Genomic DNA, 461373 nt, shown 5'->3' with positions numbered 1-461373 from the left:
GAGAGCGGGTTCGCCAGCCGGAAGGGCGCGGCCGTGCTCGCCGTCGTCGGGGGGGAGTCGGGCGAGAGCGCGGAGGACGCGAACGCGATGGCCACCGTGCTCTCGAAGCTGGCCGCGAAGACGACCGTGGCCAGCCGGCAGGCGACCGTCCTGCGCGTGACGTACACCGGAAAGGCCCAGCTGCAGGAGGCGCTGCGCGCCGGCGGCGCCGAGGTGGTCTACGTGGCGCGCGGGCTCGCCGCGGCCATCCCGGACATCCCGTCTCGCGAGGGCGCCGTGGTCCGCATCGTCGTGTGCGGCGACGGCGACGACACGAAGCGCGGCTGCGCCGTGGCCGTGGGGCTCGCCGGCACGAAGCCCGAGCTCCTCCTGAACGTGAAGCTCGCCAACGCCATCGGCCTCCGCTTCGATCCGCAGTTCCTCCGGCTCGCCCGCATCGTCGACTAGGGCCCTCGCGGCGCCGGCGCAGGCCCGCCGGCCCGGCGCGCCGCCCCTCTCGGGATTCACGGTTCACGATTCGCGACTCACGATCCCTCCCCCAGCGTCCGTCATCGATCAGCGACCCTCATCGATCCTCCTCCTCCGCCGCCGCCATGCTCAACTTTCGCTCCATCCGCTGGAAGATCGCCGCCCTCGTGGCGGCGGTCGCCATCGTGCTGTCGGCGCTCGATCTGTGGCTGATCCCCGACCGCACGGCGCGGGCCAGCGAGGCCGAGCTGCGCGAGCGCGCCGGGATCCTCGCCACGATGCTGAAGGAGCCCATCGGCGTGGCCATGGACCTCGAGCAGCCGCCAGACACTTTCCCGGACACCCTGCGGACCGCCATGACCGATCCCCTGGTGAGCTGGGTGTCCGTCTACGACGCAAAGGGCGCGCGCATCGCCGCGATCGGCGCGGTGCAGGCGCCCGGGAGCCCGGCGGGCGCGCAGGGCGGGGACGACGGGAGCGTCGTCGTCAGCGAGGCCCCGATCCGCTCGCGGAGCGGCGACCGCCAGCTCGGGACGCTCGCCGTGGGGCTGCGCAGCGACCGGATCGCCCAGCGCCGCGCCGACGCGCGCAGGACCATCGCCCTCCAGTCGGCGGGGATCATGCTGCTCGGCCTCGGCCTCGCGTGGGTCATCTCGGCGCGCATGACCCGCTCGATGGCCCACATCAAGGAGGCGGCCGACCGCATCGCCCGCGGCGACGTGTCGGCGCGGCTGTCGCTCCGGATCTCGGGCGACGAGCTCGGGGACATGGCCAGCGCCTTCGAGCGGATGAACACCCAGCTGCGCGAGCTCCAGGAGACGGCGTCGCGGGTCGCGGGCGGCGATTTCACCTGCAAGATCACCGGCGACGGGGAGCTCTTCGCCGCCTTCCGGGCCATGGTCGCGAGCCTCCAGGAGCTCGCCACGCGCATCGGCAACACCTCGTCGGAGGTCGCGTCGGCCGCGGCCGGGATGTTCTCGTCGGTCCGCGAGCAGGAGACCACCGCCAACCAGCAGAACGCGGCGCTCGAGGAGATCCGCCGGACCGTCGAGGCCCTGACCGCCAGCGCCGATCACATCGCCAAGGACGCGGCCACCGTGCACGAGATGGCCCAGCGGAGCCTCGTCAGCGTCCAGCGCACCGCGGAGCAGACGCGCCTCGTCAGCACCCACTCGGACCGCATCGGCGAGATCCTGTCGCTGATCCAGAGCATCGCCGACAAGTCGGACCTGCTCGCCCTGAACGCCGCGCTCGAGGGCACGAAGGCCGGCGAGGTGGGGCGCGGGTTCTCGCTCGTGGCCGCCGAGATGCGCCGGCTGTCCGAGCACGTCATGGACTCGGTGCGCGACATCCGCAAGCTCGTGGCGGACATGCACGCCGCCTCCCACGCGTCCGTGCTCGCGACCGAGGACGGCATCAAGCTGGCCCGCGACACGGCCGCCGCCGCCGCGAAGATCTCGGACGCCGTGGACCACCAGCGCGAGGGGACGGCCCGGGTGAAGACCGCGATCGTCGACATCGTCGGCGCGGTGAACGACACGCTGACGAGCAGCGCGGACGCGACGCGCTCGGCCGAGTCGCTGCTCCAGCTGTCGCACGCGCTCAAGGCGACGGCGAAGACCTTCCGGGTAAAGCCGGCCGGGGCGAAGCGCGAGGGGCCGGCGCCGGCCATCGACGAGGCGGACGCGGATGAGGAGCCGGGCTGACCTCGTCGCCGCGTTCCACCGGGCCATGCCGGACCGCGTGGCCCAGGCGACCGACCTCTGGCTCGGCTTCGAGCAGGGCCAGGCCGGCAACCTCCCGGTCCTGCGCCGGCTCCTGCACACGCTGAAGGGCGAGGCGCACATGCTGGAGCTCGCCGCGTGCGGCGACCTCGCCGAGCTGGCCGAGACCGTCATCGACGCGGTGCGGGGCGGCGCGCGCCCCACGCAGCTCACCGGCGACAGCCTCCTCGGCGCGCTGGAGGCGCTCGGGCTCCTGTCGGCGAGCGCCGGCGAGGCGGCCGCGCTCGACCTCGGCCCCGTGCAGGAGACCCTCCGCGCGGCGCACGCGGAGCTCACGGGCCCGAGCGCCCCCGCCGGCGAGCCCGCGCCGCCGCCCGCCCCCGCGGCCGAGAGCGCCCTGCCGCCGCGGCTCGACCCGGCGGACGCGCCGGACCAGGCCGCCCCGCCCGCGACCCTCGACGCCGCCGCGGTCGGGGCGCTCCTGCACGAGATGCAGCGGCTCCACGGCGAGCGGGAGGTGCTCCAGCGGCGGCTCCGCGAGGCCCAGCGCATGCTCCGCGCGCTGCTCGTCGAGATCGACCCCCGGGGGGCCGCCGCGGACCGGGTCGCGGAGCGCATCACGAAGACGCTCGGCTACGGCGCGGAGATCGAGCGCCTCCTCGGCGCCGTGCGGGCCGACTGGTCGAGCAACGAGTTCGCGGCCGGGCGCGCGCTCGGCGAGCTCGACGAGGTGGTCCGCAGGGCGTCGGTGGTGCGCACCGAGCGCCTCCTGAACCAGGTGTCGCTCGTCGCGAGGAGCGCGGCGCGCATGCTGGGCAAGGACGTCGAGGTGCGGGTCGAGGGGACGGGGCTCCTCGACGCGGCCGTGGAGCGCCGCCTCGAGCCGGCGCTGCTGCACCTCGTGCGCAACGCCGTCGACCACGGCATCGAGCCCGCGGACGTCCGCGCCCGCCGCGGCAAGCCCGGCCGCGGGGCGGTGGCGGTGACCGTGGTCCAGACCGACACGGCCGTGCGGGTCGAGGTGAAGGACGACGGCGGCGGGGTCGATTTCGCGCGCCTGCGCGAGGTGCTCGCCGAGGCGGTCCCGGACGTCGCGTCCCTCGACGACGCCGAGCTCATCCCGTACCTGTTCGCGCACGGGCTCACCACGACCCGCAGCGTCGGCGCGATCTCGGGCCGGGGCGTCGGGCTCGACGTCGTGGCGCGGGAGATCGGCGCGCTGGGTGGGCAGGTCCGGGTCGACTCCAGGCCCGGCCTCGGGACGACGATCCTGCTCGTCGTCCCGAAGAGCCCCCACGGCGAGGAGGTGGTCCCCGTCACCTGCGGCCGGTTCCGGTGCGCGGTGCCGACGCACGCCGTGCACTCGGTGATGCTGCTGGAGGAGGTGCTGCGCACCTCGGACGGGCCGCGCGTGCGCCTGGCCGGCGGCTCCGGCGTGGAGCTCGTGCCGGTCTACGCGCTCGGGGCGGTGCTCGGCGACGGGGGCCAGCCCGCGCCGGGGGACGCGGCGCTCGTGCTGCACCACGCCGCGGGCCTGTTCGCGGTGAGCGTGGACGGCTACGAGAACCCGCGGCTCGTCGCCCTCGTCCGGTCGGAGGAGCTGCCGTGGAGCTCGCCGCTCGTGCGCGGCGTGGCGCCGACGGCGGACGGCGGGGCGATGCTGCTCCTCGACGTCGAGCGGGTGTTCGCGTGGGCGCGGCAGGCGCCCCGGGAGGCGCCGGCGCGCGCCGCGGCCGCCGCGCCGAAGCGCGAGCCGCTCGCGCTGGTTGTGCCCAAGCGCGAGCCGCTCGCGCTGGTCGTCGAAGACGCCCCGGTCGCGCGGGAGCTGCTCTCCGGGATCTTGCGGGCGATCGGCCTGCGCGTGGAGGAGGCGAGCGACGGCCGGGAGGGGCTCGCGCGGGCGCGGGCGGCGCCGCCGGACGTGGTGCTGACCGACATCGAGATGCCGTACATGAACGGCCTCGAGATGGTGGCGGAGCTCCGGCGCACGCCCGCGCTCGCCCGGGTGCCGGTCGTGGTGCTGACGACGCAGACCGCCGCGACCCACGCGCAGAACGTCGCCGCGCTGCGCGAGCTCGGCGTGCGGGCGGTGCTGTCGAAGCAGCGGTTCGTCGAGGAGGAGCTGCGCCGGATCGTCGCGGAGAGCCTCGGTGGCGCGTGACGACGCGGGTCGTGATCCGCGTCGCGGATCTCGTCGAGCTCGCGCGGAGGCGGGTGCTCGATGAAAGGATCAATTTCGAGCGCGACCCGCGCTGAGCCGCGGGCGCCCCCCCGGCGCCGGTCACCTCGCGTCGCCCGGCTCGCCCGGCAGCGCGATGGAGATCTCGACCCGCCCCGCGGGCGGCTTGCTCTCTCCGAGCGCCGCGCCGGCGGGGTCGTGCTCGGCGTGCCCGACCGCGGACAGCCGGGCTCCTGGCAACGAGCACGCGTCCTGGAGGGCCTGCGCGACGCTCGCCGCCCGGGCCGCGGAGAGCGCCCACGGCGTCGGATACCCGCTCTGCAGCGCGGGCGACACGAGCTCCGGAGGGCCGCTGACCGCGCCCACGCGGATCGGCGCCTGGCCGATGGCCGCGACGGCGCCCGCGACATGGCACAGGAGGGCTCGGCCCTGCGGGCTCACGTCGAGCTTGTGAGGAACGAACACCGCCGTCTCCGGGAGCGCGACGAGCGCCTGACCGTCCGCGACGGCGACGGCCGCGGTCCCCTTCTTGATCTGCTTGTCGAGCTTCCCTGCGAGCTCGGTCTTGAGCTGCTCGATCCGCGCGAGGCTCGACTTCTTGGCGTCCTCGGTCTGCCGTCGGTCCGCTTCGAGCTTCTCGACCTGCGCCGCCTTTTGCTGGAGCTCTCCGCGCACCTGGCTCAGCGTCTGTTCGAGGTCTTGGCCCCGCTGGTTCGACTTTCGCTGCTCCTCGATCAGGAGCAGGTGAGCGCGGCGGAGCGGAACGTAGTAGGCCGCCACGAACGTCGCGCTCGCGACGAGGAGGAGCGCCGGCACCAGCCGGACCCAGCGCCGGAAGCCGGACGATCCAGCGCTGTTGCTGGCCGCGACCTCATCCGCTGTGCTCATGAATGCCTCCATGCTCCGCCCCCATCGGCCGCGAGAATACCTACGTGGCGCGGATCCCGCCAGCGCCACGGGTCGCACTTCAAGTCGCTGAAAAAATCCGTACCATCTCGAAAGCGCGCCGTGCCTCATGTCGGTGTGTACAGGTGCGCTCGGGCCGTGGCATCCTCGCGCGCGCAAGGGAGGACTTTGTATGAAACCGCCGCCCCTTCCGGCCAGGCGCCCTGGGCCGCCCGCTTCAACCATGCGCCCTGCGCCGCCCGCTTCAGCCAGGCGCCCCACGCCGCCCGTTCCGGCGACCGATGATCGCGAGAGCCTCTGGCACGTCGCGATCGCGCCTGACGACATTAAGGTGCTCACGTTGGACAAGCTCGACGATCTGTTCCGGCTCGACCTCATCGACGAGTCCACGAAGATATGGAAGCCCGGGATGGCCACGTGGCAGCCGCTCGGCGTGGTGGCGGGGCTCGATTCGGACCCGCCGGTCGAGTCGGCGCGGGTCCCGGCTCCGCCGAGCGCGGCGCGGCGGGGTCCGCCGCCCCCGCCAAGTCCTCCGTCGCGGAACATGGATTCCGATCATCCGACGCCGGTGGTGTCGAGCCTGTCGTCGATGTTTCCGGTCTCAGCCACGATGCCGATCGGGGAGCTGGACAGCTCGCCGCACCTGGTGACGCGGACCGAGGTGCAGGCGCCCCCGGCGGCGATCCTCGCGGCGTCCCGGCCGACGCCCCCGCCCGGGATGCCGGATCTGCGCGCCCCGCTGCTGATGATCCAGCCGGCCGAGGCGGTCGAGGCGCCGCCCCGCGCTCGCGCGCGCGACACGGGCCGGGCGCAGCGCCTGATGCTCGCGCTGTCGGTCGTGACGGGGCTGATGTTGACGCTCTACCGCAATGACGTCCTCCTCGACGCGGCGCGCTCCGCGGGGCGGGAGGGCGTGTATCAGAAGATCGAGACCGCGCTCGGCGGCCCCGGGTTCGGGACCCCGCGCTCGATCGACCCGCTCCGCGCGCCCGCGGAGCCGGCGCCCACCAAGTAAGCGCCCCGCGCTCCAGCCTCCCTGCGCGGCGCGCGACGTTCAGCCCTCCTGACACGGCCCCCCGAGAAGAACACCGCCGAGGCGCGAAGGACGCCGGGAGAATCGAGCGATTCCCCCGTTGGCGTCGTTGGCGCCTTTGGCGTCCTTGGCGGTTCATCTCCCTCCCACCAGAACGACCCAGAGAAGAAGCCGCCAAGGCGCCAAGGACGCCAAGAGGATGAAGAGAGGCTCTCTCGGCGTCTCGTCCTCTCGACGTCTCGTCAACTCATCTCTTCGCGTGCGAGCGCCGCAATCGTGCGCTCGCTGCCAGTGATGGCTCACTCCGAGGCTCGCCTCCGCGCCGCCCGTCGCGTGACGCGCTGACCACAGCAGCAACGTCCGTGCCACTGGACTCGTCGCCTCGGCCACGCGCTGGTCATGTGCCGGCGTCGTAAATCAACCTTGACAGTGCGGACGAGCTCTGCGCTTGCTATAGTAAAGACCTTACCCTAATCGGGGGCGCGCCTTACCGGAAGCCATGCGGTCCCCGGTAGATGCCGAAGCTTTGTCCAGCGCGTCCACCGCGCCATGGAGCGGTGGGATTTGGTCGGCAACGTCACTTGAAACGAAACAGTGAGGTAGTTCTATGTCGCTTGTTATCTCACGCGGCCCAGCTGTTTTCCTGACTCAAGTTGGTTTGCTCACCACGGCTTCGTTGGCCGTCCTCGGGTGCGTCCAGGCGGATCCCCTGGACGAGCCGCTCGAGGCTCACGGCGATGCCATCGTCGCCGAGGGTCTCGGCCATCACGAGGCCGGCGCCGCCGCCGCCGACGACGCGTCCTTCACATCGCGCGAGATCACCCGGGGTTTCGAGTATCCGATGCGGATCGTCTGGGGGCCGGACAACACCCTGTGGTTGACCGAGCGCACCGGAAAGCGCGTCGTGCGCGTGAGGCCGGAGGACGGCGTGCGGACGACGGCGATCACCATCTCGGAGGTGTACCAGGCGGGGGGGCAGGACGGGCTCCTGGCCCTGGCCCTGCACCCGGATTTGCTGAAGGGCAAGGGGAGAGACTACGTGTACGTCTCGTACACCTATGACGCCGATCCCGGCACGGCGGTGGACCGCAGGACGAAGATCCGCCGCTACACGTACAACCCGGCGACAAAGACGCTGGGGAGCCCCTTCGACGTCATCACGGGCCTGCCGGGGAGCGACGATCACAACTCCGCGCGGCTCCTGTTCGGCCCTGATCAGAAGCTCTATTACACGATCGGAGATCAGGGGAACAACCAGTTCGGCAGGAAGTGCATCCCGATCCGCGCGCAGGCTCTGCCCACGAAGGCCCAGGTCGCGGCGCAGGACTGGTCGACGTACGTCGGCAAGGTCCTGCGCTTGAACCTCGACGGCTCGATCCCGCACGACAACCCGCGGATCGATGGCGTCCGGAGCCATGTCTACTCGTACGGCCACCGCAACCCGCAGGGCCTCACGTTCGGTCGCGGCGACAAGCTGTACGCGAACGAGCACGGGCCGAAGACCGACGACGAGCTGAACCTCATCAAGCCCGGCAAGAACTACGGCTGGCCCCACGTCGCGGGGTATCGGGACAACCAGGCCTACACGTACGACAACTGGTCGGCCTCGAGCCCGACGCCGTGCGAGGAGCTCGCGTGGAACGACTACCAGGCCCCGCCCTCCGTCCCGCAGCAAGAGGAGAGCGCCTTCAACCATCCGGACTTCACGGAGCCGCTCCGCACCTTCTTCACCGTCGACGACGACTACCAGTTCTTCAATCCGGCGTGCGGGTTCCTCCAGTACATCTGCTGGCCGACGATCGCGCCCTCCTCGCTCCACTATTACCCCACCGGGGGGCACGGCATCCGCGGGTGGGGGCACTCGCTCCTGATGACCACCCTCAAGGCGGGCGCGCTCTACCGGGTGGAGCTGAGCCCGAACGGGAAATCCGTGGTCGGCGAGCCCGCCGTCCTCTTCAAGACCGTGAACCGCTACCGCGATCTCGCGTGGAGCCCGGACCGCCGGACGCTCTACATCATCACGGACACCGCCGGAAACACGAGCGATCAGAACGGCGGCGCCACGACGGCCCTGGAGAACCCGGGAGCGCTCCTCGAGTTCAAGTACACCGGCGCGCACTGAGCCAGCGCCGGGGTCGCGGGGCCTGCGCCGGCGCGGCGCGGGCCCGCGAGCGCGCGCAGGCTCGGCGCCGCGCGGGCGCAGCCCTCACCGCGCGGGTACGCCGGCCGGCGGTCCCTGGGGCGGCTGCATCCCGCCGGCCGTGATGGACACGGTCGCCCCGCGCGAGAGCCCGAGCGTCACCCGCGTCCCCGCGGGGACGGTGGAGAGCGGCCGGTAGAGATACGCCATCTTCCCCCGGACGTCGTGGCCGTCGACGGACACGATCACGTCGCCCACCTGGAGGCCCGCGTGCGCGGCGGGCCCTCCGGGGCGCACCTCGATCACCTCGAGGGTCTGCGCGGGCAGATCCATGGCGAATGCGTCCTTGATCGAGAACCCGAGATCGCCAGGCGGATTTTCCGGCCCGACGCGGCGCTTCGCCAGGACGACGCGCCCCACGTCGGTCACCGCGCCCGGCTGCGCGTCCACCGGGAGCACCGCGACGTCGTAGGGCGAGCCCACCGGATCGGACGGCGCACACACGAGCATGAGGGGCCCGGAGGGGGCCTGATTCACCTCGAAGCGCCCCGCCTCGTCCGAGCGGCTCTCCTGCTGGCTGCCCGGGCCCACGGATGGCGCGCCCTTGCGAGGATAGGCGCTGATCCGCACCCCGGCGATCGGCGCGCCGTCGTCGAGCGACGTCACCTGCCCTTTCAACGAGGCGCGCGGCGCGAGCGCGAGCACCACGCCGCTCCGCTGCTCGCCTGGCGCGAGCGCGACCTCCACGGACGCCGTTCCTTCCTGCGTTTCGGTGGAGATCTCGTATTGCCCCTCCGGGAGGTCGCTGATCGTGAATGCGCCTCCCGTGAAGGCGAAGGTCTCGGCGCGGAGGAGCGCCGCTCCGCGGTCGAGCGCGCGGACGGTGAACTGCTCGGGGACCTTCCCGGACGGCACGGAGAGCGTGCCCGAGATCGCGCCGGCCGGCTTCAGGGTGAGCGTCACGCTGTCTCCGGTGTGGACGTGCTCGGCGAAGGCCTCGCCCCCTCCCTTGCGGTACGCGTGGATCGTGTACGTGCCCTGGGGCAGGCTCCGGACGACGAACTTGCCCTCGGGATCGGCGAGCACCGGCGATTGCGCGAAGGCGCCCCACCGCGCCCTGCCCTGGTTGCTCGCCCCCGGCGGGATCGCGCCCTCGAGCTCGCGCTCGGCGTGGACGAAGGCGTCCGTCACCGGCTCGCCGATGTCGTCCACGACGCGCCCGTGAATCTCGCCGTTCCGGCGCTCCACGACCAGCGTGACGCGCGCGCTCGCCCCCGCCTCCACGCGCGCGGAGACCGCCCGTGGCGCCCCGCCGCGCGCGCCCGGGCCTTTCGGCGGCAGCGCCGGCGGCGCGTCGCCGGCCACGACCTGGTAATCGCCCGGCGGGAGGCCCCGCATCACGAAGCTCCCGTCGTCGAGCGACTTCACCATCCCGCCCGCGGGCGGCCGCATGAGCCCCATCGCCGCGCCCGGCGTCCCCATGTCCGGCGGTGTCCCCAGGATCGAGACGTTCACGCTCGCGACGGGCTTCCGGTCCTCGTCGGTGACGATCCCCTCGATCGCGCCCCCGCGGTCGACCACGATCGTCACCTCGGGGGCGTGCCCGTCGCGGAGCTCGACCTCGACGGGCGCGGGCTCGGCATGGCTGACCGGACGCGCCATGATCATGTACTTCGCGGGCGCGAGCCCCTTCAGCGCGAAGGTCCCGTCGGCCTCGCTCCGGGCGGCCGCTCCGGTGGCTCCTCTGGCTCCCATCATCGCGGGCGCGTACGCGTGGACGGCGGCGAGGACCGGGTTCTGGTCGCGGTCCACGACCCGGCCGCGGATCGCCAGGCCGGCGCGCACGGTCCACACGAGGTCTTCGACGTCGGCGTCCCCCACCTCCACGGCCGGGTAGGTCGGCTCTGCGATGTGATGGGCGCAGGCCACGAGCACCTCGTAGGAGCCGCGGAGCACGGCGTCGAAGAGCACCGAGCCGTCGGCCTCGACGGCGGCGCTCTGGATCCCGGCCTGCCCCGGGCTCAGCAGGCCGACGACGCCGCGCTCGCAGGGCGCGCCGTCCGGCGCGACAGCCACGCGGCCCGCGACGACGCGCGCGCGGTGGACCTCGATCACCACCTCGCGCGAGGTCTGCCCAAGGCCGAGGAGCACGCTCTCGCGCGCCTGGCCGAGCTTGCCGAGCGCGCGGGCGACCAGCCGGTAACGCCCCGGCGCGAGCCGATCGACGCGGAAGCGGCCCTCCGCGTCGCTGCGCGCTGCGGGCATGCCGTGCATCATTCCCCACGCCCCTTCGCTGTCGAGGGAGATCGTCGCCCCCTCGACCGGCGCCCCGGAGCCTGCCTCGACGACCCGCCCGACGAGCGCGGACGCCGGCGTCAGCAGGAGCTTGAGCGAAGGCCCCGGCGCCACGCCGTCCCTGGCCGCCTCGGCGTAGCCGTCGGCCTGCGCGCGCGCCACGTAGGGCCCCTCGTCGATCCACGCGGCGTAGAGGCCCTGGGCGTCGGACCTCGCCACCACCGAGCCCATCCCTGGCTCGAGCCAGTCGAGCGTGACCAGCGCGCCGGAGATGGCGCCGCCGCCGATGTCCTCGACCTGCCCCCTGACCTCGACCCCGCCGGCCAGAAGGACCAGATCGACGCCGGCGCGCGCCTCGCCGGCGCCGAGCTCGACGAACGGCGCGCGGGCGGCGTCGGGCGAGGCGTAGCGCGCTGGGCGGTGGTGCGGCGCCGAGGCGGTGATCGTCCAGCGCGCGGGCGGCAGGCCGGAGAGCGCGTAGCGGCCGTCCTCCGCGGAGGGCGCGCACACCGGCTCGCGCGCCTCCGCGGACGGCGGCGCGCCCGGCGCGGCCGGCTCGACGACGGCGCAGACCAGGGCGCCGGCGACCGGCGCGCCCGCGGGCTCGGCGACGCGGCCGGCGATGCTCCCGGGCTCGCGGGGCTTCGGCTCGGTCGCGCGCCGGCGCGCCTTTCCCGCGGCCGGCCCCGCGCTCGCCGGCGGAGGCGCGGCGCTGCTCGGCGGCGCCGGGGTGGAGCGGGAGCAGGAGGAGCGGACGAGGAGAACCAGGCAGGCGAGCCAGAGCACGCCGAGCACGCCCATCGTCTTGGTCCAAGGTCGCTTCATCGGGCTTTCTCCGGGGCGATCGCGAGGGCCGCCAGGGTAGGGCACGGGAAGCGAGCGGAGGACGAAGAGCACGTCGCCGGCGCGGAGCGCGCGAACACCGCTCCGTTTTCCGGCAGAGCGAAACGGATCGCTATTCCGATTGTCAGGGGCAGGGCGCTGGCGCACGATCCGACCGAGGCAGGGACGATGTGAAGCCATCCGCGAGAGCAGAGAAGCCCGAAGCGCAGGCGCCTGCGGCGCGGGGCGTGCGCGCCGACGCGCAACGCAACCTCGACGCGCTGCTCGAGGCGGCCAAGGCCGTCTTCGGCGCCAAGGGCGTGGACGCGCCCGTGCGTGAGATCGCCGCGCAGGCGGGCGTCGGCGTCGCGACCGTCTACCGTCACTTCCCGCAGCGCTCCGACCTTGTCGCGGCGGTGTTTCGACGCGAGGTCGACGCATGCGCCGCCGCCGCCCCCGCGCTGGCGCGCGAGCACGAGCCGGCCGAGGCGCTGGCGCGGTGGCTTCGCCGATACACGAGCTTCATCGCGACAAAGCGCGGGCTCGCCGCGGCCCTGCACTCCGGAGACCCTGCCTTCGACGCCCTGCCGGAGTACTTCCGGCAGCACCTCGAGCCGGCCCTCCAATCGCTGCTCGACGCGGCGGTGAGCGCCGGTCAGATCCGCGCCGACGTCGAGCCGTACGAGCTGCTGCGCGCGGTCGGCAACCTCTGCATCGCCACCGGCGAGGACGGAGCTCTCCACAGTCGGCGCATGGTCGACCTGCTGATCGACGGGCTGCGCTACGGCGCCCCCGGGGCGGGTCTCGCTCCGGGAGGGCGACGCCGCGCGCGCTGAAGAGGTGCGACGACGGTCTGCGCCAGCAGCATCGCCTGGGTAACGGCGACGGCGCCGGACACGTTTGTGTCGAACACCCCGCGCGCAGCGCATCGAGGGATACGTTGCTCACGAGGGGCGACTTGGCGTGTTCCTCGAGGCTGCCGTTGACTTCGGCCTGCCCGACGCGGATGCGCGCTTTCTTGTGCGCGAGTTGCTCCGGGGTCGATCACGCGCACGCGCACGAAGGACGAGCACGGGAGACGGAAGACGGGAGACGGAAGACGGAAGACGGAAGGTTCGGGGCTCGCGACGGAACGGGCGTAAGGCAGAATACGCGACCTCCGCACACATGGCCTCCTGGTGTGTCAGATCGGGACCTCGCCGACGATCAGGGTATGTGCCGCGCTCGCCTTCATGCTCTCATGAAAGGAACCAAGAAAGGTCCGGTGCAACGAGATGCGCGTGTTGTCTTCCTTGACCGTGGGGCACCTGCTCTTGCAGCTGTCCTTGCTCCTGTCCGCCGTCGCCGGCACCGCCTGCGGCGCCGATTCGCCGCCGGTGGAAGGGGAAGACCTCCCGTCGTCGACTTCGTCGGGTGGGGAGGGCGGCACCGCGGGCGCCGGCGGGCTGGGCGGCGGCGGCGATGCCAGCGGCGGGGGCGGCGCCAGCGGTGAAGGCGGTGGGGGCGGCGGCGCCGGCGGCCAAGGTGGCGCGGGTGGTCAAGGCGGTGACGGCGGCGCCGGCGGCCAAGGCGGCGCCGGCGGCCAAGGCGGCGCCGGCGGCCAGGGCGGCGCCGGCGGCCAAGGCGGCGCCGGCGGCCAAGGCGGTGCCGGCGGCCAGGGCGGCGCCGGCGGCCAGGATGGCGCCGGCGGCCAAGGCGCTGGCGGCGACGGTGGCTCCGGCGGCGACGGTGGCTCCGGCGGCGAGGCCGGCTCCGGTGGCTCCGGCGGCTCCGGCGGCTCCGGCGGCGGCGAGGACGTCCCCCCGGTGCGCGTCCGGCTCATGGCCGCGAACCTCACGAGCGGAACGCGCCAGAGCTACGACCCAGGCCACGGCAAGCGCATCATGCAGGGGGTCAGACCGGATATCGTCCTGCTTCAGGAGCTCAACTACGGCGACAACGGCGCGGACGCGCTCCGCACCTTCGTCAACGACACCTTCGACAGCACGTTCAGCTACTACCGCGAAGCGGGCGCGCAGATCCCGAACGGGATCGTGAGCCGCTACCCGATCCTCGAAGCCGGCGAGTGGGAGGACAGCGAGGCGCCCAACCGAGACTTCGCCTGGGCGCGCATCGACATCCCCGGGCCGATCGACCTCTGGGCCGTCAGCGTCCACTTCCTGACCGCCAGTTCGAGCAGGCGCCAGGCCGAGGCGCTGCAGCTCGTCGAGCGCATCCGCGAGAGCCTCCCCGAGGGCGATTACCTGGTCATCGGCGGCGACTTCAACACCGATACCCGGACAGAGCCGTGCATCTCGACCCTGTCGGAGGTCGTCGTCACGTCCAGCCCCTACCCTGCCGACAGGAACGGAGACTCCGATACGAACGCCGGCAGGAGCAAGCCGTACGACTGGGTGCTCGTCGACACCGACCTGGATGCGCACGAGACCGCCGTCGTGATCGGCGAGAGCAGCTTCGCGAACGGCCTCGTGGCGGACACCCGCGTCTACACGCCGATCGCGGAAATCAGCCCCGCCCTCGCGACCGACAGCGGCGCCGACCAGATGCAGCACATGGGCGTCGTGCGCGACTTCTTGATCCCCGTGGACGCGTCCCCCGTCGATCCGACGCCGGGCACGGCCGCCGTCTTCCTCAACGAGATCCTCGCCAACGAGCCCGGCAGCGACACGGCCAGCGAGTTCGTCGAGATCGTGAACCTCGGCTCGTCGGCCGCCTCCCTCGGCGGGTGGACGCTCTCCGACCGCGTGTCGGTGCGGCACACCTTCGCCGCCGGGACGACGCTCGCGCCCGACGCGGCCATCGTGGTGTACGGCGGCGCGACGGCCGTGCCCCCCGGCGCGAGCGGGGCCGTCGCCGCCTCCACGGGGCGCCTCGAGCTCACCAACACCGGCGACACCGTGACGCTCAAGGACGCGTCCGGCGCCACCATGGACGCGATGACCTACGACGCGACCCTCTCCACCGACGGCGTCTCGATCAACCGCGACCCCGACGCCACCCCGGGACAGCCCTTCGCGCTGCACACCGCCCTCGCCGCGAGCGCCAGCTCGCCCGGCACGCGCGTGGACGGCTCGCCGTTCTGAGCCGCAGCGGCCCGCCGCGCCCGGCAGGCGGCCGCCGCGACGCCGCGACGCCGCGACGGAAGCGCGCCCGCGCTCAATTCCAGAGCCGCGCGACGAGGCCGTACGTGGGGAACGTCTGCCGCGTGCCGGCCACGAGCAGCTTGCCGTCGGCCGAGACCGTCATCGACTGCACGGCGTTCTCCTCGCCGAGGAACACCGCCTGCACCCCGCCCTCGCCGAACGTCGGATCGAGCGCGCCGTCCGGCAGAAAGCGCGCGAGCGTGGGCCGGCTGGCCGCGAGCTCCCCCACGTTGCCGGCGACCACGATGCGGCCGTCGAGCTGGAGCGCCATGTCGACCGCCGCGCCGCCCGGGACCCCGGCGAGCGCCTGCCCGTCCTCCCCGAAGGTCTCGTCGATCGTGCCGTCCGCCTCGAAGCGCACCACGAGGTAGTCGCTCGATCCCCCCTCCTCGCTCCGCGCGGCCACGACGATGCGGCCGTCGGGCTGGACGGCCATCGCGACCGGCTCCTGACGGCCGGCGCGCGTCACCTGCACCCTCCCGAAGCCGCCGAGCGCGCCGTTCGAGGCGAGCTCCAGCAGCACGATGTCCCGCTCGCCGCCGTCCTCCACCCAGCCGGCCACCAGCGTCGAGCCGCGCGCGCCCGCCGCGAGCGCCGTGCCCGCGCTCGCGCCCGGGCTGCCCATGAACGGGACGGTCCACCCCTCCGCGCCGAAGTCGCGGTCGAGGCGCCCGTACGTGGGGTTGATGGCCGCCACGAAGAGCTGGCCGTCGCGCTCGCCGGTCACGAGGAGCCGCTCCGAGGCCGACAGATCCATGGCCGCGACGCGCTCCTCGCCGCCGAGATCGATCAGATCCTTGCCCGTGTTGCCCGAGTCGACGCGGTCCAGGGTCCCGTCGTCGCGGTAGCGGAGGAAGGCGATGTCGTCCGTCGTCTCTCCGGGGGCGTAGCCGACGAGGAAGACGGAGCCGTTCAGGAGCCGCGTGATCCCGCGGATCCCCTGGTATTTCGTGCACGCGCAGAAGCGGTCCGACACGCCGCCGCCGCCCGCGAAGGACGCGTCGGCCGCGCCGTCGCCGAGCAGGCGGAAGCCCTTGAGCCGGGACCCGCCGAGGCCGTCGATGCTGGTGCCGGCGGTGAGGATCTTCCCCTGCGCCGTCTGCCGGATGTCGTGGAGGCCCCCGCCGTCGGAGTCGAGCTTCCAGGCGGAGATGCCCGCCTCGCCGAAGCTCTCGTCGAGCGTGCCGGGCTTGCCCGTGACCACGGCGCGCACGGCGTCGGTGCGCACGGTCCCGCCGGAGGTCGCGATGAGCTCGAGGTCGAACGTGGTGCCCAGCGTGAGCGCGCCGGAGGCGCCGACCTCCAGCCTGCCCGCGCTGCTGCCCGGCGGGATGGTGATCGCCTTCGCGACGAGGCCCGGAGGCGGCGCCTGCACGTCGACCTCGACCGGCCCGTCGAAGCCGCCGATCCGGGTGATCGCGACGTCGACGTGATTGACGCCGTTGTACGGGACGTTGACCCCGGTCGACTGGATGGCGAACGTGAAGTCGCCCTGGGCCTGGCCCCCCTGCCCTCCGCCCCCCTCGGCCGGCCCTCCGCCGTGCGTCGAGGTCGACGCCGAGGTCGACGACACGCTGGCGCCGCCGCCGCCCGCGCCCGGGTCGAGCGACACGTCCTCGATGCCGAGGAGCGCCTCGCAGCCGAGGAGCGCCGCGGCGCCCCCCAGGACGGCCGCGCGGGCGGCGATGCGGGCCAGGAAGGCGGGGGTCCGACGGGGTGTGCGGTTCACGGGATCGAGGAGGGTAGGCCACCGGCGCCACCGCGTCGAGACGGCGGCCGCGGCGCTCGCGCTCGGGCGCGCTCGGGCGCCCGCGGGCGCCCGATGCGGTTGCAAGAGGCGGTGGGTGGCGGCCAGGCGCCGCGCGGCCGGGATCGGTTACTCGAGGCGCGGCGCCGTCCACCGCATCCAGCGGGCCAGGTCGGCCCTCGCCCCGTCGGCCCGCAGCACGTTGGTGCTGTCGGTGCCGCCGCCGACGAGGAACTTCTTCACGTACGCCTCGAGGACCGCCCGCTGCGACGAGGGGAACGCGCAGTGGGTATGATAGCTGGTCTGCCAGTAGCCCATCTTGTCGGGCACGCCGAGCCCCTCCCAGATCGCGTGGGCGATGGACCCCGCGGTGAAGGTGCTGTCGATGCCGAGCCAGTCGACCTGGTTGTCGATGACGAGCAGCGCGCGTGGAGCGACGAGGCCCATGACCATGTGATGATCGAACGGGAGGTTGTTCACCCGGCTGCCGAAGCTCGAGCCGAAGTTCGCGCGGAACCACGGCTGCTCGTTGGCCGCGTTGGACAGGGTCTGCACGTTCTCCCCGGCGTTGGCCCCGGCCTGCGAGACGCGCCAGCTCGCCGAGCCTCCGGCGCCCGACTCCTGCGGGATCGTCAGCACGATGCGCTCGTCGAACGCGCCCGCCATGAGCGCTCCCTTGCCGTTGCGCGAGCAGCCGGTCACGGCGATGCGCTTCGTGTCGATGTTGGCGCCCGGGGTCTTCTCCAGCGCATCGATGACCCGGCTGATGCCCCAGGCCCACGCGATCATCGAGCTGGCCGCGTGGCTCCTGCCGTAAAGGTCGTAGAACTTCCCCGTCCCGCGCGAGCCGCCCCCGGACTGGGCGCCCATCCCGTTGTTGTCGAAGTTGGCCGTCGCGACGCCGTTCCGGGTGAACACGCTCGTGTCCAGGTTGTTGCCGCCGACGCCGATGACGAGCGGGATGGGCCCCGCAGGCGCCCCGGAAGGCCGGCTGATGTCGATGGAGAAGGAGATGCTCTTCCCTGCCTCGTTGACGCCGACCGTCAGCCTGTTCCCCGAGAACGATCCCGTGACTTTGTCCTTGGAGATCGCGGGCTTCGGTCCGGACTCATACTCTTCGACCTGCGCCTTGATCTCCGCGCGCCGGCACGCCCACTCCGACTTCTTCGTGATGCGCGAGCCGCTCACGTTCAGGAACGGATCCTGATGGGTCTCGAACGCCGGCAGCGCCGACGAGGCCGGCAACGACGGCCTGGGGCAGCTCGCGCCGCTGTCTTCGACAGCGCCCGACCCACCGCCGCCACCGCCGGACCCGCCGCTGCCGCCGGAGCCGCCCGTCCCGCCGGAGCCGCCCGCGCCGCCGCTGCCGCCCGCGCCGCCGCTGCCGCCGGCCCCGCCGCCGCCGCCCGCGCCGCCACCGCCACCCACGCCGGCGGTCGACGACGAGCTCGAGGACGAGCTCGAGGACGAGCTCGAGCTGCTGCTGGACGAGGAGGACGCGCTCGTACCGCCGGTCGTGCCGCCGCTGCCGGTGACCGAGACGACCGAAGGCCGCCCGCTGCCGTTCGCGCAGAACCCGAACTCCGTCGAGCTACCCTTGGCCACCGCACCGTTATGGTCCGCGTTCGTGGCGGTGATCTGTCCGCTCGATCCCGAGGGCTTCGCGTTCCACACGTTGTTCGTCGTCGAGCCGTTGAGCCCGACCACCACGCTCCAGCCGGTGGTCGCCGGGTCGCGGGTGTTGTTCTTCACCGTCACGTTCGCGCAGTAGCCGCTCCCCCAGTCCGACGTGACGGCGAGAGTCGCCGCCATCGAACGGTCCGAGCTGTCCACGGCCGAGTCCAGCTCACCGAGATCCTCGCCCTCGAGAGGCTCGACGGCGCACCCCAGCACACTGCAAGCCAACGAAGCGGACATGTAGCCAAGCAAGCGAGCGATTCGCATTAAGGTTCTCCATGATCGGACCGGCTGAGCCGCAGGCTTCTGCTCAAGATGGATCTGTGAACCATCGAGACGCCTGCGAGCTCCCCGCTCCATGGGTTGTAAGTTCGAATTCCCGGCCAGCGTGCTTTTGATCACGTTGCACACGCGGTGCCTGTGCCGACCACGTGCCTGGCATCACAAGACGTTCGTCGGGGAATACTCACATGTGGACACGTCGCGTGATGGCGCTGGGCATCCGGCGAAGCAAGAGCGCTCGGACGCACGGCCCCAGGGAGCAAGTCATCCTGGAAGCAGCCTCACGCGGAGTCGACCCTTGAGCGTCCGGTGATCGACGGCAGCGCCCGGTCGATCGTGGTCCGGGCCGCCAAGGGGGATTGGACCATTGAATACAAAATCGGCCCATAAGTCAAGGCTCTTTTGTTTCCGCCGGCGGTTTGTCGGTGCAACGTACAGCCACGTTGCGCGCGCTCTCCCGGGCATAGAACCTTATGGGGCTCGTTCACTCTCCTGGGAAAGCGATGACATCTCGATAATCGGCCCTGGGAGGCGCCCGAGCCAGCAGCATCTCCTCCCGTGTCAGCCCGTGTCAGCCCGAGATGAGCGTCGCGATTCACCCTTGACGCCGGCAAACCGCTTTGGTCTTGCTTCTCCCTGGCCCACCTTCCACGCGAAAGGCTGATGCAGATGACGCCCCCTTCAGAAAACGAGATTTCAAGTCGCTCAGGCCCAACGCCTGCCAAGCGGCCCCCTTCGATGGCGATCCGGAGAGCCCCGCTCCTCCTCGTCGGGCTCCTGGGCGTCGCGCTCGCAAGCGCCTGTTCCTCGAGCGGCGCCGACGGGCCGAACGGGACCACCGGCAGCGGCGGGTCCAGCTCGGCGGGAGGCTCCACCGAGGCCACCGGGCCCGGGGCGACCGGCACGAGCGGCGGCTCGGGCGGCGGCGCCACGACCGGCGCCGGGGGCGACGGCGCCGGAGGCGAGGGCGGAATGCTGGGCTCCGACGAGGAGTACCCCAAGCCGGACTCCCTGCCGGACGAGACCGGAGCCGACCTCTGGCTCCGGTACCCGAAGGTCCCGATTCCGAGGCGCCTCGCGGAGTACCAGGCTGCCCTCAAGCGCGTCGTCAAATCGGGGAGCGGCGCGAGCCTCGACATCGCCGAGGCCGAGCTCGTCAAGGGCCTGAGCGGCCTGACCGGCGGGACCGTCGAGACCGGCGCGGCCGTCGACGGCCCGGGCGCCGTGGTGATCGGGACCGCGGCCGCCGACATCATCAAGGGCCTCCCGCTCGCGGCGCGCCTCGGCGACCTGGGCCCCGAGGGCTACCTCGTCGAGACCGCGGACGTGGGAGGCCAATCGGTGATCGCCGTGGCGGGCAACACGGAGGTCGGCGTGCTCTATGGCGCCTTCGCCCTCCTCCGGCACCTCCAGAGCCACAGCGCCCTCGCCGGGCTGTCGCTCAAGGGCTCTCCCAAGATCGAGCATCGCATCTTGAACCACTGGGACAACCTCGATCGCAGCGTGGAGCGCGGCTACGCGGGCCGCTCCATCTGGGACTGGAGCGCGCTGCCGGGCACGCTCTCCCCCCGTTACAAGGACTACGCGAGGGCCAACGCCTCCCTCGGCATCAACGGGACCGTGCTCACCAACGTGAACGCCAACGCGCAGGTCCTCACGCCGTCGTACCTCACGAAGGTCAAGGCGCTCGCCGACGTCTTCCGCCCTTATGGCATCAAGGTCTACCTCACGGCCCGCTTCAGCGCTCCGGTCGAGATCGGCAACCTGAGCACGGCCGACCCGACCAACGCCAACGTCAAGCAATGGTGGGCGAACAAGGTCGACGAGATCTACCGGCAGATCCCCGACTTCGGCGGCTTCCTCGTGAAGGCGAACTCCGAGGGTCAGCCGGGGCCGCAGGACTACAACCGCACGCACGCCGACGGCGCCAACATGCTCGCCGACGCCCTCGCGCCCCACAAGGGCATCGTGATGTGGCGCGCCTTCGTCTACTCGGACACGAGCCCCCCGGACCGCATCAAGCAGGCGTACGAAGAGTTCAAGCCCCTGGACGGCAAGTTCAAGGAGAACGTCCTCGTGCAAGCGAAGAACGGTCCCCTCGACTTCCAGCCTCGGGAGCCGTTCCATCCGCTGTTCGGGGCCATGCCGAAGACGCCGCTGGTCCTCGAGCTCCAGGTCACGAAGGAGTACCTCGGCGAAGACACGCACCTCGCCTATCTCGGCCCGCTCTACGAGGAGGTCCTCAGGGCGGACACCCACGCGAACGGCGACGGCTCGACCGTGGCGCGGGTCATCGACGGCTCCCTCCACGACTATGCGACCACCGCGATCGCGGGCGTCTCCAACGTCGGCGACGACGCGAACTGGACCGGGTCCCACATGAACCAGGCGAACTGGTACGTGTTCGGGCGGATGGCGTGGAATCCAGACCTCTCCGCCGAGGCCATCGCCGAAGAGTGGGTCCGCCAGACGCTCTCGAACGACCCCGTCGTCGTCGAGCCGGTCGTTCAGATGATGATGAGCTCCCACCAGACGCTCGTCGACTACATGACGCCGCTCGGCCTGGTCCACATCATGGGCAGCGACCACCACTACGGGCCAGCCCCGTGGGTGAACAACCTGGGCCGCGCCGAGTGGAACCCGGTCTACTACCACAAGGCGGACGCGAACGGCATCGGCTTCAACCGATCTCCCTCGGGCAGCAACGCGGTCGCCCAGTACTTCGCGCCCGTGGGGCAGCAGTTCGGAAGCCGGGAGACGGTGCCTGAGGATTTTCTGCTCTTCTTCCACAAAGTCGGCTGGAAGGACAAGCTGAGCTCCGGGCGCACGGTCTGGGAGGAGCTCGTCCATCGCTACAGCCTCGGCGTGGACGGGGTGGGGCTCCTGCGAGATGCATGGAAGTCGGTCGAGGGCCGCATCGACGCAAAGCGCTTCAAGGACGTGGCCGAGTTCCTGCAGATCCAGCACTACGAGGCGCGCTGGTGGCGCGACGCGTGCCTCTCCTACTTCGCCCAGGTCGGGAGGCTTGAGGTCCCGAGCGGCTATGCCCCGCCGGCGAACTCGCTGAGCTTCTACCAGGGGCTCCGCTGCCCCACCGACGCAAAGAAGCCCCGCTGCTCGCAGGTCTACACGGGGGACCCGTCGCCCGCCATCCTCCCATGAGCTCGTCCGGTCGCATCGGCGTCGCCCGAGCGGCCTGCGGATCGACACCGGATCTTCGGTAGCACCGGGCCGCGCGGCGCGCTGTCGAGCCCGCTCACGCCCCTCATCACGCGCATCGGCTCACCGGGGACGACCAGGTACCCCGGTGTCCTCCCCGTCGACCCGGCGACGCCGCGGGATCACGCGCGCTGGGGCCATGTGGCCTGGCCCCCTGTCGAGCGCGCTGTCGATCGAGTCGACGCTCAGCGCCGAAGCTGATACGGCTAGACGGCACATGACGCAATCATGGCAGCTGGACGAGCTCGGCCGGTTCTTCGAGCTGTCTGTCGATCTGGTGGGCATCGCCGGCTTCGACGGGCACTTCAAGCGCATCGGCCAGGCCTGGGAGCGCACGCTCGGCCACTCGCGCGAAGAGCTCCTCTCCAGGCCCTTCCTCGACTTCGTCCATCCGGACGATCGAGAGCGCACCCTCGCGGAGTCGGCGCAGGCGTTCGCCGGCACCGGCAGCGTCACGTTCACGAACCGTTACCGGTGCCGCGACGGCTCGTACCGATGGATCGAGTGGAACTCATCGGCCAACCAGGAGGCGCAGGTCGTCTATTTCGTCGCGCGCGACATCACGGACCGGAGGCGCGCGGAGGAGGCGTTGATCGCCGCCGAGGCCCGGTTCCGGGCGGCGATCGACGGCAGCCTGGACGTCTTCTGCGTGCTCCGGCGCGCGCCGGGCGAGCGCGGGGCGGACGGGGACTTCGAGTTCACCGAGGCCAACGCCAAGCTGCTCGAGATGTTCGCGAGGCCGCGCGAGGCCGTCATCGGCCGGTCCGTCGACGAGATCACGCCGGAGACCCGCCAGGTGGGGGTCGTGGCGCTGCTGGAGCGCGCCCTCCGGACCGGCGAGCGGGTGCTCGAGGCGATTGAGTTCCCCACGCCCGACGGCGGGAGCTTCTGGCTGCACTACCAGGTCGTCCCGCTGAGCGACGACGACGTCGCGGTCACGGCCAGGGACATCACGCCGTTCAAGCGGCTGGAGGGCGAGCTCAGGGAGGCGCTCCAGCGCCGGGAGGCCTACGCCGAAGAGCTCGGGGCGAAGAACCTGTTGCTCGCGGAGGAGAACGCCGAGCGCGAGCGCGCCGAGGCGCTCTTGCGGCAGCAGCAGGAGACGATGCTCGACATGTCCACGCCCATCATCCAGGCGTGGGAGGGGGTCCTCGTGCTGCCGGTCATCGGGAGCGTGGATACCGCGCGGGCGGCGCAGATCATGGAGCGCCTCCTCCCCGAGATCGTGCGCACGCAGGCGCGTTATGCCGTCCTCGACCTGACCGGCGTGAGCGCCGTGGACGCCGCGACCGTGTCCCACCTGCTCGCCGTGGTGCGCGCGGCGAGCCTGCTCGGCAGCAGGTGCCTCGTCTCGGGGATCTCGCCCGCGATCGCCCGGACCATGACCGAGATCGGCGGCGCCGAGGGGGCGTTCATGACCTTCGGCCTGCTCCAGAACGCCCTGCGCTACGCGCTCTCCCGGTGCCAGGGCGGCGGCGCGGGCTGACGCGGCGCGCCCGCCCGGAGCTCCGCGCAAGCGCGCTGCGCGGCCGCCGGAACCGTGCTGGACCGCCCCGCGGCGCCCCGCGGGCGTGGATCTCGCTTGCTGGCCCCGTGCGTGAGTGAGATCCTCGACACACCTGCTTATCACCCAGCCTGGATGGCGCGACCCCACACCGGAGGTCCGGCCAGCCCACGGCGCGTTCGCCAGCGTCAACGAGGGTATCATGAAGGGAACCGGCACCTCGGCCGCAGCCATCCAGACCATCGAGCCGTCCTCCTCGCGGCGTGGGGGCGCCCGCGCGGCAGGCGGGCGTCGCGGCCGGGCGGCGCTGCGCGCGGCCGCCGCCGGGATGGCCCTGCTCGCGCTCGCTGCGCTCGTCGCCGGATGTCCGTTGTGCAACGGCACGGACGTCGCTTGCTCGGACGGCGCCCACATCTCGGGGCCTATCGGGCTCGCCTCGAACGCGGCGGCGCACATCGAGGTCCGGGCCTGCAGGAACGGGAGCTGCGGGGAAGCGACGCTCGGCTCGGATCCGGGCGATTCGCGGAGCTCGCCGGGCCCGACCAACGCCGCGACCGCCGCCATCGACGGCGGGCGGTTCAGCTTCTCGCTCTTCGATGACGACCCGACCAACGCGCAGTGGGAGCTCTCGATCGGTTTCTCGCCGGACTTCGGCAAGGAGCTCGAGGACGGGGACGTCTATTCGATCAGCGTCATCGACGCCGACACGCAACGCGAGCTCGTGAGCTTCGAGCGCAGCATCCTCTACGGTGAATTGCAGCCCAACGGCGAGGGCCCCTTCTGCACGTCCTGCAACGTCGCGGACATCAAGCTTCCTCCGCCCGCCGCGCAGTGATCGCGAGAGCGCCGCCGGCGGCGGCGCTCCGCCGCGGGCGGGGTCAGCCGCGCTGCAGCCGGCTGACGGCGAACGCGCCGTCGCCGAGCAGCGCCTGCGCGCCGAGCCCGATCATCAGGAAGGCGACGTACTCCCAGCCGCCCCCCTGGCCGGAGAACATCCAGCCGTTCGGGAGGTGCACGAGCAGCGCGCCGGCCATTACGGGCAGGAGCGCCAGCGCGACGAGGCGCGTCCGGAGCCCGGCCAGGAGCGCGGCGCCGCCGAGCAGCTCGGCGAGGAACACCGGGTACGCCGTCCAGCCCGGGAAGCCGCTCGCCGCGAAGAACGCCACGGTGCCCGGCAGCGTGAACACGAGCGGCTTGGCGAGCGCGTGCGCCAGGAACACGGCGCCGAGCCCGAGGCGCAGCAGGAGCGCGGCCACGTCGGCCGAGCGGGGGGCGGAGAGGATCGTGTCGAGTCGGTTCATGGTGGATGCCTCCATGCCCCGAGGAGTAAGCCCCGGCGCGGCGCGGCGGTAGAGCGCGCCCCGGAACGAATTGTTCTCCGGGGAGAACGATCCGCCGCTACGCCCACGAGACCCCGCGGAACGCCGCGGCCAGGTGATCGATGAGCCGGCGCACCCGCGCGGGCGGGCGCCGGCCGGCGGCGTGCACGGCGTAGATGCCCATGGGCCGCGGCGCGAAGGCGTCGAGCAGCGTGACCAGGCGCCCGGCCCGGAGATCCTCGTCGACCATGAAGCGCGGCAGCACCGCGAGGCCGATCCCGGACACGGCCGCCTCGCGGAGCGCCGTCCCGTTGCTCGCCGTGAGCGGGCCCGAGACGGGCACGGAGATGCGCCCCGAGGCGCCGTAGAAGCGCCACTCGTCCTCGACGCGCAGGTGGACGTAGCGCAGGCAGTCGTGGCGCAGGAGATCCCCCGGCTGCTCGGGCAGCCCGCGCCGCTCGAGGTAGCCGGGCGCGCCGACCACGTGCAGCGCGGTCGTGGCGAGCTTCTGCGCGACGAGGCTCGAGTCCTTGAGCTTCGTGATCCGGATGGCGAGGTCCACGCGCTCCTCCACCAGGTCGACGAGCCGGTCGTTCAGCGCGAGCTCGACGTGCGCCCCCGGGCTCGCCCGCAGGAACCGCGCGAGCGGCTCCGCCAGGTACATCTGCGCGAAGGTGACCGGCGCGTTGAGCCGGATGCGGCCGCGGTCGGCGTCGGACGCGCCGCGCACCGCCGCCGCGGCCTCCTCGAGCACGCGCGCGCAGCGGGCGTAGAGGTTCATGCCGGCGTCCGTGACGGTGAGCTTGCGCGTGGTGCGCACGAGCAGCCGCTCGCCGAGGCGCTCCTCCAGGCGCGCGACCCGGGTGCTCACCATCGACTTCGACACCCCGAGCTCGGCCGCCGCGGCGGTGAAGGAGCGGCGCTCCACGACGCGGGCGAAGCACAGCATGGCGGGCAGATCGTCGAAGAGCGGGTCGAGCATGCGCCCACGGTGCACGGCGGGGCGGATTGTTCGCAAGGGAGAACGAGGTCCGCGGCCGCGAGGGTCCTGCCGGCTCCCGCTTGCCTTCGTCCCTCCCCCTCGGTAGCGTCGGCCCTGGGTAGAATTCTGTGGCGGCCCCGATCGTCGTCGACATCGCGTCGGGCCCTGCCGTGCACGGCGAGCTGCCGGCGCTCCTCATCGAGGCGTGCTCCCGCGCCGCCGGGGGCGGCGGGTGCGCGCTCGGCGATCCGAAGCGCACCGGCACCCCGGTCCGGGCGCTCGCCGTCGTGTGGCTGGAGGGGCCGGACCACCGCCGCCTGCGGGTCGACGTCGCCTCGGTCGGCGCCGCCGGAGGCACGCTGTCGTCGCGCGAGATCGAGTTCCGCGAGGAGGATCCGCTGCCCGACCGCTACCGCACCGCGGGGCTCCTGGTCGCGGCCCTTTCGTCGGAGCGCGCCGGCGCCCCGGTCGACGCCGCCCCGGCCGACGCCGAGCAGGCCGCGGAGGCGCCGCCGCCGCGCCCGCTGGGCTGGTTCATCGGCGCCGGCGGGCTCGCCGGCAGCGGGCTCGAGGGCGGCCCCGCCAGCGCCGGCGGCTGGGTCATGGCCACGGCGCTCGACCGGCGCTCGGGCTTCTTCGGGACGCTGTCGGCGTCCTATGCCACGACCCTGCGCGAGCCGGCCCCGGGGCTGTCCGTCCAGTGGGTCGGGCTGGGGGTCGGCGGCGGCATCGCCGCGCCCGTCGCGCCGCTCGACGTGCTCGTGCGCGCGAGGATCCTGGCCGCGGCCGAGTGGGTGATCGCCTCCCCGGGCGATCCGAAGAAGCCGGAGGAGACAGGGCGCGGGTGGACCTTCGGGACGCGCACGGCGATCGACCTCGCGTGGCCCGCCGAGGGCAGCGTGGCCCTCCTCGGCAGCGCCGAGGCCTTCGTGCGGATCCATCAGACCGACCTCCGCGTGCACCCGAAGCCCAAGGCGACGCTGCCGAGCGGCGGTTTCACGGGGATGCTCGGGGTGCAGCTGCGCCTGCGCTAGTTAGCCCCGCGCGTCAGAAATCCCGCCAGAAACACCGTGATCGCGGCGGCGCCGCGCAGCGCAGACATCGCGCCACGTCATCTCTCGGCGTCCGCCGACCCCACGCCTCCCACGCCACAGGTGACCGGCGCGATCACCTTTCCGGGGTTGAGGATGCCGTCCGGGTCGAAGGCATCTTTGATGCGGTGGTGCAGCGCGAGCGACGCCGCGCCGAGCTGGCGTGTGAGGAGGCCGCGCTTGAGGGTGCCGACGCCGTGCTCGCCGGTGATCGTGCCGCCCAGATCGAGCGCCTGCGTCATCACCTCGTTGAAGGCCGCGACCGCGCGCGCCTCGGCCGCGGCGTCGTTTCGATCGAACACGACCAGCGGGTGAAGGTTGCCGTCGCCCGCGTGCGCCACCGTCGCGACGGTGGTCTGGTTTGCGGCGACGATCGCCTCGATTCGACGGAACATCTCCGGCAGCTGCGGCAGCGGCACGGCGACGTCGTCGACGAGCACCGTGCCGAGCTGCTCGAGCGCCGTGAGCGCGAGGCGGCGCGCGGTGAGCAACATCTGCCCCTCGCCCTCGTCCTCGGTGGTGGCGATCACCGTCCCGCCGGCGGCCTCGCAGGCCGCCTGCATGCAGGAGAGCTCGGCGGACCCGGGGGCGTCGCTCTGCGCGATCAGCATCGCGGCGGCCTCGGTGTCGAGGTCGAGCGGGCGGAAGCGCTCGACGGCGCGGATGGCCGTGCGGTCCATGATCTCGAGCATCGACGCATCCACCGACCGGACGATCGCCGCGACCGCCCGCCCCGAGGCCTCCAGCGACCCGAACGTCGCGACGAGCGTGGTCGCCGGCGGGCGCCGCCGCCGCAGGCGCAGCGTGATCTCGGTGATCAGCGCGAGGGTGCCCTCGGAGCCGACCAGGAGGCGCGTCAGATCATAGCCGGCGACGTCCTTGCGGCTCCGGCCGCCGGTGCGCAGCGCCGTCCCGTCCGCGAGGACCGCCTCGAGGCCGAGCACGTAGTCGGACGTGACACCGTATTTCACGCAGCACAGGCCGCCGGCGTTGGTGGCGACATTGCCGCCGATCGTCGAGATCGCGTAGCTCGACGGGTCGGGCGGATACCACAGCTCCCGTTCATGCGCCGCGGCCTTGAGCTCGCCGTTGAGCACCCCCGGCTGGACGACGGCGACCATGGCCGCCTCGTCGATCGCGAGGATCCGGTTCATGCGCTCGAAGCTCACCACCACGCAGCCGTCGATGGCGGTCGCCCCGCCCGCTACCCCGGTCCCGGCGCCGCGCGGCACCAGGGCGATACGGTGCTTGGTCGCCCACCGCGCCAGCGCCTGCACGTCGGCGGTCGAGGACGGCCGCGCCACGGCGAGCGGCCAGCCGCCCGGCGCCCAGAGGGCCTTATCGTGGCGATACCCCTCGATGACGTCCCGATCCGTGACGAGGCCATCGCGCAGCATGAGGGCAAGCTCGTCGAGCGGGCTCATGTGCCGTAGAACTCCGAGAGGTGCGCCCTGAGGAGCGTCGCGGCCGACTTCGCGTTACCGCGCTCGATCGCGCGCAAGAGCGCCCGGTGCTCCTCGGCCACCCGCGGGCGGATCGCCGCGAACGAGCGCGCCCGCAGCGCCTCTTCGAGGTGGAGCCGGATGCTGTCCTTGACCGCGACCATCACGAGGGAGAGCGCCTGGTTGCCAGAGGCCGCGACCAGCGCGGCGTGGAACGCGATATCGACGTCGTAGAAATCGGTGGGCGAGATATCCTCCCGCTCCATCTCCTCGATCGCGGCGCGCGCCTCATCGAGGTGAGCGGCGACAGGCGCGGCCGCCGAGCGGGTCATCGCGGCGGTCTCCAGCGCGACGCGAAGCTCGATGAGGTCCGGGAGCGACACACTCCGGAGCTGGACCACGTGGGTGAGCGCCTCACAGAAGCGGTCGACCGCCGCGTCAGGGCTCGCGGCCTGCATCGGCGAGGTCCGCCCGCGCGACGCGAGGAGCCCCTGCGCCTGGAGATGGCGGAGCGCCTCGCGGACCGTCGCGCGGCTGACCCCGAACTGCTGAGCGAGCTCGCGCTCGGGCGGCAGGCGCTCGCCTGACGAGAGCGAGCGATTGAGGATCGCGTCGCGGATTTGGTCGGCGACGTCGACGTAAATCGCCGAACGGGACACGGTCCGGAAGCGTGGCACGCTGGTCATGTTGTCCTTTGGTCAGACCAACGTACTTTCGGCAATCGGCGCAGTCAAGGCGAATCTGGAATCCCTGCCGGCCAGCTCGAGCAGCGCCAGGAAGATGGCGCCCGGGGGCCTCCGTCTTCCTGGCGCTGCTCACCGGGTCCTGAAGCTCTCTGCCCGACCTGCGGACGCGCGGCGTACCGCGTCCGGAGCCGCTGCCGACGCACCCCGGCCGATCTGCCCTGCCAGGGTGTACCGGCGCGCCTGCACCTGCTGTCCGGCGCTTCCGATGCGAGCCGCTCGACGAACGGGCAGCTCCGCGGAGGCGCGTTCGCGGGTCGGCGCACGCCTACTTCGCCGCTGCCCCTGCGGCCTCCTGCGCCTTACGGTAGGCGGCCATCGACGTCTTCGTCGCCTGGAGGATCTGCGAATACGCCGCGTCGCTCCCCGCTGACTGGCACGTCTGCGCGTCGGCCCCGAACAGCGTGTCCTTCATCATTCGGCGGGGCCTCGACTTCGCCTGGGCGACGAAGTTCAGCCCTTTCTCTCGCCAGAGGGCGCAATCCTCCGCCCCGAGGTCTTCGCACATCCGTGCGTCCAGATCCTCACAGACGTTGCACCCCATCGCCAGGGCACCAACGACACACAACATCAGAACGTTCATCTTCGATTGCATGGAATCGCCTCACGATCCGCACCTGGGTATCGTGCCGCGGAGGGTAACCCAGGTCCGCCTGGCGGCTCAGTTCGGGTCGATCGACGTGATCGGCGCACTAGCAGCTCGCGACCGTTTTACTGCAATACCAGGTCGAAGCGCAAGCGCTCTTCATCACAACCGTCGTGAAAAATCAGGTTGGTTCCTTCGGCGGGTGTCGCCGATCCGCCTAGCGGGTGAACGCAGCGGCCGGTTTCGCTGTTCTGCAGGCTCCCACCGGACGTCACGTCGAAAGAGAGGCGTGCTTCGGGCGCGCAGGAGGGGTTGAGGATCAGGGCAACGCCGTTGTAGGCGGTGCCTTGATTCGGGTGAATACAAAGTCCGCTCGGAACATGCTTCAGCAGGCCGCTGGCCAGAACCCTGAACGAAGAGGCGAGCGTGCTGCAGTTGCTCGACAGCACCAGCGGCGTGTCGTTGGCCGGCTTCGTAGCGCCGCCTTCCGGGACAAAGCATTTGCCGCTGGTGTGCTGCACGATCTTGTACTCGTCCACCGCGGGGCTCAACGCGTAATCTCTCGGCGTGATCTGGGCGAACGCGCGTGGGCCGAAGCCGCGGTAGGTGTCATCGGAGGCGATGACGGTCCCCAACCAGTAGTCGCGGTACCAGTGCAACCACGAACGGCCACCAATACCGGAGCTGGCGTAACGATTCGGCGCAGTTCCTCCGTCCAGCAGCCCTTCGGGGAGCGGGATCCCCAGCTCTTCGTAGAACCCATCGAGGCCGTGTATGGGTTCATGGATGAACACCTCCGCAGGCTCGCTGTTGACGGTGGACAGCCAGTCCGAGGCGACCGTATCCTTCCCGTTCACCGTCGTCCACAGGGTGTAGTTCGATTCGTAGCTGCTCCCCGGGCCCCACCCCCAGCCCCCCGGCTTGCTGTTACCGGGCGTGAAGAACACTTGCACGGTGTCGTACTCGCCACGGGGCACGAAGCTCTGCACGTCTTGCTGAAGGTGGATGGCCGCCGGCAAATAATTATCATTGCCCGAGCCCGACAACGACGTGATGGGATCGTTGGACACGACGCTGGAGCCATGCCATGCGACACGGCCGTCCGTGATCAGATCCATCCAATAAGCCACCCGATCTTCGAAGGCGAACTGCACCGCGTCGACGACGCTGGTCGACAGCGAACCTTGCGTGACACCAGGGACGTCGGTATAGGGCTTGACGAGGAGGAGCCCATGAAAATCGAACTCTACGCTCGCGAGGCGCTCACCGAAGCCGACAGGCTCCAGGTACCAGCGTGCGCTGTCGTTGCAGGTCCCCAGGGTGGGCTGTGCGCCGCCGTTGGGGATGGCGCAGCTGTTCCCGTTCGAGCGCAAGCGATACAGGGCAGGGCGCTCCACCGTGCGGGCGCGCAAGGTCTCCACGGTCCACTCCGCCGCGCTGCCGCTGCAGCCGCCGAGCACCGTCGTGCCGCTCGACGCGACCAAGCACTGGCCGGTCTCCTCGTGAAAAAACTGATACTTGCTCGCGCCGACGCCGACCAAGCGCCAGTGTTGATGGTCATCGCCCGAGTAATCGGCGCCGACCAGCTGCCCGGTGATGGCATTGCGGCTCAACGTGCCACGGTCGGCGCGGGACATCAGTCGCCAGAGTCCAATTTCAAACTCATCGTCGCCGGCGTTCGTCGGCTCGACGCGCAGGCTATGCACGTCGAACTCCGCGGTGCCTTGCGTGTCCCGCAGCTCTACCGTGTTGTTCCCGGCCTGCAGCGTCACCGGGAACGGGCCGAGCTCTTTCCCGGTCGGGCGCGGGCTCTCTGTGGCGGTGGTCGTGATGACGGCGATCTGGCTGCCGTTCAACCAGAGGCTCATCGCTCTGGTCTGCGACAGCACGGCGATCTTCACATAGAGGTCCGCGTTGCCGCCGGCGCCGCCCGCTACGCTCCAGACGAATCCGGTGTTGTCATTGAGGTCGACACCCCAACTTTCATTCGTGCAGTTCGCGCCGCCCGTGCACCCGCTCACGCCGGGCCCACCGCTGGACGAGCTCGCAGGATAGACGGTCGCGTGCGCCGAGCCCGCCGCTCCGAGGAATAGAATCGATGCAATCGCTGTCGAGGTGTATGGAAGATGCTTCAAGCTCATATACAAGTACCCTTCTAGACAAACAGGAATGAGATGCGCGAGGCCACCAGCGACGTCAAGGAGTAAAACAAATGATTCAAACTAATGTTTAGCATGGACGCACGCGCTGTCAAGGCCCGACGTCGACGACGGCGCGAGGCGGCTGCTCTAGCACGGCGGAGGCATGAAGCGAGAGGAGCCGGCCGACGTCCGCGAGCGGAGCATCACCTCCTGCATGGAGGTCATTGAACGCGAGAAGGTTGACGATGTATCAGCAGCTCATCCATGCATCGCGGGGGCCGCTTTCGCTCCACGGCCTACGGGCTTGAGCGATTGGAGTCCGCGCGTCCAGGCGTCGAGCGAAAGGCGCAGCCGGCCGGCGCCGAACGCCGCCGGTTCGAGCGCGGGGATCCGGGCGTGGCCACGGGCCTGCTCGGCCGCCCGATGTCAGGCTCCTCGGAACGGGGAGCCCAGCGTCACCCGCGCACCCCGCGGCAGGTAGGGGTCGCTTGTGGCGGGCGGGACCAGGGCGGCCGCGGCGGGCGTCGGAAAAGCGCCGCGGCTCAGCCTGCTTTCGGGCGGACCGGCTACTGCATGAGCATGGGAACCGCCGAGCCACGACCCGCTGACCGCCGGCTCAGGCTCGTCTCCGCTCAGACCGACGGGCAGCCCGCGCCCGCGCCCGCCAGCGACGAGGAGCTCCTGCGCGCCTTCCACCGGGGCGAACGAGGGATCGGCCTGCGCCTGTACGAGCACCTGCTCCCCGTGGTCGACCGGACCCTGTACCGGATCCTGGGGTGCCGCGAGCAGGACCACGCCGACCTCGTGCAGGGCGCGTTCGAGCAGATCGTGAGCACGCTCGCGAAGCGCCGCTTCGCGGGGGAGTGCAGCCTGGCGGGCTGGGCGTCCGTCATCGCCTGCCACGTCGGGCTGAGCGCGCTGCGCGCCCGCCGGCGCGAGCGCAAGGTCATCGATCGCGCGCCGGGGCCCCCGGAGGGCGGCGCCGCGCCCGAGCCGCCCGCGCAGAGCGCCGACCCCGAGCGGGCGGTGACCGCGCAGCGCGACCTCGAGGCGCTGCGCCGGCACCTCGCGGCGATGGACGGCGACCGCGCGACCGCGCTGCTGCTCCACGCCATGGGCTATTCTATCAATGAAATCGCTAACTTGACCGGCGTCTCCGAGGCCGCGGCCCAGTCGCGGCTGTCGCGGGGGCGGCGGGAGCTGAAAGCGCGCTGCGAGCCCGACGCGGCGGCGCGACGCGACGCCGATCGGCCCGAGGAGCCACGATGAAGCAGGACGACGTTGACGCCACCCCGGAGGACCGCGCCGATGCGCCCGGCGTGGAGGCCTCGCTGCGGGCGCTGGTCGAGCAGCCGGTGCCGCCGCTGCCCAGGGCCCAGGCGCGGTACCTCCAGCAGCGGATCGCCGGCCGCATCGACCAGCTCGCCGCCGAGGGGGTGGAGCGGCGCGGCCGCTTCGCCCGGCGGAAGCGGGCCGCCCTCGCCGCGGCGGCGCTGGCGGCCGCCCTGGCGGCGGCGGTCGCCGGCGTCCTGATCGGGGTCCGGGCGCGGGACGGCTCGCCCACGGCGGCGCAGGTGACGGCGCTCCAGGGCTCGGTCGAGATCGCGGCCGGGGACGCGACGCGCTCGCCGCCGTCGCTCGCCCTCGTGCCGCTCACGAGCGACGAGGAGCTGCGGACCGGCGAGGGGGCGCGGGCGAAGGCGTCGCTCGCGACGGGCGCGACCGTCGAGGTCGGGCCGTCGACGCGCGTGCGGTTCGCGCCGGTGGGGACCGCGCGCGACCGCCTCGGCGACGTCGTCACCCTCGATCAGGGCAGGATCGCCGTCGAGGTGCCGCCGCTGCCGGCGGGCGTGACCCTGTCGGTGCGGACCCTGGACGCCGTGGTCACGGTCCACGGGACGCGCTTCTCCGTCGAGCGGAAGCCCGGCGCGGCGGGGGAGCCGGCCGAGACGCGCGTGTCGGTCACGGAGGGTCGGGTCGCCGTGCACAGCGACGCGGTCGAGCGCTCCCTGAGGCCCGGCGAGACGTGGTCGTCCCGCGACGAGGAGCGCCGGGCGGACCGGCCCGCCGAGGGGCGGCCGGACGACGCGCCGGCGCCGCCGCGCGGGCAGGAGCAGGACAGCGCGGCCGGCGAGGGCGGCGAGGGCGGCCGGGCCGGCGAGGGCGGCAAGGGGGAGCCGCGCCCGCCGCGCGACGCGCGCGAGGCGCCGGCGCGGGGCTCGCTCACGGCCGAGAACGCGCTGCTCCAGAGCGCGATGGCGGCGCGGAGGGGCGGGCAGCCGGGCCGGGCGATCGAGCGGCTCGACCGCCTCCTCGGCCGCTACCCGGACTCGCCGCTCGCCGAGATCGCCCGCGTGGAGCGCCTGCGCGCGATCGAGATGCTCGGCGACAAGGAACGGACGGCGGCGGAGGCGCGCCGGTACCTCAGGGACTACCCGCAGGGCTTCGGGCGCGAGGAGGCCACGTCCGTCTCGCGCGCCAGCGGCGCTCGCCCGTGAGCGCCCGCGCGCGGCGCCGTGTCGATTTCTGACGAAACCCTGCCTGCTCTCGGCGCCTCCGGCGACTTCTACTTCATTCGAGGAGCTCACCGCGCCGGCGAGCGGGTTCGCCGGCGGCGGCAGAGGTCGTGCTTGCTTTCGAGCTGGGAGGATCCCGATGCGTTCGTTCGCTTTGAAAGGGTGGTTGTGTGGTGGGCTGTTGTCTCTCGCGATCGTCGGCCCGGCCTGTACCGTGCTGGGGACGGGAGATGCCGGCAGCAACATGGTCTCCGGGGACGACTGCGCCCCGTCGGACGAGGGAGGGAGCGCGCCCGCGCCGAGCTTCCCGGGGTCCGGCACGTCGGGCGCCGGCGCCCCGATCAGCGCCGATCTCGATTCGCTGTCGTGCGGAGCGAGCCGCCTGGGCACCCCGGTGGACGAGACCGCCCAGGTCGACTGCTATTACACGAACAGCAACCCGACGACGCCGATGGCCTTCGTCGAGCGGGTCGTCGAGATCGCCGAGAGCGAGGAGCTCGTGCACGTGCGGCTGACGCTCAACCCCGCGTTCGTCGACAACACGTACGGCGAGACGGCCATCGGCTGGGGCGGCGAAGAGCAGCCCGCGCAGCAGCCCGCGCCCGGGCCCGGGCCCGGCGGCGAGCCGAAGCCGAAGCCGAAGGGGCACAAGGGGCACACGTTCAAGGATCTCGTGGGCAGCGACAAGGCCCAGTTCCAGCTGACGGACGGGCGGGGAGAGCTCGTGCTCGACTTCTTCGTCGACTACATCTCGGTCGACGAGACGGAGCCGTCGGGCTATGGCTCGCTGGGCGTGCTCGGCGGAGAGGGCAAGATGCTCCTCGGAGACGCGGGGGCCGTCGTCGCGGCGACCACCTCGCTCGACCGCGATCTCAACGCGTGCGGGTACGGCGCGTACGTCGTCGACTCCCCGGAGACGGACGAGAGCTATGCCCCGAATCCGCAGACACCGGGCTGGGATTACCGGGTCGTGTACGACGTGTGGGTGAGCGCCTCGGCGTTCGGCGCGGCGGGCTTCGGCGACGCGACCATCAGCTATGTGCACGCGTCGCCGAGCAAGTACCCGTCGGACACGCTCACCGTGACGCCGGGGCCGTGCCCGCCGACGACGTGCGAGGGCGAGGATCCGCCCGCCGGCGAAGGCGGCAGCGATCCCGGCGAGGAGCCGGGCGGGGATGTGGAGTGCAAGAAGTCGGGTGGGGAGTGCAAGGCCAACTCGGACTGCTGCTCGGACACCGACGCGTGCCTGACCGGCGTGTGCCAGCCGTTCGAGGTTCCCCGGTAGCGCGGCGCTCCCCGGCGCCGGGGCGACCGTCCGCCCCGGGCCGGGCCGCCCGGCTCAGACCGGGGCCGGGCGGTCCAGCGCGGCGTTGAAGACGGTCGCCGGCCCCCGCCAGCACGTCCGCGATCCGGATCGCCGAGCTGCTCGGCGTCCGCGACCTGCTCATGCCTGGCAACCTGGTCGTCACGCGCTCGCGGGGCGCGGGCCGCACAGCGGGCGCAGCGCGTCGCGCTCGGCCTGGGGAAGGACCGTGACCGGGTACTTCGGATTGCCGCTCGCGCGATCGAAGAACGGGTGTGGCCACCCCTTGCCGCGGATCTTCCAGCCAAGCACCTTCCCGATCATGCGCGCGAGCAGGGGCACGTTCGGCTTCACCGTCCCGGGCGGAGGCTCGCCGACCGCGAACTTGCCGAAGATCCCGCCGCGCGGCGGGCCGAAGACCTCGTCGCACGGGCTCGCGCTCGGCGCCTTCTGAAACAGCTCGGTGACGATGCCGAGGAGCGGCAGCCGCGGCGTCGGCGTGTTGCCGAGCGGCGTCTTGCAGCAGCTCGTGTACCACCGATAGAGGCCGCGCGGCGTGAGGCGCACGGCGGCGATGACCTCGCTGCCGCGATCGAACGAGATCGCCGACGGAGGGACCTGCACGATGTCCGAGCCGCCGTGCTCGTCGAGCAGGTCCTCGCGGCCGAGGTGGTGCAGGAATGCCTGGCAGTCGCTGCAGTAGCAGATGGCGCGGTTCACCGCGCTCGGCGATGCATCGCGCAGCCATCCGTGGAGCTTTCCGCAACGACACTGGAGCTCGATATCTCGGGACATGGATCCCACATATCATGTCCTGACGCGCGGCGCGCGCGCTTCTCGCCCCGCGCGCGCCCGCGGCGCGTCCCCTCCGCCGCCGGCGCCGTGTTCGGCGATCCGCACTTCGTCCGTACCGGAACTGCGCTCCGGCCGACCCGCCCTTCTCGTCCTTCCGGCTTCCGGCCGGTCAGGTCTTCACGGCGCCCGCGGTGAGCCCCTGGACGAGGTAACGCTGGAGCAGGAGGAACCCGGCCACCACGGGCACGCTGACGACCACCGAGGCGGCCATCACCTGGTTCCAGTAGATGTTCGACTGCGTCGCATACCCCTGCAGCCCCACGGCCAGGGTGCGGCCGTCGTCGTCGGTGAGCACGGAGGCGAACAGGACCTCTCCCCACGCGGTCATGAAGGCGTAGATCGCGACCGCGACGACGCCCGGCTTGGCCGCCGGGAGCACGACCCGGAGGAGCGCGGTGAGCGGCCCGGCGCCGTCCACCAGCGCGGCCTCGTCGAGCTCGCGCGGGATGGTGTCGAAATACCCCGCGATGAGCCAGATGGAGAACGGCAGCGAGAACGTCAGGTACGTGAGGATGAGGCCGAGCCGCGTGCCGTGCAGTTCCAGCCCGGTGGACCGCTCGATCGTGACGAAGAGGAGGAAGAGCGGGAGCAGGAACAGGATGCCGGGGAACATCTGCGTCGACAGCACGGCGGTGAGGAACGCGCGCCGACCCCGGAAGCGGTACCGGCTCACCGCATACCCGGCGAGGATCGCCAGCGCCACCGAGGACACCGTCGCGGCGGCCGCGACGACGGCGCTGTTCACGAAATAGCGCGCGAGCGGCACGGTCCGCCACATGTCGACGAACGGCTGGAGCGTGACCTCCGTCGGCACCCAGGTGAAAGGCCCCTGGACGTCGCGCAGCGGCTTGATCGCCGAGATCAGCATCACGTAGAGCGGGACGACGGTGAAGACCGCGAGCGCCGCGAGCACGGCGCGCCGCAGCCAGGCGACCCACGCAGCCTCACGCATGGCGCGCGCTCCTGCCGGTGATCAAGAGATAGCCTGTCGTGACGACGAGCAGAAAGCCCACGAGGAGCACGGACATCGCCGAGCCCAGCCCGAAATTCCAGGTGATGAACGACGCCTGGTAGATGTGGATCGCGATCACGTCGGCCTGCGGCGGCGCCGCCCGCCCGAAGAGCGTGTACGGCGTCGTGAAGTCGTTGAAGCTCCACAGGAACAGGACGAGCAAGAGCACCTGGTTGACCGGCCGGAGCATCGGGAGCGTGATCGACCGGAAGCGCGTCCACGGGCCGGCGCCGTCGACGCTGGCCGCCTCGTAGAGGTCCGACGGGATGGCCTGGAGGCCCGCCGTCACCGTGAGGAAGGCGAACGGCCACGTCCGCCAGATCGCCACCACCACCAGGCTGAGGAAGCTGTTGCCTCCGAGCAGCCAGAACGGGCGTTCGTGGACGAGGCCGAGCTGATCGACGAGCACCGTGTTCACGATGCCCGTGTCGCGCTGGAGCATGAAGCTCCACGTGATGACGCCGGTGAAGATCGGCATCGCGAACGGGATGAGGAACAGCGTCCGCAGCGCCGAGCGGCCGCGGAACGGCTTCTGCAGCGCGACCGCGGCGGCCGTGCCGAGGAGCCACGAGCCGCCGACCACGAGGACGCTGACGGCGACCGTGATCGCGAAGGAGCGCAGGAGCTCGACGCCGATCGGAGAGCCGAAGTCGACCGCGATGCGGTAGTTGGCGAGCCCCGCGAACGGCGCCTTGCCCCAGTTGCGGATGTAGCGCTGCGTGAGCTGGAGGAAGCTCATCCACGCCCCGACGAACATCGGGACGATGTGCACGGCGAGCTCGGCGACGAGCGCGGGCAAGAGGAGCACGTACGGGAACGCCCGCGGCCACCGCGAGCCCGCCCGCGGCCCCGAGGCGCCGCGCGCCGCCCCGGCGGGCGCCTCCCCCCCGGCGCCTCCCGCGCCGCCCTCCCCCATTACTTGCCGCTCACCATCTGCTGGTTGGCCTTGGTCAGCTTGGCGCGGATCGCGGCCTCGTCCACCGCCTTGCCGGAGGCGGCCTCGGCCAGGAGGTCCTTCATGGCCGTGCCCACCAGCGTCTCGAACTGCGTCGTCTCCTCGATCATCGGCATCGACTCCGCCGTCTCGGCGAGCACCCTCTGGAACACCTGGATGTTCGCGGTCTTGAAGCGCTCATCGGAGTAGGCCTCGGTCACGACCGGCAGGGAGTTGAAGGCGGCGTTCAGGATCCGCTGCTCCTCGGGGCTCGTCATGAACGCGACGAACCTGAGCGCGGCGTCCTTGTGCTTGCTGTCCTCGAAGACGGCGATGTTGATGCCCGCCACGTGGCTGTTCACGCGCTTGCCGTTCGCGGGCAGCGGGTCGGGCAGCGGGATCGGCGCCACGCCGTACGTATCGCGGGCGAGGCCGTTCTGCTCGATCGCCGTGGCGGCGTAGCTCTGGATCATGAGCATCGCCGCCTTGTCGGCGGCGAAGTCCTTGAGGATCTGCGTGTCGTTCACGTACTCGGCGTTGCTCGGGTTCACGACCTTGTGGACGCCGAGCAGGTCGATGTACTGCTTGACGCCGGCGACGAGCTCCGGGTCGTCGAAGCGCGCCTGCTTGCCCTCGAAGATCTTGGCGCCCTGCTGGCGGCCGAACATGAACGCGAAATGGGCGTTCTCGGTGTAGCTCGCGCCCATGATGGCGAGGCCGTAACGGCCGCTCTTCGCGTCGGTCAGCTTCTTGGCGACGGCGACGAGCTCGGCCCACGTGGCCGGCGGCTTCTCGACGCCCGCGTCGGCGAACATCTTCTTGTTGTAGAAGAGCCCGTAGGCGAGGCCGTAGAGCGGCACCGAGGCGGGCGGCTGGCCGGGCGCGCCGGTGGCGGACATGCTCGCCGGGATGAACCGGTCCTTGCCGCCGACCTTGGCGAGCGCGGCGTCGTCGAACGGCAGGAACGCGCCGGTCGCCTGGAGCGACGCAGACCACGAGTTGCCGATGTTGAGGACGTCGGGGCCCTTGCCGCTCGTGGTGGCGCCGAGGATCCGGTTGAGCAGGTCCGACCAGGGGATGACCTCGAGCTTTACCTTGATCCCGGTCTGCTTCTCGAACTTGTCGAGCTCGGGCTGCAGCACCTTCTTGTCGTCCTCGACGCTGGGCGCCTGGTTGCTCGCCCAGTACGACAGCGTCACCGGCTCGGCCCCCGGCGAGGCCGCCGCGGCCGACCCTGACGGCGAGGGCGACGACGACGGCGCGTCGCCCCCGCTCTTGCCGCACGCGGCGGCTCCCACGGCGAACAGGGCAAATGCGGCTACGGCCTCGATCGTGCGTGACCTCACGGTAGGCTCCCTCTCCGTCTGAAGATTCACTCCCTGTCGCGCGGGTCGCGCGAGCCCCCGGGCAGGCTACCCCCTGCGCGGCCGGGCGTGCAATGGGGAGCGCGGCGGGCGCGCGCCGTTCGCCCGGCCGAGCGGCCCCCGGCGCCGGCGCACGGCAGAGCGCGCGCAGCGCCGCCGTGTGATGAGGTGATCACGTGATCATCTCATCACGAGATCCGACGCAGGCCGCCTCCTGCGCCATGGCCGGTACATGCAAGGAGCGCCCGGGAGGAGAGCACTTAATCGGTTCAGAGTCAACGGCCAAGAGGGGGCGGCGCGCCCCGCCCGACCCGGGCGCGGGCAGCGGCAGCCGGCTTGACGCGCCGCGGGCGCGCGGGGAGTCTCGGCGGCATGGCGCCTCTCCCGCCCACGGGCCGCGATCGGCTCATCGCCATGCTCCGCGCCCCTGATGCCCGCGACCGGCTCCCGATCCGCATCGGGGGGCCCACGCTCCAGGTCGGCGTCACCTGCGAGGAAGGGCGGTGGCGGCTACGCCGGCTCGTGCTCGATCACGACGCGCTCACGGAGTTCGGGCGCCGGCAGCTCGCCGCAGGTCGAGGGTTCTTCCCCGACCACGCCAACATGTTCCTCATGCCGATCGGGGAGGTGCTCGCCGAGGCGGGTGATCTCGATGCCTTCTGCGAGGCGCTCCGGCGGCTCGCCTGGGATCCTGGCTGGTGAGACGACGCCGTGGCGGGCGGGCGACGTCATGCACGGGGTGCATGACGTCCATGCTGCATTCTCATTGGAAAGATACTTTCCAATGACATAGACATCGCCGTCGCGCCGATACGACGAGACCTCGCGCAGGCGGTCCCGCTGGACGGCCGCGCCTTCCCTTGCGCTCGACGTGGGATCACCACGGGACGCGTCCTCCACTGACGTTCGCACCTCGGAGAGCGAGACACGGCGCGTGCGCGCCGCGTCGAGCGCGAGCGCGGCCGACGGAGGACGCCGGCCCGCGGGCACGGAGCGCGAGGCGGGCGACCGGGCGTGGGTGCTCGAGACCATCGGGGCGACAGGAGAAGCAACCAGTGCGCGCACCTGTATATGCTTTGCTCTCATTGTCCTTGGTCGCCTGCAGCGTGGAGGGCTCCGGCGAGCCCTCCGAGGAGATCGGCGCGGCGGACGACGCGCTGATCGGGGGGCGACCGGCGCTCGAATCGGAGTATCCGTCGACGGTCCTCGGCCCGGGATGCACCGCGGCGAAGGTCGGGCCGCGCCACTTCCTCACCGCCGCTCACTGCGTGGATGACGAGTACAACGCCACCGTGTCCCCGAGCTACGGGCCGGGCGGCTCCTACTGGGTCAGCGCCACGAACACGCCCCCGATCTGGCCCTACGTCGAGCTGACGATCGAGCAGACGTACATCCACCCGCAGTGGCTCGCGGACTGCGCTGCCGCGCTGGCGGGCGGAGCGACCGATTGCGCGGTCAACGTCCTCAACCCGGGGCACACGCCCGACCTCGCGCTCGTCGTCGTCAACGAGCTCTCGCCGACGATCCCGGCGGCCGTGGTGGACGGGGCGCCGGTCGCGGTGGGAGATCCCGTCGTGGCGACCGGCTACGGCTGCGAGGACCCGAGCGGCACGGGCGGCGGTCTCTTCAAGCTCCAGGAGCTCACCGCGTCGGCCTCCTCGATCCTGAATCACCCCGGCTCCTACGTCTCGGGCCAGGGCATCGTCGACGTCGCGGCCGCGTACGTGCTCACGCCGGGCTACGCCAGCAGCACCAGCTACGCCAGCCTGTGCCCCGGCGACTCGGGCGGCCCGCTCTACCGCCAGAGCTCGACCGACCTCGTGGTCGTGGGCGTCAACGCCTATTACACGTTCCCGTCCGGGTGGCCCGGCCCGGCGCCCTCGCAGACCAACTGGCACACGCGGCTCGACACGTCGGCGCGCTACCCGGTGACGTCGTGGCTCCAGGCCCTCGGGGTGAGCGTGATCAACGGCGGCACGGCGCCGACCTGCACCGACGGCGTGCAGAACGGCACCGAGACCGACGTGGACTGCGGCGGCACGTGCGCGGCCGATTGCGCGAACGGCGATACGTGCAGCACCAACGCGGACTGCACCAGCCAGAACTGCGTGGCCGGCGTGTGCCAGCCCAGCACCGGGACGGCGCCGTGCAGCAACCTGTGCACGAGCCCCACCGCGTTCACGGGCCCGAGCTACAACTCGGGCAACCTCGGCACCGGCGCGCGCTGCTTCGAGACCACGGCGAACCTGAGCGGCGCCAACTGCGGCAACTTCGCGAGCGGCCGCACGTTGTCGGTCAACGGCACGGCCGTGACCTGCAACGGCGGCAACATCTCGCTGCCCGCGAAGCGCAACGGCGGCTACTGCTTCCAGGCGTCCGCCGGCAACGAGTCGTGGGCGTACTTCAGCACCTGGTAGACGAGATCTCGTGAACCGAGGCGCCTCGGCCGAGGCGCACGATGGTGAGGCCGCGGCCGCACCCCGAGCAGGGGGCGGCCGCGGCCGCTCCATCACCGGAGCTTCTCCTGCGCCGGCGGCACCTCGAGCCCAAGGTGCTTGAAGAGGAACGCGAACACGTCCGTTTGCTCCTCGATCTTCTCCCCGAGCGGCGTCCCGATCCCGTGGCCCGTCGAGCCGCTCGCCCTGAGCAGGATGGGCGCCGGACTCGACGTGGCCGCCTGCAGCCGCGCCGCCATCTTGCGCGAATGGTACGGGTCCACCCGCGCGTCGTTCGCGCCCGTCAGCAGCAGCGTGGCGGGGTACGCGGTCCCGTCCTTCACGTGGTGATACGGCGAGTAGGCATAGAGCGCCTTGAACTGCTCCGGATCCTTCACCGTGCCGAACTCGGTCACGTTGAACGCCCCGTTCGGCGTGAGCTCCACCCGGAGCATGTCGTAGATGCCCACGTGCGAGATCACCACCTTGACCATGTCCGGGTGCTGCGTGAGCTGCGCGCCCATCAGCAGGCCGCCGTTCGAGCCGCCCTGGATGGCGAGCCGGTCCGGGCGCGTCATGCGGCCGTCGACGAGGTGCTTGGCGCACGCCGCGAAGTCGTCGAAGACGTTCTGCTTGTTCGTCAGGTTGCCGCCGCGGTGCCACGCCTCGCCGAACTCGCCGCCGCCCCGCAGGTTGGCGACCGCGAACACCCCTCCCTGGTCGAACCACAGCCGCCAGAGCGGGTTGAACCCGGGAGAGATGCTCGTCCCGTAACCGCCGTATCCGGTGAGCAGCGCCGGCGCGGTCCCGTCGAGGACCGTGTCCTTGCGGCGCAGGATGCTGATCGGCACCTTCGTCCCGTCCTTCGAGGTGCACGCCTCGCGGACGACCTCCACGTCGGCGTAGGACACCGGGGACGTCATCGCGAGCGGGGTCTTCGTCACCTTGCCGTCCTTGGCCGCGTACGCGAACCAGGCCGCCGGCTCGGTGAAGCTGACCCCGCGGAAGAGCATGTCGTCGCCGTCCGCGCGCACGAGCTGCCGCACCGAGGACACCGGCGGGATCGGCACGGTCCCGAGCGCCTTGCCCTTGAGGTCGAAGACGCGGATCTGGGACGGGCCGCCGAGCAGGTCCCGGACGTAGAGCCGGCCCTTCGTGGGCAAGAAGTCCTGGATCACCGCCTCGCTCTCGGGCACCACGAGCTCCGCCTTCGCGAGATCGGGCTTGCCCGGCGCGAGGCGCAGCACCTTGCCGCGGGGCGCGTCCTTGCGCGAGAGGAGGTAGAGCCGGTCGTCGGCGCCGAACTCGGCGTGGATGATCTTGTCGGGGAGGTCGGCGAAGCGGGTCCATTTGCCCGTGGCGTCGAGGAGGTAATGCCAGTACTCGCCGCCGTCGCCGTTCTGCACGCTGGCGAGCACGAGCTTGCCGCTCTCGCTCGTCCTGAGCTCCACCTCGGCGATGCGGGGGAATTCCTTGCCGAGCGAGTACTTGTCTTCCTGGTCCGGCGCGCCGAGCTTGTGGAAGTAGATCTGCTGGTAAAACCCCATGTCGTCCTGCGGGCGCTCGCCGGGGTGCGGGTGGCGGGTGAAGTAGAACCCCTTGCCGTCGCCGCTCCAGGCGAGGCTGCCGCCGGCCGTGCCGCTGCTCGCGTAAGGGACGATGTCGCCCGTCTCCTTGCCGGTCGCGACGTCGTAGACGCGCACGGTGCCGTTCTCGCTGCCGCCCTGGGACAGGGAGACCGCGACCTTCTTGCCGTCGCGCGAGGGGACGAACCAGTCGATGGTCGTGTGCCCCTTCGGATCGACGACCTCCGGATCGACGACGACCCGCTCGGAGCCGGGGTCGTTCGCGGATTTCATGACCACGAGGAAGGGCTGCTGCTTCGGCGGCTGGTCCTTGAGGGCGAAGAGCTGCCCGCCGGCGTCGTTGACGGCGTAGTAGTTCGTGGAGGTCGCCGACAGGATCGCCTCGACGCGCGCCCGGATGGCGCCGCGCGAGGGCAGCGCGTCGAGGTAGGCGCGCGTGAGCCGGTTCTGGTCCTCGATCCAGCGCTGGACCTCGGGAGAGCTCGAGTCCTCGAGCCATTGATACGGGTCGACGACCTTGGTGCCGTGGTACTCGTTCGTGACCGGTCGCTTCGGGGTCGCCGGGTACGGCAGGCGAGCTCCCCCTGCCGCGGGCGCGGCAGGCGCGGCGACCGGCGGCGGGGCCGCGGCGGCGGGCGCCGCCGGCTCTTCCGGCGGCCGCGGCGCAGGCGCGCTGCACGCCGCGAGCAGCGGCAGCGCCAGGGTGATGGCGGGGATCGTGCGCAGGCGGTTCATGCCGTCGAAGCTAGCCCCCGCCGCGGCCGCCGCGGAAGAGAATCGGCCGGCGGCGGGCGCCTCGCGATCCTGCAACGCTGCAACGCCGCCCTCGCAGGATCGAAACCGCCGGATCGATGTCCCCGACAGAAAATGCGGGGAATTCCGGGGAGATGGGTCTGGTACGGAGGATGCTTATCCGCAGGCCAGCTCCGCCGGCGGCCTCCGCTACCCCCCGAGGCGCCCGGCGGCGCTGCTATTTTGTCCCTCGATCTCGGGCGGCGCGTTCGCCCCGGTCCACGCGGTTGCGGCGCCGCGCGCCGCGCGGCCCATCGCGCGCGTGCTGCCGCGGGCCGCTCCAGGCCGGCGGCGCGGGCGCCGGCGTCCTCGCGGAGAGCGCCGAGGCGCGCGGGGCGCGGCGCCCTTCGTGCTAGCGTGCGCCGCATGGCGAACGACGTGAACGAGGGAGCGACCACGACCGCCAACGTCGAGGTCCGCGAGATCGACGACAGCGTCCTGAAGGACCTCGAGTCGAAGTACGCCGACGTGGCGTGTCCGATGCACGGCGGGCCGCCGACGTTCGAGCTCGCCTCCGACGGGTCGGTGGTCGAACGCTTCTGCTGTCCGGCCCTGCTCTCGATCGTCCGCGAGCTCCAGGTCGCCGCGGGCGAGCGGCCTCCGCCGCCGGAAGAGGGCGAGTGAGAAAGGTCCAAGGAGAGCCGGCAGAGATCGCTCCAGGGCGCCGCCCTGACGGCTCCCTGCTCCTGGACTAGGCCTCTCCACGACAGATGGCCTGAACGATCTCGCGCGTGTGCCCGCGCAGCCACGCGTGCGCCTTGTCGCTCTCGAAGCGCTGGTGCCACAGCTGGACGATCCGGAGCTCCGGCACATCGAGCGGCAGCGGCAGGGCGCTGAGGTCGAGCGCCCGCTGGGTCGGACCGCAGACCCGCGCCGGCAGCGCGACCACGAGATCGCTCTCGCGGGCGAAATGGGCGGCGGCCGCGGTCGTGGGGGCCGCCGCGACGACGCGCCGCCGGAGCCCCTGGGACTCCAGCGCGTCGTCGATCGGATCGCGCAGGCGACCGCGCCGCGACACCGTGACGTGGAGCGCCTGGGCGTAGCGCCTGGCGGTGAGCCGGCCGCGCGCGAGCGGATGACCCCGGCGAACGGCCACGACGAGGCGATCCTGGCCGATGAGCTCCCCGCGGATCTCCGGGAGGGCCGGCTCCGTCGCGCCGATCTCGAGATCGACGCGCCCGTGGCGCAGCTCGTCGGTATCCCCGGCGGGCTCGCCCAGGAACCGGAGCCTCACGTGAGGGGCCTGCTCCTGCACCGCGAGCACGAGCCGCGCGCCGAGCGCCGTCGTGAGCGCGTCGTGGAAGCGGACGGTGAAGGTCCGATCGAGCTTCTCGAGGTCGAGCGCCCGCTCCGGCGCGAACACCGCATGCGCCCGCTGGACGAGGGCGTGGACCTCCTGCCGTAAGGCCAGCGCGCGGGGCGTCAGCGTCATCGTTCGCCCGGTGCGCACGAGGATCGGGTCCCCCGTGGCGTCCCGGATGCGCCCCAGCGTTCGGCTCATCGCGGGCTGCGAGAGGTGCAATCGGGCCGCGGCGGCGCTGACGCTCCGCTCCTCGAGGAGCGCGTCCAGCGCCGTCAACAGGTTCATGTCCACATGCATCTGGGTAATCCTTCGTATAGCAAGGATGCATTGGACGACATACCACGTCCAGGGTTTACTCCTCCGCGCTGGAGCTCGCGAGGACGCGCGGGCCGCACGCCCAGGAGGATTCATGTCGACCCATTCGGAGCCGATCACCGACCATGCCACGCGACCGGGCCGGAGCCCGGCCCGCGCGGACGACGAGGCCCTGCTGCCCGCGGTCGTCGCGGCGCTCTCCGCGGCAGGAGAGCGGCTCGTCGCTCGCTTCTCGACAGCGCCGCGCCTCGCGAGCCGCGAGGAGGTCTTCGCCGCCCTCCGCGACAACGACGCTGTGTCGCTCGACGCGCTCCGCGAGCCGCTCGCGCGCGCTCGCCCGGGCGCCGGGTGGGTCGAGGACGAGCTCGAGCGCGGGCCGCTTCCGCCAGGCGAGTGGTGGGTCACCGACGCGGTCGAGGGGAACATCAACCACGTTCACGGGATGACGGACTGGTGCGTCACGGCGACGCTCGTCCGCGACGACGAGCCGGTCCTGACGGCGGTGCACCTGCCCCTCCGCGGCGAGACGTACACCGCCCGGAAGGGCGCCGGCGCCTATCTCGGGGCGAGGAGGCTCCGGGCCTCGGCGAAGACGGCGCTCGACGCCGCCTTCGTCGGGACCGGCCAGGCCATGCCGGGCGAGGATCTGGAGACGTACCGGCGGATCGGCCAGTCGGTCGCCGCGATGCTCGGAAGCGCGCTGGTGCTGCGCGTCTCGGTCCCGGCCACCCTCCAGCTCGTGGAGGTCGCGGCCGGCCGGATGGACGTCTTCTGGCAATACAGCCGGATCCTCTCCGGGCTCGTCGCGGGCGCGCTGCTCGTCGCGGAGGCCGGGGGCGCGGTCACGGACACCCGAGGGAACCCCTGGCGCCTGTCCAGCGAGGACTTCCTGGCCGCAGCGCCAGGGCTTCACGCCGGCGCGGTCGCCGTCCTGTCCACCGTTCGCTGAGGAGAGAGGTCTTGAATATGGAACGCGCCTCGGAAAACATCGGAATCCTCGGATCGGGCCGGGTCGGAAGGGTCCTGGCAGGCAAGCTCGCCGCCGCCGGGCACGCCGTCACCGTCGGCACCAGGGACCCCGCGCGCGCGGCGGCGAGCTTGTCGGGGGCGGGCGTCGCGCTCGGCGATCCCGCGGAGACCGCGCGAAGGGCCGCAATCGTCGTCAACGCCACCCCCGGAGAGACGAGCGTCGAGCGGCTCGGTGCCCTCCGCGACGAGCTGAAGGGGAAGATCTTGATCGACGTGTCCAATGCGACGCTGCGCGCCCAGGACGGCCTGCCCGGCAGCCTGCTTTACCCGAACGGCAGCGTCGCCGAGCGCCTCCAGGCGGCGCTGCCGGAGACGGCGGTGGTCAAGACGCTGAACACGATGCTGTTCACCGTCATGGCGGATCCCACGAGCCTCGGCGTCCGCCCGACCGCGTTCCTCTCCGGCAACGACGAGCGCGCGAAGGCGGTGGTCGCGAGGCTGCTCGGCGATCTCGGGTGGCCGGCGGACTGGATCGAGGATCTCGGGGACATCGCGACCGCGCGCGGGCCCGAGGCGGTCGCCCTGCTCGTCCCCTCGGTGCTGCGGCGGCGAGGGCTCGCGCCGTTCGCCCTCGCGCTCGCCCGGTGACGTCGCGACGCGGCGAGGCCTGCCGGAGCTCGCTACGAATTCGCCCGCTCCGCGGGGCCGGGCGCGAGAAATCGTCAGGCATGTCTAAAGGGTCCTGGGTGTGACGCGGAATAGGCTCATCGATGAGGCCGCGCTACCCGGGGACACATCGGCTGCAGATCGAGGATCGCGCGTCGGTCGCGACACAAGGGCGCGCTCCTGGGCTGCGGGCGCAGCTCGGCCCTCCCCTCCCCTCGCGAGCGAGGCGCGGGGCGGGCTCGCTGCTGCCATGGCTCCTCGGCACGGCGGGGTGGCTCCTGCCGGCGCTCGCCGGAGCTCAGCCGGCCGCCGGACCCCAGGTGTCGCGCGAGGCCGCGGCGACGCCCTCCGAGGCGCCGAGCTCGGTGGTCCCCCCGCGCCTCCTCTCCGCCCCCGAAGCGCCGTATCCGCCGGGGGCGACGGGCGACGCCTCCGTCGTCCGCACCGTGACCGTCGACGCCAAGGGGTCTGTTCCCGAGGCGGCGCCGATCGAGGTCGTCGTTCGCGGCGAGCAGCTCCCGCCCGCCACTCAGTCCATCGCGCGCGGCGAGGTCCGGCAGCTGCCCGGCGCGTTCGGCGACGCCTTCCGCGCCGTCGAGATCCTCCCCGGGGTGATCCCCGCCATCTCCGGGCTTCCGTACTTCTATGTGCGCGGCGCGCCCCCGGCGAACGTCGGATATACCCTCGACGGCATCCGCGTCCCGCTCCTGTATCACTTCGCCGCCGGACCGTCGGTCGTCCATCCGGCGCTCGTCGAGCGCGTCGACCTCTACCCCGGAGGCTACCCCGCCCGGTACGGGCGCTACGTCGGCGGCATCGTGGCGGCCGAGACCGCGGAGCCGTGGCCCGAGCTCCACGGCGAGGGGAACATCCGCCTGTTCGACGCAGGCGCGATGGTGGAGGCGCCGTTCGCGGACGGGCGCGGGACGGTCCTGCTCGGGGGCCGGTACTCGTACACGGCGGCGATCGCGTCGCTGATCGCGCCGGACGCCGCGATCGACTACCGCGACTACCAGGCTCGCCTGACCTACGATGTCACGCCGGACGATCGCCTCACCGTCTTCAGCTTCGGATCGTACGATCTCCTCGGGGAGGAGCGGGACGACGGGCTCGCTATCCTGTTCGGCGTCGAGTTCTACCGCCTCGACCTCAGGTACCGACATCGGTTCCAGAACGGCGAGCTGCGGCTCGGCGCGCTCCTCGGGCTGGATCGGACCGCGCTGGCGGACAATCGCACCGCGCGAGACCACATGCTCGCGATCCGGGCGGATTACATCGCTCGCGTCCACCCCGACGCCGAGGTCCGCCTGGGGGTGGACGGATCCATGGATGCGTACGTCACCGACATCGTCGGTTATACCGTGAGCCGCGGAGGCTCCAAGCGGCTCGAGCAGGAGTTCGGCTCGCGCGACGACGCGGCGCTGGGCGCCCACGCCGACGTGGTCCTCACGCTCTCGCCCCGGCTCGAGCTGACCGCCGGCGTGCGCGCGGACCTGTTCGCCTCCGGCGGCGCGACGGCCGTCGGCGTGGATGGCCGGCTCGCGTCCCGGCTCGACGTGACGAAGGGCCTGCGCCTCGTGAACGCGTTCGGCGTCGCGCACCAGCCGCCGTCGACCGTGGCCCCGCTCCCCGGGGTTCAGGTGGCGGGCCTGCGCGGCGGGCTCCAGAAGAGCGCTCAGGGGAGCGCCGGCGTCGAGGCGGATCTCCCCGAGCGGGTCACCGCCGGCGCGACCGCGTTCTACAACGCGTTCTTCGACATGACGGACGCGCTGGGCGCCGTGGCGCACCGGTGGACGGATGACGTCGACGACCTCGCGGACGTGCCCCGGACCCTCGGGTCGAGCTACGGGATCGAGCTCTACGCGAGGCGCCGCCTCACCCGGCAGCTCGGCGGGTTCGCCTCGTACACGCTGTCGCGCTCGACCCAGGCCGCCGGGCGCTCGCGGTCTCCGGCCCCGTTCGACCGGACCCACGTCGCCAACCTCGCGCTGACCTATCAGCTCGACCGGCACTGGCGCGCCGGCGCGAGGTTCCTGTTCTACACGGGCAGCCCGGGCGCCTCGCTCGGCGCCGAGGAGAGCGACGGCTCGGGCGAAGCGCCGAGGATCCATCGCGATCCTCCCTTCTATCGGCTCGACGCGCGCATCGAGAGGCGCTGGGCCATCGGCGAGCGCGGCTGGATCTCGGCCGTCCTCGAGGGGATGAACGTGACCGCGAACAAGGAGGTGATCGGTGGGAAGGCGATTGGCCCTGTCACGATTCCGAGCATCGGTGTGGAGGGTGGGCTCTGAGCCCAGGAGGGACCGATGACGATCCGCGCTTCGCACCTCTCGACCGCCGCGCTCCTCGCCCTGGGCGCTTGCCTGCCGAGCGAGACAAGGCCCGAGCCCGGCGAGCTCGTCTACACGCTCTCGGGCGCGGCCGACGTCCTCGGCGGCGTGCAGAGCTCGGACGGCTGGAGCATCGAATTTTCGAGGTTCCTGCTCGCGGCGTCGTTCGTGTCCACCCACGAGTCCTCCGCGTGCGCCGTCGCGGCCCTCGCGGACACGCCCACCCTCGTCGACGTGCGGGTGCCGGGGAACCACGAGGTCGGCAGGGTCCTCGCCACCGGGGAGTGCGGCTTCACCTACCATGTCGGGCCCCTCCCGCCGCGCGAGTACTACGACGTCGAGGAGTGGCTGGGGCCCGGGGTGACCGAAGAGGACCTGGCCCTCGTCGAGTCGCTGACGACCGGCGCGTACGTGGAAGGCAAGGCGACGAAGGGGGCGGTGACCAAGGTGTTCCGGTGGCCCTTTTTCATCCACGATTTCTGCAGCGGTGGATCGCTCTGGGGCGCCGGCGAGGGCGCGGGTCCGACGATCCGCGTGGGCTCCGGCGCGACCGCGCGGGTCGATCTCGCGATCCGCGGCGATCACCTCTTCTTCGATCGCATGGACGAGGCGGCGGCCCAGGTGCGATTCGACCCGATCGCCGAAGCCGACACCCATCCGGACTATGGAAACGCCGACGGCGAGGTGACCCGGGAAGAGCTGATGAACGTACCGCTCTCGGCCGTCGCGCGGGCTGACGGCGCTTATTCGAGCGAATGGCCGCTCGACCTCGCCACGTGGATGGACATGCGCATGGCCAACGTGGGCCACCTCAACGGTACGGAAGCTTGCTCGTCCCTGGACCTGGAGTAGGCCGATGAAGCGCCCCTCGCGGCGGGCCGGACGAGCCCGTCGCTCGGTCTCGGGGCGCAGCGACGCGGAGAGGATGCCGGCCATGTGAGCGGACCGGGTTGTGTCCGGCAACGTCCCGATGAGGCAGCCGCGCCGTGTCACCCAGGCACGACTCGGCGCGACACCTCCGGCGGTGCGTCCGCCGCGCCCCTCCAGGCGCCCCCGACCTCCCGGGAAGGCGGCGACTGCCGCCGGAGTTGGACGGATCTACGCTATGGCGCTGGACAGCATTCGGGCCTTGCGGCGCAGAGCCGATCCGTGAGATTTTCCGTGGGGGAGGTCACAAAAGGCGACGGACTAGATAGACCTGTCCGGCGGCTTCGGCTGACCCATCGACTGATAGTTGGGCAGACTCACATGTTCTCAATGCCTTCTGTGTCCCGATAGCCGATCGGTGTTTGTACGTAGTACTCGATGGATCCATAGCTGATGGACAAGCAAGTCGATGTCGTGGTCGTAGGCGCCGGCCCGGTCGGGCTCCTGCTCGCGATCGAGCTCAAGCTGGGCGGCGCCGGTGTGATGGTGCTGGAGCGGCTCACTGCGCCAAGCGTCGCCCTGAAGGGGACTGCAGTCGGACCGCTCGGCGTGGAGGCGCTCCAGCGCCGGAGCATGGGCCCAGCGCTCGCCGCGGCGGAAGATCGCCACTTCGCGTCCATGGGACCGGTGGGCGTAGAGAGGCGGGCGCAGGCACACAGGTCCAGGGGGCATTTCGCCCTTCTCCCTCTCCGATCAGAAGCAGTGGGCGAGCCCGAACGGCGCATGCTCTGGGTGAACCAGCAGGGCGTGGAGGCGATCCTGGGCGCGCGGGCGGCCGCGCTCGACATAGAGGTACGGCGCGGGTGCGAGGTCACGGGCTTGGACCAGCATGACGATGGCGTCGCGCTCCACTGGGCTTCCCCGGACGGGCCGGAGCATGCGCGCTGCGCCTGGCTGGTCGGATGTGACGGAGGGCGCAGCTCGATCCGCAAGATGGCCGGTTTTGCCTTCCCCGGTACGCCGCCGAGCCAATTCATGTACCAGGCCGTGCTCGACCTCGACCACCCCGAGCGCCTGCCGCGCGGGTCGACCCGCACGCCGGAGGGCGTCGTCATGAACGGACCTCGGCCTCGCTGGCTTGCGATGCACGACTTCAGCGGTCCGCCGGCTGATCGCAATGCGCCCGTCACGCGCGAGGAGATCGAAGGCGTGCTGCGCCGAATCAGCGGCGCGGATGTCCGCGTGACGGCGATGGAGCAGGCGAATCGCTTCACGGACAGCGCACGTCTGGTCGACACGTACCGCCGGGATCGCGTCCTGCTCGCGGGTGATGCGGCGCACATCCATTCGCCCTTGGGCGGCCAGGGGCTGAGCCTTGGGCTGGTCGATGCGGCCAACCTCGGCTGGAAGCTCGCCGCCGTCATTCGCGGCGACAAGCCGGACAGCCTGCTCGACAGCTACACGTCCGAGCGGCGGCCCGTGGCCGAGGCCGTGCTGGCCAACACGCTCGCCCAGGTCGCGCTCACGCGGCCCGACCCGCAGTCGAGCGCAATGCGGCAGATCTTCGCGAAGCTGATGGAGATCGACGCCGTGAATGGCCATCTCGACGGACTGACGAGCGGTCTGGCCACGCGCTACGACCTCGGCGCGGGGCGAGACCTGGTCGGACGCCTCACCGGCGATCGCCCGGTCGGCCGCGCCGACGCTCGAACATCGCTGTTCGCGGAGATGGCGCAAGGCGAAGGCATATTGCTCGACGCGTCTCCCGACGGGCACGCGGCCGGTCTCGCCGCCGGGTTCACGCGGGTGCGCTGCTTACCGGCCGACGCAGGCCCGTCGATGCTGATCCGCCCCGACGGGTGCATTGCTTGGGCCGGCGACGTGGGAGACGTCGAGGGGTTGGTGGACGCGCTTGAGCGCTGGTTCGCGTCCGCCGCTCCCCGGCCAGGCGGCCTCCAGGAACGGTCGTGCTCGGCCGGGCCATCGTCCTCCGCGCCGTTGCGATCGGAGCAGCGAACGTAGCCGACGACGTCACCACTGGCGGTCAGAATGTCACTGGCCGTCTGCCTGTCTCGGTCGTCGCGCGCTCGCCGCCCTCGTTCTCGATCGCGCGCCGGCGCGTCGACGACGTGCAGGGCCGCGTCGCGCGGCTCCGGACGCGGCGCGCAGGGCGAAGCGCGCCCGCCAGCACGGCGCACCCGGCCACGCCGCAGCAATAGCGGCGCCCTCCCTCCACCGGCGGCGCCCTCCCTCCACCGGCGGCGTTACCGGCGTGGCGGCCCCATGGAGATCGTCTAGCCCATCGCGGGCAGCGGCGGACCGGTGATGATCGCCTCGCTGCCGGAGCGCCCGATGGACAGGTGCCTTGCCGATCCGAGCCTCTTGGCCCACCTGTTCGTCCACGAGCTCGACTACCACACGCCCTGCTACCGACAAGACGTGGAGTCGGACCGGCACGGTTTCCGCATCGGCCGCGGCAACATGACACGCTGGCAGTAGGATTGTGGTCGGGCAGTCCGGCGATGGCCGCGGTCCGGCGCCCACCCCTCTTAACGCGGCGCTCCGAAGGAGCCCTGCCAACCATGTCCTCCCTCGGGCCCGAAGATACCCGCGGGCCGGTCGATTGGAATTGACACCGGAAATGTGAGCGTTCACAATCCAGTCGACGGCCATCCTTTTGTTTCGGCCTGCTCGGGTCCTCCTGAGTACCGAGCTCTTCGTCAATATGATCCATTCAGTCGATTTTTACACCGATCCTGTTCGCTCGGTCGTCGTGGAGGCGATTGCTGATCGATGGCGATCGGCGTCTTGCCAAGATCGATCCAATAGAGGACGCGACGACCCTCGCTTGTTCGACGGCTGTCGTGAAATCCTGGGTGCTGTCCACCGGAGACGATTTCGTCAAGAATCCGGCGATGCTGGCGAAGCGACCGGATGGCAAGCTCGGGAACGAGGGAACCTATGTTGCGGCGGGCCGTGCTAAGGCGCTCCTCTGGCGCACCGGTGTCGTCACATCGGCCCCGTCCGGGAGCTCGTCTGAGCCGGGTGGGAGGCACTTTGCCAGGGAGGCGGATCCCGTAAGGAACGTTCTGTCACCTGAGGGGAGTGTGGCGAGTCGCCCTTGACACGCTCGAATCGTTTAGTTTCCTTTTCACCTGATTCCGGTACGTAGGAGACCTGTGATGCAAGATCAAACGTTCAGCCGACTCGCCTTTTGTGTCACCCTTGCGAGTTGGGTCGCGATTTCGTGCGCCCCCGCCGAGTCCGACTCGAACAACGACGGAGGGGGCGGTGGGGGCGGTGGGGGCGGCGGGGGCGGTGGGGGCGGAGCGACGGCGACCGGTTCCGTTAGTAGCGCGAGCGGCAGCGGCGTTGCGACCTCTAGCAGCACCACCGCGGCTGGGACCGGCGGTGACAACAGCGGCGGGAGTGGCGGGGCTGAGCCGACCGGCGGCGGCGAGACTGGCATGGGTGGCTGGCCCGAAGGAGCCATTCCCATGGGGAACGCGCCTGTGCCGAGCGCGGGGTGCGGCAAGGCAACCACGTTGACGACCAAGGAGTATACGATCTCAAGCTCGGGCCAAAATCGCGTGTACTACGTCGATATGCCCCGCAACTACGACATGAACAAGCCCTACCGGCTGTTCTACACCTCACATTGGATCGGCAGCCGCTGGCAAGACGTCAAGGGGCAAGACTTCTACTTTCTCAAACCGCAGCTGGAAGCCGACGGAGAGCAAGCCATTTTCGTGGCCCCCTCCTCGGACGGTGCGACGTGGCAAGAGAAGGACCACGCGCTGTTCGACGACATCATGGCGTTCATGAATGAAAATGTCTGCTACGACACGACCCGCGTGTTCGCGACCGGCTTCAGCTTCGGAGGGATGATCACCTATTCGCTGTCGACGAACCATCAAGCGGAAATCCGTGCGGCCGTGGGCATCGCCCCGGCCAACTACAACATCTGGTTGCCTGAAAAGACACATAAGCCCATTGCTTGGATGCACACGACGGGCATGAGCGACGGGACTTGCCCCTGGGTGAACAACGAAGGTCAAAAGAGAGGGGCCAAGTTCATCGCCCTCGAAAAAGCCGAAGACAACGGCTGCACGATCCCGGACAATATCCCGACTTCAAACGGCGCGTACAGCTGCTACGATTTCAAGGATTGCGATCCGGAACATCCGACGCGGGTGTGCACCTTCGGCGGCGGGCACACGAACATCGACGGCAATCCGAATTGGATTCCCATCGAGTCGTGGAAATTCTTCAAGCAGTTCTGACCGACGCCCTCGCCGCGGACGGGACCCTCGCCCGCGCGTAGCGCCGCGCTCGGGGCGCCTCGCCTGCAGAGGAATAGGGGCCGCATCCAAACGCCCGAGCTGGGAACTGATTCAGCCCTTCGACTTTACGGGTCGGAACGGGCGCAGGAAGGCCGCCAGGCTCTGCGCGTTGCGCGTCTGCAGGGAGACCTGCCCGGTGCCGTCGAAGTCCGCCACCAAGCCTTCCGATGCCGATACCGCGATCGATGACGAAGTGGGTGATGCCGCAGCGCATAGGCTCTCTTACCACGTCGCCGCAGCGCACAGCGCAGGAATGAGGACGCGGCGCTCCTACGGCGCTCGCCGAGGCGCTCCGCTTCAATCCTTCAGGGCTCTCTAAGCCCCAGGCATCTTGAGGCCGCGCTCGTCCATCACGGCTTTGTTGCGCGCCTCGCTCTTCGCGTACGCCGGGCGGGCTTTGACCCGGGCGGCATATCCGGTGAAGCTCGGGCGCGGCTCGAGCATCTTGAAGTCGAGCATGTACGCGATCGTGCCGCCGAAGATGACGTCGGCCATCGAGAACTCCTTGCCGAGGACGAAGTCACGGCCAGAGATGGCCGATTCCATCGTCGCGATCATGTCGTCGTAGTTGCCCCAACCGGCGGAGCCGGCGCGGAACTCCCAGTTGCCGGCCTTGGCCATCGAGCCGGGCTCGATGACCGAGGGGGCGAAGAGCGACCAGCGGAAATAAGTGCCGCGCGCCGCGTCGTCGAGCTTCGGCGCGAGGCGGCCCGGGGCATAACGATCCGCGAGATAGAGGCCGATCGCCGCGGATTCGGTGACGACGATGTCGCCGTCGACGAGCAAGGGCAGCTTGCCCATCGGATTGAGCTTCGTGACGCCCTCCTTCTTCTGGTCGCCGGCCATGATGTCGACGAACTTGAGCTCGTACTCGACGCCGACTTCCTCGAGCATCCACACAGTGTTGGCGGCGCGCGAAAACGGGTGGTGGTAAAGAACGATGGCCATGGTGGTGTCTCTTTCTCCGTTCGTTTCCGCCGGTCGGTCGGCGGCGCGGCGGAGGCTACCAGAGGTCGGCCCCGTTGGGCGCGGCGCCAGGCGCGGCAGATTTGAATTTCTCTGCCCGCCGCGTTCATGGGTTCATCGCGCCATGGGCGACGGATCGCCCCCTACCATGAACGGGCGCCGGCTCGCCTCGCCCCGTCCGTGGTGATCGTTGACATGCCGCTCGCGCCCCGCGAGCATCGAGCGTCCAACCATGCGTCGACCTTCCCTCGCCTTGTGTCTCGTGGTGGTGTCGGCGCTCGCGTACGGCGGCCCCGGCTGCGGCGATGACCAGCTCTGCGCGCCGGGCGCGCTCTCCGCGTGCTTCCTCCCCGACGGGTCGCTCGGCGCGCAGCGATGCAACGACGACGGCACCGCGCTCGGCGCCTGCGGCAGCGCGCCAGGGGCGCTCGGCAGCGGGTGCGGCCCCCTGGGCGAGGCCTGCTGTCCGTCGCTCCCGGCCGAGCTCCGGGCGGGCTGCGACGCGGTCGCGGCGCAGGCGAACGACGCCGCGTGCGACGACTACGCCGGCAGCGCCAGCGCGGCCGGGTTCTGCAGCGGCGGCGCCGCGCCGGACGGCGTCCCCTACGGCCCGGGCTGCGCCGGCCTGCTGAACGACTGCTGCGCGTCGTTGCCCGCGCGGCTCGCGTCCGCCTGCCACGGCACGGGATTCCGCGGCAACGAGGCGCTCTGCCGCAGCTTCCTCGAGCGGGAAGCCCAGGCGAACGGCCTCTGCGAAGGGGCCGATCCCGCGGCCGAGAGCTGCGACTACCTCGCCGAGCAGTGCTGTCCCTCGCTGCCCGGAGGGCCGCGCGAGCGCTGCGAGGACCTCGCCGCCGAGGCGGACGCGGACACCTGCCTGGACTACCTGAGCGGCGCCGCGGACGCGGGCCGGTGCCCCACGCTCGGCGGCGGCGAGCCGCTCGCCTCGGCGGCCTGCGACGCGCTGCTCGAGACCTGCTGCGGCACGCTCGATCCCGCGCTCGCTTACGAGTGCGACTTGAGCGCGCTCTCCGGCAGCCGCGCGCGCTGCGAGGCGTTCGAGAGCGCCGCCCGGGCCGCCGGCCTGTGCCTCGGCGACGGCGGCGGCGGCGCGGGCGGGGGCTGCGGCGACACGTCGAGCGACGTGGACAACTGCGGCTTCTGCGGGAACGTGTGCGGCGACCAGCACGCCGTCCCCTCCTGCGCGGTCGGGGCCTGCTCGCTCGCCTGCGACCTCGGCTACGGCGACTGCGATCGCGACGCCGCGACCGGCTGCGAGGTCGATTTCGAGCGCGACGTGGACAACTGCGGCGCCTGCGGCAAGGGCTGCAGCGACAGGAACGCCGCGGCCGCCTGCGAGGCCGGCGCGTGCGTGCTCGAGTGCGACGCGGGCTTCGCCGACTGCGACGGCGAGGGCTCGACGGGCTGCGAGGTCGAGCTCGACGCCGACCCGCTCCACTGCGGCGCCTGCGGCAACGACTGCTCCGGCGGCGCCTGCGAGGGCGGGACGTGCGGCCCTGGCGCGCTCCAGCTCGCCTCGGGCCTCGCGGTCCCCTCCGCGATCGCGGTCGACGCCGCCGCCGTCTACGTCGTCGGCTTCCGGCCCGCCGGGGGCGTCGCCGTCCGCGTCGACAAGGCGTCCGGCGCGACGACCTGCCTCGCCACCGGGGCCGCGCCGGGCGCCGCCGTCTGCGGGGCGAGCGAGCGCTTCGAGGGCATCGCCCTGACGGACGCCGGCGCGTTCGTCACCGGTGCCGCCGGCGTGCTCCGGTTCCCGCCGTCCGGCGCCGCGACCACGGTCACCGCGAGCGTCCCCGACCCGTGGGCCGTCGTCAGCGACGGCGCCGCGGTCTGGTTCACGTCGCTCTCCCACGGCGGCCTGTACCGCGCCGACGCGCTCTTCGCCGGACAGCTCGCCGCCGAGATCACCGGCGCCGCCGCCCAGGTGGGCGGCGCGCTCGCCGCCGACGCCGATCACCTCTACTGGACCTGGGCGGACGGCACCGTCATGAAGCTCCGCAAGGACGGCTCCGAGCCGCGTCAGATCGCGTCGGCGCAGGATTTCGAGCGCACCAACCTGACGCCGCAATACCTCGCGGCCGACGCCGCCCACCTCTTCTGGAGCACGCCGAGCGGCTATCTCTTCCGCCTCGACAAGGACGGCTCCGGCCTCGTGGCGCTCGCCGACGGACAGCCCGGTCCCGCGGGGATCGCGGTGGATCCCCGGGACGGCGGGGCGCTCTACTGGGTCAACCGCCTCGGCTCGGTGCGCCGGGTGCCCAAGGCCGGCGGCACCGTGGACACGCTCGCCGTGGGGCAGGCCGGCGCGATCGCGATCGCCGTGGACGAGGCGTACGTCTACTGGGCGACGCAGGCGGGCGACCTGCGGAGGATCGCCAAGTGAGCCGCTCCCGGGGGACCGGCCGCCGCGCGCTCTCGCGGCTGTGCGGCGCGGCCGCCGTCCTGCTCGGCGGCGGAGGGCTGCTCGTCGTGGGCTGCGGCCAGGAGCCGCCGGCGGGCGACGTCGCGCCGCCGCCGCTCGGGCCGCAGGACGACACCGACGCGTGCGAGTGCGCCTCGGGGTTCTATTACAACAACCAGCCGATCCCGCTCGCGCAGACGCGCTGCGACGCGTTCGTGTGCGGGCGCGACCTCATCTCGTATCAGTGCCTCGACGGCGACACCGCCGCCGACACGTGGCGGAGCTATCCAGAGAACCGGTGCGGCGATCTCACGTGTCCGGCCGAGGGGACGTTCTGCGGCGAGGACGTGGTGAACGGCGAGCCGGCCGCGCTCTACCAGTGTCCGGGCGCGGGGCAGATCCCGCTCGAATGGCGCATCTGCCCGGGCGGCTGCGAGGACGGCGCGTGCACGGGCGCGGCGAGCGGCGAGTGCCCGTGCGAGACCCCGCCCATCCCGGGGGGCGAGCGCATCCCGGTGCGCTGCGGGCTGACCCTCTGCATGCCGACGGGCGTCGGCGGCGCCGGCGTGAAGCAGGTGTGCACGGCCGAGGGCTGGCGCAACCTCGGGCTCGCGTGCAATCAGCCGCAGGGCGATTGCCCGGCGTGCCGCGGCGTGCAGGACAGCTCCGGCCGTGAGGTCACGACCACGGCCTGCGGCGCGGAGGTGTGCGGCCTCGGCGTCGGGAACCAGAGCCGCTGGATGTGCGGGGAGGAAGGCTGGCTCGACCTCAACCTCCCCTGCGATCCCGGCGCTTCGAACGGAGAGGCGGGCGCGGCGCTCGGCCGGTGTCCGGTTGAGTTCCGCGACAACGACGGCCAGTGGAAGCCCGTCGAGCCGGGACAGACCTTCTGCGGAGATCAGGTGTTCGGCGGCCGCGCCAACAAGGACCTCGCGATCAACCTGGGCGAGCTGGACCTCCGCATCCACGGCAGGGCGGATCGGCTCTACGCCTGCCCGGGCCCCGGCGCGCGCCCCGTGCCCTACCGCGACTGCGGCGGTCGGCACGGGAGCGGCGCGTGCATGCGCGTGCGGGAGATCCCGCCCGTGCGCTGGCACGAGGTGACCGGCGCGCAGCCCGGCGCGAGCGAGCCGAAGATCCGCGACTGGGACCGCTGCGACGAGTCGTGCCCGCCCGTGGGCGACATCCACTACTTCCCGGTCTCGGTCGGGAACGAGCTCAAGGATTGCCGGCACCTCTTCTGCGGCCAGCACCAGATCACCGGTCGCGTCGGAACCCTGTATCACTGCGCCTACGACCTCGCCTCCTCGAACTACACGTGCCCGCCCGTGAGCGACGCGGCGGTCGTGGGGCGCCCCGTGCCGTACGAGGAGTGCTCGAGCGGCTGCGGGCTCATGGACCTCGCGACGAAGAGCGACACGTGCGACGCCCGGTCGGAGCAGCAGCCGTTCGGCATGCCGGATCCCACGCCCGCGCCGAGCATCACGTCGACGTGCGATCCGATCGAGGACTACCAGGGGCGCCCGGTGCCGGTGAGATCGCTCCGCCTCGGCGCGCAGGTCTGCGGCCCGGGCGGGCAGGTGCTCGCGTGCGAGGAGCGCCAGCTGAGCCGCCCCGACGGCTGGCGCGCCACGGGGATCCCCTGCGGCACCTCCTGCGGCGTCTGCGGCCCCGACCCGTACGGCGACCAGACCCCCGTGTGCGCGTATTTCGCCGACGCGGAGGGCCTCACGTGCGACCACGCGAGCTCCACGTGGGGCTGGTCGCCGTGCTCGAACGACGAGGCCGTCCTGCTCAACACCCCGGCGTATTGCGGTCACAGCCTCCCCGGTGTCGCCCAGGGCGACCCGAACATGCTGTATGTCTGCAAGGCCTATTGTCCGCGCAAGCAGGGTGAGAAGACGGTCTGGGCTCCCTGCGAGGGGACGGAGGGGGATGGCCGCGGCAATCGGCCCCGGACGCGCCTCTACATCCCCGACCACACGGTGTATTGCGCCCTCGGGTGCCAGGGCAACGGGGCGAAGAACGACGAGTGCAAGCGGCCCGGGGGCGGGAAGCGGGCGGCTCCCATCGCTGACAGCTACGTGATCCGGCGGTTCGGCGTGGTGGCCCCGGACTACGGCGGCCGCCACCTCGGCGAGGATCTCGTCCGCAGCGCGGGCACCACGGCGGGCGCGGAGGTGCACCCCGTGGCCGACGGCCGGCTCCTCTGGAAGGGCATCAACGGCTCGCAGTACCTCGGCGTGGCGCTTGTCGAGCACCCGCCCAAGGACGGGACGGGAGAGCGCTACTGCTCCTTCTATGGCCACCTCGACGTCGACGGGCTGGCGCCCGGCCTGGCGCCGGGACAGGAGGTGACGACCGACGACGTGCTCGGGAAGGTGGTGCGCTGGAACGACATCCCCCGCCTGCACAACCTCTACTTCGATTCGAAATGGGAGGAGTGCCCCACCTCCTCGGCCAAGTTCTATTGCGATACCGGCGGCTCGGCGGAGAACTCGCACCTGCATTATACGGTGCTCTCCGACGCGCAGTGCAGGAGCTTCGCCGGCAGTTGGAGCGCTCCCTACGGGTACGACGAGTGCATGACGCCCGATGAGGACGCCGTGGCCCTCACCGCGATGAAGGCGGAGGACGCGTGCACGACGCCGATGGCGGGAGCGACGACGGAGGGATACGTCTCGCCGACGTGGTTCATCGAAGCGCCGCCGCGGTGAGCGGCGGCCTCCGCGGCGATGACGGCCGCCCGCTCAGGGCTTGCCGAGGTAGTCCATCTTGCCGATGTCGAGCCCGTTGTGGCGCAAGATCGCGTAGGCGGTCGTCACGTGGAAGAAGAAGTTGGGCAGCACGAAGCCGAGCAGGAACGGCAGGCCCTTGAACTTCATCGGCTGATCGCGCGTGGGGATCGTGACCTCGCGGTCCTCGGAGCCGTCGATCTGCTCGGCCTTCAGGGAGTTCAGGAACGCGATCGTCTTGGCGATGCGCGCCTGCAGCTCGTCGAAGCTGGCCTCGTTGTCCTCGTACTTCGGCACGTCCACGGCTGCCAGCCGCGCCCCACAGCCCTTGGCGCTGTCGCTCGCGATCTGGATCTGGCGGGTGAGCGGCAGCATGTCCGGGGCGAGGCGCGCGTCGAGCAGGACGCGCGGCTCGATCTTCTTCGCCTCGGCGTAAGCGGCGGCCTTCTTGAGGATCGCCGAGAGGTTGCCGAGCCCCCTCACGAGCACGGGGACCGACGCCTGATACATCGAGATCGCCATCTTCATCTCCTTGCTATCGCACGGTGCGGAAAGCGCGGCCCCCGGTACGTCACGCGCGGCGCGGTGCGGGAGCACCGCCCGTGGGGACACGCGCGGGCGCGAACATAGTGGTCGCCCCGCGCCCCGGGCAAGCGTGCCGGCGCACAGAAATCGCCTGTCGCCTCCGGACCGCTCCCGGCGCCGCGCGGGTCGGCCGGCCGCGGCGCGCTCCGCCGCTGCGCGCGCGCCGCGGAGGCGCTCCGCCTCGTGGAAGCCTCGTGAAGTAATGTAAAGCCTCTTGACGTACCGGGCTTCCGACCTTCTTAGAGGCCCAGGATCGGGCGAGCGCTGCCGCGTCCGCCGGTTCTACCTATCTTGAAAGGATCCTTGTCGATGAAAACCAAGCTACGCCGATCGCCCTCTCGCCTGCTCGCGCTCTCCGCCCTTGCCCTGGCGTCCTGCGGAGTCGAGCCGCTCGAGGAGCAGCCTTCGTTGGGCAGCGCCGAGGCGCCGTTGAACGGCGCTGTCGCGATCGCGGGGCACGTCGGCAACGACGCCTCGAACGCTGGGATGAGCGGCGTCGTCGTGCAGCTCGGCGGCGCCGCGAGCGCGCAGGCCGTCACCGACAGCCACGGCAACTTCCTCTTCGCCGGCCTGCCCGCGGGCACGTACACGCTCGCCGCGTCCAAGCCGGGCGCGACGCTCACGCCGAGCACGGTCAACCTCGGCAGCGTCACGGCCGATCGGATCCAGAGCTTCACCTGCGCCGGCGCGTGCGGCGCGGGCCCGGCGGTCGATCCTTACAAGGAGATCGCGATCGTCGACCCGTCGGTCACGCAGGACGCGCGCGCCTCGAACGCGACCGGCGGGCCCTGGAGCTTCCGGTACCTGATCGAGCAGATGACCCCGAGCGGCGTCGATCCCGCGGATTTCGTGGCGGAGTGGCTGGAGGGCTTCCAGCCGCTGACGATCAACGGCTACCCCACGACGAGCCGGGGGATGTCCTCGCTCTTGAACCTCTGGTCGACGCGGCCGGACGGCAAGCTCGACCTCGCGCAGGCGCCGTTTCGGCTCCTCGGCATCTTCAACCGGACCGACCTGCACGCGAGCGGCAGCGGCGAGGCTCGCTTCGTGTTCGGCATCGTCCCCCCGAACCACTTCATCGGCGGGATGACGGTGATCTTCGAGTACCGCCTGCCGACGAACTCGATCGCGCCGGACCGGCACAGCTGGATCGCCCGCTTCCACGCGCTCGGCCAGCACGCCTTCGGCGCCCAGTACAACCAGGAGCTCCAGGCGATCACGGATCTCTTCACGCAGCGCGGCGCCGAGCGCAGCACGATGGGCAACCCGAACGCGAGCGCGCTCGCCCAGCTCCGCACGAGCGAGGATCTGATGGGCGCCCCCTGGTCGTGGCGGGAGTTCCACCTCGTCCCGGAGCCGACCGGCTATCAGGCCTTTTTGCGGCTCGTGGAGGCCGCCCAGACGCCGGATCAGCAGCTCAACGGCGACGCCGGCCTCGAGGCCTTCCTGCTCGCGAACCGCACCGGGATCATCGCCGGCGCGACGCCGCTCGCTCCCTCGTTCCTCGGCGGAGAGGCGGAGGGCAACATCGTCCCTTCCGCCACGAAATGGGTCTTCCCGGGCGTGGACGAGCCGCTGCGCCACGCGTTCGCCGGGCAGACCTGCAACGGGTGCCATAACGCCGAGACCCAGCAGCTCGCCACCTTCTATCATGTGGCGCCGTTCGCGACCCCCGGCCCCGACGGCACCGGGGTCCTCTCGAATTTCGTCAAAGAGGTCGAGATCCCGCGGCGGGTGAGCTTCATGCAGAACCGGCTCACCTGCGCCCCGCTCGCGGGCGACTGCTCGCCAGGGTCCGAGTCGGTCGCCCCCTGATCGCCCTCCCGGCGCCTGAACGCGGGCGCGCCGATCCGGTCGATGGCGGTGGCGCGCCCCGGAGGAGCGCGGCGGTTGTGCTCGACGGCCGCGCCGCCGGCGCGCTATAGGGGGAGGTCATGCGAAATCATCTTGTCCTCTGCTTGGTCGCCGCAGCGCTCGCGGCCGCGTGCGGCTCCACGACCACCGACCCGGACCCGACCGGGAGCGGCGGGTCGGCCGCCAGCTCGACGAGCGAAAGCTCGGCCACCGGGACGTCGTGCGTGCCCGGCTCGACCATGTCGTGCACCTGTCACGCCATCAACCCGCCCGGCATCGCGACGTGCCTCCCCGACGGCAGCGCCTACGGGGCGTGCATGGGCGAGGACGGCAGCGACTGCGCCTGTCCCCTGGGACGCGGCGACGGGTGCTGTGCGGGCGACGGCATCTGCTGCGCCTGCGTGCAAGGCTGCGATCCGGGCACGGACATGCAGCAAGACGCCGAGACGGACGCGCTCATCGCCTGCGTCTGCGCGGCGGGCGTGTGCGCGGACGAGTGCGAGGTGGAGTGCGCCGGCGGGGGCATCACGGCGGACTGCGCCCCCTGCGTGCAGCAGGCGCGCACGGACGCGTGCAAGGCGGAGTACGAGGCTTGCGGCGGAAGCTGAGCGCTCTCGACACGCGCGGATCGCGCCGGACGGCCACGCTTGCGCGACGGACCCCGGAGGTTGCGCCAACTCACGACACACGCTAGTTATCGGCCAGCCAGGGATACGCGAAGCAGGCGGAGCTCCCGCGAGCTCTCTTGTTGCCGTGAAGGCAGAGATCGTGACGTCGGTCGCTCGGGGGGCTGGCAGAGCTCGCCGTGGAGGCCTCGACAGACCTGCGCCGCACCGGTGAGCTGACCCGGGCGCTTCGCGGGCGCCCCGGCCATCCGGCGCGTCGTATGGCGGGCGGGGCTGCCGACGAGGCGGGCTGCGCTCGTGGGGGCGCGCCTGTCCGTGAGTCGAAGCTTCATCAGGGGAGGGATTGCATGAGACTGTCCTCAGCTTGCTATATCGTCGCAACTTGCGCGTCCGTCGGTTGCGAACCCATGACGGACACGACAGAAGAAGCGGACACGATAGGAGATGCGGTCACGTGCGAGGCGCCCTTTCCGATCGTGACCCACCGCGGCACCACGTCGCTGGCCGGGCGCCCTCCTGGTGCCACGGTCGATGACAACCTGCTCGTGCGCGGCAGCTCCGGGCTCCGGGAACCAGGGGGCTCCGGCTCGGAGCCCCCTCCCCCGGACAGCCTCCCGAGGCCCGCGCCCACCCCCCTCACGAGAGACAACCCGGGCGCGTCCGGGTTCAACGGCCTCACGCATCGCGACCAGCTGCTCGCCGGCACCGGTGAATACGAGGGTACGCAGCTCAGCGTCGAGCCCCCCGACGTGCCGCTCTGCGTCGGCAACGGCTTCGTCCTCCAGGCGGTGAACTTGGCCGTCACCGCTTACGACAGGCGCGGCGACCGGCTCGTCGACCCGATCCCGCTGAACCAGTTCTTCCGCCTGGCGCCGTTCGCTGACCCGGAGACGGGGACGATCAACGAGTTCACCTCTGACCCCAAGTGCTATTTCGACCCGGAGGTCCGGCGCTGGTTCCTCACGGTCCTGCAGGCGGACGAGCGTCCGGAGAACGCCAGCGCGAACACGCGATCTCACGTCGAGCTGGCGGTCAGCAAGACGGACGACCCTACCGGAGAATGGAACCTCTACGAGATCGACACCACCAGCGATGGCGAGAACGGCACGCCTGAGGTCGCCGGGTGTCCCTGCCTCGCAGATCAGCCGCTCATCGGCACCGACAAGTTCGGCTTCTACGCCAGCGTGAACCTCTTCTCCTTCGAGGGCTTGCAGTTTCAGCGCGCGCAGGTCTATGCGCTCCAGAAATCCGCGCTGCTCCGGGGCGATGTGCCCAACGTCGACGTCCTGGACGTCCCGCTCCTCGAAGGCGCGGGCGTCTCGCTCCAGCCGGCGATCATCCCGCCCCGCGGCAGGTTCGAGGAGAAGAGGCGCGGCACCGAGTACTTCCTGAGCTCCGTCATCTTCGGGCTCTCGGAGCAGCGGATCTCGCTCTGGGCGGCCAGCAACACGAGATCTCTCGAGCGTTGCGCGCCGGACCTCGAGCTCGATCAGGTCTTCGTGCCCAGCCAGCTCTACGCGCAGCCGCCTCCGGCGCTCCAGAAGCCCGGACGGACGCCGCTCCGGCGGTTCCTGAAGCGCCTCGGCTTCGATGAGCCGCTCGAGCGGCTCAACACCAACGATGTTCGCATGCAGCAGGTCTACTTCGCCGACGGCAAGCTGTGGTCCGGCCTCAACACCGCCGTCGGCGACCCCGAGCGCGCGGGCATCGCGTGGTTCATCGTCGAGCCGAGCGTGCGCCGCGGGCTCGACGCCTGGGTGGTGAACCAGGGATACATCGCGCTCGACGACACGAACAGCGTTCTTTTCCCCGCCGTCGCGGTCAACGCCCGCGGGCAGGGCGCGATCGGCTACTCGCTCAGCGGGCCCGACTTCTTCCCGAGCGTCGCCTACTCCCTGCTCGACGAGCGCGGCGCCGGGCTCGTTCACCTCATCGCCGAGGGAGCCGCGCCGGAGGACGGCTTCACCGGGTATACCGCCTTCGGCGGCAACGGCGTCTCGCGCTGGGGCGACTACTCGGGCGCAGCGGTGGACGACGACGGCTCGATCTGGCTGGCCGCGGAGTACATCCCCGATCTGCCGCGTTCCATGCTCGCGAACTGGGGCACGTTCATCGCCCATGTGAGCCGGGACGCGAGGGACCCCGAGCCGCCGTGCAGATGAAGGCTCGTCTCCCGCGCTGAGCGGCGGTTCTCCGGCGGAGCCAGCGCTACGGCGCCGCCTCCGCCGCCTTCGCCGGCAGCAGCGCCTCGACCCGGCGGATCAGCTCCGCCGGATCGATCGGCTTCGGCAGCACGCGCCCTCCGTACGCCGCCAGGAACCGCCGGCTCACCTCGCTCGTCCCGCCTCCGGTCATGAACAGCACCCGGTCCGCGAGCGCCGGCAGCTCCGCCTCGATCCACTCGTGGAGCTCTATCCCCGAGACTTCCTGCATCACGAGATCGCAGAGCACGACGTCGAAGCCCGCGTCCCGCCGGAGCGTCCTTTGCGCCTGCGCGCCCGAGCCCACGCACACGACCTCGTGCGACGACCCGAGCAACCCCCCGAGCGCCCGCAGGATGAGCGGCTCGTCGTCCACGACGAGGATCCGGGCGCGCCGCGCCGGCCCCTCGTCGCGCGCGGGCGCCGGCGGCGCCGCGGGCTCCGCGCTCGTCCAGACGGGCAGCCGGACGCGGACGCAGGTGCCCACGCCGGCCTTGCTGCTGATCCCGATGCTCCCGCCGCACGACTCGACGATGCTCCGGCAGATCGCGAGCCCGAGCCCGGTCCCCTCGCCCGCGCGCTTCGTGGTGAAGAACGGCTCGAACAGCCGGGGCATGTGCTCCTCGGCCACGCCGCAGCCCGAGTCCACGATCTCCGCGACGACGTCGCGGCCCTGCTGGCGGGTGCGCACCTCGACGAGGTTGTCGGCGACGCGCCCCTCCCGGATCGACTGCGCCGCGTTGATCAGCAGGTTCACGAACACCTGCGTGAGGCGCCCCTCGGCCCCGCCCACGCGCGAGACCGGGGCGAGCTCGCGCACCACGCGCGCGCGGTGCTTGATCTGGGCGTGCACGATGTTGAGCGCGCCCTCGATCACCGCGTTGACGTCCGTCGGCCCGATCGCCTCGTTCGCCTCGCTGCGCGCGAACACCCCGAGATCCCGGACGATGTGCATCACCCGCGCCGCGCCGTGGCGGGCGTCGTGCAGCGGCTGGGCGAGGTGCTCCGTGGCCGCGCCCTGGCTGGCCAGGCGCCGGATCTCGCGGGCGAGCAGCTCGAGGTTCGCCACCACGTACGCGAGCGGGTTGTTGATCTCGTGGGCCACGCCCGCCGCCAGCTGGCCGACCGCGGCGAGCCGCTCGGTGCGCTCGAGCCGCAGCCGCAGCTCCTCGGCCCGGCGCCGCCCGGTCACGTCGCGCAGGAGCGCCATGCGCGACGGCCGCCCCTGCCAGTCCACGTCGACCCATCGAACATCGATGAAGACCGTGTGCCCCCCGAGCTCCAGGCTCGTCTCGCCGGTCGGCAGCGCCACCGGGCAGCCCCGCCCGGCGACGAGGCGCCCCTCGCCGAGCAGCGCCTCCGCGGCGGGGTTCGCGAACAGCACCGCCCCGCCGGGGTCGAGCACGATCACCCCGTCGGCGCTGCGGGCGATGAGCTGGTGCAGGTTGGCCTCGTTCTCCCGCGCCTCCGCCATGGTCCGCGCGAGCTGCGTCACGAGCTGCTGGCGGCTGACCGCGTAGCGGATGGCGCGCCACAGCGCGTCGGCGTCGAGGCTGCGCTTCACGAGGTAATCCTGCACCGAGGCGCCGAGCACGCGCTCCGCGAGGCGCACGTCGTCGTGGCCGGTCAGCACCACGATGGGCACGTGCGCATCCACGTCCCGAACGCGCTCGACCACCTCGAGGCCCTCCCCGTCGGGCAAGGAGAGATCGAGGAGGACGACGTCCCACCCCTCCTTCACGCGCGCGAGCCCCGCCGCGAGCGTGTCCGCGTGCGCGAGCTGGGCGCGCTGCCACGGCACGGCGTCGAGGTGGCTCTGGACGATCGAGGCCGCGATGGCGCTGTCCTCGATCAAAAGAAGGCGAAAGCGCGGCGCCGGCGGAGCCTGGCTGGATTCGGCGGACATAGGTGCCCCCCCTTCGACCAAAGAGCTCGAAGGCTTTCCCGGAAGTCAAGCACCTCGCGAGGGCGCCGGCATCCGCGTTATCGTCGCGCAATGGAGTTCGTGGCGTTTCCCAAGATGCCGTGCCTCGGCGCAACCGATGCTCCGACGTGGGTCGCGCTCGAGAAGATCCACGGCGCGCAGCTCGTGATCGGCGTCGACGCGGCCGGCGTCCGCTTCGGCAAGCGCAAGGAGTGGCTCCGGGACGAGGACCCCTTCTTCGGCTGGCAGCTCCTCCGCGCGTCGCTCCGGGACGCCGCCCGCGCGGCGTTCGCGGCGGTCGGGGCGGAGCGGCTCTTCCTCTATGGCGAGCTCTTCGGCGGCGGCTATCCCCACCCGGACGTCCCCGCTGGCGGCGTGATCCCGGTGCAGACCGGCGTCTGGTACGCGCCCGATCTGCGGTGGGCGCTCTTCGAGCTCCGCGCCCTCGGCGGCGGCGAGGACGCGTTCCTCGCCTTCAGCGAGGCGGCGCAGGTCGCCGCCGTGGCGGGGCTGATGATGCCGCCGCTCCTCGCCCGCGGGCGCAAGGTGGAGATCGCCGCGTTGCCCGAGCGCTTCCCGTCGCGCGTCGCGTCCGCCCTGGGCTTGCCGCCGCTCGGCGCGGCCAACCTCGCGGAGGGGCTGGTCGCCAAGCCCGATGTCCGCATGCCGGCGGGCGCGTACATGGCATTGAAGCGCAAGATCGCCGAGATGCGCGAGGACCGCTTCGACGAGAGCGCGCCGTGGGATCCGGAGCGCCCGGTGGATCTGCCTGCGCTGATCCGCTGGGGCGAGCGGCTCGCGAACGGCCCGCGCCTGGCCTCCGCCGCCTCGAAGGTCGGGCGCCACGATCGCGCGGCCGTCGACGCGGAGGCGGCGCTCGACGTGCTCGTCGATCTCGAAGCGGCGTTCCCTGGCGCGATGCGCGCCCTCTCGCCCGAGGACGGCGAGGCGCTCGAGCGCGCCGTCAGGGCGGCGGTCGCGGGGCTGCCGATCTAGCGCCGCGGTGCCCCTGGGCGAACCTGCGGCGGCGAAGCGCCGCGGCTCGTCGCTCACGCCGGGATTTCCCGGGATCGGGGCGCATCTCCGGCCCAGCGCGCGCAACGAGAGGTCCTCCGCCCGCTGATGCGCGAGCGCGCGCAACGCAGCATCGATGAGCGCCTGCCGGAGGTCGCCATGATGGTGGGCGCTCGACGTCCCCGCGACGACGTTCATGCACGATTTTGCCCCGACGCTGCAGCGTAGCTCCTCGTCGGTCACGTTCCTCCTTGCCTGGAGGTCCTGCCAAGCTGCCCGCCGCCGAAGGGCGCGGGCGCGGGCGCGGTGCCAGCTCTGCGTGCCAGCGGTGCCAGCGGTGCCAGCGGTGCCACCGCGCTCCGAGCGTCGGGTGACCTTCGCACATTGGCCGATGTTTCCGGCGCAGATCCCGCGGTGCGCACGCATCGAATCGCTGAGAGCCGCGCGCGGCACGGCGACTGCAAAGAGCGGCGACTGCAAAGAGCGAGGACCGAGCAAGCGCGCGATGCGAGATACGCAATCGCGGCACGCCCTCGGGAACGCTGGGCGGCCAGCACGACGGCAGCTCATCCTGAGAATCAAGGAGTGAATCTCGTGACCAATCTCATGAAACTGAACCGGCTCCACAGCATGTACGCAGCCCTCGGGCTCCTCGCCTGCGCGGCCTTCGGGCCGGCCTGTGTGGCCGAGGGCGCGACCGGCGAGGGCGAGACAGAGCTCGCGACCGGCGGCGACGAGACCGAGCTCGTCGACAGCGGCTCGAGCGCCATCATCAACGGGACCGCCGCCACGTCGTGGATGCGGCGGCGGGTCGTGTCGCTCGGCAACTGCACCGGCGTCATCATCAGCAGAAATCATGTCCTCACGGCCTCGCACTGCAAGCCCGTCGCAGGGACCACGATGGTGCAGTTCTATAGCACCAGCAACACGCCCGACTCGCCTAGCACCGGCGTCACCGACGTCGTCTTCAGGCCCGGCGTCAATCCGTGGATTGACGACCTCGAAGACACCGCGGGCGACTACGCCGACATCGCGGTCCTCACGCTCGCGAGCCCGATCCCGTCGACCTCTGTGGTGGCTGGCATCGACGTCAATTACCCAGGAGAAGACGGGACCGGCACCCAGGTCGGCCGCGGGCGGCATGACGACGTGGCCAACCCGACGAGCTTGCTGAAGTATGCGACGAACGGCCTCTATTCGGACAACGTGGATGGCGGATACTTCTACACCAACGACGAACGCACCAACAAGGGGGACTCGGGCGGACCGATCTTCACCCACGGGCAGCTCGTATCCGGAGTGCTCTTCGGCGATACATGGGTCGCCTTCGCCACGCGCAACAAGTACACGAGCACCGAGTACCACTTCGAGTGGATCCTCGACAACATCGGATACACCGGGAACGGCGTGTACTCGCAGACGCTGACGAACAAGTTCATCGACGGCTGGCCGTACAGTCTCGTATCCGGCAACCTGAGGAAGTGCAAGTACGTCTGCGAGCACGATTCGCAGTGCATCGCATACAGCCACGTCGCCCTGGACAATCACTGCTTTCTTTACGACGACATGGGCGAAGGACCGGTGACCTTCAGCGGCGGCACGACCGGCATCAAATAATGAGGCGCGCGGCCCGGCGCGGGCTCACCAGGAGCGCACCGCGCCGTCCAGGCGCCACCCGATGACGCCGCGCCCATCTCACACAATTCAACGCATCATGGCGTTGCGGCACGCCCTCGGGAACGCTGGGCGGCCACCTCTACGGCAATTCATCCTGCGAATCAAGGAGTGGATCTCGTGACCAATCTCTTCAACTTGAACCGACTTCACCGCATCTACGCTGCCCTCGGACTCCTCGCGTGCGCGGCCTTCGCGCCGGCCTGTGTGGCCGAGGACGTGACCGGCGACGACGAGGCAGCGCTCGCCGCCGGCGGCGAGGAGACAGAGCTCGTCGACAGCGCATCGAGCGCCATCACCGACGGGATCACCGCCTCGGGGTGGATGCGGACGCGGACCGTGTCGCTCGGCAACTGCACGGGCGTCATCATCAGCAGAAACCATGTCCTCACGGCCGCGCGCTGCAAGCCCGTCGCAGGGAGCACGACGGTGCGGTTCTATAGCACCAGCGACACGCCCAACGCGACCGTCATCGGCGTCACCACCGTCACCTTCAAGGCCGGCGTGGATCCGTGGAACGACGACTTCGAAGACACGGCGGGCGACTACGCCGACTTGGCGGTCCTGACGCTCGCGAGCCCGATCCCGTCGACCTCCGCGGTGGCCGGCATCGATCTCAATTATCCCGGAGAAGACGGGAGCGGCATCCAGGTCGGCCGCGGGAACCACAACGGGACGGTCAACACGACGAATGCGCTCAAGTATGCGACGAACGGCCTCTATTCGGACAACGTGGACGATGGATACTTCTACACCAACGACGAGCTCGCCGATCCTGGGGACGCGGGCGGGCCGATCTTCACCCACGGGCCGTTCCTGTCGGGGGTGCTCAGCACCAACACGTGGGTCGCCTTCGCCACGCGCAACAAGTACACGAGCACCCTCTACCACTTCAACTGGCTCCTCGACCGCATCGGGTACACCGGGAACAGCTCGTACTCGCAGACGCTGCAAAACAGGTTCATCGACGGCTGGCCGTACGATCTCATCAACGGCGATCTGAGGACGTGCAAGTACGCCTGCGAGCACGACGCGCAGTGCATCGCATACACCCACGTCTCAGCCCCGGAGAACGATTGCTATCTCTTCGACAACATGGGCGACGGACCGGTGACCTTCAGCGGCGGTACTGTCGGGATCAAGTGAGGCGCGCGGCGCGGCGCGGGCTCATCAGGAGCTCACGGCGCGGTCCGAGCACCGCCCGGTGATGCCGCGCCCATCGCGCACGACACCGGAGCTCGTGTCCCACGAGCTCCGTCACACCCATCATCACGGTCACGTTCGTCCTTGCTCGGGGGTGGTGCCGAGCTGCCCACCTCCGAACGCCGCAGCGCGGTGCCAGCGGTGCCAGCGGTGCCAGCGGTGCCAGCGGTGCCAGCGGTGCCAGCGTAGCATTGCCGCCGAGCTTCGAGCGTTGTTCCGAGATCGGCCGAGCTCCCGTCGCAGATACCGCGGTGATCCCGCCTCGATATTCGGGTGACTGCGCTCGGCACGGCGCGTGCAAACGCGCGAGGCGAGACACGCGATCGCGGCGCGCCCTCGGGAACGCTGGGCAGCCGGATCAACGGCAAATCAGCCTGGGATGCAAGGAGTGAATCTCGTGACCAATCTCTTCACCTCGAACCGGCTTCACCGCATGTACGCAACGCTCGGCCTCCTCGCGTGCGCGGCCTTCGCGCCGGCCTGTGTGGCCGAAGGCGCGACAGGCGACGAGGCGGAACTCGCCGCCGGCGGCGACGAGGCCGAGCTCGTCGACAGCGAATCGAGCGCCATCATCAACGGGTCCGCCGCCACGGCGTGGATGCGGCAGCGGGTCGTGTCGCTCGGCGGCTGCACCGGCGTCATCGTCAGCCGAAATCATGTCCTCACGGCCGCGCACTGCCTGCCCGTCCCGGGGACCACGAAGGTGCGGTTCTATAGCACCAGCAACACGCCCGACTCGCCTGCCACCGACGTCACCGACGTTGTCTTCAGGCCCGGCGTGAATCCGTGGAATGACGAGCTCGACGACAGCTCGGGCAACTTCGCCGACATCGCGGTCCTCACGCTCGCGAGCCCCATCCCGTCGACCTCTGTGGTGGCCGCCATCGACCTCAATTACCCCGGAGAAGACGGGACCGGCACCCAGGTCGGCCGCGGGCGGCATGACGACGCGGCCAACCCGACGAGCCTGCTTCGATATGCGACGAACGGCCTCTACTCGGACAACGTGGATGGTGGATATTTCTACACCAACGACCATCGCGTCAACAAGGGGGATTCGGGCGGGCCGATCTTCACCCACGGGCAGCGCCTGTCCGGGGTTCTCTTCGGCTATCAATGGGTCGCCTTCGCCACGCGCAACAAGTACACGAGCCCCCTCTACTATCTCAACTGGGTTCTCGACAACATCGGGTACACCGGGAGCGGCACGTACTCGCAGACGCTGCAAAACAAGCTCATCGACGGATGGCCTTACGATCTCGTGTCCGGCGACCTGAGGAAGTGCAAGTACGCCTGCGAGCACGATTCGCAGTGCGTCGCCTACAGCCACATCGGTGGCCTGGAGAACCACTGCTATCTTTACGATGACATGGGCGACGGGCCGGTGACCTTCAGCGGCGGCACGACCGGCATCAAATGAGGCGCGCTGCCTGGCGCCGCTGATCGCGCGCGCTCCATCAAGACGGCGACGGCGCGCTCACGCCCTCGGGGACGAGCGCGCGCCCGTATCGCCGGCTCTTTCGTCCCGACATGCCGTGACGTCAGACAGAGGGGACAGCCGAGTTGCGTCTCGGCGCGCGGGCGCGTCGATGAGGCGTAGCCCATGAGGGCTTCGCGGAGCTCGGGGCCGGCGGCGCGCTACGCGCGCAGGGCCGCGCGGGGTCGCGCGGCCCTGCGGGGCGGTGGTGTCAGAACGCGAAGCGCAGGTTGTCGAGCACGTAGGTGCCTGCGTTCGTGGGCCCGTTGAGCACGAGCCGGAGCTGGCACTCGTTGTCCTGGGCGAGGAGCGCGAGACCCGCCGGAGGCACGACGAAGTTGACGACGTGGGCGCCCGACCCCTGCGGGAGCGGGACCGTGTTCGTCGCGACCTCCTGGTGCGACATGTTCGCTCCCATGCACTTCAGGAACATCGAGGCATCGCCGGACCAGCCGGGGTTGACCGGAGGCGGCGACACCACGTCGAGCTTCAGCGTCGGCCCGAACGTGAAGAGCTCGCTCGTCGGGAACGACGTGCTCTCGATGACGGTGTAGTTCGACACCGGGAGCGAAAGCGCGTTCGTCTCCGGATTCGTCGGCGATTCGACGAGGCTCGCCGGTGTCCCCTGCACGACGTGCCACGCGTCCTCGGTCTCGAAGCCGAGCACGCGCTCGGCGGTGGTGACCGGCACGAACGGCCCGTCGCCCAAGCCGGAGCTCGTCGCCCCGTTCCACTGCAGCTCCCCCATGAACCGCACGTTGTCGAACCGGAAGCAGTCGCCGTTCGCCGCGTCGGCCATGAGCGAGATCTGCAGGGTGGAGCCGCGGTCGGTCTCCTGAAGGGCCTCGAAGATCGGCTCGGGCAGCGTGAAGTGGGCCGTGACCCACTCGCCCGCCGGGTAGCCGGTCAGGTCGAACTGCCCGGCGAACTGGGACACGGTGTCCTCGGGGCGATCATGGTAGTAGAGCTGCACGGAGCCCTGCCACGCCGGGTTCGGCAGCCCGGTGGGGATCCGGACGTCGACCGCGAGGTGGCGAGAGATCCAGGTGAAGCTCTTCGGCACGAAGGAATCGCTCTCGAGCGTGCGGGAGCCCGACGAGCACACCCGCTGCGACGTCTCTCCCACGGTCGCGACAGGGCTCTTCGAGGTGCTGGCCGTGGTCGCCCAGAGCCCGTCCCACGTGCCGACCCTGGCCTGGCCGCGCGGCGTGGCGCGGTAGGTGGTGGCCCGCAGCGACTTGATGTCCACGGCGGCGCCGGCGGCGCCCGCGACCTCGATCGCGATCGTGACCGGCTCCTGCGTCTGCTGGAGCGCCGCCAGCGTGTCGGCAGGCACGTTGAAGAGCACCTCCGTCTCGCCCGCCGTCAGGACGTCGGCGAGCACGACGGTCGAGCCGAGCTGGACGGTGCCGGTCGAGGCGGCGTTCAGGGTGACCTTAAGCCGGGCGCTGCGGGTCGGGTTGCCGGTGACCGCGACGGAGAACGACACCGACCCCGGCGTCCAGCTCGTCCCTGTGCGCTGGTACTCGCGGTCGATGCGGGCGTTGCCAGCGCCGTTCGGCGTGATGGTGAAGCCGCTGCCATCGCCGTTCGGCGCGGCGGAGCCGGGCTGGGCGGGCAGCCAGCTGTCGTCGAACCGGATCTGGCTCGGGGGATCCGCGGCCGCGTCCCCTTCAGCGATGCGGGTCGGGTTGTGGTGGTCCCTCGAGTCGAGGGTCAACGTCGCGTTCAGGTGCGGATTGCGGATCGTGACGAGCCCGTCGCCCATGGCGCGCACGTACTCGACCCCCGTGAACTGGTAGTCCGCGTCGACCTGCTGGACCAAGAGCAGCGGGAAATCGATGATCTCCTGCGGCCCCCGCGGGTCGAACGCGCCCGCGGGAGAGTTATCGATCTTGTCGATCCACAACAGGGACTCCTCCTCCGAGAAGCCGATGTCGAGCCGCTCGTTGCTCACCACCGTCTGGTAGGGGAGCACGTTGCCCTGCGCCGTCAGGCCGGCGTTCCTGGACACGACGGCGCTCAGGACCTCCGCGGCCGGAACGCCCGCCTCGGCGGTGCCTGAGCCCCAGTGACCCGGGACGACCTCCCACAGACCGCCGTGCATGACGGGGAAGGAGAGCACGACGAGGTGCAGGTCGCCGCCCGGCTTGGTGATCACCTTGGCCCGAGACCCGTTGTCCAGCGTGACGACGTCGCTCTGGGCCCAGCCATCCGGAGTCCACGTCGGCCAATCTTCATGGGGATCGAAGCCCAGCGTGACGTTCTTGTACACGGGCCCGTTGTTCGAGCTGTAGCCGTTCCCTCTCATCATCGGCGTGACGCGCTGCCCCTCCGTCACGCCCCAGTTGCCCTGATCACCGGGGAGCAACAGCACGCTCGGCTTCGCGAGGAAGTCGTGCGCGTGCTTCTTGTCCGGCATCGTATCCTCGACAGCCGCGTCGATAGGACCCAGTCCCGCGTTCTCGAAGCGCCGGTACCTGCCGCCCGAGCTGTTCAGGAAGTCGCCCGTGGAGAAGTAGTGCTCGGCCGCGGGCTCGTATCGATAAGCGCCGGCGGTGTATTCCGGCAGCTCGATCGGCCCGAACAACGGGTTCCAGTCGAGGTCACGCGCGATGGCGTCGAGGTCCGGGTCGCCCATCACGTTGGGCGCCGGATAGCGCGCCGGCCCGTGGATCCGGTACATCTCCGTGGAGTAGCGCGCCGCGGCGCGCGTGTACGCGCCGAACCCGGGCTGTTCGTTGTCCGGCTTCAGCATGAAGTGGTGGATCAGCTCCGGCACCTGATAGCCGCTGAGCACGGCGTCGAGGGCGAACCCTTTGTACTGGTCTCCGCCGCTCCACCACAGGCAGTTGCGAGCGGTGTTTGGACAATTCGGATCATCGTTGAATGAATACGCGCCCGTCAGGATGCCGAACATGATGGGCGGATAATCGGAGGTGTACAGCTCCAGGACGTTGTTGTACTGCCAGCGACGCCGCATCGGGGCATAGCGCTTGCCGTGGTAGGACTGGAAGGCGACCATGGCGGCGGTGTAATCGACGGCGTTGCGCGCGGCGGTCCGCACCTTCTCGCCTTCGGCATGGCTCGCGAGCTGCATCAAGGCGCGCAGCGTGAGGCCCTGGTACGGGCGCGCGTTGGTCTCGAAGAAGCCGTTCTTCGTGACCCGGCCGAGGATGGAGAGCAGCGCTTGCTCGAGCTCCGTGCCGTCGTTGACGTACTTCTCGGGGCTCAGGTCGTGAATGGCCTGGAGCTCCGGGTCGTGTCGTGGGTTGTTGCGGATCCACTGGTTCGCCAGGTAGATCCAGGCGTTGATCATCAGGACGTGGTTCTCGGTCTCCGGGACGTTCACCCAGAAGGTCTCGTATATCAGCTTACGCACCTTGTCTCCGGCGTACGGGACGAAGGGGGTGCAGCGAATCTTATAGAGAACGTCCTCGGGGGGCAGGCCCATGTCGGCGCACTCTGCCCGAGTCCTCTTCGCGTACAAGAGGAGCGCATTGACGGCCTTGTCCGTGAGCAGCGGCTGCGAGCCCTCCGGCGTATTCCCGAACGCGTTCAGCAGCGTCATCGCGTTCATGAGATAGAAATCGAAGTCCGTCTCCGATCCGACGTCAGCGCTATAATACGCGTTGTTGACGAGCCAGTCCTCGACGATCTGCGGGAAGTTCTCCGGCGGCCTGAGCGCGTCCCCTTCGTCCAGGTGGACGAGCGCCGCGAGCCCCGCGGAGATACGGCGGAAGCTCGCGGTCTCCGCGTCTTTCCAGGTCCCGATGTTGGTGAAGTCGCCCTTGAAGGTGAGCATCCACGCCTTCAAGAGCCTCTCGAAGCGATCGTCCATCTCCGCGTTGGCGTCCGCGACCGAGCCGGGGATGGGGTGCGGATCGCCGTGGACGACGCACATCTTGTCGCCGACGGCGATGTCGGTGACGTAGTAGTCCTCGTCCCAGTCGGTGGTCCCCCCTTTCCGGTAGACGACGCCTGTGAGCAGGTCGTCGTAGACGCCCCACCTCGGGTTCGGGCTCTCGGTGCGGCCGAACAGGAGCTCGCCCCGGCCATCCAGATCCGTGTCGGCGATGGCGACCGCGCTCGCGCCGACGTCTTCGCCCCACTCCTGGCCGCGGGTAGTCTCGGAGATGATCCCGTTCTCGTCCTTGCTGTAGATCACCAGCCTCGAGCGCTTGTCACCGCCGCTCCGCCCGATCACCAGCTCCTCCCTTTCATCCCCGTTCATGTCCCCGGAGCTGATGGAGATGGCCTGGTGGTCGCCGTCCCAGTTGCTGCTGCCGGGGTCGAAAGGAGCCCCGAAGCCGATGTCCAAGGAGAGGAAGTCGTGCGCGCCCGGGAAGACGAACACGCGCTGGTCGCCGTGATCTCCTTCGGCGATCGCCGCGAGGTCCCCGTTCCCGTCGCCGTCGAAGTCGAGGAGCTTGACCCCGAACACGACGGGGGCGTCGCCGAACACGTCGTCGCCCGCGCTGAAGACGGTGGTGAGATCGCCGCTGCTGCCATCCAGGGTCGCGACCTCGACGCGGCGCCCGATGCCGCTGCACCCGAGGCCGCACTGCCTGTCCCTGGAGATGGCGACATCGGCGCGACGGTCTCCGTTGATGTCGCGCACGTCGAGCCCCGTCACGTAGTAGTCCGGTCCCCATTCCGGGTTCGCGCGCTGCTCGCGGACCACCTGGAAATGGGAGTTGTCGCCGTCATGGATGAAGTCGTCCAGGACCAGCACCCTGGCCGCCAGCCCATCGGTGCTTTCGTTCAAGCCGACGACGACCTCGTCGTCGCCGTCACCGTCCAGGTCGCCCGCCGCCAGGGCCTCCACGCCCTTGCTCGTGCCCCAGTTGCCCAGCGTCGCGATCTGCTTGAAATGGGTGGTCTTGTCGTCGTAGACGACCAGGCGCGGCACGACGTTGCAGTTCACGCAATTGCGCCAGTTGCGCCCCGCGATGAGCTCGAGGTCCGGATCGCCGTCGATGTTGGCGAACGTGATGGCCGTGGCGTAATGGGGCTCGCCGTAGTTGTCGCCGCGCACGGTGAAGACGTGGTCGCCGTCGTACACGTAGATCGACGGTTGGTCCTCGGTGTCGCGGTACCGCGAGACCGCGAAGATCTGAGCTTCGCCCCGGCATTCGGTCTGCGCATCGGCGGTGATTGGAACGCCGATCAGGACGATGGATCCAAGCAATGTTAACCAGTGACGCATCGGTCTCCCTCTCTGGGCCTGCAGGCTGGCTGCGGCGTGAAGGCGGCCCTTTCGCAGCAGCGCACCGCGAAAGCAGCGGCCGTGCCACTGCACGCGCGCCTCCCCGCAGGGCGCGGCGAGATGGCCCGCGAGCCGAAGCTGCTCGCTCTCGCTCCCCGGCGCGCATCGCGGCACGTGGCACGTGCCGACTGGCACAAGGCACGTGGCTGAAGGCGGCGTGCGCCCCGGCGGCGGGCGCGCTGGTTTTCAGCGCGGGGTGGGGGTGGGGATGGCCTCGCCGCAGAGCGCGCGAGGCGGGCAGGGCCGCGCGGGGTCGCGCGGCCCTGCGGGGCGCTTGTGTCAGGGGGCGAAGCGCAGGTGATCGATCACGTAGGTGCCCGCGTTGGTCGGGCCGTTGATCGCGAGCCGGAGCTGGCACTCGTTGTCCTGGGCGAGGAGCGCGAGACCCGCCGGAGGCACGGTGAAGCTGACGACGTGGGAGCCCGAGCCCTGCGGCAGCGGGACGGTGTTCGTCGCGACCTCCGCGTGCGACATGTTCGCGCCCATGCACTCAAGGAACATCGTGGCATCGCCCGCCCAGCCGGGGTTGACCGGAGGCGGCGACACCACCTGGAGCTTCAGCGTCGGACCGAACGAGGCGAGCTCGCTCGTCGGGAACGACGTGCTCTCGATGACGGTGTAGTTCGAGACCGCGACCGACAGCGCGTTCGCCTCCGGCTGGCTCGGCGACTCGACGAGGCCCGCCGAGGTCCCCTGCACGACGTGCCAGGTATCCGCGGTCTCGAAGCCGAGGACGCGCGCGGCGGTGGTGACCGGCACGAACTGCCCGTCGTTCGCGGGCAAGCTGATCGTCCCGTTCCACTGGAGCTCCCCCATGAACCGCACGTTGTCGAACTGGAAGCAGTCGCCGTTCGCCGGGTCGGCCATGAGCGAGACCTGCAGGGTGGAGCCGCGGTCGGTCTCCTGGAGGGCGGCGAAGACCGGCTCGGGGAGCGTGAAGTGCGCCGTGACCCACTCGCCCGCGGGATAACCGGTCAGATCGAACTGCCCGGCGAACTGGGACACGGTGTCCTCGGGCCGATCATGGTAGTAGAGCTGCACGGATCCCTGCCACGCCGGGTTCGGCAGGCCGGTGGGGATCCGGACGTCGACCGCGAGGTGGCGAGAGATCCAGGTGAAGTCCTTCGGGGTGAAGGGCGGGCTCTCGAGCGTGCGGGAGCCCGCGCCGCACACCCGCTGCGACCTCTCGCCCACGGTCGCGACCGGGATCATCGAGTTGCTGGTCGTGGTCGTCCAGGGGTGGTCCCAGCGGCCGACGAGGCCCTGGCCGAGCGGCGTGGTGCGATAGGTCTTGGCCCGCAGCGACTTGACGTCCACGATGGCGCCGGCAGCGCCCGCGACGTCGATGGCGAGGGTGACCGGCTCCTGCGTCTGCTGGAGCGCCGCCAGGGTGGCGGCAGGGACGTTGAAGAGCACGTCCGTCTCGCCCGCCGTCAGGACGTCGGCGAGCACCACGGTCGAGCCGAGCTGGACGGTGCCGGTCGAGGCCGCGCTCAGCGTGACCTTCAGCCGGGCGCTGCGGGTCGGGTTGCCGGTGACCGCGACGGAGAACCGCACCGACCCCGGCGTCCAGCTCGTCCCCTCGCGCGGGTACTCGCGGCTGATGCGGGCGTTGCCAGCGCCGTTCGGGGTGATGGTGAAGCCGCTGCCGTCGGCGTTGTACGCGGCGGAGCCGGGCTGGGCGGGCAGCCAGCTCCCGTCGAACCGGACCTGGGTGGGCAGGTCCCCGTTGCGGTCCGGGTTCTGGTGGTCCCTCGAGTCGAGGATCAACGTCGAGTTCAGGTGCGGGTTGTGGATTGTGACGAGCCCGTCGCCCATGGCGCGCACGTACTCGACCCCCGTGAACTGGTAGTCCGCGTCGACCTGCTGGACCAAGAGCAGCGGGAAATCGATGACTTCCTCCCACACCTTCGGATCGACCGCGCCCGCGGGGGCGTTACCGATCTTGTCGATCCACAACAGGGACTCCTCCTCCGAGATGCCGATGTCGAGCCGCTCGTTGCTCACCACCGTCTGGTAGGGGAGCGTGTTGCCCTGCGCCGCCAGGCCGGCGTTCCTCGACACGACCGCGCTCAGGACCTCCGCGGCCGGGACGCCCACCTCCTCGGTGCCTGAGCCCCAATGACCAGGGACGACCTCCCACAGACCGCCGTGCATGACGGGGAAGGAGACCACGACGAGGTGCAGGCTGCCGTCCGGCTTGGTGATCACCTTGGCCCTCGACCCGTTGTCCAGCATGACGACGTCGCTCGGGTCCCAGCCATCCGGCGTCCGCACAGGCCAGTCTTCATGCGGATCGAAGCCGAGCGTGACGTTCTTGTAAACGGGCCCGTTGTTCGAGGTATAGCCGTTCCCTCTCATCATCGGCGTGAAGCGCTGGGCCTCGGGCACATCCCAGTTACCGTGATCGTCCGGGAGCAGCAGCACGCTCGGCCTCGCGACGAAGTCGTGCGCGTGCTTCTTTTCCGGCATCGTATCCTCGATATCCTCTTCAGAGATCAGTCCCGGGAGAGGACCCAGTCCCGGGACCCTATCCAGTCCCGCGTTGTCGAACGGCCGGTACCTGCCGCCCGAGCTGTTCAGGAAGTCGCCGGTGGAGAAGTAGTGCTCGAGCGCCGGCTCGTAATTCCAGGTCCCGGAATACCGGCCTTGCTCTATCAGCATCTCTTCCAGGATGCGGTCCGGATCACGCGCGATGGAGTCGAGGTACGGGTCGCCCATCACGTTGGGCGCAGGGTAGCGCGCCGGCCCGTGGATGCGGTAAAACTGCGTGGAGTAGCGCGCCGCGGCGCGCGTGTACGCGCCGAACCCGGGCTGCTCGTTGTCCGGCTTCAGCATGAAGTGGTGGATCAGCTCCGGCACCTGGTAGCCGCTGAGCACGGCTTCGAGGGCGAACCCTCTGTACTGATCTCCGCCGTTCCACCACATGCAGTTGCGAGCCCACTTCGGGCACTCCGGATCATCGTTGAACGAATACGCGCCCGTCAGGATACCGAACATGATCGGCGGATAGTCGCCCGAGTACAGCGCCAGCCGGTCTCTGTACTCCCATTGACGTCGCATCGGAGCATAGCGCTTGCCATGGTACGACTGGAAGGCGACCATGGCGGCCATGTAGTCCACGGCGTTGCGCGCGGCGGTTCGCACCTTCTCGCCTTCGGCGTTTCCCGCGAGCTGCATCAAGGCGCGCAGCGTGAGGCCCTGGTACGGGCGCGCGTTGGTCTCGAAGAAGCCGTTCTTCGTGACCCGTCCGAGGATGGCGAGCAGCCCTTGCTCGAGCGCCGTGCCGTCGTTGACGTACCTCTCCGGGCTCCGGTCGTGAAGGGCCTGGATGTCCGGATCTTGCCGTGGATTGTTGCGGATCCACTGGTTCGCCAGGTAGATCCAGGTGTTGATCATGAGGACGTGGTTCTCCGTCTCCGGAACGTCGATGGTGAACCCCAACCAATCCGTGAGTGGCGCGTGGTACACCAGCTTGCGCACCGTGTCTCCGGCGTACGGGACTTGGGGTGTGCAAAGATTCGCGTAACGGCCGGGCGGGTAGACGTTGTTCTCGTACTGGAGGAAGGCTTCACAACCCGCCCGGGTCCGCGACGTGTACATGAGGAGCGCCTTGACGGACGCGTCTGTGAGCAGCGGCGTGTTCCCGAACGCGTTCAGCAGCGTCATCGCGCCCATGAGATGAAAATCGAAGTCCGCCTTCGATCCGACGTCGTCATGCATGTGCGCGTTCTCGAGGAGCCAGTTCTCGACGAGCTGCGGGAAGTTGCTCGGCGGCCTGAGAAGGTCCCCCTCGGGCAGATGGACGAGCGCCGCGAGCCCCGCGCCGATGCGGCGGAAGCCCGTGAGGGCCGCCCTATCCCAGCTCCCGAAGTTGGTCCAGTCGCCTTCGAAGGTGCGCATCCACACCCGCAGCAGCTTCTGGAAGCGGTCGTCCATCTCGTCGTTGGCGTCCGCGATCGAGTCGGGGACGGGGTGCGACTCGCCCTGGATGGTGCACAGCTTGTCGCCGACAGCGATGTCGGTGATGTAGTAGTCCTCGTCCTCGGACCAGTCGCTGGTACCCCCTTTCCGGTAGGCAACGCCTGTGTCGAGGTCGTCGTAGACGCCCCACCTCGGGTTCGGGCTGTCGGTGCGCCCGAACACGAGCTCGCCCCGGCCATCCAGATCCGTGTCGATGACGGCGACCGCGTTCGCGCCGACGTCTCCGCCCCAGTCCTGACCGCGGGTGGTCTCGGAGATGCTCCCGTCGGCGTTCTTGCTGTAGATCACCAGCTTCGACCGCTTGTCACCCGGGCTCCGCCCGATCACCAGCTCTTCCCGTTGATCACCGTTCATGTGCCCGGAGCTGATGGAGATGGCCTGGAGGTCGCCGTCCCAGTTGCTGCTGCCGGGGTCGAAAGGAGCGCCGAAGTCGATCGGCATGAAGATCTGGTCGTGCGCGCCGGGGAAGACGAACACGCGCTGGTCGCCGTGATCTCCTTCCGCGATCGCCGCGAGGTCCCCCTTGCCGTCGCCGTCGAAGTCGAGGAGCTTGACCCCGAGCACGACAGTGTCATTGCCGAACACGCCATTACCCGCGCTGAAGCGGGTGACGAGCTCGCCGCTGCTATCCAGGTTCGCGACCTCGACGCGGAGCCCGATGCCGCTGCAGAAGATATCGCACGGGCTGTCCCTGGAGATGGCGACCTCGGCGCGACCGTCTCCGTTGATGTCGCGCACGTCGAGCCCCGTCACGTAGTAGTCCGGGCCCCATTCCGGGTTCGCGCGCTGCTCGAGGATCGTGTTGAAGCCGGGGTTCGCGCCCTCGCCGGTGAAGTTATCCAGGATCAGCACTCTGGCCGGCACGTCATCGGTCGCTTCGTTCAAGCCGACGACGACCTCGTCCTTGCCATCGCCGTCCAGATCGCCCGCTGCCAGGGCAGTCACGCCCTTGCTCGTGTCCCACTCGCCCAGCGTCGCGATCTGCTTGAACTCGTTGTTTTTGTCGTCGTAGACGACGAGGCGCGGCTGGACGTCGCAGCCCAGCAGGCAACTGCGCGAGTTGCGCCCCGCGATGAGCTCGAGGTCCGGATCTTCGTCGATGTTGGCGAACGTGATGGCCGTGGCGTGATAGGGCTCGCCGTAGTCGTCGCCGCGCAAGGAGAAGGCGTGGTCACCGTCGTACACGAAGATCGACGCTTCATTTGCCGTTTCGCGGTACCGCGAGACGGCAAAGATCTGAGCTTCGCCTCTGCATGGAGTGCTCTGCGCATCGGCGGTGATTGGAACGCCGACCAGGACGATGGATCCAAGCAATGTTAACCAGTGACGCATCGGTCTCCCTCTCTGGGCCTGCAGGCTGGCTGTGACGTGAAGGCGGCCCCTTCGCAGCAGCGCACCGCGAAAGCAGCGGCCGTGCCACAGCGCGCGCGCCTCCCCGCAGGGCGCGGTGAGATGGCCGGCGAGCCGAAGCTGCCCGCTCTCGCTACCCGGCGCGCATTGCGGCACGTGGCACGTGCCACGTGGCACAAGGCACAAGGCACGTGGTCGAAGGCCGCGTGCCACCTGGTGGCGGGCGCGCAGGTCTCCAGCGTGGGGTGGGGGTGGATATGGCCTCGCCGGCGAACGCGCGAGGCGCGCAGGGCCGAGCACCAGCGGCGTCAGGGTCAAGCCGGGGTGGCCCGTGTCGATCGGCCGCGAGCACCACTGGGCCATCGCCGCGCCGATCGTCACGACCAGCAGCCGGGTCGGACAGCGGTGCCGGGCCCTCGTCTGGGGGAGCGGGATGACACGATCGAGCGGATTTACGCGGGTTTCGAGGGGATCGAGGTAGACGTCAACACGCCGATCGCGGGCGCTAACCCCGCGATCTCTGGTCAGCTGGACGATTCCGTGACGCTTCCGGCGATGCCCTCGGCGCCCATGCAAGAGGCAGCTCTGGCGACTCGTGCCCGACCCGAAGCTGCCCCGGCTACGCGCCCGGTGGGCAGCCCGCGCCAGGAGCTCGTCGCGACCTTGACGCAGACGATCGCCGCTGCCCATGCGGCGGGCGACCTCGCGACCGCGCAGATCGCGGCTCGCACCCTCTCAGAGCTCCTCGGCGCTCCGCACGCGCCCGCGCACGTCGCGCCCGTGGTCGACCTCGCCAGCGCCCGGCGCGTGCGCTCGTAGCGCCCCAGCTCTGGCTTGCCTAAGAGGGAAGCCGCTCTCCACCAGCCGGCATCCACGCTACGGCCCCAATCGCCGCTCGTACCTCTCGAAATTTCTGTGCGTCCTAGGGGCGCACAGTACGTCGAGCCGATGGCGCCATCGGCCTCCTCCCGTGAGTAGGCTTGCGGCGCCTAACGAAGGCCACCACCGCCGCAGGTCTGCGGAAAATCTCGCTGCCACAGCGCCCCGTGTCGACGGCCACCCAGTTCCGCAGGAACCGCTCTACAGCTCCCAGTCTCACTCCTCACACGGCATGGAATCATAACTAGAATCATGCCTCATGTTCACCATCCGCATCTCTATCCTGCTCCCCTTCGGAAGCGGAAACTCGCTTAACGTCGCCACTGGCCGACACGACGGACGCATTAGGCAAAATTCGACCAGCCGAATACTCCACATCTGCATCACCCGTCCAACGAGTTCGGCTACTTCGAGAAACCGAACCCCACCAGCCTGGCAGCGGAAACGCGTCGGCACTCGAAACGTTATCGATTAGCCACCGTCGATAACCCTCCAAAATCACCACGTATGTCTCATTGAGTGGCTCACGAGTCACACATCTCCACATGGCCTCCATCAGCTCTCGCCGCCGTGCGACGCGAGCGGCCAGACTATCGCGCTCCATGGCTCTGTCCATGAGGCGCTGAAGAAAATCAAACACATTGCACCACACAGCGTCTCCTGGCACAGAAGCATCCATCATTCGATAGAATTTTTCGCAAACAAGCGGATCATCGAACAACTCGAGAGAGAGCAGCAGTTCGTCCTCAACTTGACTTTCCGGACTGCGCCGAACAAGACTTCTACAATAGCCCGGCACGGAGAATCGCTCAAGTACGATTTCGCTCGCCAGTGGCATCAGCCGCCTCTTTAGGCGATTGACGGCGGATGAAGCCCCACCATTCGGGTCAAAACGTGTAACACGCAAATCTAGTGCCACCAGATACTCTATTGCACTCTTCCCGGCATGGTTAGATAAGGATTCTAGAACTACCCACTCGCGCTGGAGGACATCAGCATAGAGCCCACCCCAGCCAACCCACTCACAAAATGAAGACAAAGTGTCTTTCACTAAATGCGGAGCGATGCGGCTCCCAGCCTTCGCTGCATCAGTAACGCACACTTCGCGAGCCTCTGCGATCGTGCGCAGTTCCCCATGTAGCTTCAATTCGTCACGTCTAAGCGGCTGTCCTTTCATCTCAGCACCGCGCTCGTTGCCAACTCTAAGTAGCGCTGCATAGAGCGCATCGGCGTCTATAGTTTGTCCGTATCCATCAATCTTGCGCAGAAGCTCGATCCCTGTCGCACTGCCAGACTCGAGACCTCTGCGTATTTGCTCTGCAAGCTGCTCTTCTGTTGAATTCCATTGACCCAGAATCCATGCGATATGCCCACGGGCGTTGAAGGTGCTCGATAGACGCGCTCTCGAATGCACTGCGACCGCCTCTGGCACATTCGACCAAGGAGCCTTGGTCATACGCGAGTCATCATCCGTGTCTTTACTGATCGCTGGAAGGCCCGCGCGGACACGGAAACCTTCTCGGATGACCCCTTGATCGAGGTCATCAATCCACTCGCTCTGCTTTGATATCCAAGCAATCGAACTCGGGGAGTAGTATTCGAGCAGCAGCAATAGAATCAGGTACGACTGGCTCAGCGTCTTGGATGGCTTGTCGATGGATTGAGGCCATGCTCCAACCATGGTCAAGAACCGCTTCGTATCTCTAGGTGCAGCAGGAAGAAGATCGCTCAGCGTGTCGAGCGTCGCAAGAGTGTCGGTGGACAGATTGTGGATTTTGCCCAACTCGGCTCGCAGGAGACGCAGCTTATCAGCGGCAGGCGGCGGCAATTCGACACGATAATCAAACACCTTGTCCAAGACACTTAGGTCCCCCTGTGAAATCAGGTTGGCCGCTTCCAGTTTCTGCTGAAGACGTACGCGATCGAATGCAAAAATGTACGCTAATCCCGTCACATCAAAAATCTCACGGGCCTGCATCAGCATATCTAGCGCGGTTGCTGCACTGCATCGTTCAAGATCGTCAACGAATATTATGACACGGCTCCCTGGCGGAAGTGCGTCCGCGATTGCTCGTGCTAGCTCGTCTTGACCGATTTTCAGTCGCGCCTCTACTGGTGCGAGCAACGCGTTTGCCCATTTCTGGTCTTCTACGGCGCCACGGGACAGCTTCATCAGCCAGTGCCGAAAGCCCGCAAAGGTGTGGGTGCGACCCGAGCAATGGGACAATGCGTCATCAATAGTGGCAACCAGTGCACTCCGCACATCTTCAGACATGTGGTGGTGCCATGGATCAAATCTTACAAACAGATGACCTTGCTCGGCTGCGCGTTTACCAACGAAGTTTGCCACCGTAGTCTTGCCGTAGCCGACTGGCGCTATCAACGCGGTCCTGGGACACCGAATCGTGGATTGAGTCACTTGTGCCAAGACTCGCGTCACGATGTTAGTGCGCTCGAAGGTGTCGTTGCACTCATTCTCCAATGGCGCATCGAGACCAGGAAGCGATGACACATGACTCTCCTGGAAAGAAGTTGCTGCGATGATTAACCCTGCCCACGCTGCCCCAACAAGCGCATAATACAATGAACCAATATCAAAGATTATGAGCGAGGTAATTGCGCCAAAGAGTACCACGAGACTGATCGCCGATAGTAGCGCTGGCAATTTACGCAAACTCTTTACGCATCGCATGAGCGCCGACCAGGCAAGAAGAACAACGACCAGTCCAGTCGCTGCCACGATCTCTGTTGCACTGTTGGATTTGACCCACTCAATTGTAGTTTTGAATTGTGATAACATCTGCTGTCTTATTATCGGCAGAACATGGCGCAGGTCGGCGACAATCCAGAATGTGACCGCTGACACCATGATCCAGCGCACGTTCTTCCATATTTTCAATGCGCATGACACGATGTGGGCACGAGCCCGGCTTAGCACTCTTGTGATGGTCGCTGTTTCCATAGGTCGATCCATTTGAAGAACCTTCAGGGCGTCGATTCTCGACACGGTGCGCCATGGTACCCAATTCTGGACCGCGGGCGCAATCCTCACGAGACTAGGAAAGGTGCGCACGAACGAGCCCCCGCTGCCCGAGGCGATTGGCCGGCCCTGCGCGTGGACGGCGCAGCGGGAGCGCGACCAGGACTGACGTAGCAGGGCGGCTCCGTGCCCGAGGGGAAGGACTGCACCTGCACGCAGCACGTCCGCTGCTGTATCATGCGGCATGGCCAGCAAGCCGACCGCACCCATCAAGCCGGGCGACAAGGCGGCGCCCGCGGCGCCGGCAGGGATCCCGGGGCAGTTACCCCCGCCTCCGGCGCAGCGCGCACGCGTTCTAGCCACCCAGATACTTGCGATCGCCGATCGACTTGAGGATTCGACACTGGAGGAGAGGACGCGACGTCGACTGGCGGACAGCATCGAGGCCGCCCAGCTTGCACTTTGGGGGATCAGCGGCGAGCAGCACAAAAAGCTCACCATCATGGACGCGTTAGACTTCGCGGTGAGACTCTACGCCGACCGAACTGGTCCGATCTGCTGGACAGACCAGGGCGAGCAGGGGCTCGCCTACGCGGTGGAGCTTGCTAGGTTCCATATCAGGCAGGTCTATCCCGCGATCGCTAACCGGCTCGGTTCGGAGAGAGGGCGGGGGTTGCTGGCGGAAGCCGTCGTGGCATGGGCGAACAAGAAACCCGGCGCGCGGGCCCCGTCAGCGTCGGGAGGTTGGTCCAGTTCCAAGCGCGGCAAGTGGGTCATCCTCGCAGAGCTCGTTCAGGTGGCCGGGCTGGACCCAGTGAAGCCATCATCGCTCGATGACCTCCACAAGAAGGAGCGGCGACAGCGCCGGGATGAGTAGCCGCCGGAGAGACGCTCGCCGTGATGTCAAGGGGGGCAGTGGATCCCCCGTTTCACGCGATAGGGGGTAACAGTTCCTCCCCTTTGGCGATAGGGGGTTCCGTAGCCCCCCCTTTGAATGGTTGTGTCGCAATAGCTAAATTCGTGGTGCATGAAGCACCGCAGTTCAGTTCCGCCGGACGTGACCAAGGCTGTCGACGTCCTCCTCCTCTACCTCATCAACCTCGTTCACGATGCCGCGAACGAGAACGCTGCTCGCGACACCAGCGCCGCCTTCTACGACGCGAAGACCTCTCCGACGGGGCAGACGACGTTCCGTCGTGCGGCCGCTGCGGGCGCCTTTCCGAGTTTCAAAGTCGGCCGGAAGCTCATGGCGCGGAAGGCAGACGTGGACGCATGGATCGTGACGCAGGCGCGCTCGCCGAAACCGAAGGAGCAGAGCGGCGACGACGCGGACGCGACCTTCTTCGCGTCTCTCCAGCCCCGGAGGCCGCGGCGATGAAGCAGGCGGACACGATGACGATCGTCGTCGACACCCGAGAGCAGCGACCGTGGACGTTCGGCGGCGCCTTCCGCCTCGAGCGCGTAGCGCTGCCCGCCGGTGATTACTCGATCGCCGGGTTCGAGAGCGTCGTCGCGATCGAGCGCAAAACGCTTGACGACTACGTGCAGTCGTTGATCTTGCACCGCCAGCGGTTCAAGCGCGAGTGCGAACGGCTCCGATCGTACGCGCTCAAAGCGATCGTAGTCGAGGCCGACGCCGGCGACGTGTTCGCGCACGCGTATCGGAGCGACGCGGCGCCGAACGCCGTGATCGCGACGGGGCTCGCCTTCCTTCGGGACTACGGCGTCGCGACGATCTGGGCAGGGAACCGCGAGCATGCCGAGCACATGGCGGAGACCATTCTGCTGCGGTTCCACAGGAAGCAGCACGAGGCGAAGTGATGAGAGCAATCCCTGGTTGGTTGCCCGATGATCCTGAAGAGCGCGCCGCGATCCAGAGCGAGTGCGAGGAGCCTGTGCATCACAGCGATGCGTTGAGCACGACCAATGACTATATGAGCGACCCCAACGCGCACGACGACCCGGCGAGCCGAAGCGAGCCCGCGACAGCTTCCTTGACCGCGGCGAACGACGCCTCGACAGGGGCCGCGGAGCAGCACCAGACGCGGATCCACCTGATCGGAACGCGGAGCATCTTCGCACCGCTTCCTCCGGTCTCGTGGATCGTCAAGGGCTTGCAGCTAGGTGCTGGTCGCCCGGCAGTGTTCGCGGGCTACGGGTCCTCCGGCAAGACGTCCGCTGCACAGGCTCTCGCGCTCGCCGTCGCGTCAGGTCGAGCGTCGTGGGAGCACCCGGATTTTTCGTGTGAGCGACCGCGCCGCGTGATCCACATCGATCACGAGCAGGGGCGCCGCGGCACGCTGCTGAAGTACCAGCGGCTCGCCGCGGGCATGGGGATCGATTGGGAGCGCGACCTGGAAGATCGCCTCTCGGTGTCGGTGTTCCCTCGCTTCTACCTGAACACACCCGACGCGGAAGAAGCGTACGCGGCCCTGTGCGCGGAGCACGGCGCCGAGCTGATCATCATCGACGCGCTGAAGGGGGCGACGCCGGGCAGCGACGAGAACGACTCCAAGATCCGGGAGTCGCTCGACAACCTCACCCGCGTCTCCGAGCGGACCAAGACGGCGTTCGTCGTGCTCCACCACGCGGGCAAGATCAAGGAAGGCCAGACAGACGGGCGCATGGCGCTCCGCGGCTCATCGGCGATCTACGACGCCGCCGGGCTGGTGCTGCTCATGCACGGCGAGCACGGGAGGCCGAAGCGGGTGATGCATCAGAAAAACGCGCCGGACGCCGGCGACGAGATCATCGAGGACTTCTTCCTCACCCTCGAAGTCATCCGACCGGATGGCGAGAAGGGCGAGCCCGGGGCGTCGCGTGTCGTCTACCGCGCCGTTGAGGAGGTCGAGGGAGAGCGGAGCGCCGACGAGCGGAAGCAAGAGCTCATCGATCGCGTTCGAGAGGTCGTTGCCGCGCAGCCTGGGATCGGCGCCCGCGCACTTCGCGATAGGATCGGCGGCAAGGCTGAGCTCGTGGACGAGGCCGTCAACTCGCTCGTCTCGTCCGGCGAGATGGAGAAGGTAAAGGACGGGCGCTCGCACGCGCACTACCTGAAGGAGCGGCGCCGGGATGGGACCGACGGGTAGGTTTCATCTGCCGCACTGCCAGGCCGGCGTGATCTCGGCCGATGTCAAACCCGGTATGCTCGCAACGTGTCCGTGTCCCCCCTTAAGGGGGGAGACACGGGACACGATGCATAGAGCGTGTCCGGGACACGCGGGGACACGTCGGGACACGGGACACGATCGCGGAGACGACAGCCGGGTCGGTCACGTAGCGCCGGATGAGGGAGCGGGGAGCAGGAGGCGAGGAAGCGGCAGCGGAAGGGGTGAGCCGGCTCCCCGCCGACACGTCCCGGAACGCCGCCCGCTTCGCTCTGCCGCTGCTCGCCGGCCGCCGTGGCATCGGGCCTGGCGGTCGGGCTGGCGCTGGTGTCCCTCGACCTCGTGACCGTGCTGGCTTTGGGCGGGCGCGCTCGCGGATCGCCGCAGGCTCGATCGCGACGTCGACATCGACCTCGGCGCCCTCGTGGTCGGCGGAGCCGCTCAGCACCGCGCCCTCGACCTCGGCGGAGCTCAGCCGCGCGGAGCCCTGTCACTTCGCCGTGACGATTCGATCGCGCGGCGCCTTGGTTCGAAGGCATTTCGGCACGCTGTGCGTCCCATGCTAAGGGGGGCAGCGCAGCCCGACACGTCGGCCAGCGGCTCCATCGACGTCCCCGCGCCCGTGCTCGCGATGGTCAACCTCGGAGCCGACGATGTTGACGTCCTGGCCTACGGAACGGCCAAGGGTGCCTCCCAACTCCGGAAGCTCCGAGGTTGCATGCGCGGCCATCGCCCGTGTGGTCGGTCGGCGCGCTGTGCGCTCGCCGGACGCCCTTGCGCGGGCCGGATGGTCGGGGGCGGGGTGGGACCGCTCGGCGCGCCTGTGGCCCCGTAGAAGGCGCCCGCGGTAGCTCCGCGGCGCTAGTCGAGGTCGCGATCTGCTCGGCGCTCGTGGCGCTCGCCGCTGCGGTGCTGGCGATCGAGATCGTGCTCGTCGTCCTGGCGCTCGTCGTCCTCGGGGCCAGCGGGGCGCGCATATCCGCGCCGGGGAGCAGCGCTCGTGAGCTTCGGCATCGGGAGCGCGCAGCGGGCGCTCGTCGCTTGTGGCCTCATTGAAGACAACAACACTGGTGAGAGAATGACTAAAAATGTGCTTCGAGAGCATCTTAACCTCCGAATCGATGGAGAGCTCCGCGCCGAGATCGAGGTCGTTGCAGCGCTGATCTCGCGGGATGGGTTGACCGTTAAGCGCGCGGCTGTGGCTCGTTCCGCCCTCGTTCGCGGGCTGCGCGCGATGCGGGATGAGCTCACCCGCGCAGCCGCTTCCGCAGAGGTCGCGTGATGGCGCTTCGAAGTGGACATGGCCAAGGTCGAGGGCGCCCACACATCGAGGTCCTCCCCCCGGACGAGCTACCGCCCGCTGAGGGCGCCAAAACGGTCCGTTCCGATCGGGGCCCTGATGGTCGGTTCACCCGTGGCAACACGGCGGCACGGGCGCGACGGCTCCGCGCTGGCGCTCTGGGAGGCGCGGGCGGCATCGACTCCACGTCGCCCGAGTTCAAGCCGTTCGCGCGGTGGGGTCGGCGGTACGGGGCGCACCGTCGGCGTGAACTTGCCGCGGCGCACGGCGGGGACATCTCGGCCGGCGTCGGCGCGCTGGTCGAGTCTGCCGCGCTCGCGCTCGCGTCATCGCGGTACCTCCAGAACCAAGGGGCCGCAATCGGCGACGCGGAGCTCCTCAAGCGCGCGTCGGCTCTCGCCGCTGAGGCGAGGCAGAACGAGCTGGCAGCATGGGAGCTCGCCGCACGCGAAGCAAAAGCGCGCGGTGCCAGCCGCCGCGCGGCGCTCGATCGCGTTCGCGAGCGTGCTGCGGCTCGACTGAACAAGCACACCGAGGGCGACAGCGACACGTGAGCGACCACGGACGCCGCATCCTCGACCACCTCCGCGCCGTCGACGCGGAGCTCGTGGCGCAGGGCTTCCCCGCGATCTCCCCGTGGTGGTGGTCGACCCTCGAACGCTTCTACCTCAGCGGCCGGCGCACCCTCGTGCTGCGCGTCGGACGCCGAGGAGGCAAGTCGTCGACGCTCTGCCGCGTGGCGGTGGTCGAGGCGCTCTTCGGTGAGCACCACATCCCGCCCGGCGATGTTGGGACGGTGCCGATCGTGTCGACCTCGCGGGACGAGGCAGCGGCGCGCCTGCGGACCATCGAGGTGATCCTCCGCGCGCTCGGCGTCGAGTTCCGCAAGGCCGGCGAGGCGATCGAGTTGCAGCGCGACGACGGGGCGCCGGTCGCGTTCAAGGTGTTCGCCGCATCGATCGCGGGGGTATCAGGGTTCACCGCCATCGCGGCGATCTGCGATGAGGTGGCGAAGTGGGCCGACAAGGACACGGGCGCGAACCCCGCGAAAGAGGTGCTCGCTTCGCTCCGCCCGACGATGGCGACGCAGCCCCGGGCGCGGCTCTTCCTCTCCTCGTCGCCGCTGTCCACGCTCGATGCTCACTACGACGCGTTCGAGCAGGGCGAGACGCCGACGCAGTGTGTGGCGTACGCGCCGACGTGGATCGCGAACCCGTCGATCTCGGAGCAGGACACGCGCGCTCTTGAGCCTGACGCGCGGGTGTGGGCGCGCGAGTACCGGGCGCTCCCCCAGGCTGCGATCTCCGCCGCGTTCGACCCCGATGCCGTCGATCGAGCGTTCCGCGATCCGGTCTGCTCATATCACGCTGGCGAGCGCGTCCTCGTGCTCGACCCATCGAGCGGGCGCAACGACTCCTTCACCTACGCCGTCGTCGGCTGGTCGTGGCCGCTGCTCCCGTTTACCGCGTACGTCACGGCCGACCTCACCGACGAGTGGGGCCGCGTGATCGCTGGGAACTGTGCCTACGCCGTCGACGCACACGGCAAAAGGATCGTGCGAGGCGACTACGCGGGCCAGCTCATCCCCTTCCTCCAGGTCGAACAGATCGGCGGTATCGATGGCGCATTCTGGCAAAACATGCGCGGCGATGACGTCGTGGATCGACTCTGCGGAGTCTGCGAGGAGCACGCCATCCGCCGTGTGCTGTCCGACCAGCGCGAAGCTCTCATGCTCGAAGCCGCGTTCGCGGCGCGCGGTTACAAGTTCACCGCGTACGACTGGACCAACAGCAACAAGACCGCCGCGGTCGGGCTGATCCGCGGCTGGCTTCGTGATGGCGCAATCACGATCGCAACACATGAGATCATGCGGAAACAGCTCCACGCATTCTCGGAGAAGTTCACCGCGACGGGCGCGCTCACCTACGGCGCCCGCACGGGACATGATGACTATGCGGCTCTCTTGCTCACCGCCGCAATCGCGGATGCCGATGGCGCACTAAGCATGTCACCGCTCGCGACGCGCAAGCCCAGCGGGCGCAACTTCGTTACGTGGTCTGACCGCGGCCTTTGACGCCGCAGGAGATAAAGCAGATGGCACTCCCTCATGGCATGACGCACCCGCGCCAGCGCGAGCATTTCTACCCGACGCCACCGCGCGAGCCGATCCAAGACTGGCCCGCTGTCTTCGATCGCTTCATCGAGCTCCTCAACGCACGGCCAGTGCCGCGGGACTACGACACGGCCTTCAGGTACGCGAGGGATCAAGGCTGCTATGTTCGCCCGTCCGATGTCCCCGCAGAGTTTCGCGAACAGGCAAAGGCACATGTGCGGCAGCACTGCAACCCGGTGATCTGGGACTGCTTCCACAACGATGCCGGCGAGTCCTGGAGGTGATGCATGTTGACGAAACGCACCTTTGATCTCCGCGCGCTGGGCATCGACGCCGACGTGACATGTGACGTCGTGGCGACCTCGAGCCCGACGATCACCCGCGTGCCGCTCGACCAGCATATCGCTGCCCGCGCGCGCGTCGACGAACTGATCTTAGAGGGCATCCGGCATCTCGCGAGCGCTGAGCGCAACACCTGGGAGCAGCGGGAGGCGCGACAGAAGATGGAGGCATGCTTCATCGAGGCTCGGCGCATCATCTCGATCGCGTTCTACGTCACGCCGTCGATGGTCGATCCCTCCTTCGCGGCATGGGTTCGGGGAGCGCATGCCGAGGTCGTTGCGATCGAATGGGCGCGCCCCGACGCGACGGGAGGCTTCTGGCCGAAGCCGAAAGAGCCACCGCGGACGGCGGTACACCTCCGTGAGATGCCGAAACGCTGGAGGGAGTTCCAGCGGCTGATCGAGGACGAAGAGTTCGCGGCTGCTCGTCGGGTAACTGCTTCAACAACACCGGAGTACCCGCGCGGCTTCTATGTCCGGCCTTCCGACTGCTCCGAGCCCTTCATCGCGTGGGTCAAGGCGCACGTGGAGCCGCACGTCAGCGACGGGCTGCGCGCCGATCTCGATGAGAACGGGGGCAAGGTCCGCGACTTTTTCGATTGAGTAGGAGGAGCAGCGTATGAGCGAGAACATCGAGAACAGCCCAATGGCGATGAGCACCTTCTGTGAACTCGTGGCGAACGGCCAGCCCGAAGCCGCGGTGAAGTTCGCCAGAGACAACGGTTACCGCATCGAGCCGCACCTCGTCCCGGCGTCGCACGTCGATCAGCTGGAGAGGTTCAAAGCCGAGGGGAAGATGACCATCGCGACGATGTACGAGGCGATCTACGCGAGGGCGATCGAAGCCGAGCGCAGCGCGCGCGTGCTCGCCTTGGAGCTCGCGAACATGGGCGCGCCAGCCCTAGCCACGACGCCGCTCGACACGCCCCATCTTGCGAGATTGGCTCAGCTGCGGGCTGCCGGCCAGCATGGTGCCGCGGATGTGTACGAGGCGATCCACAGCGCCGCGCTCGCGAAGGAGTGCGCCGGGCGCGACGAGCAAGCGGAGCGCGCCGAGCATGCTCGGCTCGTCGGCCACGCCTCGCCGCTCGCCGGGCTCACGACCAGCGAGAAGATCGCCCGCATCATGTCGGGGCAGTCGGGCATGCCCGACGACGACGCGGTTGCAGCGCTATCTCGGCTCGGAGCGGAGAGCGACGCGCGGAGGTACCAGCGGCGACCGTGAACGCAAGGCGCCTGTCACTTCGGTACCTTCCGCGGACGACCGCGTTTAACCTCAGGCATCGTTGCCGGGCGGAGCAAGAGCGCTGGGGACACCTCAAGCGCATCAGCAAGCTGGACGAGAACACCGACGCTCGGGTTCACGCGACCGGCTTCGATGCGCTGAATGAAGGTGAGATGCAGGTCGGCGGCTTCGGCCAGCGCCTCTTGAGTCATGTCGCGCTTGAGGCGAATCCGTCGGACGTTCGCCGCGACGTACCTCAGCACCGTGTTGACTCGGGCGCTACTCACGTTCGCAGGCGTAGCGCCTCGGTCCTGCCGAATTAACAGACGATCGTCTGTATTTCGTTGACGGCCCGCAGGACGTGTGCGTACCTTGTACGGACCACAAAAAGTGCTCCCCGCGTCGGCGGCAACCGACCGGGGAGCGTGGCCGGAACCCCGTGGAGCGAGGTCCGACATGGGCAAGTTACGTCCGCGGCCCGAAAAGGGCCAAGAGATCGATCCGTCCGCCGACCCTAGTACTGTTCCCCCCGACCGCTTCCCCCACCGCCGAGCACGGCGGTCCAGCGCCGAAACCCGGCGCAGCACGCGTGCCGAGCATGAGCGGCCTGCCGCACGACACGCCAGGAAGAAGCCAACGATGCAGGCGATCCTTGCCGAGCGCGGCGTCATCGTCGCCGTGCTCATCTCCAGCGGCGTGCCGCAGCGCGACCGCGACGACGTTGCGCAGGACATCCTGCTCGGCGCCTGGCGCTCGGTGAAGCGCGGCATGTACCGGCCCGATCCGAAGACCCAGCCGCGCGACGCGCTCCGCGCCTGGCTCTACGGCATCGCGTGGCGCAAGACGGGGCACTACCTGCACAGCGCGTGGGTGCGGCGGGCGGTGCTTCACGCGCAGCCTCTCGGCAGGCTTCGTGAGCCCGTCGGCATCGACCTCCACGCCCAGATCGAGGCGCGCGAGGTCCTGGAGGCGCTGGACGATCTGCCCGACTGGCAGCGGGAGGCGCTGCTCTCCGTGGACGAGCCGGAGAGCCTCGTTGCGTACGCACGACGGCGCGGCATGAAGCCGGGCACGGCAGCGTCCAGGCTCAGGATCGCTCGCGATGCGCTGGCCCTGCGGCTGAGGAGGCGCCGATGAGCCTCTACCTCCCGCTGAAGTTCCGCGACCCCAAGCGTCGCGTGAGCCTCACGCTCCCCGCCCGACCGGTCACGCGCTGCGTCTCGCCCGCTGACATCGAGCGCTACCTGAGCGCGCGCGGCTACCGCGCGTTCCACGTCTCCATCCCCGTCCGGCCATGGCGCGTCGCCGTGCTGTGGTTCCCGCCCATCGGGCCGGACGGGCGGAACCTGCCGAGCTACCACGACCGCTACGTGGAGGGGCCGCAGGTCAGTGCGCATCGCCTGGAGGACGCCATCGCGGCCATCGCCCGCATCGAGGGCCGCACGCCAGGCGAGGTCCTACGCGAGATCGCCGTCATGGCGCAGATGGCCGAGGACGGCGAGTAGGCACACCTAGTGACGTCATCATCGACGATGTACGCGGAATAGGATTTTTCAGAGTCTTAGGAGTAGAGACATGGCACGTCAACGCACTGGAACGGTCTTTCGGCATGGAGATCATTGGGACGTCCGGGTTACGCTGGATGATGGGAGTCGACCTGTCTACCACCTTCCGGCCGGCTGCTCGGAGGCGATGGCGCGGGAGAAGGCCAAGTATTGGAGCGAGAACGCGAGGGGGCTTGAGCAGAAGCCGAAGCGGGGCGGCAACACGTCGGCGGTCAGCCCGGGCGAGACTGTCTCCGAGTACTTCGCGCGCTGGAACGCCGCTCGGGACGTGCGCGGGCTGGTGTCGATCCACAAGGAGGCCTCCACCTTCAGAATCCACATCGAGCCGATCATCGGCATGAAGCCGATCGCCAGTGTCACGCGCGCGGACATCGAAGCGGTCGTGGAGGCGATGGACGCCAAGGTCGCCGCAGGCTCGCACTCCTGGCAGACGATGCAGCGCGCATGGGTCATCGCGACCAAGATGTTCAAGGACACCCTCCGCTCCAAGATCGCTGCGCTGCGCGTGCGTGGTGACAACCCGTGCGCTGACGTGGCCGGTCCGGACCGCGGCGCCGAACGGGCGAAGAGCTACCTCTACCCCTCCGAGTTCCTGGCGCTCATGAACAGCGATCGAGTGCCGCTCCACTGGCGCCGGATGATCGCGCTGGCCGTGTATCTGTACGTCCGCGCCGGTGAGCTCGAAGCGCTGCGGTGGAGCGACGTCGACCTCGACCACGGCGTGATCAACGTGAACCGTGGCATGGATCGGCTCCGGGCGAGGGAGAAGTCGACCAAGGGCAAGCTCGCTCGGCGGTTCGCGATCGAAGAGAACCTGCTGCCGGTGCTGCGCGCGATGAAGGCGAAGGCCGACCCGGACGCGCTGGTGATCAGGATGGTCTGCGGCCAGAGCTTGGCGAGGATCCTGCGGCGCTACCTGAAGTTCGCGGGCGTCACCCGGCCGGAGCTCTTCGCGGATGACGAGACACGGAAGCCCATCACGTTCCACGACCTCCGCGCGACCGGCATCACGTGGATGGCCATCCGAGGCGACGACCCGATCAAGATCATGCGCCGGGCTGGCCACGCCGACTTCGCCACGACGCAGCGCTACGTCCGGGAGGCGGAGCAGCTTGCCGGCCGCTTCGAGCCGGTGTTCCCTCCGCTGCCCGCCAGCCTGCTGGGCGATGGCGACCACGACGATCCGTCAGTGAATCGTCAGGACGCCTCAGAAACCTCAGAAATTCAGGCAAATACGTCCCCTCGTCTGGGTGACGTAGACCGGCCAGACGTACGGCTTGTCCACGTCGACGCCGAGCTGTACGCCGAGCGCGTCGTGCAGCATCTCGGCGGCCAGCGTCGGCCGGTTCTTGAACAGCTCCACCAGGGCTTCATGGGTGACTGAGGGCATCGGGTAGTCTCTCGGGTAGGTACGGCCATGCTGAGTCCTGAGGCGGCGTGCCAGGCGCGTGCGGTAAGTCCCGCAGGGGCCAGAGCAGACGCGTCTCACTCTCAAAATCCGGGCAACTCCCCGGATCGGTCACGCCGTACGACCTGCGTGTGCCCCGACGCCGGGCACGGGCCCTCACTGGACCGGATCTTCGTCGCCCCGAACGTCTGCGTCGGCCGGGCCTACATCCGCAGGCACCGAATCTGGGCATCGCTCGCAATCGACCTCCTCGCCAGCGGGATGTCCGTCCAGGATGTGATCGCCGAGCACAGGATCGAGGAGGACGACGTCCTCGCCTGCATTGCCTACGGTGCTGTAACCTTCGGGTGGCAGGTCTGTAAAATGGGCGGCCGCGGGAAGGCAGGTCGACTTCGGCCAGATCCATCGCACCATAGCGGGGCACCTACCGAGCGCACCATGACCCGTGCGGAGCCGGCGCAGCGGAGGAGACAATCATGGATTTCATCTCACGTGTCACAGAGCAACTAGATCTTGCGGCCCAGCAGCTTCATCAGCGGACTCCGACACACGCACGCTTCGCGCTCATTCTCATCGACAACATCGTCGAATTGATCTTGCACGGATGGTGTGAGGATGCATGCAAGGCCGACGCAAGCCTCGCCAAGCTCGGCCAGGTGAAACTCAGCCGCAAAGAGCGCAAGGCTGCGCTGGGACAGCGATTCGACGAAAAGCCAAAATTTTGCGCCCGCCTAGGTTACATCGACGAGCCACAGCGCGACTTCATCCTCGACTGCCACTCCTACCGAAACGAGCCATACCACGTCAGCCTTGCCTACGAAGAAATCATCGAACCCATCGCATCAGAGTACTACCTCCTCGCATGCGACCTACTGCTCACGCACGAGCGCCACAGCTTCACCAGGTCATTCCCTGACGAGACATCCCGCGGGGCTTTCCTCAAACATGCAGGACAACCCGCAGCACCGCACGACCACGGCAAAATATTTGGCCCGGCCAGCCAATCGCTTCGGAACGCCAGACCACAACCAAGCACGTCGCTCCAACGCGCACTTTTCACGTCGATGTTCTGGCGAGTCGAGGCAATCTCCGGCACATTGGATTTCTTGATGAAGGCAGCGCCGCGACACGAATCAAAAGACGAGCTGCTGCTAGAACTCGAGTCGCGCGCAGCATGGCTTACTCACATAGACTCGCGAGCAGACGCCGCAGCACCATCACAGGACTCTCACCTTTACCACGAAGAACGACAAATGTTCCAGGCGTCCTACAAACAGAAGTTTCATGCGGCCGCGCTGGAACGCTGGCGAGATAGAGCCAAGCAGCTGCGTGACGAGCCGGACGCTTACCTTGCGCTCAAGGAGCACGAAGCGCTACGTCGCGAGTGCGAGCCCTACGCCGAGCTGGTATTTGAAGCGGCAGCCGAGATGGATGCCGAACTCCAGCGCCAGTTCGACGAAGCATTTGGAAGATGAGCGACGCCGCTTCTTCGCCCAGCCCGCCCGCGTTCAGCCGGGCCGGCGGGCGTCGAGGAGCTGCCGGGCTCAGCGGGCGACCAGGGGCGAGCGCCAGGGGCGAGCGCCAGGGGCGAGCGATGAACCGACCGGCTCCTCCGCGGAAGCGGTCCTCGGCGACGACCTCCACCTCGACCCGGCGCCTGGCCCTCGGCGGGACCGGGGCGTAGGTTTCTTCGTGCGCGGGGCTCGACGGCACGGACCCACGGAGACAGGAACCGAGAAGAGGTCCTGCAAAGCGCGCAAGGCGTCGCCCGTCCGAGGCCCACACGCAGCCGATCGACCGCTGAACGCCGCGAGCAACCCCGGTCACGAGGAGCATCGAACCATGTACAGCACGAAGGCTTACTCCGCCGCCAGCGCGACATCGCCGCTGGCCCCCACCCAGATCCCGCGGCGCGATCCGACCGCGCACGACGTGCAGATCGAGATCCTCTTCTGCGGGATCTGCCACTCCGACCTCCACGCCGCCCGCGGCGAGTGGGGCCGCACGGTCTACCCCATCGTACCGGGCCACGAGATCGTCGGCCGCGTCGCCGAGGTCGGCTCGGCGGTCACCAGGTACAAGCCCGGCGACCTCGCCGCGGTCGGCTGTATCGTCGACTCGGACAGGACCTGCCCGAGCTGCATGGAAGGGCTGGAGCAGTTCTGCCCGAACCAGATCATCGTCTTCGGCTCCCCGGACAAGCACCTCGGGGGCGTCACGTATGGCGGCTACTCCGACAGCATCGTCGTCGATGAGCGGTACGTCCTGCGCATCCCCTCGAACCTCGACCCCGCCAGCGCGGCGCCGCTCCTCTGCGCCGGGATCACCACGTACTCGCCTTTGCGCCACTGGGGCATCGAGAAGGGCAAGAAGGTCGGCGTGGTCGGCCTCGGCGGGCTGGGCCATATGGGCGTGAAGTTCGCCCGCGCGTTCGGGGCGCACGTCGTCGTCTTCACCACCTCGCGCGGCAAGACGGAGGACGCCCTGCGTCTCGGCGCCGATGAGGTCGTCGTCTCCCGCGACGCGAGCGAGATGCAGAAGCACGCCGGCAGCCTCGACTACATCCTCGACACCGTCTCCGCGGACCATGACGTCAACGCCTTCCTCAACCTGCTCCGCCGCGACGGCAACATGACCCTCGTCGGGGCGCCCGCGAAGCCCCTGAGCGTCGCCGCGTTCGGGCTCATCATGGGGCGCCGCAGCCTCTCCGGCTCGAACATCGGCGGCATCGCCGAGACCCAGGAGATGATCGATTTCTGCGCGGCGAACAACATCGCCGCAGACGTCGAGAGCATCCCCATCCAGAAGGTCAACGAAGCCTACGAGAGGCTGCTCAAGTCCGACGTGAAGTATCGCTTCTCCATCGACATGGCGTCGCTCCGATCCGAGTGAGCGGCGCGACGCGCCCATGAAGACAGCTCCCAAGAAAGACTTCCCGGTCGCCGCGATCCGCCGGTTCCTCGAGCCCGGCCCGATCGTGCTCGTCAGCTCGGCGTGGCGGCGCGAGACCAACATCATGACCATGGGCTGGCACACGGTCATGGAGTTCGCGCCGTCGCTGGTCGGGTGCGTCATCAGCAGCGCGAACCACAGCTTCGAGCTGATCCGCCGGAGCAAGGAGTGCGCGATCAACGTCCCCACCGCGGAGCTCGCCGAGACGGTGGTCGGCATCGGCAACTGCTCGGGCCGCGACACGGACAAGTTCTCCGCCTTCGGGCTCACGCCCGTCCCCGGCGCGGCGGTCGGGGCGCCGCTCATCGCGGAGTGCTACGCGAGCCTCGAGTGCCGGCTCGCGGACGCGCGGCTCGTGAAGACCTACAACTTCTTCATCTTCGAGGTGGTCAAGGCGCACGCCGCGACCACGCCGCGCTACCCGCGCACGATCCATTACCGCGGCGACGGCATCTTCATGCTCTCGGGGGAGAGCACGCGCCGGTATCGCCGGCTCTTTCGTCCCGACAGGCTGTGACGCGCCGCCCGCGAGCGGCGCCGGGGCAGCGCGCCCCTCCCGGGCCGCGGCTCAGCGCGCCGGCGCGTTGACGAGCCGGGCCGCGCACCGGCCCTCGTGGCAAAGACAGCCGCCGCCGCAATCCATCGTCCCCGGCCGGCACTCCTGCGTGCACATCATCCCGCCCTCGCACGCGAGCGCCGTGGCCTTCGCGACGCAGGCGGCCGGGTGGCACCCGCAGACGGGCACGCAGTCCGCGTCGCTCTGGCACGGGTCGCTGCCCACGGCGATCGAGTCGTCCGTCGGGGTGGCCGTGGGCGTCGTCGTGGCCGGATCCGGCGCCGGCGGCGCGTTCGAGCCGGGAGGCTCGTTCCGCGAGGCGCTGCACGCAGCACAGCAGAGCACGGCGGCCAGGAGGAGCCCCATCGAGCGATCGAGGATGTGTCTCATACGCGTGCTCTCTCACGGATCACCACGAGGTTCTATCACGACCTGCGAGCTCATCCGGGCGCGGCGCCCGATCCCGCGCCGCCGCGCGCCGGAGGCCGCCCTCCAGAGCACCCGGCGGCGCCGGGCCGCCACCTCATCGCCCGCGGAAGCTCTCCACCAGATGGTCCACGAGGGCGCGGACGCGGCGCGGGAGATGGCGGCCCGCCGGGTAGACGACCGACAGATCCGCCGCGCGGACGAACCGGTTCAGCACGGACTCGAGCCGGCCCGCCTCGAGGTCGCCCTCGACGTCCCAGAACGACTTCTGCGCGACCCCGAGGCCCGCGAGCGCCCACGCGCGCACCAGCTCGCCGTCGCTCGAGCTGCGCCGCCCGCGCACGCGCACCGCCTGCGTCCCCTCGCCCTCCGCCGCGAACGTCCACGTCGCCTCGTTCCGGCCCTCCGCGTTCCAGAGCAGGCACTCGTGGTCGGCGAGATCGCCCGGCGCGCTCGGCCGCGGGTGCCGGGCCCAGTAGCCGGGCGCCGCGCACACGACCCGGTGCCCGGTGGCGAGCCTGCGCGCGGTCAGGCTGCTCCCCTGCAGCGGTCCCACGCGCAAGGCCACGTCGAAGCCCCCGCGCACGAGGTCGACGACCTCGTCCGAGAGGTGGAGAAACACGCTGATGCGCGGGTGCGCCTCCAGGAACGCCTCAAGGACGGCGCGCAGGCGGCCGCGCCCGAGATCCGAGGGCGCGGTGATGCGCAGGCTGCCCCGCAGCGAGCTCTGCCCGCGCCGGATGCACGCCTCGCTCCGCTCGATCTCGTCGAGGATGCGGCGGCAGTCGACCAGGTAGCGCTCGCCCTCCTCGGTGAGGCGGAGCCGCCGCGTGCTCCGGACCACGAGCTGCACGCCCAGCCGCTCCTCCAGGGCCGCGAGCCGCGCGCTGACGGTCGACGGCACGGTCGCGAGCGAGCGCGCGGCCGCGCTGAGGCTGCCGCGATCGACGATCTCCAGAAACGTCTGCATCTCGAGGAGCGCGCTCATCTTTCGATTTTATCGAAAGGTGTCGCGCGGCTCGAGCCCGTACTCGCCCTGGCCGCCGCGCTCCACCTTTCCCCTGCGCTCGCGAGCACGGACCGGGCGCGGACAGACCTCGAAGCAGGAGCAAACCATGAGCATCCAGAACAAGGTCGCCCTGGTCGTCGGCGCGCAGGGGATCATCGGCCGCAACCTCATCGATCACCTCGAGGCGCTCGGCGAATGGGACGTGATCGGCCTGTCCCGGCGCGGCGGCGCGCCCGCGGGCCGCGTCCGCCACGTGGTGGTCGATCTGCTCGACCGGGAGGACTGCCGGAAGAAGCTCGGCGGCCTCGCCGAGGTCACGCACATCTTCTACGCCGCCTATCAGGACCGGCCCACGTGGGCCGAGCTCGTGCCGCCGAACCTCGCCATGCTCGTCAACGTGATCGACGCGGTCGAGCCGGTCGCCGCGGGCCTCCAGCACATCAGCTTGATGCAGGGCTACAAGGTCTACGGCGCGCACCTCGGCCCGTTCAAGACGCCGGCCCGCGAGACCGACGCGCACCACATGCCGCCCGAGTTCAACGTCGACCAGCAGGCGTTCCTCGAGGCCCGGCAGAAGGGCAAGGCCTGGTCCTGGTCGGCCCTCCGGCCGTCGGTGGTGTGCGGCTTCGCGCTGGGCGTCCCGATGAACCTCGCCATGGTCATCGCGGTCTACGCGGCGATGTCGAAGGAGCTCGGCCTGCCCCTGCGGTTCCCCGGCAAGCCGGCCGCCTACGACAGGCTGATCGAGATGACCGACGCGCGCCTGCTCGGCCGGGCCACGGTCTGGGCGGCGACCAGCGCGCCGTGCCGCAACCAGGCGTTCAACATCAACAACGGCGACATGTTCCGCTGGAGCGAGATGTGGCCGAAGATCGCCCGCATGTTCGACATGGAGGCGGCGCCCCCGCTGCCGATGCCGCTCGCGGACGTCATGGCCGACAAGGAGCCGCTCTGGAACGCCATGATCGAGAAACACGGCCTGGCGCGGCACCCCTACCGGGACGTGTCGTCGTGGCGCTTCGGAGATGCGGTGTTCTCGTGGGACTACGACGTGATCGCCGACGGCTCGAAGGCGCGACGGTTCGGCTTCCACGAGCACGTCGAGACGGAGGCGATGTTCCGTGGGATCTTCGAGGATCTCCGGCGGCGGAGGATCATCCCGTGATGGGCCCGCGTCGCCTCACGCTCTCGAGACCGGTCCACCTGCCGTGCCGCGTCCCGCTGGGGCTCCGCGGCGAAGGGCTCCACGACGCGGCAGCGTAGCTCCTCGTCGGCGACGTTCGCCCTTGCCTGGAGGTCCTGCCGAGCTGCCCGCCTCCGAAGGTCGCCGCCGCGGTGCCAGCTGTGTGTGCCAGCGGTGCCAGCGGTGCCAGCGGGCTCCGAGCGTCGCGTGGCCTTGGCAGTTCGGCTGGGTTTCCGGCACAGATCCCGCGCGCTCACGCCTCCATCCCCGGGTGGCCGCGCGCGGCACGGCGAGTGCAAACGCGAAACGCCAAACGCGAAACGCGAAACGCCAAACGCGAAACGCCAAACGCGAAACGCAAGACAGGCGATTGCGACTCGCCCTCGGGAACGCTGGGCGGACAGCTCGACGCATTTCAACCTGCGAAGCAAGGAGTGGATCCAGTAATGAATCTCTTGAACTCGAACCGGCTTCACCGCATGTACGCAGCCCTCGGCCTCCTCGCGTCCGCGGCCTTCGCGCCGGCCTGTGCGGCCGAGGGCGTGACCGGCGACGAGGCAGCGCTCGCGGCCGGCGATGAGGCCGAGCTCGTCGACAGCGAATCGAGCGCCATCATCAACGGGAGCGCCGCCACGGCGTGGATGCGGCAGCGGGTCGTGTCGCTCGGCAACTGCACCGGCGTCATCGTCAGCAAGAATCACGTCCTCACGGCCGCGCACTGCCTGCCCGCCGTGGGGACCACGAAGGTGCAGTTCTATAGCACCATGAACACGCCCGACACGCCCAAAACCGAAGTCACCAACGTCGCCTTCAAGCCCGGCGTGAATCCGTGGAATGACGAGCTCGACGACAACGGGGGCAACTTCGCCGACATCGCGGTCCTCACGCTCGCGAACCCGATCCCGTCGACCTCCGTGGTGGCCAGCCTCGACCTCCATTACCCCGGAGACGACGCGACGGGCACCCAGGTCGGCCGCGGGCGGCACGACGGCGCGAGCAACTCGACGAGCCTGCTCAAGTATGCGACGAACGGCCTCTACTCGGACAACGTGGATGGTGGATACTTCTACACCAACGACGATCGCATCAACAAGGGGGATTCGGGCGGGCCGATCTTCACCAACGGTCAGCGCGTGTCCGGGGTGCTCTGGGGCTACTGGTGGGTCGCCTTCGCCATGCGCAACAAGTACACGAGCACCCAGTACCACCTCAACTGGATCCTCGACAAAATCGGGTACACCGGGAGCGGCGCGTACTCGCAGACGCTGACCAACAAGCTCATCGACGGATGGCCCTACGGTCTCGTATCCGGCGACCTGAGGAAGTGCAAGTACGCCTGTGAGCACGATTCGCAGTGCATCGCCTACAGCCACGAAGGAGGCGGGGAGAACCACTGCTACCTCTACGACGACATGGGCGACGGACCGGTGACCTATAGCGGCTTCACGACCGGGATCAAATAAGGCGCGCGGCTCGGCCCGGGCTCATCAGGAGCTCAACCCATCGCGCCAGAGCACGCGCCTCCGCTGGTTGCGCCGTCAGACGGAGGCGATGTTCCGGGGGATCTTCGAGGATCTCCGGATGCGGAGGGTCATCCCGTGACGGGCCCGCGCTCCCTCACGCGAGCGCCCGGATCTCCCGCAGCACCGCCTCCACGTTCGCCTCGGTGTTGAGCAGGCTCGGCGCGACGCGCGCATACGAGATCCCGTACGGCGACGTCGACGCGATGATCTTCCTCTCGCGGAGCCTCCGCACCACGGCGGCCGGCGTCATCCCCGCCACCTCGAAGCACACGAGCCCCGCGGAGAGCGCGTCGTCGAGCGGCGTGTGCAGCGTGACGTGGCGCATGCCCTTGAGTCCCTCCTTGCACTGCCGGTTCAGCGCGTGGATGCGGTCCGCGACCTTTGCCTTGCCGATGCGCCGGTGGAACGCGAACGCCGCGGGCAGCGCCCAGCGGTGCTCGAAGGAGTGGAACCCTCCCGGAGACATCATGTTGGCGGTCGTGGCCGGCGCCGGCTGACCCCGCATCCAGGCGCCGTATCCCTCCTTGCCGAAGTGCGGGATGCTCGGCCGGAGCCTCGGCCAGAGCTCGGCCCTGCCCCAGAGCACGCCCGTGCCCCGCGGCCCGAAGATCCACTTGTGACAGCCGGCAGCGAAGAAATCGCAGCCGAGGTCGGCCATCGTGGCGTCCTCGACCCCGAAGCCGTGCACGCCGTCCACGCAGCAGACGACGCGATCCCCCGGCGCCCGCCCCTGGTTCGCCCTGGCGACGACCTCCGCGATCGCGCGCACCGGCGTCTTCACCCCCGTGCTCGAGTGGACCCACGTGATCGCCACGACCCGCGTGGCCGGCGTGATCGCCCGCGCGATCGCGCCCGCCATCCCCGCCTCCGTCGCGGCGCTGCCCCGCTCGTAGAGCGCGACCTTCCGCACCGCCGCGCCCGACCGCTCCGCCGCGAGCCGGAGCGACTCGTGCGTGGAGTAGTGATCGTGCACCGTCGTGAGCGCCTCGTCCCCGGCCTCGAGCGGCAGCCCGAGGTACAGCGAGGCGAGCCCCATCGTGGTGCTGTCCGTCAGCGCGATCTCGTCGGCCCGGGCGCCCATGTACGCCGCGGCGGCCTCCCGCACCGGCGCCGCGCCCTCGTGCTCGCCGAGCGCGTCCACCGGGTTCTCGTCGAGCTCCCGCCGCAGCGCCTCGATCGCCTCGCGCACGGGCCGCGGGTGCGACGCGAGCAGGAAGCTCGTCATGTGGATCCACGTCGGCGACACCTCGAACTCGTCCCGGACGCGCTGCCACGCGTCGGCCGGCGCCTGGGCCCGATCGGCCGCGGCCGTCACCGCCTCCGGGGCCGCGCAGCCCGCGGCCCCGATCGCCAAGAGGCCTTCGAGCAGGCTGCGCCTGGGTAGCTTCGTCGTCATCTGCAGCTTCCTCCTCCGTGCTGGGCGCGGTCCCTCTTGGAGCCGCAGGCTCGCGCGCCCAGGGGCGCTTCGATGCCGCGGGCAGGGAAATCCCCTCTCGCCGCGCCGGCCGGGGAGGTTGCACGGGGGCGGCTGAGAAGCAGTAACTATCTGAAACCAATCAGCTTTTCACCGCGCGGGGCGCGGGGCGGCCCACAGCGTTCCGCGCTCTCGGTCGAGTCCCGTCACGCCGCTCGATCGCGACATTCCCGGGTTGGCGTGGATGGCGGGTGTCGTCGGCGCGGGGTCCGCGCTCCGGTGCCGGGATCTCAGCGGATGAGGTAGCCGTCGATGAACGAGGCGACGTCTTCGGCGAGGGTACCGACCTCGACGGGGACGCCGGCGGCGCGCAGCAGCGCGATCCCGCGGCCGAGGTTCCGCGGATGGCTGTCGATCACGGCCACGAACACCGCGCCGATGCGCCGGGCGATCAGGGCCTTCGCGCAGGAGGGGGTGCGGCCGAAGAACGAGCAGGGCTCCAGCGTCACGAACGCCGCGCAGTCCGAGAGATCGCCGGGGAGCGTCGCGAGCGCCATGGCCTCGGCGTGGTGGCAGCCGGGCGCCTGCGTGAAGCCCTCCGCGACGATGCTACCGCCGCGCACCACCACGCAGCCCACGGGCGGGTTCGGGCGGCAGCGGGGGAGCGCGCCGCGCGACACCTCCAGCGCCCGCGCCATGAAGCGCCGCTTCTCGGCCTCGGTGGTCGAGGGCCGAGCCCGCCGGGCGATCCGTGCCTCCGCGGCCGGCGCGCTCACGGCGCCGGGCTCGGGTAGCGGGCGTGGATCTGCTCGATCTCGGCGAGCACCTCCTTGCCGAGCACCACCCCCGCGCTCTTCACGTTCTCCTCGAGCTGCTCGAGGGTGGTCGCCCCGATGATGGTGCTCGCCACGAACCAGCGGCTGCGCACGAAGGCGAGCGCGAGCGACGCCGGGGTGAGGCCGTGCGCGCGCGCGAGCTTCACGTAGGCCTGCACCGCCTCGTCCACGTTGGGCTTCCGGTAGCGCTGGCCGAACGCCTCGAACCGGGCGAGGCGCGAGCCCGGCGGGGGTCCGCCGACGTACTTGCCCGTCAGGAGGCCGAAGGCGAGCGGGCTGTAGGCGAGCAGCGGCACGTCCTCGCGGCGCGAGGCCTCCGCGAGCGCCGCGTCGAACGTGCGGTTGACGAGGCTGTACGCGTTCTGGATCGACACCGGCCTCGGGAGCCCCAGGTGCTCCGCGATGCGGCTGAACTGCGTCACCCCCCACGCGGTCTCGTTGCTGAGCCCGAGATAGCGCACCTTGCCGTCGCGGATGACCTCCGCGAACGCCGCGAGCTGCTCGGGGATCGGCGTGCTCGAGCGCTCGTTCGCCGGGTCGTAGGCGGTGGCGCCGAACTGCGGCACGTACCGATCCGGCCAGTGGATCTGGTAGAGATCGATGTAGTCCGTCTTCAGGCGCCGCAGGCTGTCCTCGACCGCGCGCCGGACGTTCGCGCGGTTGACCGCGAGAGAGCCGCCCCGGATCCACGGGAAAGGGCGGCCCGACGCGGCGATCTTCGTCGCGAGGATCACCTTGTCGCGCGGCCTCTGGCTCAGCCACTCGCCCACGTAGCTCTCGGTGCGGCCCTGCGTCTCGGCGCGGGTCGGCACGGGGTACATCTCGGCCGCATCGACGAAGTTGATGCCCGCGTCGAAGGCGTAATCGAGCTGCGCTTTCGCGTCGTCGAGCGTGTTCTGCTCGCCGAACGTCATCGTCCCAAGGCAGAGCTCCGAGACCCGGAGCTCGCTGTCACCCAGCTGTCGGTAATGCATCGCTTTTCCGTCCGTGGGGATTCCCGTACCACGGAGCGGCGGCCTCGTCCACAATAACGGACGACTCTTCTCCTATAACGGACACCTCCGCGGGCCCGCGATGCCCGGCGTGCGGTGTGGAGCGCGTCGGCGATCACGCAGGCGACGTGACCGGGATGCGCGCGGCGCCCCCTGCGTCGAGCCAGGCCGCGAGCGTCTTCAGCCCCGGGTGAAGCGCGCGGAGCGAGGGGATGTCGACGTCGACGCGGAGCTTCGTCGCGACCTCGACGACGCGCGCGATCAGGGGGTTCTGGCGCAGCGCCTCGGCCGGAACGGTCGCAAACGCGAGCGGCCGCCCCGTCGCGCGCCCGAGCGCGGCCGCCACCTCCTCGCCGGTGAGCACGTCGCCCGCGAGCTCGAGCGTTCGGCCCGCGAAGGCGTCGGGCGCCGCGAAGGCCGCGGCCGCGATCGCGCCGATGTCGTCGGCCGCGATGAAGGGGATACGATGCCCCGGCGGGTAGAGGAACGTGAACGTGCCCGGCGTCGCGTAGAAGCTCGGCTGGGTGAGCAGCTCGAAGAACGCCCCGGGGCGCAGGATGGTGAAGGGCACGTCGAGCGAGCGAACGTACGCCTCGATCTGCCACTTGCTCTCGAAGTGGCCGACGCCCGTGCCCGGCAAGAGGCCGGCCATCGAGGTGTAGACGAGGTGCCGGACCCCCGCCGCGCGCGCGGCGTCGGCGACGTTCTTGCCGAAGCGCAGCTCGTCGTCCGAGGTGACGCCATATTGAGGCTGCCCCTCGCTCGGCTGCACGCTGAAGACGGCGTCCGCGCCCCGGGCCGCGGCCTCGAGCGAGGCGCGATCGCCGAGGTCGCCGCCCACGACGTCGGCCCCGAGCCGGCGCAGCGCCGCGGCGGGCTCGCCGTTAGGGTTCCTGACGAGCGCCCGGACGCGAACGCCGCGCGAGAGCAGCGCTCGCGCGGCGCCGCCGCCCTGCTGTCCCGTGGCGCCCGTGACGAGGACGAGCCTCTCCTTGTTCGTTGTCATGACCAGCTCTCCCTTCGCAGGTGGGTCGCGGGCCCGCGGCGCCCCCGCGCCGCCGCCCGCGCACGTCACGATAAGGGCTCGATGACGGACGAACAGCGTTGTAGCGTCCATAGAAATGGTTCAATCGTCCAAAAGAGAAGACGCATGGACATCCTGACGGAGACGCTGCGCAGCGTGCAGCTGCGGAGCCAGATCTACGGACGGCTCGAGCTGAAGGCGCCCTGGGGCATGCGGGTCGACGGGCACGACGTGACGACCTTTTACGCGCTCTCGCGGGGCGGGTGCGTGCTCGACGTGGGCGGGCGCCGGCTGACGCTGGCGCCCGGGGATGTCGTCTTCCTGCGCGCCAGGCTCGCGCACGCGCTGCGCGATCGCCCGGGCTCGCGCGCCGTCTCGCCCGAGGAGGTGTACGCCCAGCGCGGGGGCCGCTGCGGCGGCATCGTGCGCTACGGCGGCGAGGGGGCGCCGACGACGATCGTCGCGGGCGGGCTCCACTTCACCGACGCGCGCCTGAACCCGCTCGTCGCGAGCCTGCCCGAGCTCATCCACGTGAAGGGCGACGGCGGCGTGGCGACCCGATGGCTCGAGTCGACGCTCCAGTTCGTCGCCGCCGAGATGGACGCGGAGCTGCCCGGCCACGAGCTTGTCGCGGGCCGCCTGGCCGACGTGCTGTTCGTGCAGGCGCTGCGCACCCACGTCGCGGGCATCACGTGCGAGGAATCGGGGTGGCTGCGGGCCCTCTGGGACCCGACCCTCGGCGTCGCCTTGCAGCGGATGCACGAGCGGCCCGCCGACCCGTGGACGGTCGAGGCGCTCGCGCGCGCCGCGGGCGTGTCGCGCTCGGCCTTCGCCGCCCGCTTCAAGGGGACGCTCGGCCTCGCGCCCCTCGAGTACCTGACGCGCTGGCGCATGCACCGCGCCGCCGAGATGCTCGCCGACGAGGCCGCGAGCACGGCGGAGGTGGCGGGCGCGGTCGGCTACGACACCGACGGCGCGTTCGTGAAGGCCTTCAAGCGCCACATGGGCGAGACCCCGGGCGCCTATCGGCGCAAGGCGCGCGCCCGGGAGAGCCGCTAGTCCTGCCCGCCAGGAGCCCGGCCAGGGATCCGGGGAGAGAGGAGCCGTTGCAGGGGCGCACCGCGATCAGGCCCCGCTGCTCTCGGCCAGCCGCGGCCGTGCGAGAATGTGCGGCGTGACCACATCGCCGCAGAAGCCGCGCAAGGATCCGCGCCAGGAGCGCTCGCGCAGCACGGTCGACGCCATCCTCGAGGCCGCCGGTCAGCTGATCGAGCGCGAGCAGGAGGCGAAGCAGAACCGTGTATCGACCACGCACATCGCCGAGCGCGCCGGCGTCAGCGTGGGCTCGCTGTATCAGTACTTCCCCAACCGCGAGGCGCTTGTCGCGGCGCTCTTGCGCCGCTTCGTGCAAAAACGCTTCGCCGAGATCCGCCGGGTGCTCGACGAGGTCGAGCCGCTCCCGCTGGACGCGGCGTTGCACCGGCTGGCCGGCCGGCTGATCGAGCTCGAGCTGGCCCACGCGCGCGTGACGAAGGCGCTCATGAAGTGGTTCGTGCGGGTGGGCGACTTCGATCTGATCGCCGACGCCGATCGCGAGGCCGAGGCCGCGCTGGCCGAGCTCTTGGTGCGCATCCGGCCCAAGACCCGCGCGGTGGATCCGCAGCTCGGCGGCTTCTTCCTGCTCCACGCAATGCGAAACACCTTGGGCATGGCGGCCTTCCGCGAGGGCGACATCCTGCGCGCGCCGGGCGCGCAGGCCGAGCTCACCCGGCTTTTGTACGGCTATTTGCGGCCCGACTGACGGCCGCCGGCGCGCGCGGGCGCGGCGCCGGAAATGCGAATGGGCGGCGCCGGTCGCGCTGCCTAGATCGAGGCGCATGCGTTCCTTCGAATGGGTCACGCGCGCCGAGCCGCACCGCGAGCGCCGGCGCCGTATCGTGCGCGAGCACCCCGAGATCCGCGCGCTGTTCGGCTACGACCGGCGCACCATCGCGGTCACGCTGGCGGTGGTGCTCGCGCAGTTCGCCGTCGCCTGGTTGCTCGGCGCGTTCGCCGCGCCCTGCTGGGTGGTCACGCTGGCGGCGGCGACGTTCGGCGCGGTGCTCTCGCACTGGTGCGCGATGGCCATCCACGAAGCGGCGCACGATCTGGCCGCGCGCCGCGCGCGCTCGAACAAGCTGCTGGCGCTGATCGCCAACCTGCCGATGGTGCTGCCGGTGGCGATGAGCTTCCGCCGCTACCACCTCGCGCACCACGCGCTGCTCGGTGTGGCCGGCGAGGACACCGATCTGCCGCGTTCGCTCGAGGTGCGGCTGATCGGCGCCGGCCGCGCGCGCAAGCTCCTGTGGCTGTTCTTTTACTTCGCGGCCTACCTGGGCCGCGCCGCGCGCTTCGCCAAGCTGCCGAGCCGCGACGAGTGGATCAACCTGGCCATCCAGCTGCCCGCCGCGTGGCTCTCGTGGCGCCTGCTCGGCGCGCCCGGCTTCGCCTACTTGCTGCTGTCGACCTTGATCGGCCACAGCCTGCACCCGGTGGCCGGCCACTTCGTGCACGAGCACTACGTGTACGCGCCCGGGCAGGAGACCTACAGCTACTACGGGCCGCTCAACCACGTGACGTTCAACGTGGGGTACCACGTCGAGCACCACGACTTCATGAACGTGCCCGGCTGGCGCCTGCCCGCGCTGCACCGCATCGCCAGGCGCCACTACGACACGCTGGTCTCGCACCGCTCGTGGACCTGGGTGCTGTGGCACTTCATCACGGACCCAGCCATGGGCCCGCACGCCCGCATCGTGCGCTCCCGCGCCGTCCATGATGGCGCCCGATCTTCGAGGATTCCTTCCCCGAGGGGCGCCAGACCGTCGATGAGGACCGAGCTGAGCTGAGCAAGCGAAGCGGCACGCCTCGACGATGGCGGTGAGGCGGCGAGGTGCGGGCGGGCGCGTCAGAACGCCGGCACCACCGCGCCGCCGTAGGTCGACTCGATGAAGCGCCGCACGTCCTCGGAGTGCAGCGCCTTGATCAGCGCCTGCACCTCGGGCCGGGCCTCGTCGCCCTTCCTCACGGCCAGCACGTTCGCGTACGGGTTGCCCTTGGCGGGCTCGCTGGCGAGCGCCTTCGCGTCGAGCTTCAGGTTCTTCTGCGCCTCGAGGAAGTAGTTGCCGTTGATGACGGCGGCGTCCACGTCCTCCAGCGTGCGCGGCTGCTGCTCGGCGTCGATCTCCCGGAGGGCGAGCTTGCGCGGGCTGTCGAGCACGTCCTTCACCGTCGCGGCGACCCCCACCCCCTCGCGGAGGCGCAGGAGCCCGTGCTGCGCCAGGAGCTGGAGGGCCCGGCTCCCGTTGGTCGGGTCGGCCGGGATCGTCACCTGCGCTCCCTCGGGCAGGTCCTCGAGGCGAGCGTGCTTGGTGGAGTACAGGGCCAGCGGCTCGAGGTGCACCGCCGCCGCGCTGCTCAGCGAGAGCTTCCGGTCGGCGCAGAAGCGCTCGAGATACGGCACGTGCTGGAAGTAATTGGCGCCGAGCTGGCCGTCCGAGAGCGCGATGTTCGGCTGGATGTAATCGGTGAACTCGACCACCTCGATCTTCACCCCCTCGCGCTCGGCCAGCGGGGCGGCCACCCGGAGGATCTCGGCGTGCGGCACGGGGGTGGCGCCGACCTTCAAGGTGCGGCTGCCGCCGGCGCCGGCCGGCTCGTCCGGCTTGTTGCAGCCGGAGAGCAGCGCCATCAGGGAGAGCAGGAGAGCGGTGAGAACGATCGCAGGGGTTCGCTTCATGGTCGGTCCTCCGGAGGGCTCACGTGGCGAGGCGGCGCGGGCCACGGCCCTGGAACGGGTCAATCGCGAGCGCCGGCGCCCCGGGTGCTCGTGCGGTCGAAGCGGGAGGCGAGCCGGTCGCCGAGCAGCTGGACGCCTTGCACGAGGACGAGGAGCACGACGAGACAGCCCAGCATCACGTCGGTGCGAAAGCGCATGTATCCGTATTTGACGGCCAGGTCGCCGAGGCCGCCGCCACCCACGGCGCCCGCCATGGCGCTGGTTCCGAGCAGGCTGATCACCATGAGCGCCGCGCCGCGCACGAGGGACGGCAGCGCCTCGGGCAGGAGCACCCGGAGGATCACCTGCCGGTGGGTGGAGCCCATCGCCACCGCCGCCTCCACGAGCCCGGGGTCCACCTCCCGCAGGCTCTGCTCCACGACGCGCCCCAGGAAGGGGATCGCCGCGACGACCAGCGGCACGATGGCGGCCGTGGTGCCGATGGTGGTGCCCACGAGGAGCCGCGTCAGCGGCACGATCGCCACCATGAGGATGATGAACGGCACCGAGCGCCCCACGTTCACGAGCGTGCCGAGCGCGCGGTGGAGCAGCGGCCGCTCCCAGAGCCCGCCCCGGTCGGTGATCACCAGCAGCACGCCCAGCGGGAGCCCCGCGACGAGGACCAGGATCGCGGAGACCGACGTCATGTAGAGCGTCTCCACGGTGGCCGTCCACAGCGACGCCGCGAGCTCGCTAGTCATGCGCCACGGGCTCCGGACGATACCGCTGCTCGCGCAGGTGGTCGAGCGCCTGCTCCAGCGCCTCGGGGGCGCCGGTGAGCTCGACCAAGAGCCGGCCCACCGGGACGCCCCCCACCCGCTCCAGCGTGCCTTCGAGCAGGGTGGCGTCCACGCCGAAGCGGCGCGCCAGCACGGCGAGCACCGGCTGAGCGGCGGCGTCGCCGACGAGCGACAGGCGGACCAGGCGGCCTCCGGGACGGGCGGGCCAGCCGCCCGCGGCGAGCGGCGCATAGCACAGCGCGCTCAGGCGGGTGCCGGGCTGCGCGAGCAGGTCGACGACCTTGCCCTGCTCGACCACCCGGCCCCGCTCCAGCACGGCGACCGAGCGGCAGATCTCCTTGAGCACCTCCATCTGGTGGGTGATGAGCAGGATGGTGAGCCCCAGCTGACGGTTGATGTCCCGCAAGAGGCCGAGCACCGAGCGCGTCGTCTCCGGATCGAGGGCGGAGGTGGCCTCGTCGGACAGGAGCACGCGCGGCCGCGGCGCGAGCGCCCGGGCGATCCCCACCCGCTGCTTCTGGCCGCCGGAGAGCTGGGCCGGGTAGGCCTGCGCCTTGTCCGTGAGGTCGACCAGCGCGAGCAGCTCCTCCACCCGCGCGCGGATGCGGCCCGGCGGCCACCCCGCGATCGCCAGCGGATAGGCGATGTTCCCCGCCACGGTCTGCGAGGAGAAGAGGTTGAAGTGCTGGAAGATCATGCCGATGCCCTGGCGGGCCTGCCGGAGCTCCCGCGGGCCGAGCGCCAGCATGTCCCGCCCGTCGACCTGCACCTCGCCCGCGGTAGGCCGCTCGAGCAGGTTGACGCAGCGGATGAGGGTGGATTTGCCCGCGCCGCTATGCCCCAGCACCCCGAACACCTCGCCAGGGGCCACGCGCAAGGAGACGCCGTCCAGCGCGATCACCTCGCGCTTGCCCTGCCGGTACACCTTGCTGACGTCCCGCAGCTCGATCACGGCCGACGACCACCTCCACACCCGCCCCGCGACGGGCGCCGGGAGTGGGCCGCCGGCGGGGAGCGACACCCGTGCCGCTCGCGCGGAAGCTGCGGGCCAGCTTATAGCGGCCACGTCGCGCCGGAGCAACACGAAGGTCCGCGATTGCTGCCCACGCAGCAGCGCGCTCCCCGCCTTCAGCGGATCGATGAGATGTCGAGTCGCTCGACGCCTGTTCCCGGGCGGCCCTACGGCGTGCAGTAAGCGACGGTGCGCCCGCCCTGCGCGGCCGTGGCGCAGCCGGTGTAGCCCGCGGCGCGGCAGTCGAGCGCCGCCGGCTCTCCCCAGCCGCAGTACCGGAGGACGGCGCCGTCGCACGCCTCGTCGTCGCCGAGGTCGCACGCGCCGCCGACCAGCCCGCAGGAGGCCGCGCCGGCGAACTGCCCGCTCTGGAGGAAGCCGCACCCCTGGCCGGCCGGCTCCAGCGCGGCGCAGTCGCGGCGGCCCAGCTTGCCGCCCGCGCAGGTCTCGAGCACCGCGCCGTCGCACCGCTGGGAAAAGAAGGTGCACGCCTCGCCCGTGCCCACGCAGCCGAGCGCGCCGCGCTGCTCGTCGAACCCGCAGGTCTCCCCCGCGATCGAGAAGACCTGCTCCCCGTCACGGCCGTTCACGTGGACCAGGTTGTACTGGCTCGGACAGTGGACCCGCGTCAGGAAGCCGGCGGGGCTGCACTCGACGAGCACGTCCGCGTCGTCGGGATCGCACGCCGCCGGCGTGGTGGCGTAATCGCACGGCTCGGCGCCGCACCCGGCGACGAAATCGGACATGCAGGAGAGCCCGGCGGCCGCGCAGTCCATCGCGACGAGCGGCGCGCCCAGGTCGTCGCAGATCACCCAGGTGTCGCCCTCGCACAGATCGGCGCCGGCCCTCTCGCTGCACGCCGCGCCGAGCTCCTCGACGGCCGGCGTGCACGCGCGGACGCCGGCGCAGTCGGCCGCAGCGAGCTTGCAGTCCATGGCCGCGAGGCCGAGCCGCCTCGCCCCGACGGTCGCCCAGGCCCACCGCTGATCGAGCTCGTGGCCGAGGCAGGCCTGGAGCCCCACCGGCGTGCCCCCGTCGGCGTCACATGCGTTGATCCGCAGGCACGCCTCGACGCGCGGGTCGAGCTCCGCCGGGCCGCCGCCGCCGCCGCCTTCACCCCCGCTACCCCCTCCCCCGCCGGCGCTGTTGCTCGTGCCGCCGGGGTCGCCGCCGCCCTTGCCGTCGTCGTCGCCGCAGGCCAGGAGCGAGAGGCCCAGCAACATCATGATCACACAACGTGAGGTGTAGATCGCGATCATGGCGTGTCTTATCACGATGGCCAGATCCCGATGGCTGCTGTCAGAGGGACATCGACGTTCCTCGATCGCGCCTCCCCGCGGCGCCCGGCGCCGCGGACCGGCAGCGGCTCGCTCCGCGGGCGTTCGGGCGGCCAGCACCTCGCGCCAGCACAGACGGAACCCCTGCGTCGCGTCGGACGCAGATGCGTCAGCCGAGGACGTCCGCCATCCCCCCGCGAGGCACCCGGATGCGGGTTGGCCGACCCTTTGCTCCGCTCATCCAGCCTCATGCCTGGACACATCTCGTGTATGCTGGCCCGCGTCCGCCATGGCTCATGATCTGCTTCCTGCGCTGATCGGCTCCCTCGTGGAGGCGACCTGCTTCGAGGACGCTGCCACGGCGGTGCTGCGCAAGATGCTCGGTTGCGCCGAGCAGACCCTCACGGCGACCCCGCTCGCCCCGCGCGGGCGCCTGCTCCGCGGGGTGGTGCACCTCCGGCCCGAGGGCGGCTATCAGCGCCTCTTCGGCATCGAGCACCGCAACGGCGCGCGGGTCGAGGGCACCGGCTATCTCACCTCGGCGAGCGTCTGGCGCTGGCTCGTCGAGCACCGCTGCTCGGTCTCGATCGACGTTCAGCTCGGCGTGCTCCGCCCCTGGCTCCCGGACGGGGCGGCCGCGCTCGTCGAGCGGCGCGGCGGCGCCGGTCTCCCCGGCGACGAGACGCGCGACCGGATGCTCGAGCGCGACGCCACGCACGTGCACGTGGTGCCGCTGCGCGCCCCCGGCGGCGCCGTCGAGGGGATGGTCGCGCTCGAGGCCAGCTGCAAGGCGGCCGCCGGGGGTGAGCCGATGTGGCGCGGGTGCTACGAGCAGCTTGAGCTCCTCGCCAGCATCGCGGCGCCCTACCTGCGCGCGCTGCCGCCCCGGCCGGCCGGCCCGGCGCGCGTCGACGAGTTCCTGCCGGTCGTCGGCCCCACGACCGGGCCCCTCATCGACCTGCTGCGCGTGTTCGCCCGGCAGGAGGAGACCATCCTCATCAGCGGCCCGACCGGCGCCGGCAAGTCCCGGCTCGCGCGCTGGTGCCACGAGCAGTCGGGGCGCGTCGGCCAGCGGTTCGAGACGCTCGACCTGCTCAGCGTCCCCGAGGACCTCCAGATGGCCGAGCTGTTCGGCTGGAAGCGCGGGGCCTTCACCGGGGCGGTGCGGGACAACCCGGGCGCGATCGCGCGCGCCGCGCAGGGGACGCTCTTCATCGACGAGGTCGACAAGCTCTCGCTCAAGGCGCAGGCCGGCCTGCTCCACGTGCTCGAGGAGCGGCGTTACCGGGCGCTCGGCGACGAGGGGGGCGAGCGCCGCGCCGACGTGCGCTTCCTCATCGGCACCAACGAAAACCTGCGCGCGGCCGTGCGCGACGGCCGCTTCCGCGAGGATCTCTACTACCGGATCAACGTGCTGCCCGTCCGGCTGCCGCCGCTCGCCGAGCGGCTCGACGAGCTGCCGCTCTGGGCCGACTACATGCTGAGCCGCCGCCACCGCGAGGGCGGCGCGCACGGCGCGGCGCGGCTGGCGCCGGAGGCGGTGGCGCTCCTCTCCGAGGTGCCGTGGCCAGGCAACCTGCGGCAGCTCGACAACATCATCCGCCGCGCGTACGCGCTCTCGGTCGCGGAGCGCGGCGGCGCGGGCGGCGAGCTCGCGCTCGATCGGAGCCACCTCGCGCGCGCCCTCGCCTACGACGGCGCGCCGGAGACCGGCGCGCTGCTCGCCCAGCTCTGGCGCGCGGCGCACGCCTTCGTCCTGGAGGCGGAGCGGCGCGTGCGCGGGGGGGAGCCGCTGTCGCTCGATCTCAGCGAGGGCTTCCGCGGCCTGGTGCTCGGCGCGGCGCTGCAGCGCGCCGGCAGCCGCGAGGAGGCGTTCGCGCTCCTCGGCCAGCAGCAGCTCGTCAAGAACCGCAATCACCACCGGGCGCTGCGGCGGGAGCTCGATCGCGTCCGCGAGCTGACCGAGGCGCTCGGCGGAGAGATCGATCGCGACCTCGTCGCGCTGCTGAAGGAGGATGTCGAGGCGCCGTCGGAGGGGCGCTGATCCGCGCTGTTCCTTGAGGTTTACCGCCGCGCAGCGCCGCCAGGCTCGAGGCGCCGCGGCCGTTCGTCGCTCGCCGAGGGTCGTCCGTGGCCCCTCCGGGCGCTCGCCCGGGAAACACCGGGCATGTCACCAGAACGAGGCCGGAATGCATCAGGGCAGTCCGTTGCTGGCCGCCGAATCGACGTTCGCGGGGCGATACGAGATCGTCTCCGAGCTGGGCGCAGGCGGCTTCGGCAGGGTCTACAAGGCGCGGCAGCTCACCACCGGCCAGACGGTGGCGCTCAAGATCATGACGCTGCCGGAGCGCGGCGACGCGGCCGCGATCGAGCGGCGGATCGCGCGGTTCCTCCGCGAGGCGGAGCTCTGCGGGCAGCTGCGTCACCCCAACATCGTGACGCTCATCGACGCGGGGCGCGCCGGCGACGAGCTCCTCTACACCGTCTTCTCGTATGTGCCCGGCGAGACGCTCGAGGATGTGCTCGGCCGGGAGGGCGCGCTCGCGCCCGCGGAGGCGAGGCACCTCATGGTGCAGGTGCTCGACGCCCTCTCGTGCGCCCACGCCCAAGGGGTCATCCACCGCGACCTCAAGCCGCGCAACATCATGGTGCTCCCCTCCGGCGCTCGCCGGAACGCGGTGGTGCTCGACTTCGGCATCGGCGTGATCGCCGGGGCGAGCGGCGGCCGGAGCGCGCGCCTGACGGCCACCGGCGAGACGCTCGGCACGCCCGGCTACGCCGCGCCCGAGCAGCTCCGCGGGCTCGAGCCGACGCCGCGCGTCGACCTGTTCTCGTGGGGGCTCGTCTTCCTCGAGTGCCTGACGGGCGTGCCCGTGTACGCCGGCGGCTCGGCGGCCGACATCCTGTACCAGCAGCTCAACCCCGCCCCCGTCCCCATCCCGGCCGCGCTCCAGGGGCACTGGCTGGGGGCGCTGCTCCGCCACGTGACGCAGAAGGACGAGGCTGCCCGCGAGGCGAGCGCCGCGGCGCTCGTCCCGGCGCTCGACGCCTGCGACGTCGCGGCGCTGTCGCGGGACGCGATCGCCCGGGGAGCCCCCTCCGGCGAGCCGCAGGACACCCCGGTCGATCCGCTCGGGGGAGGGTCGGCGGCCGGCGCGCCGCGGGCGTACGCGTTCTTCGCGCCGACCGTCACCCGCCCGCCCGACGCCGCGACGCTCGCCACGCTCGACGGCGAGCGGCGGCAGCTCACCGTGGTCTGCTGCGCGCTCGACGCGATCGCCGCGACGCCCGAGGGGCTCGACGTGGAAGAGATCGACGGGCTCTTGCGCGCGGAGGTCGCCGCCTGCGCCGAGATCGCGCGCAGCCACCGGGGGCACGTGGCCGCCGCGCTCGGCGACCGCGTGCTGATCTACTTCGGCTACCCGCGCGCCGAGGAGGACGACGCGCGGCGCGCCGCCCGGGCGGCGCTCGCGATCGCGGACGCGGTGCGCGCCAAGAACGACCGGCGCGCGGCGCCGGGCACGCGGATCGAGGTGCGGATCGGCGTCCACAGCGGCGTGCTCGTCGCGCAGGACCTCCGGGGCGGCTCGGCGCCCGGCGTGGGGGAGACGCCGCGCACCGCCGCGCGCGTCGCGGCGCTCGCGCCGCCCGGCGGCGTCGCGGTGTCGGCCGAGGTCCGGCGGCTGCTGCGGGGCGCGTTCGAGTTCGAGGGCGGCGAGGGGCCGCAGGCGGATCGCGCGGGCGCGTCCGGGAAGACCTTCGTCCTCCGCGCGGCGTCGGATCGGCCGCCCACCCCGGACTCCATCAGCAACGAGGCGCCGCTCGTCGGCAGGGAGCAGGAGATGGCGATCCTGCTCGAGCGCTGGCGCCGCGCGCGCGCTGGCGCGGGGCAGTGCACGCTGATCAGCGGGGAGCCCGGCCTCGGCAAGAGCCGCCTCGTGCGCGAGCTGCGGGCGCGGGTGGCGCGCGAGCCGCACACCTTCGTGGAGTGCCGCTGCGCGCCGGACACGCAGCACAGCGCGCTCTTCCCGATCGTCGAGATGCTCGCGCGCATCCTGGAGCTCGATCACGAGGCGCCGCCGGACGCCCGCGTCGCGCGGCTCGAGGCGCGCCTCGCGGGCCACGGCTTCACGCCGCCGGAGGTGATGCCGCTGTTCCTGCCGCTGCTCTCCCTCCCCGTCGCGCCCCCTTACGCCCCGCTCGACGTCTCCCCGCAGCGGCGGAAGGAGATGACGCTGAACGCCGTCCTGTCGCTGCTGTTCGCGATGGCCGACGAGCGCCCGCTGATCTTCGTGGCAGAGGACTTGCACTGGGCCGAGGCAACAACCCTGGAGCTGCTCGCATTGCTTGTTCGAGAGGCTCCCTCTGCCCCGGTGTCCCTGATCATGACCGTACGTCCTGAGTTCTCGGTTCCCTTCCCTACCGCCGGTGTCCAGCACCTCTCCCTCAACCGCCTTGAGCGCGCCCAGGTCGAGCCGATGATCACGGCGCTCCTCGGCGGCAAGGCGCTGCCCGCCGAGGTCCTCGATCAGGTGCTCGACCGCACCGACGGCGTGCCGCTCTTCGTCGAAGAGCTGATCTGGACGATGGTGGACACGGGCGTGCTCGTGGAGGGGGAGGATCGGTACGAGATCGCCCGTCCGCTCGCGCACAGCGAGATCCCGAGCACGCTGCGCAACCTGCTGACGGCCCGCCTGGATCGGCTGGGTCGCGCCAGGGAGACAGCGCAGGTCGCGGCGGCGCTGGGCCGGGAGTTCAGCCTCGACGTGCTCTCGGTCGTGAGCCCGCTCGGCGCCGCCGCCGTGCAGGAGGACCTCGACAAGCTGATGGACACCGGGCTCGTCTACCGCAAGCGCCGGATCAAGAACCCGAGTTACATCTTCAAACACGCGCTGATCCGCGACGCGGCCTACGACAGCATGACCCGGGCGACCCAGCAGGCCATGCACAGGCGGATCGCCACCGCGATCGAGGTCGATTTCCCCGATTCGGCCAGGGAGAGGCCCGATCTCGTGGCCCATCACTGGTCCGCCGCGGAGCGCCCGGACAAGGCCGTCGGGTACTGGCATGACGCGGCCAGGAAGGCCTCGGGCGCGTCGGCGTACGCCGACGCCCTGCACCACATCGCGAGAGGGCTCTCCGACGCCGCCATGCTCCCGCCCGGCGGAGCGCGCGACCACCAGGAGATGGATCTGCTCCTGACGCGCGGGGCGACCCTGATGTCCAAGGCCGGTTACAGCGATCCGGACGTGGAGCGGTCGTTCACGCGGGTCGTGGAGCTCGCCGCGGCCGACCAGGCGTCCTCCGAGCGCGCCTTCGTGGCGCGGCGGGGGCTCTGGTATTTCCACAACGCGCGCGCTTCCCTGCCGGAGGCGCTGCGCCTCGGGCGCGAGCTGCTCGCGATCGCCGAGCAGGACGGGCGGCCGGAGTGGCTGCTCGGGGCGCACCAGGCGCTCTGCGTGACGAGCTTCTGCATGGGTCGCTTCGCCGATGCCGTCGCGCACAGCCGCCAGTGCGAGTCCATCTACGTCTTCGAGCAGCACCGCCACCTGGCGGTCACCTACGGCGATGACCCGCTGCTCGGCGCGCTGTCCTTCGAGTCGCTCGCCGAGCTCCTCCTCGGGCACGTCGATCTCGCCCTCGCCCGGAAGCAGCGAGGGATCGACGACGCGGCGCGGCTCGGGTACGCGAGCCTCGCCGCCGGCATGCACGGCCAGGCGGCGTGGCTTCACCTGCTGCTCGGCTGCACGGGCACGGGCGCGCCGCTCCTCGACGCCGCGCGGGAGCACGCCCAGCAGGCCATCACCCTGGCGCAGGAGCACGGCTTTCCGTACTGGGATGCCTACGGGCGCATGATCGACGCCACGGCGCGCGCCCTCTCGGGCGATCGCGAGGGGATCGAGCATCTCCGGCGCGGCATGGGGATGTGGCGGCAGGTGGGGGCCGAGCTCGGCATGACCTGGCAGCTCACGTTCCTGGCGGCGGCGCTTCGGCTCCAGGGGGACTTCGACGGCGCGCTCCGCCTGCTCGACGAGGCGACGGCGCATTACGGACGCACGGAGGAGCGTTACCTCGAGCCGGAGGTCCACCGCCAGCGGGCGGAGATCCTCCTCTCCTCGGAGAACCCTCGGCGCGACGATGCCGAGGGCGAGCTGGAGCTCGAGCGCGCGCTCACCCGGGCGAGGGAGCTCTCGGCGCGCTGGCTCGAGCTGAGCGCGCTCTTGAGCCTGCACCGCGCCCGCTCGCGGCGCGGCGAGCCCGGGGCGCGCGCCGAGATCGCCGCCGTGCTCGCCGCGATCGACGGCGATGATGCGTCCGCCGCCGCGCTCCGCGAGGCGCGCGGCCTCCTCTCGGCGCCGGCGTGAGCGGGCGGCGGACGCCCGCCGCCCGCTCAGAAGAGCCCTGAAGGCCAGCTGGTCCCGAGGTAGGCCTTCGCCGAGGGCCCGCGATCCTCGTCCCAGACCAGCTTGATGTCGAGGAAGCGCAGGAAGCGCCGTGGCCACGCCTCTCCGGCGACCTGCTCGCGCGACTCGCCCGGCCACCCGGCGACCGCGGCCGCCTTGGCCGGGTGGCAGAGCCCGGCGTCCACCAGCCGGTCCAGGATCGCGCGCCGTCGCGGATCCTGGCAAGGCCCGTGCGCAACCTGCTGCTGGCTGAACGCCAGCCCGAGCGACGCGCGCCCGGGGGCGTCGTAGGTGGCCAGGTTCAGATCGAAGAACACCTCGTCTCCGGTGTGCGCCTCCGGATACAGCGCCCTCTTGGCTCGCTCCAGGGCGGCCAGATCACCGCTCCATCCGATCGCCTGGAGGTACGGTGAGAGCGCGGCGCGGGGCACCTTGCCGTAGAGCTTCACCGCCCTCGGATCGCGGCCCAGCATCACCGAGAGGTGGATGAGCCGCCCTCCTCGCGGGAGGGCGTCGAAGCACCGCGCCAGCGCGCCGGCGAGGCGCGCGGACGCGGGCGCGCCCACGAGGTGGAGGACGCGGTGAACGGTGTCGAGCTCCTCGTCGGACCGGGGCGCCCCCAGGGGGTCGAGCGGCCGCGCGTAGCCCGGCACGAGACACACGCTCACGCAGGGAGGCGCGGCCGCCTCCCCGCGCACGTCGTCGAGCTCGAGCCACACGGTGGGGACTCGCGGCCAGAGGGGCGCCTCAGGGTCGGACCAGGCGGCCCCGAGGCGCGCGACGGGGAGCCACGCCTGGCGATCCTGCTCGGTCCACGTCCGCGCGCGCTCCTCGAGGTCTCGGAACACCCGCGTGCCCCGCGGCCCCGGCCGATCCAGGGCGACGAGGAAGTCCACCTGGTCGTCGGCTGGGCCGAGCCGCCACTCGACGTACTGCGCGGTGACGTCGCCCTCGAGACCCGACCTCGACAAGCGCGCGTGGGCCCTTGCTCGATCGAATCCAACCTCGGCGGGCATACCCGCGGACGCGGCTGTCAGGATGTCATCCATCGTGTCCTCCTCTCCTCCGGCCAGGGCGCCTACCAGGGCGAGTACACCGGGCTGAGGAGCTCTGTCTTCAGCGCCGACAGGGTGGTGTTGAGCCGCTCGGGGCTCAGCGCGTTGCCCTCCCCTGCCTCCAGCAGGGCTGCCACCGTGGCTCCGGTGTTCGGGAAGTAGGCCAGCGCCTTGTTGTCGAGGGGCCGGCGCGACGGGCTCGCCGCGCTGTCGGCGAAGACGGCGTAGAGGAGCGACAGCAGCGGGAACTGCAGATTGGCGTAGCGCGGGTCGTACATCAGCCCCTTGGGCGGCGCGATCAGCTCATTCCGCATCAGCGCGACGATCTGATCCGCGAGCCCGGCCGTCGGCTTCGCGCCGGGCTCCCTGCCGGTCTTGTTGCAGATGTCCGCCATCTGCATGGAGAGGTGATACTCCCTGTAGGCGCGCCTCGGGTTGTCACGGATCTTCTTCTTCTCCGCCGTGTCGTTCGAGTAGAGCGCGTAGAGGAACGAGAGGATCGGATAGCTAGGGTTCGCGTAGCTCATGGCACAATCTCCTTCACTGCTCCGTGTTGACGATGGGATCCCAGGCGGCCCTCGCGGCCTGCCAGAAGAAATCGGCGCAACCCTCCCCGAAGCGCGCGTCGCCCTCCTTGGCGCTCGGGCACGTGTCCCCGCCGCACTCCGCGCACCCGGTCGAGGGGGATTTGAACACGACCCCCTTGGCGCGGGCGTGGCACTCGAAGCAGGACACGTCCTGCCGGTCCCACTCGATGATGGCGTTCGCCAGGGAAGCGGGCCTGAGCCCGTCGAGCGGGACGTGAGTGGGCTTCTCGCTGAGGGAGCACGCCACGTAATCCTCGGACTCGCGGCGCTGGGCGCCGATCAGCTGGTAGTGTTGGAGCACGTGCCCCCGCTGCTCGAACAGCGCCCGGACCTCGGCGTTGAGGTCCGCCACGTCCCGCGGGATCGGCGTCAGCCGCTCGATCTGGGTCCGGCGGGGCTGTCCGGGCGCGGGCTTGGGGCACGTGTTGGGGGCGCAGCCCAGACACGAGGGATCCCGGAACAGCGGCTTGCGCCACGGCTCGGGCGGCTCGAGGTTGTCCACGTGCTCGAACGTCGCCCAGAACCAGGATGCCTTGGTCATCAGGGTCTTGGCGGCGATGTGCATGGCCACGAGCCCGTGCTCGCCGTCCTCGTGGAGGAGGAAGCGCCCCGGGTCGTCGGACGGGCCCAGCTTCTTCCACGCCAGCTTGATGTGCAAGAGCGGCTCGTTCACGCCCTCCGGGAACTCCTTCGCACAGGCAGGGTACCGGCCCCACGTGGCAACCTGCTCGTTCAACCCGGCGCAGGTGGTCGAGCCCGCGTCTTTGCAGTCGGACGCCGAGCACTGGACTGCCAGCTGGCGGCGGGCGTCGTTCACGCCGAAGCCGTTATCCGTGTCCACGAACTGCTCGTACGAGCGCGGGTTCATCCGTGCCTCGAACTTCACGGGATTCCCGTTCTGGTCCCACACGGGGTTGTTGTGCGGCGGCAGCGGGGTGGTCCAGCCCGACGACATCGCCGTCTTGACGTTCACGTCCTGGCACTTCTCTGGATCTTCGATCTCGTCGCGCCGGAATGCAGAGGAGACGTCGCGCCACGCGCACCACAGGGGCAAGCCGGCGCCGGAGAGCTGCGGCGACCGCTGGAGGTCGTCCACGCCGACCATGTCCTTGCAGAGGCCGCTGCGCCCGGGGCCGTCGGCTCCCTTCGGCGTGTGGGGCCAGTTGGCGGCGACGAAGAGGCGCCACGCGAAGATGTTGTGCAGTCGGTCCAGCGAGGCCTGATCGCACGTGCCGCCGGGGCAGGCGGGGCCGCATGGGCCCGCCTTGGGCCGCGGGGACGGGGGACACACGTCGGGCGGCATGTCGCGCAGCGAATCGAGGTCCGTGGGGAATCGGAGCAGCTCCGGACCATAGGTGTACTCGCAGCCATCGCCCGCTCCGCTGCCGCTGGCGGTGCCGCCGCCGCTGCCAGCGGTGCTGTTGTTGCTGCCGCCGCGACAGGCGGCGATCAGGAGCGCGCCCGTCAAGGCGCAGTTGAGACCACGATACAGCGATCCTGAGACCCTATTCATGATGGGGCTCCTCCGGCCGTGCGTGAGCAGTCGTACCCGTGTCGCGATGCCCTGGGACGCGATGCGCGCCCGGTTGCGAGCCTTGTCGGGGCCACCCGAGAGGCTCTCAGCCGCCAATCGCGATGTGCAGATCGACTAAGCAAGAAGAGCGCCATCGGCTGGCGTGCGGGGTTTATAGCGCTCGCGGCGCCGAGATCGGGCTTCGCGGGGGAGACTCGCGGCGCGGCCGGGCAGCTGCCCGCGCCCGTCTCGTCCGATCACCGCCTGTTCGATCCTCTTCGTGCGTCTCCCAGGACGCGCGCTCGTCTTCCCGCGACGCGGGCGCCTCCCTGCCGTTCACCCGCGCTCCTCCTCGCGGGCGCGCGGGGTGTTCGTGCGGAGACGCCCGATGCTGCGCGCGTGCGCGCACGCGCACGGTCATCTCGCGTGCGCGAACACGCGCACGGTCATCTCTCGTGTGCGCGCACGCGGCGCACGGTCATCTCGCGTGTGCGCGCACGCGCATGGCCATCTGCCATGCGCACGACGCCGACGAGCGCTCGTCCGATGGCGCGAACCGTGGTAGGCTGCCCCCGAAGTAGGGCGAGCCGACCTCAGGTGCGCGCGTGTCGGGGTCTGCCCGACGCGCCTACGCCCATGCGCTCGCCAGCCGGCGGGCGCGCGCGATCTCAGGCACACACGCCGTGTACCGCGCGCGCCAGGCGGCGTCGGGGATCGCCTCGGCCCGCGCCGCGATCCCGCGAATCGCCTCGCCGAGCGCCGCCCGCGCCTCGTCTTGCCTGCCGCCGGTCCAATGGGCCTCCGCCAGCGCCACCCGCGCGTCGATCTCGACGTAGCCGCCTCCGCCCAGACACGCGAGCCCGGGCTCGATGCGGCTGGCCACACGTGCCGCCTCATCGCGGTCACCCAGCTGGATCAGCCCGCGGACGAGCAACGCCGTCACCCAGAGCCGCCGCAGCGGGATGCGAGCGCACAGCGCGTCCGCCTCGCGCGCCTGCTGCACGGCGTCGTCGAACGAGCCGCGCTGGAGAAGCACCTCTGCGCAGATCCCGTGGGCCCAGCCTCGGTACCCCACGCTCACCCCTGCAGCGGCGAGCAGCGATCCGGCCATATCGCTCGCTTCTGCCCATTTCGACGGATCCGAGCCGTGCGAGAGCAGCGCCGCCAGATGCAATGCGGATTGACGTTGCGCAAACGGGATCGCAATGCGCTGCGCCAGCGCGACGGCCCGCCGCAGCGTGGCCTCGCCCGCCGCGGGATCGCCGAGCTCGGCCTCCGCCTGACCGAGCCTGTTCAAGGCCGTGATCTGGTTCCGGAGATCCTCGATCGCCTGGAACGCCTCGACCGCTTGTCGCGTCAGCTGGAGCTGCCTCCAGGGGTCCCGCTCGAAGGCGCGCACGTAATCGCTGCGCCCGATGGCGATCGCCCCTCGGAGGTCGAGATCCAGGGCGGGCATCGCAGCGGCCAGCGCGTCCGCGCGGTCCAGCAAGGCTTTGCAGAGCTCGCGTCGCCCGTAGGTCTGGAGCAGCGATGCGGCGAGCGGCGCCCAGAGCATGTACTCCCGGCCCGCCTCCGTGTCCGGCTGGAACCGGACGAAACGGTCCGCCGTCTCCATGAAATCGTCCTCTGCGCCCAGGACGAGGGACGCCCACGCACGATGGAACAGGGCAATGCACGCCCACCGGCTCCCGCGCCCCGTGAGCGGCAGCGCCGCGGCGCTCGCCTGCTGCGCTGCATCGAGCTCCGATCGCCAGCAATGCGCCATCGCCTTGAGCGCCAGCAGGTTGCCGAGGGTCTCCCCCTGCACGCCGCAGCCGATGCCGCGCTGCGCGCGAGCAAGGGCGCTCCCGAAGTCGCCGCGATCGCACGACTGCCGGCCCGCGCGCAGGTAATGGAACGCGGCCTGATCGAGCGCTCGCCCGCGCTGGAGATGCTCGGCCAGCACCACGGGATCCGGCTCCCCCGCCCGCTCCAGCCATTCCCCCGCCAGCCGGTGGCCGAGCACCCGATCGCCCTCGGTCAGCATGGCATACGCGCCCTCGCGCAGGAGCGCGTGCCGGAACGCCAGCTCCTCCTCCGCGGGAAAGCGGCTCTCGCGGCGGCGCACCAGGATCTCCAGCGCCACCAGCGCCTCGAGCCTGGCGGTGACCTGGCCCCGTCGCGCCTCGCCGCCGACGAGCGCAGCCACCCCTCCAGCCCAGCAGACCTCTCCGAAGACGCTCGCCGCGCGCAAGAGCCGCCGGGCCTCGTCGTCCAGCGCCCCGAGGCGCGACTCCACCATGGCGACCACCGTCCCCGGCACATCCGGGCCTCTGCCCTCCGCGGTCCAGCGGATCAGCTCTTCCAGGTAAAACGCGTTTCCCTCCGACAGGCGCACGATCCGCGCGATCGCCTCGGCGTCGGCGCGCTCGCCCAGCACGTGCCGCGCGAGCCGCTCGCCCGCGCGCCGGCTCAGCTCGTTGAGCCGCAGCTCGTGCAGCCGCCGCCCCTCCCAGAGCCTCGGGAACAGCTCGCGCACCTCCGGCCGCGCCAGGGCGAGCACGAACAGCGGCCGATCCGAGAGGTCGCGCAGCGCCGCGTCGAGGAGCGACACCGTGGGTCGGTCTCCCCAGTGCAGATCCTCCAGCACGACGATCAGCGGGCCGCCGGCGACGATGGCGGCGAGGTAATCGAGGAAGGCGGCGCGCACCTGGTCCGCCATGCGCTGCGCGTCGCGGCGCGCGGCCCGGAGCGGCAGGCTGTCCTCGTCCGGGAAGGCAGCGCCCACGATCTCGCCGAGGAACTCCTCGACGCGCCGCCGATGGCCAGGCGACACCCGCGCCTCGATCTCTGCCGAGAGCTTCCGGCGCCGCACCTCGCTCGGCTCGCCCTCTTGAATGCCGCACGCGCTCCGCAGCGCCTGGCCCAGCATTCCGAGGGGCGATCCGGCCCGCAGCGCGTCGCCGCGCACGGCCCACACCGACACCTGCTCGCGCTGCCCCCGGATCTCCTGCAGGAACTCCTGCGCCAGACGCGACTTGCCCACGCCGGGCGGCGCCGTCACCAGCGCCGCCTGCGCCGTGCTCTCCTCGATGCTCTCGAGCACGAGCGCCCGGAGCATGCCGAGCTCGAGCTCTCGCCCCACGCACGGCGTGGCCCTGCCGAGGAGCAGGCGCGTCCCCTCCGCCAGCGGGCATTCGCCGTGCAGCGTGAAGAACCCCTCGCCTTCCCGCACCTCGAAGCGCGCGTCGAGCAGGCCCGCGACGACCTCGTCGATGATCACCGTGGCCTCCGGGGCGACGTGGCGCGCCGTGGCGCTCGCCAGCAGCGCCGCCCGGTCGATCGCCGGCCCCATCGACCGCGCCGTCCGCTCCCCCCACCCCATGGCCAGCGCGACGCGCCGGCCTGCGGCGCACCGGCGCAGCGCGAGCGCGCACCGCGCCGCCTGCGCGCACAGATCCGTCGCCGTCTCGGTGCCCGCCAGCATCACCACGACCGACCCGTCGAGCAAACGCTCGCTCCGGCCGCCATGCGCCTCGCCCTCGCGCAGGACGGCCTCGTCGCCAGGCGAGAGGGCCAGGGTCGTCTCCCCGTCGAACGCCATCACCTGGGCGTCCGCCGCCGCGCTCACCACGATCACCGCCACGGCGCGCTGCTCGCTGATCGTGAGCGAGGGCGAGCGGACCTCGCTCACGGCCGGCGACGGCGACGCATCCCCGAGCGCGCGCAGCGCCACCGCCGCCGCCTGCCCGCACAGAGGCCGCTCCTCCCGGCGCTTCGACAGCATCCTCCGCAGCAGATCGTCGAGCGCCTCGGGCACCCCGGTCCGCAGGGTTTGCAGGCTCGGCGTCTCCTCGAACAGCACCTTGGTCAGGATCGCCGCCACATGTTGGCCGCCGAACGCAGGCCTGCCTGTCAGGCACTCGAAGAGCACGCAGCCGAGGGAGAACACGTCCGCGCGAGCGTCGATGCTCGCCTCGCCCCGCACCTGCTCGGGCGCCATGTAGCCCGGCGTCCCCATCAGCACGCCCGAGCGCGTCATCCGCGCCGCCTGCCCGAGCCGCGCGATGCCGAAATCGAGCACCTTCACGCCGTCGAGGCGCCCACCTGGCAAGAACAGATTGCTCGGCTTCAGGTCGCGGTGCACGACGCCGCGCTCGTGCGCAAAGCCGAGGATGTCCGCCACCGCGGTCGCCAGCGCCACGCTCTCGTCGATCTCGAGCGGACCACGCGCGAGCCGCGCCGCGAGGTCCTCGCCCTCGAGCCACTCCATGACCAAGTAGGGAGCGCCCTCGGCGCTCGCCCCGTGCGCCACGTACCGGACCACGTGGGGGTGAGACATGCCCGCGAGGATCTGCGCCTCTCGCTCGAACCTCGCCGCATCCTCCGCGTCGCGCTGGGGCGAGAGCTTCACCGCCACCGCCTCGCTCGTCTCCTGGTCGTGCGCCTTCCACACCTCGCCCATGCCCCCCGCGCCCGCGCGGTGCTCAAGGCGGTAGCGTCCGGCCAAGACCGCTCCTTGCTCCACGATGGCAATTATCCGTCGATACGGCGAGGGATGTAAAGAGGCTCGCCTCGGCGCTCTCCGCGCGGCCGCGGCGGCGCCGGCCGGCCGCGGCTGGATGCCGGACGTCGTGGGCGCGGTGGGGGATTCGAGCCGCGCACCGCCGCTCGTCGGACAAGGTTGCGAGAGCCGGTGTCGCTCGTGCGCCCCCCGACGCGCGGGCGCCTCCCTGTTCAGACATGCACCCTCTCGAATGCCCCCCATCAGGTCGACTGCAGCCCTCAGCGCCTGGGTTGCATCCCATGCTTTTTGTGGTTTAGTTCCGCCTCCTGAAGAAATTCGCTTACCCGAAAGGATATAACATTGATGTCGACGAACCTCAGCGCCAGAGCTCTTCTCGTCGCCTCGATTTCGCTGCTCGGCTGGGCTGGCTGCATCTCCGTCGATCACCAGGACACAGACTTCGACGGTGACGACGCCGATGAAACGGGCGCGGCCGTTCAGCCGCTCTCGACGATAAACTTCCGCTCCAGCTCGACGGCGACCGGGAAGAACCTGACCGCGTTGACCCTCGCGAAGCCGGCGGGCGTCGTGCAAGGCGACGTCCTGCTCGCGCGCATCGCCAACCGGAACCAGGTGGGCGCGGTGATCGCTCCGCCGGCGGGGTGGACGCTCCTCCGCTCGGATCAGAGCGCGTCCGCCGTCAAGTCATGGGTGCTCTGGAAGGTGGCGACCGGCGCGGAGCCCGCGAGCTACTCCTTCGGCTTCGACGTCTCGGCCTACCTGGCGGGGAGCATCGTGGCGTTCAGCGGCGCCGATCCCGCGAGCCCGATCGACGCGGCGAGCGGCCAGAAGAACGGCAACTCCGCGACCCTGGCCGCGCCCGCGGTCACCACCACGGCGGCGAACGGCGTCGCGGTCTGGTTCGGCACGCAGGTCTGGACGGGCTCGTCCTGCCCGGCGAGCCCGATCGTGCCGCCGTCGGGCTTCACCGAGCCGTTCGACACGTGCCTGCTCTCATCGTCGACGGGCCTCCTGTTCGACGCGGCGTACAAGCAGCTCGGCGCCGCGGGCTCGCAGCCGGCGTGGAGCGGCACCTCTCCCTTCGCCAACACGAACACAGCGCAGGTCGTCGCGCTGAGGCCCGCCGGCGCCCCGAGCTGCTCCGCGGGCGACACGTTCGCGAGCACCTACACGACGGTCGGGAGCCTGACCTCGACGGACATCGTGGAGATCTCCGGGCTCGCCGCGAGCCGCGTCAACCCCGGCATCCTGTACGCGCACAGCGAGAACAACGCGAGCTTCGTCGCCATCCAGAAGACGAACGCGGCGGTCGTCGGGAGCTACGTTGCCGGCGTGTTCCCCTGGGACTGGGAGGACATCGCGACCGGTCCGTGCCCCGCGGGGAGCTGCATCTTCATGGGGGACATCGGCCGCTTCAGCGGACGCCCGCCGCCCTACCCGACGACCTTCGCCGTGGTCCGCATGAGGGAGCCGAACCTCGCCGCGGGGGAGACGAGCGGCACGGTGTCCGGCGATCGGTTCCCCTTCCAGTACCCGGACACGCCGCAGAACGCCGAGGCGCTGATGGTGCACCCGACGACGGGGGACATCTACGTCGTCACGAAGGAGGGCACGACCGGGCTCAGCAAGGTGTACAAGTTCCCGAGCCCGCTGCCCGCGCCTGGCACCCTGTCCACGCTGATTCACGTGGCCGACCTCCAGATGCCCCTCGGCCCGGACGAGAACTTCCGGTCCGTCACCGCCGGGACGATCCACCCGTGCGCCAACCGGTTTCTGCTGCGCACCTACCGAGCGGTCTACGAGTACCGAGCGCCGTCCGGCGCGGGCTTCGAGGCGGCCTTCGCGGCGTCGCCCGTCGCGCTCACGGACACGGTCGAGGGTCAGGGCGAGTCGATCGAGTACGAGGCGGACGGCTCTGGGTATTTCACGATGACCGAACGGGAAGCCGCGCCATACCCGCTCAAGCGCGTGGCGCGCCAGTAGTCTCCGCGTCGAAGCGCCCGTTCGCGAGCCGCGGTCAAAGGGCCTGCGGATGGCGCGAAGCCGCGGGGCGGCTCTACGTTCTTCCGAACGAGTCCTCGTGGGACATCTTCACGTCGTCCAGGGTCAGGGAAGACATGACGCTCTCGTAGCTCCGGAGCAGCATGCGGCACGAGACGGCGTCTGCAGGATCTCCCACCAGCAGATCCTTGCTGGCGTCGTCCCAGATGTCCGGACCGCGATCCGAGCTCACGGGGATGGGTCTGTCCCGGCGGTTGTACTTGATCCGCTCCAGCTTCGTGTTCGGTACCCGAACCCGCTCCAGATCGGCCTTCAGATGCGATATCGCCCTGGCGAAGCGCTCCGAGAAGCACCGGCTCGCCTGACACATCGTCCTGACCACCTCGTAGGCGCCCAGCGTCCACAGCCACATCAGATCCGAGGCGCGGGTCCGCGCCTCGTGGGGGAAGGCACCTTCGCTGGAGGCGCACGCGTCGAGGCCCGCGAGGATCTCCCTCGATATCGACAGCAGGACCTGGTGCCGGCCGGACAGGTAGAACGAGAACGCCGCCAACGGATGCCGGGTGGACATCTCTTCTCTTCTTCGCGCGAGCAGGAGGGGTGTCGTCACCGCTCCGGCGGAGACGCGAGCAGCTCCTCGCCGAGCTCCCGGAGCGCGCCCTCCAGCGCCGCCGGGTCGCTCGCGTCGATCTCCCATTCCTTGCGGCTGTAGTACTTCGTGGCGCCCCGCGGGGCGCCGCTCAGGTCGAGGCAGTAGTCGAAGCCCTTCACGTCGCACGGCCGCGCGTCGAAGGCGACCTCGTGCTTCGACTTGTCCTGCGGGAAGAGCAGCTGCAGCTTGTCGTTGCCGCGCAGCTCGTAACGGAACAGCGCATACGAGCCCTCGAACTGGGACGTGCGCCGGAACATGCCGATCGGCTCGTCGGCGAGCATCACCATGAGCTCGATCTGGTCCGTGTCGTCCCTCGGGAGCCGCTCGATCCAGAGGCGCCCGACCAGCGTCTTCGCGTCGGACCCGCGCGAGCTCAGGAGCCCGTAGCCGCCTGCGGCCGCCGCGAGGGCGATCGCCGCCGCCGTCATCATCTTGGAAACGCGGTTCATGGACGGCATCCTACGCCTTTCCAGCGCCGGGCGGGGCCCGGAGGCGCGCGAAGCACCGCCGCGGGCGCCCCCAGCTCGGCGCCGAGGTCCCAGAGGCGCCGCGCCGCTCACCGCGCGGGCGTCTGCCCGGTGACGAGGCGGCCGCACACGAGCTGGCGCGCGACCTCGGCGACGCGGCGGCCGAGGTGCTCGGCCGTGCGCAGGTCGGCCTCCGGCGGGGCGACGTCGGGGCCCTGGTCGACGTTCGACTGCGCGCCGGCGCCGAGCCAGAAGCCGAGTCGATTCAGGTCCTCCTCCGATCCCTTCGTGGAGTTGTTCGCGGGCGGGAGGCCGAGATTGACCCAGTGCATGCCGTGCTGGGCGGCGAAGAGGGCGATCTGGATCAGCGTCGCGAGCTTGTCGCCGGAGCGGGAGCCCGAGTTGGTGAACCCGGCGGCGACTTTGTCTTTCCAGGCGAAGCCCTTGGCCATGACCGCGCGGGAGCTCGCTTCCTGGAAGGCCTTGAACGCCGCCGAGGCGCTCGCCACGTAGGTCGGCGCGCCGAAGATGATCGCGTCGGCGGAGGCCAGATCGCCCCAGCGCGCCTGCGCCTCCTCGACGGTCAGCAGCAGGGCCTCGGCGCCCTCCACCTGCTGCACGCCTGCTCGGACGGCCTCGGCCTGCCGCCCGGTGTGGCCGTGGCCGCTGTGGTAGACGACGGCGACGCGGACGCCCGGCAGGGGCGATTCTCCCCTCGCCGCCGGCCGCGCGCCCTGCTGCGCCGTGAGCTGGACCGTGTGCACACTCAACGTACTTCCTCCTTGGCTGTCGCCGCCGGTCGCGGGCGCGTCCGGCGCGTCACTGCTCTGACGACGCGCGGCGAGGAAAGGTGACCGGCACGCGCGCACGACCGTTCGGCGCTGCCCGGCCTGCTCGGCCCGTCACGGCGGCGCGGCGTCGACGACCGCGAGCCGGAGCTGGCGGAGGCGGGCCGGCTCGCCGATCACGTCGATCGCGGCGACCCGACCGCCCTCGATGGCGACCTCGAGGACGAGCTGCAGCCGCCCGCGCGGGGCGACGACGACGCCGACGGCGCCGTTCACGAGGGCGGGCCGGGCGAAGCGCGCCCGACCGGCGTTGGTGGCCGTCTCCTCGGCGACGCGCCGGGCGCCGCGCACCTCGGCCTCCGCGCCTCCCCGCAGCGCGGCGCGATCGGCGCGCCGGACGACGTCCGGGGCCAGCACCGCGAGCAGCGCGCCCAGATCGCCGGCGCGCGAGGCGGCGAGGAAGGCCTCCACGACCTCCCGATGCCCGGCGAGCTCGGCGGCGGGCGCCGCGGCCCCGCCGCGCACGCGATGGCGGGCGCGGCTCGCCAGCTTCTTCGCGGCGGCCGGCGACCGGCCGACGATCGCGGCGATCTCGTCGAACGGCACGGCGAACAGGTCATGGAGCACGAAGGCGACGCGCTCGGCGGGCCCGAGCGTGTCGAGGACCACGAGCAGCGCGAGCCCGACGGCGTCGGCCAGCGCCGCCTCGTCTTCGGGGCCGGGCGACCCGCCGTGGTCCACCACCTGATCGAGCTCGCCGCTCTCGGTGAGCTCCTCGCCCCGGCGCCGGCGCGCGCGCAGCATGTCGAGGCAGACGCGGCCGAGGATCGTGGTCAGCCATCCCGTCACGTTGGCGACGGCGCTGGCGTCGGCGCGGCTGGCGCGCAGCCAGACCTCCTGCACCGCGTCCTCCGCCTCGTCCACCGAGCCGAGCATGCGGAACGCGACCGCCCGCAGGTGGCTGCGGGCCCGGTCGAGCTGCTCGGCCAGCTCGGCCTGACTGATCATCGGTCACCTTTCGTCGTCGCGGCTCGTCATACACCTCGTGAAAGGACGGCGCAACGTCGAGAGCCGTCGTCGGTAGGTGATGTCGGGAGCCGATCGCGCAGCGACGAGCCGTGGAGAGCTCGGCCGTCTTTCGCGCGCTCCCCCGCCGCGCGGAGGCGCTCGGAGCGAGTGCACATCGTTCCGTCGAGAGCCCGTCAGTGCAACATGGCTGTACGGCAAAATCAGCTGCAGTTGGCGATTGACGCTCCTTTCTCCCAAAGACCCGTGACTGCAACATGGCTGTACGATAAATCGTCGAAACGCGCTTGACTTCGGCTCGCGCTTGCGTGCTTTAATCACATGACATGCTCGGGCCCATCTCGCACCGGGCATGTCCACGCAAGACTCGCCTCGACAGCCACGGTGTGACCGGGCATACGACCCGTGCAAATGGGTGCACGCGGTCGTGGTGAACAAGCTCTGGCCGGGAATCATGCTGCCCCGGTCCATGGGCGGTGGGGCACGCAGGCGCTTCTGGTTTACTTATCCATCTTGAACAGAAGCCTGAGGCCCGTCCGTCCGGATCATGGAGAATCTTGATGCGTATCGATCGCTTGCTTGGCGCTGTGTCCCTCTCCTTCGCGTGCGGCCTGCTCGCCTGCGCCATCGAGCCTGCTGACCTGGAGGACAGCGAGGCGTCCGAGTCCGCGGCGAGCAGCGCGGACAACACGATGAAGGCGGATCTCGCGCTCCAGTCGGAGTGGGGCAGCGGCTACTGCGCGAACGTGACGGTGACGAACACGAGCACCGGCCGGTCCACCTCCTGGGGCCTTGTCGTCGGGCTCAACGGCTCGACGGTGGCCAACGTGTGGAACGCGCGCTCCTCGGCCGCGGGGGGCGGGCAGCTGACCGTCACCAACGAGAGCTACAACGGGACGCTGAACGCGGGCCAGTCGACGTCGTTCGGGTTCTGCGCGAACGGCACCGGGAAGCCGACGATCGTCTCGGTCAACGGCAACGGAGGCACGGGCACCGGCACGACCACCTCGTCGTCGAGCAGCTCGTCGAGCAGCAGCTCGAGCTCGTCGTCGAGCTCCTCGTCGAGCAGCGGCGCGGGCGGCGCCGGCGGCGCCGGCGGCGCCGGCGGCGGCGGCGGCGCGGGCGGCTCGGGTGGCTCCGGCGGCGGGGGCGGCTCCGGCGGTGGCACCACCGGGAAGTTCGTGGGCAACATCACGACGAACGGCAGCGTGCGTGACGGCTTCGCGAGGTACTGGAACCAGATCACGCCCGAGAACGAGGGCAAGTGGGGCTCCGTCGAGCGGAGCCGCGGCGTGCGAGACTGGAGCGCGCTCGACCGGATCTACAACTACGCGAAGTCGAACAACATCGTGTTCAAGCAGCACACCTTCGTGTGGGGTGCCCAGCAACCCAGCTGGCTCGGAGGGCTCTCCGGCTCGGATCAGCAGGCGGCCGTGAGGGACTGGATGCGGGCGTTCTGCGCGCGTTACCCCGACACGAAGTACATCGACGTCGTGAACGAGCCGCCGCCCCACACCACGCCTTCCTACAAGAACGGCATCGGCGGCGACGGCGCCAGCGGCTACGACTGGATCGTCAACTCCTTCAAGTGGGCCCGCGAGTTCTGCCCGAACGCGGTCCTGATCCTCAACGACTACAACAACATCGAGTACGAGAACGATCACCAGAACTTCATGCGGATCGCGCGGGCGGTGATCAACGCGGGCGCCCCGGTCGACGCGCTCGGCGCGCAGGCCCACGACGCCTACAAGCTCAACACGAACACCGTGAAGGGGTACATCGACAAGCTCGCGTCGCTGGGCAAGCCCGTGTACATCACTGAGTACGACATCGGCATCGCGGACGACAACCAGCAGAAGAGGGTGATGGAGGAGCAGTTCACGATGTTCTGGAACCACCCCTCCGTGAAGGGCATCACGCTGTGGGGTTACATCGTCGGCGCCACCTGGCGGGACAACACGGGCATCCAGCATTCGAACGGCACCATGCGGCCGGCCATGAGCTGGCTCATGGGCTTCCTCGGCCGCTGATCAGCCGCGGGCCGGCCGCCGCGTGCCCCGACCTCGCGGGCCGTCCGGGCGAGCATGGGGACTCCTCATTCCCGCCCTGATGGCCCGCCACTGGTCGCCAGCGCCGCCGTGAGCTCGTGGTTGAGCATCGCCGCGGCCTGCACCCCGGACGCCGCCGCGAGGGTCGCCCCTTGCATTCGTGACACGAGATCCCCGCCCGCATAAACGCCGGGGATGGACGTCTCGCGGCTCACCGGGTCGACCTGCACGAAGCCGTCGTCGTCGAGGGCTACGCCCAGCGCCCGGACCAGGCCCACCTGGCGTTGCGGTGGATGGGCGAACAGCACCTCGCACGGGATCACCGCGCCGTCCGAGAGCTCGACGCTCTCCAGCCGATCCTCGCGCGCGACGAGGCGCGCGACAGGCCGCGCCTCGACGCGGATCCCCGCGGCGCTGAAGCGGGCGCGGACGTCCGCCGGGACGTCGAACGCTCCGCTCGTGAAGACCACGACGTCTCGCGTCCATCCACGCAAGAGGAGCGGGAAATGGAGCGACTGCGCCCCTCGCGCCAGGTAGCCCCACCTCCGGTCCTGGACCTCCCATCCGTGGCAATAGGGGCATTGAAGGATCGAACGACCCCACAGCTCGCGGAACCCCTCGATGGCCAGCGGCTCGTCGATCAGCCCGGTGCAGAGGAGGACCCGGCGGGCCTCGACGGTGCCCGCCGCCGAGGTGACCTGGAATGCGCCACGTTTTCCGGCGATGGCCTCTGCCCGCAGGTCGCGCGCCTCCACGTTCGGGTACGTCGCGAGCTCTCGGCGGCCGATCGCCCGGAACTCGTCCGGCGGCGTCCCGTCGCGCGTGACGAAGTTGTGGATGTGCTCGGCAGCCGCGTTCCTGCGAGCCCCCGCATCGCAGAGCAGGACACGCTTGCGCGCGCGGCCGAGGGCCAGAGCGGCGGAGAGCCCGGCGGGGCCGCCTCCCACGATGACGACGTCGTATGACATGTTGGCTTTCCTCGCAGAGGATGGTGGTCGCGAAGCTCCGCAACCCGATGCGCAGCCCGGGACGGCCAGGGCGGTGCCGAGCGCCGCGCTCGCCTGAAGCCACGCGCGTCGCGTGAGCAGCGGGTCGTCGGTCTCGTTCGCCATGTCCCCGTCGTAGCTCCCCGCGCCGAGCCCCTGAAGGGCGGGGTTTTCGGTCCGATCGACGAGGTTTTCGATGGGAGTCGGCTGGAGCGGGAGGAGGAGGGGCTCCTCCTCCCGCTGACGAGATATCTTACGTTTCGCGAGCGCGCGCCGGAGCCGGCGAGACGGCGGTCGCCGGGGACCGCTCCACCCGCCGGACGAGGCCCAGCACGACCACGGCCATGAGCGTGCAATAGGCCGAGAGCGGCCATGCCGTGTCCCCGGGCAGCAGGACGACCAGCGTCGTTCCGACGATCCCCACGATGAGGCTCTCGATGCAGTAGTAGAGCGCGGTCGCGGTGCCGGCGACGTGACCGAAGCGCTGGAGCGCGCCGTTGGCCGCCACCGAATTCGCGAAGACGATGCCGATCGCGATGAGCCACATGGGCGGGACGAACGTCCAGAACGACGGGGCGGCGATCACCTGCCCGACGACAAGCAGCGCGGCTCCGAGGAGCAGCATTCCCATCCCGCGGACGAGGCTCCCGGCCTTCCCCCATCGCGCCACGAAGCGCTTTGCGAACCGGGTCGTCGCGATCATGACGAGCGCGACCGTGGCAAACAGGAGGCTGAAGGCGAGCTGCGAGAAGCCTGCTCGATCGATCAGGACGCGCGACGCCGTCGAGAAGAAGACGAAGAACGCGCCCATGGCCGCGCTGAAGCCGAGCGTGTAGGTCCAGAACGAGGCGTCCGCCAGGATCTCGCCGAACGCCGCGCGCGGCCTCGAGGCGTTCGGGGGCCGCGTCTCGTGCCACGTCGGCGCCGCGTTCAGCGCGGCCGCGGTGGCGGCGGCGCCGAGCGCGACGAAGATCGCACGCCAGCCGAAATGGTCCGCGAGCAGGGCGCCGATGACGGGCCCGAGCGCGGGCACGAACGCCAGCATCGAGCCGAACAGGCTGTAGATCACCGCCCCCTCGGCGCGCTCCGCGTAGACGTCGCGCACCGTCGCGAACGTCGCGACGAGCGCCGCGGCCGCGCCCAGCGCCTGGAGGACGCGGAGGGCGACGAACGCCGCGGCGGACTCGGTGCCCGCGAGCAGGTACGACGCGGCGGCAAACAAGGCAGCACCGCCGAGCAGGACCGGCCGTCGACCCATCCTGTCCGAGATCGGCCCGAACACGAGCTGTCCCGCGCCCAGGACGACCATGTAGAGGCTCAACGTCAGCTGAACGACCGACGGCGACGTGCCGAGGATGCCTGGCATGCTCGGCACCACCGGCAGATAGACATCCATGGCCAGCGAGGCCAAGAGATCGAACGGGGCCATCAGCAGCAGCGCTGCGGACAGCGAGAGATTCCAATGTGTTGGCAGATTTCGAGGCACGACGATACACCCGCGCAAATGGTGGACATTCGGCGGCGATCTGCCTCCAGGACGGCACGCGTCGGACGATCGAGAGCAGATGGCCGCAGCAACGATTTCAGGGGTTGCTGCGGCTCAATCGTCTGACTGGGCTGTATCCATCCTTACACCTTGGCCTGCCTTCTTGCAGGCGGCGAGAGAATAGCGGTGATCGAGCGGCTCGTCGAGGGATCACGAGGGCTCGACCCCGGCCGCCCTCGGCGGCCATGCGGCGATGACCCGCGCTCGCGTCACGGGGGCGGCCAGCGGACGCCGAGGCCCTGGTGCGGCGAGCCAGCGCTCAGGCGGGCTTCATCCGCGGGGGGCGGGAGCGCGCGCCACGCGTCGGGGTGCTGGTCGGGCTGCTTGCCCTGGCTCTCCTCGAGCGCCTCGTAGAGCGCGCCCTGGTGGAGGACGTACGCGCCCTTCGGGTACGCCACGGCGCGCTCGTCCGGGCTGAGCGTGCAGGCGCACAGGCGTCATCGCATCGGCCGCGCGGGGGCGGTGTCACGGACAGCTCGAGGTGACGTGCACTCCACGCGCCCTGAGCTCCGCGATGTTGCTCGCCTGGGCGTCGCAGTCGACCGGGTTGCCGTACACGTTCACGTGGTACCCTCTGCCGAAATTAGGGCTGTCGACGAGGGGCGACAGGTCGGACACCGAGTTGTTCGGGACCTCGACGTTGAAGAGGAGAGGAAGATTCGAGAGCGGAGACAGGTCGGAGATGCGGTTGCTCGCGAGGAGCGCCTGGCGCAGATTGGTCAGGGTCGACAGGGACGAGACGTCGCTGATCCCCGCGTCGACCGCCACGAGGACGTTCAGCGCCTTCAGGCCAGCCAGCGGCTCGAGCGTCGAGATGGGGGAGTAACTGACATACAGCTGATCGAGATTGACCAGCGAGCCGATCGGACCGATGTCGCCGATCGGATTCAAGCTGAGCCACAGCGTGAACAGGTTCGTCAGCGAGCCGAGGGCGGCGACGTCCGAGATGATGTTGTCGCTCAGGTTCAGCTGCTCGAGCTGGATGAGCGAGGACAGCGGCGCGACGTCCTCGATCAGGTTCGCCGCTACGTCGAGAAAGCGCAGCTCCGTGAGCGAGGACAGCGGCCTGAGATCTTCCACGAGGTTGCCGACGACGCTCAGCGCCGTGAGGGAGCGGACGCACTCGATGCCGGAGAGCTCCTTCACGCCGCGGAAGGAGACGTCAAGGGACGTGAGCGACGCGACGTCGGCCGGGAGGATCGGGCCTTCCAGCTTCCCCACGGCCTCGCGCAGCGCCGCCTCGAGCACCGGGTCGGCGATCTCCAGCGGTCCGGCGCACGCCTCGTCGCCGCCGGCACCGCCGCTGCCGGCGGCACCGCCGCTGCCGCCGGCCCCCCCCGCGCCGACTGGATCCACACCGCCGCTACCGCCGGCGCCGCCGCCGTTGCCGCCGGCGCCTGCCCCCGGCTCCTCTCCGGGGTCCGTTGACCCGCCCGCGCCCTCCCCTGTCGTGACACCAGGCGGATCCCCCGCACCGGTCGCACCGGGGACCGGATCAACGGTGACCCACCCGCACCCTGTACCCGCCGATCCTGCCAAAAGCGCGATTCCCAACCAACGTTCGACACCGCTCACGCTGTACATATCCCCTCACGATGTAAGAAGCCAACCAGAGCGCCTTCCCCACGGGCGCGAGGAGTCGGCAAGCAAGCTGCACGGGAAGGAAGCGCAGATCTCGAAGCATGAGGGGTGCCATACGCGCCTGCGCGTCGCTCCGGCCCGGAGGCGCGCTGGGCCCGGCGGGAGCGCGCGGGCGCGCGAGCGAGAGCGTCAGGCGCGCGAGCGGGAGCGCGCCCCGGCGGATTCACGCGCCAGCGTGCCAGCGTGCCAGCGTGCCAGCGTGCCAGCGTGCCAGCGTGCCAGCGTGCCAGCGTGCCACCACGCAGCCGGCCGGCGCGTGAGCGCCGGTGTCCGGCTCCGGATCGGCGTGAGCCCGGTCGCGCCGATCCCCGGCGCTTCCGCCGCGATCACCCCGCGCGGCGGACCGCGAGCGTGTCGTCCCCTCGCCGCCTCGCCTGCCGGTACCCGACGGGGCTCACGCCGTGGGCCCGCGCGAAGGCCCGCGCGAACGCGGGCTCGCTGTCGTAGCCGACGCGCGCGGCGACGAGCTTCACCGGGAGCGTCGTCTCCCCGAGCAGCACCGCGGCGCGCTGGAGGCGCAGCCGGCGCACGTGGTGGCCGAGCGGCTCGCCGAGGAGCGCCGTCGCGCGCGCCGCGAACGCCGAGCGCGAGAGCCCGGCCTCGCGCGCGAGCTCCCCGAGCTCCCACGCGCGCTCGGGCGAGGCGCGCACCCGCGCGAGCGCGGCCACGACCGGCTCGTCCCGGAGCGCCTCGGCCCGCGGCAGCGACGCCGCCGGGTCGCGCAGCGCGCTCGCGAACAGCGCGTGCGCCCACGTCTCGCCGACGGAGCGGCGCAGCGCGGGCGACAGGTCCGGCGCGCCCGCGAGCAGCGCGAGCGTCTCGGTCAGCCAGCGCGCGAGCCCCGGCGTCACGCCCGTGACGTGCACCGCCGGCGGCAACAGCGCGAGCCACGGGGCGCCCGCGGCGTCGAGGTGCAGGTCGACGATGACGAGGTGCGTGTCCGCGGGGGCCTCCGTCGCCAGGGCGCCTTCGGCCACGGCGTGCATCCCGCGGCAGAGGGCCTCCGGGTGCGCGAGCGACGTCGTCGGCCGATCGCGGATCGCGTGCGCGTCGGCCCGCGGGAGGAACACGAGCTCTCCCGCGCCGAACGCGAGGCGCCGCCGCGCCACATCGATGCACCCGCCGCCGCGCCTGGCCGCGTACACCCGGGCGGACGCGCGCTGCGCCGGCTGCCGCTTGCCCCAGCGCTCGCCGAGCGCGAAGCGCATCACCTCGGTCTCGCGGAGCGCGACGCTCCGGGCCAGCTCGTCGAGCGCGGCAGACATGGTGAGCACGACTCTACCGCACGCGCCGGGCCCCGCCACTGCCGAAGTGGACGCGCGGATCCGAGAGCCGGACGCGCGGAGATCGCCGCCTGGCTACGCTGCCCCCCGTCGACACCACGAAAGAAAGGGGCCTTGAATGACTCACCCTCTGCAGCACCCCCGCCCGCTCGACGCCGCGCAGGCGCTCGACGCCCACCTCGACCTCATCGGCCGAGACACCCAGCGATGGCTCGACCTCTTCGCCGACGACGCCATCGTGGAGTTCCCGTATGCGACCGGGCTCGGCGTGCCGGGCCGATTCGAGGGCAAACCGGCCATCCGGCGCTATTTCGAGGGCATCCTGGAGCGCTTCCGCGACCTGTCGCTCCTGGACGCGCGGCGGTATCCGACGACCGACCCTGACGTCGCGATCGCCGAGGTGCACGGCTCGGCGACCATCCTGCCCGCGGGCAAGCGCTACGAGCAGAATTACGTGATGATCGTCGCCACGCGGGACGGCAAGATCGTGCGGTACCGCGAGTACTGGAATCCAGCGCTCGTCCTCGAGGCCTTCGGCGAGGTCGCCGCGCGTGGGGAGGTGGCGCCGTGAGCGCGCGCGCAGGGCGCGGCGGGCCGCGCGTCCTCGTCATCGGCGGGACGGGCACCACCGGGCGAGCAATCGCCGCGCGGATCGAGGCCGCCGGCGCGCGCGTCCGCGTCGCGAGCCGCACGGCGCCCGCCGGCCGCGAGGGCGTGGAGCACGCGCGCTTCGACTGGGCCGACCCGGCGACGCACGAGGAGGCGCTCCGCGGCGTCGATCGCGCGTACCTCCTGGCGCCCGCGCTGGTCGAGGACCCCTCGACGCTCATGGTGCCCTTCGTCGAGCGCGCGCTCGCGGGCGGCGTGCGCCGCCTCGTGCTGCTCAGCGCGTCGGTCGTGCCGGAGGGGAGCGCCGGCCTCGGCCTCGTCCACCGCGCGCTCCGCGAGCGCGCGCCGGAGTGGACCGTGCTCCAGCCGTCGTGGTTCATGCAGAACTTCGTCGATCCGCGCCACGCGCGCTGGGCGGGGATCGCCGGGCCCGGCGAGATCACGACCGCGGCCGGCGGCGGCCGCGTCGGCTTCGTCGACGCCGAGGACATCGCGGAGGTCGCCGCGCGCGCGCTGCTCGACGAGGCGCCCCACGACACCGCGCACGTCATCACCGGTCCGGAGGCGCTCAGCCACGACGACGTGGCGGCCATCCTGTCCGAGGTCGCCGGCCGGCCGATACGCCACGTCCGCGCCGACGAGGACGCCGCCCTCGCGTACCTCGTGAGCTCGGGGATGCCCGCGCCCTACGCCGCGTTCCTCGTGCGGCTCGACCTCGCCATCCGCGACGGCGCCGAGGACCGCGTCACCGACACCGTGCAGCGCGTGACCGGCCGCGCGCCGCGCGCCTTCCGCGACCTCGCGCGCGCCCACGCGCACGTCTTCCGCGGTGCGCCCGCCGCGCGCCGCGACGGCCCGGCCGCGTAGCCGCCCGCCGGCCGGACCGGGCCGAGCCGCGGAGAGCGCGCGCCGGCCCGGCCGGCCGCCGCCCTCGCGGCGCGGACTCCACCGCTCGCCCCCGCCGACTCCACCCTTGTCGGTCGTGCTGGGACTGGCAGACTGCCCCGCTGGATCATGCATGCAGAGAGTCGTTTCGAGGACTGGCAGGATTTCTTGGACAACGCCTCCCTGGGCGTCCACCTGGTCGACGCGAGCGGGAAGATCCTGTGGGCGAACAAGCTCGAGCTCGAGCTCCTCGGCTACGCGCCCCACGAGTACATCGACCGTCATATCGCGGAATTCCATGTCGACAGGGACGCGATCGACCGCATCCTGAGCGCCCTCTCGAGCGCCGGCCAGCTGCTCTCTTATCCCGCCCGCCTGCTCGCCAAGGACGGCAGCGTGAGGCACGTGCTGATCAACTCGAACATCTTCCGGCGCGACGGCCGGTTCGTCCACACGCGCTGCTTCACGACCTGCATCTCGGAGGCCGTCTATGCGCAGCGGAGGTGTGAGCTGCTCCGGGGCCCCCGCTCCACGGGGGAGCCCTCGACGTGATCCGCGGCGCCGCGCCGCGCGGCCGTCACCCGCGCCAGAGCTCCTTCACGCCATCGGCCATGAACTGCACGGCGATGGCGGCCAGGATGAGGCCCATGACGCGCTCGAGCACGGCCACGCCGGACGCCTTGAGCGCCCGCTGCACGAGCCCGGCGCCGCGCAGCACGAGGTAGGAGGCCGCGAAGGTGATGGCCACGCTGGCGAGCACCAGCGCCATGGACACGGGGTCGTCGCCCCCGCGCGCCATCAGCACCATCACCGTGGCGATGGCGCCCGGCCCGGCCAGCAGCGGCATGGCGAGCGGCACGAGCGCCACGTCCTCCTTCTCGATGCCTTCCTGCTGCTCGGACGGGGTGGTGCGCGTCGCCGAGGAGCGGGCGCGCAGCATGTCGAGCGCCGTGACGAGCAAGAGGAGGCCGCCCGCGACGCGGAACGCGCCCAGCGAGACGCCGAAGACCTTGAAGATGACGCCGCCGAAGAGCGCGAAGAAGAGCATGAGCCCGCCGGCGACGGCGCACGCCCGCCGCGCCGTGCGCCGCACCTTCTCCGGGGGATCGCCGGCGGTCATCGTCAGGAACAGCGGCACGATGCCGATGGGATCCACGACGAAGAAGATCGCCGACAGCGACACGAGGAAGACCGAGACGTAATTGGCCATGCTCACCGGACGCGTCGCGGCTCCCGCGGGCCTGACGCTCTCCCACATCGTCGGCGACCGCGCTAGCGGCGCGGACGCGCGGCCAGGGAGCTCATGGCCGCCCGAGAGGGGGCTGGGCGTGAGGCGCCGGGCCGGATGGCCGCAAGGCGGCCAGCGCGGCCTGGTAGACGATCTGGAAGCGCGCCTGCTCGGGCGCGAGCTCGGCGGCGCGTTTCAGCGGCTCGAGCGCGTTGTCTCGGTGGCCTTGCCGGACCAGGGCGAGGCCCAGCGCGTGGAGCAGCTCGGCCTGCTCGGGGAGGCGGGCGATGCCGCGCCGGAGCAGCGCGACGCCGTCCGCGTCGCGCCCGAGCACGCGATAGAGGTCGGCGAGGTTCACGTAGGTGGGGACGTAGCCGGGCTCGATGCGGAGCGCGGCGAGGTAGGCCTGCTCGGCGTCGCGCGCCTTGCCGGTGCGGGAGAAGACGAGCCCCAGATTGTTCTGGGCTTCGGCGCGATCGGCGTGGAGGGTTTGCGTGGCGATGTACTCGCGCAACGCCCCGTCCAGGTGCTGCGCGGCGCGCTCGGGCAAGGCGCCGAGGTCGACGCCCGCGAGCAGGCGCGCGGCTTCGACGCGCACGCCGCGCACCGGATCGGCGAGGAGCGGCGCGGCGACGGCGGCGATGCGGCGATGGTCGTGGCCCTCCAGCGCGCTGAGCGCAGCGCGCCGGAGCAGCGGGTCGGGATCGGCGAGCGCGGCGCGGAGGACGGCGAGCGACGCGGCCGTCGGGGCGGCGCGCAGCGAGGCGAGCGCGGTGGCGCGCGCGATGGCGGGGAGGGCGCGGTCCTCCGCGATCCGCTGGAGCTCGGCGGCGGCGTCCGGGTCGCCGGGCGCGGCGCGCGCGCGCGCGAAGGCCTCGGCGTACCCCTGGTAGCCCTGCGCCGGGCGGCCGAGCCAGGCTCGCACCGCGTCGGCGGACCAGCTCGCGGGCTTCTGCGCGTGGCAGTCGGCGCATGGGCTCGGGATCCCGAGGCGGACCGAGAGATCCGGCCGAGGCACGCGGAAGCCGTGATCGTGACGGACGTCGACGCCCATGTACGTGCGCGCCGGCATGTGGCAATCGACGCAGCGCGGAGCGCCGGGCGCGCCGGGCGCGGCGGCGGCGTTCGCGGCGTGGTGGTGATGCTCGGGGACATCGAAGCGCGCCGGCTCGTGGCAGGACGCGCACACGCCGTTGCCCTCGGCGCGCAGGCGGCCGGAGTGCGGCTCGTGGCAATCGCTGCACGTCACGCCGGCGTTCGCCATCTTGCTCTGCTGGAACGATCCGTAGGTGAAGACTTCGTCGCTCATCACGCCGTCGGGCGTGTAGAAGGGCGCGGTCAGCAGCTCGAGCGCGACGCTGTCGAGCAGCGGGGCGCCGTGCCGGAACGGCTGCGAGAGGCTCTCGCGGCGGCTGTGGCAGAGCGCGCACGTGGCGCTCTCGGCGCCGCTCGAGGGGCCCTTGTCGCGCCGCGCGGTGCCGCTGGGCAGCCGCGTCCACGTGGCGTTCTGGCGCTCGTCGAAGCGCACGTCGAGGCCCTTCGAGGGGTCCGGCGGCCGCGCCTCGGCCCAGTCGAGGTGGCGCGCGCCCCCGCCGTGGCAGCCTTCGCAGCCGACGCTGATCTCGGACCAGGTGGTGGTGAAGCGGTCCTCGGCCGCGTCGTATCCTTTCGTGACGTGCGTCGAGTGGCACTCGGCGCACATGTGATTCCAGTTCTGGCTGGCGGCGGTCCAGTGCAGCACGTCGCCCGCGCGCACGCTGTCGCGCTCGTGCAGGTGGTACCAGCGCTGCCCGCCGCGCGCTCGGGGGCGCGCGTCCCACGCGAACGGCAGCGCCTGCAAGCGCCCGCCCGGGCCGGCGACGAGGTACTGCTGGAGCGGCTCGACGCCGAAGGTGTACAGCACCTCGTAGCGGTGCAGCTGGCCGTCGGGGCCGTCCGTGGTGACCCAGTATTTGCCGTCCTGGCGATCGAAGCGGTGGACCTGCCCGGCGTAACGCAGGCGCGCCCCCTCGAAATCCCCGAGCACGGTGGCGGCGCTCGCGTGCTGCATGGCCCGCGCGTGCTGCGAGCCCCGCCACGCGGCGTGCTCTTCGGCGTGGCAGGGCGCGCAGCGGTCGCTGCCGACGAAGTCGGCCGCTGCGCGCTCCGGCGAGCGCTCCGCCGGGCCTGCCGGCCGTGCGGAAACCGACGAGGCCTCCGCGGCGTCGCCGTGCGCCGCCCCCGGAGCGCTCGCCGTGGAGGCGTCGGCCGGCGTGAGGGAGGACGCGCCGGTAGGCGCGCGCCAGACCACGATCCCGGCGAGCGCCAGGATCAGGGCGGCGATGGGCCACCAGCGAACGGATCGGGAGTCAGCCATGGGCGGAGCGGAGGCGAGCGCCGCCGCGAGGCTCGGATCGTGCGGAGGCGCCCGGGTCTCGCGTGCGGCGCGGTGCGCGTTTGATCGGAGATCTACTCGGTGAGGATGACGCGGCGGCCTTTGGCGTACTGCGTCCACGCGGCGGCGAGCTCGGCCGCCACCTCCGGATGCGCCGCGGACACGTCGTTGATCTCGCCGCGGTCGGTGGCCAGATCGTACAGCGTCCAGGCGCGCGGCGTCGGGCCGTAGGGCGCGCCGAGCCACAAGAGCTTCCAGTTGTCGCGGATCACGTAGCGGTGGTTTCCGTGCTCCCAGATCAACGCCTCACCGGGCGCGCGCACGGCGGTCGCCCGATCGTCGAGCACCGGCAGGATCGAGCGCCCGCTGATCGGCACGACTTCCCTGCCCTTGTAGGTGCTCCCCGGATTGGGCACACCGGCCAGCTCGAGCACGGTCGGCAGGAAGTCGACCACGTGCGTGGTCCCGTCGAACTGCGGCTTGGCGTGGTGCTGTCCCGGCAGGCGTGCGATGGCCGGAACGGCGACGCCGCCTTCGGTCGTGTAGCTCTTCCACAGCCGGAACGGCGTGGCGCTCACCTCGGCCCAGCGGGGCCCGACGCCGATGTACGAGCCCGGTCGACCCAGGTTCTCGAGCGTGTTCACCACCGGCCCGGAGCGGCTCGGGTCGCTCGCGGCGAAGCCCTCGCGATTGCCACCTTCCGCGCCGTTGTCGGACTGGAAGAAGATGAAGGTGTTCTCGTACTCGCCCACCCGCTTGAGGTACTGGATCAACCTGCCGATGTTGGCGTCGAGGTTCTCGACCATGGCGGCGTAGATCTCCATGCGCCGCGCTTCGTAGATCCGCTCCTCCGGGGTCAGCTGCTCCCAGGTCTTCGGATTGGTGCCGTCGCTCGGCAAGCGCGGGTTCGGCGTGAACGATTCGGGGATGATGCCGCGGCTCTTGAGCCGCGCGAGGCGCTGCTCGCGGATGGCGTCGTAGCCCGCGTCGTAGCGGCCGCGGTACCTGTCGATGTACTCGGGCGGCGCCTGGAGCGGCCAGTGCGGCGCGGTGTACGTCGCGAACGCGAAGAACGGCTTGCCGTCGGCGCGGTTGCTCTCGATGTACTGGATGAGCTTGTCCGTGTAGAGCTCGGTCGCATAGAAGCCGCGCGGCGGCTGCGTGTGCACGCCGTCCTCGCGATAGAGCCGAGTCTGCGCGGTCGTCGGCGGGTCGGCGTACTCGTTGAAGAACGCCGCCACGCCGCCGAGCAGGACGTACGATCTCTCGAAGCCGCGCGCCGGCGGGCTCTGATCCTCGTCGTCGCCGAGGTGCCACTTGCCGGCGATGTACGTGTGGTAACCGGCGTCTTTCAGGATCTCGGCGACGGACAGCGCGTTGTCGGTCAGGTGGCCCTCGTAGCCGGGCTGCCCGGCTTGCGGTCCAGTGCCGCCGCCCATGCGACCCAGCCCGACGGAGTGGCTGTCGGTGCCGGAGACCAGCATCGCGCGGGTGGGCGCGCACAGCGATCCGGAGCGGTGCCCGGTGAGGATGCGGCCTTCGGCGGCGAGGGTATCCAGGTTCGGGGTGCTGATCTCGCCGCCGAACGCGCCGAGGTCCGAGAAGCCCAGATCGTCGGCCACGATGGTGACGATGTTGGGCAACTCGGCGCCCGTGCCGCCCCCGCCCGCGCCGCCTCCGCCCGAGCCGCCCCCGCCCGCGGCACCGCCTTCCCCGCCAGCGCCGCCCGAGCCCGCTGCACCGCCTTCTCCGCTCGCGCCGCCTCCGCCCGCGGCACCGCCTTCCCCGCCCGCGCCGCCTCCGCCCGCGGCACCGCCTTGCCCGCCGGCGCCGCCTCCGCCTGCGGCACCGCCTTCCCCGCCAGCGCCGCCCGAGCCCACTGCACCGCCTTGCCCGCCGGCGCCGCCCGAGCCCGCTGCACCGCCGCCGCCTTCGCCCGCCGCGCCAGCTTCACCCGAGCCGCCACCGCCGCCGGCGCCGCCCGTCCCGCCGCCGGCGCCGCCCGTCCCGCTGCTCGAGGTGCCGGCGTGACCGGCGCTGCCGCCGCTGCCCGAGTCGTCGTCGCTCCCGCAGCCGATCGGGCCGAGCAGCACGGCAAACAACCAGGGCCCGCTCGCGAGCGCCGAACCAATCCATTGATGACGTCCGAAAAGCCGCTTCATACCTGTCTCCTCAGGAGTGCTGAAAGCGCCGCATGCCGGAGTCGAACGTCGTCGGAAGCGAGCTCCCGCCCTTATCCCGAAGGGACGCCTCGTTCGCGCGCTGGCCAAAGCTCAGCCGGCGCGCCACGAGATGGGCGGACTCCGACGGTGACGAGCCGCGTGGCTCGGCCGTCACGACGCTCGACAGCGTGGCGCGTCGCCGTGAACACGGGCGCGCTGCCTCGCTGTTCTCCTCGCCGCAGCTCGCGCCACGGCGCATGCGGCTAACTACAGCGACAAGGGCAAGCGCTCGTTCGACGCCACGCGCCTGGGGCCCCTAGGCGAGAACCGAACGTCCGCGCGGCAACGAGGGAAAGAGACATGCGTCCGCTATAACGGAAACCATGGCGTTATACAAGACGATTTTCGCGCCCCGAGCCGATCGGCCAGCTGCCCGGGTTGCCGGTGGCGCCGTCGGGCCCTCATCGCGCCCCCGCCGCGACGCGCGCGAACGCGTCGGGAAAGAGGCCCACCTCGGCCTCGCTGCGCGTCTCCAGCGTCTCGGGATCGAGCCGGAGCACCTTGCCCGGCGTCACGGTCTTGTCGCCCTCGCAGACGATGAAGAGCCCGTGCTCCTCGTCGAGCTCCGCGAGGTGCGGCCTCACGCATTCCTCGCTGATGTTCCGGGAGACGGCGCTGCGGTCGTCCGGGGCCATGCCGATCCGCGCGATCGTGTCGGGGACCTGCGTCGGCACGTAGATGGCGCTCCCGTCAGCGGTCCATGCGGCGAAGTAGGGCGCGCCGATCGTGAGGATCGTCTTGGACTCGTCGAACGTCCCCGACGCGACATCGAAGAAGCGCACATCCCTGCTATCCGTGTTGCTCACGGCGATGGTCTTCTGATCGGGCGACATGACGGCGGCGTAGGGCCCGTAGGACGACGCGTGGGCGTCGGACGGGAGGGGCGGCCCGACGGGGACGAGCTTCACCTCGGCGTCCGGGTCCGTCAGGTCGACGATCGCGAGGGCGTCGTCGCCATAACAGGCGACGTAGGCCCGGGCGCCGTCCGGCCGCGAGAGGGCGATCCCGTTCGCGGCCTTGCAGACCGGGATGCGCGTCGGCTCGGCCGAGCCATGGGGCAAGACCGCGTCCGGATCCACGATCGCGAGCGACGAGCGGGCCGCCTCGAGGTCCTCCGGGTTGTCGAGCGCGCGCTTGAGATCGAAATGAGAGACCACCACGCGCCCGCCGTCCTCCGAGATCGCGAGGTCGCCCGGGTTGGCCTCGACGCGCACCTGCCCGAGGATGCGCAGGTCGTCGAGCGCGAGCTTCTGGACATAGCCGGCCACCGCGCTCCCGCCGTGCACCGCGTGGGGGCCGGTCGAGCCGGCGGTGTCGGGGTACGACAGCGCGACGTAGAGCGCGCCGCCCGCGGCGTCCACGGCCACGCGGTGAGGCCCATCGATCGTCACGGGCTCGCGGCCCACGGGGCGGACGCCGAACCGCTCGCCGGTCTCGAGCGCGATGAGGGAGATGGTATCGGAGAGGCTATCGGTCACCACGCCCATTCCGCCGTCCGGGATCACGATCTCCGGACGCCGGTTCGGATAGGGGTCGCCCTCGTAAGCACCGTAGCGAACTTCGATGATGGGATCGGGGTCGCTGCAGCTCGCCAGCGTCGCCGCCGCGAGCGCGCAACCCAGGAATCGCGCGATGACCATGGATGACCTCGAGACGAGCGCCGCCAGCCCGGCCCCTCCGCATCCTAGCAGCCGCCCGCGCTGGACGCGGCTCGCCGTATCACGGATCCGCCCGCCCGCGCGCGCCGTGGCGCCGGGCGGCCGGCAGCCGCGAGGCGCTGCACCCGGGGAGCGAAATTGCGCTGCCACGGGCGCACTCGGCCGCCCAGGCCGGCGCCGCGCCGAGCCCCGGTGCTAGGCTCACGCCTCGTGACTTCACCCGCTCGCACGGCTCCCAACGACTCGACGCTCGCCGTGATGGGGCGCGCGCTGCGGCACCGCAACTACCGCCTCTTCTTCTTCGGACAGGGCGCGTCGCTCATCGGCACATGGCTGACGCGCGTCGCCACGAGCTGGCTCGTCTACCGCCTCACGAACTCCGCGCTGCTCCTCGGCATCGTCGGGTTCGCCGGCCAGATACCCACGTTCCTCATCGCCCCGATCGCCGGCGTCCTCGTCGATCGCTGGGACCGCCACCGCGTCCTCGTGATCACGCAGGTGATGGCGATGGTGCAATCGGCGCTGCTCGCCGTCTTCGCGCTCACGGGCACCATCACCGTGTGGCACGTCCTCGTCCTGGCCGCGTTCCAGGGGGTGATCAACGCCTTCGACACCCCGGCGCGGCAGGCGTTCGTCGTCCAGATGGTGGAGGCGCGCGAGGACCTCTCCAACGCCATCGCGCTGAACTCCTCGATGGTCAACGGCGCTCGGCTGCTCGGCCCCTCGATCGCCGGCGTGCTCATCGCCGCCGTGGGCGAGGGCTGGTGCTTCGCCATCGACTCCATCAGCTACCTCGCCGTCATCGCATCGCTCCTCGCGATGCGCATCACCCGCCCGGAGAGGCGCGAAGCCAAGCGCGGCCACGTCCTCGCCGACCTGCGCGAGGGGTTTCGTTACGTGTCCTCGTTCCCGCCCATCCGCGCGATCCTGCTGCTGCTCGCCCTGGTGAGCCTGACCGGCATGCCCTACACGATCCTGATGCCCGTGTTCGCGGGCGAGGTGCTGCACGGGGGCGCGAACACGCTCGGGCTGCTCATGGCGGCGTCGGGGGTCGGCGCGGTCACCGGGGCGCTCTGGCTCGCCTCGCGGCGCAGCGTCCTCGGGCTCGGGCGCGCGCTGTCGATCGCCGGCGCGCTGTTCGGCCTGGGCCTCGTGGGGTTCTCGTTCTCGCGCTCGGTGTGGCTGTCGGCGCCGCTGCTGGCGATCATCGGCGGCGGCATGATGGTGCAGATGGCGGCCAGCAACACGCTCCTCCAGACGATCGTCGAGGAGGACAAGCGCGGCCGCGTGATGAGCTTCTACACGATGGCCTTCTTCGGCATGGCCCCGTTCGGCAGCCTGATCGCCGGCTGGCTGGGCGGCCGCATCGGCGCGCCGGCGACCGTGCTGTGGGGCGGCGTCGCGACGCTCGCCGCGGTCGGCGTGTTCGTGCGCAAGCTGCCGGAGCTGCGGCGGCTCACCCGGCCGATCTACGTGCGGCTCGGCATCCTGCCCGAGATCGCCGAGGCCCTGGGCCAGACCACCGAGATGACGTCGTCGGCCAAGGAGTAGGAGAAGCGCGCTCCGAGAGCCAGGCGCCAGGGCTCGACAGCATCTCGGATCGCCCGGATGACCCATACCGCCGCGCCGCCTCGGCCGAGGTAGGCTGTGACCACTCGGATCACAGGCGCGCTGCGCCGCCCGCGCCGCTCAGTCGAGCGGCACCGGCCACGACGCCGCGTCCACCACGTAATCGCGCGCGTCGACGCCCCGCTCGCGCGCGAGGGTGAGCGGGACGGGGCGGTAGAGCAGCGTGGCCGTGACGTTCGCCGTCCCCGAGCAGCCCGCGGGGACCGCGAAGCCGTGCGAGGTCACCGCGACGTGCCCCGGCGGGATGCGGTTGTCGCTGGCGATGTCGACGGCGCGGTGCTGCGGCGCGTGCCGCGCGCCCGCCGGATCCACGAGCACCTTGGCGAAGGTGTAGCCCGCGGCGCCGGCGAACGCGGCCGCCGGTCGCTCGACATCGACCGGGGCCGCGGGCAGCGGCGCGCCGAGGTAAACGATGTCCCCGTCCTGCGCCGGGATCGCGCCGCTCAGCGCGATCGCGCCGCCGCCCGCCTCGACCACCCGCGCCTCGCCGACCGGCGCGCGGATCTCGAGCCCCTTGGCGGCCGCGTCGAGCGACGGATCCGCGAAGCGGCCGACGCCGGTGTAATCGTCGTACGCGCCGGTCGGGCGGACGACCCGCACCACGTCCCCTGCCCTCGCGCGCGCCGCGCCCTCCGGCCAGGCGAGCGCCGCGCCGGTCAGCTGCGCGCCCTGGCCCACGCGCGCCTCCGCGAGCGCGCCGCCCGTGTCGTGCACGGTCATGCCGCTCGACGGCGCCATGGGCGCGCCGCAGGCATCCGCGGCGACGAGGAGCACGAGCGCGCGCATCGGCTCCCCGGTCGGGACCGCGTGGCCCGCGAGCTCGCTCGTCAGGGCGACCGTGACCTCGAGCTCGCCCGACGCGACCGAGGCGGCGGCGACGCGGACCTCGACCGAGTCCCGGACGAGCGGCGGCTCGCCCTGCAGCGGGCCGAGGAAGGCGTGCGAGAGGACCGACCCCGGCGGGCGGACGAAGCCGAGCGAGACGCTCGCGTTCGCCTCGGTCGTCACGTCGACGCTGCTCTTCAGCGAGGGGGTCTCCGGCATGTGGCAGGCCTGGCACTGCGACGTGGGGCGGTTCCACGCGCTCCCGGCCCACTCGGAGAACGTCTCGTGGATCGGCAGCCCGTCGGGCCAGCGCGCCGGGTCGAGCGCCGCGCCCGGCAGGAGCGCCGCCTGCTTCTGCTCGTGGCAGCCGCCGCAGTACTCCGAGGTCGAGTACTTCGGCTGGTAGCTCCCGCCCATGAACCTGTTCGGCACGTCGGGCCGCGGGCCGTACATCACGTCGAGCAGCTTCGAGGAAGGATCGGCGGAGCTCCGGTCCCACGGGCGCTGGATCATCAGGGCGCCGGCGACCCCGGGCGGCTTGCTCAGATCGACGTCGCGGACCTTGTGGCACGCGTCGCAGTGGTCGCCCTTCTCGAACGCGATGCCGGTGGCCTCGAGCAGATCGCGCCCGCCCGCGGGGCCGTCGATCCCCGCCGCGTGGCAGTCGGCGCACGCGCCGAACGCCGCCGGCCGCTCCGCCGCGGGCAGCGCGGGGTCGTCGCACGACGGCCGCCCCGCGCCGCCGCAGGACGGGTTGAGATCCGGCAGCACGCCGCTCCCGAGGTAACACCGCATCGCGACGCCGGCCTCGGTCCCCGGGACGCGGCCGGCCTTCCAGCGCCCGCCCGCGGCCGCGCACGAGGCCTCGTCGCCGTGGGCCAGCGAGACCCCGGCGTAGACGGCCTGGAGGAGCGGGCTCTTCGCCGACCGCACGTGCCCCGACTCGAGGAACTGGGCCACGAGCGTCGTGTGGCAGTGATCGCAGAAGCGCGTCGAGTTGTGGGGATCGCCCTCGCCCGGGTCTCCGTAGGTGTAGCCGAGCGCGTTGTCCGGCGGCGACACGCGGCGCAGGGCGATCTCCACCGGCTCATCGGGGAGGACCTCGAATTCGATGCCGTCGGTCCGATACCCGATCTTCGCGGCGACCACGGTCGGCTGACCCGGGATGTCGCGCGTGATCTCGACGGAGAACGCGCCGTCCGGGCCGGTGACCAGGGCCGGCGCGCCGCCGGCCTGCATCACGATGGCGCCCTCGAGCGGCGCCGCGCCGTCCGTGACCACGCCGGTCACGAGGAACGAGTGCGGCAGCTCCTCCGGCGCGCCCCCGAAGCCAGCGCCGACGCTCACGTAGGTGGTCGTCACGGACGTCGCGCCGGCGCCGCCCGGCCCGCCGCCGCCCTGGCCGGCCGGGGGCGGCGGCGCCTCCGAGCACGCGCCGCCGAGCAGGCCCGCGGCGAGCGCCGCCGGGAGCGCGGGCGCTCGTCGCCGGATCAGGGGTCGCGCCGCCGTTCGCATCGCGGGAGATCGGTACGGTAAACCCGGCCAGGCGGCCTGTCGACCCGGTAGCGCGTGCGGGTCAAACCGCGGTCAGTAGGGCGCGTCGCCGATGATCGCCGTGCGCTCCATCCTGCGCACCGCAGGCCAGTAATCCTGGACGGCATAATGCTGGGTGCAGCGGTTGTCCCAGATCGCGACGCTGTTCTTCCTCCAGCGAAAGCGGACCTGATACTCGGGGATCGCCGCCTGGCTGATCAGGTAGCTCAGGAGGTGGCTCGCCCCGGGCGTGAAATCCTGACCGACGCGCACGTTGTCCGGCGTGTGGAAGTTGACGAAGTGCGTGGTGAAGGCGTTGACGAACAGCACCTTCTCGCCGGTCTCCGGATGGGTGCGCACGACGGGGTGCTCCGCGTCGGGGTAGCTGGCCCTGAGCGCGCGGCGCTTCTCCATCGCCATCGTGCCGCCGAAGGTGGCCTCGAGGCTGTGCCTCGCGCGGAGCCCGGCGATCCGCTGCTTGATGCGCTCGGACAGGCGGTTGTACGCCTCGACCATGTTGACCCAGACGGTGTCGCCGCCGACCTCCGGCGTCTCGACGCAGCGCAGGACGCAGCCCATCGGCGGCGCCTCGCGCCAGGTCGCGTCGCAGTGATACGAGTTCTCGTAGTGCTCCGGCGGGCTGTCCAGGTCCTTGTAGATGCGCACCAACCCCGGATGATCGGGATCGCTGCCGGCGACGGGGTGGTCCTCGAGCTCGCCCCAGCGCCTCGCGAAGGCGACATGATCCGCGCGCGTGATGTCCTGGTCGCGCAGGAACAGGACCCGGTGCTTCAACAGGAGCGCCCTGATCTCCGCGAAGAGCGCGTCGTCGCGCGCGGCGTCGGCCAGGTTGACGCCGCCGAGCTCGGCGCCGATGGTGCAGGTGAGCGGCTCGACCTGGATGGATCCGCGCGCCGGTGCGCGGGCGGCGGCCGATCCGGTGGATGCTGAGCTGGTCATTGGGTCCTCCGAATTCCGCCTGCGTCAGCACGGTGATCGACAGGCGATCTCATGCCTCAAACGACGAAGATCGAGGATCCGGTCGTCCTGCGCGACTCCAGATCACGGTGCGCCTGGGCCGCGTCCTCCAGCTTGTAGCGCTGGTTGATCTCGATCCGGATCCGCCCCGCGGCGACGTGGCCGAACAGCTCGCCCGCGAGCTCGTCCTTCTCCGCGGGATCGGCGATGTAGTCTGCGAGCGCTGGGCGCGTGACGAACACCGACCCTTTGGCCGCGAGCTGCGCCACGTCGAGCGGCGGGACCGGGCCCGAGGCCGTGCCCATGCACACGAGCAGCCCGCGCCGCCTCAGCGAGGCGAGCGAGCCGGCGAACGTGTCCTTGCCGATGCCGTCGTAGGCGACCGACACGCCGGCCCCGCCGGTCAGCTCGCGCACGCGCCTCGCCACGTCCTCGCGGCCGGAATGAATGACGTGATCGCAGCCGTGGGCGCGCGCGATATCCCCCTTGGCGTCGGTCGACACCGTGCCGATCACCACGAGGTCGAGGAGCTTCGCCCACTGCGAGACGATCAGGCCCACGCCGCCCGCCGCCGCGTGCAGCAAGATGCTGTCGCCGGCCTTGAGGGGCCAGATGCGGCGCATCAGGTAAGCCGACGTGAGGCCCCGCATGGTCATCGCCGCGGCGGTCTCGCAGCCGATGCCGTCCGGCAGCCGGATCAGCGGCGCCGCGGGCAGGATCCGCTCGGTGCAGTACGCGCCGAGCGTGTCGAGGAAGCCGGTGTACGTCACCCGGTCGCCCGGCGCGACGTTCGTGACGCCCTCACCGACCGCCTCCACCACGCCGGCGGCCTCCACCCCGATGCCGCTGGGGAGCGGTACGGGATAGAGCCCGCTGCGAAAATAGGAGTCGGCGAAGTTGAGCCCGACGGCGACGTGCCGGACCCGGACCTGGCCGGGCCCCGGGCTGCCGACGGCGGCCTCCTCCCAGCAGAGGACGTCCGGCCCGCCGGTCTTGTGGAAGCGGACTGCATGTTCCATCGAATCCCCCAGGACGCCGCCCCGGCGCTAGGCCGCCACGCGCAGCGGCACCCCTCGCTCGCCCACCTTCCGGCTCGGCGCATAGCCGAGCTTCGCGAGCGTCTCGTCGGCGCTCCGGTAGGTCTCGCCGATCTTGTAGATGCGGCGGGCCTCCTTGCCGTCGGCGAGCTCGCGGCCGAGCTCGCGCGCGATGCGGACGGTCTGCTCGATCTGCTGCACGGAGGTCATGCGCTGGCCCTTGCGTCCCCAGAGCGTGTCCTCGATGCCGCAGCGGGCGTGCAGCCCCATCGCGATCGCCATCGTGTTGATCGGCAACACGTTCCGCATGAGGGTCTCCAGCGTCAGGCAGGCGCCGTCGGGCACGCGTCGGATGAACTCCATCATGTTGTAAGGGTTCGGCCCGTCGAACCCGCCGCCGATGGCGACCCACGTGAGGTTGAGCGGCCCGGCGTAGGCGCCGCGGCGGATCAGGCGCTCCACGGTCTCGAGCTGGGGGATGTTGGCGAGCTGGAAGTGAGGCTGGATCCCCGCCGCCGAGAGCCGCCTGAGGTGCTCCTCGACCCAGGCCGGGCCGGCCGGCACGGTCATCTCGCGGTAGGCCTCGTGGACGTCCGGCCGCGCGAACGAGCTGCCGGCGACGTCGTCCTCGCTCATCAGCTCGACGACGTTCATCTGCGTGGTGTTGATCGCGATCGTGACCTGATCGGGCTTCGGCGAGAGCTCGGCCAACCTGTGGCGCGTGTCATCGCTCAGCCATTTGGCCTGCTCCCCTTCGCTCTCCGGGGAGAAGGAGATCGATCCGCCGACCTGCAGGATCATGTCGGGCACCGCGTCGCGCAGGCGCGCCAGCAGCTCGTTGAACGTGGACAGCCGCTTGGAGCCCTTGCCGTCCGACTCGCGCGCGTGCACGTGCACCACGGTGGCGCCCGCGTTGTAACAGTCCACGGCCTTCTGGACCTGTTCGGCCATCGTCACCGCGATGTCTTCCGGGAAATCGGCCGGCTCCCACTCCGGCCCGTACGGCGCCACCGTGATGACGAGCTTCTCTTGGTTCTCTGGAAACAGGGAATCGTCCAGAAAATTCATAGGATTCCTCGCTTCATGCCACCGTCGAACCGGGCGGCGCCGAGGTCGTGCGCGTCGGCGCGCTGGAGCACGCCAGTGAAGTCCTCCCTGGTCCCTGGCCCCTGCGAACGCAAGGGCGCCCCTGTCAGGGACAGCGCGGCCGCCACGCGTCGTCGGCGAAGTACCTGGCGATGAGATCGTGAAGCGGGCGATCGTGCTCGCGCAGCTCCGCGCGGGTGTTGATCTCGTCGTGGATCCCGTTCCCCGGGATCGACTCGATGTAGCCAGGGCACAGGCGATCAACGCGACCAACGCGCATCGTCCACGCATGCTCGCGATGGCACACGAGTGCAGGAGACGCCCGCGAAGCCGCTGATCTCGATGCTCCCACTGGTTCCGGCCAAGACGGACGCGCGCGAGAGCGCAGGGACGCGACCGACGGACATCGTTAGGCCTCGGCCCGGCGAGGGCGACTGAGGTAATGTGGATGGCCGCCCGTGACGGGCTCCCAGCCCATCGCTGCCGCGGAGAGGGATCATGGATCGTTCCGTCTACATCACCAGCACTGGCGCCTTCTTGCCTGGCAAGCCGGTCCCCAACGACGAGATGGAGCAGTACATCGGCAAGATCGACGACAGGCGCTCCCGGCTCGGGCGCTTCGTCCTCCGGCAGAACGGCATCAAGACGCGTCATTATGCGGTGACGCCGGACGGGGTGCACCTCCACACCGGCGCAGACATGGCGGCTCGCGCGATCCGGGACGCGCTCTCCCGCAGCGAGATCGCCGCGGAGCGGCTCTCTTTCCTGGCGGCGGCCACCACGCAGGGCGACCTCCTCGTCCCCGGCTTTGCCAGCGCGGTCCACGGCGAGCTCGGCCTGCGGCCCATGGAGATCGCCAGCTTCCAGAGCGTCTGTGCCAGCAGCATGATGGCGTTCAAGTCCGCCTACCTCCAGCTCAAGGCGGGCGAGCACGACTGCGGCGTGGCCTGCGCCGCCGAGCTCTCCAGCCGCTTCTTCCGGCCCGGCTTCTATGCCGGTCGGGAGCACGAAGACGAGGGCTCCTCCGCCTTGATGGAGACCGAGTTCCTCCGCTGGACCCTCTCCGACGGGGCCGGCGCCTGGCTCCTGGAGACCCGGCCGAACGAGGGGCGCCGCTCGTTGCGGGTGGACTGGATCGATCTCTGCTCCTACGCCGACCGCTTCGACCCCTGCATGTACGCGGGCACCGCCAGGAACCGGGCCGGCGAGAGGAAGCCCTGGAGCCACTACGACAGCCCTGCGCTCGCAGCGCAGCAGGGCGCCGTCGTCCTCAAGCAGGACTTCGATCTGCTGTACCGCATGTTCCCCGTCTGGGCGAAGCACTACCTCGAGCTCGTGGATCGGCGACGGCTGAGGCCCGGCGCCATCGACCACTTCCTCGCGCACTACTCGTCCCACTCGCTCCGCGGGGAGATGGTCAAGCTGCTCGAAAAGACCGGCGCGATGGTGCCCGAAGCTCGCTGGTTCACGAACCTCTATTCCGAGGGGAACACGGGGGCCGCGTCCATTCTCCTCATGCTGCACCGGCTGATCGAGGAGCGGGATCTGCAGCCGGGCCAGCAGGTCCTCGGCTTCATCCCGGAGAGCGGCCGCTGCGTCATCGCCTTCATGCTGCTCACCGTCGTCTGACCCGCCGTCATCCCCAGGGAGGTTCCGCATGCTTCCGGAGCGCACATCGCCTCGAGACGAAGACTCACCGCAGGCCGTCCTGCGCGGGCTGTCGTCCATCTGGCTGGATTTCGAGTCGCAGGTGCATCACATCCCGATCATGCGGCGCGTGCTCGAGCGTCGGATTCGCCTGGCCGATTACCACGAGCTCCTGCTGAACCACCGGGCGCAGGTCATGAACGGCGCGCTCTGGATCGCGCGCGCCGCCTCCAGCATCGGCCACGAGTTCGCCGAGCTGCGCTCGCGCTTCATCCGCCACGCGGCCGCGGAGCACCGCGATTACCTGATGCTGGAGCAGGACTACCTGAAGAGCGGCGGCGACCCGGCCGGGCTCGCGCGGCACGAGCTGAACATCGGCAGCGAGGCCCTGTCTGCCTGGATCTTCCATCGCGCCGATCAGCCGAACCCCTTCGATCTCCTCGGCGCCATGTACATCATCGAAGGCCTCGGCAAGCGGGTCGCGGCCCAGTGGGCCGAGCATGTGCGGTCCGCGCTCCGCCTGGAGGCGCAGGCCGTCAGCTTCTATCTCTATCACGCGAAGGCCGACGAAGATCACCTGGGCGAGCTGGAAGAGGCGCTCCGCTGCGGCATCTTGAACCTCCCGGGGATGGCGCCGAGGATCCTCAAGACCGCCCGGGTCACCGCGCGGCTCTACCGCCTCCAGCTCGAGGAGATCGGGAGCTATTGACATGGATTTTCAAGACTTTTTCAGGAAGATGAAGCACGACCCCAGGGATCCCGATCCGTGGCTGGCCTTGTACCTGGACCGGTCCTTGCCGATCGACGACAAGGCCAAGGCCGCCCTCCTGAAGAGCCAGCGCAGCTTCACGCGCAGGGTCGTGATGCCGATCGTCAGGCCGTTCGCCCGCCTGTCGATCTCCGGGATCAAGCTCATGAAGATCCTCGTCCCGGCGAGCTGGCAATCTCCGTGGTTGTTGCATCGGTCCATTTACTGGGGCCTGCGGCTCTTCGTCGCCCCGGAGGCCAATTACCTCATCCTGCGCCACTTCACGATCGGCACGGAGATCTTGAAGTTCATCGAGGACAACGTCCCGGGCATCGATATCGAGACGACCACGCCGCTGAGGACCAGGAGGCTGGAGGACCTGCTGGACAACACGTTCACGGTCCACGATCTGACGTTCTACAACTTCATCATCGAGCTGAACGAGAAGCTCCGCGCAGAGGGGCGTGAGATCGAGCCCCGGCGAGAGGTCGACTACTCCGCCATCACCGATGACGACGCGAGCCTCGACGACCTCCCGGACACCTGGCTGAACGTCGTCGACCTGCAGACCGCCATCGAGATCTACACGCCGCTCTACGCGCTGTTCCTGTCCGACCACCATTTCTGGCGGGCGAGCAACTCGCTGCAGCTCGACGAGATCATCGCGCTCTACGTCGGCAAGATCCTGAACGACCCGCTGCCCGTCGCCCTGGTGCACAACCATCATCCGATGGTGCCCAACTCGACGCTCGAGGCCGGCTTCCGGTTGGTGCTGCATGGCCTCGACTCCGAGACCCTGCACGGACACCTGAGGAAGCTGAAGGCAGCAGCGAAGAGCGGGGCGGCGCGGGGAGCCCTCGCGCCGTGACGCTCTCCTGAACCCTCCTCCTGGAACCGATCCGCCCTGCTGGCGGGCCAGGATACATCCCGCGCAGTCCGGCCGGCGGCAGCCGCCCGCCGCCGCTGCGACCCGCGTCGCCGCCGCCCCGCTGCCGCCGCGCGATGCGCTTGCCAGCGCAGCGGCTGGGAGGCTGGGAGTCTGGACGGCTCCTCCTTCATGCGTAAGAGAAGGATCGCACGCAGGCCATGAGAGACGTTTATACATAAAATGCACCCTCGCCATCCAATTCGCTCTGGCGCCTCGGAGACGCATCGCCGAGAAGGTCTTCTCCGGCGTCTGCGGCCCTGCGAGCGAGGTGATCCGCGAGATGCTGAAAATGCTGAAACCGCCAACCGAGCAACAGCCGGCCCGCACGCCCCGCGCACCGCGCGGCGGAAGGCGGAAGGCGGTGCGTCGTGAAAGCAGGCGGAAACGCTGACGGGCCACGTCCCCTTGGCCCTGCCGCCGCGTTGTTTACGAGCTACTTCCTCCTGGCTGTGTTGGGTCTCCAGTGGGGGACGGTCCGCGGCGCCGCCTCCCCGGTGTTTCCCGCCGCGGGGGTCGCGCTCGCCGGGCTCCTCCTCGGGGGCCCGTGGCTGTGGCCGGCGGTGTTCGCCGGGATGATGGCCGCGTTCCTCCTGGAAGCGCCGTCCCTCCCGCTGTGGGTGAAGGCCGCCCTTGCGTCCGGGAACACGCTGGCAGCCCTGGGCGGCGCATGGGCGCTGCGCCGCGCTCGCCTGCAGCCGGCGCTCACGCGCCTGGCCGACGTGCTCGTCGTCAGCGCCGCCGCCCTGGGCAGCTCGGCCATCGCCGCCACTGCAGGGACGTTCGCGCTGGCCGGCGCGTTCGACCAGGGCTTCAGGCAGGCGCTCGTAACATGGCTCAACTGGTGGGTCGGCGACGTGACGGGGGTGATCGTGATGACGCCCCTCGTGCTGAGCTGGGCGCGTGGCGAGCCGGTCGGCCGGGACCGGGGGCGGTGGCTGCACCTCGCGCTGTGCACGGCGGCTGCCTGGGCCCTGGCCTGGCTGAGCTTCGGGCCTGAATCCTCCCGCGTGGTCCGCCCATGGCTGACCTTTCCCGCCCTGACCTGGGCGGCATTGACGTGGGGCGTTCGTGGCGCGACGGCGGCAATGCTCCCGGTCGCGGTCGTCGCGATCCAGGCCACGACCGAGGGGCACGGGCCGTTCGGCACCCCCGCGGGGCTTCAGTTCGCGCTGCTCCAGGAGTTCATCGGCGCAACCACCGTGACCACGCTGGTGCTGGCCGTCGTCGCCGACGAGCGACGCAACAGCGAGGCGTTGCGCAGGAACGAGGAGCGGCTGCAGCGAGCCAGCCGCGCCGGGCGGATCGGCCTGTGGGAATTCAACATCGACACCGGAGCGGCAGCCTGGACGCCCGAAGCCTGGGCGCTCTTCGAGGGGTGCTGTCCGGGGGGCGGCCGGGTGGACTACGCGCGCTGGCTTGAGACCATCCATCCCGAGGACCGCGCGGCCGTCGTCCGCACGGTCGACCAGGCGATAGAGCAGGCTCGATCCAGGCTGTCCGAAGCCCATTACAAGGATGAGTACCGCGTCCTGCACGCCGACGGCACCGTCCTGTGGGTGGCGTCGACCGGCGCCTTCGAGCGCGCGGGGAACGAGCTCGTGATGCTCGGGGTCGTCCGGGATATCACCGAGCGCAAGCACGCCGAGGAGGCGCTGCGGGAGAACGAGGCGCGGCTGCGCCTGGCGCTGCGCGCCGGGCAGACCGGCGTGTGGGATTGGGATGTCGTCACCGGCCGCGTCGTCTGGTCCGACGAGGTGTGCGGCATCTTCGGGATCCCGCCTGGCACGTTCGAGGGGACGTTCGAGGCGTTCGAGCGGAGGATTTACCCCGACGACCGGATGCGGGTCCGGGCGGAGGCGCAAACGGCCATCAAGGGGCGGACGGGCTATGCGATCGAGTTCCGCATCGTCCGCCCCGACGGGCAGATCCGCTGGGTCACGGACTTCGGCACCGTCGAGCGCGACGAGGCCGGACAGCCTCGTTCCATGATCGGCATGGTCACCGACATCACGGAGAAGCGAGCGGCCGCGGACGCGATACGCGAGAGCGAGGAGCGATTCCGCAACATCGCCGACAACTCCCCCGTGATGATATGGGTGACCGGGCCCGACGCCTGCTGCACCTACCTCAACAAGGTCTGGTCCGACTTCACGGGGGAGGCTCAGGCCGCCGGCCTCGGGTTCGGTTGGCTCGACATGCTTCATCCGGAGGACGCCGAGCGCTCGGCGAGCGTCTTCCGCGCCGCCACCGCCAAGCGGGAGCCGTTCCGCCTCGACTACCGCCTCCGCCGCCGTGACGGGCAGTACCGGTGGTGCATCGACGCGGCGGCCCCGCGGTTCAGCCCGAGCGGCGAGTTTCTCGGTTATGTCGGCTCGGTGATCGATATCACCGACCGCAAGCAGGCCGAGGAGGAGCGGGCGCGCCTGCTCGAGGTCGAGCAGGCCGCGCGCAGCGAGGCCGAGCGGGCGAACCGGATGAAGGACGAGTTCCTCTCGACGGTCAGCCACGAGCTGCGCACCCCGCTCACCGCCATCCTCGGCTGGTCGCACCTCCTGCGCCGTCGGTCGAGCTGCGAGGACGAGGACCTCCGCAAGGGACTCGCGGTCATCGACCGCAACGCCCGCGCGCAGGCGCAGCTCATCGAGGACCTGCTCGACATGGGCCGCATCACGTCTGGCAAGCTCCGTCTGGACGTGCAGCCTCTGGACCTGCACGACGTGGTCGGCGCGGCCGTTTCGTCCGTCGCGCCCTCGGCGGAGGCGAAAGGGATCCAGCTCGAAAAAATCTCGAGTCCCGCCGTGGGCGTGACGCGCGGCGATCCGAGCCGGCTGCAGCAGGTGGTGTGGAACCTCCTGAGCAATTCCATCAAGTTCACCCCGGAGGGCGGGAGTGTGCAGGTGAAGGTCTCCCGCGCCGGCAATCACGTCGAAATCACCGTCTCGGACACCGGGGAAGGCATTGAGCCCGAGTTCCTCCCCTACGTCTTCGAGCGTTTCCGCCAGGCCGACGCCTCGACGACTCGGCGGCACGGCGGGCTGGGCCTGGGGCTCGCCATCGTGAAGCACTTGGTCGAGCTCCACGGCGGCACCGTGCGGGCGACGAGCGCCGGCGTGGGAAAGGGCACGACCTTCACCGTGGAGCTCCCGCTCGGCGTCGCCCACGCCCCGGCGGAGGGCGGCACGGACGGGCGCGAGGTCGATGCCCGGGCGAGCGTCGATGACATCTGCGAGCTCTCCGACCTGAGCGGCATCTCGGTGCTCTTCGTGGACGATGCCCTGGATACCCGCGACATGGTCAGGACCTTCGTCGAAGAACGCAAGGCGCGCGTCAGGCTCGCAGGATCAGGGGAAGAGGCGCTGAGACTGATCGAGCTGGAGAGGCCGGACGTGCTCGTGAGCGATATCGGGATGCGCGGGATGGATGGCTACGAGCTCATCCGCCGGGTGCGGGCGCTGCCGCGGGAGCGCGGCGGGGACGTGCCGGCCGTGGCGCTCACCGCGTACGCCGGAAACGAGGACCGCACCAGAGCGCTGCTCGCCGGGTTCCAGACGCACCTCGCGAAGCCGATCCAGCCGACGGAGCTCCTGATGGTCATCGGGGTACTGGCAGCGCGCGGAGAGAGAAAGGGGCGGCCGCAGGCGGTCAACGGGGGGCCGCCCTTGCCCTAGAAGCGCACGGCGAGGCTCAGGCCTCCGCGGGCATGGGGAACCAGAACATCGAGCCCACGAGCAGACCGCGCCGCCTCAGCGAGGCGAGCGGAGCGCCGAGTCCCGGACTCCCCGAGAACGTCCTGAATGCCGAGGGCGTGTAACGGGCGCCCCGCAGCGGGGTGGGCTCGGAGAGCGGGCGCAGACCGGGGCCCGCCGGGAGGAGCTACCGCGACGGCGCGAGATCCGGCGGCGGGGGCGGCGGCGCCGCGCCCTTCGCGGGCCGCGGAGCCGGCGCGGGCGGTGGAGCCATCCACCACTGCGACTCCCGCGGCGACGGGGTCGGCGGCGGCGCGTCCAAGAGCTGCAGCTCGCGCAGCTCGGGCGCGGTGAGCTGCCGCGTGCTGCCGTGCCCGGACAGCGTGGTCGCCGTGGCGGCCGCGTAGGCCTCGGCCTGCTCGAGGACCCGCACGAAGTTCCCGCCCAGCAGGCTGAGGATGTCCCCCTCCGAGTAGCCGCGGCGGAGGAGCTCCAGCGTGATGCCCGTGAGCCCGTCGGCGCCGGCGCTCCCCGCCTGGAGCGCCTCGCCCCCGCCGAAGACCGAGCCGACGGCGACGTGATCGATCCCCGCGATCTTCACCAGGTAATCGATATGGTCCGCGATCCGCGAGGGCGGCGGCGGCGTCATCGGCGCTTCCTGGGCCCTCCGCTTCTCGATCTCCTCGCGGAGCGCCGTCGCGTCGCCCTGGAGCCGCTCGCCGAGCTCCTTGAGGTGCGCCCCGTGCTTCTGCACGAAGCGCTCGGACTGCTCCGCATAGGTTGCGTCGAGGAAGAGCGCCCAGGCGTTCACCACGACGACGCCGCCGTTCTCCGCGACGGCGCGCAGCATGTAGTCGTCGAGGTTGCGCCGGAGGTGGCCGGCGGCGGGCATCGTGGACGACGTGATGACCGGCGCCTTGGCCACCTTCATGACGTCCTGGAACGTGTCGTCCGACGCGTGCGAGAGGTCGACGAGCATGCCGATCCGTTGCATCTCGCGCACCACGGTCTCGCCGAAGGAGGACAGGCCGCGGTGGCGGGCGAGCCCGGGCTCGAGGGGTCCTCCCGCGGAGTCCGCCCAGCTGTTCGTGGTGGTGTGCGTGAGCGCCATGGTGCGGACGCCGAGGCGGTAGAACGAGCGCAGCGCCGGCAGCGAGTTCTCGATGGCGTGCCCGCCGTCGATGCCCAGGAGCGCGGCGATCCGGCCCTCACGCTTGGCGCGGCGCACGTCCCGCGCGGTCCGCGCGAGCAGCAGCGCGTCGCGGTGGCGCTCGATCTGCCGGTGGGTCGCGTCGATGAGATCGAGCGCGCGGCGCGCGGCGCCGCCGCCGATCGAGGCCTGCGCCGACGGCGCGCCGACGTGGATCGAGAAGAACGCGCCGGCGGCGCCCGACGCCTTCATCCCGGCGAGCTCCTCGGCCGTCGCCTCGTGGTCCGGGCTCGCCCGGCGAAGCGCGCCGCCGAGGAGCGGCGACGGCACGCTGCTGTGGCCGTCGAGGAGGGTCGCCTTGGCGAGCAGCCGTGTGGCCCGCTGCTCCGGCGTCTCGGGCCCCACCGGGCTCTCCACGACCTCGGGCGCGGGCTCGGTCCACGGCCCGACCTCGTTCTCGGCCATCGCGAAGGGATCGGGCGACTCCGCGGGTGCTCGAGGAGGAACGCAGGCCGCGAGCGACGCGGCGGCGAGGAGCGCGAGGGAAAGGCGTGTGCGCATGATCGGAGCGTATCACGCGATCTCAGCGGTAGGGCGGACCGCGCGGCGGCCGGATCGTGCCCCTGGTCCCCGATTCCGCGGCGCCCGACGGCGTCGCAGGCGCGGCGTCCGAGTGGGTTCGAATGCCCCTTCGACCCACGAAGAAGCACCTGACAGGAGAGTATTGCGTCCCTGCCGGCCCGCGCCGCGGGCCTCGCTTGACGTCCTCGAATCGCTCTGCTCTTTCCCGCGCTGGCATCCCAGCCAGCCCTCGGGCAAGAAGCCGGGATGCTCCGACCGATCACGGGCTACCACAAGGACGACGCGGACGACTGGGTGGCCGAGCTGAGCTGCGGTCACGGCCAGCACGTCCGGCACAAGCCCCCCTTCGTCGTGCGCCCGTGGGTGCTCACCGCCGAGGGCCGCGCCTCGATGCTCGGCACCGAGCTCGATTGCGTGCGCTGCGATCGGCTCGACATGCCGGGCGGGCTGGTCGCCTACAAGCGGACCGCGGAGTTCGACGAGGGCACGATCCCCGGCGGGCTCCGGAAGAACCACGCGACAAAGCCCGGGGTGTGGGGGGTGATCCACGTGGTCTCGGGGCAGCTCCGCTACCGCGTCGAGTGGCCCACGCGGCGAGAGCTCCTGCTCACCCCGGAGACCCCCGGGATCGTCGCGCCGGAGGTGCTGCACCACGTCGAGCCCGAAGGTCCGGTCAGGTTCTTCGTGGAGTTTCACGCGAAGGGCGCGTGACCAGGATCGATCAGGAGACCTCATGTCGCTCAGGCAGCGCGATTACCTCCTCCGCATGATCGAGCAGCTCGCCGAGGCCATCGGCCGGATCGCCGGGCTCCGGCGCGCCGGCCAGCTCGACGAGGCGGAGCTGCTCGTCCGCACCACCGCGGACGGGCTCTTCGGCCCGATGCGGGACATGCTCGACCGGGTCGACGCCGCGGGCGCGGCCACCCTGCTCGGCGACCCCGAGAAGATCGGCGCGTACGCGGCGCTCTGCGCGGAGCAGGCGGAGATCCTCGATCTCCGGGGCCGGGCCGCGCAGGCGCTCGCGGAGCAGAGGCGCGCGCTCGAGCTCCACCTCGAGGCGATGAGCCGCGCGCCCGAGGGCAGCCCCCGCGCCGAGGAGGCCGCGCGCGCGCTCCTCGGCCGGGTGGACGCCGCGCGCCTGTCCGAGCGGTACCGCGCCCTCGCCGCGAGGCTCGGCTGACCGGGACGCGGGCGCGCGCGCCGCGCCGCCTGCCGGCTTGCCATGACGCCGGCGTGAGCCCATGAGACGCGGAGCCGCCGTGGAACCGATCACCTCGTCCGCCAGCTTCGCCGCGCTCGGCGTCGGGCCTGCCCTCCTCGGCGTGCTCGCCGAGCTCGGCTACGAAGAGCCCACCCCGATCCAGCGCGAGGCGATCCCGCACCTCCTCGGCGGGCGCGACCTGCTCGGGCAGGCCGCCACCGGCACCGGGAAGACGGCCGCGTTCGCGCTGCCGCTGCTCCAGCGGCTGGAGATCGGCAGCGCGCCGCCCGGCCGCCCCGTGGCCCTCGTGCTCGTGCCGACCCGCGAGCTCGCCATGCAGGTGGCCGAGGCGATGCACCGCTACGGCCGCCGGCTGGGCGTGCAGGTGCTGTCGGTCTACGGCGGCCAGCCGTTCGGGCAGCAGCTGCGCGCGCTCCGGCGCGGGGTCCACGTCGTCGTGGCGACGCCGGGCCGCGCGCTCGACCACATCGGCCGCGGCACGCTCGCCCTCGACGGCATCCGCACCGTCGTGCTCGACGAGGCGGACGAGATGCTCGACATGGGCTTCGCCGAGGCGCTGGAGGAGATCCTCGCGGCCACGCCGGGCGAGCGGCAGACGGTGCTCTTCTCGGCGACGCTGCCGGCGCGGATCGCCGCGATCGCCGGCCGGCACCTGCGCGACCCGGTGCGGGTCAAGATCGCGGTCGAGAAGGCGGCCCCGGGCGAGCTCCCGCGCGTGCGCCAGACGGCGTACATCGTGCCGCGGGCGCACAAGCCCGCGGCCCTGACGCGGGTGCTCGACATGGAGGACCCGTCGTCGGCGATCCTCTTCTGCCGCACGCGCAACGAGGTGGACGAGCTGACCGAGGCGCTGCGCGCCCGCGGCTACGAGGCCCAGGCGCTCCACGGCGGCTTCTCGCAGGAGCACCGGGATCGCGTGATGGCGCGCTTCCGCGCCGGCGCGGCCGACCTGCTCGTCGCGACCGACGTGGCGGCGCGGGGGCTCGACATCGAGCACGTGTCGCACGTCATCAACTACGACGTCCCCTGCGCCGCCGAGGTGTACGTCCACCGCATCGGCCGCACGGGCCGCGCCGGCCGGGAGGGGGCGGCGATCACGCTGATCGAGCCGCGCGAGCACTACCTGCTCCGCAACGTCGAGCGGCTCACGGGCCAGCGCATCGAGGCCGCCACCCTCCCGACGGTGGCCGATCTGCGCGCCCGGCGCCTCGAGCTGACGCGGGCGTCGCTCCGGGAGGCGCTCCTCCAGGGCGGCGCCGAGCGGTTCCGGGTCGTGGTCGAGGGGCTCGCCGACGAGTTCGACGTCATGGACATCGCCGCGGCGGCGGTGCAGCTCGCGCACCGCGCGACGGAGGGGGATCGGGAGGAGGACAAGGCGGAGATCCCGTCGTTCCGGCCGCCGCCGCCCGCGCCGGAGCGCGCGCGCGACGACCGCGCGCGGCGCGCCCCGCCGGGGGCCCGCGGGCGGCCAGGAGAGGCCCCGGGGCGGCCGCGGCGCGGGGAGCGCGAGGAGCGGGAGGCCGACGGCAGCGTCGTGCGGGTCTACATCGGCGCGGGGCGCGCCGCGGGCATCCGGCCGGCGGATCTGGTCGGCGCGATCGCGAACGAGGCGTCGCTGAGCTCTCGCGACATCGGGGCCATCCAGATCGCGGACGGCTTCTCCGTGGTCGAGGTGCCGGCCGACGCGGCGGACAGCGTCATCGAGGCGCTGCGCGCCACCCGGCTCAAGGGGCGCAAGGTTCAGGTCCGCCGCGACCACCACGCCCCTCCGGCCCGGGCTGGAGGTCCGACGCGAGCCCCAGCGCCGCGAGCGCGCGGATGAACAGGAACGCGAGGTCGTGCTGCCCCGGCGCCATCCCGTAGCGGGCGGCGCGCGGGAAGGCGTGGTGGTTGTTGTGCCAGCCCTCGCCGAAGGTCAGGACCGCCACCCAGCCCACGTTGCGGCTCCCGTCGCGGGTCTCGAACGCGCGGCGGCCGAAGCCGGGCGCGTGGCAGACCGAGTTCACCAGGTAGGTCGCGTGCATCCAGCACACGAGCGGCAGGAAGAACACGAACGGCACCGCGCCCCAGCCCAGCGCGAGCCCCGCGAGCAGCACCGCCGCCGCCTGCGGCGCGAACCGCCACCGGAGGAGCCACCGGTAGTAGGGATCGCCGGCCAGATCGCGGCAGTACCGCTCCGGATCGCGGGGATCGGTCGAGCCGTCGTCGACGATCCACCCGAGGTGCGCGTACCAGAGGCCTCGCTGCGGCGAGTGGACGTCGCCCTCGCGATCGGTGTGCGCGTGGTGCCGCCGGTGCGTCGCCACCCACGCGATCGGGCTGCCCTGGCCGCTGATCATCGCCACCGACACGAGCGCGTACTCGACCCACCTCGGGCAGCGGAACGCGCGGTGCGAGAGCAGCCGGTGCAGGCCGACGATGGTGGACAGGTGGAGCGCCGTGTACAGCCCGGCCGCGAGGGCGACGAAGCTCGCGCGGATCGGCAGGAGCAGCCCGAGGACGGCCAGCGCGTGGACCAGGGCGAAGTAGGCGATCGCCGCGCCGCTCGCGCGGCCCCTCATGACGGCCCCCCTCCCCGCACGACCGCCGCCGGGCCGCTCCCCCGCCGCGGCCGGATCCGGGCGAGGCCGCGCGGATCCGCCCGGCAGGACGAGGTGTCGATGCGCTGCGGCTCGAGGCCGAGCTCCCGCATCCTCGCCGCGTCCCACGCCTCGATCGGGTCGCGCCCGGCGATGTAGCTGCGCGCGCGGTTGGCGAGCGGCGCGCGCAGGCTCATCACCTCGGGCGCCGACATCACGACGCACGTCTTGTAGCGGGGCAGGTCGCTCGTCATCAGCCGGCTCCACAGGTGGCGGCCCACGCTGCGCAGGCCGCCCAGGGCGCGGCTCAGGCGCTGGAAGTGCTCGATCGCCTCGGAGGCGTCCAGCCGGGCCGGCCGGTGGCACAGGGTGTACCCGTCGAGGTCCCGGCTGGTCACCCCGGGCAGGAGCCGCCCCTCGGCCGCCACCTGCGCGAAGAACGGCGTCTCCGGGTACGGGCAGACGATCCCCAGGAACGTCGGGCACTGATCCCCGAGGTCGTGGAGGTATTCGGGCAGCCGCTCGAGGTACTCGTTGGTGTCCCCGTCCGCGCCCACGAGGAGCCCGAACGAGAGCACGATCCCGCTCGCCGAGGCCCGCTGCATCACCTCGCGGACCTCGCTCAGCTTGTTCTGGCCCTTGTTCATCGCGCTGATCGACTCGGGGTTCAGCGACTCCAGCCCGGTGTAGACGTAGCGGCACCCCGCGCGCCCCATGAGGCGCACCAGCTCCGGGTCGCGCAGCACGTTGAAGGTGAGCGCGCAGCCCCAGATCTTCTTGAGCGGCATCAGCGCCTCGCAGAGCTCCCGCAGGTAGCGGGGAGAGCCGCCCAGGTTGTTGTCGAGGAAGCTGAACGCGTCGCCGGTCACCCCCGGAATGCGCCGGTTGAAGATCATCCGGTCGCGGATGTCCCGGATCACGTGGTCGATCGGGCGATATCGGTACTGCTCGTGCCCGGTCAGCACGCAGAAGTTGCAGGAGAAGGGGCAGCCGCGCGACGCCTCGATGCCCGGCAGGCGAACGAGGTTGTTCCGGTAATCGATCAGATCGTAGCGGTAGGTGGGGATCCGGTCCGGGGGCACCGGGGGGAGCGCGTAGACGGGCTGGAGCTCGTTCCGCTGGAAGTCGGCGATGAGGGCCGGGACGTTCGACTCCGGGTCGCCCGCGATCACCGCGTCGAAGTGCTGGAGCGCGTCCGCGCGGAAATGGCTCGCGTGCCGGCCGCCGGCGACCGTGGTGACGCCGCGCCGCCGGAGCAGCGCGGAGAGCACCTTGGTGTGCTCGTAATAGGCGTGCAGGAACGAGAAGAACACGAGGTCCCAGGGACGATCGAGGGGGATGTCCGTCTCCTTCTCGTTGTAGAGCTCGATCTCGGCGTCCGGCGGGCACAGGGCCGCGATGAGCTCGGGCACGGAGGACTGCATGATCGAGCGCTCCTTGCGGTGCAGGCGGCTCGGGTGGGTGTAGGTCGAGAGGATCGCGATGCGCATCGAGGGGGGCTCCTGGAGAAGCCGCCAAGAATAGGCCATGCGCCGCGCCGCGAGCAGCCCCGGAATCGCTGTCCGCTGGACCACCCAAGTCGCCCTCGGTCTTCCCCGCGTCCCTGGCGGCCCTCTCCGTGGGTCGTTATAGTGGCGCCCTTCGACGGGGGGCGTGACGATCCGTCGCAGCGAACGAGCTGCCGACGCCCTGATGGAGGTGAACGGATGCGGACCTATGTGCTCGGTCTCCAGGAGGTCGATCGAACGAAGGCCAAGGTGGTCGGGGGGAAGGGCGCGAACCTGGGGGAGGTCTCCAGGATCGAGGGGATCCGCGTGCCCGCTGGCTTTTGCGTCACGACCGAAGCCTTCCAGCGGATCCTGGGAGAAGCGCCGTCGATCGGCGGGTTGCTCGATCGGTTGTCGTCGCTCGAGGTGGAGGACCGGGGCGGGATCCGGGAGCTCAGCGGCGAGCTGCGCCGGATCATCGAAGGGACGGCCATCCCCGAGGACCTGCGAGAGGCGCTCACCCAGGCTCTCTCCAGGCTCGGCGCGGGCGACGCCTACGCCGTACGGTCCAGCGCGACGGCGGAGGATTTGCCGGGGGCCTCCTTCGCGGGCCAGCAGGATACGTACCTGAACGTCATCGGGACGCAGGCGGTCCTGCAGCACGTCCGCCGGTGCTGGGCATCCCTCTTCACCGAGCGGGCGGTGACCTACCGGATCCAGCACGGCTTCGACCACCGCAAGGTCCACATGGCGGTGGTGGTGCAGAAGATGGTCCTCGCGCAGGCGGCCGGGATCTTGTTCACGGCCGATCCCGTCACGTCGAACCGGAAGGTGTCGTCGATCGAGGCTGGCTTCGGCCTGGGGGAGGCCCTGGTCTCCGGCCTGGCGAGCGCCGATCGCTACAAGGTGCGGGGCGGCCAGATCATCGAGAAGGCGATCGCCAAGAAGACGCTGGCCACGCGCGCCTTGAAGGAGGGCGGCACCGAAGAGCGGGCGATCGAGCCCGAGAGGCAGGGCGGCCAGGTGCTGACGGACGCGCAGATCCTGCGGCTCGAGCGCCTGGGCCGGCAGATCGAAGGGCATTTCGGCCACCCCCAGGACATCGAGTGGTGCCTGGTCGAGGAGGAGCTCCACGTCGTCCAGAGCCGGCCGATCACGACGCTGTATCCCATCCCCCAAGCAGGGGATCGAGGCAACCACGTCTACATCTCCGTCGGCCATCAACAGATGATGACCGACCCCATGAAGCCCCTCGGGCTGTCCTTGTTCCAGCTGTCCGCTACTGGCCATATGTACGCAGCGGGTGGCAGGCTGTTCGTCGATCCCACGAAGCAGCTGGCCTCACCGGCCAGCCGGGACGTCCTCATGAATGTCATAGGGCGCTCCGATCCGCTCATCAAGGACGCCCTCTCGACCCTCCTCGAGCGGGGAGACTTCATCGAGCCCTTGCCCGCCGATCCGACGGCCTCGCGCCCCGGCCAAGGCGATCAAGGCACGTCGCCCTCGCGCTTCGACGCGCAGGTCGAGGACGACCCGGCGATCGTCACGGCGCTGATCGAGCGTGCCCAGGCCGCGCTCGAGGAGCTGAAGCGCGACATCCGGGCCAAGACCGGAACGGCGTTGTTCGACTTCATCCTGGAGGACGTCCAGCGAATGAAGAAGTCCTTGTTCGGTCCACCGAACATGGGCGCGATCATGGCGGCCATGAACGCCTCATGGTGGCTCAACGACAAGATCATGGAGTGGCTCGGCGAGAGGAACGCCGCGGATACGCTCTCCCAGTCCGTGTCGAACAACATCACGTCGGAGATGGGCCTGGAGCTCATGGATGTCGCCGACGTAATCCGCCCTTATCCGGACGTGGTCGCGTATCTGCAGAACGTGAAGCACGATGGCTTCCTGGATGAGCTGGTCGAGCTCGACGGTGGGCGGCAGGCCCGGGACGCCATCCTGGCGTACCTTCAGAAATACGGCATGCGATGTGCCGGGGAAATCGACATCACGAGGGCCCGCTGGAGCGAGAAGCCGACGACCCTGGTCCCCTTGATCCTGAGCAACATCAAGAACTTCGAGCCTCATGCCGGCAAGCGGAGGTTCGAGCAGGGGCGGCAGGAGGCCTTGCAACGAGCGCAAGAGCTGCTCGACCGGTTGAGGCAGCTGCCGGATGGGGAGCAGAAGGCCAGCGAAGCCCAGCGGATGATCGGCCGGCTCCGGAGCTTCCTCGGTTATCGCGAGTATCCGAAGTACGCCATCGTCAATCGCTACTTCGTTTACAAGCAGGCCTTGCTGCGAGAAGCCGAGCGGCTCGTGCAGGCCAACGTGATCCACGACCTCGAAGACATCTACTATCTCACGTTCGACGAGCTCCGCGAGGTCGTGCGCACGCATCGGCTGGACGACCAGATCGTCAGCCAACGGAGAGCCGAACACGAGCTCCACAAGAAGATGACGCCGCCGCGCGTCATGACGTCCGACGGGGAAATCGTGTCAGGTGCGTACAAGCGAGCCGATCTCCCCGCCGGAGCCCTCGTCGGCCTACCGGTCTCCTCCGGCGTCGTCGAGGGGCGAGCCCGCGTCCTCCTGGACATGGCCAATGCGGATCTGGAGGCGGGGGACATCCTGGTCACCGCCTTCACCGACCCGAGCTGGACGCCCGTGTTCGTGTCCATCAAGGGACTGGTGACCGAGGTGGGGGGCATGATGACCCATGGCGCGGTGATCGCCCGGGAATACGGCTTGCCGGCCGTCGTCAGCGTGGAAAATGCGACCAAGTTGATCCGGGATGGGCAACGCATCCGTGTGAATGGAACGGACGGGGTTGTCGAGATCCTGACCTGAGGAAGGTGCGGCCTTCCGCTTGCTGGACGGGACCCCGGCCGGGCCAGCCCGACATGTAGGCGGGCCGCACGTGGTCGGCCAGACGCCCCCCGCCGCACGCCCACCTGGGTCGCGGTCTCCGGGGTCGGACATCCAAACGCGATCCGAAGTCAAGCTCCTCGTTGCGGCCGTCCCGCCCACCGTACAGCCACGATGCACGCGCTGGTGAACATAGAGCCCTCTATGGGATCCAGTCCTCCTGGAAAAACAACACTGTATCTACAAGCGAGCCATGCACCGGACGAGGCCGCCTTCACTCCACGGCCTGCGGAAGCGGCAGCTGCCCACCTGCGAAGCGTTGCCGCCGGCTGCCGGTGAATGTAAGAAGGGGGTGGGGTATTGGTGCGACAGCCGCAACCTGCCTCCGCCGTGTTTCTTGCCGCTGGGCTCTTGCTTGGTTTCGCCGCACACTCGTACAGTCAGGGGCCGTAGTTAACCTTCCGAGTAGCGTGAATACTGCGCCGAATATCTTACCCAGCACCTCGGCCGAGCTCGGGCCCGGGTCCGTGTTGGGTCGTTACGAGCTGCTGCTGCCGATCGCAGCAGGCGGCATGGCCATGGTGTGGGCGGCGCGGCTGAAGGGGACGCGCGGCTTCCAGAAGATCGTCGCCGTAAAGACGATGCTGCCGAAGCTGTCCGAGGACGACCAGTTCGAGCGCATGTTCCTCCTGGAGGCGTCGCTCGCGTCCCAGATCCGCCACCCGCACGCCGTCGAGATCCTCGACCTCGGCGAGCAGGACGGCGTGCTGTTCCTGGCGATGGAGTGGATCGACGGCGTCCCGCTCAGCCAGGTGATGAAGGTCGCGAAGCGGCGGAGCGGCGTGCCGATCCCGATCGCCATGCGCATCGTGGCGCAGGCCTGCGCCGGCCTGCACGCCGCGCACGAGCTCAAGGACAACAGCGGCAAGCTCGTCGGCCTGGTGCACCGCGACATCTCCCCGCAGAACATCCTGGTCACGTACAACGGCATGGCCAAGGTGGTGGACTTCGGCGTGGCCAAGGCCACCGCGTTCAACGACAGCACCACGAAGGCCGGCCAGCTCAAGGGCAAGGTGAGTTACACGGCGCCGGAGCAGGTGCGCGGCGACCCGATCGACCGGCGCGTCGACGTGTTCGCGATGGGCATCGTGCTCTACGCGCTCACCACCGGCAAACACCCGTTCCGCAGGGAATCCGAGGGCGCGACGCTGTTCGCCATCTCGTCGCCGGACCCGGTGGTCGCGCCGCACACGTTCCAGCCCGACTACCCGCCGTTGCTCGAGGCCGTGCTGATGCGCGCGCTCGAAAAAGAGCGCGACCAGCGCTACGCCACGGCCAACGAGCTGCTGCGAGCGCTCGACAGGGCGCTGCCGCCGAACCAGCGAGCCACCGAGGACGACGTCGCCCATTTCATCCGCGAGCTGTTCGAGGAGGAGCACCAGCAAACGCGCGCGGCCCTCGCCGAAGCGCTGGAGCGCGCCGACCGCAATCCGCCGAGCGGCAACCTCGGCATCTCCGACGTGACCGGCACGAGCCACTCGGTGGTGAGCGCCTTCAACCCCGTCGACCCCCGCCGCGCAGCCCCGGGCGCGGCGGGGAGGGGCGCGCTCGACGACGAGCTCCCTCCGTTCGCGCGCTCCAGGAGCCGCGCGCCGCTCGCCGTCGTGATCCTCTGTCTCTTCGCCGCCGGCCTGCTCACCGTGCTGCTGCTCCGGGGCGCCGACGCACCAGCGCCTCTTCCTTCCGTCGCCGCGACCGCCGCCCCGGCGCCGGCGCTCCCCAAGGCGGAGGCGCCCGCGCCTCCCCAGGCGGAGGCGCCCCTTGCGACCGAGGTCGGCGCTCCCCCGGGCGAGCCCTCTGCCTCCGCCTCGGCCAGCGCAGCGCCGGCGCCGCGCCCGGCGTCACCCGCGAGCCCAGCGCCCCGCCGTCGGGACAAGCCCGCCGAGCAGGTCAAGTCGCCGAGCCCGGCGCCGACGTCCGCGCCGCCCAAGTCGTGGAAGCACGATCCGGGGTTCTGACGCTCAGAACGCGCCTGAGAGACTCGCGCCTATCTCGGATGCGCCCGCGACGGGCGCGAGCTCGAGCGAGGTCTTCACGGGCTCTTTGGGCTTCTTCTGGAGGAGCAAGATCGCGGTCGCCGTGCCGACCGCGGCGACGCCGACGCCGAGCGCCACCTGCGCGCCGTAGTGATAGAACTTGAGGTCGTCGTAGCGCGACGCCATGGAGCGCGGGCACGACTTGCCGCCCGGACCACAGGCGTCTTCGAGATCCGTGAGCGCCCCCTGGCGAAGCAAGAACAGCACCCCGGAGCCGACCAGGCTCGCGGCGCCGACGCCCCCGACGACGACCGGCACCACCTTGGACGGCGGCTTCTCCTGCAAGGCGCCCGCCCGGATCAGCAACTCTTGCGGCAACGCTTCGAGCGTCACCTCGACGCGCGTCACCCCTCCCTCTTTCAGCTCCACCGTCTTTTGAAACGGCTTGTGATTGGGCGCCTTGGCGGTGAGCGCGTGAGGCCCGGGATCGAGCGGCACCTCGACGCCGATCGACGCACCGCCGAGGGCGACGCCGTCGAGCGCCATGGCCGCGGAGGCCGCCCCCTTGCCGCGCGCGATGACGAGCTTCGGGATCCGGGCGCGCAGCCGGCCGATCGACTGCTCGACCTCGCCCCGAAAATCGGGCCCCACGGCGTCGGCCTCGGCGAGCGCCAGCTCGTAGCCGCCGAGCGCGGCCACGAGCCGCCCCAGATTCTCCTCGCACACGGCGATGTGGAAGCGAACCTGCGGCGTCATCCGCACCTGGCCGACCTCGCGGAACTGCTGCAGGGCCGCGGCCCAGTTGCCCGCCTGCTCGAGCTCGGTCGCCTGCTGAAACTGCGCGCGAGCTCGCTTGAGCGCGTCGTCGTCCTGGGCGAGCGCCGGCGCCTCGAGCAGCAGCAGCACCGCTGCGACGCGGAACATTCGTGGAAAATTCCTCACCGCTGCGACGCGGAACATTCGTAGAAAATTCCTCACCGCTGCGACGCGGAACATTCGTAGAAGATTCCTCATGCGAGGCTTACCATAGTCGCTTGCCGTCTCCGCTCCTGTCAACGTGGCGGCGCGGCCTTCGCGGCGCGACGCCGCGCCGCGTCGTCGTCGGAGGTGCGAGCGTGCCGGCAGAGCTCGGCGTCGTTCCTGGCGCTGTTCCCGGCGCTGCTCCCGGCGCTGTCTCGATTTGTGGCCGCGAAATCCGCCAGAGGATGATACTTTTGCCGTTGGATGTCGACCCCGAGCTTTCTGCGTTGCTTCGCGCTGCTCCGCGCGTTCTCGGCCGCCGCTCTGACGGCGGGGATCTCCGCCGCCTCGTGCAGCGTGCCGGACTTCGAGTTCCCGTCGGAGTACGACCCCGGCCCGCCGGCGCACTGTACCGATGACACGCAGTCCGACGGCGAAACGGGCCTGAACTGCGGCGGCGAGTGCGATCCGTGCCCGCTCGGCGCCGGCTGCGCCGCGAGCCGCGACTGCGCCGAGGGCGAGTGCATCGACGGCGTCTGCCAGGAAGCGGGTTGCATGAACCACGCCCGCGACGGCTCGGAGTCGGACATCGATTGCGGCGGCAGCTGCGACAAGAAGTGCGCGACCGGCCAAGACTGCAACCGGGCCAGCGACTGCGAGAGCCGCGTGTGCCAGGAGGGCCTGTGCGTCGCGCCGACCTGCACCGATGGCGTGCACAACGGCACCGAGAGCGACGTGGACTGCGGCGCCGACTGCGGGGGCTGCGAGGACCGAAAGAATTGCCGCTCGAGCAGGGACTGCCTCAGCAACGATTGCATCGACGGCGTGTGCGGCCCCACCTGCCCGGATGGCTACGCCAACTGCGATCGCCAGGTCGAGGGTGAGTGCGAGGTGAACCTGCGCGGCGACGTGGACAACTGCGGTGCCTGCGGCCAGAAGTGCGCGCTGCCGCGCGCGACGGCCGAGTGCCAGGGCGGCGCCTGCAAGGTCAAGGCGTGCGAAGCGCCTTACGCCGACTGCGACGGCGACCCCGAGAACGGCTGCGAGGTGAACACCGCGACCGACTCGAGCCATTGCGGCGGGTGCGACGAGCTGTGCCCGGCCGTGAACGGCGACGCGTATTGCGAGGCGTCGGAGTGCAAGGTCGAGTGTGACGAGGGCTTCACCGACTGCAACGGCCTGATCGGCGACGGCTGCGAGAGGGCGACCACCCGCGACGTGTTGAACTGCGGCGGGTGCGGCGTCGAGTGCGAGCCCAAGGCGGGCGGCAGGCCCTGGTGCCGCAATGGCGAGTGCGGAGAGACGATTTGCCCGGCCGGCAGGGGCGACTGCAACGGCGACCCCGACGACAGCTGCGAGGTGAACCTGGCCGCCGATCCGGAGAACTGCGGCACGTGCGGCAGCCTGTGCACGGTCGCCAACGGCACCGGCAAGTGCACGGCCACCGGCTGCGCCATCGGCACCTGCGCGCCGGGCTTCGCCGACTGCGACGGCAGCTACGAGAACGGCTGCGAGACAAACACGGCGACGAGCCTCAGCCACTGCGGCGGCTGCGGCGAGGTCTGCACCATCGCCGGCGGCGCCCCCAAGTGCGAGGGTGGCGAGTGCAAGGTGAGGACCTGCAACAGCGGGATGGGCGACTGCGACGGCGACCCGGACAACGGCTGCGAGACGAACGTCAACGTCAACCAGACCCACTGCGGCGCGTGCGCGGCCGCCGGCGGCGTCGACTGCAACACCATCTACGCGAACGCCACCGCGACCTGCCAGAACGGCGCCTGCTCCTTCGTCAGCTGCAAGGCGGACTACGCCAACTGCAACAGCTCGCTGACCGACGGCTGCGAGGCCAACATCAGGACCGATGAGGCGCACTGCGGCGGCTGCGGCACCCAGTGCAACACCATCCACACCACCAGCAACCTGTGCATCGACGGCACCTGCAACCCGGTGTGCACGAGCGCGCAGTACGACGACTGCGGGGTACCGAGGAACGGCTGCAACATCGACCTGTGGAGCGACGCGAGCAACTGCCTCGGCTGCAACCTCGTGTGCGAGAGCGGGGCCAGCGCCCACGTCACCAGCAACCAGTGCAGCCGGTCGGGCTGCAACCCGGTGTGCAGCGGCCTGTGGCGCAACTGCGACGGCGACGGCATGAACGGCTGCGAGAAGGACGTCTCCAGCGACATCAACGCCTGCGGCGCTTGCAACACCCGGTGCCTCCAGGCGAACGCGAGCACCACCGCCTGCAGGAGCGGCACCTGCGTGCCCACCTGCAACCCGGGCTGGAAGGCGTGCGGCGACCCGAGCGACGGCTGCACCACCCAGCTCGGCACCTCCAGCAACTGCGGCGACTGCGGCCACGTGTGCTCGGGAGCGAGGCCCATCTGCTCGAACGGCAGCTGCGTCGTCACGCCGGACATCGTCGTCGTCAACTCGGGCACCGGCAGCGTGAGCGCCAGCGGGTCGACGACGCCCATCATCACCGTGAACCACGCGCTGCAGTCGCCGTCGGGCAACGATCGCATGGTCCTGGTCGGGGTCGTCGCCTCCGAGAACGCGCTCGTGCCGGTGAGCGTCACCTACGACGGCACGCCGATGACGCTCTTCAACGGGGTGACAACCGAGAACAACGCCACGGCGCGCATCTACTACCTCCTGGACAGCCAGCTGCCGGCCACTACCGGCACCAGGCCCGTGGTGGTGCAGATGGCGAACTCGGCCAGCTGGGGCATGTACTTCGCCAACGTGGTGGAGCTGAAGGGCGTGCATCAGTCGAACCCGTTCGCGAGCGCCACCTCGACTGGCCTACTCAACAACGCGATGGACTGCAACGGCACGGCCCGAGGGGTCACCACCAACTTCAGCGCGACCAACTCGTTCGTGTACACGGTGATGGCGGCGCGCAACGCCAACGCCAGCCCCGCCATCAGCCCCACCTCGGCCACCTCGACGATGAACCTGCGCCTGACCTCGCCGGCGACCATGGTCGCGCTGGCCGGCTACCTCGTGGCCAGCTCCAACACCACCATCTCCTGGAATGTGAGCAACTGCTGGAGCACCGCCGGCGTCGGCGTCGCGGTGCGGCGCGCCGGCGGCGGCTGAACCGAGGCAACGCGGCCGTCGTCGTGAGGGGACAGCTCCGGCGCCGGGGGCGGCGGCGCGGCGCCGCGGCGGCGGCCGCGCCGGGCCGCGGGTGGGTCCGGGCTCACGCGGAGCCCTCGCCGCCGGAGGCGCCGGTCCGACCTGAACGACGCTTGGCCTTCTGCCCGCGAGCGCTCGTGACGCTCTCGATCAGCGCGCGGAGCTTTGGCTGCTCCTGGGTGCGCGCCGGAAAATACAGGTAGAAGCCAGGTCCCTTCGTGATGAACGCCTCGAGCACGCGCTCCAGCCGTCCCTCGGCGAGGTCGCGCTCGATGGCCTGGTCGGGGACGTACGCGAGGCCCGACCCCGCGCACGCGAGCGCGACCATGAGCGCGATGTCGTCGACGACGATGCCGCCGGGGACATCGACCGTGATCGCCTTGCCCCGACGTTCGAGCTCCCAGCGATAGACGGTGCCGCTCGCGATGAGGCGCTGGCGGATGGCGCGGTGGTGGACGAGGTCCTCCGGCGCGCGCGGCCGCCCCGCCTTGGCGAGGTAGGCCGGCGCGCCGACGATCGACCACGACGAGTCGCTCGTGATCGGAACCCGCACCATGTCCTTCTCGACCGCGTCGCCGAGCCGGATGCCCGCGTCGAAGCCGGCTGCCACGAGGTCGACGAAGGCGTCGTCGAGCGAAACCTCGATGGCCAGCTCCGGGTACGCCTCCCGCATCTGCGCCACGAGCGGAGCGACGAGCCATGCGCCGCTCATGCGCGGCGCGGTGATGCGGAGGTTCCCGGAGGGACGGCCGCGGTAGTCGCCGAGCGCGGCGAGCGCGCCCTCGACGTCGGCGATCGCGGGCTGGAGGCGCTGAAAGAGGCTCGCGCCCGGCTCCGTGAGCGCGACGCGCCTCGTGGTCCGCTGAAACAGCACCACGCCGTACCGTCGCTCGAGGAGCTTGATCTTCTGGCTCACGGCGGTGGGGGTGACGCCGAGCGCGGCGGCTGCGGCGGTGAAGCTCTTGCAGCGGCCCACGGCGAGGAACGTCGTGAGCCCGTCGAGCGCGTCGATCATGCCCGATTATGAACCGTATGTTCATAGATCTTCAATCGTTCTGCATATTTTCTTCAAGATCGGGATGCTGCATGTTCACTCCTGCGAGGGGGGCGCACCCCCGGACCAGAAGAGGAGATCCCCATGGAAACGAGCGAGAACGAGCGTGTGTGGTTCATCACGGGAGCATCGCGCGGAATCGGCGCGGAGATCGCGAACGCGGCGCTCGCCGCCGGCGATCGGGTGGTCGCCACCGCGCGCGATCCGAGGAGCATCACGGACCGCTTCGGGCGGCATGAGGCGCTCCTCCCCGTTGCGCTCGACGTGACGGACGAGGCGTCCATCGCCGCCGCGGTCGAGGCCGCCGTCGCTCGGTTCGGCCGGATCGATGTGCTGGTGAACAACGCCGGCTACGGCGTCGTCGGCGCGATCGAGGAGACCGAGGGCGACGAGGTGCGGCGCGTCTACGAGACGAACGTGTTCGGCCTGCTCGCGGTGACGCGCGCCGTGCTTCCGCAGCTCCGGAAGCAGCGCGCCGGCAGGATCATGAACCTCTCGTCGGTGGGCGGCTATCGGTCGGGGCCTGGGTTCGGCATCTACTGCTCGACGAAGTTCGCCGTCGAGGGGATCTCGGAGGCGCTGCACGCGGAGCTCGCGCCGCTCGGCATCGCGGTGACGGTCATCGAGCCGGGCTACTTCCGAACGGAGTTCCTGGAGGCGAAGTCGGCCGTGGCGACGGGAAAGGTCATCGACGATTATGCGGAGACCGCGGGCAAGGTCCGGAGCTACGCGAAGGAGGTCAGCCTCCAGCAGCCTGGCGACCCGGTGCGGCTCGCCCGCGTCGTCGTCGAGCTCTCCCGCGCGGAGAACCCGCCGCTCCGTCTTCCGCTCGGCACCGACGCCATCGCCGCGATCGAGGCGAAGAACGCGTTCGTGGCGCAGGAGCTCGCCGCGTGGCGCGCGGTCTCGGCGTCGACCGACTTTCCGACGTGAAGCTCGCGCCCGGGCGGCGCAGGCCGTTCGCAGGGTCGCGGGCCGCCGGCTCGCCCGGTCGCTGGCTGGCGCGGCGTGAGGCCTCCGATGTGACGCACTTCCACCTCGGGCAAGTCTTCACTTCCACATCGAGCAAACGTCCGAGCTCCGCCTGCCGCATGCTTCGACGACCCGTTCCAGGGTAAGGAGCTTTGCCATGAAGGAAGGTGCGAGAATCTCGACCATCCCGACGCGTGACGACGGCAGGCCCACGCGCCGCGACGTGCTGGCGGCCGGCCTCGGCGGCCTCGGGCTAACGGCGCTCGGTGTCGCCGGGCTTGCATCGAAGCAGCTCGTCCCGCAGCCCCTCGTCTATGACCTGTCGGCGCCGGCGCCGCCCGTCGCCGCGCTCGCGCCCACGCCCGCGTGCGCCGACCAGCCCGCGACGGACCGCGCGGAGGAGGGGCCCTTCTACGCCCCGAACACGCCGCTCAAGAGGGACTTCCGGCGCCCAGCCCATCACGGCCGCGAGCTCGTGCTGCGGGGTCGCGTGCTCGACGTGCGCTGCCGCCCGATCCCCGGGGCCGTGATCGACCTCTGGCAAACCGACGAGGATGCGCTGTACGACAACGTCGACTATGGATACCGTGGCCACCAGTTCACCGGCCCAGGCGGCGAGTTCGACGTGAGCACGGTCTTCCCGAAGGGGTACGCGATCCTCGGCATGGTCCGGTCCCCTCATATCCACGTCAAGGCGCAGGGGGCGAAGACGAAGCTCCTGACGACGCAGATCTTCTTTCCGGAGGACGCGGAGGGCCATGCGCGCGACCCCCTGTTCAATCCGAGGCTCGTGGTCGACCTCCGACAGACCGCCTCGGGGCCCCCGGTCGCGACCTTCGACTTCGTCCTGGAGGACGCATGACGCCCGCGCGAGCACCGGCCTGGATCCGCGTCGTGATCGGCGCGCTCGGCGCGGCGAGCTTCGCGCTCGGTCTCGCGTGCTTCGTGATGCCGGCGCGGCTCTTCGGGCCCGACGCCTATCGAACGCTGGCGCGCGTCCCGATCGGGCTCCTCGGCGCGATGGCGATCGGCGTCGCGCTCGGGGCGGCGCGGGCCATGCGCCACGCGACCGTGGACGCCGTACGGACCGTGGCGGTGACGATGTTCGGCGCGGCCGTCCTCGTGCCGCCGGTCGTCACGTTCAACATCGGCGCCTTTGGCAACCTCACGTCGGCGGCTCGCGCCTTCATGATAGCCGCGCTCGTCGTCGCCTTCGTCAGCGTCCCGCTGCTCTTGAGCCTTCGCGTCCTGAAGAGGATGTACCGCGCCAGAGACCCGCGCGCGAGCCGCCCTTAGCGCCAGGGCTCGTCCTCGCCGAGCTTCGCCGCGGCGCCGGCGAGCGAGGAGCGTTTGCGCCACTGGCTGGGCGTCATGCCGAAGCGACGGGCGAACGCGCGCGAGAAGTGGCTCTGGCTGGAAAAACCACTTTCGACCGCGACCGCGAGGAGCTTCGTGTCCGGGCTGCCGAGCTTCAGCGCCTGCGCGGCGCGCTGCAGTCGCCGCTCTCGGATCCAGGCCTCGACGCTCGAGCCGCTCGCGGCGAACAGCCCATCGAGGTACCGTCGGCTGACGCCTTGCGCGGAGGCCACCCGCTCGGCCGTCAGGTCCGGATCCCCGAGCTCACGCTCGATGAGCGCGATGGCGCGCTCGACCCGGACATGGACGCGCGCGGTCCTTCGCGCGTCCTGCGCCGCGGACGACATCCTCGCCGAGGCGTCGAGCGCCGCCAGACCCGCCTCCTGCTGCGCGCCGTCGATGTGGGGCGCCGAGGACCAGAGGTTCAACAGGAGATCGTGCAGCAGCCGATCGACGGCGTTGTCCTTCGTCATGACGCGGAGCGGCGCACGCGCGAACATGCCGCCTCCGAAGGTGCGCGATGGAACGCGCGCGAAGAGCCACCGTTGCGCGTGGCTGCTGCCGGTCGCCGTGCGCACCGTTGGTTTCGAGTCGTCGAGGATCACCATCGAGCCCGGTGTGAGCTCGCAGGCGCCCGCCGGCTGCTCGATGACGCAGCCTCCCTCGAGCTGAAGCAGGACAGCGTGCCCTCCGCCGCTCTCGGAGCGCGGCGCGTGCACCGACCGCAGCGGTCCACCGTCGATCATCATCATCTCGCCTGCGCCGAGCGGGCGTGACGACACCGCCGCGCGGGGCGACCGCCCTGGCGTCGCGGCGTAAAGGCCCCGGCGGAGCAGCTCGCACGGCGAGGGTTCCTCGCGGCCCATGCGGGTAGCGAAGCAAAGTGAGCCCGGTCTGTCAATCCGGGCGGACGGCGCCAGGAGCCCACCCAGGGATCCGGAGAGAGAGCTCGACGCAAAGGCGCAAAGGCGCCGCTGGACAGCTCCTGGGCCTTGCGACGTAGAGCCGATCCGTGAGATTTTTCGTGAGGGGAAGATCACAAAAGGCGACGAGCTAGACAGAGCTGATCAGGGCCCGCGCGGACTCCCGCATAGCGTGTCATCGTGGCCTCGCCTCGGGTCCACGCCCGCACGAGCGCGATCGCTCTGCGCGGCCGGTCATGCGGGCTCTCTGACCCGCGGCGCTAGTCGGCGGTCGTCTTCCGCCGCTGAAACTGCGCGAACAGCGCGGCGCGGACCTCGTCGTGCAGCGGCTCTCCCGGGATCCCCCGGAGCGCGTCGATCGTCAGATCCATCTGCCGCAGGTAGGTCCGGCACCGATCGCACCACGCGAGGTGCCGCGCGCAGCCCTCTTCCTGCTCCGAGGACAGCTTCCCCTCTCTCCGGTCGGTGATCATCTCCGTCAGCTGACAGCACGTGACGACCATGCGCGCTCACCCCCTCGTCAGGTATCGCTCCAGCGCGGCCCGGAGCTTCGATCTGCCGCGGTGCAAAAGGACCCGCTGGTTCGCCTCGCTGATGCCCAGGATCTCGCAGACCTCGTCGGAGGGACACCCCTCCACGTCGCGCAGCAGGACCACCGCGCGCTGGCCAGGCACCAGCGCCTCGATCTCCCGCTGGAGCACGACGCCGATCTCCTTGCGCAGCAAGAGCCCCTCCGGGCTCTGCTCCGTCCAGGGGACAGGCGGGCTCACCCAGTCGCCCGTGCTGTCGAATCGGGCCGGGTCGACCGCGGGCTCGCCGCCGTGCTCCCCGTCCTCCAGCCAGGAGACGGGGACCGTGCGCTTCTCCCGCGCGCCCCACGTCCTGGCGCGGTTCGTGAGGATCCGGAACACCCAGGTCTTCAGCGCGGAGCGCCCCTCGAAGCGGACGAGCCCGTCGAAGACCGCCGCCCAGGTCTCCTGGACGACCTCCTGCGCGCACGCGGGGCCGGCGATGGTCCGGGCGAGCCGGAGCATGGGCGTGTGGAGCTGGGTCACGAGCTGCTCGAAGGCCTGCTCGTCGCCCGCGAGGAGCCGGCGGACGAGCGCGAGGTCGTCCGCCGGCGCCGCGGAGCAGGCCGCGCCGTCCGCCGCGGAGAGCGGGCCTACCTCGGCCGATGCGCGCCGCGCCGGCGCGGCCGCAGTGCCGTCGGCGCCGGCGCCGGCGTCGGCCAAAGCGTCGTGGGACACGCGGAGCACGGTACCACGCCGCCGAGCCCCCCATCAATCGACGCAGATCCCTGGCGGCTCGCCCCGGAGAGGACGGCGGCCGCCGCCCGGGTCACAGCGAGGTCAGCGCGTCCGCGACCTCCTTCGGCTTCGTCAGGAAGGGGGCGTGGCCCGCGTCGATCGAGATCACCTTCTCGCAGGGCAAGGCCGTGTACTGCTGTCTCTGCTCCGCAGGGCTGATGGCGAGATCCTGGAGCGCCTCGATGTAGACCCGCGGGACCCTCCCCCACCGCTCCTCGGTGACGTGGATGGGCTCGTCGAACGGCTTGGCGGGCTCCTCGCGCAGGTGGCTCTCGAGCGCCTCGATGTCCTCCGGAGAGCAATCCTGGCAGAAGGCTTCCTCGGCCCACCCCTCCTTGAAGCTCAGCGAGGTGCCGTCGCTCGACGGGACCGCGTACGCCTTGATCTCCGCCCCCGCGTCGTCGGCCCACTCCTGGTTCAGCGACTGGCCGTCCTTCATCAGGAACGCGGTCAGGTAGACCAGCGTCTTCACCTTGTCGGGCCGCTGCTCGGCCGCCTGGCTCACCACGATGCCGCCCATGCTGTGGCCCACGAGGATCACGGGGCGCGAGGCGCTGTCGATGGCCTCCACCACGGCGTCGGTATAGGCCTGCAGGTCGGCGTTCGCGAGGGGCGTCCGGTCCTCGCCGTGCCCGGGGAGATCGAGGGCGATCACCTCGTTGCCGCCGGCCTCGAGGAGCGGCACCACCTTGTCCCACGCCCAGCCGCCCACGAAGGCGCCGTGGACCAGGACATACGTGTTCTTGTCCGACCCCTGGGGGCCGCCGGCTCCGGTCGCGCCGTCGCCGTCCCCGCCGCCGCAGGCGGGGAGCGCGGACGACATGAGCGCAGCGGCCGAGATCATGGTCCCAAACCGCAGGACCTTGCGAAGCAAACCGTTCATGGATGTCTCCTCATCGTCGCCTGGCTCTCCTCGAGCGCGACGTCATCAGGTGTCTCGACGTGCGATGAATGCGCGCGCCCCTGCGCCCGGGCCTGTCCCCGGCGCCACGGCGGCTCATCCCGCTACAAGCACAGTCTCGGAGGGGGCCCGAACGTTACAGCCCGATCGAGGAATCGTACGGAGGGGTGCCGGGCGGCGCGCTGTTCGTGTCCGTGAATGCCGGCCGACGCAGCCAGCCTTCACGATCGTGCGTCGAGATCCTGCACGGGTGTGTGCGACCCGACGCAGGTTGATCCCGCCGGCGACCGCCTCGTCTCTCCGGCGCGGCGGCGGCGGGCGCGGCGGCGCCGGGCACGGGAGGCGGCGGGCGGGGCGGCGCGCCCGGCGGCCCCTGGTGGCGCCGCGCGTTCTGGGCTAGACGCGCCGCGATGCCTTGGCGAACGGTCGAGCCCCGAGGAACCCGCGCGCCCGCGCGCCGCAGCCCGCTCGAACGCGAAGAGGACCGCGAGCCGTCGGATCGGCAGGCCCGAGGAGGGCGCCGTGGCTAGCGAAGACGATCTCGTCGCGCGCGACCGCCGCTGCGTGATGCACCCCTACGCCGCGCCCGTCTCGAGCGCGCCGCTCTTCGCCGTCGAGCGCGCGGAGGGCGTCCGCCTCACCCTCACCGACGGCCGCGAGCTCGTCGACGGCATGTCCTCCTGGTGGGCCGCCATCCACGGCTACGGGCACCCGGCGCTGACGGCGGCCATCAGCGCCCAGCTCGGGCGGATGAGCCACGTCATGTTCGGGGGCCTCACCCACGCGCCCGCGGTCGAGCTGTGCGAGGCGCTCGTGGCGCTCACGCCCGAGCCGCTGACGCGCGTCTTCCTCGCCGACTCCGGCTCCGTGTCGGTCGAGGTGGCCATCAAGCTCGCCTTGCAGTTCTTCATCGCGCGGGGGCGGCCGGAGAAGCGCCGCCTGGTCAGCGTGCTCGGCGGCTACCACGGCGACACGTTCGGCGCGATGGCGGTCACCGACCCCGTGAACGGCATGCACCACCTCTTTCGCGGCGCGCTCGCCCAGCACCTGTTCGCCGCGGCGCCCGGCCCGGCCTTCGGCGCGCCCTGGTCGCCGGAAGCGCTGGGCAGCATGGCCGCCCTGCTCGAGCGGCACGCGCACGAGGTGGCGGCCGTCATCCTCGAGCCCGTCGTGCAGGGCGCCGGCGGGATGCGCTTCTACCACCCGGGCTACCTGCGCGAGCTGCGCGCCCTGTGCGACCGCCACGACGTGCTGCTCGTCCTCGACGAGATCGCGACCGGCTTCGGCCGCAGCGGGGAGATGTTCGGCTGCCACCACGCGGGCATCGCGCCGGACATCATGTGCCTGGGAAAGGCCCTCACCGGCGGCACCATGACCCTGGCCGCCACGCTCTTCACGGAGCGGGTGGCCGAGACCATCGCCGGGAGCGAGCCGCGCGTGTTCATGCACGGTCCGACGTTCATGGGCAATCCGCTCGCGTGCAGCGCCGCGCTGGCCAGCGTCCGGCTGCTGCTCGATTCGCCCTGGCGCGCGCGGGTCGCGGCCATCGAGGCGCAGCTCCAGCGCGAGCTCGCCCCCTGCCGCGCCCTCGACGCGGTGGCCGACGTGCGCGTGCTCGGCGCCATCGGCGTGGTCGAGCTCAAGCGGCCCGTCGACATGGCGCGCGTACAGCCGGCGTTCGTGGAGCGCGGCGTCTGGTTACGGCCGTTCGGGAAGCTGGTCTATACCATGCCGCCTTACGTCATCGAGCCGAGAGACCTGTCGCGCATCAGCGAGGCGATCGTGGGCGTGCTGTCCGGGATCTGAGGCGCGGCGCGCTCCGCCGCACCCCGCCGTGCTAACGTGCGCGCCCCGGTCATCGCTCCGGTGCACACGGATGACGCACGACCACGAGAGGGTACGACCATGACCAAGGGCGCGTGTCTATGCGGAACGGTCCGCTTCGAGATCGACGGTCCGTTCCAGACCATGCTGAACTGTCATTGCTCGATGTGCCGCAAGTTCCACGGCTCGGCGTTCGCCACGGCCGCGGTCGCGCCGCTGCCGGGCTTTCGCTGGCTCGCCGGCGAGCACACCGTCCGCGCGTCGAGCGCGAGCCCTCATCGCTCCTTCTGCGGCACCTGCGGCGCGGCCGCGCCGCTGCTCGCCCCGGACAGGCAGCTCGCCCTGGTCCATGCCGGCAACCTCGAGGGCGATCCCGGCATCGAGCCGCAGTTTCACCAGTTCGTCGGCTCCAAGGCGCCCTGGTACACGATCACGGACTCCCTGCCTCAGTTCGAGCAGTGGCCGCCCCAGATCCAGGCGCCGGTCGTCGAGCGCCCCGCGGCAGCGTCCAGAGAGGGAGTCACTCAGGGCAGCTGCCTGTGCGGCGACGTGGCCTTCGAGTTCGAGGGCGCGCCCCTGCGCATGATGTACTGCCACTGCACGCGCTGCCGCCGCGGGCGCAGCGCCGCGCACGCGGCCAACGTGTTCGTGGCCCTGGACAGGTTCCGCTGGGTCCGCGGCGACGCGCGGGTCGCGAGCTACAAGGTGCCCGAGGCGCGGTTCTTCAGCGTGGCCTTCTGCGTGGGCTGCGGCGGCGCGGCGCCGCGCCTGTCGCCCGAGCGCGGCTTCGCCGTGGTGCCCGCGGGCGCGCTCGACACCGACCCCGGCATCCGGCCGGCAGCCCACATCTTCGCCGGCTCCAAGGCGAGCTGGTTCCGGATCACGGGCGACGTGCCGCAGTTCGCTGAGCTGCCGCCCCAGGCCTGACAAAGGCACCACGGCGCAAAGGCGCAAAACGACCGCGGGCGATGAACGAGGATGCGATGGTCAGGGGGCCGGGCGCCGCCCGGCCCGGAGGGCGTCCCGCTGAGCGAGCAACCATGCGCGCCCCTCTTCCTCCGTGGCAAAGAACTGCTGCGGGTAGGGCCGTCCCGTGATCATCTGGATGCCTTTCGCGAGGAGCGCCACGATGACGCGCACGGAGAAGCTCGCCCCGACGAGCGCTATCGCGTCGAGGCGCGCGCTCCGCACTTCTTCCGTGAGCGCCTTGCGCGCCGGCGGCGGGACGGGGCCCATGTGACGCGCGTCGACGAGCACCAGGACGTCGCCGCCGCTCTCCGCCACGCGCCTGAGCGCGCCGATGATCGCGCGCGCTCGGTCTTCCGTGAGCTCGCCCTGGACCGCCACGCGCAGGATGCCGTCGGGCTCTTCATGAACTCCGGGGCTCGCGTCCTTCAAACCGAGATCGCTCATGCCGAGCATGCTAGCGCCGATGCGGCGCGTTGTGCGCCGATGCTGGCGTCAAGCGACCGGGCCCCGCCTGGCCCGTAGCGCGTCTCGCTGGGCGAGCAGCCACGCGCGCGCCTCGCCCTCGGTGTCGAAGAACTGCTGCGGATAGAGCTGTCCTGTGAGGATGTGCACGCCCTTCGCGAGGAGCGTCACGACGACGCGCAGGGGGAAGCTCGCTCCTACGATGGCGACGGCATCGATGCGCGCGGTGCGCATCTCTTCTGCCGATATCCGGCGCGCCGACGCCGGGATGGATCCCGTGTGACGCACGTCGGCGAGCACCAGGACGTCGCGGCCGTCGTGCGCCGCCCGCCGCAGCACGCCGATCACAGCGCGCGCCCGGTCGTCCGTGAGGTCACCGTGGACCGCCACGCGCAGGATGCCGTCGGGCTCGTCACGAACATCGAGGCACGCGTCCTTGAGGCCGAGATCGCTCACACCGAGCATGCTAGCGCCTCGTGCTGCGCGATGACATGCGTCTCGTAGGGTCAAACCGCCGACGCCGCGAGCGAGCGCGCCGCTCGAAGTGGGCGGCCGGCCGCGGTCAGGCGAGCGCGGCGGTCACCCGGCCCTACACCAGCGCCGGCGTAGGGTCAGCGCGAGCAGCGCAGCCCCGGAGCACGACGGCGTTGGCGCCTCGACTGGAAACCGCGCGGCCGGCGGTCGGGCAACCTCGTCGCGACGGTGGCCCCGGCGTCCCGGGAGCATGCGACAATCCGCGCACCTTGAGCCGCGATCCGGTGGACGTTATCGTCGTGACGGTCATCCAACCCGAGCTCCGCGCGGCCGTCGCGGCGCTCGGCCTTCGCGAAGGGGACTACGAGACCGACGGCGCTGGCACGATCTACTACCGGGGCGCCGTGCACTCCGCGCAGTCGGGGCAAGAGCTCCAGGTCGCCGTCACCTGCATCGGGAGCGCCGGCAATCCGCACGCCGCCGCCGCGGTGCGGGACGCCATGGCCTGGGGCCGTCCGCGCGCCGTGGTGCTCGCGGGGATCGCGGCGGGCATGCGCGGGCAGGTCCGGCTCGGCGATGTCGTGCTCGCCGAGCGCGTCGTCTCCTACGAGCCCGCTGCCGTCGTCGCAGCATCCGCCGGTTCGCGTGTGGAGGCCAGGCCGGAGAGCGAGAAGCTGCCACACGCCATGAACCAGTATGTGGTGGGCTACCGTCCGGACTCCGAACGCCTGTCCCGGCTCCTCGGTCGTATCGACGGGAGTTTACCCCAGCCTCCGACCGGCGCGGACAGCGAGCTGGCTCCGACGATCGAGATCCAGAGAGGCACCATCGCCAGCGGAGAGAAGCTCCTGCGCGATGAAGCTGGGATGCGAGCGCTCCGCGAGCTCCACGGGAAGATCATCGCGGTTGACATGGAATCCGCCGGGTTCGTCGCGGCGAGTCGCCGTGACGCTATCCTCTGGCTGGTCATCCGGGGGATATCGGACTTCGGCGACGCTCACAAGGACGACCGCCTCCACGGCGTCGCGGCAGGCAGAGCGGCGGCGGTGCTCGCCGACTTTCTCGCGTTCGGGCTGGATCTTGCCCCGCGATCGCCGGCTCGCCAGCGCCGGCAGCTCTCTCCTCGTTACCCCGACGACCGCACCCGCGTTCTGGGCGAGCAGCTCCAGAAGGCCCTCGACCGCCGGAAAGCGCTCGCGGAGGTAGGCGCCAGGACGGCCGAGGTCGATCAGGAGATCGTGCAGATCAAGCGGCAGCTGCGGGAGGGAGGGCAGCTTCGTGCAGGAGATGTGCTCGGAGACGGGCGCTACCTGCTCCTCGAGCTCGTCGGCCGCGGCGGCTTCGCGTCGGTGTGGAAGGCGCAGGATCGCGCGCAGCGAGAGGCCGTCGCGCTCAAGGTCCTCCACCCCGATCTGGCGGGTGACGTGGTCCGGCGCGACCGGTTCCTCCGCGGCGCGCGGATCATGGCCCAGCTGGATCACCCCGCCGTGGCCCGCGTGCTCGAGCCCGGCGCCGAAGACGGGGGCTTTTACTACTTCGTCATGGAGCTCGCCCAGGGCGGCGATCTCCGGCGCGCAGTGCTCGAGGGCAGGCTCCCGAAGGAACATGCGCTGCCGCTGCTGATCCAGATCGCAGAGGCGCTGGCGCACGCGCACACGATGGGGGTTGTCCATCGCGACGTGAAGCCTGCCAACATCCTGCTGGATGAGAGCCTCCAGCCCAAGCTGACCGACTTCGATCTGGTGAACGTGGGGGATACGACGGGAGGTACGCGGACCGGCGCCCTCGGCACGGTCCTCTATGCAGCGCCCGAGTGCCTGACGCATCCTCAGCAAGCGGACGCGCGGGCCGACGTGTACGGGCTCGGCATGACCGCCGTGTTCTGCCTGCACGGCGCGGAGCTCCCGGTGGAGGTGATCCGCGGCCCTGACGAGATCATCGACGCCCTCGACTGCGATGAGCCCTTGAGGCGCCTGCTCAGGCAGGCCACGTCCTGGAAGAGGGAGAAGCGCCCCGCCGACGCCGGAGCGTTCTGCGAGGCCTCGCGGGAGGCCCTCCGCAGCACGGTCACCGGCGGAGATGCCGTGGCGAAGCTCGGAACGGACGTCCTCTCCTGGGTGACCGACGGACGGAACGATGAGACGGTCTGGCTGACGCAGGACGGCGACCGCGTGCGGGTCGTGGCGCGCGCCCCGGCGTTGATCCTCGCGGCCGGAGAGCAGGTATGGATCGCTCGGAGGAGGAAGCGAGCCATCCGCCTCCTCGACACCAGCGCTCTCACCGCCGTGATGGATCGGCTCAGGGAGAACGACACCTCCCGGGACGGCCTGCCCATCGTGGAGCGCGAGATCGACGACGTGGTGCTGATCAACGCGGCGTCCGGGAATACCCTGTCGCTCAGCGCGCCGACCGTGGACGAGTGCGCCGAAGAGGGCTCGGAGGCGTTCGAGTTCGAGCAGTCGATCCAGCTCCTTGCATCGGTCGGGCCGTACCTCTTCGTCCGCACGGGGGTCCACGTGAACTGGGGCGGCGCGCACCCGATGTATGAGGCAACGTTCCGGGTGATCGATCTACGCTCGGGGGCGGACACGGAGCTGTTGACCGACACGGAGCGCGTGCAGCTGAGTCGTGAAGAAGGCCAGCACGCCATGGCCCTGCTACGCCAGCGTTACGAAGACTTTCTCGGCGAGGGTGAGGCGCCGGAGCTGACGCTCTTTCTACTTTCCTACGGGCATGACGGCGCCCTGTCCGCGGAGTATCAGTTCACGGCGCCGACCGCGTATGTCGCATCGGATCATCGCTGGAGCGCCTACACATGCTCCGAGCTCGTCCACAGCCCGAAGATCCCTGCGTCTCTCGGAGAATACGAGAGAGCTCCGCAGCTGCTCGAGCGACACTGGGCGAAGACGCCGCGCTTCGACAATCGCGTGAGGTGGACGGCGGCGCATGGCTCCCCGCGTACGCGCGCGCTGTTGAGGCGACTCTTCCACGAGGAGGGCACCTCCTGACCTCGCGCGTTGCGCGGCGAGGGGCGCGACACCCATCACGGCGGCTCGCTCTACCGCGTTCCCTGCCCCGTCGCTCGCGGCGATCGCAGCACGGCGCTCCGCCCCTCGGACCGCGCCGGCCGACGCCGGTTCAGTCCATCACTTCGCGCCCGTGAGCCGCAGCACCTCGGCCCGTTCGGCGTCGGTCGGCTCGCGCTGGCAGTCCTTGCCGGCGCTCTGCAAGGCGTCGAGCTGGCGGACGAGATCGCCGGGATCGACGCTCAGGCAGCCCTCCTCGAACTGCGAGCACTCGGCGACCGAGAGCGCGGTCCCCGCGACGTAGCGGCAATCGGGATCCCCGGGCGGGTATCTCAGGAACGTGGAGGCCTGGGTGAGCAGACATGCGGGGTCCGACGGCGTGCTCGCCTCCTTGCAGCGCGCGGCGGCGATGCGCGCCATCCGTTCCAGATCGGCCGCCGGGTACATCTGGACCCGAGGGCGCGTAGGCGGCGCGCTCGCGGCGCCGGCGATCCGCGGGCCCGCCGCCGGCCGCGGCGTCTCGGAGCACGCGCACGCAAAGCCGACGCACGCGCCGACGAGGGCGAGAAAGGATCCCCCAGGCCTCATGGTTGCGACAAGTACCACGCCAGCTTCATCGCCCGCAACCAACGCAACCGACGCAACCGACGCAACCAAGCGCGCCTGCCCCGGCTCTCCCCGCGCCTCCACTCACCTCCATCGAGCCAGCCCCGGCGCGCAGGTCCCCGCTGGCCGTACCTCGACGGCCCGCCAGGCCGGGCCGCGCCGCCGCGCCGGCCCCCGAGCGGCGGCTCGCGCTCTCCCATTACCTGGCAGATAATCGACCCCCGCCCGCGGCGTGGTTCAACTCCTCCTCACAACGCGCGACGAGGAAGGAGACCCGCAATGACTGAACAGCGCATCGACACGCCGGCCACCCCCGTGGACCCCGGATCCGGTCCGGCGGCGAGCCCCGGAGAGCCGCAGGGGGCGCGGAGCAGGCCGCGGCACGCCGCCGGCCCGTTCATCGAGGCGCGGGACGGCGCGCGGCTGTTCCACCGCGACTGGGGCGCGGGCAAGCCCGTGCTGTTCCTCTCCGGATGGGCGCTGAGCAGCGAGATGTGGGGCTACCAGATGGTCGACCTCGTCGATCGCGGCCTGCGCTGCGTCGCCTACGACCGGCGCGGGCACGGCCGCTCCAGCGATCCGGGGCGGGGCTACGATTACGACACGCTCGCCGACGACCTCGCCGCGGTGCTGGAGCAGCTCGATCTGCGGGACGTCACGCTGGTGGGCCATTCGATGAGCGGCGGCGAGATCGCGCGCTACCTCTCGCGCCACGGCGACGGCCGGATCGCCCGCGCCGTGTTCCTGGCGCCGACCACGCCGATGCTCCTCAGGGCGGCGGACAACCCGGACGGGCTCGACCGGCGCCTCGTCGAGCAGGCGCGCGCGGCGATGCGCGCCGACTACCCGAGATGGCTGGCGGACAACGCGCCGCCGTTCTTCGTGCCCGACACGTCGCAGGCCATGAGGGAGTGGGTGCAGCACCTCATGCTCCAGTGCTCGATGAAGGCGCTCCTCGACTGCAACCGCGCGTCGGTCGAGGCCGACTTCCGCGACGAGCTGCGCCGGATCGCGGTGCCGACCCTCGTCATCCACGGCGACCGCGACGCGTCGGCGCCGCTCGCGCTCACCGGCGAGAAGACGGCGGCGCTCATCCCGGGCAGCCGCCTGCTCGTGATCGAGGGCGCGCCGCACGGGCTGTTCGTCACCCACCGCGAGCGCGTGAGCCGCGCTCTGCTCGCCTTCGCGCGCGGCTGAGCGGCCGCCCACTCGGGGATACGGCCCCTCAGGGGAGCGCAGTCGCGCGGCTCGATCGGCCAACCGCGCTCACAGACCGGCTCGCCGTCCGGGTCGCATCAGCATCGACACCGTCGGCGGATCCGCATCACCCGGCGCGGGCCCAGCGCCAGAGCTCGCGGAGGGTCGGCGTCGCGCCATGGGAGAGGACGCCTATTCGGAAGATCTTCGCGGCGACCCAGACGAAGAGCAGCACGGTCGCGCCGGTGCCGCCGATGGCGACGAGGATCTGCCAGAGCGGCGGCTCGGAGACGAGGACCCGGACGAACATCACCATCGGTGCGTAGATCGGGATCATCGAGAGACCTGGTCGCCGGGCGCGGCGCGGCGATAACACACCTCGCGCAGCGCCACGCGCTTGAACTCGTCCGCGTCGGCGAAGCCGGCGGAGCGCAGCGCGGTCGCCGGATCGGGCGGCACGGGCGCGCCCAGGCATCGCTCGAAATACCACCGGATCAGGTCGGCTTCGGTCATCCCGGCGTCGGAGAAGGCGGGGTTCGACAGGCCGAGCTCGGCGAGGCTCCGCTGCTTCTCGCGGGCCCGAGAGAGCAGCTTCGCGTACTCGCCGGAGACCGAGAGGTGATCGCGGATGTGGCCTTGCGCCGCCTCGTCGATCGCCCTCTCGACCCAGCCGATGAGCGCCTCGTCGCGGAGCAGCCTCGTCAGCTCGCCCCAGCCGACGCTGAACTGGCGCATCCACGCCTTCACGTCGTCAGGCTCGTAGAGCCGCCGCTCGCGGCGGAAGGCGTCGGACGTCCGCTCCAGCGCGGCGTTGTCGACGGTGAGGCCGCGCCGCTCGGCCTCCTGCAGCGCGAGGTACCGGAGCATGGCCCCGCGCTTCGCCCGGCCGTAGGCCGCCGCGTCGAGGCGGAGCTCGTCGAGGATGCCGTCGAGGGCGACCGTCTCGTACGGCGACGGGTCGCCGGCGCTCGGGCGCTCCGCGGCGACCATCTCGCCGGCGGCCTGCTCGGCGCGGCACCAGAACTCGGTGACCTCGAACCTGTACGTGACGGTCTTCAGCGAGAAGCCCGCCTCGGCGCGCGCGCGGAGGTGCCGGAGCAGCGCGATCGCGTCGTCGCGCTTCTGGTTGACGCGCCCCTTCGGGAGGAAGTCGCGCAGCGACGCGAGCTCGCTCTGCGGGACGCCATGGCGGGACGCGGCGTCGAGGATCACGGGATAGGCGCGGTCGGGATAGTAAAGGGACTTCGCGATCGCCGTGAGCGCGTCGCGCGTGGCGGCGGTGATCACGCCCGCGGCCGCCGCGGCGTCGAACGTCCTGCGGAGGTTGACCATCGCCTCGGAGCCGGCGCGATAGCCGCTGTCTGCGGGGCCGTGGACGACGGCCACCTCGTCGTCATCCTCGATGAGGCCGTCGCGGTACCCCTCGAAGATGGCGCCCACGCCTTCCATGCCGAAGGCGGAGAGCTCGGCGGCGCGCAGCGCCCCCATGCTGGAGCTCCCGAAGACGTGGATGCCCTGCGCCATCGCGAAGAGGATCTCCTTGTGCCAGACCGCGGGGACCCGCTCGAAGTAGCCGTCGATGATCGCTATCGCGCTCGGGCGCTTCGCGCATGCCCGGTAGACGTCGCCCTGCGAGACCGGCGGCAGATAGATGGCGTCGAGCTCCGCCCGCGCGGCCTCGAGCGAGAGGGTCGGACCGATGAAGACGATGATGCTCATACGATCTCCTTCCGGCTCGCAGCGCTCCCGCTCCGGCGCTCGAGCGCGCGACGGAACCGACGGCCAGGGATGTAGTTGGGGAACGAGTGGATCCCTTCGAGCCCGGGGATCACGATCTTGACGACGGGGATGCCGAACTCCGGCTTCGTGAGATCGAAGGCGACGACGCTGTCGATGCCGACCGCGCGCAGCCGCTCGAGCTGCCAGGCGACGTCGTCCTCGAACGTGTCGCCCGCGAACGTGGGCCCCGCGGAGAACGGGCGCTCTCCGCGCGCCGTCAGCAGACGGCGGAGGTGCCGGACCTGATCGGGGCTCCGGTGGCGGTCGTACTCGGTCCGGAGGAGGTCGTCGCGCGCGCCCGAGATGACCGTGAGCCGGGTCTGCGCGGCCTCGGTGAGGGCGCGCAGCAGCGCGACGGCGCGCGACGGATGGCAGCCTTGCCCGCCGGAGCCGTGGAGCGCCCGGACGGTGTCCTCCGTCCGCTCGGCGATGAGGCACTCGTACGAGGGGATACCGACGTCGGAGGTGGTCTCCCACGCGCCGACGGCGACTCCGGCGGCCGAGAATTTCGCGAGCACCTCGCGGCAGCCGGGGTCATCGATGCTGTCGAGATCGAGCCGCCTCGCGTCCCGCTCCTCGTCGGTGAGGGCCCCCCACACGGCCGTGGCGTCGCGCTCGACCACCTCGCAGATACCGTAGCTCACCGCCTCGAGGATCCCGTTCCCCGACGAGAGCCCGTTGGTCGAGCAGCAGAAGATACCCGGGTTGACGCGGCCCGCCGCGGTGGCGTTGACGTGCACGAGCTCGTAGGGGACCCATACCGGGGCGCCGCGCATGAGGTCGTAGCCCTCGGCCCACAGGAGCGCGGTGTCCTCGTCGAGCGGCACGCTCGAGGTCCGCGGCAGCGCGGAGACGTCGGCTATCGCGTGGGAGCGCCGGAGCTCGCGAGAGGACCCGAGGAGCAACGGCCGGATGATGTTCTCGCCGTGATAGGCCTCGATCGACTCCATCAGCCCCGAGACCCTCGCCGCCGCGAGCGTCAGCCCCTTCCCCTGGCTCACCGAGAGAGAGCGCGAGTTGGGGCGGCAGACGACGACGACCGGTATCCCTATCGCGTCGAGCCCGGTGACGTTGGCGATCCGCGTGATCCCCATCGCCGGCATGAAGCCCTTGATCCGATCGAAGGTCTCCTCGGGCGAGGCCGTGCGGTGGGTGCCGTTCATGAAGCGCTTCCGCTCGGGGCCCGAGAGCCCAGGCATGGGCGGAAGCTTGGTTTGAGTCTCCACGATGCTTCTCCTTCGCTCTGCGCCCGCGGCGGGCGCGACTCGAGATGGTTCAGGTGCTTTGCAAACCGAGGGCCGCCGGCCGGTCGCGGCGGCCGTCTGCGCGCGCGGCGTCGCGGCGCGCGCGGGCGAGGGCCGCGACGAGCCGCCGCTCCTCCGGCGGCACGCCCGCGGTGAGCTCGGCGGCGCGCCCGAGCGCGGCCGCCCTGCCGGCGTCGTCCCCCGCGGAGGCGGCGACGTCGGCCTCGAGGTGCGCCGCGGCGAGCGCGAGCAGCGGCGCGCTCCGCGGGGCGGCGCGCCCGAGCCCGGCGAGGCGCGCGCGCAGGCGATCGAGGTGCGCCCCCGCCGCCGCGGCCTCCCCCCGCGCGAGGGCCGCCTCGGCGCGCGCGTAGAGCACGGCGAGCTCGCCGTAGGGCGAGCGCCACACGCGGGCGCGCGCGGGCCGCGCGCCGTCGAGCCACGCGCGGACCGGGGCGAGGTCGCGGCGCGCGAGGCCGATCGAGATCGCGCTCTGCGCGGCGAGCGACGCGAGGTCGAACAGGCCGATCCACGCCGCGTGGCAGGCCGCGGTCTCGAAGAGCGCCGCCGCCTCGGCGAGCTCGCCCGCGGCCGCGACGCTGCTCGCGAGGCGCACGCGGATCATGAGGGCGCGGCGGAAATCGGCGAGTTCCTCGGCGAAGGCGAGCGCCCGGCGCTGGTGCGCGAGGCCGCGCTCGAGTTCGCCCCGGGCCGCGTGCGCGGCGCCGCGCCACGCGTGCGCGGCGGCGAGGCACTGCGGCGGCGCGCCGCCGAGCGGCGAGGCGAGCAGGGCGTCGAGCCGCGCCTCGTGCTCGACGCGGCGCTCGTCGGTGGCGCACACGAGCGCGGCGTCGAGCTCCGCCCAGCAGCGCTCCGCGGCGGGCGCGCCGGCCGCGACGGCCCCGGCGGCGTCCCGGGCGACCGCGTCCCGGAGCGCGTCGAGCGCGGCGGTCTCGCCCAGGTTGTGGAGCGCGGCCATCCGGACGCGCCGCGCGAGCGCGCGGCCGCGCTCCGGGAGGCCGAGGCGGAGCGCCGCCTCCGCCGCCTTCCGCGCGAGGTCGGAGCGCGACATGCGGAGCATCGTCCTCGCGAGCGCCACGAGCGCGTCGGCCCGCGCCGCGGGCGAGAGGCCGGGCGACGCGAGGGCGTCGCCGAGGATCGCGGCGGCCTCGTGCAGCGCGCCGGCGCGGCAGAACGCTGCGCCCCGCGCGACCGTCGCGGGGCCCGGCGTCACCGCGGGGGCGGCCGCTTCGCCTTCAGGCGCGGTCGCCGCCGCGGTCGCGACGCGGAGGAGCCCCGGCCCGTCCTCGATCTCGGCCACGATGGCGGCCCACCCGGGGCTCGGGCGCCCGCTCACGGCGAGGATGAGGGAGAGCGGCTCCGCCTCGAGGGCGCGCGCGAGGAACGCGACGGCGTGCTGCGTGTCGGCGTCGGCGCCGTCGACGCCGCGGAGGACGAGCACCGTGGGCTCGAGCGTGTGCTCCGCGAGGAAGGCGCGGAGCGCCTCGGCCGAGGAGGCCGGGTCGGGCGGCAGCGGGCACTCCGGCGCGCCGTGCGCGGCCTCGATGCGGCCGAGGGCGGCGAGCAGCGCGCCGCCCGCCGGGTGGGCGTCCGCGAGGGCGCGCAGCAGCGCGAACGGCGCGGGTGTCCCGCCGGCGGGCGCGGCGGGCGCGATGAGCCGGAGGCCGTCGCGGCGGGCGGCCTCGCGGAGCGCGTCGAGGGCGGCGCCTTCGCCGGGGTCGAGGAGCGCGGTGACGGGCCGGCGCTGCTCGGCCGCGCGGGCGAGGCGCCGCCACGCCTCGCCCAGCGAGACGCTCGGCGGGCGAGCCCGCGGCGGCTCGTGTGGGGCGCCTGCCTCGGCAAGCGCGTCCGCCTCGGCGAGCGCATCGGCCACCCACACCTCGAAGGCGAGCGTGAGCCCGAGGCGGTTATGGAACGTGTGGGCGAGGTTGGTGACGACGGTCCCGAGCGGCACGCCGAGCGCTCCGCGCCGCGACGCCTCGGCGAGCTCGGGCAGACCGGCGTCGAACGCGGCGAGGAGCGCGCGCTCGTCGTCGACGAGCTCGCCGAGCGCGGCGAGCCCCTCCCCCCGCACGAGCGCGCGCACCAGCGCGACCGACTCGGCGTCCGGCGCTGCGCAGGCGAGCTCCATGCCCGAGATCGCGCGGGCGAACGTGCGCCAGTGCCGCGCGTACCCCGCGAGGAACGACCGCCGCGCGTCGCCCGCGACGCCCGCGCGGCCGAGCAGCGCGTCGAGCGCGCACACCGCGACGAGGGCGCGCGCCCGCGGCCGCCCCGCCGTCTTCCGGATGCAGCCGAGCGCGAACCTGCTCGACGCGAAGAACTGCCGCTCCGCAATCTCCATCCCCACGGGCCCCCCGTGCTTCTCGAGCTCCGGCTCGTACGCGGCGGCCTCCGTGCGCGACACGGCGGTGCAGCGCGCCGCCGCGGCGTCCACGCGCGCCGCCACGTCGACGGGGTCGCGCCCGGGGGCCACGCGCACGCGCAGCCGCAGGTGGTCGCCTCCCTCGGCGTACCGGAGAAAGAAGAAGCGATCGATCGCGCCGCTCTGCTCGAGCCCGGACACGAGCGGATCGATCAGCCCGAGGAGGAGCGCGTCCGTCCCCTCGCCCTCGGGGCCCCGATCGTGGAACAGCTTCCGGTAGATCCAGCTCATCGCGCCCTCCTCTCGCCGTCGATCTCGACAAGCAGCTCCGCCGCGTGCGGCCTCCCGTCGAGGCGCAGCCACGACGCCTCGGGCTCCGGCAGGAGCTCGGTGAAGACGAGGTACCCGCTCCTCCCGTCGCTGGGACCGCCGAGCAGGCGAGCCAGCCCGATCAGCGTGAACGGGCTCTCCCAGTCGACGTACATGTTCGTCTCGGTGAAGCCGCAGCCGGCGGCGTCCTGCCCGACGTACCGGGCGAACCCCCGGCTCGGGATCTCGCGCTCGCGCCGCAGGCGCGCGATCGCGCGGAAGTACGACGCGTACGCTTGCTTCGGCTCCTTGCGCGGGACCGCGCTCACCGGGATCGCCCACCGCGCGCGCTCCACCACGACGCGGCCGACCGTGAGGCGCGGGCGCCGCGGGGCGAGCGCGACGCCCCGGGCGAGATCGAGGCGATCGAGCACGTTGTAGAGGTCCGCCCGCTCCGCCACCGTGTCGTCGCGGAGCCGCGGCGAGAGCGCGCGGAGCAGGAAGTGCGGCGCGGGGAGCGCGGCGTCCCGCAGGAAGCCGAGGTGGATCGGCTCGATGTCGCGGCCGAGGCGGCGCGATCGGAGCCGGAGCTCGACCGCCGCCGCGTCGAAGCGGAGGGAGAGATCGCGGAGCGGCAGGACCTTGTCGCCGGGCGCGCTCGGCTCCCATGGGAGCTCGAGCGCCCACTCCGTGAGGCGCGGGTGCACCTGGAAGTTGAGGCCGAGCGTGGGCGAGAGCTCGACGGGGAGCGGACCGTCCTCCTGCGCCAGGCGGCGGCGGATCGCCTCGAGGGCCTCGGGGGCGCGCCCCGCGGGGTCCGCGAGGTAGCGCGACAGGTACTTCGCGCGCCCGGCCTGCGCGCCGTTGAGCACGACGCGCGGCTCTCCGCCGTCGCGCGGGCACGGAGGCGCGATCTGGAGGAAGAGCGCCATCGACGACGGCGCGTCCGGGGCGGCGAGCGCCTCGAAGAGCCCCGGATCGAGGCGCACGACGTCGCCCGTCGCCGCGGCGGCGACGCGGCCGAGCTCCGCGTCGATCCAGCGGATCGGCTCGGACGCGCCGCGGATGAGCGCGACGCGCCGCGGGTCCTCGAGGATCTCGGTCACGAAGCCGCCGACGTCGTCGCAGACGCCGTCACGACCGAACCGCTCGACGAACGCCGCGCACAGCCGGCGGTGCGCGGCCCCGCAGGCGCTCGCGCGCACGAAGCGCACGACCGGCTCGAGCGCCGCGGCGAGCGCGCCGCGTGTGGCAGGGAGCTCCGCGCCGAAGGCGCCGTCCACCATGACGTCCTCGAGCACGGACGAGCGCCCGCGGCCGCGGCCGAGCTCGGCGGCGAGGCGCGCGCGCGTCTCGACGTCGGCGGTCGCGTAGTCCTCGAGGCGCCGCGCGACCGAGCGGAGCTCGTCCGGCGCGCCCGCGCACCCGATCTCGCCCAGGGCGTCTGCGGCGGCGCGCAGCGCCGCAGGGGTCGGCCCCATCGGGACGCTCTCCGGCTCGAGCATGCCCGCCTCGACCAGCTGCTCGAGGACGTCGCGGCACGCTCGCTCGTCGTCGTCGTCCGACGCGAGCGCCCGGGCGGCGTCCTCGAGCGTGCGCCCCTCGGCGCCCTCGACGAGGCGGGCGACGGCGGGGGTCCACCCGAGCGACATCAGCTCGCCCGACCCGGCGCGCGAGAACACGACCGACGGCGCGGCGCCCGCCACGAAGCGCCGGAGCGGGTTCATCCGGAGCGGCAGGCGCGCGCGTCCGTGGGCGTGAGCCGCCGGCTGAGAAGACATCGCGCGCGCGACGAGCTCCCCGGCGTGCGCGAGCGCGAGCTGCGGGAGGCTGCGCCACCGCGCCTCCTCGGGCGTGCGCGGCGCGCTGCAGCCGCCTGGGGGCGACGCGGAGAGGTCGAGCAGCGCGACGCCCGCGAACCCCGCGAACGGCGTCGTCCGCGCCGTGGCGCGGAAGACGTACCGCGCGATCGTGGCCTCGCGGATCTGCTGCGCCGAGGTGAGGGGCGCGCCGCTCGGGATCTCCGCGAGCTTCTGCGCCGTGGTCCAGTGGTCGGCGCTCGAGAGCAGGATCCCCCCGAGCAGGCGCGAGCTCCCGAGCGTCTGCCGGAAGCGATCCGACGCGGCGATCCACTCCGCGGCGAACGTCGCCTCATAGCGCTCCTCCAGCGCGGCGCACCGGGCCGCGCGCGCGTCGACGAGCGCGAGCGCGGCGCGCGCCCCTTCCGGCGGAGCGGTCCTCGCGCCCTCGAGCGCGCCGGCCGCCACGGCCTTTCCGTTGAACAGCCGCCGCTTCACCTCGAGCGCCGCGCGGCGCAGCGCCTCGTCCTCGCACCCGCGCACGACGTCGAACATGCGCGCCGCCGCGTCCGCCCGCGCGGCCGCGAGCTCGAGCTCGGCCACGGCGAGCTCGCGCTCAACCGCAGGGCTCTCGCGAAGGCGGAGCCCGACGAGCGCGTCGGCCGGCATCCCCGCGACGCGCAGCGCGCCCCACGGCGCGATCTGGACCCCGCGGCTCATCGCGGCTGCCCTCCGCGAGGCGCCTCGCGGGATGCCGGCTGGCGGTGCCCTCCGACGGCAAACGCGAAGAACGCCGTATGATCGCGGCCGTCGAGCCCGAGGACCTCGTCGACGACCGCGGGGGCGAAGCCGCCGGTCGCCGTGTAGGTGAGCCCGAGCGTCTCCGCGACGAGGTAAAGGCGGTCGGTGAGCCACCCCGCTGCGAACGCCGCGCCCCGGTAGCCGCGATCGCCGAACGCGACGAGCCACCGCCCGATCGGGACCACCAGGAAGAGCACCGCCGCGCCCATGGCGTGCTCGCGCTGCAGGATCGCGGTCTCGGCCATCCGCGCGCGCGACGCCGGGCCGATCGGCGCGAGGCGATGCTCGCCGCGGTCGTACCGGTGCGCGCCGGGCGGGACACCGTCGACGTCGAAGATCACGGGAAACAGCAGCGGATCGAGCGTCGCGTCCGCGAGCCCTGCCGGCCGCGCCGCGGCGGCCGCGAGCAGCGTCCCGAGCGTCGCCGCGTCGAGGGCTCCCGCCGAAAGCCTCCCGCTCCGCCGCGCGGCGATGACCGACGCGAGCGAGCGCTGGACCGGCTCGAGCGCGCGCGGCGCGGGCAGCGAGAGGGCGCGCTCCGCGTCCCCGGGCAGCGGCGACGGCGCGGGCAGCGCCGGCTCCGGCGACGGCCGCATCTCGGGGTAGCGGCTCGCGACGACGAGCTCCGCGACCCCCCGCAGGGGCTGGGTCGCCGCGGCGAGCGTGGACGAGATCCTATGATCAGCGAGAGACATCGCGAGCCTCCGTGGCTGCGCCCCTGAGCGCGATGAGGAGATGCGGTGCGAGATCGATGCCATCGACGCCGACCACGCGCGCGACGACCTCGTCGTCGAACGTCCAGACCGCCGTCGCCGCGAGGCCGAGCTCCTGGGCGAGGAGCTCCACGCGGTGGGCCATCAACCCGGCGTCGAGCAGCGCGTAGGTGTACCCGCGCGCGTAGTACTTGGAGCACGCACGCGCGACCGAGCCGACGACGACGATCACGGCGCCCGCAGACTCCACGGCCGCGGCGTGCTCGGCGCTCCCGCCCGCGAGCACGGCGCGCGCGAGGGCGCCCGCAGCCACGCCGGCGCGGAGCCGCGCGAGCGCTCGCGCGGCGAGCTCGAACCGGTGGACGCCCGCCGCGATCCCGGGGACCCGCGCCACGGCGACGTACGCCTCCGCCGAGCCGAGGTTCCCGGCCGACGCCGTGTTGCGACGCACGTGAGCCTCGCCCTCGCCGCGGCGCTCGACGCGCCCGCCGAAGCTCAGCTCGAGCAGCGCGCCGAGCGCGCCCGCGTCGAGCGTCCCCGCCGCGTCGCGCCGGCGCGACAGCGCGGCCCCCACCGGCGCGCTGAACGCCGCGGCGAGCGGCGTGGCGAGCGGCGTGGCGTTCGTCGCGCCGGCGCCTTCTGGAGACCGCCGCGGCGACGGCGCGGCCGGCGTGCTCTGCAGCTTCCGCACCTCCGGGCTGATGTGCGCCTGCATCCCCGCGTGCTGGCCGATGTGCCACGGCTGGACGACCGTCGTGTTGTGGAACATCCGCGCGAGGCTCTCCGCGTGGCCGGACGGGAGCGTCGCCGTCCGCGGCGGCGCGTCGCCGCCGCAGAGCGGGCAGCTGGGCAGCCTGGTCATGAAGGGGTGGAGCGCCGTCTCGCCGGCGCCGGGCCGCCACACCTCGACGTGCTCCAGCGGGGCCACCGCGAGCAGCCCGCTCGCGTGGAAGATCACGTGCTGCGCGACCCGGCTCACGAGCGCGCGCCCCCAGAGCGCGCGCGCGGCGCCGTCGTCGAGCGCCGGATCCGCCGCGGCAGCGGCGATCTGAAGCCGGACGCACGCCGGGCACGCGGACGCCCCGGGGATCGTGAGCGGCCCGATCGTCCACGTGCCGGGGTTCGCCGCGAGCATCGGGACGCGCGCCGCGATGCACGCGCGCGCCGCCGCCTCGAGCGCCTCCTGGTCCCCGATCACCACGGCCAGATCGACCTCGCCCTGCGCGAGTTCCGCGGCGCTCGCGGCGAGGCGGACGTCGGCGACGCCCGCCTCGCGGAGCATCGTCACGAGCATCCCCGCGAGCGGCGCGTCGCCGTCCCCCAGCGCGCGCACGCACGCGCCTTCGAGCGCCCACTGCGCTTCCCCCCGGCTGCGGTTGCGCCCGGTCCGGCGGAGGTACCTGCTGAAGAACGCGCGCTGCGCCCGGCGCGGCTCCTCGGCCTCGTCGGCCGCGGCGCCCTCGCCCTCCTCGAGCATGCCGTGCATGTGCATCAGGTGGATCGCGTCCCGCAGGTCGGAGGCGACGACGCCCGGAAACGCGGCCTCGACGTCGCCGACGGTGCGCGTCCCGTCGAGCAGCGGCACGAGGTTCTCCATCACCCACGGGAGCGACGCTCCCTGGATGATCTGCGCCTCGCCGCCGAGGACGTGGAGAGCTCCGCCCGGGAGCGTCACGCGGAGGAGATCCTCGACGAAGCGCGGGCGCTCCGGGCAGCGAAGCTCCCAGTAAAGCTCGGCGAAGCGGCTGAGATCGCGGGCCTCGTAGGCATCATCGGACGGGCTCATCGGTCACCTCCCACGACGGACGATCCGGCGATCGCGAGCGGGTGCTCGGCGAAGTACCCCGCGAGCGACGCCCCGCGCCCCGCCGCGTGCTCGCCGGCGGCGCACCGCCCGCACAGCCCGACCCGGGCGAAGCGCCGCGCGCGGAGCGCGCCCGACGTGACGTCGCACTCCCAGAAGCGCCCCATGCGCGCGGCTCCGGCGCGGGGCGGCTCCGGCGCGCCGCGCTCCTTGCAGAGCGCGAGCGCCTCCGCGGCGAGCAGCGCCGCGGCCTGCTCGGTGACGGCCGCGAGCTCGCCCTGGAACCAGGGGCGAAGGTCGCCCGAGGCCCCGAGCGCCTCGAGGGCGTCGTGCGCCTCGAGATCCAGCGCGACCGAGCGCACGCGCCGCGAGAAGCAGGCGAAGCACGGCGTGCGGCCGGGGACGATCGACGGCCCGATCCGGAGCTCGTGCGCGAGCAGCGTGCCCGACGTCCACGCTACCTGTGCCGCGAACGCCGCCTCGTCCAGCGCGAGCGCCGCCGCGGGCCGGGGGCGATCGGTCGCGAGGACGATCACCGCGCCGGGCGGCGCCTCTGGCGCGCCCGTGCCCAGCGCCGACGTCGTGACCCGCGCCCCCGCGCCGGTCAGGAGCTCCGCGCAGCGGGCGCCGAGCCTTCCGTCACGGATGACGTGCACCGCGGGCGCGCCGGCGGCGCGCTCCGAGGCCGGGATCTCCTCAGGCGAACGGGATCGGATCATCGGTGATCGACTCCTCTGTGCGAGCGCCGTACCCGAGCCTCTGCGGCGCGTCGTACAGGCGGGGGTGCGCGAGGTACCGCGCGTGGTGGGTGAAGCTGATGGGCACGAGCTCGGGCACGATCACCTTCACGACGACGACCCCGAAGTCGCGGACCTCGGGCATCGTCACGTCGACGGCGACCACCTCCATGCCGAGCGCGGCGAGCCGCGCGACGATCGCCGCGAGCGGGTCGTCGCCCTCGATCGACCGGGGGAACGCGGTCGCGACCGGCGCCTCGCGCGTGGCGAACTCGAACCGCGCCGGCCCGTCGGGTCCCGCGTAGAGGCGCCCGAACGACTCGGGTGTCTGATCGGCGTCGGTGAAGAACGACGCCCGGGTGACCGGCGGAGCGGGCTCGGTCAGCGCCACCCGCAGGCTCCCCACCTCTTCGAGGACGCGCGCCGCCGCGGCCTCGCCGTCGGGGCGGCAGGCCGCCATCGCGATCGCGTGCGGCGCGCTGTGCGCGCACGTCTGCACGGCGCCGATCACGGGGACGCCGACGTCGGTCGTGAGATCGAGGAGCGTCGTCTCCGTGCCCGCGGCCTCGGCGCTGCGGAGGAGCGCCGCGACGAGCGGGCTCCGCGCGCTCCCGGGCGCGATGCGCGGCATCCGGAGCTGGTGCAGCCAGAACAGCGCGAGGCTGTCGCGCTCGATCACCTCGCACAGGCCCGAAAGGATCGCCTGCCGGAAGCTCGCGCCCGCCGCGAACCCCGTCGAGAGCGGGAAGAGCGCGTGCTCGCGGATCGGCAGCGGCAACCCCATGTACGTCGCCGTGAGCGGCACCCAGATCGGGCGCCCGTGGGTGAGCGAGAAGCCGCGCACCCAGAGCTCGTCGCGATCCGGATCGGGCTCGCGCAGGCGGAAGGTCGACGGCGCGCGGGCCCGCTCGCGCGCCGAGCAGCGCGGCAGCCGCGCGGGGTCGAGCGCGCGATCGCCGAGCGAGCGCGGCGTCGCGCGCAGCACCCCCTCGGTCGGGTACATGACGCCGCAGTAGCGCTCGAGGGCCTCGCAGACGGCCCGGATCTGGGCCGTGGTCTCGTCGACGGCCGTGCCGGAGCCGGTGAGCGACCCAAGCTTCGAGCCCACGTGGGACGGGCCCGGGTGGAGCGCCGGGGGCCTGCCGAGGAACGCGGTGAAGCCGTGCATCTGCCCCTCGAAGCCGGGGGGAAAAATGAACCGCCGGACACGGCGGATGATCCCGCAGCGCTCGTCGATGAGCGGCGCGAGGCGATCGATGAGCGAGATCTCCGACATGGTGGCGACTCCTTGAACGGGGCAGGCGGCGCCCCACGAGCCCGGACGCGCGACGCGCGTCCGGGCCGCCCAGGGCGCGCCTACGGGTTCACTTCTTGTCGGCGCCGAGCTCGACGCCCTTGGCGATCGCGGCCGAGACGAGGGCGTCTTGGCCCATGACGTCGAGCGCCTTGTCGTGCATGCGAATGACGCTCTCGAGCTGCCCCTCGTCGAGGCTGTCGAAGGACGAGTTCGACGAGACGCCGATCGAGCTGACCGAGGAGAAGCACCCGCTCGTACAGGCGGAGCTTATGGGGACGTCCCGCAGCGTCTCGTTGCTCTTCTCGCTGATCTTCTTGAGGGTGAGCTCGAGGCGCTGCACGCCGGCCTTCGTGTCGACGACGTCGGACGCGCCGGCGGTCGTCTGCACCTCGAACATCGACTCGGTATTCTGGATATTCAACATAGCACTCTCCTTCAGACGGTGACTACGTATCGACGGGCGCGGGCGCTCCCGATGATTCGCGAACGGCCGCGCGCGCCCTCTCGGATTCGCTCCGAAGAGTCGTTGAGGTCCAACGCGGCATGTCGCCCGTGGCACCCCGTGATCGTCGAGCCGGACAGCGAGCGCGCCTTCCGGCACGGCTCCAACCCGAGGCTCGCTGTCTGTCCTTCAAGGTCAAGCAAGGCGCGTACCGCGGGGACCGAGCTCACGACCGCGGCCCAGGACGGGCGGAGCGCCGGCCAGGGCGCGGGCGGCGTCCAGAGGAGCGGCCCTCGATGCGCAGATCCTCGCGCAATTGAGCGAGGGTTCGCGCGACATGCGCGCGCATGCCTCCGAGGGCGCCGCGGGGTCAGCCGCCAAGGGTTCGTGTCGTCCCCGCGAGGCGCTGGAACACCACGCGAGGAGAGCGGCTCGGCCTATCTCTCGTGCAGATCGCCCCGCGCGCGGCGTGGACAGCGACGCTACGGAGGCCAGGCCGCGGGCGGCGATCCGGGACGCGGTCGACCACGCGGGCGAGGGCGCCTTGATCGCGATCGCGGAGGGCAGCTACGTCGAAGAGCTGCTGATCTCAGGGGGCTCAGGGAGAGGCAGGGGAAAGGCAGGGGATGGAACGGCGGCGCGCTGGCGCACGGGCGCCTTGCCCGCCGCCGGGCGGCATCGCTTCAGCAGCGCCTCAGGCTCCGCGGCGAGCCGGCCGCGCGGGGACTCCCGCGCGTGCCGTTCCGCGCCGCGGTGCCGATGATGGACTGCCATATGCCGGCGTGCGACGGCTGCGCGGCGACCGCGGAGATCCGCCGCGCCGAGCGGCCAGGCTCGGATGAGCGCCGGCGCTCAGATGGCCTGGCAGTAATAGAACGCCATGTTGTCGCAGTGATCTCCGCTGCACTTCGCGCCTGCGATGTAGTAGCCCGGCGGGAAATAGATCGACCCACCGTTCTCCTCGGAGATGAATCCGCTCCAGTAGCAGCTGCCCCAGGTCTTCCCGTTGAGATGGGAGCACTGGAGCGACACGTTGTCGCAGTAGCTGCCCGTGCACGCGAGCCCCGTGACGAAATCCCCGTAGTTGCACCTCCGGTAGTTGGTGCCTTCCTCGGAGAAGTAGGAGGTCCAGTACATGGACGTGTTGTAGGTCCCGAGGGAAGAGCAATAGCCCTTGATGTTGTCACAGTCGGAACCGCTGCAATGGAACGCGCTCATGGCGTTGCCGCTGTCGCATGCGACGGGCGCCCAGCCGTCGGACGTCTCGGCCGTCCATCCATTCGTGATGGCGTCGGCCGCCGTTCCGACCTCCTCGTCCGTCTCGATGTCGACGTCGCTCGCGCTGTCGACCGACTCAGCCATGCAGCCGGCGACCATCAACAGGGTCGATCCGAGCAGCGAAACAAGCGACAGCGTCGATGTGATCTTCATGATGAACCTCATGGCGCGACCTTCCGCGAGCCGGCTTCGCGTCGGCGGCACGGTCGCACCTTTGGAATTGGAGTTCTTGGAGCTGGCGCGGGGATCGAGGCTTCGAGGCCCGCGCCGCCGGAATGAGCAACGCGCATACCATCGCCGTCGGACCCGGTTCCGCCCCGACATTGCGTCGGAAGGCCCGAATCCGGGCGGGCGCCACGCGCGTCGCCCTGGCGGGCGGGCGGCGTTGCGCAGAGGCTCGCTCAACGGGTGAGCGAAACCTCGTCCAGTTGCGCAGAACGTTGTGTCGGGAGGAGCGTCACGGCGTGCCCCCGGGCGACCGGCTCGCGTGGCCGTCCGCGTGCGGGCGCGCGCGAAGGGCTCGGGAGCGACGCGAACCCCCGAAAGCGGGCCGCGACATCGCCCTCGGAGCGCTCGACAAGGGTGAGCGCTGCCCGCCAAGGTGTCGTATCGTCCGCGCGAGGCACCGAACACCATGCGAAAAGAGCGGCTGGCCCTCTCTCTCCTGCAGATCGCCCTGCTCGCGGCGTGCGCGCAGCGCCCTGACGCGGACGGCCCTAACGCGGACGACGGCGCAGGGGCGGGCGCCGGGCCCACGTTCCCGTGCCCGCCGGGCGCGGTGGAGACCGACGCGGGCTGCGAGCCGGCGGGGGTCCCGCCCGAGCGGTGCGGGAGCGGCTTCGCGCCCGACGGCGCGCAGGGCTGCGTGCCCGTCCTGCCGAAGGAGGCGGGCCCGCCCGGGCAGATGGCCGTCCCCGGCGAGGCGGCGTGGCGTGAGGTCGCGCCGTGCGGGGCGGGCCCGTGGGGCAGCGCGCCGATCGACGAGGCGACCGCGTTCGTCGACGCGGCCTACGCCGGGGCGGACAGCGACGGCACGGAGGCCAGGCCGTGGACGACGATCCAGGACGCGGTGGACCACGCGCGCGCGGGCGCCCTGATCGCGATCGCGGAGGGCAGCTACGTCGAAGAGCTGCTCATCTGGAGGCGGCCCGTGCGGCTCTGGGGCCGGTGCCCCGCGCTTGTCGAGATCGTCGGGCCGCCCGGCGCGGCGATCGCCGTCCAGGTCGACAGGGGCGCGAGGGGCGCGGAGATCCACGACCTCGCTGTCCGCGGAGAGGGCATCGGCCTCGGTGTGAGGAACGTGCTCGATATCGTGGTCGAGCGGGTCTGGATCCACGACACGAGCGACGTCGGCCTGCTCGCCGCAGGCCCGGATACCGGGACGAGCCTGACCGTGCGCGGGGCGCTCGTGGAGCACACCACGGGCGCGGGCATGGTCGTGGCGGACGCCGCCGTGACGCTGGAGGGCACGGTCCTGCGCGACATCGATCTCGCCGCCGGGGATCCGGAGCACCCGTTCGACGGCCATGCGATGGGGATGCAGGTCGAGTCGGTCGAGCGCCGCGCGAGCGTGACGGCGCGATCCGTCGTCATCGAGCGCGTCGGGGGGCTCGGGATCAGGCTCTCCGGGGCGGACGGCGTCGTCGAGGACAGCGTCGTCCGCGACGTCGCCTGGCTCGCGGCGGACATGCCGGGCACTGGGCTCGCGGCGACCCACGTCCCGAGCTTCGAGCCGGGGACCCTCACGGTCCGGGGCAGCGCGCTGGAGCGGAACCACACCGCCGCCATCGCGATGATCGGCGCTGAGGCAACCATCGAGGCGACGGTCGTGCGCGACACGGGCGCGGGGTCGGCCGAGGGCGATCCGGGCGGCGCGGGCGTCTACGCCGAGCCGAGCCGCATCGACGGGCGCCCCGCCCGCGTGGCGCTCCGGCACGCCCTCGTCGAGCGGAGCCGCGAGAGGGGGGTCGTCGTCAACGGCTCCGACGTCGAGATCGATGGACTCCTCGTGCGGGAGCTCGTGCCTGACGCGTCGGACTACGGCGCGGGGATCGAGATCGCGCACGATCGGCGACGCGCGGATGTCCGGGTGCGCGGCAGCGCGGTGGAAGGCAGCTACGGGACCGGGATCGCCGTCTTCGGGGCCGACGCGGCCCTGGACTCGACCGTGGTGCGCGACACGAGGCCGCTGCCGTCGAGCCAGGATCTCGGCAGGGGGGTCAATGTCCAGTCGCTGCCCGACCTCGGCGAGCGCGGGAGCGCGCGCCTGCACAACGTCCTGATCGAGCGGAACAGGGACGTCGGCCTCTTCCTCAGCGACTCGGACGCGACCGTCGAGTCGACCACGATTGCGGACACCCTGGGGCGCGCGCTCGACGGCAGGAACGGCTACGGCATTATCGCCTACAACGACGAGACCGGTCTGGCGAACGTCCTCGTCCGGGACAGCGTGATGGCGCGGAGCGCCGGGGCCGGTATCTACAACCGCGGCGCGACGGTGCAGATCGCGTCGACGACCTTCACGTGCGAGCCGCTCGACATCGTGAGAGACGTCGATGAGCTCTCCCCGGCGGTCTACGAGGATCTGGGCGGGAACGTCTGTGGCTGCGAGGGCCGCACCATCGACTGCAAGGCGGAGCCGACGCGCCTCGAGCCCCCCCGTGCGCTGCCGCCGCCCCCGCCTCTGCCCGAGAGCGAGGGCTGAGACTCCCGCTCGTCCGCCGCCCTCGTGTCGTCGCGCTTCTCGTGGCTCAACCCGGGTCGGGGTGCTCAACCCGGGTCGGGGTGCTCAACCCGGGTCGGGGTGCTCAACCTGGGTCGGGGTGCTCAACCCGGACCGACCCGCCCGCCGGGGCCGGATCCGGGCGAGGCCGCGCGGATCCGCCCGGCAGGACGAAGCGTCGATGCGCTGCGGCTCGAGGCCGAGCTCTCGCATCCTCGCCGCGTCCCACGCCTCGATCGGGTCGCGCCCGGCGATGTAGCTGCGCGCGCGGTTGGCGAGCGGCGCGCGCAGGCTCATCACCTCGGGCGCCGACATCAGAACGCACGTCTTGTAGCGGGGCAGATCGCTCATCGCCAGCCGGTTCCAGACGTGGCGACCCACGTTGCGCACGCTGCCCAGGGCGCGGCTCAGGCGCTGGAAGTGCTCGATCGCCTCGGAGGGGTGCAGTCGGGCCGGCCGGTGACAGAGGGTGTACCCGTCGAGGTCCCGGCTGGTCACCCCGGGCAGGAGCCGCCCCTCGGCCGCCACCTGCGCGAAGAACGGCGTCTCCGGATACGGGCAGACGATCCCCAGGAACGTCGGGCACTGATCCCCGAGGTCGTGGAGGTATTCGGGCAGCCGCTCGAGGTACTCGTTGGTGTCCCCGTCCGCGCCCACGAGGAGCCCGAACGAGAGCACGATCCCGCTCGCCGAGGCTCGATTCAGGACCTCACGGACCTCGCTCAGCTTGTTCTGGCCCTTGTTCATCGCGCTGATCGACTCGGGGTTCAGCGACTCCAGCCCGGTGTAGACGTAGCGGCACCCCGCGCGCCCCATGAGGCGCACCAGCTCCGGGTCGCGCAGCACGTTGAAGGTGAGCGCGCAGCCCCAGATCTTCTTGAGCGGCATCAGCGCCTCGCAGAGCTCCCGCAGGTAGCGGGGAGAGCCGCCCAGGTTGTTGTCGAGGAAGCCGAACACATCGCCGGTCACCCCCGGAATGCGCCGGTTGAAGATCATCCTGTCGCGGATGTCCCGGATCACGTGGTCGATCGGGCGATATCGGTATTGCTCATGCCCGGTCAGCACGCAGAAATTGCAGGAGAAGGGGCAGCCGCGCGACGCCTCGATGCCCGGCATCCGGACGAGGTTGTTGCGGTAATCGATCAGGTCGTAACGGTAGGTGGGGATCCGGTCCGGGGGCACCGGGGGGAGCGCGTAGACGGGCTGGAGCTCGTTCCGCTGGAAGTCGGCGATGAGGGCCGGGACGTTCGACTCCGGATCGCCCGTCACCACCGCGTCGAAATGCTGGAGCGCGTCCGCCCGGAAATGGCTCGCGTGCCGGCCGCCGGCCACGGTGGTGATGCCGCGCCGCCGGAGCAGCGCGGAGAGCACCTTGGTGTGCTCGTAATAGGCGTGCAGGTACGAGAAGAACACGAGGTCCCAGGGGCGATCGAGGGGGATGTCCGTCTCCTTCTCGTTGTAGAGCTCGATCTCGGCGTCCGGCGGGCACAGGGCCGCGATGAGCTCGGGCACGGAGGATTGCATGACCGAGCGCTCCTTGCGGTGCAGGCGGCTCGGGTGCGTGTAGGTCGAGAGGATCGCGATGCGCATCGAGGGGGGCTCCTGGTTCAGTTCAGGCCGACGGCGACGCTCGCGAGGCCCAGGGCGGCGTGGGCGAGGGTCACCCCGGCGAGGGTGCGGTGCCGCGCGTAGAGCGCGCCGAAGAGCAGGCCGATGGCGAAGGTGAGGAGGGCGAATCCAAGCGAGACGTGCAGGTGGTAGACGCCGAAGAACGCCGAGGTGAGCGCGAGCGGGACGGCCCGGCCCGATCGGGGCAGGAAGCGCTCCAAGGAGGTCTGGATCACGCCGCGCGCGACGAACTCCTGGAGCAGGCAGTGGGGCGCATAGAGGACGAAGAAGAGCGCCCGCGAGGTCGCGTCGTAATCGGCGATCGATCCCCAGGTGACGAGGGGCTCGCCGCGCGTCCACGCGCCGAGCCGCAGCGCGAAGCAGGCGGCCGCGAGGGCGAGCGCGACGGCCAGCGACTCCGCCAGGCTGCTGCGCAGGCCGGCCGTGGTCACGCCCATCCGCGAGAGCGGCAGCGACTGGCGGCGCACGTACCACGCGACGGGGACGAGGAGGGCGAGCAGAAGCCCCCAAGAATAGGCCATGTGCTGGGCGGGGGGCAGCCCAGGGGTCACCGTTCGCTGGACCACCCGCGCCATGAGGAGGAGCGCCGCGGCGAGGGCGATGAAGGAGGTGATCTCGCGGCGGAGCTTTCGCGCAGGGGCCCCACACACGGGTTCGAGGCTGCGTTCGCGCAGCCCGGGAGCGATGGTTGCCGGAGCGTCGATGGCCATGCCGGCTCGCTGAGCAGCGGATGTGCCACGCGGCGATCGGCGGCGAAGGACGCTGTCGGCCGGCGGACGAGGTGCGTGAAGGCGGCGCGAATTGAGCCGATACGGCACAATCCGATGGCGCATTCGCCCGGGTGGTCCCGGCCGGCGCCCGGTGCGCGGTGCGCGGGCGTGTGTCCGAGATCACCGGAACCGCGCGTGGCGCGCACCGGGACCGCTCTCGGCGCGGCCCTCGCCGGGTGCCTGGCGGCGAGCGCGCGGCGCCGGCGCGCTTCGCTGGCTCAGCCCTTCACGGCCTGCAAGGTGTAGCTCGCGGCCAGCCGCTCCGGCCTTTCGCGGAGCCGCCATTCGCCGCGCTCGTCTTTCACCATGCCGTCTCCGAGCGGGTTCCAGGGGACCGAATCGTGCTCGGTGAGCGCGGTCAACCGCAGGTTCGCCCCGAGGAGCGCGGTGACGATCTCGCCGAGGCCGTGGTTGAAGCTGATGCTGTCCGGCGCGGCGAGCTCTCCCTCGTGGGACACGTAGGTCTGCTTCTCGTGGAACAGCGTCCCGCCCGCGACCTCGAAGTAGGGATATTCCACGACCAGGAGGCCGTCCGGGCGCGGATCGGCGAGCGACCAGAGCATCGGATGGCCCTCGCGCACGAACAGGCGGCCGCCGGGCTTCAGCAGCGCCGCGACCGTGGCGGCCCAGCGCTGGATGTCGTCCAGCCAGCACAGCGCGCCGACGCCCGTGTACACGACGTCGAAGCGCTCGGGGCCCAGCGCCGCCACCGCGTCGTAGACGGTGCTGCACACGTACTCGATGTCGGCGCCGCACTCCGCGGCGAGCCGCCGCGCCACGGCCAGCGCGGGCTCGGAGAAATCGAGCCCGGTCATGCGCGCCCCCAGCCGGGCGAGCGACAGCGTGTCCGTGCCGATGTGGCACTGCAGATGGACGACGTCGAGGCCGCGCACGTCGCCGAGGCGCGCGCGATCGAACTCGACCACGCCCGAGAGCCACCGCGGGTCCTCGCGAAACCTGTGGAGCTCATAGCCTCGCTCGTGGTGCGGCACGCGGCTGTTCCAGTTCGCGAGGTTGATCGCCACGTAATCGCGTCCGTGAGAGCTCATGGCGAAAGGATACACCGCGCTTCGTCTCTCGTCCCCGTCGCTCGTCCCCGTCTCTCGTCCCCGTCTCTCGTGCTCGTGCGCGTGCGCGTTGACTCCGGGAAATCGCGCACGCGCACGCGCACGAAGGATGAGCACGGAGGACGAGAGACGAAGCACAGAGGACGAGAGACGAGGCACGGAAGCGGTCTGCATTGAACCCGAGCGAAAACCGCTCTGGGCCCCGTCCGGCAACCCCGTCGAGCTCCGGCAGCCCGCTCATTGAGGTCTGCTCCGCCAGGCACGTCGTCTGGCGGCCATCGGGTTCCTGGGGAGACCGCCTCAGGCCAGCAAGCCTCCCCCGGCCTCATGTAGTGACAGGTATCACCCCCGCTGGCTCGCCCCCTCCAGCGCGCCCCTCCGGCTCCCGCGGTCCAGCGAGACGCCCTGGGTTCGGCTATCCTGGCGTCCGATGCGCGCACGCCCGTCGCCGCCCTTGGTCCTGCCCGCCCCCGCCGCGACCGCGCGCGAGGCGCGCTCTTCCGGCGCCGTGGCCGCCTTCGATCGCGCCTCGAGGCGACGCCCGCGGGCTCCGGGCCCTGGCCGAGCGCGGCCGCGAGGCGCTGCGGCTCGCCCCACGGGCGGCGCGGCGCGGTAGAACGTGCGGAAGTGAGCAAGGAGAGAGACGTGGCCGGCGCGATGTCCCCCCGGAAGGATGCGCAGAACGACGCGCAGCATGCCCTGGAGCTCGCGGTGTTCGCCGGGGGCCGCGTGACCCGGCACCCGCTGCCGGCCGAGGGCCGGGTGTCGCTCGGCCGATCGAAGGAAAACGACGTCCAGATCGACGAGAGCTCCGTCTCGCGCCGCCACGCGATCATCCACCTCGGCGCCCGGCTCGCCATCGAGGACCTCGGCAGCGCGAACGGGACCCGCCTCCGGCGCGAGCGCAGCGCCGGGCCGACGACAAAGCTGCTCGAGCTCCAGCTCGAGCCAGGCAAGACGACGGAGCTCGCGGTCGGGGACGCGGTCAACCTGGGCTCGACCCTGATCGTGATCCTGCCGCGCGAGGGCGCCGCGAGCGCCGCCGCCGGCCAGGCGCCGGGCGCGCCCATCGTGCGCGACCCGGCCATGCAGCGGCTCTACGCGCTCGCCGAGCGCGTGGCCGCGTCGCCCCTCAGCGTGCTCCTGCTCGGCGAGACCGGCGCCGGCAAGGAGGTGCTCGCCGAGCACATCCACCGGCGATCGCCGCGCGCGCACGGGCCGTTCCTGCGCCTCAACTGCGCGGCGCTCGCCGAGTCGCTCCTCGAGAGCGAGCTCTTCGGCCACGAGAAAGGCGCCTTCACGAGCGCCGGCCAGGCGAAGCCGGGGCTGCTCGAGACCGCCGAAAAGGGCACCGTGATGCTCGACGAGGTCGGCGAGCTCCCCCCCGGCATCCAGGTGAAGCTGCTGCGCGTGCTCGAGGACCGGAAGGTGATGCGCGTCGGGGGGCTGAGCCCGCGGCCCATCGACGTCCGCTTCATCTCGGCCACGAACCGGGACCTGACCGCCGAGGTGAAGCGCGGCGCCTTCCGCGAAGATCTCTTCTTCCGGCTCAACGGCATCGCCCTGACGATCCCGCCGCTCCGCGCGCGCGTCTCCGAGATCGCGCCGCTCGCGCGCGCGATCGCCGAGCGGACCGCCGGCGCGCTCGGGCGCCGGGCGCCGGCGCTCGCCCCCGAGACGCTCGCCGCGCTGGAGGCGCACCGCTGGCCCGGCAACATCCGCGAGCTGCGCAACGTCATCGAGCGCGCCGTCGTGCTCGCCGGCGGGGACACGCTGCTGCCGGAGCACCTCCTGCTCGACGTCTCCGCGCCGCCGCCGCTCGTCGATACGCGCACCCCGACGTCCCTCGAGGCGCACCCGGCCGAGGTCGCCGCGCCCGCCGGTTTCCTCCCCGGCGGTCCCCCCCTCTCCCCCGGTCCCCTCCCCCCGGACGCTCCCCGATCGGCCGAGGCCGCGGGCGGCCTGCGCGGCGAGCTCGACGCGATCGAGCGGCGCCGCATCGTCGACGCGCTGGAGCAGTGCGCCGGCAACCAGACGCAGGCCGCGGCGCTCCTCGGCATGCCCCGCCGCACCTTCGTCGCCCGGCTGAGCGCCTACGGCATCCCGCGGCCGCGCAAGGGCAAAGCCAAGGGCTGACGCGGCCGGCGCCGCCCGCCGGCGAGGGCCCGCGTCGAGCCGCGCAGGCGCCGCGCCAGGGGGCGCTTCATCCCGCCGGTCAATGCCTCACTGCGAGCCAGCGAGCTTCAGCACCTCGACCCGCTCGACCTCGGTCGGCTCGCGATGGCAATCCTTGCCGGCGTTCTGCAGGGCGGCGAGCTGGTGGTCGAGATCCTTGGGATCCACGCTCTGGCAGCCCTCCGAGAAATCGGAGCACTCGGCCACCGACAGCGCCGTCCCGGACACGAAACGGCAATCCGGATCCTCGGGCCGGTATTTCAGGAACGGCGTGGCCTCCGCGAGGAGGCACGCCGAATCCGACGGCACATTCGCCTTCTTGCAGCGCGCGGACGCGACGCGGGCCACCCGGCGCAGCTCCTCTGCGGGATAGACGCGGCCCCGGGGCCCCGCAGAGCGCGCCATCGCGTCGCTCTGCGCCGGCGCCGGCACGCCCGCCGCCGGCACGCCGTCCGCCGGCGCGCGCGCGCCGTCCGGCAGCGACGGAGATAGCGGCGACGAGGAAGCGCACCCGCAGGCGAGGAGCACGGCAATGGTATTGAAAAGAATTCCCCCAACCTTCATGGGGATCTCATATCACACCTTGTCGCTCGCTCGCAATGCAGAGTTCTTGCCCATCCAACCGACGCCGAGGCGTCGTCCGGCGTCGTCCGGCGTCGTCCGGCGTCGTCCGGCGTCGGTTCCCGGTTCCGCCGGCAATGCGTCTCCGATTGAAGAATTGCAGCGCAAGCGCCCCCGCGCGGGGCGCAGCGCTGTCGCGATGTTCAGCGATTGCGCCGCTCGCCCTCGCCGTCACGCGCGCTCGGGCGCGTCGCCGAGCCGCTCCCGCGCGAGCGCGAGCGTCGTCCGGTTCTCCGGGACCTCCTCGAGGAAGCTCTTCCGGTAGGCCGGGTCCGGGATCGTCCCGGCGATGCGGAGCAGGCGATCCCGCGCCGCGGCGAGCGCCGCCTCGGCCGCGCCGCGGCGCCCCACCGCGTCGAGGCACGCGACGTGCGCGAGCCGGATCCGGAGGCGATCAGCGCCTCGCCATGGCGAGCTCGCAGCGCAGCCCGAGCAGGGCGAGCTCGACGTCGGCCGGCGCCTCGCCCGCGAGCCCCCGGTCGAGGCGCGCGAGCGCCGCCTCGACGTCGCCGCTGCGGTGGGCGATCTCGGCGGCGCGCAGCCAGTAGCGCGACGCCCGCGCGCGCTCGCCGCCCTTGTCGAGGTGCTCGGCCAGGACCAGCGGGTCCGCCTCACCGCGCTCCTCCAGCCAGCGCCCGGCCAGCCGGTGCCCGAGGGCGCGATCCTCGTCGCCGAGCATGGCGTACGCCCCCTGCCGCAGGAGCGCGTGCCGGAACCCGAACTCCTCCTCGCCGGGAAACCGGCTCACCGGCCGTCGCACGAGCAGCTCCGCGCCGGCGAGGATCGCGAGCCCGTCCCGCGCCGGCGCGCCCACGAGCGCCTCGACGCCCGAGGCCCAGCACGCCTCGCCGAACACGCTCGCCGCCCGGAGGAGCAGCCGCGCCTCGGGCCCCAGCGCGTCGAGCCGCGACTGCACCATCGCCACCACGGTCTCGGGCAGCGCCTCGCCGCGGCCCTCCGCCGCCGCGCGGATGAGCTCCTCGAGGTAGAACCCGTTGCCGTCGGCGAGCGCCACGAGCCGGTCGAGGGTCTCCTGGGGCACGCCCTCGCCGAGCGCGAGCCGCGCGAGCCGCTCGCACGCCTTCTTGCCGAGGTCCTTCAGCCGCAGCTCGTGCACGCTCCGCTCCGCCCAGAGCCGGGGGAACAGGACCGTGACCTCCGGCCGCGCGAGCGCGAGGACGAACAGCGGCTCGTCGGCGAGGTGCCGCAGCGCCGCGTCGACGAGCCGCATGGTCTCGGGGTCGCCCCAGTGCAGGTCCTCGAGCACCAGCACGACCGGCCCCTCCGCGCACGCGGCCCGGACGAGCGCGAGGAAGGCGCGCTGCACCTGCTCGGCCATGATCTGCGCGTCGCGCCGCGCGGCCCGGAGCAGGGAGCCCTCGCCGTCCGGGAACGGCGCGCCGATGAGCTCCCCGACGAACGCCGCGGTCCGGGGCCGCTCCGCCTCCGGCACCCGCCGCGCGACCCGCGCGAGCACCTTGTCCCGCCGCGCCGCGAGCGCGTCGCCCTCCACGATGCCGCACGCCCCCTGGATCGCGCCGGCGAGCAGCCCGTACGGCGAGCCCGCCCGCAGCGGGTCGCCGCGGCCGGTCCAGGTCGACGCCCGCGGGGCGCGCTCGGCCACCCGCCGCAGGAACTCCTGCGCGAGGCGCGACTTGCCCACGCCGGGCGGCGCGATCACCAGGACCGCCCGCGCCGAGGGCTCGTCGACGCACGCCTCGAACGCCGCCTCGAGCATGCGGAGCTCGCCGTCGCGCCCGACGCACGGCGTGGGCTTGCCGAGCAGCGTCCGCCCACCGCCGGCGCTCGAGCGCTCGCCGACCAGGAAGAAGTGATCCTCGTGCTCGCGCACGTCGAACCGCGCGTCGATGAGCCCCACGAGGCCCTCGTCGATCGCGATCGGCCGCGCGTCGCCCGGGCCGGCCGGGCCGCGCGCCGAGATGAGCCGCGCCGCCCGGTCGATCGCGTCGCGCAGGAGGCGCATCCGCCCCGCGGCGGCGCTCCACCCGAGCGCGAGCGCCATGGGCCGGTCGGGGGTCTGCCGGCGCAGCGCGAGCGCCACCCGCGCGGCCTGCCACGCCAGGTCCGTCGCCGCGCCCTGCCCGGCCATGGTCAGCACCGCCGCCCCGCCCGGCAGCGGCTCGACGCGCGCGCCCCACGCCGACGCCTCCTCGACGAGCTGGCTCGGCACGGTCGCGATCTCGGTCGCGACGTCCGCGAAGGCGGCCGCGTCGATGGCGCCGATGAGGAGCACCGCGACGGACCGGCGCTCCGTCGCGGTCAGCGCCCCGGGCCGGGACGGCGCCGGGCCGCGCGCGCTCGCGGGGGCGTGCTCGCCGCGCTGGATCGCGAGGAGCGCCTCCGCCGCCTCCCGGCCGTCGCGCGGCCGGGCGTCCGGTCGCTTCGAGAGCATCCGCGCGCACAGCGCCGCGATCGGCTCCGGCACGTCGCTCCGCACGTCCCGCAGCCGCGGCGGGTCGGCGAAGAGGACCTTGGCCAGGATCGACATGAAGTGATCCCCGCCGAACGCGGCCTCGCCGGTGAGGCACTCGAAGAGGAGGCAGCCGAGCGCGAACACGTCCGCGCGCGCGTCCACCACGTCCTCGCTGCGCGCCTGCTCCGGCGCCATGTACGCGGGCGTCCCGATCACGACCCCGCTCTGGGTCATGCGCGTCCCGCCCGCCCAGGCGACGCCGAAGTCGAGCAGCCGCACGTCGCGGGAGCCCTCCCCGACAAGGAACACGTTGCTCGGCTTGAGGTCGCGGTGGACGACCCCGCGGGCGTGCGCCGCGCCGAGCGCCTCCGCCACGCAGCGCGCGACCTCCACGCCCTCGTCCACGCCGAGCGGCCCGCGCCCGAGCCGGCGCGAGAGGTCCTCGCCCTCGAGCCACTCCATCGCGAGGTACAGGGCGCCCGACGGGAGCGAGCCGTGCGCCACGTGCCGCACGATCCCGGGGTGCTCGAGGCCCTCGAGCAGCCGCGCCTCGCGCAGGAACCGCGGCGCGTCGGCGCCGCTCGCGGCGCGCAGGAGCTTGACGGCGACGGGGGCCCCGCGCTGGAGATCCGTGGCGCGGTAGACCTCTCCCATCCCGCCGGTGCCCGCCTGGGCCTCGAGCACGAAACGCCCTGCCACGAGGTCGCCAGGCCGCATCGGGCGACGAGGGTACGTCCGCGCTCCGGGGCTGTCGAGCGCGCGCGGCGCCGGGCGGGGCTCGCGCCGGCGCCGCTTGCGCAAGGCCTGCTCAAGTCGAGCGGGGGTGACGCGACCTGCGGCGCCGGGGCGCGAGGGCTCCCCGGGTATGGCCCGGATCGCCGCGTCCTCGCCGTGGCACGACGCATGCTCATGCTCAGAGGAGAATCGCCGCGCGGAGCCGATGTCCCGGCAGAGGGGCGCGCAGGCAACCCTCGACAAGGAGCTTCATCATGATACGTGCATGGTTTGCTTCGCTGGGCGGATAGGATTCGGACGTTCCATCCACGAGACGAGGAGATCATCGAACCATGAGCACTGGATCGGGCACGGGCGAGCTGGATATCAAGAGGGGAGACCTCTTGTCGAAGGAGCCGGACGAGCCGGAGCAGCCGGACCGAACGCAGATCCCTATCGACTCGAAGCTCCGCTTCATCGAGGCGCTGACCGAGAGCCCGCTCCTCCAGGTGGCCGTCACGGGGTCGAACCCTCCCCCCGGATACGCGGCGAAGGCCGAGTACTGGTCGAGGCGCGGCCCCCTGAAGACGAGCGCGATCATCCTGGAGTCGATCGGGTTCACGAACCGCTCGGGATCGGCCGGGTACCCGAAGGAGTTCCATGACTGGCTCGCCGGGGGCAGCGTCCTCGCGACCGCTCAGGAGGTGTCGGCGCAGCAGTGGATCCAGGGCGTCTACCAGCCGACCTCTCCGAACAGCGCGCTCTATTGGGCCCTCGATCCGGACGCGCCGAGCACGCGCCGGATCGGCCTCCTCGTGGAGCTCGGGAGCGCCGGCGAGCTGCTCAACGTGATCTGGTACAAGGCGAAGCAGCCCACGGGCGGCCTGATCTTCCAGAAGGCCCCGAGCAGGCTGACCTTCACGCGGGTGGTCGTGGGAGAAATGAAGAAGCCGTCGACCGATCCGTACGACATCGACGCTCAGAGCACCTGGTACCACTACCGTGGCGAGATGAGATCCGCGTGAGCGGCCCGCGCGCCGTCCGCCTCGCCCGGGCCGCCGCGGCGGCGCGCCCGGACAGGCCTCCTGCGCAGGGCGGCGGCGGGCCGCTCACCGCGGCGCCGAGCGCGCCAGCCTGAACCCGATCCCCCCGAAGCGATCCCCGGGCTTGCCCGCGAAGCGCCCGGCCGCGCGGCAGAGGTTCGGCGACGTCGACCACGCGCCGCCCCGCGCCGCGCGGAAATCCGGGTCGCCGTCGTCGGCCGGATCGAGCAGCACGACTCCCGCCTCGGTCCGCGTCCCCTCGCGCTTCCACGCGTTGATGCACCAGTCCCGCACGTTGCCCGCCGCGCCGCGCAGGCCATAAGGGCTCTCGTCCAGCGGGAAGTCGTCGACCGGGCGGCGGCCGGCGACGCCCTCGTGGCTGCCCAGCATGCACCCCCAGGTCGGCTCCAGGAAATCCCCCCAGGGCATGCAGCGGCCGTCGACGCCCCGCGCCGCCTTCTCCCATTCGAGCTCGTTCAGGAGGCGCCACGGCGCGCCGGTCTCGGCGGCGTACCAGGCGGCGTAGCGCATCGCCGCCCGCCAGTGGACGAAGGCGACCGGCATCCGCGGCTCCTCCTGGACGTCGGTCGGGATGAGCCCGAGCCGGAAGCGGCCGTCGTCGCCCCGCTCGAACCGGAGCGAGTCCGGGCCCGCGTCCGAGGCGGCGCGGCCCAGCGAGAGGCGCGGGCAGCACTCGAGCGCCTCGGCCTCGCGCCCGCTCGCCACGAGCGCGTTGAGGAAGGCGAGGTACTCGGCGTTGGTGACCGGGTGCCTCCGGACGATGAAGCCGTCGCACCAGAGCCGGCGCCGAGGGAGGCTGTCGCCCGCGTCGGGATCGCCGCCGGAGACGAACCAGCCGGCCGGCACGTAGAGGTCGTCCTCGCCGAGCTCGCCGAGCCGGAGGAGGCGGACCGGGCGCGGCCCTCCCCCGCCGGGCCGGACGCCGTCCCAGGGGCGCCCGCGCTCGATGAGCACGGGATAGCAGGCCTCGTGGTGCCCCGGCGCGCGCAGCTTCAGGAGGTAGCTCCCGCGCGGGAGCGCCACCCCGCGGAGCGGCGTGGGGCCGAGCTCGCGCGCGCGCTCGGGCACGAGCCGGCGGTCGCGCTCGACATAGCGGTGGAGCGAGACCTCCGCCCCCTCGGGCTCGGTCGACAGCCAGAGCGCCCCGTCGCCGGCGAGCAGCACCGCGTGGCGGCCGCGGTCGTGCTGCCGGAGGAGCGCCTCGGCGCGCGCCGCGCCCCGGGCGTCCCGCGCCTGCTCGGCCTCGATGAGCTCCTCGGCGTGGTGGTCGGCCAGCGCCTCGTGCGCCTCGCGGAGATCCGGCGCCTCGTTCAGCGCCGCGCGGAGGAGCTGCATCCACTCGACCTGGCCGAGCGACGCCTCCCGCTCGAGGTGCTCCGCCTCGTCCTCGAGCCGCCACCCGCGCGCCTTCTGCTCGGCGGGATCGAACGAGCGCAGGCCGTCGAGGAGGGCCCGCGCCTCGGCGCGCAGCGCCCGCGCGCGCGCCCGGATGGCCTCGATCTCCGGCTGGATCGCGCGCGCCTTGTCCACGATCGCGAGCGCGCGCTCGCGGCGCCGGGCGCCGTCGAGCCAGCTCCGGACGTCGGCGGCGAGCGCGGCCGCGTCGGGGTAGCGAGCCTCCGGAGCGAGCGCCATCGCGCGGGCGCAGATGGCCGCGAGCTCCGCGGGCACCTCGTGGGGGGCGCGCTCTTCGACCGGCGTGAGCCCGCCGCTGAGGAGCGCGCTCCAGACCGCGGCGAGCTGGCCGCCGTAGGGGTGGCGCCCGGCGAGGATCTCGTAGAGCACGACGCCGAGCGCGTAGACGTCGCTCGCCGCGCCGAGGCGATCGCCCTCGCCGCGCGCCTGCTCCGGCGCCATGTAGAGGAGCGTGCCCAGCACCTCGCCGGGCTGCGTGAGCGGGGCCGCTTCGAGGACGTCCGCCGCGCCGGCGGCCCCGGGCGAGGCGTGGAGCGGCGCGGCGGGCCGCGCGAGCCCCCAGTCCATCACGAGGACCTCGCCGAACTCGCCGATCATCACGTTGGCCGGCTTGAGATCGCGGTGCATCACGCCGCGGCTGTGCGCGTAGGCCACGGCCTCGCAGACGCGGAGGAACGTGTCGACCGCCCGCCGCAGCGCCACCGGCGACAGGCTCCCGCCGCCGGCCGCGTACAGGTCGGCGAGCACGTCGCCCAGGGTGCGCCCGCGCACCTCCTTCATCGTGAACCACAGCCGCCCGTCGGCGAGCGCGCCGCAGTCGTGCACGGGCACGATCCCCGGGTGCTGGAGCGCCGCGGTCAGCCGCGCCTCGGCGAGGAAGCGGGCGCGATCGAGCGTCGCGTCGCGCGCCTCGGACGACTGGATCTTCATCGCGAGCACGCGCCCCATGATCTGGTCGCGCACGCGGCGCACCTCGCCCATGCCCCCGCGCCCGATGCAGCCGAGGTCCTCGTAGCGCTCCTCCGCGGCGAGGGGCTCGGGCGCCGCGACGGAGACGGGCGGTGGCTCGGGCGCCGAGGCCGGGGACACGCGCAGCCTGAACGTGACGTCCGACGCGGCGCCGGCCGGCGGCGCGTCGCCCGACTCGTCCGGGCTCGCCGCTCCGCGCGCGGGCAGCGTCAGCTCCATCTGCTCGCGCTCGCTGCGGTTCATGATCCGTCCACTCCGCGGCCCCCGCCCGGGAAGCGCTCCGGGCCGAGGTCCGCGCCGACCCTATCGTCGAGGCGCGCAGGCCTCAAGCCGAGAGGGGCTGTCGGCGCGGCGGGCGGCGGCCCCTGGTCAGCCCGGATCCTGCAGAGCTTGGTACGGGCTCGAGTCGAGGGGCAGCTCCAGGATGAACGTGGTCCCGCGCTCGGCGTCGCTCTCCAGCCTCACCCTCCCGCCGTGCGCCTCGGCGCACCCGCGCAGGAACGCGAGGCCGAGCCCCCACCCGCGCGGCACCGCCTCGGACGCGCCGGCCCGGAAGAACGGCACAAACACGCGAGCCTGATCGTCGGACGGGATCGCCGGGCCCTCGTTGCGCACCGCCACGACGGCGAGCTCCGGCGCCGCCTCGACCGTGATGGCGACCGGCGCCCCCCGCGCCCCGTGCTGGAGCGCGTTGCTCACCAGGATCCCGATCGCGCGGCGCAGCTCCTCCTCGCCCCAGATCCCCCGGACGCACGCCTCCCCCTGGACCACGAGGTGCTGATCGTGGAAGGCCGAGAGGTCGTCGGCGACCTCGCGGGCAATCGCGGCGAGATCGCACGCGCCGAGCGAGAGCGGCAGCCTGTGGCCAGCCTGGAGCCGCTGCACGTCCCGGAGGACGCGGATCATCTCGTCCATGCGCCTCAGGCTGCGGACGATCCGGCCGGCGAGCCGCTTCGTGTCGTGCTCCGCCCGGGCCAGCTCGAGGCTCTCCGCGTAGAACATCGCCGCGGTCAGCGGGCTCCGCAGGTCGTGGGTGATGCGCGACAGGACCTGCTCGCGGCGCCGCTCGAGCTCGGCCCCCTGGGCGCGCGCCGCGGCCTGCTCGGTGGTGTCGAGGATCTGCACGAGCAGCCCCCGCGGGCGCGCCTGCTCGTCGAGGAGCGGCGCGGCGATCGCGGTGCCGTGGAACGCCCTCCCCCCGGGGGGCGCGAACGCGATGTCCGCCGCGACGTCGGTGACGCCGTCCCGGATCACGCGATCGAGCAGCGCCGCCAGGCCTTCCGCCTGCCGAAACAGACGGGCGAGGGGACCCCCCGAGAGCTCGCCGAGCGGCAGGGCGGAGAGCCCGCAGAACGCCGGGTTTGCGTAGAGGACGAGGTGCTGTTCCCTCGCGGTCAAGACCGTGGGGAGCCGAGACCGCTCGACCGCAGGCCGGTGCTGGCGTGCGAGGTCCACGTCGGCGGCGTCAGCCATCGGCGTCCCCTCCCGCCGCGCAGCGCGCGCCGGGCGCATCGTCCGCGCGGGGGATGGCCGCGTCGAGGGCTTGCGTCGCGTGGCTCGTCATCTCCACGCCAGCACATCTACTACGGAAGTGCGCGACGGGAAGCGTGGGTTAGACCGGACGAACGCTCGTCCGGACTCGAGGATGGCAGCCTCGACAGTGGTGTTCTGCCGAGCTCGCCAGAGGGCGCCAGGCGAGCGGGTCAGCGAGCGTTGGAGTCGGAGGCGGGCAGAATCAGCTGCGCATCGCGGCGGTCGCCTGCGGCCGCAGCGCCGGGCGCGGCCGCTTGGCGACCTCGGCTTTCCGGGGCACCGAGGGCCGGGCGTCGGCCCTCCAGGGCTGGAAGCGCTCGTCTTTCCACATCAGGAGGCCGCCCGACAGGGGCGCGTCGGGGGCCGCGCCGTCCTCGGAGCGCAGCCAGACGAGCGGGCGCGCCTCGAAGACCGGCGTCGTGCACGCGATGTCCTCGAACGCCGCCGACCAGGAGCCGGTGTTCCCGAAGAACACCCCGCCTTCCCAGCTGCCCTCCGGGTTGTGGGTGTGCCCGAAGACCACGGCCTTCGCGCGGTGCGCCCGGGCCACGAGCCGCGCCGCCCGGTTCACGCCCTGCCAGACCGCGTCGAGCGTGGGCTTCGGGACCGCGCACTCGTAGGCGACGAGGAGCGTCGGGGCGAGCAGGGTCGCCGGCGCGAGCCCCTCCGGCATCCACCACAGGCACGCGAGCGTCGCGATGAGCCCGACGAGCACGAGGCCGAGCCGATCGAGCCAGAGCTCGCGGGCCACCCGGCCGAGGCAGTCCTCGGCGGGCCGCGCGAACAGCCGCGCGTGCTTCACCACCGCGGGGAACGTCGCGCCCGTCTCGCGGGCCGCGGCGGCCAGATCCGCGCGCCGGAGCGCGCGGCGGCACGGGTCGCGGCGGCGCACGAGCTCGAGCATCGTGCGCAGCGCGCCCACGGCGAACGCGAGCACGAGCGACCGGCCCGAGAACAGGTAGTACCGCGCCCAGTGGGAGAGATACCCGAAGCCGGAGAGCATGAACGACGAGTCGACGTGCGGGTTGAAGTACCCCATGCGCGACACGAGCAGGCGGCTCACGAGCGAGCCCATGGTCGGCTGGATCTCCCCCCGCCTGCGGCCGAACGGCGCCATCGGGTAGCGGTAAGAGCAGTACGAGTCGTACTGATTGCCGTGCTCGACGATGACGCCGTCGCGCGTGCGGTGGAACCAGGCGCGGAACACCACCCGCGCCTCGAGCGCCGCGCGGAGCTCCCGGGCGGCGCTCGCCGCGGGGGCGCCGTCGCGGGCGGCGAGCGCGTGCAGGGCGGCGTCGGCGATGCGCCGCCTCACCGCGTCGCGCACCTCGGGGAGCGTGAGCTGGATGTCGTGGTTGCCCGCCACGAACACCACCGTGTGCCCGTCCGCGACGACCCGGCCGACGGCCGCGACGAACACGGGGTGGTCGCGCAGGATGGCCTCCATCGCCGGCACCGCGTGCTCGGCGGTGCGCGGCAGGTCGTGGACCACGCTCTCGTTGTCGATCACGCGCGGCGCATCCAGGTCGAAGATGTCGCCGTTCAGGACCAGCGTGAGCTCGTCGCGCTGCGTGTGGAGCCCCCCGGAGCCGCCCGTCCCCTTCCGGATCTCTCCTCGGAGGGCGTCGAGCATCGCCGCGATCTCCCCGTCCGGGGAGTACGGCGCCTGCCGATAGCGCATCCAGAGACCGGCGGTCGGCTCGAGCTCACATAGATGGATGTCTGAGATAGCCACCGTGTGATGCATCGGCGGGGAAACTGACATATCCACATTTCCACGCCAGCCACGGGACCGTCAAGACTTGGTGTCATGGGCCGTGAGGGGCGCCCCGGCGGAGTTTGCCCGGAGCGTGAATCCACGGCCGATCGCGCGCTGCACACCTGTTCGCCACGGTGCATTCCTGTGAATGTCGCGAGCTCGCCACATGCGCTGTCGGGGCGCGGGGGCGCAACGTGCATTGAGAGCCACCTTCAGGAATTCTCATCAGGCGAGCGGATACCATCGGTCGTGGGTCCCTCGAGCCGGCCCCCACTCCGTTGGGGTCGCCCCCCGGGACGCGCGCGGATGCGGCGCGAGCGGCGGGCGGCCACGGCCTTGGCGGCGGGGCGGGCGGGCAGATCGGCGGCGGCGCTGGCGAGCCGGTCCGCTGGGGTGGGCGGGCTCGCTGCGCGGGCGGCTGGTACGGTGCACACTGGCGAGGCAAGGTGGACGCTCGCTAACCTGGCTGGACCGACGGCTGAGCTCGCGGGGCGTTCCGCGTGGAGAGGTGACCATGTCGACCCATTTCATCGACGGCTGCTGGGTGTCCGGCACGGGGGAGCCGTTCGCGAGCCGGAATCCCGTGACGCAGGCGCTCGTCTTCGAGGGGCGCGCCGCGGCCGAGGGGCAGGTGGACGCGGCCGTGCAGGCGGCGCGCGGCGCGTTCAGGGCGTGGCGCGACGGCGGCGCGGAGGCGCGGGTGTCGCTGGTGAAGCGGTTCGCCGGGCTGCTGGGCGAGCACAAGGCCCGGCTCGCCGACGTGATCGGGCTCGAGACCGGCAAGCCGCGCTGGGAGGCGCTCACCGAGGTCCAGACGATGATCGGCAAGGTCGACGTGTCGCTCATGGCCTTCCGGGAGCGGACGGGCGAGCGGCAGGCCGAGGCGGGCGACGCGACGGCCGTGGTGCGGCACCGGCCGCACGGGGTGGTCGCGGTGTTCGGGCCCTACAACTTCCCGGGCCACCTGCCGAACGGCCACATCGTGCCGGCCCTGATCGCGGGCAACTGCGTGGTCTACAAGCCGTCGGAGCTCACGCCCAAGGTCGCGGAGGAGACCGCGCGGCTGTGGCAGGAGGCGGGCGTTCCGGCCGGGGTGCTCAACCTGGTTCAGGGAGGGAAGAGCACCGGGATCGCGCTCGCGGGTCACCCGGGCATCGACGGCCTCTTCTTCACGGGGAGCTCCGCGACGGGCAGCGCGCTGCACCGGCAGCTGGCAGGGCAGCCGGAGAAGATCCTCGCCCTGGAGATGGGGGGCAACAACCCGCTGATCGTTCAGGACGTCGCCAACACCGAGGCGGCGATTCACCATATCCTTCAATCGTCCTTCATCTCGGCGGGCCAGCGGTGCACGTGCGCGCGGCGGCTGCTCGTGCCGGCGACGCCGGAGGGCGACGCGCTCGTGGAGCGCCTGGTCGACGCGGCAGGGCGGCTCAAGGTGGGCAGGTACGACGACGCGGAGCAGCCGTTCATGGGCGCGGTGATCTCGCTCGCGGCCGCGGATCAGCTGCTCAAGGCGCAGGCGCGGCTGGTCTCGCTCGGGGGCGAGGCGCTGCTCGAGATGCGCCGGATCGAGGAGGGGACAGCGCTGCTCTCGCCCGGGATCATCGACGTGACCGCGATCGAGGAGCTGCCGGACGAAGAGTATTTCGGGCCGCTCTTGCAGGTGCAGCGCTACGAGCGCTTCGAGGAGGCGCTCTCGCTGGCGAACCGCACGCGCTACGGGCTCGCCGCGGGGCTGATCTCGGATCGCAGGGAGCTCTACGAGCAGTTCTGGCGGGAAGCCCGGGCGGGGATCGTCAACTGGAACAAGCCGCTCACGGGGGCGTCGAGCGCGGCGCCGTTCGGCGGGATCGGCAGCAGCGGGAACCACCGGCCGAGCGCGTATTACGCGGCGGACTACTGCGCTTATCCGGTCGCGGGGCTGGAGGCGGCGAGCGTGGCGCTGCCGGCACAGCTGGCGCCGGGGATGCGAGGGAAATAACTAGAGGGCAACGGCCGCCGGCGGGAGGGGAGGGTGCGCGCGGGGGGCGAGGGGGGCCCTTCCCGCGGACTCGCGCCTTGTGGTGGCTATGGCCATGAGGACGGGAGAGGGAGATCTGGGAGGGGGTCGCTGCGATGCGGGCCGGCGCTCGGATCCGCGGGGCCCTTCCCCCTCGCCCCCCGCGCGCACCCTCCCCTCCCGCCAGCGGCTCGAGGCGCTCCGTTGGAGGGGGAGAGGGGCGGTGAGCACCAGGGGGAGAAAGGCGCTCTGTCGAAGAACGGGTGAGGTCAGGAGGCGGAGCTCTGCGCGCCAAGCTCGACCGGCATGGCGGTGAGGCTGCGGATGCCGGGGTTCTGGCGGTAGGTCAGCGGGGCGGAGGAGAGCGCGGCGTTCGGGAAACGGCGAAGAAACGTGGAGATCGCGGCCTGGGCCTCCACCCGGGCAAGCGCGGCGCCGGCGCAGTAATGCACGCCGAGACCGAACGAGATGTGACGGATGTCCGTGCGGCGGAAGTCGAGCCGGTCAGGATCGGGGAACTGCGAGGGATCGCGGTTCGCCGCGCCGAGCACCAGGAAAGCGCGATCGCCCTTCGCGATGCGCACGCCGTCGAGCTCGATGTCGTCGAGGGCGACGCGGCTCATCCACTGGACCGGAGAGTCGTAACGGAGCAGCTCCTCCACCGCCGGGCCGATCAGCGCGGGAGTCTCGCGGAGCGCGTCGCGCTCGGCCGGGTGGAGGAGCAGCGCGAGCAGGCCATTGCCGATCAGGTTCTTCGTGGTCTCGTGGCCGCCGAAGAGCAACATGCAGCACGTCGAGAGCAGCTCCTGCTCGCCGAGGATCATCCCCTGCTCCTCCGCGACGAGGAGCTGGCTGAGCAGGTCGCTCCCGGGGCTCTGCCGCCGGGCCGCGATCACGCCGCGGAAATAGTCCTCCATCTCGGCGACGGCGCTCAGCGCGCCGCCCGCGATCTCGAGCGTCGGCCGGCCCGAGCCGAGGAACCCGCCGAGCGCGTTCGACCAGCCCTTCAGCCGGTGCCGATCCTGGGTGGGCACGCCGAGCACCTCGCCGATCACGAGCAGCGGCAGGACGTCGCCGAGGTCGCGGAGGACGTCGATCCGGCCCGTGGGCGCGACCGCGTCGAGCAGCTCGTTGACCAGCGCCTCCACCCGGGAGCGCAGCCCCTCGACGAGCCGCGGCACGAACGCCTTGTTGATGAGCGACCGGATGCGCGTGTGCTCCGGGGGATCGAGCAGCAAGGCCCACGACGCCAGGTTGCGGCGCAACGGCTCGAGCCGCTGGCGCACGTCCTCCGGCAGCTTCGTCACGAAGGCGCTGGAGCGCTTCGCCGAGAGGCGCGGGTCGCGGAAGCCCGCGGCGACCTGATCGTAGCGGGTGATGAGCCAGCCGTTGTAGGCCGCGCTGAAGTACACCGGCGCTTGCTCGCGCAGCTTCGCGTACACGGGGTACGGGTTCGCGAAGGTCTCCGGCGATTGAAGGCGAAACGGATCGAGATCAGCGTCCGCCGCTGGAGTGGCCGCAGGCGTCGCGTCGGGCTTCGGTGCGTCGGGCGAGTTCATTCGCCCAGGGTACGACGGCCGCGCCCGCTTGGGAACCGGCGCGGCCCGCGCCTGGCCGGGAGCCGGCGCCGGCCGCGCGGGGGCCGGCGCGGCCCGCGCGCGCCGAGCGCCCGCCCGGCCGGCGCACCGCGGGAGAGGCGGCCGGGGCCTGCCCGCGGCGCGGGAGGCGCTTCGCTAGGCCCAGAGCTTGATTCCACCGAGCAGGCCGGCGACGTTGTCGACCACGACGACGTTCTCGGGCAGCCGCGAGACGTCGAGCAGGCGCGCGTTGCCGCCGCCGAGGTAGAGCTTGCGGTAATTGAAGATCGGCTCGAGCTGCGCGATCATCTGGCGCACGCGCTTGTTCCAGCGCTTCGGGCCGATGCGCTTGCACTCGGCGTCGAACACGCGATCCTCGTACTTCAGGTCCCGCTTTCCATAGGGGTGGTGCCCGAGCTCGAGGTTCGGCACGTAGTGGCCGTCGATGTACAGGGCGCAGCCGAGCCCCGTGCCGAAGGTGAGCACCATCTCGAGCCCCCTGCCCTCGACGACGGCGAGCCCCTGGATGCCCGCGTCGTTGGCCACGCGCACGGGCTTCGCGAGGCGGCGCTCGACCGCCTCGGCGAGCGGGTAGCCTCTCCACTTCTCGTTGTCGAGGTGCGGCGCCGTCTTGGTCACGTTGTCCATCACCACGCCGGGGAAGCCGATCGAGACGCGATCGAACTCCCCCAGCGCGCGGGCCATCCCGTCGATGACGTCGAGGATGGGGTCCGGCGAGGCCGGCTGCGGCGTCGGCACGCGCATGGGATCCGCCATCGGAGTCCCCTGCTCGTCGAGGATGGTGCCCTTGATCCCCGTTCCGCCGATATCGATGCAAAGCGTGCGCATGGATTCCTCTGTCTCCTCCCGGAGCTCTTCCTCCGAGGCTGCCGCGGGCACGTCGGCGCGCCCGCGATCGCGGCGGACATCATCTGGAGCGCCGGCCGTGTGTCAACTGGAGCCGCAACATGACAGCCCGAGCGGCGCGAGCGCGCGCTCTCGCGACGCGTTGTTAACGATAACAATGGCTGGCGCCCGCCCCTGGAGAGGGAGCGGAGCACGCCGGGCGCCCCTGGGCCGCTGCCACGAGCACGGCCGAGACGCGCTGCGAGCGCAGGTACCGGCTCCAGCGCCCGGCTTTTTGACGCGACGCTCCGGCGGAGCCCCCGCCCGCCTCGTCCCGCCCCGGGGCTCGCGGAGCCCCGAGGGCCGGCCGATTTGTGGTTGACATGGGCCATGTGATCGTTAACATTTGATCCGAGCCGCATCCTTTTGCTTCGCCTTGGAGGGGTCCGCCAAGGCCTTCGCCCGCGATCGGCCTCGGCACCGATTCCGCTCGCTCGGCGTCGGGGGCGCGGTTGCGGATCGATGATGGATAGCGTTTCACCAAGGGTGTTCCGCCAGAGAACACGATCCACCTCGCTCGTTCGGCGAAGGTCCTGAGATCCTTGGCGCTCCCCACGGGAGATGTTGTTTCGAAGATCCGGCGGAGCGGCCGCGTGGCGAGCGTGGGGACGGCGTGACCTGCGTTGCGACGGATCGTGACGAGATCGTCCTCGGGGACACTGGTGCGTTCGATGAGGCCCGTCTGGTAATTTTACGGAGCCACGCGAGAGGCGATGAATTCACCGTCTCATTGCACTTCTTCGTTATGGCTGTCGACCGCTCCTCGAGAGCTCCAGCGTGCCCCTCTGGGGGCTGCGCCCATGATACTCTGACGACGTCGTCAGGGAAGCCAGCTGTTCGACAATTACCTTCAGCGTGCCCACAGCGGGCGAAGAGGGACATTCATGTCTAGGCCCTCCCATCATGACCAGGCGCTCCCGCTCAGAGGCGCTCGGTCGGCGATCCTGGCCGCGTTGCTCCTGGCCAGCGGCTGCATCGGAAACCTGGGCGATTCTTCCGGCGCCGAGCCCGGCGACAAGCCCGGCACCGAGCCCGGCGTCGAGAATCCCACCCCCGGGGCCCCGCTCGCGTGCAAGGACGGCGTGGTGTACCCCGGGCGAGCGCCGCTGCGGCGGCTCACGCGCGTCGAGTACAACAACACCGTTCGCGATCTCCTGGGCGACACGACCGATCCCGCCTTTTCGCTGCCGAGCGAGGATGTCGGGAACGGCTTCGGCAACGACGCGGACACGCTGTCGGTCTCGAGCCTGCTGGCCGAGCAGCTGGGCACCGTCGCGGAGGGCGTCGCCCAGCGCGCGACCGCCACCCCGGAGGCGCTCGCGAAGCTCGCCCCTTGCGCGCGCAACGTGGCGGGGGCGGACGAGCAGGCGTGCGCGCGCACGATCATCGAGAAGCTCGCCCCGCTCGCGTACCGCAGGCCCCTCGCCGCCGGCGAGGCGGAGGAGCTCCTCGCGCTGTACGGCGTCGGCCGGACCGACGCGACGTTCGCCACCGGCGTCGCGACGATGATCCAGGCGCTGCTCCAATCGCCAGATTTTCTCTACCGCATCGAATGGGGCACGCCCGACCCGGAGCGCCCCCAGCTCCGCCGGCCCACGGGCGATGAGATGGCGACGCGGCTCTCGTACCTGCTCTGGGGCACGATGCCCGATGAGCAGCTGCGCATGGCCGCGCAGGCGGGTGAGCTCTCGACGAAGGAGGGCGTGCGCAAGCACGCCGAGCGCATGCTCGACGATGACCGGTCTCGGCCCACCATCCGGTTCTTCTTCGACAACCTCCTCCCCATCAGCAGCCTCGCGGATCTCGAGCGGAACGCGGAGGCGTTCCCGACCTTCTCTCGCACCATCGGCTCGCTGATGCGCGAGGAGACACAGCGGTTCCTCGAGCACGAGATCTTCGAGGGGACCGGCTCCTGGGCGTCCATCCTGACGGCCTCGTACACCTTCATGAACGAGCGGCTCGCGGCGTTCTACGGTGTCTCCGGCGTGAAGGGCGACGAGTTCCAAAAAGTAGAGCTCGACACGACCCAGCGCCTCGGGCTCCTCACCCAGGCGGGCGTGATGGCCGGGACGACGCACTCGAACAACACGAACCCCGTGGTCCGCGGCTCGTTCGTGCTGCAGAAGCTCATGTGCATCCCGATCCCGCTCCCCACCGGCGATATTTTGGAGAAGGTGAAGCCGCCGGATCCGTACTCCGGCGCGACGGCGCGGGACCGCTTCAGCCAGCACAGCAAGGACAAGGCGTGCGCGGGGTGCCACCAGTTCATGGACCCGGTCGGCTTCGCGTTCGAGAACTACGACGCGGTCGGGCTGTACCGCACCACCGAGAACGACGTCGTCATCGACCCGAGCGGCACAGTCCCGGGGACGCTGGGGGACGTGAGCGGGCCGATCGAGCTGGTGCAGAAGCTCGCCGCCTCCGAGGAGGTGCAGCACTGCTTCGCCAAGCGCTGGAGCGAGTTCGCGTACGGCCTCACCCTGCGCAAAGAGGACCAGTGCACCGAACAGGCTGTCACGACCGCCTTCGAGGCGTCCGGGTACAACGTGAAACAGCTCCTGATCGATCTCACGCAGACGGACGCTTTCCACTACTTGGCTTCAGGACAGGAGTGACGGTCATGTCGAAATTTCGCTTGAGCCGACGTGCCATGCTGCGAGGGGCCGGCGCCATCGCGGTCTCGCTCCCCTGGCTGGAGATCATGGGCCCCGAACGCCAGGCGCACGCGGCCCCCGCCCCCGCCAAGCGTTTCCTCGCCGTCTACACGCCCGGGGGGACCGTGATGAACCGCTGGAGGCCGACCGGCTCGGAGACGAGCTTCACCCTGAGCCCCATCCTGGCGCCGCTCGCGCCCGTGCAAAACCGGCTGCTCGTCGTCGACGGCCTCGACATGAAGAGCGCGCGCGGCGAGCAGCATCAGGCCGGGATCATCGCCTGGCTCACGGGCACGGCGCAGGAGGGCGCCAACAACGGCGGCTACGGGAAGGGGCCGTCCATCGATCAGGTGATCGCCGCCCGGATCTCCGCCGGTCAAAAGGCGAAGGCCAGCATCCAGATCGCGTTGCGCTGGGCCACGGGCAAGTCTCACGGCCTGCTGTCGCCGATGAACGCCGTGAATTTCGAGAACGACGCGCCGCACAAGCCGATCCCGCCGCGCCTCGATCCGGTGGAGATCTTCACCGAGCTCTTCGGCACGCTGAACCCGAACGACGGCAACGACGCCGCCCGTCGCCTCGCGCGGAAGCAATCGATCCTGGACTTCCTCGATCGGCGCTACGCCACCCTGTCCGGGAAGCTCGGCGCCGCCGACAAGCAGAAGATCGACCAGCACCTCACGAAGATCCGCGAGATCGAGCAGAGCCTCAGCAACACCCCGGTCGAGACGAGCGCGTGCAAGGTGCCGACGAGGGTCGACACGTCCGACTACAACCCGCGCACGGGGCTCAACTCGTCCGACAACGGCTCGATCAAGGACACCTCGACCGACGCGGCGATCCCCAAGGTCGGCAAGCTGTTGACGGACATGATGGTGATGGCGCTCGCCTGCGACATCACCGCGGTCGGCACCCTGCAGTGGAGCGACACCGAGGCGAAGCACACCTTCCCCTGGCTCAACCTGACCGAGCACCACCATTTCTACCAGCACGACGGCGGCTTCAAGCCGAACGAGTGCGAGGCCATCTGCAACTGGTACTCGAAGCAGCACCTCTACCTCCTGCAGGAGATGGAGAAGGTCGACATGGGCGGGCACTCGCTGCTCGACGAGAGCGTCGTCTTCTTCGGCTCCGAGCTCTCGGATCCGCCGACGCACAAGAAGAACGACATGCCGTTCCTGCTCGCCGGCGGCGGCGGAGGCCTGCGCACCGGACGCTGGGTCCGGTACCCGAACCTCCCGCACAACAACCTGCTCGTCTCGATCTTGAACCTGTTCGGCGACACCCGGACCACGTTCGGCGACCCGCGGGACTGCACCGGGCCGCTCAACAACCTGACGTAGCCGCTCCGGAGGCGGGACGCCGGCCCCCGCTCGACCGCGGCGGGGCGGCGCTCGCCCCTCGCCCGCGCGCCCGCTACGGTGAGCCGCAGTCGTCGCAGGCGACGCTGGGCGGCAGCTCGCCGTTCACGAGCGCGTCGAGCCATCGGACGAGGGGCGTCCCGCCCGACTCGACGGTGTAGAACTCCGGCCGCCAGAGGATGCAATGAGCGCTGCCGGCGGCGAGGTACGATCGGAAGTTCGGCGTCGACGCCTCGATGTGGTCGACGGACGCTCTCATGGCCTCCGACCACGCCTCCGCGCCGCCGCCGCCGCCCATGGCGGTGTAGAAGAAGATCTGGTCCTCGTCGTGGACCGTGTTGTACTGCGACAGGCGCATGTCGGGGTAGTGCGCGCCGATCTTCTCGTAGAGCACGTACAGGTTCACGAGCTCGGCCGGCTCGAGCCCGGGGATCCACGTCGGATAGGCGCCCTCGGGCTTCCAGGAGGGGAGGCTGTCGTTGAAGAAGGCGTCGGTGATGACCCCCGCGCCGCTGTCGGCGAACTGGACCACGGACGCGCTCTTGTAGTGCTCCCGCAGGTGGGCGGACCACAGGATCGAGCCATACGCGCCCGCGCTGCAGCCGGTCACGAAGACCTTCTCGGGCGCGGGGACGTTGGCGTAGATCCAGTCGAGCGCGGCGCGGACGTTGACGGCGCCCTTGTGCCGGACGGTGACGGCGCTGCTCCCCTGGCCGTACGTGGCTACGTTGTCGCCCCAGTGGATATCCCCGGTGCAGTAGGGAATGTAGACATGGTGCCAGTCCCTGAACGGGTTGTCCGGGTTGTCATGATCGTAGATCCCGGTCGTCAGGGGATCGTCGCCGACGGTGTCCTGGAAGATGTCGGCGCCGGGGGAGCAGGTGGCGGCGCTCCAGCACGCGCCGCCGCCGCGGAACTCGACGATGAGCCGATTGACGGTGCCCGGGCGCACGAGGTACTTGAACGGATCGCCGCGCGCGCACGTGGTCTCGCCGCCCGGCTCGATGGTGTTCCATCCGGACGGCAAGCTCAGGATTCCCGCCCGCGGCGGGCCGTTCGGGCCTTCGTCCTTGGCGGACGAGCCGCCACAGCCGACGATGGCGAGCAGGCACAGCGAGATGTGGAATGGAGGGAATGCGGGGTTGAAGCGCATGATGGGAGTGAGGATAGCATTCCGCGACTCCCAGGCTTGTCCGCCGGCGACGGCCGCGGTGACGAGCGCTACGGCGCCGGGGCGTGCTCTGCCCAGAGCTGCGCGGCGGCGGCGCTGACCGCGCTTCGAATCGAGCCCTCGTCGAGGCGCGCTCGGTCGCGCGGCGCCAGGGCGGCGCAGATGGCGAGCGCGACGAGGTAGAGGGCGCCGATGAGCCCGATCCACCGCAGACCGGACGCGCCCAGCCGGGAGATGATCTCGATGGGCACGATCTGCGCGCGGATCTGGACCACGCCGATCACGAGGACGGCGCGGTCTCCTTCCTGGAGCTCGATGTCGGCGGGGCCGGTCAGCAAGCGCCCGAGCCCGTCGGCGCCGTGGACGCGCGCCCTCGTCCGCCGCGGGACGTGCAGCACGTAGCGCGCGCCGGTCACCTCCGCGATGACGGGGGCCGCCCTGTCCAGCTCTCCCGACGGCACGCGCGCGATGGATGCGGGCGTGTCGCCGATGTGCGCCCGGCCCTCGGCGAGCAGGTGGCGGACGCCGATCACGTCCTTGCCTCGGACGGCCACGAGCTCCAGCGCGCGCCGCGCGGAGGCGCTCGCCGCGGGCGGCCGTGATCTCCGGTCGCTGACGGGTTCGGCCCTCGATGCCTCATTAGGACCTTTCGCCATACTCTACAGCCCCCTTCGTCGTCCGCGGGCAGGGGTGGACTCTGCATGTCCCCTGGTCACCTGCCCTCGGCGCGCCGCCCCGCTCGCCGCCACATCACTCCCCTTCCCCGGCTTCTCTGGCATGGATCGTTCCGCCGCCGAGCGCGCAGGGACGTGGCGCCCCGGCGGCCCCTGCCAGCGCGCCTCATGGCGGAGAAGGAGGGAGAAGGCGACGGAGAGGACGACCGCGGCGGCGCCCGAGGCGCGGCGGAGGGCGGCCGTCGTCGCTGACGGACCGGAGCGCGGGCTCGACCTCGACGTCCGGCGCGTGGTCAGGAAATGAGGTCACACGGAGGCGGGCCACGGCGGAGGGGGCCACGGCGGAGGGGGCGCCGCGCGCCCCTCGGCCGTGGCTGGCGGCGATGCGCGCTGGTCTGTCAGGGCGTCACGTAGCAGAGGTCGAGGCGCGGCCGCTCGGCGGTGTTCGGCTCCTCGCTCGACCGGAGGGTCCGCTTGCCCGTACCGAGCTCGCGCAGGAGCACGCCGTGGTTGGCGAGCGCGCCCGAGACCCAGTCCTGGACGAGCGCGGTCACGTCGCACGACACGGTGGTCGTCAGGTTGGCCGGCACGGCGAGCGACGCCTCGACGGCGGGGTCGAAGGCGCCGTTCAGCGTGTTGTACGTGACGGTGGCCTCGGTCCACGGCGCCGTGATCGCGTGGACATTGAGCGTCGCGGCCGTCGGGGCATAGAGCGCTCTCACCGAGAACGTCGCGCCCTCGATGGTGGCGTCCCCGGGGATCCCGGAGAGATCGAAGGCGACGAGGCTCATCTTCTCTCCGGAGCCGGAGACGCCGGTGAAGAGGCCAGGATACGAGCCCGACGTCGTGTTCGGCTCGGAGCTGGAGATGAATGCGTCGGCGGCCCCGCCGGCGCCGCCGCGGATGACGGCGACGCAGATCGGATCGCAGGCGTTGCCCACGCCGTCGGCGTCGTCGTCGCCCTGCCCCGGGTTGGCGTCGCCGGGGCAGTTGTCGCACGCGTCGCCCACGCCGTCGGCGTCCGCGTCGGCCTGGCTCGCGTTCGCCGCGAGCGGGCAGCTGTCGCACGCGTCGCCCACGCCGTCGGCGTCCGCGTCGGCCTGATCGGGGTTCGCGGCGAGCGGGCAGTTGTCGAAGGTGTCGCTCACGGCGTCAGCGTCGGTGTCGACCCACTCGGGGACGCTCACGTCGAAGGAGGCGCTCGCCGCGTTGCCCGCCGCGTCGGTCGCGCTGCAGGAGACCGTGGAGACGCCGACCGGCAGGACGGTGCCCGGCGCGGGCGAGCAGGTCACCGGGACCGCGCCGTCGACAACGTCGATCGCGACGGCGACGAACGCGAGCTCGGCGCCCCAGGGCCCCGTCGGCTCCAGGGTCATCGGGCCGGGGACGGTGAGGACCGGAGCGCTCGTGTCCTCGACGATGACGGCGAAGGTGCCGTAATCGAGGTTGCCGGTGGCGTCGAGCGCGTAGCAGTGGACGACGGTGACGCCGATCGGGACGGTGCTGCCCGGGGGCGTCGTGCAGATCACGGGGACGGCGCCGTCGACGTCGTCGATCGCGGAGACCGTGAACGTGGCCGGGGCGCCGCTCGCGCCGGTCGCCTCGAGCACGAGGTCGTCGGGCACGGAGAGCGTCGGCGCCGTCGTGTCGCCGACCGCGCCGGTGCCGCAGTCGAGCCGCAGGTCGAGGTCGAAGACCGGCGGCGGGATGTGCATGATGTGGCTCTCGACATACGGCTGCGCGGCGTCGTCGGGCGCGTGACAGCCCGGCTTCTCGGCGCGGACCTTGTAATAGCCGGTGACGACATCCCAGCCGAAGTGCCCCTCCCCGTCGGAGATGCTCGGGTTGGCGCGGTTCATGGGCGACATGATGGCGCTGCCGTCGGGCACCACGGTGAAGGAGCCCGGCGCCCCGCTGTCGGAGCGGAAGAGGGTGACCGTGGCGCCGTCGATGGGGGCGCCGCCCACGGTCCGGACCCACCCGCTCGGGTCGATGTAGATCGGGAACGCGATGCTCGTGACCGTCGAGCCGCACTGCGTCTGGATGAGGATCGTGGCTGCGCCGTGGTTCGGGTAAAACGGAGGAATGACGGCGGTGAACTGGCCGTTGCCGTCGAGCTGCATCCAGCCTGACGCGAACGTGACGGAGCCGAACTTCACGTCGTAGGTCGCCGTGCCGCCGGCGCAGCCGGGCGTGGTCAGGGTGGTGGGGTCGTGCCAGTAGACGACGGGCACGTCGCCGCCGCCCTGGGACGAGGGCTCGAGGCCGGTGCCCGGGGGCGGCGCGACCGGCGTGCCGAGGGTGATCGTCGCCGACGCCTGATCCGCGACGCCGACGGACACCTCGCTCTGGATCAAGACGCTCCCCGCCGGCGGGAACGCCGTGATCGTGTACTGGCCCTCGACGAGGGCGTTCGCCGTGAACCCACCGCTCGCGTTGGTCGTCCCGAACCACGGGCAATCCGGCGCCGCCGCGGACACCGCCCGGCAGATCTGCACCGGCGCGCCGGCCACCCCCGCCATCTGGCCCTGGGCGTTGAGGGCCTGGACGGTGCCCGTGATGACGCTCGAGCCCAGCCCCCCGGCATTCTTATCTATCTTGATTTTGTAGCGTCCTTTTTGACTGCTCCCCATCTCGTTGTCGATGAGCCTGTAAGATACATCGTAGTCCGTAAAGATGTCCCTGGGCTCTGGATCCGTTTGAAGCTGCGGCTTCGGCAGCTCGAAGGCCCCCGCCCCCGTGCCGGAGGCGAAGCCGACGCGGGCCGTCTCGCCGCCGATCCCGCCGACGCCGCCGCTCGCAGACCCGGAGTTCCACCTGATCTGATCATAGTTGAACCAGATGTCGAAGTCCCCTGCCGGCCGGTAATCCTGGCTCGACGGGTCGCAGTTCGCGTCGGGGTCTCCTGCGACGCACGTCTGCGCGTCGACGAGGAGGACCTGAAAGATGTTCAGCTTGTCGGTGCTCTGTGGGTAATGGCCGACCCCTGCGACCCCGTTCGGCGGAGCGACGGGGTCCGCCCACAGCACGCAGAAGGCCTTCCGGGGCTGTTGATAGCCCGGGAGTATCCCCTGGACCGCGCCCCAGTGCACGACGCCCGAGCCGGCGCCCATGGTGTCGACGTCCGCGAAGAAAGGGGCGATGATGGCGCGGTTCGTGGTCTCGAGCGGGAACGGCGTGTAGACGTTGAGGGGGCCGTCGAAGGTGATGTTGCCGTTGTTGTTGACGTAGACCGTGTTGTAGTGCCGGTCGTAGAAGTTGACCTCGAAGGGGAGCGGCACGACGCCGCTCGATCCATCGTCGTTCGGCGGCAGCGAACCTCCCGCAAGGCAACCAGGGTCGTAGATCACGGCGTCCGGCCCGGCCGCGAGCACCTCGCTCGAGACCCCCCCCGCGAGCGTCACGATGCCGGCGGTCAACATCCGATGAACATTGCGTCTCATCCTATCCTCGCTTCGCCTCCACGCAGAGAGGCGCGATGATAATTGCATCTGCCCGCGGTTCCATGGAAGCCTTTTTTACGATCAATCGCGCTTGCTCCCAGCGCCTCCTGGCCCGAGGCGCGCGTGCGGTGCGCGCCTCGCCGCGGGTCAGCTCGGGACGCCTCGCGCTACTTCATGAAATGACAGAGAAGCCTGCGTACCCGGGCCGGAGCGCGCGGATCCCGTCACAGGACGATGACGGCGCATCATTCAGCCACCACAGAAATGCTCTCACGTAGTTCCGGCTTGACGACGTTCCGGGCGCCATGGTTCTCATGGCTGCAATGTTGCGGGGCTCCACATCGCTCGGGGAATGCTCGGCGGCCCGCGATCCCCTGCGGGCAGCGTGGCTGCTCGCGGCGATCGCGGCCCTCGGCGGTTGCGGCGAGGCGACGGCGCCCGCGGCGGTCGACGCGCTCTCGGAGCGGTTCCCCGCGGTGGCGGCGCGCGTGCTCGACGGGGGCGAGGCGCTCGTCGAGAGGGGCGCTGTCTTCGCGCTGCCGGAGGGCCCCGCCCCTGGGCTCCTCACGGTGGAGCTCCCCGGCGACGCGGGACAGGCGATCCGCTTCCGCCTCCCTGGGGCCGGAGGGTGCGACGGCCCCGAGGCCGTGTGCGCTGGCGCCCTGGACATCCGGGTGCGCGAGGCGGGCGCTCGAGGCAAGGGGACGCGGGCAGGCCGCGCGATCGCCTATCGGCGGCCCGGGGGGACATCCTTCTGGACCGCCGCGTCCGGCGTCGCCGAGGAGTGGCTGCTGCTCGAGCCCGAGGCGGTCCAGCGCGGCGCCCCCGTGGCCTCATGGCACATCGAAGGCGCCTCGCTGCGCAAGGCGGGCGAGGTGGTGCTCGTCGTGGACGAGACGGGCGCTCCGCGGCTGCGCGTGACGGCGCCGGAGGCCTTCGCCGACGGCGGCAAGCGCCCTGTCGAGGCGCGGCTCTCGGTGGAGGGCGCGACGCTCGCGCTGCACGTGGACGCCGAGGGGGAGGCGGTGCTCGTCGATCCGGTCTGGGAAGGGGTGCCCACCGGGATGAGCGCGGCGCGCCGGGAGCACACCGCGACCCTGATCACGAGCGGCTCGCGCGCCGGCCAGGTCCTCGTCGCGGGCGGGAACAACGGGGCCATCGCCCTCAGCAGCGCGGAGCTGTACGACCCCGTGACGAACGCGTGGTCGCCCGCGGCCGCCATGAGCACGGCGCGATACCAGCACACCGCGACCTTGCTGAACGACGGCCGCCGCGTGCTCGTGGTGGGCGGCCGCGTCGACACAACGTATCTGGGAACGGCGCAGATCTACGATCCCGACACGAATACCTGGACGAACGCCGAGGCCATCCCCAATCGAGCGCTCCATACGGCGACGCTGCTCGCGGACGGCGACGTGCTCGTGGCGGGCGGCTATGATGGCACCTACGCGCTCGGCGAGGCCCGCCGCTACGACCCGGAGACGGGCAGATGGTCGACCGCGGGGACGATGAGCAGCCGTTACGCGCACAGCGCCGTGCTGCTGAGCAACGGCGCCGTGCTCGTCGCGGGCGGCTACGGCACCACCTACCTCGCCACGGCGGAGACCTACGACCCCGCCGCCAACGCGTGGTCGGCGGCCGGCAGCCTGGGCACGGCGCGGCGGCTGCATAGCGCGACGCTCCTCCCGAACGGCGATGTCCTGGTCGTCGGCGGCACGAACGGGACGCACCTGGCGAGCGCCGAGCGATACAGCCCGACGGCGAGGACCTGGTCGCCGGCCGGCACCATGCCGGGCGCGCGCAGCAGCCACGCCGCGCTGCTGCTCCCGTCGAGCGGGCAGGTCCTCGTCGCCGGCGGCTTCGACGGCAGCGCCTATCTCCAGACGACCGCGCGGTACGATCCGGCCGCGGCGCCGTCCGCGGCCTGGACCGCGGACGACGTCATGGCCATCGCCCGCGGGTCTCACACGCTCGTGGCGCTCGCCAATGGCCAGCTCCTCGCGGCGGGCGGGCGGAACACCGCGCTCGCCCTGTCGAGCGCCGAGCTCTACATCACCGAGGCTCCCAACGGCGCGTCCTGCCTCGCCGATGGCGAGTGTCTGAGCGGCCACTGCGTCGACGGGGTCTGCTGCAACACCGCGTGTGGCGGCGGCGCTCCCGGCGACTGTCAGGCTTGCAGCACCGCGGCCGGCGCGTCCGCGAACGGCGTGTGCGGGCCGCGCGCCTCGGGCAGCCTCTGCCGCGGCTCGGCCGGCCTCTGCGACGTCGAGGAGCGCTGCAACGGCAGCTCCCTCGACTGCCCTGCCAACGCCCTCGCCTCCGCCACCACCGTGTGCAGGCCGGCGGCGGACCTGTGCGACGTGGCCGAGACCTGCACCGGTCGATCCGCCGACTGCCCCGCCGACGCCTTCGCGCCGGCCACCACCGTCTGCCGGCCCGAGGCGGACGCGTGCGACGTGGCCGAGACCTGCACCGGCGCCGCCGCCGCCTGCCCCGCCGACGCCTTCGCGCCGGCCACCACCGTCTGCCGGCCCGAGGCGGACGCGTGCGACGTGGCCGAGACCTGCACCGGCGCCGCCGCCGCCTGCCCCGCCGACGCCTTCGCGCCGGCCACCACCGTCTGCCGGCCCGAGGCGGACGCGTGCGACGTGGCCGAGACCTGCACCGGCGCCGCCGCCGCCTGCCCCGCCGACGCCTTCGCGCCGGCCACCACCGTCTGCCGGCCCGAGGCGGACGTGTGCGACGCGGCCGAGCACTGCACCGGCGCCGCCGCCGCCTGCCCCGCCGACGCCTTCGCGCCGGCCACCACCGTCTGCCGGCCCAAGGCGGACGCGTGCGACGCGGACGAGCACTGCACCGGCGCCGCCGCCGCCTGCCCCGCCGACGCCTTCGCGCCGGCCACCACCGTCTGCCGGCCCAAGGCGGACGTGTGCGACGCGGACGAGACCTGCACCGGCGCCGCCGCCGCCTGCCCCGCCGACGCCTTCGCGCTGGCCACCACCGTCTGCCGGCCCTCGACGGGCGCGTGCGACGCGGCCGAGACCTGCACCGGCGCCGCCGCCGCCTGCCCCGCCGACGCCCGCGCCGCGGCGAACACCGTGTGCGCCCCCGGCGCCTGCGTCGACGCGACCTCCAGCATCCCGCCGAGCCGCTGCACCGAAGGCGGCGCCTGCGTCGAGCGCGCTCCCGTGGACTGCGGCCTCTACGTCTGCGACGACGACGCGTGCCTGACCCGCTGCGCCACGCACGACGACTGTGCCGCAGGCGCCTACTGCGCCCCGCCGACCTGCTTGGCGAAGAAGCCGCTCGGCGCGCCTTGCAGGGCGACCGTCGAGTGCGCCGAGGGCGCCTGCATCCGCGGCACCTGCTCGCTCGATCGCGACGGCGACGGCATCCCCGACGCAGAGGACACGTGCCCCGACACCCCGAACACCGCAGACGTCGACATCGATGGCGACGGCAAGGGGAACGCGTGCGACGACGACGACGACGGCGACGGCATCCCCGACGCAGAGGACACGTGCCCCGACACCCCGAACACCGCGAACCTCGACACCGACGGCGACGGCAAGGGGGACGCGTGCGACGACGACGACGACGGCGACGGCAAGCCGGACGTCGAGGACGCCTGCCCCACGATCGCGGACCCGGACAGCACCTCCGATGGGGCGTGCAGCTGCGCTCCGCACAGGCAGGACGGCGCCCCCTGCGACGACGGCGATCCCTGCACCGTGACCGACACCTGCCAGGCGGGGCGATGTGTCGGCAGCAATCCGTTCGTGTGCCCCCAGCCGCCCGATCCGGGCGGGTGCAGGAGCTTCGTCTGCGTGGCGCCGAACGGCACCTGCATCGAGCGCAACAAGCTCGAGGGGGCGCCGTGCCGCGGCGGGGTCTGCGTCGCCGGCGGCTGCCTGGTCGACTCGCCCGGCAGCGGAACCGCCGGCGGCGAACCGAGCGGCAGCGGCGGCGGGACGGGCGGCAGCGGCGGCGGAACGGGCGGGGCCGAGCCGGGAGCGGGCGGGTCCGCCGGCGGCTCCGGCGGGGCGGGCGCGGCGGCGGGCGGTGGCGCCGGCAGCGGCGCCGCCGGCGAGGAGCCCCCCGGCGGCGCCCCTCGAGGGGAGCTCCGGCTCCACGGCAACGGCTGCGCGGCGAGCGCCTCCCCCGGCGGCGCCCCGGGTGATGCCGGCCACGGTCCGCTCTGGCTCCTCGCGGCGCTGCTCCTCGGGCGTCTGCCTATTTCGTGGCGCGCTCCCCGCGCTGGTGTAGATCGCCGCACGTGAGGAAACGCCCCCTCGGCAAGACCACCCTCCAGGTCTCGGAGCTCGCCCTAGGCACCTGGGGTCTCTCAGGCGACGGCTACGGCCCGGTCTCCGAGGCCGAAGCCGATCGCGTCATCGATCGCGCGCTCGCGGTCGGCATCGACCTCTTCGACACGGCCGACGTCTACGGCCGCGGCGAGATGGAGCGCCGCCTCGGCAAGCGGCTCAAGGGCGCCGGCGCCACGTTCGTGGTCACCAAGATCGGCACCGATCTCGAGGGCCCGCCGAAGAAGCGCTTCGACCCCGCCTACCTCCGCACCGCGTTCGAGCGCTCCCAGGAGCGGCTCGCCCGCGACGTGGTCGACGTCGTCCTGCTCCACAACCCCACCGTGGCCGCGATGCAGACGAAGGAGCCCCTCGCCTACCTGAAGGAGCTCAAGCAGGCCGGGAAGATCCGCGCCTTCGGCGTGAGCGCCGGCTCCGCGGACGTCGCCCGCTCCGCGCTGCGCGACGAGGTCGACCTCGTCGAGCTCGCCTACAACGCCTTCCTCCCCGGCGACCTCCACGAGGTCGCCGGCGACGTCTCCGAGAGCGGGGCCGGCGTCCTCGCCCGCTCGGTGCTCGCGCACGGGCTGCTCGCCGGCCAGTGGAGCCCCGACCGCGAGTTCTTCCCCGACGATCACCGCATGAACCGGTGGAACCGCGACGAGCTCCGGACCCGCCTCCGCCAGCTCGACGCCCTCCGGCCGCTGGTCGCGGGCGCCGTCGTCTCGCTCCGCTCCGTGGCGCTGCGCTTCGTCCTCGCGAACAACCTCGTCTCGTCCGCCGTGCTCGGCCCCCGCTCGGTCGCCCAGCTCGACCAGCTCGTCCGCGAGGCCGGCATGCCCCCCTACCTCCGCGACACGGCGCTCGCGGAGCTCGCAGGTCGCCTGAATCAGGCCGGGATCGAGGGGTGAGCAGGATGAGCCAGGGCGACAGGGAGCTCGACGAGATCGTCCGCATCGCGCGCGCGGCGGCGGCGATCGTGATGGACGTGTACGCGACGCCGTTCGCCGTCGAGATGAAGGGCCCGGGCGATCCGGTGACGCGCGCCGATCGCGAGGCAAACGCGCTCATCTGCGGCGCCCTCGAGGCCGCGTTCCCCGGCGAGGCGATCCTCGCCGAGGAGAGCGTCCCGACCGGCGACGAGCTCGCCGCGCGCTTCGGCCGGGAGCGGGTGTTCTTCGTCGATCCGCTCGACGGCACGCGCGAGTTCGCCGACCGGAACGGCGAGTTCGCCGTGATGATCGGCCTCGCGGTCCGCGGCAGGGCGGCGCTCGGCGTCGTGGTGATGCCCACGACCGGCGAGGCGCTGGCCGGCCGCGCCGGCGACGTCGACGACGGGTGCTTCGCCTTCCTCGAGGCGCGGGACGGCAGCCGCCGCCCGCTCGAGGTCTCCCGGGTCGCCTCGCCGGCCGACGCCACGCTCATCGTCTCGCGGTCGCACCGGCCGAAGGAGATCGAGCCGCTCCTCTCGCGGCTCGGCATCGCGAAGGTCGTCCCGTGCGGCTCGGTCGGCGTGAAGATCGCCCGGATCGCGACGGGCGAGGTCGACCTCTACGTGCACGGCGGCGGCGGCGCCAAGCTCTGGGACAGCTGCGCGCCCGAGGCCGTGCTCCGCGGCGCCGGCGGGCGCTTCACCGACCTCGCCGGCGCGCCCATCGACTACACCGGCCCCGGGCTCAAGCTCGCCCGCGGCATCATCGCCTCGAACGGCGCGCTCCAGGACGCCGTCGTCGCCGCGGCGAGGTCGGAGCTCGGCTGAGGCGCGATGCGGGCGCAGGCGGAGATCGTCGTCATCGGCGCGGGGATCATGGGCCTCGCGATCGCCTACAACCTCGCGCGGCACCACGGCATCACGGACGTCGTCGTCGTCGACCGGAGCTACCTCTGCGGCGGCGCCAGCGGCCGCAACGGCGGCGGGGTGCGGGCGCAGTTCTCGAGCGAGGGCAACATCCGGCTCATGCAGGAGAGCATCCGCATCTGCCGGGATTTCGCCCGCGAGATGAAGATCAACATCTGGTTCCGGCAGGGCGGCTACCTCTTCCTCGTGCGCAGCGAGGCCGGCCGTCGGACGCTCGAGAAGAGCGTCGCCGTGCAGAACGAGTGCGGCCTCGGGACGCGGATGCTCACCGCGAACGAGGCGCGCGCGCTCGTGCCGGAGCTCTCCACCGAGGGCGTCGTCGCGGCGAGCTACAACCCCGACGACGGCGTCGTGTTCCCCTGGCCGTTCGTCTGGGGCTACGCCGAGCGCGCCCAGAAGCTCGGCGTCGACATCGCCACCTTCACGGACGTCCTCGGCTTCCGCACGCAGGGCGCGCGGATCGACGCCGTGGTCACGGATCGCGGCGAGATCCGGACGCACCGGGTGGTCAACGCCGCCGGCGCGTGGAGCCCGGAGATCGCGCGCATGCTCGGCGTGGAGCTGCCGAACCGCCCGCACCGCCACGAGATCTGCTCGACCGAGCCGCTCAAGCCGTGGCTCGGCCCGCTCGTCGCCGACCTGTCGAACGGCCTCTATTTCTCCCAGTCGATGCGCGGCGAGATCGTGGGCGGCATCTCCAACGAGGATGTCCCCGAGGGCCTCGACATGGGCTCGAGCCACAAGTTCCTCGCGCTGTACGCGCGGGCGCTCGTCACGGCGTGCCCGGTCCTCGGCAGCGTGAAGGTGCTGCGGCAGTGGGCTGGCTGTTACGACCTCACCCCCGACCAGAACCCCATCGTGGGCGGGGTCGACGAGGTGGAGCACTTCTACCAGGCCTCCGGGTTCATGGGGCACGGCTTCATGATCGCGCCTGTGATGGGCAAGCTCATCGCGCAGCACATCGCCGAGGGCACGTCCCTGCCGCTGTTCGATCGCTGGAACCTGCGCCGCTTCAAGGAGGGCAGGCTCCTCAGCGAGGCGATGATCATCGGCTGATCCCGGCAGCAGCGGTGTGCCGCGGCAGCCGTGTATCCATTCGGTATTCTTCTAGCCATACGCTACCCGGACAGGGGGGCTCGCCGCACGGACAGGGGGGCCCGCCGCACGGACAGGGGGGCCCGCCGCACGGACAGGGGGGCCCGCCGCACGGACAGGGGGGCCCGCCGCACGGACAGGGCACCTTCTCCCTCGAACGTCGGGAGACCTTCCGTCCACGCCGGGTCGTGCTGGATCCTGTCCGGGTGGTGCCCGCAGAGGTCCACGGCGACGGCAACCAGCCAATGTCACGACTCGCCGCGCGGCTCGGGGGCCATCGGCGCCGAGGACGACGTTGGCTGCTGCTCGGGGGCCATTGGAGCCGAGGATGACGTTGGCGGCGAGTGCGACTGGATCCAGTCCGGCCACCAGAGCGGGACGCGGGCGGTGACACCGCTCGCCTTCACCGTGTCCTCGGCAACCTGCGCGGCGACGGAGACATCCAGCGCACTGAGATCGACGAGCTCGGCGAGGAACTGAAAGAACCCCATGGCGCGACCGCGCAGCTCTTCGAGGCCCAGGAGCGCCGCTTGACCATCGCGGGTTACGAAGCTCGCCTCGGGCCGGCTCATGGCCCAAGCGATCGAGGCAGCTTCACCAAGATCCGGCCACGAGAATCGAGAGGTGCCCCGCACGCTGGAGGGCGATGAGCACCCCCGTGTCCAGCACATAAGCCCGCCCCTCAGCGCTCGCGGTCATTGTGTGGTGTTCCAGGGGAGCTCATCCCACGCAGAGAGCTCGAGCAGCTCGCGTGCCCGCATGGCGGATATGAGACCGGCAGATAGCGCCGCTCGAACCCGCCGTGAAAGAAGAGCTTCGCGCGCTGGCGGCGCCGCATGCGAGAGCAGCGGGACCGTCTTCTGGATCTCCGCGAGGATCTCCTCGAGAAGGTACTTTTCTATGTAGCCGACGTTGTACAGGTGGTAGGACGTCAGCTCGATCGTCGTCCCGTAGTGCTCCCGTGCACGCTGGACCAGCTCTACAGCGGCCTTCAGCTCTCTTGCGCGGACCTGCGGCCTCCCGAGCAACCGGTGGAGCCCGAGCTTCGGTAACAGCAGCTCTGCAGCGAAAGCGCGGGCCCGCTTCTCGACGGCATCGCCTTGCCGTCTTGGCGCATCCTCTTCCTGGTCTTCGGCGACATCAATCCAGAGGCCGATGTCGTCTCGTGGCTCGTCAAAGAGGAGGTGGCAGATCTCATGTGCGAGATCCACACGCCGCCGCAGAGGATGAAGCCCCCCTTTCGTCGCCGTGTTGAGAAGAACGGCTGCAAGCCCGCTCACTCGATCCTTCACCGTGACGGCCAGCACGGACGGACTATGTAGTGGCTTCTCGATAACGGGCACACCGAAGGCTTCCTCCACCAGCGTCTCCAGTGGATCGGGGAGCGGAGAGGTGGGTGAATCGAGGAAGTTCTTCTGGTGCAGGATGTCTCGAAGGCGCCACGCCCGCGCGTAACCGTCGGCGCTCGCGTTGTGCCCGACCGGCGCTTCCCTGAACCAATGAACTCTCTTGAGCGGCGCGGGGCGGCCCAGGCGCTCCTCCAGCCCTTCCACGTCGCGCGCGATCGTCAGTGCTTCTCGTGCCGCATCCTCATCCGCGTGAAAAAAGTCCGGCACGCTGGCATGTCGGAAATGAAACGATAAGGCGACCTCTTCGTGTGGCGTATCCGCCCATAGCGCTGTGGGCGAGAGCTTCAACCTTCGCTCGACGCGGGCCAGCGCCGCGGTCGAGATCGGCACGGCTTCGCCTGCTTCCAGGCGTGCGAGCACTTCTTCGGGCACGCTTGCGTCACGGGCGAGCGTGGCCCGTTCTACGTGGTGCGCCTCGCGAGCCTCCCGCAGGCGTCGTCCTACCGCTGCGAAGTCGACCATGGTCGCAGCATAGTGAATCCTCGCACCTCGTCTATACTCGCCCCCCTCCCCCATGGGTCACCTCATCCTCATCACCGGATCCTCGAGCGGCATCGGCCTCGCGACCGCGGTCGCCTGCGTGGCCGCGGGCCACCGGGTCGTCGCCACGATGCGACGCCCCGACAAGGCCGGCGCGCTCCTCGCCGCGGCCGCGACGGCGGGCGCCTCGCTCGAGGTCGAGCAGCTCGACGTCGCCGCGGCGAGCGCCCCCGACCGGGTCCGGGAAATCCTCCAGAAGCACGGCCCCGCCTACGCCCTCGTCAACAACGCCGGCATCGCCGTCGGCGGCGCCTTCGAGGAGCAGGCGGACGATGACGTCCGCGCGCAGTTCGAGACCAACGTCTTCGGGCTCATGGCCGTGACGCGCGCCGTGCTCCCGGCCATGCGCGACGCCGGGCGCGGGCGCATCGTCAACGTCTCGAGCGTCTCCGGGCTCGTCGGCCTCCCCGGCGTGAGCGCCTACGCGGCCACGAAGCACGCCGTCGAGGGCTTCAGCGAGGCGCTGCGCTGGGAGGTCGCCCCCTTCGGCGTCCACGTCTGCCTCGTCGAGCCCGGCACCTTCAAGACCGAAATTTTCTTCGAGAACCAGCGCCGCGGCGCCCACATTTCGCCCGATGGGCCCTACGCCGCCATGACCCGGACGATCGAGCAGCTCGTCCTCCAGGACGCCGCCAAGGCCCCGCCGCCCGCCCCGGTCGCGGCGGCGATCCTCCGCCTCATCGAGGCGCCCTCGCCGCCGTTCCGCACGCTCATCGGCCGGGACGCTCGGGCGCTCGTCGCGCTGCGCCGTGTCATCCCCGACCGGCTCTTCGCCACGGGGATCCGCCGGCTCGTGTCCGCGCCGCGCTCGCGTTGACACGTCCCCGGGCGCCGAATAGTTTCGGCTCCGCCGTTTCCATGGCGGAGCGGCGCCACGTCGTGGCCGAAGGGGGGCCGCGCCCCCTGCCGCGCGCTGTTTTTGTCCACTTTCGTCCCCTCAGGCTAACGAAGGCTAGCCGCTGACCGCCTCTCCTTCTCGCGCGCCTCGCGACGGCGAGGTCAGGCCGGCAGCATCACCGAGGTCCCGGAGGAAACACCATGTCCCGCTCAGCACGCAGCATCCTGCCGCTCCTTCGCTCGCTCCTCCTGGGGGCCGCCACCGCGTCGTCGATGGCGCTCTCCGCAGGGATCGTCGCCGGGTGCGCCGACGAGAACGACCCCGAGACGCACGTCAAGCGGCTCGACGACCCGGCGACGGTTACCCCCTCGGTCAACCGGCTCGTCCAGTTCTTCGAAGACGCGATGACGCGCGACAACAAGGACCGGAACGGCCCGACCGTGAAGCCGCTCCTCGACAAGATCATCGAGCCGATGACGCAGCGGTGCGTGGCCGGCGACCTCGACGAGCGCACGAACTCGAAGCTCATCAAGTTCATCTCCGACACGCGCGACCCGCGCGGCGACGCCTGCCTCATCAAGGCGCTCAAGGACTACAAGCCCGAGTCGACCGAGGAGGACGTCCGCTGGGCCGTGCGCGGCCTCGGGGCGATGAAGTCGGAGAAGGCCGCCGAGCCGCTCATGGCCGTCTTCACCAAGCTCCAGCACGGCAAGCCGAAGGGCTCCACGATCTCGCGCGACGTGCACGACGCGATGATCGACATCAACAGCAAGTCGTGGGAGGACGGGCTCATCACGATGCTCGGGCGTCCGATCAACGATCCGAAGGACGTCGCCACGATGCGGAACGAGCTGTTCTGGCAGATCACCGCGGCCGAGCTGCTCGGCTGGCAGCGCAGCGAGAAGGCCGTCGTGCCGCTGCTCAAGGTGGTGCTGTCGCCGCTCAAGGCGGACGCCGCCGCGACCGCGATCCTCGCGCTCACGAAGATCGGCAAGCCCGCGATCGAGCCGGCGATCCAGCTGCTCAAGGGCGAGCACAAGGAGCTCGTCGAGTACTCGAAGGTCGAGAACCTGAAGGCCGCCGGCGACAAGCCGAGCGCGGAGCAGAAGAAGGCGGCCGAGACCGCCCACGTGGCGGCCGCCGCGCTCGTCCTGGCGACGATCGGCCGGCAGGAGTCGGTGCAGCCGCTGCTCGCCGCGCTCGAGAAGGCCGAGGACGTGCCGCGCGCCATCATCGCGCGCGAGCTCACCAAGGTGCCCAAGACGCCGGAGACCCTCGCCGCCTTCCAGGCGGCCTACGAGAAGACGCCCGCGGGCCTCGAGATGCCGCCGGCCGGCATCAACGCGCGGGTCATGCTCGCCGAGGCGGCGGGCAACTTCTTCGACGCGAGCCTCGTGCCGTGGCTCGTGAAGACGGGGCTCGAGGCGCGCGGCGAGGAGGACGACGTCGCGCAGATCCGCGACATCTCGCTCCAGACGGCGCTCAAGCTGATGAAGCCCGACCAGGTCGCCGACGTCGACCGGCTCGCGAACACCCGCACGAGCGGCGGCGGCACGGTCGGCAAGTCGATGGAGAAGGAGATCAAGCTCGCGAAGGACCTGCTGAGCACCTGCGCGACAAAGGTCGACTGCTACGTCGGCAAGCTCGGGGACCCGGCGTCGCAGACCAAGGAGACGCAGTTCCAGGGGATCAAGGCCGCCTACATGACGGGCGTCCTCGGCTCCCCGGACGTCCGGCAGCAGATCATCGACGCGCTGCCGAAGGTCTCGAACGCGGCCGTGCGCTTCGTGTCGGTCTCGGTCATCGACGCGCTGTCGCCGAAGGGCGACGCCGAGGTCGCGGACAAGCTGCAGAAGATCGTCGACGAGGGCGAGGCCTCGAAGGATCCGGAGAAGATCTCCGGCAACGCGCCCTTCAAGACGGTCATCTACCGCCTGTCCGCCCGCGCGCAGTGAGCGCCGCCGTCGCGCGCCCCACCCCGCGGTCGGCCCCGGGGTGGCGCGCGACGACGGCGACCACGCGATTCCAGATGTTCTTTTCCGAGCGGCTTCCGGGTGCGATGTCGTGCCGGAGCGCGGGGCTGCCCGATTTTTCCTGGCATCTCCTCCGTCTTGACGGTTTACTCCGGGCCTTCCCCACGGGGCCTTCCTGGCTGAACGAACCATGATCGTGCTCGAGGTAACCCAGGGTCTCGCTGCCGGGCGCGCCTTCGAGCTCCAGGGCGAGCTCATCACGCTCGGGCGCTCTCCGGACAACCGCGTCGTGCTCGACGATCGCCACGTCTCCGGGGCGCACGCGCGCATCGTGAACGGCGCCGACGGGGTGATCCTCGAGGACCTGCGCTCCACGAACGGGACGAGCGTGGTGCGGCGGGGCGAGCGGCTCGAGCTCGGGCCCGGGCGCAGCGCGGTCGCCCTCCAGACGGGGGACGTCATCGAGCTCGGCTCGGGCGACGCGGTCACCCGGATGGTGGTGAAGATCCCGGAGGAGGCCGACGACGCGCGGGTCGTCTCGATCCGGCGCCTCGACGAGATCGAGCCCGCCGCGGCGAAGATCGAGCGCGACCCGAGCGCGCTCTCGGCCATGTACGCGGCGCAGAAGCGCATCGGCGCCGCGGACGATCTCGACGAGGTGCTCGCCGAGATCGCCGACGCGGTGCTCGCGCTCGTGCCGAGCTCGACGCACGTCACGGTGGTGCTGCGCGACGACGACCAGGAGCCGGGCGCGGCGCGGGCGGCGTTCGTCCCGGTGCTCACGCGCGTCCGCTCCCCGTCGGGCCGCGGGGCGCCGCCGGCGGGGCCGGTGCCGATCACGCGCAGCGTGTACCGGAAGGTGATCAAGGAGCGGGCGGCGGTGCTCGCGGCCGACGCGCCGATCGAGGTGGGGCAGACCGAGTCGCTGATGGGCGCCTCGATCCGCAGCACGCTGGCCGTGCCGCTCTGGAAGGGCGAGGAGATCATCGGCGTGCTCCAGGCCGACAACCGGAGCGCGCCCGGGATGCTGAACGCGGGCGATCTGGAGACGCTCCTCGTGCTGGCGGCGAACGCGTCGCTGGCGGTGGCGAACGCCCGGCTGATCAAGCGGCTCGTGCTCGCCGAGGAGCGGCTCCAGAAGGAGAACAGCTTCCTCAAGGGGCGCGAGGAGAAGCGCCGGGGCGGGGGCGCGGTCGACATCATCGGCAACAGCGACGCGATGCGCCGGGTCATCGGCCAGCTCGACAAGGTGGTCGACACGCGCGTCACGGTGCTGATCGAGGGCGAGACGGGCACGGGCAAGGAGCTCATCGCCGCCGCCGTGCACTACCGCTCCCGCCGCCGCGACAAGCTCTTCGTCGCGCAGAACTGCGCGGCGCTGGCCGAGAGCCTGCTGGAGAGCGAGCTCTTCGGCCACAAGAAGGGGTCGTTCACGGGCGCCACCGAGGAGAAGAAGGGCCTGTTCGAGATCGCCGACGGCGGCACGCTCTTCCTCGACGAGATCACCGAGACCCCGCTGTCGCTCCAGTCGAAGCTGCTCCGGGCGCTCCAGGAGGGCGAGATCCGCCCCGTGGGGGCGACGAGCCCGAAGCACGTCAACGTGCGCATCGTCGCGGCGACGAACCGGAACCTCGAGGACGAGGTGGCCAAGGGGCGGTTCCGCGAGGACCTCTACTACCGGCTCAAGGTGTTCCCGATCCGGCTGCCGCCGCTGCGCGAGCGGCGGGACGACATCCCGCTGCTCGCGGCGCACTTCCTGGAGCGCTACGCGGACGAGATCGGCAAGCCGTGCGGCGGGTTCAGCCAGCAGGCGATGGAGCTCATGGTCGCCTACGACTGGCCGGGCAACGTCCGGGAGCTCCAGAACGAGGTGCAGCGGCTCGTCATCCAGCTGGATCCGGGGGCGTTCGCGACGCCGGAGCTGCTGTCGCCGCGGATCCGGCAGGTCGAGGGGCTCGTGGCGCGGGCGGGGACGCCGAAGGGGTCGCTCAAGGAGATGATGGACGCGGTCGAGAAGTTCTTCCTCCTGGAAGCGCTGCGCGGGCACAACAACAACAAGACCAACGCGGCGAAATCGCTCGGGATCACGCGCGAGGGGCTCCACAAGAAGCTGCGGCAGTACGGGATCTGACGAGGGGCGGGGGGAGAGAGCCGGATCGCGGGGGAGCCATCGGGAGGGGGTGGCGCGCGCGGGGGCGGCGGGGGGCCCTTCCCACGAACTCGCGCCTTGTGGTGGCTATGGCCCGCTGAACGGGTGAGGCAAGATCAGGAGCGACTCGCTTCGATGCAGGCCGGCGCTCGGGTTCGTGGGGCCCTTCCCCCGCCACCCCCGCGCGCGCCACCCCCTCCCGATGGCTCTTCCCGAGGCGCGGCGGGTAGAGAGAGTGAGGGCGAGACGCTGTCGTGAGAGCGAGGCTCGATGACTCGCGAAGCGCAAGACACCTGTCGATGAGGCTCCGAGGTATGGCCCGTTGCGCCTCCTCGGAGCATCGCCCCTACCCCGGCGCACGCGGGACCTCTCCTCGTTGTACGCGAGCTATCTCTGCGCCACGTCGCGTTCGATGAGGCCCCGGTCTGCGCAGGCTTTGTAAAGAGCTTTGGACATTTCGAGCAGGTCGGTGTTACAACCGAATTTCAGGGGGGCGCGATGAGCGCAGGTCGGCGGCAGCGGTGGACCGGCGATCGACGCGGGTGGGGCGCGGCTACCGGCCTGCGCGCCGCCTCCGGCCCGCCCGGCGAGAGGGGGGGACGTGAGCGAGCTGGGAGACGAGCGTCTGAGGACGCGGACCGGAGAGTTCTCCTTCGACAGGGAGAACAGGATCATCCGCTTCGATGTCGACGAGGGCGTGGTCCAGACGCTCGCCGACGCGAAGGAGAACATCGCCGCGAACAAGCGATTCAGCAGGGGCACGCCGTACCCGATCCTGTGCGATCTCACGCGGTGCAAGGCCACGGACCTGGACGCGCGCAACTACTACGCATCCGAGGAGGCGACGCAGGCGCACCGCGCGATGGCGCTCCTCGGCCAGCGCCCGGTCGCGCGGATGATCGGCAACATCTTCCTCACCGTCTACGGGAACCGCGCCAAGCCCGTTCGGCTCTTCACCGAGGAGAGGGAGGCGATTCAATGGCTGAAAGGCTTCACTGACTGATGGGCACAGGCCCACTGGACGATCCGCGCGTCGCCGAGCTCTGCGAGCTCGTGCTGCGCCTGCTCCCGGCCGAGCGGCGCGGCGCCCTGCCGCCGGCCTTCGGGGCGGATCCGCTCGACCAGGCCCTCTCCGCCCTGAGGCCGCTCGCGGCGCCGCTGGCGGCGGCGCCCTCGGCCCCGGACGAGCTGAGCCAGCGGCTGGAAGAGCTCATGGAGGTCATCGTGGCGCTCGTCGGGTTCAACTACGCCAGGAAGGCGCCCGTCAGCGACAGGAACGATGTGATCGACGGCATGGCGGCCGGGCTGAACATGCTCGGCGAGGAGCTCGCGAGCTCGACGGTCTCCAAGACGTACGTGACGAGCATCATCGAATCGATGCTCGACCTCCTCGTCGTGGCCGACCGCGCGAGCGGGATCCGGAGCGTCAACCAGGCCGCCTGCGACCTCTCGGGGTACACCCGGGAAGAGCTCGTCGGCAGGCCGCTCGACGCCGTGTTCCCCGGGCTCTCGGCCGGCGCGCTCATCGACGCGGGCGGCGCGCGCGACGAGAGGGTCTGTCTGCGCAAGGACGGGCGCGCCGTCGCCGTCTCGTTCCTCGCCTCGGTCATGCGGACCGACGGCGGGCAGATCCACGGGCTCGTCTGCGTGGCGCGGGACCTCACCGAGAGCCAGCGGGCCGACGAGGAGCGCTGGCGGCTCCGCGAGGCGGTCCACCGGCAGACGATCCTCGTCGAGGAGCTCTCGACGCCGATCATCCCCATCACCGGCGGGATCATGGTGGTCCCGCTCGTCGGCTCGCTCGACGAGCAGCGGCTGTCGCGGATGACCGAGTCGCTGCTGCAGGCGCTCTCCGAGAGGGCCGCCAGCGTGGTCATCCTCGACATCACCGGGGTGCGCACCGTGGATCGGCAGGCCGTGCACGGGCTCATCCGCTCGATCGGCGCGGCGCGGCTCCTCGGGGCGCGGGTGCTGCTCAGCGGCATCCGCCCGGACGTGGCGAGGGCGCTGGTCGAGATCGGGGCCGACCTCGATGGGGTCGCGACGTTCGGGTCGCTTCAGGACGGGATCGTCCACGCGCTGCGGGGGGCCGCGAAGGGCCGGCCTGCCGCGGGCGCGCGCTCCGCGTAGCGCCGTGCGGGCGGCATCGCGCGCGGTGAAGACGCGGGCGGCACGCTGAAGAGGACGGGCCGCGCTGTCTGGCCGATTCACGTGTAACGGGCGGAGATCTCCGCCACACGCTCGCCCGCATCGACGAGCAGCGCGTCACCGCCGATCCGCTGGAGCAGCGGGGCGACCTGTCGCAGGTCGTTGCCGTCCCCGGTCCAGAGCATCTCGGACCGCAGCGGAGCGCCGGTGACGACATCCAGCACCCCTCCGAGCACCTGCGCCGCTCTTTCGAGCGAGAGCACACCTCCGAGCTGCGCGAGCAGGAAGTAGCCCCAGCTGTCCCCGGGTGGATGCTCCTCGGCCGCGACCACGGCGAGCTCCGCGAGCGCCGCGGCGCGCTCCGGCGGGAGCGCGAGCGCCGCCTGGGCGAGGGCCGCCATGCGATCCGACCCCTGGACGGCGAGCGCGTCCGCCTCCTGCGCCGCGAGGGCCTCCGCCGTCCTCGCTGCCCCCTTGCTGCCCGCGGCCCCCGCGGCGAGCTCGGGCGCCGCGCCTTGCGAGGAGCTCGCACGCGCTGCCCGAGCGCCTTTCCTGGCCTGTGCTCCCTGGCGCGCGTCGCTCGCTGCCGCGGCGTCCACGGGGGCCCCGAGCGACCGGAGCCGCTCGAGCAGCGCGGGCATCACGCGCCGCGACCCCGGCGCGTCCATGAGCCCCCGCTGCGCGTTCGCTTCGAGCGCGACCTCGAGGGAGACGAACGGCGCCACGCGCCGCAGGTCCTCGTAGACCGACGCGTCCCACGCGTTGCCGGACGCGAGCGCCGCGAGGGCGTCGCGCGCGACCCAGTCCGCCGCTGCCGAGCGGACCTGCTCATCCAACCTGGGCGAGAGCAGCGCGAGCACCGCGCGCCGCGACGGGTGCTCCGGGCCGGTCGCGTCGACCGCGCGGGCGCAGAGCGCCGCCGGCCAGGACGCCGTGGCGCGCTGGAAAGACCCGAGGAGCTCCCTCGAGACGAGCGCGAGCGCCTGCGCGAGGACGTCGTCGAGCGCGGCGCCTGCGGCCGGGTCCGCCGCTGCGAGCCCGTCGCTCGCCTCGGAGCGCGCCTCGGTCGAGCGCGTTCCACCGGACGACCGCTCGGCGGCATGCTCCGTCGCTCCCGGCGCCTCGCCTCCGAGCACGCTCGCCGCGGCGCAGAGCACCTCCAGCCGCTCCGTGCGGTCCTCGGGCAGGCGGCGCAGCGCCTCATCGAGCAGCGCTGCCCGCTCCCCGCTCGGGCTCACCGTCGCCGCGGCGAGCAGCGCTCGAGCCGAGCAGGGCTCTCGCCGCGCCACCTCGCGCGAGCGCGCTGCCAGGCGCTCGCGTGCGGCGCCGCGAACGCGCTCGGCCCAGCTGGCGAGGAGCTGCGCCGCGGCCGCGCTGTCCGCGAGGGGCCCTCCGTCCACCCAGAGCCGCGATCGCAGGGACGATTCGACCAGCGCCGCATGGACCGCGAACGCTGCAGCGCGCGCCCTCTCGCCCGGTTCGACGTCCTCGCGCCTCGCGGCGACGCTTCCCGCATGCGTCGCGGGCTGCTCGACGATCCCGGCGGCCGCACGCTGCGCCGCTCGCCGCGCCAGGCGCGCGTCCTCGATGCGGCCGCGCGGAGAGGCCTGAACCGCCGCGCAAGAGGCCTCCCACGCCGGCTCGACGAGCTCGGTGAACGCGGTCCACGGCGCTCCCGAGAGCACCAGATGGCCCGCGCGGCACCTCGCCCAGTAAGCCCTCTCGTCGCTGCCCGGACCCTCGCCGCGCGCGGCGCGACGCGCCGCCTCCGCGAACCTCGCATGCGCTCGCGCGAGCTCCGCCGGCGCGAGCGATGCCTCCACGCCGGCCCGCCATCCGCTGTCGCGGTAGGTCACTCCCCCGCCCTCGACGAGCAGCCGCCCGCCCGGTCCCACCGCCTCGGCGAGCCCCGCGGCGACCGTCTCCGGATCGACGCCCGCCACCGCGGCGAGCACCGGGATCGGCGCGGGGGCGAGGGCGAGGGCGACTGCCGCGGCGAGCCCCTCCACGCCGCCGGTTCCAGGGAGCTGCTTCGCGGCGCCTCGCACCGGCAACCGGATTTCTTCCGTACCGCCGGCTCCCTCGCGGACGCTGCGCAGCACCCGGACGCCGTTCTCCGGCCCCTCGTCCAGGATCGCGCCCGGCGAGAACCCCACCGCGTCCTCGGGCGCGTCCACGATGAGCACCGTCCCGAGGGCCTGGAGCGCCTCGCTCGAGAGCCGGAGGCGCGCCTCGTGGGCGACGTCCTCGCTCGTGGCCGGCCGCTGGCCGCTGTCGAACGCTGGATCCACGGCTGCGAGCGCGGCGACCAGCGCCTCGGCGCTCGCGAGCGGCAGCGCCGTGCCCCACCTTCGCCCGATCGGCCACAGCACCGCGGTCGCGCCTCGATCACGCAGCGCCTCGACCACCCCGCCGAGCACGGCCCATCGATCCGTGTCGTCGTCCGCGACGAGGGTGGCCGTCGTCCCGCAGGAGAGGCGCTCGAGCGCGACGGCGGTCGCAACGCGAACCTCCGGATCTCCACCGCGCTCTGCCGCGGCCTCCTCGAGCGCAGTCCGGAACGTGTCCTCCACCGTTCGTCCAGCGGTCCCGCTCATACTAGCTCCGCCATCTCGGGCTCCGCTCAGGTCCCGGTGAAAGGAGGCGTCCTCGACGGCTGGGTTGCCCCGATCAACCCGTTCGCAGCGTCGTTCTCCTGGCGCGAGGTGTTGTCGTTCCGGTTGTTGCGCCAGATCGACTGCCCGTCCCACAGCCCCCGGTTGTTGCCCCTCCCCGGGTTCGGCGCGGCGACCCCGCCCGTCGCGTTGGCCGCGGCGCCCTGGTTGATGTTGCCCGGGTGAAGTCCGAGCTCCCGGAAAGTCTGCGCGCACATGTGGCAAGGGCACATCGCGGGCCCGCCCCCGTTCATCCCGTTGTTCGTCGAGATGCGGGCGCCGTTCCGGAAGCGCCGTTGCATCTCCCGCCGCACCTCGGCCCGGCTCATCCGGCGGTTCGGGTTATCCGCTCGGATCTGCTGCGCCATCTGGTGCAAGGCGGCGATCTCGGCGCACCCCTCGTTGCCCGCCTGGCGCCCGGGCCCGCCCCCGAGCGCGACGCGGGCGTTGTAGTGCGCATAGCCTACCGCAGGATCGAAGCCGGGATCGCCCCGCTGGGGCACCTGGCCGCTCCGCCCGACGATGTCCTGGCGGCCCGGCTGCGTGATGACCGCCATCGGGAGCAGGCCGTCGGGGTCGACGTGTGTCGACGGGTCGTTGTCGGCGTAGGAGAAGACGTTCAGGCCGCCATGGACGCCGAGCGGATCAGGGCTCAAATAGCGCCCGATCCTCGGGTCGTAGTAGCGATAGCGATTGTAGAAGAGCCCCGTCTCGTCATCTGCAATCTGCCCCAGGAAGCCCAGCGGCGCCTCCGCGCCCCCCTCGCGCCGCTCCACGCCGCCCCACGGGTCGCGCAGCGTGGATCCAGCCAGCTGCCCGTCACCCCGCACCAGGTGGTGGACCGCGCCGAGCTCGTCGGCCACGCAGAAGAACCATTCCTTCCCCTCGGCCTGAGCCAGCGGAGCCCCGCTGTCGTCATCGGTCAGGAAGACGCGGATCCGCTCCCCCTCCGCCGTCCGTCGGCGCTCCTCGAGCACGCGCGCGCCATCCCAAACGTAACGCGTGGAGGAGAGCGTGCGCCCGGCCGGATCGATCACCCGCTTGGCGAGCCGGCGAGCGAAGGTGTCATAGGCGAACTCCACCCGGGTGCCGTCGGGCCGCTCGACGGCCTCGAGGAGGCCGGTCGCATCCCACACGAAGCGCGTGGTGAGGCGATGGTCTGTCTCGCCCTCGGTGATCGCGATCACCCGACCGGCCGCGTCCGTCGCGACCTCCCGACCCCCGACCCGCTTGAGCCGGTTGCCCGGGCCGAACTCCGCCGGCTCACCCGCCGGTCCACGCAGCAGATTGCCGGTTGGATCGAAGAGGTAGTGTCTCGTCCTGGTCCCGTCGCCCTCGCGGTCGCCGACCAGCGCGGCAAGCCGGCCGAGCGCATCCCGGTCGAGCCGAAATGCGCCGAGCAAGCTGTCATCGACACGGAGCAGCTCGCCGTCAGCGTCTCGGTCGTACCGCCGAGCCACCGTGAGCCCCGCGTCGATCTTGCCGACCCACGCCGGCTCGCCCGGCCTCACGGACGCGGTCGTCATGTTGCGGCGCACGCGCTGCGCGCGGAGGAGCCCCTCAGGGCCGAGCTCCACCTCGATGCGCCCGCCGCCCGGGAGCACCCGCGCGCGCTCGCGCCCGCCCTCATCCTGCTCGAAGGTGATGCGCTGCCCCGCGCCGAGGATCACGGCGCTCGCGCCGCCCATGAGGTCGCGCTCCCAGGCGACCCCGCGCCCTCGCTCCGTCCAACGTCGCACGGGTCTACCCATCGCGTCGTAGTCGAGGTGCACCGTCATCGTCTCGGCGCCCACGGTCTGACGTTCCTCGACGAGCCAGCCCACCGCATTGTAGCGCAGCTCCACCCGCACCGACCCCCGGGTCGCCTCGACGAGGCGACCGGCCTCGTCGTGCGTGAGCTCGTCCTTCGAGCCGTCGTCGTAGAGGCGGGCGACGAGCTGGCCGGCGAGGTCGTAAAGAAGCTCCGTGCGCTCGCCGCGCTCGTCCACCAGCGAGGTGAGCCGACCCGCGAGATCGTAGCCGTAGCGGCGCTGAGCGCCGTCGAAGCTGCGCTCGGAGAGCACGAGTCCCCGCGCGTCGTGCTCGAAGGTGTGCCGCGCACCCGCGGCGTCGACGATCGCGACCAGGCGCCCCTCGCGGTCGTAGAGCTGGGTCGCGATCACCGCGCCGCCGATCTCCACCTGATGCAGCCAGCCGAGACCTCCCCAGCGATAGCGCTCTGTCCGTCCGTTCGCGTACGTCACGGAGGTGACGTTCCCGAGCCCATCGTACGTCATCTGGACGGCGCGCCCCTCGGCGTCCGTAATCGCGAGCAGATCGCCGCGCGCGGAATACGAGTACCAGGTCACCGCGCCCGCCGGATCGATCGCGGAGCGCCGCCTGCCCCAGAAATCATACGAAAATCGCCATGTTCGGCCGAGCGCGTCGGTGCGCTCGGTCAGGTTGCCTGGCCGGTCGTAGCGATAGCGCGTTCGCCCTCCGTTCGGCGCCACCGTCTCGGTCGTGAGGCCCCGCTCGTCGACCTCCACCTCGAAGACCGCCCCGATCGGATCTCTCCAGACGAGCCGCCGGCCGATGCGCTCCACCGTCGTCGTGGCGCCTGAAGGGTCCGTGAAGCTCCGGATGTGACCGTCCGTGTCCCGCTCGACCGTCAACGTCCGGCCGATCGGATCGGTGATCTTCAAGGGCCGCCCGCACTCGTCGCGCTCCCAGCGGATCGTGGCCCCCAGCGGATCGGTGTAGGACGCCACGTGGCCGCGCTCGTCGTAGGTGCGCGTCACGACGCTCGCGTTGTGGACCATCCTGTCGAGCCGACCGTCGCCGTCGGGGCTGTAGCGCTGTACCAGCGCGGAGTCGACGACCTCGCAGTAGCCGTCGGGGCCATACTCGAAGACGCAATGGAGAATGCCCTTCGCGGGCGTCCTCCTGTCCGCCAGCGTCGCAGGCAGATCGGGATCCAGGCACGGATCCACGCCCGTCTCCGGTGCTCCCCAGGTCTCGACGCAGCGGCCCTGGGCGTCATAGCGATAGTGGAACACCATCCCGCCCGGATAGCGGTGCTTCGTGATCCTGTGTTCTTCGTAGTCGAACGAGGTGACGAATCCGTCGGGATCGACGACCTCGGCGAGATCGCCCACGGTCGTGTAGGTGTAACGCACGACCAGCGACCCGGACGAGAAGCCGTCCCGGCTGGGCACCTCGAGGGCTGCGATGCGGCCTCTCCCATCCCGGCGCACGAGGATCGCTCGCCCGGCGCTGTCCTCGAAGGCGACGAGGATGCCGCGCTCGTAGATCAGCGAGATCCGGTTATTGTAACGGTCGAGCACCGCGGAGAGCCCGAGCTTTCCGTCGCCCAGCGGGGCGTCGAGGACGAGCCGAAGCCCGTCGTCCCGGACCAGCTCCAGCCGCTCTGCGGCTGCGCGCCGCACGACCCACCCCTCCGCGCCCAGCAGCGCCTCGCCGATGCCGGGCAGAGGCAGCAGCAGCTGCGCCCCCTCGGCGTCGGTCACCTCGACGGCCCTGCGCCCGACGCGCGCCGACCATGCAAAGGAGTGCGACCAGCCGTGACCGAAGCCGACATCGACCGTCGTGCGATCGCTGGAGTACGAGCGCGCGAGCACGAACGGCAACGGACCCGGGAGCGCGAGGTCCGGCTCGGCATCGACGAACGACCGGCCGCCCAGAACGTCGACCGGATCGCCGCGCGAGGCCGGCCCTCGGTGGCCGGGATGGGTCGGCACGCAGCTCCCGCGCCGGCTGCATGCGTTGCGGCCCCCGCCTTCCGCGCCGCGCCCGCCGTTGCGACCGCGTCCGCCCTGTCGACCGCCGCTGCCATTGCCCCTCCGGCCGCCAGGGCCACCGCCCCCGGCGCCTCCGCCCATGACGAAGACGACGGGGTTCATGCCGGGAATGGCCGGGATGTTGGGGACCGGCGCCGTGCGCGCCATGACTTCGTGACTAACGGCGCGGTCTCCGAGCGTCAATCGAACGCCCGGCGGGCTATTGCTTCGGATTCGCGCGCATCCGCTTCGATATCTGCTTCCAGCGCCGCTTCTCCTCGAGCTTCGCGCGCACGTCCTGCTGCCGGGCGAGGTAGCGCCGCTCCGCCCCGAGCTTCAGGTACGCGCCGAGGCGCTCCGGATCGAGCTCGCCCTCCTCGATGGCGCGCAGCACCGCGCACCCGGGCTCGCCGTCATGGCTGCAGTCCCGGAAGCGGCAGGCCGCGGCGCGGGCCTCGACGTCGTCGAAGCCCGCGGGCGCGGCGCCGTCGTCGGACCAGAGGCCGAGCTCCCGCACGCCCGGCGTGTCGATGAGGAGGCCGCCGCCGGGCATCACGAAGAGCTCCCGGTGGGCGGTCGTGTGGCGGCCGCGCTCGTCCGACGCCCGGATCGCCCCCTCGCGCTGCACCTCCACGCCGAGCAGGCGGTTGCTGAGCGCCGACTTCCCCACCCCGGACGAGCCGACCAGGGCGATGGTCTCCCCGGCCCCGATCTCGGCGCGGAGCGCGTCGAGGCCGGCGCCGGACAGGGCGCTGACCAGCGCGATCGGCGCGGCGGGCGCGACCTCCCGCGCGGCGTCGATGAGCCGCCCCGGATCGGGGCAGACATCCGCCTTGTTGAGCACGAGCACCGGGCGGGCGCCGCTGTCGATGACCGCCTCGATGTACCGCTCCAGGCGGCGCACGTTGAAATCGGCGTTCAGCGACGTGACGATGAACACCTTGTCGACGTTGGCCGCGAGCACCTGCGCCTCCATCGCGGGCCCCGCGGCCTTGCGCCGCAGGCACGTGCTCCGCGCGAACGTGTGCACGATGTAGGCGGGCCCGGCGCCGTCGCCGGGCCTGAGCCCCACCCAGTCGCCGACGGTGGGCAGCGCGGCGCGGCCCGCGGCCTCGTGCGCGAGGCGCCCGCTGACGACCGCGAGGCGCGGGCCGTCCGCGGTCTGCACGTGGTGCCGCGAGGCGGAGGCGAGGAGGACGCGCGCCGGCTGCACGGCCTCCTCCAGGGACGCGAGCTGGCTCGCGAAGAAGGGAGTCCATCCGAGCCCGATCAGATCGGGTTGCGGTTCGTTCTGCGAAGACGGATCAACGGAAAAATCGGAGTCGATATGCATGACGGACGAGCGCTCCATGGCGTTCGGCCGCGCGGCGCGAGCTGCGGCGCGCGGCGATCGACGGACAAGGGCGCGGCGGCGCGCGAACGCGCCCGCGCCGGCCATTCCACGCGCGGGGCCGCCGCGGCGCGGAGCTCGTCGACCGTCAGGACGTCACGCCGGAAGGCGCGCCCGGCCAGGGCGGATGCCCTGTGAGGCGCGCGCAGCGCAGGACGAACGCGCGCCGATCAGGGCGCACGCACGCCTTCACGACGGCGTGGAGACGAGCTCAGCTGGCCGCGGCGGAGACGACGGCGGCGGCGCAATGGGTGTGCTGTGTATTCCCACTCATGACCTGACCTCCGTGTTCGGCTCACGTCACAACGACGCGGCAGCGCCTAGAATCCGCCACCGTCGCGCCGCCGTCAAGCGCCTCCTGCTCTGTTCGGCCGCATCGCGCCGCTCACGCACGCACGCACGCACTCACTCACCCCGCCCCGCGCGCGTTGCACGCCGCGCGAGCGGCCGTGGTCGGTGTCCGACCACGGCCGACAGCTCGCCGACAATTTTCGGTCGGCCGGTGGTTGGTGCACCGACGAGGCCGGACCTCCGGGGCGGGCGGGGCCGTGACCGCGCCGGAGGTTGCGAGGAGGCCCTCGCCGCACTAGGGTCCTCCGCTCCATGCCCACAAACTTCGAGCTCGTCTCCGAATTCAAGCCGTGCGGTGACCAGCCTCGCGCGCTCCAGGAGATCTGCTCCGCTTTCGAGCAGGGCGAGACCTTCCAGGTCCTCCTCGGCGTCACGGGCAGCGGCAAGACGTTCACCGCCGCCAAGGTGATCGAGAAGCTGCAGAAGCCGACCCTCATCATGGCGCCGAACAAGACGCTGGCGGCCCAGCTCTACGGTGAGATGAGGGAGCTCTTCCCCAACAACGCCGTCCACTATTTCGTCAGCTACTACGACTACTACCAGCCCGAGGCCTACGTCCCGACGAGCGACACGTACATCGAGAAGGACGCGATCATCAACGACGCGATCGACCGCATGCGCCACGCGGCGACGCACGCGCTGCTCTCGCGCCCGGACGTGATCATCGTCGCCTCGGTGAGCTGCATCTACGGCATCGGCTCGGCCGAGAGCTACCACGGGCTCCTGATCAAGCTCGAGCGCGGCACCGAGATCCGCCGCGACGAGCTCCTGCGGCGGCTCGTCGACATCCAGTACACGCGCAACGACGTCGACTTCCACCGCGGCACGTTCCGCGTCCGCGGGGACGTCGTCGAGATCTTCCCCGCCTACGAGGAGTCGCTCGCGATCCGGGTCGAGTTCTTCGGCGACGAGATCGAGGCGATCAAGGAGGTCGACCCCGTCCGCGGCAAGGTGGTGGGCCAGCTCGATCGCTACGCGGTCTTCCCCGGCTCCCACTACGTCACCGAGCAGCAGCAGCTCCGGCTCGCGATCCAGGCGATCCGGGAGGAGCTGCGCGAGCGCATCGACTTCTACGACAAGGCCGTGCGCTTCCTCGAGAAGCAGCGGATCGAGCAGCGCACGATGTACGACCTCGAGATGCTGGAGCAGATGGGGTTCTGCAACGGCATCGAGAACTACTCGCGCCACCTCTCGGGCCGGAAGCCCGGCGAGCCCCCGCCCACGCTGATCGACTATTTCCCGAAGGATTTCCTCCTCATCATCGACGAGTCGCACCAGACCATCCCGCAGGTCGGGGCGATGTTCCGGGGGGACCGGGCGCGGAAGGAGACGCTGGTCGAGTACGGGTTCCGGCTCCCGAGCGCGCTCGACAACCGGCCGCTCAAGTTCGAGGAGTTCGAGCAGCACTACGCCCAGGTGCTCTTCGTGAGCGCGACGCCCGGCGACTACGAGCTGCAGAAGTCGGCCGGCGCGGTCGTCGAGCAGATCATCCGGCCGACCGGGCTCATCGATCCGCAGATCCACATCCGGCCGGTGGCCGGGCAGGTCGACGACCTGCTCGCGCGCATCCGGGAGCGGGTGAGCCGCGGCGACCGCGTGCTCGTCACGACGCTGACCAAGCGGATGGCCGAGGATCTGACCGAGTACTACACCGAGCTCGGCATCCGGGTCCGGTACCTCCACTCGGACGTCGACACGCTCCAGCGCGTGGAGATCCTCCGCGATCTCCGGCGCGGCGAGTTCGACGTGCTGGTCGGCATCAACCTCCTGCGCGAGGGGCTCGATCTGCCGGAGGTGTCGCTGGTCGCGATCCTCGATGCCGACAAGGAGGGCTTCCTCCGGAGCCCGCGCTCGCTCATCCAGACGATCGGCCGCGCCGCCCGCAACGTGCACGGCGAGGTCGTGATGTACGCCGATCGCATCACCGACGCGATGAAGCGCGCGATGGACGAGACGAACCGCCGGCGCGCGATCCAGGAGGCGTACAACAAGGAGCACGGCATCACGCCGGCCACGGTGAAGAAGGCGATCCTCGACCTGTCGCCCACGTCGGGCACGCGCGACTACTACGCCGTGCCGAAGGGCCCGGCGAAGCCCGCGGCCGAGGCGGCGCGCGCCGCGGTGGACCTGGTCGACCAGATCGACGCGCTCCGGCAGGAGATGTTCGCGGCGGCGGAGAACCTCGAGTTCGAGAAGGCGGCGCGGCTGCGCGATCAGCTCCGCCAGCTCAAGGCCCAGCAGGGCGACGGGGAGGCCGGCATCGCGCGCGAGGTGGCCGAGGAGAAGCCGGCGCGCTCCGGGCGAACGGCGAGCCGGCGGGGCGCGGGCGCGGGCGCGGGCGCCAAGGCGAACGGCGGGCGCGCGGGCGCAGGGGCGAGCGGCGGCGGGCGCGCGGCGGCGGCGCGCGGGCGCGGGCGGTACCGGTAACGGCGACGGAGCCCGCGGGGGAGGGGCCGGCCAGGGTGGAAGACGCCGGCAGTCTGCCTGTCGCCCTGCGCCGCTGTGCGACAGGCGCTCTTCCGGGCTTTCGAACGTCGCGAGGGATCGGCGTCGACCCTGCGGCGCGGCCCTGATAAGGGGCGCGCGATGGCCGCCTCCGATCCGATCCTCGTCACCGTCACCGGCAGGGACCTGCCGGGCATCACCGCGCGGCTCACCGGCATCCTCAGCGACATCGGTGCCACGCTGCTCGACATCGAGCAGGTGGTGGTGCACGGCAACCTGAACCTCGCGCTGCTCGCGCTCTTCCCGGAGACGCGCAGCGGGCTCAAGGAGCTCCTGTTCGCGGCGAAGGAGCTCGGCGTGGCGCTCGACTTCAAGCCGCTCGACGGCGGCGCGCCGCCGCGCGCCCCAGGCAGCCGCTACGTGGTGACGGCCATCGGGCGGGAGCTCGGCGCGAAGCAGCTGCACGACGTGGCCTCCACGCTCGCGAGCCACGGCGCGAACATCGAGAAGATCGCGCGACTGTCGGTCGAGCGCCTGTCGTCGGTGGAGATCCAGGTGCTGCTCCAGCGCGAGGAGGAGGCCGACACGCTCAAGCGGGCCCTCCTGGCGCTCGCCATGCAGAACAGCTTCGACCTCGCCCTGCAGCGCGAGGGCCTCTTCCGCCGGAGCAAGCGGCTCGTCGTGATGGACATGGACTCGACGCTCATCCGCATCGAGGTGATCGACGAGCTCGCGCGCGAAAAGGGCGTGGCGGAGCAGGTCGCGAAGATCACCGAGCGGGCGATGCAGGGGGAGATGGATTACGACGAGTCGCTCCGCCAGCGGCTCTCGCTGCTCCGCGGCCTCGACGTCGGCGTGCTCCGGAAGCTCGCCGCCGAGCTCCCCATCACCGAGGGCGCCGAGACGCTCGTCCGTGTGCTGAGGCGGCTCGGCTACCGGACCGCGGTGATCTCCGGCGGCTTCTCGATCGCGGCGGAGGCGCTCAAGGCCCGGCTCGGGATCGACTACGCCTACTCGAACTCGCTGGAGGTCGAGGGCGGGAAGCTCACCGGCCGGGTGACCGGGCCCATCGTCAACGCGCAGCGCAAGGCGGAGCTGCTCGAGACCATCGCCCAGGCCGAAGGCGTGCTGCTCGATCAGACCATCGCCGTGGGCGACGGCGCCAACGACCTCCTGATGCTCCAGCGCGCCGGCCTCGGCGTCGCGTTCCGCGCGAAGCCCAAGCTGCGAGAGGCCGCGGACACGTCGCTGTCCGCGAGCGGCCTCGACGCCATCCTCTTCCTGCTCGGCATCACCGAGCGCGAGCTCCTGGAAGTGGCGTGAGCGGCGCCGCCCGCAACAGACGAACCGGCCCACCGGGCTGAACCGATTCAGTGAACACGGCGTCCGCCGGGGGCGGAGGCGGCTCCCCATCCCACGGCGCGGCGCGGAGGGTCTCGGCGCGCTGGCCGGGGCGCCGCGCGGGGCAGCGCGGCCCCTCGCCCACGGCGCCTGCGCTGGGAGGGGGTGTGGGAGCGGCTGCGCAGGCCCCGGGCGGCGCGCGGCCCTGCGCGGCGCGAGGCTCGCCCGCGGGCCGTCGTGCTATCCAACCGGGGCCATGCGGAGGAGCAGGTCCACACGAGAGGCGCGCTCCACCGGCTGGAGCGGAGGTGAGGCGTGAAGCGTCCGACGATCACGGACATCGCGTGGCGTGCAGGGGTGTCCAAGGGAGCGGTCTCCTATGCGCTGAACGGCAGGCCCGGCGTGTCGGAGCCGACGCGCGAGCGGATCCTCGCCATCGCGGCGGAGCTCGGCTGGCAGCCGAGCAACGCGGCGCGCGCGCTCTCCGACGGCCGGGCCAGCGCCGTCGGCCTGGTCATCGATCGGCCCGCGCACACGCTCGGCATCGAGCCGTTCTTCATGCAGCTCATCTCGGGCATCGAGGCGGAGCTGTCCGAGAAGGCGGAGGCGCTGCTGCTCAAGGTGACCGAGGATCGCGCGGCCGAGCTGGAGACGTACCGCCGCTGGTGGGCGGAGCGGCGCGTGGACGGGGTGATCCTGGTCGATCTCTGCGAGAACGATCCGCGCGTGAAGCTCGTGGAGGAGCTGAAGCTCCCGGCGGTGGTGGTCGGCGGGCCGATGGGCAAGGGGCGGCTCTCGGGCGTGTGGAGCGACGACGCGAGCGCGATGCGCGCGGTGGTCGACTACCTGGCCGCGCTGGGCCACCGGTCGATCGCGCGGGTCGCCGGCCCCGCGGAGTTCATGCACACCGCGCTCCGCACCAAGGCGTTCAACGCGGCCGCCCGCCAGCGGCGGATCGAGCGCGTGCAGACGGTCCACGCGGACTACACGGGCGAGGCCGGGGGCCAGGCCACGCGGCGGCTGCTCGCGGGGGCCACGCCGCCCACGGCCATCGTCTTCGACAACGACGTGATGGCCGTGGCCGCGCTCGCCGTCGCCCAGGAAATGCGCGTCCCCGTGCCCGAGCGCCTCTCGATCGTGGCGTGGGACGACTCGGCGCTGTGCCAGCTCGTGCACCCCGCCCTGACCGCGGTGCGCCGCAACATCGCCGAGCACGGCTCCCGCGCCGCCGCGCTGCTCCTCCGCCTGGTGGCCGGCGAGCCGATCGACGACGTCGAGTGCAGCGCGCCGACGCTCGCGACGCGGGGCAGCACCGCGCCGCCCCCCCGCGCCTGATCCGGCCCCGCGCCGCCGCGGGTGCGTTCCTCCCTTGCAGAGCGCACGCTGAACCGATTAAGTAGCCTGATCGGGACGTGAGGTATATGCATCGCAATTTCGCCAAAGTCGCTGTTCGTCAACAGGCCGTCGCCTGGCTCGGGGCCAATTTCTGGTCGAGGCGCGGCGGCCCGCTCATGTGGCAGAGCTACGATCCGGCCCTGGTCCGCGAGGAGCTCCGGGTGCTCGCCGAGCACGGCCTCACGATGACGCGGTCGTTCTTTTACTGGCCCCACTTCATGCCAGAGCCCGACCGGATCGACGAGGGCTGCGCGGAGCGTTACGGCGATTTCCTCGAGGCGCACGTGGAGGCGGGGATGACCACCATTCCGACCCTCCTCGTCGGCCACATGTCCGGCGAGAACTGGGACCCGGTCTGGCGGCGCGGGCGCGATCTCTACGGGGACGTGTGGATGGTCGCCCGGCAAGCGTGGTTCGCCGAGCAGATGGCGCGGCGCTTCGCGGGCCACCCGGCGGTGACCGGCTGGCTCGTCTCCAACGAGATGCCGATCTACGGCGAGCGCGAGCGCTCGGTCCGCGAGACGGTCACGAGCTGGGCGAGCCTTGTCGTGCAGGGGCTGCGGGCCGGCGGGGCGAGCCAGCCGATCTCGATCGGCGACGGCGCGTGGGGCATCGAGGTCACCGGCAACGACAACGGGTTCTCGGTGCGCGACCTCGGGGCGCTCGTCGATTTCCTCGGCCCGCACGTGTACCGGATGGAGAACGACCTGGTCCGCCAGCACTACGGGGCGGCGTTCATCTGCGAGCTCACGGGCTTCCTCGGCAAGCCGGTCGTGCTGGAGGAGTTCGGGGTGTCCTCGGGTTTCGTCTCCGACGAGAACGCCGCGCACTACTACCGGCAGGTCCTCCACAACACCCTGCTCGCCGGCGCCACCGGCTGGATCGGCTGGAACAACACCGATTTCGACCTCATCGACCAGGACCCCTACCGGCATCACCCGTTCGAGCTCCATTTCGGGCTGACGACGACCGACGGTCGCCCCAAGCCGCAGCTCGAGGAGATGGCGCGCTTCGCCCGGGTGCTCGCCGACATCGACGTCCTCGGCTGCGAGCGCGAGCCGGCCGACGCGGCGCTCATCGTGCCGTCGTACCTGGAGGGCGCGTTTCCGTTCACCGAGGCCGAGGATCGCAGCTACCTGTTCACGACGCTGCGGCAGGCCTACATCGCGGCGAAGGAGGCGGACCTGCCGGTCGGGCTGACCCGCGAGCGGGACGGGATCGCCGAGGACTGCCGGCTGTATCTCCTGCCGTCGGCCAAGCAGCTGACCGCGCCAAGCTGGCATCTCCTGGAGCGGCTGGCCTCGGGCGGCGCGGTGGTCTACGCGTCGTACTCCCACGGCACGCACGGGTCGCAGCGCGGCCCGTGGTACGCGCACCTCAACGCGATGTTCGGCGTCGAGCATCAGCTGCGCTACGGGATGGTCGACCCGATCGAGGACGATCGCGTGCAGCTCACCTTCGCGCGCGGGTTCGGCCCGATCGCGGAGGGCACCACGCTCGCGTTCCCGGTCGCCGGCACCGAGCACAGCCGCGCTTACCTGCCGGTGCGGCCCAAGGGCGCGGAGGTCGTCGCGGTCGACCAGCGCGGCCGGCCGGCGCTGCTGCGGCGCCGGGTCGGCAGCGGCAGCGTCGTGCTCTGCACCTACCCGATCGAGCACTTCGCCGCGGCGACCCCGCGGGTCAACCCGGAGCCGACCTACCGCCTCTACGACGCGCTCGCCGCGCTCGCCGGCGTGCGTCGGCCGGTGACCGTGGACGACCCGCGCGTCGCGGCCGACACCCTGCGCCACCGGGACGGCCGCCGCTTCGTGTTCCTGATCAGCCAGGCCGACGCGCCGATCTCGGTCGAGCCCGTCGCGGCCTCGGGCCACCTGACCGAGCTTGGCGGCAAGTCCAAGGTCCACGCCGTGGAGCTCGCGCCGTACGACGTGCGGATCCTCGAGCTGCGGGCCTGATCCGGGTGAGCGCGGGGCCGCCGTCCCTCGTTTCGCGCTGACCTGAGGCGCGCCCCCGCGGCTCAGTACCAGCGCGGCGTGCCGCAATCGATGTGCAGGTGGTCCCGGTGGCTCGCGTCGAAGTCCGGCCCGAGGACGCGCGCGGCCGCCCCCTCGGCGCGGAGGCGGCGGGCCACGCCCCGGAGAAAGCGCCCCTCGCGGGTGGTCGGGTCGCTCCCGTGGAGCACGTAATCGCGGAGCACGCTGATGGCGCGGCCGCGCTTCGGCGAGAAGCGCGCGATATCGAAGGCATTGCCGAACGAGTGCTCGCTCAGCCCCTCGCTCCACCTTCGCATCCTGCCGACCACTTCCCTGCAGGCGTAGCTCCCCAGGGTGCTGATGCGGGCGATCGGCGAGCCCAGGTGCGTCTCCGCCTCTTCCTGGACCACGCGCTCGATATCGGTCAGCCGGAGGGCGAGCGAGCAATCCACCTGCAGCGGCGGCGAGTAAACGATGCCGGTCGGGCCGCGCGTCAGCAGCACGCCGTGCGGGATGCCGCACCCCTTCTTGTTGGGCTTCGCGACGTCCGGCAGCGCCTGGAACCGCGCGCCGGATTGCTTGAGCGCGTCGCGGCAATCCGCGCCTGCGGCCGCGGCGATGTGGCTCCACTGGCGCTGCGCCCGCGGCGGCCGCTCGCGCAGGCCGGCAGCGTCGGCGAGGTGCTCGACCCAGGGGCCGGCCCATCCCGGCGACGCCGCCGGCGGCGCCGCGGGAGCTCCGCCGGCGATGGCGGGCGCTGGCTCCGCCAGGGTCGGCGCTCCGCCGTCGTCTAGCGGCGCTGCTCCCGCGAGGGCTGGCGCCGCTCCCGCGAGGGCCGGCGCCGGGGACGCCATCAGCGCGGTTCCACCGAGCTCCGCGAACGTGGAGCCGCCGGGGGAGCAGGACAGCGCCGAGGTCATCGCCGCCGCAACGAGCCCCGCAAGGAAGCGCGCGTGCACATCGATGTCCGTACCCCAGCGGGCGACCGGCGCAAGACGCGCGATTCATCCATCTCTGCGCGAAGGCCCACACCACCGCCGCCCCCGCCAGGTTCGCTCCCCTCCCGCGCCGGTCGTGATCGCGCTCGCCGGAAGAGTCCCCACGAAGGCAGCAAACTATTGTTTTAGTTCAGATTTTCCCCCTGCTTCCCGCCGTCGGGGTCCCCTCGGCCCCCCTCCCCGCGGAGCTCGCCCTCCTCCGGCGCTCCCGGCGATGCCGACCGGAGCAGGAGCAGCCCGGCCAGCGAGACGACCGCCGCTGCGGCCGTCACGCTCCACGGCAGCAGCTCTCCCTCGACGATCCCTTGCACCGACGGCGGCTTGAAATAGAGCAGCGACACCGCGAGCCCGTTGTTCAAGGCGTGCAGCAGGGCCCCGGGCAGCACCGAGCCGGTGCGGTGGCGCGCGTAGCCGAGCACGAGCCCGAGCGAGAGCGTCGGCAGGAGCCGGTACACCGAGCCGTGCGCGAGCCCGAAGAGGAGCGCCGACACGCCGATCGCCACGGCGGGCCCGGCGCGGCGCAGCCCGGCGTAGACGAGGCCGCGGAACAAGAGCTCCTCGCAGACGGCCGGCGTCACCGCGACGAGCAGCAGCACGACCAGGTACGGCTGCCCGCCGAGCAGCACGAGCTCGCCGAGCTCGCGGACGAACGGCTCGGGCGGGGGGAACCACCGGAGGACGGTGCCGCCGATCGCGGCCCACGCCGACGCCCCGAGGAGCAGCGCCCCGGCGACGCCCCGGACCGAGGGCCGCCGGAGGCCGAGCGTCGCCCGCGGCGAGTAGCCGAAGCCGGCGACCAGCGCGAGCGTCGGGGCGAGGAAGAAGCCGACCTGCGAGACCGCGAGCTGGACCGCCACGCTGGCGCGGGCGATGAGCAGGCTGCCGTAGAAGAAGAGCACCTGGACGCCCGCGAACGCCGCGAGCGAGAACCCGGCCGACGGCGCCCCGCCGGCCCGGCGCCGGAGGCCCAGCACCGCGCGCGCCGACTCCTGGCCGCCGAGCAGCACGTTCTCGCGCTCGAAGACGCGCGCCGCGAAGAGGAGCGCGAGGCAGGCGTAGAGCGCCGAGGAGAGGAGCGCCGTGAACAGGAGATCGACCGGCGCCTCCCCGACGAACAGCGCCTTGATCAGCACCGCGATGTTGAGGACCGGGGCGTAAGCCGTCCACGGGTTGAGCTCGACCACCGGCAGGGCCGTGATGCCGGCGAGCAGCGAGAGCGGCAGGTACGCCGGCATGAGCGCGTTCTGGCCGTCCTTGAAGTCCTTCGCGAACACGGCGAGGGCGAGGAACAGCGCCGAGAACAGGAGCGTGACCGGCACGAGCAGCGCGAACGTCAGCGCGAAGATCCAGGGATCGACGACCATCACGTCCGGGAGCATCCGGCTCACCGTGAGCGACAGGCTCACCACGTTGCCGAGCGCCGTGAGCAGCGAGATGATCCACACGGCCAGGAACTTCCCCGAGATGATCTCGATGGATCGCACCGGCGCGCACAGCAGCGTCTGCATCGTGCCGCGCTCCTTCTCGCCCGCCGTGAGGTCGATGGCCGGAAGGAAGCTGCCGAGGAGCGACATCAGGATCAGCATCATCGGCATCATCGAGCCGAGGATCTGGCCGACCTTGCGGCTGTCCGCCGCGACGTCGCGCGGCACGACGTCGTAGGCGACCGAGAACCCCTCGGGCAGGCCGCGCGCGGCCTCGCGCTCGGCGACGATGGCGCCGCGGGCGCGCCGCAGCGCGCCCGCGAGGCGCGCCTCCGCCGTGGCGGAGTCGGCGCGCACCGAGTCGAAATAGATCGCGACGGCGCCCTTTCCGCCGCGCCCGAGCTCGGCCCCCAGCGACGGCCACGGGACGAGCACCGCGTCGACCTCGCGCTCGCTCACCGCGGCGCGCGCCGCGGCGAGCACGGGGTTGTCCGGCTCGATCCACCTCGGCCGCGAGCCCTCGGCCCCCGGCGCCTCCTCCTCGGCTCGGGGTGGAGGGCCCGCCGGCGGCGCGAGCGCCCCGGAGAGGAGCCCCTCGCGCACCTCCGGCGGCGCGCCGGCCCACGGCACGAGCTCGAGCTTCGCCGCCGACGAGAGCCGCGTCGAGAGGCCCTCGGCCAGCTCGCCCCACACCGCGATCCGCGACGAGCGCGCCTCGCGCGCCGCCACCTCCGAGCCGACGAGCTTGCTCATCGCGAGCGCGAAGAGCGGATAGAGGAGGATCGGCACGAGGACGAGGCGCACGAGGGTGCGCCGGTCCCGGAGCGACTCGACGAGCTCCTTGCGCAGGATGGTCCAGACGATGGCGAGCCTCACCGCGCCGGCCCTCCCGGAGCAGGCGCGCCGGCGCTCCCTGACCCATCGCGCGCCTCGCGCGGGCGGCTCCGCTCCACGTGGTAGAGGAAGGCGTCGGTCAGGTTCGCGGTGGCGGTGCGCTCGAGGAGCTCCGGCAGCGCGCCGCTGTCCGCGATGCGCCCCTCGTACAGCAGGGCGATCCGGTCGCAGAGGTACTCGGCCTCGCCCATGATGTGCGTCGAGAAGAGGACCGCCCTCCCCGCGGCGCGCTCGCGCCGGATCGACTCGACGATGAAGCGGCCGCTGATCACGTCGAGCGCGGTCGTCGGCTCGTCGAGGATGAGCACCTCGGGCTCGTGGAGGAAGGCGCGCGCGATGTTGGCGCGCTGCTTCTGCCCCGCCGACAGCGTGCTGCACGGCCGCGAGGCGAACGCCTCCATCTCGAGGTCGGCCACGAGCGCGTCGATGCGGCGCGAGAGCGCTGCCTCGCCCATGCCGTACAGCCGGCCGAAGTAGCGGAGCACCTCGCGGGGCGTGAGCCGCTGGTAGAGCTGGGTGTCGCCCGAGAGGAAGCCGATCCGCTGCTTCGCCTCGAGCGGCCTCGCGGCGAGGTCGACGCCGCCGATGAGGACACGCCCGGCGGTCGGCGAGAGGATGCCGGCGAGCATCCGCAGGGTCGTCGTCTTGCCCGCGCCGTTCGGCCCGAGCAGGCCCACGATCTCGCCGGGGTGTACGGCGAGGTCGATCCCGTCCACGGCCGTGAAGTCGCCGTACCGCTTCACCAGACGCTCGGCGCGGAGTGCGGCGCGCATGGCGGCACTCCTATTCGGTCCGCGGCGGGGCGCAAAGCGCCCGTCTCTCGATGGGGCCGCCGCGCGAGGCGGCGCCGGCGCGCGCGAGCGCCCTGCTCACGCCGCCCGCCTCCCGTCGGCCCTGTTCCGCGGCGCCGCCCCTCGACGTCCGCCGCAGACCCCCTAGACTACCCTGAAAGCGCATGTCGACGAGCACACCTTCCATGCCCATGCCCTATCGCAACCGCACGACGTCCGAGCCGGTGCAGTGCCCCTGCGGACACGGCCGTGATCACTACATGGTGAGCGCCGAGGCGGAATACCGCTTCGTGGGGTACCTCCAGCTCGCGTTCGGGATCTCGGCCCGGCCGACGAGGGTGAAATACCGGTGCCGTCGCTGCGACACGGTGTTCTCGACAACGACCGATCCGGCGGTCCTCGACAAGCACTATTGACGCGCGGCGGCGGGTGCTCGTGAACGACAACATATGGCTGGCCGTCCCCCGCGGCCCGGGGGCTCCATGAAGGGCCGCGTCCTCATCGTCGCCGGGTCCGACTCGGGCGGCGGCGCCGGCATCCAGGCGGATCTCAAGGCGGTCACGGCGCTCGACGCGTACGGCGCGACCGCGATCACGGCGCTCACCGCGCAGAACACCCGCGGCGTCGCCGGCGTGTTCCCGGTGCCGCCCGACTTCATCGGCCGCCAGATGGAGCTCGTGCTCGACGACATCGGCGCCGACGCGATCAAGACCGGCATGCTCCACTCGGCCGAGGTCATCGACGAGGTCGCGCGCGTCTACGAGCGCCTCGGCCGCGGCGCGCCGCTCGTGGTCGATCCCGTGATGGTCGCCAAGGGGGGCGCGCGCCTTTTGGAGCGCGACGCCGAGGGCGCCCTGCGCGGCCGGCTCCTGCCGCTCGCCGCGCTGCTCACGCCGAACATCCCCGAGGCCGAGGCGCTGACCGGCACGGTCATCGACAGCGTGGACGCGATGCGCCGCGCCGCCGCGCAGCTGCTCTCCATGGGCCCGCGCGCCGTGCTGCTGAAGGGGGGCCACCTCCCCGGCGCCGTGGTCGTCGACGTCCTCCGGACCGCGCCGGAGCCCGGCGCTTCCGGGCACCCTGGCGGGGAGCAGCTGTTCGAGGACGCGCGCATCGAGACGCGCGCGACCCACGGCACCGGCTGCACGCTCGCCTCGGCCATCGCCGCCGGCCTCGCCCAGGGCCTCGCCCTCGTCCCGGCGATCGCGCGTGCGCGGCGCTACCTCCGCGAGGCGATGCGCGCCGCGCCGGGGCTCGGCCACGGCCACGGCCCGCTGAACCACGCCCACACGGCGCGGCCGTTCTCCTGAACAGCGCGCCCGGGCGGCGCCCTCCTGTGAACAACGCGCCGGGCGGCGCCCTCCCGTGGGCGGGCGCCGCGGGCGGCCACGCGCAGCCGGCCGCTGCGCGCGCAGTCGGCCGCGCCGGCGGGCCCGCAGCGGCGGCCGTGGCGGCCGCGCGCCGGCGGTCCCGCAGCGGCCGGCGGCCGCTCCGCGCCGCGCCGAACGGGCAAGCCGCAGCGCATGTGCAACGACTCGTTGCGCCCGGGGCTCGAATGGACGACCCTGCGCGCAGTCCGTATCGGCGTGCCGGCGGTTCAGCTTCGGCGCCGGCGCGGAGCTCTTCCTCACCCTTCGTGCGCCCGTGGCCGTGACCAAAGATCCCCTCCCTCCCATCGACGTCGGAACGGTCATCAACGACCGGTACGAGGTCCTGAAGAGCATCGGCAAAGGCGGCATGGGCGAGGTGTTCTTGGCCTTTGATCGCCTGACCCAGCAGCAGGTGGCGCTCAAGGTGGTGCCCGAGGCCTCCGCCATGCCGGGCGACGACGAGGCCCTGCGGCAGGAGGTGATCCTCGCCCAGAAGGCGCGCCACCCGAACGTCTGCCGCGTGCACGACCTCGCGCCGAGCCCGTGGGGGCCCATCCTCGTGATGGAGTACATCCCCGGGCAGACGCTCCACAACCACATCCGCAAGCGCAAGACGTCCGGCGGCTTCAGCGCCGACGAGTTCCGCAAGATCTCGACCGACGTCTGCGCGGGGCTCGCCGCCATCCATCAGCAGGGGCTCGTGCACGGCGATCTGAAGCCCGGCAACGTGATGGTCGCCGACGATCGCGCCGTCATCCTCGACTTCGGCTTCGCGAAGGAGCGCGCGCGCGCGGCCGTGCGCAAGCCGGGGGCGCCGCCGGACGGCGGCACGCCTCACTACATGTCGCCGGAGCGGCTGCGCAACGGCGGCGCGAGCCCCGAGGACGACGTCTACGCCGCGGCGCTGACGCTCTGGGAGATGTGGACCTGCCGCGTCCCCGAGCCCGGCTACAAGCCGCGGCTCAAGACGATGAAGCAGCAGATCACGTTCGACGTGCCCGCCGCGCTGACGAACGACGAGATCCGGCAGATCTTCCGCGCGCTCAACCCGGATCCGCAGATGCGCCCGCAGGCGCGGCACATGCGGTTCTTCAACCCGACGCAGACCACGACCGCGCCGATCCAGCTGCCGCGCGAGCGCATCGATCCCGGCCCTGCGCCCGGGCGCGCCATCAAGACGCAGTTCACCCCCGGCGCGCAGTCGCTGCTCATCACGTACGCCACGAACGCGCCGGACAGCGTCGCCACGCTGTTCCCGCTGCAGAAGCCGGTGCTCTCGATCGGCCGCCGCAGCGATCAAGATCTCGTCCTGGCCGAGGCGACCGTCTCCGGGTCGCACGCGCTCCTCCGCTGGCAGACGGGCTCGTGGCTGGTCGAGGATCTGAACAGCACGAACGGCACGTACGCGGACTTCCCGTTCGAGCGCAAGGCGCAGGTCTCGCTGCTCCACGGCGCCGAGGTGCAGCTCGGGGAGTGCCGCCTCATGGTGGTCACGTTCGGACCGGACTCGCCGCACCACGACAAGGCGAAGCGCTACCTCGCGCGGCGCGACGGCCTCACGGGGCTCCTCGTGCGCGAGCACCTGATGAAGGCCATCGACGAGGACGGCTTCTTCGCCGAGTGGGCCGAGGTGCCGATGCAGATCGCGCGCTTCGAGCTCCGCGGCCAGAACGGCCTCGTGAGCCTGCGGCCGACGATCCTCGAGATGCTCGCGCTGCGCAAGGCGGCGCTTCAGGTCGTCGACCTGACCCAGACGCTGCTGCTCAGCCTGACGCCGGCCGCGGCCGGGCGCACCGGCCCGCTCACGTTCGTCGTCTCGATCGTGGGTCCCAACCTGGACGAGGCCCAGCACGTGGTCGAGCAGGTCGTCGCGCAGGTGCAGGGCACGCTCCCCGAGACGCTCGAGCTGACCGCGACGCTCGTGAAGTGCGAGCCGGGTCGCCCCGCCCGCACGCTGATCGACTGACGGCGGACGGCCGCGCCGCCGAGCCGTCCGATCGCGTGGAGCGCGACCTCCGCGTCGCCGGCGCCGTTGCGGTCGACGCGCGATCGCGGCCGCCTAGCCGTCCTCACCGCCGCGGGGCCGTCCCGCGGCCGCGTGCTCCGTCGGCGATGCGGCGCTCGTCACGCAGCCGCGAAGCCGCCGGCGCGAGCACACGCTCGCCGGCAGCTCGCGCGCGACAGGACCGCTCCCGCGCCGGAGCGGCAAGCGATCACGAGCCGCTGCAGGACTCGCCCGGAGCGACGGCGTGGTCGAGCACCACCTCGCCGGACAGCTTCCGGGCGTCGATCTCCCCCTGCCAGATGAGCTCCGCGCTGCCCTGCGCGTCGACGACGTCCCGCAGCAGCCGCACGTAGACCTTGCGCGGGGCGACCTCGGGGATCGACACCGCGAAGTCGAACGCGCAGACCGAGTCGCACCGCGGGTTCGCCGCATCGGGCTCGTCCCTCTCGGTGATCTCGTAGATGCTGTCGATCCGGTCCACGTGCATCGCACGCTGGCCGCAACAGTTGAGCAAGAGCCGGCTGTCCGCGACCGCCAGGGAGCCGGTCGACGGATCGTAGCGCCAGCGCAGCACCTCGGCGCCGCAGTAGCTCTCCTCCCCCTCGACGGCGAGCCTCCGCTCCGGCTCCACGAATCCGCCGGCCTCGCTCACGGTCCCGACCTGCGCGGGCTCCGTCTCCAGACACGCGCTCAGAAGAACCAGCGATCCAACCGTTGCAAGCGCCCTGCAGGCCCCCACGTACTTCATGCCCCGACGTCCTTGGCTATCCCGCCCCACTGTTAAAATACGCCCAAAATGAAGTAACAGGGGCTTCAATAAGAATTCGCAATCCGTTTCCGCGGCACATGCCCCGGATTCAGTCGCTGGCAGACGTGGGTAGGAGGTGCATGCACGCTGCACCCCGGAGCAGCTGCACGCACATTCGGGTGTGATCTACGCGTTCTTGGAATAAAAGTCCAGGCGAAAGTAGTAGAGTACGCTCGGTCGTCTGACCTCGGCCGTCATGGTCGGTCGACCTGCTCCACAATCCCACCTACGTCCGGTCTGTCGAGGTGCGTCACCGACCCGCCGTCGGCCGCGATCCCGCAGTGCCGGCCGCGGCGTGCGACGCGGGCGCCGTCGTCACCTCGCGGCGACGGTCGTGCTGCGCCGGCGCGGCGAGCTCTGCTCCTGGCAACCGATGTCTGCGGGGGCGTCGTCGAGGACGACCGCGCCCGCGGCGACATCCAGGTCGAGGGTGCCGCTCCAGACCACGGCCGGGCTGCCCTGCCGATCGACGACGTCGCGCAGCAGCTTCACGTAGATCTCGCCCCGCGGGACGTCCTGCACGCCCACCGACAGGTCGAAGGCGCACTGCTCGCTGCAGCGCCCCCCGGCGTCGTCCGGCGCGTCGCGCTCGGTGACCTCGTAGAGGCTGTCGATCCTCTCGACGTGGATCGCGCGCGTGCCGCAGCAATCGAGCATCAACCGGGCATCCGCGAGCCGGAGCGTCGCCGACGGCTCATCGTACTGCCAGCGGAGCACCTCGGCGCTGCAGTAGCCCCCGTCCTCTCCCGGGGCGAGCCGGTGCTCCGGGTTCCGGAAGCCCCCCTGCTCGCTGATCTTCACCTCCTGGACCGCCTCCACCGAGCTGCAGCCACCGGCGCAGAAGGTCCAGACGATCGCGATGGCGGTCCAGATACGGCTCGACACCATGCTCTTCTCCATGTTCGTTTCGCTGGCTGACCAGGGCGATCTACGGCACTCCGGCGGTGCAACTTTCCAGCCAACTCACCCCTGAGCAGTCCGGAGGCTAAACGCGACCGACGCAGCGGGCCAAAGAAGCGGTGACCCAGGGCGCGGTCTCATGGCGCTCCGCTCGCTGCCGAGACGCGCGCGCTCGCGCAGGAACGACCTGCGTAAGACGCGCCTGGGCCGAAGAAGTTGCCGGACGGAGAGCCCCTGGATCCAGCCGCGACGAGGCGCCCGCCGATCCCGCGCGCCGGACGTCCTGGCCGCGCCTGCCGCGGCGCGACGCGCGGCGTGCGGTCCGCTGGGCCGGGCGCCGACCGTGCGGGACGCCTTGCCACAGCGTGTGCAGCGTCCGCACGCCCCGCGCCCGGTCTGCACGCCACCGCCGGGCTCGGCTCAGCGGAGCTCGTCCCGGGACGGCGCCGGCGATCGGGTCAGTTCTTCGCCTCGACGGCCTTGCCGGGAGGAAGGGGATCCCAGCGCAGCGAGTCCCCGAGCAGGTTGGAGATGCGCTTCGGGCGCTGCCCGTCGACGCGCATGATGTAGAGCCCCGGGCCCTCGCCGGACGTGCGCGTCGAGAAGAAGGCCACGAGCCGCCCGTCGGGGCTGCAGGCCGGGTACCCGTTCCTGCCCTGGTTCTGGGTCAGCCGCGCGAGGCCGCCGCCCGTCTCCCCGGAGACGACGAGGTCGGTGTTCTTGCCGACCCCGACGGCGTAGATCGCCTTCACCCCGTCGGGGTGGTTGCAGAACGTGGGCGCCGACGCGAAGAGCCCCTCCGGCGAGATCGCCTTGCCGCCCACGTAGATGCGCTGCCCGTACCTGCCCTCGCCGGAGAAGGCGAGCTTGCCGGTCGGCGTGAACGCCGGGTGGAGCGCCATCCCCACCTCGGACGCCGGCTTGATGCTCTGGAAGTCGGGCCCGGAGAACAGCTTGATCGTCGATCCGACGCCGATGCTGAGCGCGAGCTGGGAGCGATCCTTGGAGAAGGCGATCCCGTAGACCGAGCCCTTCACGGGCAGCGCCTGCGGGCCGCCCGCCGGCGTGAAGATCTTGTACTCGTCGCCCTTCACGCTCGCCGCGTAGTAGAGCTGCTCGCTCTTCCCGAACGCGGGGGCGATGGCGGTCTGATCCGGCGGGGAGACGGCCTTGGCGTCGTGCCCGTCGGCGTCGATCGTGAAGACGCGGCGCAGCGAGCCCGAGCCCGAGGCGAACGTCATGTGGCTGGCGAAGCCGCCGTTCTGGCCGGTGAGGGCGCCGATGAGCTGGTCGGCCACCCGGTGCGACTCGAACCGGACGTCGCGGAGCGGCACGATGAACTTCTTGTCGAACACGGGAGCCTGCCCGCGGTTCACCAGGAACGCCTGGCCGACGAGCTCGGCCTTGTCCGGGCCGACCTTCTTGCCGCGCACGCTGACGACCGCCTCGACCCCCTTCGCGGACCACGCCTTCACGTCCACCGGGCTGTCGGAGAGGTACAGGCCGTCGGGCGCGGCGCTGTCGGGCAGCACCTCGAACTCGCCGCAGAGCTCGAGATCGCGCCGGACCACGCTGTGGAGCGTCACGTCCTCGGGGTCGGAGACGAGCGACGGCAGGACGCCGATCTTCGGGAGCGGGCGCGACGCGCCGGCGACGACCGTGATGTGGCCGAGGATCTCCTCCGCGTCGGGGGGTGCGGTGGAGGCCGGCGCCTGCGCCGGAGCAGGGGGGGCAGCGAGCGCGGCGGCGGCGAGCGCCAGCGCGCCGAGGGCGTATTGAGCTAGTCGCATGTGTTCTCCCGACAGACGAAGGTGACGCTGACCTGCTTCTGACCGAGGTCGGGATAGTTCTCGGGCGGCGGCGGCAGCGCCTGCCCCTTCGCCCCCTCGAGCGTCGCCCGCGCGGCCGCGTCGAAGGCGGGATTCCCGCTCGGCGTCAGCGTGTAGCTCACCATCTGCCCGTCCGACAAAACGATCACCGCGCGCGGCTTGTACTTCGTGAGCTCCTCCGGCGGGAGCCCCGAGCCGTTCACGCGGAACCTGCTCGAGAACCAGCCCGCGATGCGGGCCAGGTACAGATCCACCGCGCGCGCCTTGAGGGGATCGGTCTCCGTCCCCTCCTTCACGCCGTCCGCGTGCCCCTCCTGCTCGACGTTCGGGGCCTCGCCCGCGTCGGTGGTCTTCGGATCGAGCTCGATGTCGACCTGCTTCGCGATCGCGGCGTCGGGCGGCGGCGGCGCGGTGCCCGCGTCGGCGACCTTGATCTCCGGCGGCGGGATGTCCTTCTCCGTCTTGCCCGCGCTCGGCGAGACGAACGCCTTCTGCTCGACGCGCGGCTTGGGCGTCTGGCGCACCCACCGATCGGGCAGCTTCATCCTGTCGCGCTTGCCGCCCAGCTTGAGCAGCGGCGTGTCCATGTCGAGCACCGGGATCACCTTCACCGGGACGCTCGGCCCCTTCTCGATCTCGGGCGCGGCGGCCGGCACCGAGAGGTCCGCCAAGGTGATCGCCACGGCGGCGCCCGCCTGCACGCCCACCGCCACCGCGATGGCGAGCGCGACGTCTCGCGGGCGGAAGTCGCTCCTCGGCCGGCGCTGTCCCGGCGGCGTCGGTCGCGGCGCGCGCGCCGCGGCCGTGCTCAAGGCGCCGCTCCCCCGGGCCGCGGCGCCGCTCCCCCGGGCCGCGGCGCCGCGCCGCCGGGCCGCGGCGCCGCGCCGCCGGGCGGAGGCGCCGCGCCTTCGGGCTCGAGCTCCGGCTGGACGAGGAGGTTCAGCCCCTCGACCCCGGCGGCCCGGGCGGCGGCCACGACCCGCGCCACGGCGCCGTAGCGGGCGTCCTTGTCGGCGCGGATGTAGAGCTCCTTCTCCTTCTGCACGCGCCCGTTCGACGCGAGCACGCCCTCGATGTCGGCGGTCGCGTCGTCCTCGCCGAAGAGGATCTTCTCCTCCTTCGTGACGGTCACGACGAGCTTCGTGTCCTTGGTCGGCGCCTCCTCGGCGGAGACGTTGGGCAGCTCGACCCGCAGCCCGGCCGTGAGCAGCGGGGCGGTGACCATGAACACCACGAGGAGCACCAGCATCACGTCCACGAGCGGCGTGACGTTGATCTCGCTGAACCCGCCGCCCCGCCGCCTGCGCCCTCCGCCGACCGACATCGCCATGACCGGCCCCGCCCCTCAGCCCTTCGGCATCACCGGCGTCGGCCGGTCGCTCGTCCGCTGGAGCGCCAGCGGGATGGACTCCTGGATCCCGCGCGCCGACAGCGACGCGATCTCCACCCAGCCCTCGCTCGCCGCCTCGAGCGCGGCGAGCAGGTCGTCGATGCGCTTGTTGATCGCGTTGTAGGCGATGACCGCGGGGATCGCGGCGAACAGGCCGATCGCGGTCGCGATGAGCGCCTCGCCGATGGCCGGGGCGACGACGGGCAGCGACGCGCTCTTCTGCTGACCGATGCGGAGGAACGCGTCCATGATCCCGTAGACGGTGCCGAACAGGCCGATGAAGGGCGACGCCGCCGCGATCGACGAGAGCGTCGGCATGAGCGAGCTCGCCCGCTGCGTCTCGGTCACGATCGCGCGCTTCGCGATCGACTCGAGGAGCTTGCCCGTCCCGGCGCGGCGGCTGAGCTCCAGCACCACGCGGGCGCCCGGCGCGTCCGCGTGCCGTTGCGCGAGCGCGAACAGCTGATCGGGCGAGTGGGCGTGCGCCGACTCGTGCTCGAACCGCGCCTGCTGCGCCGAGAGCCGGGCCAGCTGGAGGACCTTGAGGACGGCGATCACCCAGACGAGGATGGCCGCGAAGATCAGCAGCCAGACCACCAGGAAGACGGGACCGGAGGCGTGGAGGATCAGGGAGACGGGATCGAGCTTGATCGGGACCGCCGTCGCCGCCTCGGGGGCGCTTTGCAGGAAGGCCATTTCGATCTCTTTGGGTCAGGGAATCGGCTCGTCGCGGGGCCGCGCGCGCGGCCCCGTCCAGTGCAGTTTGCGGCCGCGGCCCCCTCTCACCTGGAAGCGCGGCCGTGGCCCTCTTCACATCGTCGAGCGCCGGCGCGCGGCGCGGCGCTCAGTCCGCCAGCAGGATGTCGACCTTCCGGTCGCGCGCCCAGCCCTCTTCGTCCGTGCCGGTCGCCTCGAACTCGCCCTTCGACGAGGTCGCGATGCGGCCCTGATCGAGGCCCTTCTTGGCGAGGTACTCCGCGACGCTGCCGGCGCGCTTCTGGCCGAGGCCCAGGTTGTACTCCGTCTCCCCGCGGGGATCGGCGTGGCCGATGAGCTTCATCCCCTTGCCCTTGAGCGGACCCGAGACGAAGCAGCGCGCGAGCGCGTCGAGCGCGCCCGCCGCCTCGCCCTCGATGGCCGTCGAGTCGAACGCGAAGCGGGCCGTCGGCAGATCGCCGCAGGCCTTGAGGATCTTGTCGTCGATGCGGATGGACCCGCTCGTCGGCTTGGAGGTGTCCTGCTTCGGGGCAGGCGCCGCGGTGCTCGCCACCGGAGGGGGCGCGACGGTGCCGCCGACATTCGCCGGCGGCTGCGGATCGGAGCCGCAGCCGGCCGCGAAGGCCGCGAGGGGCGCCGAGACCACGAGGATCAACGCAGGCAGTTTTGTCATGGGCATGCCGTTACCACGCCGGGGGGCGCGTTGCAGCATTTTGAGCGGCGGCCGGCGAGCCGGCGCGCCGGGACGACGGCCATTCCTGTAAAGTGCCGCGGATGCATCGCCGGACCCCGGCACGGGAATACTTGGGGCACCAACGAAGCGTCCCGCCTCGCGCCGCCCGTGGCGCCCTCCGCGCGCTCGGCGCCGCGCTCCTCTCGCTCGGCGCCGCGGCGGCGGTCGCGGCCCCCGGCGCGGCGCGGGCCGAGGCGCCGGTGCGGCGCACGTTCTTCCGGCTGCCCTCGTCGAACGGGTTCGGCGCGGTGCTCCTCGATCTGGGCGCGGCGAGGCTCACCCACTTCCGCGAGCACCTGTTCGCCACCGAGGAACCGCTCCTCGACGAGCGCGGCGCGGAGGTCTGGGTCGGCAACCAGCCGCAGGCCGTGGCCACGCGCGACCTGCTCTACGACGCGTACTTCGGGCTGCGCTCCGACGGCAGGCAGCGCTGGCTGACCGACGTCCCGGTCGACCTCGACGCGAGCGGCTACGCCGGTTGGACCGGCGGGGAGCGCGGCGGCACGGGCGTCGTCACGATGGTCCAGCGGGTCGGCAACCTCGAGTGCGCGCAGTTCTTCTTCGCGCCGCAGGGCCTCGCGCAGGCGGGGTTCGTGATGGCGATGCGCGTCGAGAACCGTGGCGATGTGCCGGCGGAGGGCGTGTCGGCGTTCTCGCTGCACAACTTCCACCTCGGCTTCGGGCGCCCGGGCGTGATGGCCGACATCGGCGAGTCGGGCGAGACCGTCGCCTACGACGCGAGCGACGGCCGGCGCGACTTCCTCGAGCGCGCCTTCGCCGGCGTGGTCGTCGCCCGCGCGCTCGAGCCCGTCGCGCGCCACGGCGCGTCGAGCGCGAGCAGCCCGGCGGACCTCAACGTCTACCGGATCGTCGCGGGCGGCGCCGTCGCCGACCTGCCGGACCTCGAGGGGGCCGCGCCGACCTCGGACGGCTCGGTGAGCGCGTTCCAGTGGGACCTCGGCAGCATCGCGCCCGGCGAGGCGCGGTGGGTCGGCGTGGCGTTCGCGCACCACGGCGACCCCTCGGGCGCGGCGGATCCGCGCGTGCAGGGCGCCCTCGACGCGTACGTCGGCGACAAGGGCGCGGCGGAGGTGGTCGCGGGCGAGATCGCGGCGTACCGCGCGTTCCAGGGCGCGGTGAAGGTGCCGCCCACGGCGACGCCCGAGGAGACGGCGCTGCTCCGGCAATCGGCCGTGATGCTCCGGATGGCGCAGTCCCGCGAGAGCCACGCGTTCCTGCGCGAGCACCTGACGCGCGACCAGGAGCCGCGCGCCACGCGCTTCGGCACGACGCTCGGCGGCGAGCCCGCGGCGTTGCCGGCGACGGTCGCCCACCGCGGCCGCGGCGCGGTGCTCGCGAGCCTCCCGCCGGGCGAGTGGACGGTCGCCTGGATCCGCGACGGCGCCTACGCCACGGTGGCGATGGCGGCCCTCGGCATGCAGACCGAGGCGCGCGACGCGCTGAGCTACTACCTCGACGCGGAGGCGGGGCGCTTCCAGCGCTGGAACGAGCTCGCGTCGTACGACATGCCGCCCTACCAGATGAGCCTCGTGCGCTACCACGGCTTCGGGGTCGAGGAGACCGACGTCAACGATTTCGGCCCGAACCTCGAGTTCGACGGGTTCGGCCTGTTCCTCTGGGCGCTGCGCCGCTACGAGGAGCTCACCGGCGACACGGCCTTCGTGGACGAGCGCTGGGCCGAAGCGTCGGCGAAGGTCGCGGACGCGCTCGTCGCGCTCATCGACCCGGACACCGGCCTCGTCCGGAAGGACTCGTCGATTTGGGAGACCCACTGGAACGGGCGAGAGCGCTCCTTCGCGTACACGAGCATCACCGCGGCGCGCGGCCTGTGCGACGCGGCGGACATCGCGGCGCGGCGCGGCGAGGCGGAGCGGGCCGCGGGGTACCGCGACGCCGCGAACCGGCTGCGCGCCGCGATCGCCGCGCGGCTCACGGACGCCTCGGGCGCGCTCGCCGCGAGCCTGGAGGAGCTCGAGGCGGGCGCGGGCTACTGGGACGCGGCGGTGCTCGAGGGGATCGCGATGGGCCTGTTCGATCCGCGGGGCCGCATCGCCGCCGCCACGCTCGCCGGGCTCGACGAGCACCTGCGCGTCCCCGCGGGCGCCGGGTGGTCCCGGAACGACGATCGCTTCGATCACGCCGGCGCGAGCGACCTGAGCCCCTGGGGCAGCGAGTACGACAGCGCCGAGTGGGTCGTGACCGATCTGCGCGGCGCGGTCGCCGCGCGGCTCATGGGGGACGAGGCGCGCTCGGACCGGCTGCTCCGGTGGGTGCTCGACCAGTCGTCCGCGAACTACCTCGCGATCGCGGAGACGTATGACGAGACGAGCGGCGCCTACAAGTTCAACGCGCCGATGATCGGGTTCGGCGCGGGCGTCTACGCGCTCGCGCTCGCGGCGCGCGACGGGCTGGCCGTCGGGCCGGCGTGCGGCGCGTACTTCGATGAGGGGCCCACCGATGTGACGGGGGCCGGGGGCGGCCCCTCGAGCGGCAGCGCCGGCTACGGCGGGGCGGGCGCTGGAGGCACCGGAGGCGCGGGCGCTGCGGGCGCCGGAGGCGCAGGCGCTGCGGGCGCCGGAGGCGGTGACGGCGACGGCGGCAACGGCGGCGGAGGCGGCAACGGCGGCGGCGGCATCCAGGACGACGCCGGCTGCGGCTGTCGCCTCGCGACCGCGGAGGGCGCGGCGCGCTGGCCGCTGCTCGCGGCGGGCGTGGCCGCAGCCGTCATCGCGCGACGGCGGCGCGGGAGGGCGCGGCGCTGACGCTCGCCGGGCGCGCGCGGCGCTGAAGCTCGCCCAGAGCCCCTCGCGGGTTACTCCTCGCTCTGGTCCGCCTGTCGCTCCGGCTGCGCGGCGGCGGGCGGCGGGGTGCCGGCGACGGCGGCGGCCATCGCGTCGGTGAGCGACACGGGCGGCGCGGGCCGCGGCGCCTCTTCGGACGCGGGCGGCGCGGGCGGCGGCGCCGGCGGGCGCGCCGGCCGGGCGCGGGCCCCCGACGCGGACGCCGCGCGCGCGCCTGCCGCGGCGAGGGCGCGGACGCCTGCGCTGGCGGCCGTGCGGGCGTCCGCGCCGGAGGCCGCGCTCGCCTCGGCCCTGGCCGCGGCGGCCGGCGCCGGCGCCGCGCCGCGCTCCGCTGCGCCAGCCTCGCCGGACCCAGGCGCCAGCGCCTCGCGCCCGCGCGGCGCTGCGCCGGGCTGCCCGGGCGCATCGGCCGGCGCGCTCACCTCGCGCGCGATCTCCCCGGCCCGGGAGACGCCGCGCTGCGCGGCGGGCAGCAGAGCGTCCTCCGGCGCGCGGGGCCGCTGGCGGGCGACCAGCGCGACCAGGACGGCGATCGCCAGCGCGCCGGCCGCCGACGCCGCTACGAGCGCGCCCACGCGGACCCGGTGCCGCGCCCCCGAGGGCGTCGCGACCGGCGCGAGCGCGCCGTAGACCCGCAGCACGTCGTTCACGCTCGGCGGCGCATCGACCGCGACCGGCATCGACGCCGCGACCCGCCCCGCCGCCAGCCCCGTCACGCCCGCCGGAGCGGCAGGGCCGCCCCCGGGCGGCGGCGAGCTCGCCGCCGGCGCCGCCGCCGTCCTCGGGGCGGGATCGGTCGCGAGGACCGACTTCAGGGCGAGCGACCGGAGATCCATCATCGTCGGGTCGTCGTCGTGCCGCGGCACCGGGGGCGCGCTCGATCGCCGGAGCGGGGGGGGCGGCCGGCTCGAGCGCGCCGCGGCGCCCGCCGCCGGCAGCCCGGCCGTGCCCCTCCCCCGCGCGCCGAGCATCGCGCTGCCGCAGACGCGGCACTCGATCGCAGCCCCGCCGCGCGCGCCGCCCGAGACCGTGGTGACGATTCCGCAGACTTCGCAGTAGACGTCCATGAGCCCCCCGCAGGCCTCGCACCGTGACGGCGCCGAGAGCCCGCCACGTCGGATTTTGTGATTTAAATTACATCGAGAGTATGGCGTGCTCGGGCCGGCCGTGCATGGGGTGTCCCCGGGAATCGAGCGCGGGACGCGCGATGGGTTGTCATCCTGGACGGTCGAGGAGGTTGCGCGAACCGTCCTGGACCGAAGGGTTTCCGGGTGGGCGCTTGCGATGCCTGCCTCTGAGCCGCTGTGGTAAGAGCCGCGCTTCGTGTGGTCGGGAGCGGGCCGGAGGTCCGCTCGACGGGGTCGGGGCTCCCTGCCGGGGGTCACGCTGACATGGGTCTGGGGGCCGCGTCCGGCCTCCGAAGCGCCCGGAGGAGTTCGAGAATGGGTCTCAGCGAAACGCTGCTCGATGCGAACAAGAAATCGCAGGTCATCGCCGACTGCTGCACGCTGGTCGACGAGGAGGTGGCCTCGAAGGGCGGGCTCTCCGGCCTGGCGGTCAAGGCCGGCTACGCGGCCGTGAAGGGCATCAAGCCCGGCTTCATCGCCCAGGTGGTCGAGAAGCTCCTGCCCGAGTTCGCCGCGAAGCTCGATCCCGTCTGGGCCGAGGCCACGCGCAGCGGCAACGCGAGCTCGTACCTGACCACGAACCGCTCGCGGGTCGCCGACGCGCTCCTCAGCGTCACCGACGAGAAGGCGAAGACGTCGACGAGCGGCGTGGTGCGCGGCACCTACGAGAAGCTGCGCGGCTCGGCGAAGAAGAACGTCGAGGACGCCGTCCCCCGCCTGGCCCAGCTGATCCAGAAGCACGCGTCCTGAGCCGCCCGGCGCAGCAGGCCCGCGCCGGCCTGCTGCGCGCCGCAGCGCCGCCGGCGCGCCTCGTGAGAGCGGGAGATGTCGGGGGGGACGGGGGGAGCGCTCCGCGCGCCGGCTGAGCCGGCGCGCCGAATCGTGCGCGGGATGTCCGGGGAGCGCTCCGCGCGCGGCTCAGTCGGGCGCGCCGAAGCTCCGCGCGAAGAGCTCGCGGATGGCCTCGCGGCCGGCGTCGTTGAGATCCTGCGTGCCGATGCCGGCGAAATTCTCGCTGATGATGCTCGGCTGCCGCGCGATCTCCCAGGCCGTGCCGCTCCAGCGGAACCAGCCGCGCTTCTCCTGATCGTAGACGAACAGCGGCTTCTTCCAGAGCCGCGCGAGCTCCGCGCCCCAGCCGGTGCCGCCGCGCACCGTGCCGTCGTCCTGGAGCGTCCCCACGACGAAGACCTGGCTGGCCGCGTTGATCTGGTGCCAGATCGTCTGGAGGATGTTGCGCACGAGCGGGATCTCGCTCAGCACGCGGCCGAGGCGCCGCGACACGTAGACGAGGCTGAAGTCGCCCTTGCGCAGCTCGTCGTCCCCGAGCACGACCACGCCCCGCTGGCGCTCGAGGAGCCGGTGGCCCTCGAAGCTGTAGTTCAGCTCCTGCACCCCGTACCGCTCGGCGCACGCGCCGAACTCGGCCTCGGCCCCCTTGGCCCCGCCCGAGTGCAGGCGGAACTTCCGCGGGTCCTTCGGCCGCTCCGAGGGGGGGCGCACGTCCTCGTCGATGACCCGCATCGAGTGGGGATCGAGGCGCAGGTGGAGATCGGCGAGGTCCTTGTTGCCGTGGTCCTTGAGCAGCCGCAGGCGGACGACGTCGCGCTCCGGCTGGAGGTAGACGACCACGCTGAGGTGGCGCTCGACCTTCTCCAGCGCCGCCGGCAGCTTGCCCGGGGCGCCCGCCTCGTCGACCTGCGCCGCGATCCAGACCTCGGCGGAGCGCTCCTTGGCGAGGCGGCCGAGCGCCTCCATCGCCTGCTCGGACGCGACCGCCACGTCGAAGCCGTCGACGATGATCACGTCGGGCTCGAAGTGGGCGACGCCGCGCGCGAACGCCACCGTCTCGAGCATCTTCTCGACCCACAGCCGCGCCGCCTGCTCGGGCGAGTCGGGCGACGCCTTCACGTGGCCGAGGTGCGAGTAGATCTGCCGGTGCCGCTCGACCTCGAGCCGGACGGCCTCGGGCTCCTCGAGCCGCATCGACTGCGCGAGGTCGTGGAAGATCTCGTCGTAGTAGGCGCGGACGTGGTCGACCGCGTTCTCGTGCGAGATGTGCAGGACCCTGCGATCCCGGAGCAGATCGTCGAGCGCGATCTGCACGAGCAACGCCGTCTTGCCCACGCCGGGCCGAGAGACGATGACGCCGACGTTGCCGCGGCCCAGGCCGCCGTGCATCGACCCCTCGAAGACCCGCATCGGGCTCCGCTCGTTCACCTCTTTGCGGTACATGCCCACCCCCTCACTTGGCCTTCTTGGCCTGCTCCTCCCGGTACTTCTTGATGAGCTCCTCCGAGAGCGCCGCCGGAAGGGGAGCATAGCGCGAGAACTCCATCGTGAACTCGGCTTTGCCCTGGGTCGCAGAACGAAGGACGGTCGAGAAGCCGAACATGTCGGACAGGGGCACCTCCGCCTCGACGCGGCAGAAGCCGTCCGCCTCGGTCGAACCGACGATGATGCCGCGCCGCTGCATGAGGATGCCGACGATGCCGCCCTGGAACTCGCCCGGCCCCTCGACGGCGACCTTCATCAGCGGCTCCAGGATCTGCGGGCCGGCCTTGGGGTACGTCTCGCGCCAGGCGCCGCGCGCGGCCTCCTGGAAGGCGATGTCGGACGAGTCGACCGAGTGGGCCGCGCCGTCGTTCAGCGTGACGGACACGCCCGTGACCGGCGCGCCGATGAGCTGCCCCTTCGGGAGCATCGACTGGAAGCCCTTGTCGACCGCCGGGATGAACTCGCGCGGGATCGCGCCGCCGACGACCTGATCGTCGAACCGGTACGGCGCCTCGGTCCACGGCTCGATGTAGCCGCCGACCTTGCCGTACTGGCCCGAGCCGCCGGTCTGCTTCTTGTGCGTGTAGTTGAAGTCGACCTTGCGCGTGATCGTCTCGCGGTAGGCGACGCGCGGCGGGCTCGTGACGACCTCGGCCGAGTACTCGCGCTTCATGCGCTCGATGTAGACGTCGAGGTGGAGCTCGCCCATGCCCTGGATGATCGTCTCGCCGCTCTCCGGATCCGCCCCGACGCGGAACGTCGGGTCCTCCTTCGTGAAGCGGCGCAGCGCCTTCGACATGTTCGCCTGGGCCTTGTTGTCCTTGGGCGTCACGGTCAGCGAGATGACCGGGTCGGGCACGTGCATCGACGTCATCGCGACGCTCAGGGTCCCGTCCGTGAAGGTGTCCCCGGAGTTGCAGTCGATGCCGAACATCGCGACGATGTCGCCCGCGCTCGCGCCCTCGATGTCCTCCATCTCGTCGGCGTGCATGCGGACGAGCCGGCCGACCTTGTGGCGCTTGCCCGTGCGGGTGTTCGTGATCTCGATCCCGCGGGACACGCTGCCCTGGTAGACCCGGAGGTACGTGAGCTGGCCGAAGCGGCCATCCTCGAGCTTGAACGCGAGCATCACGAGCGGCTTCTCCGAGTCGCTCGTCAGGGCGACCTCGGCCTCGTCCTTGTCGAGATCGACGGCCTTGTTCGTGATGTCGCCCGGGTTCGGGAGGTAGCGGGTCACCGCGTCGAGCAGGACCTGCACGGCCTTGTTCTTGTAGGCCGACCCCATCATCACCGGCACGATCTGGAGCTTCACGGTCGCCTCGCGGATCGTCCTGTGCAGGAGCTCCTCGGTGACGCGCTCCTCGAGGATCGCCTCGGTGAGCTCGTCCGAGTACATCGAGAGCGCGTCGAGCATCTCCTCGCGCGCCACCTTCACCTCGTCCGCCATGTCGGCCGGGACGTCGCCGACGAGGATCTTCTCGCCGTTCGAGCCCTCGAACCGGTAGGACTTCAGCGTGACGAGGTCGACGACGCCCTCGAACTTGTCCTCGAGCCCGATCGGCAGCTGCAGGAGGACCGGGTTCAGGTTGAGCTTCTCGCGCAGCTGCGCGCGGACCCGCAGCGGGTTCGCGCCGGCGCGGTCGCACTTGTTCACGAACGCGATGCGCGGGACGCCGTAGCGGCGCATCTGGCGGTCGACGGTGAGCGACTGGCTCTGCACGCCGGCGACGGCGCAGAGCACCAGGATCGCCCCGTCGAGCACGCGCATCGCGCGCTCGACCTCGATCGTGAAGTCCACGTGCCCGGGCGTGTCGATCACGTTGATCTGGTGCCCGCTCCAGAAGCAGTGCGTCGCCGCGGACTGGATGGTGATCCCGCGCTCGCGCTCGAGATCCATCGAGTCCATCTTCGCGCCGACGCCGTCCTTGCCCTTGACGTCGTGGATGGCGTGGATCCGCTTGGTGTAGAACAGGATGCGCTCGGTCAGCGTCGTCTTGCCCGAATCGATGTGGGCGCTGATCCCGATGTTGCGCAGCTTGGACAGATCGCTGATCACAGAAGGCTCCCCGCCGCGCACCCGTGAGGGCGTGCCCGTGGAGGGCGTGCGGCACGCAATGAACATCAGCCGGGCGGGCGCACTCTTGCGATCGCCCAGTCAGAAATTCGGCGCGGCTCTTAATTCGGCCCCATCCTAAGCGCCAGGGGGAAAATGATCCTCCGCGATCATTTCAACTACTTGGCCTGGATCCTGGAAAGCCCGACGGTCTCGTCCCACTCCGGTCCGTAGCCGTCGTAGTGGATGCGGTAGCGCTCCTGCCCCACGATGCCGGTGACGACGGCCGGGTACATCTGCCCGTGCCACTCGACGCGCACCCTGTCGCCGATCTTGTACAGGTTGGTCTGCGAGGCCTGCAGCCCCTTGCTCCGGACCTTCGGCGGCGGCGGCGGGTGGACGACGTCCCGGTCGACGAAGCCGCGGATCCGCTCTCGCGGTACAACTTCATCCCAGATGTCATCGTACCCCTGGTAGTGGACCTTGAACTTCGTCGGGCCCACGACCTCGATGACCTTGGCCGGGTAGTCGTTCCCCTCCCACGACACGAGGACGTCGTCGCCGATGGCGTATTGGCGCTTACAGCCCCCCAGAACCAGGGCAAAGGCCAGGAGGAGGGCCGCAGCGTGAGCGCGCGCTGCGGGCATACGTCTCGCCCGCCTTACCGCCCTCCTCGGCGCCCTGCAAGGGGGTTCGCGCCCGGGGCGCGGCGGGCGTCCTGCGAGGGTCCGGGCCCGGCGCCCCCGGCGCCCCCGGGGGACGCCGGGGGGCAGCAGCGCGGCACGGAGGGCGCGCTTGCGTCGCCCTGCTGCGCGCCGCGCCGGTGACGCCGGGCGCTGCCGCGCGGCGCGAACCCGTGTAGAGGACGCCGATGGCCCGAGATGTTCGTCCTGGCACGGGGAGCCTCTCCCGCCCGTGCCCGTGCGGCTCGGGGCGCGCGTACCGCGAGTGCTGCGCCCCCTGCCATCTGGGGGATCGCGAGGCGTCGGACGCCGTGGCGCTGATGCGCTCGAGGTACGCCGCGTTCGCCGTCGGAGACGCCGCCTACCTCTGGCGGACGCTGCACATGGGCCACACCGACCGAGGGCGCGACAGGGACGAGGTGCTCCGCGAGCTCAAGGCGACGATCCACCACCACCGGTACCGGGGCCTGAAGATCCTCGACAGCCTGCAGGGCGGCGACTCCGCGTCGGTGCTGTTCCTCGCCAAGATCTTCGAGGCGGGCGCGGACCGCTCGTTCATCGAGCTCTCCGATTTCCTCCACGACGGCGAGGGCTGGCGCTACCTCCACGGCGTGGCCGTCCCGCGGGCCCGCATCAGCGTCCCGGCCGACGAGCTGACGATCGCGCGCTTCTCGTCGCTGGTCGCCTGACCGCGCTCCCGGCCGGGGGCGCCTCGGCCGGCCGGGAGCGCCTCGGCCGGCCGCCGCGTCTCAGCCGGCCGCCGCGCCCGAGGCGCGCGCCTCGTGCCACCCCACCGCCTCGACCACCGGGCGGTTCTTCTCCATCCACACCGCGATGCGCTCGCGCGTCGTGCGGTAGGCGTACTCCAGGATGGCGCGCCGCGCGCGCAGGTTGGCCGGGTTGTGGAGGAACAAGAGCGCGTCGTTCGGCGCGGGCTCGAGCACGAGGACCTGCATCTTGCCCTCGGCGAGCGTCCGCCCCACCGCCTGGTGGAGCCGCGCGTGCGCGCCGATCCGCATCGCCTGGTTGAAGATCCACAGCATGCCCTTGTCGCGCACGCTCTCGCGCACGCCGTGACCGGTCGGGACCGGGCGGTGCGCCGTGGAGACCGGCACGAGCGGGCTCACGATGATCGTGAGCTCCGCCCCGGCGGCCTGCGCGAAATCGAGGTGCGCCACGTGGCCGAGCCCGCCGTCCAGGTAGTGCCGGTGGTCGATGCGCACCGGCGAGAAGAACAGCGGCAGCGCGATCGACGCGGCGCAGGCGAGCGACACGGGGACGTCGTCGAACCCCTCGGCGCCGAAGATCACCCGCTCGCCCGAGTCGAGGTCGTACGTCGGGATGCGCAGCGTCCGCGGCATCGCGCGGAACGAGTTCGGGATGCCGCGCCGCAGGAAGAACTCGGCGAGGAACCGCTCGTAGCGATCGAGCTGGAACAGGCCCGCGGGGAGCGAGTCGTTGAAGCGATCGAGCTGCTCGAAGAGGTACTGCTGCGCCGGCGCGTTCGGGGTCGCGTCGCCCCGGGTCGAGAGCCGGACGATGGCGTGACGGAGCGCGACCAGGCTGGTGGTGAGCGCGCGGCGCCACTCGCCGACGTCGAGGTGGAGGAGGTGGCCGCGCTCCAGCGGGAAGAAGTTGTCGACCGGATCGAGCAGGGCGCGGTAGAGCCGCTCGGTCGGGATGCCGCCGGCGAGGGCCGCGGCCACCGCGGCGCCGCTGCCGTGCCCGAGGTAGAGCGAGAAGCTCTGGTTGTCGATCCCCTCGACCCCGTCCTCGAGGGCCGCGAGCGCCCCGATCTGGTAGAGCGCGCCGGTCAGGCCGCCCCCCGGGAGGCAGAGGCTCACGCGGGCCCGCCTCGCCTCGCGGCGAGGGGCCGCGCGGCCCCCGCCGTTCGCTTCCACGGTCTCCGGGGCGCGGCCTTCGCCGTCCCCCGCTGCGATCTGCGCGGCTCGGCTCGCGCCGCCGCCTTGGCTCTCGAACGCCGGCATCATCGGAGGTCCTCTTCCCTCGCGCGGGCCGCCCCCTCGGCGCGGTTGCCGAGGGCGCAGGCGAGCGCAGTCAACACAAGCGCGCAGGCGGAGCTCACCGCCACGAGCCACCCCGGGATCGACGCGATCTCCGGCAGCGCCGCGCCGGAAGCGGCGGGCACCTCGAAGGCCGGGTCCGCCCCCCCGGCGGAGAGGAGCGCGGAGCACTGGATCGCGTTGTAGGTCCCGTGCATCACGATGGGCGGCAGCAGCGAGCCGCTCGCGACCCGGACGACGCCGAGGGCCGCGCCGAAGAGCGCGATCGGCAAGAGCTTCTGCCACTCGCCGTGGGCCGCGCCGAAGAGCGCGGCCGTGGTCGCGACAACGACCGGGGCGCCGTGCACGAGGCGCATCGGGCGGGCGAGCGCCCCGCGGAAGAAGGCCTCCTCCAGGGCGGGGCCGAGCGCGATGAAGATGAGGCCGAACGCGATCCGATCGAGCGCGCTCGCCTCCACGAAGGCCTGCACGAGCCGGGCGTCGCTGATCCCCGACGGGAAGCGCCGCTCGATGGCCTCGTAGAGGGCGGTGACGGGCGGCTCGAGCGCGAAGCCGAGCGCGACCGCGAGCGGGTAGAACGCCGCGTGCGTCCCGCGCACCCCGAGGAGCTCGCGGACCCTCGCGCGCGGCGCGTGGACGCGGCGCACGCCGAGGAGCCCGAGGAGGTACGCCGCGGCCTGGCACGCGAAGCTGCCCACCACGTCGAGCCTCGGCGCCGGCGGCGGCGAGCCGGCCGCGCCGCCCGGCGCCGGCCGGAGCAGGGCGAGCGCGCCGAGCAGGCACACGAAGACGAAGGTGACGGCCGCCGTCCAGCCGGCCGCCGCGAGGACCGGCATCGGTCGCTCGCCGCGGCCGCGATGGACGAGCGGGCCCTTCGCGCCGTCGCTGGGCGGAGGCTCGGCGGTGCTGCGCGGATCGCTCATCGACCTCGCAGATGAGGCAGCACACCCCGCTTCACGACCGTGTCCGTGGAGAGGCGATCGTTCGTCTCCGGGTAGTCGATGGTCGAGTGCAGCCCCCGGCTCTCGTGCCGGGCGGCGGCGCAGCCGACGATGAGCTCCGCCACGGTGGCGATGTTGCGCAGCTCGAGCAGATCCCGCGTGACGAGGTGCTTCCAGTAGTACTCGCGGATCTCCTCCTGGAGCAGGGCGATCCGCCGGGCGGCGCGGCGGAGGCGGGCGTCGGACCGGACGATGCCGACGTAGTTCCACATGGTCCGGCGCAGCTCGTCCCAGTTGTGGGCGACGACGACCTCCTCGTCGCTCGCGACCGCGTTGCCGGCCTGCCACTCGGGGACCGACGGGAACGGGCTCTGCCGGAGCTCGTCGATCTGCGTGGACAGGCGCGCGGCCGCGCGGTGGCCGAAGACGAGCCCCTCGAGCAGCGAGTTCGAGGCGAGCCGGTTCGCGCCGTGGAGGCCGGTGCACGTGCACTCGCCGATCGCCCAGAGGCCGGGGATCGTCGTCCTGCCGTAGAGGTCGGTGGTGACGCCGCCGCACATGTAGTGGGCGGCCGGCACCACGGGGATCGGCTGCGCGGTGATGTCGATGCCGTAGCGGAGGCACTGCGCGTAGATGGTCGGGAAGTGCTCGCGGACGAAGCTGGCCGGCCGGTGGGTGATGTCGAGCAGCACGTAGTCCGAGCCGGTCCGCTTCATCTCGAAGTCGATGGCGCGCGCCACGATGTCGCGCGGCGCGAGGTCCTTGCGCGGATCGTGGCTCGCCATGAAGGCCGTGCCGTCCGGCAGGCGGAGGATGGCGCCCTCGCCGCGCAGCGCCTCGCTGACGAGGAAGCTCTTCGCCTCCGGGTGGAACAGGCACGTCGGATGGAACTGGTAGAACTCCATGTTCGCGATCTCGGCGCCGGCGCGGTAGGCCATGGCGACGCCGTCGCCCGTCGCGACGTCGGGGTTCGTCGTGTAGAGGTAGACCTTGCCCGCGCCGCCGGTGGCGAGCACGGTCGCCCGCGCGAGGTAGGTCTCGACGACGTGCGGCTTCGAGGCGGGGCGGTGGCGGGGCGCGGGCCGCTCCGAGTCGCGCGGCCGCGGCGCCGGGTTCAGCGCGGCGTCGGTCTCGTCGAGCACGTAGGCGCCGGCGCAGACGTCCGGCCCGCCGAAGCGGGAGAGCGGGATCAGGTCGATCGCCGTGTGGTGCTCGGCGAAGCGGATGTTCGGGTTCTGCCGGGCCTGCTCGAGGAGCGCGCGCTCGATCTCGAGGCCGGTGGCGTCGGCGGCGTGCACGATCCGCCGCGCGGAGTGCCCGCCCTCGCGCCCGAGGCGCACCTGACCGTTCTCGTGGTCGAACTGGGCGCCCCGCGCGATGAGCTCGCGCACCCGCTCGGGGCCTTCGCGCGCGCAGATCTCGACGACCACGTCGTGGCAGAGGCCCGCGCCCGCCTCGAGGGTGTCGGCGATGTGCGCCTCGGGGGAGTCGTCCGGCGCGAAGACCGCGGCGATGCCCCCCTGAGCGTATTTCGTGTTGGACTCGTCGCGCGAGCGCTTGGTGACGACGATCACCTCGCCGTGCTCGGCCGCCTCGAGCGCAAATGTAAGCCCAGCTACACCGCTGCCGATGACGAGGAAATCGGTCGTAATCGCCACGGTCCGGTAGGGTAGCAGGAGCGGGGCGTGCGAAGGTAGGCCGTGGTGCGCGCCCTGCACGCGACGGCGCTGCGGGCCTGGCGTTCGGGCCGGCGCCGCGCGAGCGCAGCCGAGGCGAGCGCCGGCGTGGGCGGCGCCGCGCCGAGGGGAGCCGCGCCGAGGTGAGCCGAGGCGAGCGCTGGCGTGGGGGCTTGTGTGAGCCGGCGCGAGGCCGATGCCGCGGGCAGGCGCGAGGCCGATGCCCTGGTCGAGGCTGGCTGCGCGTCCGCACTCGCCCGCGAGGCGGTGGTGCGGCGTGTCTGCCGAGCAGGGGCCGGGGCCGGCAGCTCTCGTCGACGGCAAGAGCGATGTACTGCTGGGCTGCCTTCAGCGACCGTCGGGTATCATTCGTGCTCGCCTATCTCGACCGGAGTCGCAGCCCCTCGGCTGCCGGCCACGCGCGCCGAGAGGCACGTCACTGGCTCGCGCTCGCCGCTCTCAGGAGCGCAGTCGGGGAGCAGGCTGCGTGGTGTGTCAACCTGGCGAGCGCATCAGGCGAGATGATGTCATCCGATACGCCACCATAACAGCGCTGCGGGAGACAACCCCTCCCCCGAATCCACCGGCGCCCAAGCGACGCCACGCATCAGAGCTCTCCTGTTGCTCGCACGACACCTCGACGCAGGGCCGCCGCGCCTGCATCGGTTCAAGCCTCAAGCATCCTTGCGCTCGACACGCGGTGAGCGTACGAGCCTCAGCTTGCCTCGGCGCTTGCTCGGCCTCTTCGGACCACCCGCCCCGGCAGCGGTCTTCGGCTCGCCGACGACCAGCAGCGGCTTCGGTCGGCTCTCCGATGGCGGAGCAATCTCCTCCACCGCATCTCCGCGAGCCGCACGCGCCGCGAGGCAGTGCTCGCAGCATTGCTCCGGATCCCACGGGATGTCGTCGAGCCCCATCTTCCGCACCCACTTCCGCTCCCACTCCCCCAGCCCGCTCAGGCTCGGGCGCCTACGGGAGGGAGGCAGGTCGTCTCGGCTGGACTTCCGGCGCATCGGCATGGCGCTCCTTCGGCATCGCCAACTCTGCCGAGATCGGAAGAGCCCGCCAAGGGGTTTCTTCCACAAATTGATGCTCTTTCGGTAGTTTACGTTCAACGATGTCTATTTATCAGGGAATCGTACGGCAGCGATCGCTTTCCGCGGTCCTCCGGGAGCGTAGTTCCCGCGGATCCTTCGCGATACCTCGCCACACCTCGGAATGTATCTTCCTTCCGATCGCTCCTCATGTGCTCGCCACCAACCTCTCCCTGCCCCCTCCACCGCGGCGCTGGCGGTGCTCCGACGACGCCGCCCGCTGTCTCATCGCTCGCTCGCCGAGACTCCTGCTCCGCCGCCCTTACGGCTTCGGCGCCTGCGTTCTCCGCAACGTTGCTGCTTCCGCTGGGCTCCCCCGCACCCGCTGTGCCGGGCATTTGCATCGTCTGCCGTTCCTGCCTCACCGCCTCGCCCCGGTGCGCGATCGCCGGCGACGGCCCACCGAGACCTCCTCCTCCGGGGCCGCCGGTGCCTCCCTGGCCTCCCTGACCGCGAGCGCACGCGTTCTTCGACCCGCCGCCCCCCATGCCGCCGACCCCGCCGGCTGCGCCCGGCGCAGATCGCCATCTGCGCCTCCCCCTGACTCCGTTGCCCGCCTTCAGCGCGCAGCCCTTCAGCGCCACCTTTCCCTTCACGCTCGCCAGCGCGAGACTCGCTCCGCCGGCTCCACCGCCTTGCCCCGGCAGCCCGCCGCAGCCGCCGACTCCACCGCTGCCGCCGCTCGCTCCGGCTCACCATCGCTCACCACCACGACGTCGACACCATCGACCCGCGGCTCCGGTAGCACAAGCGCCATCGTTAGCGTCACTTCCGGCTTCCCTGCCTTTGCTGGCCTCACCTCCTGCCCGCACCACGCAATTCGCGCTGGTGTACACAAGAGAAGAGAGAGCACCACAAGGATGCCCACCCCCTGCCCATGCTCGACCCTTCGGGCCCGCGCGCGGTCCGCCCCTCCCACGCCCCGCGCGCGACGGGAGTGGTTCCCGGAGCGCCGGCGACCCTCGCGTCAGCGCTGCGGCGCATCCGCCCGGCCGCAGGCTCTCGCAGAACACAAAAGCGATCTGCTGCCGGGCTGCCTTCAGCGACCGTCGGATAACATCCGCTCTCGCGGCCCGACGCAGAAGGGTTCAGCAGATCCTCGGTCCGTCCACCCGCGCCCTGGGCATTCCACGCTGTGGTGGAGAAGTTGTAAGCGCCGAGCAGCCCACCGTGCCGCGTTTCCACGACAAAGCAGTCCCTACCACCCCGGCTCGGGGTGCGTCCACTTAATTCTTGTTGTCTCCTTCAGCTCAGCAGCTCACGCCCATTGCTCTCGTTCTCCGGTCGATTGCATTCCGTTGAGCTGTCCAGAATTGCCACGCGACGACACCGCGCTTCTCACTGCCCGCAGCTCGCATTGGCGGTGAAGTCCCAACATTCTCCGCTCTCACCCGCTCCGCCGGCATTGCCGCGCGGCGCCGTGCTGCCTCCGTCGCCGGCTGTGCCCGCCATGAAGCTCTTCAGCGCAACTGTTGCGCTCGGCGCCGCGGCATAGGCGATGCCCACCGCATGGCCTCCTCGACCGCCCGCGCCGGGGCCGCCCATTCCGCCTTGGCCGCCTCGTCCACCATCGCATCCGATGGATCCACCGAGGGGCGAAGCGGCACCCCCAGTCCCGCCACTGCCCCCAGCGGCACCGCCTCTTCCACCGGCGCCATCCCCGCCCTTCCCTGCCTTGCCCACCGCGACCGTCACCTCCGTCAGCACAAGCTTCGTCCCCAGGCTCACGATCCCGATGCTCGATCCGCCGGCCTTCCCGCCGCCGCCTCCCTTGCCGCCGCAGCCGCCGGCTCCGCCACCGCCACCGCTCGCGCCGGGGCCCTCAACGGTGTTCGGACCGGCCGGGCAGAACAGCCCCGCCTTCGCGCCCCCGCCCCCGCCTCCCCCTTGACCTTTCTTCCCCGTTAGGCCGTTGTCGCCATCGCCGCCGGCGATGCCGGCCAGCGTCAGCTGCGTGTCGCTGTCCGCTTCGCCGGAGTCGCCGGCAGATCCAGGCGCGCCGGGCTGTCCCTGCCGGCAATTACCGCCAGTCTGCCCTACGCCGCCGAGACCGTAGTCCTCCGGGTTCGGCTCCGGCAGCGGCGCCCCGTTCTCCCCGGGCTGCCCATTGCCCTCGTCGGTGCCCGCAATCCCACCAAGCCCACCGGCGCCGCCGCGCGTATCGCCGTCCTCGCACATCGTCACGCCGGGATCGCCGCCTCGAACTGCCGCGGGTAAACCGCACGCACTCGACGGCCGCGTCTGCTCCGTGTCTGGCGCGCTCGCTCCCGCCTGCGGCGCCACCATCGGCGTCTCGCCGTTCGCGCCAGGCATCCCATCGCCCGCAGTCACGTCCACCTGCGCCAGCTCCGCCTCGATGTCCGCCACGGCCACGCCGATCGACGACCCGCCCGGCTCCGTCGCGCTCGCCGCGCGGACCGAGAAGCTCCGCACCTTCGCCCCGCTCGCACCTTCCCCCAGCGTGAGAGCAATCTGGTTCGCAGGCGCCTCGATCGCGCTCCGCGCCTCCTCGCTCCACGTCCACCCCGCCTCGCAGTCGAAGCCCCCGATCACCTCGAGCCCCGCCTCGATCGTCACGCTCTCCGCGAACGGCTCGCTCGCGCACGCAAGCACCCGCTTGCCCTTCGCGTTCGCCACCGCTTCCCCCAGCGACGCGTATGGCTTCGCCTTCGTCCCGTCGCCCCCCGACTCCGCGCTCGCGCTCGCGAACACCGCGCATTCGTCGCTCACGGCGCTCGCGTCCTGTGTCGGGTCCCCCGCGCACGCGGGGTTCGGCGGCCCGCCTCCCTCTCCCTGGAGCCAGTCGTGATGTGCGTTCTCCAGTGTGTACTCATGATCGCCGGTCAGGCCGATCGATAGCGAATCGCACCCGACGGCCGCGAGCACCGCGCAGATGGCGCCAGCCGTGAAGCCGTTATGTCCTCTCACGTTCGCGTCCTTTCCTTCCCGCCGCCGCTCACCACGCACCAACGACACCGACCATCGTCTCGCTCGTCGCCAGCGAGACGATCGGTCGAACGCCGACCGAGCTGTCCGTCGTGGCCGACCGAGGCCAGAGCGCGTACATCGCTGCCCCTGCAGCCAGCGCACCGGACGCGACGTACGCAACGAGCGCGCCTGTACCGAACGCCTCGGCGCGACCAGCCGTGTCCTTGAAGGCATCGCATGCGCTCGCCACGTCGCTCGGTGCATTCACGCACCCGGGACCCCTCGACAAGATTGCGGCACGTTGTGCATCGGCATCGCTCCGCGCGTTGCGTGACGCCACCGTCATCCCGATCCCCACGCCGAGCCCCACCACGCTCGCCGCTCCCATCGCGATCACCGGAACCCAGCTCCTTTGCTGCGGCGGCGATGCCGGCTCCACCGGCGCCCCAGGCGCCAGCTCTGCCGCAGGCGCGCCGGCGTGCGCGCTCGACGCGCCCGTGCCTCCGTCCGTCTTCACGACCGGCGCCGTCGCCTGCGCCTCGCTCTTCGCCAGCGCCATCGCCAGCGTCACTTCCGCCGTCCCTCCCTTGGCGACCTTCACCGTCTGGCTCGCCGGCGCGTACCCTTCCAGCCTCGCCTCCACCCGGTGCTCGCCCGGCTCGACGAACACCTCCCCCTCCAGCGGCGCCTTGCCCACGGCCTTGCCGTCGACCAGCACCTCCGCCCCCGGCGCGCCCGCCGTCACCGCCAGCGCTCCCACCTGCGCTCGCGACTCCGCCAGCCGTTTCTCCGCCGTCGTCTTCAGCTTCGCCGCCGCTTTCATCAGCGGCCAGTGCCGCAGCGCATGCGACAGGTACTGCGCTGCTTCCTTGTGCTTCTTCAGCTGGTACTTCGTATTCCCGAGGTTGTACGCCACGTCGAACGTCGGGTTCAGCTCCCACGCCGACTGAAGCTCCGCCTCCGCCTCCACGTATTTTCCGTCCGAGTACAGGCGCAAGCCTCGTCGATAAAATGCATCGGCTCGCGCCGCTGCATCAGCGCTGGCCGAGGCTTCCCGCGGCGCCACAGGCTGTGCGGCAGCGATCTCCGGGGCGACAATCACGGTCGCCGCAGTGAATAACAGAGCAAAGGATCGGCAGGTCATCATCATGGCTCCACGCGGTTTCACTCCATCACATCATCGGCAAGCGGCCGCTCGGTAGGCACGGGTGCCGCCGGCGCCTGCGGCGGGCGCGGCGCCGCGCCCACCGGCCGCGCAGGCACCGTCGGTGCAGGGGCAGGCGGCTCGCCCTCGGTCGCGACATCGTCAAGGCTCGGCTCGGCCTCCGCCGGCGGCGTGGGCGCTACCGGCGACGGCAGCTCCGAGGCTGGCGGCGGCGGCAGCGCGCTCCGCGCCGGCGCCCCGCTCGGCGGCGGCGCTGGCTGCTGCTCCTTCGGCGGTGTCGCTCGCAACAGCAGCGCCGCCAGCACGAACGGCATGCTCACCGCGAACACCGCAAGCACGACCATCAGCCACGTCGGCATCCACGGCCGGCGCTTCGCGGTCGCCGGCGCGCTGGCGGGCGTCTTCGGCGTCGCCACCGGCGGCGGTGAGATCGGCAGCAACGACGACGGCAGCAGCGACTTGTCGATCGGCGGCAGCGAACGATCCGCCCACTGGCTCGGCGCCATCGCCCCCTGCTGCGCAACCGTACTCCGTGGGACCCCGGCACCGGGCATCGCCGCTCCCTGCGGCGCTGCCGCGCCTCCGTACAGCGGCACCGCCGCTCTGTGATGCGCCGCCGCTGGTGCGTGATGCGCCGCCGCTGGTGCGTGACGCGCTACCGCCGCTCCTCGATGCGCTACCGCTGCGCCCTGCTGCGCCGCCGCCCCCGGCAGCGGCGGCGGCCCCACCGCGCCGTGCTGCGCCCCCACCCCCGGCAGCGGCGGCGGCCCCTGCGGCGCCGCTTGTTGCCCCTGGGGCAGCGCCGGCACCACCGGGAACTGGAACAGCGGCTGCCCTGTCGGCTTCTGCTGCTGCATCTCGGACAGCGCCCGGTCCAGCTCCGGGTTGTTCAGCGCCTGCTGCAGCTTCCGCTCCGCAACCGCCGGATCCGCCTCGCGCCGGATGCTCTCTAGGTCCGGCAGGTACTGCCGGACGTCGTCGCTGTCCTTGTTGCTGCTCATCTCGAAGACCTCTCTCGTCAGCGACTAGAACGGCCTGCACCCAGCCGACGCGCATGGACCTGCCGGCTTCGCGCTCCCTGCATCTGCGGGCGCAGCCTTCGGCCCCAGCGCCGCCTTCTTCTCCTCCGACAGCACTCGCAGAAACGACGGCTTTTGCCGCGTCGGCATCGGGTAGACATCGTCCTTCTCCGTCTCCGCCGGCGCCGTCCTCACCGGCGCCGCCGGCATCACCTGCGCCGACGCGATCTCCGGCGGCGGCACCGCTCGCTGCGCTTCCCTCCACGGCGACTGCATCGGCGCTGCGTGCAGCGTCTCCATCGCGGCCAGCGTCGGCGGCACCGCCCGCTGCGCTCCCGCCTCGAGCGCCGCCGCCGCCGCTTGGCACTGCGCCGCGGCTCCCGACAGCCCCGGCGCCCCTCCTCGCGCCGCCGCCCTCTCCGCCCACGCCCCCGGCAGCACCGCCGTCGCCTCCCGCGGCGCCGCGCTCCCGCGCCCCCCCGCGCCGCCGCGCACCGGCAGCGTCGGCAGCGTCGGCGGCAGCGGCTCCGTATACCCCACCCCCCGCCCGCGCGGCACCCGCGCCGGCTCCCGCGACGCCGGCGCGAACGGCAGCGGGCTCGCCGGCGCCACGAACTGCTCCAGCGGCGCCGTCTCCCCGTGCACCACCCGCCGCCCCCTCGCCTTCTCGCTCTCGCTCCCCCGCACCATCCCGCCCCCCTCTCTCCCGCCCTCGCCGCGCGCCTCCCCCGCCTCTCCCGCCACCGGCGCGCTGTCCTCCTCCATCTCCACCCCGGCGAACGCCGCCTGCCGTTCCGCCTTCATCCGCTCCTGCGCCAGCCGCTGCGCCAGCACGTGCCCCGCCGGCACCGTGTCCCTCAAGAGCCCGCGCAGGTCCCGCGCCACCTCGTCGAACCTCGAATACCGCTCCTCACGGTCGATCGCGATGCAGCGCGCCACCACCGGCCACACGAACTCGGGGCAATCCGGCACAAGCTCGTGCACCGGCTCGGGCGCCGCTACCAAGTGCCCCGTCAGCGTCTCCTCCGCCGTCGCCGGCTCCCCGTCATCCAAAAACAGGTGCTTCCCCGTCAGCACCTCGTAAAAAATCGCCCCGAACGCGTAAATATCCGTCCGACCGTCCGGCCTCGCCCCCTCCCCGCGCTCCGCCTTCTTCGACGTCCCGTACAGCATCTTCACCTGCTCCGGCGAGATGTACCTCACCGTACCCACGTCCGGCAGGTCGTCCGTGTTCATCCCCCCATCGGCGAACTTCGCTATCCCGAAGTCCAAGAGCCACACGTGCCCCTTCGCGTCCCCCTTCGCGCCCACCATGATGTTCTCGGGCTTCAGGTCGCGGTGCCATATCCCCTTCGAGTGCACGAACATCATCGCGTCCGCCACCTGCAGCATCACGTGCATCGCGCTCAAGAAATCCAGACGGTAGATCTTGTTCAGCACCTTCCTCAGCGTCCGCCCCTCGAGGTAGTCCATCACGATGTACGCCACGTCGTCCGGCGACACCCCGGCCTTCCTCATCCTCACGATGTTCGGGTGCTTCAGCTTCGGATAGAACTTGCACTCCTGCCGGAACCGCCTCGCGAAGTCCTCTCTCCTCACGTGCCGCGGCGACATGCACTTGATCGCCACCACGTCGTCCGAGTACTCCTCCACCGCCTTGTACACTTCCCCCATCCCACCCGCGTCGATCACCTCCGTGATCCGGTAGTCCAGGAACACGTCCCCGGCCTTCAGCGCCTCACGCGCCATCACCACACCCCCAGGCCGCGCAGCAGCAGCGCCGCGATCAGCGAGAACACCACCGTGCTCGCCGCCGTCAGCGCCGCGAACAGCCGCGCGTCCACCGGCGCCGCCCGTTCCGCCTCGCCCGGTGCCACACACGCGCGAGCCCCCGCCCCGCCGGTGCCGTCCGGCACCGCCTCGAACCACGCCCCGAGCTCCGGCGTCCACGCTGCCCCCGCCTCCCCTCCGCCAGCCATCGCCCCCTTCGATGCCCGCTCTGCCGCCGCCGACAACGCCGCCCGCTCCGCTCCCCCGGTCCCCGCCACCCCCGCCACCCCCGCCCGCGCGCTCCCTCCCGCCTCCCCCAGCTCCGCCGCGATCCGCCCCAGCTCCTCCGCGAACGCCTCGGCGCTCTGGAACCGCTCCTCCGGCCGCTTCGCCAGCGCCCTCAGCACGGCCCGGTCCAGCGCCGGCGGGATGGGCTGCGCGGCGCGCCGCGACGGAGCCGCCGGCGCTTCCAGCACGTGCGCGCGGAGCACCGCCAGCGCGTCGTCCAGGTGAGCGAACGGCCCGTGCCCCACCAGGAGCGTATACATCAGCAGCCCAACGGCATACACGTCCGCCCGCGCGTCGACCGGCTGGCATCGCGCCTGCTCCGGCGAGGCCGTTCGAGGGGTCCCGACGAGCAACCCGGCCTCGGTCGGATACGCCGGCCCGGCCAGGGGAAAGGGCCGCTCCGCGCCCGCCGCGCCCGCCTCGACGCCCCCGTCGAGCACCTTCGCGACCCCGAAGTCGAGCAGCTTTGCGACGCGCCCGCCGCCCGGCGCCGCCGACCCCGGCGCGCACAGGAACACGTTGTCGAGCTTCACGTCGCGGTGCACAAGCCCGACCCGATGCGCCGCCGCGAGCCCCGCCAGCACCTGCCGCACCAGCTCGATCGCCTCGGCCACCGGCAACGCCCCCCGCCGCTCGAGTTCCTCCCCCAGCGTCCTGCCTTCGAGCCGCTCCATCACGAGGTAGGGCCGCCCCGCCGGCGTCCGTCCCAGATCGAGGACCGCCACCACGTGCGGCGACGACACCGCCGCCAGCGCCTGCGCCTCGACCCGCAGCCGGTCGGCGAACCGCGGATCCCCGGCGAGGGCGCGGCGGACCAGCTTCACCACGACCCGCTTCCGGAGGGCGCGGTGCTCCGCCTCGATCACCTCCCCCATGCCCCCGCGCCCGAGCCGCCGGAGCGCCCGGTACGGCGTTCCTTCCAGCTCGTCCCCCCCGCCGCGGGGGGGCCCTGCGCTGCCTGACGTGAGGCGTGCCACCGGCGTGGTCTCCTGAAGGGGAAATCACGAGCACGGGGCCGGTTCCGACAGAGAAAATGCACCGGCGCGGTCGATTGTTGAAAAGCAGCGTCGATTCGCGTAGTTGCCTGGCCACGAACGCCCGCGCGTCCGCCCCGGCCCGCGCCCGCCGCCGCCGCGCCCGCCCGGGCGGCGCAGAAAAACGACGGGGGCGACGCTTTCCCTGTCCGAACCGGTCCGCCGATGGTGATTTGAAAAGAGGAAGGACGAAGGGGCGCCGCGCCGCACGCAGGGTCCCGCCACGCGAGGCCCCATGACGCACGAAGCCCCCGAGCGCGACGACCTGGACAGGACGGGTGACGTCGATCCCCTCGTCGATGCCTGTGTCGCCGACGCGCTGAGCCCCTACCTCGGGGCGCTCTCGCCCGAGGAGATCGAGGACTACCGCAGGCTCCTCGAGGTCTTCATCACGACACACCCGGCGTCGATGCCGCTCTACGATCGCTTGCGGGCGAGGCCTCCTGTCCTGTCCGAGAGCGGCGAGGTGGCCCGCGAGGGCTCGGGCGCGAAAGGGGCGATGGCGACCCCGGCGGCGCCGGAGCGCGGCGACGGGACCTTCGGTGGGCGGCGGTGACGGGCAGCCAGCGTCCACCTCCCTCTTCTCCGGATCATGAGCGCGTGCTGGAGGCGCTCCCGATGGCGCGCCACGTCGCGCGGACGACCGCGCGGGTCTACGGCGTGCGGACGCGACAGGGCCTGGAGGACTGCGAGCAGACGGCCTATCAGGCGCTCCCCGAGGCGAGCCCCGGATACGACGCGGCGCGCGGCGTCCCGTTCGGCGTGTATGCCTGGAAGCGGGTGGCCGGCGCCGTCATCCGGCTGCTCACCCGCGAGGCGTCGTTCCGCCGCGCCGGCCTCGACGCCGCGCTCGACGCGGCCGAGTCGATGCGCGACGCGAGCGATCCGTTCGGCGACGGCGACGCCGACGCCTTGAATCAGCTCAAGGACCAGTGTCGCGCGCTCGTCTTCGCGCGCTTCGTCGCGTGCGCCGGCGAGCGGCTCCGGGCGCACCCCGAGGACACGATGGCGCGCACCCAGGCCCTCGAGGCGCTCCGGACGGCGCTCCGCGGCCTCGACGAGCGGGAGGCGCGCCTCATCGAGCTCCGCTACTGGCAGGACCTCTCCTGGGCCAAGGTCGCCGCGGCGCTCGGCGTGCACGAGAAGTACGCGACGCGCATGGACGAGCAGCTGCGGCAGCGGCTCCGGGGCGATCTGCGGGCCAGCGAGGTGGACGAGCCGCCGCCGAGCGAGGGGGCATGAGCATCGGCTGCCGAGCCCCCTCTGAAGAGTCACTTTCCAGCCGAGGCTGCGGCGACGAGGAGACTCCAGCCTTGGTCGCGCGCATAGAGCGCGTCCGCTTCCTGCTCGAGGCCATCGACCTCGGCGCGCTCCAGCTGCGCCTTTGCGATCACGTAATCGCGCAGCGACGAGTCCGGCATCGTTTCCGGCGATTGTGCCCGAGCGAGCCGGAGAAACTGCAACGCAAAGCGATATAGCCGCCTGTAGGTCATCACATCTGCCGTGCGTTTGCAGAAGCCAGCGTATAGAGCGGTTCTCTTTTCGGCGGACAGAGCGGCGCTGCGCCGCAGAGCCTGCTGGAATTGCGAACGCCCTTCTTGCGCATCGCCGAGAAGGAGCAGCGCCAGCGTGAGATCTAGCCTGGATTCTGCCCCCGATGACTCATCATTGAGGTCTTCGTACAGCTTGGCACTCTCCTGAAGGTGCGAACGCGCGCTCTGTGGCTCCCCGCCCCTCAGCTCGACATGCCCGAGCGCCCATAGCATGACTGCGAGTAGCGAGGAATCACGTGCCTGCCTGGCCAGGCCCACGGCTTCCTCGAATTCCTCTCGCGCCCGCTTGCCGTCCCCCTCATTGAGGCTCATGAGACCTTGCTGCGCCCAGATATTCGACTGCAGCCTGACGTTGCCAGTATCCCTCGCTATCTCTAGAGCGCGCGCGAAACGAGCCCGCGCAGCGGCGAAATCTCCGCGCGCGATTTCGCCCTGAGCGATCTTCCACGCATCGCCGACCTGGCCCACGATCTGCCTCAGGATAGGCAGCTCCCGGATGAACTGCTCCCGCGCCCGCTGCTTCTCCCCAACCAGCAGATCACGCCATGACGCCGAGTAATCCGGGGTGATCTCGAACGCATATCGGTAGATATCCGGAACGTCGAGCTTCCCGTCGTCCACCTCGCGCAGCACGCCGAGCCGGAGCAATTCCGACACCACCAGATCGCCGCGCGCCGGGATCCCCGCCGGCTCGTCCGGGCGGCGCTGCGCGAGCCGCGCCTCGACCTCACCGCGGCCCAGCCAGAGCGTCAGCCCGCGAAGGTTCTCCATGCGCCTCACGAGCGGGTACTCCTCCACCAGCTCCTGTACCCGCTGCCGCGACGTCTGCTGGAGCGAGGTCAGGAGATCCCTGGGCGTCACGAGCGCTCCCCGGCTCCGAGGCGGCCCCTTCCTCGCCGACTCCGCGGCGAACGAGAGGAACCAGAGCAGCACCCTCGGCGTGACCCCGCCGTGCGCATCGCGCAGTCGGCCCATCATCCAGTCCAGGGAGGACGCCTTGACCACCCCTTGGCCGATCACCTTGCCCGCGAACCTGGCGACGAACGCGCTCTGCACCTCGCGCGATTTCATCTCGCCAGGCATCCAGCCGAACTCCCCCCGGTCCACGAGCGTGAGGCCCGGGACGTCGCGCAGCCAGGCCCGCGCGGGCTCCGACTCCTCCGCGAGGTGTCGCGCCGCTACTTGCAAGAGCGCTCCCGGATCCCAGGTGAGCGCCTCGGATCTCGCCCGGAGCTTGCTCGCGTCCGCGAAGCCGAGCTCTCCCGCATCGAGCAGGTCGTCCCGCAGGAACAGCTTGCCTCGCAGGCGCCGGTAGCGGCTGGAGAGCGACAACCACAGGGACAGTAGCGCGCTCAGGTAGCGGCGCCGCACGCCGGGGTCGAACTGGCCGATCCGGTCCAGCGTGTCGTACGTCGCCATGACTGAGCGATCAGCCGACGACAGCGCGCGCTCGGCCGCATCCAGCGCCGCGTTGACCGCGCCGAGGTTCGCCTCGGCGGCCGGCAGCCATGCCTTGAGATCGGGCACAGGTGCTGCCAGCACGGACGAGAGCGCCTCCGGCACCGCGACGACCTCCGGCACCTCGTCCCGCAGCCGCCGGAGCAGGTGCGTCATCCAGAATGCCCGCAGCGTGACGTCGCTGGAGCCGGCAGCATAGGCCTCCAAGGTGCCCACCTCCGGATGGAGCGCCGCCGCCGAGAAGGCGTCGATCCACGTCGCCTCCGGGATCCGCTCGTCCTCGAAGAGCGCCCGCAAACGCGAGGCGGTGCGCGGCTCGTTGACGAGCCGGAAGAGCGCCGTCTTCCCCGTCCCCCGGCTGCCCAGGATAACGACGTTCTCGGGCCAGAGGGCGCGGCGGTGCGGGCCGAGCGGAACGAACGTGGTCAGCGGATCCAGCGCCTCGCCGTCGCCGCGCGCGCCGAGCCGCGCGAACGCCTCGAGCACCTGCTCGCGCTCCTCCGGGCTCATGCGTCCTCGTCCTCCCTCGGCGGCACGCACAGGATCTCGACCCGCTTGCGCAGCTCCTCGAACCACGGAGCAAACAGCGACGTTCGGATACCCTGCAGCGAGGCGAACCGCGCGAGCCCCGCGTCGTAGCGCAGCACGAACGGCACGTGAGGGCCCGGATCCTGCTCGGAGATGGTGAGCGCCGCCCTCTGGTACACGTGCTCGGCAAAGCTCGCGTAGCTGCGCTGCCGGAACTCCTGCTCCTCGAACAGCGCCTCGGGGAGCCCCTCCGATGGCACGAACGACTGCGCGATGACGCACTGGAGCCCTATCGTCCCCTTGCGGCCCACGAGCGCGCCGAGCGTCACGTCGAGCCCGCGATACCCCTGCTCGCTCGCGCGGCTGACGATGACGTCGACGTGCGCCAGCCGGTGCAGCGACAGCCCCGCGAGATCGTGCAGCCCTGCCCGGGAGTCGATCAGGATGTAGTCGGGCGCGATGTCCCGCCGCACGGCGAAGAGCAGCTCGCGAAGCGCCAGCTCCATCGGGCTCGTGGAGGCGTGACCGCCCTGGCCGGCATCGGCGCTGAGGAAGTCGAGGCGCGCGAGCTTCTCCAGGTACATGGGGCCGAGCCTGCCCGCCGCGAGCACATGCACGCGCTCCTCGTCGTCCCCGAGGGCACGAGCCCCCGCGACGAGGTCATCAAGCCGAGATGCGCCCGTCGCGACATGATCGGCCAGGAAATCGACGACCCCTCGCCCGGATTCCCCCTCCAGCAGCACGCCGAGGCCCGGCGCCTCCAGATCCAGATCTACGACCGCGACCCGCCGCCCCGCCTGCGCCAGCTGCCACGCGCACGCCGTCAGCGCGGTCGTCCTGCCGACCCCACCCTTGTAGGAGTAGAAGGTCACGATCGCCGGACCGTCCCCCAGCTCCCATGGCAGGTTGGGCTGGCCCGCTTCCAGCCACGCCTGCTTCGACAGGCGCCTTTCCATCTTGTGCCATGGAGCGCGAGCAGCGAGCCCGCGAACGCCCGTGGCGGGGTCGTCGTACGTCGCGCCCCACCGGGGTTGCGCCTCCGGGCGAGCCAGCACGGCGCGGGCGAGCCTGGCCTCATCGGCGTGCCGGGTCGCGGTCGACCAGATCGGGCCGACGAAATACCCGCCGAGCGCCCCCCGGAGCGCCTGCGCGAGCGCGTCGACGTCGACGGCCGCGGCGCCGGGCTCGGGATCGATGACGAGCCTCACCCGGCCGTGGAGATCCCGCACCGCGCAGCAGCGCCGGACCGTGACGAAGTGGGGAGCCTCCTCGCACACCCGCACCAGCGTCGGAAGCACCTCATCGAACGTCACCATGGAGTGTGCCCCTCGGCGATACGACCGTCCGCCCAGAGCGCGACCGCGACGGAATCCACCACCTCGCGCGCCTCCTGGCAGAGCGCCTGTGCTTCCGACCGGGATCGCGCTCCAGTGCGCTGGTAACGCGCCTCGACCCGCCAGGCGGACAGGGCAGGGCAACGTGCGGCATCCATAGGCACATCGTAGCGCCGCGCCAGCGGGTCGAGGTCCAGCATGAACGCGGTCACGTCGGCCGCGGAGGTCTCGACGCCGTGGCCGATGGCCTGGTCGAGCCAGCGCAGGGAGACGGTGGCCTTGCGCGCGCACTCCGGACCGTAGCCCGCGAGGTGATACGCCTGGTCGGGCGACGTGTAGCCGGCCGCCGGGTCCAGCAGGTGCTCGGCGTCCCGCACATGCCGCAGCGCCGCGGACAGCAGGTCGGCCGCCTTGGTGGAGAGGGTCAGCGCGCTCGATCGGGCCATCGCCGCACCGTGTGAACACGGTCTGGACGAGGGCGTCAACAGGCGAGGGCTCGGCCGGTCGGCGAGGTCGGACGGCGGCTGGACGCCGGCGCCGGGCGGCCGCGGTTCACGCCGGCGGAAAAACTGCCGCCGTGATGGTGGCCAGGGCACGTTCGCGTCGCGCGAGCGGCCTTCCCGGACAGCGCTCGACCTGCAAGCCTGGCCGATGGTGCATTCCCCGGCGATCGCCGCCGGAGGAAAGCCAAGGAGGCACCATGGCGCTCAAAGACCTCTCTCCTCGTCAAATGGTTCAGATCACGGCCGCGTGGCTCGATCCGGAGCGCGAACGGCCGCGCCTCGTGTCGCTGAAGCGGTGCGCCCCGCTCATCGACGATATCGAGGCCGCGCACGACGGTATCTTGAAATCGCACCGCCGGCAGAAGAAGGCGAACGACGAGCTCGCCGCGATCCAGCAAAAGCAGGTCGCGGTCGACCAGGTCCACGACCGCAAGGCGCGCGGCGCCCACGCGGTGCTCACCGGGTTCGCCGATCTCGCCGACGATCCCGAGGACGCGGCGATTTACCTCGAAATCCGCGATCAGCTGTTCGCGGATGGGCTCAAGTTCATCTCGGCGAGCTACAGCGATGAGGCGGGCGAGGTGAAGCTCGCGCGCGACCGGCTGACGCCGGAGTCGAAGGCGGCGCTCAGGGCGCTGCCGACGCCGGGGGGCAACTTGCTCAAGGCGGTACAGGCGTGGTTTGCCGCGGGCGACGAGCTCGGCAAGCTCGACGCGCAGCGCGTCCATCTGGAGGCGCAGGACAGGCCGGGCGAGGCCAATTCGCCGGGAGGGCAGCTCCGGGCCCGCAATCGCTGGATCAAGGTGGTGCGCAGCGTGCTCCAGATGCTGGAGCTCGAGGGGCCCGACGCGGAGACGACGGGCCGGCTGCTCGCGCCGCTGCAGCGAGAGACGGCCAAGGCCGAGCGCCGGCGCTCGAATGGCAAGGATACCGACGCCGAAGGCGGCGCTCCGCCGGGCGAGCCCTCCATCGACGAGGACGCGCTCGGGGCCGGAGTCGACTGACGAGGCGCCCCCGCCGGCAGGCCCTCGTGACACACTCGATCCGTTGAAGCCCCCCGCCGGCAGGCCCTCGTGACACACTCGATCCGTTGAAGCCCCCCCGCCGGCAGGCCCTCGTGACACACTCGATCCGTTGAAGCCCCCCTGCCGGCAGGCCCTCGTGACACACTCGATCCGTTGAAGCCCCCCGCCGGCAGGCTCTCGTGACACACTCGATCCGTTGAAGCCCCCCTGCCGGCAGGCCCTCGTGACACACTCGATCCGTTGAAGCCCCCCGCCGGCAGGCTCTCGTGACGGACTCAATCCGTTACGCCACCCCCGCCGCCAGGCCCTCGTGACGGACTCGATCCGTTGAAGCCCCCCCGCCGCCAGGCCCTCTCCACGGATCGCATCCGTTAAGCCCCCGCGCCGCCAGGCCCTCTCCACGGATCGCATCCGTTAAGCCCCCCGCCGCCAGCCCCCTCTCCACGGATCGCATCCGTTACGCCTCCCCGCCGCCAGCCCCCTCTCCACGGATCGCATCCGTTACGTCCCCCCCGCCAGCCCCCTCTCCACGGATCGCATCCGTTAAGCCCCCCGCCGCCAGCCCCCTCTCCACGGCTCACCTCCATCCCTCCCTTCCCCTCCCGGCGCCGGCTCCCTCACGCCCTCACACCGGCTCACCCCCGGCTCCCTCCCCGCCGCGAGATTCCTCACAACGAGTCGCCTCCATCCCACAAGAACCGCCGCGTCTGCTTGACGCACCACGTCGGCGCTGCCATGACCGATTTCCTCCGCCTCGGGCGCGCTATTTCAGTCGGGCTCGCCGGATCCACGCTCGGGTCCGCCGGCCCGTCTGTGGTGTGGCGCGCCCCTGCCCGGGCGGACTACGCTCTGCGTTACCCCCACAGCCACAGGAGCCAACCGAGCCGTGAAGATCCTCGTTCCGCTCAAGCGCGTCGCCGATCCGGATAACGCGAACAAGGTGAAGATCCCTGCGTCAGGGGACAAAATCGAGACGACCGGGCTCGAGTGGAAGCCGAACCCGTTCGACGAATACGCGCTCGAAGCAGCGCTGCGCCTGACCGAGGACGGCAAGGCGCCGAAGACGCGGGCAGGCGAGGTCGTCGTCGTCACCTTCGGGCCCAAGGACACCGAGCAGACCCTCCGCGCCGCCCTCGCCACCGGCGCCGACCGGGCCATCCGCGTCGACGTCACCGACGACAAGCTCGACGGCGACCTCGTCGCCCGCGCCCTCAAGACGCTCGTCGAGCGCGAGAAGCCCGACGCCGTGGTCATGGGCAAGCAGGCCGTCGACGGCGACTCGAACCAGGTCGGCCAGATCCTCGCCGAGCTGCTCGACTGGCCGCTCGCCACCTTCGCCGCGACCCTCAAGGAAGAGAAGGGCGCCCTGCTCGTCGGCCGCGAGGTCGACGGCGGCGTCGCCACCCTCCGCGTGCGCCTGCCGGCCGTCGTCACGGTCGACCTCCGCATCGTCGCGCCGACCAGCGTCTACTCGATGAAGACCGCGCCCGCGTTCAAGTACAACGACGGCGTGCGCTTCGCGGCGCTCCCCGCCATCATGGCCGCCAAGAAGAAGCCCCTCGCCGAGGTGAAGCTCGCCGATCTCGCCGCCGACCAGGCGCTCAAGGTCCAGTACCACGCGTTCCAGCCGCCCCCGGCGCGCAAGGCGGGCATCAAGGTGAAGGACGTCGGTGAGCTCGTCACCCGCCTCAAGAACGAGGCGAAGGTCCTCTGACGGGACCCGAAGGGCACATCCCCGCCCGCGCGGGGGTGAACCGACACCATTTGAGGAGGTGCAGGAGGGATCATGGCTGACGTTCTCGTGGTGGCCGAGGCCGCCGATGGAAAGCTGAAGAAGACGACGCACTCCGCGGTCACGTTCGCCAGACAAGCGGCGGCGGCGCTCGGCGGGACGTACGCGATCCTCGTGATCGGCGACGCCCTCGGCGAGGCGGCCGCCGAGGCGGCGACGCTCGGCGCGGCCAAGGTGCTCGTCGCCGAGTCGAGCGCGCTCAAGGACTATGTCGCCGAGCGCTACGTGCCGACCATCGCGGCGGCGGCCAAGGGCTACGCCGTCGTCGTGGGCACCGCGAGCGCCTACGGCAAGGACCTGCTCCCGCGCGTGGCCGCGCGGCTCTCGGCCGGGTTCGCGAGCGACATCTCCGAGCTCGTGGCCGAAGGCGCGACGCTCAAGTACAAGCGCCCGATGTACGCCGGCAACGCGTACGGGATCTGCTCCGTCACGACCCCGGTCCAGGTCGTGAGCGTCCGGCAGAGCGCGTTCGCCCCCGCCGAGCCCGCCGGCTCGAAGTCGCCGATCGAGCAGGTCGCGGTCGTCGCGCCGAGCGCCGCCGCGGAGCGCGTGGAGTTCGTCTCCTTCGACCAGGTGAAGAGCGAGCGCCCCGAGCTCACCGAGGCCAAGGTCGTCGTCTCCGGCGGCCGCGCCCTGAAGGAGCGGTTCAACGAGATCCTCGACCCGCTCGCCGACGTCCTCGGCGCCGCCGTCGGCGCGAGCCGCGCCGCGTGCGACGCCGGCTACGCCGCCAGCGACCTGCAGGTCGGCCAGACGGGCAAGGTCGTCGCGCCGTCGCTCTACATCGCCGTCGGCATCTCCGGCGCCATCCAGCACCTCGCCGGGATGAAGGGGTCGAAGGTCATCGTGGCCATCAACAAGGACGCCGACGCGCCGATCTTCCAGGTCGCCGACTACGGCCTGGTCGCCGACCTCTTCACGACCGTGCCCGAGCTCGTGAAGCAGATCCAGGCCGCGCGCGGCTGATCCAGGCGGCGCGCGCGGCACGAAACCGACCGCCGCGACCGGCCCCGCCGGGGCGCGCCGCGCCGCCCTCCCCGGGCCGCGGCCGTGCCCCGGCCTACCGGAAGAGTCCGTCCAGCGAGAAGTCCACGTACGCCAACGTAATTTCCGTGTCAGGTCGCCCGCATAGCATCTTGTTCGCGTCCGGCGGCCGTGGGATCCCTTGAACCCATGCCCGAACGTTCGGACATCCCGATCGTCACGGCGCTCGCGCAGGCGCGGGCCTCGCTCCTCGAGGCCGCCGCGACCGCCGAGCAGCGCCGGCTCATCGGCCCGGCGGTCATGGAGATCGATCGCGCGATCGTGAGCCTCGACCCGGCCGCGAGCGCCTCGTTCGAGCTCACGCCGCTCGCCGCGTCGGTGCCGCCCATCGACACGGAGGTCGAGACGCTGCGCCGCGAGGTCGAGCGGCTGCGCGCCATCACCCGGCACGAGCGCGGGCTGCTCGACGCGCTGCTCAGCGAGAGCCCGCACGGCATCATCGTCTCCGACGCGCAGGGCAAGCTGATCCTCCAGAACCGGGCGTCCGAGCGCATCTGGGCCGGCAGCTCCACCGCCGACAACGTCGAGGGGTGGGGGCGCTACCGCGCGTTCCACCCCGACGGCCGGCCGTTCGAGGGCGAGGACTGGTCGATGGCGCGGTGCCTCTCCAGCCGGGAGAGCGTGCCCGCCGAGGAGATCCACTTCCAGCGCTTCGACGGCACCCACGGGATGCTGCTCGGGAGCTGCGCGCCGCTCTTCTCGCCGGAGGGCGAGCTGCTCGGCGCCGTCTCCATCTTCGCCGACATCACCCAGTTCAAGCAGCTCGAGGCGGACCTGCACGTCAGCAGGACCAAGTTCTCGACGACGCTGAAGAGCATCGGCGACGCGGTGATCTCGACCGACGGCTCGGGCCGCATCGACTTCATGAACGCCGTGGCCGAGACGCTGACCGGGTGGACGCTCGATGAGGCGCGGGATCGCCGGCTGTCCGAGGTCTTCCGCGTCATCTCCGAGCAGACGCGCGACGACCTCGACAACCCGGTCACCGAGGTGCTGCGCCACGGCGGCATCATCGGGCTCGACGACACGACGCTGCTCCTGCGCAGGGACGGCTCGGAGCTCGCGATCGACTCGAGCGGGGCGCCGATCCGGAGCGACGAGGGCGAGCTCGTCGGGCTCGTGCTCGTCTTCCGCGACGTGACCGAGAAGCGGCTCGCCGACAAGCGGCGCTACTTCATCGGCGAGGCGAGCCGGCAGCTCGCGCTGTCCGGCCTCGAGTACGACACGACCCTGTCCAACGTCGCGCGCCTCGCGGTGCCGCACATCGCGGACGCGACGGTGGTGGACATCGTCGAGCCCGACGGCTCGCTGAGCCGGCTCGCGGCCGTGCACGCGAGCACCGCGAAGCAGGCGCTCGGCAAGGAGCTGTCGGCCCGCTACCCGACCGACCCCGAGGTGCCGCGCGCGGTGCACGCGGTGCTCCGGTGCGGCGAGTCGCTGCTGCTCCCGGAGGTCGACGGCATGGCGTGGCAGCGGGCCTCGTCGTCGGAGCACGGCCACGAGGCCTGGTCCGGCGCGCACGATCCGGTCTACCTCGCGCTGCTCCGGGAGCTCGGCGTCCGCTCGGCGATGATCGTCCCGCTGCGCGCGCGCGGCCGGACGCGCGGCGCGATCACGCTGTTCTCGACCGAGTCGAGCCGGCGCTACGGCGTCGACGATCTCGCGCTCGCCGAGGAGCTCTGCAACTTCGCGGCGCTCGCGCTCGACAACGCGCAGCTCTACCGCGAGTCGCAGCAGGTCAACCGCGCGAAGGACGAGTTCCTCGCCACGCTCTCCCACGAGCTCAGGACGCCGCTCACCGCGATCCTCGGCTGGGCGCGCATGCTCCGGCAGGGCTCGCTGAAGCCGGACACGCACGTCCGCGCGCTGGAGGCGATCGAGCGCAACGGCACGCTCCAGGCGCAGCTCGTCGAGGACCTGCTCGACGCCTCGCGCATCATCACCGGCAAGCTGCGGCTCGACGTGATGCTCGTGGATCTGCCGCCGATCATCAACGCGGCCATCGACGCGGTCCGCCACGGCGCGGACGCGAAGGGGATCGAGCTCGCGGTGCAGCTCGACGCGGGCGCGGGGCCGATCTCGGGCGACCAGACGCGGCTGCAGCAGGTGGTGTGGAACCTCCTGTCGAACGCGATCAAGTTCACGCCGCGCGGCGGCAAGGTGTCGATCCAGCTCGGCAGGGTCGAGGGCCTGGCGCGCGTCCAGGTGAGCGACACCGGCCAGGGCATCGTCCCAGAGTTCCTGCCATACGTGTTCGACCGCTTCCGGCAGGCCGACAGCACGAGCACGCGGCCGCACAGCGGGCTCGGGCTCGGCCTCGCGATCGCGCGCCACCTGGTCGAGCTGCACGGCGGCACGGTGAAGGCGGAGAGCGGCGGCGAGGGCAAGGGCGCGACGTTCACGGTGGACATCCCGCTCGCGCCGCGGGGCGCGATCGCGGCGCTCCGGAAGGCCGAGGGGCTGAGCAACCTGGCCGCCGATTCGGAGCCGACGCTGCAGGGCGTGCGCGTGCTGATGGTCGACGACGAGCCGGACGCGCGGGAGCTCGTGACGACGGTGCTGGAGCGCAAGGGGGCGAGCATCACGGCGGTGGCGACCGTCGACGAGGCGCTGTCGGCGATCGCGCGCGAGAAGCCCGACGTGATCCTGAGCGATCTCGGGATGCCCGGGGAGGACGGCTACAGCCTGATCCGGCGGCTGCGCGCGCAGAGCCCCGAGCACGGCGGGCGCATCCCGGCGGCGGCGCTGACGGCGTACGCGAGCGCGCAGGACCGGACGCGGGCGCTGCTGGCGGGGTTCCAGTCGCATGTGCCCAAGCCGATCGAGGCGTCGGAGCTCGCGGCCGTGATCGCCAACCTGGCGGGGCGCACCGGATAGCTGGGGGCCCACCGGGCTGCCGAGGGCCTACCGCCTTCCTAGGAGCGCCTTCCCACGCAGGTGGGAGTCCGCAGCGGCAGCTCGCAAAGCGCGCTCAGTGGCGGCCCGCAGGGGCATTGGCGGGCCCGCGGGGGCGGCTCCAAGGGAGCCCAAGCCGCGGCTCGCAGAGGCCGCTGAGGCAGCGAGGCGCCATCGAGCGTCGCTCGCCGACGGCAGGGATACCAGCGAGGGCGACGGACGCCCTCGCTGCGATCGACCCGTCCGTATGTCGAAGAAAAGGGTCGGGGCGAGAGGATTTGAACCTCCGACTCCTCGGTCCCGAACCGAGTGCGCTACCAGGCTGCGCTACGCCCCGTACGCTGCCGCAAGAGCAACGCCCGCTGAACAGCGGGCGCGCAACATCGCCAAGAGTGAGCCGCTTGTCAAGACGAAATGAACCAGCGGCCCCCCACCCCAACCCGCACCCCCCAGAAAAGCCGGCCCGCCGCAGCACGGACGAACGGCGGAAAGTGTCCAGAAACACACCTGTTTCGCGCCTTACCCGGCGCCCCGGACGTTTCACGAAGCCAAGAATCGGAGGAGCGCAAGAAAAAACTCCCGTCTCCGCCTTGCTCAGACCGTGTTAAAGTGTCACTGGAATCCCGATGATGCCGAGAGGAAGCAAAGCGCGAGGGGCCTGTGGCGCCGGTCAGGGCCTCGCCCCCTGCTCGCGCAGCGTTGGGCAGGGGACCGCCGGTGCGGCCCCTTCCAGAACAGACCAGGACGACCGGTTTCGGCGGTCGTGCGGGTGCGTGACACACGAGCGACCGGCTTCGGTCGACCGTGAGACAAAGGCGACCGGCTTCGGCGGTCCTACGGGTACGTGAGAGGAGGAACAGGTGGCAATTGAGCTTCCCGCTGTGCGCATTCTGATCGTCGACGACGACCGGGCGATCTGTGACTACATGCAGACGCTGCTCGAGCGCGACGGCTATCAGGTCAAGACGCTGGGCGATCCCACGACCGTGGAAGAGGAGGTCCGCGCGGGCGGCTACCACCTCATCATCCTCGACCTCATGATGCCGAAGCTCGACGGCATCGAGGTGCTCAAGCGCATCCGCAAGGTCGACAACGACATCGCCGTCGTCATCTTCACCGGCTTCCCCAACCTCGAGAGCGCCGTCGCGTCCATGAAGCTCGACGCGGTCGACTACATCAAGAAGCCGTTCAACGTCGACGAGTTCCGCGAGGTGCTCGCCCGCGTCATGCGCAAGAAGGGCCTCGCGCGGACGCCCGAGGAGCAGCTCCACCGCGTCATCGGCGACACGATCAGGAACCTACGCAAGGACAAGGACCTGACGCTCAAGCAGATGGCGCGCCGCACGGGGCTCAGCGTGTCGCTGCTCTCGCAGATCGAGCGCGCCGAGTCGTCGGCGTCCATCTCGTCGCTCTACAAGATCGCGGTCGCCCTCGAGTCGCGCATCCAGGACCTCTTCGGCCACTACTGATCCGCGGCGGACGCCCGCGCGCCGCGACGCCGCGCGCGCGAGCGACCGGGCGGGCGCCGGCTCAGGGCCGCGCGCCGCGCTCGATCGCCGCGTCGAGCTTGCCGAGCTCGAGGCCCGCGAACGCGTCCAGATGCGCGCCGGTCGCGTCGTAGACGATCACGTAAGGCAGCTTCGAGACGTGCTTCAGGTAGCGCTGGGCGAGCGGGGTGCCCCAGTCGACGATGTCGAGCTTGCGGTAGGCGACGTCCCGGCGAGCCTCGAGCACCTTGGCCATGTGCGCGTCCAGCTTGCGGCACGGCAAGCACCAGCTCGCCGCGAAATCGATGACCGTGACCTTGCCCGGGACGACGTGGGCGCCGAGATCGGGGATGTCCGCGCCGCCCTCGGAGATCGTCCGAGCGTCCGCCCCCTCGGGGAAGGTCGCCCAGCCGAGGTACTGCCCCTTGCCGCCGCCGAGCACCGCCTCGAACCCCTCGTCGGCGGCGAGCTGCTTCACGGCGCCCGCGACGTCGAACGAGCTCGACGCGGTGACGGCGATCTCGGCGCGGCGCTTGTCGAACGTGGCCGCGTAGACGCCGGGGCGCTCGCGGAGATCCGCGACGAGCTCGGCGCCGCACGCCTCGCAGTCGATGTTCCGCAGCGAGACGACGGTGGTGCGCGCGTCGGACGAGGCGGGCTGGGCGCCGCCGCAGGCGGCCAGGCAGAGGACCGACGAGAGGACGATCGCGCTTCGCACGGTGTTCCCTGGCAACCTTGGCCTCCTTCGCCGGACGGCGCAACGTCGTGTAGGCTCGGCGGCGATGAGCTCCGTCGTGACCCGCACCCTCCCGGCCGATCACATCACGCCGGTCCGCGCCTACGCCGCGCTCCGCGCCCACGCGCCGGGCCGATCGTCGTTCATGTTCGAGTCCGCCGTCTCCGGCGAGCGCTGGGGCCGCTACGCGATCCTGGGGTACCGGGCGCGCGCCGAGACCCTCCTCCCGAGCGGGTTCGACCCGTTCGAGACGCTGGCCGAGGGGCTCGCGCCGCCGGCGGCGCCGGGCTCGCGCGACCTGGCGGCCCGCGTCTGCCAGTCGTGGGTCGGCTTCCTCTCGCACGATACGGTGCACCAGCTCATGGGCATCGAGCCGTGGCCCGAGGAGATGTACCTCGGGCGCATGCTGAAGGACGCGACCGTGGTCGTGTTCGACAGCGCGGCGCAGACGATGACCATCGCCGGCCGCTCGCAGGGCGCGGTGAACCGCTGCGCCTGGGAGATGACGCACGGGCCGGAGCAGCCGGGCCTGCCCGCGCTCGATCCAGAGGCGCTGCCGGAGCACCTCGAGACGCCGGTGACCGACGAGGACTACGCGGCGAAGGTGGCGGCCGCGCGCGCGCGGATCGCGGCCGGCGAGGCGACGGAGGTGGTGCTCGCCCGCAGGTTCCGGGCGCCGCTCCGGGGCGCGGATCCGTTCGATGTGTACCGCGCGCTGCGGATGCTCGCGCCGTCGACGCACCTCTATTTCCTCGACTTCGCCGAGTCGCCGTTCGCGCCGGGGCTCACCATCGCGGGGGCGTCGGGCGAGACGCTCGTGCGCGCCGAGCGCGATCCGTCGGCCGAGCCGCGCCCCGGGGACGCGTCGTTGGTCGAGGCGCTGCGCGCCGCCCTCGCGGGCGGCAGCGCCGTCGGCCAGCCGGCAGCGCGCGCGAGCGCCATCAGCCGCAGCCTGGAGGCCGGCCCGCGTTGGGTCTACGGCGGCGCGGTGGGCTACTTCGGGCCGGAGGGCTCCGAGATCGCGCACACGCTCGGCGCCGTCTGGAGCGCGTCCGGGTACTTCGAGGTGATGACCGGCGCGCGCATCGGGAACGGAAGCGAGCCCCGCGCGGAAGCCGAGCGGACGCACCGCGACGCGCGCGGCCCGCTGTCGGCGATCCGCGCGGCGCAGGAGGCGCGCAAGGCGCACGACCTCGACAGGGCAAAGAGGGCCGCCGCCGAGAGGGCGGCCGCCGAGAAGGATGCCGCCGGGGACGACGCGTCCCGGGGCGGCTAGCGCGCTCCACCAGGGCCAGCGCCGCCCTCGGGCCAGCGCGCGCGCCGCGCCCGCTCAGTCCGGCGCGAAGCCGTGGCGCACGCGCGCGGGAGCGGACCCTGCCGAGGAGCCAGGCCGCGCCGGGCGCGGCGGCGCGGCGTGCGGCGGCGCGGCCGTGGCGGCGTGGGCGCTGCGCTGGGGAGAGGCGTGAGGGGCTCGGCGGAAGAACGCGGAGGAGGCCGCCTCGGGCGCGGCGGGCAGCGGCGCGGCGCGGTGGACGGCGAGGGAGGCCGAGAGCACCGCCGCCCTGGCGCCGCCGACCGCCATCGCCGGCGCGGGGCGATCCAGCCGAGCGCTCGTCGCGAGCGCCACCGCGCCGAGCAGCGCCACGAGGCCCGCCGAGAGGATCCACGCGCCGCGCGCATGCGGGCCGTCGAGCCCGCGCAGGACGTCGGCGCTCTCCGCGCTGAGCAGCGTGTCCGGGGCCGCCCGCTGGTCCGCGCTCGGCGGCTCGGGGCCAGGATCCGCCCGCGCAGCAACGTCGGACGCCACCTCCGCGGACAGCGCGGCCAGCGGCCGCGCCGAGGCCACCCAGGGGGGGACGCGCGCCGGCGGGGGCGGACGCAGCACGCCGGACGAGGGAGGCGGCGCGAGATCCGCGATGCCGACGAGCGCGTCCACCATCTCCTCGATCGATCGAAAGCGCCGCGCCAGATCGCGCGCGAACGCCTTCTCGAAGAAGCCGTCCAGCGCAGCAGGCAGGCTCGGCACGAGCTGCGTCGCCGCTGGCGGCGGCGCGAGCAGGATCTTCGAGGCCACGACGCTGGCGATGTCGCCGGGAAAAGGGAGCTGGCCGGTCACCGCGCGGAACAGGACCGCAGCCAGCGACCAGAGATCGGTCTGCGCATCGAGGGTGCGTTCCGACCGGATCTGCTCGGGGCTGAGGTAGTGGAGCGAGCTCGCGCTCACCTCGGCCGCGACCTCGCCCAGGAGCCGCGGCGCGACCGGCCGCGGGAGCCCGAGATCGAGCACCTTCACGACCTCCTCGCCGCCGTCCAGCGCGAGGAAGAAGCTCTCCGGCCGGAGGCCCTGGTGGAGGAGGTCCGCCGCGTGGGCGCACCGGAGGGCCTCGCCGGCCTGCGCGGCGAGGCGCGCCGCCTCCTGCAGCGAGAGGCGGCTGCGCCGGAGCAGGCGCGCCGCGAGATCCTCGCCGGAGAGCAGGTCCATGGCCAGGTAGACCACGTCGCCCTCGGCGCCGTGGTCGTGCACGCGCACCACGTGCCGCGACGAGAGCCCGACGGCAGCACGGACACAACGATCGATCCGGAGGTGCTCCCCCGTCGCGCCAGCGTCGGGGAGGAAGAGCTTCAGGGCGACGCGCCCGCCGAGCTGCAGCTCGCGCGCGACCCAGACCGAGCCTCGGTCGCGCGCCAGCCGCGCGCCAGGGCGCACGAGCTGCCTCTCAAGCAGATATTTCCCCCCGACGATGGTGCCCGGTGTGAAGTCCATATACCTGAGCCTCCTCCCCCACGGTAAAGTTGCACATCGACCCCGGGGCGCAATTTGTAGCGGCGCGGATCGCTTGAGAAATCGCCTCGACCGTGGATGCGCTGTGAGCGTTCGCACGGGGGGAGCGCACGGGGAGGGCCGCCCACGTCGGGCGCGGCCGTCAGGGGCTCTGCGGGTCGGGCGAAAAGCGGAGCGGCACGACGAAGCGCAGGTCGCCTCCCTCCGGCGCCGGGAACGTGAGCGCGCGCGCGCGCCGGAGCACGCAGCGGGCGAGCCGTTCGTCCGGGAAGCGCGACTCGACCTCGAAGGCCTCGTCGACGGCGCCGCTGCCGGTCACGTGAAAGCGGACGGCGAGGCGGCCCCAGAGCGCCGGCGCGCCGGCGAGGGCCGCCTCGTAGCAGCTCCGGAACGCGGGCATGGCCTCGGCCACCGCGGCCTCGATCGCGTCGGGCCGGAGCTCGCCCGGGCCGGGAGCGAGGACGGACGGCGGGGGCTCGACCGGATCGTCGCCCGGGTAGACCTGCAGCGTGGCCACGACGGTCGAGCCGGCCTTGGCCCTGGGCAGCGGGAGCGACCGCGCGCGCTCGGCGAGGCACGAGACGACGTCCGGCGCGGAGAGGGTGGACGAGGTCGCGCGCGCGCCCGTCACCTTGCCGGCGCGGCTCACCGTGAGCCGCACGGTGGTCTTGCCGTGCAGCGACGGGTCCCTGTAGGCGCGCAGCCGGTAGCACGAGTACACGTGGATCCAGAGGTGACGCCGGGCGATGCGCTCGACCTCGCGCGCCTTGAGCGGCCCCTTCACCGTGTCGATGTCCACGATGATCCGCGGCAGCGGGTGCCCCTCGGCCGGCGGCGGCGGCGCGGGGGGCTCTCCCCTGCCCCCGGCGTTCCAGCGATCCCGCTCCGCCGCCTCGGCCTGGCCGCGGGGCACCGGGTGCTGGCCGAGCTTGTAGGGCGGCTCGATCGCGATCGAGGGCCCCTGCGGCGCGGCCGCGCCGGGGGCGCCGCCCTCGCCGGACGTGGCGGGCGAGGCCGCGTCGGCGGCGCTCGGCGCGGCGGGCGGGACCGCCGCGGACGCGGGCGGCGCGGACGGCGCGCGCGGATCGGCGGTGGAGGCGACGGCGGACGCCGGCGCGCCCGCGGGCCGCGGGGGGCGCGCAGGCTGGACGGCGGCGGGCGCAGGGAGGCCGGCGGCGCGCGGCGCCGGGCGCGGCGGCGCCGCGCACGCGGCGAGCGCGACGGCGGCCGCGAGGAGGGGCCGGGGATCGATCGCGAGCGGCTGCTTCATGGGAGGTCGACCTGGGAGCCGCGCCCGCGCGGGGCGACGCGCGCGCGGAGGCGGAGCGCCGCGCTCAGAACCGGAGATCGCCGCGAGGCGCCTCCACCTTGCCGTCGAGCAGCTCGATCGCCTTCGCCACCTCGGGGTCGTCGACGGTCGGGACGTGCACCACGAACTTCACGTAGAGATCCCCCGGCTCCTTGCCCTTGCGGGCGATGCCCTTGCCGCGCAGCCGGATCACCTGGCCGGTCTGGGTGCGCGCCGGGATCTTGAGCGTCACCTCGCCGTCGGGCGTGGGGATGCGGATCTTCTCGCCCCGGTAGGCCTCGCCCAGGGTGACGGGCACGTCGAGGTGGAGATCGTCGCCCTCGCGCTTGAAGAACGGGTGCGGCGTGACGTGGATGTTGAGCAGCAGATCGCCCGGCTCGCCGCCGCCCATGCCCGGGCCGCCCTGGCCGCGAATGCGCAGGCGGCTCCCCTCGGCGGCCCCGGGCGGGACGCGCACGGTCACCGGCTCGGGCTCGCCTTCGCGCTGGAGCTGGAGCGTCGTGCCCCGCACCGCCGAGACGAAGTCGATGGTGAGGTTCTGCTCGACGTCGCTGCCGCGGCTGCGCGCGGGCGGCCCGCGCCGGCCCGCGCCGCCGCGGCCGCGGCCGAAGAGATCGCCGAGGATGTCGCTGAGATCGCCGGCGCCGCCGCCGGCGTTGCCGAAGATCTCCTGGACGTCGAAGTTGCCGGGCACGCCGCGGCCCCCGCCCGCGGCCCGAGCGTTCGCGTAGCGACGGTAGGCGCGGGCGCGCTCGGCGTCGAAGTTCTGCGACAGGCTCTCCTCGCCGAACTCGTCGTAGAGCGCGCGCTTCGCCTTGTCGCTCAGCACCTCGTGCGCCTGGTTGATCTCCTTGAACCTCTGCTCGTTGGCCTTCCCCGGGCTCTTGTCCGGGTGGTACTTCATCGCGAGCTTGCGGAACGCCTTCTTGATGGAGTCCTCGTCCGCATCGCGCGAGACGCCGAGCACGGAGTAGAGATCACGAGCCATGGTCGTCCGTCGTCATTCTGGGCTGCAGGAGATGCAGGCGATGCGGGCCGCGAGGGGCCCTCATCGGGCGGAAACCTAGATCTGCCTGCCGTTTTCGTCCACTGGTGCTGAGGACGGCCGCGGCCGGGGAGCGCGCGTGGCGGACCTCGCCACGCAGCGGCGAGCCGAGCGGGGCGGGCGCCTCGGCCATCGTGTCGCGGAGCCGCACCTCGGGCATGGCCCCCGGGTCTATCAAGGCCGGCGGATGCTGTCACCGGTCCGCGTGCTTAAGTAAATCGCGATGCTGCCCCTCCGAGACCAACTGCCCACCCGCAAGGTGCCGATCGTCAACTACCTGCTGATCGCGGCCAACGTCCTCGGCTTCTTCTGGATGCGGTCGATGATCGCGGCCGGGTTCCCGCCCGACCGGCTGCTCTCCTTGTGGGGCCTCGTCCCGGTGCAGCTGCTGCACGAGCCGACCGACGCCTGGTGGACGGTCTTCACCAGCATGTTCATGCACGATCCGACGGGGTGGGCCCACCTCGGCGGGAACATGCTGTTCCTCTGGATCTTCGGCGACAACGTCGAGGATGCGCTGGGCAGCCTCCGCTACGCGGCGTTCTATGTGCTGTCCGGGATCGCCGCCGCGGGCGCCCAGATCCTGATCGATCCCGGCTCGATGATCCCCATGGTGGGCGCCTCGGGCGCCATCTCGGGCGTGCTGGCCGCGTACGCGTCGCTCTACCCGCGCTCGCCGGTCACGGTGCTGAACCCGATCTTTCTCCTGTGGTTCATCTTCGGCCTGTTCCTGGAGCTCCCGGCGTGGCTGGTCATCCTCGAGTACTTCGTGGTGAACCTGCTGAACGGGCTCGGCGCCATCGGCATGCGCAGCGGCGGCGTCGCGTTCTTCGCGCACCTCGGGGGGTTCGTCGCCGGGCTCTTCCTCGTCCGCCTCTTCATGGTGGGGCGCGCCCGGCGCGAGCACGAGCGCTGGCAGCACTGGCGCGCGGCGCCCCGGCGCCCGGCAGCCCGCCGCCCCGCGCCGTGGGACACGCCGCGGCGGCGCGACCCCTGGGGCTGGTAGCGGCGCGGCGCGATCGCGGCGCTCGTGGTTCGCCCAGGATGCAAAAGCGTGATAGCGTCCCGGCCGCAGCGATGCGACGACCCCTTCGAAGGCGCCCCACCGCCGGCGGTTCTGCGGCAGAGGCAGCGAACCCCCGGGCCAGGCTGCTGGCGCTCGCGGTCGCGCTCGCCGGCTGCGGTGGCCCGTCGTTCGACGGAACGGTCTACCGCGGCTCCGAGGTCGCGTTCCGCGTGCCCCCGGCGCCGGCGGGCTGGAAGCCGCTCTCGGTGTCGGACGCCGCCGTGGCGTTCCGCGACGAGGCGAACGGATCGACCATCGCCCTGAACGGACGCTGCCGGAACGAGGACGACGTCCCGCTCGTCTCGCTGACCAACCACCTCTTCCTGCATTTCACGGAGCGCGAGGTGCTGAAGCAAGAGGTCGTCCCGTTCGACGGCCGCGAGGCGATGCACACGGTCCTCTCGGCGAAGCTCGACGGGGTGCCGAAGGTGTTCGACGTCTGGGTGCTGAAGAAGAACGGCTGCGTGTACGACATGCTCCTCATCGCCGATCCCGCCCGCTACGCCGCCGGCGAGCCGGCGTTCACGCGGATGGTCCGCGGCTTCTCGACCCTGCCGGCCGATGACGACTGAGCGCAAACGGCCCCCGGAGGCGGCGCCGCCCTCCGCGAGCAGCCCGGCCCCGGCCAGCGCGGGCCCGAGCAGCCTGCCGCCGAGCAGCCTGGCCCCCGGGAGCCGGGGGCCGGCCAGCATCGCCCCGCCGCCGCTCCCCCCGCTGGTCGCGAGGATCAACGACACGGCCGTCGGGTTCGTCGAGCACCTCGGGCAGTTCGGGCGGATGACGTGGGGGGCGATCAAGGCGATCTTCGATCGGCCGCTCGAGCTGCGCTCGACCCTCTACCAGATGGAGGCGCTCGGCGTGCGCTCGGCCGCGATCGCGTCCGTGACGGCGCTGTTCGTCGGGATGGTCATGGCGGTGCAGTTCGCCATCGGCCTGCAGAAGTTCGGGGGCATGGAGTACACGGGCCGCATCATCGGCCTGTCGTTCTCGCGCGAGCTCGCGCCGACGCTGACGGCGGTCATCGTGGGCGGCCGCATCGGCGCCGGCATCGCGGCGGAGGTCGGGTCGATGGCCGTCACCGAGCAGATCGACGCGATCCGCGCCCTCGGCGCCAACCCGGTGAAGAAGCTCGTCCTGCCCCGGCTGCTCGCGAGCATCGTGGTGATGCCGGTGCTCGGCGCGTTCGCGCTGGTGCTGGGCTTCAGCGGCGCGATGCTGATCTGCGCGACCGAGTTCGGCATCCCGGCCGGCTTCTTCCTGCGGACGGCGCTGAGCTCGGTGACGTTCATGGATTACTTCAGCGGGATGTACAAGACGCCCTTCTTCGGGGCGATCATCGCGCTCGTCGGATGTCACTTCGGGCTGATCACGCGCGGCGGAACGGAGGGCGTCGGCCACGCGACCACGCGCACCGTGGTGGTGACGTCGATCTCCATCCTGATCGCCGACTTTTTCCTGACCAAGATGTCCATCCTGTTCTTCCCGAGCCGGTGATCGCGCCCGGCCCGGAAGGCGCCCCGATGCCGTCGCCGACGTCGCCGCGCCGAGGGACCGGGTTCGTCGCCCGGGTCGTGCCCGCGCTCCTCGCCGGGGTCGCGGCGTGCCAGGGAGACGCCGGGCGGGAGGGCGCGGGAGCGCCGGCGCTCGACGGCGGGGCGGCGCTGGCGGCCGAGGGCACGCCGGCGCCGCGGCGCCCGACGCGGTACTACCACCTGCGGCGGACGGACGACGGCTGCGAGCTCTTCTGGATCGACGGGGACCTCGTCTCCGCGTCCCAGACGGTCGTGTGCCCGCCCGACCTGGAGGTGGGCGAGCGCGTTCGCCTGACCGGCAAGACGTGCATGCGCGAGTCGGCGCAGACCCCGAGCCGCGCCGTGCCGGTCGTCTGTCCGCTGGCGCTCATGAACCTGGAGAAGGCGGACAGGGCGCCGCCCGACGCCGGAGCGCCGCCGGACGGCGGCAAGCCGGACGGCGGGCGGGACGGCGGCAAGCCGGGCGGCGGCAAATAAGAAGAGCGGCAAAAGCGCGCAGCCAGGCTCCTCCCCGGAGCATCGGAGTCCGAGGGGGGACGCATGAGAGACGCGGATACCGTCGTGATCGGATCAGGCGCCGGCGGGCTCACGGCCGCGCTCGCGCTCGCGCGCGCGGGACAGAAGGTGATCGTCGTCGAGCAGCACTACCTCCCCGGCGGGTGGACCCACAGCTTCTCGCTGGACGGTTATCTGTTCAGCCCGGGAGTCCACTACATCGGCGAGCTCGGCCCGGGAGGCGCCGTGCGGCGGCTCTACGAGGGGCTCGGCCTCTCGGAGGATCTCGAGTTCTGCGAGCTCAACCCGGACGGGCTCGATCACCTGATCGTCGGCGAAGCGCGGTTCGACGTGCCCAAGGGCTTCGAGCGGCTCGTCGCCCGGCTGACGGCGCGCTTCCCGCACGAGGCGGCGGGGATCGCGCGGTACTTCCGCGTCCTCCGCGGGCTGAGCGACGATCTCGGCCGCGTCGACGAGATGCTCGAGTTCCCGAAGGTGCTGCTCTTGCCGTTCAAGGCACCGAACCTCGTGCGCTGGGGCCTCCGCACCCAGGAGGATCTGCTGGACGCGACGATCCGGGACCCGCTGCTGCGCGCGTTCCTCGCCGCGCAGGGGGGAGATCACGGCCTCTCGCCGTCGCGCGTCGCGCTGCCGATCCACGCGAGCATCATTTGCCATTACCTCGAGGGCGGGTATTACCCGCGCGGCGGGGCCAGGCGCCTCCCGCTCGCGATGATCCGGGCGCTGCGCCGGCTCGGGGGGCAGGTGCGGATGCGCGCGCGGGTGAGGCGGATCGTCGTCGAGCGCGGGCGGGCGGCCGGCGTCGAGCTGGAAGGGGGCGAGATTTTGCGCTCGGCGAGCGTCGTCTCGAACGCGGACCCGGCGATCACCTACGGCGAGCTGCTCCCGCCCGAGCTGACCGCCCGCGAGCGCCGCAAGGTCGAGCGGATGGAGTATTCCGTGAGCCTGCTCAGCGTGTTCTGCGCCGTGGACATGGATCTGCGGTCGATGGGCTACGACTCAGGCAATTACTGGTGGTACCGCGGGAGCGACGTGGGCCGCATCTACGAGCGCGCGGAGCGCCAGCTGCCGCGCGGCGCGGTGGACGGGCTGTTCCTGACCATCACGACGCTGAAGGACCCGGGCCACCCGACGCGGGGCAATCACCACACGATCGAGATGTTCACGTTCGTGCCCCACGGCCCCTTCGCGCGCTGGGAGAAGACCCGCACGGGCGAGCGAGGGGCCGAGTACGACAAGCTCAAGGAGTCGCTCGGAGATCAGATGATCGCCGCCGCGGAGAACGTCATTCCCGGCATCTCCCGCGCGCTCGTGTTTCGCTCGGTGGCGACGCCGCTGACCAACGATTTCTACTGCGCCTCGCACCGCGGCGCCGCCTACGGCACCGCCAAGACGCCGTGGCAGCTCGGCCCGCTGTCGTTCTCCGTCAAGACGAGGATCCCGGGGCTGTACCAGTGCGGCGCGAGCACGCTGAGCCACGGGGTGGCCGGCGCCGCGATGTCGGGGCTCATGGCGGCGCAGCGCATCACCGGCGCGGCGCGCGCGGGGGACCTGCTCGGGCCGGCCGACGGATCGCTGCGGGTCTACCCCGCCGACCGGCCGGAGGAGTGGCTGCACGAGAAGAGAAGGGCCGTCGAGGCGCAGGCCGACGCGGACGAGCTCAACGAGACGACGTGAGCCCAGCGATCCGCGGAGCTAGCCCGCAGGCGTCCTGGACCGGAACGTGATCTGCACGAGCGGCATCACGTTGGGATCGTCCTGCGTCTCCCGCTCGAACTGGAGCACGTCGTAGTACCCGCACCGCGGCCGGCCGGGGTAGTCGCGGCAGACCTCCGGCCGAGCCTCGTAGATGGTGCAGCCGCGCGTCGTGAGATCGAGGAAGCGGCAGACACGGCCGAGCACCGGATCCGACTGCCGCCGGAGGATGCGCTCGCCGTTGTAGCGCTTCGTGAAGCGCTCCTCGGCGGCCTCGACCGTGAGGCCGAAGTGGCGGGCGAGCCGACGCAGGTCGCGCGGCGTCACCTCGACCCGCTCGTAGATGGAGCAGCAGTAGGCCGGGCACTTCGAGCAGTCGTAAGAGACGCGGCGCTTCGCCTTGAGGGTCGTGGTCATGGATCGTGAGGGACGTGCGGCCGATGCCGGCGAGGAGAGGCGGCACGCTCGCTGGCGGGCAGCGGAGCATACGCGACCGCGCGAGCCTCCGCGACGGCGAAGCGCGCGCGACGGCGCGCGCTCAACATAGCGCGGCGGCGCGCGACGACGAGCGCGCGGGCGCCCGCGCGCTCACTCGGTGAACCCGAGCTGCTCCCGCGCCTCGGCCAGGCCGTCGCCCACGGCGAAGACGATGAGGTCGCGCGCCTCGGCGTTGCGCCCGATCCAGGTGACGCGGTCCTTGCCCCCGGCGGGCGGCGCGTTCGTGTGGCCGCCCGACCAGGCGATGCCCGTGAGGGCAATGTTGAGATCGCCCACCGCGAGGAACGCAGCCCGGTTCCCCCAGCCGTTGATCGCCGTGTTCAGCGTCGACGCCCGGTTGCCGATCGAGCCGATGACGTCGGCGGCGAGCACGCTGAGCTTCGGATCCACGCCGCCCGTCATCACCCGTTCGATCCGGCCCTGGTACTCGCGCAGGCGACCGGCGTCGGCGCCCTGCGGCGTCCACGAGGGCGTGAGCGCCTTCAGGTACGCCGCGAGCAGCGGCCAGAGGTCGATCGGCGCCGTCCGCGAGAAGGCCGAGGCGTTGGTCTGGAGGATCTTGACGGCGCGGTGGATGAGGAAGAGCCGGACGTCCTCGCGCGGCGAGGCGACCAGGGCCTGCCCGAGGACGATCTTCGGCGGGCTCGAGGCGGCCGGGACGCAGACGGCGCCGAGCGCGGCCGTCACGTAGACCTGCAGGTTGGGCAGGCCGTACGCCGCCCCGACGCCGCGGGCGAGGTCGGTGATGTCGGCGTGCTGGGGCGGCAGCGGGGTCGCGCGGATCGAGTCGAGATCGAACGGCACCGCGGCGTCGAGCAGCGGGCCGGTCTTGAGCAGGAGCTCGCGGAACGCCGCGGTCATGAGCTCCGGCGCGAGGTGGACGTCGAGGCGGGCCGCGCCCGCGGCGTTGCCGGCGCCGCCCATCGCCGCGTCGCGGCCGTCGAGCGCGGCGACCGTCGCGCGCGCGATCCGCGAGGCGCCGGCGCGGCCGCGGAGCTCCGCGACCGTGGCGACCGTCGAGAACAGGTACGGCTCGAAGCGGCCGGTGCTCAGCGCGCGGCGGGCGTCGGCGAGGGCGCGATCGAGCAGGACACCCGCCGCGGAGGCCTGCTCGGTGCGCTGGTAGTAGCGGGCCAGCGCGCCGAGCGCGAAGTCGTCCTTGGGCCACGTCTTGCGGGCCGTGAGCAGCGTGGCCTCGGCCTTCTTCATGTCCCCCATCGACTCGTAGATCTCGGCGAGCTCCGCCGTGCGGCGGCACTTCTGCTCGGGCGCCTCCGCGGCGTTGATGAGGACGTTCTGCTGCTCGAGCGCGCGGGCGCCGTCGCCGGCGCGCTTGTAGAGCGCGACGAGGCGCTCGCGCGCGCTCACGTCGCCCGGCGCGCGCTTCAAGATCTCCTGGTAGGCGAGCTCGGCGCGCTCCGCGTTCGGGAGGTGCTCGTCGTAGAGCTCGCCGAGGCGGAGGTAAATCGCGACCTGCTTGTCGGGATCGGGCACGAGGCGCGCGAGCCGGATCCAGGCCTGCTCGGCGCCGGCCCAGTCGCCCTCGCCGGCGCAGACGTCCGCGAACGCGGACAGGGCCTCGACGTGGTCGGGGTTCGCGTCGAGCGCGGCGGCGAGCGCCCGCTTCGCCGCCGCCGCGTCGCCGACGTCGGCGAGCGCGCGGCCGCGGAGGACCTCCATCTCGACCCGCTCCGCCGGATCCGTCACCGCGTCGAGGCGGCGCTCGAGGAGGGCCGCCAGCTCGGCGCGCGCGCCCTCGGCGACGTAGATCGCCTTGAGCCGCGAGAAGACGTCGGCGTACGACGGGTCGACCGTGGCGACCGCCTCGAGGACGTCGCGGGCCCGCGCGGCGTTCTGGACCTTGTCCTGCCAGAGCACCGCCGCGGCGTAGAGCGAGTGCGCGCGCCCCTCGGAGCCGACGCTGGCGCCCGCCGCGGACTCGAGCGCGGCCGCGGCGGCGGCCGCGTCGCCGCCGCGCTCGAGCGCGTCGGCGAGATCGAGGTGCGCGACGAGGTAGTGCGGGACGAGCGTGATGGCGTGCCGGAAGAAGGCGACGGCGTCCTCGATCGAGCCGGCGAGGAGGGCGTCCTTGGCGGCCCGCACCGAGAGGGCGGCGGCCTCGGACGGGCGATCGGTGCGCTCGATGAGCTGGCGATCCGCCTCGATCGCGAGGGCGTGATCCGCCTTCGCGCGGGCGTGCGCGGCCATCTGGCGCAGCGCCCAGATGCCCCGGGGCTCGTTCCTGTACGCGATCTGGACCGGCTCGAGCGTCTCCTCCCACGGGAGCACGCGCAGGCGCAGCCGCGCCGACAGGAGCGCGTGCGCGATCGCCTCGGGGCCGTCGAGGACGCGCGCGATCTCGAGCGCGATGGGCTCGAGCTCCTCGTCGCGCCCCTCGCCGATGAGGTAGGAGGCGACCCGGCGGAGCGTCGGCAGGTGGTGCGGCGTCTCCTCCAGGATGGAGCGGCGCCAGAGCAGGGCGTTGCCGGGATCCTTGCGCCCGAGCTCGTCGAGCTCGGCGAGGCGCTCGTAGATCTCGAGGCGCTCCGCCGCGTCCGCCGCCTCGCGGGCGCGCGGGATCAGGGCGTCGACGAGCTCGCCGGCGCCGTGGCCGGCGACGGCCGCGCGGTAGAGGGCGATCGGCGCGAGCGCGTCGTCGCCCGCGGCGATCGCCTGGCGGGCCGACGCGGCGGCCTGCCCGAGATCGCCGGCGCGCTCGTGCTCGAGGGCGGCCTCGAGGGCGAGGCGCGCGGCCTCGACGCCCGTGGCGGCGCGGTCGTCGCCCTCGGCCGGGCCGTCGCCGCCCGGGTGGAGGGCGCGCATCAGCTCGGTGGCGCGCTCGGCGCGCCAGGCGGCGCGATCGGCCGGGGGCTCGGGCGCGAGCCGCTCGAAGAGCTCGCGCAGGCCGATGTCCTGCGGGCGCGAGCGGTGCGCCGTCTCGAGGAGCGACGCGGCCGACGCGGGGTCGGCCTCGGCGACGAGGAGCGCCTCGCGGACGAGGTCGTGGGCGCGCTCCAGCGGGTCGGTCGCGCTCTCGCGGCGGGTCCGGAGCCACTCGAGGAGGCCGTCGCGGTCCACGCGGGCGCGCGCGCTCCGCTCGCCGAGGTGGAGCGCGACGGGGAGCTTCGGATCGATCTGCGCGGCGCGCGAGAGCAGGCGCTCGCCCTCCTCGTTGTCGCCGGCGTCGAGCAGGCGGATCGCCGCCTCGGTGACGAGCACCGCGGCGCGCGGCCCCTCCTCGAGCGTGAGCGCGTGCTCCGCGAGGATGCGGGCCGCGCCGACGCCGCTCTCCTGCGCGGCGCGGGCGCGCGCGGCGCCCTCGTGCTGCGGATCGGCGGCGCGGGCGCGATCGAGGTCGCTCATGGCCGCCCGCTGATCCCCCGCGATCTCCGCGATCACGGCGGCGGCGAGCGCGCTGTCGCGCTCGGACGCGACCTCGCGGAGCGCCGCCACGGCCCTGGCGACGCGGGCGCCGCGGTCGCCGTCGAGATCGAGCTCGAGCGAGAGGGCCCGGAAGAGCGGGCTCTCGGGCGCGGTGTCGCCGTAGGTGACGACGGCGCGGGAGAAGGCGTCGCTCGCGTCGATGCCGCCCTCGGCCGGGACGGCCTCGCGGGAGAGCGCGCGGCCGAGGACCGCGGCGGCGCGGGCGCTCGGGCCGCCGAGGGCGCGCACGCCCCGCGGCGCGGGCGCCTCGGCCGCCGCGCCGCCGGCGTCGCTCAGGGCGGCGCTCGCCGCGGCGCAGAGCGGCGCGAAGTCCGGATCGTCGGCGAGGGCGTCGAGCCACGGCTCGATCTCGCCCGCGGAGCCGCCGGCGAGCGCCGACAGGACGATGCGGTCGGCCGGCGAGAACGCGTCGCCGTCGTCGAGCGTCGCCTCGCGCGCGGCGGCGGCGTCGCCGAGCTCGATCGCCTGCGCGGCGAGGGCGCGCCGCGCCTGGCCGGCGTGCGAGCCGGCGGCGACGGCGCGGAGCGCGCCGAGCGCCGCCGGGCGGGTCTCCTTGCGCGCGGCGCTGAGCGCGGCGGTGAGCCACGCGACGCCGGGCGCGAGCGAGGTGCCGCGCAGGGGCTCGAGGCTCGCGAGGCCCTCGGAGAGGTCGCCGGCGCGGAGGTGGGCGCGGGCGCGGAGCAGCGCCTCGTACGGCGTGGCGGGGGCGGCGCGGCCGCGCGCCGGCCGCAGCGCGCCGCGGTGCGCGGCGACCTGCGCGCACGCCGCGGCGAGCGGCGCGAGCTCGGGCGCGTCGGGGAGGCGGAACTTCGCGATCGCGGCGGAGGCCTGGGCGTCCGAGTCCGGCGCCGCGAGCGCCTCGCAGAAGCGCTGGACGTGCGGGCGCGGATCGGCGGGGTGCATCCGGGCCGCGAGCTCCAGGCGCTTGTGCGCGCCGTCGGGATCGGCGAGCGAGACGCGGGAGAGCTCGGCGCCGAGCGCCAGGTTGTGGCAGCGCGCGGCCGGCGTCCCGAGGATGCGGGTCTCGGCCTCCAGCGCGTCGAGGGCGGCGGGCAGGTCCCCCTCGCGCATCAGGAGCCCGCGGAGCTGCCGGTGGGCGAAGATCAGGCTCGGGGCGAGATCGCGCGCCTCGGCGGCGATGGCGCGGGCGGTCGCGTCCTCCCCGGCCATCACGTAGAGCTCGGCGACGGGGAGCAGCGCGCGCGCCCGGGACGTCGGATCCTCGATGAGCTCGGCCTCGGCGCGGAGCCAGGCGGCGCGCGCCGCCCAGACGTCGCGCTGCTGCGACTGGACGAGGATCGCACTCGCGTCCTGCTCGGCGTCGAACACGGACGCGGGCGGCGGGATCGACGGCAGCGGCGGGAGGCTCTCGGGCGCGCGGGCGGGCGCGGACGAGCGCGGCCGACCGAACGCCGAGCCGACCTCCGGCCTCCGGCTCGCGACGCGCGTCTGGGCGAGATCGTCCTCGTCGGCCTGCCCGTCGAGCAGGCTGGACTCGTCCACGAGCTCGCCGGGATCGCTCTCGATCGCGGCCTGGTCCCAGCGGCTCACCGGGGCGGACGGCTCGCCGGCGTACGGGCGGGTCGTGGGCCCGGGCTCGTCGAGCGCCTTCGTCTCCTCGTCGTCGAAGCCGGTCGTGTCCTCGTCGTCGAAGTCCGGCGCCGCGGCGCGCCGGCTGCTGTTCACGAGGCTGAGCGGCGCGAACTCGAACGGGGAGTCGCCGCCGTCGGGGATGGGCGTGGCGCGGTCGCCCGGCTCGGCGGTGTCCTCGTCCTGCACCGGCTCCGGGCGCCTGGGCTGCGGCTGCGGCGGCAGCGGGGGCGGCGCCGCGGCGGCGGGCTGCGGGCGCGGCGGCCCGGGCCTCGAGGACGCGGACGGCGCCGGGAACTTCGGCGTCCGATCGCCCGGCGCGAGATCGGCGGCGGGCGGCTTCACGTCGCTCGGCCTGCCCGAGCGCGGCGGGGCCGCGGGGCGGGGCAGCGACGGGGGCCGCGGCGGCGGGATGGGGGGCGAGGCGCCCCGGCGCGCGCCGGGCAGCGCGGGCGCCGAGGTGACGACCCCGTCGTCGGCGTCGTCGGCGCGCTGGTCCTCGAAGAGCATGTCGAGGAGCGCGTCGCTCTCCCCGGCGCTCTGCGCCGGCCGCGCGGGCACGGGCACCGGCTCGCGCGAGAACAGCTGCTTCAGGCCGCCCTCGCCGACGCGCTCGCCCTCCTCGGCGCGGATCGACTTGATGAGCTCGTCGGGGATCTTCGCGAGGAGCGTGGCCTCCTCGACGTCGCCCTCCGAGACCGCCGCGCCGTACATCGCCGGCGGCGGGACGGTGATCTTCTCCTGCGACGGGGTGCCCTCCTCGCCGCCGTTGCCAGAGGAGCTCTTGGATTGCGGATTCTTGCTCACCGGACCCCCATCCCGAGCTTCTTTCGGAGCTCGAGGTAGCTCTGCGACAGGACGAACGCGACCAGCTGGCGCGCCCGGTCGCTCTCGGCGACGACGCCGCCGAGCTGCTCGCGCGGGGTGTTGAGGATGTCCGAGAGGACCAGCGAGACGTCGCCGGCGGCGATGACGGCCATGCGATCGATGCTCCTGCGGGCGGCCTGCGCCCAGCGGTGCGGGTCCTGCTGGCTCGAGACGATGCGCTGGCACACCTCGGCGATGGCCTTCCGGGTCGCGCGCGACATCTCCTTGTGGATGGCGCGCGAGACCTCGCCGAAGACGGCGTAGGGCGGCTGGGGGACCGCGAAGCCCGCCTCGATGCACGCCGCCGCGACGAGCGAGGCGACGGTGTTGTCGTCCCGGGTCCGGAGCGAGGTGATGCCCCGGCGCAGGGCGAACGCCTCTCGCGCGATCGCCGAGCGCGAGGCGGCGTCGAGCGGCGTCGTGATCTCGGGGCCGAGCACGAGCGCCGGCAGCTGGCCGTAGACGCCCGTCGCGCCGCGCGGGCTCGGGCCGCCGACGTAGAGCTCGAAGTCTGTCTCGAAGCTGAGCGCGCCCATCCACTCGGCGACCGCGACGCGCAGCGGGTGGCCGCCGCGCGCCTCGATGCGGTCCTTCTTGCCGACGCCGAGCGACACGAGCGAGGGGCCGAGCGCCATGGAGATGGTCTCGGCCATCTTCGCGAACAGCTCGCCGACCGGCCCGCTGTCGAGCGGATCGGCGATGTCGGCCATGGCCTTGGCGTCGAGGGCGATCTGCGGCCGCGCCGGGACGCGGGCGTCGATCTTCCTGAGCTCCGCGGAGATGCCGTCGTCGATCCGGCCGAGCGCGACCAGCGCGCCGAGCGTGGCCTGCCGGAGCGGCGCGTCCTGCCCGGCGCCGGCGATCTTCGCGAGGAGCGCGACCCGGTCCGCGTCGATCGGGTCCGACGCGAGCGCCTGGATCAGCGTCGCCTTGGCGCGGCCGAGCACGCGGGTGCGGAACGCCGGGTCGTAGTCCGTCGTGAGGACGAGATCGATCGCCTCCCCGTCGTCCGGGGCCTCCTCGAGGAGCTTCGCCGCCGCCCGCTCCGCGCGGCGGGGCGCGCGGAGCTGGTCCCGGTAGATGGCCATCGCGAGCCGCGCCGCCTCGATGCGCCCCTCGGGCGCGTCGCGCTCGACCATGAGCTCCTCGAGCAGGCGCGTGGCCTCCTCCCAGGCGCCGACCCGGGCGGCGACCCGCACGAGGCGCTCGCGGACCGGGAGCGTCGACAGCCCGGCGCGGTGCAGGCCGACCAGCACCTCGAGCGCCTTGTCGTGCTCGCCGAGCTTCTCGTAGGCGTCGACCGCCGTGATGCCCGACATGAGGCGCTGCTCCCCGGGCGCCTTCGCGACCCGCGAGAGCTCGGCGTAGAACGCCGCCGCCTGACCGAGGTCGCCCTGCGCCTTCGAGATGTCGGCCGAGAGCGCGAGCGCGCCGATGTGATCCGGCTCGAGCAGCGTCACGTTCTCGAGCGCGGCGAGCGCCTCGTCGAGCTTGCCCTTCTTGCGGAGCACGCGCGCGCGCTCCCAGAACAGCTTGCAGATCTCGAGGTCGTTGTCGGCCACGCCGAGCCGCCGCTCGATGATGTCGAGCAGCCGATCGTCCTCGTTGCGCGCGCGGACCCGGCGGAACAGCCGGTCGAAGGCGACGCCGCGCCGCGGGTCGCGCGCGAAGGCGCGGTCGAAGGCGATCTCGGCGTCATCGTGCGCCTCGGTGTGCTGGAGGAGCAGGAGCCCCGCGCTCTCCCAGAACCCCGCGCCGCGCGCGTCGTCCTTGCAGAGCGCGCCGAGCTGGGCCGAGGCGAGCGCCGTCGACACCGGGTCGCGCAGCGCCTCGGACGTGGCGCGGACGCCCTCCCACGCGGCGACGTCGTCGGGCCTCCGCTCGACCACCGCGCGGAACGCGGCGAGCGCGCGCTCGTGATCGCCGGCCGCGAAGTCCGACCAGCCCGCGAGGGAGAGCGCGGTGAGCTGCGCGTCCTCCCCGAGCGCGTCGCCGAGCCCGTGCAGCGCGGCGGCGCGGCGCCGCGGATCGCAGCCCGGGAGCGCGAGCTCCAGGTTGGCGAGCTGCGCGGGCGCGTGCTCGCCCGACAGGAACGGGCGCGGCAGGTTCGGCTGGTCGAGCGCGCCGACGAGCGCGGCCGAGGCCTCCATCGCCGCGCGGGCCTCGCCCTCCATGTGGCGCGCGAGGGCGCTCCGGGCGGCGACCTCGGCCTCGCGGTCCTCGGCGCCGAGCGCCGCGCCGAGCCACTCGAGCTCGGCGTGCGGGCTCGGGTCGGCCGCGGCCCACGCCGCCGCGCGCGCCGCGGTGCGCGCGCGGTCGTGGTCGAGCGTGCGCGCGAGGCGGAAGCGCTCGGCGTGCGCGATGGACGTCGCGCCGTCGCCCCGCTCCTCGATGTAGTCGAGCGCGCGCTCGACGGCGCTCCGCTGCTCGAGCGCCGGCTGCCAGAGCAGCCGCCCGAGCGCGGCGGCCAGGGCGAGGTCGTCGCTCGCCTGCGCCTCGAGCGCCTCGAGCGTCGCGAGCGCCTCGTCGGCGTCGCCGCCCTCGGCCGCGCCGATCTCGAGGCCGAACCGCGACAGCGCGAGCGCCGCCGGGTCCTCGCCCGCCTCGCCCGCCACCTCGAGGGCGCGGCGCCGGCTGAGGAGATCGCTCGCCTCGTGGCCGCGGAGCGCCCAGGTGAGCGCCGTCGCGCCCGCCCGCGGCGCCTTGCCCCGCGCCGCCTCGAGCTCCTCGACGGCGCGCCCGCGCTCGCCGGCGCGCCAGAGCAGGATGGCCGCCTCGATGTGCAGCGCCGCCGACAGATCGGCGTCGTCGATCGCCGCGGCGCAGGTCGAGAGCGTCGCGGCCGCGGAGGCGGGGCTCCCGGCGCGCCGCTCCAGCTCGGCCAGGAACACGGCGACGACCTCGTCGTCCGCGGACTGCTCGAAGAGCGCGCGGAGCCGGCTCCGCGCGCGATCGAGCTCGCCGCTGCGCGCGCTGCGCAGGGCCGCGACGAGCCACAGCCCGCGCGCGGTCTCCGGGCCCTCGACCTCCGCGAGCGCCTCGATCACCGTCGGCGAGCGCCGCGGGCCGGGGGCGCCGGGCTCGTCGCCGCGCTCGCGCCGGCTGCGGACGAGATCGACCGCGAGGGCGCCGAGCGCCCGCCCGAGCCACGCGTTCGGCGCGGCGCCGCCGTCGTCCGCGCCGGCGGCGGCGAGCTCGGCGAAGGCGCCCTCGGCGCCGTCCGCGTCGCCCCGGAGCAGGCGGCTCCTGCCGATCTCGAACCACAGGCTCGCCTTCTCGGCCGGGTCGACGCCGGTCGAGAGCAGCCGCTTCGTCGACTCCTCGTACCAGGCCGCGTCGCCGCGGAGCGCCGCGAACGACCGCCCGAAGCGCGCGAGCACGCCCGGGTGCACGCCGGCCATGCCGGCCTGCGACAGGGCGTCCTTCGCGGCGCCGACGTCGTCCGTCCGCACCGCCCAGACGTAGGCCGCGAGGAGCAGCGCGCGCCCCCTCGCCTCGTCGCTGCCGTACGACGCCGCCATCGCCTCGAGCGAGGCCGCGAACGCGGACGGGTCCTGCCCGTCGCCGAGCAGATCGATCTCCAGCGCGCGCGCCGGGATGCACTGCGGGTCGGCCGTGAGCGCGCTCCGGAGCGCCGCGAGGGCGGCCTCGCGGTCGCTCGCCAGCGCCGCGGCCTCGGCGATGCGGAGCCACAGCGCCGCGGCGCCGGGCCCGCTCGCGCCGCGCGCGATCTCCTGCTTGGCCAGGCCGGCGGCGGCCTCGGCCTCGCCGGCGGCCTCGAGGGCGGCGATGCGCGCCCGCCCGAGCAGCGCCGACCCGGGCAGCCGCTCCGCGGCCCGCTCGAGGAGCGACGCGAAGCCGCCCGTGCCCGTGCGCTGCGTCAGCTCGGCGGCGCGGAGCCACGCGTCGGCCGCGTACTCCGGCTTGCGCATGTACCGCGGGACGCCGTTGGCCTCGCCGCTCGCCTCGTCGTCGAGCGCGTCGGCGATGAGCTCCGCCTGGCCCTCGAGGGCGCGCGCGAGCGCGCCGAGGTCCTCCTCGCGCCGCGCGATCGCCTCGAGCGCGAGCTGCGACCGGAAGCGCGCCCGCCCCTCCAGGGCGGCGGCCGCGTCGAGCAGCTCGTAGGCGCGCTCCACGTTCTCGGTCGCGGCGGCGAGGTCGGCGAGCTCGATGAAGAGCAGCCCCTTCCACGTCGCGTCGGTCGCGAGCTCGGCGCGGGCCTCGATCGCGCGCATGCGGCCGGCGAGGTCCCCCTCCTTGGCCGCGATGAGCTCGAGCTCGAGCCACGGCGTCGCGTCCTCCGGGTTGCTGAGCGCCGCCTCCTCGAGCGCCTCCTTGGACGCCGCGAGGTTCTGCTCGTGGTCCTGGAGGTACGCCGCGCGCTCCCAGAACGCGCGCGCCCGCTCCTCGGGCGTGGCCGCGGCGCGCGTGAGCGCGTCGAGCAGCTTGCCGAGGTTCTTGATCGACTTGCGGCGCGTGAGGATGCGGACCAGCGCCTCGAGCGGCTCGCGGAACTGGGGATCGGCGTTGAACGCGGCGAGGTAGTCGCGCGCGGCCGTCGGCTCTTCGCCGAGCGCCTCCTCGAGCGCGCCGAGCTCGTGCAGCAAGAGCGCCTGGAGCTGTCGCTCCGGTTGGTCGCCTTGTTCCGCGCGGAGCCGCGCGATCAGGGCCGTCATGCTCTCCACGTGCCCTTCGGGTACCTGAACCGTCATCTCGCTCGCGTCGCCTCCGAAGGGGGTCTCATCTGTGCGCAACGCATGACGATGGCGGAGAGTAGCGAACCGAACGTCGCGGAGTAAAGCTCGCCGGGCGGGGGTGGGCTCGGTCGGCGCCGCGCGCGCGGCCGCCCCTCGGGCGAGGCCGCGCCGCGCGTGGCCGCGGCCTCCGCGCGCGCCCCTGGAAAGCGAGGAGCTCGCGGGCGCTGCCACGCGCGATCGGCGCGGCGCTTCGGGTGGAGGTCGCTCGCCGGCGCGGGCCTGCGCGGGCGATGGAGATGGAGAGAGGGAGGCGAGGACGACGGAGCGCGGGGCGACGATGCGCCTCGGGCAGCCGCGCGGCCCGCGTCGGCGCGGCGGGCGGCGGCCCGCGTCGGCGCGGCGGGCGATCGAGGTGCCGGGGCGCGCCCTCCGGGTCGAGCCCGGCCGCCGCGGCTAGGCCTTGGAGAGCACGGCGTCGAGCTTCTCGTTGACCTTCGACTCGACCATGCCCTTCATCGCCTTCAGCAGGAACGGGAGATCGATCTCCACCTGGACGGCGGAAGCCTCGACGCGCACGAGGCCCGTCGTGCCCTTCGCGGCGCCGCCCGGGGCGTCGAACCGGATGAGATCGCCGTCCCATCGCCACCGGATGCCGAGCTTGTCCTCCATGCCCCGCGCGAGCTCTTCCGCGCGCTTCTTGGCATCGTCCTTGGTGAGCGCGTGCTGCCGGCGGATCTCGATCGTCGCCATACGGTATCTCCACTCGTTCGCGCGCGCGGCGACGCGCCGCGCGGTAGGCCCTACTTACTCGATCCGCCGCGCGATCCAAAAGCCGCGCGGCGTGTCGACCGGGCCGCTCACGCCCCCCTTGGGGAGGCTGAACAGCTCGTACTCCGGGGCGGGCTCGAGCACGCCGCGCGGGAGGTAGCCGAGATCGTCGGTCGAGCCCTTGTCCCCCTTGTCGACGGCGGCCTTGAAGTCCGTCTTGGCGACCTCGGCGAGCTCCCTGGCGAGCGCCAGCGCGGCGTCCTTGGAGCGCGCGCTCTGCGGCGCCCCCTGCGCCCCGCGGTACTGGACCAGCACCACGCCGAAGCGCACCTTCTTCGGCGCCTCGGCCGACAGCGCGGGCGGCGCCTCGCCCGAGAGGAGCGTGACGCCCGCGTCGGATCGCACGGCCAGCTCCGGGCCGCGCTCCTGGACGAGCTCCTCTGCGCCAGCGTCGGTCCCGGCGTCGCCGTCGCCGGCCGCCGTCGCCGCGGGCGAGCCCGCGTCGGCGTCGGCGTCGGCGCCCGCGTCGGCGGGCGCGCTGGCCGCGCCGCGCCCCTTCGGGCCGCCGTTCGCGATGACGAACGCCAGCGCGCCCGCAAAGAAGAGCGTGTAGATGACCGCCGTCGAGCGCTGCATGAGCGGCAGCGCGTTAGCACAAGTGCAGGACGCTTGGCGAGGCCTTCACGCCGGCGCCGTCCCGGCTTTACGCCGGCGCCGTCCCGGCTCCACGCCGGAGACAAGCGCGCGACATGCCCGAGGAAATCGCCGATTTGAGGACGGCCGGTAGAAGAGGCGATCCAAGGACCACAAGCCCTGCTAGTAAGGAGAGCGGATGTCGGGGCATCCCGGCCTTTCGCAGGCCGAACGAGCGTGAAGGCGCCTGCGGAAGCACTCGCAGCGCCGGCATTGGGTCGGGGAGCATGATCAAGGTCGAGTGCGACGGATGCAAATCGCCGTACCAGGTCGACGAGAAGCGCGTTCCCCCTGCGGGGCTCAGGATGCGCTGTCCGAAGTGCGGCACGAGCCTGCTGGTGACCAAGGGGGGCGCGAGCGCTGCGCCTGCGCCTGCGCCGACGCCCGCGCCGCGGGCTGGAGCGGGAGGCTTGCAGCTCTCGGAGCGGAGCGCGCCGGCGCCGCACGACGACGCCGATCTGCCCGTGGCAGCCCCGGAGGACGTCGCGTTCCCCGCGGTCGCGCCGCCTCGGCGCCCGGGGCCGGCGCCGGTGGCCACGCCGCCGCGCCGCGCGGCGACCACGGTCCCCCAGCGGCCCGCGCCTCCCGCGCCGCCCGCGCCGGCTCCTGAGCCGCCGGGCCCGGAGGTCTTCGGCGAGATCGGCCTGCCCGACGTCCCCGATCGCCCGGCCCCGTCCGATCGGCGAAACGCCAAGACCGTGCCGCAGCGGCGCGGCTTCGGCGAGATCGACCTCATGGTCGAGCTCCCGAGCCCGACGGACGCCGAGGTGCAGGGGCTCGATCCCGACGACCTGCCGGTCGTCTACGGCAACGCGCCCGCCGCGCCGGCGCCGCTCTCGGCGCGATCGCGCGCGCAGTCGCGCACCGCTCCGGCGACGCCCACCGCGTTCGCCGAGACCGACCTGCCGGCGCGGGTCGATCCGCTCCCTCCGAGCAGCCGGCGCACCCTCGGGTTCGGCCTGCGGGACTCGCGGCCGAGCGCTCCTTCGACACCCGGCGCCCCCGGCGCGCCCGGCGCGCGCGACTCCGGGGCCGCCTCGCAGCCGCTCGGCCGCGGGCGCACCCGCGGGATGGGGGACGTCGCGCCCCCGCGCGTGGCCCCGGAGTACGACTTCGGAGACCTCGACGACGACGCGCCCCCGGCGCCTCCGGCGCGCTCCAGCAGCGGCTCCATGTCGTTCGGCTTCGGCGAGCTCGAGCTGCCGCTCGAGGGCGACGGCGAGGCCGAGCTGCCCTCGCCCTCCTCGGGCGACCTGCCCATCGTCGCCGGCGATCTGCCGAGCTCGGTCCCGGGCGTCATCGGCATGCCCGCCCCGTTCCCGGGCGCGGGCTTGCCCTCGCCGGCCTCTGCCCCGCTCCCCTCGCCGGTCCGCGCGGGGCTCCCGGCCCCGGCGTCCGCGGGCTACCCCGCCCCGGCGTCCGCGGGCTACCCCGCCCCGGCGCAAGCAGGCTTCCCGGCCACGGCCCCCGCGGGCTTCCCCACGAAGGCCACCGGCCCCGCCCTTCCCACGAAGGCCACCGGCCCCGGCTTGCCCGCCGGACCGGGCACCATCGTCGGCGCCGAGCTCTTCGATGAGGCCCCGCCGGACTACGACGACTCGCGCGTCGGCGCCGCGTTCCAGGCGCCCGGCCCGCGCCCGCTCCCGCCGGCGCCGCCCGAGCCCCCGAGCAGCGGCGCCATGCCGCCGGCCGACTTCGGCCCGAGCGCCGGCGCCATGCCGCCGGCCGACTTCGGCCCGAGCGCCGGCGCCATGCCGCCGGCCGACTTCGGCCCGAGCAGCGGCGCCATGCCGCCGGCCGACTTCGGCCCGAGCAGCGGCGCCATGCCGCCGGCCGACTTCGGTCCGAGCGCCGGCGCTGGTGCTGCGGCCGGCTTCGGCCGGAGCACCGGCGCGATGCCGCCGGCCGGCTTCGGCCGGAGCACCGGCGCGATGCCGCCGGCCGGCTTCGGCCGGGGCACCGGCGCGATGCCGCCGGCCGATTTCGGCGACGAGATCGCGCTCGGCGAGGGCGTGACCCAGCTCGCCACCGGCGCCGCGCCCGCCGCCTACGATCCGTCCGACCGCTCCGCGAACTTCACGCAGACGCAGATGGACGCCGACGATCGGGGCATCGAGCTCAGCGAGCCGCACCCGAGCGTCGGCGACGAGGTCGATCTCACGGGCGCGGGCACCGAGATCGGCGACCTGAGCGCCGGGACGGGGGCGCAGGTCGAGAAGCCCGCGCCTGCCCAGGAAGCCCCGCAGCAGAAGTCGAAGATCAAGCGCTACGTCGTCGCGGCGCTCGCCGTCGCCGCGGTCGGCGGCGGCGCGCTCGCGCTCGTCCCGGACGTCGGCGCCTTCGGCGTGAACCTCATCAGCGACCGGCTCAACGTCTTCGCGCACGAGGCGGCGCTCGCCGATCTCCGGCAGCGGACCCAGTCCGCCCTCGCCAAGGACACCGCCTCGGCCGCGAACGGCGCGCTGAGCGACGCGAAATCCACGCGCGCGAACGCGCCCCGCCACCGGCCGACCATGGCCTACGCCGCGTACGTCGCCTTCGCGCGCAGCATCCGCTTCGGGCACCGGACCGTCGACGACGCCTTCGGCAAGGAGATGGTCGCGCTCGCGGGCTCCCGCCCGGGCGACCTGCTCACCCTCGCCGTCGCGGCGCAGGACGCGGCCACGGGCCAGCTCCCCCGCGCGCGAGAGGCCGCGCAGGCGCTCGGCGCCCAGCTCAAGGACGACGTCGACGTCGCCGTCCTCGCCGCCGAGATCGAGCTGCTCGCCAAGGACGCGCCCAAGGCGACCGCGGCGTGGCAGCGCGCGCGCGAGCTGCAGAAGAGCGCGCGCACGCTGTTCGGCGCGGCCCGGGCGCAGCTGCTCGCCGGCGACGCGTCCGGCGCCGAGGCGAGCGCCAGGAGCGCGCTCGAGGCGTCGCCGGACCACGTCGGGGCCCGCACCCTGATCGCGTCGCTCGTCTGGCAGACGCCGGGCCGCGAGCAGGAGGCGCTCGAGCTGCTCGGCAAGGTCACCGGCGACGGCTCGGTCCGGGCCGCCGCGAGCGACCCCGAGATCGTCGAGGCGTACACGCTGCTCGGCACCATCCACCTCGCGCGGTCGCGCATGAGCGCGGCCGAGCAGGCCTTCGCCGCCGCGGTGAAGATCGACCCGCAGGCGGTGCGCGCGCTCATCGGCAACGGCGAGGTCCTCTACCGGTCCGGCCGCTACTCCGAGGCGCAGGCGCGCTTCGAGGCCGCGGCCCGCGCCGACGCGCAGAACCTCGGCGCGCACATCGGCAAGGCGAAGACCTGGCTCGCGCAGGAGCGCATGAAGGAGGCGAAGGACCTCCTGAAGGGGCTGCAGAAGACGCACGCGGCCGATCCGCAGGTCGCCTACTGGATCGGGCGCACCGAGCTCGCGCTCGGCAACAAGAAGGAGGCCGAGCAGGCGTACCTCGACGCGGTGAAGTCGAGCGAGAACCGGCCGGAGGTGGTCGACGCTTACGTGGCGCTGTCCTCGCTCTTGTCGAGCCTGGGCCGCAACGAGGCGGCGGCGGCGAAGCTGTCGGAGGCGACGGCGAAGTTCCCGGACCTGCCGGCGCTCCACAAGGCGAAGGCCGAGGTCGCGCTCCAGACCGGGAGGAACGAGGAGGCGCGGCAGGAGCTCGAGCTCGCGCTCGCCAAGGAGGACGACCTCGGCAGCCAGTTCAAGCTGGGGGTGGCCTACCGCCGCCTGCGCCGGTTCGAGGACGCGGCGCGGCTCTTCGACAAGGTCACGGCGGCGGACAAGGACTACCCCGGCCTGGCGCTGGAGCGAGGGCTCCTGTTCGAGGAGACCGGGCAGAGCGAGCGCGCGCTGGAGATGTACGCGGACGCGCTCCGCAAGGCGCCGAACGACGTCGATCTGAAGCTGCGCGTCGGCTCGACCCAGGTGATGGCGGGGCACGCGAGCCAGGCCGAGCCCATCCTGCGCGAGGTGATCCAGAACCGCCCGAACTCCGCCGAGGCGAACCATTTCCTCGGCCGCGCGCTCCTCGGGCGCGGCACGAACATGGCCGAGGCGCTGCGCTTCTTGGAGCGCGCCGCGGAGATCGACCCGAACCGCGCCGAGTACCACCTCTACGTCGGCTGGGGCGCCAACGAGACGGGCCAGACCGCGCGCGCGGAGATGGCGCTCAAGCGGGCGCTGGAGCTCGACGCGGAGCTCGGCGACGCTTACTGGCAGCGCGGCGTCCTCTTGCAGAAGCAGGGGGCGAGCCGCGACGCGCTGGCGGATCTGCAGATCGCGCTCCAGAAGCGGCCGTCGCGCTACGAGGCCTACGCCACGATGGCGCTCTGCTACCAGGATCAGGGCAACTGGGCGGCCGCGGAGGAGGCGTGGCGCAAGGCGATCGCGGCCAACGACAAGGTCCCCGAGTGGCACTACCGGCTCGGCAAGATCTACGCGTCGCGCGGCAACCGGGCCGGGGCCGCGGCCGAGATGGAGCAGGCGGTCACGCTGGGCGAGGCGCCGGAGCGCTCGACCCCGCCGTGGCTGTTCGACGCGCACTTCCTCCTGGCCGAGGCGCTCCGCGCGACGAACGACCGCGAGAAGGCCATCCGTCACTACCAGCGCTTCCTGGAGACGGCGCCGACCGACAACGCCTACCGGCGCGACGCGCAGCAGGCGCTGGAGAGCCTGGGGGCGGGCAAAGGGCGGTGAGCGAGGGAGACCTGGGCGCCTGCGCCGCGGGTCAGGCCCCCAGGCAAGTCGGCCAGGGGCAGCTGCCTCGCGCGTCACGCCCCCGGGGATGTCGCGACATGCGTAGATGCGTCGCCGCGCAGGCGGCGGGCATGTCGCGACATGGGCGGCAGCCTCGCCGAGCAGGCGACGGGCATGTCGCGACATGGGCGGCAGCCTCGCCACGCAGGCGGCGGGCATGTCGCGACATGGGCGGCAGCCTCGCCGCGCAGGCGGCGGGCATGTCGCGACATGGGCGGCAGCCTCGCCGCGCAGGCGGCGGGCATGTCGCGACATGGGCGGCAGCCTCGCCGAGCAGGCGGCAGGCATCTTGAGATAGGGTGTAGCTCTCCTACTGACAGCCGAATCACCTCCGGTGGTCGCTGAGCGCGACGTCGAGCGCCACCACCTTTCCAAGCACAGCCGCCGCGACTTCGCGGGCCCTCAGTCCTCCTACTCTGCAAAATCATATTTCTCCTATCTCGGCATGCGAGCAGGCGGGTGGCGTGGGCAGCGCCAAGCCGCAGTGGTACGACCAACTTCCGGTGCCGAGCCTCTACCTCTGACTATAATCGAATTCGCTGGTTTCACGGGCGAGCAAGCAAGGTGGTCGATGATCCTCGGGAAAGGCTATTCGATCCTTGAGAAGGCCGAGGAAACTGTCGATTTCAGTCTGATCCGCGCGTGCCGCAAAGGTGACGACATCCCGATCTTGCTGAAGGTCCTGCGTGCGGAAAAAGCGACTCGCGCCGAGGTCGCGCGCTTCAAGCACCAGTGCGAGCGCATCGCGCAGCTCGCCTCGCCCCGCCTCGTCGCGCTGCACGGCGTCGAGGAGCTCGCCGGCGCCCTCATCGTCGTTCTCGAGGACTTCGCGGGCCGCGATCTCGCGCGCACCCTCGCCGAGCGTCCGCCGCACAGAATGCCCCTCAGCGAGGCGCTCGATCTCGCGGTTGCGATCGCCGAAGGCCTCGCCGCCGTGCACGCGGCGGGGCTCATCCACCGCGATCTGCGCCCGCACAACGTGCTCGTCGGCGCGTGCGGCGCGGTCAAGCTCACGAGCTTCGGCGTCGACGCCGAGATCACCCGCGCGCACGAACGGCTCTACGCGCCGGCGGTGATCGCCGACGTGCTGCCCTACGTCTCCCCCGAGCAGACAGGCCGCATGAACCGCGGCGTCGACTACCGGACGGACCTCTACGCGCTCGGCGTCATCCTTTACCAGATGCTCACGGGGGAGCGCCCCTTCGAGGCCCTGGACCCGATGGAGCTCATCCACGCGCACCTCGCCCTCGCTCCCGCGCCGCCGTCCCGCGTCGACCCGACGATCCCCGAGGCCGTCTCCCGCGTGGTGCTCAAGCTGCTCGCGAAGAACGCCGAGGACCGCTACCAGAGCGCCGAGGGCCTGCTCGCCGACCTCGAGCGCTGCCGCGAGGCCCTGTGCAGCACCGGGACGATCGAGCCCTTCGTCGCGGGCCAGCACGATCGCCAGGACCTGTTCCGGATCCACCAGAAGCTCTACGGCCGCGAGCAGGACATCGAGGCGCTGACTGCCGCGTTCGGGCGCGCGCTCGACGGCAGCCGCGAGATCGTCCTCGTCTCCGGTTACTCGGGCATCGGCAAGTCCTCGCTCGTGCAGGAGATCTTGAAGCCGCTCGCGCGGCAGAAGGGCTATTTCACGAGCGGCAAGTACGACCAGTACAACCGCGACGCGCCCTACAGCGCGGTGATCCAGGCGTTCGACGGCCTCGTGCGGCAGATCCTCACCGAGAGCGAGGCGCGCATCCACCGCTTTCGGAGCGCGATCCTCGAGGCGCTCGGGCCGAACGCGCAGGTCGTCTGCGACGTCATCCCCTCGCTCTGCCATGTGCTCGGTGCGCAGCCGCCCGTGCCGGCGCTCGACCCGCTCGAGGCGCAGAACCGCCTGAATCGGTGCTTCTTGCTGTTCGTCTCGGTGTTCGCGCGCGGTGCGCACCCGCTCGTCCTGTTCCTCGACGATCTTCAGTGGATCGACCCCGCGAGCCTCGGGCTGCTCCGCGCGCTGCTCGCCGACGACTCGCTCGAGGCGCTCTTCTTCTGCGGCGCCTACCGCGACAACGAGGTGTCGCCCGGGCACCCGCTCGTCCGGGCCATCGAGGAGCTCAAGCACGCGGGGCTCGTCGTGCGCGACATCGTCCTCGCCCCGCTCGCGCGCCGGCACCTGCTCCAGATGCTCTCGGACAGCCTCACGTGCGACGACTGCGGGCCGCTCGTCGACGCGGTGCAGAAGAAGACGGGCGGCAACCCGTTCTTCGTCAAGCAGTTCGTCCGGTCGCTGCACGACCACGGCGCGCTCACGTTCGCAGCCGGGTCAGGCTGGAGATGGGACCTCGCCAGGATCGACGCGCTCGCGTACACGGACAATGTCGTCGACCTCATGGTGCGCACCATTGCGCGCCTGCCGCCGGAGGCGGTGGAGGCGCTCAAGCTCGCCGCGGCGATCGGCAACCGGTTCGACCTCGACGTGCTCGCCACGGTGAGCGAGTGCTCGCTGGAAGAAGCGTACAGCCGCCTCGATCCCGCCGTGCGCGAGGGGCTCATGACGCCCGGGCGCGAGGTATACCGCTTCGCTCATGACAAGGTCCAGGAGGGCGCCTACGCGATGATCCCGGTGGCGGACCGGCCCGCCTTCCACCTCCGGATCGGCCGGCTGCTCGCGGGCAAGGTGGACCTGTCCGAGAGCCAGAGCCTCTTCGACGTCGTCGGCCACCTGAACAGCGCGGGCGACCTCGTGTCGCACCCCGCGGAGCGCCTGCGCCTCGCCCACATGAGCCTCGAGGCCGCCTGCCGCGCCGAGGACGCGGCCGCCTTCGGTGCCGCCCTGCGCTACCTGGAGCTCGGCCTCCTGCGCCTTCCAGAGGACGCATGGACGTCGCAGTACCCGCTCCGCCTCAGGTACGCGATGAGGACCGCCCTCATGCTCTCGCTCTGCGGCCGGCACGACGACGCCCTCGCGCTCCTCTCCGATTGCCTGGAGCGGGCCGCGAGCCGGCTCGATCGCACCGAGGTGCTGCGGCTCAAGCTGAGCGTGCAGGTGCTCAGGAACGACCTACCCGCCGCGCTCGCGGAGGGGCTCGCAGCCCTGCGCCCGTTCGGGCTCGACCTGCCCGCGTTCCCCGACGAAGCCATGGTCGACGCCCAGATCCGAGCGACGATGGACCTCGTCCGGGAAAAGACGATCGAGGCGCTGCCAGCTCTGCCGCAGCTCGAGGACCCGGAGATCCGTGCCATGCAGGACGTGCTCGTGGAGCTCTTCCTCCCCTGCTGGTTCTTGAGCCTCAACAATCTCAGCATCACGCTCGCGAAGCTCGTCGAGAACACGCTGCGCCACGGGGTGTCGAAGCACGCGATCTTCGGTTACATCCAATTCGGGGCGTTCCTCTGCGGCCGTGGCGACATCGCGCTCGGCTACCGCTTCGGCCGCGCCGCCATCGACCTCTCGGAGCGCTACACGGACAAGAAGTCCGAAGCGGTGCTCCGCGACATGTGGGGCACCTTCGTGCAGCACTGGAGAGAGGGCTATCCCGCCTGCAAGGATTCGTTGCTCGCGGGGATGCACGCCGGGCTCGAGACGGGCCAGTACATCTGGGCGTTCTACAGCGCGGTAAATGGCATGACGAACAGCGTCCTCCGCGGCCTCCCGCTCTCCGACCTCCTCGCCGAGGCGCAGAGCTACCAGCCGATACGGAAGCTCGACAAGTTCAACGCCATCACCTGGATCATCGCCGCGGCCGGGCAGCTCGCGCACCAGCTGTCGGTCGAGACCGCGTGCCCGGCCAAGCTCGCGGGCGCGTGGATCGACATCGACGAGGTGATCGAGGAGGCACGCCGGATCGACAGCCAGGGCTCGCTCGTCTTCGCCAACTTCTACGTCGTTCTCCTCGGCGTCTTCCAGGGCGCGTTCGAGGAAGCGGCGCGCGCGGCTCTCCCGCTGAACGTCGAGACCCCGACCGTGGCGGCCTGGCACGGCATCCCCGCGTTCCATTTCTACGCCGGTGTCGCGTTCACGCGGGCGGCGGACGTGGTCTCCCCGGACGAGCGCGCGCTCTTCCTCGAACGCGCGGAAATCTTTGCTGAAAAACTCTCGCGCTGGGCGGACCTCTTCCCGGAGAACCTGGCACACCGCAGCGCCCTGCTCTGCGCCGAGCTCGCGCGCGTCCGCGGTGACGCTCGCGCCGCGGCGGGAGATCGCTACGACGAGGCGATCGCCCTCGCGCAGCGCGGCGGCTACCTCCACGACGAGGCGCTCGCCAACGAGCTCGCCGGCCTCTTCTTCCGCGCGCTCGGCAAGACCACCATCGCCCGCGCCTACCTCTCCGAGGCGCACAGGGCCTACGGCCGATGGGGCGCGACGGAGGCGATGCGGCGCCTCGAGCGCGCGTACCCCGACCTCGTCCCCAGCGAGATCCTCCGCGGCGCGAGGTGCCCGGAGGCCGCCGCGCCCGCCAGCGCCGCGCTCGACCTCGGCTCGGTGCTCAAGGCCTCCCAGGCCATCTCGGGCGAGATCGTCCTCGACCGCCTGCTCGACGCGCTCATGCGGATCCTGGTCGAGAACGCCGGCGCGAGGCGGGGCTGCCTGCTCCTCGCCCGCGCCGAGACCCTGTTCTTGGCTGCCGAGGCGAGGGCGGAGGGGCCCGAGATCGAGGTGCGTATTCCTCACGAGCCCGAAGCCTCCCCTTCGGATCTGCCGGCGTCCCTGCTCAACTACGTCCGGCGCAGCCGGGAGAAGGTGATCCTGGACGACGGGACGGCACGGAACCCCATCATCGCCGGCGACGACCTCTATCGGTACGCCAGATCCGCCCTCTGCCTGCCCATCCTGCGGCAGGCGGAGCTCGTGGGGTTGCTCTACCTTGAAAACGACCTCATCGCCGGCGCGTTCACCCCGGACCGGCTTTCGGTGCTGGAGCTGCTCTCGGCCCAGGCCGCCATCTCTATCGCCAATGCCACGCTCTACGCCGACCTGCTCCAGGAGAACAGCGAACGCCGGCGAGCGGAGCAGGCCGTGCGGGACAGCAAGGAGCTGCTGCAGTCGATCGTCGACAACTCGACAGCGGTCATCTACCTCAAAAATGTCGAGGGGCGCTACCTGATGGTCAACCGGCGCTACGCCGAGCTGTTCCACGTCGGTGAGCAAGCGATCGTCGGCCGGACCGACTACGATGTCTTCCCCAGGGAGCGGGCCGATGCCTTCCGCGCCCTCGACCAAGAGGTGCTGGCCACCGGAACGGCACTGCAAGTCGAGGAAGAGGCTCCCCAGGACGATGGGCTGCACACCTACATCTCCCTCAAATACCCCCTGTGCAATGCGGCGGGGCAGCCCTATGCCCTCTGCGGCATTTCCACCGACATCACCGAGCGCAAGCAGGCCGAAGCGGAACGCCAGGCCCGCAAGACGGCCGAAGCCGAGAGCCGTGCGAAGACCGAGTTCCTCAGGAACATGAGTCACGAGCTGCGCACGCCGCTCAATGCTATCCTTGGCTACGCCCAGATCCTCAAGCGCTCCCCGGGGCTCGACGACCGCCAGGCGACGGGACTGAACACCATCCAGCAGAGCGGTCAGCACCTCTTGACCCTCATCAACGACCTGTTGGACCTGGCCAAGATCGAGGCGGGCAAGCTCGATCTCTACCCCGAGCCGATCCACCTCTCGACCTTCCTGAGGGGCGTCGCCGACATCATCCGCGTCAGGGCGGAGCAGAAGAGCCTTTACTTCGACTACGAGGTCACGCCCCACCTGCCCCAGGCGGTGCTGGTCGACGAGAAGCGCCTGCGCCAGGTGCTGCTCAACCTGCTGGGCAACGCGGTGAAATTCACCGACCGGGGGCGGGTGAGCTTCGGCGTGCAGCCTCTTTCCCAGGACGGGGCCTCGGCGCGGCTGCGCTTCGAGGTGGAGGATACCGGCGTGGGAATGGCGCCGGAGCAGCTGGCCAAGCTCTTCCAGCCTTTCGGGCGGGTGGGGGACGTGCGGCGCCGCGCGGGCAGCGGCCTGGGGCTCATGATAAGCCACCAGCTGGTGCACCTCATGGGCAGCGAGATCCAGGTGGAGAGCCGGCCCGACGAGGGCAGCCGGTTCTGGTTCGAGGTGATCCTGCCGATGACCGAGCTCGCAGCCCCCCTCCGGCCCTCTCAGCGGGCCCCCATCGGCTACGAGGGGCCGCGCCGGAAGGTGCTGGTGGCCGACGACGTGGTGGGCAATCGGGCGGTGCTCTTGGACCTGCTGAGCGGCCTGGGCTTCGAAGTGTGCGAAGCGGCCAATGGCCAGGAGGCCGTCGAGCAGGAGATGGCGGCGTCGCCGGATCTGGCGGTGATGGATCTGGTCATGCCGGTGATGGACGGCCTGGAGGCCATCCATTGCATTCGTCGCAATCGCCGGGCTCGGGGGCTCGCGCGGCTGCCGTCCATCACGGTCTCCGCGAGCGCCAACGAGGAAGACCAGGCTGGGAGCATGGCGGTCGGTGCCGACGCCTTCCTCGCCAAGCCGATCGACCAGGAGAGCCTGCTGCGGATCATCGGGGCCCAGCTGGGGCTCACCTGGGTCTATGCCAGATCGGCTGAGGAGCGAGCCGGGGACGGGGAGGCCGCGGAGCTCGTGGCGCCGCCCCCAGAGGAGATGGACGTCCTGCATGCCCTGGCCCTGGAGGGCAACATGCGCGACATCCGAAAGCGGGCGGACCATCTGATCACCCTCGACGAACGCTATCGTCCCTTCGCCGACCGCCTGCATCGCCTGGCGCAGGACTATCAGTCCCAGGCGATCCTCAGCCTGGTCGAGGAGCACCTGCAGGGGGTCGAACCGAGGGCGATGGTGGGGCTGGAGCCGCCGCGGCGCAGGGAGGGCGGTCAGCGACCATGAGCGGAGCCACAGCAGCCGGTGCGTGCACCGGCACCATCCTGATCGTGGATGACATGCCAGCCAACCTCGGCCTGCTGGTGGATAGCCTGGAATGCATAGGTCATCGAGTGCTCGTCGCTCAGGGCGGTGAAGAGGCTTTGAAGCGGGCCAGCTTCACGAGACCCGACCTGATCCTGCTGGACGTGGTGATGCCTGGCATCGACGGGTTCGAGACGTGCCGGCGCCTGAAAGCGGATGAAAGAACCCGAGACATCCCGGTGCTTTTCATGACCTGTGTGACCGATGCGGCTGACAAGCTCGCGGGGTTCAAGCTGGGGGGCGTCGATTACATCACCAAACCATTCGACACTGGAGAGGTGATAGCGCGCGTCACGACGCACCTGAGCCTGCGCGAGGCGCAAAAGGAGCTCGAAGCGAAGAACGCGCAGCTGCAGTGCGAGATGGCGATACGCCAGCAAAAAGAGGCGGCGCTGCAGCGTGCTCATCAAGAGCTGGAACAGCGGGTGCGAGAACGCACGGCCGAGCTGGGCAGCTCGAACGCCGCTCTCCGCGAGAGCCAGCAGCTGCTTCAAGCCATCGTCGACAATACGGCCGCCGTCATCTTCGCCAAGGACCTCGAGGGGCGCTACATGCTCGTCAACCGCGGGTTCGAAGAGCTCTTCCACATGGGTCGCGAGCAGGTCCTCGGCAAGACCGACCACGACGTCTTCCCACGCGAGCAGGCCGATGGGTACCGAGCCAACGATTTGCTCGTCCTGCAGCAGAATCGGGCCATCGAGCTCGACGAGCTGGCTCCCCAGCGCAACGGCGTGCGCACGTACATGTCCCTCAAGTTCCCGCTCCGCGGTCCCGCCGGAAGACCTGAGGGCATTTGCGGCATCTCGACCGAGATCACCTCCCGCAAGCACGCCGAGGACGTGCTGCGCCATTCCTACTCGCTTCTCGAGGCCACGCTCGAATCGACAGCGGACGGCATCGTGGTCGTCGACGGCGCGAGGCGCGTCGTGCGCCATAACCACAAGCTCGCGCAGATGTGGCGCATCCCCGAGGACGTCCTCGCCAGCAGATCGGCCGACACCTTCTTCGCGTTCGCCGGCGGCCGGCTCCGCGAGCCCGACCTCTTCCTGCGAAGCGTCGATGAGCTCTACGCCGAGCCCGAGGCGAGCGCCGTCGATACGTTCCCGCTCCTGGACGGGCGGGTCTTCGAGCGTTATTCGCAGCCCCAGCGCCTCGGTGGGCGCGTGGTCGGTCGGGTCTTCAGCTTCCGCGACATCACCGCGCGCGTGGACGCCGAACAGCAACGCAATCGGGTCCTCCTGGAGGAGCGGCGCGCGCGTGCGGCGGCGGAGGAGGCCATCGGTCTGCGGGACGAGTTCCTCCTTGTCGCCTCGCACGAGCTCCGCACCCCGCTCACCAGCCTGCAGCTCTCCATTCAATCGCTGGGGCGAAGGCTCTCGCAGGGCATGGACGCCGGGCGCGTGCGATCCGCGGTCGCCCTCTCCGGCCGCCAGATCACGCGCCTCGCCACCCTCATCGATATGCTCCTCGACGCCTCCCGGATCCAGGCGGGGAGGCTCGATCTGAACAGGGCGTCCGTCGATCTACGCGAGCTGGTCGCCGAGATCGTCGCCCACCTCGGCGACCAGCTCGCGCAGTCGGGCAGCACGCTCGCCATGCGCACGGAGCAGCCCGTCATCGGCTGGTGGGACCCGTACCGCCTGGAGCAGGTCGTGACCAACCTCCTCACCAATGCAATCAAGTTCGGGGGAGGCTCACCGATCGAGATCGCCATCACCGGGGAAGATCGGGTCGCACGGCTCTCGGTGACGGACCACGGGATCGGGATCCCGGCCGAGGTGCAGGAGCAGCTCTTCGAGCGGTTTCGCCGCGGCGTCTCGTCGCGGAATTACGGGGGGCTCGGGCTCGGCCTCTATATCACGCGCACCATCGTCGAGGCGCACGGCGGGCGAATCCGCGTATCGAGCGAGGTCGGCCGGGGCTCGACCTTCTTTGTCGAGCTGCCGCTCTCGATTGACAGCGCGGCGCGCCACCACGGCGAGCCAAGGCAGCCGGAGCCCGGTTCGGGTCCAATTTCCGCGGATCTGGGTGGCCGCTCATAGCCGGGCGCCGGACGGGCGGCCCCCGCTCGGCTATCCTGGCGGATGATCTCTGCCCTCACGATCCGCGCGGCGGTGCGCGCCGACATGCCCGAGGTGGCGCGCTTCGCGGCGCAGCTCGTCCGCCTCCACCACGCCCTGGATCCCCACCGCTTCCTGTGTCTTGAGCCGCTCGAGCCGGGCTACGAGCGATGGCTCACCCGCGAGCTCGCCGACCCCGGCGCCGCGATCGTCGTGGCCGAGCGAGGTGGCGCCGAGCCGGCGCTGGTCGGCTACGCCTACGGCCGCCGGGAGCCGCGCGACTGGAACAGCCTGCTCGACGCCTGCGGCGCGCTCCACGACCTCTACGTCGACGAGCCCGCGCGCCGGCTCGGCGCGGGCGCGCTCCTGCTGGAGGCCGTGATCGCGCGCCTCCGCGCCCTCGGTGCGCCGCGCGTCGTGCTCCACACCGCGACGCAGAACGCCGCCGCGCAGCGCCTGTTCGAGCGGTTCGGCTTCCGCCGCACGATGATCGAGATGACGCTCGAGCTCTGATCGCCGCAGCGCGCCCCGGGCTCCTCGCTCCGAAGGCGATGGTGCCTGCGGTGCGCTGGCCGAGCGCGGTGGTCTCCTGGACGTTGGCCTTCCTCCGGGCAACGGTGCTGTCACTCGCCCGGAGCGATGTCCCATGAAGACGGGTGCGCGGGAAGATCATGGGATATTCTCCATGACTCCCCGCCTTCATGCTCAGGGGGCTTGCTCCCGGCTTGGCCCCAGGCCCGCGGCGGTCTGCGCCCACACCATCGTGTCGCGCGGCTCGCCCGCGGGCGTCAGGGCGTTCGCCTCGAGCGTCGTCACGTGCCGATACCCGAGCCGCCGGGGCACGGCGGCGCTCGCGGTGTTCCGCGGATCGCAGCGGATCTCGACGCGGCTCCACCCGACCTCCTCGAGCGCGACCCGGGTGAGCCGCGCCACGGCCTCCGTCGCATGGCCGCGGCCTGTCGCGGACTCGCGGAGCCAATAGCCGATCTCGATCGCGCCCGGACCGATCCGCGGGTGTAGCCCCGTCCCCCCGAGCACCTCGCGCTCGTCGCGCGTGAAGATGCCGTAATGAAAGTCGCATCCTGCCGTGAAGTCGTCCCGGAACTTCTCCAGCAGCGCGGTCGTCGCCTCCAGGGAGGACGGCTCGTGCACGGCCCACGGCATCCAGGGCCGCAGGTGCGCAAGGCTGGAGTCGATCGCCTCCCTGAGCAGCGGGGCATCCTCGGGACGCCACGCGCGCAGCGTCAGCCGAGCGGTCAGGATAGATGCCGGCGGGCGCTCACCGGCCATCGCCCGGCTCCCTACCCTCTGTCATCGCGACCCCGACGCCGATGGCTGTCCCCGGTCGACCGCAGCAGACCGCGCGAAGGACACGTCCCCCACCGCCGATCCCTCCTGCATGGAGGCGAGCCGTCATCATGCATCGGAGCCTACAACGAAGACCTCCCCCGCACAGCCCCCCACGTCCGGCCCACCTCCCGGCAGCGCCATTTCTGCCGCAAACCGTCCCGGGCGCTCCCGACGGGCGCCTCGACCCCCTCGCGGCGCGGCTTGACACCTCCGTTATAACGGACTAACTTCCGCCCCAGAAGAGTAAGGCGGAAAACAGCAGCGCTCCCTCCGTTGCGCCGGTGAGGAGGTCCCGCGTCCATGCCCGCGCGTGGATGACCCGCTCGAGCAGAGACGCCACCCGACGCGGTGGCGCCGACTGCGCCTCTCTCTGTCGCATCCGCGACCAGCATGACACGAGGAGGAAGGATGAAGATCTGAACCTGCGCCCCCCGAGAAGCGCAACGCCTCCCGGGTGTTTGACGTCATTCGCCCCTTCCCTCACGAAGATCCATCCCTGCGCCCGACGCTCCGCGGAGCGCCGGACGAGCAAGCCGACCCCCGATCACCTCGAACGCGCCGCCCCGGCGGCCCCTGGAGCCCTCTCGGCATCCCAGGATGCCGCCAGCACGACCCCCGCCGCGCGCCGCATCGACTGCTGCCGTAGCAGCACATCACCAGCATCGCCTTGCTCCTGTCGCAGCAAGTCCATGTCCACCATGACGGATTGCGATCCGTTCCTGCGACAGCGCTCTGGCACGTTACCTGCTCTTCCGGCAGCTCGTGAGATGACGCGCACGCAATCGACGATCGCCGCCGACGCCGGCGCGCGCTCCGAGCGTGGAGCCGCGCGGCGCACCTGGAACGAGGTCCGATGGGCCAGGATCCTGGTGCTCCTGTTCCTGCTCTTCGCATGGCAAGCCGTGACGTCGCTCGGCCTCGTGTCGCCGCGCGTGCTCGCGTCGCCGACCACGGTGGCGCAGACGGGGCTCACGCTCCTCGCCAGCGGGGAGCTGCCGCGCCACCTCTGGGTGTCGCTCGGCCGGGTCAGCCGGGGGCTCGCCCTCGGCGTGAGCGCCGGCGTGACGCTGGCGCTCGTCGCGGGGCTGTTCCGGCTCGGCGAAGACCTGCTCGACGCTCCCATCCAGATGCTCAGGACCCTCCCTGTCCTGGCGCTCGTGCCGCTCTTCATCCTCTGGTTCGGCATCGGCGAGACGCCGAAGATCGCGCTGGTCTCGCTGGGCACGTTCTTCCCCGTGTACCTGAACACGTACGCGGGCATCCGCAGCGTCGACAACAAGCTCGTCGAGGCCGCGACCACGCTCGGGCTCGGCCGCATCGGGCTCGTCGCCCACGTGGTGCTCCCCGCCGCCCTCCCGAACGCCCTCGTCGGGCTGCGCCATTCGATGGGGGTCGCCTGGCTCGTGCTGGTCATCAGCGAGCAGATCAACGCCACGGCCGGCATCGGCTACCTCATGACGAACGCGCGAGAGTTCCTGCGGACCGACATCATCGTCCTCGGCCTCGCGATCTACGCCCTGCTCGGGCTCAGCACCGATCTCTTCGTCCGATGGCTCGAGCGCAACGTCCTCGGCTGGCGCGCGGCGTTCGCCGGCCGGTGAGGACGGCAATCCCATGGAACGCAGCGTGGAGGCTTCTAGGATGAGCGCGATCCCTGGTCCCGCCGTGCGCCTCCGCGGCGTCCGGCGGGCGTTCGGAGCCCGCCCGGTGCTCGGCGGCGTCGACCTCACCGTCCGCTCCGGCGAGTTCGTCGCGCTGCTCGGCGCGAGCGGCTCCGGCAAGAGCACGCTGCTGCGGGTGCTCGCGGGGCTCGACGCGCACGCGAGCGGCGACGTCGCGGTCCCGGACCGGCGCGCCGTCGTCTTCCAGGAGCCGCGGCTCTTCCCGTGGAAGCGGGTGTGGCGGAACGTCGCCCTGGGGCTCCCCTGCCCGCCCGACGAGGCGAAGCGGCGCGCGCTCCTCGCGCTCGCGGAGGTGGGGCTCTCGGCCCACGCGAACGCCTGGCCGCTCACGCTCTCGGGCGGTGAGGCCCAGCGCGCGGCGCTGGCCCGCTCGCTCGTGCGCGAGCCGGAGCTCCTGCTCCTCGACGAGCCGTTCGGCGCGCTCGACGCGCTCACGCGGCTCCGCATGCACGGCCTCTTGGCCGAGCTCTGCGCCAGGCACCGGCCCGCCGTGCTGCTCGTCACGCACGACGTCGACGAGGCGCTCCTCCTGGCCGATCGCGCGCTCGTCCTCGCCAGGCCGTCGCCCGAGGCCGGCAGCGTGATCACCGCGGACCTCGCCCTCGACCTTCCGGCGCCGCGGCGGCGCAGCGGCCCCCGGTTCGCGGCGCTGCGCAGCGCGCTCCTCGGCCACCTCGGCGTCGAGGGCGACGAGCCGGACGACGCTCCCGTCCCCCGATCGACCCCGCGCGCCCAGCGAGCGGCGTCGCCACCCCCTGCTCCCGCCGAAGCGCGGGCCCTACCGTCTGTCGTCTCCTGAAGGAAGGCCCATGTCCATCGCCGCTCTCCTCGACGCGCTCGCCCCGCTCCGCCACGCCGCGGCGGCGCTGCTCGCCCTGTCCGTCGCCGCGTGCTCGAAGGCGGGGGACGCGCCCGCTCCCCCCGCGGCCGGCGAGCCGGCCGCGGTCGACCTGGCGGCGGTGACGCTCCGGATCGGCGAGCAGACGGGCATCGTGAAGAGCGGGCTCGAGGCCGCGGGCCAGCTCGAAGGGATCCCCTACACGATCGAGTGGGCGACGTTCACCGCCGGCCCTCCGCTGCTCGAGGCCATCAACGCCGACGCGGTGGACATCGGCGCCGTCGGGGATACGCCGCCCATCTTCGCGCAGGCCGCCGGGGCCCCGATCCGGATCGTCGCGGTCACCCGGAATCGCCCGGAATACAAGGCGATCCTCGTGCCCAAGGGGTCGAGCGTCCGGGCCTTCCGCGAGCTCAAGGGCAAGAAGGTGGCGGTGGCCAAGGGCTCCTCGGCCCATTACCTGTTGCTGGCGGCGCTCCGCCGGGACGGCCTCGGCATGGCGGACATCGTGCCCGTGTACATGAACCCGAACGACGCCCAGCCGGCCTTCGCCAGCGGAGACGTCGACGCCTGGGCGGTCTGGGAGCCCTATGTGGCGAGCAACGTGCGGCAAGGGGCGGCGAAGCTCCTCGACGGCGCCGGGCTCACCGACGCGCTCTCGTTCCAGGTGAGCAGCGAGAAGGCCCTCGCCGATCCGGGCAAGGCCGCCGCGATCGCCGACTACCTGGCCCGGTCGCACCGGGCCCACGAGTGGTCGAACGGCCACAAGGACGTGTGGGCGCGCAAGTTCGCCGAGGTCACCAAGCTGCCGCTCGAGGTCGCGGAGGACATGTTCGCGCACCACGAGCCGAGATACGTCCCGCTCGACGACGAGATCACCGAGGCGCAGCAAACGATGGCGGACGCCTTCTTTCAGGAGGGGCTCTTGCCGCAGAAGATCGAGGTCTCGAAGGTGATCGACGGGCGATTCAACGATCGCGTCCCGCCCCGTTGAGCGCGCCCTCGGGTCTGGACGACAGGAGCGCTTTTCGCGTGGCAGACGCCACGAAGGAGAACAGGATGACGAAGCTTCGACTCTACAGCGCGAAGGCGTGCCCCTTCGCGCACCGCACCCGGCTCGCGCTCAAGGAGAAGGCGATCGACGCCGAGCTGATCGAGGTCGATCTGCAGAACAAGCCGCAGGCGTTCGTCGACGCCTCGCTCTACGGCAAGGTCCCGGCGATCGAGCACGAGGGCCACCGCATCTGGGAATCGGCGATCATCAACGAGTACCTCGAGGAGGCCTTCCCCGATCCGCCGCTCCTGCCGAAGGAGCCGGCCAGGCGCGCCCTGGCGAGGATCTGGATCGATTACGCGAACACGCGCGTCGTGCCGGCGTTCGCCCAGCTGCTCCGGGCCGAGACGCCGGACCAGGAGGCGGAGGGGCGCAAGGCGCTCGGCGACGTGCTCGCGTTCATCGAGCGGGAGGCGCTGGCGAGGTCGTCGGGCCCTGGGCCCTACTGGCTCGGCGCCGACGTCAGCCTCGTCGATCTCGCGTTCTATCCGTGGTTCGAGCGGCTGCCCGCGGTGGATCGGCTCCGCGGGTTCTCCATCCCGGCAGAGCTCACGCGGCTCCGGGCGTGGATCGACGCCGTGGAGGCGCGCGACGCGGTCCGCGCCACCGCGAACCCGGTCGATTTCTACGTGGAGCGTTACGCGAAGTTCGTGAAGCCGGCGAAGGCGACGGCCGCCTGAGCGGCGCCGGGAGACAGGAGACATCATGTTGAAGCTCTGGGGTCACAAGAATTCCTCGAACGTGCAGAAGGTCCTCTGGGCGCTCGACGAGCTGAGGCTCGATTTCGAGCGCATCGACGCCGGCGGGCCGTTCGGCCGCGTGAAGGACGCCGACTACCTCACCCTCAACCCGAACGGGCTGGTGCCGACGCTCGAGGACGGGCCGCTGGTGCTCTGGGAGTCGCACGCGATCGTGCGTTACCTGTTCTCGCGGTACGGCTCGCCGCCCCTCCAGCCGAGCGATCTCGCGGACAGGGCGCGCGCCGACGCGTGGACGGACTGGCAGTTCGGGACCCTGTGGCCCCCGGTCCGGACGCTCCTTGTGCAGCTCCTGCGCACGCCGGAGGAGCGCCGCGATCAGGGCGCGATCGAAGGCGCGCGCAAGGCGGCGCTCGCCGCCCTCGGGATCCTCGACCGGCAGCTGTCGAAGCACCCGTGGGTCGCCGGAGAGTACTTCACGTTCGCCGACATCCCCCTCGGGGTGGCGGCGCAGCGGTGGTACAACCTGCCGACCGAGCGCCCCGCGCTCCAGCACGTCGACGCGTGGTACGGCCGCATCAAGCGCCGGCCGGGCTTCGAGCGCTGGGTGGATCTCCCGCTCACGTGAGGCGCGCGCCGGCCGCGGGCGAGCGACGGCTCGCCCGCTCCGGCCGCTCGTCTCCGCCTCTCCCCGCGCGGACGGCCCTTCAGAACATCGGCACTTCGGTGTCCAGGCCGAGGAGCACGCGGCCCTGGACGTCGCGCGTGTGCGGCGCGACGAGGGCGTGCTGCGTGACGGCGTGGACGTCGCGGAAGCAGCGTTGAAGCGGGCTCTCCGCGTAGAGCGCCGCGGCGCCGCCCGCCGTGAAGGCCAGATCGACGGCGCGGGCCGCGCCGAGGGCGGCGTTCGTCGCGGCCAGCCGGAGGCGCGCCCGATCCCGGATCGAGATCGACTTGCCAGACAGGGCGGCGTCCCAGAGGGCAGAGACCGCCTCGACGAGGTACGCCCTGGCCGCGCCCAGCGTGGCCTCGGCCTCGGCCACGGCGAGCGCCGTCGACGGCCGCGCCGCGAGCGGCACCGCGGCGCCGACCGGCCGCCTCGTCGCCGCGAGCCGGAGGAGCTCGTCGAGGGCCGCGCGCGCGATCCCGAGCGCGGTCGCCGCGACCGCGCTCGCGAGCAGGCCGAAGAGGGGGAACGCGAACAGGGGCGCCGGATGGGTCGGCGCCGCCATCGGGAGGCGGATGCACCGGCGGCTCGGCACGAAGACGTCCGCGACCGCGAAATCGTGGCTGCCGGTGCCGGCGAGCCCGGAGGCGCTCCACGTATCCAGGATCGTGCACTCCGAGGCGCGGAACATGGGCACGACGGCCTCCGGCACGCCCGCCGGCGACAGGCGCGGCGCCAGCCCGTCGAAGACCACCGCGGTGCCGCCCAGCCAGTCGCAGTGCTGACAGGCGCTCGCCATCGCCCACCTCCCGGTGACGCGAACCCCTCCCTCGACCTCGACGGCGCGCCCGCCCGGCGCGAAGACCCCGGCCGTGACGACCTCCGGGCGCGCATACATCTCTTTGCCCCCCTCCGCGGGGACGTACGCGTCGAAGGCGCCGGTCGCGCCGCAGATCATGGCGCACCAGCCCGCCGCGCCGTCGGCGCGCGAGAGCTCCTCGATGGCCTGCATCGCCGTGAGGGGGTCTGTCTCGAGCCCGCCGAGCGCGGCCGGACGAAACAGTCGAAAGAACCCCGCCTCCCGGAGCGCCCGCGCGACCGGATCCGGCAAACGGCGCTCGCGCTCTCCTTGCTGCGCGTGTTTCTGGATCAGCGGAGCGAGGCTGCGCGCCGCCTCGAGGAGCGACGCGGGTTCGGCGGAGGACATCGTGGCCATGGCAGGAGGCTCACCCCTTCCTGGGCGGCTGCGCGTAGCGCCCCTCTTCGGCATAGTATTCGGGGAATCCGACGATCTCCTGGAGCGCCTCGAAGCGCATCCGGGGGTCCGGGTGCCGGCCGGCGCGCAATGCGGCGAGCGCCTCGCGCATGGCGGCGGCGGCGACCGAGAGCAGGGTGAGCGGATACGCCGCGATCTTGTAGCCGATCGCCTCGAGCTCGGCCGGCGGCAGCACCGGGGTCCTGCCGTGATCCACCATGTTCGCCATGGCCGGCGCGCGCACTTCCCGGCAGAACGTGCGCATCTCCTCGACGCTCTCGGGCGCCTCCAGGAACACGATGTCGGCCCCGAGATCGGCGAACGCCTGGGCGCGGGCCAGCGCCTCGTCGAAGCCGTGCGTCTGCCGGGCGTCGGTGCGCGCCATGATGAGCACCCCGGCGCCCTCGTCGCGCGCGTCCACGGCGGCCCGGATGCGGGCGAGCGCCTCGTCGCGGGGCACGACCTGCTTGCCGCGCGTGTGGCCGCAGCGCTTCGGGGCCACCTGGTCCTCGATCATGACGCACGCGAGCCCGGCCTGCGCGTAGCCGCGCACCGTGCGCTTCACGTTCATCGCGTTGCCGTAGCCCGTGTCGCCGTCGCCGAGCACCGGGATCGACACCGCAGCGCAGATCGCCCGCGCCTGGTCGACCATCTCGCCATACGAGATGAGCCCCGTGTCCGGGGCGCCGAGGCGCGCGGCCGAGACCGCGAAGCCGCTCATGAACGTGAGCGGGAAGCCGGCCTGTTCGACGAGACGCGCCGACAGCGCGTCGAAGCAGCAAGGCATCACGAGGAGGCCGGGCGTCGCGAGGAGCTCGCGGAGCGTGTGAGCCGAGGACACGGCGCAGACGATACCGCGACCCGCCGCCCTCCGGGCAAACGAACGCCCGAGGCGCGCTGGCGCACGGGCCACACCGCGGATTGCCAGAGCGCCTGATCCCGGCGCTCACATCCCTGTCGGGTACGTCTCCGCCTCGGGCTCGCGCCGCTCGGCCCTCCACTCCAGCGGCCTCACCGCGGTCGTCTCGTCGATGTGGACGACCGCGTCGAACTGCTCGCTGAGCCTCGCGTGGAAGTAGTGGCTCGCCCGCTCGGTCTCCGGGAGATAGAGCACGCCGATCGCGCGCTCGAGCGACCGCTCGCGCAGCGCCTCGACGAGCTCGCGGCGCGCGCCCGCCTCGGACCGCAGGTCGAGCCAGAAGCGCGAGAGCTCCGTGTCGTGGAAGAGCCGCTCGTAGCTGCTCGGCAGCGACGGCCGGACGCGCTTGATCTCCGCGGGATCGCCCCACCCGGAGGCGGCCATCACGGTGCCGGTGTGCGTCGAGAAGCCGACGAGGAAGGTGCCTTCGCCGAAGCGCTCGCGCAGGAGCTGGCCGACGTTCCACTCGCCCGCTTCGCCCATCTGCGTCGCGCGCGCGTCGCCGAGGTGCGAGTTGTGCGCCCAGAGGACGACCCGCGTCGGCGCGTGGAACCGGTCGAGGTGCGCGACGAGCGCCTCGACGGTCTCGGCCATGTACCGGTCGCGGAGGTTCCACGACGACACGGGGCCGCGAAACATGGTGCGATAATACTCCTCGGCGCTCTGCACGAGCCGCGCGTTCTGCTCGACCTGGAAGTACTCGTCCTCGGCGACGCGCCCGTCGAGCTTCGCGTACTCGGCCTGCTTCTTCATCAGCTCCATCAGCTGCTCGACGACCTCGCGCTCGCACGACCCGCTGAGCTCGAAGCCGGCCGCGTACCCGTACACCTGCGGATCCTCGCTGAACCGGTCGAAACAGCCGTAGCGGCGCCGCGCCCGCCCGGCGGCCTCCGGATCGACGCGGTCGAGGTACTCGAGGACGGCCTCCATCGAGGCGTGCAGGCTGTAGAGGTCCATGCCGTAAAAGCCTGCCTTCGCCTGCCCGCGCGGGACGCCGGCGTTGTGCTCGCGGAGCCAGCGGACGAGGCCGAGGACGTCCTCGTTCCGCCACATCCACTGCGGGAACCGCTTGAAGCCGGAGAGCGCCTCCTCGGCGCTGCCGTCGTCGTCCGTCCCGCGGACATAGCGGTTCACGCGGTACGCGTCCGGCCAGTCGGCCTCGACGATGACCGCGGAGAAGCCCTTCTCGGCGATGAGCCGCCGCGTGATCTGGGCGCGCGCCTGGTAGAACTCGTGGGTGCCGTGCGTGGCCTCGCCGAGCAGGACGAAGCGGCGATCGCCGATCGCGTCGAGCAGCGCGTCGTAGTCGCGCGCGCCGCCGCGCAGCGGCCGGGCGGCGTCGCGGACGAGGGCGGTCACGGGTTCTCGAGAGCTGGGCATGGTGTCACTCCTTGGTCCGTGGCGGCCGCGGCAGCCTCGGACACGGCTGCACCTCTCCAGCCCGCCGGATCGACGCCTCCGGCGAACGGCAGAGGATACCCGTGAGTTGCCGCTGTGCTCGCTGCTCCATGGTTCCGGACTCGGTGCCTTGGACAGGCACCATGAGCTGCAAAACCCGCGCCGGAACAGGCCACGACCTCAGGAGCCGCCCGACTCCCAGAGACTCCGGAGCTCGGCTCGGCGCGCCTGCTCCGCGCCGGAGCGCCCGATCGAGCCGATGCTGCTCACGGCATGGTGGAGACGCGCGCGCGCTTTCCGAGCTGGACCGAGGCGTACAGGAGATAGAGGCCGGCGAGCCCGACGAGCACGTAGACGATGCGGCTGATCACGCTGAGCCTGCCGAAGATCGCCGCGACCAGGTTGAACTCGAACAGCCCAACGAGCCCCCAGTTGACGGCGCCGATCACGACGAGCACGATCGCGGCCCACGTTAGCCCTGAAATCTCACGGTTGACCTGTTCCATGCCCTCCGGGAGAAGCACGAGCCGCGCCGCGCGCGACGTGCACCGCGCGCCCGCTGCGGCGCTGGCGCCGTCGGCTCGCTCGGCCAGCGCTCAGCCGGCGCGCCTGGCAGGCTCCGCGATCGCTGCTGGACGCGATCGCGGATGCCTCGCTGGTGTCGTTATCGCGATAGGCGATCTCGTCCGGATGGGCTCACTTCCATGGCCCTCGGCGCGATGGAACCGGAGGGCTCGGCGGGAGGCGGCGGTCATGCGTGCGCCGGCGCGACGTCGAGCAGCGAGGGGAGGATCTCTCCCGCGCCGCCGGTGAACACGAAGTCGCAGAGATTGGTGACCGCGCTGGGCTCGACGTTGACCTCGGCGATGAGGGCGCCGTGGCGCTTGGCCAGGGGGACGAACCCCGCGGCCGGGTACACCACGGCCGAGGTGCCGACCACGAGCAGGAGATCGCAGCCGTCGACGCCGGCGGCCGCTGCGGCCAGGTCGCTCTCCTCCAGGGCCTCGCCGAACCAGACGACGTGCGGGCGCTGCACGCCGCCGCAGGGGCAGTGGGGCAGCTCCGCGGCGGTGAAGCGGCGGGCGCGGGTCTCCGGATCGGGGGAGCCGCTCCCCGCGAAGGCGGGGGTGATGGGCACGTCGCGGTTCTCGGTCACGCGCCCGCACGAGAGGCAGCGCACCTGCCACAGCGAGCCGTGGAGCCGCACCGGATCCCGCGAGCCCGCCTGTTCGTGCAGGCCGTCGATGTTCTGGGTGATCAGGGTGAACGCGCCGCCGGCCTCCCGGAACCGCGCCTCCAGCCGCGCCAGCGCGTGGTGGCCCGGGTTCGGCTGGCAGCCGCGCGCGCGCTCGCGCCGGTGGTTGTAGAACTCCCACACGAGGCCCGGATCGCGCTGCCACGCCTCGGGCGAGGCGAGGCTCGTCGCCTCGTAGCGCCGCCACAGCCCGCCGGCGCCGCGGAACGTGGGGATGCCCGACTCCGCCGAGACGCCGGCGCCGGTCAGGACGGCGATCTTCCTGGCGCGGCGCAGGCTGGACTGGAAACGCTCGCGGCTCGTTGCGCTCATGGCGGACCTCCTGAGAATCGAGCAGGGAGGCGGGAAGGTGGATGGGCGATCGCGCCTGCCCGGAGCTTCCCGCGTTCCGGCGCACTCTAGCGCACGCCGCGGGGCGACGTCTGCGCCGCGGCCGGCGCCTGCTCCGCGGCCGGCGCGCGCCGCACGGCGGGCGCGCCCGATCCCGGCCGCGGCGGACGCGCCGTCGACGCGCCCTCGATTTCGGGTGTAAGCCGGCGGAGGCGACCGCGTTTCCCTGGCACTCGGACGCGCCGGGGCCCGCCACCGCGGGCCCCCGCCGCCCCGGTCCCTCCGTCGACCGCCGGACAACCAGCGGCTCGCGGCCCTCGCGCGGCGAGAGCGGCGGAGGGATCCGTCTCGTCCCTGAACGGGGGCCGCGCGTGCGGCCCTCGCGAGGACCTGTGTCGGGGTCGGCGATGGCCGCCCCGCGAGAACGCACTGCGGGGATCCGCGCTCGCGATCCCCTTCAAGGAGGACACCTCATGCGCATCCGGCCCCTCGATCTCGTCGCCCCTGCTCTCCTCGCCGCGCTGCTCGTCGGCTGCGGCGGCGCCGCGCCTGCCGCCAGGGAGACGGCAGCGCCGGCGGGGCCGGCAGCGCCGATGGACACCGCCATCGCGCCGTCGATGCAGCCGGAGTACGACGCTCCGCAAGCGGAGGGCCGCGCGTCCGCCGCCGCGGAGAAGGCCGAGGAGGCGGACGCCTCGGGCGCCCCGCCCGTCGCGGCGGCTCCGCCCCCGCCGGCCGCGCCGGCGCCGGTGGCCCCGTCGGCCGGCGTGACCGCGGCTGGCAAGCCGGAGGCGCGCCGCAGCGTGGCGGGCGCCGCGCCGGCGCCGAAGAAGGGCTCCGCGCCGGCGCCGGTCGCCGCCCCGCGTCCCGCCGCCCCGCCCGCGGTCGCCGTGACGGCGCCCGAGCCCCAGGGCAGCGAGTCGTACCGGGACTACGGCGTCAACCCGGTGGAGGACCCCGCGAAGGACCGGCTCTCGACGTTCGCGATCGACGTGGACACGGCCTCATACGCGATCGCGCGCCGCAAGATCCTGGACGGCGCCCTGCCGCCGTATCAGGCCGTGCGCGCCGAGGAGTTCCTCAACTACTTCGATTATGGCTATGCGTCTCCCACGGCGGGCCCGTTCGCGGTGCACCTCGCGGCCGCGCCTTCGCCGTTCACGGTGGGCCATCACCTCGTGCGCGTGGCGGTCCAGGGCAAGCGCGTGCCGGCCAAGGAGCGGACGCCGGTGCACCTCGTGTACCTCGTCGACACGAGCGGCTCGATGCACGCGCCGGACCGGATCGAGCTCGCGAAGAAGAGCCTGCGGATGCTCACCGAGTCGCTCAAGCCGGGGGATACGGTCGCGCTCTGCACGTATGCGGGCAGCGTGCGGGAGGTGCTGGCGCCGACCGGCATCGAGAGCAAGGGGAAGATCCTCGCGGCGATCGCGGACCTCACGGCGGGCGGGTCCACCGCCATGGCGAGCGGGATCGATCTCGCCTACAGCCTGGCGGAGCGGACGCTCGTGAAGGGGCACGTCAACCGTGTCGTCGTGCTGTCCGACGGCGACGCGAACGTCGGCCCGACCTCTCACGAGGAGATCCTGAAGACCATCAAGCGCGCGCGGGACAAGGGGATCACGCTGTCCACGGTCGGCTTCGGCCAGGGCAACTACAAGGATGTCATGATGGAGCAGCTCGCCAACCAGGGCGACGGGAATTACGCGTACATCGACAGCGAGGCGCAGGCGCGGCGGGTCTTCTCCGAGCAGGTGGGCGGGATGCTCCAGGTCATCGCGCGCGACGTGAAGATCCAGGTCGAGTTCGATCCGAGCTTCGTGAAGAGCTATCGGCTCATCGGCTACGAGAACCGCAACGTTGCCGACCGGGATTTCCGGAACGACAAGGTGGACGCGGGCGAGATCGGCGCCGGTCACAGCGTGACGGCCATCTACGATGTCGAGCTCAAGGACGCCGCGCTGAGGGGCGCGGGAGCGGCGCCGCTCGTCGTGCGCCTCCGCCACAAGGCGCCGCTCGGCTCGGACGTGGCCGAGGAGACGATGGTCAAGATGGCTCCGGGCGCCATCGCCCCGACCTTCGACGCGGCGCCGGCCGATCTTCGCTTTGCGTCCGCGGTGGCCGGCTTCTCCGAGATCTTGCGCCACAGCCCGCATGCGCGCTCCTGGAGGCTCTCCGACGTCGAGAAGATCGCGAGGGCGGCGGCGTCCAGCAAGGTCGATCAGCAGGAGTTCATCGGCATCGTCCGCCGCGCCGGCGCGCTCGCGGGCGGCAAGACGGACGCGGTGGCCGCGAGGGGCGCCGACTGACCGGCCGGGGAGGCGGCGGTGCTTGACGGGGGGACGGCATCGCTGAAGCAGCGGTGCTCGAGGGGCGAGGTGTCTGGATGTCAGGAGAGGGAGATAGAGAGAAGAGAATTTAGCCTGGATTTCGCGCCCACGGGGCACGAGCGGGCCGACGGCGATGCGCGAGCGGCGATTCGCCGACGAATGCGACGTCCGTTACAATTGAACGCGCTCAGCGCGTCGCGAAGGCACACGCCCCCCTTACCCCCCACCGTGATTTCGGCTGGTTCCGGACTCAATTCAGCCGGCGGGCGAGCTGCGAGCGCTCTGGCACGTGCAGCTTCGTGCCCCGAGCCGAGCGGGCCAGCCGCCCCGGGACGAGGATCAGCGCTCGGCGCAGCCACGGTGTTCGCCAGCTTGCCAGGTGCGGAACGTGCTCCAGCACATAGCGGCGATTCAGGTTAGCGGTCAGCAATTTCAGCAGCAGCGCGGCGTGATTGGCGTTGAAGCTATGGCTCGGCACGCGACCGCATCCCCACCCATGCTTGAGATCGCCGATGAGCGGCTCGATACCCGCGCGCAGGTCATACCGCGCCGCGACGTCTTCCGGCGCTTCGACCGGCTCGTTGGTCAGGAAGACCTGCACCGTGTAGTCGAGGCCCTCCCAGAGGTAGATCTGCTTGCCGTTGTCCCGGTCGCGTGTGCGTACGGCGATCACGCGGACCCCCTCCGGCCAACCGCTGCGCCGGAAGGGGACCTCGGTCACCTGCCTTCGAGGACGACCGTCGGCATCCCGGTCGATGGTACGCCATCCGGTGGCGTATGCGACCATGCCCACCATATCGGGGCTCATCCGCGCCTTGGTCAGGAAAAAGCATCCCTTCGCGGCGACGGCGTGCATCAAGGCGCTGCAATCCCCTGCGCCATCGATCCGCACGTAGATGGCCGCGCTCGGCACTGCGGCGCGCGCCCGGTCGATGCACTCCTCGACGAAGGGCACATCGGCTTCGCCGAAGCTCGTATCGCCCGGTCGCAGCTTGGCCCCGACGATGGCCTCGACCTCGGCGATGCGCGCCAGGATCGGATGATAGCTCGGCCGGCCGTGGTAGCGTGGGTTCGGGCCCGGAAGTGCCCCCTCTTGCATGCCGAAGAGCGGCTCCACGGTCGTATCGACGTCGATATGGAGGAACCGGTGCTTTCGGCGAGCAACGAGGGCGAGCCCGTGGTCGACGACCATGCTGTGCAGCGCTTCGAGCGCATCCTCGTCGAACCGGCACAGGTCCCGGTAGACGGTGTCGATGCTCGGGACGACCCCGCCTGCGAGATGCACGAAGAGCGGATCGACGGCGAGCGCCTCGATGCCGAAGACGCGCTCCTCACCGGCGAGCGCGCTGTCCATCAGCAGGCGCATCTGCGCGGCCATGGGGTAGATGACCGAGCGGCCCGTCTTGAGCCGGGAGAACCTGCGGCTCAGGGTCGCGTCGAGGCCGAGCTCGCGAATGAAGGCACCGAAAGTGGCAAGCCCTGCGACTCCGGTCAGGTTCTTCTCCGTGAGCTCGACGTGAATCCTGCGAGGGTCCGGCCGCCGGATTCGCTCCTGGCGATGCCCGTCGCCTTTCCTCTTGAACCCGAGCTCGCGCCGGCGCACCTTCAAGGTGCTCGGCGTGTGCCTTCGTTTGGTCATAGCAACCCGGACGAGTCGCCACGCCGAGCCTTTCTTTCAAGGCGTTCCGTTTACGACGCCGGATTTCTCACGCGTCGGATCGGCCTCGTAGGCGCGAAATCCACGTTTAACGCAAAGGCGCAAAGGCGCAAAGGCGCAAAGGCGCAAAGGCGCAAAGGCGCAGAGAGAGAGAGAGAGAGCTCGCCCCTTCTCTCTCTTTCTTTTTTGCGTCTTTGCGCCTTTGCGCCTTTGCGTTAAATTCTTCATATATTTACCTGCCTCCGGAGCATCCAGGCACGCCGCAGGACGCAGGCGACCCCTCGTCGGCAACCGGCACATCGAGCCGTGACAGGAAACGACACGCCGAAGCTCGGCCGTATTTTCGAAGCGCACTCTATTGCACACACACTCACCGCGGCTCACAGCGCCGGCTCCCCCCGGCGGCCCCCCTCGCAATGCCGAAACCGCGATATCGCAGACCCGCGCCGCGTGGAAGCGCAACGCACGCCGCCCACGACGACAGCCGACCAAAGCCAACCGACGAGAGCAACCGGCAGACTGGATTCCAGCGCGGCGCAGATCCATTGCAGTTCCTCGACTGGAATCCGCGGAACTGTGACTTGACATCTCGTCACCGATGTCGCTTTTATCATTCACCGTCCTCGGGCGTATCGCGCGGGACGAAGGCGGGAAGCGAGGACGCTGCCGTGGAAGCGCTGTGCGTAACGATGCGGGGGCGGTGCCAGTATTGCCAGGCGATGCTGCCCATCAACCGGGTCGACACGAAGATCTTCTGCTCGGGGTGCGGCACGTTCACCGAGATCGCCAACCGCGTGTGGCATCGTATGCTACGCGAGCCGCTCTACCGCGCGCCGCGCCTGCTGCCAGGCGAGGTGCAGCGCGTGCAGGAAATGTCTCTGTCGCTCGAATTTTCTCGGTCGAAGCCCGCGTGCCGCTCTTGCCGGACGCCGCTCGCGGTGGATTCGAGCGCGCTCACGCCCCTCCCGTGCTCGAGCTGCGGGGCGCAGCACGCCCGCCGCCGCTGGCCGGCGGACATCCCCATCGCCGGGCTCGATCCCGAGGCGGTCCTCGTCGGAGAGGAGGCCGAGATCGCGCCCCCGGACGAGCGCCCCGACGGCCCGGGGCTCGATCCTTCGCCCTGCGCGCTTTGCGGCGGCGCCCGCGACTCCAGCGCTCCCGCGGCGGACTGCGAGCGCTGCGCCGCGGCCCCGCACGTCCCCGAAACATCGTCGCAACGCGCCCGTGACCGCGCGCCGATACCGTGGCTCATCGCGTCGGAGCGGTTCGCCCCGATCAGCGGGCACGCCGCGCCCGTGCAAGAAGGGCTCTTCGACTGGAGGGAGGCGCCCAGGGTCGCTCCGCTCGACGACGGAGGGTTCGTCCTGCTCTCGCTCTCCAGCGGAGCGTGGACCGGGCCGCGGAACCTCGACGAGGTGCACGAGCGCGTCGTCATGGCGCTCGACCCGGACCTCCGGGTGCGGTGGCTCCGGCGCGAGCGCGTCCCCGGCAGGCTCGGGAAGCAGGCGCTCGGCCTCGCGTCCGACGGCGAGCGCGTCATCCTCTATTCCTCCCGAGAAGGGCACGAGGTGCTCGACGGCACGACGGGCGCCTCGCTCGGGAAACATGCGACGAGCGGCGCGATGATCGCGTCGCTCCACGGGCGGGAGGCGCGCGCGCTCGGCCTCCAGCTGAGGATCGACAAGGGACGCCTCGCCGTGGTGCAAGGCGACGCCGCCGCGCTCCCCGGAGCGGTCCTCGGCCGGCGCGGCGTGAAGGTCGTCCGGCGCCTGCCCGGCGGCGGGCTCGGCGTCCTCTCCCGCCACCGCGGGGTGCGGCTCGACGTGGTCGATCCGCGCGGCGGGCTCAGGACGTTCCTTGTCAATCCGAAGGACGGCTCGCTCGACGGGCTCGCGTTCTCGCTCAGCCGGAGCGGGCTCGTCGGCGTGCTCAACCACCGCCGCCTCTGGGTGGCCCGGCCCGGGGACGAGGAGCTCCGCACCTGCCTCGACGGCCCGGCCGATCGCGTGTGGCGCGACTCCGTGCTCCTCGCCGCCGACGACGGCGTCTGGCTCTTCGAGAACGGCTCGGGCGCGCGCCGCTACGCCCCAGACGGCGCCCTGCTCTTCGACGCCGAGATCTGCCCGCGGCCCACGGCGCGCACGCCGGCGCAGCTCGCCAGCGAGTCGGCGCAGAAGCGGATGGAGAGGGCCCGGAGACACCGGCTCTCGCGCGCCGGCAAGGCGGAGCACGAGCGCGGCGAGGGGGCGCGGAGCGAAGCGGCGCGCCGGGCGAAATGGCCGCTGCGCGCGCTCGCATGGCTGCTCGGCCGCACGATGCTGCTCGCCCTCGGGCTCGCGCTGGCGTCCGGCCACGCGGGCGGCGCGCTCGGCGGCTGATCTCGAGCGAGCGGCCGCCCCGTCGGCGCGAGCGCCCGCCCCGCGGCGCCGCGCCGCCGCGTTCGTGGTATGCCGCGGACATGGGGTTGCTCGCGATCTGCGGCTCGATCACCGCCGATCTCCTCGGTTACGGCCCGCGGCTACCGCGCCCGGGCGAGTCGGTGCTGGGCCGCCGCTTCCTCGTCGCGCCGGGCGGCAAGGGCGCGAACCAGGCGGTCGCGGCGGCGCGCTCCGGCGCCCGTGTGCGGCTCGCGGGCGCGCGCGGCGACGACGCCCACGGCGAGCTCTGCGCCGCCGCGCTCGCCGCCGACGGCGTGGACCTCTCCGCCGTGGCGGTCCACCGCGGCGCGACGACCGGCGTGGCCCTCATCTGCGTCGACGACGCCGGCGAGAACCAGATCCTCGCGCTCCCCGGCGCCAACGCGCTCGTCGCGCCGCCCGCGCCGTGCGGGGCGTCGGTCTGGCTGTGCCAGGGCGAGATCCCGGCCGAGGCCATCGCCGGCGTGCTGTCGGCCGCGCGGGCGGACGGCGCGCTGTCGATCTGCAATCCGTCGCCCGTCAACGCCATCGACCCCGCGCTCGTCGGCCGGTTCGACCTCGCCGTGGTCAACGAGCTCGAGCACGAGGCGCTGCGAGGTCACCTGCCGGCGCGCGTGGTGCTCACCCGCGGCGCCCGCGGCGCCGTGCTGCTGCCCTCGGGCGAGGAGCTCCCCGCCCTCCCCGCGCGCGCCGTCGACACGACCGGCGCGGGCGACGCGCTCGCGGGCGTGCTCGCCGGCGGGCTCGCCTCCGGGATGGCCATCGAGGCCGCGTTGCGCCTGGCGATCGCGGCGGCGGCCATCTCGGTCGAGCGCGAGGGGTGCCAGCCCTCCTATCCGACCCGCGCCGAGGTGGAGCGCCGCCTCGGCGCCTCCCTGAGCCCGTGATCGCCGCTCCGCCCGGCCTTCCGGGCGAGGCGCGCTCCCCTCACGCCGGCTGGACGCTCGCCGCCGCCCGGGCCGGGTGCTCCGCGATCCATCGATTCAGGAACGCCGCGCTGTCGTCCCAGCCCGCGCGCATCTCCTTCTCCATGATGCCCTCGAGCATCTTGCCGAATCCGAAGATCTTCGCCTCGATCGTGGCCCTCGCCACGCGCGTCACCTGGCCGGGACCCGACGGCTCGACCCGCAGGGTGCCCCAGTTGCGCAGCCGATCGGAGAGCAGGCTCGGCGCCATGGTCCAGCTCCACGTCCGCGCGGCCTTGTCGAAGACGCTCTCCTCGACGTAACGGAAGTTCGGCCCGAGCATCGATTGAAGGGCGGCGGGGAGCGCGTGGATACGGGGCTGCCCGACCGCCTTGCGCACCCGCGTGCGCTCGTCCTCCCGCTGCTCCAGCACCTCGAACGAGGGGAATTTGAGGACGTCGCGGTACATCCGTTCATTGACCTCACCGCTGAAGAACAGCTCCCAGAAGGTGTCCTCGTCGCAGCGGATCACGTGCCTCGCCTCGATGTGGATCATGCGTTTGCCCTCTCCTGCGCACACCTTGGAGCCGGACGAGCCGACTGACAACCGGCGCGACGAAGCTCGGCGCAGATGTCTTGGCGCCGCCAGCGCACCGACGCCGAGCGCCGCGAGAGAGGCAGAGAACACGAGGGCACGCCGCCGAGTCGCCGAGCCGCCGAGGTGCGGTTTCTGCTGGCGACACACCTCAAGGCCGCCCGCGCTCACCGGCGCGGCGCTCCGGGCTCATCGGTAGAGGCCGCTTGACCGAGGTCGAGCGCCGGCCAATGATGGATTGATGACGATGCGAGAGAGGCTCTCCTCCTCTGCGAGCGCCGCGAGGAGGGGCGCGCGCGGCGAGGCCCGGCGCCGGGGCCGCCCTTCACCGCGGCAGGTCGAGCGCAGGTGACGCGGGTGAAGCGCGCTCGTGGGGGCGCCGCCCTCGCGCTCTCGATCTCCCTCGCCGCCGGCGCGCTCGCGGCGGCCGGCTGCGCCGAGCCCGCCGCGGTCCGCGCGGCGCCGGCCTCGGCGCACGGCGCGACGCCGGCCGAAGGCGCCGCCGGCGGGCCTCCGCGCGCGGCGCCGGCGAGCCCGGCGGCGCCGTCGCCGGCGAGCGCCGGGGGGCGCCGGGCGAGCCTCCAGTTCGAGCTCAACGAACGCCCGTTCCCCTCGCCGCTCATCGATGCCGTCGTCGCCGGCCAGCCGACCACGCTGATCGTCGACACCGGCGCCTCCCACCACGTGATCGCCCGCTGGCTCGCCGACGAGCTCGCGCTGCCGCTCTCGACCGCCGGCGACGTCGCGGTCGATCACGCGGGCAGGCCTCTGCCCGTCTCCCGCATCGAGCGCGCGACGATCGCGCTCGCCGGGTGGGGCTCGGTGGACGCCCCCGCGCTGCTCGTCGTCCCCGTCCCCGACGCGCTGCAGCGGCTCGGGATCGGCGGCGTCCTCGCGCCGCAGGCGCTCGCCGGGCCGGGCCGCGTCGTCGTGCTCGACCTGCGCGAGGGCCGGATGACCGAGGCGCCCCGCGACGAGGCCGCCCGCGCGCTCCGGGCGCGGTTCGGCGAGGCCGCGGTCGTGGAGCTCGGCCATTGCGGCGGCCCGAACCAGGGCCACGAGATCACCGCCGCGGCGACGGTCGACGGGATCGCCGTGACGCTGAAGGTCGACTCGGGCGCGTCGCAGAGCTCCCTCTTCGCCGCCTCGCCCGCGGGGAGGCGGCTGTCGCACCGGGCGGCCGGCGGCCGGAGCGCCTACGCCGCCTCCGGCAAGCACACCCTTCCCGTGCTGTCAGGCGCTCGCCTCCACCTGGCGGGGTTCGACGCCGCCGCGGAAATCGATCTCTTGCCCGGCGAGCGGCGGGGGGCCTGCCCGTCGGACGGATTTGCCGGAATGGATGTGCTCCGCACCTGTGTGCTGCTGCTCGCCGAGGACGGCGGCCTCGCCGCCTGCGCCCCGCGGTGAGCGGAGCGGCCGCGCTGCCGCGTTGAGGGCCGCGGCCCTGGCCGGGGCCGAGCCGCCGAGGGGCGCGCCATGCCCCAGCGAGGTCGCGATGCGTCGTGGTAGAAGAGGCGCACGCGTGGACGTCCGGTCGCCGCGGCGGGGGAGGGATCCAGCTCGCCGCGGCGCGGAGGCGTCGCGCGGTGGTCGGGAGGCATCATGTCGACAGGTTTCGAGTTCTTGACCCAGGATGACGAGCGGCTGCTGCTGGAGAAGTCGACCTGCGTCACCTACCGACCGGGCGAGCAGATCCTCGAGGAGGGCTCGCGCAGGCAGGGCATCTTCATCGTGCGCAGCGGCCTGGTCGGCGTCGAGGTCGCCCACCTCGGGCGCGGCGTGGCCCTCCGCCAGCTCGGCCCCGGCGCCATCTTCGGCGAGATGTCGTTCCTCGAGAGCGCCGCCGCGAGCGCCTCCGTCGTCGCCCGCGAGGAGTGCACCCTCGACGTGATCGAGGGCCCGTATGTCCACTCGCTGCTTGCCTCCGTCCCCGGCCTCGCGGCGCGCTTCTACCAGTCGCTCGCGATCATGCTCGCCCAGCGCCTCCGCGAGAACACCGCGATGCTCCCCCCGCTCCTCGTCGAGGACGTGCCCCAGGTCAACCGCTTTCACGCGGCGAGGACGGGCCAGGCCGGCACCAACAACATCCCTCCGAAGCTCATCGACACGGTCGAACAGTTCAAGTTCGAGATGATGATCGCCGACAGGATGGTCAAGGAGGCCAAGCACCCCGAGGCGGAGATCCAGGAGAAGGTGAGCGCCGCGTGCCAGACGATCGTGTCCGCGCTGCGCGAGCACATCGAGCGCGAGCGCCACCTCGAGAAGGGCATCGGCGCCTACGTCTTCCGCGAGACCTTCTCGCTCTTCATGCTGAGCCGCACCGTCGACCGCTGCTACACGAAGCCGCGCGGCTACGCGGGCGATTTCTATACGATCGAGATGATGTACAACGACGAGCCCTCGGGCGACGGCCGCCTCGGCCGCTTCATCGACCATTGGGGGCTCGAGCTCGAGGCCTGCCGCGCCGTCAAGAACAGGCGCGGCGTGCTGAGCCGCGCGCTCCGGGAGGCCTGCCGCGTCCACGGGCCCGGCCAGGTCCTCGTGACCAGCCTGGCGAGCGGCCCCGCCCGCGAGCTGTTCGACCTCTTCGCCGAGGGGGGCGAGCCGCCCGACATCAAGGCGACGTGCATCGATATCGACAACCAGGCCCTCGCCTACGCGGCCGGCATCGCCGAGGAGCTCGGCGTCATGGACCGCTTCAGCTTCGCCCAGGACAACGTGGTGCGGCTCGCCCACGGCCGCGGCAGGACGGTGCTCAAGCCCCAGCACATGATCTACAGCATCGGGCTCACCGACTACCTCCGCGACGACCTCGTCGTGAGCCTCCTCAACTGCATGCACGACAAGCTCCTCCCCGGGGGCATCGCGGTCGTGGGCAACTTCGGGGTGAACAACCCGAGCAAGGCCTTCATGGACCACGTCCTCGAATGGGAGCTCATCCATCGCAGCGCCGATGATCTCAAGACGCTGTTCACCCGCTCGAAATTCGGGAGCACCCCCGTCGAGGTGCGCGCCGAGGAGGCGCAGGTCAACCTGTTCGCGTTCTGCACCAAGACGTGACGCGCCCGCGCCGCCGCGGCCCCCGCGGGGCAGCGCGCCTCGCGCGGCAAGGCGCGCTGGCCCGCGGGGGCCGCGGCCTCAGCGGAGCCAGCGCACCTCGTACTCGCAGGTGGGGTGTCCCTCGAAACGGCACCTCGTGTGGAGGCTCTGCCCGCCCCGCGCGCCCGAGAGCCGGAGCGCGTTCTCCTGCCACGCCGGCACGGCGTCTCTGCAGATCTGGCGCCCCGGGTCGGACTGAGGATCGACGCCGAGGTAGAGGATCAGGCGGAAGAACCGCTCGCCCTCCGCGAGCGGGGCGAGCCGGCCCCCGTTGAAATACATGCCCCACATCACGCCGGCCTGCCGCATGACGAGCGCGGGCGTGCCGAGCTTGATGAGCACCTTGTGCGCCAGCGTCAGGTCCTGCTCGGCGACGTAGGCCGCGAGATCGCGGATGACACCGGTCTTGTTGGGCCACCTCGAGATCTCGTCCGCGATGGCGTTCCAGACCGCGACAGGGTACCAGCTGTGCGCCACGAGATCGGGCGACGAGAAGACCGCGCGGGCGGCGGCGGGCAGCTTGGCGTCGAGGACCGACATGGCCTGGCTCCCCCACCGCGTCTGCAGGTAGGTCCTCGTATGCATGAGCGCTGAGCCCCGGATCTTCATCGAGACGGCCGCCCGCCCAGGATAGATGCTCTCCGGCCGCTCGGGCCAGCGCGGAGCGGTGGCGCCGGAGCGCGTCGCGGCGCGCGCGCGGACACACGCGCGCACACGCGACGCGCTCCGGCGCCGCCGCTCCGCTGTGTGTGCCCTCCGTCGCGCGCGGGCGCGCTCACTGCAGGCGCTCGGCGGCCGCCGGCGGCGGCGCGTCGCCCGGGCCCTTCGCCCGCCGCGCCTGCGCGGACGCGTCGAGCACGGCGCGCACCGCCTTCGCGAGCTGCGTGGGCGTGTACGGCTTGGCGAGGAAGTGGACGGACCCGTCGAGCAGATCGCCCGGGAAGAGGGAGTCCTCGGTGTAGCCCGACGCGTACAGGACGGGCAGCGGCGCGCGCGCGCGGGCGAGCGCCGCCGCGAGCGCGGGGCCGCGCGCGTCGGGCAGGACCACGTCGCTCACGAGCAGGTGGATGGCGCCTGAGTAGGTCGCCGCGAGCGCGACCGCCTCCTTGCCGTTCCGCGCCGCGAGGACCGAGTACCCGAACGAGCGCAGCGCGGTGACGCACAGGTCGCGCACCTGCGCCTCGTCCTCCACGACGAGCACCGTCTCCCCGCCCCCCGAGACGGCGGAGGGCGCCCTCGCGGGCTGCTCGGACGGCGCGCCGCGCACGCGCGGGAAGCAGATCGTGAAGCGCGTCCCCTGGCCGGGGGCGCTCGAGAACCAGATGTGGCCGCCGTGCTGCTTCACGATGCCGTGGCACGTCGCGAGCCCGAGCCCCGACCCCTTGCCCGGCTCCTTCGTCGTGAAGAACGGCTCGAACACGTAGTGCCGGATGGCGTCGTCGATGCCCTGCCCGGTGTCGGTGACCGTGAGCTCCACGTAGTCGCCCGGCTCGATCTCGGGCCTCGACGCCGCGTCGCCCGCCTCGATCGTCGTGTTCGAGGTCTCGATGGTCAGGCGGCCCCCGGCGGGCATCGCGTCGCGCGCGTTCACGGCGAGGTTCATGAGCAGCTGCTCGAACTGGCCGCGATCGATGTGGATGGGCCAGACCTGGCCCCCCGGCAGCACGGCGAGCTCCACGTCCTCGCCGACGAGCGGGCGGAGGAGCGGCTCGACGCCGAGGATGAGCGCGTTCGGGTCGACCACGGTCGGCTGGATGAGCTGCTTGCGCGCGAACGCGAGCAGCTGCCGCGTGAGCGCCGCGGCGCGCTCCGCGGCGGTGCCGATCTGCGTGAGGTGATCGAGCACGGGCGACGACGGCGGCACCTTGCGCACCGCGAGCTCCCTGTGCCCGAAGATCGCGGTGAGCATGTTGTTGAAGTCGTGCGCGACCCCGCCGGCGAGGCGCCCGATCGCCTCGAGCTTCTGGCTGTGCAGGAGCTGCTCCTCGAGGCGCCGGCGCTCGGTGATGTCGAGGCTCGTGCCGACGAGCCCGGTGATCGCCCCGGCGTCGTCCGTGAGCAGCTGCGCCGCCATCTGCACGTGCCGCAGCTCCCCGCTCGACGGGCGCACGACACGGCACTCGACGGGGCTCGCGATGCCGAGCGGCGACGCGCTCTCCGCGCCGCCGAAGACGCGGTGGCGGTCCTCCGGGTGGATGAGGCTCGCGAAGAGCTCGAACGTCGGGCGCACCGACGGATTGACGCCGAGGATATGGAAGAGCTCCTCGGACCAGCGGATGGTCCGCGACGCGAGGTCGTAGGACCAGCTGCCCACCTGGGCGATGCGCTGCGCCTCGTTGAGCATGCGCTCGCTGCGGCGGAGCTCCTGCTCGGCGCGGCGGCGCTCGGTGAGGTCGACGATCGCGCCGAAGAACCGGGTGGGCGGCCCCGCCCCCTCGACGACGGGCAGGCTGCTCAGGAGGCACTCCCGCACCGTGCCGTCCCGGTGGCGCACGCGGAACGCGCTCGCGCCGGTTCCCTCGCCGGTCTCGATCGCCAGCGTCAGGCCGGCGTGCATCCGCTCCCGGTCGTCGGGGTGGACGGCCGCGAGGAACGCCTCCGTCGACGGCTTGTCCGTCGCGGGATCGCAGCCCAGGATCCGGAACAGCTGCCGCGACCACGTGACGTGGTTCGAGTCGAGCTCCCAGAGCCAGTTGCCCATCTGGGCCGCCTGCTCGGCCTCGTCGAGCTGCGCCTCCGACCCGATGGCGACGGGGCCCCGCGCGCGGATCGGCGCCGCGGGCCGGTCCGCGCTGGAGCCGCGCTGGAGCGACGCCTCGGCGCGGGACAGCGCCTGCTCCAGCTCGGCGACGCGCGCGCGGAGCGCGTCGAGCTCACGGCTCGCAGCCGCGCTCATGGCCGTTCTGTCCCTCGTCGCGGAGCGCCGGTGCTCATGACGCGCATTGTATGCCGCGGCGCGCCCCGCGGGGGATCCCTCTTCTGCGGCGCGCTCCGCGGTCGCGGCGCGCGAGCGCGCCTAGCTCCGTCGCCGCACGAGCAGCGTTCGCGTGATCTCCACGACCTTTTCCTTGACCCTGCCGTCGGCCTTGCCGAGCTCGGGGGTGAACAGGTCGGCCCCCTGCTCGAGCAGCGCGCGGGGCGGCGTGTTCTTCACGCCGACGATCCGGAACGTGACGCTCCCCGCGCCCGCGCTGGCCTCTTCCCGGGCGATCACCTTCGACGCGGCGAAGAGCGTGTCGCCCGCGAGGACGCCGCTCGGGTGGGCGCCGTCGTCGAGGCCGAGGTCCCAGACGCCGCACCCGGCCGTGTCCCGGCTCGAGAGCGCGAGCACCCAGGACAGCACGAGCCCGCCGTGGACGACGCGCGTCTTCGCGAAGGAGCTCGCCCTGCAGTACTGCTCGTCGAGGTGCAGCGGGTGGGAGTTGCGCAGGAGGGTCGCGAGCTGCATGTGCTCGCTGTCGCCGACCGTCCGGCCGACCTCGTGGGTGAGCACGTCGCCCACCTCGAAGTCTTCCCAGAAGCAGGCGAAGCCGCCGTGGCGCGCCGGCGGCGCGAGCGGGCCGCCGAGCTCCCTCGGCAGGCGCCCCGGGGGCTCGTCCGGCTGCACGACCGCGTGCGGCGCGTCCGCGGGGCGCTCCGCGACGCGGCCGGGGGGCACGAGGGCCTTGCGCTCGAACGAGCAGACGAGCAGCCCGTCCTGGTTCACCACCTGCGTCCGGACGTGGACGACGCCCTTGTCGCCCGTCGACACCGGCTTCTTGCCGATGACCATCGAGCTCGCGCGCAGCGTGTCCCCTGGATAGCAGGCCTCCGGGAAGCGCACGTCGATGTACGCGAGGTGCGCGATCGCCTGCTCGCTCACGTCGTGGACGCTGAAGGAGATCCCGAGGTTGAGGAGCAGCAGCGGGCTCACCGGCCTGTCCCTGAGCCCCACCGATCGGGCGGCGACGCGGCTCGAGTAGGTCGGGATCGCGTCCTGGAACGAGGCCGCGAAGAGCGCGAGCATCCCCTCGTCGACGGTGACGTCCCAGGGGTGGGCGTACACCGCGCCGACCGTGAAATCGTCGAGCTTGCGGCCGTAGCGGGGAGAGCGGACGCGGACCATCGGTCCGCGCGATGATGGCACAGGCGCGCACCGCTGACGACGGCGCCGCCCGCGCGCGCTGGCCCGGCGTGGCGCGGGCGCCCACGGCCGCGTGCGCCCGCGCGCCGCGCCGCGCCGGAGCGGGCCCGCTCAGGGCAGCGATCCTTCGAGCAGGGCGCGCGCGATGCCCTGCGCGAGCACCTCGCGCGTGCCCAGGTGGAACGCGAGGCTGCGCGCGTCGAGCAGGAGCCGCGCCGGGACCGAGCTCTCGGCGTAGCCGTTCGCCCCGTGGACCTGCATGCAGGCGTCGGCCGCGTCCCAGGCGACGCGGCTCGAGAACAGCTTCGCCATGGCGGACGTGAGCTCGCACGGCTGCCCCGTGTCCGCGGCCTGCGCGGCGGCGCGCGTGAGCTGGCGCGCGGCCGCGACGCGGGCGATGAGCCCGCCGATCCGGTGCGCCACGCGCGGGAAGGAGATGAGCTGCGACCCGAACTGCACGCGCGTCCTGGCCCGCTCGAGCGCGAGCTCCAGCGCGGCCTGCGCCACGCCCACGCCGCACGCCGCCGCGTAGACGCGGCCGATCGCGAGCGACCGCTGGAGCTGGGCGATCCCCTCGCCCTCGCGCTCGCCGAGCAGCGCCTCGCGGCCGACCTGGAGCCCCTCGATCCGGAGCTCGTAGTGGCCCATGCCTCGCTGTCCGAGCGCCCGCAGCTCGGCCCCGGCGATCCCCGCGTCCGGGAAGTCGGCGCCGGGCGCGCCGCGCCGCTTGGCGATGGCGAAGAGGCTTGGCCCGAGCGGCTGCTGCCCCTGTCCGCCGGGCGTCGTGGTCCGCGCGAGGGTGAGCACGAGGTCGGCGCGCGACGCGCCGGTGACCCATGTCTTCTTGCCGGTGATGAGGTAGCTGCCATCGGCCTGGCGCTCGGCGCGCGTGGCGACGCGCGCGAGGTCGGATCCGTAGGCGGGCTCCGAGAGCGCGAGGGCGCAGCGCGCCTCGCCGCCCGCGATGCGCGGCAGCCACGTCCTGCGCTGGAGGTCCGTGCCGGATCGGGCGAGGAGGTCCGCCGCGGTGGAGGCGGTCATGGTGAGCACGCCGAAGCCGAGCGACCCGCGCGCGAGCTCCTCGACGGCGGCGGCCATGGCGGCCGCGCCGAGCCCATCGCCGCCGTGCTCGGGCGCGGTGGCCAGCCGGAACACCCCGAACTCCCCCATGCGGCGGACGATCGACTCCGGGATGAGCCCGTTGCGCCGGTGGATCTCCGGGGCGAGCGGCTCGACGAGGCGCTCCACGAAGTCGCGCATGTTGTGCCGTATCCAGCCGACGCGCTCGTCCTCGGCGCCGCCGCAGCCGGGGATCCCCTGCTCCGCGGCCGTGCGCGCGAGCGTTGCCACGGCCGCGCCCGACCCCGCGTCGCGCGCCCACGCCGTGACCGCGGGGTGTCCGATCGCCTTGGCGACCTCGTCGTCGCGGAGCTCGAGCTCGCCGAGCGGCGCGATCTCGCCGCCCCCCAGATCGACGCCTCCGCGCAGCGAGAGCAGCAGCGCTCCGGCGTGCGCCTCTGCGACGGGCCTGGCCTCGCCGCCGGTCTCGCACGCCCAGCTGGCGAGCGCCCTGCAGGCCTCGATCTCCGCGTAGAGGTGGGCGAGCGCGTGGGCTGCGAGCTGGTGTCGATCGAGCAGCATGCGCGACACGTGCAGCGGCACGGCGGCGCTTGGCCGGACGAAGCTCGCGCTCCTCGGCGCGCCCCGGAGGCCTGCGTTCGTCGGGCTCCCGACGTCCACCACCCGGTCCCGGAGCCGCCCTCGCGCGACGCGCGCGAGCTGCTCGACGGAGGTGATCGCCTCGCGCATTCCCCCTGGGCTGTCGGCCTCGAGCTTGCGAGAAACGATGGTGGCGTGCTGCTCCCGAATCGCCCTCATCCCCAATCCCCCCGATCGCGGACTACGATCCACCCCTTGCATCACGAGGCGCAGGGCATATCCCCTCCGCGCCGCCCCACGCCCATGCCCGCCGCGGCAGGCGCGGAAAGGCCTGCCGAGGATGGCACTCCAAACAGCGTTCGTCGAGCCGGCCCGCACGCGCTCTGTCTCATATCGACGCCGCATTAAGGCCTTTCCCGAAGCCCGTTTATCGCTTCCGTCCGGCGACGCGCAAACAGCCCTGTTCCTCCGCAACCCCTAAGTCTCGGACGGCCGCCGAGCTCCCCCTTGAACAACCGTAGATCCCCGCGGAGGGTGTGTTCGCGCCGGCCGCGGACGGGCTGATGTCTGGAGCCCGGCCATCAGCCTCGGACGGCCTCCCCTTTAAAATAGCCGTAGGCCCCCTCGGGCACACGACGTCCCAGGCGAGTTCAGCCCGTCCGCGCCCGGCGCGAACACACCCCCCGAGGGGGCCGGGCCCTCCGGCGGAGCCGGTTGAGGCCCGCTATGCCGAGCTCACGTTCGGGACTGCCGCCCGCCTCGCGCACGCCCGGAGGAGCCTGTCCCCCAGCTCGACCGCCCACGACCGCACGTCATCGGCCCGCGGGCACTGCGGCACCGACTCGACCGCGTCCTGGATGAGCCGCTGGAGCAGCCGCGTCGTCCCCGAGAGCCCGAGCTCCAGCGCCGTGTTCGGCCGCCCCAGCGCCCCGTCCCGCCCCGCCGGCTTGCCCATGTCCTCCGGCTGGCCGATCAGGTCGAGCACGTCGTCCGCGACCTGGTACGCCTCGCCGATGCGCTGCCCGAGGTCCCCCCAGGCCGCCCCGTCCTGGCCCGCCGAGAGCGCGCCCAGCGTCGCCGCCGCCTCGAACAGCGCCCCCGTCTTCGCGCGCCGGTACGCCGACAGCGCGACCTTCGCCTCCGACTCCCACGCCTGCCCGGCGATGATCCCCTGGGGCATCCCGACGCCGCCCGCGAGCACCTCGAAGAACCGGACCGCCCGCCGCGCGTCCGACACCCCGCTCGCCACCGCGTGGAACGCGCCGCGCGCGAGCGCCTCGAAGGCGAGCACGATCAGCTGATCGCCGGCGAGCACCGCGATCGGCTCGCCGAAGGCCCGGTGGACCGAGGGCTGGCCGCGCCGGAACGGCGCGTCGTCGAAGCACGGGAGGTCGTCATGGACCAGCGACGCGCAGTGGATGAGCTCGACCGCCGCCGCCGCCGCGTCCGCGACCTCCGGCGCAGGATCGCCGTACGCCGAGGCGACGGCCAGGCAGAGCCGCGGCCGGATGCGGGCGCCCCCGGGGAAGACGGCGTGGTGCGTCGCCGCGAGGAGCCCGGGCGGCGACGCGGGCGAGGAGAGCGACTCGATGGCGACGAGAAGGACGCGCTCGATCCGGCGATCGAAATCCATATCGGCCGAGTTTTGGGCGATGATCAAGGGATTGTCAACAGTTTGAACACTAGTTAAACAAAGTATAGACAAACCACCCGCGCCGGGTACACTGCGGCTCCATGGTGGACACACGAGATCGCGTCGTGGTGATCGGCGGGGGCATCGGCGGGCTGACCGCGGCCGCGCTCCTTGCATCGAACGGGCTCGACGTCGTGCTACTCGAGCGGGCGGCGCGCGTCGGCGGAAAGATGCGCGAGGTGGCCATCGGCGATCGCCGCCTCGACGTCGGCCCGACGGCGCTCACGATGCGGTGGGTCTTCGACGAGATCTTCGCGTCGCTCGGGCAGAGCTTCGGGGACTGCGTGCCGCTCCGCCCGGTCGAGACGCTCGCGCGCCACGCCTGGCCGGACGGCTCGACGCTCGATCTCTTCGCGGACCTCGAGCGCAGCGCGGACGCGATCGGCGCGCTCGCGGGGGCGCGGGAGGCGGACGGGTACCGCCGGTTCTGCCGGTACGCGCGCGAGATCTTCGACGTGGTGGAGGCGCCGTTCCTGCGCGCGGAGCGGCCCACGCTCAAGACGATCCTGAGCACGGCGGGCAGCCTGGGCCTCGGCGGGATGATGAAGATCGACGGGCACCGCACCCTCCACCGCGCGCTCGGCGACTTCTTCGCGGACGCGCGCCTCCTGCAGCTGTTCGGGCGCTACGCCACCTACTGCGGCTCGTCGCCGTACCTCGCGCCGGCGACGCTGAGCGTCATCGCGCACGTGGAGCGCGAGGGCGTCTGGCTCCCCGAGGGCGGGATGTACCGGGTGGCCGAGGCGCTCGCCGCGGCCGCGACCCGCGCCGGGGCGACCCTGCGCTGCGGCGCGCACGTCGCCGGCATCGAGGAGGGCCGCGGCCGGGCGACGGGCGTCGTGCTCGAGGGCGGCGAGCGCATCGAGGCCGACGCGATCGTGATGAACGCCGACCCGGCGGCGCTGCGGAGCGGCCTGTTCGGCCAGCGCGCCGCCCGCAAGGCCCCGGCCGAGGCGCCGCGGTCGCTCTCGGCGGTCACCTTGGCGCTCGTGGCCGAGGTGAGCGGCTTTCCCCTACTCCGGCACAACGTCTTCTTCTCGAGGGACTACGAGGCCGAGTTCCGCCACCTCTTCGATCGCGCCGAGGCCCCGCGCGACCCCACCATCTTCATCTGCGCCGAGGACCGCTGGAACCAGCCGTCCCCCGAGCTCGCCGCGGCGCCCGCGCCTGCAGAAGAGCGCCTGTTTTTCATCGTCAACGCCCCTGCGACCGGTGATATGCACACCCTCTCATCCACGGAGATCCACGAATGGGAACAGCGCGTGTTCCAGCAACTGCACCGGTTCGGCCTCTCGCTGAAGAGCACCGGCCCCTCGCCGGTGGCGACGACGCCGGCGGACTTCGAGCGCATGTTCCCGGCGACGGGGGGCGCGCTCTACGGGCCGGTGTCCCACGGGTGGAACTCCACCTTCGCGCGCCCGGCCTCGCGCTCGAAGCTCCCGGGCCTGTACTTCGCCGGTGGGAGCGCGCACCCGGGGGCGGGCGTGCCGATGGCGGCGCTGAGCGGCCAGCTGGCGGCGCGGAGCGTGATGGAGGACCTCGCTTCGACCTCGAGATCCCGAGCGGCGGCTACGCCTGGTGGTACCTGGACGCGGTGAGCGACGACGGCCGGAGCGCGATCACGATCATCGCGATGCTCGGGAGCGTCTTCTCGCCGTACTACGCCAGGGCCCGCGCGCGCGGCGCCGCGGACCCGCTCATGCACTGCGCGATGAACGTCGCGCTGTACGGCCCGCGCGCCGATCGCTGGGCGCTGACCGAGCGGCCGCGGGGCGCCGTCTTCCAGGCGCCGCGGTCGCTCGCCATCGGCCCGAGCGTGATGGAGTGGTCCGGGGGCGAGCTCCGCGTCGCCTTCGACGAGGTCACGGCGCCAGTCCCCTCGCGCCTCGCCGGGACGGTGCGCCTCCGCCCGTCCGCGCCCGAGCCCGCGGCGCTGGGCGCGCGCGCCGGGGTCGCGCTGGACCGCTGGGGGCGGCACCGCTGGTCGCCGCTCGCGCCGATCGCGCGCGCCGAGGTCGAGCTCGCGCACCCGTCGCTGCGCTTCTCCGGCAGCGCCTACCTCGACACGAACGCCGGCGACGAGCCGCTCGAGCGCGCGTTCGACCGCTGGACCTGGTCGCGCGCGCTCGGCTCGGACGGGATCGCCCTCACCTACGATGTCCGGCGCCGCGACGGCACGCGCGTGCTCCTCTCGCCCGCGTTCGACGCGGGGGGCGGCGCGCGCGAGCTCCCGCCGCTCGCCCCGCGGCCGCTCGGCGACACGCGCTGGGGCATGGCGCGGGAGATCGCCGCCGACCCGGGCTCCTCGCCGCGGCTCCTCCGCACCTACGAGGACACGCCGTTCTACGCGCGTTCCCTCGCGGCCGCGACGTTCGCCGGCAAGCCGGCGACGGTCGTCCACGAGGCCCTCTCGCTCGACCGCTTCGCCAGCCCCTGGGTGCAGTTCCTCCTGCCGTTCCGCATGCGGAGGGCGCGATGACGCTCGCGATCTGGATCGCCACGGCGCTCGCCGCCTTCGCGATCATGGAGGTGTGGGCCGCGCTCCTCCACGGCAGGGTCTGGCATCACGCCCTCTGGAGCATCCACCGCTCCCACCACACGAAGCGGCGCGGCGCCTTCGAGCAGAACGACGCGCTCGCGTTCCTCCACGCCCCGATCGCCGCCGGGCTCATCATCTACGGCGGCGAGGGCGCGCCGGGACCGCTGCGCGAGGCCGCGTTCGGCTTCGGCCTCGGTATGACCGCCTTCGGCCTCGCGTACGTCCTCGTCCACGACGGCCTCGTCCACCGGCGGCTCCCGGTCTCGGGCCTCGCGCGCATCCCCTACCTCGCGCGCGTCCGCGACGCGCACCGCGTCCACCACAGCACCGGGGGCCCGCCATACGGCCTGTTCCTCGGGCCCCTCGTCCTCGCGCGCCGGGCAGCGGCGGGCGCCGCGGAGGACGCGCCCCCTCAGCGCGCGCGGTAGAGCTCCCGCGCGAGCCCCGCGCCCCAGCGGCCGATGGCCCGGAGCGGCAGCGCGCTCACGACCTCGCGGTACACCTCGGGCCGCCGCGCCGCCGTCTCCCGCAAAAACCGAACAAAATCGGCGGGTTGCATCTCGTCGCGCAGGAGCGCCGCGTAGGCGTCGTCGCCCATCGCGTGGAGCACGGCGAACGCCGTGTTGAGGAGCGCGTTCATCTCCCCTGCCCTCGCCCCGCCGGCCGGCCTCGCCATGAGGGCCGCGAGCGCGCCCGTGCCCGAGTGCACCGGCGCGTCGCGCGCCGTGCTCGGCGCGCTCGGGTCCGCCACCGCGCGCGCCAGGTCGGCGGCCGTGGTCGCGAGCTCGCGGACGTTCGCGCCGAAGCCGCAGAACGTCAGCGGCGAGTGCCGCGCCGCCGCGTCGCCCACGAGCCGCACCCGCCGCCCCGGCGCGCGCGGCGCGGCCGACAGCCGCGACCAGCCGGGGATGAACCCGAACGTCGGCCGGACGAGGCGCGCGTCGCCCTCCTTGTACCGCGAGAGGAGCCGGAAGAACCGCGCGTAGAGCGACAGGAGCGCGCCCGGCCCGACGTCCCCGGAGCGCGCGTAATAGAAGAGGTAGACCGTCGTCTCGCCCGGCCGCCCCGGGAACGCCTCCCAGAGGTGCTGCCGGCCCTCCTCGACGTCCTCCGTGGTGGCGAGGATCTCGCCGACGTCCGGCCGGATCCGCCGCGCGCCGTCGCCCTCGGCCAGCCCCGCGAGCACGCCGCCGACCGTCGGACAGACCAGATCCGCGGTCGCGTAGGGGCTCGCCGCGCCGCGCGCGTCGACGAGGAGCCGCGCGGACAGGCCGCGCGGCGCGGCGCCCGGCCGCGCCTCGGCCACCGCGAGCGCGACCGCGTCCGGACCCTCCGCGTGCCCGAGCAGCGCGTGCCCGTCGAGCAGCGTCACCCCGAGCGCCTCGGCCCGGGCCCGCGCCGCGGCGAGCAGACCCCCCGCGTCGATGGCGTGATCGAGCACGCCGCGCACCGGGTACGTCCCGCCGCCGTGCCAGCGGCACAGCCCCTCGACGTAGCGGGCGACCACGAGCCGCCCCACCTCGCCCGGCGCGAAGATCCCCGACGCCTCGAGCGCGGCCACCTCGGCCGTCCCGGCGTTCCACTCGCGGTGCGCCGCGCCGATCCGCGCCCGGTCGAGCACCGCGACCCGCAGCCCGGCCGACGCGAGCATCGGCGCGAGCAGGAGCGACAGCCCGCCGCCCGCGACGACGACGTCGAAATCGACGGCGGCGCCCCGGTCCGGCGGCCGCGGCGGCGCCGCCGGCCCCGAGGGCTCGGCCCGCGCCGCGTCGAGGTGCTCGAGGCGCGCGAGCAGCGCCTCGCCGCCCGCCTCGCGCACGCGCGCCCGCGCCGCGTCGAGCTCCCGCGCCGCCGCGCCGCCCGCCCCGGCGCTCATCGGGCCGCCTCCAGGAGGAAGCGGACCTCGTCGAGCGGCGGCGCCGCGCCGAGCTCGCGCTCCTCCGCCGGCGCGACCGGCCTGCGGACGAGCGCCTGCAGCACCAGCCACAGCTTGCGGCCCGGCGACACCACGGCCCGCGCCGACACCGAGTCGAAGCCGCGGCGCGCGACGGCGCGCCCGATGTCCGCGTAGATCAGCCGCGCCGCCTGGATCGCGGCGCGGCAGTCGCGCGGCAGCATCGGGATCCCGGCGCCCGCGCGGCGGTAGAGCACCTCCGCCTCGGCGAGCAGCCGCGAGACGATCCGCCCCAGCCGGTCGTCGAAGGCGGGCCGCAGGAGCCACGCGTCCGGCTCGATCCCGGCCTCGCGCATCCACGCGAGCGGCAGGTAGATCCGCCCGCGTCGGGCGTCCTCCCCGACGTCGCGCGCGATGTTCGTGAGCTGCATGGCGACGCCCAGATCGCACGCCCGCGCGAGCGCGTCGGGCCCGCGCGCCCCCATGAGCGTCGACATCGTCGCGCCCACGGCGCCCGCCACGCGCGCCGCGTAGGCGTTCAGCTCCGGGAGCGTCTCGTAGCGGCGCCCCTCCGCGTCCCACGCGAACCCCTCGAGCAGCGCCTCGATGAACGCGCGCGGCAGCGCGTGCGCCGCCATGACGTGGGCGAGCGCCCGGTCGACGGGGCCGTCGTCGGGGCGGCCCGTCGCCGCGCGCGCGAGCCGCTCGCGCAGGGCCGCCACCGCCGCCGCGGCCGCGGACGGCGGGGCGTGCTCGCCGAGCTCGTCGACCGCGTCGTCGGCGACGCGGCAGAACGCGTAGAACGCCGCGGCCGGCTCCCTCACCCGCGCGGGCAGGAGGAGCGCCGCGGCGGCGAAGCTCTTCGACCCCTTGCGCAGGAGCGCCCTGCACGCGGCGAAGTCCGCCGCCGACGCCTCAACGGAAGGTCGATGCATCCGGCACCACCCGATCCAGCACGCGCGCCGACGAGAGCACCCCGGGCAGGCCGGCCCCCGGGTGCGTCCCTGCCCCGACGAGGTAGAGGTGCTCGACGTCCTCGCTCGCGTTGTGGGGCCGGAAGAAGGCGCTCTGCGTGAGCACCGGCTCCGGCCCGAACGCCGCGCCCCGGAACGACAGCAGCCGGTCCTGGAAATCCTGCGGCGTGAGGAGCCGCGAGCTCGCGAGCGCGCCCTCGAGCCCCGGCAGGAGCGTCGCCTCGAGCAGCGCCGCGACGGAGCGCCGGTAGCGCTCCTGGGTCGCGGGCCAGTCCGTGCCGCTGAGCAGGTTCGGCACCGGCGACAGCACGTAGAACGCGTCGCACCCGGGCGGCGCGAGGGCCGGGTCCGTGGCGGTCGGCCGGTGCAGGTACAGGCTGAAATCGTCTGCGAGCACGTGCCTCTGGAAGATGTCCTCGAGCAGCGGCTTGTACCGCGGGCCGAGGAGGATGGTGTGGTGCGCGACGTCCGGGTACTGCCGGCGCGTGCCGAAGTACCACACGAAGAGGCTCATCGAGTAGCGCTGCCGCTCGATGCGGCGGTCGGTCCAGCGCCTCCGCGCCTCGGGCGCCACGAGGTGCCGGTACGTCCACGCCGAGTCCGCGTTCGAGACCACGACGTCGGCCGCGAGCCGCTCCCCCGACGCGAGCTCGACGCCGCGCGCGCGGCCGCCCTCGACCGCGATGCGCCGCACCTCGGCGCCGCACCGCACCGACCCGCCGAGCCCCTCGATGAGGGCCACGAGCCCGCGCACGAGGGCGCCGGTGCCGCCGATCGGGAAGTGCACGCCCCAGTTGCGCTCGAGGAACGCGATCAGGCTGTAGATCGAGGTGGTCGAGAACGGGTTCCCGCCGACGAGCAGCGGGTGGAAGCTCAGCACCTGGCGCAGGCGGTCGTCCTTCACGTGCTTCGCGACGAGCCCGTAGACCGTGCGGTAGCTCTCGAGCCGCATCATGTCAGGCACGATGCGCGCCATGTCCGTCCACGACCCGAACGGCACGTGGGCGAGCTCCTCGAAGCCGACGCGGAAGATCGCCTCGCTCATCTTGACGAAGCGCTCGTAGCCCGCGACGTCGCCGGGTGACAGGCGCGCGACCTCGGCGCGCATCGCGGCGGCGTCGCCCGTGTAGTCGAAGGTCACGCCGTCGTGGAAGCGGATCCGGTAGAACGGCGTCACCGGCCTGAGGTCGATGTCGTCGGCCATCTTCCGGCCGCAGAGCTGCCAGAGCTCCTCGAAGAGGAACGGCGCCGTGATGACGGTCGGCCCCGCGTCGAAGGTGAAGCCGTCCTGCCGGTGCACGTACGCGCGCCCGCCCGGCGCGTCGAGCTTCTCGACGACCGTGACCTCGTAGCCCCGCACCCCGAGCCGCACGGCCGCCGCGAGCCCCCCGAAGCCGCTGCCGATCACGACGGCGCGCGGCCTGGATCCCCGGCGGCCCGCCCGCGGCGGGGCAGCCCCGTCCTCGCCCGGCGAGGCGCCGGGCCGCTCTTCCTGCGCCGACGAAGCGCTGGTGTTTTGCATGGCGGCGAGTATAAAGTTTGTCCCAGCCTTTGACAAAGGCGAAAGCATCTGCACAAGATGACCTTCCTGGGCCTCGCTGCCCGTCGGCTCGGCGCGTCGAGCCGGCGCTGGCGGCCGCGGCCCGGCGGGTCGACCAGGGTTGTCCACGTGAGCCGCTACAGAATCCATGCCGTCTCCAAGATGTGTGGCGTGTCCTCGGCGACGCTGCGCGCGTGGGAGCGCCGGTACGGCGTGCCGTCCCCTGCGCGCACGGCGTCGGCGTACCGCCTGTACAGCGATGACGACGTCGCGGTGATCAAGAAGATGCGCGACTACGTGAACGGCGGGATGGCGGCCGCCGAGGCGGCGCGCATGGTGCTCGAGACGGAGGCGCCGCGCGCGCCGGCGCCCTCGAACGGCGGCGACGCGTTCGCGGGCGCGAGCGAGCGCATCGTCGACGCCGCGATCCGGTTCGATCCCGACGGCCTCGAGGCCGAGGTGAACCGGGCCCTCTCGCTCGGCCCTGCGGTGACGATCTTCGAGCGCGCGCTCGGCCCGGCGCTCGAGCGGATCGGCGATCTCTGGCACGAGGGGAAGATCACGGTCGCGCAGGAGCACCTCGCCTCGCAGGTCCTCGGCGCGACGCTGGTGCACCTCCTGCGGCTCGCGCAGCCGGGCGAGAGCGGTCGGCGCGTGCTGCTCGCCGCCTTCGCCGACGAGGATCACGTGCTCGGGCTGTTCGGCATCGGCCTGCGCTTCTGCGCGTGGGGTTTCCGCTCGATCGTGCTCGGCCCGAGGACGCCGCCCGCCGCGATCGCGCGCGCGGTCGAGTCGCTCGCGCCGGACATTGTCGCGCTGACGGTCGCGATCCCGCCGCCGCCGCCGACCGCGCGCGAGCTCGTCGACGCCTACGCCGACGCCTGCCGGGACGCGGCGTGGATCGTGGGCGGCGCGGGCTCCGAGGCGCTCCGGCCGTTCATCGAGGCGCGCGGCGGCATCGTGGCGGCCGCGGACATCGCGGAGATCCGCACGCAGGTCGAGTCGGCGCTGCTCTCGCGCCGCCGCCGCAAGGACGCGAGCTGAGCGCGCGCCGCGGTCGGCCCTCGACCTTGGCGCGCGCCGCTGTCAGCCATCGACCTCGTTGCGGAGCAGGTCGAGGACCCTCGTCTGCGCCTCGGGCTTGAGCTTGCCCTCGGCCGCGAAGAGCACCTGGCCGCTCTTGCCGACGAGGACGACGTTGCTGATCCCGCGGCGGAGGCGGTAGGCCTCGCGGAAGGTGCCGTCCCAGTCGCAGTAGATGGTCGCGCCGACCTTCCGCGACTCCTCGCGGATGGCGTCCTTCACGAACCCCTTCGCCGGCCAGAAGTCGTAGGAGCTCACGTCGGCGATCGCGGTGACGGCCATGGCTCGCCGGTAGCGGTCGCCCTTCGCGAGCTTCGCCAGCGCGTCCTTGAGCGCCTGGTTCTGCGCCGTCGAGTCCTTGTCCTCGTACATGATGAGGATCGGCTTGCCCCGCAGCGCCTTGAGCTGGAGCTCGCGGCCGTCGGCGTCCTCCACGCGCGCGTTCGGCGCCCGGTCGCCCACGGTCGGCAGCGCCAGCGCGGCGCCCGAGATCAGCGCGAGGGACAGCGCTCCGGCGGATGCGGCCGCGAGGAGGCGGGCGGTCCACGAGCGGCGGGCGGTGGGCGGGCGGTTCGGCATGTCCATGGTTCGTAGCAATTTCAGGAATGCATTTCTAGGGTCGTTCAAGCTGGTCGATCTGCCGGGCGCGCGCGGCCGGAGCGTCTTGCTGGAGCTTGCCGGGGGCGTCTTGCGGGTGTCCTGGAGGTCCTCTGCGGGAGGCTGGCCGCGGCTGTCGTGTCCGCTTTTCCTGGCGGTCTGGTGCGGGGAGAGGTGGCTGGCCCGGCTCTTGACACCATCGGCGGCGTGCGAAGATTGGGCGGTGCGAAGAGACCGGCTCTCGGAGCCAAGGTCCCGTAACGCTACAACAAAAGGGCCGTCGCGAGCAGGGTGACGGCGCCGCGGGCGAGGCCCCGGCGCGCGCCGCGCGCGGGGGTCACGGAGGAGTCGTCATGCTGAACCGTTACACGGATTTCGATCGCACGTTTGCCATGATGGATGAGCTTCGCCGGCGGATGGATCGGGTGTTCGAGGACTACGACGCGCCCCGCTCGTCGCTCCGCGGCGAGTTCGACCAGTCGCCCCGGTACACGCCTGGCCCGCGCATCCACCTGTATGACACGGGCAGCGCGCTGGTCGTGAAGGCGGATCTTCCTGGGCTGACGGAGAAGGACGTGCAGATCTCGCTCAACCAGGACGTCCTGACGGTGAGCGGCGAGCGCAAGTCGGACGCGCCCGAGGGGTATCTGGTCCACCGCAAGGAGCGGGGCGGGGTGCGCTTCAGCCGGAGCTTCACGCTGCCGAGCAAGGTCGATCCCGAGAAGACGACCGCGGTGCTGAAGAACGGCGTGCTGACGCTGACGCTGAACAAGGCCGCCGAGGCGCAGCCGCGGCAGATCACGGTGACGGCGCGCTGAGGCGGGCGGGAGCCGACGGAGAGGGGCGCTCCCACGAGCAGCGGATTTGGAATGCACTGAAGAAGGCGAGGAAGGAGTGAAGAAGATGAGCACCGATCGCAACTTGACGAACCGCGCTGAGACCAACCCTGAGAAGATCCAGCAGCGCCCTGCGGTGCCCCCGGCGGTGGACATCTACGAGAACGCCGAGGAGCTCCTGGTCGTGGCGGATCTCCCGGGTGTGACGCAGGATCGTCTGGCCATTCGCCTGGAGAAGGGGGAGCTGAGCTTCGAGGGCCGGCGCGCCGACGCGGCCGAGCGCGAGCAGAGCGCGGACAACCTGCCGGACTTCCGTCGCAGCTTCGTGGTCCCGCAGGGCATCGACTCGGACAGGATCTCCGCGGAGCTCCAGGCGGGCGTCCTGCGGATTCACCTGCCGAAGAGCGCGTCGCTCAAGCCCCGTCAGATCCCGATCAGCGCGGGCTGATGTGGCGTGAGAGCGGTCGAGGCACCGCGTCGCCGGCGAAAGGCGGGCCCCTCGGGGCGGCGTCGGGGCGGCGCGCGGTGCCTCTCGCGCGTTCGGGGTGCCCTCTGTCGAGGAGCCCCCTGTCCTGGGGGGGCCGGTCTCGGCTACTGTTTCGGCGTGCCTCCTCTGCGTCGTGTCCTGCCATCCTTTGCCTTGACCGCGCTGCTCGTCTCCGGCTGCGGCGCGCTGCTCGGCCTCGACGAGTTCACCGATGCGCCGGCCACGGGCTCCGGGGGGACCGGGGGCGGCGACGCGACGCCTTGCGAGCGGGGCGATACGCGGGCGTGCTACGAGGGCGCGAGCGAGACCGAGGGTGTCGGCATCTGCGCGCCGGGCACGCAGACCTGCGGCGCGGACGGGAGCTGGGGGGCGTGCGAGAAGCAGGTGCTTCCGGGAGAGGAGGACTGCAACGAGAGGGGCGATGAGGACTGCGACGGCGTGGGGTGCAGCGACGTCGTGTGGGCGAGGATCTTCGGCACCGGGCCTCTACAGTGGGCGACGTCGGTGGCGATCAGCCCGAGGGGGGATCGCATCGCGCTCGCTGGCCTTTATCGACACGAGATCAACTTCGGCCCTGATCCCATGACGGCCCTGGCGGCGGATGGCGGCGCCGCCTTCCTTGCCGTATTCGATGGTGAAGGCAACCATGTGTACAGTTATTCGGTGCCGACCGATGACAGCTGGCCTGTGGTGGCGCTGGACGCGGAGAGCAATGTGTTCTTCGCGGCCAGCTACACGGAGACCGTGAACCTCGGCGGCGGCGATCTCCCCGTCAGCGGGGGCAGCGACATGGTTGTCGCCAAGTTCGACGCGCACGGCGGTCACGAGTGGAGCAAGAATTTCGGCGGTCCGGACAATCGGGAGACCGAGCCGCTGGACATCGCTATGGCCCCGGACGGCGCCCCGGTGATCACCGGCTTCTTTATCGGCACGGTGAGCTTCGGCGGTCCGCCGCTGGAGGCGGCAACGACGTCGGACACAGACGGCTTTCTCGTAAAATTGAGCGGTGATGACGGCAGCCACGTCTACAGCGTCCGGATCGGGGATCGCACCGGTGATGCCCCGGGCGATCAGGTGGCCAAAGGCGTCGGGGTCGATGCGATGGGCCGCGCGGTGGTCGCCGGCACGTTCGTGAACTCGGTCGACCTCGGTTCCGACCACACGCGTGACGACCCCGACAACATGGGAGTGTTCGGCTGGGTGGCTCGGTACGACACGCAAGGAATGCCGCTCTGGATCGCCAGCTTTAGCCATGACAATGACGGCAGCACGGTCGAGATCACCGGCGTCGACGTCGATCGAGCTGGCAATGCTGGCATCGTCGGGCACTTCTCGGGCAGCGTCAGGTTCCCAGCCACGAGCGACGTCAAAGTCACGCGTAAGACGACCGGCGCCGACGACCGCGATCTGTTCGTCGTTCGCCTTTCAGCGAGCGGCACTCACTCGTGGTCGAAACAGTTCGGAGACACGACCGTTCAGAGCTGGGACATGCCGTTACAGGGTGTCGCGTTCGACAGCGAGGGGGGGCTCGTCTTCGCCGGCGGTTTCCGCGGGAAGATGGATTTCGGCGGCGGGGAGCTGACCGCCGACGACGCTGACTGGTTCATCGCCAAATTTGACGCCTCAGGAACTCACCGGTGGAGTCACCGTTATGGTAGCGGCGCGGCTTTCCAGGGAGCAACCACCGCGGCGATCCACTCGGTGACGCACGAGATCATCGCGGCGGGCGTGAGCGACGGCACGATCGACCTGGTAACTCCTCCACTCACGACCGATACTCTCGGTGTGGTGATGGCGCGAATGTCGCCCTGAACGCGATGCATGAACCACCGGAAAATCTCGGCTATGGCGAATCGCCCTCGTGTCGTACGGGCGACCCGCGTCATTGTGCCTATCAAGCCCTGTCGGATTCCAACGACGCAGGCTGACACGGCGGTCGAAGGGTCATCCATCCGGATTGCCCTGGAGCTTCAATGTCCATGTCGCTTCCGCTCCGCACGCGGTGCCCTCCACATGCCGCACCTCGATGGCGAACCAGAGGCCGTCCTCCGCGATCGCCTCATCGTCCCAGATAGCCGTGAACGACTCAGGCGTGCCCTGCCCCCTCACGCCGGACGCGAAGCAATCGGGCGCAGCACCTAGGAGTTCCCCTTGATAGACGATCAGATCGAAGTTCATCCCCGGCGGCGAGGTTAGCGTGGCCTTGAAGCTCTCGGTGCTGGGCAGTGGAATTACAATGGGCTCGTCGACGACATAGACTTTGAACCACTTCGACGTGGTCCCTGTCACCGTCACCGAATCGGCGCCGTCATCGCCCGAGATCTCACCGAGGTCCTCTGCCCCCGCACACGTGTTCGGCGAGCCGTAGTCGCATTCGCTCGCCGCGCCTCCGGCGCCGCCCGCACCCGCGCCGCCATCGCTGCTTCCGCCCTCGCCCCCGGCGCCGCCGACCCCGGCGGAGCTCGAGCTCGAGCTTGAGCTCGCTCTCGAGCTCGAGGAGGCGTCCACCCCTCCGGCGCCGCCCTCGCCTCCCCCGCCGCCGCTTCCGCCTCCGCCGGCTTGCTCCTCGTAGTACCCGGGCATCAACTCGTCGGTGCCGTTGGCGCACGCAGCGAGGATGAGGAGGAGCGCAGGAACGACCAGCTGCCGGTGGGGCGTGAGCATTGAGAGCATTCTATCTGCTCTCGCGAGAGCGGTCCAAGGAAGCCACCCGGTGGAATGCGATACCGTGACGATGCGCACCACGGGCCCGTAACGCTCGCGACCCGCCGAGTTGCATCCGTTACCATAAACCTGAATTTCCCAGGAGCTGACGAAGGTGCACCGCACCGCAGCACGGACGGCCGCAGCAACGTCCTCGATACACACCTGGAACTCGGCACCTGGAACGCTGCACGGGACCGCCACCTGGCGCGCTGCGTGGGCGGGGAGGACATCGCTCCCTCCCCCCCGTCCAGCGTCGAGTAGGCCCGTCCAGACGAGCGCCAGATCCCCGGACCCCCGCTCGCTCCCCCGGCCCCCCTCGCACCGCGCCCGCCCCGTCCCACCGGCGCGCATCCACCTCGGCCCTCAGCATCGGCCCAGCGCGCTTCCGCCCCGTCCGCCGCATCGGCCCAGCGCGCCTCCGCTCCGTCCGCCGCGCTTCCGCGCCGGCGCGCATTTCGATAGGCTCGACGTCCCTGACGCTGAAGCCCGCCCTCGACGCCCTGCTCTCGCTGCGCGCGAAGACGCTGCTGGCGATCGCCGCCACGCTGCTCGGGCTCAGCTTTGCCCTCTACGGCGTCTCGTCGCGGGCGCTCCTCGCCAACTCCATGGCCGCCGAGGCGCAGGACACGCGCCGCACCGTCCAGGTCGCCCTCAACCTGGTGAGCCAAGCCGTCCACGACTTCAACGCCCGCTGGACCGACTGGAGCCAGTGGGACGACGCGCACGCCTTCGTGCAGGACGGCAATCAAGAGTTCGTCCGCTCGAACCTCGTCGCCGAGCTCTTCGATATCGCCCGGATCGATCTCGCCGTCTTCGCCGATGCGGACGGAATCCCCGTGTACAGCACCGGTTACGATCGCGCCGGGAAGCGCTGGGCCCCGCTCCCTCGAGGCATCGCCGAGCGGCTCCGCATCGGCGATCTCCTGTTCGGGCAGGACGCGCCGCCGAGCGCGGTCCGGGGCGGCATCGTCCTCCTGCCGGACGGGCCCATGCTCGTCTGCTCCCAGCCGAGCGTCGGCAGCTCGGGCCGCGGGCCCGTCGCCGGCACGGTCACGTTCGGCCGCTTCCTGACGGACGCCGAGCTCAGGCGCCTCACCGAGCCCGCCGGCCTCTCGCTCGCCGTGCGCCGCCTCGACGACCCCGACCTGCCCGCCGACTTCCGCGAGGCCCGCGCCGCCATGGACGACCCCGAGCCGATCCTCGTCCACCCGCTCGGCGAGGACCGGATCGCCGGGTACACCGTCCTCGACGACATCGACGGCCGGCCGGCGCTGCTCCTGCGCGTGGACAACGACCGGGCGATCCTCAGGATGGGCCACGACACCCTGCGCTACCTCGTGCTGGTGACGGTGCTCGTCGGCCTGGTCTTCGGGGGCGTCACCCTGCTGCTCCTGGAGAGGCTCGTCCTCTCCCGGCTCGCCCGGCTCAGCCGGGAGGTCACCGACATCGGCGGCGTCGGCGATCTCTCGGCGCGGGTCGCCATGCCGGGCACCGACGAGCTGTCGCGCCTCACCGGCTCGATCAACGGCATGCTCTCGGCCCTCGAGGCGAACGCCCGGCGGCAGAGCCAGCAGAAGGCCGCGCTCGAGCAGGCGAAGGCGGCGGCGGAGCGGGCCCACGAGCGCTCGGACCGGCTCCTCCTCAACATCCTGCCGCGGTCCATCGCCGAGCAGCTGAAGGAGCACGAGCAGCTCATCGCCGAGCACTTCGAGGAGGTGACCATCCTCTTCGCGGACATCGCCGGCTTCACCTCCCTCGCCGCGCGGCTGAGCCCGACCGAGGTCGTCGGCCTCCTCAACCGCATGTTCTCGTCGTTCGATCAGCTCGCCGACCAGCACGGGCTGGAGAAGATCAAGACCATCGGAGACGCCTACATGGTCGTCGGCGGCCTGCCGGCGCAGCGCCCCGACCACGCGAGGGCGATAGCGCGGATGGCCCTCGCGATGACCCGCGCCATGAGCCAGTTCCCGGCCGACGACGGCGAGCCGTTCCGGCTCCGGATCGGCATCAACACCGGGCCTGTCATCGCCGGCGTGATCGGCAAGAAGAAGTTCAGCTACGATCTCTGGGGCGACGCGGTGAACGTGGCGAGCCGCATGGAGTCGAGCGGAGAGCCCGGGCGCGTCCAGGTGAGCGAGGCGAGCTATGCCCTGCTCCGGGGGGACTTCCTCCTCGAGGAGCGGGGCCTCGTGGCGATCAAGGGCAAGGGCGCGATGAAGACCTATTGGCTCCTCGGCGAGAAGACACCGCGGTAGCGCGGCGGCCGCGCGACGCGCGACGCGCGACGTCCGACGCAGGGCGCGTTTCGCCCGGCGCGGCCGCGCGGATCGCGGCGTCCGCGCCCGAGGCCGCGATTGACAAGGCCGGGCGGGCGTGCAATGGCTGCCCCCCCGCCCGATGTCAGACCTGGAGCGACGCGCCCTCATGGACAAGCAGGCAACGAACGAGACGACGCTTCCCGTCACCGTCCGCGAACCGGGCCCCGGAGAGGACCGCGACGAGCTCGTGCGCCTCCTGTTCGGCGACGCCGCCGCGTCGGCCAAGCGGCCCGAGGAGTACGAGGCGCGCTATCCCCGCCGCCCCCTGCCCAAGGGCGCGATGGTCACCCGCTACGCGCCGAGCCCGACCGGGTTCATGCACATTGGCGGCATCTTCGTGTCGCTCATCAACAAGCGGCTCTCGGTCCAGAGCGAGGGAGTCTTCTTCCTCCGCCTCGAGGACACCGACGTGAAGCGCGCCATCCCCGGCGCGCTCGACACCATCGTCGACTCGCTCGCGCGCTTCGATCTCTCGCCCCAGGAGGGCGTGCTCCGCGCGCCGGCGAAGGAGGGCGGCGGGCCGGAGGCGCGGGGCGAGTTCATCCAGCAGGGCAGCTACGGCCCCTACATCCAGACGGAGCGGGTCGAGATCTACCGGGATTACGCGATCGACCTCATCCGCCGCGGCTTCGCCTACCCCTGCTTCTGCACGGTCGAGGAGCTCGACGCCATCCGGCAGGAGCAGATGGCGCTCACGGTCAAGCCCGGATACCACGGCCGGTGGGCGAAGTGGCGCGACGCGCCGCTCGCCCGGGTGAAGGACGCGCTCGCCAGCGGCACCCCGTTCGTGCTCCGGCTGCGCGCCCCGGACGACGTCTCGGGCCGGGTCGAGTGGAAGGACGGCGTGAAGGGCGTCATCTCGATGCCGGTCAACGATCTCGACACCATCCTCCTCAAGTCGGACGGCATCCCGACCTACCACTTCGCCCACGCCGTCGACGATCACCTGATGCGGACGACGCACGTGATCCGCGGCGACGAGTGGATCTCGTCGATGCCCCTCCACCTCCAGCTCTTCCGCGTGCTCGGGTTCAAGCCGGTCGAGTACGCCCACGTCCCGCCGATCCAGAAGCTCGATCGCGTGGAGGAGACCGACCCGGAGACGGGCGAGCAGAAGGTCTCGGACGCGCGGCGCAAGCTGAGCAAGCGCAAGGATCCCGAGGCGAACATCGAGTATTACCGGGAGATCGGCGTCCCGGAGACGGCCACGATCGAGTACCTGCTCAACATCGCCAACTCCGCGTTCGAGGACTGGCGCAAGGCGAACCCCGACAAGCCCTATTCCGCCTTCCCCCTCAAGCTGAACAAGCTCGCCCCCGGCGGCGCCCTGAGCGACCTGGTCAAGCTGAAGAGCGTCAGCCAGGCGGTCGTGAGCCGGATGAGCGCCGAGGAGGTCTACACCCAGGGGCTCGACTGGGCGAGGGCGTACGACAGGGAGCTCGCGGCCCTGATGGAGCGAGATCCGGAGTACACGAAGCGCGCGCTCGGCATCGAGCGCGGCGGCAAGAAGTCGAACAAGCGCATCGTCACCTGGCCCGACCTGCGCCCTCAGCTCTTCTTCTTCTACGACGAGCTCTATGACGGCCTTCAGTCGTTCGATTTCCCCGAGAACGTCCCGGAGGCAGACCGCTCGGCGGTGCTCAAGCAGATGCTCGACGCCTTCGATCCGGCCGATTCGAAGGAGGCGTGGTTCGAGAAGGTCCGGCAGATCGGGGTGACCCTGGGCTACGCCGGCGAGGTGAAGCAGTACAAGGCCTCTCCCGAGTCGTGGAAGGGCCATGTCGGCGACGTCTCGATGGTGGTCCGGGTCGCGATCTGCGGGACGCGCAACAGCCCCGATCTGGCCGAGGTCATGACGGTGCTCGGCGAGGAGCGCGTGCGGGCGCGCCTCGCGCGCTTCCTCTGAGGCGCGGGGTGACGGGCCCGCGGGCGGCGCGCCAAGGGCGCGGGCGGCCCGAGCGCCGCGTCCGGCGGCGGCAGGAGGAACGATGAGCGAGGTGTGCCGGTTCGCCCCGTCGACCACCGGGCCGGCCCACCTCGGCACGCTCGCCGCGGCGCTGCTCGCTTGGCTCGACGCGCGGTCGCGGGGCGCGCGGCTGCTGCTCCGGCTGGAGGACCTCGATCCCGACCGATGCCGGTCCGAGTTCGCGCGCTCCCTGGAAGAGGATCTCGCGTGGCTGGGGCTCGATTTCGACGAGCGCGTCGAGCAGCACACCCGGCGGGCGCACCACGAGACAGCGATGGACCGGCTGGAGGCGCTCGGCGCGCTGTACCCCTGCCCCGCGACGCGCGAGGAGGTGCGCGCGATCGGCCGGCGCGCGCCCGACGGCGGCTGGGCCTACGACAACCGCGGCCGCGGCCGCGCGCTGCCGCCCGGCGGGTGGCGCGCGAGCGCGGAGCCGATCCGGGCACGGCTGCCGGACGGGGTGTTCCGGCCCGTCGACGAGGGCGGGCTCGACCTGTCGCAGGAGCCCGCGCTGGCGATGGGCGATCCGGTGGTGCGCCGGCGCGACGGCGCGTTCTCGTACCAGCTCGCGGTGGTGGTCGACGACGGGGCGGCGGGCGTGACGCGCGTCGTCCGGGGGCGCGACATCGCGCCGAGCACCGCGACGCAGGCGGCGCTCCAGGCGCTGCTCGGGCTGCCGGCGCCGGTCTACCGCCACCACCTGCTCCTCCTGGAGGAGCGCGGCGGCAAGCTGGCCAAGACGCACGGCGCGGCGCGCGGCGCGGCGCTCGCCCGGAGCGCGCCCGCGCTCTGCGGCGCGCTCGCGTGGTGCGTCGGCCTGCGGGATCGGCCGGAGCCGTGCACGCCGGCGGAGCTGCTGCGCGAGTTCAGCTGGGCGAAGGTCGCGACCGCGGACCGGGTCGTGGCGTGGCGAGACGGGGAGCTCGAGGTGCGCTCCTGACGAGGTCGCGCCGAGGAACAGCGTCGCCGTCTCAGGCCCTGACAGCGTCGCCGCCTCAGGCCCTCGATGAGCGCAGGTCAGGCGGGCAGCGGCGAGGCGACGAGGCTCAGCAACGGAAACAGGGCGACGATCGCGTTCGGACGCGGCAGATCGTCGTCGTCGTCGTCATCGCGCCGGCCATCGCGCCCGCGGCGGGAACGGCTCCCGAACAGCATCCAGGCACGCCGCGCCTGCGCGGCTAGGTCGCGCGCTCGGCCAGGCGCGGTGTCGTCTCCATGGGGCATCATGTCGGGCAGCCGCTTACCACGATTCTGGGCCGACGCGCCAGCTTTCTGCGCGCAGGCTCGACCGCTGCGCCCCCGAACGGCGTCCGCCCCGAACTGCGGATCGCCGAGACAGAACGCTCTCTCCGACAAGAGGAACAGCCGCACTGATTTTTGATGGGGTGGGCGCAGGGCGTCCCTGGCGGCACGCGCTCGAATGCGCCATGAACGTCGCCCGGACTCGTTCATGGCCGCCGATCTCACCGCCCTGAAGCCTTCGTCGCCTTTCGCCGCCTTCGAATCGCACGATTTCCGCGCGTACGCGGCAGCTCGCCTGCTCGCCACGATGGCGTACCAGATGCAATCGGTCGCCGTGGGGTTTCAAATTTACGACCTCACGCGCGATCCGCTCGCGCTCGGCTACGTGGGTCTCGCCCAGTTCCTCCCCATCGCGGGGTTGTCGCTCGCCTCCGGGCACGCGGCGGATCGCTTCGATCGGCGAGGGATCCTCCTCCTTTGCTATCTCACCTCGTCGCTCGCGGCGCTCGCGCTCTTCTTCCTCGCGCGCGCGCCGAGCCCGAACGTGTCGGCCATCTATGCCGTCCTCGTGCTCCTCGGCACGGTGCGCGCCTTCCAGGGGCCAGCCGGCTCGTCGCTCCTGCCGTCCCTCGTGCCCGTGGCCCACTTCCAGAACGCCGCGACGTGGCAGTCGACGCTCTGGCAGGTCGGGGCCATCGGCGGACCGAGCGTGGGCGGGCTGCTCTACGGCGTCTGGAAGGCGCCCGCGCCCGTCTACCTGACCGCGAGCCTCGCGCTCGGCGCGGCGTCCGCCGGCCTCCTGGCGGTGCGGGCGCGCACGGGGCGCATGGAGAAGAAGCCGCCGTCGCTCGCCACGGCGTTCGCCGGGCTGCGCTACGTCTACCGGAGGAAGATCCTCCTCGCGTCCATCTCGCTCGACTTCGTGGCGGTGTTCCTGGGCGGCGCGGTCGCGCTCTTGCCCATCTTCGCGACCGACGTGCTCCGCGTCGGCCCCCAGGGGTTCGGCCTGCTGCGCGCCGCGCCCGCGGTGGGGGCCGGGCTGATGGCCGTGCTCCTCGCGTTCCGGCCGATCGGGCGACACGCCGGGACGAAGATGCTCCTCTGCGTGGGGGTGTTCGGGCTCGCGACGGTCGTGTTCGGCCTGTCGCACAGCTTCCTCCTCTCGCTCGTCGCGCTGACCGTGATCGGCGCCGCCGACATGGTGAGCGTCGTCGTGCGGATGACCCTGGAGCAGCTCGCGACGCCGCCCGAGATGCGCGGCCGCGTGAGCGCGGTCAACATGGTGTTCGTCGGCGCCTCGAACGAGCTCGGAGAGCTCGAGTCGGGCACCCTCGCGAGGCTCATCGGGACCGTCCCTACCGTGATCGTCGGCGGCCTTGGGACGATCGCCGTCGTGCTGCTCTGGGGATGGCTGTTCCCCGAGCTGCGCGCGGTGGACAGGCTCGAGGACACGCGCGCGACCTCCGAAGAAGACGCCGCCGAGAAGGCGTGACGAGCGCCGCGCGCGACGTGCGCCGCGCGCCCGCGCGGGCTCACGCTCGGCGGCGCGCAGCACACCGCCGCTGCCATGCTCGCGCCGCGCTAGACGAAAGATGAACGCGAGTCGTTCTCGCGAGGACCGAAGGAAGCCAATCCACGCTTCGGCCCCGCGACGAACGCGCGAAATGACTCTGCTGCGAAACCATTTGCGCACCGCGTACCGCCGTCCGCACGATTGGCAATTTGACGAGGACGGTATAAATGCACGCTGGGCGGCACGCAATCATCCAATGCATGACGATAATCGCAGCCAGGCTGTTCTAATTGCTTGACACAGAGGGACAATAGGACCTTACATATCTCATGGACTCGATTATCGCGTGGGCGGTTGGTATCATGATCGCATGGGCCCCGCCCGGGACGAGCCACATCAAGGACGCGGTCGAGACGCCCGAGGACGGCCGCGCGCGCTATCACGAGATCGCGCGCGCGGCGGCGAAGGTGGCGTATGATCCCGAGTTGAAGCCGCTCTTCGGCGGCCCGCGCGGGCGAGCCGAGACGATGGCGCTGCTCCTGTCGATCGCGTATTTCGAGAGCGGCTACCGCCGGGACGTGGACCTCGGCCTCGGGAAGCTCGCGCGCGGCTCGGGGGTCGACTCCTGTCTGCTCCAGATCCGCGTCGGCGCCGGCAAGACCCGGGAGGGGTGGTCGCACGAGGACCTCGTCTCGGATCGCGAGAAGTGCTTTCGCTCGGGGCTCGCGCTGATCAGGCGATCCTTCGGGGCGTGCCGCAAACAGGAGGCGCGCGACCGGCTCAGCGCATACACGCGCGGCAGGTGTATCGTCAACGACAAGCACTCGAGAGCACGTATCGGACGCGCGCAGAACGCGCCGCGCGCGCCGATGGCGGACGAGGCGGTGCTCGCCTCCGTGCAGGGGGGCAAGGCCAAACCCGCTCCGCGGGCGGCGCCGGCGGCGGCGGCGGGAAACGATAGCTAGACGCGGCCGGACCAGGACCAGGAGCGTTCCGAGACGCCCGGCCCCCGCCTTCCCGCTGAAAGCTCGGCTAGGCGCCGGGGACGCCGACAGAAAAGCTATCGTCGACTGGCGCCCTCGGAAGATCGGCAGATCAATCGCTCCTCGAGCACCTATGCTGTGGAGCAGAGTCTGGCTCAGGCCGGCCCGATGCCCTTTGGCTCGGAGAGCCGGGGTGCTGTAGATTCCCCGCCAACACCGGAGGACGACGATGAAGCTCACCTATTTTGCAGTGCGCGGACGCGTGGAAGTCGCCAGGCTCATGATGGATCTGAGCGGCGTGCCTTACGAAAACGAGCTCATTCCTCTGGAGAGATGGATTCAACCAGCTGCTCCGCGCGACGACCGCCTTCTCGGCCGACCGCGTCCGCGCGTACGCGCGCAGCGATCGGCGGCCCCGCACGTGGACCATCCCCATGGCCACCTTCGGCGGGACACCCGAAGAGACCCACCCGTGGACCGACTGAGGTCCGACCGGGCCGGAGACGCCACCTTCGCCCTCGACCAGCCCGGCAGCGACGGCTCGCCGCGGCGCGCGGCTCAGCCGCGGAGCAGGGACATGGCCGCGTCGGCGGTGAGGTAGCTCTTGCTCTTCATGCCGAGGCGGATCGACGACAGGCTCACCTCGGACTCGCCCTGGATCGCCGCGAGCGTCAGCGCGTTGTGGCAGTAGATGTTGATGAGCTTCGGGCTGCCGCCGCTCCTCGCGTGCAAGAGCTGCTGTGACGCGAGGTCCAGCTTGAGCCCACGCCCGCTCCCCCCGACCGACCGCATCCTGAAGTCGATGTACTCGATCATCTCCTGCTGCGTCATGCCGGGGAGCAGGAGCGATTGCGCGCCGGTGTAGAGCTCGCGCGGCACGCCGTTCGACGCGAGCGTCGCAGGCAGATCGGGGGCGCCCACCAGGATCATCGACAGCCGGCCCAGAGGGGCGCAGCGGAGGATGTCGTGGAGCTCCATCAGGAGCTCGTGATCCTCCGGATCGACGCCGTCGATGACCAGGACCGCGATCGCGTCCGGCCCGGCGCGGAGCAGCGCCTGCCCGAGGAACGCGTCGACGAGGAACTGCTGGCTCAGGGTCGGGGAGATGGCCGCCGCCCCCACCTGCCTGCACAGCGACACGAGAGGCCGCGTCCCGAAGAGCAGCTGCGGCTCGATCGTGAAGACGTGGATGCGAGGGACCTTGTTCTTGATCATCTCGCACACGAACGTCCGGCCGCTCCCGGGCTCGCCCACGAGGATCGCAGGGCGCTGCCCGGCGACGATCTGCGACGCCAGGGTCCTCAGGATCCAGGCATACGGGCCCGCATCCCAGAAGGAGCTCGGCTGCCGGATGTCGCTGAACGGATACCCGGTCAGGCCGAAATGGTCGCGGTAGCTGTACTGGCCGGTGAAATGCCCGAGCGCGGTCGAGCTGCTCACCAGGATCGTGCCCGTCGGCGTCGCGACCGAGCCCTTGGGCGCCGGCGGCAGCTCGCTCACCCGCGTATCGGAGAGATCCATCGTGGAGAGCAGGCTCGGGCGCTTGGGCTCAGGCAGCTCCCGCGGCCGCACGGTGCTGCGCCGGAGCATCAGCATGTCCTCGAGGAACGCCACGATGTGCCCGGCGGACGGGCGCTCCTGGGGCCGCTTGGCCATGCAGCGGCGCAGGAGCTCCGCGAGGAGCGGATCGATGTCCGGCATCGACACCTTCGGATCCGGGACCGGAGCGTGGCAGTGCGCCTGGAAGCAGCCGGCGAGATCCCGCGCCGAGTACGGCGTCCGGCCGACCAGGAGGTGGTAGAAGGTGCAGCCGAGGCTGTAGATGTCGGACGGGGGCGCGATCTCCTGCCCGGTCCACTGCTCCGGGCTCATGTAGAACGGCGTGCCCTCCAGCGAACGGGAGGCGCTGGTGCTGCCGAGCGGGCCGCTCTCCGGGTGCGACGCCAGGCCGAAGTCCGCGATCTTGAGCGTCCCCGAGGCGTTCAGGAGGAGGTTCGCGGGCTTGATGTCGCGGTGGGAGATGCCGAACGAGGCCGCGAGCTCGAGCGCCGCCGCGGCCTCGCGCATCTTCTCGATCCCGAACTGCTCCGGCAAGCGTCCGCCTTGCTGCTTGGCCGCCTGCGCCATGGTCAGGCCGTGGACGTACTCCATGGCGATGTAACGGACGTCCTCGTCCTCGCCGACCTGGAAGATCTGCACCACGTTCGGGTGGAGGAGGCGCGCCGCCGCCCGCGCCTCGCGCAGGAAGCGGTCGCGCCGGTCGGGATCCGTGTCCGCGCTCCCCTTCGCGATGAGCTTCACCGCCACGTCGCGCTGGAGGACCGTGTCCCGGGCCAGGTAGACGGCGCCCATCGCGCCGATGCCGAGCAGCTGGATCAGCTGGAAGGGGCCCAGCCACTGTCCCGCAAGGTGGTTCAGCGTCATCGCAGGATCCGCGATCATCGGAGAGTCATTCCCATCTTGACATCAAACCCCTGCGCTCGCCCGGCGCATGCGTCGGCGCGAGGTCACCACCCGGCCGCGCGGCTCACAGCCGGCCCCCGCCCGGCCCCGCGTCGCTCCGCGCCCGGCCCCGCCCCAGGATGTGGCCCATCGTGAAGGCGGAGAGGACCAGGACCGTGACGATGATCGGCACGGCGTAGGTCGCGAGCGACGCGACGCTGGGCGACGCCCGGTCCGCCGCGGCGCCCGCCCCGGCCGCGGCCCGGTCGGGCCCGCCCACCGTGAGCAGGATGGCCGTGGCCATCGAGGCGGCGATCGAGAGCAACGCGATCGCGAGCCCGGCGACGAGACCGCTCGGCCCGGTCGGCTCCTGCGCGGCCGCGAAGGCCGGCGCCGCGGGGGCGACGACCGGCGCCGCAGCGGGGACCGTCACGAGCGGACCGTCCAGCTTGACGTGGACGTTGAGGACCATGTCCTGCCCCGACCACGGGACGACGAGCCCCTGCGGGCCCGCCGGCACGCCGGCGGCCGGCCTCGGCCCCCGCGGCTCCTCGTGGTCGACGCCGCTGCTCGCCAGGGCCTCGTGGGCCGGGTTCGTCTGGTAGTGCAGCGTGTCGGCGTCCTCGTCGATCGGGCTCCTCGGGCGCTTCTTCTGCGGCATCACCTCCGTCACGCTCTGCGGGGCCGGCGCCCGCGGCTCCGACATCGGCGGCCGCTGCGGGCGCTCGCGGGCCGGCGCCGCGTCGGCCTTGCCCTGGGCCCCGCCGGCGACGTGCTCGGCGGCCGCCTTCTTCATGACGTCGGCGACGAGGCCGTAGACCTCCTTCCACGCCACCTCGACCTCGCGCGTGAAGCCGTCGCCCAGCCCCTCGCGCAGCGTCCAGAGCAGCGCCTCGCCCACCAGGTCGTAGTGGCGATCGACGACCATGTAGCCGTGGTGCCGGACGCCGAGCGCCTGGAGCACGGGCACGAGCCGGCCGAGGTTGTTCAGCCCGTCGACGGCCACGGCGAGCGTCTGCATGAGCTTCTTCTTCTGCTCGGCCATGTCGTTCTTGAAGAGCGGCCGCACCGACGGATCGAGCTCGAAGAGGCGGTCGTAGAAGAGCGCCGACGCCGCGTCCGAGATCGGCATCACCTTCGCCCACGAGCGCTGCACGAGCTCGATGGTGCGCTGGTTGATCGGCGCGCCCGCGCTCGGGCCAGCCGCTGCAGGCGAGGGCGCGGCGGCCGGCGGAGGCGGCTCGCCCTGCCACGGCGGGACGACCCCGACCAGCGTCCGCGCGGCCTGGGCCGACGAGGGCGGCGGCACCGACTTCGGCCGATGCACGGGATCCGCGGCCCCCGGGCGCGCCGCGGGGCCCGGCGCCGGCGGGGCGTGGCCCCGGGCGGCGTCCCTGCCGCCCGGGGCGGGCGTCGGCGGGAGCGCCTGCGTGGTGCCCACCGCCGCGTGCGCCGCGGCGCCCTTCTTCATGACGTCGGCGACGACGCCGTAGACCTCTTTCCACGCCGTCTCGACGTCGCTCGAGAACGCGTCGCCGAGCCCCTCGCGCAGCGTCCAGAGCAGCGCCTCGCCCACGACATCGTAATGGCGCTCGGCCACCATATAGCCCTGGTGGCGGACGCCGAGCGCCTGGAGCACGGTCACGAGCTTCGGCAGGTTGTTCAGCCCGTCGACGGCCACCGTGAGCATCTGCATGAGCTTCTTCTTCTGCTCGGCCATGTCGTTCTTGAAGAGCGGCCGCACGGACGGATCGAGCGTGAACAGCCGCTCATAGAACAGGGACGCCGCGGCATCGGAGATGGGCATCACCTTCGCCCAGGACCACTGCACGAGCTCGATGGTGCGTGCGCTCAGGAGCTCGGCGGGCGGCGCGGTGCGGGCGGCCTTGTTCAGGAAATCCGGGGCGCCGTAGGCCCCCGGCCCTCGCTGGGTGGCAGGCCCGGCCGACGTCGCGGGCAACGCGCGCGCCGCGGGCGCGGGCGCGCTGACCCCGCGTTGCGGCTTCGCGGCGTCCCCCGGCGTCGCGGAGCCGCGCGTGTTGGTCGGGGGAGCGAAGGGATCGTTCGGTTTGGCCATCGTGAGTTGTCCGCTGGGGGTTACCGGGATTGCATCGGTGAGTTGCGCGCTGTGGCGCGCGCGTTCAGAGCACAGGAGCTGCCGCTACCGCTATCCTACATCAGGGAGCCGGCGCCTGCCTACGGCGCGACGAGACCGCGGCGCTGACGAGGAGCGCGGCGCTGACGAGGAACGCGGCGCGACGAGAACCGCGGCGCTGATGAGGACTTCGGCGCGGCGAGGACCGCCGCGCGGCTCCCGCGGGGTGCGCGCCGCGGCGCTCTGGCTTCCCCCCCTGGATATCGCTGGAGAGCGACACGGGGTGGACCCGGCGCGAACGTCGGTGTCGGAAGAAGCGGTGCCCGCATCCCTGGTCCCCGGCCGCGCCTAACGCGAAGGGAGCGGCGCAAGGTTGGGGCATGGCCGAGGCTGCGGCCCCACGAGCTGGTGGGCGGGCTCGCATCGCCCGACGGCGACGGGGCTCGTGGCGATGAGCGGGACTGGCCGGCGGTGTTGCCGACGTGGCCCGGCGGCCGCGCGACGACTGCGAACAGGAAGGAGGAGCACGCGCGGCCGCTGGACCGCAGCTGCCGTGCGGCGAGTCACACGGTCGCCGAGGCGAGGTCCCGGAGGGCTGAACGCGAAAAACGCGAGGCGGCCAGGTTCGGCCAGCCCTCGCGTCCTTTTGCGTCGCTTCGTGCTGTGCTGCTTCGGGTCGTGGTTGCGCGGGCGGGATTTGAACCCACGACCTTCGGGTTATGAGCCCGACGAGCTACCAGGCTGCTCCACCGCGCGGGAGGGAATCTACTCACGGCCCTGCGCAGGTCAAGGATTCTCTCACGGCGCACGTCGCGGTCGTTGCCGTGGCGGTCGCGCGGCAGCCCCTCAGGCTGGCTGACGGTACCGCCGGGCAGGCTCATCGCTGGGACATCGCGGGCGTGCTCGACGCCGAAGAGGCGCTCGCCTGGACGAAGGCTCGGCTTCCGAGCTGGACGCGAGGTCCTGCGCAGCGCGCGACGAGCGCGTGGACGGTCGGAAACGGGATCGAGCGTGTCGTCGTGAAACGTGACCGGCTCCGATGGACGAGCGGGTCGATCCCGACGGCTCCTTCTGGCCGGACGCGTCCTCGCAGGCCGGGCTCACGGCACGAGCGAGCTCAGATACTCCTCGAGGTTCGTGTAGCCGTCGCCGTCGCGGTCTCCGTTCCGATCGTCCGCGTTCGCCGGGTCGAGATCTCGTGCGCGCTCCCAGGCGTCCGGCATGCCGTCCCTGTCGGCGTCGCTCGGAGCGCTGCCCCCGGGCAGGGCGCCGACACCGTTCGCGAAGCCGAGGCTCGACTCGTTGCTGATCGTCGCGCCCCGCTTGCCGAGCGACGCCAGCTCGTCGAGCACGTAGAGATCCGCCTCGTCGCGGTGGATCGACGCTCCGGCGTGCGCGCTGACATACGCGTAGGCCTCTTGCGCGGTCATGGCGGGCACGTCAGGGAACTCGACGGAAGGCGCGTCCAGCCAGGTGACCGTGCCGAAATCGCCCTTGCCGAGGAGCCTGCCGTCGAGCGTGCCGTCCTTGTCGCTGTCGTAGTAATTGCCGTCGGCGTGGAGATTGTACGCGGGAGTGGGGCTATCCAGCGTGCCGCCCCTCGTCTCCGGGCCGGTGATGAAGTAGTTGCCCAGCATCGAGCCGTCCGAGCGGCCGCTGGTGTCGCCCAGGATGTAGCCGGACACGACCCAGTTGTAGACCACGTTGTTGACGAACTGCAGCGTGCCGCGCGCCTTCGGGTTGCGCGAGTTGTTGTCGATGTAGAGCGAGCGGATGATCGAGGTGCCGGCGGTGTTCACCAGGCCGCCAGTGCTGTGCGACTGGAGCCCCTGCGCGACGATCGAGTCCTGAAGCGTCAAGTTGTAGAGCTCGGCGCCGCTCTCCCGGTTGAGATCGAACGTGCCGTCGCGCCCCCAGCTGAGCGAGCAGTGGTCCCAGATCACGTCATGGCCGTTCGCCATGGTCACCGTGTCCTTGCCCGAGTCGCCCCCGGCGCCCATGCGGAAGCGGACGAAGCGTACGATGGTGTTCGACGCTCCGGAGAACGAGGTGCCATTGCCGTAGATGGTGATACCGCCGCCCGGGGCCGTTTGACCCGCGATCGTCTGGTTGCTCTTGAACACGAGGCGCGACGAGATCTCGATCACGCCGCCCACATCGAACACGACCGTGCGGTTCGGCTGGCTGATCGCGTCGCGCAGCGAGCCCGCGCCGGAGTCGTTCAGGTTCGTGACGTGCACGACGTCGCCGCCGCGCCCGCCGACCGCGTGTCGCCCGAACCCCTGAGCCCCCGGAAACGCGAGCACTTCGCCGCTCGGCGGCGCCCCGCCGCTGCCGGCACCGGAAGCCGCAGAGCCCCCGCCGACAGAAGCGCCATCGCCCGACGAGCCGCCGCTGCCGGCGACCGTCGCCCCGCCCTCCCCCGCGGCACCACCGCTCGAGGCGACGCCCGTGATCGAGCTCGATCCGCCGCCGCCCATGGATCCGGCCCCGCCGTCCCCCGGCGCTCCAGCCGCGCCCGAGCCCGGGGGGCTGCCGCCGCCGTCGCCGCACGCGGGCGTGACGAGCGCCGCGAGCACGAGGAGAACAGCTGGGGTCGCGCTCGAGGCATGGAGCATGACCCCACGCGAAAGATCGCTGAGCCGCTTCATCGGCACCCTCCACGCGTCAGGGCCACGGGTCCGCCGCCGGCCGTTCGTGGTGAGGAAGGATCGCCCCCGGCCAGCGCACCAGACGGCACGGGGGTAAGGAGCGCGCGGGCAGCGGCAGAGGCGCAGTGGTCCATGCCGGACCCAGTTGCTCGAGGGAGCGTGCACCCATCACGAATCGTCAGGTCGATGCCCGGCGGTCACCCCCTGAGCCGCTCCGCCAGAGCCCGACGGTCACCCGACCATCGGCGCATGACCCGCCGGCAGGCCTCGGCGCCTGGCGATACCGAGATTCGCCCCCTGGGGCCCAGCAGGAGCGCCCGACCGCCCCAGAGCACCAGGAGCCCTCGGCATCGAGCCGAGAGACCGCTCCTCGACGCGAGCTTGCGAAGCACCGCGGATACGCGGACAGCAAAAAGCCCCGGGGGAATAACCACCGGGGCTGCGTGGGTTGGTCCTCAGGACCGTTTGGTTGCGCGGGCGGGATTTGAACCCACGACCTTCGGGTTATGAGCCCGACGAGCTACCAGGCTGCTCCACCGCGCGAGAGGGAATCTACTCGCGGCCCCCTGAAGGTCAAGGATTCTCTCACGGCACCATGTCGATTGTGTCGAGCTCGCCTCCGAGCCGGCCAGTCCCGGCTCCGCCGCCGGCGGCCGGCCTCAGCCCAGCCAGTCCGGCAGGAGCGGCGACGGCGCCGCCGTCGACACCACCCAGAGCTGGTGCGCCGCGCGCGTCGCGCCGATGTGGAGCAGGTGCCGCGACTCGTCGTCCGCCGGGTAGGTCGACGCGTTCGCGTCGACGAGCACCACGTAGTCGTACTCCAGCCCCTTCACCTGCCGGATCTCCGTCACCTCGACGCCGGGGCGGAACGCGAACTCGTAGGCGCGCACGCGCCGGAGGTTCGGGATCTCCGCCATCCTGAGGGCGTCGTAATAGACGTCCGCCTGCTCGGGGTGGCGCGCCAGGATCGCCAGCGTCGCGCGGGGCTCGCGGGCGAACAGCGGGCGGATCGCGTCGGCCAGGAACGCGACGGCGGCGCCGGCGCTCGGGAAATGGTGGTGCTCGACCGGCGCGCCGCTGCGCGGCGCGAGCGGCGGCGTCGGATCCGCGAGCGGGCCGAGCACCGCGCGGGCGAACGCGAGCACCTGGCGCGTGGAGCGGTACGCGATGCGCAGCGGCTCGACGTCGACCCGCGACAGGCCGAGATCGTCCAGCGTCGCGCGCCAGTCGCGGAAGCCGGAGTCCATGAAGAGCCGCTGCGCCGTGTCGCCCGCCAGCGTCACGCTGCGCGGCTCGGCCACCACGCCGAGCAGCACCGCGAGGTCGATCGGCGCGAGATCCTGCGCCTCGTCCACGAAGAGGTGCTCGTAGGTGAGCACGTTCTTCCCCTTGCGGAGCTCGCCCCGGAGGAGCTGGTACGCCCGCAGGAGGAGCGCGTCGTCCTCGGGATCGAGCACCGCGCGGTCGTCGCTCGAGACCTCGCGCGCGTCGGCGCCGCGCTCGTCGTCGCCGTCGCCCGCGGGCTCGTCGGCCATCGCCGCCTTGCGCTCGGCGCGATCGCCGGGATCGAGATCGAGCACGGCAGGGCAGCGATCCGCGCACCAGCGCCACGCGCGCTTCACCTGCTCCGGGCCGAACTCGGGGTCCCCCGCCGCCTCGAAGGCGGCCAGCACCCGGTCGAGATCGGTGAGCAGGTCCGCCCAGAACGCGAGGGTGCCGCGCGAGTCGCGGCGCGCCCGCGCGTCGTCCTTGAGCTCCGACGCGCGCTGCTCGAGGAGGTGGAGCATCGCCGGGTGGGTCTTGTACCGGGTCACGACCGAGGGCGTGTTCTCCTCGACCGGCGCCTCGAGCCACGGGAACGCGCGCTTCCTGGCCACGCGCGCCCACTCGGAGAACGTCTCCACCGCGATGCCGCCCAGGCCGAGCGCGGGGAGCGCCTCGCTGATGTACGCGCGGAGCGCCGGGCTGCCGACGATGACGAGCATCTTGTCGGCGGTGAAGCGGCGGCCGCCGTTGTACGCGAGGAAGGCGAGGCGGTGGACGCCGATCGTCGTCTTGCCGCTGCCGGCGCCGCCCTGGATGACCACGATGCCGGCGTCCGGCTTCGAGATGAGCTCGAACTGCCGCGGGTCGAGGAGCGCGGCGATCTCCGGCAGGTGCCGGTCCTCGCGCGCGTGGAACGCCGCCCCGGTCCCGAGCCCGCCGCGCGCGCCGGCCGCGAGCGCGATGTCGCGCATGTCCTCGGGGCGCACCGCGCTGCCCTGGCCGCCGGCGAGCTCGGTCGCCCGCGTCGCGATCTCGCGGAAGCCCGACGGCCCCCGCACGAACGTCCCCTGCGGCGCCGCGATGCGGTAGAGCTCGCCGTCGTCGATGGTCACGGTGCGCCGCACGAGCACAGTGCCCTCGACCTCGCGCTCGCCGAAGGTCTCCTCGTACTCCGCGCCCTCCTCGTAGCGGTAATAGATCTGACTGACCGGGGCGTGACGCCAGTCGACGATCCGCACGCCCGCGCTCGCGTCGACGAGCGTCGTGCGCCCGATGAGCACGTCGCGCTCGGGACGGCCCTTCTCCCGCAGGCGCAGGTGGCCGAAGTAAGGCGACTTCGGATCGACGGGCTCGACGACGTTCTCGTTCCGCCGCGCGGCGATCCCTTGCAGGCGCTCCATCTGCTGCACCAGCGCCGGCACGTCCTCCAGCCGCGCCGCCGCGATCTGATCGCGCAGCGAGAGGAGCTGCTCCTCGTAGTTCTCGATGGGCGGCGGCCGCGACGGCTTGGTCGTGGCGGTGGCGAGGTGCGCGGTCACGCGGGCGAGCACGGCCTCCTCCTCGCGCACGATCGCCTCGCCGTTCGCGCTCAACCCGGCGCCGGGCGCGCCGGCTGCGGGCTGGGCGGACGTGGTCACGACGGTGGCCGAGGACGGCGCGGTGGACGGCTCTTCGGTGGGCGTGGGGCTCGTAGAACGATTCGCGGTCACGGGAATGCCGGTGCGGTGAGGATCGGGTGACAGGCTGAACAGCAGCGCCAGCGCGCCGGACATCCGTCGAGGCTCGCTGGCGCAGGAGGGTCGGACCTATTGACCGATCCGGCTCAGCTCCGCAACCGCCGCGTGGGGCCCCCCACCTGGGCGGCGCCCCGGCGCGCCGCGGCCGCCGTGCAAGCGCCTTCGCGGCGTGACGCGCCCTCCATCCGCGAGCGGATCCGCCGCGGGCGGTGGCGTTCTGGATTGAGGTCGCGTGGGTGAACACCGTAAAAGGCAGCGATGCAAAACTGCGCGACCCGGTCCGACCGGCTCCTCGAGCTGATCCTCTTCTCGCTGCGCGACCGCGGGGCGCTCTGCGCGCTGGTCCTCGCCGCCTACCGCGCCGAGCTGACCAGCCTGCTCGATCGCGTCTCCGCCGGCTCGATCGGGGACGACGAGGAGCGGGACGTCGCGTCGTCGTTCGTCCAGAAGGGTCGCGGAGCCGGGGCGCGCGGGCGCGCCGGGGCGCGCCGCGCGGACCCCCGGATCAGCGAGGAGGACGCGTTCCTCGTCTACGATCTCGCCGGGTGCATCGCCGAGGCGGCGGCCGCGGCCCGCCTCCCGGTCGTCCGCCGCGACGCGCTCGCGCTGCGCGAGAAGGCGGCCGAGGTGCACGCCGGGGGCGAGCGCGCTGAGCGGGAGATGTTCGCGGCCGGCCTCAGGGTCATCGAGCGGATCCTCGACGCGGCGCGCGCGCAGCCCGCGCCCCGGAACGAGCCGGCGAGCAAGGACCTGAACTGAGCGCGGCTGGCGGGCGGCGGCGCGCCGCTCCCGTGATCTCCGTCCACGACCGAGCCGCACCAGGGCCGCGCGGGCGCGCGCACCTCTGGACGACGGCGCTCGAGGGCCGCGGCTCGCTCCCTGCTCGGGCGCGGGCGTGCGTGCACGCCGGGCGCTCCATCGCTGGCTCGCTCCCTGCACGGGGAGCCGCCGCGGGGCGCTCCACCTCGGTCCCTGGGATCCTCTCGCGTCCCGTCGGGTCGCTCCCGCGCTGAGGCGTTGCGCGTTGAAGCGTTGAAGACGACATGAGCACCCCCTGCGCCGGCTCCCTCCTCGCGCCGCGAGCGCTGCGAACCCCGCTCTCGCGCGCGGCCGCGAGCGCCCCGATGCGCGTCTCCTTCGCCGGAGGCGGCAGCGATCTGCCCGGCGTCGCCCTGCTGGACGGCGGGCGCGTCGTGGGCGCGGCGATCGATCTGCGCGTCCGCGTGGTCGTGGAGCCGTTTGATCGGGGCTGGGTGCGGATGGAGCTCGCCTCGCGCGGCCAGGGGCCGTCGGGCGGGGGCGCCGAGGCGGGCGCGCCGCGCGTGCTCACGCGGCGCCGCACGGATCCTCCGCGCGACGATCTCGCGTTCCGGCTGATCGAGGCGACGCTCGCCGCGGCGGGCGTGGGCGACGGGGTCGCGCTCCGGGTCGAGACCGAGATGTCGCCCGGCGCCGGGCTCGGCGGCAGCGCGTCCGCGGCGGTAGCGGCGCTGTTCGCGCTGCGCGCCTCGGTGGGCGAGGCCGCCTCGCCGGAGGAGCTCTCGCGCGAGGCGGTCGCGATCGAGCGCGAGCGCCTGGGCAACGCGTGCGGCGCGCAGGATCAGGTGTTCGCGGCGTTCGGCGGGCTGCTCGATCTCGCCTTCGACGCGCGGGGCTGCTCGGGGGTGCGGCGGCTCGCGATCGGCAGCCCGGCGCTCGTGCCGGCGCTCTCGGCCGGGCTCTTGCTGGTGGACACGGCGGTGCGGCGCGTGTCCGGCGAGGTGCTGGATCGGGTGGACGCCGGCGCGGCGCGCGGGGCGAAGGGCGAGCTCGTCGCGGCGGCCGGCGACGTCGCCCGCGGGTTCGAGATCGGCTCGCTCGCGCTGGTGCTCTCGGGCATGCGGCGCGGGGCGGCTGCCAAGGTGCGGCTGTCGGAGGCGGCGAGCGCCATCGCGGTCTCCATGCAGCAGCGGCTCGACGGGCTGGGGGTCGAGGTGCTCCGGATGTGCGGCGCGGGCGGGGGCGGGCACATCCTGATCTGGGCGCCGGCGGAGCGGCACGCGCAGATCCTGGCGGCGCTTGGGCCGTGTCTGGTGCGGCGGCCTGCGCTCGGGGCGGCGGGGGTGCGGCTCGATCCCGATGCTGCGGCGTGAGCTGCCGGGCTGCCCGGCCGCTTGTGCGCTTGCGTCTAGTACCGCGGGGCAGAGCTCCCGCCAGGGATCTGCCTCGCGAGCGAAGAGAAATTCAACGCAGAGACGCAAAGGCGCAAAGACGCAAAACTACAAATCTTTTTTGCGCCTTTGCGCCTTTGCGCCTTTGCGTTGAACTCTCTCTCAGGATCCCTGGCCGGACTCCTGATGGGTGGAACTAGGCGCTCGTCCTGAGGCGTGCCTTTTTGGCGCCGCGCTCGAGCGCGAGCGCGATGAGGCGCTCGATCAGCGCGCGCGGCGGGATGCCGCTCGCCTCCCAGAGCTTCGGGTACATCGAGATCGCCGTGAAGCCGGGGATGGTGTTGATCTCGTTCACGTAGAGCGAGCGGTCCGGGGCGAGGAAGAGGTCGACGCGGGCCATGCCCGACGCCTCCAGCGCGCCGAACGTGCGGAGCGCGAGCAGCTGGACGGCGTTCGCCTCGGCCGGCGAGAGGTCGGCCGGGATGCGGATCGTGGCGCCGTCGGCGTCGATGTACTTCGCGGCGTAGGAGTAGAAGCCGTCGGCGTGGCCGACGACGATCTCGCCGGGCACGGAGGCGATGGGGTCGTCGTCGCCGAGCACGGAGCACTCGATCTCGCGCACGCCCTCGATGCCCCGCTCGCAGACGATCTTCAGGTCGAACTCGAAGGCGTGCTCGACGGCCGCCTCGAGCTCGGCGCGCGCCGTGACGCGCCGGACCCCGACGGACGACCCGAGGTTCGCCGGCTTGACGAAGATCGGCCCGAAGCGGCCGCCCCCGGCGGCGGACAGGCCGGCGATCTGCTCGAGGCACGCGACCCGATCGCGCTCCCACGCGGCGCGGCGGAGCGCGACGTGAGGCACGATCGGGATCTCCGCGTCGCGCAGCAGGCGCTTCATCACGTCCTTGTCCATCCCCACGGCGGAGCCGAGCACGCCGGCGCCGACGTACGGGACGCCGGCCAGCTCGAGGAGCCCCTGGACGCACCCGTCCTCGCCCGTGGGCCCGTGCAGGACGGGGAAGACCACGTCGATCGGCGAGCGTCCGCCGCCCGGCACGGCCAGCGTCGCCTCGCCGGCGGGCCCCGGGTGGGCGTCGAGCGCGATCTCCGGCATCGCTTCGTTCAGCCGCGCGAGGCGGGGGTCGCGCGCGGCGCCGAGGAGCAGCGCCTCGTCCTGGAGCAGCCAGCGGCCGGACTTGTCGATGCCGATGAGCACCGGCTCGAAGCGGTCGCGATCGAGCGCCTCGACGACGAAGCGGGCAGACAGGAGGGAGATCTCGTGCTCGGCCGATCGGCCGCCGAACAGGACGGCGACGCGCACCTTGGCGGGGTTCCGCATGGCGGCACCCTAGCCGCGATCGGGCGCGGGGGTGAAGAAGGCGGGGTCGGGGCGGCCGGAGGCGCGCCGCGCTACTCGGAGAGGACGCGGAACGACGCGCGGACCGTCGCCATCGCCACGCGCGCGATGTGGCCGTCGGCGAGCTCGACGTCCACCGCGGTGACCTGCCCCTGGCGCTCGATGAGCCTGGCCACGCTCACCCTGGAGCCCCGTGCGACCTCGGCGCGCGCGACCTTGACGTCCGCGAGCGCCTCCAGCTGCACGCCGACGGCGATGCCGCTCGCCACCTTGGCCGGCGCCTCCTCGGCCGCGCCCGCCGCTCCGCCGGGGACGACCACGGCGAGCGCCGCGACGACGGCGACGATGAGGCTGCCCGCCATGCTCCTTCGACCGCGGATGAGCATCGGGGGTGATTCTACGCGGAAGGTGCTCGATGTCACCTGCGATGTCGCCGGATCCGGCGCTCCGTCCAGGGGGCGCATCGCGACGACACCGAGCGCGGCTGTCGGCACGGAGCCACAGCGGCGCATCGCGCACGTGGAGCGCGCCCCCAGGGCGAGGGTCTCCGCGCGCCGGCCGCGGGGCCGCGCCGGCGTGCTCCGCGACGCGACATCGAGCTCGGCAAAAGGGTCCCAATACGTGGTCGTCGCCCGTGTCCGATAACGGCGAGGAGTCATGATGAAGCCGAGATCGCTCTTTTCGATCACAGCCGCGCTGTTGTTTCTCTGCGCCTCGAGCCCTGAAGCCGCCGCGCAGGACAAGACCCCTACCAAGCAAGAGAATTACAGCTACACGTTCACGGACGACCTCCTCGATGCCTCGAACAGCAACGCGACGGGCGCCATGCTCCAGGTCCGGCAGCCCGGGCGCCGCGACAGGCTGCTCCGGCCGAGGCTCCACTTCATCCCGGAGATGCTCAAGTCGGTCGAGTCGATGTAACTCGATGCAACTCGATGCAACTCGATGTGACGATGTGACGATGTCCGGCGGGCGGCGCTCGTCGGGCCCGGCCCCGGGCGCGCCTGGGATTGACGCGTCCGTCGCGATGTGGTGCCATGACGGTGCTGCTCAGCTCGAGCCGATCGTCCGATGAGTCACCGCTTTCGTATCGACTCCTTCCCTGAGGTCGTGTGGATTGCACGAGGCTCCGACGTGCCGGCGCACGCAGGCGCCCAGCGGCTCTCGGCGCTGGAAGCGGCGTGGTGGCTCGACGTGCGCGCCGCCGACCCGATCTACGGCCGGCTGGCGCTCGCCGACATCTGTGATGCGCTCGGCCACACGCCCTCCTCGGGACCGTGGCTCGATCCGAGCGGGCTCCGGGCGCGGGTGCGGGAGGCGCTCCTCGACGGCCGTCTGGTCGCGTACCGCACGAAGCGCGTCTCCCCCGGCGCGCCCGTCCTGTCGCCGGAGCTCCCCGAGCCCAGCGGGCCTGAGCCGCCTGCCCGGGAAGAGAAGACCTGGATCGCGATTCAGCTCATGGACGACGCGGATCCGCCGCAGCCCGTGCCTTTCAAGAAATACCGCCTGGAGCTGCCCGGTCAGCTGCCCCGCGAGGGCTTGCTCGATCAAAACGGTCGGATCTTCGTCGAGGGGATCGACCCCGGGACGTGCAAGATCTCGTTCCCCGAGCTCGACGCCGACGACTGGCGGCCCGCTTAGGCGCAGAGACGGCATGAGCCGCCACGACGCTCGCGGCGCGGTCGGCGACCAGGCGTGGCGCGAGAAGCCGGGCGCGGAGCGCGCGCGGTGCTCAACGAGGTCCAGCCGCAGGCGGGAGCCTCCAGACGGGCTCGGCCAGCCTCCGGCTCACGGCAGACACCCCTGAGCGCACGCCTCCTCCTCGAGCTTCCGCGCCGCCTCGATGACCCGCTTCGCCTTCGGAATCTTGTCCCACTTCTTGTCGGGCAGCTCGACGGTGCACGTCACGTCGGGAAAGCCCGCCTTGATCACGATGTAGCCCGGCGCGCTCTCCCGCTCCTTCGGCGCGAGCCCGCAGAACCCGACGTCGAGCAGGAGCTTGTGAAAGGCCTCCAGGCTCTCGGGCTTTACCTGCCCATGCCCCACGACGTCCGGCCGGAACCCCGTGCTGCGCCGGCGCGTGGCCGCCCCGGAGGCCGCGATCGAGAACCGCTTACGCAGGGCCGAGGTGTGGACCTCCACGACCGGCGGCGGAGGCGGCGTCTCGTTCGCCGACGCGACGGCGGAGGCTGGCGCGCTGGACGCGGACGCCGACGCGGCGGCGGGGGCCGGCGCGCTGGACGCGGACGGCGGCGGCGCCGCTGCCACGGCGGTGGACGCGGACGGCGGCGCCGCTGCCACGGCCGTGGACGCGGGCGCGCGCGGCGGCGCGGCTGGCTCCCCGGAGGAGCAGGCGGCCACGAGCGCCAAGATCGAGCAGAGACGGCCACGCATCGTCATTGCGCCTAGACTCCATAATAGACGAGGCCGCGGGCCTTCGCGTCGTGCCGCTGATCGGCCAGGCCGTCGCCGGTCGCGTGCACCCGCGGCCACAGGTAGGAGTGATGGCCCTCGAGGCCGCTCGCGACGAGGCCCTTCGCGTCTCTCGCCGTGAAGGTGACCACGACCTTGCTCGCGGGGGTCGCGAGATCGGCGACGAGCACCTTGGGGTCCTTGGTGCTCACGGACGCGCCGGCGCCGAGGGCGGAGTAGCTGCTGAAAATGGTCTTGAGGTCGAACTGCTTGAAGGTGTCGCGGATGTGGATCCACTGCAGCTTCACCTGGCTGATCTTCCCGCCGGCCAGGTGCGAGATCTCCACGCGGTACTCGCTCTCGTCGAAGAGCCCGGCGTCGATGCGGTCGAGCACGTCGGGCTTGATCTCGAACGTGCCGCCGCCGTACGCGGCGCTGAGTTTGTGGAAGACCTGGACGCGGTAGGGAGGCGGCGGATCCGCGACCTTGACCTGCTTCGTGGCCTTCGAGGCGGAGCCCAGGTAATTGGACAGGTCTTTCCCGCCGAGCGCCTTGCGCGCCGCCCACCCATCGAGGGTGTCGCCCATGGCGTCCTCGTGGACCAGCGCCGCCCAGTTCTGCCCCGGGTTGGCGGCCTTCCACGCTTCGTAGAAGCTCTTCTTGTTCTTCAGGTGCGTGAAGAACGAGGTCGCGATCGAGATCGACGCGACCGCCGCGGGCGAGGCCTCCTCGTACCCGAGGATGCCGCGCACCTGGGGCGAGCTGCGGGCCATGACGCGCGCCCACATCGCCCACGTCGTGTTGTTGAGCGTCGAGCACTGGGCGAGGATGATCCACTCCGGCCCGCTGAACGCGCGGCCCGCCATGTCGTACTTGCCGGCCACGAAATAGGCGCTGAAGGGAATGTACGCCTCGCGCGGGTCGTCGGCGACGCCCGCGCTGGGGCGCGGGAGCGCCGCCGGGTACTCGGGGTTCATGTCGCCCCGGGCGAAGCCGCCGAGCCAGCCGTGAGAGCTCAGGTACAGCAGGCTGGCGCGGAAGAGGGTGCCCTTGGCGCCGGCCGCCGCGCCGCTGACGATCTGCTTCTTGGCGCCGTCGACCTCGACCACGGGATCGAGCATGAACTCGCTGAGGAACTTCGCGGAGAGCTCGGCGCCGGCGTGGCGCCCGACGAGCTTCTCGTAGCTCGTGCCCTTGAGCTCCGGGAAATCCACGGCCGCGCCGCCGCGGAAGCTCTGCCACATGGCGTCCTGACCGAGCCCGTTGAGCCCGCCCGGGCAGATGCAGGCGATGCCCTTCGGATCCTTCGCGGCGAGGGGGCCGGAGCGCTTCAGCTTGTAGATGGGCAGGAAATCGTGCTTGGGATCGACGAGGCGCCCGGGCTCGGCCGGGTCCTGGTCGAGCAGGTCGAGCAGGTTGCGCCAGCCCGTGGCGCCCCCCTTGGCGTCGAGGAGCTTGCCGAACGCCTCGCTGTCGACGGCCGAGGTGCCGTCGGCCATGGCGTAATAGAAGAAGCTGGGGGCCGCCTTGACGACGCTCATGCCGTCTCCTCCCGCAGGCTCTCTTGCATGGAGTCATCGCCTCCCTCGACGATCCGCCGGATCGCGTCGCGCGTCGGCCCGTCGAGCTCCCCCGAGCGCTCGAGGCCCTTCGCCGCCTGGAAGCGCAGGATCGCGCCGCGATCGCTGTCATCGTCGTGGGTGAAGCCGAAGTTGCGCAGGTGGCAGAGCATGGCCTCGTCCGAGCTCGGGTCGGCGTCGGTGACGACGACGCGCAACGTGATCTCGTGATCGCTCCCCTCGGGCGTGTAGGTGACGGCGATCATCTGGCGGCCCTTGGGCACGGCGTTCTTGATCCAGCCCTTCGCGTCGGTCTTGCCATGAATCCGCGCCTGAGAGGGCAGGGTGAGGCGATATTCGACATCGCCGGACGGGCGGTAAAGCTCGTCGTGGATCTGGAGCTCGAACGGCTGGAGCTCGACGCCGGGACCACAGGGGCAGCGCTCGGCGATGCCGCGGTAGACCTGGCAGCGGAAGTGAGGGGTCTTGTCGTCCGGGGGCGGCGGCGCGTCCTTGCCGCGGAGGTTGCCCTTGCACGGCCCCACATCGCCCAGGCGGCACGGGAGGCCGCTCGGCCTGGTCGACGGGCTGAAGAGGATGACGACAACGCGGCGGCTGGCGTCGTCGGCGACGCCCTGGGTGAAGGGGTTGTACTCGCCGCAGCCCATGAACTTGGAGCCGCCGACGTCGAGGACCTGCGCCGCGTCGATGGGCTCCGGGATCGAGCGCTGGAAATACGCCTTGAAGAGGGCTTTGCGGGTGTCAGGGCCGGCGTCGCCGTCGGGGCCGAGGCCGGAGCGCTCCTGAAAGCGCGCGATCGCGGCCCTGGTCTTGGGGCCGAGCACGCCGTCCTCGGCGAGGCGAGGGCTCCTGTCCTCGGGAGGCTGAACGGCGTTGAGCATCACCTGGAGCGCGCTCGAGCCCCAGTGCTCGGCCCGATAACGCTCTTCCCATGGCTCCGGGTCATGGGTGAGCGCCGCGTGGGCCAGGCGGGCGCGCTGCTCGGAGAGCCCCTTGTTGTACGCCTCGTCGCCGACCGTGTCGGTGTGGCCGAAGATCGCCGCCTGTTTGCTGGGCTTGGCCTTGACCGTCGCGGCGATGGAGCCGAGAGAGTCCATCCCGCCGGGGCGAATGAACGTGCGATCGAAATCGAAGTGCGGGCCCGAGAGCTCACTGCACTCGATCTTCGGGCTGAAGATGAAGCGGTGGGCCTTCCCGGTCGAGATCGCCACGCCTTTTGCCTCGTCGCCCTCGGCCATGTCCCGCGCTCACCACCTCCGAAGCCGGCACTACATCGCGAGCGTCCCGCGGCTGTCAAGGCGCGCGCTCGGCGCGGCGCGGGCGCCCGCGCTTCGCCGGCCCGGATCGCCTGTTCCACCTCGGGGAGGATGCGGCGCGGGAGCCGTGGGCGAGGACGGAGGGCCCACCGGAGGCGCGGAGCTAAAGCACCCAGACCCCGACGCCCCGGAGCGACACCAGCGCGCCGACCGGCGGGGAGCTGTACGCGACGCCCACGCCATTACACCGCGCACGCGAGGGGCTGGCCGACCACGGATGTCCGGCCCCGGCTCGCGTCGGCCTCCGGCACCATTGCAGAAGGACGCTCCTCTTCGACCTGCGCCTGCACCGCCGTGGCGGATGGGCGGCGAAGGCAACCGCAAGACGGCGCTTCCGTCTCCGGTGTAAGGATGAGGTCCGCGATGTGGGAACGCTCGAGGTCGTATATACTGTCCCCGTGCCGGCTCAGGATCGTCATATCGAGGTGTTCCTCTCGTACGCGCCCGAGGACGGGGAGCTCCTTGCCAAGCTAGAGAAGCACCTCAGCGCGCTTCGCGGCGAAGGTCTGATCCGGAGCTTTCACGCTGGCGACGTCGGCGCCGGACAGGCGTGCAAGGCGCTCATCGAGGCCCATCTCGAGCGCGCCGACATGGTGTTGCTCCTCGTCAGCTCGGACTTCCTGGCCTCGAGGGCGTGCTACGAAGGCGATGTGGCGCGCGCGCTGGCGCGCCACGAGGCTCGGCAGGCGCAGGTCGTTCCCGTGCTCCTGCGCGATTGCGACTGGCGCCATGCCCCGTTCGGCGACCTGAGAGCGCTGCCCAAGAATGGACGGCCGGTGAAGAGCTGGGAGGACGAGGATGAAGCGTTCGCCGACGTCGCGCGGGGTATCCGGGACGCCGTGACCGCGATCGCGGGTGCCCGGTCGCCCGCGATCGTCCGCCAGTCGCAGCGGCTCGGGCAGGGCGAGGTCACGCGCACCGACAAGGTGCGGGAGATCATGCAGTGGCTGGGCAAACCGGACTGCGTCGGCGTCGCGCTGCTCGCGCCGTTCGGCTTCGAGGCCCATCAGGTCGCCGGCGACGTGCTCCACCGGCTGCAGCGCCCGGACGAGCCCCTCCTGCCGGTGCGGCTCGTGCCGGAAGTCAAGGGCGTGAACGAGGAGCGGTTCTATGGCCGCTTGCTGCGCGATCTGCGCTGGGCGCTGCCGGAGCCCTGGCGGCATTTCGTGGACGCTCGCGCCGAGACCAGCGTCATCGATCGCTTCGAGGACGCGGTGGACGACCTGCTCGGTGGACCTGTCGCCGAGGCGAGGAGAAAGCTGCTCTTCGTGGTCGACGGGCTGGCGCAGGTGCCGGCGCCACAGCTCGAGCGATGGGGGCACATGATGGCGAGGCTCTCGGACCGAGGCCTCAGGCTGCTCGTCTGGGGCGGGCAGGAGCTGCACGAGCTGCGCACACGGCCGGCATCCGGTGGGCTCTTCTCGGCGTTTCATCTGCTGAGCGCGGTCTCGCTCGGCGCGCTGTCGAGCCGGGAGGTGCACGACCTCGTGCGCGCGCGCGGCGGGGACGCAGCGGCGGCGGAGGTGCTCTGCGACGAGACGGGCGGCCACCCGGCGCTCGTGCGCGAGCTGGCCGACGCGCACGCGGACGACGTGCGGGCCGCGAATCGCGAGGCGCTCAGGGCGCGTATCCTGACGAGCGACCACCTGGCCCGGCTGCGGCGGACCGTCGCGAGCGACGCGGAGGCGCAGGAGGTCCTGAGAGCGCTCGCGCGGGTGGCGGAGAGGCCGCTGCCGCGGTGCCAGAGGGGCGAGGAGAGGCTCGCCTGGCTCGGCGTGCTGAGAGACGCGGGCGCTACGCACTGGGACTGGGTGGCCCCCGCGATGCAGCGGTTCGCGGCCGAATGGTCATGAGGGCAGCGAAAGCGGCCGTCGCGCCAGCGGCGCTGGTGCTGCTGCTCGGCACAGGGTGCCCGGACGAGCCGGCGAGGGAGGCCAGCGCCACGCGAGCTGTCGAGAATCCCCGGCTCGCAGCCTGGAACCTGCCTCCGACCAACGAGCTGGCGCCGAGCGCGAGCAGCGTCATCTACAGCGATCAGAACGGCACGCTCTGGTTTGGGACCGCCGGTGGCGGAGTAAACCGCTTCGATCCTCAAACTCGCGCGTGGTCCATTTACAAGAACAAGAGCGGCATCAGCGATGTCCAGGCGATCGCGACGAGCAGCGATGGCGGAACCTGGTTTGGAACCTCTGGCAGCGGAGTGACCCGCTTCGACTCTTATACCCGCTCCTGGTCGACTTACACGGCAGAGGACGGGCTCGTCGAGGAAAACATCATCGCGATCGCGGAAGGCAGCGACGGCAGCCTCTGGCTCGGGCTGTCGAGCGGCGGGATCGCCCGCTTCGCTCCTCAAACCCGCTCCTGGTCAACCTACACGGCCGAGGATGGCCCCGGCGACAGCAAGATCCTGTCGATCATGAAGGACCGGGACGGCATGCTCTGGTTCGGGACCGCCGGCCGTGGAGCGAGCCGGCTCAACCCCAAGACCAACTCCTGGTCAATTTACAACACGAAGAACGACATCGGCAACAACAACGTATTTACAATCACGCAGGACCGCAACAGCATCATTTGGTTTGGAACGTCGAACGGTGGGGTAAGCCGGTTCGACCCGAAGACGAGCTCCTGGTCGATCTACAACACCGAAGACGACCTCAGCGACGCCGACATCAAGGCAATCGCGCACGGCCCCGACGGCTCTGTCTGGCTCGGAACGTGGGGCAGAGGCGTACGCCGCCACGACCGGAGGACGCTCTCCTGGTCTGCATACAACACCAACAACGGGCTCACGAGCAATTACATCCAGGCGATCGCTCAGGGGCCTGACGGCTCTCTCTGGTTCGGAACATGGGGCGGGGGCGTACACCGCTACGACCCGAAGGCGCTCTCCTGGTCTGCATACAACACCAACAGCGGGCTCACAAGCAACTACATCCGAACCATGGCGTCCGATCGCGACGGCTCGATCTGGTTCGGAACATGGGGCGAAGGTGTAAGCCAGTTCGAGTCCGCAACGCGAACCTGGTCTGCTCATCTCCACAATGGCCCTGCCGAAGGAGTCGTACAAGCCGTGACGCAGGACGCGGATGGTGCGCTCTGGTTCGGTACGTCCCTCGGCGGGGTGAGCCGGTTCATCCCGAAGACGCGCTCCTGGGTCACCTACACGACTAAAGATGGCCTCGCCGACAACAACGTACAGGCAATCGCCCAGGACGCCGACGGCACCCTCTGGTTCGGGACGCTCGGCCGTGGCGTGAGCCGGTTCAACCCGAAGACGCGCTCCTGGGTCAGCTACACGACAAAAGACGGGCTCGCCGACAACAACGTCCAGGCGATCGCCCAGGACGCCGACGGAGCGATGTGGTTCGGGACTTCATCCCGTGGAGCATGCCGGTTCGACCCCAGGAGCCGAGCCTGGAGCACATACGACGACGAGGCGTCGATAAAGGGAAGTATCCAGGCGATCCTGCGTGACGCCGACGGAGCGATGTGGTTCGGCACCAAGACCGGAGCGCTCCGACTCGAGAGGAACGGCTCGTGGACCAAATACGCGAAGGAGGCTGCGCCGCGCGATGCCGATGTGCGAGCGATCGCGCAGGCGGCGGACGGATCGCTGTGGTTCGGAACCCGGAGCGACGGCGCCATCCGGCTCGACCGGAAGACGCGCACCTGGTCGACCTACACGGTGAAGGATGGGCTCGCAGGAGACGACGTCCTCTCGATCGCTCAAGACGCGAGCGGTGCCGTCTGGGTAGCGACCACGACCGGGACGAGCCGCCTCGTGCTCGGCCGCACGAAAGAGGTCGGGACAGCGCACACGATCTCTGCCGCGCGGACCTCCCTCGCAGCCGACGGCGACAGCATCGCCATCTCGCAGTTCGGGCGTTTATCCACCATCCAGCTCAGGGGCTCCGAAGACCCAAAGTGGTCGAGCCTGCCCCCGCTCGCCAGAGGCACCGGGATCACCACGCTGGTCACCGGGCCTTCCGGGATCACGTGGGTGGGGACAGATCTCAGCGGCCTCATACTCTCTTACGAAGAGGGGGACAGCTTTCATCTAACCGGCGACGGCAGCCTGCCCTCGAACACGGTGACGGCGCTCGCCGCGGTCCCTGGCACAGGCAGTAGCCGGGTTTGGGTCGGCACCACCGCAGGATTGGCCGTGGTGGCTCTGAGGAACAGATCTCCTCATGTTGAACGAGTAGATTTCACGGGAGATCAGGTACCGATAGGTCCGGTGGACGCGCTGGCGGCCGCTGACGATGGCAGCGTGTTCGTCGCTTACAATGCGATCCCAGAACAGCGTTACCTCGTCCCCGCGCTGGCTCAGCATCGATCCAAAACGCGAATTTTCCGTGTATCCGCTCAAGGTGCGGTGCTGGAGATAGAGACCAACAACGTACTCGCCGGCAGCGAGGTGCGCGCCCTCGCCTTCAGCGCGAAGGACGGCCTGTGGGCAGGAACTTCCGTGGGTCTGTTTCTCGCCAGAGATCAGGCCGCCTTCAGCGTCGGCGAACGCCACGACGGCTTCAGGCACGCAACGGCCGATATGGCGGTGGGGCGGAGATCCATCCGGCGGCTCGCCATCGCTCCGGACGAGCCGCACACCGTCTGGATGGGCGTCGATCGGCAGGGCAACATGCCGGCGCTCGTGATCGGGTACCGCCCTGAGACGCACGAGGCGTACATGTTGAAGCCCGAGGACGGCGTCCCACAAGGCGACACCATCGACAATCTCGCCCTCACGGCCAGCGGTGAGCTCATCGTCCAGGTCGCGTCGATGGTCGCCAGGGGGCCGGTGTTCGTCCGCGTGGATTCGAATGAGGCGCTCATCGCCCGGGTGCTCTGGATTGCCCTCACGACCGCCGGGCTGATGCTGGCCTTCGCTGCGCTCGCGATCGCGATCGTCAACCGCCGCAACCTGCACCTCCACACCTCGCTCGCGGCTCTCTCCCTCTCCAGCCTACCGTCGGCCCTCACCTCCATGCGCCGCTTCCGCGTGCTCGACGAGTGCTGGTCTCACCTCGGCCTGCCGAGGACCCGCATTCCCCTCATCGAAGCGCTCGCGTCGCCGGCCCCGAATGCCGCGAAGCAGCTCCGCGCGCTCGCCGAGCTCCTCGGCATGGAGGGCGCTGCCTCCGCGCCCGTGCAGGCGTGCCCCCACAGCCTCTCCGTCCTCGCCGCTCGCCTCCCCTACCCGGCCCCGGTGCGCGGTCACACCGTCGCCCTCGTATCCCTCGATGTCGCCGAGGCCGAGAGCGCGGAGCCGGCGCATCTGCGCGCCGCGTTCGAGGTGGCGCTCAAAGAAGCTGGCCAGCGCTTCGAGCTCCCGTTCGTGCTGCTGGCGCGTGACGACGTCGAGCGCGACCTCCTCCCCGCCGACCTGGGCAGCCTGCGCCTCGGCGAGCGCGAGCTCAAGTCCCTGCTCTTCGCCCGGAATCCGCAGCACACCTTCGCGGGCCTGCTCCACGCCCGCCGCCTCGTCGCCCTCTCGCCCTACGCCACCGCGGGCGAGGTGAAGGACGAGCAGATGTTCTTCGGCCGCGTGGCGCTCCTCAAGGAGCTCCTGCTCGCGAGCTCCATCCAGCACATCGTGATCGGCCCTCGCCGCGTCGGCAAAACATCTCTCCTGAAACGCCTGCTGCGCGAGCTCCCTGCCCGCAGACCCGATGTCGACGCCGTCTTCGTCGACCTGCTCGGAATCGCCGACCACGGACGCGCCGCGCGCATGCTCGCCCGAACACTCAAGACGGACGTGCCGCGCGACCACGATCCGGATACCGCGTTCGCGGACCTGCTCCGCGCGCGCTTCCAGGACGGTGGCAGGAAAGGCGTGGTGCTCATCGATGAGGCCGACGGGTTGATTCAGGCAGACGCAGCGTTGGGATTTCCCCTGCTGGCCGCCATGCGCACGCTCCAGGCCGAAGAGATTTGCTCCTTCGTCCTGGCCGGCTATCTATTCCTCTATCGCGAGTCGCTCAATCAGCGCTCCCCTCTCTACAACTTCGCGAGCGTGCGCATGCTCGGGCCGCTCGAGCCCGAGGCCGCGCGCGACCTCGCCCTCGTGCCCATGCAGCGCCTCGGCGTCGCCTACGCCGATCCCGAGCTGCCCGCGCGGATCGCGGAGCGAACCGGCGGCTACCCGAGCTTCGTGCAGGTCCTCTGCGATGCCGAACTCGACGTGCTCCGGGATGTGGGCAGCGGCGATCTCGTGCTCTCCGCGGGGCACCTCGCGCAGGCCGAGCGGAAGGTGGGCATCTCGCTCCGAGACATCTTCCGGTCCAACGCCGGCGACGAGGCGCAGCTGCTCGTCTATCGATTGCTCGACAGGGACGACTTCACCGCGGCGGACGCGGAGAGCGCCCTCGCCGACGCCCTCGGCCGCGCGGTGCCCGCGGCGGCGATCGACAGCGCCCTGCAGGAGCTCAGGCTCTTCGGCTTCCTCATAGAGCAGGACGGCATCTTCTCCTTCGCCATTCCGCTGCTCCGGGACACGCTCCGCACCGGCGACCCAGCGCGCACGGCCGAGCAGCTGGCCGCTGCGCTGTCTCGCAGCGGCTGACCGACGGACGACCGTGCGATGCCGCCCGTCAGCTCCCACGCGCCCTCCCTGACCGAGGCAGGCGCCTACAGCACCCAGACCCCGACCCCCCGGAGCGACACCAGCGCGCCGACCGGCGGGGAGCTGTACGCGACGCCCACGCCATCCACCGAGAAGTCGTTGCGCCGGAGCGGCAGCAGCGCGGCGGCGCCGACGTCGAAGCCGAGCGGACCTGAGAGGCGCGAGAGCGACAGTTCGAGCGGCACCGCCAGCCACGCCTTCTCCGCGACGTCGTTCCGCGTATAGCCGCTCGCCGCGACCTGGAGCCAGCCGGCGTGAATGCCGGAGCAGACATCGAAGCGCAGCGCCTCCGAGCCGGCGGCCGCGAAGCAGGCGCGCGCGGCGCCGCCGAGCAGCGTTTCGCGGAGCTCGCCCGGTCCGTGCCTCAGCGTCTGCGGGACGAGCCAGAGCGCGCCCATCGTCGCTCGCCATCGCGCGCCGCCGATGCCGACCTCCGCCGAGAGCGCCGGCGCGAAGGGGCGCACCACGCCGAACAGGCCGGTCGCGCCGGCCGCCAGCGTGAGTCGCGTGGCGCCGCCCTCCGGGCTTGACGCCTCGCCTTCCCGCTCGCCCCCACCGGCCCCCAAGGGCTCGGGCGGCGCGGGCGGCACCGCCGCTGAAGCCTGGGGCGACGGCGCTCCAGGGGCTGGCGCCGGCGCCCCAGCGGCAGCCGCCGGCGCTCCAGGGGCTGGCGCCGGCGCTCCGGGGGCTGGCGCGGGCTCGCCGCCCACGTCGGCCTCGGGCGCTTGCAAGGGCGGCTCCCGCGCGTCGGAGTCGAGCAGCAGCGCGAGCGTCACCGCCGTCGCCTGCTCGAGCGCCGCGCAGCCGCCGCCGCGATCGCGCAGCTCGCGCGCGCCGCTCCCGCTCCGGATCGACGCGCGGAAGCCGTCGTCGCCGCGGGTGAAGCGGACGGCGTAGGCCCCGCTCGCACCCGTCTCCGGTCGCCCCCGGAGCTGCTCGACGCGCGCGATGAGGCGCGCCGCGTCCGGACAGCTCTCGGCGCCGGCACCGCGCGTCACGCTCAGAAATGGCTCGGCGCGCGCCCTGGCGGTCCCCGCTGCGGCCAGCATCGCACAAAAACCCACGCAAAGAGCGCGAATCCTCCGCATCGGGACGACGCGAGCGTAGCCGCAGCGCGGAACACGCGCGATTTTTTGTGATCGGGTCGGGCCCGTCTCCCCACAAGGGGGCCGAGTGGTATCGTTTCCGCACCATTCTCCGTACAGTTCCGCGCCCGAGCTCGCGGGTTCGGTTCGTTGCGCTCGCTGAGCAGGTCACCCGGACGTCACGGGCATGAGCACACCGGACCCCAGCTTTCGAGCCCTCTATGACGCGCACTTCAACTTCGTCTGGTGCTCGCTCAGGCGCCTCGGCGTGCGCGAGGCGGACGTGCTCGATCTGGCGCAAAAGGTGTTCTTGACCGCGCACCTCAAGCTCCCCGAGTTCGAGGGCCGCTCGCTCGTCACGACCTGGCTCTTCGCCATCTGCCAGCGGGTGGCGAGCGACTACCGGCGCTCCGCGCGGTTCCGGCGCGAGGTCACGACGGACGCCGCGGAGATGGACCTCTACGGCGGCGCGTCCGAGGAGCTCGCGCAGAGCGCGGAGTCGCGGCAGCGCGCGCAGGAGGCGGAAGCCCTCTTGAACAAGCTGCCAGAGCCGCAGCGCCTCGTGTTCGTCCTGTTCGAGCTCGAGGAGATGTCCGGCCAGGACATCGCAGATCTGCTGGGGATTTCGGTCGGCACCGTACGCTCGCGCCTGCGCCTGGCGCGCGAAGCGTTCTCGCGCGAGGTCAAGCGCCTCGCCCTCGCACAGGGCACGGGCCGAAAGGAGGCGGTGTGATGGGGGATCCGGAACGGTTGCTGAGCGCCAAGGGCGGCGCGGACCCGCTCGAGCGGGAGCTCCTGGGGAGCGTGCGCCACGTGGGCCCGCCCGAGGGCGCGAAGGAGCGCGCGTGGAGCGGCATCGCAAGCCAGCTCGCGGCGGCGGCGGCCGTCGGCGTCACGGCGGGCTCCGGCGCGGCGGCTGCCAAGAAGGGGGCCGCCGGTTCGCTCCTGTCGCCGGCGTTCGCGCTCAAGGCAGCGGCGGTGCTCGTGGGCGGCGGCCTGGCGCTCGGCGGAGGGTACTGGGCGCTCTCGTCGTCGGCCGAGCCGCCTGCGCCGCGCGGCGCGGCAGGCCCGGAGCGAGCGCCGGCGGTCGCGCCGGAAGCATCGGCGGTGGCGCCGCGAGCGCCGGTCGCGACGGCGGCCGAGCCTGCGCCGCCTCCCGAACCGCGGCCGGAGGCTCAGATCGAGGGGGAACCGAGCCGGAGGCCGAGCGGGCCGAAGCAGACCGAGACCGATCTGCTGCGCGCCGAGAGCGCGCTGCTCATGGAAGCGCGCGCCAAGCTGCGCTCCGGAGACGCGGCGGCGGCCGCGGCGACCCTCGAGCGCCTGCGCGCGCAGTTCCCGAACGGCGTCCTCCGACAGGAGCGCGAGGTGCTCGCCATCGACGTGCTGGCCTCGCGCGGCAATCTGCAGGAAGCGAAGCGGCGCGCTCAGGCCTTCGTCAAGCAGTATCCCAATAGCCCCCACAGCGCGAAGCTCAAGCGATTCCTGGATCCGCCGTGAAGCGCTGGCCGGCCGCTCGCATCGCGGCGCTCGGCTGGCTCGCCGCCTCCGGGTGTGACGCGGAGATCACCTCGGTCGGCGCCTGGGCGCCGGTCGTCTCCGGAGCTTCTTACATCGAGGCGGAGCTCGGAGTGCTGACCGGCGGCTTCACCGTGGGCGAGGACAGCCGCGCTTCCGGGGGCCGCTTCCTCTCGCCCCCCGACGGGATGAGCTCGGGCGAGGCGCCTGGGCCCGCGCGCGCTCGCTACCGCTTCGAGGCGCCGAGCGCGGCAGAATACGTGATCTGGGGGCGGATCTACGCGCCGAACGCGATCGACAACCGCTTCTGGTTCCAGGTGGACGGCGGAGCGTGGACCCTCTGGCGCATCAGCGTCGGCGAGATCTGGTTCTGGGACGATCTCCACGACGACACGCGCTACGGCGAGCCGCTCCGCTTCTCCCTCGCGGCCGGGGCTCACGAGCTCGTCCTCGCGAACGCCGCCGACGGCGTCCGGCTGGATCGGCTGTACTTCACGCCGGACGGCGACGAGCCTCCGGGCAACGACACGCCGTGCGATCCCCCGCATTCGATCGAGGTCGGCGGCGAATGCCTCCCGAGCTGCGGCGCCTTGCAGGGCACCGAATGCGGCGAGGCCCAGTGTGCAGGACGCGAATTGCTCGACGCCTACGACTGCGGGGTGTGCTGTCGCGTCGAAGGGCCGTGAGCCGAGCCGCTCCCCGGGATCGGGTCGGAGCTCGTCGACCGAAGACACACCTCTTCGCACCCCATCGAGGCGTCTCCACGTCTCGATGACGAAAAAAGTGATCGCTCCCGCGCTGGACTGCCACCCACCCGGAGTCGCCAGCAGCCCCGAGCGGAGCCCTGAATGACTACGTTATCCATCGATAAATCCACGGTCCACGGAAGCGTGGGAGTGCTCGCCCTGGCGTTCGCGCTGTCGGCGTGCATCGGCAACCTGGGAGGCGTCGACGGCGCGCCGCCCGGGGACGGCGCGAGCGGCACGAGCGGCGGCGGCCCGGGGCCGGGGAGCCCCGGTGAGGCGCTCGCGTGCGACGCGAACGTCGTCGATCCGGGGCCCTCGCCGATGCGCCTGCTCTCGCGGGAGCAGTACCTGAATACCGTGCGCGACCTCGTCGGCGACGTGGCCGGCCTTGAGGCGGCGCTCGGCCCCGCGAACGAGGCGTCGGCGTTCGGCCTCGTGCAGCCCGACGTGACGCAGGTCGAGCTCGAGCATTTCCAGGCCGCGGCGGACGTCATCGCCGCGGCGATCGCCGCCGACCCGGCGCGGCTCGGCGACATCGCGCCTTGCGAGGCCGGCGCCGAGCCGCGCGCGTGCGCGCGCCAGATGGTCGTGCGCTTCGGCGCCCGCGCCTACCGCGCGCCGATCACGGACGCGGCGGACATCGATCGACACCTCGGGCTCTTCGGCGTCGGCGCGGAGACGAGCTACGCGCACGGGATCGAGATGCTCCTCCGCGGCATGCTGCAGTCGCCGCGCTTCCTGTACCGCGTCGAGATCGGCACCCCCGAGAAGGTGAGCGAGCGCGCCGTGAAGCTCTCTCCGCACGAGGTGGCCGCTCGCCTCTCCTACACGCTGTGGGGCACCGTGCCGGACGCCCGGCTGAACGAGGCCATCGAGGACGGCAGCCTGACCACCCGGGAGGGCGTCGCGGCGCAGGTCGGCTGGATGCTCGAGGACGAGCGCGGCAAGGAGCTCCTCCATCGCTTCCTCGGCAGCTGGACGCACCTGAACGGCCTGGTCGGCGTGGTGAAGGACGAGGGCGCCTTCCCCGAGTGGCAATCGCGGTCGTTCCGCGAGTCGCTGCGCGGGCAGGCCGACGCCTTCTTCGACCACGTGCTCCACGAGCAGGGCGGCGCCCTGCGCGCGCTCTTCACCTCGACGACGGTCTTCTACAACAAGGATCTGGGCGGGTATTACGGCGTCGCCGGCGGCGACGCCTTCCAGGCGCTCGAGCGCACGGACGGCACCGCGTCTGGCATCCTGACGCTCCCGGCGCTGCTCGCCGTCCAGGCGAAGCCCGCCGAGAGCTCGCCGATCTACCGGGGGAGGTTCGTGCGCGAGGCGCTGCTCTGCCAGCAGCTGCCGGCCCCGCCGGCCAACATCCCCAAGCCGCCCGAGGTCGACGCGAGCAGCTCGACCCGCGAGCGGCTGGCGCAGCACGAGGTGGACCCGAGCTGCTCCGGCTGCCACCAGCTGCTCGACCCGATCGGCTTCGGCTTCGAGCATTACGACGCGCTCGGCCGCTACCGCGAGCTCGACGGCGGCAAGCCGGTCGACGCGAGCGGCAAGGTGGTCGCCACCCGCGACATGAACGGCGATTTCGTGGGCGTGGCGGAGCTCGGCGAAATGCTCGCGGGCAGCGCCGAGGTGGAAGAGTGCGTGGCGCGCCAGTGGTTCCGCTTCGCGATCGCCCGCTTCGAGCAGGAGATGGATGGCTGCTCGATGGAGCGGTTGCTCGAGACCTTCAGGGCCGCCGGTCAGGATCTGAACGCGCTGCCCCGCGCCGTCGTGGAGACGGACGCTTTCCTCTACCGCCGTCCGATCGACGAGCACGCGAAGGAGATGCCATGAACCGCAAAGGCCCGATCGACCTCCGGACCCAGATCAGCCGCCGCAAGCTGCTCGGCGGGCTGGGCGCCCTGACCGTCGCGCTGACGAGCCCCATCTGGCGGAGCGCCACGGTGTTCGGACAGGACGCGAAGCAGCCGGGCGCAAAGCGCTTCATCGGCATCTTCTCGGCCAATGGCACGGTGCCGTCGGCGTTCTTTCCGCCGGGGGACGCGCACGAGGCGCCGCTCTCGCTCGGCCCGATCCTGGAGCCACTCGAGGCGCACAAGCAGAAGATGCTGGTGCTCAAGGGCGTGCACATGAATTCGACGGTCGAGGACGAGCTCGGCGTGTCGAGCGCGAACAAGCCCGGTGGCCCGCACATGAAGGGCCCCGGCGCGATGCTGACGGGCGGCTCGCTGCTCGCCGGCAGCTTCACCGGCGCGGGCGGCCCCGCCGGCTGGGCGGACCGGATCTCGGTGGATCAGCACATCGCCCATCGGATTGGCGGGAACAGCCAGTTCCCGTCGCTCGAGTTCGGCGTGCGCATCGAGGGGCAGGAGCCGCTCCGCGTCATCTCGTACCGCGGCGCGAACCAGCCGAACATCGCGGTCGACGACCCGTTCCAGATGTACGCGCGCATCTTCGCCAACGCGGACCTGTCCGACACGGAGCTCCAGCGGCTGATCGCCGAGCGCCAGAGCGTGCTGGATTTCCTCAAGGACGACATCGGCCGGCTGCAGGCGCGCGTCGGCGCCGAGGACAAGGCGCGGCTCGAGGCGCACCTCGGCGGGATTCGCAACATCGAGCAGCGGCTGCAGAGCTCGGGGGTCTCGTGCACGCCGCTCGCGATGCCGGAGAAGTTCGACACGCGCGCGATGGAGAGCTACCCGAAGGTCGGCCGGCTGCAGACCGATCTGATGCTGCTCGCGCACATCTGCGGCATGACCCGCGTGTCCACGTTCATGTGGGCCAACGCCGATAGCTGGCAATACTATCCCTGGATCGGCGTGAACGAGGAGCACCACGAGCTGTCCCATGCCGGCGACGACGACGCGGTCGCGAACGAGAAGCTCGTGAAGATCAACCGGTGGCACAGCGAGCAGGTGACGTACGTGCTGGACCAGCTGGCGCTCGCCAAGGAGGTGGACGGCAGCTCGATGCTCGACAATACGCTGTTGCTCTGGGGGAACGAGCTCGGCGCCGGCAATACGCACACGTACAGGGACATCCCGTGGGTGCTCGCGGGCGGCGCGGGCGGCTACTTCAAGATGGGGCGCTACCTGAAGTACGCGGACCTGCCGCACAACAACCTGCTCGTGTCGGTGTGCAATGCGATGGGGCTGGAGGACGTGACCACCTTCGGGATCCCCGGCGTGTGCACCGGGGCGCTGCCGGGGCTGGTGGCGTGAGCGGGGGTCGACGAGCGCAGCCCACCGCCAGAGCGCGCCCACATGTCACATTGGCGCGCAGCCGGCGGCCGGACGGCCGTGAGGTGATGGCAGGGCTCTGCGCAGCCGCGGCGGCGTCGCGGCGCTCGCGAGCGCTGCTATCCGTGGATGGCTCGTCCGAGCGTCAAGACGGACGCCGCGAGCATGAGGCCGGCGAACGCCCAACGCCGCACGGCCGCGCTGATGCGGCTGGATAGCCGGGCGCCGGCCAGGCTGCCTGCACACTCGCTGGCGCTCAGGCAAGCGGCGATCCGCCAATCGACCGGCGGGTGGGGGAGATGGCCGGCGAGACCAGCCATCGTGTTCATCGCGATGACGAGGATGGAAGTGCCCATCGCCGCGTGCACGGGGGTCCCCGCGAACACGACGAGCAGGGGAACGATGGCAAATCCGCCGCCGAGGCCGACCAGGCCGGTCAAGCAGCCGACCAGGGCCCCCCCTACCGCGAGCACGGCCAACGTCTGCCAGCCCGGCCGCCTTCTGCCCTGGTCCCGCGGAAGCGTGGGGCGCTTCCAGAGCATGGAAACGGACGCCACCACCGTGGCCATGAAGAAGATCACCTGAAGGACGCGCTCCGGGATCACGCCCGCGATGTGCCCGGAGAGGTAGGCTCCAGTCATCGAAGCGAGGCCGAAGGCGAGGGCGAACCGCCAGACGACGGCCTTCTCCATGGCGTACGGGACGAGGGCGGCGAGGCTCATCAGCAGGACGGCCACGAGCGAGGTGGCGACCGCGCGGTGGAGCGCGAGCCCGGCGATGTTGGTCAACAGCAGCACGGTGAGGATCGACGGGCCGGCCCCGAGGATGGCCGATACGATCCCGATGACCAGGCCGAGCGCTGCTATCAGGTACATCGTCATAGCGCTTCGCCGCGTCGTACCGACGCGTTCCGGGGACGAGCCGAGCGCGCCCGAGCGCGCGGAGCTCTCCCGCGCCGCCGGGAGGCAGGCGACGGCCGCCCGCGCGTCGGGCAGCGCGCCCATGCAGGATGGCATACTGCGTGCCCGAAGCCCTGACGCGCGCTGAACGCGTCGGGGAGAGGTACGAAATGGCGTCGGGCGAGGGCTTCGTTGTGTGGTTCACTGGGTTGTCGGGGTCCGGCAAGTCGACCTTGGCCGCCATGCTGGCTGCCGAGCTGCCGCGGCGGGGCGTGCATGTCGAGTCGCTCGATGGCGACGTCGTCCGCACGCACCTCTCCAAGGGGCTCGGGTTCTCGCGAGAGGATCGCGACACGAACATCCGCCGGATCGGCTTCGTCGCGAGGCTCGTGGCGCGCTCCGGCGGATGCGCGATCACCGCGGCGATCAGCCCCTACCGGGACATCCGCGACGAGCAGCGGCGCGCGATCGGGCGTTTCTGCGAGGTCTACTGCGAGTGCCCCATCGAGGTGCTCGAGCGCCGGGATGCCATGGGGCTCTACGCGCGCGCCCGCGCGGGCGAGATCAAGGGCTTCACCGGCATCGACGACCCGTACGAGCCGCCGCGCTCGCCCGAGGTGGTCGTCCACACCGATCGCGAGTCGCCCCGCGAGGGCGTCGCCCGGATCCTCGCGAAGCTCGAGGAGCTCGGGTATGTCCGTCCCGCGGCGCAGCCGGCCGAGCCGGCGCGGACGGGCCTCGTGCCCCCGCACGGCGGGGAGCTCGTCGACAGGTTCGTTCGCGGCGAGACAAGGCTACGGCTGCTCGAGCGCGCGGCCGGCTTACCCAGGGTGACGCTCGACGAGCGCGGGGCGAGCGATCTGGAGCTCATCGGCAATGGCGCCTATTCCCCGCTCAAGGGGTTCATGACGTCGCGGGATTACCTGCGCGTGGTCCATGAGCGGCGGCTGGAGAGCGGCCTCGTCTGGTCGATCCCGATCACGCTCGCGGTCCCGGGCGAGGACGCCGGCCGCCTCTCCCTCGGCAGCGAGGTGGCGCTGGCAGCGCCGGACGGGCGCGTCGTCGGTGTGCTCGAGCTCGTCGACCGCTGGACACCGGACAAGGATATTGAGGCGCGCGACGTCTACGGCACGACGGACGTCAGCCACCCGGGCGTCGCCTCCCTGCGGTCGTCGGGCGACGTGTACCTCGGCGGCGAGGTCTGGCTGGTCGATCGCCCCGTGGTGCCGCAGTTCCCGGAGCATCCCCGGGATCCGGCGGCGACGCGGGCGGCCTTCGAGGCGCGCGGCTGGCGGCGCGTCGTGGGGTTCCAGACGCGCAATCCGATCCACCGCGCGCACGAGCACATCACCAAGTGCGCGCTCGAGATCACGGACGGGCTCCTGCTGCACCCGCTCGTCGGCGCGACGAAGGCCGGCGACATCCCGGCGGACGTGCGGATGCGTTGCTACGAGCTCTTGCTGGAGAAGTACTACCCCGCGGACCGGGTCGTCCTCGCGCTGTATCCGGCCGCCATGCGCTACGCGGGGCCGCGCGAGGCCCTCTTCCACGCGCTCGTGCGCAAGAACTACGGCTGCTCCCATTTCATCGTCGGGCGCGACCACGCCGGCGTCGGGCACTTCTATGGGACGTACGACGCGCAGCGCGCGTTCGACGACTTCCTCCCGGGCGAGCTCGGCATCGAGCCGCTCAAATTCGAGGAGGCCTTCTGGTCCACGGTCGTCGGCGGGATGGCGACCGACAAGACCGCGCCGGGGGGGCCGGAGACGCGCATCACGCTCTCGGGGACCCAGGTGCGCGAGCTCCTGCGCGCCGGGAAGCTGCCTCCACCCGAGTTCAGCCGCCCGGAGGTCGCGCAGATCCTCCTCTCGGCGATGCGGGAGCGAGCGCACGATCAGGCGGCCTGAGGGTGCCCGCCGGCCGACGCGCCGGGGCGCTCCTCGCCGGTCTCCAGCCAGCGGGCGCAGTCGCCCCCCAGCTTCTCCAGCGCCAGCCGATCGAAGCGCGCGCTCTGCGCTGGGGTGATCTCGGCGCGGTAGTCGCGGGCCGGCCCCTTGTGGAAGAACGCCTTGGGATCCCGCATGTGCGCGCCGGCGAACGGGGCCATCTGCTCGGCTCGCGCGCGCATGTAGCCGAACGAGCAGTGCTCCACGATCCGATCCAACCGCAGCCCGGCCGGATCGACGTCGATGAACCCGGCGATGCGCACGATCTGACCGCGCAGATCCTCCTTGAGCCGCCGGTAGTGCACGAGGAGCACATTCGGCTCGTCCCGGAGCTTCCACCACGATCGCACGACGTCGAACAGGTCGCAGCAGCCGTACCCGTCGGTGTCCAGCCACCGGTCGAAGAACTCCTGCATGCTCTCCGGGATCACGAGGCGCGTCGGATCGCCGGACCACGCCGCGTGGATGCGGTTGATTGTATCCATGGTCTCGGCGGAGAACTGGCTCAAGTAGTTGTGGAAGCTGATGCCGAGATCCTTGCCGTTCCGGCCGACGAAGATGTAGCGGGCCTGCGCGGCGATGGGCACGGCGTCCGCGGGCAGGTGCGACTTCAGCACGCGCCGCTCGCCGGCCTCGCGCTGCGCCTTCAGCATCGCCAGCATCGCGGCGTGGTCGCCGAAGCTGGAGTCGAGCCAGGGGGAGGTGTCCGAGAGCGCCTCTTCCTGCTCTTCTCCGTTGTCGAGGATCTGCTGGATGATGCGCTGGGTCCATGTGGTCCCCGCCTTGAACGGGTCCGCCACGACGATGTCGCCGGAGATGAAGCCGCCCTGTGCCAGGAAGTCGTTCCAGACAAGGGAGCTGTTGAGGTAATCCCTGACGATCCGCGTCGGCGCGATCAACCTGTCGCTCGTGACCATGTGTCACCCTCCTTCATCGCCGCTGCGCGCAGGACGCCCGGACGACGGGCTCGCCCGCACCTGGCGGCAGTCGGCCACGCCCGCCGTTTCGATGTCACGACGGGAATGGCATCTCAAGAACCGGACCAGCCCCGGCTGCATTCCGCAGGCCCCCTGCGGGACGCCGCCCGCGCGGGCAAGGAGAGCAGACGCCCCGGGTGGTAGTGTCCCCGGGTGGTACCTCCAGCCTCGCCCGACGCCCCGGCGGCCCCGGCCCATGGCGAGGCCGCCGCGCCGCGTGCGGCGCCCGCGGCGCGGTGGAGCGCGAGCGTCCGCTTCGGGCTCGGCGTCCTGCTCGTCGCCACGGCCGCGGCGGCCTTCGCGGCCGCGTTCCGCTCGGCGCTCGCGCTCGCGCTCCACCGCGCCGCGGGCACGTCGGACGTCGTGTCGGCGATGCTCGCGGCGCCGCGCTGGGCGCGGCTCGCCTTGCCGGCCGCGGGCGGCCTCCTCGCCGGCCTGCTGGGGATGCTCGTGGCGCGGGCGCCCGCGGGGCACGGCGTCGGCGACGTCATGGAGGCCGTGGTCCTCGGGCGCGTCCGCCTGTCCATGCGCGTCACCCTGCTCAAGTCCGCCGCGTCGTGGCTGGCGATCGCGACCGGCGGCTCGATCGGCCGCGAGGGGCCGCTCATCCAGTTCGGAGGAGCGGCCGGCAAGCTCGTCAGCGATCGCCTGGGCCTGCCGATCGACCGGGCGCGGCTGCTCATCGCCGCCGGGACCGCCGCCGGGTTCGCGGCGGCCTACAACACCCCGTTCGCCGCGGTGCTGTTCGTGCTGGAGGTCGTCACGGGCGTCGTCGTGCTCGACGCGATCGTGCCCGCCCTCATCGCGACGGTGATCGCCGCGGCGATCACGCGCTCGGTCCTCGGCGAGGACCCCATCTATGGCCAGCGCACATTCCACCTCCGGTCGCCGGCCGAGCTGCTCGCCTTCGCCGGGCTCGGGATCTCCGCGGCGCTGGGCGCCCAGGGGTTCATGCGGCTGCTGTCGTTCGGCGAGCGCCAGTTCCGGCGGCCCTGGCTCGGGCTGCCCTGGCGCCCGGCCGTGGGGGGCGCGCTGGCGGGCGCGGTCGTCGCGTTCCTCCCGGAGGTCGCCGGCAACGGCTACGAGCCGCTCAACGCGGTGCTCGACGGGCGGTTCTCGGTCGGCTTCGTGGCGCTGCTGCTGCTCGGCAAGTGCTTCGCCACGACGGCGTCCGTGTCGTCCGGGAGCCCGGGCGGCGTCTTCACGCCGACCCTCCTGCTCGGCGGAGGCGCCGGCGTCCTCTACGCCTGGGCGCTCTCCCACGCCGGCGTGCCCCTCGGCGAGGCCGGGGGGTACGCGCTGGTCGGGATGGCGGCCGCGACGGCGGCGACCACCCACGCCCCGCTCATGGCCGCGGTCATGGTCTTCGAGCTCTCCGGCGACTACGCCATCGTCCTTCCGCTCGTGCTCGCCACCGCGATCGCGGCGCTCTTGTCCCGTCGGCTCCGCCGCGAGTCCATCTACACCGCGGAGCTCCGGCAGCGAGGGATCGGCTGGAAGATGACGATGGAAGGGCGGCGCATGGTGGAGCACGCCGCGGCGCCGCGCGACGGCGCGCGCCGGGGATCCGGTCGCTAGCGAGTGCTCGGCGGGTTCGAGGCTACGCGTCGTCTGCGACGGCGATCGCGCTCGGGGCCGGCGCCGGCTTGCGGCTCTTCTTCGCCGCGGCCGCGGTGGCGGCGTTCCTGCGCATGAAATCGATGACCGGCGCCAGCACGTCCATCACCTTCCGATCGGTCTGCGCGTGCGTCTTGGCGATCCGGTAGGCCGCGTAGAGCGCCTCGCGGAACTTGATGGCGGTGTAGAGCGTCGAGTCGCCGAGCTCCCCTCCGATCGGCGCGAGGCTCTCCGCGAGCTTGCTGAAGAGCAGGTGCTTCTCGATGCGGTCCCGGAGCAGGGCGGTCTCGAAGCGGTTCGGGTCCATCCCTTCGTCCTGATCCGCGAGCGACTCGAACAGGGCGGGCTTCATGTTCACCACGTCGAGCACCTTGTTCAGCATCGCGTGCTCGCCGTCACGCAGCCGCGGCGCGGTCTGCCGCTGCTCCTTCGTCAGCGTCACGAGCCCCGGGAAGAGGCTGTCGAGCCGCTCGCCGAACTCGGCGGCCAGGGCCTTGGCCTTCTCGGCGCGCGCCCGGAACTCCTCGATCGGCATGTCTTCCCACGTGGTCCAATTCGAATCCTTCTTCTTCGAGGGCATTGGTTCTCCTCCCGTGCTGCGGTTGCGAGCGGGTACCGTAAGGTGGCATATCTGGGCCCGCAAGCATGGCAGACCACCGGAGCACGAACTCCACGCCAGGACGAGAGCGGAGATGGCTCTCGTGACAACAGCATCGGCCGCAGCCGCAGCTCAACCGCAGGAGGAGCAGGGTCACTGCAACTCTTTACCATCGACGGTGCGCTCGGCTCCGGCAGCGCTCCGGGGTCTCTCCGCGCTCGTTCACGAGCCGTGAGCGCACGGAAGAGGCCTGAGTACTTCGTGAGGAGCGTGCTGGCCCCTCCAGAGCCGTCCTCATCCATCCCACGGTCGCCCTGAACCGCTCCACGGTCGCCCTGAACCGCTCCACGGTCGCCCTGAACCGCTCCGCGGTCGCCCTGAACCGCTCCGCGGTCGCCCTGAACCGCTCCACGGTCGCCCTGAACCGCTCCACGGTCGCCCTGAACCGCTCCACGGTCGCCCTGAACCGCTCCACGGTCGCCCTGAACCGCTTCACTCAGCCCATTTTCGCCTCGCACCCCCGGTGGCCCCCCGGCTCGCAGCCCCGAGCGCTGCTCGACGGGGGCTCGCCCGCGATCTTCTCGGCACGCTCGCGCTGCGCCGCTCCGAAGACCACGGCTGCCGCGGTCGCTCGACCGCGCCGCTGCGCGAAGGTGGGAAGCGTTTTTTCGCCGGACACCGGCCCGGGTTGTTACATCTAGCCGTCGGCGCGCCGTTCGGTCCCGCGGCCAGCGGCGACGAGCGACCCGCAGGATGTGAGCCTCTACCATGAGTGGACCGGCTGGCGACCCCCGGGTTGGCATGATGGCGACGCGCGCGCCAGGGAGCCCCAGCCCGTGGCCGCCCGGCTCGGCGACCGCTTCCTGCCCTGGCAGCTCGAGCAGGGCGTCGAGGAGTCGTGGGAGGCCCGAGGAAGCGCCGTTGACGCGCCGGCAGACGCCTGAGCCCGTACGCGGGGGTGTGTCCGGCGAGAGGCAACCCCTGCTGTTCACCGCCGAGCCGGTGCAGAAGGATCGGTTCGGCAACGCCGTGGAACCGGCGGCGCGGAAGGGGAAGAAGAAGCGATGACGAAGACAACCCGGGACCCCGGGCGACGGGCGCGGGCAACCGACCCGCAGCCCCGCGCCCCCAACCAGGCGAGCGTGCCGCGGATCGAGTCGCTCCACGTCGAGAACTACCGCGCGCTGAGGCAGCTCGATCTTGACGCGATCACCCCGCTCACCGTGCTCCTCGGGCCGAACGGGAGCGGCAAATCGACCGTCTTCGACGTGTTCGCCTTCCTCTCCGAAGCCTTCTCGCTGGGCCTCCGCAAGGCCTGGGACCGGCGCGGCCGGTTCAAGGAGCTCCGCACCCGGGGCGCCGAGGGGCCCATCGTCCTCGAGCTCCAGTACCGAGAGAAGCCCGGAACCCCGCTCATCACCTACCACCTCGAGATCGACGAGGAGCCCCGCGGCCCCGTGATCGGCAGCGAGTGGCTGCGCTGGCGGCGCGGGGAACGCGGCCGGCCGTGGCGCTTCCTGGACTTCAAGCGGGGTGAGGGCCAGGTCGTCTCCGGCGAGGATCCCGACGAGACGGCCGAGCGCATCGAGGAGCGCCTCGACTCGCCCGAGCTCCTCGCGGTGAACACCCTCGGTCAGCTCGCCAAGCATCCACGCGTCGGCGCGCTGCGGCGGTTCATCACGAGCTGGTACATGACCTACCTCTCCGCGGACAGCGCCCGCAGCACGCCGGAGGCTGGACCCCAGGAGCGGCTCTCCCAGACGGGCGACAACCTGCCCAACGTCATCCAGTACCTCAAGGAGCAGCACGAGGAGCGCCTCGATACGATCCTGAGGGTGCTCGCGCGCCGTGTCCCCAAGCTCGAGAAGGTCACCGCAGAGGCGATGCAGGACGGGCGCTTGCTGCTCCAGATCAAGGACGCGCCGTTCGAGAGGCCGGTCCTCGCCAAGTACGCATCGGACGGGACGCTCAAGCTCCTGGCCTACCTCACGGTCCTCTACGATCCTTCCCCTCCGCAGCTCATCGGGATCGAGGAGCCAGAGAACTACCTCCACCCGCGCCTCCTCCCCGAGCTCGCGGAGGAGTGCCGCAACGCCTCGGAGAGGACGCAGCTCCTCGTGACCTCGCACTCGCCGTTCTTCGTCTCGGATCTCCGTCCCGAGGAGCTCCGCGTGCTCTACCGAGACGAGCACGGCTACACGCAGGCCCGCCGCGTCGCCGACATGGAGCGTGCCCGCGCGATGTACGAGGCCGGCGGCAAGCTCGGTCACCTCTGGTCTGGATGGAGGGGTACTTCGACGTCGGCGACCCGCTGGTCCGCGACGAGGTAGAGAGCCTCGCCTGAGCCCGACCGGACGCATCTCCCGCTTGACCGGGCGCCGAGGGCGGGTATCGGACGACGCATGAACGAGATCCTCGGAGAGCGGAAGCTGGTCTTCAAGCCTTCCGACGGCTCACCGCCTCGGACGGTGGTCGCCCGGTTCGGCCATCCAGAACCAGGAATCAACGGCATCTGGCACGTGGACGTCGAAGTGGAGAAAACAGGAAAAGCCGGTACGACGGACCGAGCCCATGGCATGGACCAGGCTCAGGCCATCTTGCACGCATTCCTGCTCCTCGATGCCCAGATCGAGGCCATGGCGGAGCGTGGATCCATCGAGCTATCCGGAAGCAATCAACCCGTGGAACGAGAGCCTACCGAGAAGCCGAAAGCCTGGCGGCTCGCGCCGAGAATCGCGTCAGAACACGATTCCAGCCTCGGCAGCGAGATGATGCTCGCAAAAGTGGACGTCCTCGGCGAGCGAGCGCTGACGCTGAAGGGGAAGGATGGCAGCGAGGAGAGCGTGATCGTGTGCCTCGGGCATCCATACATGTCCAGAGGCTACTGGCGCGCTCCGTGCGAGATCATCGGCCCGAAAGGCGCGGTCCAGCGTCGCTTCGGGGCGGGAGAAGACTCGATTCAAGCGCTGACGCACCTGCTCTATCTCACCCCGATCCTTCTGGACAGCCTCGCGGAAGATGGGGAGTTTCATACGAGGGAAGGCGCGGCAGGACATTGGTTCCCGCGGATCCTGATCGAGGAACGATCGGGCACAGCAACGAAATGAAGCACAGACCCGGCGGCGCCGGCGCCGGCGCCGCGGCCGCGCCGGTCGGGGGCTTCAAGGAGCTCCGAGATCCAGGATGCGCCGTTCGACGATCGAGGCCGGGACATGGGAGGCGCACGAGGCTGCGCTCCAGAGAGCAGGGCATTTCCCGGGCGGTCTTCCCGTTGGGCAGCCGAAGCCTCGGGGCGTGCGTCGAACGTCCAGGTCGGCCCCTTGCCGAGGATCCGACCTCGCGGTAAGCTGCGCACAGCCCCATGAATCACTTCACGAGCAAGACGGGCTACAATGCGATCGGGAGCCAGCTCGACTGGTGCTTCAAGGCCTCCGAGCCCCCTGCCGACCACCCCAAGGGCGCCTATTTTACCACGCTTTCTCCTGAAGCTCCCAATCTAGCCGTCAGGCTGCGGATCCCGCGCGAGAAGCTGGAATTCGTCTTCAAGTTTCACGACGCCGGAGATCTCAAGCCGCTACACGGCGGGCGCGGCACCTACATATTCTATTCACCTGTCGACTATACCGTCACCCAAGAGCGTCAGGAGTTCAAAGGAGCTACGGGCCTATGATCGGCGGAGCAGACATCGTTCTGTACGGGCAGACCAAGGCGCATGATACGGATCTGTTGGTTCGTGCCATTCGCACGGAGTGGCCGAATGCGGTAATCCAGCATGCCGACAAGGAGAATGGCGTTCCGATCCGCGAATTCCATTTTCCGGTCATCGGCCCCGCCGAGCTGATCGTCTATCGTGACAACGCAAGTTATCAATCGTGGACGTCCAAGGGGGCCGCCGCAGACAATCAAGACGCCATGATTCATCTCATCGTAGCCGATGACAACGTGACACTCGTCGTCGATCGCCCCGACTCTGCCCTCGCAGACATGGCGCGAGAGCTGCTGGTGTCACTGCGGCCCAACAGGATCGTCCTGCAAGCAGCCTGAGGAGAGCACGCCATGCGCGATGAAGAACTCACCAATCTCGCACGACTTCTCGAAGCCAGCGGCGTTGGTTGGCTGCTCCAGCAGGATCGCGACGTGCGGCTTCGCCAGATCGCCGCCGAGATCGCGGAGCTATCGAGCGAGCTCAGCCGGCGCTTGGCTCCGGCGAAGATCGATGCACTGGGCGAAATGCTGAATGAGCCCGAGGCCATGAAGCCGCTCGTGCAGATGTTCGCATCGCCCACGTCATGCGCGATGCGCGCGATGGTTTATTGTGTGCTTCGGGGCATGGAGATCTCCGCGATCGACTTTTCGTACCGGCTGAAGCGGACCGTCGCGCTCACCGTCTCCGTGCAGAATGACGTCACCGGCCAGGAGCTTACGTTTGAATCGGATCTCGTGTGGGACGCTGAGATTCTGCGGCATCTGGGTATCATGACGATGGGGAAGAAGCCCGTCCTCCACGGGTTCTATGCGTTCGCGTCCTGAGCTGCCCAACGCCGCGTCGCAGACCGACGGGGAGGGCAGGCTCGGTTCGCTCGCCTGCCCTCCCCGCGGCTGAATTGCCGAGATCGAGCACGAGCTCGTTCGTCTTGCGCCGTTCCAAGCGCTTTCGCTGCGGAGCTGGACCCCTCCGCGTCACGCGGGCGGCCCGCAGCAGAAGGTCGCCACGCCTCCCGGCCTGAGCTCGCCCTCCTGCTCGCCGCCTCTGGGTTCGCAGACAGGGATGCTCTCGACGGTCAACGTCGCGCTGACGCTCCGCGGGAAAACGCCGGGCGGCAGGTCGAAACATTGACCGTTGCCGCGGGCATCGGTGCTGGGAATCGGCTGCGAGCACTGCTCGTCGGCGTAGAAGGTGAGCGTTCGCGTCCCGCTCCGGTCGCCATCGGCGTCATAATCGCACTCGGTGCACCCCTCCACACCGGAGTGGGCCCGCACGAGCTCGGGGTGGCTGCGAGGACACGCCTGGAGCTCGTCCTCACCGAAATACTGAAGGCACTCGCGGAAGCCTGGCGCCGGCACCGGGATACATTCGGAGCCAATCTTCGCGCAGTACTGATCCATGGGCCAGGTGCGCTCACACACCCGAACGATTTTCCCCCAGAGGGCGTCCACATCCTCCAGGGAGAGCGACGTGTCGCAGTCCCAGAGTCCATACTCCGCGGTGCCCCAGCCGAGGTCGACGTCGTCCGGCGCCGGCACCACGTCCGTCCTCTGGGACACGCAGCTGCCGTCCCAGTGAGGCGGCAGGACGAACTCGCTGACGGTGGGGGCTTCGATGACCACGTCCTCGGTACAGTTGTCGCCCTTCACGAGCTCGACCCTTTCGTATCGCCTCCCCCTCCGCGGCTCGGCCACACATCGGGGACAGCGATCGAGGGACTTCGGCTCTTGATAGTAATCCCGGAAATGATTGTAGTTGGACGCTTCACAGTCCGGCGCGTCGCGCGGGCTCCCCACCCAGGCGACGCGGACGCGCCGGTTCTCGAAGCCGTCGACGGAGTAGCTGCCGTCCCACACGGGCTCGGCGCAACGCCAGGGACAGGTGCCGGCATGGGGATCGGGGCAGTCGATGCCAGGGCACGGGCCGAAGTTGCACGACGCCCCGAGCAGCGCCGCCCCGGCGCCGAGCGCGAGGAGCGCCGCCCCCATCGATGTCGTCCGAATCCACGTCGTCCCGATCGCGCGCGTCATGTTCCCTCCGGCAAGCAACAGGCGATCACCTTTTTGCTCAAGCTCAGCTCGCCCACGAGCTCCCGGCCGCTCGGCGCGCAGCTCCCCGGCGCGTTGACCCGCCATTCCGCGCGCACGCTCCCGAGCGTCGAGCCGGGCTCGGCGTCGTGACAGACGCCGTTGCCGGCGACGACGGCGGCCGCGACGAGATCGTCGCACGCGCCGTCCTCGAACGTCGACACGAGCGCCTCGCACGTGCTCGGCGCGGTCTCGGTACACGAGCACGGCGTGCACGCGCGGCGGTCCTCGACCTCGCGCCAGAACGTGAACTGCTCCGAGAAGTGGAGGCCCGAGGTCCCCTCGCTGGAGGGACACCCGACGTCCTTGTCGTCCTCCGAGAGGAGACACCGGCGCCAGCCCGGGCTGACCTCCTCCGCGCCGAGGACACAGACCTGCGCAGCGCCCGGGCACATGTCGCCCCGCAACGCGTTGCAGGTGACCACGACCTGCCCTCCCGCGGGCGCATCGCCGTCGCGCGGCACCGGGGACGTCACGACCTCGCAAGGGCGCGCGGTGACGGGCGCGATCCGGAACGAGCCGAACGCCTCGGCCCCGACCGCGCCGGGCGCGACGCACGCGCCGTCCCAGCCGGCCGGTGTGTCGAACGGGGTCAACGTCTCGCCAGGGCTGTCGTCGCACATCCAGCCGGAGCTCACCGTGAGGCCGGCCGGGAGGACGCACGCGGGCGCGGAGCACGCGCACGGGCCGCACCCCGGATGCGCTCCCGGCGCGACGAACAGCTCGCTGTACAACGGTGGAGTCATGTTCTTGCGTTCCTCCTCGTTCCAGCGTGGGTTCAACACCACGGCCTCGTCGCACCGGAGGTCCTCGAGGCCTGAGGTCACCCGCACCAGGTACACACCCTGCTCGAAGCCGGAGAGCTTCATGGGAACACAGCTCCCCTCGCAGCCCCCGTTGCTGGTGCCGTCCTCGTTCATGACGTCGCACGCCAGGAGCTCGTGGCAGTCGTAGCCGTCCACGGTCCCGCAGCCGCTCGCCATCGCGACCGCCGCGCCGCCCACGCTCGCCAGCGCCGCCAGGACCTGCCCGGCCTCCCATCGTCTCATCGCCGCTTCTCCTCTTTCACGCCGGGTCCTCACCACGCCCCTTCGATCCGGACGCCGCCGCCGTGCGCCGTCGCGCGCGGCACCACGCGGACGCCGCCGTGGTCCGGCGCGGGCGCCCACCAGAACGACGACAGCGCCGCCGCGCCGATCACGCCGCTCGCCACGAGGCTCGCGACCGCGACGAGACCCAGGGCATCGCGGGCCTCGAGCGCGTCGCGGAGATGGGGGCACCGCGCGTCGGTGATCCCTTTCTTCGGGCTGCACCCGTTCTCCCCGCTCACGCTGCGAATCTGCTCGCGCAACGTCGCGGCCTCGCCGTCCTTGACCGCCCACGCGAGCGCGAACCCCGCGCCGACCACGACGCCCGCCGACGCGAGCGCGGGCCCCCCGATCCGGATCGCCGGTCCGACCGCCGTCCCCTCGCCCGCAGGCCGCATCGCCGCCGGCCCCGGCGCGGACGCCGCGGCAGGCGGTGCCGCCGCCGGCCGCGGCGCCGGCGGCTTCGGCTTCTCCTTCAAGGCCAGGCCGATCGCCGGCGTGTCCCCGCGCTGCGCCTCGAAGCGCCCCACGCCGTCCTCGTGGCCTGCGAGCGTCGCCCGCGCCTCGTGGCTGCCGGGCTCGACATAGACCACGTACGTGGCGAGCCCCTGGCCGACGCGCCGGCCGTCGATGAACACCTCGGCCTCGGGCTTGCCCACCACGATCGCGACCGCGGCGACCTCCTGCGCAGCCCGCCGGAGCCCTTGCTGGACCCGAGCTTTCCTGTCGGGCGCGAGCGCGTCCTCCGCCT

Annotated in this window: 329 protein-coding genes, 3 tRNA genes and 1 pseudogene (2 of these 333 only partly in view); 162 read left to right on the top strand and 171 right to left on the bottom strand. The window is 71.8% G+C overall.

What is annotated here, in order from left to right:
* The 3 genes from WMF20_RS05315 to WMF20_RS05305 all read left to right on the top strand — a co-directional run.
* Nucleotides 1-447 carry the 3' portion of a YfiR family protein gene (locus WMF20_RS05315; protein ID WP_237245067.1) on the top strand. It extends 135 nt beyond the left edge of the window, so only the last 447 of its 582 coding nucleotides appear in the window; its start codon lies off the left edge, out of view; its stop codon occupies nucleotides 445-447.
* Nucleotides 448-593: 146 nt separating this feature from the next.
* Nucleotides 594-2174 (top strand): methyl-accepting chemotaxis protein, encoded by a 1581-nt coding sequence (locus WMF20_RS05310; protein WP_437611224.1) that lies wholly within the window; start codon nucleotides 594-596, stop codon nucleotides 2172-2174.
* On the top strand, nucleotides 2158-4353 hold the full coding sequence (locus WMF20_RS05305) for a response regulator (protein WP_437611223.1): 2196 nt from the start codon (nucleotides 2158-2160) through the stop codon (nucleotides 4351-4353). Before WMF20_RS05310 ends, WMF20_RS05305 begins: the two co-directional genes overlap by 17 nt.
* Before the next feature lie 120 nt (nucleotides 4354-4473).
* Here the strand turns inward: WMF20_RS05305 and WMF20_RS05300 are convergent, their stop codons facing one another.
* The gene (locus WMF20_RS05300; RefSeq protein WP_437611222.1) at nucleotides 4474-5259 is read right to left on the bottom strand and encodes a hypothetical protein; all 786 of its coding nucleotides are present in this window, start codon (nucleotides 5257-5259) and stop codon (nucleotides 4474-4476) included.
* Nucleotides 5260-5608: 349 nt separating this feature from the next.
* Between WMF20_RS05300 and WMF20_RS05295 the strand changes: the two genes are divergently transcribed.
* Both WMF20_RS05295 and WMF20_RS05290 read left to right on the top strand, forming a co-directional pair.
* Nucleotides 5609-6292, top strand: a complete 684-nt coding sequence (locus WMF20_RS05295; RefSeq protein ID WP_437611221.1) for a DUF4339 domain-containing protein — start codon at nucleotides 5609-5611, stop codon at nucleotides 6290-6292.
* Nucleotides 6293-6968: 676 nt separating this feature from the next.
* Complete coding sequence (locus WMF20_RS05290; protein WP_437611220.1) at nucleotides 6969-8432, top strand: glucose/sorbosone family PQQ-dependent dehydrogenase; 1464 nt, start codon at nucleotides 6969-6971, stop codon at nucleotides 8430-8432.
* A gap of 84 nt (nucleotides 8433-8516) precedes the next feature.
* Here WMF20_RS05290 and WMF20_RS05285 read toward each other — a convergent pair whose 3' ends face one another.
* Nucleotides 8517-11570, bottom strand: a complete 3054-nt coding sequence (locus tag WMF20_RS05285) for a carboxypeptidase regulatory-like domain-containing protein (protein ID WP_437611219.1) — start codon at nucleotides 11568-11570, stop codon at nucleotides 8517-8519.
* 188 nt (nucleotides 11571-11758) lie between these two features.
* On the opposite strand from WMF20_RS05285, the gene WMF20_RS05280 reads away from it, so the two are divergent.
* Both WMF20_RS05280 and WMF20_RS05275 read left to right on the top strand, forming a co-directional pair.
* Nucleotides 11759-12403, top strand: coding sequence for a TetR/AcrR family transcriptional regulator (locus WMF20_RS05280; protein WP_437611218.1), 645 nt, complete (start codon nucleotides 11759-11761; stop codon nucleotides 12401-12403).
* 444 nt (nucleotides 12404-12847) lie between these two features.
* Nucleotides 12848-14650, top strand: a complete 1803-nt coding sequence (locus WMF20_RS05275; RefSeq protein ID WP_437611217.1) for a lamin tail domain-containing protein — start codon at nucleotides 12848-12850, stop codon at nucleotides 14648-14650.
* A 73-nt stretch (nucleotides 14651-14723) separates the two neighbouring features.
* Here WMF20_RS05275 and WMF20_RS05270 read toward each other — a convergent pair whose 3' ends face one another.
* Together WMF20_RS05270 and WMF20_RS05265 are read right to left on the bottom strand one after the other, a co-directional pair.
* Nucleotides 14724-16439, bottom strand: a complete 1716-nt coding sequence (locus WMF20_RS05270; protein WP_437611216.1) for a delta-60 repeat domain-containing protein — start codon at nucleotides 16437-16439, stop codon at nucleotides 14724-14726.
* A 147-nt stretch (nucleotides 16440-16586) separates the two neighbouring features.
* Nucleotides 16587-18269 carry a glucuronyl esterase domain-containing protein gene (locus WMF20_RS05265; protein WP_437611215.1) on the bottom strand — a complete coding sequence of 561 codons (1683 nt, stop codon included), beginning with the start codon at nucleotides 18267-18269 and terminating at the stop codon, nucleotides 16587-16589.
* A gap of 885 nt (nucleotides 18270-19154) precedes the next feature.
* On the opposite strand from WMF20_RS05265, the gene WMF20_RS05260 reads away from it, so the two are divergent.
* From WMF20_RS05260 to WMF20_RS05250, 3 genes are all read left to right on the top strand, one after another.
* Nucleotides 19155-21578: an alpha-glucuronidase family glycosyl hydrolase gene (locus tag WMF20_RS05260; protein ID WP_437611214.1), complete on the top strand. Its 2424-nt coding sequence runs from the start codon at nucleotides 19155-19157 to the stop codon at nucleotides 21576-21578.
* A gap of 274 nt (nucleotides 21579-21852) precedes the next feature.
* A complete protein-coding gene (locus tag WMF20_RS05255; protein WP_437611213.1) occupies nucleotides 21853-23121 on the top strand; it encodes a PAS domain S-box protein in 1269 nt (422 codons plus the stop codon).
* Between the two features lie 220 nt (nucleotides 23122-23341).
* Nucleotides 23342-23974, top strand: a complete 633-nt coding sequence (locus tag WMF20_RS05250) for a hypothetical protein (RefSeq protein ID WP_437611212.1) — start codon at nucleotides 23342-23344, stop codon at nucleotides 23972-23974.
* 43 nt (nucleotides 23975-24017) lie between these two features.
* On the opposite strand, the gene WMF20_RS05245 is transcribed toward WMF20_RS05250, so the two are convergent.
* The gene (locus WMF20_RS05245) at nucleotides 24018-24440 is read right to left on the bottom strand and encodes a DoxX family protein (RefSeq protein ID WP_129573271.1); all 423 of its coding nucleotides are present in this window, start codon (nucleotides 24438-24440) and stop codon (nucleotides 24018-24020) included.
* 97 nt (nucleotides 24441-24537) lie between these two features.
* Nucleotides 24538-25455, bottom strand: a complete 918-nt coding sequence (locus WMF20_RS05240) for a LysR family transcriptional regulator (protein ID WP_437611211.1) — start codon at nucleotides 25453-25455, stop codon at nucleotides 24538-24540.
* Between the two features lie 113 nt (nucleotides 25456-25568).
* Between WMF20_RS05240 and WMF20_RS05235 the strand changes: the two genes are divergently transcribed.
* Nucleotides 25569-26474: a hypothetical protein gene (locus WMF20_RS05235; RefSeq protein WP_437611210.1), complete on the top strand. Its 906-nt coding sequence runs from the start codon at nucleotides 25569-25571 to the stop codon at nucleotides 26472-26474.
* A 77-nt stretch (nucleotides 26475-26551) separates the two neighbouring features.
* Here WMF20_RS05235 and WMF20_RS05230 read toward each other — a convergent pair whose 3' ends face one another.
* From WMF20_RS05230 to WMF20_RS05215, 4 genes are all read right to left on the bottom strand, one after another.
* Nucleotides 26552-27955 (bottom strand): FAD-binding oxidoreductase, encoded by a 1404-nt coding sequence (locus WMF20_RS05230; protein ID WP_437611209.1) that lies wholly within the window; start codon nucleotides 27953-27955, stop codon nucleotides 26552-26554.
* Nucleotides 27952-28659 (bottom strand): FadR/GntR family transcriptional regulator, encoded by a 708-nt coding sequence (locus WMF20_RS05225; RefSeq protein ID WP_437611208.1) that lies wholly within the window; start codon nucleotides 28657-28659, stop codon nucleotides 27952-27954. The genes WMF20_RS05230 and WMF20_RS05225 overlap by 4 nt, the downstream gene beginning before the upstream one ends.
* Before the next feature lie 325 nt (nucleotides 28660-28984).
* Nucleotides 28985-29224, bottom strand: a complete 240-nt coding sequence (locus tag WMF20_RS05220) for a hypothetical protein (RefSeq protein WP_437611207.1) — start codon at nucleotides 29222-29224, stop codon at nucleotides 28985-28987.
* 203 nt (nucleotides 29225-29427) lie between these two features.
* Nucleotides 29428-31443 carry a hypothetical protein gene (locus WMF20_RS05215; RefSeq protein WP_437611206.1) on the bottom strand — a complete coding sequence of 672 codons (2016 nt, stop codon included), beginning with the start codon at nucleotides 31441-31443 and terminating at the stop codon, nucleotides 29428-29430.
* Between the two features lie 573 nt (nucleotides 31444-32016).
* Here WMF20_RS05215 and WMF20_RS05210 point away from each other — a divergent pair.
* The 3 genes from WMF20_RS05210 (at nucleotide 32017) to WMF20_RS05200 (ending at nucleotide 35244) form a co-directional block, all read left to right on the top strand.
* The gene (locus WMF20_RS05210; RefSeq protein WP_437611205.1) at nucleotides 32017-32712 is read left to right on the top strand and encodes an RNA polymerase sigma factor; all 696 of its coding nucleotides are present in this window, start codon (nucleotides 32017-32019) and stop codon (nucleotides 32710-32712) included.
* A complete protein-coding gene (locus WMF20_RS05205) occupies nucleotides 32709-33941 on the top strand; it encodes a FecR domain-containing protein (protein ID WP_437611204.1) in 1233 nt (410 codons plus the stop codon). Before WMF20_RS05210 ends, WMF20_RS05205 begins: the two co-directional genes overlap by 4 nt.
* A 157-nt stretch (nucleotides 33942-34098) precedes the next feature.
* Nucleotides 34099-35244, top strand: a complete 1146-nt coding sequence (locus WMF20_RS05200; protein ID WP_437611203.1) for a hypothetical protein — start codon at nucleotides 34099-34101, stop codon at nucleotides 35242-35244.
* 180 nt (nucleotides 35245-35424) lie between these two features.
* Here WMF20_RS05200 and WMF20_RS05195 read toward each other — a convergent pair whose 3' ends face one another.
* The 4 genes from WMF20_RS05195 to WMF20_RS05180 all read right to left on the bottom strand — a co-directional run bounded on the left by WMF20_RS05195 (nucleotide 35425) and on the right by WMF20_RS05180 (nucleotide 39409).
* Nucleotides 35425-36057, bottom strand: a complete 633-nt coding sequence (locus WMF20_RS05195) for a DUF6151 family protein (RefSeq protein WP_437611202.1) — start codon at nucleotides 36055-36057, stop codon at nucleotides 35425-35427.
* A gap of 169 nt (nucleotides 36058-36226) precedes the next feature.
* Nucleotides 36227-37069 carry a carbohydrate ABC transporter permease gene (locus tag WMF20_RS05190; protein ID WP_129573261.1) on the bottom strand — a complete coding sequence of 281 codons (843 nt, stop codon included), beginning with the start codon at nucleotides 37067-37069 and terminating at the stop codon, nucleotides 36227-36229.
* Entirely contained in the window at nucleotides 37062-38045 is a 984-nt protein-coding gene (locus tag WMF20_RS05185; RefSeq protein WP_437611201.1) for a carbohydrate ABC transporter permease, read from the bottom strand. Before WMF20_RS05185 ends, WMF20_RS05190 begins: the two co-directional genes overlap by 8 nt.
* A complete protein-coding gene (locus WMF20_RS05180) occupies nucleotides 38045-39409 on the bottom strand; it encodes an ABC transporter substrate-binding protein (protein WP_437611200.1) in 1365 nt (454 codons plus the stop codon). The genes WMF20_RS05185 and WMF20_RS05180 overlap by 1 nt, the downstream gene beginning before the upstream one ends.
* Nucleotides 39410-39799: 390 nt before the next feature.
* Here WMF20_RS05180 and WMF20_RS05175 point away from each other — a divergent pair, with 390 nt between their 5' ends.
* Together WMF20_RS05175 and WMF20_RS05170 are read left to right on the top strand one after the other, a co-directional pair.
* A complete protein-coding gene (locus tag WMF20_RS05175) occupies nucleotides 39800-40129 on the top strand; it encodes a hypothetical protein (protein WP_437611199.1) in 330 nt (109 codons plus the stop codon).
* Nucleotides 40130-40512: 383 nt separating this feature from the next.
* Nucleotides 40513-41844, top strand: a complete 1332-nt coding sequence (locus WMF20_RS05170) for a trypsin-like serine protease (RefSeq protein ID WP_437611198.1) — start codon at nucleotides 40513-40515, stop codon at nucleotides 41842-41844.
* Between the two features lie 92 nt (nucleotides 41845-41936).
* On the opposite strand, the gene WMF20_RS05165 is transcribed toward WMF20_RS05170, so the two are convergent.
* Nucleotides 41937-44183, bottom strand: coding sequence for a prolyl oligopeptidase family serine peptidase (locus WMF20_RS05165; RefSeq protein WP_437611197.1), 2247 nt, complete (start codon nucleotides 44181-44183; stop codon nucleotides 41937-41939).
* Between the two features lie 423 nt (nucleotides 44184-44606).
* On the opposite strand from WMF20_RS05165, the gene WMF20_RS05160 reads away from it, so the two are divergent.
* Complete coding sequence (locus tag WMF20_RS05160) at nucleotides 44607-44864, top strand: hypothetical protein (RefSeq protein ID WP_437611196.1); 258 nt, start codon at nucleotides 44607-44609, stop codon at nucleotides 44862-44864.
* Between the two features lie 67 nt (nucleotides 44865-44931).
* Here the strand turns inward: WMF20_RS05160 and WMF20_RS05155 are convergent, their stop codons facing one another.
* Nucleotides 44932-45840: a LysR family transcriptional regulator gene (locus tag WMF20_RS05155; protein ID WP_437611195.1), complete on the bottom strand. Its 909-nt coding sequence runs from the start codon at nucleotides 45838-45840 to the stop codon at nucleotides 44932-44934.
* Nucleotides 45841-45952: 112 nt separating this feature from the next.
* On the opposite strand from WMF20_RS05155, the gene WMF20_RS05150 reads away from it, so the two are divergent.
* The 7 genes from WMF20_RS05150 (at nucleotide 45953) to WMF20_RS05120 (ending at nucleotide 54973) form a co-directional block, all read left to right on the top strand.
* Complete coding sequence (locus tag WMF20_RS05150; protein WP_437611194.1) at nucleotides 45953-46807, top strand: inositol monophosphatase family protein; 855 nt, start codon at nucleotides 45953-45955, stop codon at nucleotides 46805-46807.
* 17 nt (nucleotides 46808-46824) lie between these two features.
* The gene (locus tag WMF20_RS05145; RefSeq protein WP_437617081.1) at nucleotides 46825-47475 is read left to right on the top strand and encodes an NADPH-dependent F420 reductase; all 651 of its coding nucleotides are present in this window, start codon (nucleotides 46825-46827) and stop codon (nucleotides 47473-47475) included.
* A 122-nt stretch (nucleotides 47476-47597) separates the two neighbouring features.
* Nucleotides 47598-49784, top strand: a complete 2187-nt coding sequence (locus tag WMF20_RS05140) for a TonB-dependent receptor domain-containing protein (RefSeq protein WP_437611193.1) — start codon at nucleotides 47598-47600, stop codon at nucleotides 49782-49784.
* A gap of 15 nt (nucleotides 49785-49799) precedes the next feature.
* Entirely contained in the window at nucleotides 49800-50675 is an 876-nt protein-coding gene (locus WMF20_RS05135) for a hypothetical protein (protein ID WP_437611192.1), read from the top strand.
* A gap of 468 nt (nucleotides 50676-51143) precedes the next feature.
* Nucleotides 51144-52712, top strand: coding sequence for an FAD-dependent monooxygenase (locus WMF20_RS05130; protein ID WP_437611191.1), 1569 nt, complete (start codon nucleotides 51144-51146; stop codon nucleotides 52710-52712).
* 330 nt (nucleotides 52713-53042) lie between these two features.
* On the top strand, nucleotides 53043-53189 hold the full coding sequence (locus tag WMF20_RS05125) for an IS66 family transposase (protein WP_165373799.1): 147 nt from the start codon (nucleotides 53043-53045) through the stop codon (nucleotides 53187-53189).
* 683 nt (nucleotides 53190-53872) lie between these two features.
* The gene (locus WMF20_RS05120; protein WP_437611190.1) at nucleotides 53873-54973 is read left to right on the top strand and encodes an alpha/beta hydrolase family esterase; all 1101 of its coding nucleotides are present in this window, start codon (nucleotides 53873-53875) and stop codon (nucleotides 54971-54973) included.
* 375 nt (nucleotides 54974-55348) lie between these two features.
* On the opposite strand, the gene WMF20_RS05115 is transcribed toward WMF20_RS05120, so the two are convergent.
* Entirely contained in the window at nucleotides 55349-55981 is a 633-nt protein-coding gene (locus WMF20_RS05115) for a glutathione S-transferase family protein (RefSeq protein WP_437611188.1), read from the bottom strand.
* Nucleotides 55982-56231: 250 nt separating this feature from the next.
* Between WMF20_RS05115 and WMF20_RS05110 the strand changes: the two genes are divergently transcribed.
* Complete coding sequence (locus WMF20_RS05110) at nucleotides 56232-58403, top strand: hypothetical protein (protein ID WP_437611186.1); 2172 nt, start codon at nucleotides 56232-56234, stop codon at nucleotides 58401-58403.
* The gene (locus WMF20_RS05105; RefSeq protein WP_437611184.1) at nucleotides 58400-61138 is read left to right on the top strand and encodes a M23 family metallopeptidase; all 2739 of its coding nucleotides are present in this window, start codon (nucleotides 58400-58402) and stop codon (nucleotides 61136-61138) included. Before WMF20_RS05110 ends, WMF20_RS05105 begins: the two co-directional genes overlap by 4 nt.
* Before the next feature lie 33 nt (nucleotides 61139-61171).
* Here the strand turns inward: WMF20_RS05105 and WMF20_RS05100 are convergent, their stop codons facing one another.
* The gene (locus tag WMF20_RS05100) at nucleotides 61172-61678 is read right to left on the bottom strand and encodes a DUF1993 domain-containing protein (protein ID WP_437611183.1); all 507 of its coding nucleotides are present in this window, start codon (nucleotides 61676-61678) and stop codon (nucleotides 61172-61174) included.
* Between the two features lie 372 nt (nucleotides 61679-62050).
* On the opposite strand from WMF20_RS05100, the gene WMF20_RS05095 reads away from it, so the two are divergent.
* The 3 genes from WMF20_RS05095 to WMF20_RS05085 all read left to right on the top strand — a co-directional run bounded on the left by WMF20_RS05095 (nucleotide 62051) and on the right by WMF20_RS05085 (nucleotide 66383).
* Complete coding sequence (locus WMF20_RS05095; protein WP_437611182.1) at nucleotides 62051-63556, top strand: carboxypeptidase-like regulatory domain-containing protein; 1506 nt, start codon at nucleotides 62051-62053, stop codon at nucleotides 63554-63556.
* A gap of 119 nt (nucleotides 63557-63675) precedes the next feature.
* On the top strand, nucleotides 63676-64203 hold the full coding sequence (locus WMF20_RS05090; RefSeq protein ID WP_437611181.1) for a hypothetical protein: 528 nt from the start codon (nucleotides 63676-63678) through the stop codon (nucleotides 64201-64203).
* A 425-nt stretch (nucleotides 64204-64628) separates the two neighbouring features.
* A complete protein-coding gene (locus WMF20_RS05085; protein WP_437611180.1) occupies nucleotides 64629-66383 on the top strand; it encodes a hypothetical protein in 1755 nt (584 codons plus the stop codon).
* Between the two features lie 46 nt (nucleotides 66384-66429).
* Here WMF20_RS05085 and WMF20_RS05080 read toward each other — a convergent pair whose 3' ends face one another.
* Entirely contained in the window at nucleotides 66430-68328 is a 1899-nt protein-coding gene (locus WMF20_RS05080) for a response regulator (protein ID WP_437611179.1), read from the bottom strand.
* A 90-nt stretch (nucleotides 68329-68418) separates the two neighbouring features.
* Between WMF20_RS05080 and WMF20_RS05075 the strand changes: the two genes are divergently transcribed.
* From WMF20_RS05075 to WMF20_RS05060, 4 genes are all read left to right on the top strand, one after another.
* Nucleotides 68419-69342, top strand: coding sequence for an RNA ligase family protein (locus tag WMF20_RS05075; protein ID WP_437611178.1), 924 nt, complete (start codon nucleotides 68419-68421; stop codon nucleotides 69340-69342).
* Nucleotides 69343-69954: 612 nt separating this feature from the next.
* A complete protein-coding gene (locus WMF20_RS05070; protein WP_437611177.1) occupies nucleotides 69955-70977 on the top strand; it encodes a trypsin-like serine protease in 1023 nt (340 codons plus the stop codon).
* A gap of 177 nt (nucleotides 70978-71154) precedes the next feature.
* Complete coding sequence (locus WMF20_RS05065) at nucleotides 71155-72180, top strand: trypsin-like serine protease (protein ID WP_437611175.1); 1026 nt, start codon at nucleotides 71155-71157, stop codon at nucleotides 72178-72180.
* Nucleotides 72181-72634: 454 nt separating this feature from the next.
* Nucleotides 72635-73657, top strand: coding sequence for a trypsin-like serine protease (locus WMF20_RS05060; RefSeq protein ID WP_437611174.1), 1023 nt, complete (start codon nucleotides 72635-72637; stop codon nucleotides 73655-73657).
* Between the two features lie 268 nt (nucleotides 73658-73925).
* Here the strand turns inward: WMF20_RS05060 and WMF20_RS05055 are convergent, their stop codons facing one another.
* Nucleotides 73926-78923, bottom strand: a complete 4998-nt coding sequence (locus WMF20_RS05055) for a hypothetical protein (RefSeq protein ID WP_437611173.1) — start codon at nucleotides 78921-78923, stop codon at nucleotides 73926-73928.
* Nucleotides 78924-79262: 339 nt separating this feature from the next.
* A complete protein-coding gene (locus WMF20_RS05050) occupies nucleotides 79263-84152 on the bottom strand; it encodes an FG-GAP repeat domain-containing protein (RefSeq protein WP_437611172.1) in 4890 nt (1629 codons plus the stop codon).
* A gap of 489 nt (nucleotides 84153-84641) precedes the next feature.
* Here WMF20_RS05050 and WMF20_RS05045 point away from each other — a divergent pair, with 489 nt between their 5' ends.
* Nucleotides 84642-85136, top strand: a complete 495-nt coding sequence (locus WMF20_RS05045) for a hypothetical protein (protein WP_437611171.1) — start codon at nucleotides 84642-84644, stop codon at nucleotides 85134-85136.
* A 310-nt stretch (nucleotides 85137-85446) separates the two neighbouring features.
* On the opposite strand, the gene WMF20_RS05040 is transcribed toward WMF20_RS05045, so the two are convergent.
* Entirely contained in the window at nucleotides 85447-88158 is a 2712-nt protein-coding gene (locus tag WMF20_RS05040; RefSeq protein ID WP_437611170.1) for a P-loop NTPase fold protein, read from the bottom strand.
* Between the two features lie 262 nt (nucleotides 88159-88420).
* On the opposite strand from WMF20_RS05040, the gene WMF20_RS05035 reads away from it, so the two are divergent.
* The 4 genes from WMF20_RS05035 (at nucleotide 88421) to WMF20_RS05020 (ending at nucleotide 91265) form a co-directional block, all read left to right on the top strand.
* Nucleotides 88421-89053: a hypothetical protein gene (locus tag WMF20_RS05035; protein WP_437611169.1), complete on the top strand. Its 633-nt coding sequence runs from the start codon at nucleotides 88421-88423 to the stop codon at nucleotides 89051-89053.
* A 180-nt stretch (nucleotides 89054-89233) separates the two neighbouring features.
* A complete protein-coding gene (locus WMF20_RS05030; protein ID WP_437611168.1) occupies nucleotides 89234-89554 on the top strand; it encodes a hypothetical protein in 321 nt (106 codons plus the stop codon).
* A complete protein-coding gene (locus WMF20_RS05025; protein ID WP_437611167.1) occupies nucleotides 89551-89997 on the top strand; it encodes an ERCC4 domain-containing protein in 447 nt (148 codons plus the stop codon). The genes WMF20_RS05030 and WMF20_RS05025 overlap by 4 nt, the downstream gene beginning before the upstream one ends.
* Complete coding sequence (locus tag WMF20_RS05020) at nucleotides 89997-91265, top strand: AAA family ATPase (RefSeq protein WP_437611165.1); 1269 nt, start codon at nucleotides 89997-89999, stop codon at nucleotides 91263-91265. The genes WMF20_RS05025 and WMF20_RS05020 overlap by 1 nt, the downstream gene beginning before the upstream one ends.
* An 879-nt stretch (nucleotides 91266-92144) precedes the next feature.
* On the opposite strand, the gene WMF20_RS05015 is transcribed toward WMF20_RS05020, so the two are convergent.
* Nucleotides 92145-92297 carry a hypothetical protein gene (locus WMF20_RS05015; protein ID WP_437611163.1) on the bottom strand — a complete coding sequence of 51 codons (153 nt, stop codon included), beginning with the start codon at nucleotides 92295-92297 and terminating at the stop codon, nucleotides 92145-92147.
* Here WMF20_RS05015 and WMF20_RS05010 point away from each other — a divergent pair.
* The 5 genes from WMF20_RS05010 (at nucleotide 92284) to WMF20_RS04990 (ending at nucleotide 96262) form a co-directional block, all read left to right on the top strand.
* Nucleotides 92284-92565, top strand: a complete 282-nt coding sequence (locus WMF20_RS05010; RefSeq protein ID WP_437611161.1) for a hypothetical protein — start codon at nucleotides 92284-92286, stop codon at nucleotides 92563-92565. The genes WMF20_RS05015 and WMF20_RS05010 overlap by 14 nt on opposite strands.
* A gap of 568 nt (nucleotides 92566-93133) precedes the next feature.
* Nucleotides 93134-94657: a hypothetical protein gene (locus WMF20_RS05005; protein ID WP_437611159.1), complete on the top strand. Its 1524-nt coding sequence runs from the start codon at nucleotides 93134-93136 to the stop codon at nucleotides 94655-94657.
* A gap of 20 nt (nucleotides 94658-94677) precedes the next feature.
* A complete protein-coding gene (locus WMF20_RS05000; protein WP_437611158.1) occupies nucleotides 94678-94980 on the top strand; it encodes a hypothetical protein in 303 nt (100 codons plus the stop codon).
* Nucleotides 94981-94983: 3 nt separating this feature from the next.
* Nucleotides 94984-95640 (top strand): hypothetical protein, encoded by a 657-nt coding sequence (locus tag WMF20_RS04995; RefSeq protein WP_437611156.1) that lies wholly within the window; start codon nucleotides 94984-94986, stop codon nucleotides 95638-95640.
* Nucleotides 95641-95656: 16 nt separating this feature from the next.
* Entirely contained in the window at nucleotides 95657-96262 is a 606-nt protein-coding gene (locus WMF20_RS04990) for a hypothetical protein (protein ID WP_437611155.1), read from the top strand.
* A gap of 14 nt (nucleotides 96263-96276) precedes the next feature.
* On the opposite strand, the gene WMF20_RS04985 is transcribed toward WMF20_RS04990, so the two are convergent.
* Nucleotides 96277-96549, bottom strand: coding sequence for a helix-turn-helix domain-containing protein (locus WMF20_RS04985; RefSeq protein ID WP_437611153.1), 273 nt, complete (start codon nucleotides 96547-96549; stop codon nucleotides 96277-96279).
* A gap of 169 nt (nucleotides 96550-96718) precedes the next feature.
* Here WMF20_RS04985 and WMF20_RS04980 point away from each other — a divergent pair, with 169 nt between their 5' ends.
* The 7 genes from WMF20_RS04980 (at nucleotide 96719) to WMF20_RS04950 (ending at nucleotide 102704) form a co-directional block, all read left to right on the top strand.
* Nucleotides 96719-97399, top strand: a complete 681-nt coding sequence (locus WMF20_RS04980) for an RNA polymerase sigma factor (RefSeq protein WP_437611152.1) — start codon at nucleotides 96719-96721, stop codon at nucleotides 97397-97399.
* Nucleotides 97396-97767, top strand: coding sequence for a hypothetical protein (locus WMF20_RS04975; protein WP_437611150.1), 372 nt, complete (start codon nucleotides 97396-97398; stop codon nucleotides 97765-97767). Before WMF20_RS04980 ends, WMF20_RS04975 begins: the two co-directional genes overlap by 4 nt.
* A gap of 187 nt (nucleotides 97768-97954) precedes the next feature.
* Entirely contained in the window at nucleotides 97955-99211 is a 1257-nt protein-coding gene (locus tag WMF20_RS04970) for a tyrosine-type recombinase/integrase (protein ID WP_437611148.1), read from the top strand.
* Nucleotides 99212-99244: 33 nt separating this feature from the next.
* Nucleotides 99245-99745, top strand: coding sequence for a DUF433 domain-containing protein (locus WMF20_RS04965; protein WP_437336101.1), 501 nt, complete (start codon nucleotides 99245-99247; stop codon nucleotides 99743-99745).
* Nucleotides 99712-100710 (top strand): hypothetical protein, encoded by a 999-nt coding sequence (locus WMF20_RS04960; RefSeq protein ID WP_437611145.1) that lies wholly within the window; start codon nucleotides 99712-99714, stop codon nucleotides 100708-100710. The genes WMF20_RS04965 and WMF20_RS04960 overlap by 34 nt, the downstream gene beginning before the upstream one ends.
* 367 nt (nucleotides 100711-101077) lie before the next feature.
* On the top strand, nucleotides 101078-102127 hold the full coding sequence (locus WMF20_RS04955; protein WP_437611144.1) for an NAD(P)-dependent alcohol dehydrogenase: 1050 nt from the start codon (nucleotides 101078-101080) through the stop codon (nucleotides 102125-102127).
* Between the two features lie 16 nt (nucleotides 102128-102143).
* Nucleotides 102144-102704 (top strand): flavin reductase family protein, encoded by a 561-nt coding sequence (locus WMF20_RS04950; protein WP_437611143.1) that lies wholly within the window; start codon nucleotides 102144-102146, stop codon nucleotides 102702-102704.
* 51 nt (nucleotides 102705-102755) lie between these two features.
* Here the strand turns inward: WMF20_RS04950 and WMF20_RS04945 are convergent, their stop codons facing one another.
* On the bottom strand, nucleotides 102756-103133 hold the full coding sequence (locus WMF20_RS04945) for a hypothetical protein (RefSeq protein WP_437611141.1): 378 nt from the start codon (nucleotides 103131-103133) through the stop codon (nucleotides 102756-102758).
* Nucleotides 103134-103266: 133 nt separating this feature from the next.
* Nucleotides 103267-104157 (bottom strand): LysR family transcriptional regulator, encoded by an 891-nt coding sequence (locus WMF20_RS04940; RefSeq protein ID WP_437611140.1) that lies wholly within the window; start codon nucleotides 104155-104157, stop codon nucleotides 103267-103269.
* Nucleotides 104158-104284: 127 nt separating this feature from the next.
* Here WMF20_RS04940 and WMF20_RS04935 point away from each other — a divergent pair, with 127 nt between their 5' ends.
* Entirely contained in the window at nucleotides 104285-105343 is a 1059-nt protein-coding gene (locus WMF20_RS04935; protein ID WP_437611138.1) for an SDR family oxidoreductase, read from the top strand.
* Nucleotides 105344-105807: 464 nt separating this feature from the next.
* Complete coding sequence (locus WMF20_RS04930; RefSeq protein WP_437611135.1) at nucleotides 105808-106824, top strand: trypsin-like serine protease; 1017 nt, start codon at nucleotides 105808-105810, stop codon at nucleotides 106822-106824.
* A 154-nt stretch (nucleotides 106825-106978) separates the two neighbouring features.
* On the opposite strand, the gene WMF20_RS04925 is transcribed toward WMF20_RS04930, so the two are convergent.
* The 4 genes from WMF20_RS04925 to WMF20_RS04910 all read right to left on the bottom strand — a co-directional run bounded on the left by WMF20_RS04925 (nucleotide 106979) and on the right by WMF20_RS04910 (nucleotide 111132).
* Nucleotides 106979-108280 carry an aminotransferase class V-fold PLP-dependent enzyme gene (locus WMF20_RS04925; protein ID WP_437611133.1) on the bottom strand — a complete coding sequence of 434 codons (1302 nt, stop codon included), beginning with the start codon at nucleotides 108278-108280 and terminating at the stop codon, nucleotides 106979-106981.
* 308 nt (nucleotides 108281-108588) lie between these two features.
* The gene (locus WMF20_RS04920; protein ID WP_129581160.1) at nucleotides 108589-108996 is read right to left on the bottom strand and encodes a bifunctional diaminohydroxyphosphoribosylaminopyrimidine deaminase/5-amino-6-(5-phosphoribosylamino)uracil reductase RibD; all 408 of its coding nucleotides are present in this window, start codon (nucleotides 108994-108996) and stop codon (nucleotides 108589-108591) included.
* A 74-nt stretch (nucleotides 108997-109070) separates the two neighbouring features.
* Nucleotides 109071-110108: an aldo/keto reductase gene (locus WMF20_RS04915; protein WP_437611131.1), complete on the bottom strand. Its 1038-nt coding sequence runs from the start codon at nucleotides 110106-110108 to the stop codon at nucleotides 109071-109073.
* A gap of 133 nt (nucleotides 110109-110241) precedes the next feature.
* A complete protein-coding gene (locus WMF20_RS04910; protein WP_437611129.1) occupies nucleotides 110242-111132 on the bottom strand; it encodes an NmrA family NAD(P)-binding protein in 891 nt (296 codons plus the stop codon).
* A gap of 144 nt (nucleotides 111133-111276) precedes the next feature.
* On the opposite strand from WMF20_RS04910, the gene WMF20_RS04905 reads away from it, so the two are divergent.
* The 3 genes from WMF20_RS04905 (at nucleotide 111277) to WMF20_RS04895 (ending at nucleotide 114038) form a co-directional block, all read left to right on the top strand.
* Nucleotides 111277-112209 carry an AraC family transcriptional regulator gene (locus tag WMF20_RS04905; protein ID WP_165373796.1) on the top strand — a complete coding sequence of 311 codons (933 nt, stop codon included), beginning with the start codon at nucleotides 111277-111279 and terminating at the stop codon, nucleotides 112207-112209.
* A gap of 115 nt (nucleotides 112210-112324) precedes the next feature.
* Nucleotides 112325-112951, top strand: a complete 627-nt coding sequence (locus WMF20_RS04900) for a TetR/AcrR family transcriptional regulator (protein WP_437611126.1) — start codon at nucleotides 112325-112327, stop codon at nucleotides 112949-112951.
* 76 nt (nucleotides 112952-113027) lie between these two features.
* Nucleotides 113028-114038, top strand: coding sequence for a fatty acid desaturase (locus WMF20_RS04895; RefSeq protein ID WP_437611124.1), 1011 nt, complete (start codon nucleotides 113028-113030; stop codon nucleotides 114036-114038).
* Between the two features lie 59 nt (nucleotides 114039-114097).
* Here WMF20_RS04895 and WMF20_RS04890 read toward each other — a convergent pair whose 3' ends face one another.
* The 4 genes from WMF20_RS04890 to WMF20_RS04875 all read right to left on the bottom strand — a co-directional run bounded on the left by WMF20_RS04890 (nucleotide 114098) and on the right by WMF20_RS04875 (nucleotide 117978).
* Nucleotides 114098-114928, bottom strand: coding sequence for a MetQ/NlpA family ABC transporter substrate-binding protein (locus WMF20_RS04890; protein WP_437611122.1), 831 nt, complete (start codon nucleotides 114926-114928; stop codon nucleotides 114098-114100).
* 59 nt (nucleotides 114929-114987) lie between these two features.
* On the bottom strand, nucleotides 114988-115668 hold the full coding sequence (locus WMF20_RS04885) for a methionine ABC transporter permease (protein ID WP_129573213.1): 681 nt from the start codon (nucleotides 115666-115668) through the stop codon (nucleotides 114988-114990).
* Entirely contained in the window at nucleotides 115661-116659 is a 999-nt protein-coding gene (locus tag WMF20_RS04880) for a methionine ABC transporter ATP-binding protein (protein ID WP_437611119.1), read from the bottom strand. The genes WMF20_RS04885 and WMF20_RS04880 overlap by 8 nt, the downstream gene beginning before the upstream one ends.
* 227 nt (nucleotides 116660-116886) lie before the next feature.
* Nucleotides 116887-117978 (bottom strand): hypothetical protein, encoded by a 1092-nt coding sequence (locus WMF20_RS04875; protein ID WP_437611117.1) that lies wholly within the window; start codon nucleotides 117976-117978, stop codon nucleotides 116887-116889.
* 307 nt (nucleotides 117979-118285) lie between these two features.
* Here WMF20_RS04875 and WMF20_RS04870 point away from each other — a divergent pair, with 307 nt between their 5' ends.
* Together WMF20_RS04870 and WMF20_RS04865 are read left to right on the top strand one after the other, a co-directional pair.
* Nucleotides 118286-120040 carry a sigma-54-dependent transcriptional regulator gene (locus tag WMF20_RS04870; protein ID WP_437611115.1) on the top strand — a complete coding sequence of 585 codons (1755 nt, stop codon included), beginning with the start codon at nucleotides 118286-118288 and terminating at the stop codon, nucleotides 120038-120040.
* Nucleotides 120041-120185: 145 nt separating this feature from the next.
* Complete coding sequence (locus tag WMF20_RS04865) at nucleotides 120186-124361, top strand: TOMM system kinase/cyclase fusion protein (protein WP_437611113.1); 4176 nt, start codon at nucleotides 120186-120188, stop codon at nucleotides 124359-124361.
* Between the two features lie 26 nt (nucleotides 124362-124387).
* On the opposite strand, the gene WMF20_RS04860 is transcribed toward WMF20_RS04865, so the two are convergent.
* The 4 genes from WMF20_RS04860 to WMF20_RS04845 all read right to left on the bottom strand — a co-directional run bounded on the left by WMF20_RS04860 (nucleotide 124388) and on the right by WMF20_RS04845 (nucleotide 132044).
* Nucleotides 124388-125371, bottom strand: a complete 984-nt coding sequence (locus WMF20_RS04860; protein ID WP_437611111.1) for a hypothetical protein — start codon at nucleotides 125369-125371, stop codon at nucleotides 124388-124390.
* A gap of 107 nt (nucleotides 125372-125478) precedes the next feature.
* Nucleotides 125479-125982 carry a hypothetical protein gene (locus tag WMF20_RS04855; RefSeq protein ID WP_437611108.1) on the bottom strand — a complete coding sequence of 168 codons (504 nt, stop codon included), beginning with the start codon at nucleotides 125980-125982 and terminating at the stop codon, nucleotides 125479-125481.
* A gap of 13 nt (nucleotides 125983-125995) precedes the next feature.
* Nucleotides 125996-127555 (bottom strand): hypothetical protein, encoded by a 1560-nt coding sequence (locus WMF20_RS04850; RefSeq protein ID WP_437611106.1) that lies wholly within the window; start codon nucleotides 127553-127555, stop codon nucleotides 125996-125998.
* Between the two features lie 628 nt (nucleotides 127556-128183).
* Nucleotides 128184-132044 carry a protein kinase domain-containing protein gene (locus WMF20_RS04845; RefSeq protein ID WP_437611104.1) on the bottom strand — a complete coding sequence of 1287 codons (3861 nt, stop codon included), beginning with the start codon at nucleotides 132042-132044 and terminating at the stop codon, nucleotides 128184-128186.
* 360 nt (nucleotides 132045-132404) lie between these two features.
* Here WMF20_RS04845 and WMF20_RS04840 point away from each other — a divergent pair, with 360 nt between their 5' ends.
* On the top strand, nucleotides 132405-134045 hold the full coding sequence (locus tag WMF20_RS04840) for a cell wall anchor protein (protein WP_437611102.1): 1641 nt from the start codon (nucleotides 132405-132407) through the stop codon (nucleotides 134043-134045).
* A gap of 73 nt (nucleotides 134046-134118) precedes the next feature.
* Here the strand turns inward: WMF20_RS04840 and WMF20_RS04835 are convergent, their stop codons facing one another.
* The 4 genes from WMF20_RS04835 to WMF20_RS04820 form a co-directional block, all read right to left on the bottom strand.
* Nucleotides 134119-134634: a hypothetical protein gene (locus WMF20_RS04835; RefSeq protein WP_437611100.1), complete on the bottom strand. Its 516-nt coding sequence runs from the start codon at nucleotides 134632-134634 to the stop codon at nucleotides 134119-134121.
* Nucleotides 134635-134669: 35 nt separating this feature from the next.
* Nucleotides 134670-135164 carry a hypothetical protein gene (locus WMF20_RS04830; RefSeq protein ID WP_437611098.1) on the bottom strand — a complete coding sequence of 165 codons (495 nt, stop codon included), beginning with the start codon at nucleotides 135162-135164 and terminating at the stop codon, nucleotides 134670-134672.
* Between the two features lie 107 nt (nucleotides 135165-135271).
* Nucleotides 135272-135883, bottom strand: a complete 612-nt coding sequence (locus WMF20_RS04825) for a flavodoxin family protein (protein WP_437617080.1) — start codon at nucleotides 135881-135883, stop codon at nucleotides 135272-135274.
* 201 nt (nucleotides 135884-136084) lie between these two features.
* Nucleotides 136085-136978, bottom strand: a complete 894-nt coding sequence (locus WMF20_RS04820) for a sigma-70 family RNA polymerase sigma factor (RefSeq protein WP_437611096.1) — start codon at nucleotides 136976-136978, stop codon at nucleotides 136085-136087.
* 578 nt (nucleotides 136979-137556) lie between these two features.
* Here WMF20_RS04820 and WMF20_RS04815 point away from each other — a divergent pair.
* A complete protein-coding gene (locus WMF20_RS04815; RefSeq protein ID WP_437611094.1) occupies nucleotides 137557-139026 on the top strand; it encodes an endo-1,4-beta-xylanase in 1470 nt (489 codons plus the stop codon).
* 65 nt (nucleotides 139027-139091) lie between these two features.
* Here the strand turns inward: WMF20_RS04815 and WMF20_RS04810 are convergent, their stop codons facing one another.
* From WMF20_RS04810 to WMF20_RS04790, 5 genes are all read right to left on the bottom strand, one after another.
* Nucleotides 139092-140012 carry an NAD(P)/FAD-dependent oxidoreductase gene (locus tag WMF20_RS04810; protein WP_437611092.1) on the bottom strand — a complete coding sequence of 307 codons (921 nt, stop codon included), beginning with the start codon at nucleotides 140010-140012 and terminating at the stop codon, nucleotides 139092-139094.
* A gap of 271 nt (nucleotides 140013-140283) precedes the next feature.
* A complete protein-coding gene (cml, locus tag WMF20_RS04805; RefSeq protein WP_437611090.1) occupies nucleotides 140284-141459 on the bottom strand; it encodes a CmlA/FloR family chloramphenicol efflux MFS transporter in 1176 nt (391 codons plus the stop codon).
* Between the two features lie 326 nt (nucleotides 141460-141785).
* Nucleotides 141786-141974, bottom strand: coding sequence for a hypothetical protein (locus WMF20_RS04800; protein ID WP_437611088.1), 189 nt, complete (start codon nucleotides 141972-141974; stop codon nucleotides 141786-141788).
* Nucleotides 141975-142041: 67 nt separating this feature from the next.
* Nucleotides 142042-143151, bottom strand: a complete 1110-nt coding sequence (locus WMF20_RS04795) for a leucine-rich repeat domain-containing protein (protein ID WP_437611086.1) — start codon at nucleotides 143149-143151, stop codon at nucleotides 142042-142044.
* 392 nt (nucleotides 143152-143543) lie between these two features.
* Nucleotides 143544-144482 carry a helix-turn-helix domain-containing protein gene (locus WMF20_RS04790; protein ID WP_437611084.1) on the bottom strand — a complete coding sequence of 313 codons (939 nt, stop codon included), beginning with the start codon at nucleotides 144480-144482 and terminating at the stop codon, nucleotides 143544-143546.
* A 136-nt stretch (nucleotides 144483-144618) separates the two neighbouring features.
* Here WMF20_RS04790 and WMF20_RS04785 point away from each other — a divergent pair, with 136 nt between their 5' ends.
* From WMF20_RS04785 to WMF20_RS04775, 3 genes are all read left to right on the top strand, one after another.
* Nucleotides 144619-145071, top strand: a complete 453-nt coding sequence (locus tag WMF20_RS04785; protein ID WP_437611082.1) for a nuclear transport factor 2 family protein — start codon at nucleotides 144619-144621, stop codon at nucleotides 145069-145071.
* Nucleotides 145068-145976, top strand: a complete 909-nt coding sequence (locus WMF20_RS04780) for an NmrA family NAD(P)-binding protein (protein ID WP_437611080.1) — start codon at nucleotides 145068-145070, stop codon at nucleotides 145974-145976. The genes WMF20_RS04785 and WMF20_RS04780 overlap by 4 nt, the downstream gene beginning before the upstream one ends.
* A gap of 147 nt (nucleotides 145977-146123) precedes the next feature.
* Nucleotides 146124-146546 (top strand): PAS domain-containing protein, encoded by a 423-nt coding sequence (locus WMF20_RS04775; protein WP_437611078.1) that lies wholly within the window; start codon nucleotides 146124-146126, stop codon nucleotides 146544-146546.
* A gap of 25 nt (nucleotides 146547-146571) precedes the next feature.
* Here the strand turns inward: WMF20_RS04775 and WMF20_RS04770 are convergent, their stop codons facing one another.
* From WMF20_RS04770 to WMF20_RS04755, 4 genes are all read right to left on the bottom strand, one after another.
* Nucleotides 146572-147204 carry a MarC family protein gene (locus WMF20_RS04770; protein WP_129573200.1) on the bottom strand — a complete coding sequence of 211 codons (633 nt, stop codon included), beginning with the start codon at nucleotides 147202-147204 and terminating at the stop codon, nucleotides 146572-146574.
* Between the two features lie 91 nt (nucleotides 147205-147295).
* Entirely contained in the window at nucleotides 147296-149578 is a 2283-nt protein-coding gene (locus WMF20_RS04765) for a multiheme c-type cytochrome (protein ID WP_437611075.1), read from the bottom strand.
* A gap of 92 nt (nucleotides 149579-149670) precedes the next feature.
* Nucleotides 149671-151758, bottom strand: coding sequence for an arylsulfatase (locus tag WMF20_RS04760; protein WP_437611073.1), 2088 nt, complete (start codon nucleotides 151756-151758; stop codon nucleotides 149671-149673).
* Between the two features lie 461 nt (nucleotides 151759-152219).
* Entirely contained in the window at nucleotides 152220-153458 is a 1239-nt protein-coding gene (locus WMF20_RS04755; RefSeq protein WP_437611072.1) for a YncE family protein, read from the bottom strand.
* Between the two features lie 228 nt (nucleotides 153459-153686).
* Between WMF20_RS04755 and WMF20_RS04750 the strand changes: the two genes are divergently transcribed.
* Nucleotides 153687-155027 (top strand): MFS transporter, encoded by a 1341-nt coding sequence (locus WMF20_RS04750; protein WP_437611071.1) that lies wholly within the window; start codon nucleotides 153687-153689, stop codon nucleotides 155025-155027.
* 138 nt (nucleotides 155028-155165) lie between these two features.
* Here the strand turns inward: WMF20_RS04750 and WMF20_RS04745 are convergent, their stop codons facing one another.
* From WMF20_RS04745 to WMF20_RS04725, 5 genes are all read right to left on the bottom strand, one after another.
* Entirely contained in the window at nucleotides 155166-157445 is a 2280-nt protein-coding gene (locus WMF20_RS04745) for a hypothetical protein (protein ID WP_437611069.1), read from the bottom strand.
* A 72-nt stretch (nucleotides 157446-157517) separates the two neighbouring features.
* Entirely contained in the window at nucleotides 157518-158423 is a 906-nt protein-coding gene (locus WMF20_RS04740) for a TauD/TfdA dioxygenase family protein (RefSeq protein WP_437611067.1), read from the bottom strand.
* A gap of 56 nt (nucleotides 158424-158479) precedes the next feature.
* Nucleotides 158480-159460 carry a quinone oxidoreductase family protein gene (locus WMF20_RS04735; RefSeq protein ID WP_437611065.1) on the bottom strand — a complete coding sequence of 327 codons (981 nt, stop codon included), beginning with the start codon at nucleotides 159458-159460 and terminating at the stop codon, nucleotides 158480-158482.
* Between the two features lie 27 nt (nucleotides 159461-159487).
* The gene (locus tag WMF20_RS04730) at nucleotides 159488-160546 is read right to left on the bottom strand and encodes a 3-keto-5-aminohexanoate cleavage protein (protein ID WP_437611064.1); all 1059 of its coding nucleotides are present in this window, start codon (nucleotides 160544-160546) and stop codon (nucleotides 159488-159490) included.
* A 124-nt stretch (nucleotides 160547-160670) separates the two neighbouring features.
* A complete protein-coding gene (locus WMF20_RS04725) occupies nucleotides 160671-160844 on the bottom strand; it encodes a hypothetical protein (RefSeq protein WP_437611063.1) in 174 nt (57 codons plus the stop codon).
* A gap of 218 nt (nucleotides 160845-161062) precedes the next feature.
* Here WMF20_RS04725 and WMF20_RS04720 point away from each other — a divergent pair, with 218 nt between their 5' ends.
* From WMF20_RS04720 to WMF20_RS04705, 4 genes are all read left to right on the top strand, one after another.
* Nucleotides 161063-162193, top strand: a complete 1131-nt coding sequence (locus WMF20_RS04720) for a beta-ketoacyl-ACP synthase III (protein WP_437611062.1) — start codon at nucleotides 161063-161065, stop codon at nucleotides 162191-162193.
* Nucleotides 162194-162221: 28 nt separating this feature from the next.
* Nucleotides 162222-162920 (top strand): iron-containing redox enzyme family protein, encoded by a 699-nt coding sequence (locus WMF20_RS04715; protein ID WP_437611061.1) that lies wholly within the window; start codon nucleotides 162222-162224, stop codon nucleotides 162918-162920.
* Nucleotide 162921: 1 nt separating this feature from the next.
* Nucleotides 162922-163827, top strand: a complete 906-nt coding sequence (locus tag WMF20_RS04710) for a DUF6999 family protein (RefSeq protein ID WP_437611059.1) — start codon at nucleotides 162922-162924, stop codon at nucleotides 163825-163827.
* 428 nt (nucleotides 163828-164255) lie between these two features.
* On the top strand, nucleotides 164256-167555 hold the full coding sequence (locus WMF20_RS04705; RefSeq protein WP_437611057.1) for a PAS domain-containing protein: 3300 nt from the start codon (nucleotides 164256-164258) through the stop codon (nucleotides 167553-167555).
* Nucleotides 167556-167760: 205 nt separating this feature from the next.
* On the opposite strand, the gene WMF20_RS04700 is transcribed toward WMF20_RS04705, so the two are convergent.
* Complete coding sequence (locus WMF20_RS04700; RefSeq protein WP_437611055.1) at nucleotides 167761-169284, bottom strand: dipeptidase; 1524 nt, start codon at nucleotides 169282-169284, stop codon at nucleotides 167761-167763.
* 267 nt (nucleotides 169285-169551) lie between these two features.
* Between WMF20_RS04700 and WMF20_RS04695 the strand changes: the two genes are divergently transcribed.
* From WMF20_RS04695 to WMF20_RS04685, 3 genes are all read left to right on the top strand, one after another.
* Nucleotides 169552-170016 carry a DUF3565 domain-containing protein gene (locus tag WMF20_RS04695; RefSeq protein WP_129573186.1) on the top strand — a complete coding sequence of 155 codons (465 nt, stop codon included), beginning with the start codon at nucleotides 169552-169554 and terminating at the stop codon, nucleotides 170014-170016.
* 22 nt (nucleotides 170017-170038) lie between these two features.
* On the top strand, nucleotides 170039-170485 hold the full coding sequence (locus tag WMF20_RS04690; protein ID WP_437611053.1) for a hypothetical protein: 447 nt from the start codon (nucleotides 170039-170041) through the stop codon (nucleotides 170483-170485).
* Nucleotides 170486-170546: 61 nt separating this feature from the next.
* Nucleotides 170547-172349: a DEAD/DEAH box helicase gene (locus WMF20_RS04685; RefSeq protein ID WP_437611051.1), complete on the top strand. Its 1803-nt coding sequence runs from the start codon at nucleotides 170547-170549 to the stop codon at nucleotides 172347-172349.
* On the opposite strand, the gene WMF20_RS04680 is transcribed toward WMF20_RS04685, so the two are convergent.
* Nucleotides 172252-173088 (bottom strand): acyl-CoA desaturase, encoded by an 837-nt coding sequence (locus WMF20_RS04680; RefSeq protein ID WP_437611049.1) that lies wholly within the window; start codon nucleotides 173086-173088, stop codon nucleotides 172252-172254. The genes WMF20_RS04685 and WMF20_RS04680 overlap by 98 nt on opposite strands.
* A complete protein-coding gene (locus WMF20_RS04675; protein WP_437611047.1) occupies nucleotides 173085-174596 on the bottom strand; it encodes a B12-binding domain-containing radical SAM protein in 1512 nt (503 codons plus the stop codon). The genes WMF20_RS04680 and WMF20_RS04675 overlap by 4 nt, the downstream gene beginning before the upstream one ends.
* A 216-nt stretch (nucleotides 174597-174812) precedes the next feature.
* Here WMF20_RS04675 and rph point away from each other — a divergent pair, with 216 nt between their 5' ends.
* Both rph and WMF20_RS04665 read left to right on the top strand, forming a co-directional pair.
* Nucleotides 174813-177431, top strand: a complete 2619-nt coding sequence (gene rph / locus WMF20_RS04670) for a rifamycin-inactivating phosphotransferase (protein WP_437617079.1) — start codon at nucleotides 174813-174815, stop codon at nucleotides 177429-177431.
* A 545-nt stretch (nucleotides 177432-177976) separates the two neighbouring features.
* Nucleotides 177977-179467 carry a serine/threonine-protein kinase gene (locus tag WMF20_RS04665; protein WP_437611045.1) on the top strand — a complete coding sequence of 497 codons (1491 nt, stop codon included), beginning with the start codon at nucleotides 177977-177979 and terminating at the stop codon, nucleotides 179465-179467.
* Between the two features lie 3 nt (nucleotides 179468-179470).
* Here the strand turns inward: WMF20_RS04665 and WMF20_RS04660 are convergent, their stop codons facing one another.
* On the bottom strand, nucleotides 179471-180409 hold the full coding sequence (locus WMF20_RS04660; RefSeq protein ID WP_437611043.1) for a PEGA domain-containing protein: 939 nt from the start codon (nucleotides 180407-180409) through the stop codon (nucleotides 179471-179473).
* A gap of 300 nt (nucleotides 180410-180709) precedes the next feature.
* Here WMF20_RS04660 and WMF20_RS04655 point away from each other — a divergent pair, with 300 nt between their 5' ends.
* Nucleotides 180710-183547: a hypothetical protein gene (locus tag WMF20_RS04655; RefSeq protein ID WP_437611041.1), complete on the top strand. Its 2838-nt coding sequence runs from the start codon at nucleotides 180710-180712 to the stop codon at nucleotides 183545-183547.
* A 103-nt stretch (nucleotides 183548-183650) separates the two neighbouring features.
* Here the strand turns inward: WMF20_RS04655 and WMF20_RS04650 are convergent, their stop codons facing one another.
* A complete protein-coding gene (locus WMF20_RS04650; RefSeq protein ID WP_437611039.1) occupies nucleotides 183651-184601 on the bottom strand; it encodes a LysR family transcriptional regulator in 951 nt (316 codons plus the stop codon).
* A gap of 123 nt (nucleotides 184602-184724) precedes the next feature.
* Between WMF20_RS04650 and WMF20_RS04645 the strand changes: the two genes are divergently transcribed.
* From WMF20_RS04645 to WMF20_RS04635, 3 genes are all read left to right on the top strand, one after another.
* Nucleotides 184725-185573 carry an oxidoreductase gene (locus WMF20_RS04645; protein ID WP_437611037.1) on the top strand — a complete coding sequence of 283 codons (849 nt, stop codon included), beginning with the start codon at nucleotides 184725-184727 and terminating at the stop codon, nucleotides 185571-185573.
* Between the two features lie 196 nt (nucleotides 185574-185769).
* Nucleotides 185770-186474 (top strand): hypothetical protein, encoded by a 705-nt coding sequence (locus WMF20_RS04640; protein WP_437611035.1) that lies wholly within the window; start codon nucleotides 185770-185772, stop codon nucleotides 186472-186474.
* Complete coding sequence (locus WMF20_RS04635) at nucleotides 186471-186908, top strand: hypothetical protein (RefSeq protein ID WP_437611033.1); 438 nt, start codon at nucleotides 186471-186473, stop codon at nucleotides 186906-186908. Before WMF20_RS04640 ends, WMF20_RS04635 begins: the two co-directional genes overlap by 4 nt.
* On the opposite strand, the gene WMF20_RS04630 is transcribed toward WMF20_RS04635, so the two are convergent.
* The 4 genes from WMF20_RS04630 to WMF20_RS04615 form a co-directional block, all read right to left on the bottom strand.
* Nucleotides 186905-187834: a helix-turn-helix domain-containing protein gene (locus WMF20_RS04630; protein ID WP_437611031.1), complete on the bottom strand. Its 930-nt coding sequence runs from the start codon at nucleotides 187832-187834 to the stop codon at nucleotides 186905-186907. The genes WMF20_RS04635 and WMF20_RS04630 overlap by 4 nt on opposite strands.
* Nucleotides 187835-188151: 317 nt before the next feature.
* Nucleotides 188152-188394 carry an anti-sigma factor family protein gene (locus tag WMF20_RS04625; protein WP_437611029.1) on the bottom strand — a complete coding sequence of 81 codons (243 nt, stop codon included), beginning with the start codon at nucleotides 188392-188394 and terminating at the stop codon, nucleotides 188152-188154.
* Nucleotides 188395-188400: 6 nt separating this feature from the next.
* Nucleotides 188401-189138, bottom strand: coding sequence for an RNA polymerase sigma factor (locus WMF20_RS04620; RefSeq protein WP_437611027.1), 738 nt, complete (start codon nucleotides 189136-189138; stop codon nucleotides 188401-188403).
* 91 nt (nucleotides 189139-189229) lie between these two features.
* Nucleotides 189230-190081 (bottom strand): alpha/beta fold hydrolase, encoded by an 852-nt coding sequence (locus WMF20_RS04615; protein WP_437611025.1) that lies wholly within the window; start codon nucleotides 190079-190081, stop codon nucleotides 189230-189232.
* Between the two features lie 540 nt (nucleotides 190082-190621).
* Between WMF20_RS04615 and bioA the strand changes: the two genes are divergently transcribed.
* Both bioA and WMF20_RS04605 read left to right on the top strand, forming a co-directional pair.
* Nucleotides 190622-191905 (top strand): adenosylmethionine--8-amino-7-oxononanoate transaminase, encoded by a 1284-nt coding sequence (gene bioA / locus WMF20_RS04610; RefSeq protein ID WP_437611023.1) that lies wholly within the window; start codon nucleotides 190622-190624, stop codon nucleotides 191903-191905.
* 99 nt (nucleotides 191906-192004) lie between these two features.
* Nucleotides 192005-192850: a GFA family protein gene (locus tag WMF20_RS04605; protein WP_437611020.1), complete on the top strand. Its 846-nt coding sequence runs from the start codon at nucleotides 192005-192007 to the stop codon at nucleotides 192848-192850.
* 60 nt (nucleotides 192851-192910) lie between these two features.
* Here the strand turns inward: WMF20_RS04605 and WMF20_RS04600 are convergent, their stop codons facing one another.
* Nucleotides 192911-193336: an STAS/SEC14 domain-containing protein gene (locus WMF20_RS04600; RefSeq protein WP_437611018.1), complete on the bottom strand. Its 426-nt coding sequence runs from the start codon at nucleotides 193334-193336 to the stop codon at nucleotides 192911-192913.
* A 48-nt stretch (nucleotides 193337-193384) separates the two neighbouring features.
* Nucleotides 193385-193819: an STAS/SEC14 domain-containing protein gene (locus tag WMF20_RS04595; RefSeq protein WP_437611016.1), complete on the bottom strand. Its 435-nt coding sequence runs from the start codon at nucleotides 193817-193819 to the stop codon at nucleotides 193385-193387.
* 278 nt (nucleotides 193820-194097) lie between these two features.
* Between WMF20_RS04595 and WMF20_RS04590 the strand changes: the two genes are divergently transcribed.
* Complete coding sequence (locus tag WMF20_RS04590; RefSeq protein WP_437611014.1) at nucleotides 194098-196836, top strand: protein kinase domain-containing protein; 2739 nt, start codon at nucleotides 194098-194100, stop codon at nucleotides 196834-196836.
* Nucleotides 196837-196974: 138 nt separating this feature from the next.
* Here WMF20_RS04590 and WMF20_RS04585 read toward each other — a convergent pair whose 3' ends face one another.
* Nucleotides 196975-197274 carry a hypothetical protein gene (locus WMF20_RS04585; RefSeq protein ID WP_437611012.1) on the bottom strand — a complete coding sequence of 100 codons (300 nt, stop codon included), beginning with the start codon at nucleotides 197272-197274 and terminating at the stop codon, nucleotides 196975-196977.
* 465 nt (nucleotides 197275-197739) lie between these two features.
* On the opposite strand from WMF20_RS04585, the gene WMF20_RS04580 reads away from it, so the two are divergent.
* On the top strand, nucleotides 197740-198657 hold the full coding sequence (locus WMF20_RS04580) for an alpha/beta fold hydrolase (protein ID WP_437611010.1): 918 nt from the start codon (nucleotides 197740-197742) through the stop codon (nucleotides 198655-198657).
* 127 nt (nucleotides 198658-198784) lie between these two features.
* Here WMF20_RS04580 and WMF20_RS04575 read toward each other — a convergent pair whose 3' ends face one another.
* The 11 genes from WMF20_RS04575 to WMF20_RS04525 form a co-directional block, all read right to left on the bottom strand.
* Nucleotides 198785-198994 (bottom strand): hypothetical protein, encoded by a 210-nt coding sequence (locus WMF20_RS04575; RefSeq protein WP_437611008.1) that lies wholly within the window; start codon nucleotides 198992-198994, stop codon nucleotides 198785-198787.
* Nucleotides 198991-200376: a TfuA-like protein gene (locus WMF20_RS04570; RefSeq protein WP_437611006.1), complete on the bottom strand. Its 1386-nt coding sequence runs from the start codon at nucleotides 200374-200376 to the stop codon at nucleotides 198991-198993. Before WMF20_RS04570 ends, WMF20_RS04575 begins: the two co-directional genes overlap by 4 nt.
* Nucleotides 200373-201662 carry a YcaO-like family protein gene (locus WMF20_RS04565; RefSeq protein WP_437611004.1) on the bottom strand — a complete coding sequence of 430 codons (1290 nt, stop codon included), beginning with the start codon at nucleotides 201660-201662 and terminating at the stop codon, nucleotides 200373-200375. Before WMF20_RS04565 ends, WMF20_RS04570 begins: the two co-directional genes overlap by 4 nt.
* A 49-nt stretch (nucleotides 201663-201711) precedes the next feature.
* Complete coding sequence (locus WMF20_RS04560) at nucleotides 201712-204354, bottom strand: thiopeptide-type bacteriocin biosynthesis protein (protein ID WP_437611002.1); 2643 nt, start codon at nucleotides 204352-204354, stop codon at nucleotides 201712-201714.
* Nucleotides 204351-206891: a lantibiotic dehydratase gene (locus WMF20_RS04555; RefSeq protein WP_437611000.1), complete on the bottom strand. Its 2541-nt coding sequence runs from the start codon at nucleotides 206889-206891 to the stop codon at nucleotides 204351-204353. The genes WMF20_RS04560 and WMF20_RS04555 overlap by 4 nt, the downstream gene beginning before the upstream one ends.
* Complete coding sequence (locus WMF20_RS04550; protein WP_437610998.1) at nucleotides 206888-207667, bottom strand: nitroreductase family protein; 780 nt, start codon at nucleotides 207665-207667, stop codon at nucleotides 206888-206890. Before WMF20_RS04550 ends, WMF20_RS04555 begins: the two co-directional genes overlap by 4 nt.
* Nucleotides 207654-209471, bottom strand: coding sequence for a SagB family peptide dehydrogenase (locus WMF20_RS04545; RefSeq protein WP_437610996.1), 1818 nt, complete (start codon nucleotides 209469-209471; stop codon nucleotides 207654-207656). Before WMF20_RS04545 ends, WMF20_RS04550 begins: the two co-directional genes overlap by 14 nt.
* On the bottom strand, nucleotides 209468-210208 hold the full coding sequence (locus WMF20_RS04540; protein WP_437610995.1) for a hypothetical protein: 741 nt from the start codon (nucleotides 210206-210208) through the stop codon (nucleotides 209468-209470). Before WMF20_RS04540 ends, WMF20_RS04545 begins: the two co-directional genes overlap by 4 nt.
* On the bottom strand, nucleotides 210186-211502 hold the full coding sequence (locus tag WMF20_RS04535; RefSeq protein WP_437610993.1) for a YcaO-like family protein: 1317 nt from the start codon (nucleotides 211500-211502) through the stop codon (nucleotides 210186-210188). Before WMF20_RS04535 ends, WMF20_RS04540 begins: the two co-directional genes overlap by 23 nt.
* An 88-nt stretch (nucleotides 211503-211590) precedes the next feature.
* Nucleotides 211591-211947, bottom strand: a complete 357-nt coding sequence (locus tag WMF20_RS04530; RefSeq protein ID WP_437600689.1) for a hypothetical protein — start codon at nucleotides 211945-211947, stop codon at nucleotides 211591-211593.
* Nucleotides 211948-212817: 870 nt separating this feature from the next.
* Nucleotides 212818-213396, bottom strand: coding sequence for a hypothetical protein (locus tag WMF20_RS04525; protein WP_437610991.1), 579 nt, complete (start codon nucleotides 213394-213396; stop codon nucleotides 212818-212820).
* Between the two features lie 481 nt (nucleotides 213397-213877).
* On the opposite strand from WMF20_RS04525, the gene WMF20_RS04520 reads away from it, so the two are divergent.
* Nucleotides 213878-215947: a hypothetical protein gene (locus WMF20_RS04520; RefSeq protein WP_437610989.1), complete on the top strand. Its 2070-nt coding sequence runs from the start codon at nucleotides 213878-213880 to the stop codon at nucleotides 215945-215947.
* Between the two features lie 84 nt (nucleotides 215948-216031).
* On the opposite strand, the gene WMF20_RS04515 is transcribed toward WMF20_RS04520, so the two are convergent.
* From WMF20_RS04515 to WMF20_RS04505, 3 genes are all read right to left on the bottom strand, one after another.
* On the bottom strand, nucleotides 216032-217555 hold the full coding sequence (locus WMF20_RS04515; RefSeq protein ID WP_437610987.1) for a B12-binding domain-containing radical SAM protein: 1524 nt from the start codon (nucleotides 217553-217555) through the stop codon (nucleotides 216032-216034).
* A 17-nt stretch (nucleotides 217556-217572) separates the two neighbouring features.
* Nucleotides 217573-218244, bottom strand: a complete 672-nt coding sequence (locus WMF20_RS04510) for a CPBP family intramembrane glutamic endopeptidase (RefSeq protein ID WP_437610985.1) — start codon at nucleotides 218242-218244, stop codon at nucleotides 217573-217575.
* A gap of 338 nt (nucleotides 218245-218582) precedes the next feature.
* The gene (locus tag WMF20_RS04505; RefSeq protein WP_437610983.1) at nucleotides 218583-219413 is read right to left on the bottom strand and encodes a class I SAM-dependent methyltransferase; all 831 of its coding nucleotides are present in this window, start codon (nucleotides 219411-219413) and stop codon (nucleotides 218583-218585) included.
* A gap of 645 nt (nucleotides 219414-220058) precedes the next feature.
* Between WMF20_RS04505 and WMF20_RS04500 the strand changes: the two genes are divergently transcribed.
* The gene (locus tag WMF20_RS04500; protein ID WP_272827820.1) at nucleotides 220059-221567 is read left to right on the top strand and encodes a sigma 54-interacting transcriptional regulator; all 1509 of its coding nucleotides are present in this window, start codon (nucleotides 220059-220061) and stop codon (nucleotides 221565-221567) included.
* An 87-nt stretch (nucleotides 221568-221654) separates the two neighbouring features.
* Here WMF20_RS04500 and WMF20_RS04495 read toward each other — a convergent pair whose 3' ends face one another.
* From WMF20_RS04495 to WMF20_RS04485, 3 genes are all read right to left on the bottom strand, one after another.
* Nucleotides 221655-222170 (bottom strand): hypothetical protein, encoded by a 516-nt coding sequence (locus WMF20_RS04495; RefSeq protein ID WP_437610981.1) that lies wholly within the window; start codon nucleotides 222168-222170, stop codon nucleotides 221655-221657.
* A gap of 228 nt (nucleotides 222171-222398) precedes the next feature.
* The gene (locus WMF20_RS04490; protein WP_437610980.1) at nucleotides 222399-222578 is read right to left on the bottom strand and encodes a hypothetical protein; all 180 of its coding nucleotides are present in this window, start codon (nucleotides 222576-222578) and stop codon (nucleotides 222399-222401) included.
* 43 nt (nucleotides 222579-222621) lie between these two features.
* Entirely contained in the window at nucleotides 222622-225360 is a 2739-nt protein-coding gene (locus tag WMF20_RS04485) for a protein kinase domain-containing protein (RefSeq protein ID WP_437610979.1), read from the bottom strand.
* 368 nt (nucleotides 225361-225728) lie between these two features.
* Between WMF20_RS04485 and WMF20_RS04480 the strand changes: the two genes are divergently transcribed.
* Nucleotides 225729-226400 carry a hypothetical protein gene (locus WMF20_RS04480; protein WP_437610977.1) on the top strand — a complete coding sequence of 224 codons (672 nt, stop codon included), beginning with the start codon at nucleotides 225729-225731 and terminating at the stop codon, nucleotides 226398-226400.
* An 84-nt stretch (nucleotides 226401-226484) separates the two neighbouring features.
* On the opposite strand, the gene WMF20_RS04475 is transcribed toward WMF20_RS04480, so the two are convergent.
* From WMF20_RS04475 to WMF20_RS04465, 3 genes are all read right to left on the bottom strand, one after another.
* On the bottom strand, nucleotides 226485-229067 hold the full coding sequence (locus WMF20_RS04475) for a bifunctional serine/threonine-protein kinase/formylglycine-generating enzyme family protein (RefSeq protein WP_437610975.1): 2583 nt from the start codon (nucleotides 229065-229067) through the stop codon (nucleotides 226485-226487).
* A 126-nt stretch (nucleotides 229068-229193) separates the two neighbouring features.
* The gene (locus WMF20_RS04470) at nucleotides 229194-230297 is read right to left on the bottom strand and encodes an ATP-binding protein (protein WP_437610973.1); all 1104 of its coding nucleotides are present in this window, start codon (nucleotides 230295-230297) and stop codon (nucleotides 229194-229196) included.
* 262 nt (nucleotides 230298-230559) lie between these two features.
* Complete coding sequence (locus tag WMF20_RS04465; RefSeq protein ID WP_437610972.1) at nucleotides 230560-232092, bottom strand: hypothetical protein; 1533 nt, start codon at nucleotides 232090-232092, stop codon at nucleotides 230560-230562.
* Nucleotides 232093-232630: 538 nt separating this feature from the next.
* Between WMF20_RS04465 and astD the strand changes: the two genes are divergently transcribed.
* Nucleotides 232631-234097 (top strand): succinylglutamate-semialdehyde dehydrogenase, encoded by a 1467-nt coding sequence (astD, locus tag WMF20_RS04460; RefSeq protein WP_437610970.1) that lies wholly within the window; start codon nucleotides 232631-232633, stop codon nucleotides 234095-234097.
* Between the two features lie 287 nt (nucleotides 234098-234384).
* Here the strand turns inward: astD and WMF20_RS04455 are convergent, their stop codons facing one another.
* Nucleotides 234385-235674 carry a cytochrome P450 gene (locus WMF20_RS04455; protein ID WP_437610968.1) on the bottom strand — a complete coding sequence of 430 codons (1290 nt, stop codon included), beginning with the start codon at nucleotides 235672-235674 and terminating at the stop codon, nucleotides 234385-234387.
* Between the two features lie 174 nt (nucleotides 235675-235848).
* Nucleotides 235849-236541, bottom strand: a complete 693-nt coding sequence (locus WMF20_RS04450) for an ROK family protein (protein WP_129573155.1) — start codon at nucleotides 236539-236541, stop codon at nucleotides 235849-235851.
* A 941-nt stretch (nucleotides 236542-237482) separates the two neighbouring features.
* On the opposite strand from WMF20_RS04450, the gene WMF20_RS04445 reads away from it, so the two are divergent.
* Both WMF20_RS04445 and WMF20_RS04440 read left to right on the top strand, forming a co-directional pair.
* Nucleotides 237483-239213, top strand: a complete 1731-nt coding sequence (locus WMF20_RS04445; RefSeq protein ID WP_437610966.1) for a DUF1592 domain-containing protein — start codon at nucleotides 237483-237485, stop codon at nucleotides 239211-239213.
* A 35-nt stretch (nucleotides 239214-239248) separates the two neighbouring features.
* On the top strand, nucleotides 239249-240595 hold the full coding sequence (locus WMF20_RS04440; RefSeq protein ID WP_437610964.1) for a DUF1552 domain-containing protein: 1347 nt from the start codon (nucleotides 239249-239251) through the stop codon (nucleotides 240593-240595).
* Between the two features lie 73 nt (nucleotides 240596-240668).
* Here the strand turns inward: WMF20_RS04440 and WMF20_RS04435 are convergent, their stop codons facing one another.
* The 3 genes from WMF20_RS04435 to WMF20_RS04425 all read right to left on the bottom strand — a co-directional run bounded on the left by WMF20_RS04435 (nucleotide 240669) and on the right by WMF20_RS04425 (nucleotide 245880).
* Nucleotides 240669-241766: a pectin acetylesterase-family hydrolase gene (locus WMF20_RS04435; protein WP_437610962.1), complete on the bottom strand. Its 1098-nt coding sequence runs from the start codon at nucleotides 241764-241766 to the stop codon at nucleotides 240669-240671.
* 68 nt (nucleotides 241767-241834) lie between these two features.
* Entirely contained in the window at nucleotides 241835-242338 is a 504-nt protein-coding gene (locus WMF20_RS04430) for a hypothetical protein (protein ID WP_129573152.1), read from the bottom strand.
* A 518-nt stretch (nucleotides 242339-242856) separates the two neighbouring features.
* The gene (locus WMF20_RS04425) at nucleotides 242857-245880 is read right to left on the bottom strand and encodes a DNRLRE domain-containing protein (protein WP_437610959.1); all 3024 of its coding nucleotides are present in this window, start codon (nucleotides 245878-245880) and stop codon (nucleotides 242857-242859) included.
* Between the two features lie 335 nt (nucleotides 245881-246215).
* Here WMF20_RS04425 and WMF20_RS04420 point away from each other — a divergent pair, with 335 nt between their 5' ends.
* From WMF20_RS04420 to WMF20_RS04405, 4 genes are read left to right on the top strand one after another with little or no spacing between them, the layout of a single operon-like run.
* On the top strand, nucleotides 246216-250181 hold the full coding sequence (locus WMF20_RS04420) for a kelch repeat-containing protein (protein WP_437610957.1): 3966 nt from the start codon (nucleotides 246216-246218) through the stop codon (nucleotides 250179-250181).
* Nucleotides 250178-251116, top strand: coding sequence for an aldo/keto reductase (locus WMF20_RS04415; protein WP_437610955.1), 939 nt, complete (start codon nucleotides 250178-250180; stop codon nucleotides 251114-251116). Before WMF20_RS04420 ends, WMF20_RS04415 begins: the two co-directional genes overlap by 4 nt.
* A 5-nt stretch (nucleotides 251117-251121) precedes the next feature.
* Nucleotides 251122-251964 carry a 3'(2'),5'-bisphosphate nucleotidase CysQ family protein gene (locus tag WMF20_RS04410; RefSeq protein WP_437610953.1) on the top strand — a complete coding sequence of 281 codons (843 nt, stop codon included), beginning with the start codon at nucleotides 251122-251124 and terminating at the stop codon, nucleotides 251962-251964.
* Nucleotides 251965-251970: 6 nt separating this feature from the next.
* On the top strand, nucleotides 251971-253119 hold the full coding sequence (locus tag WMF20_RS04405) for an NAD(P)/FAD-dependent oxidoreductase (RefSeq protein ID WP_437610951.1): 1149 nt from the start codon (nucleotides 251971-251973) through the stop codon (nucleotides 253117-253119).
* A 287-nt stretch (nucleotides 253120-253406) separates the two neighbouring features.
* Here WMF20_RS04405 and WMF20_RS04400 read toward each other — a convergent pair whose 3' ends face one another.
* Together WMF20_RS04400 and WMF20_RS04395 are read right to left on the bottom strand one after the other, a co-directional pair.
* Nucleotides 253407-253730, bottom strand: coding sequence for a hypothetical protein (locus WMF20_RS04400; protein ID WP_437610950.1), 324 nt, complete (start codon nucleotides 253728-253730; stop codon nucleotides 253407-253409).
* Nucleotides 253731-253853: 123 nt separating this feature from the next.
* Nucleotides 253854-255029, bottom strand: coding sequence for an ImmA/IrrE family metallo-endopeptidase (locus WMF20_RS04395; RefSeq protein ID WP_437610948.1), 1176 nt, complete (start codon nucleotides 255027-255029; stop codon nucleotides 253854-253856).
* A 52-nt stretch (nucleotides 255030-255081) separates the two neighbouring features.
* On the opposite strand from WMF20_RS04395, the gene WMF20_RS04390 reads away from it, so the two are divergent.
* The 5 genes from WMF20_RS04390 to WMF20_RS04370 all read left to right on the top strand — a co-directional run bounded on the left by WMF20_RS04390 (nucleotide 255082) and on the right by WMF20_RS04370 (nucleotide 262197).
* Nucleotides 255082-255924 carry an SDR family oxidoreductase gene (locus WMF20_RS04390; RefSeq protein WP_437610946.1) on the top strand — a complete coding sequence of 281 codons (843 nt, stop codon included), beginning with the start codon at nucleotides 255082-255084 and terminating at the stop codon, nucleotides 255922-255924.
* Nucleotides 255925-256145: 221 nt separating this feature from the next.
* Nucleotides 256146-257900, top strand: coding sequence for a hypothetical protein (locus WMF20_RS04385; protein ID WP_437610944.1), 1755 nt, complete (start codon nucleotides 256146-256148; stop codon nucleotides 257898-257900).
* 208 nt (nucleotides 257901-258108) lie between these two features.
* Complete coding sequence (locus WMF20_RS04380) at nucleotides 258109-260049, top strand: sigma 54-interacting transcriptional regulator (protein ID WP_129573144.1); 1941 nt, start codon at nucleotides 258109-258111, stop codon at nucleotides 260047-260049.
* Between the two features lie 619 nt (nucleotides 260050-260668).
* On the top strand, nucleotides 260669-261070 hold the full coding sequence (locus WMF20_RS04375; protein ID WP_129573143.1) for a DUF7793 family protein: 402 nt from the start codon (nucleotides 260669-260671) through the stop codon (nucleotides 261068-261070).
* The gene (locus WMF20_RS04370; RefSeq protein WP_129573142.1) at nucleotides 261070-262197 is read left to right on the top strand and encodes a PAS domain S-box protein; all 1128 of its coding nucleotides are present in this window, start codon (nucleotides 261070-261072) and stop codon (nucleotides 262195-262197) included. The genes WMF20_RS04375 and WMF20_RS04370 overlap by 1 nt, the downstream gene beginning before the upstream one ends.
* A 77-nt stretch (nucleotides 262198-262274) precedes the next feature.
* On the opposite strand, the gene WMF20_RS04365 is transcribed toward WMF20_RS04370, so the two are convergent.
* The 3 genes from WMF20_RS04365 to rsgA all read right to left on the bottom strand — a co-directional run bounded on the left by WMF20_RS04365 (nucleotide 262275) and on the right by rsgA (nucleotide 269981).
* On the bottom strand, nucleotides 262275-264812 hold the full coding sequence (locus WMF20_RS04365; RefSeq protein WP_129573141.1) for a hypothetical protein: 2538 nt from the start codon (nucleotides 264810-264812) through the stop codon (nucleotides 262275-262277).
* A gap of 26 nt (nucleotides 264813-264838) precedes the next feature.
* Nucleotides 264839-268609, bottom strand: coding sequence for an RHS repeat-associated core domain-containing protein (locus WMF20_RS04360; RefSeq protein WP_437610941.1), 3771 nt, complete (start codon nucleotides 268607-268609; stop codon nucleotides 264839-264841).
* 259 nt (nucleotides 268610-268868) lie between these two features.
* Nucleotides 268869-269981 (bottom strand): ribosome small subunit-dependent GTPase A, encoded by a 1113-nt coding sequence (rsgA, locus tag WMF20_RS04355; protein ID WP_437610939.1) that lies wholly within the window; start codon nucleotides 269979-269981, stop codon nucleotides 268869-268871.
* A gap of 660 nt (nucleotides 269982-270641) precedes the next feature.
* On the opposite strand from rsgA, the gene uvrB reads away from it, so the two are divergent.
* The 4 genes from uvrB to WMF20_RS04335 all read left to right on the top strand — a co-directional run bounded on the left by uvrB (nucleotide 270642) and on the right by WMF20_RS04335 (nucleotide 277525).
* Complete coding sequence (gene uvrB, locus WMF20_RS04350) at nucleotides 270642-272816, top strand: excinuclease ABC subunit UvrB (protein WP_437610937.1); 2175 nt, start codon at nucleotides 270642-270644, stop codon at nucleotides 272814-272816.
* A gap of 159 nt (nucleotides 272817-272975) precedes the next feature.
* Nucleotides 272976-274157, top strand: a complete 1182-nt coding sequence (serB, locus tag WMF20_RS04345; RefSeq protein ID WP_129573137.1) for a phosphoserine phosphatase SerB — start codon at nucleotides 272976-272978, stop codon at nucleotides 274155-274157.
* Between the two features lie 333 nt (nucleotides 274158-274490).
* Nucleotides 274491-275510 carry a LacI family DNA-binding transcriptional regulator gene (locus tag WMF20_RS04340; RefSeq protein WP_437610935.1) on the top strand — a complete coding sequence of 340 codons (1020 nt, stop codon included), beginning with the start codon at nucleotides 274491-274493 and terminating at the stop codon, nucleotides 275508-275510.
* An 86-nt stretch (nucleotides 275511-275596) separates the two neighbouring features.
* Nucleotides 275597-277525: a glycoside hydrolase 5 family protein gene (locus tag WMF20_RS04335; protein WP_437610933.1), complete on the top strand. Its 1929-nt coding sequence runs from the start codon at nucleotides 275597-275599 to the stop codon at nucleotides 277523-277525.
* Nucleotides 277526-277587: 62 nt separating this feature from the next.
* On the opposite strand, the gene WMF20_RS04330 is transcribed toward WMF20_RS04335, so the two are convergent.
* The 3 genes from WMF20_RS04330 to WMF20_RS04320 all read right to left on the bottom strand — a co-directional run bounded on the left by WMF20_RS04330 (nucleotide 277588) and on the right by WMF20_RS04320 (nucleotide 281632).
* Complete coding sequence (locus WMF20_RS04330) at nucleotides 277588-278463, bottom strand: extensin-like domain-containing protein (protein WP_437610931.1); 876 nt, start codon at nucleotides 278461-278463, stop codon at nucleotides 277588-277590.
* A gap of 203 nt (nucleotides 278464-278666) precedes the next feature.
* A complete protein-coding gene (locus tag WMF20_RS04325) occupies nucleotides 278667-280841 on the bottom strand; it encodes an ABC transporter permease subunit/CPBP intramembrane protease (RefSeq protein WP_437610929.1) in 2175 nt (724 codons plus the stop codon).
* Nucleotides 280838-281632, bottom strand: coding sequence for an ABC transporter ATP-binding protein (locus WMF20_RS04320; RefSeq protein ID WP_437610927.1), 795 nt, complete (start codon nucleotides 281630-281632; stop codon nucleotides 280838-280840). Before WMF20_RS04320 ends, WMF20_RS04325 begins: the two co-directional genes overlap by 4 nt.
* A 203-nt stretch (nucleotides 281633-281835) precedes the next feature.
* On the opposite strand from WMF20_RS04320, the gene WMF20_RS04315 reads away from it, so the two are divergent.
* The 3 genes from WMF20_RS04315 to WMF20_RS04305 all read left to right on the top strand — a co-directional run bounded on the left by WMF20_RS04315 (nucleotide 281836) and on the right by WMF20_RS04305 (nucleotide 284986).
* Entirely contained in the window at nucleotides 281836-282066 is a 231-nt protein-coding gene (locus tag WMF20_RS04315; RefSeq protein ID WP_237245032.1) for a hypothetical protein, read from the top strand.
* A gap of 66 nt (nucleotides 282067-282132) precedes the next feature.
* A complete protein-coding gene (gene thiD, locus WMF20_RS04310; RefSeq protein ID WP_129573131.1) occupies nucleotides 282133-282960 on the top strand; it encodes a bifunctional hydroxymethylpyrimidine kinase/phosphomethylpyrimidine kinase in 828 nt (275 codons plus the stop codon).
* Nucleotides 282961-283300: 340 nt separating this feature from the next.
* A complete protein-coding gene (locus WMF20_RS04305) occupies nucleotides 283301-284986 on the top strand; it encodes an FHA domain-containing serine/threonine-protein kinase (RefSeq protein ID WP_236644444.1) in 1686 nt (561 codons plus the stop codon).
* Nucleotides 284987-285233: 247 nt separating this feature from the next.
* Here the strand turns inward: WMF20_RS04305 and WMF20_RS04300 are convergent, their stop codons facing one another.
* The 7 genes from WMF20_RS04300 to WMF20_RS04270 form a co-directional block, all read right to left on the bottom strand.
* The gene (locus tag WMF20_RS04300) at nucleotides 285234-285773 is read right to left on the bottom strand and encodes a hypothetical protein (protein ID WP_437610925.1); all 540 of its coding nucleotides are present in this window, start codon (nucleotides 285771-285773) and stop codon (nucleotides 285234-285236) included.
* Nucleotides 285774-286148: 375 nt separating this feature from the next.
* Nucleotides 286149-286721, bottom strand: a complete 573-nt coding sequence (locus WMF20_RS04295; RefSeq protein ID WP_437610923.1) for a hypothetical protein — start codon at nucleotides 286719-286721, stop codon at nucleotides 286149-286151.
* Nucleotides 286722-287191: 470 nt separating this feature from the next.
* On the bottom strand, nucleotides 287192-288523 hold the full coding sequence (locus WMF20_RS04290; RefSeq protein ID WP_437610921.1) for a tolB protein: 1332 nt from the start codon (nucleotides 288521-288523) through the stop codon (nucleotides 287192-287194).
* Entirely contained in the window at nucleotides 288514-289374 is an 861-nt protein-coding gene (locus WMF20_RS04285) for a TonB C-terminal domain-containing protein (RefSeq protein ID WP_437610918.1), read from the bottom strand. Before WMF20_RS04285 ends, WMF20_RS04290 begins: the two co-directional genes overlap by 10 nt.
* Nucleotides 289371-289892 carry a biopolymer transporter ExbD gene (locus WMF20_RS04280; protein ID WP_437610916.1) on the bottom strand — a complete coding sequence of 174 codons (522 nt, stop codon included), beginning with the start codon at nucleotides 289890-289892 and terminating at the stop codon, nucleotides 289371-289373. The genes WMF20_RS04285 and WMF20_RS04280 overlap by 4 nt, the downstream gene beginning before the upstream one ends.
* A gap of 15 nt (nucleotides 289893-289907) precedes the next feature.
* Nucleotides 289908-290648: a MotA/TolQ/ExbB proton channel family protein gene (locus WMF20_RS04275; protein WP_129573126.1), complete on the bottom strand. Its 741-nt coding sequence runs from the start codon at nucleotides 290646-290648 to the stop codon at nucleotides 289908-289910.
* A gap of 148 nt (nucleotides 290649-290796) precedes the next feature.
* Entirely contained in the window at nucleotides 290797-291342 is a 546-nt protein-coding gene (locus WMF20_RS04270) for an OmpA family protein (RefSeq protein WP_437610913.1), read from the bottom strand.
* Nucleotides 291343-291473: 131 nt separating this feature from the next.
* Between WMF20_RS04270 and WMF20_RS04265 the strand changes: the two genes are divergently transcribed.
* Nucleotides 291474-294185, top strand: a complete 2712-nt coding sequence (locus WMF20_RS04265; protein ID WP_437610911.1) for a glycoside hydrolase family 15 protein — start codon at nucleotides 291474-291476, stop codon at nucleotides 294183-294185.
* Nucleotides 294186-294235: 50 nt separating this feature from the next.
* Here the strand turns inward: WMF20_RS04265 and WMF20_RS04260 are convergent, their stop codons facing one another.
* Nucleotides 294236-295291, bottom strand: a complete 1056-nt coding sequence (locus WMF20_RS04260; protein WP_437610909.1) for a hypothetical protein — start codon at nucleotides 295289-295291, stop codon at nucleotides 294236-294238.
* 375 nt (nucleotides 295292-295666) lie between these two features.
* Between WMF20_RS04260 and WMF20_RS04255 the strand changes: the two genes are divergently transcribed.
* Entirely contained in the window at nucleotides 295667-296101 is a 435-nt protein-coding gene (locus tag WMF20_RS04255; RefSeq protein WP_129573123.1) for a DUF6918 family protein, read from the top strand.
* Nucleotides 296102-296269: 168 nt separating this feature from the next.
* Here the strand turns inward: WMF20_RS04255 and WMF20_RS04250 are convergent, their stop codons facing one another.
* The 3 genes from WMF20_RS04250 to WMF20_RS04240 form a co-directional block, all read right to left on the bottom strand.
* Nucleotides 296270-297586: a hypothetical protein gene (locus WMF20_RS04250; protein WP_129573122.1), complete on the bottom strand. Its 1317-nt coding sequence runs from the start codon at nucleotides 297584-297586 to the stop codon at nucleotides 296270-296272.
* A 10-nt stretch (nucleotides 297587-297596) separates the two neighbouring features.
* Nucleotides 297597-299684: an elongation factor G gene (gene fusA, locus WMF20_RS04245; protein WP_437610907.1), complete on the bottom strand. Its 2088-nt coding sequence runs from the start codon at nucleotides 299682-299684 to the stop codon at nucleotides 297597-297599.
* 176 nt (nucleotides 299685-299860) lie between these two features.
* Nucleotides 299861-300328 carry a Tudor-knot domain-containing protein gene (locus WMF20_RS04240; RefSeq protein ID WP_129573121.1) on the bottom strand — a complete coding sequence of 156 codons (468 nt, stop codon included), beginning with the start codon at nucleotides 300326-300328 and terminating at the stop codon, nucleotides 299861-299863.
* Between the two features lie 224 nt (nucleotides 300329-300552).
* On the opposite strand from WMF20_RS04240, the gene WMF20_RS04235 reads away from it, so the two are divergent.
* On the top strand, nucleotides 300553-301053 hold the full coding sequence (locus tag WMF20_RS04235) for a YchJ family protein (protein WP_437610904.1): 501 nt from the start codon (nucleotides 300553-300555) through the stop codon (nucleotides 301051-301053).
* 60 nt (nucleotides 301054-301113) lie between these two features.
* On the opposite strand, the gene WMF20_RS04230 is transcribed toward WMF20_RS04235, so the two are convergent.
* From WMF20_RS04230 to WMF20_RS04195, 8 genes are all read right to left on the bottom strand, one after another.
* Complete coding sequence (locus tag WMF20_RS04230; RefSeq protein ID WP_437610902.1) at nucleotides 301114-302208, bottom strand: patatin-like phospholipase family protein; 1095 nt, start codon at nucleotides 302206-302208, stop codon at nucleotides 301114-301116.
* Nucleotides 302209-302351: 143 nt separating this feature from the next.
* The gene (locus WMF20_RS04225; protein WP_437610900.1) at nucleotides 302352-303311 is read right to left on the bottom strand and encodes a CPBP family intramembrane glutamic endopeptidase; all 960 of its coding nucleotides are present in this window, start codon (nucleotides 303309-303311) and stop codon (nucleotides 302352-302354) included.
* Complete coding sequence (locus WMF20_RS04220; protein WP_129573117.1) at nucleotides 303308-304987, bottom strand: L-aspartate oxidase; 1680 nt, start codon at nucleotides 304985-304987, stop codon at nucleotides 303308-303310. Before WMF20_RS04220 ends, WMF20_RS04225 begins: the two co-directional genes overlap by 4 nt.
* Nucleotides 304988-307437: 2450 nt before the next feature.
* Entirely contained in the window at nucleotides 307438-309027 is a 1590-nt protein-coding gene (locus WMF20_RS04215) for a hypothetical protein (protein WP_437610898.1), read from the bottom strand.
* A gap of 28 nt (nucleotides 309028-309055) precedes the next feature.
* Entirely contained in the window at nucleotides 309056-310177 is a 1122-nt protein-coding gene (locus tag WMF20_RS04210) for a PEGA domain-containing protein (RefSeq protein WP_437610896.1), read from the bottom strand.
* Nucleotides 310178-310191: 14 nt separating this feature from the next.
* On the bottom strand, nucleotides 310192-311193 hold the full coding sequence (locus tag WMF20_RS04205) for a hypothetical protein (protein WP_437610894.1): 1002 nt from the start codon (nucleotides 311191-311193) through the stop codon (nucleotides 310192-310194).
* A gap of 24 nt (nucleotides 311194-311217) precedes the next feature.
* Complete coding sequence (locus WMF20_RS04200) at nucleotides 311218-312960, bottom strand: protein kinase domain-containing protein (protein ID WP_437610892.1); 1743 nt, start codon at nucleotides 312958-312960, stop codon at nucleotides 311218-311220.
* Nucleotides 312960-314246, bottom strand: coding sequence for a serine/threonine-protein kinase (locus tag WMF20_RS04195; RefSeq protein ID WP_437610890.1), 1287 nt, complete (start codon nucleotides 314244-314246; stop codon nucleotides 312960-312962). Before WMF20_RS04195 ends, WMF20_RS04200 begins: the two co-directional genes overlap by 1 nt.
* Before the next feature lie 292 nt (nucleotides 314247-314538).
* Between WMF20_RS04195 and WMF20_RS04190 the strand changes: the two genes are divergently transcribed.
* Nucleotides 314539-314859, top strand: coding sequence for a hypothetical protein (locus WMF20_RS04190; protein WP_129573110.1), 321 nt, complete (start codon nucleotides 314539-314541; stop codon nucleotides 314857-314859).
* A 44-nt stretch (nucleotides 314860-314903) separates the two neighbouring features.
* Entirely contained in the window at nucleotides 314904-315545 is a 642-nt protein-coding gene (locus WMF20_RS04185) for a sigma-70 family RNA polymerase sigma factor (protein WP_437610887.1), read from the top strand.
* Between the two features lie 29 nt (nucleotides 315546-315574).
* Here WMF20_RS04185 and WMF20_RS04180 read toward each other — a convergent pair whose 3' ends face one another.
* From WMF20_RS04180 to WMF20_RS04170, 3 genes are read right to left on the bottom strand one after another with little or no spacing between them, the layout of a single operon-like run.
* Entirely contained in the window at nucleotides 315575-317824 is a 2250-nt protein-coding gene (locus WMF20_RS04180) for a tetratricopeptide repeat protein (protein WP_437610885.1), read from the bottom strand.
* Nucleotides 317821-319158: a tyrosine-protein kinase family protein gene (locus WMF20_RS04175; RefSeq protein ID WP_437610883.1), complete on the bottom strand. Its 1338-nt coding sequence runs from the start codon at nucleotides 319156-319158 to the stop codon at nucleotides 317821-317823. Before WMF20_RS04175 ends, WMF20_RS04180 begins: the two co-directional genes overlap by 4 nt.
* A complete protein-coding gene (locus WMF20_RS04170; protein WP_437610881.1) occupies nucleotides 319152-319622 on the bottom strand; it encodes a hypothetical protein in 471 nt (156 codons plus the stop codon). Before WMF20_RS04170 ends, WMF20_RS04175 begins: the two co-directional genes overlap by 7 nt.
* Before the next feature lie 254 nt (nucleotides 319623-319876).
* Between WMF20_RS04170 and WMF20_RS04165 the strand changes: the two genes are divergently transcribed.
* From WMF20_RS04165 to WMF20_RS04150, 4 genes are all read left to right on the top strand, one after another.
* Entirely contained in the window at nucleotides 319877-320683 is an 807-nt protein-coding gene (locus tag WMF20_RS04165; RefSeq protein ID WP_437610879.1) for a hypothetical protein, read from the top strand.
* A gap of 907 nt (nucleotides 320684-321590) precedes the next feature.
* The gene (locus WMF20_RS04160; protein ID WP_129573104.1) at nucleotides 321591-322418 is read left to right on the top strand and encodes an electron transfer flavoprotein subunit beta/FixA family protein; all 828 of its coding nucleotides are present in this window, start codon (nucleotides 321591-321593) and stop codon (nucleotides 322416-322418) included.
* Nucleotides 322419-322490: 72 nt separating this feature from the next.
* Nucleotides 322491-323462 carry an electron transfer flavoprotein subunit alpha/FixB family protein gene (locus tag WMF20_RS04155; protein ID WP_437610877.1) on the top strand — a complete coding sequence of 324 codons (972 nt, stop codon included), beginning with the start codon at nucleotides 322491-322493 and terminating at the stop codon, nucleotides 323460-323462.
* Between the two features lie 207 nt (nucleotides 323463-323669).
* Nucleotides 323670-326417 (top strand): ATP-binding protein, encoded by a 2748-nt coding sequence (locus WMF20_RS04150; protein WP_437610875.1) that lies wholly within the window; start codon nucleotides 323670-323672, stop codon nucleotides 326415-326417.
* Nucleotides 326418-326698: 281 nt separating this feature from the next.
* On the opposite strand, the gene WMF20_RS04145 is transcribed toward WMF20_RS04150, so the two are convergent.
* Nucleotides 326699-326772: transfer RNA gene (locus tag WMF20_RS04145), tRNA-Pro, on the bottom strand.
* 523 nt (nucleotides 326773-327295) lie between these two features.
* On the opposite strand from WMF20_RS04145, the gene WMF20_RS04140 reads away from it, so the two are divergent.
* On the top strand, nucleotides 327296-327904 hold the full coding sequence (locus WMF20_RS04140; protein WP_020732843.1) for a response regulator: 609 nt from the start codon (nucleotides 327296-327298) through the stop codon (nucleotides 327902-327904).
* Between the two features lie 61 nt (nucleotides 327905-327965).
* Here WMF20_RS04140 and WMF20_RS04135 read toward each other — a convergent pair whose 3' ends face one another.
* Complete coding sequence (locus WMF20_RS04135; RefSeq protein ID WP_437610873.1) at nucleotides 327966-328640, bottom strand: TlpA family protein disulfide reductase; 675 nt, start codon at nucleotides 328638-328640, stop codon at nucleotides 327966-327968.
* A 64-nt stretch (nucleotides 328641-328704) separates the two neighbouring features.
* Between WMF20_RS04135 and WMF20_RS04130 the strand changes: the two genes are divergently transcribed.
* On the top strand, nucleotides 328705-329934 hold the full coding sequence (locus tag WMF20_RS04130; RefSeq protein WP_437610871.1) for a chorismate-binding protein: 1230 nt from the start codon (nucleotides 328705-328707) through the stop codon (nucleotides 329932-329934).
* A 54-nt stretch (nucleotides 329935-329988) separates the two neighbouring features.
* Here WMF20_RS04130 and WMF20_RS04125 read toward each other — a convergent pair whose 3' ends face one another.
* From WMF20_RS04125 to WMF20_RS04115, 3 genes are all read right to left on the bottom strand, one after another.
* Nucleotides 329989-331422: a serine/threonine-protein kinase gene (locus WMF20_RS04125; protein WP_437610869.1), complete on the bottom strand. Its 1434-nt coding sequence runs from the start codon at nucleotides 331420-331422 to the stop codon at nucleotides 329989-329991.
* A gap of 160 nt (nucleotides 331423-331582) precedes the next feature.
* On the bottom strand, nucleotides 331583-332710 hold the full coding sequence (locus WMF20_RS04120; protein ID WP_437610867.1) for an AgmX/PglI C-terminal domain-containing protein: 1128 nt from the start codon (nucleotides 332708-332710) through the stop codon (nucleotides 331583-331585).
* Nucleotides 332711-332774: 64 nt separating this feature from the next.
* Nucleotides 332775-333737, bottom strand: coding sequence for a DnaJ C-terminal domain-containing protein (locus WMF20_RS04115; RefSeq protein ID WP_129573097.1), 963 nt, complete (start codon nucleotides 333735-333737; stop codon nucleotides 332775-332777).
* 280 nt (nucleotides 333738-334017) lie between these two features.
* Between WMF20_RS04115 and WMF20_RS04110 the strand changes: the two genes are divergently transcribed.
* The 5 genes from WMF20_RS04110 (at nucleotide 334018) to WMF20_RS04090 (ending at nucleotide 338585) form a co-directional block, all read left to right on the top strand.
* Nucleotides 334018-334800 (top strand): rhomboid family intramembrane serine protease, encoded by a 783-nt coding sequence (locus tag WMF20_RS04110; RefSeq protein WP_437610865.1) that lies wholly within the window; start codon nucleotides 334018-334020, stop codon nucleotides 334798-334800.
* A 71-nt stretch (nucleotides 334801-334871) separates the two neighbouring features.
* Nucleotides 334872-335432, top strand: a complete 561-nt coding sequence (locus WMF20_RS04105) for a hypothetical protein (RefSeq protein WP_437610863.1) — start codon at nucleotides 334872-334874, stop codon at nucleotides 335430-335432.
* A complete protein-coding gene (locus tag WMF20_RS04100) occupies nucleotides 335422-336354 on the top strand; it encodes an MlaE family ABC transporter permease (protein WP_129573094.1) in 933 nt (310 codons plus the stop codon). Before WMF20_RS04105 ends, WMF20_RS04100 begins: the two co-directional genes overlap by 11 nt.
* 26 nt (nucleotides 336355-336380) lie before the next feature.
* Nucleotides 336381-336869 (top strand): hypothetical protein, encoded by a 489-nt coding sequence (locus WMF20_RS04095; protein WP_437610861.1) that lies wholly within the window; start codon nucleotides 336381-336383, stop codon nucleotides 336867-336869.
* 63 nt (nucleotides 336870-336932) lie between these two features.
* Nucleotides 336933-338585, top strand: a complete 1653-nt coding sequence (locus tag WMF20_RS04090) for a phytoene desaturase family protein (protein ID WP_129573092.1) — start codon at nucleotides 336933-336935, stop codon at nucleotides 338583-338585.
* A gap of 18 nt (nucleotides 338586-338603) precedes the next feature.
* Here the strand turns inward: WMF20_RS04090 and WMF20_RS04085 are convergent, their stop codons facing one another.
* From WMF20_RS04085 to WMF20_RS04065, 5 genes are all read right to left on the bottom strand, one after another.
* Nucleotides 338604-339020, bottom strand: a complete 417-nt coding sequence (locus tag WMF20_RS04085; protein WP_129573091.1) for a YkgJ family cysteine cluster protein — start codon at nucleotides 339018-339020, stop codon at nucleotides 338604-338606.
* 171 nt (nucleotides 339021-339191) lie between these two features.
* The gene (locus tag WMF20_RS04080) at nucleotides 339192-344942 is read right to left on the bottom strand and encodes a hypothetical protein (RefSeq protein WP_437610859.1); all 5751 of its coding nucleotides are present in this window, start codon (nucleotides 344940-344942) and stop codon (nucleotides 339192-339194) included.
* Entirely contained in the window at nucleotides 344939-349714 is a 4776-nt protein-coding gene (locus tag WMF20_RS04075) for a hypothetical protein (protein WP_437610857.1), read from the bottom strand. Before WMF20_RS04075 ends, WMF20_RS04080 begins: the two co-directional genes overlap by 4 nt.
* A 438-nt stretch (nucleotides 349715-350152) precedes the next feature.
* Nucleotides 350153-350449: a polyhydroxyalkanoic acid system family protein gene (locus WMF20_RS04070; protein ID WP_129573087.1), complete on the bottom strand. Its 297-nt coding sequence runs from the start codon at nucleotides 350447-350449 to the stop codon at nucleotides 350153-350155.
* A 54-nt stretch (nucleotides 350450-350503) separates the two neighbouring features.
* Nucleotides 350504-351103, bottom strand: coding sequence for a peptidyl-prolyl cis-trans isomerase (locus WMF20_RS04065; RefSeq protein WP_129573086.1), 600 nt, complete (start codon nucleotides 351101-351103; stop codon nucleotides 350504-350506).
* Nucleotides 351104-351387: 284 nt separating this feature from the next.
* Here WMF20_RS04065 and WMF20_RS04060 point away from each other — a divergent pair, with 284 nt between their 5' ends.
* The 4 genes from WMF20_RS04060 (at nucleotide 351388) to WMF20_RS04045 (ending at nucleotide 365403) form a co-directional block, all read left to right on the top strand.
* Nucleotides 351388-355842, top strand: coding sequence for a tetratricopeptide repeat protein (locus WMF20_RS04060; RefSeq protein WP_437610854.1), 4455 nt, complete (start codon nucleotides 351388-351390; stop codon nucleotides 355840-355842).
* Nucleotides 355843-356473: 631 nt separating this feature from the next.
* Complete coding sequence (locus WMF20_RS04055) at nucleotides 356474-362752, top strand: AAA family ATPase (protein WP_437610852.1); 6279 nt, start codon at nucleotides 356474-356476, stop codon at nucleotides 362750-362752.
* Nucleotides 362749-364872 carry an ATP-binding protein gene (locus tag WMF20_RS04050; protein ID WP_437610850.1) on the top strand — a complete coding sequence of 708 codons (2124 nt, stop codon included), beginning with the start codon at nucleotides 362749-362751 and terminating at the stop codon, nucleotides 364870-364872. Before WMF20_RS04055 ends, WMF20_RS04050 begins: the two co-directional genes overlap by 4 nt.
* A 42-nt stretch (nucleotides 364873-364914) precedes the next feature.
* Nucleotides 364915-365403, top strand: a complete 489-nt coding sequence (locus tag WMF20_RS04045; protein WP_437610848.1) for an N-acetyltransferase family protein — start codon at nucleotides 364915-364917, stop codon at nucleotides 365401-365403.
* 192 nt (nucleotides 365404-365595) lie between these two features.
* Here the strand turns inward: WMF20_RS04045 and WMF20_RS04040 are convergent, their stop codons facing one another.
* The gene (locus WMF20_RS04040; protein WP_437610846.1) at nucleotides 365596-366180 is read right to left on the bottom strand and encodes a GNAT family N-acetyltransferase; all 585 of its coding nucleotides are present in this window, start codon (nucleotides 366178-366180) and stop codon (nucleotides 365596-365598) included.
* 827 nt (nucleotides 366181-367007) lie between these two features.
* On the opposite strand from WMF20_RS04040, the gene WMF20_RS04035 reads away from it, so the two are divergent.
* The 5 genes from WMF20_RS04035 (at nucleotide 367008) to WMF20_RS04015 (ending at nucleotide 371140) form a co-directional block, all read left to right on the top strand.
* On the top strand, nucleotides 367008-367841 hold the full coding sequence (locus tag WMF20_RS04035; RefSeq protein ID WP_437610844.1) for an ABC transporter permease: 834 nt from the start codon (nucleotides 367008-367010) through the stop codon (nucleotides 367839-367841).
* A 40-nt stretch (nucleotides 367842-367881) separates the two neighbouring features.
* On the top strand, nucleotides 367882-368721 hold the full coding sequence (locus tag WMF20_RS04030) for an ABC transporter ATP-binding protein (protein ID WP_437610842.1): 840 nt from the start codon (nucleotides 367882-367884) through the stop codon (nucleotides 368719-368721).
* Between the two features lie 10 nt (nucleotides 368722-368731).
* Nucleotides 368732-369754 carry an ABC transporter substrate-binding protein gene (locus tag WMF20_RS04025; protein ID WP_437610840.1) on the top strand — a complete coding sequence of 341 codons (1023 nt, stop codon included), beginning with the start codon at nucleotides 368732-368734 and terminating at the stop codon, nucleotides 369752-369754.
* A 65-nt stretch (nucleotides 369755-369819) separates the two neighbouring features.
* Nucleotides 369820-370494, top strand: coding sequence for a glutathione S-transferase family protein (locus WMF20_RS04020; protein ID WP_437610838.1), 675 nt, complete (start codon nucleotides 369820-369822; stop codon nucleotides 370492-370494).
* A 25-nt stretch (nucleotides 370495-370519) separates the two neighbouring features.
* A complete protein-coding gene (locus WMF20_RS04015; protein ID WP_437610836.1) occupies nucleotides 370520-371140 on the top strand; it encodes a glutathione S-transferase family protein in 621 nt (206 codons plus the stop codon).
* A gap of 79 nt (nucleotides 371141-371219) precedes the next feature.
* On the opposite strand, the gene WMF20_RS04010 is transcribed toward WMF20_RS04015, so the two are convergent.
* From WMF20_RS04010 to WMF20_RS03990, 5 genes are all read right to left on the bottom strand, one after another.
* Entirely contained in the window at nucleotides 371220-372395 is a 1176-nt protein-coding gene (locus WMF20_RS04010) for an acyl-CoA dehydrogenase family protein (RefSeq protein ID WP_437610834.1), read from the bottom strand.
* A 10-nt stretch (nucleotides 372396-372405) separates the two neighbouring features.
* The gene (locus tag WMF20_RS04005; RefSeq protein ID WP_437610831.1) at nucleotides 372406-373275 is read right to left on the bottom strand and encodes an isocitrate lyase/PEP mutase family protein; all 870 of its coding nucleotides are present in this window, start codon (nucleotides 373273-373275) and stop codon (nucleotides 372406-372408) included.
* 105 nt (nucleotides 373276-373380) lie between these two features.
* On the bottom strand, nucleotides 373381-374733 hold the full coding sequence (locus WMF20_RS04000; RefSeq protein ID WP_437610829.1) for an erythromycin esterase family protein: 1353 nt from the start codon (nucleotides 374731-374733) through the stop codon (nucleotides 373381-373383).
* Between the two features lie 284 nt (nucleotides 374734-375017).
* The gene (locus tag WMF20_RS03995) at nucleotides 375018-375257 is read right to left on the bottom strand and encodes a DUF378 domain-containing protein (protein WP_437610827.1); all 240 of its coding nucleotides are present in this window, start codon (nucleotides 375255-375257) and stop codon (nucleotides 375018-375020) included.
* A 245-nt stretch (nucleotides 375258-375502) separates the two neighbouring features.
* Nucleotides 375503-376318 (bottom strand): SIR2 family NAD-dependent protein deacylase, encoded by an 816-nt coding sequence (locus tag WMF20_RS03990; protein ID WP_437610825.1) that lies wholly within the window; start codon nucleotides 376316-376318, stop codon nucleotides 375503-375505.
* A gap of 491 nt (nucleotides 376319-376809) precedes the next feature.
* Between WMF20_RS03990 and WMF20_RS03985 the strand changes: the two genes are divergently transcribed.
* Nucleotides 376810-378645, top strand: a complete 1836-nt coding sequence (locus tag WMF20_RS03985; RefSeq protein WP_437610823.1) for a vWA domain-containing protein — start codon at nucleotides 376810-376812, stop codon at nucleotides 378643-378645.
* 271 nt (nucleotides 378646-378916) lie between these two features.
* Here WMF20_RS03985 and WMF20_RS03980 read toward each other — a convergent pair whose 3' ends face one another.
* Nucleotides 378917-380305 carry an IS1380 family transposase gene (locus WMF20_RS03980; RefSeq protein ID WP_437610821.1) on the bottom strand — a complete coding sequence of 463 codons (1389 nt, stop codon included), beginning with the start codon at nucleotides 380303-380305 and terminating at the stop codon, nucleotides 378917-378919.
* Between the two features lie 686 nt (nucleotides 380306-380991).
* Between WMF20_RS03980 and WMF20_RS03975 the strand changes: the two genes are divergently transcribed.
* On the top strand, nucleotides 380992-382701 hold the full coding sequence (locus tag WMF20_RS03975; RefSeq protein ID WP_437610819.1) for a hypothetical protein: 1710 nt from the start codon (nucleotides 380992-380994) through the stop codon (nucleotides 382699-382701).
* An 80-nt stretch (nucleotides 382702-382781) separates the two neighbouring features.
* Nucleotides 382782-383627: a ribokinase gene (locus WMF20_RS03970; RefSeq protein ID WP_437610817.1), complete on the top strand. Its 846-nt coding sequence runs from the start codon at nucleotides 382782-382784 to the stop codon at nucleotides 383625-383627.
* 40 nt (nucleotides 383628-383667) lie between these two features.
* Here the strand turns inward: WMF20_RS03970 and WMF20_RS03965 are convergent, their stop codons facing one another.
* Nucleotides 383668-384201, bottom strand: a complete 534-nt coding sequence (locus WMF20_RS03965) for a DUF2505 family protein (RefSeq protein ID WP_437610815.1) — start codon at nucleotides 384199-384201, stop codon at nucleotides 383668-383670.
* A gap of 396 nt (nucleotides 384202-384597) precedes the next feature.
* Here WMF20_RS03965 and WMF20_RS03960 point away from each other — a divergent pair, with 396 nt between their 5' ends.
* Together WMF20_RS03960 and WMF20_RS03955 are read left to right on the top strand one after the other, a co-directional pair.
* Nucleotides 384598-385647, top strand: a complete 1050-nt coding sequence (locus WMF20_RS03960; protein WP_437610813.1) for a retropepsin-like aspartic protease — start codon at nucleotides 384598-384600, stop codon at nucleotides 385645-385647.
* 195 nt (nucleotides 385648-385842) lie between these two features.
* Complete coding sequence (locus tag WMF20_RS03955) at nucleotides 385843-387300, top strand: cyclic nucleotide-binding domain-containing protein (RefSeq protein WP_437610811.1); 1458 nt, start codon at nucleotides 385843-385845, stop codon at nucleotides 387298-387300.
* 78 nt (nucleotides 387301-387378) lie between these two features.
* Here the strand turns inward: WMF20_RS03955 and WMF20_RS03950 are convergent, their stop codons facing one another.
* The 5 genes from WMF20_RS03950 to WMF20_RS03930 all read right to left on the bottom strand — a co-directional run bounded on the left by WMF20_RS03950 (nucleotide 387379) and on the right by WMF20_RS03930 (nucleotide 394754).
* Nucleotides 387379-387924, bottom strand: a complete 546-nt coding sequence (locus WMF20_RS03950; RefSeq protein WP_148313296.1) for a hypothetical protein — start codon at nucleotides 387922-387924, stop codon at nucleotides 387379-387381.
* Nucleotides 387925-388114: 190 nt separating this feature from the next.
* A complete protein-coding gene (locus WMF20_RS03945) occupies nucleotides 388115-390235 on the bottom strand; it encodes an ATP-binding protein (protein ID WP_437610809.1) in 2121 nt (706 codons plus the stop codon).
* Nucleotides 390236-390355: 120 nt separating this feature from the next.
* Nucleotides 390356-391444, bottom strand: coding sequence for a MaoC family dehydratase (locus tag WMF20_RS03940; protein ID WP_437610807.1), 1089 nt, complete (start codon nucleotides 391442-391444; stop codon nucleotides 390356-390358).
* Between the two features lie 129 nt (nucleotides 391445-391573).
* On the bottom strand, nucleotides 391574-393340 hold the full coding sequence (locus WMF20_RS03935; protein WP_437610805.1) for an acyl-CoA dehydrogenase family protein: 1767 nt from the start codon (nucleotides 393338-393340) through the stop codon (nucleotides 391574-391576).
* Between the two features lie 505 nt (nucleotides 393341-393845).
* Nucleotides 393846-394754, bottom strand: coding sequence for a polyprenyl synthetase family protein (locus tag WMF20_RS03930; RefSeq protein WP_129581136.1), 909 nt, complete (start codon nucleotides 394752-394754; stop codon nucleotides 393846-393848).
* Nucleotides 394755-394855: 101 nt separating this feature from the next.
* Here WMF20_RS03930 and crtD point away from each other — a divergent pair, with 101 nt between their 5' ends.
* From crtD to WMF20_RS03915, 3 genes are read left to right on the top strand one after another with little or no spacing between them, the layout of a single operon-like run.
* On the top strand, nucleotides 394856-396412 hold the full coding sequence (gene crtD, locus WMF20_RS03925; RefSeq protein ID WP_437610803.1) for a 1-hydroxycarotenoid 3,4-desaturase CrtD: 1557 nt from the start codon (nucleotides 394856-394858) through the stop codon (nucleotides 396410-396412).
* Entirely contained in the window at nucleotides 396409-397293 is an 885-nt protein-coding gene (locus tag WMF20_RS03920; RefSeq protein WP_437610801.1) for a carotenoid 1,2-hydratase, read from the top strand. The genes crtD and WMF20_RS03920 overlap by 4 nt, the downstream gene beginning before the upstream one ends.
* Nucleotides 397290-397781 carry a beta-carotene hydroxylase gene (locus WMF20_RS03915; protein WP_437610799.1) on the top strand — a complete coding sequence of 164 codons (492 nt, stop codon included), beginning with the start codon at nucleotides 397290-397292 and terminating at the stop codon, nucleotides 397779-397781. Before WMF20_RS03920 ends, WMF20_RS03915 begins: the two co-directional genes overlap by 4 nt.
* Here the strand turns inward: WMF20_RS03915 and WMF20_RS03910 are convergent.
* From WMF20_RS03910 to WMF20_RS03900, 3 genes are read right to left on the bottom strand one after another with little or no spacing between them, the layout of a single operon-like run.
* Nucleotides 397766-399229 (bottom strand): lycopene cyclase, encoded by a 1464-nt coding sequence (locus tag WMF20_RS03910; RefSeq protein WP_437610797.1) that lies wholly within the window; start codon nucleotides 399227-399229, stop codon nucleotides 397766-397768. The genes WMF20_RS03915 and WMF20_RS03910 overlap by 16 nt on opposite strands.
* Entirely contained in the window at nucleotides 399226-400182 is a 957-nt protein-coding gene (locus WMF20_RS03905; RefSeq protein ID WP_129573060.1) for a phytoene/squalene synthase family protein, read from the bottom strand. The genes WMF20_RS03910 and WMF20_RS03905 overlap by 4 nt, the downstream gene beginning before the upstream one ends.
* Nucleotides 400163-401743 carry a phytoene desaturase gene (locus WMF20_RS03900; protein ID WP_437610795.1) on the bottom strand — a complete coding sequence of 527 codons (1581 nt, stop codon included), beginning with the start codon at nucleotides 401741-401743 and terminating at the stop codon, nucleotides 400163-400165. The genes WMF20_RS03905 and WMF20_RS03900 overlap by 20 nt, the downstream gene beginning before the upstream one ends.
* A 57-nt stretch (nucleotides 401744-401800) precedes the next feature.
* On the opposite strand from WMF20_RS03900, the gene WMF20_RS03895 reads away from it, so the two are divergent.
* A complete protein-coding gene (locus tag WMF20_RS03895) occupies nucleotides 401801-402805 on the top strand; it encodes a MerR family transcriptional regulator (protein ID WP_437610793.1) in 1005 nt (334 codons plus the stop codon).
* Between the two features lie 42 nt (nucleotides 402806-402847).
* Here the strand turns inward: WMF20_RS03895 and WMF20_RS03890 are convergent, their stop codons facing one another.
* Entirely contained in the window at nucleotides 402848-403423 is a 576-nt protein-coding gene (locus WMF20_RS03890) for a YtfJ family protein (protein WP_437610790.1), read from the bottom strand.
* Between the two features lie 371 nt (nucleotides 403424-403794).
* Between WMF20_RS03890 and WMF20_RS03885 the strand changes: the two genes are divergently transcribed.
* The 3 genes from WMF20_RS03885 to WMF20_RS03875 all read left to right on the top strand — a co-directional run bounded on the left by WMF20_RS03885 (nucleotide 403795) and on the right by WMF20_RS03875 (nucleotide 406576).
* Nucleotides 403795-404259, top strand: coding sequence for an Hsp20/alpha crystallin family protein (locus WMF20_RS03885; protein WP_129573057.1), 465 nt, complete (start codon nucleotides 403795-403797; stop codon nucleotides 404257-404259).
* Between the two features lie 85 nt (nucleotides 404260-404344).
* Nucleotides 404345-404725, top strand: a complete 381-nt coding sequence (locus WMF20_RS03880; RefSeq protein ID WP_237245014.1) for an Hsp20/alpha crystallin family protein — start codon at nucleotides 404345-404347, stop codon at nucleotides 404723-404725.
* 192 nt (nucleotides 404726-404917) lie between these two features.
* On the top strand, nucleotides 404918-406576 hold the full coding sequence (locus tag WMF20_RS03875) for a hypothetical protein (RefSeq protein ID WP_437610787.1): 1659 nt from the start codon (nucleotides 404918-404920) through the stop codon (nucleotides 406574-406576).
* A gap of 132 nt (nucleotides 406577-406708) precedes the next feature.
* Here the strand turns inward: WMF20_RS03875 and WMF20_RS03870 are convergent, their stop codons facing one another.
* Nucleotides 406709-407428 (bottom strand): hypothetical protein, encoded by a 720-nt coding sequence (locus tag WMF20_RS03870; RefSeq protein WP_437610785.1) that lies wholly within the window; start codon nucleotides 407426-407428, stop codon nucleotides 406709-406711.
* 647 nt (nucleotides 407429-408075) lie between these two features.
* Between WMF20_RS03870 and WMF20_RS03865 the strand changes: the two genes are divergently transcribed.
* The 3 genes from WMF20_RS03865 to WMF20_RS03855 all read left to right on the top strand — a co-directional run bounded on the left by WMF20_RS03865 (nucleotide 408076) and on the right by WMF20_RS03855 (nucleotide 412694).
* The gene (locus WMF20_RS03865; protein WP_437610783.1) at nucleotides 408076-409725 is read left to right on the top strand and encodes an adenylate/guanylate cyclase domain-containing protein; all 1650 of its coding nucleotides are present in this window, start codon (nucleotides 408076-408078) and stop codon (nucleotides 409723-409725) included.
* A 169-nt stretch (nucleotides 409726-409894) separates the two neighbouring features.
* On the top strand, nucleotides 409895-411694 hold the full coding sequence (locus WMF20_RS03860) for a glutamate--tRNA ligase (protein ID WP_437610780.1): 1800 nt from the start codon (nucleotides 409895-409897) through the stop codon (nucleotides 411692-411694).
* A gap of 82 nt (nucleotides 411695-411776) precedes the next feature.
* Nucleotides 411777-412694: a glutamate--tRNA ligase family protein gene (locus tag WMF20_RS03855; RefSeq protein WP_437610778.1), complete on the top strand. Its 918-nt coding sequence runs from the start codon at nucleotides 411777-411779 to the stop codon at nucleotides 412692-412694.
* Nucleotides 412695-412771: 77 nt separating this feature from the next.
* Here WMF20_RS03855 and WMF20_RS03850 read toward each other — a convergent pair whose 3' ends face one another.
* Complete coding sequence (locus WMF20_RS03850) at nucleotides 412772-413125, bottom strand: hypothetical protein (protein ID WP_437610775.1); 354 nt, start codon at nucleotides 413123-413125, stop codon at nucleotides 412772-412774.
* Between the two features lie 49 nt (nucleotides 413126-413174).
* Between WMF20_RS03850 and WMF20_RS03845 the strand changes: the two genes are divergently transcribed.
* Together WMF20_RS03845 and WMF20_RS03840 are read left to right on the top strand one after the other, a co-directional pair.
* On the top strand, nucleotides 413175-414488 hold the full coding sequence (locus WMF20_RS03845) for an MFS transporter (RefSeq protein ID WP_237245011.1): 1314 nt from the start codon (nucleotides 413175-413177) through the stop codon (nucleotides 414486-414488).
* A 383-nt stretch (nucleotides 414489-414871) separates the two neighbouring features.
* On the top strand, nucleotides 414872-415474 hold the full coding sequence (locus WMF20_RS03840; protein ID WP_437610773.1) for a hypothetical protein: 603 nt from the start codon (nucleotides 414872-414874) through the stop codon (nucleotides 415472-415474).
* A 576-nt stretch (nucleotides 415475-416050) separates the two neighbouring features.
* Here the strand turns inward: WMF20_RS03840 and WMF20_RS03835 are convergent.
* From WMF20_RS03835 to WMF20_RS03810, 6 genes are all read right to left on the bottom strand, one after another.
* The gene (locus tag WMF20_RS03835) at nucleotides 416051-417934 is read right to left on the bottom strand and encodes a protein kinase domain-containing protein (protein ID WP_437610771.1); all 1884 of its coding nucleotides are present in this window, start codon (nucleotides 417932-417934) and stop codon (nucleotides 416051-416053) included.
* A gap of 85 nt (nucleotides 417935-418019) precedes the next feature.
* Nucleotides 418020-420011: a globin family protein gene (locus WMF20_RS03830; RefSeq protein ID WP_437610769.1), complete on the bottom strand. Its 1992-nt coding sequence runs from the start codon at nucleotides 420009-420011 to the stop codon at nucleotides 418020-418022.
* Nucleotides 420012-420708: 697 nt separating this feature from the next.
* A tRNA-Met gene (locus WMF20_RS03825) sits at nucleotides 420709-420785 on the bottom strand.
* Between the two features lie 344 nt (nucleotides 420786-421129).
* The gene (locus WMF20_RS03820; protein ID WP_437610766.1) at nucleotides 421130-422680 is read right to left on the bottom strand and encodes a pectate lyase family protein; all 1551 of its coding nucleotides are present in this window, start codon (nucleotides 422678-422680) and stop codon (nucleotides 421130-421132) included.
* A gap of 466 nt (nucleotides 422681-423146) precedes the next feature.
* Nucleotides 423147-423223: transfer RNA gene (locus WMF20_RS03815), tRNA-Met, on the bottom strand.
* Between the two features lie 116 nt (nucleotides 423224-423339).
* Complete coding sequence (locus tag WMF20_RS03810; protein WP_437610764.1) at nucleotides 423340-425718, bottom strand: ATP-binding domain-containing protein; 2379 nt, start codon at nucleotides 425716-425718, stop codon at nucleotides 423340-423342.
* Nucleotides 425719-425940: 222 nt separating this feature from the next.
* Between WMF20_RS03810 and WMF20_RS03805 the strand changes: the two genes are divergently transcribed.
* On the top strand, nucleotides 425941-426441 hold the full coding sequence (locus WMF20_RS03805) for a hypothetical protein (protein WP_129573048.1): 501 nt from the start codon (nucleotides 425941-425943) through the stop codon (nucleotides 426439-426441).
* Nucleotides 426442-426725: 284 nt separating this feature from the next.
* A complete protein-coding gene (locus WMF20_RS03800; RefSeq protein ID WP_437610761.1) occupies nucleotides 426726-427814 on the top strand; it encodes a GHMP family kinase ATP-binding protein in 1089 nt (362 codons plus the stop codon).
* Between the two features lie 214 nt (nucleotides 427815-428028).
* Here WMF20_RS03800 and WMF20_RS03795 read toward each other — a convergent pair whose 3' ends face one another.
* Nucleotides 428029-429171, bottom strand: coding sequence for a D-alanine--D-alanine ligase family protein (locus WMF20_RS03795; RefSeq protein ID WP_437610759.1), 1143 nt, complete (start codon nucleotides 429169-429171; stop codon nucleotides 428029-428031).
* Between the two features lie 71 nt (nucleotides 429172-429242).
* A complete protein-coding gene (locus WMF20_RS03790) occupies nucleotides 429243-429575 on the bottom strand; it encodes a hypothetical protein (protein ID WP_237245004.1) in 333 nt (110 codons plus the stop codon).
* A 271-nt stretch (nucleotides 429576-429846) separates the two neighbouring features.
* Between WMF20_RS03790 and WMF20_RS03785 the strand changes: the two genes are divergently transcribed.
* A complete protein-coding gene (locus WMF20_RS03785; RefSeq protein WP_437610757.1) occupies nucleotides 429847-430110 on the top strand; it encodes a hypothetical protein in 264 nt (87 codons plus the stop codon).
* A gap of 213 nt (nucleotides 430111-430323) precedes the next feature.
* Nucleotides 430324-430830, top strand: a complete 507-nt coding sequence (locus WMF20_RS03780; protein ID WP_165373779.1) for a hypothetical protein — start codon at nucleotides 430324-430326, stop codon at nucleotides 430828-430830.
* Nucleotides 430831-430977: 147 nt separating this feature from the next.
* On the opposite strand, the gene WMF20_RS03775 is transcribed toward WMF20_RS03780, so the two are convergent.
* Genes WMF20_RS03775 through WMF20_RS03765 form a run of 3 tightly spaced genes read right to left on the bottom strand, consistent with a single transcriptional unit; the run spans nucleotide 430978 to nucleotide 434392 of the window.
* The gene (locus tag WMF20_RS03775; RefSeq protein WP_437610755.1) at nucleotides 430978-431583 is read right to left on the bottom strand and encodes a hypothetical protein; all 606 of its coding nucleotides are present in this window, start codon (nucleotides 431581-431583) and stop codon (nucleotides 430978-430980) included.
* 11 nt (nucleotides 431584-431594) lie between these two features.
* Complete coding sequence (locus tag WMF20_RS03770; RefSeq protein ID WP_437610753.1) at nucleotides 431595-433142, bottom strand: hypothetical protein; 1548 nt, start codon at nucleotides 433140-433142, stop codon at nucleotides 431595-431597.
* Complete coding sequence (locus tag WMF20_RS03765; protein ID WP_437610751.1) at nucleotides 433139-434392, bottom strand: peptidoglycan-binding protein; 1254 nt, start codon at nucleotides 434390-434392, stop codon at nucleotides 433139-433141. Before WMF20_RS03765 ends, WMF20_RS03770 begins: the two co-directional genes overlap by 4 nt.
* Before the next feature lie 503 nt (nucleotides 434393-434895).
* Between WMF20_RS03765 and WMF20_RS03760 the strand changes: the two genes are divergently transcribed.
* Together WMF20_RS03760 and WMF20_RS03755 are read left to right on the top strand one after the other, a co-directional pair.
* Nucleotides 434896-436350: a TIR domain-containing protein gene (locus tag WMF20_RS03760; RefSeq protein WP_437610749.1), complete on the top strand. Its 1455-nt coding sequence runs from the start codon at nucleotides 434896-434898 to the stop codon at nucleotides 436348-436350.
* On the top strand, nucleotides 436347-441059 hold the full coding sequence (locus WMF20_RS03755; RefSeq protein ID WP_437610747.1) for a two-component regulator propeller domain-containing protein: 4713 nt from the start codon (nucleotides 436347-436349) through the stop codon (nucleotides 441057-441059). The genes WMF20_RS03760 and WMF20_RS03755 overlap by 4 nt, the downstream gene beginning before the upstream one ends.
* Before the next feature lie 65 nt (nucleotides 441060-441124).
* On the opposite strand, the gene WMF20_RS03750 is transcribed toward WMF20_RS03755, so the two are convergent.
* Nucleotides 441125-442117, bottom strand: coding sequence for a hypothetical protein (locus WMF20_RS03750; protein ID WP_437610745.1), 993 nt, complete (start codon nucleotides 442115-442117; stop codon nucleotides 441125-441127).
* A gap of 274 nt (nucleotides 442118-442391) precedes the next feature.
* On the opposite strand from WMF20_RS03750, the gene WMF20_RS03745 reads away from it, so the two are divergent.
* From WMF20_RS03745 to WMF20_RS03725, 5 genes are all read left to right on the top strand, one after another.
* On the top strand, nucleotides 442392-442937 hold the full coding sequence (locus WMF20_RS03745; protein WP_437610743.1) for an RNA polymerase sigma factor: 546 nt from the start codon (nucleotides 442392-442394) through the stop codon (nucleotides 442935-442937).
* The gene (locus tag WMF20_RS03740; protein ID WP_437610741.1) at nucleotides 442937-443704 is read left to right on the top strand and encodes a tetratricopeptide repeat protein; all 768 of its coding nucleotides are present in this window, start codon (nucleotides 442937-442939) and stop codon (nucleotides 443702-443704) included. Before WMF20_RS03745 ends, WMF20_RS03740 begins: the two co-directional genes overlap by 1 nt.
* Nucleotides 443701-444408, top strand: coding sequence for a hypothetical protein (locus tag WMF20_RS03735; protein ID WP_437610740.1), 708 nt, complete (start codon nucleotides 443701-443703; stop codon nucleotides 444406-444408). The genes WMF20_RS03740 and WMF20_RS03735 overlap by 4 nt, the downstream gene beginning before the upstream one ends.
* 162 nt (nucleotides 444409-444570) lie before the next feature.
* Nucleotides 444571-446298, top strand: coding sequence for a DUF1592 domain-containing protein (locus WMF20_RS03730; RefSeq protein ID WP_437610738.1), 1728 nt, complete (start codon nucleotides 444571-444573; stop codon nucleotides 446296-446298).
* Nucleotides 446295-447686 carry a DUF1552 domain-containing protein gene (locus WMF20_RS03725; protein WP_437610736.1) on the top strand — a complete coding sequence of 464 codons (1392 nt, stop codon included), beginning with the start codon at nucleotides 446295-446297 and terminating at the stop codon, nucleotides 447684-447686. Before WMF20_RS03730 ends, WMF20_RS03725 begins: the two co-directional genes overlap by 4 nt.
* 137 nt (nucleotides 447687-447823) lie before the next feature.
* Here the strand turns inward: WMF20_RS03725 and WMF20_RS03720 are convergent, their stop codons facing one another.
* Nucleotides 447824-448585 (bottom strand): sulfite exporter TauE/SafE family protein, encoded by a 762-nt coding sequence (locus tag WMF20_RS03720; RefSeq protein WP_437610734.1) that lies wholly within the window; start codon nucleotides 448583-448585, stop codon nucleotides 447824-447826.
* Nucleotides 448586-448713: 128 nt separating this feature from the next.
* Here WMF20_RS03720 and sat point away from each other — a divergent pair, with 128 nt between their 5' ends.
* A complete protein-coding gene (sat, locus tag WMF20_RS03715; protein ID WP_437610732.1) occupies nucleotides 448714-450510 on the top strand; it encodes a sulfate adenylyltransferase in 1797 nt (598 codons plus the stop codon).
* Here the strand turns inward: sat and WMF20_RS03710 are convergent.
* The gene (locus WMF20_RS03710) at nucleotides 450498-451466 is read right to left on the bottom strand and encodes a sulfotransferase domain-containing protein (RefSeq protein ID WP_437610730.1); all 969 of its coding nucleotides are present in this window, start codon (nucleotides 451464-451466) and stop codon (nucleotides 450498-450500) included. The genes sat and WMF20_RS03710 overlap by 13 nt on opposite strands.
* Nucleotides 451467-451679: 213 nt before the next feature.
* Here WMF20_RS03710 and WMF20_RS03705 point away from each other — a divergent pair, with 213 nt between their 5' ends.
* Entirely contained in the window at nucleotides 451680-453104 is a 1425-nt protein-coding gene (locus WMF20_RS03705) for a chloride channel protein (protein WP_437610728.1), read from the top strand.
* Nucleotides 453105-453126: 22 nt separating this feature from the next.
* Here the strand turns inward: WMF20_RS03705 and WMF20_RS03700 are convergent, their stop codons facing one another.
* Together WMF20_RS03700 and WMF20_RS03695 are read right to left on the bottom strand one after the other, a co-directional pair.
* Nucleotides 453127-453723, bottom strand: coding sequence for a hypothetical protein (locus WMF20_RS03700; protein WP_437610726.1), 597 nt, complete (start codon nucleotides 453721-453723; stop codon nucleotides 453127-453129).
* 184 nt (nucleotides 453724-453907) lie between these two features.
* A complete protein-coding gene (locus tag WMF20_RS03695; protein WP_437610724.1) occupies nucleotides 453908-454237 on the bottom strand; it encodes a hypothetical protein in 330 nt (109 codons plus the stop codon).
* A gap of 568 nt (nucleotides 454238-454805) precedes the next feature.
* Between WMF20_RS03695 and WMF20_RS03690 the strand changes: the two are divergent.
* The 5 genes and pseudogenes from WMF20_RS03690 to WMF20_RS03670 all read left to right on the top strand — a co-directional run bounded on the left by WMF20_RS03690 (nucleotide 454806) and on the right by WMF20_RS03670 (nucleotide 458271).
* Nucleotides 454806-456085 (top strand): annotated as a pseudogene (locus tag WMF20_RS03690) (AAA family ATPase).
* Between the two features lie 58 nt (nucleotides 456086-456143).
* Complete coding sequence (locus tag WMF20_RS03685) at nucleotides 456144-456848, top strand: DUF6968 family protein (protein ID WP_437610722.1); 705 nt, start codon at nucleotides 456144-456146, stop codon at nucleotides 456846-456848.
* A gap of 254 nt (nucleotides 456849-457102) precedes the next feature.
* The gene (locus tag WMF20_RS03680; protein WP_437610720.1) at nucleotides 457103-457411 is read left to right on the top strand and encodes a hypothetical protein; all 309 of its coding nucleotides are present in this window, start codon (nucleotides 457103-457105) and stop codon (nucleotides 457409-457411) included.
* Nucleotides 457408-457785 (top strand): hypothetical protein, encoded by a 378-nt coding sequence (locus WMF20_RS03675; RefSeq protein ID WP_437610718.1) that lies wholly within the window; start codon nucleotides 457408-457410, stop codon nucleotides 457783-457785. Before WMF20_RS03680 ends, WMF20_RS03675 begins: the two co-directional genes overlap by 4 nt.
* 12 nt (nucleotides 457786-457797) lie before the next feature.
* A complete protein-coding gene (locus tag WMF20_RS03670; RefSeq protein ID WP_437610716.1) occupies nucleotides 457798-458271 on the top strand; it encodes a hypothetical protein in 474 nt (157 codons plus the stop codon).
* A gap of 150 nt (nucleotides 458272-458421) precedes the next feature.
* On the opposite strand, the gene WMF20_RS03665 is transcribed toward WMF20_RS03670, so the two are convergent.
* The 3 genes in view from WMF20_RS03665 to WMF20_RS03655 are tightly spaced (at most 29 nt apart) and all read right to left on the bottom strand, a layout consistent with a single transcriptional unit that may run on beyond the window.
* Nucleotides 458422-459477 carry a hypothetical protein gene (locus tag WMF20_RS03665; protein ID WP_129573026.1) on the bottom strand — a complete coding sequence of 352 codons (1056 nt, stop codon included), beginning with the start codon at nucleotides 459475-459477 and terminating at the stop codon, nucleotides 458422-458424.
* On the bottom strand, nucleotides 459474-460583 hold the full coding sequence (locus WMF20_RS03660; protein ID WP_437610714.1) for a hypothetical protein: 1110 nt from the start codon (nucleotides 460581-460583) through the stop codon (nucleotides 459474-459476). Before WMF20_RS03660 ends, WMF20_RS03665 begins: the two co-directional genes overlap by 4 nt.
* Before the next feature lie 29 nt (nucleotides 460584-460612).
* Nucleotides 460613-461373, bottom strand: partial view of a hypothetical protein gene (locus tag WMF20_RS03655; protein ID WP_437610712.1) — the 3' portion only. Its footprint extends 184 nt past the window's final position; the window shows 761 of its 945 coding nt (coding positions 185-945); its start codon lies off the right edge, out of view; the stop codon is at nucleotides 460613-460615.

Origin of the sequence: Sorangium sp. So ce834 (genome assembly GCF_051521425.1) — a bacterium.
Taxonomy (GTDB): domain Bacteria; phylum Myxococcota_A; class Polyangia; order Polyangiales; family Polyangiaceae; genus Sorangium; species Sorangium cellulosum_D.
Note: the sequence above shows the minus strand (reverse complement) of the source record. Positions and strands in the feature narration are given on the sequence as shown.

What these genes read in the sequence shown, in the direction of transcription:
- WMF20_RS05310 (WP_437611224.1), top strand. Translation starts at nt 594, where the DNA reads ATGCTCAACTTTCGCTCCATCCGCTGGAAGATCGCCGCCCTCGTGGCG.
- WMF20_RS05305 (WP_437611223.1), top strand. Translation starts at nt 2,158, where the DNA reads ATGAGGAGCCGGGCTGACCTCGTCGCCGCGTTCCACCGGGCCATGCCG.
- WMF20_RS05300 (WP_437611222.1), bottom strand. Translation starts at nt 5,259, where the DNA reads ATGAGCACAGCGGATGAGGTCGCGGCCAGCAACAGCGCTGGATCGTCC.
- WMF20_RS05285 (WP_437611219.1), bottom strand. Translation starts at nt 11,570, where the DNA reads ATGAAGCGACCTTGGACCAAGACGATGGGCGTGCTCGGCGTGCTCTGG.
- WMF20_RS05265 (WP_437611215.1), bottom strand. Translation starts at nt 18,269, where the DNA reads ATGGCGGCGACTCTCGCCGTCACGTCGGACTGGGGGAGCGGCTACTGC.
- WMF20_RS05260 (WP_437611214.1), top strand. Translation starts at nt 19,155, where the DNA reads ATGGCGATCCGGAGAGCCCCGCTCCTCCTCGTCGGGCTCCTGGGCGTC.
- WMF20_RS05255 (WP_437611213.1), top strand. Translation starts at nt 21,853, where the DNA reads ATGACGCAATCATGGCAGCTGGACGAGCTCGGCCGGTTCTTCGAGCTG.
- WMF20_RS05250 (WP_437611212.1), top strand. Translation starts at nt 23,342, where the DNA reads ATGAAGGGAACCGGCACCTCGGCCGCAGCCATCCAGACCATCGAGCCG.
- WMF20_RS05245 (WP_129573271.1), bottom strand. Translation starts at nt 24,440, where the DNA reads ATGAACCGACTCGACACGATCCTCTCCGCCCCCCGCTCGGCCGACGTG.
- WMF20_RS05230 (WP_437611209.1), bottom strand. Translation starts at nt 27,955, where the DNA reads ATGAGCCCGCTCGACGAGCTTGCCCTCATGCTGCGCGATGGCCTCGTC.
- WMF20_RS05225 (WP_437611208.1), bottom strand. Translation starts at nt 28,659, where the DNA reads ATGACCAGCGTGCCACGCTTCCGGACCGTGTCCCGTTCGGCGATTTAC.
- WMF20_RS05220 (WP_437611207.1), bottom strand. Translation starts at nt 29,224, where the DNA reads ATGTGCGAAGACCTCGGGGCGGAGGATTGCGCCCTCTGGCGAGAGAAA.
- WMF20_RS05215 (WP_437611206.1), bottom strand. Translation starts at nt 31,443, where the DNA reads ATGAGCTTGAAGCATCTTCCATACACCTCGACAGCGATTGCATCGATT.
- WMF20_RS05210 (WP_437611205.1), top strand. Translation starts at nt 32,017, where the DNA reads ATGAGCATGGGAACCGCCGAGCCACGACCCGCTGACCGCCGGCTCAGG.
- WMF20_RS05205 (WP_437611204.1), top strand. Translation starts at nt 32,709, where the DNA reads ATGAAGCAGGACGACGTTGACGCCACCCCGGAGGACCGCGCCGATGCG.
- WMF20_RS05200 (WP_437611203.1), top strand. Translation starts at nt 34,099, where the DNA reads ATGCGTTCGTTCGCTTTGAAAGGGTGGTTGTGTGGTGGGCTGTTGTCT.
- WMF20_RS05195 (WP_437611202.1), bottom strand. Translation starts at nt 36,057, where the DNA reads ATGTCCCGAGATATCGAGCTCCAGTGTCGTTGCGGAAAGCTCCACGGA.
- WMF20_RS05190 (WP_129573261.1), bottom strand. Translation starts at nt 37,069, where the DNA reads ATGCGTGAGGCTGCGTGGGTCGCCTGGCTGCGGCGCGCCGTGCTCGCG.
- WMF20_RS05185 (WP_437611201.1), bottom strand. Translation starts at nt 38,045, where the DNA reads ATGGGGGAGGGCGGCGCGGGAGGCGCCGGGGGGGAGGCGCCCGCCGGG.
- WMF20_RS05175 (WP_437611199.1), top strand. Translation starts at nt 39,800, where the DNA reads ATGGCGCCTCTCCCGCCCACGGGCCGCGATCGGCTCATCGCCATGCTC.
- WMF20_RS05165 (WP_437611197.1), bottom strand. Translation starts at nt 44,183, where the DNA reads ATGAACCGCCTGCGCACGATCCCCGCCATCACCCTGGCGCTGCCGCTG.
- WMF20_RS05160 (WP_437611196.1), top strand. Translation starts at nt 44,607, where the DNA reads ATGGCGAACGACGTGAACGAGGGAGCGACCACGACCGCCAACGTCGAG.
- WMF20_RS05155 (WP_437611195.1), bottom strand. Translation starts at nt 45,840, where the DNA reads ATGCATGTGGACATGAACCTGTTGACGGCGCTGGACGCGCTCCTCGAG.
- WMF20_RS05150 (WP_437611194.1), top strand. Translation starts at nt 45,953, where the DNA reads ATGTCGACCCATTCGGAGCCGATCACCGACCATGCCACGCGACCGGGC.
- WMF20_RS05145 (WP_437617081.1), top strand. Translation starts at nt 46,825, where the DNA reads ATGGAACGCGCCTCGGAAAACATCGGAATCCTCGGATCGGGCCGGGTC.
- WMF20_RS05140 (WP_437611193.1), top strand. Translation starts at nt 47,598, where the DNA reads ATGAGGCCGCGCTACCCGGGGACACATCGGCTGCAGATCGAGGATCGC.
- WMF20_RS05135 (WP_437611192.1), top strand. Translation starts at nt 49,800, where the DNA reads ATGACGATCCGCGCTTCGCACCTCTCGACCGCCGCGCTCCTCGCCCTG.
- WMF20_RS05130 (WP_437611191.1), top strand. Translation starts at nt 51,144, where the DNA reads ATGGACAAGCAAGTCGATGTCGTGGTCGTAGGCGCCGGCCCGGTCGGG.
- WMF20_RS05125 (WP_165373799.1), top strand. Translation starts at nt 53,043, where the DNA reads ATGGACAGGTGCCTTGCCGATCCGAGCCTCTTGGCCCACCTGTTCGTC.
- WMF20_RS05120 (WP_437611190.1), top strand. Translation starts at nt 53,873, where the DNA reads ATGCAAGATCAAACGTTCAGCCGACTCGCCTTTTGTGTCACCCTTGCG.
- WMF20_RS05115 (WP_437611188.1), bottom strand. Translation starts at nt 55,981, where the DNA reads ATGGCCATCGTTCTTTACCACCACCCGTTTTCGCGCGCCGCCAACACT.
- WMF20_RS05110 (WP_437611186.1), top strand. Translation starts at nt 56,232, where the DNA reads ATGCGTCGACCTTCCCTCGCCTTGTGTCTCGTGGTGGTGTCGGCGCTC.
- WMF20_RS05100 (WP_437611183.1), bottom strand. Translation starts at nt 61,678, where the DNA reads ATGGCGATCTCGATGTATCAGGCGTCGGTCCCCGTGCTCGTGAGGGGG.
- WMF20_RS05095 (WP_437611182.1), top strand. Translation starts at nt 62,051, where the DNA reads ATGAAAACCAAGCTACGCCGATCGCCCTCTCGCCTGCTCGCGCTCTCC.
- WMF20_RS05090 (WP_437611181.1), top strand. Translation starts at nt 63,676, where the DNA reads ATGCGAAATCATCTTGTCCTCTGCTTGGTCGCCGCAGCGCTCGCGGCC.
- WMF20_RS05085 (WP_437611180.1), top strand. Translation starts at nt 64,629, where the DNA reads ATGACGGACACGACAGAAGAAGCGGACACGATAGGAGATGCGGTCACG.
- WMF20_RS05080 (WP_437611179.1), bottom strand. Translation starts at nt 68,328, where the DNA reads ATGTCCGCCGAATCCAGCCAGGCTCCGCCGGCGCCGCGCTTTCGCCTT.
- WMF20_RS05075 (WP_437611178.1), top strand. Translation starts at nt 68,419, where the DNA reads ATGGAGTTCGTGGCGTTTCCCAAGATGCCGTGCCTCGGCGCAACCGAT.
- WMF20_RS05055 (WP_437611173.1), bottom strand. Translation starts at nt 78,923, where the DNA reads ATGCGTCACTGGTTAACATTGCTTGGATCCATCGTCCTGATCGGCGTT.
- WMF20_RS05040 (WP_437611170.1), bottom strand. Translation starts at nt 88,158, where the DNA reads ATGGAAACAGCGACCATCACAAGAGTGCTAAGCCGGGCTCGTGCCCAC.
- WMF20_RS05035 (WP_437611169.1), top strand. Translation starts at nt 88,421, where the DNA reads ATGGCCAGCAAGCCGACCGCACCCATCAAGCCGGGCGACAAGGCGGCG.
- WMF20_RS05025 (WP_437611167.1), top strand. Translation starts at nt 89,551, where the DNA reads ATGAAGCAGGCGGACACGATGACGATCGTCGTCGACACCCGAGAGCAG.
- WMF20_RS05020 (WP_437611165.1), top strand. Translation starts at nt 89,997, where the DNA reads ATGAGAGCAATCCCTGGTTGGTTGCCCGATGATCCTGAAGAGCGCGCC.
- WMF20_RS05015 (WP_437611163.1), bottom strand. Translation starts at nt 92,297, where the DNA reads ATGCCGAAGCTCACGAGCGCTGCTCCCCGGCGCGGATATGCGCGCCCC.
- WMF20_RS05000 (WP_437611158.1), top strand. Translation starts at nt 94,678, where the DNA reads ATGGCACTCCCTCATGGCATGACGCACCCGCGCCAGCGCGAGCATTTC.
- WMF20_RS04995 (WP_437611156.1), top strand. Translation starts at nt 94,984, where the DNA reads ATGTTGACGAAACGCACCTTTGATCTCCGCGCGCTGGGCATCGACGCC.
- WMF20_RS04990 (WP_437611155.1), top strand. Translation starts at nt 95,657, where the DNA reads ATGAGCGAGAACATCGAGAACAGCCCAATGGCGATGAGCACCTTCTGT.
- WMF20_RS04980 (WP_437611152.1), top strand. Translation starts at nt 96,719, where the DNA reads ATGGGCAAGTTACGTCCGCGGCCCGAAAAGGGCCAAGAGATCGATCCG.
- WMF20_RS04975 (WP_437611150.1), top strand. Translation starts at nt 97,396, where the DNA reads ATGAGCCTCTACCTCCCGCTGAAGTTCCGCGACCCCAAGCGTCGCGTG.
- WMF20_RS04970 (WP_437611148.1), top strand. Translation starts at nt 97,955, where the DNA reads ATGGCGCGGGAGAAGGCCAAGTATTGGAGCGAGAACGCGAGGGGGCTT.
- WMF20_RS04965 (WP_437336101.1), top strand. Translation starts at nt 99,245, where the DNA reads ATGCTGAGTCCTGAGGCGGCGTGCCAGGCGCGTGCGGTAAGTCCCGCA.
- WMF20_RS04960 (WP_437611145.1), top strand. Translation starts at nt 99,712, where the DNA reads ATGGATTTCATCTCACGTGTCACAGAGCAACTAGATCTTGCGGCCCAG.
- WMF20_RS04955 (WP_437611144.1), top strand. Translation starts at nt 101,078, where the DNA reads ATGTACAGCACGAAGGCTTACTCCGCCGCCAGCGCGACATCGCCGCTG.
- WMF20_RS04950 (WP_437611143.1), top strand. Translation starts at nt 102,144, where the DNA reads ATGAAGACAGCTCCCAAGAAAGACTTCCCGGTCGCCGCGATCCGCCGG.
- WMF20_RS04945 (WP_437611141.1), bottom strand. Translation starts at nt 103,133, where the DNA reads ATGAGACACATCCTCGATCGCTCGATGGGGCTCCTCCTGGCCGCCGTG.
- WMF20_RS04940 (WP_437611140.1), bottom strand. Translation starts at nt 104,157, where the DNA reads ATGAGCGCGCTCCTCGAGATGCAGACGTTTCTGGAGATCGTCGATCGC.
- WMF20_RS04935 (WP_437611138.1), top strand. Translation starts at nt 104,285, where the DNA reads ATGAGCATCCAGAACAAGGTCGCCCTGGTCGTCGGCGCGCAGGGGATC.
- WMF20_RS04930 (WP_437611135.1), top strand. Translation starts at nt 105,808, where the DNA reads ATGAATCTCTTGAACTCGAACCGGCTTCACCGCATGTACGCAGCCCTC.
- WMF20_RS04925 (WP_437611133.1), bottom strand. Translation starts at nt 108,280, where the DNA reads ATGACGACGAAGCTACCCAGGCGCAGCCTGCTCGAAGGCCTCTTGGCG.
- WMF20_RS04920 (WP_129581160.1), bottom strand. Translation starts at nt 108,996, where the DNA reads ATGGCGCGGGCGCTGGAGGTGTCGCGCGGCGCGCTCCCCCGCTGCCGC.
- WMF20_RS04915 (WP_437611131.1), bottom strand. Translation starts at nt 110,108, where the DNA reads ATGCATTACCGACAGCTGGGTGACAGCGAGCTCCGGGTCTCGGAGCTC.
- WMF20_RS04910 (WP_437611129.1), bottom strand. Translation starts at nt 111,132, where the DNA reads ATGACAACGAACAAGGAGAGGCTCGTCCTCGTCACGGGCGCCACGGGA.
- WMF20_RS04905 (WP_165373796.1), top strand. Translation starts at nt 111,277, where the DNA reads ATGGACATCCTGACGGAGACGCTGCGCAGCGTGCAGCTGCGGAGCCAG.
- WMF20_RS04895 (WP_437611124.1), top strand. Translation starts at nt 113,028, where the DNA reads ATGCGTTCCTTCGAATGGGTCACGCGCGCCGAGCCGCACCGCGAGCGC.
- WMF20_RS04890 (WP_437611122.1), bottom strand. Translation starts at nt 114,928, where the DNA reads ATGAAGCGAACCCCTGCGATCGTTCTCACCGCTCTCCTGCTCTCCCTG.
- WMF20_RS04885 (WP_129573213.1), bottom strand. Translation starts at nt 115,668, where the DNA reads ATGACTAGCGAGCTCGCGGCGTCGCTGTGGACGGCCACCGTGGAGACG.
- WMF20_RS04875 (WP_437611117.1), bottom strand. Translation starts at nt 117,978, where the DNA reads ATGATCGCGATCTACACCTCACGTTGTGTGATCATGATGTTGCTGGGC.
- WMF20_RS04870 (WP_437611115.1), top strand. Translation starts at nt 118,286, where the DNA reads ATGGCTCATGATCTGCTTCCTGCGCTGATCGGCTCCCTCGTGGAGGCG.
- WMF20_RS04865 (WP_437611113.1), top strand. Translation starts at nt 120,186, where the DNA reads ATGCATCAGGGCAGTCCGTTGCTGGCCGCCGAATCGACGTTCGCGGGG.
- WMF20_RS04855 (WP_437611108.1), bottom strand. Translation starts at nt 125,982, where the DNA reads ATGAGCTACGCGAACCCTAGCTATCCGATCCTCTCGTTCCTCTACGCG.
- WMF20_RS04850 (WP_437611106.1), bottom strand. Translation starts at nt 127,555, where the DNA reads ATGAATAGGGTCTCAGGATCGCTGTATCGTGGTCTCAACTGCGCCTTG.
- WMF20_RS04840 (WP_437611102.1), top strand. Translation starts at nt 132,405, where the DNA reads ATGTCGACGAACCTCAGCGCCAGAGCTCTTCTCGTCGCCTCGATTTCG.
- WMF20_RS04835 (WP_437611100.1), bottom strand. Translation starts at nt 134,634, where the DNA reads ATGTCCACCCGGCATCCGTTGGCGGCGTTCTCGTTCTACCTGTCCGGC.
- WMF20_RS04830 (WP_437611098.1), bottom strand. Translation starts at nt 135,164, where the DNA reads ATGAACCGCGTTTCCAAGATGATGACGGCGGCGGCGATCGCCCTCGCG.
- WMF20_RS04820 (WP_437611096.1), bottom strand. Translation starts at nt 136,978, where the DNA reads ATGATCAGTCAGGCCGAGCTGGCCGAGCAGCTCGACCGGGCCCGCAGC.
- WMF20_RS04815 (WP_437611094.1), top strand. Translation starts at nt 137,557, where the DNA reads ATGCGTATCGATCGCTTGCTTGGCGCTGTGTCCCTCTCCTTCGCGTGC.
- WMF20_RS04810 (WP_437611092.1), bottom strand. Translation starts at nt 140,012, where the DNA reads ATGTCATACGACGTCGTCATCGTGGGAGGCGGCCCCGCCGGGCTCTCC.
- cml (WP_437611090.1), bottom strand. Translation starts at nt 141,459, where the DNA reads ATGGCCCCGTTCGATCTCTTGGCCTCGCTGGCCATGGATGTCTATCTG.
- WMF20_RS04790 (WP_437611084.1), bottom strand. Translation starts at nt 144,482, where the DNA reads ATGTCTGCCGCGCTCGACGAGCTGGCCCGGAGCGTCGCGCTCCGCGAG.
- WMF20_RS04785 (WP_437611082.1), top strand. Translation starts at nt 144,619, where the DNA reads ATGACTCACCCTCTGCAGCACCCCCGCCCGCTCGACGCCGCGCAGGCG.
- WMF20_RS04775 (WP_437611078.1), top strand. Translation starts at nt 146,124, where the DNA reads ATGCATGCAGAGAGTCGTTTCGAGGACTGGCAGGATTTCTTGGACAAC.
- WMF20_RS04770 (WP_129573200.1), bottom strand. Translation starts at nt 147,204, where the DNA reads ATGGCCAATTACGTCTCGGTCTTCCTCGTGTCGCTGTCGGCGATCTTC.
- WMF20_RS04765 (WP_437611075.1), bottom strand. Translation starts at nt 149,578, where the DNA reads ATGGCTGACTCCCGATCCGTTCGCTGGTGGCCCATCGCCGCCCTGATC.
- WMF20_RS04760 (WP_437611073.1), bottom strand. Translation starts at nt 151,758, where the DNA reads ATGAAGCGGCTTTTCGGACGTCATCAATGGATTGGTTCGGCGCTCGCG.
- WMF20_RS04755 (WP_437611072.1), bottom strand. Translation starts at nt 153,458, where the DNA reads ATGGTCATCGCGCGATTCCTGGGTTGCGCGCTCGCGGCGGCGACGCTG.
- WMF20_RS04745 (WP_437611069.1), bottom strand. Translation starts at nt 157,445, where the DNA reads ATGCGAACGGCGGCGCGACCCCTGATCCGGCGACGAGCGCCCGCGCTC.
- WMF20_RS04740 (WP_437611067.1), bottom strand. Translation starts at nt 158,423, where the DNA reads ATGACCAGCTCAGCATCCACCGGATCGGCCGCCGCCCGCGCACCGGCG.
- WMF20_RS04735 (WP_437611065.1), bottom strand. Translation starts at nt 159,460, where the DNA reads ATGGAACATGCAGTCCGCTTCCACAAGACCGGCGGGCCGGACGTCCTC.
- WMF20_RS04730 (WP_437611064.1), bottom strand. Translation starts at nt 160,546, where the DNA reads ATGAATTTTCTGGACGATTCCCTGTTTCCAGAGAACCAAGAGAAGCTC.
- WMF20_RS04725 (WP_437611063.1), bottom strand. Translation starts at nt 160,844, where the DNA reads ATGCGCGTTGGTCGCGTTGATCGCCTGTGCCCTGGCTACATCGAGTCG.
- WMF20_RS04720 (WP_437611062.1), top strand. Translation starts at nt 161,063, where the DNA reads ATGGATCGTTCCGTCTACATCACCAGCACTGGCGCCTTCTTGCCTGGC.
- WMF20_RS04715 (WP_437611061.1), top strand. Translation starts at nt 162,222, where the DNA reads ATGCTTCCGGAGCGCACATCGCCTCGAGACGAAGACTCACCGCAGGCC.
- WMF20_RS04710 (WP_437611059.1), top strand. Translation starts at nt 162,922, where the DNA reads ATGGATTTTCAAGACTTTTTCAGGAAGATGAAGCACGACCCCAGGGAT.
- WMF20_RS04700 (WP_437611055.1), bottom strand. Translation starts at nt 169,284, where the DNA reads ATGCGCACACGCCTTTCCCTCGCGCTCCTCGCCGCCGCGTCGCTCGCG.
- WMF20_RS04695 (WP_129573186.1), top strand. Translation starts at nt 169,552, where the DNA reads ATGCTCCGACCGATCACGGGCTACCACAAGGACGACGCGGACGACTGG.
- WMF20_RS04690 (WP_437611053.1), top strand. Translation starts at nt 170,039, where the DNA reads ATGTCGCTCAGGCAGCGCGATTACCTCCTCCGCATGATCGAGCAGCTC.
- WMF20_RS04685 (WP_437611051.1), top strand. Translation starts at nt 170,547, where the DNA reads ATGAGACGCGGAGCCGCCGTGGAACCGATCACCTCGTCCGCCAGCTTC.
- WMF20_RS04680 (WP_437611049.1), bottom strand. Translation starts at nt 173,088, where the DNA reads ATGAGGGGCCGCGCGAGCGGCGCGGCGATCGCCTACTTCGCCCTGGTC.
- WMF20_RS04675 (WP_437611047.1), bottom strand. Translation starts at nt 174,596, where the DNA reads ATGCGCATCGCGATCCTCTCGACCTACACCCACCCGAGCCGCCTGCAC.
- rph (WP_437617079.1), top strand. Translation starts at nt 174,813, where the DNA reads ATGCGGACCTATGTGCTCGGTCTCCAGGAGGTCGATCGAACGAAGGCC.
- WMF20_RS04660 (WP_437611043.1), bottom strand. Translation starts at nt 180,409, where the DNA reads ATGTTCCGCGTCGCAGCGGTGCTGCTGCTGCTCGAGGCGCCGGCGCTC.
- WMF20_RS04655 (WP_437611041.1), top strand. Translation starts at nt 180,710, where the DNA reads ATGTCGACCCCGAGCTTTCTGCGTTGCTTCGCGCTGCTCCGCGCGTTC.
- WMF20_RS04650 (WP_437611039.1), bottom strand. Translation starts at nt 184,601, where the DNA reads ATGATCGACGCGCTCGACGGGCTCACGACGTTCCTCGCCGTGGGCCGC.
- WMF20_RS04645 (WP_437611037.1), top strand. Translation starts at nt 184,725, where the DNA reads ATGGAAACGAGCGAGAACGAGCGTGTGTGGTTCATCACGGGAGCATCG.
- WMF20_RS04640 (WP_437611035.1), top strand. Translation starts at nt 185,770, where the DNA reads ATGAAGGAAGGTGCGAGAATCTCGACCATCCCGACGCGTGACGACGGC.
- WMF20_RS04635 (WP_437611033.1), top strand. Translation starts at nt 186,471, where the DNA reads ATGACGCCCGCGCGAGCACCGGCCTGGATCCGCGTCGTGATCGGCGCG.
- WMF20_RS04630 (WP_437611031.1), bottom strand. Translation starts at nt 187,834, where the DNA reads ATGGGCCGCGAGGAACCCTCGCCGTGCGAGCTGCTCCGCCGGGGCCTT.
- WMF20_RS04625 (WP_437611029.1), bottom strand. Translation starts at nt 188,394, where the DNA reads ATGGTCGTCACGTGCTGTCAGCTGACGGAGATGATCACCGACCGGAGA.
- WMF20_RS04615 (WP_437611025.1), bottom strand. Translation starts at nt 190,081, where the DNA reads ATGAACGGTTTGCTTCGCAAGGTCCTGCGGTTTGGGACCATGATCTCG.
- WMF20_RS04605 (WP_437611020.1), top strand. Translation starts at nt 192,005, where the DNA reads ATGACCAAGGGCGCGTGTCTATGCGGAACGGTCCGCTTCGAGATCGAC.
- WMF20_RS04600 (WP_437611018.1), bottom strand. Translation starts at nt 193,336, where the DNA reads ATGAGCGATCTCGGTTTGAAGGACGCGAGCCCCGGAGTTCATGAAGAG.
- WMF20_RS04595 (WP_437611016.1), bottom strand. Translation starts at nt 193,819, where the DNA reads ATGCTCGGTGTGAGCGATCTCGGCCTCAAGGACGCGTGCCTCGATGTT.
- WMF20_RS04585 (WP_437611012.1), bottom strand. Translation starts at nt 197,274, where the DNA reads ATGGCGCGCATCGCCGCCGCGCGCTGCAAGGAGGCGAGCACGCCGTCG.
- WMF20_RS04580 (WP_437611010.1), top strand. Translation starts at nt 197,740, where the DNA reads ATGACTGAACAGCGCATCGACACGCCGGCCACCCCCGTGGACCCCGGA.
- WMF20_RS04575 (WP_437611008.1), bottom strand. Translation starts at nt 198,994, where the DNA reads ATGATCCCGATCTACGCACCGATGGTGATGTTCGTCCGGGTCCTCGTC.
- WMF20_RS04570 (WP_437611006.1), bottom strand. Translation starts at nt 200,376, where the DNA reads ATGAGCATCATCGTCTTCATCGGTCCGACCCTCTCGCTCGAGGCCGCG.
- WMF20_RS04560 (WP_437611002.1), bottom strand. Translation starts at nt 204,354, where the DNA reads ATGAGCTGGATCTACCGGAAGCTGTTCCACGATCGGGGCCCCGAGGGC.
- WMF20_RS04555 (WP_437611000.1), bottom strand. Translation starts at nt 206,891, where the DNA reads ATGAGCCGCGGGGTCCAGATCGCGCCGTGGGGCGCGCTGCGCGTCGCG.
- WMF20_RS04550 (WP_437610998.1), bottom strand. Translation starts at nt 207,667, where the DNA reads ATGTCTCTCGCTGATCATAGGATCTCGTCCACGCTCGCCGCGGCGACC.
- WMF20_RS04545 (WP_437610996.1), bottom strand. Translation starts at nt 209,471, where the DNA reads ATGAGCCCGTCCGATGATGCCTACGAGGCCCGCGATCTCAGCCGCTTC.
- WMF20_RS04540 (WP_437610995.1), bottom strand. Translation starts at nt 210,208, where the DNA reads ATGATCCGATCCCGTTCGCCTGAGGAGATCCCGGCCTCGGAGCGCGCC.
- WMF20_RS04535 (WP_437610993.1), bottom strand. Translation starts at nt 211,502, where the DNA reads ATGTCGGAGATCTCGCTCATCGATCGCCTCGCGCCGCTCATCGACGAG.
- WMF20_RS04530 (WP_437600689.1), bottom strand. Translation starts at nt 211,947, where the DNA reads ATGTTGAATATCCAGAATACCGAGTCGATGTTCGAGGTGCAGACGACC.
- WMF20_RS04525 (WP_437610991.1), bottom strand. Translation starts at nt 213,396, where the DNA reads ATGAAGATCACATCGACGCTGTCGCTTGTTTCGCTGCTCGGATCGACC.
- WMF20_RS04520 (WP_437610989.1), top strand. Translation starts at nt 213,878, where the DNA reads ATGCGAAAAGAGCGGCTGGCCCTCTCTCTCCTGCAGATCGCCCTGCTC.
- WMF20_RS04515 (WP_437610987.1), bottom strand. Translation starts at nt 217,555, where the DNA reads ATGCGCATCGCGATCCTCTCGACCTACACGCACCCGAGCCGCCTGCAC.
- WMF20_RS04505 (WP_437610983.1), bottom strand. Translation starts at nt 219,413, where the DNA reads ATGAGCTCTCACGGACGCGATTACGTGGCGATCAACCTCGCGAACTGG.
- WMF20_RS04495 (WP_437610981.1), bottom strand. Translation starts at nt 222,170, where the DNA reads ATGAAGGTTGGGGGAATTCTTTTCAATACCATTGCCGTGCTCCTCGCC.
- WMF20_RS04480 (WP_437610977.1), top strand. Translation starts at nt 225,729, where the DNA reads ATGAGCACTGGATCGGGCACGGGCGAGCTGGATATCAAGAGGGGAGAC.
- WMF20_RS04475 (WP_437610975.1), bottom strand. Translation starts at nt 229,067, where the DNA reads ATGAACCGCAGCGAGCGCGAGCAGATGGAGCTGACGCTGCCCGCGCGC.
- WMF20_RS04470 (WP_437610973.1), bottom strand. Translation starts at nt 230,297, where the DNA reads ATGGCTGACGCCGCCGACGTGGACCTCGCACGCCAGCACCGGCCTGCG.
- astD (WP_437610970.1), top strand. Translation starts at nt 232,631, where the DNA reads ATGTCGACCCATTTCATCGACGGCTGCTGGGTGTCCGGCACGGGGGAG.
- WMF20_RS04455 (WP_437610968.1), bottom strand. Translation starts at nt 235,674, where the DNA reads ATGAACTCGCCCGACGCACCGAAGCCCGACGCGACGCCTGCGGCCACT.
- WMF20_RS04450 (WP_129573155.1), bottom strand. Translation starts at nt 236,541, where the DNA reads ATGCGCACGCTTTGCATCGATATCGGCGGAACGGGGATCAAGGGCACC.
- WMF20_RS04445 (WP_437610966.1), top strand. Translation starts at nt 237,483, where the DNA reads ATGTCTAGGCCCTCCCATCATGACCAGGCGCTCCCGCTCAGAGGCGCT.
- WMF20_RS04440 (WP_437610964.1), top strand. Translation starts at nt 239,249, where the DNA reads ATGCTGCGAGGGGCCGGCGCCATCGCGGTCTCGCTCCCCTGGCTGGAG.
- WMF20_RS04435 (WP_437610962.1), bottom strand. Translation starts at nt 241,766, where the DNA reads ATGCGCTTCAACCCCGCATTCCCTCCATTCCACATCTCGCTGTGCCTG.
- WMF20_RS04425 (WP_437610959.1), bottom strand. Translation starts at nt 245,880, where the DNA reads ATGTTGACCGCCGGCATCGTGACGCTCGCGGGGGGGGTCTCGAGCGAG.
- WMF20_RS04420 (WP_437610957.1), top strand. Translation starts at nt 246,216, where the DNA reads ATGGCTGCAATGTTGCGGGGCTCCACATCGCTCGGGGAATGCTCGGCG.
- WMF20_RS04410 (WP_437610953.1), top strand. Translation starts at nt 251,122, where the DNA reads ATGAGCCAGGGCGACAGGGAGCTCGACGAGATCGTCCGCATCGCGCGC.
- WMF20_RS04405 (WP_437610951.1), top strand. Translation starts at nt 251,971, where the DNA reads ATGCGGGCGCAGGCGGAGATCGTCGTCATCGGCGCGGGGATCATGGGC.
- WMF20_RS04400 (WP_437610950.1), bottom strand. Translation starts at nt 253,730, where the DNA reads ATGAGCCGGCCCGAGGCGAGCTTCGTAACCCGCGATGGTCAAGCGGCG.
- WMF20_RS04395 (WP_437610948.1), bottom strand. Translation starts at nt 255,029, where the DNA reads ATGGTCGACTTCGCAGCGGTAGGACGACGCCTGCGGGAGGCTCGCGAG.
- WMF20_RS04390 (WP_437610946.1), top strand. Translation starts at nt 255,082, where the DNA reads ATGGGTCACCTCATCCTCATCACCGGATCCTCGAGCGGCATCGGCCTC.
- WMF20_RS04385 (WP_437610944.1), top strand. Translation starts at nt 256,146, where the DNA reads ATGTCCCGCTCAGCACGCAGCATCCTGCCGCTCCTTCGCTCGCTCCTC.
- WMF20_RS04380 (WP_129573144.1), top strand. Translation starts at nt 258,109, where the DNA reads ATGATCGTGCTCGAGGTAACCCAGGGTCTCGCTGCCGGGCGCGCCTTC.
- WMF20_RS04370 (WP_129573142.1), top strand. Translation starts at nt 261,070, where the DNA reads ATGGGCACAGGCCCACTGGACGATCCGCGCGTCGCCGAGCTCTGCGAG.
- WMF20_RS04365 (WP_129573141.1), bottom strand. Translation starts at nt 264,812, where the DNA reads ATGAGCGGGACCGCTGGACGAACGGTGGAGGACACGTTCCGGACTGCG.
- rsgA (WP_437610939.1), bottom strand. Translation starts at nt 269,981, where the DNA reads ATGCATATCGACTCCGATTTTTCCGTTGATCCGTCTTCGCAGAACGAA.
- uvrB (WP_437610937.1), top strand. Translation starts at nt 270,642, where the DNA reads ATGCCCACAAACTTCGAGCTCGTCTCCGAATTCAAGCCGTGCGGTGAC.
- serB (WP_129573137.1), top strand. Translation starts at nt 272,976, where the DNA reads ATGGCCGCCTCCGATCCGATCCTCGTCACCGTCACCGGCAGGGACCTG.
- WMF20_RS04335 (WP_437610933.1), top strand. Translation starts at nt 275,597, where the DNA reads ATGCATCGCAATTTCGCCAAAGTCGCTGTTCGTCAACAGGCCGTCGCC.
- WMF20_RS04330 (WP_437610931.1), bottom strand. Translation starts at nt 278,463, where the DNA reads ATGACCTCGGCGCTGTCCTGCTCCCCCGGCGGCTCCACGTTCGCGGAG.
- WMF20_RS04320 (WP_437610927.1), bottom strand. Translation starts at nt 281,632, where the DNA reads ATGCGCGCCGCACTCCGCGCCGAGCGTCTGGTGAAGCGGTACGGCGAC.
- WMF20_RS04315 (WP_237245032.1), top strand. Translation starts at nt 281,836, where the DNA reads ATGCCCATGCCCTATCGCAACCGCACGACGTCCGAGCCGGTGCAGTGC.
- thiD (WP_129573131.1), top strand. Translation starts at nt 282,133, where the DNA reads ATGAAGGGCCGCGTCCTCATCGTCGCCGGGTCCGACTCGGGCGGCGGC.
- WMF20_RS04300 (WP_437610925.1), bottom strand. Translation starts at nt 285,773, where the DNA reads ATGAAGTACGTGGGGGCCTGCAGGGCGCTTGCAACGGTTGGATCGCTG.
- WMF20_RS04295 (WP_437610923.1), bottom strand. Translation starts at nt 286,721, where the DNA reads ATGGTGTCGAGCCGTATCTGGACCGCCATCGCGATCGTCTGGACCTTC.
- WMF20_RS04290 (WP_437610921.1), bottom strand. Translation starts at nt 288,523, where the DNA reads ATGCGACTAGCTCAATACGCCCTCGGCGCGCTGGCGCTCGCCGCCGCC.
- WMF20_RS04280 (WP_437610916.1), bottom strand. Translation starts at nt 289,892, where the DNA reads ATGGCGATGTCGGTCGGCGGAGGGCGCAGGCGGCGGGGCGGCGGGTTC.
- WMF20_RS04275 (WP_129573126.1), bottom strand. Translation starts at nt 290,648, where the DNA reads ATGGCCTTCCTGCAAAGCGCCCCCGAGGCGGCGACGGCGGTCCCGATC.
- WMF20_RS04270 (WP_437610913.1), bottom strand. Translation starts at nt 291,342, where the DNA reads ATGACAAAACTGCCTGCGTTGATCCTCGTGGTCTCGGCGCCCCTCGCG.
- WMF20_RS04260 (WP_437610909.1), bottom strand. Translation starts at nt 295,291, where the DNA reads ATGGACGTCTACTGCGAAGTCTGCGGAATCGTCACCACGGTCTCGGGC.
- WMF20_RS04255 (WP_129573123.1), top strand. Translation starts at nt 295,667, where the DNA reads ATGGGTCTCAGCGAAACGCTGCTCGATGCGAACAAGAAATCGCAGGTC.
- WMF20_RS04250 (WP_129573122.1), bottom strand. Translation starts at nt 297,586, where the DNA reads ATGTACCGCAAAGAGGTGAACGAGCGGAGCCCGATGCGGGTCTTCGAG.
- WMF20_RS04240 (WP_129573121.1), bottom strand. Translation starts at nt 300,328, where the DNA reads ATGCCCGCAGCGCGCGCTCACGCTGCGGCCCTCCTCCTGGCCTTTGCC.
- WMF20_RS04235 (WP_437610904.1), top strand. Translation starts at nt 300,553, where the DNA reads ATGGCCCGAGATGTTCGTCCTGGCACGGGGAGCCTCTCCCGCCCGTGC.
- WMF20_RS04225 (WP_437610900.1), bottom strand. Translation starts at nt 303,311, where the DNA reads ATGAGCGATCCGCGCAGCACCGCCGAGCCTCCGCCCAGCGACGGCGCG.
- WMF20_RS04210 (WP_437610896.1), bottom strand. Translation starts at nt 310,177, where the DNA reads ATGATGATGACCTGCCGATCCTTTGCTCTGTTATTCACTGCGGCGACC.
- WMF20_RS04205 (WP_437610894.1), bottom strand. Translation starts at nt 311,193, where the DNA reads ATGAGCAGCAACAAGGACAGCGACGACGTCCGGCAGTACCTGCCGGAC.
- WMF20_RS04200 (WP_437610892.1), bottom strand. Translation starts at nt 312,960, where the DNA reads ATGGCGCGTGAGGCGCTGAAGGCCGGGGACGTGTTCCTGGACTACCGG.
- WMF20_RS04190 (WP_129573110.1), top strand. Translation starts at nt 314,539, where the DNA reads ATGACGCACGAAGCCCCCGAGCGCGACGACCTGGACAGGACGGGTGAC.
- WMF20_RS04180 (WP_437610885.1), bottom strand. Translation starts at nt 317,824, where the DNA reads ATGAGCCCGGAGGAGCGCGAGCAGGTGCTCGAGGCGTTCGCGCGGCTC.
- WMF20_RS04175 (WP_437610883.1), bottom strand. Translation starts at nt 319,158, where the DNA reads ATGGTGACGTTCGATGAGGTGCTTCCGACGCTGGTGCGGGTGTGCGAG.
- WMF20_RS04170 (WP_437610881.1), bottom strand. Translation starts at nt 319,622, where the DNA reads ATGGCCCGATCGAGCGCGCTGACCCTCTCCACCAAGGCGGCCGACCTG.
- WMF20_RS04165 (WP_437610879.1), top strand. Translation starts at nt 319,877, where the DNA reads ATGGCGCTCAAAGACCTCTCTCCTCGTCAAATGGTTCAGATCACGGCC.
- WMF20_RS04155 (WP_437610877.1), top strand. Translation starts at nt 322,491, where the DNA reads ATGGCTGACGTTCTCGTGGTGGCCGAGGCCGCCGATGGAAAGCTGAAG.
- WMF20_RS04150 (WP_437610875.1), top strand. Translation starts at nt 323,670, where the DNA reads ATGCCCGAACGTTCGGACATCCCGATCGTCACGGCGCTCGCGCAGGCG.
- WMF20_RS04130 (WP_437610871.1), top strand. Translation starts at nt 328,705, where the DNA reads ATGAGCTCCGTCGTGACCCGCACCCTCCCGGCCGATCACATCACGCCG.
- WMF20_RS04125 (WP_437610869.1), bottom strand. Translation starts at nt 331,422, where the DNA reads ATGGACTTCACACCGGGCACCATCGTCGGGGGGAAATATCTGCTTGAG.
- WMF20_RS04120 (WP_437610867.1), bottom strand. Translation starts at nt 332,710, where the DNA reads ATGAAGCAGCCGCTCGCGATCGATCCCCGGCCCCTCCTCGCGGCCGCC.
- WMF20_RS04115 (WP_129573097.1), bottom strand. Translation starts at nt 333,737, where the DNA reads ATGGCTCGTGATCTCTACTCCGTGCTCGGCGTCTCGCGCGATGCGGAC.
- WMF20_RS04110 (WP_437610865.1), top strand. Translation starts at nt 334,018, where the DNA reads ATGCTGCCCCTCCGAGACCAACTGCCCACCCGCAAGGTGCCGATCGTC.
- WMF20_RS04105 (WP_437610863.1), top strand. Translation starts at nt 334,872, where the DNA reads ATGCGACGACCCCTTCGAAGGCGCCCCACCGCCGGCGGTTCTGCGGCA.
- WMF20_RS04100 (WP_129573094.1), top strand. Translation starts at nt 335,422, where the DNA reads ATGACGACTGAGCGCAAACGGCCCCCGGAGGCGGCGCCGCCCTCCGCG.
- WMF20_RS04095 (WP_437610861.1), top strand. Translation starts at nt 336,381, where the DNA reads ATGCCGTCGCCGACGTCGCCGCGCCGAGGGACCGGGTTCGTCGCCCGG.
- WMF20_RS04090 (WP_129573092.1), top strand. Translation starts at nt 336,933, where the DNA reads ATGAGAGACGCGGATACCGTCGTGATCGGATCAGGCGCCGGCGGGCTC.
- WMF20_RS04085 (WP_129573091.1), bottom strand. Translation starts at nt 339,020, where the DNA reads ATGACCACGACCCTCAAGGCGAAGCGCCGCGTCTCTTACGACTGCTCG.
- WMF20_RS04075 (WP_437610857.1), bottom strand. Translation starts at nt 349,714, where the DNA reads ATGACGGTTCAGGTACCCGAAGGGCACGTGGAGAGCATGACGGCCCTG.
- WMF20_RS04070 (WP_129573087.1), bottom strand. Translation starts at nt 350,449, where the DNA reads ATGGCGACGATCGAGATCCGCCGGCAGCACGCGCTCACCAAGGACGAT.
- WMF20_RS04065 (WP_129573086.1), bottom strand. Translation starts at nt 351,103, where the DNA reads ATGCAGCGCTCGACGGCGGTCATCTACACGCTCTTCTTTGCGGGCGCG.
- WMF20_RS04060 (WP_437610854.1), top strand. Translation starts at nt 351,388, where the DNA reads ATGATCAAGGTCGAGTGCGACGGATGCAAATCGCCGTACCAGGTCGAC.
- WMF20_RS04055 (WP_437610852.1), top strand. Translation starts at nt 356,474, where the DNA reads ATGATCCTCGGGAAAGGCTATTCGATCCTTGAGAAGGCCGAGGAAACT.
- WMF20_RS04050 (WP_437610850.1), top strand. Translation starts at nt 362,749, where the DNA reads ATGAGCGGAGCCACAGCAGCCGGTGCGTGCACCGGCACCATCCTGATC.
- WMF20_RS04045 (WP_437610848.1), top strand. Translation starts at nt 364,915, where the DNA reads ATGATCTCTGCCCTCACGATCCGCGCGGCGGTGCGCGCCGACATGCCC.
- WMF20_RS04040 (WP_437610846.1), bottom strand. Translation starts at nt 366,180, where the DNA reads ATGGCCGGTGAGCGCCCGCCGGCATCTATCCTGACCGCTCGGCTGACG.
- WMF20_RS04035 (WP_437610844.1), top strand. Translation starts at nt 367,008, where the DNA reads ATGACGCGCACGCAATCGACGATCGCCGCCGACGCCGGCGCGCGCTCC.
- WMF20_RS04030 (WP_437610842.1), top strand. Translation starts at nt 367,882, where the DNA reads ATGAGCGCGATCCCTGGTCCCGCCGTGCGCCTCCGCGGCGTCCGGCGG.
- WMF20_RS04025 (WP_437610840.1), top strand. Translation starts at nt 368,732, where the DNA reads ATGTCCATCGCCGCTCTCCTCGACGCGCTCGCCCCGCTCCGCCACGCC.
- WMF20_RS04020 (WP_437610838.1), top strand. Translation starts at nt 369,820, where the DNA reads ATGACGAAGCTTCGACTCTACAGCGCGAAGGCGTGCCCCTTCGCGCAC.
- WMF20_RS04015 (WP_437610836.1), top strand. Translation starts at nt 370,520, where the DNA reads ATGTTGAAGCTCTGGGGTCACAAGAATTCCTCGAACGTGCAGAAGGTC.
- WMF20_RS04010 (WP_437610834.1), bottom strand. Translation starts at nt 372,395, where the DNA reads ATGGCCACGATGTCCTCCGCCGAACCCGCGTCGCTCCTCGAGGCGGCG.
- WMF20_RS04000 (WP_437610829.1), bottom strand. Translation starts at nt 374,733, where the DNA reads ATGCCCAGCTCTCGAGAACCCGTGACCGCCCTCGTCCGCGACGCCGCC.
- WMF20_RS03995 (WP_437610827.1), bottom strand. Translation starts at nt 375,257, where the DNA reads ATGGAACAGGTCAACCGTGAGATTTCAGGGCTAACGTGGGCCGCGATC.
- WMF20_RS03990 (WP_437610825.1), bottom strand. Translation starts at nt 376,318, where the DNA reads ATGAGCGCAACGAGCCGCGAGCGTTTCCAGTCCAGCCTGCGCCGCGCC.
- WMF20_RS03985 (WP_437610823.1), top strand. Translation starts at nt 376,810, where the DNA reads ATGCGCATCCGGCCCCTCGATCTCGTCGCCCCTGCTCTCCTCGCCGCG.
- WMF20_RS03980 (WP_437610821.1), bottom strand. Translation starts at nt 380,305, where the DNA reads ATGACCAAACGAAGGCACACGCCGAGCACCTTGAAGGTGCGCCGGCGC.
- WMF20_RS03970 (WP_437610817.1), top strand. Translation starts at nt 382,782, where the DNA reads ATGGGGTTGCTCGCGATCTGCGGCTCGATCACCGCCGATCTCCTCGGT.
- WMF20_RS03965 (WP_437610815.1), bottom strand. Translation starts at nt 384,201, where the DNA reads ATGATCCACATCGAGGCGAGGCACGTGATCCGCTGCGACGAGGACACC.
- WMF20_RS03955 (WP_437610811.1), top strand. Translation starts at nt 385,843, where the DNA reads ATGTCGACAGGTTTCGAGTTCTTGACCCAGGATGACGAGCGGCTGCTG.
- WMF20_RS03950 (WP_148313296.1), bottom strand. Translation starts at nt 387,924, where the DNA reads ATGCATACGAGGACCTACCTGCAGACGCGGTGGGGGAGCCAGGCCATG.
- WMF20_RS03945 (WP_437610809.1), bottom strand. Translation starts at nt 390,235, where the DNA reads ATGAGCGCGGCTGCGAGCCGTGAGCTCGACGCGCTCCGCGCGCGCGTC.
- WMF20_RS03940 (WP_437610807.1), bottom strand. Translation starts at nt 391,444, where the DNA reads ATGGTCCGCGTCCGCTCTCCCCGCTACGGCCGCAAGCTCGACGATTTC.
- WMF20_RS03935 (WP_437610805.1), bottom strand. Translation starts at nt 393,340, where the DNA reads ATGAGGGCGATTCGGGAGCAGCACGCCACCATCGTTTCTCGCAAGCTC.
- WMF20_RS03930 (WP_129581136.1), bottom strand. Translation starts at nt 394,754, where the DNA reads ATGGATTTCGATCGCCGGATCGAGCGCGTCCTTCTCGTCGCCATCGAG.
- crtD (WP_437610803.1), top strand. Translation starts at nt 394,856, where the DNA reads ATGGTGGACACACGAGATCGCGTCGTGGTGATCGGCGGGGGCATCGGC.
- WMF20_RS03915 (WP_437610799.1), top strand. Translation starts at nt 397,290, where the DNA reads ATGACGCTCGCGATCTGGATCGCCACGGCGCTCGCCGCCTTCGCGATC.
- WMF20_RS03910 (WP_437610797.1), bottom strand. Translation starts at nt 399,229, where the DNA reads ATGAGCGCCGGGGCGGGCGGCGCGGCGGCGCGGGAGCTCGACGCGGCG.
- WMF20_RS03905 (WP_129573060.1), bottom strand. Translation starts at nt 400,182, where the DNA reads ATGCATCGACCTTCCGTTGAGGCGTCGGCGGCGGACTTCGCCGCGTGC.
- WMF20_RS03900 (WP_437610795.1), bottom strand. Translation starts at nt 401,743, where the DNA reads ATGCAAAACACCAGCGCTTCGTCGGCGCAGGAAGAGCGGCCCGGCGCC.
- WMF20_RS03895 (WP_437610793.1), top strand. Translation starts at nt 401,801, where the DNA reads ATGACCTTCCTGGGCCTCGCTGCCCGTCGGCTCGGCGCGTCGAGCCGG.
- WMF20_RS03890 (WP_437610790.1), bottom strand. Translation starts at nt 403,423, where the DNA reads ATGCCGAACCGCCCGCCCACCGCCCGCCGCTCGTGGACCGCCCGCCTC.
- WMF20_RS03885 (WP_129573057.1), top strand. Translation starts at nt 403,795, where the DNA reads ATGCTGAACCGTTACACGGATTTCGATCGCACGTTTGCCATGATGGAT.
- WMF20_RS03880 (WP_237245014.1), top strand. Translation starts at nt 404,345, where the DNA reads ATGAGCACCGATCGCAACTTGACGAACCGCGCTGAGACCAACCCTGAG.
- WMF20_RS03870 (WP_437610785.1), bottom strand. Translation starts at nt 407,428, where the DNA reads ATGCTCACGCCCCACCGGCAGCTGGTCGTTCCTGCGCTCCTCCTCATC.
- WMF20_RS03865 (WP_437610783.1), top strand. Translation starts at nt 408,076, where the DNA reads ATGGCCGCCGAGGCGCAGGACACGCGCCGCACCGTCCAGGTCGCCCTC.
- WMF20_RS03860 (WP_437610780.1), top strand. Translation starts at nt 409,895, where the DNA reads ATGGACAAGCAGGCAACGAACGAGACGACGCTTCCCGTCACCGTCCGC.
- WMF20_RS03855 (WP_437610778.1), top strand. Translation starts at nt 411,777, where the DNA reads ATGAGCGAGGTGTGCCGGTTCGCCCCGTCGACCACCGGGCCGGCCCAC.
- WMF20_RS03845 (WP_237245011.1), top strand. Translation starts at nt 413,175, where the DNA reads ATGCGCCATGAACGTCGCCCGGACTCGTTCATGGCCGCCGATCTCACC.
- WMF20_RS03840 (WP_437610773.1), top strand. Translation starts at nt 414,872, where the DNA reads ATGATCGCATGGGCCCCGCCCGGGACGAGCCACATCAAGGACGCGGTC.
- WMF20_RS03835 (WP_437610771.1), bottom strand. Translation starts at nt 417,934, where the DNA reads ATGATCGCGGATCCTGCGATGACGCTGAACCACCTTGCGGGACAGTGG.
- WMF20_RS03830 (WP_437610769.1), bottom strand. Translation starts at nt 420,011, where the DNA reads ATGGCCAAACCGAACGATCCCTTCGCTCCCCCGACCAACACGCGCGGC.
- WMF20_RS03820 (WP_437610766.1), bottom strand. Translation starts at nt 422,680, where the DNA reads ATGAAGCGGCTCAGCGATCTTTCGCGTGGGGTCATGCTCCATGCCTCG.
- WMF20_RS03810 (WP_437610764.1), bottom strand. Translation starts at nt 425,718, where the DNA reads ATGTCCGGCGCGCTGGCGCTGCTGTTCAGCCTGTCACCCGATCCTCAC.
- WMF20_RS03805 (WP_129573048.1), top strand. Translation starts at nt 425,941, where the DNA reads ATGCAAAACTGCGCGACCCGGTCCGACCGGCTCCTCGAGCTGATCCTC.
- WMF20_RS03800 (WP_437610761.1), top strand. Translation starts at nt 426,726, where the DNA reads ATGAGCACCCCCTGCGCCGGCTCCCTCCTCGCGCCGCGAGCGCTGCGA.
- WMF20_RS03795 (WP_437610759.1), bottom strand. Translation starts at nt 429,171, where the DNA reads ATGCGGAACCCCGCCAAGGTGCGCGTCGCCGTCCTGTTCGGCGGCCGA.
- WMF20_RS03790 (WP_237245004.1), bottom strand. Translation starts at nt 429,575, where the DNA reads ATGCTCATCCGCGGTCGAAGGAGCATGGCGGGCAGCCTCATCGTCGCC.
- WMF20_RS03785 (WP_437610757.1), top strand. Translation starts at nt 429,847, where the DNA reads ATGATGAAGCCGAGATCGCTCTTTTCGATCACAGCCGCGCTGTTGTTT.
- WMF20_RS03775 (WP_437610755.1), bottom strand. Translation starts at nt 431,583, where the DNA reads ATGCGTGGCCGTCTCTGCTCGATCTTGGCGCTCGTGGCCGCCTGCTCC.
- WMF20_RS03770 (WP_437610753.1), bottom strand. Translation starts at nt 433,142, where the DNA reads ATGAGCGTCGTCAAGGCGGCCCCCAGCTTCTTCTATTACGCCATGGCC.
- WMF20_RS03755 (WP_437610747.1), top strand. Translation starts at nt 436,347, where the DNA reads ATGAGGGCAGCGAAAGCGGCCGTCGCGCCAGCGGCGCTGGTGCTGCTG.
- WMF20_RS03745 (WP_437610743.1), top strand. Translation starts at nt 442,392, where the DNA reads ATGAGCACACCGGACCCCAGCTTTCGAGCCCTCTATGACGCGCACTTC.
- WMF20_RS03740 (WP_437610741.1), top strand. Translation starts at nt 442,937, where the DNA reads ATGGGGGATCCGGAACGGTTGCTGAGCGCCAAGGGCGGCGCGGACCCG.
- WMF20_RS03730 (WP_437610738.1), top strand. Translation starts at nt 444,571, where the DNA reads ATGACTACGTTATCCATCGATAAATCCACGGTCCACGGAAGCGTGGGA.
- WMF20_RS03725 (WP_437610736.1), top strand. Translation starts at nt 446,295, where the DNA reads ATGAACCGCAAAGGCCCGATCGACCTCCGGACCCAGATCAGCCGCCGC.
- WMF20_RS03720 (WP_437610734.1), bottom strand. Translation starts at nt 448,585, where the DNA reads ATGACGATGTACCTGATAGCAGCGCTCGGCCTGGTCATCGGGATCGTA.
- sat (WP_437610732.1), top strand. Translation starts at nt 448,714, where the DNA reads ATGGCATACTGCGTGCCCGAAGCCCTGACGCGCGCTGAACGCGTCGGG.
- WMF20_RS03710 (WP_437610730.1), bottom strand. Translation starts at nt 451,466, where the DNA reads ATGGTCACGAGCGACAGGTTGATCGCGCCGACGCGGATCGTCAGGGAT.
- WMF20_RS03700 (WP_437610726.1), bottom strand. Translation starts at nt 453,723, where the DNA reads ATGCCCTCGAAGAAGAAGGATTCGAATTGGACCACGTGGGAAGACATG.
- WMF20_RS03685 (WP_437610722.1), top strand. Translation starts at nt 456,144, where the DNA reads ATGAACGAGATCCTCGGAGAGCGGAAGCTGGTCTTCAAGCCTTCCGAC.
- WMF20_RS03680 (WP_437610720.1), top strand. Translation starts at nt 457,103, where the DNA reads ATGAATCACTTCACGAGCAAGACGGGCTACAATGCGATCGGGAGCCAG.
- WMF20_RS03675 (WP_437610718.1), top strand. Translation starts at nt 457,408, where the DNA reads ATGATCGGCGGAGCAGACATCGTTCTGTACGGGCAGACCAAGGCGCAT.
- WMF20_RS03670 (WP_437610716.1), top strand. Translation starts at nt 457,798, where the DNA reads ATGCGCGATGAAGAACTCACCAATCTCGCACGACTTCTCGAAGCCAGC.
- WMF20_RS03665 (WP_129573026.1), bottom strand. Translation starts at nt 459,477, where the DNA reads ATGACGCGCGCGATCGGGACGACGTGGATTCGGACGACATCGATGGGG.
- WMF20_RS03660 (WP_437610714.1), bottom strand. Translation starts at nt 460,583, where the DNA reads ATGAGACGATGGGAGGCCGGGCAGGTCCTGGCGGCGCTGGCGAGCGTG.